This is a genomic window from Paenibacillus sp. S150 (assembly GCF_019352175.1).
Classification (GTDB): Bacteria; Bacillota; Bacilli; order Paenibacillales; family Paenibacillaceae; genus Paenibacillus_AQ.
In genome coordinates this window covers 115,344-576,716 of the sequence record NZ_JACBYI010000001.1, presented here as the reverse complement: position 1 = coordinate 576,716, position 461,373 = coordinate 115,344, and the positions used below count along the sequence as shown (strand labels likewise).

Below are 461,373 nucleotides of genomic sequence, written 5' to 3'. Positions count from 1 at the left end.
TGTAAATGGAAAGGATGTGCTCCCCCCGGGCCTGCTCGAAGAGCTTCAGGGATACATCCAGGGTGAACTGCTCTACATCCCTAAGAAAACGGAGCAACGGGTAAAGTGGGGCGAGAACAGCGGCTCCTGGCAAGAGATTGCCAGCCGCAACGAGGAGATTTTCTGCAGTCACAGCAGCGGCTGCTCGGTGAACGAGCTGCAGGAGAAATATCATTTATCTGAAGAAAGCATCCGCAAAATCATTTCAAAAATGCGGCTGGCGCTGAACCGCTAGCCTGAACTTTGAACAAAGAGCATGGCACCCGCCCGGCAAGGGGGGAGGTCATGCTCTTTTTTAAAAGATAAGATTTATATGTTTCACGCTATAAATCATCGTTCTCTTTCCCGCTGTAACGGATACCGTCCTATAAGGACGGCGCAGCCGTTTCTGCTTGTCTGCTTGCAGCCGAGGTATGGTATGATTAAGAGCAGCAAGGCTTCGATTAAACTACAAGATTACAGCAAGGAAGTGGAATTATGGATTTGTTTTCTTTCGGCGAGGAACCCGCGGGCGGACGGCTGCTGGCAGACCGGATGCGGCCGGAGAATCTCGATGAATATATCGGCCAGGAGCATATTGTCGGCCCGGGCAAGCTTCTGCGCCGGGCGATTGAAGCCGATCAGGTGTCTTCCATCCTGCTCTATGGCCCCCCCGGCTGCGGCAAAACCACCTTGGCCCATATTATTTCCCACCACACTCAGGGCGAATTTGTGCGGCTGAATGCGGTGGAGGCTTCGGTCAAGGATGTGCGCGAGGTGATTGAGCGCGCCCAGAGCAATAAATCGCTGTACGGCTCGAAGACGATATTGTTTCTGGATGAGGTGCACCGCTTCAACAGCTCCCGCCAGGACGCACTGCTGCCGGCTGTGGAGAAGGGGACGATTATTTTTATCGGCGCGACCACCGAGAACCCGTTCCATTATGTGAACGGCGCGCTTATGAGCCGCTCCACACTGTTTCAGCTGGAATCGCTGACCAGCGAGCACAGCCTGACCGCAATGCGGAGAGCGCTTGCGGACGAGAAACGCGGGCTTGGATTCATGCAGCTGCAGGCGGATGAAGAAGCGCTGCAGCATATTGCGGATATGGCCAACGGCGATATCCGCCGGGCGCTGAACGCCCTGGAGCTGGCGGCGATGACGACAGCTCCGGAGGCCGACGGCAGCGTGCATATTACGCTTGAGGTGGCGGAGGAATCCATCCGCCGCCCGATTGTCAAAGCCGATGAATCGACGCAGTACGACGTCCTGTCGGCTTTTCACAAAAGCATCCGCGGCTCCAGCGACGCGGCCCTGTTCTGGTTCCTGTATGCCGTGGAGAAGCTGGGCATGGACCCCATGACGTTCATCCGCCGCCTGATTGCAGCCAGCAGCGAGGACATCGGTTTGGCCAATCCGCAGGCGATGGTCCAGGCGGTCAGCGCACTGGAGGCCTACCGCAACAATGGCTGGCCGGAAGCCAAGCTGAATATTGCCCAGGCGATCCTGTTCGCGGTCGAGAGCCCGAAGTCGAACGCCGTGGTAATGGCGATTGCAAGCGCGATGGACAGCATCGGGGAGCTGAAATCCGCCGAGGTGCCCCTGCATCTGCGTGATACGCATTACAAGGGCTCGGCGGCGCTGGGCCACGAGGGCTATCAGTATCCGCATAATTTTCCCGGCCATTATGTGAAGCAGGAATATTTGCCGAAGGCCATCAGCAGGAGGGTCTTCTATCAGGCTACCGAGCAGGGCAACGAAGCGAAGATCCGCCATAATCAGGGACTGCGGCGCGGGCAGTAAGGCTCAAACAGACCGGTAGGCTGTTGAATGAAGGAACCGTTCTTTTGCGAAAGGGGCTGTATGGCCCCTGGCGAAAGGACGGTTTTTTTGAAGCATAAGGACTTATAGCTACACTTCTCAAAAACCGGGTAAATTTCGTGCAATAAATATGACTAAAACGGAAAACTTTTTACATATATAGCCAGTTTTTAGTTAAAGTAAATGTAAATATATAGAATTAATTACCTGTATATGGTATACATGTACATGGGATGACCTTATCCTGATATCGGTGCAGGAGGTGGAGGAATGTACTAACCGAATAAAATGTCAAATCTGGACACTGGGGAGGTATCGGTGCGTGATGAAGTCGACGGAGCAGGAACGTAAGGAGGAGAAGGGAGCTGGGCTTGGATGAATTCAAGGAAACGGAAGCAAGGCCTTATTTTATCCTTGAGTGTAATGTTAACGTGCACAATAATTTCAGGAGCGGCATTTCACCCGTCTGTCACCAAGGCTGAGGGAAGTGGATACAATTATGCAGAGGCACTGCAGAAATCAATCTATTTCTATGAAGCCCAGCGGTCCGGCGACCTGCCGGAGAACAACCGTGTGGAATGGAGAGGCGATTCGGGCCTGCAGGACGGTGCGGATGTAGGCTACGATCTGACCGGAGGCTGGTATGATGCGGGAGACCATGTGAAATTTGGTTTTCCTATGGCCTACACCGCTACCATGCTGGCATGGTCGGTCTATGAATACAAGGATGGCTATGTGCAATCGGGGCAGCTGGATGAAATTCTGGACAACATCCGCTGGGCTGCGGACTATTTTGTGAAAGCGCATACTGCTCCCAACGAGCTGTGGGGACAGGTCGGCAACGGTACTGCGGATCACAACTGGTGGGGGCCGGCGGAGGTCATGCAAATGGCGCGTCCTTCCTATAAGATTGATGCCGCCCATCCCGGCTCGGATTTGGCTGCCGAAACCGCTGCGGCGCTCGCCTCGGCATCGATCATTTTCAGGGACTCGGATGAGGCCTATGCGGACGAGCTGCTGCTGCATGCCAAGCAATTATACAATTTTGCCGATACGTACCGCGGGGCTTACTCTGATACGATCACTGACGCCAAGCAGTATTATAATTCGTGGAGCAGCTATGCCGATGAGCTAAGCTGGGGCGGAGTCTGGCTGTATTTGGCGACCGGGGAGCAGGCGTATCTGGACAAAGCCACCGCAGCCAGCAATTTATGGGGCACCGATCAATCCGGCCAATGGGGCTATCAATGGACCCAATCCTGGGATGACAAGCACTACGGTGCCCAATTGCTGCTGTCGCGCATTACAGGTGATTCCAAATTCATTCAATCCACTGAACGGAATATGCAATTCTGGACAACCGGGGTGAACGGGACAACCGACCGGGTTGCCTACACTCCCGGGGGACTTGCGCATCTGGATCAATGGGGGGCGCTGCGGTATGCGGCCAATCAGGCATTCCTCGCCTTTGTGTATGCGGACTGGGTGGCTGATCCGGTGAAGAAAAGCACCGCCCAGACCTTTGCCGAGCGGCAGATTACGTATATGCTGGGCGATAATCCGCGGAACAGCAGCTATGTGATCGGCTTCGGGAGCAATGCGCCGCAGCATCCGCACCACCGGACCTCGCACGGCTCCTGGAGCGATAGTCAGACAACTCCAACGGATCACCGGCATGTCCTGTATGGTGCTCTCGTTGGAGGACCTTCGAATACCGATGCCTATACGGACAGCATCAGCGATTATGTTTCCAATGAAGTAGCAACCGATTATAATTCAGCCTTCACCGGCGCTTTGGCCAAAATGATGCTCCTGCACGGGCAGGGCCAGCAGCCGCTGGCGAATTTTCCACCGGCCGAAACGCGCGAGGATGAAATGTTCGCCGAGACTTCTGTGAATGCCAGCGGCAGCAATTTTGTAGAAATCCGCGCGCTGCTAAATAACCGCTCGGGGTGGCCGGCGCGTTCAAGCAGCCGGATGTCTTTTAATTACTATCTGGATCTGAGTGAAGCTGCGGCTGCAGGGTACGGGCCGGAGGATATTACGGTCAACGCGGGAGGCTACAATCAGGGCGGAACCGTCTCACAGCTGCTGCCCTATGACGAAGCAAACCACATTTATTACACGAAGATCGATTTTACCGGCACACCGATTTATCCCGGGGGACAATCTGCCTACCGCAAGGAGATCCAGTTCCGGATTACAGCTCCGCTGAACACTTCCTTCTGGGATAACACGAATGACTTCTCCTTCAAGGGTGTGGCTTCAGGCGCAGCATCGCCTGTGAAGAACCCGTATATTCCGGTGTTCGACGGGGATGTCAGAGTGTATGGAGAGCTGCCGCCCGGCGGCGGTAATCCAGGTGAACCGCAGGTTCCCGGCCGCCCGGCCAATCTGCTGGCTGTCCCCGGCAATGCCAGTGTCGCGTTGAGCTGGAATGCTGTCAGCGGTGCGGCACAGTACACCATTAAGCGTGCGCTTGTAAGCGGAGGACCTTATACCGTCATTGGCACAGCCGCAGGAACTGCCTATAACGACAGCGGGCTGGTAAATGGAGTGGACTATTATTATGTTGTCACCGCCTCGAACAGTGCGGGCGAGAGCACAGCGTCCGCACAGGCCAGTGCCCGGCCGCGTGAGACAACCCCACCAGCCACAGGAGATTTGCGTGTGCAGTACCGCACCAATGATACCAGCCCCGGCGACGCGCAGATCCGCAGCCAGTTCCGGATTGTCAATACGGGTACGGAGACGGTTGCGCTCAGCGGGCTTAAGCTCCGTTATTATTACACCGTGGACGGGGACAGGCCGCAGGAGTTTCATTGTGACTACGCTGTTCTGGGCAGCGGAAATCTGAGCGGCAGCTTTGTGAAGCTGAGTGTGCCTGCGGCTCTCGCGGACTCCTATGTGGAAATTTCTTTTACCGCAGGAGCGGGAGGTCTTGCTCCGGGGGCAGATACCGGTGAAATCCAGGTACGCATCAACAAAACAGACTGGACTCCCTACAATGAGAGCAATGACTATTCCTACGGCGGAACCCAGCAGACTTTCGCCGATTGGGAGAAGGTCACGCTTCACCGGGAAGGAACATTGGTGTGGGGCCTGGAGCCATAAACCATTATAGAGAGGAAGCATGCCGAAATGATGAAGCTAAGTTCGATTAAGAAACCTGTATCCGCAGTTATGGCCGGTGTCCTTGCACTTACGCTTGCAGGCGGATTATATAATTTCAAACCTGCAACAGCCAAGGCCGCTTCGGTTGAAGAGACGCGCTTTCTGCAATTGTACGCCCAGTTGAAGGACCCGGCGAGCGGTTATTTCTCTGCTGAAGGTGTTCCGTATCATTCGGTGGAGACCCTGATCAGTGAAGCACCCAATTACGGTCATATGACAACCTCGGAGGCTTACAGCTACTGGATGTGGCTTGAAGTGCTCTATGGTTATCACACCGGGGATTGGAACAAGCTTGAGGCCGCCTGGGATAACATGGAGAAATACATCATTCCTGTTAATGAAGGCGACGGAGTGCAGGAACAGCCGACCATGAGCAATTACAACCCGGACAGTCCGGCCACCTATGCTTCCGAGTTCGCGCAGCCCGACCAGTACCCAAGCCCGCTGAACGGCAGATACAGTGCAGGCAAGGACCCCATTGATGCGGAGCTGAAAACCACCTACGGCGACAATCAGACGTATTTGATGCACTGGCTCGTGGATGTGGACAACTGGTACGGGTTCGGCAATCTGCTGAATCCTTCCCATACAGCCGCTTACGTGAATACATTCCAGCGGGGCGAACAGGAATCCGTCTGGGAAACGGTGCCGCATCCTTCACAGGACGACAAAACTTTTGGCAAAACGAATGAGGGCTTCATGAGCCTGTTCACCCAGGAAAGCAATGCACCGGCTGCGCAGTGGCGGTATACCAATGCTACGGATGCTGACGCACGTGCGGTGCAGGCTATGTATTGGGCGAAGGAGCTTGGCTACAGCAATACTGTATATTTGAACAAAGCCAAGAAGATGGGCGACTATCTGCGGTACGGCATGTACGATAAATATTTTCAAAAGCTCGGCAGCGCCGCAGACGGCACACCTGAAGCGGGAACCGGCAAGGACTCCAGCCAGTATTTGCTGGCCTGGTATACTGCCTGGGGCGGCGGTCTTGGCTCAAGCGGGAACTGGGCCTGGCGAATCGGTGCCAGCCATGCCCACCAAGGCTATCAGAACGTAGTTGCCGCCTATGCGCTCTCCGATCCGGACGGCGGCCTGATTCCGGCTTCGGCAACGGCGGGCCAGGATTGGGGCACATCCTTAACACGCCAGCTGGAGTTCTACACCTGGCTGCAATCCGCTGAAGGAGCAATAGCAGGCGGAGCCACTAACAGTTATAACGGCTCTTACAGCGCTTATCCTGCCGGCACAAGCACATTCTATGGTATGGCCTACGATGAAGCGCCGGTCTATCATGATCCGCCGTCCAACAATTGGTTCGGGATGCAGGCATGGAGTCTGGAACGGGTCGCCGAGCTGTATTACATCCTGGCTTCCGGCGGCGATACGGCCTCAACCAATTTCCAAATGGCGAAGCGGGTCATTGAGAACTGGATTGACTGGTCTACAGATTATGTCTTTGCCGGCAGCCGTCCGGTTACAGATGCAGACGGATACTATTTGGATCAGCAAGGAAACCGTATTCTGGGCGGCGACAACCCGCAGGTTGCCACAGTGTCCGCACCCGGAGAATTCTGGATTCCCGGCAATGTGGAATGGCAGGGGCAGCCGGATACCTGGAACGGCTTCAGCTCCTATGACGGCAACAGCAATTTGAAGGCCGTCACCAAGAGCCCAAGCCAGGACGCGGGTGTACTGGGAAGCTATATTAAAGCCCTTACTTTCTTTGCCGCAGGTAACAAGGCAGAGCATGGCAGCTATACCGCAAATGGACAAGGTGCCGGAGAATTGGCCAAAACCCTGCTCGACACCGCATGGGGCTACAACGATGGAGTGGGAATCACGACTGTAGAGAACCATAAAGATTATTCCCGTTACTTCAGCAAGGAAGTATATTTCCCTGCCGGCTGGACCGGCACCTTCGGTCAAGGAAATACAATACCGGGCAGCTCGACGGTACCTTCCGATCCGGCAAAGGGCGGAAACGGAGTGTACGCAAGCTACACCGACATTATGCCGGATATTAAGAATGATTCTAAATGGAGCTATTTGGAAGGTTTGTACAACAGCTCCTACAACATAACAACCAAGACATGGGAAAATGGCACTCCTGAGTTCACCTACCACCGTTTCTGGTCACAGGTGGATATGGCTACTGCCTATGCCGAATATGACCGCCTGATTAACGATGGCAGTGGTCCTGTACCTACAGCCACACCAACAGCCACACCAACGGCTGCGCCAACAGCCACACCAACGGCTGCACCAACAGCCACACCAACGGCTGCACCAACAGCCACACCAACGGCGACGCCTATAGCCACACCAACGGCGACGCCTATAGCCACACCAACGGCGACGCCTATAGCCACACCAACGGCGACGCCTGCGGTGGGGGATTTGGTGGTGCAGTACCGCACCAATGACACCAATGCCACGGACTCTCAGTTCCGTCCACAGCTGCGGATTGTCAACAACGGAACCACGGCAGTCGATCTCAGTCAGCTCAAGCTGCGTTATTATTACACCATCGACGGGGAGAAGGCACAGCAGTTCAATGTGGATTATGCCACGGTAGGCAGCGGCAATGTGCTGGGCAGCTTTGTGAAGCTCGCCCCGCCTGCAGCAGGAGCGGATTATTATGTGGAAATTTCCTTCAGCCCTGCAGCCGGAAGTCTGGCACCGGGGGCCAATACCGGAGAGATTCAGCTGCGCATCAACAAAACCGACTGGACCAATTACAATGAAGCTGACGACTATTCCTATGATTCTGCCAAAACGGCCTACACAAACTGGAGCCGGGTACCGTTGTACCTGAATGGCATATTGGTATGGGGAGTCCAGCCTTAAGCTCTGCCGTGATTCTGATGCCGGAATAAATTCTTGCATTAAAAAAAGAAGAACCTTCAGCTCCGCTGTACCAGTGGTTTTGAAGGTTCTTTTGCCCGCTTTGCGGTCTTTGCTTAATTAGGTGTATAATTTTGAGAGTGAAGCAGGACAGGCAGCAGTGTATGCGGCAGCCAGGTTTACACCAGCGGCAGCGGCACGACCTTCTCGGCAGCTTCGATGGTTCCGCCGCCCAGGCATTGATCCCCAAGATAGAAGACCACGGCCTGGCCCGGAGTGATCGCCTTTTGCGGCACATCGAAGGCTACATGAACCGTGCCGTCTTCACGCAAGGTAAGTGTAACGCCCTGATCGGGCTGGCGGTAGCGGAACTTCGCGGTGCATTTTACCGGCGAATCTCCGAAGGTGCCTTCTTCGATCCAGTTCACAGCGGAAGCAATCAGGCCGGTGGAGTACAGGCTGTGATGCTTGTCCCCTTGAACTACATACAGAATATTGCGGTCCAGATCCTTCTCGGCCACAAACCACGGTTCGCCCGTGCCGGAGCCGCCAATGCCGAGGCCTTGGCGCTGGCCCAGCGTATAGTACATGAGGCCATCATGACGGCCTTTGACTTCGCCGGTGTCGATATCGACCATATCCCCTGACTGTGCCGGCAGGTACTGGCTGAGGAATTCGCGGAAGTTGCGCTCGCCGATGAAGCAGACGCCGGTGCTGTCTTTTTTCTTGGCGGTATAAAGCCCGGCTTCTTCGGCAATCCTGCGTACTTCAGGCTTCGGCAGATGTCCGATCGGGAACATGGCCTTGGAGAGCTGGTATTGATTCAGCGCATTCAGGAAATAGGTCTGGTCTTTGTTGCCGTCAACGCCGCGCAGCAGCTTATAGACACCGTTTTCTTCAATTACCCGTGCGTAGTGGCCTGTGGCAACGTAATCCGCGCCGAGCTGCAGCGCCTTGTTCAGGAATTCCCCGAACTTGATCTCACGGTTGCACATGACATCGGGATTGGGTGTCCGACCGGCCTTATATTCATCGAGGAAATAGGAAAAGACTTTATCAAAGTATTCCTTCTCGAAATTAACGGTATAGTAGGGAATATCAATCTGCTCGCATACGCGGCGCACATCCTCGGCATCGGTCTCGGCGGTGCATACGCCGAATTCGTCGGTATCATCCCAGTTCTTCATGAAAATGCCGATGACGTCATAGCCCTGCTGCTTGAGCAGAAGCGCCGTAACGGAGGAATCGACCCCTCCCGACATGCCAACGACGACACGTGTATCTTGAATTGCCTTTGTCATACAAATCACCATTTTCTATGCAAAAAATACCGGTCGATTTACAGAACACCCGGCTCATTGTGTATTATAGCATACCTGTCTACCCAAACAGCAGTGCAAGGCTATGATTTGTAGCGGATCAGGTGGATTTTTTGACAATTTGTCCGCCACCGGCGAACATTCTTGCAAAAAATTACGGTTTGCGCTCCAAATGTGTCCAAGGATATGATAACATTAATTGAGAGCAAACATCGGAATACGTTGATATGACATTTCTCATGTACATACAACGATTGTTTTATTAAAGCCAGCAACTAAACCGAAAGAGGTGCACCTTTGAAAATATCGACTAAAGGACGTTATGGATTAACCATTATGATGGAGCTTGCCCTGAAATTTGGCGAGGGTCCAACATCGCTTAAAAGCATTGCCGAAAAAAACGGGCTGTCCGAGCATTATCTGGAGCAGCTGATCGCCCCGCTGCGCAATGCGGGACTGGTGAAGAGTATCCGCGGAGCCTACGGGGGTTATATTTTGTCGCGTGAAGCCGGTACCATTACAGCCGGTGACATCATCCGTGTGCTGGAGGGGCCTATTTCGCCTGTCGACTTCACCGAAGAAGACGACCCGGCCAAGCGCGACCTCTGGCTGCGCATCCGCGACAGCATCGCCGATGTCCTGGATTCCACTACCTTATCCGACCTGATCAACTTTAAGGAAGAGAGTCATGCGGACAACTATATGTTCTATATTTAGAAGGAACTAAAATTCCGTTGATTTCAAAGGGATTTTTGGAAAACGTTACCCGTCCTGTCGTACAGTAGATTCACTTTTGCCCACTGGCTCCGGCTGGTGGGCTTTTTATGCTTAAGGTATAAAAGTTAATGTTACAAATTATTGATAATTTTATAATGAAATCTAAACAAAAAAAGAAATTCACATATAATTACTGTAATATCTATCCTTTTTGATACACAGTAAATATATTCCAAAAAAGAAAGAGAGTGATTAAGTTGAATTTCAAGGAAAATGTTGTTGTTATATTTCTTGATGTATACACTGTTCGCGGTGGAATCCGCAGACAAAGGCAGACGCCTCCGCTCCTGCGTTCCCCAATTCCCTTCCGCCGCGTTTCCGCCAGCCTTAATGGTAAAAAGGAACACTAATCCAATGCATTCGGATACTGTACCAGCCTTAGTGGGAAAAAGTACAACTAATCCGGCTGAAATCAGCCGTATGGGGGGAGTGGCCCTCCATGAAGTGTACAAAATCCCACTAAAGCCCGTTCACGCCGGAATTCCAGCCCATTAGTGTTACTTTTTACACTTCGCTTCCGTTCCCTATGAACCTCCTTGCGTTCCATCCAGCTTTTTCAGGTTCGCCGGTTCAATTCATATAGTTTGATTGCAGGAATTTTATTGACAGCGAGTTTACCTGTATATGGTGAGGTAGCTAGTGTTCCAACTGATGCTGCATCGCCTGTGGTGAACTCCAGTGGAACTATTGATCTTCAAAACTTGCCTGATGGAGTAGTGGTCAGTGATGTTTTAACATTTGATGAACTTGTTTTCTCTTCGTCAATTAATTCCTTATAGTCATTGCGCACATTTCCTACCGCTGCCTGCACGGGATACGCCCGCATTTGCTCCGCAGCATAGGGACGAAGCAGCTTCATCAATTCCGGAATTTGATGATGATTGCGGTCAAGCCACTCGGCTTCCGCTTCACGGCTGAGAATAACCGGCATCCGGTCATGAATATCCGCCATCAGGCTGTTGGGCTCGGTGGTGATAATGGTGCATGTGCTGAGCTTGTTGCCGCTGGCATCCAGCCATATATCGTACAGACCGGCCAGTGAAAAAATTTCGCCGTTCTTCAGTGTGATCCGCATGGGCTTTCTCTCCCCGTCCTGCTGCTTCCAGTCGTAGAAGCCATCTGCAGGAATGATGCAGCGCCGCGAGCCGATCAGGCTCCGGAAGGAGGGTTTGTCCAGAAGTGATTCGCTGCGCGCATTGATCATTTTGCTGCCGCTCTTGCCGTCTTTGGCCCAGGAGGGCACCAGCCCCCAGCGAAGCTCTCCAAGCCTGTTCCGCTTGCCGTCGTGAATCACAGCAGGGATGTACTGCATCGGAGCCGCATTATATTTCGGTGCATAATGAACAAGCGCGGTGTCCTGAATCAAATACCTGAGCATCAATTCCTCCATGCTTACCATAATGGTATATCTTCCGCACATGGCCTTGCCTCCCCGCGTTTATAAATGCTATAGCAAACGTTTCTGCTTGTTAGCTATTATAAAGGAAGATAGGCATGAAAAGCGAAGGAGAGAAATTCCATGATTATCGTAAGCTCCTGCCTGGCAGGCCTGAAAGTGAGGTACAATGGCACGGCTTGTCTGGATGAGGCCATTCAGAAGCTGCTGGATGCAGAGCAGGCGGTCGCTGTCTGTCCTGAGCTGCTTGGAGGCTTCTCTACCCCGCGGGAACCGGCCGAGATTGTTGGCGGAGACGGGGACGCGGTCCTTGACGGAACAGCAAGGGTGATGGACCGTTTAGGCAACGATGTTACCCCCATGTATATCCAAGGGGCCCGGGAGACACTGGAGGCAGCACGCCGTTACGCGGCGGCGACCGTAGTCCTCAAGGAGAACAGCCCGTCCTGCGGCAGCTCCATGATCTATAACGGTAAATTCGCCGGCCGGAAGATCCCCGGCCAGGGTGTGACCTCTGCGCTGCTTAGACGAAATGGCATTGAGGTTATTTCCGAGGAGCAGCTCGCTTTCAGATTGGAGCAACTGGGAGTTCTGGAGAAATAGACGTTAATAACTTGACAGAAAAGGACTGTTACCGGGATTTCACAACCGCTGTAACAGTCCTTTTTCAAAGGATAGCATTTTTCATGGGCTTCCCCGGTACCCGGGGAGAATTTTCATTCTGATCATGCCGCTTCTATACTTTCGCAAGCACGTAATCTTAGGAAAGGTGATGCCGGTTATACTTGCTCCAACGTCTTCAGTACTTTGCTGAACAGGCTGGACAGCCCGCTGTCTGTCACCGTGGAGAGGTCCCCGGAGGACAACAAGGCCTGGATTGCGGCCAGGGGGTTATCCTTGCCGGCAGATGCGCTTCCGCTGTCTGCCGAAGAATCAAGGCTGCCCTGCAGATGTTCCAGTATGGATTTCATATCCTCCGGGGTCAGCCCTGCCTCCAGTGAAGTTAATCCGCTGATCCCGTCAGTGTCCATACTCTCCGTACTATCCAGGCTGTCTAAGTCATCCAGTCCCCGGGCAAAAGGAATTGGGAAGCCCTCCATGGCTTGCAGCATCGCAGGAATGCCTGCAGCCTTTCGGGTTGTATCCGCCGCTTCAATCCATGGATAGCCGGATGCAGCAGAGCCGGATTGCAGGGTCTGAAGCAGTGCTGACAGCGAATTGCCGCTTAAATAAGTGAGGTTACTGCTGTCCGGCAGACCTTGCCAAGTGTCCAGGAGGCTGCCGGTATTATTCCCCGCCGATGCTGCCGGATCGGTATCGGTATAGCTGATCCCCGCCTGTATTTGCGCCAGCAGAGCCTTCATATCGCCACCGTACAAAAAAGCGGGCATGGAGCCCGGCGCGGATGGTGAATATGTATCCGTGCAGCCATCTTCTGCCGTGTCATCCGTTCCGTCCAGCTTGAAGAACAGCCTGGCAATTTCACTGAAGTCTGCTGAGTCCGTACCGCTGGTACTGCCCGCTAAGCCTGCTGAGGAAGAGCTAGTCCGGGCTGCACTTGTATTGCCGCTGGTGAAATCGTAGTTCTCATAGTAATTCTTGTAATAGTTGCTAATGGATAGTGACATTTGCTGTCTCCTCTCAATATATGCTCCCCTTTGCGCTGAAAGCCCACTGTAATTCATCGGAGGGAAAGCTGAGTGCCGGCTGAAAATAACCTGAAGCCCAACTGAAGGTTATGCCTTATACCCCTGATAAAATGTTACAATATTGTGTTTATTGACAGGTGGTAAAAGAAACGGTTCAGCAGTATAATCGAGTAGTCCTGTAAGAAAATCCTGAATAACCAGAAGCGGAGAAATCGTCATGAAACCGATTTATTTGGACCATGCCGCCTCGACCCCGGTTCATCCGGAGGTGGCCAAGGTCATGTACAATATGCAGCTTGAGCAATACGGCAATGCGTCCAGTGTCCACACGTTCGGACGTTCCGCCAAAAAGATAATCAACGGCGCGCGTGACACCATTGCGGGCTATTTGGGCTGTATGCCCGATGAATGGGTGTTCACCAGCGGTGGCACAGAGAGCGACAATCTCGCCCTTTTCGGCGCGGCCTCGGCCTCGGCCAGCAAAGGGAAACATATTATTACAACAGCCGTTGAGCATCATGCGGTGCTGCATACCTGCGAAGCGCTGGAGAAGCAGGGCTATGCCGTCACTTATCTCCCGGTCGATGCTGCGGGCCGCGTATCCGCTGCCGGTGTGGAAGCCGCTCTGCGGGAAGATACAGTGCTGATCAGTGTAATGTACGCGAATAATGAGGTGGGAACTGTAGAACCTATACAAGAGATTGGCAGGTTAGCTGCGGAGCATGGGATTCTGTTCCATGTGGACGCTGTGCAGGCTCTGGGCGTGCTGCCAATTTCTCTCCGCGGGCTTCCTGTGGATTATATGAGCTTCGCCGCCCACAAAATAGGCGGCCCCCAGGGGATTGGGGGGCTGTATGTCCGGCGCGGGGCACCGCTCCAGCCAAGACAGCACGGCGGATTGCAGGAGCGCGGCCGGCGGGCGGGAACGGAAAGCCTGGCGGGCGCGGCAGGCTTTGCCAAGGCCGTGGAGCTTGCGGTCCAGGGGCTGGAACAGCGCCGGGACAAGGCGTTAATGCTGCGCGGAACGCTGCTGCAGGAGCTGGACCGCCGAATCGGGAGGGAGAGCTACGTCATCAACGGGAGCAGGCAGGACTTTCTCCCCGGAATTCTGAATCTGAGCTTTCCCGGAGTGAGAACCGATGTGCTGCTGATGAATCTTGACATGGAGGGAATTGCTGCCGCAAGCGGTTCAGCCTGCACCTCAGGTTCTCTGGAAATTTCGCATGTGCTGCAGGCGATGAAGCTTCCGGAGGAACTTTTGAATTCCGCGATTCGATTCAGTACAGGTTTGGGTAATACTAATGAAGAAATGGAGTACGTGGCCCAAAAAGTTGAAACCATCCTGAACCGGCTGCGTAAGAACGACTAGGCTGTTTGCAGCCTCGTTGCCGTTTCGGTGTTTGAGTGCTCAATTCAACCCTGAGGGAACTCGTAAGTACACTCAAAGTGAGGGGACATAAACAGCCATGAAACTTCAAGATATGATCGGCTTGGCTGTATACGAGGTTGAAGAAGGTAACGAAATCGGCAAAATTGTCGATGTTTTACTGGATTCAAACTGGAATATTACGGGTATTGAACTGGAAAGCAAAACTTTTTTCTCCAGTCATGTGAAAGTTGTGGCATGGGAAGATATTGTCGCTTATGGCGAGGATGCTGTCATGATTCGCAGTAAAGAGTCGATTGTCAAGGCTGACACTGACCATATACCCTATACATTTCTTTTGGGCAAAAGCAAATTGAAGGATCTGCAGGTGCTGACGGCATCCGGAACGATCCTCGGACGAATATCCGATGTTTATTTTGACCAAAAGTTGGGAAACACAATAGTAGCGCTGGAAATCAGTGACGGATTGGTAACTGATTTGATCGAAGGCCGCAAATGGCTGCCTTGTTCTGAAGGAATGTCCATTGGGGAGAATTCCGTACTGGTTCCCGCGATGAGCGAAGAACGGCTTCAAAAAGCCATTAATATTGTTAACGGATAGGTGGAATGTATTATATGAAGTGTCCAAACTGCAATTCCAAGGATATCGGCAAGATCGGTTCCCACCAGTTCTATTGCTGGGGCTGCTTCATCGAACTGACGGTCAACGGCGAGAAAATGTCGGTGTATCAGGTGGAAGAAGACGGCACACTCAGCTCGCTTGACGATCTGTTCTCCGGGGAAGAGATTGCCCAGGACTATCCCCAGATCCATGCGTCCTCCTGATGCAGAGTTCCCGCGGCTCTGCCTGCAGCGGGTACATATGATGAACCCATAAGCGTCAATTTCCTTTCAGCGTCCGGTTAGCTGAGGGTTATTGGCGCTTTTTTTGTGCGCCATGGGGATTCTATAGGATCGCCCTGTGAAGCATCGAAGCCGGGATCAATGACTTTTTCGTGTCCGCCGCTGGCGAAGCTGGGCTTATAGGCGCGCCGCTTGCAAACGTTTTATTTTAATCTTTAAAAAACACAATAAAGAAACTTAATATATATGAATTGAACCGGAGAACCTGAACAAGCTGATGGAACGCAAGGAAGAGATTCATAGGGGACTGAAGCGAAGTGTAAAAAGTAACACTAATGGGCTGGAATTCTGGATTTAACAGGATTTAGTGGGATTTTGTACACTTAATGGAGGCCGACTCCCCCCATTCGGCTGATTTCAGCCAAATTAGTTGTACTTTTTCCCACTAGGGATGATCCAGTATCCGAATGTGGTGGATTAGTTATCCTTTTTACCACTAAAATGGCTGACTTTTAGGTGAATGTTTCAAGTTCATCATAATGTAGGCGTATTCCCCTGAAAGGGAGAAAAACGGATCGATTAAGTCTCCTTTTTCCCGCTAACGCAAGTGAAAAAGCGGCTGGGGAAAATGAAGTGACCTTTTCCACTTGGCTTCCCGCCTGGCTTCAGCGGCCAGCCTTACACCTGAAATGCAAACAGCTGCGCTGCCCGGTCAAGGACGGCGAAGCCGCTTCCACTTGCGGCTTATTCTTGCTGAATGAGGGAGGGGAACCCCATAACAAGTTCTCAAGATGGAGGCCAAATAATAAAGTTTGGGCTGCGCAGCCGGGGATGAACGGTTATTTTGCGGCCGGCATACATATACTTATCTACGAAGCCAGTCCAGTAATTTGAGTTGAACGCGTACTAGGGGGTGCACTCGTGGAGCAATGGTCCCAAAGTAAATGGTTCCGCCGGATGATCGGCGCGCTGCTTGCCCTGATCATTTTATATTTTATATGGCTGCTCCGTCCGATGCTGCATGGGGTTTTTGTTTTTTTGAAAGCGATCCTTGCACCGTTTCTCGCGGCCATGATTATTTCATATGTGCTCAATCCGGTAGTCAGTATGCTCGCCGGACGCAAAATGCCGCGCAGTGTCGCCGTGCTGCTTATCTATGCCGTATTCCTGACCTCGCTCGCCGTCATCGTCATCAATCTGATCCCGATGTTCATCGAACAGCTGGAAGAGCTGAATGAGCATTTGCCCGAGATGACGCTGCATGCGCAGGGGCTCATGCGGAAGATGAATACCAGATTGATACCGCCCGGTGTCGAGATGGGGATGAACAACTGGTTTTTTCAGCTGGAAAACCGGCTCGCCGCAGGGATTTCCCATTTCCTTGATAACATCGGATCGACCATAGGCTTGCTGTTCAATGCTTTTATCGTGCCTTTTCTGGTATTCTACATCCTAAAGGATTTCGATGTATTCGAACGGACGGTGGTCTCCTGTCTGCCGCGCTCGCGGCGCAAGTCGATCGTCAGGCTGCTGAAGGATATTGACGAAGCGCTGGGCAACTATATCCGGGGCCAGTTTCTGGTCTGCCTTATCATCGGTGTGCTGGCCTATATCGGCTATGCGATCATTGGCATGCCCTATGCGCTGCTGTTCGCCTGCGTGGTGGCGGTGTTCAATATCATTCCGTACATGGGCCCGTTTCTTGGCGCAGCCCCTGCGATTGTAATGGCGTCAACCCTCTCGCTGCGCCTCGTTCTGCTTGTGGCCGTGGTCAACACCCTGTGCCAGATGCTGGAGAGCAATGTCATTTCGCCGCAGGTGGTGGGGCGGAAGCTGCATCTGCATCCCCTGCTGATTATTTTTGCGCTATTGGTGGGCGGAGAGGCGGCCGGAATGATCGGCCTGATTCTGGCGGTTCCGGTGTTTGCGGCAGGCAAAGTGGTGATTCAGCATTTCATCGCATATTATATCCGGCGGAAGCCGGTGTAAGCAGGGGCAGAGGCCTGTAAGGACCGGAACGAAATGCGCGCAGCGGGAGAAATGGGGCTGAATTAAGGCGGTTGCTGCCGGATGAGGGCAAATCATTGACTGTACATGCTTGTTTTGTATATAATGTGGTGAATATTACTGATTCACAATCGGTAAACATAGCTTTGCGATGAAGAGGAGCATTAATTCGTGAGACCGTTATTGCAGAGAGCCGGCGCTGGGTGCGAGCCGGTTAACGGAGAAGAATGAACTCACCTCGGAGTAACGGCGCAAGCCGCAGGGCCGCTGACCTACAGTGCGTAGCCCGCGAGTGAACCGTCGTCGCCTCACCCCCGTTACAGGGTGTCAAAGTGAGCGGCAGGTAAAGCATATCAGCCGCTAACTAGGGTGGTACCACGGGAATTCAGACCTCTCGTCCCTAGCGATAATACGCTAGGGATGGGAGGTTTTTTGCGGTTGGCCCATCGGATCAGGTAATTCTGGGCAGGTTCTTGGACTTTGCTGCTCCATCGGGTGAACCGAGGGGCTATAAAAGTTACAGAGAACGGAACGAGGAAAAATTTTGGAGCGGGAGCAACGGCAGTGGCGCCTTTATACTGGATTTTCTACCGCGATGAGCGGTTTTAATCAAGAAACCGGAGAGGCAGCAGCGGGCAAAGGCCCAAAACTTTTTCGCAGTGGAGACTATTCTCATAACTCTTTTTAAAACAATAGTTCTTACTAAGACAGCAACACTCCAAGGAGGAGCAGATGATGAGCGACAACACAGCGACCCCAGCCCCGACAGGCTACCGTGCCCAGACGATCGAGCCGAAATGGCAGAAGTTCTGGGACGAGAACAAAACGTTTAAGACAGGTGAAGACGGGGGCAAGCCGAAATTCTACGCACTGGATATGTTCCCGTATCCTTCAGGTGCAGGGCTGCACGTAGGCCACCCGGAAGGCTACACCGCGACGGACATCGTCTCCCGGTACAAAAGAATGCGCGGCTACAACGTGCTGCACCCGATGGGCTGGGATGCCTTCGGACTTCCGGCTGAACAATATGCGATGGACACCGGACAGCACCCGCGCGATATTACCTTCAAGAACATTGATAATTTCCGCCGCCAGATCAAATCGCTGGGCTTCTCCTATGACTGGGACCGCGAGATCAGCACAACCGATCCGGATTATTACAAATGGACGCAGTGGATTTTCATCCAGCTGTACAACCGCGGGCTGGCTTATGTGGCAGAGGTATCGGTCAACTGGTGTGAGGCGCTCGGAACGGTGCTTGCCAACGAAGAAGTGATCGACGGCAGAAGCGAGCGCGGCAACCATCCCGTGGTCCGCAGGCCGATGCGCCAGTGGATTCTGAAAATTACCGAGTATGCAGAACGCCTGCTTGAGGATCTGGAAGAGCTGGACTGGGAAGAGAGCATCAAGGATATGCAGCGCAACTGGATCGGCAAGTCGACCGGGGCCGAAGTGATTTTTGCGGTTGAAGGCCATGAGGCCAGCCTGGAGGTATTCACCACCCGTCCGGATACGCTGTTCGGAGCCAGCTATTGTGTACTGGCACCGGAGCATAAGCTGGTAGACAGCATCACTGCAGAGGACCAGAAAGCGGCGGTTGCGGAATACCGCGACAAAGCGGCCCGCAAAAGCGATCTGGAACGTACGGATCTCGCCAAGGAGAAAAGCGGCGTATTCACCGGCGCTTATGCGATTAATCCGGTGAACGGTGCGCAGGTGCCGATCTGGATTGCTGATTATGTGCTGGCCGGCTACGGAACCGGAGCCATTATGGCTGTGCCGGGCCATGACACCCGCGACTGGGAATTTGCCAAGCAGTTCGGTCTGGATATTATTGAAGTCGTGCAGGGCGGAAATGTGCAGGAAGAGGCGTATACGGGTGAAGGTCCGCATGTGAACTCGGATTTCCTGAACGGACTGGACAATAAAGAAGCCATTGCGAAGATGATTGCCTGGCTGGAGGAGCAGGGCAGCGGCAAGGGGAAGGTAACCTACCGCCTACGGGACTGGCTGTTCAGCCGCCAGCGTTATTGGGGGGAGCCGATTCCGATTCTTCATCTGGAAGACGGAACCATGAAGACGGTCCCTGTGGATCAGCTTCCGCTGGTTCTGCCGGATGTGGAGGCGATCAAGCCTTCCGGTACCGGCGAATCCCCGCTGGCGAATGTGACCGGGTGGGTGGAAACCGTTGATCCTGAGACCGGCATGAAAGCCCGACGCGAGACGAACACCATGCCGCAATGGGCCGGAAGCTGCTGGTATTACCTGCGTTATATCGATCCGCACAATGACAAGGAGCTGTGTTCGCCGGAGAAGCAGAAGGAATGGCTTCCGGTAGACCTGTACATCGGCGGGGCGGAGCATGCGGTGCTTCACCTGCTCTACGCCCGTTTCTGGCACAAGGTCCTTTATGATATCGGTGTAGTGGATACCAAGGAACCGTTCCACAAGCTGGTGAACCAGGGCATGATTCTGGGGAACAACAACGAGAAGATGAGCAAATCACGGGGCAATGTCATCAACCCGGATGAAATTGTAGAGGCATATGGCGCGGATACGCTGCGTGTCTATGAGATGTTCATGGGGCCGCTGGAAGCAACCAAGCCATGGAATGAAAAGGGTGTGGAAGGCATTCACCGCTTCCTCTCCCGTGTATGGCGCCTGTTCGTGAATGAGGACGGCAGCATCAGCGCCAAGATCACTCCGGACGGCGGTACCGACGATTTCAAACGGACCTGGCACAAGACGCTTAAGAAGGTCACCGAGGACTTCGAGCATCTGCGCTTCAATACGGCGATCAGCCAGCTGATGATCTTCATCAACGATGCTTATAAGCAGGACACCTTGGCAACGGAAGCGGCAGAGCAATTTGTACAGATGCTGTCGCCGCTGGCTCCTCATATCGCGGAAGAGCTGTGGCAGCTGCTGGGTCATGAAGGCAGCATCAGCTACGTCGCCTGGCCGGCTTATGATGAAGCCTGGACAGTGGATGCCGAGGTGGAAATCGTCGTTCAGGTCAACGGCAAAATCGTACAGCGCACGCTGATCCCGCAGGATATGAGTCAGGACGACATGCAGAACCATGCTTTGTCGGTTCCGAATGTGAAGGCGGCCGTCGAGGGCAAAACCGTACGCAAGATCATTGCGGTTCCCGGCAAGCTGGTCAATATTGTAGTGGGTTAAGCGAAGAACGCATTTTTGCCCGCAGCAACGGAGTAATCCGCGCTGCGGGCTTTATTTGATTTTTGGGGAGCTGCCTTGTGGCGGATGCTAGCGGTCGAGCGGAGCTTGAACAATGCCGCTTAGGCCAAATAAGGCGTCGAGCTTTTCGACATCCTCATCGTATTTATCATGCGTTGTGGTGATCAGGCGTTCGAAGACCCCCTCCAGACTGCTGCGCAGATGGTTCAGCGCTTCCGCCGTGATGCCGCCGCGCACGGCAACCCGCTCCTGCAGCTCCTGCGGGGTGAATCCGCCTTCTGTCAGCAGCTTGCCGGTGCCGAGCAGCATTTCCCCGGCCAGCCGGGTAACCAGGGTTTCGTCTATGCCTGTAGCTGCTGTGGCAGCTTTAATCCACCGTTCAATGAAATAGCTGATGAATGCAGGCCCGCAGCTGGAGAAATCCGAGGCAATCCGGGTATGCTTCTCCTGGATTTCCATTGGAACACCTACGAAAGACAGCAGCCGGAGCAGCAAGAGCCTGTCTTTTTTATTAAGCCTGCTGCCGAATATGCAAAGTGAAGACCCGCTTTTGGCACAGTGGGTGATGCTGGGAATAACTTTGGCTATTTTGGACGGCAGAGTGGATTCCAGATGGTAGAGCATTACAGGGCTGGTGACGGAAACGACAATCTGCTCGCTGCGCATGGAAGCGGAGATTTCATCTATCAATGATTTAAATTCCAGCGGCTTTACACAAATGAAGACAATATCGCTTCCGTCCGCAGTTTCCCTGTTGCTGCCGATGGAGATGCCCGGATGACGCTGCTTCAGCTGCAGAAGCCGGTTCGGGCTGCGGTTGCTGGCCAGGACATCACATGGCTCCAGCGCCCCTGAAGACAGAAAGGCGTCGATGAGCAGACTGCCCATGCTGCCTGTGCCGATAAATCCCACCTTCATCTAGGGTACCCTCCTTTCTGGTATGGCTATGATCTTGCAGGAATACTCTTCGTTAAATGTATGCACAGCAGACTTGGACAAATGACAGGTTTCAACTGATTTTATTTGAATAAAATTCCAGCTTGCTATTAGGAGGAAATGTCGATGAACAAAAGAGTGGTGGCTTCGGTTTTGGCAGCCGGACTGCTCGGCGGCGGATTGGTGTGGGCGGCAGACCGGGAAGGGAATAACGGCATCGCCGGCTGGGAAACGTTGAATGCCAGTATGGCCCAGGCGCTGGGCGGAGTGGACGGGTCGGACACGGCAGTTCCTGGGGAAAACGGAGTAAAAGGGGATTCTGTCGCAAGCGGGGAAAAAAGCGGAAAGGAGGCTGCCCGGAACAAAGAAGAGGGAACCGGCGCGGCAGCGGATGCCAACGGGGGAAACAACGGGACTGCCATAAACAGCGGCATAGGGTATGGAAGCGGAGGCGGAGCGGAGACCGGATCCGGAACCGGCGCAATGCCGGCAGCGGATGCCGGAAACGGGGGTGATCCAGTGGCCGGTGGAAGTGGAGCTGCTGCTGGGGCGGCGGCAGGAGCGGCGGGTGCTGCGGAATCTGCGGGCGAAGCCGGAAATGGCAGCTCCGCAGGAGCTGCCGGGATGGGCGGAGCAGCGTCACCTGCCGCAGGAATTGGCAATGCAGCTTTGGCTGATGCAAGCTCCACGTCGGCCTCCGGCGCCGCAGCTTCTGCAGGGCAAGCGGCGGACGGGAGGATCAACATCAACACGGCGGATACCGCTGTGCTGATGAATCTGCCGGGCATCGGCGAGAAGAAGGCGCAGGCGATTGTAGACTACCGCAGCAGCAAGGGGGCTTTTCGCAGCTTGGCGGATTTGGGCAAGGTAAAGGGCATTGGGCCGAAGATGCTGGAGAAGCTGGAGCCTTTGGTGATTTTTTGAAGTAGGCGGACCGGCTTGTGGAGTCCGGTCATTCTTTGCCGGATTGCTGCTGTGAGAGGGATAGGCACTTTGGCGTAATGGATGTCCTATTGAAAGCGGGCTGCAATATGCTACAATAATGAACAACTATTGAAGAGAAAGTGGAGATTGCTGATGACTGTAGCCTACCGCAAGAATTGGGATACTTATTTCATGGATATTGCCTGCATGGTCTCCACTCGCTCCCGTTGCCCGCGCCGCCATGTCGGTGCGGTGCTGGTACAGGGCAAGAAGCTGCTGGGTACAGCGTATAACGGCGCACCCATGGGGGTGCCGGATTGCTCGGAAGCAGGGTGTATGGTCTCCGAGCAATATGAACGTGAAGTCGTTAACGGTGTAGAGACAATGGTGATGAAGCAGCGCTGCATCCGTACCATTCACGCTGAGCAGAACCTGCTGCTGTTCACGGACCGGAGCGACCGGGAGGGCAGCACTGTCTATGTCACCGATGAACCATGCTGGACCTGTGCCAATATGCTGGCCAACAGCGGAATTGTCGAGATTGTCTATCTGCGCCCATACCGCAAGGATATGGAGAAGGTGGAAGCTATGCTGGGCTCCAAAGGCATTATCTTCCGTCAATTGGAGAACTATGAGCCGCCGAAGGAAACGATGATCACCGTATCGGAATAACCGGCAGACGATGTTAGCTGAATAACAGTAAGCTTCAGGGGAAGAACCTCTGTGCACGCGATTTTTGCGTCTGCAGGGGTTCTTTTTGCTGTGTAGGCACCTTGAAAAGTGTGCAGCCGTGGAAGCTTTGGTGAAGGTCAGCGGAATGTCAGCGGAAGGTCGACCGAAGCTGAGGATTAGGTGGAATTAGTATAACTAATTGCTTGGAAGTGCCTCCCTCGGGGCGCTTAGTGGGATTTTGTGCACCTATTCCGGCTAATGGATTTCTGCTTCGATTCAGGCGAATTAGTGCTGCTTTTTCCCACTAAGGTTGAAATCGGAGTCTGATCATTCGGATTAGTTCTACTTTTTACACTTAGCGTGGCAGTCCGGCTGTGATTAGTAACTTTGATATATAAGTTTGATATATAAGGAGGAAATTTCATGATAAAAAGGCCGCTGTTAAGCTTTACGGTGTGCTGGGTCATCGGCAGTGCGGCGGGCTGTTTGTTCTCCGGGCACAGGCTGCTGATTTACGGGGCGGGCTGTCTGCTGCTGCTCGCAGTTTGTGCTGTCAGCGGGAGAACTGGCTGGAAAACCATCGTCGTACTGGGGGCTTCGCTTGCTGCGGCGGCCCTGTACTGGGAATGGAACGAAGGCAGAAATATCAGCCTGCTGCCGGTGGCATTGGGACAATCCGTGATGGAGCTGGATGAAGCCTGTGTTACGGCTGTAGGTGTGATCGTCTCTCCCGTGGAACGGGATGGGGACCGGGTGGATTTTACTGTGAAGCTGTCGCGGATGAGGCTGGGAGGGAATGACGGTGCGGATTCGGCAGAGTCTGATATAGGCACGGCAGAGGAACAAAAGCAGGGGAATGCTCAGGATCAAGGAGGAATGCAGAAGCAGGCAGAAGCAGAGAAGCAGGAAGTTTCCAGGAAGCAGGAAGATGCCAAGAAGCAGGAAGAAGCTCAGCTTCAAGGAGAAGATACGGCAGGCGAACTTATTGCTGTGCAAATCAAACTCCAGGCCGAATCCGAAATCGCCATTGCTGCCAAATGGAGGAGAGGCGACCAGGTGGTGCTGGCGGGAGAACTGGAGCAGCCGGGGGAAGCGCGCAATTTCGGCGGGTTTGATTACCGGGCGTATCTGCTGACGCAGAGAATTCACTGGCTGCTCAAGGGAAACGGCACAGGAAGTGTACAAGCTGAACCTCCGGCATCGTGGAGTCCGTCGAATATTCTGCGCTGGAACGATGCGGCTCGGGCCGCGCTTGGAGCAGAAATGGACCGCTTATTTCAGGAGCCTCATGCAGGATATATGAAAGGTTTGGTGCTTGGCATTCAGGACGATTTGGAGGAGGGAATGTTCAAGCAGTTCTCACAGCTTGGGCTGACGCATATCCTGGCGATCTCGGGGATGCATGTGGCGGTGTATGTCGGAGCGGTTTTGTTTATCCTGAAACGCATCCGCTTCACCAGAGAAACAGCATTAACGATTACCGTGTTGATGGTGCCTGTGTACGTGCTGCTGTCCGGCGCAGGTCCCTCTATTGTGCGGGCGGGCATAATGAGCATGATCGCCCTGCTCGCCGCCAGGTTCGGCCTCCTCAAAGACGGAATGAACATTCTCGCGGCTGCGGCGCTGATTATGCTGGTCTGGAATCCGTATCTGCTGCTTAGTGTGAGCTTTCAGCTCTCCTTTCTCGTGACTGCAGGACTCATGATCTATATGCCGCTGGCTGCTCCGTTGCTGCGCTGGCTGCCCCGCTGGCTGGGCAGTGCGGTATCGGTAACACTGGTGGCACAGCTGGTTTCCTTTCCGCTGACGATCTATTATTTCAACCAGTTCTCGCTGCTGTCCTTTGCCGCCAATCTGCTGTTTGTACCCTTTATTACTTTTCTGGTGCTGCCGCTGGGAACACTGGCACTGCTGCTTGGCCGGTTCTGGAATGCTGCCGCCGGTATGACTGCGCATGCCGCTGAATTACTGAATGATGCAACATTCGGTGCGGTGGAGTGGATGAACGGATTTTCCGGCAGTGTGCTGATCTGGAGTTCTCCTTCCTTGCTGTGGATCTGCACCTATTATGGTCTGCTCTATGGCTTGCTCTACGTCCTACAGCGGCGGTCAGAGGCCCGGCTGGCCCCGCAGGTCATGGAAGATGAGACGAAGCCCCTGGCGGAGCTGGTTCAGCCGCAAGGCGGGAGAAAGGGAAGATGGGGCGTGGCAGGAAGGAGGGAGGACGGCAGATACGTACTTCCGTCAATGCCGTTTCTGATGCCCGCCTCTCTGCGCTGGAGCGGGCCGTCAGCACTCTTATGTGCCGCTGGATTAGCGCTGCTGCTGTATGAGGGCTATGATTCGGAGCATCTTGGCGGCGCCGGAGCCATCAGCTATCTGGACGTGGGCCAGGGCGACAGCATTCTGATCACGACTCCCGGCGGGGCTCATATTCTGGTCGATGGCGGCGGCACCGTCAGCTTCGGCAAAAAAGAGGCATGGCGCATCCGGCGCAGCCCGTTCGAGGTCGGAGCCAAGACGCTGCTGCCGCTTCTGAAGCGGCGGGGCATCCACCGGCTGGACGCCATCATTCTGACCCATGCCGATCAGGACCACGCCGGAGGGCTTCAGGCGGTGCTGGAAGGGATGCCGGTTTCAGCGCTGCTGTTCAATGGAACGCTGGCCAAGGGAGAATCTTACAGCAAGCTGATGGGTACGGCGCTGGCAGCGGGCGTCCGGCTGTATCCGGTGCAGCAGGGGATGATACTGGACCCGGACGAGGCAACGCAGCTGCATTTCCTGTGGCCGGAGCCGCTTGCGGACGGACAATCCCTGCTGAATGAAACGGCGGAGCAGAATCACGAATCGGTGGTCTTCCGCCTGGAAATGAACGGGCGGAATTTCCTGTTTACCGGGGATATGGATAAGGCGGCAGAGGAATTGATCCTTGCGGGTGCCAGACAGAGCGGAGCGGGTAGTGGAGCCCCCGTCGATGTGCTGAAGGTAGCCCACCACGGCAGCAAATTCGCAACTGGGCTAGCCTGGCTGAACTTCTGGAACCCCAGTGCAGCTGTAATCTCAGCGGGAGTCAATAACCTGTATGGACATCCGAGTGGCGATGTATTGGAGCGGCTGGATGCCAGCGGCACGACTGTATACCGGACTGATCTGCAGGGCGAGATCCAAATGGAGGTCAGGCCGGAGGGGATCACGGTGCGGCAGAAGCTTGAGCCTGAGACGGAGATGCCGGAATGAGACGGTGCAATTAAATAGACAGCGACTATTTTTTACTGTATAGGAAATTATACACTGCAAAAAAATGTGGTTAACCAAGAAGTTTCAGAGGATAAAGGTGTAGGCTGTACAGGAGGAATCGGGACCGTCTGCAGAGTGAAGTGGACAGAGAAGCCGCTATTTTGCGAAAAAGTTTACGTTTCCGGTGGATTCGGACTCAGGAGCCGTTATATCGTTCATCTGGGCCCAGAATGAGGGGCGAAAGGACATTTAACGGAAGCTGTGTCCGTTTGCCCTGCGGAACAGCGGGATCCGCCCAGATAACGGATCTCCTGTCCGGATTACTCGAGGATGGATCGGGAGAGGACCACGCAAATGCTCGCAGAAGGGCCTGGGGGAAAATCTGCACGATCAACCATGCGTCTCTTAACCACACGCTACATGGGCGGGAATCTTGCACGTGGTGCAATCATGCTTCACCATAAGTTCCAACCCTTATTCACCCGTCAGGGTGATTTTTTTATGGGCGAACATAGGTTAATTTCGAATCACAGAAAAGATTGATAGAAAAGGTTCCAGCGACAGTAATGATTATTCCGGTTTCCTCTTCCCAATTATGTATCGTGATTATTGTCCCGCCTTGTTTACACAAAAGAGTAAAGCTAAGGCGGTCCACATGGTCATTTGACTAGTAGTCATTATGAAGAATTTTGAGGCCGCTCCTCACATTAAGAAGAATAGACATGGTCCCGGCTTTCCTTCAGCAGCTTCGCGTAATATCCGCCACGCTCCAGCAGCTCGCGGGGATGTCCCGATTCGGCGATCCGGCCCTCCTTCATCGCAACGATAAGATCCGCGCCTGTGATGGTAGACAGCCGGTGGGCAATAATCAGCGTGGTTCTGCCGCTGGCGGCGTTGTCGATGGCCTGCTGGATCAGCTTTTCGGTGTGGGTATCGATGTTGGCGGTGGCTTCGTCGAGGACAAAGATCGCCGGATCATGCGCAATGGCGCGGGCGAAGGAGATCAGCTGGCGCTGGCCGGCGGATAAGGTGCTCCCCCGCTCGGTGACCGGCCCGTCGATTCCTTCAGAGGAGCCCTGAACGAACTCTTCTGCGCAGGATGCCCGCAGCGCATCCGTCACAGTATCGTCGTCAATATCGTCGCCGAGTGTGATGTTATCGCGGATCGTGCCGGAGAACAGGAATACATCCTGCAGCACTACGGAGATGTTCCGCCGCAGATCATCCAGCCTGATATCGTTAACATTGACGCCGTCGATGAGAATTTCGCCCTTCTGCACCTTGTAGAAGCCGTTGATCAGGCTGATAATCGTCGTTTTCCCGGCACCGGTTTCCCCGATAAAGGCGGCGGTCTGCCCTTTTTCAATTACAAAGCTTACGTCCTTCAGCACCCAATCGGCATCATTGTAGGAGAACCACACCGAACGGAACTCGATCCTCCCGTTCAGGCGCTGCATCGGCAGACCTGTATCCGGCTCCTCCAGGTGCTCCTCCTCGCGGATCAGCTCAAAGATACGTTCCGTGGACACGAGTGCCGACTGGATGGAGGTGTACTTGTCAGCCAGGTCGGAGACAGGCGCAAAAAACTGCTTAATATACGTCGTAAACGCATACAACACGCCAATCTGCAGGGTGCCGCCGGCGATCCGCCCTACGCTGTACCAGACCAGAATCGCAATTGCCAGGCTCTGGAACATGTCCGAGGCCGGCTTCAGAATGCTGTTGAGGCGGACCTGAATCAGGGTCGTGTTGAAGTATTCCCCGTTCAGCTTCAGGAACTGCTCCTCTTTTTCCTTTTCGGCGCGGAAGATCTGAATGACCCGCATCCCGGAGATGCTCTCGGCAATGAAGCCGTTGATCTGTCCAATATAATGCTTCATATGGAAAAAGTTCTTTTTGATTTTGTTTTTGATGAAAAAAACAAGGAATACAATTACGGGAATCACCGTGAACGAGACCAATGTAAGCTTGGGGCTCAGGAGCAGCATGGCATAGATTATGCCTACCAGCAGCAGGACATCCTTAACCAGTGAAATGATTACGTCGGTATACAGGTCGCTGATTTCGGAGGTGTCGTTCGTCGCACGCGTAATGAGCCTGCCTGAGGAGGTGCGGTCCAGGTAGGGCAGCGGAAGGCGTTCAATAATCGAAAAAATCCGGACCCGCAGCTCATGAATCAGGCTCTGTCCTGCTTTGCCGACAATCAGCGCCTGCAGATAGGAGAAGATTGCACTGGCGGCGGAAACCAGCAGGTACAGAAGGGCCAGGCCGAAGATGGAATTAAGGCCGCGCTCCACCGCCCCGCCGATCAGGAAATGGTCGATCACGCGCTGCAGCAGCAGCGGCTGAATCAGCAATGCGCCGTTGACAATAACCACGCACAGACAGGCGAGGATGAGCTGGAAGGCGTACGGTGCGGACAGACGCAGCAGCAGCCTGACTGCGCCTGCTTCACGCTTTTTGCGGCTGGGCCGGCTGCGCGTCTTCATGCTGTTCGGTGTAGATATCATAATACAGGCCTCCTTTCTTGAGCAGCTGCGTGTGCGTTCCTCTTTCGGCTATAAGGCCTTTATCGAGCACGATAATCTCATCGGCTTCCATAATGGCGGATACCCGGTGCGAGATCAGAATGTTGGTTTTGCCCTTGCGTGTATGCCGCAGACGTTCCAGAATCAGGCCTTCGGTGACGGCATCGACTGCCGAGAGCGCATCGTCGAGAATCAGTACAGCGGGATTCTGGATCAATGCGCGGGCGATGGCAAGCCTTTGCTTTTGGCCGCCTGACAGATTGACGCCGCGTTCTCCCAGAATCGTGTCATAGCCCTCCGGCAAGCCCTCGATACTGTCCGCAATCTGCGAGAGCCTTGCGGCCTCCTTCACTTCTTCATCACTGTAGCCCTCCTTGAAAAAGGCGATATTCTCCTTCACAGAAGCAGCGAATACAAACGTATCCTGGGGTACAATCCCCAGCCCTGCACGGAGGGCCTTGAGCGTGTAAGCGTTAATATCCCGTCCATCCAGCAAAATCTGCCCGGGCTCCACATTGAAGAAGCGGAGCAGCAGGCTGGCGAGTGTGCTTTTGCCGGAGCCGGTATGGCCGATAATGCCCAAGGTCAGTCCTTTTGGGAGCACGAGTGAAATGTCCCGCAATGCAGGTGTATCCGAACCGTCATAATGGAAGGTCAGCTGCCGCAGCTCAACCGGACCGTCCGGCTGAAGGTCCACCGCTTGCGGGAGATCGAGAATATCCGGCTCAATCCGCAGAATGTCATGCAGTCTGCCAAGAGATGCCATGCCGCGCTGAAAAATAGTCACGATGCGGCCAATCGACACGATGGGGTTCACAATCAGACTCAGATAGCCGTTAAAAGCCACAAAATCACCAATGCTGATCTGTCCCCGCAGCACCATCCGGCTGCCGGAGACCAGACTCAGCACAAAGCAGAGGGCAAACCCGAATTCAATCATGGCCGGAAGCGCTGCGGAGACCCGGATCAGATCCAGATTCGCCTGCTTCATCCGGCCGCTCAAAGCACTGAAGCGCTCCATTTCCGAACGTTCCTGCACATAAGCCTTAATGACGCGGATGCCGGATATATTCTCCTGCACACGGTCAGAGACGGCGCCGAATTGATTTTGTACAACTCTGAATCTGCTCTGGACCTTGCGGCCCGCGAACAGCATCAGCAGAATAATGAAGGGCAGCGGTGCGAGGGTAATCAGTGTAAGGCGGGCGTCGACAGCCGCGAACATGAAGTAAATGGAGGAGAGGCAGATGACAATTCCGTTAAAAGACATGGCGGTTGCCGGGCCAAAGGTCATGCGTACCGCAGAAATGTCGTTGATGGCATAGGCGATGAGGTCGCCGGTCTTGCGGGTGTTGTAGAAGGCGGGCGGCAGCTTCAGGAAGTGCCGGACCAGCTCTTCGCGGAAATAGCATTCGAGGTTGCGCGCATTGGCGATAATTATATTTCTCCACAGAAAAGTGCAGGCAAAAACGGCTGCGGCAATCAGCACCATCCACAGCACCTGGAGCATGACTCTGCGGATCTCAAATCCGCTGTCCTTCATCAGGTCCACTGCGCTGCCCAGCACCTTGGGAAACAAGGTCTGAATGAAGGAAGCGGCGAACATGAACGAAAATCCGATGATATAGCTTAATTTGCGGGCCTTGAAAAAACGCAGCAATACCGAAAAATCCATGAATTCCCCACCTTTAATAACGCATGTTGTACCGAGCGGGTCCAGCCTGTCTATAGCGGCCTTACAGACTCTCTCTCCACCAGTGTGCTTAGTATCGCAATATTTTCCGCAGGCTTAGCCGGGTCGGCAATCCGCTTCAGCAGCGTTGACACGACCGTATGACAGGAGTACTCAATGTTCAAATCCATAGTGGTCAGCGCGGGCAGCGAGTAAGCCGAAACCTCCGTATTGCCGCTGCTGAGAATGGAGACATCCCCGGGCACCTTTAGTCCGCGCTCCTGAAGCAGCCGGATCAGCTCAACGGCGGTGAAATCATGCTCGCAAATGAAGGCAGTCGGCAGCAGGCCCTCCTTAATCAAATTGGACAGCCTGGCGGCAAAGGCTTCATTGCGCTCATAAAAAAGCAATTCATCCACAGGCAGGCCATGCTCATCAAGTGCGGAGGTGATCCCCGTCTTCTTTTCCTTGTTCCGGTAAGCTTTGGTGTCACCAAGGAAGCCGATCCGGCTGTGCCCCCGGTCGATCAGATATTTGCACTGCTTGTAGCCGGCATTCAGGAAGCTGAACCATACGCTGTCGTGATCATATGCAGGCGAATAGCCCGTATAGAAAATAAGGCTGGGAATTTCCTGCTGAATGAAAGAGACATACTCCGGATTGAACCTGCCGATAAAAATAACTCCATCGAACTTGAAGCCTTTGCTTAAGCGGTAGGGCAGGATTAGCCTGCTCTGATTTTCTTTATCCAAAAACTCGATGCTGTAGTCGGTATCGGCCTTCTGCAGCGCCTTTTCTATGCCTTGCACCATATAGCTGAAATTGCTGTTATCATGCTGATAAGGCTTCTGGTGCAGCACCAGAATACGCGCAGGCGTGTACTTTCTTGGCTTGATATAGCCCATTTCTGCCGCCTTCTCGATAATTTTCGCTTTCAGCTCATCGCTGATGCCCGCCTGGTTGGCCAGCGCCCTGCTGACGGATACCGGTGAGAGACCCATCGCTTTGGCGATGTGTGTAATCGTTACTTTTTTCATTTTCAGGACAATCCCCCGCTTTGCTGTGACAGACAGATCTATTGCTTGACGGTTGTTATTATAATCCTGTATTAAACATGAATCAACGATTAAAAACGATAAAAATAACGATAATAAAATATTTTTTTACGTTAATAGTATATAATTTATGAAAAAACATTCGATGGAGCCATTTGCAGCCTGATGGGAATTGCTTCCGGCACAGAATCGTTCCGCCTGGGTTACCAGAGAGAATTATTTCTGCTATTTATTCATAATGATTACTAGATAATTTACTAAAAAAAAGCTATACTTTTTGATAAGTTCAAAATGGTGTTTGTCTATAAGAGTGGAGCGGAAAAGATGAAGAAGCTGACGATTGAGGATGTTGCCCAAAAGGCGGGCGTGTCCAAAAGCACGGTCTCGCAATTTTTAAATAAACGCTTTAAATATATGAGTGAAGCGACCAGGCAGCGCATCGCTGATGTGATTGAGGAGCTGAATTATCAGCCGAACGGCCTCGCCCGCAGCCTGAAGCAGAACCGTACGCATATGGTTGGCATAATCGTGGCCAATATCGATTATTCGCTGTCCATCCAGTGCATCCGGGCCATTGAGAATGAACTGCAGCGCCACGGGATTCAGGTGATTATCTGCAACAGCGATGAGAATGCGGACAAAGAAAACACCCACGTGGAGGCGCTGGTGGCCCGCCAGGTGGATGGGCTGATTATTTTTCCCACAGGAGACAACCCGTCTGCCTACACCCGCCTGATCGATGCGGAATATCCGCTTGTATTCATGGACCGGCTGGTGGAAGGGATCACGACCCAGAGCTTGCTGCTGGACAACGAAATGGCGGTCAAAACAGCGATCAAAGAGCTGACCGGGAAAGGCCATGAGCATATTGCCATTCTGTCGCTGCCGCTTGGCGAGCATGCGATAACCCCCCGCAAGGAGCGGATGAGCGGCTACAGGAGGGCCATGGAGGAAGCGGGACTCGCGATGAATGATGAATATGTGCGCAGCGTGCCAAGAGAGGCGATTGCTTCCGCGCTGGAAGAGCTGCTGGGCCTGCCGCAGCCGCCGACGGCGCTGCTTGCGGCCAACGATCTTGTGCTGGGGGAAATCCTCAAATATGCGAACCGCCGTTCAATTGCGATTCCCGGCCAGCTGTCCGTGATCGGGATCGACGATGCCGAGTTTGCCCGGATTTATAATCCGGCCATCACAACGATCCGCCAGCCCGCCTACGAGATGGGCATGCAGGCAGCCAAGATCATGCTCTCCCTCATAGAGGATCAGGGAGCGGCGGTGCCGATTACGTACCGTTTCCCGCCTGCGCTGCAGCAGGGACAGTCCGTACAGGCTCCGCCACAAGCCAAGTAAAACGGTTTGTTCAACCAGCCGCCGGTACTCGCAGCAAAAGCCCCTCACAGCCTCGTTATGGCTGTGAGGGGCTTTTATAGCGGGAATTTTTTTAGTAAGCAGAAAGAGAGCTTTGCATGATGGAAGGCCGGCTAGCTTACACGCCCGCTGTCATGAACTGTTCCAGCCCGCCGCGGGTCGGAAGTCCGTCCATGTCGCCAGGGGACATCACGGCGAGCGCGCCGATGGCATTCCCGCGCTTCACGGCTTCGGCGACACTCAGCTTCTCCAGCATGGCGCTGATCACGCCGACTGCGAAGCCGTCTCCTGCGCCTACGGTGTCGACCACGGTCTCAACCTTGAAGCCGCCGACATAACCTTCTTCTCCCGAAGCCGTTTTGTAGTATGCGCCTTCAGGTCCGAGCTTGATGACCACCAAGGATACGCCTCGCTCCAGATAATACCCGGCGATTTCTTCAGGTGTGTCAAGACCGGTGAGCGTTTTGCCTTCGCTGAGTCCCGGCAGGAACCAGTCGCAGCGGGTCGCCAGATCGTTGATGGTGCTGACCATGGTTTCCTTGTCCGGCCACAGGGTCGGGCGCAGATTCGGATCGAGCGAGACGGTTTTGCCGCTCTTTTTCATAAATTCCATGGCATGCAGGGAGAATTCATGGCAGGTCTTCGACAGTGCCGAAGAGATGCTGGTGACGTGCAGATGTCCGGCGGAAGCGAAATAGGATTCATCAAAGTCAGACAGGCTTAGCTTGGAGGCTGCGGAATTTTTACGGAAATATTCTACCTTGGGGTCACCGGTCAGCACCTTGGATTTGATCAGCATGCCGGTTGGGAACTCTTTGGTATACGTGATGCTGCCGGTGTCAATCCGCTCTTTGTTCAGCGCAGCGGCTATAAATTGGCCGAAGTTGTCTTCGCCAAGCTTCGTCACATAACCGGTCTTGTGCCCAATGCGCGACAATCCGGTTGCCACGTTGCTCTCTGCACCGGCGAGTGCTTTGGAAAAAGAAGTAACCTCATGCAGCGGGCCTGCCTCATTGGCATAAAACATGGCCATAGGCTCCCCAAATGTAACTGCATCCAGCTGTTTGCTCATAAATAGTTCCTCCTCAGGGTAAAATGCGGCCCCTGTATAAATGATTTGTAATTTGAAATTATCATATAAATCGGTTTTCTACAATAAGACATCCCTCATTCAGCCGAATTAATTCAACGCTTTATATCGCTTATAGTATATGTATCCTTATTATATAAGGGTTTAATTGCTCATCCGGAGATTTTAACGGTCTGTTCACATAAATAAATATTGACGGCAAGAGACATTATTATTACTATTTTCTTATAGAGTTTTGGCTGCTGGTTAGTAAAACGGATAAAATATTTTATCTAAATAAATATTCTTTATACCCAAGAATTGAACCAAGAAAGGGAGTTTAAGATGAAGAAGATAAAAGTATTGCAGAATATCACCTCCGTTGGCGTCGTAGCTGTAATCCGTGCCGACAATGCCGACGATGCATTCAAAATGTCCGCTGCCTGTATAGAGGGTGGACTGAACAATATTGAGATTACCTTTACCACGCCGGATGCGGATGTGGCGATTAAACGCCTGGCCGCTGAATACGGAAGCCGTGCGGTTATCGGCGCAGGGACAGTACTAGATCCCCTTACCGCCAGAATCGCCATTCTCGCAGGCTCGGAATTTGTGGTCAGCCCTTCATTTGAAGAAGAAACCGCCAAAATGTGCAACCTTTACGGCATTCCCTACATGCCGGGCTGTATGACTCTGAATGAGATGAAGGAAGCGCTGAAGCTGGGTGTGGATGTGCTGAAGCTGTTCCCTGGCAGTGCCTTCGGACCGGATTATGTCAAGGCTGTCAAGGGACCGATGCCGCATGTTAACATTATGCCTACCGGCGGTGTGGATTTGAACAACATGGAGAAATGGATTTCGAACGGCTGCATCGCTGTAGGCATCGGCGGCAACCTGACCGCTCCGGCGAAGGAAGGCCGCTATGACCAGATTACTGAGCTGGCCGCTAAATATGTGGCTAAGTTCAAGGAAATCAAGGGCGCTTAAATCAGGCTCTGATAGAGTGCTGCAACAATTCGGATCAGCAACAGCCGGTTTCACCTTTGCCAGGGTGCAGCCGGCTGTTTTATTTTTGCTATTTAATGTAGCGTAAATTTCTGCCGTATGGGGAAAGGCGCTTTGCCGATTTCATTTTTGTAACAATCTTCTATAAAAGAGTATTTGAATGATTCGAGCTTCCCCTGTATGCTTAGTAAGGATTATGGATGCCAGAAAATATGTATTACAGGCTTGCAACAAATTAGCAGTCTTGCGCGTCAGTAAGATTGCATAGAGAGGGGGAACCTTCGTGGTGGAGCAGGGACTCATCAGAGCCGCTCAAGCGGGCGATCGCGACGCTCTAATCACCCTATTGCGCGAAATTGAAGGACATGTATATAAGACAGCCTTCTACATTCTGCATAATGAGCAGGATGCTTTGGATGCTTCACAGGAGGCGCTTATCCGCGTGTATACCAAAATTGGTTCCTATGAGGAAAAAGCCCAGTTCAAAACATGGGTACAGCGGATCGTGACCAACATATGCATCGACAAATTCAGAAGAACGAAACCTACAGTTTCCATTGATGAACATGAAATGGTGTTTCCGGATAAACATAATGTGGAACGTGAGGTGTTGTCCGGTTATTTGGCCGAGGACATACGGGAGGCCATTGATCTGCTTCCCGAGCATCACCGGACAGTAATCGTACTGCGTTATTTGCAGGATTTTTCTTACAACGAGATTGCAGACTCGCTGGACCTGCCCTTGAACACGGTGAAATCGTACCTGTTCCGGGCAAGGCAGCAGCTGCAGAATAGACTTCAGGAGTATCAGAAAGGTGGTGTATCAGGATGAAATGCGCGGAGGTGATGGAATGGATGCACCGCTATCTGGATCATGACTTGAGCCAAGAAGAAGTTATAGAAATGTTCCGTCATATCGACAATTGTCCTTCGTGCGCCGATGTCTTTGACCGCCTGAACATGCTCTCCCAGCAATTGGAGCAGCTTCCGGACGTACAGCCTCCTTTCAGTCTGGTTGATTCGATTATGCCACAGCTCGACGAATTGGACCGCGTTGTTCAGGAACCGAGCATGATGAGCACCGAAGAAGCCAACGTCGTCCCGTTCACCCGCACAAGCAAAAGCGGCAAATTCTCCAAAGGAACTTCCATGGCGACACGGACAGGCATTGGCGCAGTTGCGGCGGCAGTTATACTGCTTATAGCCATTTTTAATATGCCTGACAGCATGCCGGCGGCGGATGTCGACCAGGCGCTCAATCAGGCTGCAGATACAAGCTCGGGTCAGGCTATGGAGAAATCTACAGAGGGTGCCGGGTCCGTACTGGATGCAGGCGAGGCTGCAACCGGGAATGATGCGGATGGTCCGGCGGACATGATGGGTCAAAACGAGATGTTTTCGGCCGGTGAAAACAATGCTTCCGGCGCAGCTGACGCGCCTCCGGTTTCGTCAGACACGCCAAGTCAGGAGGCATTGGCACCCGAGCCAAGCAAAGAGCCGGCGCTGCGGAAGTCAACGCCTGAGCCTGAGAGCAGCCCTGCCGCACCTGCAGCAGAGGACAATATCATGAGCAGTCCGAATACTGGCGGAAACAATGCGGAGCCGGACAGCGCGACGAAGAGCGGACCCGGAGCCGGTATCTATTCTGATGATTCGGCTGCCGGAGATTCCCAGCAGCTTCCTTCCCCGGAGGAAGCCGGGATAATGGGCCTGCTGCCTGCGCTGGTTGAAGCCTCGCCTTGGACATCGCCGGACGGGCGTTTTGACGCCGAGCTTGCGGGCCGGCAGCTTGTGATTTATGTAATTCCGCCGGACGCTGGCGGCGATAGAACGGCTTTGACCTCTCTTCCCCTTGATGGGGAGTGGGTGTCCGGCCTTTGGTCGGCCGACAGCCGTGAATTCACATATGTGACGCTGCAGAACGGCAGTGAAACCACCCGCAAATATACAGTACCTGATTCGGCCGCATCTGCGCTTCCTTCCGGCTCTCCAGCCGCTTCTCCTACAGCACCTGCGGCTACCCCGGACGCGGCAACGTCTACAAAATAATCGCAGAGTGGAACTTTTTATAAGGTCTTGGAATATGCTATAGTAAGAGGACAGGAGATATTGGAATCGTGAGAATCATCGGTATGACCGCCGGTTGGAAAGTTTCTAGAGCTTTTCCTCCGTCGTTTATATAGATGCGCCGCGGAAACGGAGCAACTTTGGCCATGGCTGCCGGAGTTGCTCCGTTTTTGCGCGAATAGAAGAGTTTATGTGCGGACAGCCGCCTTCTTGTAGCGGACGGCGAAGCCGTTTCCGCCTGATCTCTATGTTTACAGATGCTTTTTTGTTACAATAGTCGGAGAATGAAATGGAAAAGGAAGTGGCGGGATGGATGCCAAAACGGCGGCCAAAGACATCAGACAAGGGAAAATTTCGCCGCTGTATGTGCTGTACGGCAGCGAGAAGTTCCGGATGAATGAATTTGCGGCCTTTCTGGAGGAACACCTGATTGCCAAAGAGGACCGGGATTTTGCAGTCATTCCGTTTGATCTTTCCGAGACGCCGGTGCAGGGAGTTGTGGAGGAAGCGGAAACGGTGCCGTTCATGGTGGAGCGGAAGCTGCTGCTGGTGCGCGATGCCGCCCTGTTCACAGCGGGAAAGGACAATGCCAGGATAGAGCATCGGGTGGAGGTTCTCAGCGATTATATGCAGCATCCTGCGGAGTTCAGTGTGATCGTCTTTATGGTCAATAATGACAAGCTGGATGAACGCAAAAAAATCGTCAAGACAGCCAAAGCCGCCGGAACCGTGCTGGCGTTCAATCCGCTGGGTGCCGAGGAGCTGCTGCGCTGGGTCGAGAAGGGCCTGCGGGACCGCGGCTGCGAAGCGGCACCCGGAGCGGCTGCGGTTCTTGTGGCGAATGCCGGAACGGGGCTTCAGGGGCTGTCGGCGGAGATGGACAAGCTGAGCCTGTACGCCGGCAAGGGCGGGACTGTAGATGCCGCAGCCATTGAGAGCCTGGTGCACCGCGGCACCGAGCAGAATGTGTTCACACTGGTGGAGGATATCGCCAATCTGCGCCTCGACAAGGCGCTGAATACACTGTATGAGCTGCTGAAGCAGCGGGAGGAGCCGATCAAGATTGCCGCGCTGATTGCCCGGCAGTTCCGGATTATTCTGCAGGTTAAGGATTTGTCTGCCCAGAGCTATTCGCAAGGCCAGATTGCTTCCCAACTGGGGCTGCATCCCTATGCGGTCAAGCTGGCCGGTGAACAGGCCCGCAAGTTCGAGAGCTGGCGGCTGCGGCAGATCTTGAGCTTCCTGGCCGATCTGGACTACCAGATGAAGACGGGCGCCATCGACAAGGTGCTGGGTCTGGAGATGTTCATGCTGCGCTTGGGAGCCTAGCCGGGAACCGGACGGCCTGCACCGGGTCAAGCTGAACCCGCAAAGAGCCTGTCCCGAAGCGTCTGTTCGCTTGGGGCCAGGCTCTTTGCTAGTATAATATATACAGAAAAAACGCACAAAAAAACCTAACCGTATGCAGCATAGCGGTCAGGTTCTTAAAGTGCTCATTATTAATGTCGCCCTTGGCTTAAGCCTCTGCCTTAAGAGCGTTCAATTTCTTCGCCAAGCGGGATTTTTTGCGGGCAGCCGCATTTTTATGAACCAGGCCTTTGGTTACAGCCTTGTCCAGCTTCTTGGAAGCAGCTTGGAAAGCGGCTTGAGCAGTTTCCACTTCTGTACCAGTCAGAGCTACATCAGCAGTTTTCACAGCTGTACGAAGCGCGGATTTCTGGGAAGCGTTCAGTGCACGGCGTTTTTCGGCCGTCTTGACGCGTTTTATCGCGGATTTGATATTTGGCATTGCATTCACCTCCTGAAAGACATTCGAAATCATCAAATGATTCACAACTTAAAATAGTTTAGCATGGCAGCCCTTAAAATGCAATACTGAAGCTTTTAATTTCCCCTTGCCGGCCTGTATAAACCAAGGCCTTCTCTCGCACACTATCACCAATATGCAAAAGGAGGCTGAACTAATAATGGAACTGGATCTTCAGCTGTATTCGGTACGCACAGATTTGGCGCTGGAAGCCAAGGAAATGGCTCAGGGACCGCAAAAAACGCCGATTCCCGGTATGAACGAAGAGGTGGAGGAGGCGGATGGCATCAAGGTTACCCGTCTTGCCGTAGCGAATAGCGCGGGTTCACAGGCCATCGGGCGTGCCATGGGGAACTACGTTACACTGGAGGTTCCGGCACTGCGCGGCGGGGATACCGGTCTGCAGCAAAAGGTATCCGTAGTATTTGCCCGCGAATTTGAGCAGTTCCTGGACAGGATCGGCATTGATCATAGCTCCTCGGTGCTGATTGTCGGCCTCGGCAACTGGAACGTGACCCCGGATTCACTGGGACCGCTCGTGGTGGAGAATTCCCTGATTACACGGCAGTTCTATGAGCTGGTCCCCGACCAGCTTTCTCCCGGCTACCGGAATGTGAGCGCGATTGCCCCGGGCGTCCTTGGCCTGACCGGCATAGAATCCAGCGAGGTGGTGCAGGGGATTGTTGACCGCACGAAGCCGGATGTTATTATCGCCATAGATGCGCTGGCTTCCCGGTCGCTGGAGCGGATCAATACGACCATTCAGATTGCGGATATCGGCATCCATCCCGGATCTGGCATCGGCAACAAACGCAAAGGGTTAACCAAGGAGATTCTGGGTATCCCCTGCATTGCCATCGGCGTTCCCACTGTCTGCTACGCTTCGACCATTGTGAACAACGTACTTGAGATGATGAGCCGGCATTTTGGGCAGGCTGGAGCCGGAGCCGCCCATACCAAAGAAATTATGGGGATGCTGGACGACATCTCCGAGGAGGAACGGCTGTCACTGGTAAAAGAGGTGCTGGAACCGCTTGGGCATGATCTGATTGTTACCCCGAAGGAAATCGATGAGTTTATTGAAGAAATCGCCAATATCGTAGCCAGCGGACTGAATGCTGCGCTGCACGAGGCTGTAGATCCCGGCAATGTGGGGGCGTACACCCACTGACGCCATCCCCGGTGCAGCGAGGCCGCCCTGTCTGCCTGTTGGCAGGCCTTGGCGGTTTTTTTGAAAAGATAAGAATTTATCCTGAATTTCGAAAGTAAGTATCCACAAATCACCTAAAAGCTCTACACGAAGGGACTTCTTGCTAAAAACAGCCTGCACCAAATGGGTGAAGGAAAAAAGAGGGTTTATCCCTTGTCCGATCTGGATGGGTTCAATTCGCTTTCGAAATTCAGGTTTATATGCTTCACGTTATAAATCAGCCTTATCTTTCTCGCTGAAGGGGCTGACCCAAAAGCCATGAAATGGCTGCTTGGGTCAGCCCTTTTTTAGTCGCAGGATATACGCAGGTTTTTGGAGTGGACGCTCCGCGAACGGACCGTTGTCTGGGTCGCTGTGCTCTCCAGATTAATTTCATTCCCCTTAGCGGTGAAAATCCGGAGACCCAGGCGGCCGCTGCCGCTGTTCCGCGAAAGAAACTTAATTTATCCTGAATTGAACCGGAGAACCTGAACAAGCTGATGGAACGCAAGGAAGAGATTCATAGGGGACTGAAGCGAAGTGTAAAAAGTAACACTAATGAGCTGGAATTCTGGATTTAACAGGATTTAGTGGGATTTTGTACACTTAATGGAGCCCATCTCCCCCCAAATGGCTGATTTCAGCCGAATTAGTTGTACTTTTTCCCACTAGGGATGATCCAGGATCCGAATGCGGTGGATTAGTTATCCTTTTTACCACTAAAATGCTGACCTTTGGATGAATGGTTCAAGTTCATCTTAATGTAGGCGTATTCCTCTGTAAGGGAGAGAAACGGATCGATTAGGGTCCTTTTTCCCGCTAACACTACCCGAAAAGCGGCTGAGGGAATATGAGGTGACCTTTTCCACTTGGCTTCCCGCCTGGCTTCAGCAGCCAGCCTTACGTCTGGAAATGCAAACAGCTGCGCTGCCCGGTCAAGGACGGCGAAGCCGTTTCCACTTGAAAGATAAGAATTTATCCCGAATTTCGAGAGTAAGTATCCACAAATCGTCTAAAAAGCTCTACACGAAGGGATTTTTTGCTAAAAACAGCTTGCACCAAAGGGGTGAAGGAAAAAGAGGGTTTATCCCTTGTCCGATCTGGAATGGTTCAATTCACTTTCGAAATTCAGGTTTATATGTTTTGGGGATCCCCGCAATTTATCTGAGTAAACATCGAAGCCAAGTCCCCGCTTTGTGGGGTTTTTTTGATATATAAGCAAGTGATGTTCAAGAAGGACGGAACAACTCTCCTCTAGAAGAGATGACGGCAGGGCCAGTTCTTTCTGTCCTCTCATTTCTGGTTCTAGTATTCCTCTTATGCTCATAGATTTGGAGTATAAGAGATTACAGAGGGCTGGAGGAGGACATAACAATAATGAACAGAAAATGGTTTCAGCTATGGAATATCGGCCGGCTGCGCGGCAAGCTGCTGGATGTTCTGTCGCTGGGGAGAACGATGCTGCTGCTGGCCGGAGGTTCACTTGTCTTTTTTATGCTGCTTGGAGCCGGCGGATTGGCCGGACAGCGCTTGAACTCTTCACCCATTCCCTCAATGAAAGGCCTGGCTGCCTCATTGTCGAGCGGCTTCTTCATGGAGCTGCTGGGAATGGAGGTCCCGCATCTCCCGAAAGGTGAAGAACCTTCCGCATTTTCGGGCAAAAACGTAACTTCCTTCGTCTTCCGGATGCTGACCAGTGTGGACCCGGGCGACCCCAAAAGCCTGCTCTCCCGAGAGATGCCGGGACTTGCTGCGGATGATTCATTTCTCCTGCGGCTTGGCTCGGGCGGTACCCAGGATGCACCTGCCGATTATCATCCGGGAACTGACGGCCTGGCAGCAGGAGATGAGTCCGGAGGAGAGAATGGGGCCGGCGGAACGGAGCCTGGACACAGCGATGGGGTGGACGAGCCAGGCGGAGAAGAGAACACACCGCAGCCCGAGCCCACCGCAGCACCGGATGCGGCAGGAGATAACGGCAGCTCCGCTACACCCGGCAGCAGCCAGGATACTTCGATTAAGCGGATTCTGATCTACCATTCCCACCCCCGCGAAGCCTATAATCCGCTGCTCGGTGTGGAAAGTGACAATCCAAGTTCCGCTGTTTCTTCCAAAAATGTATTGCTGGTAGGCTCCTATATAACCCAAAGGCTGGAGGAGCGCGGAATTGGAACCGTTCATGCGCAAGAGGATTACGCAACGGAAGTGCCGGATTATAATTGGAACTTTTCCTATAAATATTCGCGCATGACGATTAAAGCGGCGCTAAGCGCCAATAAGGAAATGAATGAGATGATTGATATTCACCGCGATTCGCAGCGGCATGGCAAAACCACCGCCGTTATTGACGGGAAAAGTTACGCCCAGGTGTATTTTATCCTCGGCCATGCGAATAAAGATTGGAAGAAGAACGAAGCGTTCGCCAACGAAATTCATCAGCTGCTGGAGAAGAATTATCCGGGGATTTCCCGCGGAATCTGGGGCAAGTCCTCCGGCAACGGCAACAACGGCGAATATAACCAGACCCTTTCTCCCAACAGTGTATTAATTGAAGTGGGCGGGATTGACAATTCAGCGGATGAGCTGAAGCGGACGGCGGATATTTTGGCCGATGCCATCGCCGATGTGTACTGGAACAGCCATGATGCGGAAAAAGCGGCTGCGCCTGAATCTGGTGCAGAGCTTACGAAGCAGAATGGGGCGGGAGAAGCGGGCGAAACCGGGAAGGCTGCCGCAGACGGCGCCTCCTGAGCGGAATTCTGACGGGTGAAAGCACTATAGTGTATAGAAAGGAGTGCATGAAATGTCGCGGTTCGGAAAAAAACTGGTCATGGTCGGAATATGGGCGGGCATCGGCATATTGGTAGGCATGCAGTTCGGCGGCAGCGGCGGCTCAAAGGCTTCGCCGGTACTGCCCGGCTGGAGCGGAGCAACGGGGGCGGCTCAAACCGAACCCTCCGCCCAGAAGGAGAATACCAGAACGGTACCCGCAGCCGGTTCGGTGCAAGGCGGTCAGGCTTATGTTTATGTGACTGTCGCTGTGGACCCCGCCACAGGCGCTTATGCGATTGTCCCGGTGCAGCCGCAAAGTACTGCAGGAGCTGCTGCGCCCAATAATCTGCCGCAGCAGGAGGTGCAGGATTACAGCACGATGAGTCCCGAGCAGATTCTGATTCCTGAGGAGCAGAAGCCAACAGTAGATAAGCTGGCGGACAAAACAGCAGGCCTGCTGCAGCAGGCCTCGCAGAAGAGCATACGCTGGGTGGTTTCGCTGTTCGATTCCGCTGAAGAATAGGCTATGGGGGCCAAAGACGGTATTCCTTTATCGGCCACAGCTGATTGCAGTCAGAGATATTGCTGATCCCCTTGTTTTACAGCCCGGTTAGCGGCAGCGGTCCTCCCTGCAGGACAGCATGTCCGCTTTTTTCTGTTGAGTTGGCCCTTTCTTCGGGGCCTGCAAGCAACGGGATTGATGGGCGAACCGCGTACTGTTATAATAAGTGGATTAACATTAGGCTGTCTGTGGGGGTAAGGAATGACTGACGTTCAGAAAAGACAACAACAAATCCGCAATTTCTCGATTATTGCACATATAGACCATGGCAAATCGACACTGGCTGACCGCATTTTGGAATATACCGGCGCGCTTACTTCACGCGAAATGCAGGAGCAGGTTCTTGACCAGATGGATCTGGAGCGCGAACGCGGCATCACCATCAAGCTGCAGGCCGTGCGCTTGACCTACCGTGCCGACGACGGGCAGGACTATTTGCTGAACCTGATCGATACACCGGGGCATGTGGATTTCACTTATGAGGTTTCCCGCAGCCTTGCCGCTTGTGAAGGCGCACTGCTGGTAGTGGATGCCGCCCAGGGAATTGAAGCGCAGACACTGGCTAACGTGTATCTGGCCTTGGATAACAATCTGGAAATTCTTCCGGTCATCAACAAAATTGATCTGCCGAGTGCCGATCCCGAACGGGTGAAGCAGGAAATCGAGGATGTCATCGGGCTGGATGCCAGCGAGGCTGTGCTGGCTTCCGCCAAAGCCGGAATCGGCATTAAGGAGATTCTGGAGCAGGTGGTCAAGCAGGTTCCACCGCCGACCGGCACCTCCGATGCTCCGCTGAAGGCGCTGATTTTTGACTCCCACTATGATCCGTACAAAGGCGTTATCGTCTATGTCCGCGTTATGGACGGCAAGATTCGTGCCGGTACGAAGATTAAGATGATGGCGACAGAAAAGGTATTTGAGGTTATCGAGGTTGGCGCTTTTATGCCGCGGATGAGCATCGTGGACGAGCTCAATATCGGGGATGTCGGCTTCATTGTAGCCGGCATCAAGCATGTCGGGGATACGCGTGTGGGGGATACGGTAACGGATGCCAAGAATCCTACGCCGGAGCCGCTGCCCGGCTACCGCAAAATCAATCCGATGGTATACTGCGGCCTGTATCCGATTGAAACCTCGGATTACAATGATTTGCGCGAAGCGCTGGAGAAGCTGCAGCTGAACGATGCTTCGCTCAGCTTTGAGCCGGAAAGCTCAAGCGCGCTGGGCTTTGGGTTCCGCTGCGGCTTCCTGGGACTCTTGCACATGGAAATTATCCAGGAGCGCATTGAGCGTGAATTCAATCTGCCGCTGATTACAACGGCGCCAAGCGTTATTTACCGCATCATGCTGACGAATGGCGAGATGCTTCAGATTGATAATCCGTCCCACTATCCGGAAATCGGCACCATAGATTATGTGGAAGAGCCTTATGTCAAAGCCGGGATTATTGTCCCGAATGACTATGTAGGCACCGTCATGGAGCTGTGCCAGAATAAACGCGGTGAATTCGTCAATATGGAGTACCTGGACTCCAACCGGGTGACGATCACGTATCAGATCCCGCTGTCGGAGATCGTATATGACTTCTTTGACCAGCTGAAATCCGGCACTAAGGGATATGCGTCCTTTGACTATGAAATATCCGGCTACCGCCAGTCCAATCTGGTGAAGATGGACATTCTCCTGAATGGCGAGCAGGTCGATGCCCTGTCGTTCATTGTCCACCGCGACCGCGCGTACAACCGCGGGCGGATAATCTGCGAGAAGCTGCGCGGCATCATTCCGCGGCAAATGTTCGAGGTGCCGATTCAGGCATCTGTCGGCACCAAGGTCGTGGCCCGCGAAACTGTGAAGGCGATGCGCAAGAACGTGCTGGCCAAATGCTACGGCGGCGATATCTCGCGTAAGCGGAAGCTTCTGGAGAAGCAGAAGGAAGGCAAGAAGCGCATGAAGCAGGTCGGCAATGTAGAGGTGCCGCAGGAAGCGTTCATGGCGGTGCTAAAAATTGATGAGTAGCTGTTGAGGCAAATCCCGGCTTTTTTAAGGAAAGGCACTCGCCAGCAAGTAACTGAAGGGAAGCCTGACGGCTTCCCTTTTCTGGCTAAATATCTGTAGGATTAGAGGCTCAATCTAAAAATTAGGGGTTGACTTTAAGTCTGGAGAAACGATAGTGTTTGCCTTTAAAGACCGATTTCAACCTGTGAGTATATACCAATCAGAAAATCGGGCTTTGACAGCGGTCGGAGAACCCTCTGGACCCGCAGCGGACTTCATACACATCGTCAACTCAAATTATATAGAACTAAGGAGACAGCTATGACAAATCTGAATAATGGCCGTCCCCCTGAGGCGGTATACCTTCATATCCCTTTTTGCACCAATAAATGCTTCTACTGCGATTTCAATTCCTACGTCCTGAAGGACCAGCCGGTCATGGATTATCTGCAGGCGCTGGACCGGGAGATGGAAATGACGGTGAAGCACACGCCGCCGGGCGTGATTAAGACTATTTTTGTCGGCGGGGGAACACCTACGGTGTTGAAGCCGGATGAAATGGCCTATTTTCTGGAATCGGTCCGCACGCACTTCCCGCATTGGGATGAACATATCGAGTTCTCCATGGAGGCGAATCCCGGCACCACGGACAAGGATAAGCTTGCAGTTATGAAGGAAGGCGGCGTCAACCGGGTAAGCTTTGGCGTTCAGGCTTTCCAGAATGAGCTGCTGAGCGGCATTGGAAGGATTCATAACGTGGATGATGTCTACCGCAGTCTGGAGAATGCACGCAGTGCCGGCCTTAACAATCTGTCGGTTGATCTCATGTTCGGACTTCCCAACCAGACAGTGGATATGCTAAGAGAGAGCATCCGCAAAGCGCTGGAGCTGGATCTGCCCCACTATTCCATTTACAGCCTCAAGGTAGAGGAGAATACGCTGTTTCACACACTCTTCAACAAAAACAAGCTTCCGCTGCCCAGCGAAGAGGATGAACTGGAGATGTATCTGCTGCTGATGTCTGCGATGGAGGCTGCGGGCTACGGCCAATATGAGATCAGCAATTTTGCCAAGCCGGGAATGGAAAGCCGCCACAATATTACGTACTGGCGCAATGAGGATTATTACGGACTCGGCGCCGGGGCGCATGGATATGTGAAACGTCAGCGGCATATGAATATCAAGGGCGTCAATCCTTATATCGAGGCTTCGCGCAGCGGGCTGCCGCGTCTGGATGCCTTTGCGGTTTCTGAGCAGGAGGCGATGGAGGACTTCATGATGGTTGGGCTGCGAATGCGCGAGGGCGTGTCGGATCAGGCGTTCCGTGCGCAGTTCGGGAAATCCCTGCAGGATATTTTTAAGGGATCGCTGAACAAAATGCTGACCGCCGGGCTGCTTGAGCAGGACGTAGACACCTACCGTCTGAGCAAGCAGGGCATCCTGTTCGGGAACGATGTATTCGGTGAATTTGTCGGGGCGTTGACAGAGGTTTAATTTTAAAATACCTCTTGAATTGTAATTCACCTTGTTGTATATTTATTCATATTAACAACGAGGGGTGAGTCAAAGTGCTTGTCAAAACGGAAATGTTCCGCCAGTCGGCTCCTGCGGGAGACCACAAGGTGATATGCAGAAATGCTACGGTGGAGGATGTGGAGCCGCTGTATTTAATGATAGAAGAATACGCGCAGCGCGGTATTATGCTTCCCCGTTCCAGGCAAGCACTGACCCGCCAGATTGACCAGTTCGTGATTGCTGAAATGGACGGCAAATTCATCGGCTGCGGATCGCTGTTCAGACTGGGCGCAGATCTCGTAGAGGTGCGTTCCATCGGCTTGCGTGATGAGGGCAAGGGGAAGGGCGTCGGCTCGATGATTCTGGAGAAATTGACCGAAGAAGCGAGACGCCAGAAGATTCCCAAGATTATGGCGCTGACCTATGCGGTGGATTTCTTCCTCAGAAACGGCTTTACCGTTGTCGAGAAAGAGATTTTCCCGGAGAAGGTCTGGACCGATTGCGTGAACTGCAAGAAGCAGAATGCCTGCGATGAAATCGCCGTGCTGAAGACACTGGATTAACAGCCGCAGCGGGACAGCGCCTGCGGGTTAACTTTATACACAACCCAGAAACCACTTTTCTGCAGGACGGAAGCCGTTTGCGGAAAAAGTGGTTTCTGTATTGTTGAAGAAATTACGGCGTCAGAAAAATTGCTGATATCCTGGACTTGATCTGCCTTCGCTTCCGCCCGAAGCGGGCTGGATGGCGGAAGGAAAGCCAGTTCTCTTGGCTTGTTTTCCATGGGACCGACAGCCGCTCAACCGCTTCACGGCCGGCAGCTATCCGGCCCGCCCGTTGTCCGAGGCCTTGCAGCGAATCTGCCGCAGGGTGTCTAGAAGCCCGGCAGGACTAAAATTAGGCGTCCAAGATTCTGAACTGACTTGACAATGCCAAGGTCAGTTTGGTATTTTTGTATTAGTGGTTAGCACTCATCTGACCAGAGTGCTAACGAATCGGAGCCCGCAGCCGACAGGAGGGAATTGCATGTTAACCGAACGCCAGAGAATGATACTGAATGCCATCGTAGATGATTACATTACTTCTGCCGAGCCGGTTGGTTCGCGCAGCATTTCCAAGCGGGGAGATGTGGGCTACAGTCCTGCCACTATCCGTAACGAAATGGCCGACTTGGAGGATTTAGGCTATCTTGAGCAGCCTCATACTTCAGCAGGCAGAATTCCTTCCCATAAAGGCTACCGCTACTATGTGGATCATCTCGTACCGTGGAATTCCGCCGAATCGGCTGAGCTGGGCGCGATCCGCGCTTTTTTTGCCGAGAAGCTTAATGCAACGGAGCAGGTTATCCAGCATGCGGCAATGATTCTTTCCAATATGACGAATTATACTTCCATCCTTCTGGGGCCGGAGGTTTTTCATACTTCATTGCGCCATTTCCAGCTCCTTCCGCTGGATGACAATACCGCTGTGGCGATTATTGTTACAAGCACCGGTCAGGTTGAGAACAAGACAGTGAGCATTCCGCCGGAAATTTCTCTGTCCGAGATGGAGAAAGTGGTGAACCTGCTGAACAGCAAGCTGGTGAATGTGCCGCTATACAAGCTGAAGAGCCAGCTCTATTCCGAGCTTGGGGAGGAAATGCAGCGCCACATCTCCCACTATGAAGAATTAATGAAGGTGCTGGATACGGCACTGGAAAGCGATCATGAACAGCGTATTTATCTCAGCGGAGCGACCAATATGCTTACCCAGCCGGAGTTCAAGGACGTCGACAAGGTGAAGAATATTCTCGATCTGCTGGAAGAAACACCTACCTTGCTCAAAATGCTTGCCCCGGCATCCGGAGGACCCGGCATGCAGGTGCGTATCGGCATGGAGAATAAGCATGAGGCTTTTGCCAACTGCAGTCTGATTACCGCCACGTATTCGCTGGATGGGAAGGCGCTGGGAAGCATTGGCATCCTGGGTCCGACCCGGATGGAGTATGCGCGCGTAATGGGCATCCTGGGGATTCTGTCCCGGGATTTGACAGCGATGCTGGCACACTGGTATAAGTGAACAGAGCGTATTTGATTTCGTGACTGATGTGAAGGAGGTGAAGACAACTTGAAAGAGGAAGAGATTCAGAGTTTCAATGAAACCAATGATAATGATCAGGCAATAAATGAGAACCTCGCGGCTGACGAGGCCGAAGCAGCTGTGGAGAACGGCTCAACGGCTTCGGAAGAGGCCTTCGAGGAGGCTTCAGACAGCGGTGAGGCGGCCAGACGCCTGCAGGAGCTGGCAGATGAATATCAAGGGCGTGCGCTGCGTGTGCAGGCCGATTTTGACAACTTCCGCCGCCGTACCCAGAAGGAGAAGGAGGAACTGGCGCAATATGCTACCTCCAAGCTCGTAGGTGAACTGATTCCGGTACTCGACAATTTCGAACGTGCAATTGCCACAGCGCCAAACACTCCGGAATTCGAGGCCTTTAACAAAGGCGTGAATATGATTTTCCAGCAGCTGGAAGGGGTATTGAAGTCTGAAGGCCTTACAGCAATGGAATCGGTAGGACAGCCCTTTAACCCTGAATACCATCAGGCCATCATGCAGGTGGAGAGCGAGGAGCACGGGGAAGGCATCGTGACGGAGGAGGTCCAGAAGGGCTATCTCCTGAAGGATAAGGTTCTTCGTCCCGCCATGGTCAAAGTCAGCATGTAGTCCTGTCTATATAGGCCGGGTATTAACCAGATCTGTCAAATTGCTTGAAAAATTCAACAGGAGCCCAGGCTCCCTATCATTTTGAGGAGGCACATTACTGTGAGTAAAGTTATCGGTATTGACTTAGGAACCACGAACTCTTGCGTTGCCGTTATGGAAGGCGGCGAAGCTGTCGTTATTCCGAATCCGGAAGGTGCGCGTACAACCCCTTCTGTTGTAGGCTTCAAGAAGGACGGCGAGCGTATCGTCGGCGAAACAGCCAAACGCCAGGCGATCACAAATCCTGACCGCACTATCGCTTCAATCAAACGCCATATGGGCACGAACCACAAAGAAAGCATTGACGGCAAGGACTATTCCCCGCAGGAAATCTCGGCGATGATTCTGCAGAAGCTGAAATCCGATGCTGAAGCCTATCTGGGTCAGCCGGTTACTCAAGCCGTTATCACGGTTCCTGCTTATTTCAATGACAGCCAGCGTCAAGCCACCAAGGATGCAGGCAAAATCGCCGGTCTGGAAGTTCTGCGTATCGTGAACGAGCCAACAGCAGCGGCGCTTGCTTATGGTCTGGAGAAATCCGAAGACCAAACCATCCTGGTCTATGACCTTGGGGGCGGTACGTTCGACGTATCCATCCTTGAACTGGGCGACGGCTTCTTCGAAGTAAAAGCTACAAGCGGTGACAACCGTCTCGGCGGGGATGACTTTGACCAGGTGGTTATGGATTTCCTGGTAGCTGAGTTCAAAAAAGAACAGGGCATTGACCTGAGCAAGGATAGAGCAGCGGTACAACGTCTGAAGGATGCTGCGGAAAAAGCGAAAAAAGAACTGTCCGGCGTACTGACAACTACAGTGTCCCTTCCGTTCATCACGGTTGTTGACGGCGTGCCCCAGCACTTGGAGGTCAACCTGACCCGTGCCAAATTCGACGAGCTGACTGCAGGCCTGGTTGAACGTACACTGGGACCTACCCGTCAAGCGCTGAGCGATGCAGGCATGACTCCGGCTGACTTGAACAGAATCGTGCTTGTGGGCGGTTCCACCCGCATTCCTGCCGTACAGGATGCAATCAAGAAGCTTACCGGCAAAGAGCCTCACAAAGGCGTTAACCCGGATGAAGTGGTGGCCCTCGGCGCAGCCGTACAGGCGGGTGTATTGACCGGTGACGTCAAAGACGTGGTATTGCTCGACGTAACCCCGCTGTCCCTGGGAATTGAAACTGCAGGCGGCGTGTTCACGAAGATGATCGAACGCAACACTACGATTCCTACAAGCAAATCCCAGGTGTTCTCGACCTTTGCCGACAACCAGCCGAGCGTGGAAATTCATGTGCTGCAGGGAGAACGGCAGATGGCGAACGGCAACAAAACGCTGGGACGCTTCATGCTGAACGAGATTCCACCGGCACCGCGCGGCGTACCGCAAATCGAAGTAACCTTCGATATTGACGCCAACGGTATCGTAAATGTATCCGCAACGGATAAAGGCACCAATAAGAGCCAGAAGATCACCATCACATCCTCCAGCGGCCTGAGCGACGCGGAAGTTGAGCAAATGATGAAGGATGCCGAGCTGCACGCTGAAGAAGACCGCAAGCGCAAAGAATTGGTGGAAGCGAAGAATTCGGCCGACCAGCTCGTGTATTCTACCGATAAAGTAATTAAGGACCTTGGCGACAAAGTGGACGCTGCCGAAGTGGATAAAGCGAACGCCGCCAAAGACAAGCTGAAGGCTGCGCTGGAAACCGACAACCTGGAAGAAATCAACACAGCTACAGAAGCTCTGACAGAGATCGTACAGCAGTTGTCCGTGAAGCTGTATGAACAGGCTGCACAGGCAGAGCAAGGCGCAGAAGGCGGCCAGGGAGCCTCTGAAGGCGCTCAGAAAGACAATGTTGTCGATGCTGACTATGAGGTTGTTGACGACGAGAAGAAATAAGGTTAACTTTAAACGATAAGTGTATTCTGTACGAAGGGAAGGTCAAGACCGGGGCATCCCGTGTTTTGACTTTCCTTTTGACATGTTACAGGCATTTTGAGTATTGATGTACGGAGGTGAAAGCAGTGGCAGATAAACGCGATTATTATGAGATTCTGGGCCTCGGAAGAGATGCATCAGAGGATGATGTGAAGAAGGCTTACCGCAGGCTGGCGCGCCAGTACCATCCGGACGTCAATAAGGCGAGCGATGCGGAGGCTAAATTCAAGGAAGTGAAGGAAGCCTACGATGTGCTTAGCGACAGCCAGCAGCGCGCACGGTATGACCAGTATGGGCACATCGACCCTAACCAGGGGATGGGCGGCGGCTTTAGCGGCGGCGGCGATTTCGGAGGGCTTGGCGATATCTTCGATATGTTCTTCGGCGGCGGTGGACGCCGTGATCCGAACGCCCCGCAGCGCGGCGGCGATTTGCAGTACACCATGACCATTGAGTTCAAGGAAGCGGTATTCGGCAAAGAAACCGACATTACCATTCCGCGTACGGAGACCTGCGATACCTGCTTCGGCTCCGGTGCCAAGCCCGGCACCAAACCGGAAACCTGTTCCGTATGCCACGGCAGCGGCCAGCAGGAATTCGTGCAGAACACCCCGCTTGGACAAATGCGCAACCGCCGTCCTTGCTCCCACTGCTCGGGCACAGGCAAGATTATCAAGGAGAAATGCACCACCTGCGGCGGCCAGGGCAAAGTCAAGAAGCAGCGCAAGATCCATGTGCGCATTCCCGGCGGTGTCGATGACGGCGCACAGCTGCGCATGACAGGTGAAGGCGAAGGCGGCACACGCGGCGGCCCGGCAGGCGACCTGTACATTGTAATCCGTGTGAAGACGCATGACTTCTTCGTGCGGGAGAACGATGATATTATGTGCGAGGTTCCATTGACCTTTGCGCAGGCGGCACTTGGCGATGAGATCGAAATTCCTACCCTGACGGAAAAAGTGAAGCTCAAAATTCCGGCAGGCACCCAGACAGGAACCTTCTTCCGCCTTAAAGGCAAGGGCGTTCCTCACCTGCGCGGCTCTGGAACAGGGGATCAGCATGTACGGGTCATCGTTGTGACTCCCAGTAAGCTCAGTGACGAGCAGAAAGACCTGCTCCGCCAGTTTGCCTCTTACAATGGGGAAAACACGCATGAGCAGGAGCAGTCCTTCTTTGACCGCGTGAAACGCGCGTTCCGGGGCGACTGATTTGCATTGCAGGAACATTAATATCTTTATAATTACAAATATCCCCCCAAATTCCGCTTCTCTGGAATTTGGGGGGATATTTGCTGTGGGAGGGTAATTTGGGATATAAGAGCAGAGTATATTTCAGTTCTTAGTGGCTGGTCCGCAATAACGGCTGCGCCTCCTAATAATAGGAAAACGCAGCCGTTTCTGTTTCAGCAGTATAGCTAATCTTAACGAAAACTCCGTTACTAGGAGCGAAGATCCTCAAGCACACGGAACAGGATGGCTGCGGCCTGAGCACGAGTCAGAGTACCCTGGGGATTGAAGGTATTCGCACCTTCGCCCTTGAGGTAGCCTTTGCTTACCGCAAAGGAGATCGCGTTTCTGGCTTCCGCAGAGATTTTCCCTGCATCTTTGAAGGTCAATGCTGTGGAAGAAGTGCTGTCCGCGCCCAGAGCACTCGCGAGAATGATAGCCGCTTCTTCACGGGTCAGGACATCGCGGGATCCGATTTCCTTAATGCGTGTTGTCCATGTATCACCTTTGCCAAGCAGACGGTCGAACAGGGTGAGAAGTTCTGCCTGATTCAAGCTGTCAGAAGGCTTGAAGGTGGCAACCGTTCCTTTACCGGCTACAATGCCATGAGCGGCCAGGACTTCAATATCGTTCTTAGCCCAGTGTACGCCGATATCACCGAAGGTAACATCGCGGCTTGCGGCAGTATAAGTTCCGTCACCGGTAATCGAGAACTGAAGTGTTCCTTCTTTTGGCAGTGTGCCTGCTTGCAGATAAGCCCACTTGCCGTCACTGGTTTCTTTATAAACACCTGTCTTGCTGATATTGTTCTGCCCAGCTTCATTCAATTGAATTTGAAGGGTGATCGCTTTACCGGTGGACCAGCCATTTTTCACGGTGAGCAGGGAAGAACCGATGCCAACCGCTGTTGTGCTGCCCGAAAGGGTAGGTGTGCCAGTACTTTCTTCAAGTCCAAGAGTCACCACAAATCCGTTGCTGGTGATAAAGTCAGGAAGTGTGTCTGCCGGAATAAACAGTGTAAATGCAGCGCCGTTGATGCTAAGCGCATTGCCGGAAGTCTTCAGCTTCTCGGCTTGAGCCGAAGTAAGTGTAAGACTTACCTCACTGTATTTGGAGAAGTCCAAGTCAGTGATACTAAGCACGGCCGTGTTATTTTCAACATTCTGCAGGGCAGCATTCAGCGCTGTGTCCGATACGGTCAAGGCTGCTGTTGGCTTGCCTCCAGCAGGATCAGCTGTTTCGACCAGTTGGCCTGAGGTCAGATTCGTTGTACCGGTTGCAGGAGATGAAGGTGTTGCGGTCGAGGGTCCCGAAGACACCGGATTGGTTACCACTACACTAACAGTTGACTGACCTGCCGGAACTGTAGCTGAGAAGCTGTCGCTCCACAGCAGAACGTCCGAAAGTTCAAAGGTATAAGTTCCTGCGGCAGTTGGTGTAAAAGTAAACTGGCCAAGTGAACCAGCACCCGTACCTTGATATGCTCCATCTGTTAAATGTACGCCATATTGCAGTACGTCCTGTCCATTATCCAGATGAATGAGGTTTGTGAATACAGGAAGAGGTTCTCCCGGGAAGTTGGCTTCCTGGTATGTTGCCAGCTGTACGCTAGGTACCGAAGTTGGCTCATTCAAGGTGTTGTTATACCACAGATTAAAAGTAGCTCCATAGATACCATATACATTGTCAGTAACCGAGAAGCCAACATCGACTGTAACCGGTTGTCCGACAACGGCTTGGATCGGAGATACAGAAGGTGTTACCTTGGCACTGTCTGCATCTGTGCTATAACGCAGCAGTTGAGCGTAATCTTCGTCTGCAGTACCGTTGCCGGCTGCGTCATAGATGTAGATGTAGAACTGGTTGAGACCTTCGGACAGAGGGACCTCAATTTCAAAATAACCGGACGGATCAATATATCCGTCTTCCTGCTGAGGCTCGCCGTCAGAGTTTGCAAAAACTGCTGCGGCTCCGAATAATGAATTAATATCAATATCTTCGGCCACAAGTTCCAGCAGCAGGTCATCTGCAATAAATCCGCTGATCGTAGCGCTTCTAGGTTCTTCAATATTTTCCCGTGTATGCTCGGTTACATTCAGTCCGGTAACCACCGGCGCTTGTGTATCAACGATGAAGGGGATCGCCTGTTTTGTAAGGCTGGTTGTGCCATTAAGAACCGGTGTTATCGAATAGATGCTGTCAGGAAGCTTGACAGGATCTTTGGTGGACTGATCGGTAACCGTACCATCCCAGTCCAGTGTCTCGTATAATCCACGGTAATATTTCTCTCCAGTTGCATATACGTCACCAACAACGGTTCCTGTGAACACATCGGCGACTTCAATGTTCAGACTGTTGACGGCTTCGTTGACGGAGAAGGAGAAATCTGTCTCATCCAGATAACCGTCACCGTTCGGAGAGATGAGGTCTGTACCGACATAGAGATCTGTAACCGTATCAGGTTTGTACTCTTCTCCTACAATTACACCCAAAGGAAGAGTTAATATTTCAGGTGTACCCTGTGATTCTTCTTCCGTAAGGGTCAATATAGCCTCATAATATCCGGCAGCTGCTGTGTCAGAAACTGTAAGAGAAACAGGGAAATATTGTTCCCCGGAGACCGCTAAGCCGTCCAGGCCATCATCAAGAGCAACGCCTGCATGGGCAGTGCGCCAATCCACGCTGACACTGTAGGTTTTAAGTGTAGCTGACAGGCTGTCCACATAGACGGTCTTCGTCACTGTACCAACTGGCTGCAGGCCAAAAGACAATGAGCCTGTGTCATAATTGACCGTTGGCACGTCAGGATTTCCCGTGTCAAGCACCTCGGCGACTTTGACGGTGGAACTTGCATTAGCTACCTTGGACAAATCAATGAGTCCTGCGCCTTGCTCATAGATACTGTAATATTTACCTGCACGGTCTTTAAGCGGAGTTGCGCTGTTGGACAGCAGGACTTTAACCAGATCCGGCGTCAGATCCTCTTTCCAATCCAAGAGAAGTGCTGCAGCCCCGGCCACATGCGGGCTTGCCATACTGGTACCGTTGAACTTGGCGTATCCTGTGGAGCTTTCCCATTCCGGTACGGAGGAGTTCACCCCAACGCCAGGCGCCAGAACATCCGGCTTGATATTCAGTTCAGGGAGTGCGGGTCCGCGTGAACTGAAGCCGGCCAGCAAGTTGCTGGTATCATGTACAACCTTGAATTCTACTGTGTTGCGTTCTGCTTGAAGCTCTTGCTTAATCAAGGCACCATCTGCCTTGGTAATGCCGTAGGTAGGAACGCCGGTGGAGTCAATGGCCATATTCAGTTCGCCATCAACGTTATTGGCAATCAGCAATCCGATTGCGCCGGCTTTTTTGGCATTAGCGGATTTGGAGACAAAAGTATAAGTTCCACGGTCAACGAGGGCTATTTTTCCTGCTACATCAGCATTTGTATAATCCTCCACTGAACCTCCAAGTCCGGCATAAACAACTTCTTTGCCGGTAGCTGTATCGGGGAGCGCTGCGGACTCTGCAGCCAAAATGCCATAAACATTATCCACTACACCAACTTTAAACACATTAACATCGGTAGGGGTAGTGCTGGCGCCGACGGAGATGGTGCGGTGTGCACCTCCCGGTGTACCAACGGTTTCGGCGCCAGGGCCTGAGTTGCCCGCTGCCAGGACCACTGTAACGCCCGCTTTGGCAGCGTTGTCCACGGCAATGGCATCCGGCGAATATTGTTGATTCACATCAGAGCCCAGCGAGAGGTTGATGACATCTACGTCTTCTTCTACTGCCAATTCGATGCCCTTGATTACATCGGCTGTAGTCCCTGAGCCGTAAGGTCCAAGTACGCGGTATACATAGATATCCGCATCCGGCGCCACGCTCTTAATAATTCCGGAGACATGGGAGCCATGTGCCGTCTCATAAGGATTGCCGTCTCTCGGCAAGTAACGCGGGTCAGGCTCTGTTTCAAATGGGTCATCGTCATTGTCGACAACGTCATAGCCGCCTTTATAGACATCCTCAAGATAAGGGTGGTTATAGTCTATACCGGTGTCGATAACGGCTACCTTAACCCCTTCTCCTGTAGCGCCTTTGTCGTATAAGGCTTCTGTATGAAATATGTCCCCATTTCCTACAACTTCCTGCGCAGAACCTCCGGAACTGGAAGATGACCCAAAATTTGTTGCTGTTTCCAGGGCATGAACAGTCTGGTTAGGGAATACGGCTTTTACGCCTGGAAGAGCAAGGAGCTTGTCCACTTGATTGCCTGGGAGGGTAACCTCGTAGCCGTTAAAGACCTCTGTATATTCATTGCCGGTTACTGCGCCGATAAGGGCGGCAGCAGACTTAAAGGTGCTGTGTTCAGTGCGGAGAATGTTATGCTGCAGCGAGGGAGAGGAGCTTTTGGAACTCTGGCCCTCAGCTACTTTAATCGGATCGTTCTGCAACTGTACAATAAAGGTAACCGGTGCTGAAGAGGTGCTTGTGCCGGCATAATTTTGTGGCTTGACGGCGGATGGTTTATAATTCTGTATGGATTGCTTCAAAGCATCCTGCGAGACGTTCAGTTTAGGATTAAGGGAAGCGTGGTCTTGAAGGTTCGGAGCCGCAGGCAGAAAGGTCTCTCCGCTGGCAGCAAAAGAAGCGGAAGGAAAGAGAATAGAGACTGCTATGCTTACACTTGCTGCACCTATGCCAAATTTTCGAATGGAGCGTTTGAACATTTAATATCCTCCCCAGCATCATTTAGTATATATCGTAGAAAACCTCTAAACCCTATATATCCCTCCTTGGTTTGAGTATTTTATTGCTGACGAATTATTAGTGAAAATTACATTTATTTTACAGGCTAATGGTAGATAGTTATATACTACTTTAGTACCATATTAAGGGAATAAAGCCGTAAAAAATGAAAAATCCGAGTATTTTTATAGGGGAAATAAATTAAATATCTGAATACTGTATTTTTTGTGGATAAAAATGGAAATCATGAAGCCTTTCACCTTAAGAGTGTCATCTAACAAAAATTGTTACAGGACAAGTAAGCATAAATTACGGACCTGAAATCCAAAATAGATCTGTAACACTTTGCGTATGGCATTCCAGGCAGAAAGCGGGGAATTCCCTTGTCCGAAAAAAGCATACTCGCCTACTTTAAGGACCCGGAGGAGGCCGAAGGCGTCTCCCGGAAGCTTCAGGCGCTGCGTGTGAGCGCGCTGTCTATTGACCGGTTCAGCCGATTCGGCGGAAACAGCCTGGAGGCGGGAATTAATCCCGTGACCGGCAATCTGGCAAGCATGGATTCCATGACCTCGGCCAGCGCGCATACAGGCATCCTCTCCGCAGCGCATACCAGTGGAAGCGGCATGAGCCACGGCGGTGACGGCGGTCCGACCGGCAGAAATATTCTGCTTACCGTTCTTGTGGACCCGGGCTCCTATGAGCAGGCAGTTACCATTATAGAAGAGGCCGGTGGAATGATCTGATAGCCGTAATTCATATTGAACAACAGGAGGCCCGATAATTGACGGACAGAGAGAACTCGAACATATTCTCGAAAACCGACAAAATGAAAATGCTCTACGAAGCGAAAGCGGAGGATGTAGAATATTCAGCAGCGGAAGCGGATACGGATGATCTGGAAGCTCAGGAGCGCTCCGTTGAGGCCGACAAACGCCAGCTTCATGAAATGATGAAGAAGGAATAGACAGCAAAGGCAAAGGGCTCCGCGAAAAGAGCGGGGTGGAATCAGCCCAGTATAATGCAGAAGCGGATACCTCTGAAATGCCCCATGAATGTGGGGTATTTTTGTGCAAACTTTTGTTCATAAACCTGATGTTGTGTCCGTGGATACTGTTGCTTCTGAGTGTATAATTAAGGGAAGATGCAAAGCTGGAGGGACTGCATGGATAACTTTATTTTATGGGGCGGACTGGCGCTGCTGGTGGCGCTGCTGACTTTTTTGAACCAGAAGCGGTTTTATTCTTCCAGAGTGAAGCAGGCTTACCGCGAGCTTCGTGAGCTTGTGGACAGGACCCGCTGCGGGCAGTCGGAGGCCGCCGATTTGAACCGCTGGGAGGGAGCGCTTAAGGAGATCAAAAGGCACCCGAACGAATACAATAAGCTGGAGGCGGAGATTGGCTTGCGCCGGGCATTCGTTGCATATCTGGAGCAGCATTATCCGCAGGACCCGAGACTCCCTGAGCTGCGGGAAGCTGCAGCATACCAGAAGGATTCGGTCTGGGGCATTAAAATGGGGGACTATGGCTCAAAAAGATAGCGGGCCTGCATGTACATACAAGCTGCATATGCTATAATGGCTTGGATTACTCTATTTGAGCAGCCTGGGGTGTACCATGACGGACAAACCGATACCGAAATATATGCGTCTAAAAACAGAGCTGCTGTCCTGGATTGAATCCGGGCGGCTGAAGCCCGATGACCAGACTCCGTCGGAGAACGAAATCGCGGGACAGTTCGGCATGAGCAGACAGACCGTGCGCCAGGCGCTCGGCCAGCTGGAGAAGGAAGGCTGGCTCTACCGTCTGCAGGGCAAGGGGACCTTTGTCGCCCGCCAGGATACGCGGCCTTTGCAGAGCAGCCGTATGATCGGGATGATGACCACGCATATCTCCGATTATATCTTCCCTCATATTGTCAGCGGTGCCGAGGCCCGGCTGCGCGGCGGCGGATACAGCATGATGCTGTCCAGCACAGACAATGACAAAAACAAGGAACGCGAGAATCTGGAGTTGCTGTTAAGCCAGCCCTTCAAGGGCCTGATTATTGAGCCGACCAAAAGCGCCCAGGGCAATCCCAATCTGCCGCTCTACCTGGCGCTGGAAATTCACCGGATACCGTTCATTATGATTAATGAGCGGTATCCGGAGCTGCATTGCCCCTGCCTGAAGCTCGATGATGAAGCCGGAGGCTACATGGCTGCGGAGCATTTGATTCAGCTTGGCCACCGCGAAATTGCCGGCTTCTTCAAAACAGACGATCTCCAGGGAGCCAACCGGCTGAAGGGCTTTACCCGTGCGCTGCATAAGCACAGTCTTCTGCTGGGACCGGATACTGTGACCCATTATATGTCCGGGCAAGAGCGTACGGTGCCCTATGAAGCGGCGCTTGGCATGCTGCAGCGGCGGCAGCGGCCTACCGCCTTCGTCTGCTACAACGATGAGCTGGCGGTCCTGCTGCTGGAGGCGGCGCGCCAGACAGGCCTAAGTGTGCCGGATGACCTGTCGCTGATCGGCTTCGATGACTCGACGCTGTCTACGGCGACAGAAGTGAAGCTGACCACCATCAGGCATCCCAAGCAGGAAATGGGGGTGCAGGCGGCGGAGATGCTGATGGATATGATCGAACGGAGAAGCGCCGAGCCGCAGAACGATATCATTTATAAGCCGGAGCTGGTACTGCGAAGCTCAACGAACCGCCTGGAGCCTGAACCGGCGCAATAAGAGTACCTAAAGTCCGCACAGGGTGCGGGCTTTATTTAAAAGAATTTATCCTTAATTTCGAAAGTGAATTGAACCAATCCGGATCGGACAAGGGATAACCCCTCTTTTTCTTTCACCCATTTGATGCAAGTTGTTTTTAGCAAGAAATCTCTTCGTGCAGAGCTTTTTAGATGATTTGTGGATACTTACTTTTGAAATTCAGGTTTATATGTTTCACGCTAGAAATTAGCTTTATCTTTCTCGCTGAAGAGGCTGTCCCATAAGCCATGAAATGGCTGCTTGGGACAGCTCTTTTTTTGGAGTCAGATAGACGGTTGCGCTTGTGAGGACGCTCCGCGAACGGAGCGTTGTCCGGGTCGCTGCGCCCTCCGGATTTATTTCATTCCCCTTAAGAGCTGCGGGGAAATGAGTACCCGCTCCTGTTGACAAAATTTCCACGGTTTTGGGAGTTTTGTCAACAATGCAGCGGTACTTTATTTCGTCGCAGTTTCTTAGCGGTGAAATTCCGGAGACCCGGGCGGCCGCTGCCGCTGTTCCGCAGGTCTGTCCGTCCGCTCCGCTGTTTAAGCGGGAGGCGGTTCTGTAATCTTAAAAAAACACAATAAAGAAACTTAATGTATATCAATGGAACCGGCTTATATGAAATGAACCGGCGGACCTGAAAACGCTGATGGAACGCAAGGAGGTTCATAGGGAACGAAAGCGAAGTGTAAAAAGTAACACTAATAGGCTGGAATTTTGGCTTTAACGGGCTTTAGTAGGATTTTGTACACTTAATGGAGGCCCGTTCACCCCATACGGCTGATTTCAGCCGAATTAGTTGTACTTTTTCCCACTAGGGACGATCCAGGATCGGAATGCGGTGGATTAGTTATCCTTTTTACCACTAAAATCGCCCCTTGGATGAATGGTTCAAGTTCAACTTAATGTAGGCGTATTCCTCTGTAAGGGAGAGAGAAACGGATCGATTAGGGATCCTTTTTCCCACTAACGCAAGTGAAAAAGCGGCTGGGGGAATATGAAGTGACCTTTTCCGCTTGGCATCAGCCGCCGCCTTACACCTGAAATGCAAACAGCTGCGCTGCCCGGTCAAGGACGGTCAAGCCGTTTCCACTTGAATATCTATATTGTTCTTGAAAAAAATTGTGTGTACCTATTCGAAATTTATTGAATAAATGTGGATCGGTTGTACGTACAAGTGTATAATGGGGGGACAAAGCAGGAAAACGATTATGCCTGTGACCACAGCCAATGTGCTCTTAAAGTGAGCCTTGCTCAAAGCGAATTCGGAAAAAGCATCCGCTCACAAAACCTTTAGGAGGTTTTCTTCATGACCGATATATTGAGCAATATAAAGGCTGCTGCGGCGGAGCTGGAAGGCGGGGGAGCTTTTGCCCTTCCGCGTTATATTGTTGTAGAGGCGGGGGCTTTGAAGCAGGTGCCTGCTTTCATTGCCGCCGAAGGCTGGAAGCAGCCGCTGGTCGTAGCCGATGGGCATACCTTGAAGGCCGCGGGAGCCGGTTTGATACAGGAGTGCAGGGAAGCGGGAATTCCGGCACAGACAATCCTGGTGCTGCCGAACGCGCAGGGGGATGTCATTGCGGATGAAGCCTCAGTGGTACAGGTGCTGCTCGATATCCAGAAGCATAAAGCCGACTCCATTATTGCAGCAGGCTCTGGCACGTTGCATGACATAGCCCGTTATGCGGCGTATACTGCTGCAATTCCTTTTGCATCTGTTCCTACAGCGCCCTCTGTGGATGGTTTTACTTCAAATGGTTCGCCGCTCATTATCCGCGGCAACAAGCTCACTATTCCTGCCGCCGGTCCGGCGGCTATATTTGCCGACACCGAGCTGCTGCGCATGGCACCTGCTCCAATGATCGCGGCAGGATTTGGCGATATGCTGGGCAAATACACTTCTTTATTCGATTGGAAATTTGGCCGTCTGACGGCGGATGAACCGTATTCATCCGTTGTCGCGGCCATCACCGAGCAAGCGCTGCTGGCCTGTGTGACCCATGCCGAAGAGATCGGAAATCATACCGAGCTGGGCATCCGTGTGCTGACCGGAGCGCTGATTGAATCGGGACTGGCGATTCTGCTGTTCGGGCAATCACACTGCGCATCGGGAGCGGAGCATCACCTGTCCCATTACTGGGAGATGGAGTACATCCGCGCCGGACGCAGACAATTGCTGCATGGCGCGAAGGTTGGAGTGGCCTGTGCGGAAATCTCCACGCTCTACCATGATCTCGCAGGCTCGCAAGGCCTTGAGAACAAGGAGCAGTGGCGGCAAGTGCTGGAGGAAATCGGCAAGCTGCCGTCTCCTGGGACCCTGCGCGCGCTGCTGCGGACGGTGCATGGCCCCTCTTCGCTGGAGGAGCTGGGCGTGGATGAAGAGCTGCTGCGCCGGAGTCTGGCAGAGGCCCATCTGATCCGGATGAACCGGCACACCCTTCTGCGTGCGCGCAATGAAGGCAAGATCACGGGAGCAGCGGCGGAGTAAGGGCTGACAAGCCGGCAGGGAGCGGCTTCTTTTGCGGAATATGATTTTTAACTGCAGCAACTGCAATTAAAACCCTGCCGGCACCATAACCGGTCCATTTAGTTGCAGCAAATACAGCCAGAGCTTAAGTGCGAGTCTCGCCGCAGGCAAGCTGCAGTTCAAGCAAAGAGCTTGCTGCCGATCCGTAAGATTGCCAGTTCAAGCTATACAACTGTTTATGCAACTACAGAGGAATCCCGAAGCCAGTAATGGCCGGGGGTTCCTCTTTTACTGGAGCGATGTGCAGTATGGCTATTTATATAGAGCTGCTGTCATGAACAGGCATCGGCAAGCAAGCTGCCCAGTGCACTGCCGGGCATATTTATGCTTGCTTTACAGGAGTCTCTTTTGGGTGCACAGACAATAAAAGCGAGGGAATGAATGCGGCCGCGGCGAACCCAACCGACCGCGAACCCATACGGTCGGCCAGTCCTCCCACCCAGCTTCTGGTCAGCAGCATTCCGATTCCCCGGGGGATCATCAATATTCCGGTGAACAGCACACTTTCACCGCGTACCTGCTGATAGTATAATGGCAGAAGGAGCAAAGCCCCGTTCATGATCATGCCGGCAAGAACAACCGTAACATTCGAAGCGGAAAAAATGCGTGATTTGTCGGGCTTGTAATCTAAACTGCTGATTTTTCCGTTAATATTAAGTAAAGCCAAACGAGGATAACCGTAGTCTGCAGATCGTTAAAATTAAGTTTGACGGGAGAAATCACTATGGAGAATGTATCAATACAAGAAGTCACAGATGCCTTGGTTATTAAAGCTTTGGAGAAGAATCTCGCCTTGATCCGCTTCAACCTGGACCGCCGCGTGGCGTACGCCAATGAGGTGTTCGCCAGTTCGATGAAATACAGATCTGAGGATATGTACGGCATGCAGCATCGGGAATTATGCTTCCCTGAATTTGTGAACAGTCCGGACTATGAAATATTCTGGCAGGATCTGCTTGCCGGCAAGAGCTTTCAGGACAAAATTGAACGGATGGACTCAGAGGGCGGTCCGGTTTGGCTGGAAGCTACTTATATGCCTATTTTCGATGAGACAGACAGAGAGGTCATTGGAGTAACGAAGGTCGCTACCAATATTACCTCGAGACAAACGAATATAAGCAATGTAGTGGCCCGGATGCAGGAAATGGCTGACAGTCTGAATCAGCGCGCGGAGAAAGGCATTGAGCGGAGCCGGGAGCTGCTGCTGGGCATCGACAAAATTGCCGGGGTCTCAAGTGAGAATACCCTGACCTTAGCCAATCTGCAAAAGAAAGCCGGGGATATTGAAGGTGTGGTGCAGACCATCCGCGATATTGCTTCGCAGACCCATCTGCTGGCGCTTAATGCGGCGATTGAAGCGGCACATGCCGGAGAATTCGGCAGGGGGTTTGATGTGGTCGCCAAGGAAGTCAGAAAGCTGTCGGCGATGGTGCAGGATTCCATCAGCGAGGTGCGGGACAGCGTCAAGGCGATCACAGAGGAAATCGGCCGGATGTCCACGGGAATGGACCAGGTTCAGGGCAGTGTGGAAGAAAGCCAGAGGCAGATTGAAGTAGCGCTGCAGGAGTTCACCGGGATATCGACCTCCGCCCGGGCGCTGGACAACCAGGCACGCGATGTTTTGCATATCATCTGATCCGCCTGCATAAGCAGCTTGGCCCCCTTTAATTCCAGGGAAGGTCTTGCTGCTTTTTTTTGGCCACGGTGCGTGCAGGCTGGAGGTGTCCTGCGGGAATCATGCAGAATAGCTGAATGTGCAGAGAAAGGAGAGAGTATCTTGAAGATTACACGCTGTGCCTGGGTCAATGAGGACCCGCTGTATATTGCTTATCATGATGAGGAATGGGGCAAGCCCCTGTACGACGACAGGAAGCTGTTCGAGCTGCTGATGCTGGAGGGCATGCAGGCCGGACTCAGCTGGTATACGGTTTTGAAAAAGCGGGAGCACCTCCGTGAAGTGTTCGACGGATTCGATCCGCAGCGGATTGTGCTCTATGATGAAGCCAAAATCCAAGCACTTCTGCAGGATTCGGGAATTATCCGCAACCGGCTGAAGATTCAGGCGGTCATCCATAATGCGGCGGTGTTCCGGCAGATATGCCGGGAAGAGGGCGGCTTTGCGAAATACCTCTGGAGCTTTACCGGAGGGAAGCCGGTGATTAACCGGTGGGAGACAAGGGCGGAGGTGCCTTCGTCCACCCCGCAATCCGGCCAGATGAGCAAAGCGCTTAAGAAGAAGGGGATGAAGTTCGTCGGCTCTACCATTTGTTATGCATTCATGCAGGCATCCGGTATGGTGGATGATCATACGGCGGACTGCTTTTGCCGTACAAAGGGTCCGGCTTCCGGGAGCTGAACCCCATTTTGGCGCTGGCCGGGTGAGAAATGGTATACTGTTAATTGTTCAAATGAAGCTTCATAAAACCAGGCGTACGCTTAAGGAGCGAGTTTTGGACGAAGTGAATCCAGGAAGCCAGGCTCACAAAACTTAGCGTATGCTTCCGAAGCAAGTTTTGTACGCAGATTATTCAAGGAAGCAGCGCCCACAAAACTTTTAGGAGGACCCACACACATGTTATGGCACGAACTGACGGTACATACAACAGAAGAAGCACAGGAAATGATATCCAATCTGCTGTATGAAGCCGGAGCAGGCGGCGTTTCCATTGAAGAATCGGGAACACTGAATAAAACGCGTGACACCCGTTACGGAGAATTATACGACGAACCGCTTAACGATATCCCTGAAGGGGAAGCGGTTATTAAAGGCTATTATGCCGAATCTGTCTCCATGAATGATATTATACAGGAGCTTGCTCCGAGAGTTGCAGAGCTGCGTGAGTTCGGGATTGACCCCGGGAAGGCACAGATTTCCTGGAAAACCGTGGATGAGGATGATTGGGCTCATGCCTGGAAGCAGTATTTCAAGCCGCTGCGCGTATCGGAACGGCTGACGATTAAGCCGACCTGGGAGGAATACACACCCGCTGGCCCGGATGAAAAGATTATTGAACTCGATCCAGGCATGGCCTTCGGAACCGGAACGCATCCAACCACGGCTCTCTGCCTGCGCGCACTTGAAAAGCATATCCGCGGGGGCGAAGAGGTCATTGATGTTGGCACAGGCTCCGGCATTCTCGCCGTAGGTGCAGTTCTGCTGGGTGCAAAGTCGGTGCTGGCGCTTGATCTGGACCCGATGGCAGTGGACAGTGCGCGAGAGAATGTGGCGCTGAACCGGCTGCAGGACTCCGTTGCAGTTAGAGAAAGTGATCTGTTGTCGCTTCTGGGCGGCGAACGGGCTTTGGATACGGCTGCCGGAGCCATGTGGCCTTCGGCCAGACCGGGCCGTCCGGCTGAAGCGGAGACTGCCCTTGACGGGTCTGCAAGCGAAACGGGACATGGCGTTACTCTGCCGGTCAAGATGGTGGTCGCCAATATTTTGGCGGAGATTATTGTGCTGTTCACGGATGATGTCTACCGCGCGCTGCAGCCGGGCGGGCTGTACATTGCCTCCGGCATTTATAAAGATAAAGAAGAGCTGGTGGCGAAAGCGCTGGTGTCTTCCGGTTTTGAGATTATGGAAATATCCCGTGAAGAAGACTGGGCGGCGTTTACAGCCGGAAAGAGGTAGACATGGACTTTTTGCAAAGCATTATTCGTATTCCGCTGCAGCAGCTGCCGTTTTTTCTGATTACTATTGTTATTGCATTTTCAGTGCATGAGTTCAGCCATGCTTATTTTGCCAATAAATTCGGTGACCCCACCGCCCGGCTGCTAGGCCGGATGACGCTTAATCCGGCCGTGCACTTTGATCTGTTCGGCATCATCCTGCTGCTCATTGCCGGCTTCGGCTGGGCCCGCCCTGTTCCCGTGAACCGGGATAACTTCAGACAGCCCCGTCTTATGGGCGTAATCGTTTCGGCAGCCGGGCCAATCAGCAATTTTCTGCTCGGGATATTGGGTGCCCTGATCTATGCCGTGCTGCTGGGAACCGGGGTCATTGATTCCGTTACGAACGAACAGCTGCTTCGGGCGATTGTCTGGTTTTTTGGAATATTTATTCAATTCAATTTCTTTCTCTTTTTGTTTAACCTGATTCCGCTGCCGCCACTGGACGGTTACCGTATTTTGGAGGATGTGGCTCCCCGCCCGGTCCGCGGAAGAATGCAGCAGTACGAGCAGTGGCTGTCCTTTGCGTTTCTGCTGATTATCTTCATTCCCGGGCTGCGTGCGTATACGATTACTCCAATGAGCAATTGGTCTATACAGATCGGAAATGATTTCCTCCAGCTGTTCCTGAAGCTGTTCGGGATCTGAACCCGGGCCTGTTCACAGCCAGGCAAACGTTGTATGATGTAATGTGGTGTTTTTAGCGGGTAAACATGTGCATGAAAAGCGGCGGCAGGGAACCTGAGGAGCAGGAGCGCTGCCGCCTTTATGCTGAATAAAGGACAGGATGATGAGAACATGCAGCGTTATTTCGTAACACCGGAGCAGTTTCATCCGGAAACAGCGGCCATTGGCGGCGAGGATGCCCGCCATATTGCCAAGGTCATGCGCGGCAAGGCCGGGGACAAGCTGATCGTCAGCGATGGAGTGTCGCGTGAGGCGCTGGCGGAGATTGCTTCGATTGAAACCGGTGAGGTGACAGTCAGCATATTGGAAATGCTGGATATGACCCATGAGGCGCGGATCAAGATCACTGTGGCACAGAGCCTGCCCAAAGCGGACAAGCTGGAGACTGTGATTCAAAAATGCACCGAAATCGGCGCGGTGGGCTTTGTTCCTTTTCTCTCGGAGCGCACGATTGTGCAGTATGACGAGCGCAAGGAGAGCAAGCGGCTGGAACGCTGGCGCAGAATCTGCAAGGAGGCCGCCGAGCAGGCGCACCGGAACATCGTCCCGGAAGTGCATTCGCCGCTCGGCTGGAAGCTGCTGCTGAAGAGCTTCAGTGAATATGATGCCGTCTTTTTCTGTTATGAAAAAGAGGAAGGCCTGCAGCTCCGCAGCGCGGTTGCTCCCTGGTTGTCCGCACTGCCGCCGCAGTCACCCGGCAAGGTGATGGTCGTCGCCGGTCCCGAGGGCGGCTTCACTCCCGAGGAATGCCGTGCGGCCGAAGCGGCCGGGGCGGTCTCGGTCGGGCTTGGACGGCGCATTCTGCGCTGCGAGACGGCAGGCATGGTAGCCGCAGCCTGTATTCTATATGAATCCGGAGAAATGGGGGGAGCTTGAGCAATGCCATCCGTAGCATTTTATACTTTGGGTTGTAAAGTGAATTTCTATGACACTGAAGCCATCTGGCAGCTTTTCAAAAATGAAGGCTACGAGCAGGTTGATTTCGAAGGGCCCGCCGATGTCTATTTGATCAACACTTGTACGGTAACCAATACCGGCGACAAAAAAAGCCGCCAGATGATCCGCCGCGCCGTGCGCCGCAATCCGGAAGCGATCGTGGCCGTAACCGGCTGCTATGCGCAGACCTCGCCCGGAGAGATTCTGGATATTCCGGGTGTCGACCTCGTGATCGGCAACCAGGACCGCGAGCATATTATGACCCATGTGAAAAAAATCCAGGGTTCGCGCGAGCCGGTGAACGCTGTCCGCAATATCATGAAAACGCGGAAATTTGAGGAACTGGATGTGCCGGGCTTTGCCGACCGGACGCGGGCTTTTATGAAAATTCAGGATGGCTGCAACAACTTCTGCACCTTCTGCATTATTCCCTGGTCGCGCGGCCTGTCGCGCAGCCGTGATCCAAAATCCGTCATTGCCCAGGCGCATCAGCTGGTGGAGGCCGGATACAAGGAATTCGTCCTGACCGGGATTCATACCGGAGGCTATGGAGATGATCTGGAGAATTACCGGCTGGCCGATTTATTGTGGGAGCTGGATCAGGTGGACGGGCTCGAACGGGTGCGCATCAGCTCCATAGAGGCCAGCCAGATAGACGGGAAGCTGCTTGAGGTGCTGAACCGCAGCTCCAAAATGTGCCGCCATCTGCATATTCCGCTGCAGGCCGGACATAACGAGGTGCTGAAAGCAATGCGCCGCAAATATACGACGGAAGAGTATTATGCCAAAATGGAGCTGATCCGGCAGGCGATGCCCGATGTGGGCATAACCACCGATGTCATTGTCGGCTTCCCGGGGGAAACCGGGGAAATGTTCCGCGCCGGATACGATTTCATGAAGGCGGTCAACTACTCCGAGATGCATGTGTTCCCGTATTCCAAACGGACAGGCACACCGGCGGCGCGGATGCCAAGCCAGGTGGAGGAAGAGATCAAGACCGAACGCGTACAGCAGCTCATAGACCTCTCGGAAGAGATGCAGCTGGCATATGCCCGCAGCTTCGTCGGCAAGACGGTGTCCGTCATTGCTGAGCGTTCGGCCAAAGGCGCGCCCGGACGCAGCACCCAGCACGGCTTCAGCGACAACTACCTGCAAATATTCTTCGGCGGCGAGGATTCGCTGCAGGGAGAGCTCTGCCAGGTGAAGATCACGGAAGCCGGAGTGAACGAATGCCGTGGGGAGCTGGTCAGCGTGAGCCGGAGCGGGCTTCGCCGGAGCGTACAGTAGCCGTTTTTTGGCAAAAATTACTGAAAATGAACGGCTTCTTCCGCTCTGGGAAGAGGGATGACGGTTTCGCATCCCCTGGAGCTTAGCACAGGACAGCGGTGTCCGTCTGCTTATTGGAGCAGCCGATCCAACAGGATGAGAAAATGAAGTTGCGGGAAGCGCTCAGCCTGAAAAGCACGGATGGGTATTAACAGGATGTTGGCTGGATTGGCGCACCGTCGTCCGCGGCGTTGAAATTACCGAAGCTGCGGGAATGGCGGATCAGCCAGACACCGACAACCAGCTCCCAGCCGAGAATGGTATATACCGCGAACCGTTCCAATATCGCGCCATATTCGGAAGGGAAAAACAGCAGGACCAGCACGGAGAGGAAGCCTGCCGAGCCTATAAGCAGGCTCGCTGCCGACAAGCCGGGAGCCGTTTGCCGTTTGCGCAAAAACCGGCCGGTATAGACGGCGAGGAAATCGCCGGCCAGCACAGCGAGCAGCGCCCCCAGGATATGCGGATTCAGCGTCGCATAATCCAGACCGTGGAAGCTGCCGACCATGGCCATTCCGATTGCATGAATTACAGCGGCAGTCAGGGCAACCGTCCGTTGCCGCCGGGGAACTGAATTTTTGAGGCAAACCACTCCGATAACCATTAAAATTCCGTGCAGAATCATCGCGGAATTCATCACTTGCGGCAAGGGAGAATTGACCAGCCGGCCATCGACGATCACTTGTCCCGAAACGCCCAAATCGCTGATAAAGTTATAGCTGTACCTGTACACGGGTTCAGTCCACGCCGCCGCCGCTACCGCTTCGGAGATCAGAAACAGCAGCCCGGCGGCGATCAGAAGCGCGCCTCCCCAGCGTACTTTGCTTGCGGATATGTTCTTCATCATCCATACTCCCCCTGTAGCGGCTGCTCGCAGCCGCTAATTTCGTCTGACGGCATTCCAGCAGCAATCCTCCAGTTCAGCAAGCAATTCCGGCGTTTCCCGCAGCCAGCCGCTGCGGAAATTGACCGATAACTGCAGGAATGCTCCGTACACAATGGACACGATCACTTCCAGCGGAAGCGGCCGGAGTTCGCCTTCCTGTTGTCCCCATTGCACGGTGTCCTGCAGATATTGCATAAAATGCTCCATACACCGCTTGCTCTCATCATCCAAATGCAGATGGTTGGTACTGGAAGTGACAAACTGCAGAGCCAGAGGCTGCTCCTTGGAAAATTGCCAAAGCCCGTAAAACATCCGCCGAAACCTCTCGCGGAAGCTCTTTCCGTCAACCGGCGGTGTTTTCTGCTCCTGCTGCAAGGCTGCCAACAGTTCTCCCACGCTCTTCCGGAATACAAAATTGAGCAAAGCTTCCTTGCTGTCAAAATAGCGATAGACCGTACCTGCAGCGACACCGGCGGAACCGCTGATCATCGGCATGGTTGTCGCGGCAAACCCCCGTTCGGCGAACAACGCCAGGGAGGCGGTCATGATGGCTTCTTTTTTGCCGCTTTTGGACAAAACGATGACCTCCATTTATTGTGGGATGGGTATGACAATTTGTGAATGAATGATCATTCATTTTTATTTTATAATTCTGTCCTCCGAAAGTCAAACCTCACCGCGCACCCATAATAGCGGTGCTCCATAGTTGTGCAAGCTGGGTATCCGGAGCCTATCAAACAATGGGGAACACCTCTGCCCGGATATCCTTATTTCACTTGTCTAAAAAGGACAAATGGACGTCATGGAATTCTGTTCTTTTACCCGATGCTCCGGCTCGCCGGCTCCAGATGGTATATTATATTTTTCGCAATATAGCAATTTGAGGGCTTAAATCAAATGCTGGTGCTCCAAAAAAGCATCAGCCATCATTCCAGATTGACGGGTAAAACCTGCTTTATTGGAGATTGTACGGATACAAACACAATCTATACACTATTTGGGGATATCCCAGTGGCGGTATCGCTTGGGTCTAGTCAGAAAGTCCCGAATTTCGCTGAAACTGAAAATATACTGAATATAGGGTAAACACTCAGGCTGCAATTGTCGATATAGTGGAAGAGTGTGGAAAACAAGCACCGACAATTTCAATGCCTAAGGAGAGAACAAATGACCGTGTACAGGAAAATGACGAAAATGCTCCTCATTATGATATTGCTGACTGTTGCAGCTTTTCCGGTAAACGTCTTTGCAGCTGCCGGCGACACCAATTCCATTGAATTCGACAGCTCGGCCAAAGTAGAGCTTACCGTAGGCCAGACACCCAAGCAACTTAAGGTATATGCCAATCTGGAAGGGTCTTCCTCCAAAAGAGATATAACGGCTGCGGCCGTGTGGACTTCCTCGAATACAAATGTAGCCAAAGTAGTTAACGGATTGTTGACACCGGTAGACACCGGTACTGTGATCATTACAGCGACCTACAACAATGCGGTAGCTACACTTGAAGTATCCGTTGCCCATCCCTTCAAGGATTTAACGCTGGAACGCAGTGCGGACGGCAATTATAAATTAGGGGACAGCGAGGAAACTCTGCTCGTAAAAGCAAAAGCTGTCGGCGGAGAGTCTGCCACATCCGTGAAGGATGTGACTGCGGATGCTGTCTGGAGCAGCTCGAATACCACTGTAATTACCATTGAAGAAGGAAAAATCACCCTTGTGGGTGAAGGAACGTCAACGATTACAGCCAAATACAAAAGCTTGACAGCCACCTTCAAGGCCGTGGTGCAGCTGCCGTATTCGGCTATTGTGCTGAAGGATAAGGGGAAAGACTCAGTTGTGAAGGAGCTGGAGCTTCTCGTTGGCGACTCCCCGGTGCAATTGACCGCAATGACCAAAGCAACCGAGAGCAGCCCGGAAAAAGATATTGCCGGAGATGCCGACTGGACAAGCTCCAATGAGGGCATCGCCACAGTAGACGCCGGTGAGATTACAGTGCTGGGTACCGGCAAGGCGGTTATTACGGCAAGCTACCTGGGCGTTTCCAAATCGGTTGATGTCTATGTGCGCGCGCCCTATGAGGCGCTGATGCTGACTCCGGAAGGCGATCAATCCCTGTTCCTCGGGGAGAGCCTCAAGGTTAAATCCTACGTGCGCGATGCCGTGAATTCGACCAAAAATCAATCAGCGGATACGGTCTGGAGCTCTGATAACCAGCTGGCCGCGACAGTTGCGGCTGACACGGTGGCTTCAGAAGACGCCGTGGCCACCATAACGGCCAAAGCGGTCGGAACCACAGTCATTAAAGGCGAGTACCTGGGCGTAAGCAAGTCGTTCAAGCTGACGGTATACCCTAGCCTTACCGAATTGACTGCGGATAAAACCGAGCAGGAGCTGTACACGGCGGACTCTGTGAGTCTGCCTAAGGTAAGCGGAACGAAATATGACGGAACGAAGCTTGACATCAGCGATGAAATCGAGTGGACCTCCGCGAACGAAGAGATTGCCCTGGTTAAGGACGGCAAGCTCGTCGGCGGCACGGCAGGCACTGTAACCCTTACCGGCAAAATTAAGGAAAGCGCCGTTGCGGCACCCGCTGCAGCCGTCCGGGACAAAGCGGTTGAACTGAAAGTGACCGTTCTGAATAAAGTGCTCGTGCTGATTGGACCTGAGAATTCATTCGGTCTGGTCATGGGTGAAGAGCAGCCGCTGCCGGAGGTTCTGGCTGTGCTCGAGAACGGGGATGAGCTGGATGTCACGGCGACGATTAAATGGGAGCTTAGCGGCAGCAATGCAGTAATCAAGCAGACCGCCGCCGGCAAAACGGTTAAAGGATTGGCCAAAGGCTCTGCAACGCTGAAGGGCACCTACTCGAATAAGACGATCAGCATTCCGGTGACCATTGAGCAAAAGGTCGTGAAGCTGCTCGTGGAGCCCAGCACACTTGAAATGAATATCAAAGGCTCCAAGGCGATTAAAGTGACCGGAACCTTCACCAACGGCAAAACGGCGAATTTCTCCAGCTCCATGAATTGGGAGTCCTCCAATCCGGCAGTGGCTACGGTGAAAGGCACCACCGTGAAGGCTGTGGGCGAAGGGACAGCGACACTGACCGGGTCTTATCAGGGAATCTCCGCAACTGTCAAAATCACTGTTGTTCCCAAGCTGACCAAGGTTACGGTCAGTGAAAACAAGCTGAACCTCGCACCGGGAGCTTCCAAAGGCGTGGTTGTGACTGCGCTGTATGATACCGGCAAGACGGCGATTGTAACAGGCAGCACCGTTTGGACAAGCTCCAAGCCTTCTGTAGCCAAGGTCAATGCTTCCGGAACAATTACTGCAGTCAGCAAGGGTACAACCTCAATCAAGGGCAAGTTCAACAATAAAACAGTGACGGTATCCGTTACAGTGAAGTAACGGGCTGCTCCGGTTACCGGAGCAGCTGCAGCAAGGGCTTGAAGCCTGCAAATCCCTTTCCGGGAAGTTGCAGGCTTCATCCGGGAAGGGCGAATCGGAGAACCGCAGACAACCTTGAATTTGAAATCCCAGAACGGTTATTTTGTCCAGTGAAGGACGGGATAGCCGTTTTGTTCTGGACGTTGTCTTTTCAGATAGGAAAATTTATTCAATTCTATAGCAATCCCGAGTAAACCGATGTATAATTTCGGAAAGTACATGGCGGGTGATTGCACCCCAAAGGAGATGAAGCTGATGGCCAAGCAACAGGTATTATCCATCCGAACGGTTGTGGCAATTGGAATTGGTTCGCCGCTGTTTGTGATACTGGGGAGATTCGGTTCCATTCCTTCCGGTATTCCGAATACCAACATTGAGACTACATACGCCTTGCTTGCGCTGTTTGCGCTTCTGTACGGCCCCGTTGCCGGATTGCTGATCGGTCTGATCGGGCATACGCTGAAGGATGCAATTTTCTACGGCTCCCCGTGGTTCAGCTGGGTCATTTCCTCCGGACTGGTCGGACTGATTATCGGGCTGCTGGTTGCAAGAATTGCCATCCGGGACGGTGAGTTCGGCCGAAAAGAGATCATCACCTTCAATCTGGCCCAGATAGCGGCGAATGCCATTGCCTGGTTCGTTGTGGCCCCTGTGCTGGATATCCTCATTTATGCGGAACCGGCAAACAAAGTATTTACGCAGGGACTGATCGCCGGAGTCTCCAATATTGTCACTGTAGCGGTTATCGGAACACTGCTGGCGGCGGCATATGCCAAAACGCGGACGAAGCAGGGTAGCCTCAGCAGACTGGGATGAACTATAATTTAAACCTAAGGCCGGTGCCCGTCACCGGCTTTTCTGTTGAAATCAACCTTAAATCAGCAAAGAGGAAGGTCAGTCATGAGCAAAACGGTAATCGAATTCACGGATTTCTCTTTTAAATACCGGACCCAGCAGGAGCCGACCCTGCACGGAATCAACCTGGCGATCCGCGAAGGGGAAAAGGTGCTTGTCATCGGGCCTTCCGGTTCCGGGAAAAGCACGCTGGCCCATTGCATCAACGGTCTAATTCCTTTTGCCTATGCGGGTGAAATAACCGGAAGATTGCAGGTCATGGGGAGAGACAGTGCAGGACTGGGGATTGCCGGGCTGTCTGAAGTGGCAGGAACGGTGCTGCAGGACCCGGACGGGCAGTTTGTCGGTCTTACGGTTGGAGAGGATATTGCCTTCAGTCTGGAGAATGCAGCGGTTCCGCAGGGCGAAATGACCGCCAGGGTAGCGGCTGCGGCAAGAGCAGTTGAAATTCATGGGCTTTTGTCGGCGTCGCCACAGGAATTATCCGGCGGGCAGAAGCAGAAAACGATGCTGGCCGGAGTGCTCGTCGGCAATGCCGATATTCTGCTGTTCGATGAACCGCTTGCGAGCCTCGATCCGTACACCGGAACCAAAGCGATTGAGCTGATTGACAGGGTGCAGCGGGAGACCGGCAAAACGGTGGTCATTATTGAACATCGCCTGGAGGAAGTGCTGCATCGTGCGGTGGACCGGATTATTGTCATGAATGAAGGAATGATCGCTGCGGATCTGTCTCCCGCCGAACTGCTGAGCTCCGGCCTGCTCATGGAAACAGGCATCCGCGAGCCGCTGTACGTTACAGCTTTGAAATATGCCGGCTGTCTTATAACGCCGGAGATGCATCCAGAGCATATAGAGGGGCTTGATGTAGAAGCAAACGCGGACAAGCTCCGGGAATGGTATGACAGCAGCGATTTTCCGCGGGAAGCATTCGGGAGCGATCCATTGCTTGAGCTGAGGGAGCTTTCTTTTGGCTATGACAAAAACACCCGCGTTTTGAAGAACATCTCGCTTAGTATTTGCCGGGGGGAGATGCTCTGTATCGCCGGGAGGAACGGCGCAGGCAAATCCACCATCTCGAAGCTGATTTGCGGCTTTTACCGCCCATCCTCCGGAATGATCCTGCTGAATGGACGCGATTTAGCGCGGGATACCATTAAGGAGCGGGCGGAGCGTATCGGTTTTGTGATGCAGAATCCGAACCATATGATCTCCAAAACACTGTTGTACGACGAAGTAGCCCTGGGTCTTATGCTGCGGGGAATGCCAGAAGAAAGCATACGGGAGCGCGTTCATAATGTGCTGAAGATCTGCGGGCTGCATGCTTTTCGCGAATGGCCAATCTCTGCGCTCAGCTATGGACAGAAAAAACGCGTTACGATTGCCTCCATTCTGGTACTGGAGCCGGAGGTCATTATTCTTGATGAGCCGACTGCCGCGCAGGATTACAGGCATTACAATGAAATGATGGAATTTTTGCTGGGACTGAGCCGCCGGGGCATCACGGTCATTATGATTACGCATGACATGCACCTGATGCTTGAGTATGCGCAGCGGACAATTGTGCTTGCGGACGGTGAGAAGCTGGCTGACGGCCGGCCGGAAATGATTTTAACGGATCCGGAAATCGTGAGCAGCGCCAATCTGAAGCAGACCTCGCTGTTTGCTCTGGCACAGAAGGCCGGAGTGGGGCAGCCGGCGGAGTTTGTCCGGCGTTTTATCGCAAGAGACAGGAGGGAGCGGCACGGATGAAGGCCGGCATGCTGAAGTTCACCCATCAGGATTCACCGGTACACCGGTTGACTGGCGCAACCAAGCTGATTTTTTTTGCGCTTTGGTCGGTCGCGGGAATGATCACCTACGACACCAGATGCCTGCTGGCCATGCTGCTGTGCAGTCTTCTGGCGTTCAGAATCTCCAAAGTGCGGTTTCAGGATTACGCTTTTGTACTCTATTTTATATTGTTTTTTTTCCTGTTGAACCATATAGCAATCTTTATCTTCTCGCCTTTGGAGGGAACGCGGATTTATGGCGCCCGGCATGATCTTTTTCATCTTGCCGGCCGCTATACTGTAACGGCGGAGCAACTGTTCTACCAGTTCAACATCGCTCTTAAATATGCTGTAGTCATCCCCATAGCGCTCCTGTTCATGCTGACGACGGACCCCAGTGAATTTGCCGCCTCGCTGAACAGAATCGGGGTGAATTATAAAATCGCTTATTCCGTATCGCTGGCGCTGCGCTATATTCCCGATATTCAGCGCGATTATGAGAACATTTCCTTCTCTGCCCAGGCCCGCGGCATTGACATCTCCCGTAAAGAAAAGCTGCCCCGGCGAGTGAAAAACATCGTTTTGATTCTGATGCCGCTGATTCTGGCCAGCATTGAGCGGATTGAGAAGATCAGCACCGCAATGGAGCTCCGCGGCTTCGGGGCAAGCCGCAAACGCACCTGGTACCGGGCGCGTCCTTTCAGCAGGAATGATTATATCGCTCTGGCGCTGGTTGCTATCATTGCAGTTTCCACAACTGTGATCACCTTTTACGACGGTTCGCGGTTTTACAGTATTTTTTGAGTCAGGTACGGCAGATAGCATTAGAACTGCGGAGCGGATTGAAGTATAATGGTACAGCGATAATGCAGCCCGGGCGGCAGAAACATCCTGTTGCAGATATGGAGGTTCCCGGGTGAGGCGTATTTACGCTTGCAGCCGTTTCTCCAGCCGGGTCCATACCGGCAGATAGCACAGCGGCAGTACCCCAAGCGAGCAGACCACATTGAAAATGGTCTGGGCGTGGGCGAGCTGTGCGCCCGGACCGCCGCCGATCCAGGCGGACACAGCCTGCAGCGGCTGGATGAAGGGCAGGAAGAGCAGGGCGCCGCCGGCATTGAGCGCGACATGGGACCCTGCGACGAACTTGCCGGAAGCCGAGCCGCCGACAGCGGCGATGACGGCAGTTACGCAGGTGCCGACGTTCGCGCCGAGCACGATGGCAATGCCCAGCTCCGGCGGCAGCACTCCTGTTGTGGCGAGCCCCATCGCCATGCCGATGACCGCCGCGCTGCTGTGCAGCATCGCGGACAGGCAGGCTCCGGCGGCCAGGCCCCAGATCGCGCTGGTTGCGGCATGATCCAGGAACCAGCGGAACAGCCCGCTTGCCTCCAGCGCGGGGCCAATCGACTGCATGACCGCGATGCCCCACAGGACGAGCGCGAACCCGGCCACCGCCAGGCAGATGAACTGCAGCGGTGTGGAAATTCTGCGGCAGGCTTCCGCCGCCCGCCGGGAAAAGGGCGGCAGCTCTCCAAGCATAACTGCCGCAGCCCACAGGCACAGCGCAGCGATAAGCAGCGGCGCGGCCATCCTGCTGATCTGCAGGCCGATCAGCTCTGTGGTGAGGCAGGTGCCGATGTTGCTGCCAAGGATGATGCCGAGCGTCCGGGCATAGGTCAGCAGCCCGGCATTGACCATGCCGATGGTCAGCACCGTTACGGCGGTGCTGCTCTGCAGCAGCGCGGACAGCAGGCTGCTGGCAACCAGGCCTTTGAGCGGCGTGGAGGTTGCCGTATGCAGGCTCCTCGTAAGCAGAGGTCCGGCGAGCCTCGCCAGCGCGGCCTCCATCAGCTTCATGCCGGCGAGGAAAATGACAAGACCATATATGACAGGGAACAGCAGATCACGGATCATAGGGACAGGCTCCTTTTGAACGGGGTTGTACACCAATATATGAATGCATTGAGGTGGACATGTATACAATTCATCAACAAGAACAGGGAGTTGAAAGTATTGGCATCGGTAATTCTGGAACGCAGCCGTAAAAAAAGACTGGAGCAGGGCCATCCGTGGGTCTACGCCAGTGAAGTGGCCTCCGTGGACGGAGATCCGCAGGCTGGCGGATTGGTGGATGTGCTGAATCATCAAGGGAAACTTCTGGGGACGGGGTATTATAATCCCGCCTCGCAGATCCGGGTGAGAATGCTCTCCCAGGGCAGGCTTGCAGCAATGGATACGGCATTCTTCACGGAGCGGATTGCAAGCTGCCTGCGGCACAGGGAACGCTTTCTTCCGAGTGCGGATGCATACCGTCTGGTGTATGGCGAAGCGGATTTTCTGCCCGGTCTGATCATCGACCGTTTTGGCGATGTGCTGGTCGTGCAGCTGTTAACGCTCGCAATGGACCAGCGCCGCGGTGAGATCGTGCAGGCGCTGGTGGAAGTTGCGGCACCGCGGGGCATTTATGAGCGCAGCGATGTCAGTGTCCGTGAACTGGAAGGCCTGGAACAGAGAACAGGCCTTCTGTACGGGGAATGCCCGCGCCATATCACGGTGAGCGAGAATGGCCTGAAGGTGATCGTGGATATTGTAGAAGGACAGAAGACAGGATATTTCTTTGACCAGCGCGAGAACCGGGCTTCCATCGCTCCGCTGATTACCGGCTGGGGAGGACGCAGCGGCGTTGCGCTGCAGGAGGTTGCGGCAGAAGACGGTTCGCTGCAGCTCCTTCCGGTCAATAAAAGCGGCAAGCCGGTTACCTTCCCCTATTGGGATGGTGCGACAGTGCTGGAATGCTTCGCGCATACCGGCAGCTTCACCCTGCATGCCTGCAAATACGGAGCCAAGAAGGTCACCTGCCTTGACGTGTCCGCCCATGCCATCGAGAGCGCCAAAGCCAATGTGGAGCTGAACGGCTTCAGCGACCGGGTCGAATTTGTGGTGGACGATGCGTTTGCCTTCCTGCGCAACCAGGTAAAGGGCCTTGAGGAGCGCTCCGAGCGGGCGGAAGGCGCAAGGGATGCCAAGCCGGGCGCAAAATCTGCCGCCAAAACGGATACCGGGAGGCCGATGACAGCTGGCGGCGGGCGCACATGGGATGTGGTTATTCTTGACCCGCCTGCCTTTGCCAAGACCAAAGGTGCGGTGGCCGGCGCCTGCCGCGGGTACAAGGACATCAACCTGCACGGCATGAAGCTGGTGAACGAGGGCGGGTATCTGGTGACGGCCAGCTGTTCATACCACATGCAGCCGCAGCTGTTCCTCGACACCATTGCGGAAGCCGCGCAGGATGCGGGCAAGGTGCTGCGGCTCATTGAGTGGCGGGCCGCAGGCAAAGACCATCCGCAAATTCTCGGCGTGGACGAGGGCCGCTATTTGAAATTTGCCATTTTTGAAGTGCGCAGCAAATAAGCATCAGATCGGCTTTAATCTGGGGCTTTGAGCCAAGAGCCAAGTAAACCTGGCCCTGCGGTTGTCTGCTGCTTCGAGTACAGATATGTGTGCTAATCTGCTGCACTTTTTGCAGCAGATTGTCTTCAAATCAGCCGATATACTGAATCTGTTGTATTTTGTTCAGTTGATTCCCCGGAAAAGGTTCTTTTTGGCACTAATTCCTTTAATCAATTGTACGGAGTACAGTGGATTGCGCTTTACCGCAGCATGGCGAGCATTTCTAATTATTCGCTGCCGTGAACGCTTATCTATAGCAGCAGCTACGTGTTTTCACCGCAAGCTGTATGAAAAAAAGGCCTCTCCGGCGCCAGGAGGGGCTATTTTTGCATGGAAATATACGCTAATGTCATCTTAAGTAACATAAAGGATAATAAAAATAAGCAAAAGATGCTATTATGTAAAATAAACAATGTCGAACTATGTAGTATAGTTAGAAATTATGACGCTTTATGTCGTGTCTATTGGAGTGACAATAGAGAGGAGCCACGGAATGATCCATTTTTTAAGCCATTCCCTAAAGGGCAAGCTGTCGCTGATGATTATCCTGTCCACATTGCTGCCGCTGCTCTCCTTTGGTTTATTTTCCTATATGACCGCATCAAGCATTTCCGAAGAAAAGGCCAAGCTGACCGGAATGAACACGCTGAGACAGGTGGAAACACAGCTGGAGCTGATGACGCGTGATATTGAGAATATGTCTGTTTTTCTGATCGGGGACAATGAAATTCAGCGCTATCTGACCACTTCCCAGCAAAACTCCGGCCAGCAGACCTCGATCATCGGCTTCCTGACCAATCTGGCCTATTCCAAAGAGTATATCGCCAATATTATGATTGAACCGATGGGCGGCAAGCCCGAAATTTCGCAAACGACGATCCTGCAGAGTGAACGCCCTGATATTGCCGATACCGATCCGGCTTATTTTGTGGAACATGCCAAGTGGTGGTCCCCGCTGTATGAAGAGAAGACACCTATGGGCGTCCGGCGTGTGATCTCGCTGATCCGCCCGATCCGCAGCACGAACACGTATCAGACCATCGGCAAGCTCACAATTAGCCTGGATGAGCAGTTTATCTCAAGGCTGCTGCGGGATTCCGTGCTGGAAGGAAGCGGGGAGGCGCTGCTGCTGGACGAGACGGACGGGATTATTTCGAGCACCGATGCCGGCAAGCTGTACCGCCCGGTTTCCGAAGTGTATCCGGACATGCCCCGGCTGCCGGAGAAGGAGGAGGCTTTTACTCTCGGACAGGGCGGAGAGCGCAGCACCATCCTGTATTATTCGATGCCATCGGTGGGATGGAAGCTGATGGGGGTGATCCCGTTCAAGGAGTACAGCGCGCAGAACCGCTATGTGCTGGCCTTGACCGCTGCTGCAGTCGGGATTGCCGTGCTGCTGTCCGTGGCTCTGGTGCTGTTCTTCATTCAAAAGGTAACCCGGCCGATCTCTTCGCTGGTCTACTACCTTAATGAGTCCAGTCCGGAGGAGCCGATTCCCATGGTGCCGGTGGCCTCGATTGATGAGGTGGGGCAGCTGGTCCTGAGCTACAATAAGCTGACCTACCGGATCAAGAAGCTGACGGATCAGGTGAAGCTGAATGAGGCGCTAAAAAAAGAGGCGGATCTGCTGGCGCTTCAGGCCCAGATCAATCCCCATTTTCTCTATAACACCCTCTCCTCGATCCACTGGCTGGCACTGCTGGGCGGAGATGCGCGCATTGCGTCCATGGTCGGCTCGCTGAGCGATTTCCTCAGGTTCAGCTTGAACGGAGGCGCTGAATACTGCAATGTCCGCCAGGAGATTGAGCATGTGCAGAATTATGTAAATATTCAATTGATCCGTTATCCGGACCGCTTTGATTTTCAAATCCGGGTCGATCCGGGACTGATGGACAGGACCATGCTGAAGCTGCTGCTGCAGCCGCTGATTGAGAACGCCATGCTGCACGGCATTATGAAAAAAGAGGGCCGGGGCGCCATTACCGTCGATGCCAATGAGCATGAGCAGGGAATCCGGTTTGTCATTTCGGACAATGGCGCGGGCATGACGCAAGACAAGCTCCAGGAGCTGCGCCGCCTGCTGGCCGAGACGGATTTCAGCAGGCAGGTAGTGCTCAAGCAGGGCAGCTACGGCCTGAGGAATGTCCATGAGCGGCTGCGGCTGCATTACGGGAATTCTGCCGGTCTGATGATAGACAGCAGGGAGGGACAGGGCACGGAGGTAAGCTTTATTATTCCGGAGGACCAGGAGGCGATGGCATGAAGGTGTTGATTATTGATGATGAGGTCATTATCCGCCAGGGCATCAGCCAGGTCATTGACTGGCAGGGGAGCGGCTTTGAGCTGCTGGCACCGGCAGAGTCCGCCGAGGAAGCCTGGGAGCGGATTCCCGGCGAGCGCCCGGATATCCTGTTCACGGATATCCGGATGAACGGCAGAAGCGGACTGGAGCTGGCCAAGGAGGTTAAGGCCGTTTACCCTGAGACGGAAATTGTCATTTTGTCAGGTTATGATGAATTTCAATATGCCCAGCAGGCCATGCGTGACGGAGTCAGCGATTACCTGCTGAAAACGAGCGGCCCGGGCGACATTATCCGGACGGCGGAACGGCTGCGCGACAAGATCCTGCTTAAGCAGGGCCAGCAGGGTACAGAGCGCCTGCTCGCGAGAGTATTGCGGGCGCCGCAGTCCGTAACTGTGGAGGAGTGGCAGCAGGCCTGCCTGCGTTTTCCCAATCTGAATATCAAAGCGGACAGAGGGGAACAACTGCAGGTATGGACAATTTCCCTGAACGAAGGGGAGGACAGCCTGCTCCGGCGGCTCCGGGAAGCGGCTTGTGAAGCTTTGCCTTGTGAAAGCATCGAAGAGAACGGCAGGCTGCTGCTGATCCTGAAAATAATGCCGGGGGCGCAGGACGCGGCCCGCCTGCTCGCAGCATTGGCCCGGAGAATGAAGATGTCCTGCTTCCTGGCCTCCGGAGGCCTGGCGGGAGATATGCGTTCCCTTGCCGCTTCCTATGAGCAGGCGCTCATGGCCGCCGGATATCGTCCGCTGCTGGGAACAGCCGACTATATTGCCTACGAACGGATTAAAGACAGACAGGGCATCCGTACTGTAGGCAGTCAGGAGGAGGAGTCCGAGCTGATTGAGATCCTGAAGGCCGGGTGCCGGGACAGGCTTGAGGACTGGTGCGCCCGGACGCTGGAACGGTTGCGCAGCCATCCCGAGGCCACACCGGAATCTGTCCGCACCTATCTCCGCTCGCTCTCCATAGCGGGTTACCGCTGGCTTGAACGGGTGGGCAATGTTCTTGGGAGGACCGGTGCGCCCCCGGTCTCCGAGCCTTCCGGCTTCGCTGAAGGCGGACCCGTCAGCGCGCCTCTGCTGCTGTCCGAGCTGCTGGGAATTATGAATGCCTACAAACAGCTGTCGCTGGATAAATCCGCGTATATTGATAAAGCCACCGCCTATATCCGCGAACATCTGGACCGCAATCTCTCCTTGAACCTGGTCTCCAGGCAGGTCCATATCAATGCCAATTACTTAAGCGAAATGTTCAGGCGGGAGACCGGGATGACCTACATCGAATTCGTATCCCGGGAAAAGGTGGAGCGGGCGGCGGCGATCCTGAAGGAAACACCGCTAAAAATTTCCGAGGTGGCTAACCAGGTCGGCTATCAGGACATCAAATATTTCACCCGGCTGTTCAAGAAGCATACCGGCATGACGCCTTCAGAATACCGGCGCAACAACTGAAGTTTCACCCCCCTGTGTCTGAATTTACTCCCCTACTGCAAACTGTGGGCCTCCTCTACAATTGAACCTATCAACAGTTTAAAGGGGGATTAACGAATGAAGAAATTAATGTCACTCTCTATTATGCTTCTGGTGTTTTCCATGATTACCGCTTGTTCAGGCAATACAGACAATGCAAGCAATGCGGGCAGCGGCGGGGAGACGGACAACGGGGCGGCCGCGACTAACAGTGCGGAGCCGGTCAAGCTCTCCATCTGGCATAATTTCTCCGGCGACGACCAGCGGGCCCAAACGATGCGCGGCCTGATAGAAGCCTATGCCACAGCCCATCCCGAGGTTGAGCTGGATGTTCAGGCTATTCCTCCCGACGGCTACAAGCAGAGACTCAAGACCGTAGCAGCGGCGAACGAGCTGCCCGATGTGTTCCTGACCAATCCCGGCAGCATGATTGCCGAGTTCTACAACGGCGGGCTGATTCAGCCGATCGACGATCTGCTGGACCGCGAGCCCGAATGGGTGGACGGCTTCCTGCCCGGCGCCTTCGAAAGCCACACCTTTGACGGTGCCGTCTACGCCGCGCCGATCAATCACTCCCCTTCCTCCATCTTGTACTACAACTCCGATCTTTTTGAGAAATACAGCGTTAAGGTTCCCGCTACCTGGGATGAACTGATGACCGCCATTGATACCTTTAACAGCAACGGAATTACACCTTTTGCCCTCGGCAACAAAGCTTCGTGGGTGGCTGACTCCACATTGCTCTCCACACTTGGGAACCGTGTAACAGGCACCGACTGGTTCCTGAACGCGGTCAAGGGGGAAGGGGCATCCTTCAACGATCCTGAATTTGTCAAGGCGCTGGATTACTTCAAGCAGCTTGTTGACGCGGATGCCTTCCAGGAAGGCGCGAACAGCATTGACAACACCCAGGCCGAACAATACTTCATTCAAGGAAAAGCGGCGATGACCATGGGCGGCAACTGGACCCTGACCAGTCTTGCCACTACTGCCAGCCCTGAAACGCTGGAGCAGGTGGGCGTAACAGTCTTCCCTTCGGTCCCTGACGGAAAAGGCGAGGCCAACTCCCTGTCAGCCTCCACAGGCACCGGCTTTGCCCTGAACGCCAAGGCGGAAGGCGCACAGCGGGATGCCGCGTTTGACCTGATCTATGCAATCAGCGGTCCAGATGCCCAGAAAGCGATCGCCGAAAGCAATACGCTGGTTATTTACAAAGCGGATGTGGACGAATCCAAAGTGACTCCCCTGTTCAAGAAAGCCTATGATCTGATCTCAAGCGTAAGCTTGACTCCCGTCTATGACGCTTATCTGTCCTCGGCGACTACGGAAGCTGTGAACAACGGTCTTCAGGAGCTGATGCTCGGCGGAGATCCGGCAGAGGTTGCGGCCAAAATCGAGGCTGCAACCGGCCGCTGACCAAGCGGCCCGGCCACAAGCCTGACGGAGAGGAGACCGCAATGATATCGACTATGCATTCCAAGCGCTTTGTCACACTGGCGCTGCTTCCGGCTCTGGCGCTGTATGCCTTCTTTGTGATCATTCCGATATTCTGGTCCGCGTACTACGGGCTGTTCGAGTGGTCGGGAGTAGGGGCGTCCACGTTTATCGGTTTTGAGAATTTCTCGGAGGCGCTGCATGATCCCGTCTTCTGGAAGGCGCTGAAGAACAATCTGATTATTGTCGCGGCATCCATTCTCGGACAGGTTCCCATCGCGCTTGTGCTTGCGGTGCTGCTGCGCAGGAACACGATGCTGCACCGCTTCATCCGCAGCGCGGTATTTATGCCGATGGTGCTGTCCACGGTCGTTGTGGGTTTGATCTGGGGGTATATCTACCACCCCCAGTTCGGCCTGGTGAATTATCTCCTGCAGCTTGTGGGGCTTGATTCCTGGACAAGAGGCTGGCTGTCCGATCCCGAGGTGAACATGTACGCGGTGTCGGTGCCTATTATCTGGAACTTTATCGGCCCGTATCTGATTATGTTCATCGCAGCCATTCAGAATATTCCCTCAGAGATCGACGACTCCTGCCAGATTGACGGGACCACCCCGCGGCAGAAGCTCTGGCTTGTGACGCTCCCTATGATCAGGGACACGATCAATGTGGTCATCGTCATGTGCATTGCGGGCAGCCTCAAGGCCTTTGACCAGGTATTCATCATGACTGGAGGCGGTCCTGCGCAATCAACGGAGCTGCTGGCTACTTACATGTATAACAATACCTTCAACATCTACCGTTACGGCTACGGCTCGGCGGTATCAACATTGATCGTGATCATCAGCATGGCGATGATTCTGGTCAGCCAGCTGGTTTTCAAGAAAAAAGACAGCTAGGAAGGAGGCAAGAACATGCCTCAAAAGGCAGTATCCGGCCCGGAGCCGGCTCTGTCCGCGGCCGCGCCCCGCGAAGGGAAGCTCCTGCGGAGCCGCACCGGCAAAGGACTGGTAAATCTCCTGATGCTTCTGTACGCGCTCGGAACCCTGTATCCGTTGTACTGGCTGATGATCAGCGCCTTTAAGACGAACCAGGACTTTTTTGAACATCCGTTTTCGCTTCCCGAGACATGGGTTCTGAGCAATATTACAAGAGCCTGGGAGCTGTCGGGCATGGGCCGCGCCGCGCTGAATTCGTCCATTGTGACGTTTGCGGCGATTGCCCTGACCCTTGTCCTGGGCGCACTTACGGCTTATGTGCTGTCACGGTTCAGCTTCAGGTGGCGGGGGGCCGTCAGCGCACTGTTTGTCATCGGGATGCTGATTCCCATTCACAGCACGCTTGTCCCGCTGTTCATTATGCTGAACAAGGTGAATTTGCTTAATACGCACTGGGCGCTGATCCTGCCCTACACGGCATTTGAGCTGCCTGTCGCCATCTTTGTAACTGCCGCCTATATGACTTCTATCCCGAAAGAGATTGAAGAGGCGGCGGTCATTGACGGAAGCGGCTACTGGGGGATTTTTGCCCGGATGATTCTGCCGCTCACGACGCCCGCGCTGTCCACTGTGGCAATTCTGGCCTTTCTGCGCTATTGGAATGACTTTGCCTTTGCCCTGGTGTTCATCAACAAGCAATCGCTTAAGACGATTCCGCTCAGCCTGTCCATTTTCTCGGACGGCTTCGGCACAGATTACGGGCTTACGATGGCTGCGATGGCGATTTCCGTATTGCCGACCATTGTCATGTTCCTGATTTTCCAAGAGCAAATTATGAAGGGAATGGTAGCGGGCGCCGTCAAAGGCTGACCCGCTTTCTTTCCCGGCAAGTGGAAACGGCTGCGCCGTCCTTTTAAAGGACGGTACCGTTCCAGCGAGAAAGATAAGGAACATTTATTACGTGAAGCATATAAATTCTTTCAAAAAAATCGGAGGAGCCATATGTCTACTATTCTTTTCTATGATCCCCGTTTCCCCTATGCGGGGAAGCGGCCGGATAACGATACGCTCATGCAGCTGTCCGGCAGGATGGCGGTAACGGCTGCGGACACTCTTGCAGAAGCCCTGGATAACGGGCAGGCGGACTGTCTGGTCATGGTGCACGGCTCTTATTTTCCCCGGCAAGCCTGGGGCGCACTGCTGGCTTTCCTGCGGCAGGGGGGCGGACTGGTCCACGCCGGAGGGGCACCCTTCAAAATCCCGGTTGCGGAGCAGGAGGGGGAATGGATACCGGGACATGAGATGACCGCCTATCACCAGCAGCTGCATATTCACGAGGCGCTGGAGGTTGATCCCGCGCCAATTCAGCGGCTGGAGGCCAGCACAGAGCTTCCGCTGTTTGCGGGAAAAGAGGCGCTGCTGGAGGTGAAGCCCACCTGCGGGCTGGTGCTGCATGTCTCCAAGTCGCGGGATATCCCGCAGGAGAGCGGCTCGAACGGCCCGATGGATGCGGCGATCTACCCGCTGCTGAAGGGGATTTCCGCCGAAGGAAGAGAAGTGGCTGCGCCCGCAGTACTGCTGGAGCACCGCAGCGGCGACTATGCCGGAGGCAGATGGCTGCTGATTAACCAGCAGCTTGGGGCAGCCTTCTGGACGCTTGAAGGAATCGCGGCTCTTGAGGAATGGGCCGGCTTCTGCGGGCGGGGCGCAACCGAAATGGCGCTGAAGACGGGCTATGCCGCCTACAAGCCGGGTGAAACCGCCGAGCTGCGCGTGGAGCTCCAGGATATACGGCGCAGCGGGTATCCGCAGACCGGCGGAAGCGGGGAGTGGAGCTTCCGGATCACGCTTGCGTCCGAGGGTTACGGCGGGGCGCTGTGGAATGCGGAGCTGCAGCTCCGGGCAGGCCCGGATAAGGCTTTTGCCTCCCTGCAGATTCCCGTTGCGGTTAAGCCGGGCCTGTACCGGCTGACTGCGGAGGCGGTGTCTGCAGCCGGGGAGCGGCGGAGGCTGCACCAGGGCTACTGGGGGCAGGACGAGGAATTGCTGCGGGCCGGAACGCCGCTGACCCGTGGCCGCGATTATTTCCGCAAGGACGGGCGGCCTTTTCCTGTCGTCGGCATGACCTATATGACCTCGGATGTGTCGCGCAAATTTTTGTTCATGCCGAATCCCGCACTCTGGGATAAGGATATGAAGACAATGAAGGCTGCGGGCATTAACTGGCTGCGGACGGGCCTGTGGACCGCCTGGCGGAATATCGGCTTCGCGGACGGGCATGCCTCCGAGGAGGTGCTGCGGGCCGTGGATGCTTTTATTATGACGGCCAAGCGGCATGGGCTGGAGGTAACCTTCACCTTCTTTGCGTTTACCCCGGAAGCCTGGGAGGGGGTGAATCCCTACCTTGACCCGCGCAGCATCGAGGCGCAAAAAAGATTCATTCTGGCCGTCGCCGCAAGGCACCGCCGGACCTCGAATGTGAACTGGGATTTCATCAACGAGCCTTCGCTGTTTGATCCGGGGCGGATTTTCACCGGCCCCCGCACCCTGAACGACCGGTTCGAGCGCAAGGCCTACAGTGAATGGCTTGCCGCCCGGCACGGGAGCGTTCATGAGCTGCAGGACAGGTGGAATATGACGCCTGAGCAGCTGCCGGATTATGCCGCCGCGCTGCCGCCCGAGCGGGAGGAGATCAGCTTCGATATCGAGAACATGCGGCTGCCCGGCAAGCATAACCGCTGGCTGGACTATACGCTTTTTACGATGGAGATGTTCAACCGCTGGGTCAGAGAGCTGGCTGCTTCGCTCAAAACGGCGGTCCCGGATCATTTGATTACGGTCGGCCAGGATGAGGGGCTGGGGCGGGGACCGCGGCCTTCGCCTTTCTTTTATGCGGGAGAGGTGGACTATACCACTGTGCATACCTGGTGGCTGAACGATGCGCTGGTGTGGGACAGCGTCTTTGCCAAAGCGGTGGACAAGCCCTGCCTCGTGCAGGAGACAGGCATCATGTATGTGGAGCATCCCGACAACCGGGCCAAACGGAGCGAAGGCGAGCTGCGGAATATTCTGGAGCGCAAGTATGCCTATGCCTTCGCGGCGGGCGGAGCGGGTGCAATCCAGTGGCTCTGGAACACCAACTATTATATGAACAACGTAAATGAGTCCAATATCGGTGCGCTGCGGGCGGACGGAACGGAGAAGCCGGAGGCCGATGTGTCCTATCATTTCGGCGGCTTTATGCAAAGAATCGCTGAGCTATTTGAAGAAAGGGTGCTGGAGGAAACCGTGGTTGTCTTTCCGTACAGCAACGACTTCTCCAGCCGCCCTCTGGCGCTTGAGGCGACAACCAGAGCTGCAAGGGTACTGGGCTATGAGCTGAAAATCCCCTACCGGGGTCTTGGCGAATACCAGCTGGAGTCCCTGGAGGAATATCCCCCGCGTCTGATCATCGTGCCGAGTCCGCATAACTTCAGCGATGAAGCGCTGGATACGCTTGCCGGGCATGTGCGCTGCCATGGCGGCACGCTGCTGATCAGCGGTCCGCTCGGTCTGGATGCCTACTGGAAGCCGACAGCCAGGCTGTCGGAGCTGACCGGCGGGCGGAGGCTCGGCAATGTGCTGCGGGAGGAGGCGCTGGATATCGGCGGCACCATCCATCCGGTGTCCTACGGCGGCAAGCGGATCGGCGAAGTCAGCAAGGAGACGGGGGAAGGAACCGTGCCGGAGCCGGCTGTTCTTCAACGTTTTCCAATTGGAAAAGGCGAGCTGATGTGGTGTCCGCTTCCGCTTGAGCTGAATGAGCGCAGTGAGGCTGTGCGGGCCTTGTATGAGGAAGCAGCTGCTGTGTCCGGGCTGAGCCTGCCGATGAAATGGATCTCCGGCGGCGATCTGCCGGGAGTCTACGGAACCAGGCTGAGCTTCAGGGACGGAGCCTTGTTCATCTTTGTTTCCGAGTATGCCTGCGACGCCGGAATTGAGGTGGAGGATTCCGGGAGCGGCAGACGCTACCGCTTCCTGCTGGAGAAAGAGCGCTCCGTATTGTTTGCAGTGGACGGCGAGGGCAAGGTGCGGGAATCGTACCGGGGACTGGTGATTGAAGAGCGGGCTGCGGCTGCAAGCCCGGAAAGCAGCAAGACGGCGGAGCCTAAGGCTGAACCGCACAATATTTAAGGAGGGCATGCCGATGTATGAACAGTTATTGACGCCGCAGGCGGTTATAGATCTTGATATTGTCGACCGGAATATCAGCCGGATGGCCTCCCTGCTGAAGGAACGGGGGATACAGCACCGGCCCCACATCAAGACGACCAAATCGGTACGGCTGGCCCTCCGGCAGCTGGAAGCCGGAGCAGCGGGCATTACTGTTGCCAAATTATCCGAGGCTGAGGTGTTCATCAATGCCGGAATTACGAATATTCTGGTCGCCAGTGCGGTGATCGGCGAGGCAAATCTGCAGCGGTATGCCAAGCTGCATCTGCTTGCCGATCTGCTGACGACGGTGGACAGTGCGGCCGGGGCGGAGGGACTGGCCCGGATAGGGGTGAAGACCGGCAAGCCTGTGCGGGTGCTGGTGGAGATTGACGGCGGCCTGCACCGCGGAGGCCGCCAGCCGGGAGCGGACGCGGCCGGGTTTGCCCGCAGCGTCCATGCCCTGCCCGGTCTTGAGGTGGCGGGAGTGATGAACTACGCGGGTACGATATACAGGAACAGCACAGCCGAGGGCTTTATAGAAGCGGTCAAGCTTGAATCGGAGCTGCTGGCGGAGACCGTGGAGCAGATCAGACAATCCGGTGTTCCGGTTGAAATCGTCAGCAGCGGTTCGACGCCTTCCGCGCTCTACAGTGAGTATCTCCAGGGCGTAACGGAGGTGCGCGCAGGCAATTATATCTTTTTTGACGCCAGCGGCGTGGCCATGGGGCTGGCCCGGGAGGAGGATTGCGCGCTGCGCGTGATTGCCACAGTAATCAGCGTCCCGCTGCCCGGGCGGGCGACCATCGATGCCGGGACCAAGACCCTGACCAGCGACAAAGCGCATAACCGGGGCGGCCACGGCATTGTCACCGGACGTCCGGGCATTGAAATTTCCATGCTGAACGAGGAGCACGGGTTCCTGACCTTTGATCCGGCAGCGGAGTCGGTAGCTGTCGGAGACCGGCTTGAAATCATTCCGAACCATTCCTGTGTCATTCCCAATCTGTACGATGAGCTGCCCGGTGTCCGGCAGGGACAGGTTGCCGAACGGATTATCATAGAGGCGCGGGGATGCAATTATTGAGGCTTGGACCAAGGAGGAAATGCCAATGAATGGAGAGCTGGGGAATGAACAGGCAGGGACTGGACGGCTGGGGACTGGGCAGCCGGGGACTGGGCAACTGCGGAATGAGCAGCCGGGGAATGGATTGCCTTCGCTTGACTTCGCCCGGCTGGTGGAGGTGCTGGGCGATCTGGTGCGGATTCCCAGTGTGAATCCGGGGTTCCCCTCCGGGCATGGGGAGCAGGGAGTGGCCGGGTATGTCAAAAGCTTTTTCAGCGCAATGAACGCCGGCTGGGTGAGCCAGCATGTGGAAGGCACCCGCGAGAATGTGATCGGCACCCTGCCGGGCAGGGACGGAGGGCGTTATCTGCTGCTTGAAGCGCATATGGATACGGTGCAGGTGGACGGCATGACCATTCCGCCTTTTGAAGGAACGGTCAGGGACGGCCGGATGTACGGGCGGGGCGCCTGCGACACCAAGGCCTCGCTTGCGGCGATGCTTGTCGCCGTGGAGACGCTGCACCGGCAGGGCGCGGTTCCTCCGCTCACCGTCCGCCTTGCGGCGGTAGTCGATGAAGAGATTGGCTACCGCGGCGTGTCCGCGCTCGCGGAGAGGCTCGCGGGCGAAGCGCCAGTCTGCGAAGGGGCCATCGTCGGGGAGCCGACCGGCCTGAACCTGATTACAGCCCATAAAGGCTGTGTGCGGTTCCACATTGATGTGCACGGAAAAGCGGCACACAGCTCCGAGCCGGGGCTTGGGGTCAATGCCATCGGGCAGGCGGTTCCGCTCCTGCTGGCCCTGCAGGCCATTGAAAGCAGTGACTATCCGCTGCTGGACCATCCGCTGACCGGCCCGCCGACGCACTGCATCAGCATGATCCGGGGCGGTGTGGCCCCCAATACGGTTCCCGAGCTGTGCCGGCTGACGCTGGACCGGCGGACGGTGCCGGGGGAAGAGCCCATGGAGGTCTATCATTCCCTGGCTTCACGGCTGGCGGAGGAGCTTGGAGGACAAACCAAGATAACCGTCAATAAGCCCTTCATCATCGATTATGCGCTGGATAATCCGCAGGAATCGCCGTTTATTGCGGAGCTGCTGGCGGCGGCTGCACGTTCCGTTCCGGCGGCGAGGGCGGAAGGCGCCCCGTACGGCAGCGATGCCAGCAAGCTGGCGCGGATCGGCATCCCTTCCGTGGTGTTCGGTCCGGGAAGCATTGCCCAGGCCCATACGCATGACGAATGGGTGGAGCTTGGCGAAGTGGCGCAGGCTGCACAGATTTTGATTGACTTTATAATGAATTATAAATAGGCATTGGAGGAATCATGTATGGCGATTGCCGAAGAGAAATTGCAGCAGCTGGGAATTGTACTGGAAAAGGTGCCGGTGCCCGTTGCAGAATATGTTCCGGCCAAGACGGTTGGGAGCCTTGTCTACACCTCGGGCTGCGACTGCCGGGTGGATGGAGTGCTCAAATATACGGGCAAGCTGGGAGCCGGGCTGAGCATTGAGCAAGGCTATGATGCCGCCCGCCAGGTGATGATCAATATCATTTCGGTGCTGAAGGAGCATCTGGGTGATCTGGACCGGATCAAGCAGGTGGTGAAAATGCTGGCCTTTGTAAATTCGGCGGACGGCTTTGTGGAGCAGCCCTATGTGATCAACGGCGCTTCCGAGCTGCTGGTGCAGGTGTTCGGCGAGAAGGGCAGGCACGCCCGGGCGGCGATCTCCGCCAATGAGCTGCCTTTTAACACACCGGTGGAGATAGAACTGATCGTGGAAATTGAATAAAACGAATCCGTCACGAGCCATTGATAATAATTCTCAATATCCTCTATAATGAACCCATACCTAAGGGGGCGGGCGGGATGAGAATGGGAGATCATGCCGAGGCTGCTACGGGGCAGGGACGTGAAGTGGAATGGAGTAAAGTGGAATTCGTAAGAATTAGCATACTTATACGGACGGATATTCGGACGGAAAAGTCTTAAAGGAATCGCGGGGAAAAGCTGGCTCCATCTAAATTCAACCAGTAATCTTATTCCAATCAGGAAACCGGGCTTTAGCAGGGGCCGGAAGAACCCTCTGAACCCGCAGAGGACTTCGTTCACATCGTCAACCGCTGATTTTGGTTTTGAGCCAAAAAGGTAATTTAATGTGTATAGGAATGGAACCGGCGAACCTGAACAAGCTGATGGAACGCAAGGAGATTCATAGGGAACGGAAGCGAAGTGTAAAAAGTAACACTAATGAGCTGGAATTCTGGCCCGAACGGGCTTTAGTGGGATTTTGTACACTTAATAGAGGCCCACTCCCTCCAAATGGCTGATTTCAGCCGGATTAGTTGTACTTTTTCCCACTAGGGATGATCCAGTCTACGAATGCGGTGGATTAGTTATCCTTTTTACCACTAAAATGGCTGCCCTTTTGATGAATGGTTCAAGTACATCTTAATGTAGGCGTATTCCCCGTAAGGGGCATCCGTGCTCATCCTGGGGCGTAAGCGGCTGGACGGCCCGGATCAGCACCGCCTGCGGATCACCTTCCGCCCCCCGTCACTACATTAATACAGTGGTACATGCCATTAAATAGATTTAAGCGAAACCTCCCGGACGGAACATCAATTCGGTTGTCGCTCATCTTTGTTCCTCCTTGCCTGTTATCCGGCGATGGCCGGGATACGCCTGATCTTAGTGAAGTAAGTATATCGGTAACCGGAGGCGAAAAGGAGAGGCTGGGCAGTATGCACATCGCAGTGACTTCAGGGAAAAGCTTGTTGTTTGCGGAATGCGTTTTGCGGCCTATCCGTTTTTATGTTATACTGCAGCCAACTATAGGAACGGAGGGTTGCTCTCATATGGGTGTTATAAATATGGCCAGATTTCGTTTTGTGCTTTGCGTCACTAATTAAATAGTGAACAAAGGCTCTGCCTGCTTGCGGAGCTAACGGAATCGGTCTGCCCATATGAGGAACAACCCGTTGTTTAAATAACATGCCGGGAGGAGGGGACGATGCGTCTCCTCTTTTTTGTGCATACCCGTTAACAGCAGTAACCGAACGGAAACGGCTTTCGTCAATACCCGGTTTTGGGCGCAAATCCATTCTTGGCGGCGGTGCTGCTGTTTCGCCAACCCTTCAGCGATTCGCTGGAAGGCTTGTTCGGGATGTTTTGACTGATTGGCCACCCCATACCGTTTTTTCGCCGCAGGCAGACGCCTGCGGTTTTTTTGCGTGCTTTTCAAAAAACAACGGTACGGGAGGATTTGAATATGCGCTATCAAAATAAACGTCATCGAAAAATCAGAAAATGCACCGTCGAACCGAATTTCTCCGGACAGCATTTTTTACACAACCGCCAAACGATCCGGGAGATTATCCGTATTTCATGCTTGCAGCCCGGCGATACGGTGCTGGAGATTGGCGCCGGCAAAGGGGCGCTTACGTTTTCACTTGCCGCTCAAGCCGGAAATGTGATAGCCGTAGAGCAGGATAAACAATTTATTGAGCCATTGCGGGAAAAGGCAAAGGACTATCCGGGGGTGAATATCGTCCGCGGCGATTTCCGCATGATGAAGCTGCCGGATCGCCCATTCTGTGTGGTAGCCAATATTCCATTTTCGATAACGACCCCGATTTTGGAAAAATTGCTGGGAGCGGAAGGGAGTAAGTTTCAGCGCGGGACGTTCCTTATGGAGAAAGGGGCCGCCATCCGTTTTACGGCTTCCGCGACCGCCGATCCCCGGCTGCTTGCCTGGAGAATGAACCATCGCCTGGATTTCAGAGGAACTGTGCCCCGGACGCATTTCGCTCCGCCGCCGCGCGTGGACGGGGCAATCGTAACCATTGTGCGCAGGGAAAAACTGTTGCTGCCTCATGAAAAATATTATCGGTTTTGCGCTTTTGCCGCATTTTTGCTGCGAAATTCGAGAAGTCCTCTGCGTGAACCGTTAGGCGGCATTTTTACGGCCACCCAAATGGCCAAGGTATTGCGGGAAGCGCAGGCAAGCCGCGGCCAATCCGCCGCTGAATTGTCCGTACAGCAGTGGGCTATACTGTTTCAAGCCATGCTGCGGCATGTGCAGCCGTACCGCTGGCCCAGGTAGCACCTTCGGATTCAACTCATTTGAAATACGGACAATACGGCCTTAACCCCGGTGCTTCTCGTTTTATCTCCTGCCGCATGATGGGGGAAGGTATATAATGGGCAGTGGAAGGAGAGTGGCCGCATGGTTATTGCCATCATTGCGCTGGCGGCGCTGTTGACGGCGCAGACCGTCTATCTGCTGTATTATAGAAGACAAATCAAAGACATCGTCGAACAACTGGCGTTTATATCCGCGTTTGATTCGTTCAAATTTGTGGAGACGCAGATCAAGCCGAAGGAAATCAGTGATTTGATCGGGATCTGCAACGAAATTCTCAACAAGCAGCGGGAATTGGTTCTGCGCTTCGAACGGCGCAACGAAGAGATCAATACAACAATCGTCAGCCTGTCCCATGACATCCGCACGCCGCTCACCTCGATGGACGGATATTTGCAGCTCGCGGAGCGTTCTCCCGGGCAGGCGGACAAGGCGCGTTATGTCGCGCTGGCCCAATCGAGAGTCCGGCAGCTTGCAACGCTGGTGGACGAGCTGTTTCTGTATACGCAGCTGCAAAATCCGGAGTACCGCTTTGAACTGGAGACGATTGAGGTGACGGGGGTGCTGCAGCGAAGCCTGCTGTCCTTTCACGGCGAGTCTGCCCGGAGCGGACGCGAGCCGCGGCTTGCGCTGTCCGGGACGGCGGTTATGATCATCGGCAGCAGCCATGCGCTGGAGCGCATCTTCGGCAACATCATCCGCAACTTTTGCTGCACGGCGACGGGACGCTGGAGGTGCGTTATGAAGATTGCGGAGAGCTGGCGTTCATCTCGTTCGCCAATCCGCTGAAGCCGGGCGCCGCGCCGCAACTGGAACAGATTTTCGACCGTTTTTACAAGGAGGATTCCTCGCGTTCGCTTCGTTCGTCCGGACTGGGGTTGTCGATCGTGAGGTCTTTGATGGAGAAAATGGAGGGCCGGGCGGAGGCGGTGCTGGTGGATGGACAGTTCAGCATCCGGGTGGGCTTCAGGAAAGCCGGCGGGCGGCAGGTGGAGGAGGATAACAGCCGGTTGCCATGAGTGCCAGTCTGCAGACAAAGGAGCGGTAAAGGCGATGGAACCCCATATTTTGATTGTCGAGGACGACGGGCATATCAGCAATATCATTTACGAAGGGCTGAGTGCGGCAAATTTCCGCTGCACCCAGGCGTTTTCCGGCAGCGAAGGGAAGCTGCACGCGGAGCGTGAGGTCTTCGATCTGGTCATTCTGGACCTGATGCTGCCCGGAATCTCCGGCGAACGGCTGATCCGGGAATTGAAGGCGGTCCGCGGTCCGATGTGCCGGTGATCGTCCTGTCGGCCAAGGATCAACTGGATCATAAGCTGGATCTGTTCGCGCTGGGGGCTGATGATTATGTTACCAAGCCGTTTGCGCTTGAGGAACTGATCGCCCGCATCCAGGTTCACATCAAACGAACTGTTCCATCCCTTCCAACCGCCGCTTACCGGCATAAACAACTGCTGCTGGATCCGGAGACGTTCACCGCTTCCGTCGATGGCGCGCCGCTGCATTTGACCAGGCGGGAGTTTAAAATTCTGGAACTGCTCGTGAAGCATCCGACCCGCGCCTTCAGCAAGCAGGATTTGTACGAGTTGGCCTGGGATGAAATCTATATGGGCGAGGACAAAACGGTTGCCGTTCACATCAGCAACCTCCGCGCCAAGCTGCGCAGCCATACGGACGACGACTATATCGACACGGTGTGGGGCATTGGCTTCCGGCTCAGTCCGTGAAGCCGCCTAAAGCTCCGCTTGAACCGCCTGAAACTTGAGGCTCTTAAAATACCTGAAGCTCTGCGGTGCAGCGGTTTGTACACCTCATGAATGTCTAGGCGGACAGGCTTATACATTCTTATCGTCCCGCAGAAACGGCGTCCGTTATGAAAAGGACGGCGTTTCTGCTTCTTTGCACTTTCTTTACCCTTTCTTGACGCTTTCTTGGCCTTGCTCCTTTAATCTGTATGGGAAGGGGGGACGACAGATGACAAATGACATTATTGAAATCAAGCAGCTGAGCAAGCGCTATAGAACGAAAACGGCGCTGCGCAATATCAACCTGAACATTGCCAAAGGCGGCATTTTCGGGCTGATCGGCCACAACGGAGCGGGAAAATCGACGCTGCTCAAGCTGATCGGCGGCCTGATTCATCCGACGGAAGGGGAAATCCGCCTCTTCGGCCAATCTCCGGCCGACCATCAGGGATTGTTCGACCGCATGGGACTGCTGATTGAGCAGGCGGGCATCTATCCCGCGTATTCCGCCCGCGAGAACCTGCGGCTGCTGGCGCTGGCTTATGGTCTAAGGAACGGAGAGGAACATATTGTACGGCTGCTGCATCGGGTCGGGCTTCAGGATGAACCGGACACCAAGGTCAAACATTATTCCATGGGGATGAAACAGCGTCTGGGCATCGCCATGGCTTTGTTCGGCAGTCCGGATGTGCTCATTCCTGGATGAGCCGATCAACGGATTGGACCCGCAGGGAATCGCGGACATTCGCCGCCTGATTCTGGAGTTGAACCAAACGGGCCTGACCATCATTGTTTCCAGCCACATTCTTGAGGAATTGTCCAAGGTGGCGACCCGGTATGCGATTATCGACCGGGGCGAAATTGCCGAGGGGGTCTCCCGGGAAGAGCTGCTGCGCAAATGCGGCGAGCGGATCGAGCTTGAGGTGGACGAGGCGAGTAGGCCGTCCCGATTCTGGAACGGGAACTGCATATCGGCGGCTACAAAGTGGTCGGTCACCGCACGGTGCATATTTACGATACCCACGCGGAGAACCGGGAGATTATCGCGGCGCTTGTCGCCGGAGGCGTACCGGTGAATTCGCTGGTCAAGCACAAGCAGAGCCTGGAGCAATATTTTTTGGAACGAACGGGCAAAGGGGGCGGCGGACATGCTTAATCTGTTGGATCTGCGCCGCTTCGGGCGCAATAAGCCGATGATCGTTCTGCTGCTCGTGTACTGCCTGTTTCAAGTGTTTGGAATCTTTATGCAGAGTCAATATCCGCCTGCCGAGGTGAACGGCGTTTCGGTCCCGGCCCTGTCCGAGGGGGAGTTTATGCAGCATACGCTGTCTATCGCGCCGTCGTGGGTGCTGATCTATCTGACCGTATTCGTTGTTGCTTTTTATATGAGCGAGTACAATGCGGGATTTTACAAAAATTATATCTCCATGCGGCGCGCGCGCATCTATTCCGTGCTGTCCAAAATCGCTGTGCAGGCGTTGTTTACGCTTCTGCTGCTGATCGCCGTGGTGCTGTCCGATGTCGTCGGACGCTTCTGGTTCTTCGGGAATAGCAGCTTTGGCGGTGTCGGACTGTTCACCAAAGTGCTGGCGGTTCAGTTTTTGCTGCATTGGGCGTTTTCGGTTCTGGTTCTTTGCCTTATTGTCATCGTCCGGAATATGCTGACCGGCGTGATCGCGGGCATCGTGCTGTCGTTCAACATCGTCGGCATGGCGCTGTCGGCGTTGGAAACGGCGATAGGTTCCCCGCGCATTTCCCCGTACTTGCTGGTCAATACCATCGTCACGCCGCAGGACATGGGCAATGGCGGCGATATCCTGCATGCCGTGCCGGTAGCGGCGGTCTTTGCGCTTCTGTTTGCGGCAATTGCGGTTCGCCGCAAGTTGAGGGAGGATTTGCGGTAGCGAAGCGGGTGGCGGGGGCAGGTCATTATAATATTATTAGTAAGCTAAAGCGAGGGGAAAAGAATGGTGCATCCGCGGACAAAAGTTAGACACTCATTGCGTGCGGTGTTGGGATTCGTTCTGGCGTGTTGGGGCAGGCTGCCTGGTAACGAGGATAATATTGCGGCCCCGCGTTCATCCTTGAATGACCTTCCCCCGATCAGCCTCCGCCGGGCGGGCAAGCCGGGTTTTGCAGGTAAGGGGCTTTGAACAAAAAAGAACGAGATAAATCAACTGCCCCAGAGATGGCAAAAACAGAAATCCAACGGTGCGAACTCTAAGCTCCCATATAAACCCTGGGAAATCCGCACCTCGGAATTTGGTCGGAAACGGTGTCGAAAAATAATAGATAGTCAAAAGTCAAGGTTTATTTTATACTTTTTGCAGGTGAACAAGCGGAGAAAGCAGACAGAAATGCTGCTTTTGGAAATGATATGCTTTTATCCGCTGTCGCACTTCGCGTGGAGTGCGTGGATTGAAATATCAGGTGTTGCGCTATGCCTATGATCAATTCTCTGTCGCACTTCGCGTGGAGTGCGTGGATTGAAATGTTGACTGGTGCCGATCTTGGCCGCAAACTCTTCAGTCGCACTTCGTGTGGAGTGCGTGGATAGAAATAAGGAGATGAAAGAGACATGCAGCAGATTAAGCGAGCAAGGTGATTTTGTTAAGGGGACTCCAATTACGGATGGCAACCGGGAAAAGTGTCGTTTGCATGGTATACTGTTCCGTAGTAGTCGTTCGATTGCGCAAAAAACCCGTTCTTTTGTAAAGTGTTGGTGTGGTAACTTTCTTTTACAGGAAAAGACGGTTTTTTTGCATGGATTTTTAACGGACAACAAAACGGGGCGGTCCAGAAGTCAGTTTTTACTAACTTTCTGGACCGCCCCTTCTTGCTTGCAAGGCCGGTCAAGCCGGGGAAGAAGGCATTGGGCAGTACGCACCTGATTGCGTTATGCCCTGGAAATAGGCTAAGATATAAAAAGGATGGCAAACGTATGTTCCTGCCAGGCCGGTATGCTATAATATTAGGACGGATTCATCAGAAAATTTTGTTATTGGCCCGGAAACTATTACTACAGTAATCAGTAGTTTCTAGAATAAAGCTTTAACTGGGAATCTCGCGGGTTAGATAACGGATGCTTTGTTTCAATAGAAGCTTGTCTGCCAGCGAGACTCGGGCCTAGGCTCTAAGAGCCTGTCTCAAAATAAATAAGTAAGAACTATGGGTAAGAAAAAAGTAAGAGGTGATGAGAGTTGGCCAGCTTCGCCTCAACAACGGCAATTCTGCCGTTATTTCGGGGAGCACGGGCCAGCTTCGTCTCAACAACGGCAATTCTGCCGTTATTTCGGGGAGCACGGGCCAGCTTCGTCTCAACAACGGCAATTCTGCCGTTATTTCGAAGCACACGGGCCAGCTTCGTCTCAACAACGGCAATTCTGCCGTTATTTCGAAGTACACGGGCCAGCTTCGTCTCAACAACGGCAATTCTGCCGTTATTTCGGGGAGCACGGGCCAACCCCGCCTCAACAACGGCAATTCTGCCGTTATTTCGGGGAGCACGGGCCAGCTCCGCCCCAACAACGGCAATTCTGCCGTTATTTCGGGGAGCACGGGCCAGCTTCGCCTCAACAACGGCAATTCTGCCGTTATTCCGGGGAGCACGGGCCAGCTCCGCCTCAACAACGGCAATTCTGCCGTTATTTCGGGGCGCGCTGCAGTAATCTTGCGAATAATCTCACACAGCGAGCGGGAAAAGAGTAAGCGAAGGAGTGTGGAAGTCAGCGTTGGGAAGGGAGCTGCCGGACGCTCAGCTTGCCCACTCCGCACCTGCACAAGGGGATAAGCCCAAAAAGTCCACTGCACGGGTGCCTATAGACGGACCCTTTAAAAAAGGGATGCGGGCTGTTGTTCGCTTGAAAGAGGGAACAGAACTATGAAGCCTTACTTCATTTCGCCTGCGCTCAGATCGTTTGGAGAAGCGTACGATCCATTCATTCCCGGTAACTTGTTTTGGGATAGGCTCTAACACTGCAGGAAATGCAATTAGCCTATGAATTTATAGTTTCTACCCAAATATATACGGAATTTTGTTATTCTATTCTCTCCTCCACGGAAGGAGTTTACTGTAATGACGGTACACTTTTTGATTGGCCGCTCGGGCAGCGGAAAAACAACCAAAATATGGAAGACGGTGTCCTCCCGGCTGGAATCGGAGCCGCTGGGTGCGCCGATTATTGTGCTTGTTCCGGAGCAGGGCTCCTTTGGCGCAGAGCAAGGGCTGCTGAAGGCAGGGCGGACGAAGGGCAGCATCCGCGCCCAGACACTGAGCTTCTCGCGGCTGGCTTACCGGGTGAAGCAGGAGACCGGGGGCAGCGCGAGTCTGCCGATCAGCGAGGAAGGCAAGAAGATGCTGATCTACAAGATTATCAGCCGCCGCAGGGAAGAGCTGAAGCTGTTCGGCGCATCAAGCGACAGACCGGGCTTTGTGGAACGGCTGAGCCAGCTGCATACGGAGCTGAAGCGCTGCTGCCTGGGTGCAGCCGATCTGGAGGAACAGCTGGCCTCCATGCGTGATTCCATTGGAAGAAGCCCGATTCTTGCCGGCAAGCTCGATGATTTACATATAGTGTTCAGCGAGCTGGAACAGGAAATGTCCCGGCTGTACATGGATGAGGAGGACCGGCTGGCCGAGCTGGCTGAGCATATTCAGGAATCCTCGTATATTCGCGGCTCGGAGATCTGGGTGGACGGCTTTCACGGCTTCACCGCACAGGAATATGCAGTGCTGCGTGAGCTGATGCAGCATGCCTCCAGCGTGACGATAGCGCTGACCCTGGACCGGATTTACGCTGCTGGAATGCAGCCGCATGAGCTGGAACTGTTTCATCCTGCGGCTGTAACCTGCATCAAACTGCGCGGAATGGCTGAGGAGATGGGCCTGACGGTATGGGACGAGCTGCTGGCTCCGCCGGTGCTGCCGCGTTTTGCCGCAAGTCCGGCCCTTGCCCATTTGGAGCGGGGCTTTGGCCGCCGGACCCGCTGGAGCGGTTCGGCCCCGGAAGCGGCCGATGCCATTACGCTTATTGCGGCAGCTTCGCGCAGAGCCGAGGTGGAGGGAAGCCTGCGGGAGATGCTTCGCCTGGCCCGTGACGAAGGGGCGGAATTCGGGGAGATGGCTGTGCTCATGCGCAATATTGCCGATTATGAGCAGCTTGTGGTCCCGCTGTTCCAGGACTACGGAGTTCCATTTTTCCTTGACCAAAAAATGACCGAGCTGCATCATCCGCTGGTGGAATTTATCCGTTCTGCCTTCGATGTGGTGCGCCGCCGCTGGCGGTATGAGGATGTGTTCCGCTGTGTGAAGACAGAGCTTCTGCTTCCGCTGGACCGCAGAGTAACGCGTGCGGATATGGATGCGCTGGAGAATTATGTGCTGGCTTGCGGCATTCAGGGCTACCGTTGGACGGATGGCCGCTCCTGGAAAGGAATTCCCAGCCTTTCGCTGGAGGGAACCAGAGTCGTGGATGAAGCGCTGCTGGCGAGAATGGAAGCATGCCGGGAGGCAATTGCCGGTCCGCTGCAGGCCTTTGAGAAGCGGGTCAAAAAAAGCCGCAGCGGTCTGGAGCTGTGCCAAGCGGCATATTTTCTTCTGCAGGATACGGATGCGGCCCGCAAGCTGGAGCGGATGAGTGCCCTTGCTTTGAAGCGCGGGCAGCCTGAGGCTGCCCGCGAGCATGAGCAGCTATGGGGAGCAGTGCTGGGCCTGCTGGATCAGATTGCGGAGATGATGGGCAATGAAAGAATGGATTTTGCGATGTTCTCCGGGGTGCTGGAGACCGGTCTGGCTGAGCTGAAGCTGGGACTGGTGCCGCCCGCGCTGGATCAGGTGCTGGTGGGAAATATGGACCGTACCCGGGTCTCGGGCGTCAAATATGCCTTTTTGCTGGGATTCAATGAAGGTGTCGTTCCCGCACAGTTCAAGGAAGACGGCATCCTCTCGGAAGGGGAGCGCCTGCTGCTGGAAAATGCCGGAATGGAGCTTGCTCCGGGGTCTTCCCGCAAGCTGCTGGATGAACGTTTTCTGATATACAATACGCTTACCACGGCCAGCCGCAAGCTCTGGGTCAGCTACGCCACGGCAGATGAAGAGGGCAAAGCCCTGCTTCCGTCCGAAATTATCATCCGCCATTTGCAGGGGATGTTCCCGGGGGCACTGAAGGAGCGGTTTGTTTCCGGATTTCCATCCGCTGCGGCTCGCGAAGACGAAGCAGGAGCCGCAGAAGCGCTGCATACGGGCTTTGTCGGCCAGCCGGAGCAGACGCTGCGCATGCTGATTATGCAGCTTCGGCAATGGCGCCAGGGAGTGGAGATTCCCGCGGTCTGGTGGGATGTCTACAACTGGCTGATCACGGATAAGGAGCATGGGCCGAAGCTGGAGCGGCTGCTGGGCTCGCTGTTCTACCGCAATGCCGGAATCAGGCTGAAGCGGGAGACCAGTCTGCGCCTGTACGGCGGAACGACTCTGCGCGGCAGCGTATCTCGCATGGAGAAATTCGCCGCCTGCGCTTTCTCGCATTTCGCTTCCTATGGCCTGAAGCTCAAAGAACGGCAGCTCTACAAGCTGCAGGCACCGGATATCGGGCAGCTGTTCCATGCCGCTCTCAGCGATATGGCGCTGCGGCTGCAGAAGGAGGGACGCAGCTGGGGCAGCATGACCGCGGAGGAATGCCGCCGTGAGGCCGGTGAGACCGTGGACCGGCTCTCGCCGCTCCTGCAGGGTGAAATTCTGCTGAGCAGCAAGCGTTACGGATATATCTCCCGCAAGCTCAAGAACATCGTCGGCCGCGCTTCCGTGATCCTCGGTGAGCATGCCAGACGGGGCAGCTTTGAGCCGGTGGGGCTGGAGCTGGATTTTGGTCCGGGCAAGGACCTGCCGCCGCTGAGAATTACACTGCCGAACGGCTGTGTGATGGAGGTGGTGGGACGCATCGACCGTGTGGATATGGCCGAAGGCGAACAGGGCATCCTGCTGCGGGTTATCGACTACAAATCAAGCCAGAAGGACCTCAAGCTGCACGAGGTCTATTACGGGCTGTCGCTGCAGATGCTGACCTATCTGGACGTTCTGCTCACCTATTCGGAGCAGTGGCTCGGCAAGACCGCGCTTCCGGCCGGGACCCTTTATTTCCATGTGCATGATCCGCTGCTGACTTCGGCGAACGGCATGAACCGCGAGCAGGCGGAGCAGGAGCTGATGAAGCGCTTCAAGCTGAAGGGGCTGCTGACAGCCGACCGTGAAGTTGTCTCGCTCATGGATGCCACACTGGACAAGGGGCATTCCTCAATAGTGCCGGTGGCGCTCAAGAGCGACGGGAGCTTCTACAGCAGCGCTTCGGTTGCTACACCCGAGCAGTGGAGGCATTTGCTGTCGTCGGTGCGCAGCACGATCTCCGATATCGGAACACGTATCACCGAAGGAGATGTGGAGATTCAGCCTTACCGGATTCAGCAGGAAACCGCCTGCGCCTTCTGCTCTTTCCGGCCGGTATGCCAGTTCGATGAGGCCGTGGAAGGCAATGCCTACAACAATCTTGGCAAGCCGGGCAAGGAAGCTGTTTGGGATCTGCTGTCCCGCGAAGGAGGAGAGAAGCCATGATGCGCAGAGCCGAGACGGAGCCCAAACCGGAAGGAAGCCTGTGGAGCGATGACCAGTGGCGCGCCATTGCCGAGAGCGGGGACGATATCCTGGTTGCGGCGGCGGCAGGCTCCGGCAAAACAGCGGTGCTGGTGGAGCGGATTATCCGTAAAATCAGCAGCGGGGAAAAGGGGTTCAGTGTGGACCGGCTGCTGGTGGCCACCTTTACGAAGGCCGCGGCTGCAGAAATGCGCCAGCGTATCCGTGAGGCGCTGGAACGGAAGCTGGAGGAAGAGGAAGGCTCAGCGAACGAGGAAGGAGGCCGGGGCAACGAGCATCTGCGCCGTCAGCTTGCCTTGCTCGGCAAAGCCTCGATCACGACGCTGCATTCCTTTTGCCTGGAGGTGATCCGGCGTTACTACCAGCTCATTCCCATCGATCCGGGCTTCCGGATTCTGAATGAGCACGAGGCGGAGATGATGCGGCAGGAGCTGCTGGAGGAGCTGCTGGAAGAGAAATATGGCGAGGTTGCCGAAAACGGAGAAGACCCTGTGTTTGTAAGGCTGGCTGACTGGTTCAGCGGTGAGCGCAGCGATGATGCGGTGCATGCGCTGGTGCAGCGGCTGCATGATTTTGCCCGCAGCCATCCATGGCCGGCGGAGTGGCTGCGGAATACGGCGGCTGATTTCTCGCTGCCGGATACGGAAGCCTTAAGCCGCACGCCATGGGTGCAGAGCATTCTGGCGGAAGCGAAGCTGACGCTGGACGGGGCCGCCAGCCAGCTCCGCCAGGGCCGGGAGCTTGCCCTTCAGCCCGGCGGCCCCGCTCCCTATGCCGAGAATCTGGCGGCAGACCTGGAAATGGTGCAGTCGCTGCAGGAGGCTTTGGAATTCCGTCCTTGGGCCGAGCTGTATGATATTTTTATGGAAATATCGTTTGGGAAGCTGAAGGCCTGCCGGAAGGATTCGACCGATCCCGGACTGCAGGAGACGGTTAAGGAGCTTCGTGACAATGTGAAAAAAAGCCTGCTGGAGCTGCAAAAGTCGCTCTTCGGGCGTCCTGCCGAGGCCTTTCTGGGCGAGCTGCATGAGGCGGCTCCGCTGATGCGGGAGCTGGCCGGGACGGTGATTGAATTCGGAGAACGCTTCCGGATCGAGAAAGCCGGCCGGGGTCTGGTCGATTTCAGTGATCTGGAGCATTATTGTCTGCAAATCCTGCGGCACGAGGATTCTGTACCCGGACATCCGCTGCCCTCGGATGCGGCGATGGAATACCGCGACCAGTTCGACGAGGTGCTGCTGGATGAGTATCAGGATACGAACAGCGTACAAGAGGAAATTGTGCGGCTGATCTCCCGCGAATCGCCGGGCAACCGTTTTATGGTGGGAGATATGAAGCAGAGCATCTACCGGTTCCGTCTGGCGGAGCCGGGATTGTTCCTGGACAAATACCGGAGCTTTGGTCAGGGTGCGGACAACAGCGCAAGCAGTGCCGGTGCCGGGACAGGTGAAGATGCTGAGCCTGCGAAGCCCGCCGGAGGGTCTGTTATTGATCTGTCGCGAAATTTCCGCAGCCGTCTGGAGGTTGTCAATGCCGTCAATATGATCTTCCGGCAGATTATGGACAGCACCGTCGCGGAAATAAGCTACGACGAGCGCGCGGAGCTGGTCTACGGGGCTAATTTTCCGGGAGCGGAGGAAAAAGGTCCGGATACTGCCTTTGCCCCCGAGCTGCTGCTTATTGACCGTGGTTCTGCGGCAACGGGACGCCCGGAGGAGCTGCCGGGGGATGGAGAGCTTCCTCCGCAGGAGAGTGAAGCCGTAGAGAGCGAAACGGCTCAGCTTGAGGCACGGGCGATTGTCCGGCGCATCTTGCAAATGACCGGCATGACGGGCGCCGAGCCCCTGCTTATCTACGATAAAGCTCTGAAGATCATGCGGCCGGTGGTTTACGGCGATATTGTAATCCTGCTGCGCTCCGCGCGGATTTGGACCCCGCTGATGATTGAGGAGCTGCGGCTGGAGGGCATTCCGGCGTATGGTGACCAGAATAAAGGCTACTTTCAGGCCACCGAGGTGCAAATTGCCCTTTCGCTGCTGCAGATTGTGGATAATCCCCGCCAGGACATTCCGCTGGCCGGTGTGCTTCGTTCGCCTGTGGTGAACCTGCGGGAAGAAGAGCTGGCATGGGTACGTCTTTGCAGCAACGGTTCATTCTTTGATGCTGTTCTGGCGGCTGCCGGTGAGGGGAATGCGGCGGATCGTGAGGCAGTTCATCCTGCGGCTGCGCTTATCGCAGAAGGAGATGAGCAGATGGCTGCGGAAGCGGAGACTGCCGCTGCGGCAGACGCGGCCATGCCGGAGATTTCGGGGGAGCTCCAGAAGAAGCTGAAAGCATTTCTGAAGCTGCTTGAAGGCTGGAGAACCGCCGCCCGGCAGGGAAGCCTCAGCACGCTGATCTGGCGCATTTACAGGGAAAGCGGCTATCTGGAATGGGCCGGCGGCCTGCCGGGCGGCTTTCAGCGCCAGAATAACCTTACCGCTCTGTATGACCGGGCTGTACAATTTGAAAATGACACCTCTGCGCGCGGATTGTTCCGCTTCCTGTTATTTATCAACCGGCTGAGGGAAAATGGCGGGGATCTGGGAGTTGCCGGAGGGTCAGGCGAGGAGGGCGGAGGGGTCAGAATAATGACCATTCATAAGTCCAAGGGACTGGAATTTCCGGTGGTGTTCCTGGCCGGAATGGCCAAGCCGTTCAACCGCCAGGATCTGCATTCCCCGTTCCTGATGCATAAGGAGCTTGGATTCGGGCCGCGCTTTGTGGAGCGGGAGACGAGGGTCAGCTATCCTACTTTACCTTACCTGGCTATTAACCGCCGCTCCCGTCTGGAGCTGCTGGCGGAAGAAGTGCGGGTGCTCTATGTCGGGTTAACCCGGCCGCGCGACAAAATGATCCTCGTCGGCACAGTAAGGGACTTGCCGCGTACCCTTGCCGGCTGGAGCAGTATGCAGGGCAGGGAGGAGCTGCTGCTGGCCGGTCATTTGCTGGCCCGGGGCCGCAGCTATCTGGATTGGGTCGGACCGGCGCTGATCCGCCATCCCGCCGCCGCTGTTCTGCGCAAGCTGGCAGGCGGCGGTAACGGCCCTGTATCTGCGGTGCTGCACGGGGATGCCTCCAATTGGAGCATTTCAGCGCTGAACGCTTCGGAGCTCAGCTCCGGCCCGGCTCTGGCTGGCGGGGCGGACCGGAATGAGGAACGGCAGGACATGCTTGAAGCGCTGCGGAGCGGCCGCAGCTTACCTTCCATGAGTACTCCGCACGAAGAGGAAATTGCCGCAAGATTGAAATGGAAGTATCCGCATGCCGCCGCAGCCGGCATCCCTGCCAAAACCTCCGTGACCGAGCTAAAGGCGATGCTGTCCCTGCAGGAGCAGCCTTCGTTTGATTTGCTGGAGGAGTCCCTGCCCGCAGCCGCAGGAGGCGGATTTGCGCGCGTACCGGCCGGAGCGGACAGCCTGCATCTTCTGCGCCCCAAATTTATGGAGAAGCGGGGCTTGTCGCCTTCAGAGCGGGGAACGGCCTATCATACGGTCATGCAGCATGTTCCGCTGGAAGGAAGGGTAGACCGGTCTGTCCTGGAAGCGGCTGTGGCGCGTCTTACACGGCTTGCCATCCTTAGCCCTGAGCAGGCAGAGGCTGTCCGGCTCAGTGAGATTGAGAGGTTTTATACGGGGGAGCTGGGCCGCAGGCTGATTGGGGCCCCCTGGAAAAAAAGAGAGCAGCCTTTCAGCTATATGGTTCCGGCGAGTGACGCTTACCGTGGTCTTGCCTATCTGGATGAAGCGGCCGCAGGACTTGAAGGTCCCGGCGGAACCGGAGGCTTTGGGGAAGCTGTTCTGATCCAAGGTGTGATCGATTGCCTGTTCCGGGAGGAGGGGCGGTTAATCCTGCTGGATTATAAGACAGATGCCGTTTTGGAGCATCAGGGCGGAGTCGGGACGCTGAAGGAGAAATACCGTTTCCAGCTGGAGCTGTACAGCAAAGCGCTGTTGGATATTCTCGGGGAGCCGGTCAGCGAGGCCTGGCTGTACTTTTTTGAAGGCGGGCATGCTGTGAAGCTATGAAACTATAAACAGGTTTACCGGTAAATCTATAAATCTACCAGCAATAGTCTTGCAGACAGCGGAGGCCGGAGGTTCCGGCATATCAGTTCAAACTATATAAAATGCCGCAAGGTGCGGGGAAAGAGGGCGGAAATGCGCATATTGCATACAGGCGACTGGCATCTTGGCCGGACGCTGGAAGGAAGAAGCCGGCAAAGGGAGCAGGAGCAGTTCATGGATGAGCTGGTGGAGATTGCCGATGCTTCCCGGGCGGACCTTATACTGATGGCGGGAGATGTCTATGATTCAGTGAATCCTCCGGCAGCAGCCGAGCAGCTGTTCTATGATGCCGCTGCCAGGCTTACGGCAAACGGCCGGCCGCTTGTGGTCATCTCCGGCAATCATGACCAGCCTGAGCGTGTAGCCTCCGTATCCCCGCTTGTCCGCAGACAAGGCATCACTCTGGTGGGCCTGCCTACCCCGGAGCCTGTGACGGTTCATGCCGCACGTACCGGAGAAATCGCCAAGATTGCAGCGCTCCCTTATCCCTCCGAAGCCCGGCTCGGCGAACTTCTTGCCGGGGACGGCGGGGAAGATGAGCTACGTCTTGCGTACAGTGCCAGAGTGGGCCGGCTGATGAAGCTGCTGGGCCGGGAATTCACGCCGCAGACGGTCAATCTGGCGATGAGCCATATCTATGTGCTGGGCGGAGTGGAGAGCGATTCGGAGCGGCCGATTCAGGTCGGAGGGGCCTATACCGTAGACCCTTCGGCCCTCTCCTGCGGCGCGCAGTATACGGCGCTTGGACATTTGCACCGGGCGCAGCGGGTCAAGGGCGACGGCATGATCCGTTACAGCGGGTCGCCGCTTGCCTACAGCTTCTCGGAAGCCGGGCAGGCGAAGTCCGTGGCAATGATTGAGGCTGCGCCGGGAGGGGAGCCTTCCTTTGAGGAAATTCACCTGCGCAGCGGGCGCCCTCTCGTGAACTGGAAATCCTCGGGCGGCTTGCAGGAGGTCTACAGCTGGCTGGATGAAGGCCGGGATGCCAACGCCTTTATTGATCTGGAGCTGCGCCTCACGGAAGCGATGTCCCTGAATGATATTCAGCGGCTGCGCAAATCCCGTGAGGGCATTATACATATCCGCCCGGTCTATCCGCAGATGGAGCAGGAGCTGGAGCAGACGGCGCGCTCGCGAATGCCGGTGCAGGAGCTGTTCCGCAGATTCTATCAGCGGCAGACCGGCGGGGCGGTGCCTGAAGACAGCCTGATTGAGCTGTTCATGGAGCTGGCGGAAGAAGAGCGGCGTGAGCCTGCGGAGGGAGAGGAGAACTGAGTTGAAGCCGATTCTATTAAAAGTAGCCGGGCTGCAGAGCTACCGGGAGCAGCAGGAGATTGATTTTGCGAGTCTGACCGAGACGGGGCTGTTCGGTATTTTTGGTCCGACGGGCAGCGGGAAATCCAGTTTGCTGGATGCGATCACACTGGCCATGTACGGCAAGGTGGAACGTGCGGCGAACGGCACGCAGGGCATTATGAATCATTCCGAGGATCAGCTCGGCGTAGCCTTTACTTTTGAGCTTACTTCCTCCGCCGGTTCCCGCCGTTACCGGGTGGAACGGAAATTCAAGCGGACCGGCGACCAGTCGGTAAGCAATACGATCAGCCGTTTCATTGAGGTTGCAGCAGACGGCGATCACGTGATGGCCGACAAGCTGGCGGATGTTACCCGGTGCGTGGAAGAGCATATCGGGCTGAAAATGGATGATTTCACCCGTGCCGTTGTGCTGCCCCAGGGGAAATTTGCCGAGTTTCTGTCGCTGCGCGGCGCGGACCGCAGGCAAATGCTCCAGCGCCTGTTTCATCTGGAGCAGTATGGCGACGGACTGGCGCTGAAGCTCAGCCGCCGGGTCAAGGAGAATGAGGCGGCGCTGCGGGCGCTGGAGGCCGAGCAGCAGGGACTTGGCAGCGCGGGCAAGGCGGATGTGGAGGCCGCTGCCGGACGCCTGCAGGAAGCGGTCCGCCATGCGGCGGACTGCCGCATGAGATTGGATGAAGCGGTGCAGCGCGCGGAGCGCTATGCCCGCATCCGCGAGCTGCAGGACGAGCGTGCCCGCCGTGAAGGCCAGCGGCAGGCTTTGCTCGCGCAGGAGGCGGATATCCTCCTGCTGGAGCAAAAGCTCGGCAAGGCGGACGAAGCCGAGAAGCTGCTGCCCGCGCTGAAGGCCTGGCGCAGCGCGGAAGAGGCCTGGAAGAACCGTCTGGCCCGGGCGGAGGGCCAGGAGGTGCAGGCCGCCGCCGCCGAACGGAAGGCGGCGGAGCTGGCTGCGGCCGAAGCGGCGGCACAGGCCGCGCTGGCCGCGGAGGAGCCCGCCCTCCGGCAGGGGGCGGACACATACCGCCGCGCGCTCGAGCTGGAAGCCGAGCTCGGCGGCCTGCGGCGCGAGCGCGCAGCGGTGCTGGAGCGCCGCGACGAGGCCTCCCGCGGGCTGGGCGCCCGGCGGGAGGCCATGGCCCGGGAGCGTGAGCTTTTGGCCAAGGGCCAAAAGCGCCAGCACGAGCTGCAGCAGAGCCTGCAGCCGCTTGCGGTCCGCTCCCAGGAGCGGCAGTCGCTGCAGGAAGCGATGCAGCGTCTGCAGGGCCTGCGTTCCGCCTCCTCCCAGCGGGAGACGGCGGAACGGGAACGCGCCGAGCGCGCCGCGGTGCTCGCGGCGGCTGAGGCGCGGCTTGCCGCCGCCGAGGAACGGCGGCAGTCGCTTGCAGCGCAGCGGGGCGCGGGAATCGCCGCCGCTGCGCTGCACCTGGAGAAGCTGCGGGCCGGAGAGGCCGCAGCGGGAGCCGCCGCCGAGCAGCTGGAGCTTCATGGAAGCACGCTTGCGGCGGCGCTCAAGGGACAAGAGCTGCACAGGCTCTCCCTAACGCTCGCCGGTGAACTGCAGGACGGGCAGCCGTGTCCGGTCTGCGGCAGCCCGCACCACCCCGCGCCCGCGCTGGCAGAGGACAGCGGAGAGCGGGAAGAGCTGGAGCGTCAGCTCGAGCAGTCGCGGACCATGGGCAGACGGGCGCTTGAGGCCCGCCACCGGTTCCGGAGCCTGCTGGAGCAGGATGCAGCGTGGCTGGAGCAGCTCTACGGGGCAGGCGCCGCCGAGCTTATGAAGGCACCTGCTGCGGCGGCACTGGAACAGACTGGTACAGCGGATAACCTTGCTGCCGGCTCCCCAAGCCTGCCTGAGGCTACTGCTCCAGGTGCCGGCTCCCAAGTCCTGTCTGCGGCTTCTGCTTCAGGGACCCCGGTGCTTAATGAGCAGGCCCTGTCCCGGTTGGAGGACGATATTTCCGCGCTTAAGGCGCGTTCCGGCGAGCTGCGCCGCACAGCGGCGGAATGGCAGCATTCCTTGCAGGAGCAGCAGCAGCTCTGCCACAAGGAAGCGGCGGCGGCGGAAGCCGAAGCAGCCTGGCTGCAGGGCATTGCAGCCAGGGCTGCAGATTTGACCCGGCAGCTGGGAGAACTGCGGGAGGAATGGACGCGGCTGTTTCCGGAGCTTGCGCCGGATGATGCGGAGCAGGCATACCGCGGAATGCTGGCGAAGGATGAGCAGGCGGAGGAAATCAGGGGACGGCTGGAGATCAGTGTCAGGTTCCTGGATGAGAAGGGCATCTCCGTGCAGGCACTGCAGGAGGAAATAGCGGCTCTGGACAAAGAGCTGGCCCAGTGGAACGCACAGCTGGAAGGCAAAGAGGCGCTGGAGCGCGAGAAGGAGCAGCGGCTGCTTCAATGGACCGGCGGCCGTCCCGCTGCCGCTTTGCTGGCAGAGTGCGAGAAGCGCCTGCAGGTGCTGCAGGCGGGGCTGGAGGGCAGCAGGCAGGCTTGCCGTACGGCGGGTGAACAAGCGCAGCATGCCGTGAAGGAAGCGGCCATCAGCCGCCAGGCGGCGGAGTCGGCCCGCGAGCATTTTGCGGCGGCTGCCTCCCAGTGGGAGGACGGATTGCAGTCCTCGCCGTTTGCATCGGCGCAAGAGGCGGAAGGTGCGGCATTAACACCGGAAGAACGGACCGGTGCAGCTTCCCGCGTGCGGCTTCACCGTGAGGGGTTGGCTGAAGCGGCGCTTCAGCTGCGGAGCATTGAAGAGAAGCTGGGCGGCGCCGTCTTAAGCGCAGAGGATTGGCAGGAGAGCCAGGAGGCCCTCCGCAGCTGCCGGGAAGAGGATGAGCTCGCTTTGCAGGTCCGGGCCCGGGCAGAACGTGATTTGGAGGACCTGCAGCAACGCCACATCCGCTGGATGGAGCTTGAGGGCAAACGTGCAGGGCATGCGGCGCTCCAGGACCAGCTGTCCAAGCTGCAGACAGTGCTGCGCGGCAACGCCTTTGTGGAATATATCGCGGAGGAGCAGCTGATGCAGGTATGCCAGGCCGCTTCACAGCGGCTGCGCTTCCTGAGCAAACAACGCTATGCGCTTGAGGTGGATTCCGGAGGCGGGTTCGTCATCCGCGATGACGGGAACGGCGGAGTGAGACGTCCCGTGTCTACCTTATCCGGAGGAGAGACCTTCCTGACCTCATTGTCGCTGGCGCTTGCCCTGTCGGCACAGATTCAGCTGCGCGGGCAATATCCGCTGCAGTTCTTTTTCCTGGATGAAGGCTTTGGGACGCTGGACCCGGATCTGCTCGACACGGTCATCACTTCGCTTGAAAGGCTGCACAATGACCAGCTCTCCGTTGGCATTATCAGCCATGTTCCCGAGCTGAGGGCGCGGCTGCCCCGCAAGCTGGTTGTCGTTCCGGCAGAACAGGGGGGCGGGGGCTCGCGGATTATTCTGGAAAAAATGTGATCTCCCGTATTTAGTGTGACAACTATCACAGATACAGCTTCATCCCCTTGTTATAATACAGCTAAGCCGACATCATTTGAAACACCTCGGCGGACGTATGACCGGGAGCATTTCTCCTTTTCATACGTCCGCCGCCTAATCAGCTTTCTGAGCTGATAAGGGTGTTTCTTTTTTTTGCGCAAATGGAGCCGCACCGGTTCTCTCGGTCAAACGCCCGCGTCAACCGTGAGTTCCAAAGCGTACAGATCTCCGTGCGCCTTTCCCAATCTGCAATTATCCTGTATGATAAGAGACATAAAATAGAGACATAAAATTATGATGCCGCGAAGAAGGCCATTCTCAAGCACGGCGCAGCGCAAGCTGAATGGAAATGCTGCATTTTCACCAAAACTATAGGAGGAAGCTTCCCCATGGAAACCGTGTTTAGCAAAATTATTGAAGGTTCGATCCCGGCGAACAAGGTATTCGAAAATGAACGGATTCTGGCTTTTTACGATATTGAGCCTGCCGCTCCGGTGCATGTGCTGATCATTCCCAAGAAGTTCATCGCTTCCATGAACGACGTTGCGCCCGAGGATCTGCCGCTGATTGGCGAAATTCATGCGGTGGCGCAGCAGATTGCTGTTCAGCTCGGGATTGCGGACAGCGGATATCGTCTGATCAACAATTGCGGACCGGACAGCGGACAAGCGGTGCCCCATCTCCATTTTCACTTGATCGGCGGGAAGAAACTTGGCGCCCTTGTCGGAAATTCGGCATCCCACGCCTGACAGCAAGCAAATACGGAAATGCCCGGCCTCAAAAAGAATAACACGAAGGTTGACACCTTATTTCACTTTAACCTATAATGAAATTTGATGAACCGTGTTGTTATGCTCTTGGACGGTCTGGTCGGAGGGAGGGAAAACTGGTGTCTGAAACGAAAGTTCGCAAAAACGAGACAATTGATGCTGCACTTCGTCGCTTTAAACGTTCCATTGCTAAAGATGGTGTCTTGGCTGAGGTGAAGAAACGCAAGCATTATGAAAAGCCAAGCGTAAAGCGCAAGAAGAAGTCTGAGGCTGCTCGTAAGAGAAAGTTTTAGGAGGATTACCCAAGCATGAATCTTAGCGAACGATTAAACGAAGATATGAAGCAAGCGATGAAGAGTAAGGACAAGTTCACACTCTCCACGATTCGAATGGTTCGTTCTACAATAAAGTATCTTGAAATAGATTTGAAGAGAACATTAGACGACAACGAAGTGCTTGATATCCTTAGTCGTGAAATCAAACAGCGCAAAGATGCCCTCCAAGAATTTGAATCAGCGGGTCGCGACGAGCTTGCCGCGAGTACGAAGGCAGAAATTGAGATTATCATGAACTACCTTCCTGAACAGCTTTCCGAAGAAGAAATTAAAGTAATTGTACAGCAGACCATCCAGGAAACCGGTGCTTCTTCGAAAAGTGAAATGGGCAAGGTGATGAGCGCACTGATGCCTAAGGTAAAAGGTCGCGCCGATGGTAAACTCGTGAACCAGGCGGTTCTGCAATTTCTGCAATAATATAACGCTAGCACCCCTTTTATAAGGGGTGTTTTTCATTAATTAGGGACACAGTATAAAATAGGCTTATACTCTGCCCCTGTTTATGCTGCCCTGCCAGGCATTGTTTTGAAACGCATATGCGGTAAAGGGCGTACTAAGCCTTATGAGTTGGAATATGTGAGAAGGGAGGCAAGGCCTTGGACAGATTGCGTAAATGGGCCGTTGCCGGGATTTTCGCTGTTCTGCTGCTGCTGCCGGCGGCGGGTGTGGCAAGCGCAGATATCACTGCACCGCCCGCACCGGGGGGAGCTGCCGCAGCGCCCAAGAGCGGGCCGGTATTTATCATTCCGGTGGATCAGGAAATTGAGCGGGGGCTGCAGAGCTTTCTTGTGCGGGGATTCCAGGAGGCGGCGAATTATGGAGCCGTTCTGATAGTGCTGGAGATTGATACACCGGGCGGACTTGTGGATTCCGCCGAGCAGATCGGCATGATGGTGCGCGACAGTGAGATTCCGACCGCAGCCTTTATCAAGGGCGATGCGGCTTCTGCAGGCAGCTACATAGCGCTGAACGCGGACAGCATCATTATGAAGCCCGGCAGCATGATCGGCGCAGCTTCCCTCGTGGACGGCGAAGGAAACAGCGTGGACGATGCCAAGCTGGTATCCTACTGGAAGTCAAAAATGGTCGGTGCCGCCGAACTGAACGGGCGTGATCCCGAAATTGCCGCCGGGATGATGGATAAGAATATTGTCGTGAGCAAGCCCGAGCTTGGCGTGAACAAAGCGCTGGGCCAGATTATCGCTCTCAGCAGCGAGGAAGCGCTCAAAGCCGGGTACGCGGACAGTATCGCCAATACACCGGAAGAAGCGATCGCCTCGCTGGACTACAGCACCGACGACATTTTTCGCGTGGCGCACACCGGCGCGGAGAAAATGTCGCATTTTCTGACTCATCCGGTTGTAATGACGCTTCTGCTCTTCATCGGAATCGCCGGAATAATCATTGAGATGCTGGTGCCGGGCTTCGGTGTGCCGGGTATCATTGGCACGCTGGCCTTTGCGCTGTATTTCTTTGGAAATTATGTGGCAGGCTTCGCCGGTTCCGAGACCTGGCTGCTGTTTATTCTGGGGCTGGTCATGCTGGTCCTGGAGCTGTTTGTCCCAAGCTTCGGCATACTTGGGCTGCTGGGCTCAGTGTGCCTTGTAGCGGGCGTTGTAAGGGCTGCCTACAGCTATACGCATGCGCTGTTCAGCCTGGGCATCGCTTTTGCGGCAGCGGCAGTGGTTATTATTATTGTAGCCGTCACCTTCAAGGAGCGGGGCATATGGAACCGGTTTATTCTGCAGGACAGCCTCACCAAGGAGCAGGGCTTTGTGCCGGTGCCGGAGCGGCTGACTTTGGTCGGCGCCTCCGGGGTCAGCATTACTCCGCTCCGCCCGGCCGGAACGGCCAGTCTGAACGGTGAGCGTGTGGATGTAGTCACGGAGGGCAGCTTTATTGCTGCGGGTGCTTCCATTTCAGTGATCAAGGTTGAAGGCGGACGTGTGGTCGTCAAGGAAGCTGTAGAGTAAGAATATGGGATTTTTAAAATGTAATGGAGGTTGGGAAAGGTATGGGTGAAGCGTCTTTGATTACTTTTTTGCTGATCGCGGTTCTCGTGATCATTGTGTTGAGTGTGTTCTTCAGCTTTTTTCCGGTGATGCTGTGGATTTCAGCCTGGGCTTCGGGTGTACGGATCAGTATTATAACCCTGGTGGCAATGAGACTGCGGCGGGTTACGCCGAGCCGGATCGTCAACCCGCTGATTAAGGCGACCAAGGCGGGGCTGGGTCTCAACATCAACCAGCTCGAAAGCCATTATCTGGCGGGCGGGAACGTTGACCGGGTTGTTAATGCCCTGATCGCCGCCCAGCGTGCGAACATTCCTCTGGAATTTACACGGGCAGCTGCCATTGACCTCGCTGGACGCGACGTGCTGCTGGCCGTGCAGATGAGCGTTAATCCACGGGTTATTGAGACCCCGATTGTCGCTGCTGTAGCCAAGAACGGGATTGAAGTCAAGGTAAAGGCCAGAGTGACTGTTCGGGCCAATATTGACCGTCTCGTCGGCGGTGCGGGCGAAGAAACGATTATCGCCCGTGTCGGCGAAGGGATTGTAACTACTGTGGGCTCAAGTGATTCGCACAAGGATGTGCTTGAGAATCCCGATTCGATCTCGCGCACTGTCTTGTCCAAGGGTCTGGATTCAGGCACGGCTTTTGAAATTTTGTCCATTGATATTGCGGATATTGATGTCGGCAAGAACATCGGAGCCTATCTGCAAACCGAGCAGGCTGAGGCGGACAAACGCATTGCGCAGGCCAAAGCTGAAGAGCGCAGAGCGATGGCTGTTGCCCATGAGCAGGAAATGAAGGCGCGTGTCGTCGAGATGAAGGCGCTTGTAGTGGAGTCCGAGTCACAGGTGCCGCTGGCCATGGCGGAAGCGCTGCGCTCCGGCAAGCTTGGAGTCATGGATTATATGAACCTCAAAAATATCGAAGCCGACACGCAAATGCGCGGTTCACTCGGCAAGCTGGGCGACGGTGACGACAACAGCCGTCCAACTGACAAATAAGGGAGGGTGAGCTCCCATGGGCAGCTTGATCTATGTAGCCGCGATTATTATTATCGCGATCATTTCCAGTCTGAACAAGACCGGTAAAAATAAGGGGAATACCGCTCCGCGCGGCGGAATGCCAACATTCGGCGGCGGGGACGGCAATCCTCTGCACCCTGCCCGCCGTGCGAAGCGCCAGCCGGATCGTGAGCGTAATGCCCGGGAGGGCAGCGGATTTCCGGTTCCCGGCGGAGCTTCTCCTTCCCCGGAACGGCCGGCAGAAGCCATGCCGGAGGTCCGGAATGATGCTTCTCCCGCCTGGCCGGGGTCTTCAGCTCCGCCAGCTCCCGATTATGAAACCGGGGAAGGACTGTCCCTGGAGCAAGGCTGGGAAGAGGACGGCGTGCAGGCCCGTACAGAGCGGCTGCAGAAGGATCTGGAACGGCTGCAGTCGCAATTTGAGGGGACTTCTGCCGGTATGGCTTCGGCAGATACAGGGAATTCTCCCGATTCCGGTGTGCCCGTTCCGGCTGGCCGCCGGGAATTTGCCGCTGGCCGCAAGGAGCTGCGGGACGGCCTGCTATGGGCGGAGATCCTGGGTCCTCCGCGTTCCCGCCAGCCCCGCTCTTTCCGCAGATAAGCCTGAATAACGGGCTCCTGCATTGTTATTCAACAGAGCCTTGCACGCCTTTGAAGGTTGTGCTTGTGCTCCGCCAAGCTCCGGGTTCCACTATGGAATCCGGGGCTTTTTGTATATAAATTTATATGAATTGAACCGGAGAGCCTGAACAAGCTGGCGGAACGCAAGGAAGAGATTCATAGGGGACTGAAGCGAAGTGTAAAAAGTAACACTAATGGGCTGGAATTCTGGATTTAACGGGCTTTAGTGGGATTTTGTACACTTAATGGAGGCCCACTCCCTCCATATGGCTATTTCAGCCGGATTAGTTGTACTTTTTCCCACTAGGGATGATCCGGGATCCGAATGCGCTGCCTTAGTGTTACTTTTTACCACTAAAATGGCTGCCCTTTGGATGTGGTTCAAGTTCATCTTAATGTAGGCGTATTCCTCTGTAAGGGGGAGAAACGGATGGATTAGGCATCCTTTTTTCCACTAACGCTTGCGGAAAAGGGGCTGGGGGAATATGAAGTGACCTTTTCCACCTGGCTTCCCGCCGGGCGCCAGCCTTACACCTGAAATGCAAACAGCTGCGCTGCCCGGTTAAGGACGGCGCAGCCGTTTCTGCTTGAAATATAATGTATATGTTTCACGCTAAAAATTAGCCGTATCTTTCTCGCTGAAACGGATACCGTCCTTATAAGGACGGCGCAGCCGTTTCCACTTGTTGAATTATAAAAATTCATATGATTTGTGCCGTGAATTATCCTTCTAAATTCCCCATAGCAGTTTTTCTGCGGCTTTTTGGGATGCCCCTCCGCCATTTCTGCTTGTGATGTGAGTTCTTCTCATAAACAAAAGCGCTGCCGCATAAGGTGTAGAGAAGGCAGGAAGGGGGAGAAGTCTACTTATGACCCGTATTGGCCGCAGGCTGCGGGGATGGACAAACGGGGTACTGGAGCTTCCGCAGGATGTGCTGCAGGAGCTGCCCCGAATCACCCTGATCGGCAATAAAGAACTGTTTATCGAGAACCACCGCGGCGTGCTGCATTTTTCCTCCGAGCAGCTGAAGCTTGCGTTAGTGAACGGCTCACTGGAGATTTCCGGCGAGGGGCTTGTGATTCGCAATATCCTTGGCCCCGAGCTGGCAGTAGAGGGCATTATCGGAGAAATCAGATATAAGGGAAGCGAGGAGAACTCATGAAGCAGCCGCCTTTGGCATCACTGCGGGGGTTCGTTACACTGCATGTGACGGGACCGCAGGTGGAAAATTTTATCAATGCTGTAACTGAAGCGGGCATTATCATCTGGGATGTGAGGCCTGCCGGGAGCGGCGCTTCCCTGAACCTGCTGCTGGATGACTTTTTTGCCCTTCGGCCGCTTTTGAAAAAGACAGGCTGCCGCATGCGCGTCACCGGCAGAAACGGACTGCCGTTCAAGACGGCGCGGCTGTTGAAACGGAAGTTTTTTGCCGCGGGGCTGCTGCTGTTCGGCATTGGCCTGCTGCTGCTGTGCTCGATGATATGGACGATCAGGATTGAAGGCAACAGCCGGATTGCTTCCGAGGATATTCTGCAAGCCGCACGCCACGAGGGTGTTTACCCCTTCCAGTGGATTTGGCGCATGGACGATCCGGACAAGCTTTCCAAGGAGCTAACCTCGAAGCTTCCCGGCGTGTCCTGGGTAGGCGTGCTGCGGACGGGGACAAGCGTCAAGATCCAGATCGTGGAATCCGACCAGCCGGAGAAAAAGCCCCTGCTCAGCCAGCGTCATCTGGTCAGCAGGGCCGATGCGGTGGTGACCGAAATTTACGCCGAGCAGGGCAGACCTGTTGTCAGCCGCAATTCACGGGTCAAAAAAGGGCAGATTTTGATCTCAGGCGCGCTGGGCGATGAAGAAAATGTAGAATATGTGGTTGCCAAAGGCGAGGTGAAGGGCCTGGTCTGGCATGAATATAATATTGAGGTGCCGTTGAAAAGGACGGGAAGCTCCTACACGGGTGAACGGAAGGACCGGACTTATCTGGTGCTGGGCGAATGGGCGGTCCAGCTGTGGGGCTACGGAAAAGCCGGGTTCAAGGAATCGCGTACGCTTACGGAGCATGATCCGCTGACGTGGCGCTCTTTACAGCTTCCGCTGGGGCTGATGACCGAGAAGGAAATGGAGGTCCGGAGCACCACGGATACCTTGACGCCCGAGGCAGCTCGCCAGGAGGGGATCATGCGGGCGAAGAACGATATTTTGGCCCGTTACGGCACGGACAGCGTCATTAAAAGTCAAAAAATTTTGCATGAGAAGAAAGACAATGGTAAAGTTTATATGAAAGTGCTCTTTGAAGTGGAAGAGAGAATCACGGAAGAACTTCCGATAGTAAACAACTGAGGAGAATGAGGCTATTTGTCAGAACAGACTGCAAGCATTCGTATATCTTTGCAAACTGCGGGAGAAGCGCAAGCCTTGTTTGGCCCGCAGGATGGATTCCTAAAAATAATCGAAAGTGAAATTCCGGCCGTAATTGACTCGCGTGAAGCTGAAATTACGATTCGCGGAGCGGAGCGGGAAGTGGACATCCTGGAACAGCTGTTTGGTGTGCTGCTCTCCCTGATTCGCAGCGGCTACATACTCAGTGAACGGGATATCCAGTATGCTGTTGAACTGGCCAAGGATTTCCGGGCCGACCAGCTGCTTGATTTGTTCAAAGGTGAAATTACGACAACCTTCCGCGGCAAGCCCGTCCGGGTCAAGACCATTGGCCAGAAGCATTATGTCACTACCATCAAAAAGCGGGACATCGTCTTCGGTATCGGACCCGCCGGTACCGGCAAAACCTATCTTGCCGTTGTGCTTGCGGTTACGGCGCTGAAGGAAGGCTCCGTCAAACGGATAGTCCTTACGCGTCCGGCTGTGGAGGCAGGAGAAAGCCTGGGGTTCCTTCCAGGCGATTTGCAGGAAAAGGTGGACCCATACCTCCGTCCGCTTTACGATGCCCTATACGACGTTATGGGGCCCGATCAGGTCGCCAAGGCGCTTGAGCGGGGACTGATTGAGATCGCGCCGCTAGCCTATATGCGCGGACGCACGCTGGATGATTCTTTTATCATCCTCGACGAAGCCCAGAATACGACCCCGGAGCAAATGAAAATGTTCCTGACCCGCCTTGGATTCGGCTCCAAGATGGTGATTACGGGCGATGTCACTCAAATCGACCTGCCGCGCGGCAAGAAATCCGGCCTGATCGAAGCCAAAACGATTTTATCCGGCATTGATGAACTGGGATTTGTCTATTTCGCAGAACAGGATGTAGTCCGGCATTCCCTGGTACAAAAAATCATTGTCGCTTATGAACGTTCTGCCGAAAACCTCGAATAAAAAAGGGGACTGTCTTCATGGCCTCAAAGCAACCATCGAAACTAAGCGGATTTGTATACAGCAACAGCGGCTGGAAGTATAGCGCGGTAACGCGCTATGCTCTTTTCCTGTTATTGGGGCTTGTTTTCTACTTCAGCCTGTCCTCGGACCTGCTGCCCAAAAAGTATGATATTAAAGAGGGCACCCGCAGCGCCAAGGAGATCACAGCGCCCAAGCAAATCCTTGACACCAAAGCCAAGCTGAAAGCTCAGGAAGAGGCAGCTGAGAATGTGAGCAACCGTTATGCGATTATCCCGATGAGGGCGGACAATCTCGTAACCTCTCTACTGGACCGGATTGACCGGCTGAATCAGGATGATTTAATCTCGCAATCCGATAAAACGGCCATCTACCGGGAAGAAATTCCGCAGCGGGCCAATGATTTTATATTGAATTTTGTGACCTCCAGCCGAAATGCCGGGACCTATTCGGAGCATCTTCTGGAAGAGATGCAGTCGGTCATCAAGGATCAGACCTATGTTATTCCGGAAGAAACTTTCATTAAGATACCGCGTCTGACCTCCCAGGATATTATCGAGATGAAGCCGGTCGCCCGGGATATCGTCACCAAGCTGATGAACGACCAGATTACCGATGCCCAGACCGCGCGCGCCAAGGTTGCAGAGCAGGTGAGCGTCAGTTCGCTGAGCCAGCGTACGGCCCGTGAGGTTGTCCAGGAGCTGGTGCGCCTGGTCATTACAAGCAACAAGTTCTACGATGAGGATGCGACCAAGGAAGCCAAGGTGCAGGCCCGTGAGAACACACCGGATGTGTTCATTGAGCAGGGGGATGTGCTTGTCCCCAAGGGAGAACTCATCACTCCCGAGCTGTATGCGCTGCTGGACGAGAACGGGCTGCTGAGCAACGAGGTCAACTACTGGCCGCAATTTGGCCTGCTGCTGCTCTCTGCGCTGCTGTCCTTTGGCCTTTTGACATTCATCCGCTATACAGGCGGAACGTCCGGCTTCAAGTACAATAACTCCCAGCTGCTTATGCTGGTGCTGGTTTTTGGCATTACGATTATTACCATGAAGCTGGCCGCGTTCCTGCAGACGGATGTCCGGTCTTATGTCGGCTTCCTGGCTCCGGTAGCCATTGGGGCGATGCTGATCACCATGCTGCTGGATATGGCCCTGGCCTATTTCTGTTCCATTTTGTTCAGTATTCTTGCCAGCATTATTCTGAATGTGCAGCAGAATACCGTGTTTGATTTCACCTTCGGCTTCTTTGCGCTTATCGTTTGCTATGTCGCCATCTTCGCCACTCACCGTGCGGGGCAGCGCTCCACACTCCTGAAGGGCGGAATAATGGTATCCCTGTTCGGCTGCGTCACCGTATCCGTGCTGACCATGCTGGGGGGAGGTGCCTGGAATGAGACACAGACGCTGTATGCGATCGGCTTTTCCTTTGCCAGCGGTCTGCTGACCGCGGTGCTGGTTATCGGACTGATGCCTTTCTTCGAGGCTACGTTCGGCATCCTGTCGGCGCTGAAGCTTGTCGAGCTGTCGAATCCGAACCACCCCCTGCTGCGCAAGCTGCTTACTGAAACGCCGGGAACCTATCACCACAGTGTGATGGTAGGCAACCTGTCGGAAGCGGCGGCGGAGGCGATTGGTGCAGACGGCCTGCTCTGCCGGGTCGGGTCCTATTATCACGATATCGGCAAAACGAAGCGGCCGTTTTATTTCATAGAGAATCAGAATAATATGGAGAATCCGCATGATTCGATTGAGCCGATGCTCAGCAAATCGATCATTGTGGCACATGCCCGGGACGGCGTGGAAATGCAGAAGGAGTACAAGCTTCCGAAGCCGATCCGCGATATTGCCGAGCAGCATCACGGCACGACGTTCCTGCATTATTTTTATCATAAGGCCCTGAAGCTGGCAGAGGAAAAGGGTGTGGAGCCCGACTTCACCGAAGAGGATTTCCGGTACCCCGGACCGAAGGCTCAATCGAAGGAGTCCGCTGTAGTGGGAATTGCCGACAGCGTGGAAGCGGCCGTCCGTTCGCTCCGCAAGCCTACAGTGATGCAGGTGGAGACGATGATAGAGAAAATCGTCAAGAGCCGTCTGGACGATCACCAGTTCGATGAATGCGACCTGACGATCAAGGAGCTGGATATTATCTCGCGGACGCTGAAAGAAACGGTGATGGGTATTTTTCATTCCCGGATTGAATATCCCGAGGATGTGAAGAAACCGAAAAAAGAGGAAGGGGCCGTAACAACATGAGTCTTGCAATCGTTTGGAGCAACGAGCAGGAAGAACATCATATAAGCGATGAGCTGATCGCTCTGCTGGAGAGCATTCTGCAAATGGCGGGGGAAGCCGAAGGAATCCGCAAAGGTGAAGTGGATCTGACTTTTGTCAATAATGAGCGCATCCACGAATTGAATCTGGAGTACCGGGGAATTGACCGCGCGACGGATGTGCTGTCCTTTGCCATGAACGAAACCGGGGAAGACGAGCCTGAAATTATATATGCCCTTGAGGATAATGGAGAGCAGGAAGACGTTCCTTATGTGCTGGGCGATATCATTATCTCGGTTCCCCGGGCACAGGAGCAGGCGCTGGAGTATGGACATTCCCTGGAACGGGAGCTGGGCTTCCTGTTCGTCCACGGCTTCCTGCATCTGCTGGGCTATGACCATCAGGACGCCGCCTCGGAGGCGGAAATGATGTCCAAGCAGGAAAATGTGCTGGTACGGGCTGGGTTGACCCGCTAATGGTCAAGAATACGGCGGTAGGCCACAAAAAATTCTGGCACTCTTTTCGGTTTGCGGCGCATGGCATTGCCTCGGCGTTCAAATCCGAGCTGAATATGAAGGTGCACAGCGGCTTGGGCTTACTCGTTCTGGCTGCCGCCGCGATATTCAGAGTTTCTCCGTCAAGCTGGCTGCTGCTGCTGCTTGCGATTACACTTGTTCTGACCGCCGAACTGCTGAACACTGCGATAGAAGCGACGATTGATCTGGTTTCTCCGGAGATTCACCCCTTGGCCAAAAAAGCCAAAGATACCGCCGCAGGCGCCGTACTGCTCACGGCGGTCTTTGCCGTCATCGCGGGAATCTACGTATTTTATTATCCTGTGATGGACTGGATTACCGGACTTATGTCATAATCAATCTACAACTTCGGCTTATGGGAGAGGCGGACCCGCTTTTTGCGCTCCGCCTTTCATTGTCTTTACGTATATGCTGTGTAAGCGGGAAGAATCTCCCGACAAAATTCTTTAGGAGGACAACGATGGAACCTGCTCTACTTCTACAGGAAGCAATCAAAGCACGGGCAAATGCCTATATACCCTATTCCCGTTTCGGCGTTGGAGCAGCATTGCTGGACCAGGACGGGCATGTCCATCACGGCTGCAATGTCGAGAATGCCGCTTTTGGCCCGACGAACTGTGCCGAGCGGACTGCACTCTTCCGCGCCATCGCGGACGGCCACAAGGCTGGAACCTTCAAGGCGCTCGCGGTTATTGCCGATACGGACGGCCCCGTGTCCCCTTGCGGCGTCTGCCGCCAGGTGATGGTCGAGCTGTGTCCTCCGGATATGAAGGTCATTCTCGGCAACCTCAAAGGCAATATTCAGGAGACCACCGTGCGGGACTTGCTCCCCGGCGCGTTTGGTCCTGCCGATCTGGAGCAGGGACAGGCTCCTGAGTAAATTGGAACGCCATTGGATGCAGCGACCAATGCCTTCAAGTGAACAGTATTCCAGTAATTCTGTCCTGCAAATTCATGTCTCTGCTTATATTTGCATCCTCTAGGGTGCTGTGCAGCGGCATGAATGTCTAATGTACAAAGTGCAGCAGAATAAGACTTGGAGGGTTAAAGTGAAATTTATACAAGCTGTATCATGGTACCCGAGTTTTCAGAGGTCCTTGGCCCGTGAACGGCTGAAGCCTCTCCGTTGGAGTCGCTGCAAGAGCACATTTGAATAAATATTTTGCGGAAGACAAACATTCAGCGCATAAGCCGCTATGCAATTGGTCCAACTCTTGGAGGTGCAACCAAGTCTGCGCCAGACTTTCATTCAGCACATAAGTAAACTAAGAACCTATCCCAAAATAAGTTGCCGGGAATGAACGGATCGTACGCTTTTCCAAACGATCCATACGCAGGCGAAATAAAGCAAGGCTTCATAGTTCCGTGCCGGCTCCCTTTCCAAGCGCCTACTTCCACACTCATTCGAGCCTTGTGTTTTTGGGCGAAGACCATGGAACGCATGAAGTCCTTGGAAGTGCAGCGCGGAATTGCGGCGAAGCAGTCCCGTGTGTCCCGAAATAACGGCAGAAATGCCGTTGTTGAGGCGAAGCAGTCCCGTGTGCCCCGAAATAACGGCAGAAATGCCGTTGTTGAGGCGAAGCAGTCCCGTGTGCCCCGAAATAACGGCAGAAATGCCGTTGTTGAGGCGAAGCAGTCCCGCGTGCCCCGAAATAACGGCAGAAATGCCGTTGTTGAGGCGAAGCAGTCCCGCGTGCCCCGAAATAACGGCAGAAATGCCGTTGTTGAGGCGAAGCAGTCCCGTGTGTCCCTCAATAACGGCAGAAATGCCGTTGTTGAGGCGGAGCAGTCCCGTGTGTCCCTCAATAACGGCAGAAATGCCGTTGTTGAGGCGAAGCTGTCCAACACTCATCACCTCTTACTTTTTTTCTTACCCATAGTTCTTACTTATTTATTCTGGGATAGGCTCCAAGTAAATAGTTATTTTGCGCCACATTCCAGCGTGTTCCCGCAGGGAACGTAAGCGTTCCGCCCGCCGGCCTCCCTCCTATGCTCTAACCATCTCTCCCACGCCATTTCCGGGTGTCCAGAGGGCCGGGGCCCTTGGGGTCCCCCTTGGCTAAGGGGGATTTAGGGGGATCGAAAGTTTAGGGGGATCGAAAGTTTGGGGAAATCGAAAGTTTAACCAAGTCTAATCTCAAGAAGGAAGCAGGAAGGAAGATCATATGAAATTCAAATCAGGGTTTGTCGCCATTATCGGCAGACCGAACGTAGGCAAATCGACACTCATGAATCAGGTGATCGGACAGAAGATCGCCATCATGTCGGACAAGCCGCAGACGACCAGAAACAAAATTCACGGGGTATACACCGCGGGGAACTCCCAGATCGTATTTCTGGACACGCCGGGTATCCATAAAAGACAGTCCAAGCTGGGCGATTACATGAACCAGACGGCCATGAGCACGCTGCTTGAGGTGGAAGCGGTGCTGTTCCTGGTGGATGCATCGGAAGGCATGGGCGGCGGCGACCGCTATATAGCCGAGCAGCTGAAGGGCATCAAGACTCCGGTCATTCTGGTCATGAACAAGATTGACAAAATCGAGCCGGAAGCGCTGCTTCCGCTGATTACCGAATACAACAAGCTGCATGAGTTTGCCGAAATTGTTCCGATCTCCGCGAAGGTAGGAAGCAATGTGAACACGCTGCTGGACCAGGTGACGAAATACCTGCCGGAAGGCCCGAAGTATTATCCCGACGATCAGATCACCGATCATCCGGAGCAGTTTGTCTGCGCGGAGCTGATCCGCGAGAAAATCCTGCATCTCACCCGCGAAGAGGTGCCGCATTCCATTGCGGTTGCCATCGAGGATATGCGTGTCGAGTCCAACGGGGTAGTGCATGTTTCGGCTGTTATTTTCGTCGAGCGCGATTCCCAGAAGGGGATCATTATCGGCAAGCAGGGCGCGATGCTGAAGGAAGTCGGCAGACGGGCCCGTACCGATATCGAGAACCTGCTGGGCTCGAAGATTTTCCTGGAGCTATGGGTTAAGGTTAAAAAAGACTGGCGCAACCAGGAACGCGTTCTGCGTGATTTGGGCTTCCATAAAGATCTTTAACATCCGCGCTCACGGCTGCTTGGCAGGAATTGCAAGGATAGATCCTGGCCTATCGCACATCCTATTTCTGAAGAGACATCGTGTTTCCGAAGAAAGGATGAATACGAATGCGAGACTTTTCGTGGAAGTATTTTGCAATGACTGGAGATGTCGATGCTTATTTGCTGTACAAAGAAGCCGCTGATCCGTTAGACGGCAGCATAGCGTTGCCTGCGGAGGAGGAGAAGGTCCTTGATGAAGAAGCGCAATAAGGACTGGTTGCTTACCGAGTGGTTGGGGGAAGAGGCATGCTATACAGGGTGGAAGGGATCGTCATCCGCAGCATGGACTACGGCGAAGGGAACGCGATTATTACGCTTTGCACCGAGAACGCCGGCAAAGTAGGCGTTCTTGTGCGCGGGGCCAAAAAGGTCAAAAGCCGCCATGCTGCACTAATCCAGCTGTTCACTGCCGGAGAATTTGTGTTTTTCCGCAACAATGGGGGACTCGGTACACTGAATGCGGGTGAGATTACGAAGTCCCACCATCCGCTGCGCGAGGATCTGGTCAAGACGGCATATGCTTCATATGCCTGCGAGCTGCTTGACCGTGTGCTTCATGATGAGGAGACCGGCAGCTTCTGGTTCCGGCAGCTTTCGGCATGTTTAACTGCGCTTGAGGAAGATAAGGAACCCGGTGTCATTATTAATGTTTTTGAAATGAAAATTTTGCAGGCCGCCGGATATGGTCCGCAGCTCCATTCCTGTATCGTTTGCGGCTTGGACAAGCCTGATGAGGAGCTGCGGATAAGTCCCCGCCTCGGCGGTGTGCTCTGCCGCAGCTGCAGACATAATGATCCTCCGGCAATGGAGGTTTCTCCCCGTGCGCTCAAGCTGCTGCGTTTGTTCGCGGCGCTTGATCTAACGCGGCTTGGCAGCGTAGATGTGAAGGAAGACACCAGGGCTGAACTCAAAAAGCTTATGCGGGCCTTTATGGACCATCAGCTTGGGCTGAAGCTGAAGTCGCAGAGCTTCCTTGACCAGCTTGATAAATACAATATTTGACGAAATGCAAAATATCCGTTACTATAGGTTCAGTTTCTTTTTATAGTAGCGCCGTGATTGCTCTTAACATGGAGAAACGTGCAATGATCGGGAAAGTAATGAACACCATTGTCGCTTAAGCGAGCCGGGGAGAGTGGAAGCCTGGCGGGACAACGTTCATGAACATGGCACCCGGGAGTACGAAAGCGGCAGTGTGAAGGTGGATTTCGTCATTTACCGATGAAATCAAGTAGGGTGGAACCGCGGGAGTGTATTTTCAGGCTCTCGTCCCTATGTCTGTATATCAGGCATGGGGGCGGGAGCTTTTTTGCCTTGTGGCAGTGATGTGTAACAGCATCCGGCAATGCTGCAAGGGTAGAAGAAGGCCGCCTCCATCGCGCAGCAGTACCAATAGCAGGAGATGCAGTTAAACTTGTAAAGCGAAGGAGTCGGTAGCATGAATTTTCAGCAGATGATTTTAACGCTGCAGCAGTTCTGGTCTGAGCAGAAATGCATTCTGGTCCAGCCGTATGATACGGAGAAAGGGGCGGGAACGATGAACCCCATGACATTCCTGCGTTCGCTGGGGCCGGAGCCGTGGAAGGTTGCGTACGTGGAGCCTTCGCGCCGCCCGTCGGACGGACGCTATGGGGAGAATCCGAACCGTTTGTACCAGCATCACCAGTTTCAGGTGATTATCAAGCCTTCGCCGGACAACATTCAGGAGCTGTATTTGGACAGTCTGAAGGCGCTAGGCGTAGAGCCGCTTTTGCATGATATCCGCTTTGTCGAAGACAATTGGGAGAACCCGTCGCTGGGCTGCGCGGGCCTCGGCTGGGAGGTGTGGCTTGACGGCATGGAAATCACCCAGTTCACTTATTTTCAGCAGGTCGGCGGAATCGAGACCAGCCCGGTGGCGGTCGAAATCACTTACGGCATGGAGCGCCTCGCCTCCTATATTCAGGAAAAGGAAAATGTCTTCGATTTGGAATGGGTGGACAAAATGACCTATGGCGATGTGTTCCACCAGCCGGAGGTGGAGCATTCGACCTATACCTTCGAGGTATCCGATGTCAAAATGCTGTTTACACTCTTCAATACCTATGAAGAGGAAGCGCGCAGAGCGATGGAGAAGCACCTGGTGTTCCCGGCTTATGATTATGTGCTGAAATGTTCGCACACCTTCAACCTTCTGGATGCGCGCGGAGCCATCAGTGTAACCGAACGCACGGGCTTTATTACAAGAGTCCGCAATCTTGCCCGCACCGTAGCGGCGACCTATCTGGAGGAACGCGGGAAGCTTGGCTTCCCGCTGCTGAAGAAAGAAGGTGCTGGCCTTGCCTAAGGATATATTGTTCGAGATCGGTCTGGAAGAGGTCCCCGCGCGTTTTCTCCGTGCTGCAATGGAACAGCTGAAGGACAGAACCGCCAAATGGCTGGAGGCTTCACGCATTTCCCATGCCGGTGTCAGTGCATACGCCACACCGCGGCGCCTTACGGTATTGGTGAAGGATGCCGCCGAAAAACAAGAGGATATCAGCGAAGAGGTGAAGGGCCCTTCACGCAAAATTGCGCTGGATGCAAGCGGCGGATGGAGCAAGGCCGCTCTCGGCTTTGCCCGCAGCCAAGGCGTATCCCCGGAGCAGTTTACCTTCAAGGAGCTGGCGGGGGTAGAGTATATCTACGTCACGAAGAACAGTGACGGCGCCAATACCTCCGAATTGCTGCCCGAAGGACTCAGCGGCATTGTCAGCGCAATGACTTTTCCGAAGAATATGCGCTGGGGAGCGCATGACTTCCGATTTGTCCGTCCGATCCGCTGGCTGGTAGCCCTGTTCGGCCGTGATATTATCGATTTGGAAATTACCGGCGTCAAGGCCGGCAATGTGAGCCGCGGCCACCGGTTCCTGGGAACGGAAGCGGTAATTGCCGAGCCTGCACAGTATGTGGAAACGATGCGCAGCCAGCATGTGCTGGCGGATGTGCAGGAACGCGAAGCGCTGATTCTGGACCAGATCAACAAGCTCGCCGGAGAAAAGAACTGGACGATTGCCATCAAGGAGGATCTGCTGGAGGAAGTGCTGTTCCTGGTGGAAACTCCGACCGTGCTGTTCGGCACATTTGATGCATCCTTTCTGAACATTCCGCAGGATGTGCTGATTACTTCGATGCGCGAGCATCAGCGCTATTTCCCGGTCTTTGACGCATCGGGTGCGCTTCTGCCTTTCTTCGTTACGGTGCGCAACGGCAATGCGCAGTCGCTGGACGTGATCGCGAAGGGGAACGAGAAGGTGCTGCGTGCCCGTCTGTCGGATGCGAAGTTCTTTTATGAAGAGGATCAGAAGCTGCAGATCAGCGAGGCGCTGGCCAAGCTGGAGAATATCGTGTATCACGAAGAGCTGGGCAGCGTCGGAGACAAGGTCCGCCGGATTCGTGCGGTTGCGGACCGTTTGGCGCTTAAGCTTGGGCTGTCCGAAAGCGCAGCCGCTGAAGTCAGCCGGACCGCCGATATTTGCAAGTTCGATCTGGTTACGCAAATGGTAAATGAGTTTTCGGAGCTGCAGGGCACGATGGGAGAGGATTACGCACGCAAGGCGGGAGAACCTGAAGCTGTTGCCAAAGGGATTTTCGAGCATTATCAGCCGCGTTTCGCCGGAGATGCCGTTCCTTCCTCTGAAGTGGGGCTTGTAGTCAGCCTTGCGGATAAAATCGATACCATTGTCGGCTGCTTCTCGATCGGCATTATTCCGACAGGCTCGCAGGACCCTTATGCGCTTCGCCGCCAGGCGGCGGGGATTGTGCAGATGGTGCTTGAACATAAGCTGACGATTTCCTTGCAGGAAATTTTTGACGCAGCTGTGGAAGTGCATGAAAATTTGCGTACAGAGAAACATTTTACACCCGAACTGCGTATAAACCTGTACGAGTTCTTCGGACTGCGCGTAAAACGCCTGTTATCCGACAATGCTCGTTATGATGTTGTGGATGCGGTGATTGCTGCAGGCTTCGATGATATCGTGGCTGTGGTAGGCAGAAGCCATGCACTTATGGAAACTGTAAAAACCCGGCCTGATTTCAAAATTACCGTGGACTCCTTGACCCGGGTAAGCAATTTGGCAGCCAAAGCTGCTTCAGGCGCTGCCGTTGAGCCGTCTCTGCTGAATGAAGAAGCTGAGCGGAAGCTGTACGAAACCTGGCAGGCCATTCACACGCCGTACCGGGAAGCCCTGAGTGCCAGAAATGCTGCGGAAGCCCTGCGGATTCTGTCCGGTTTGAAGGACGCGGTTACCGGATTTTTCGATTCCGTGATGGTCATGGCGGAAGATGAGCAGATCCGTGCCAACCGTTTGGCGCTGCTGGCGGGTATTGCTGCCGATTCCAGAGCCTTTGCCGATTTTGGCAAGCTGGTATGGTAGCCTCCTGATTGCGGAACATGTAAATATTTGCCCCAATAAAGCACGATTTTGTGCAGTTTATGGTATAGACCGGCGGTTTAGGGTATAAATATACGGAACGGTGCCAATGCGTAAGTTGACATTCGTTCCGTATTTATGCTTTTCAAAGAAGGAATTCTCTCTGCCGAAGCGTATATATATTACACGGGAAATTGGTGATGGTGGTGATGGTCATGGAAGGGTCCAGGGAAAGAAAAATCGTGGTCGACGGGGATGCTTGTCCGGTGAAGCAAGAGATTATTGCCGTTGCCCGAAGCTTCGGTATCCCGGTAATCATGGTTTCATCATACGATCATGTGCTGAAGGGGGAGGAAGGCGTCTCGGTCGTTCAAGTGGACCGGGGAGCTGACAGTGCCGATCTGTATATAGCCAATCACATTTCTGCAGGAGATATTGTCATTACGCAGGATTATGGCCTGGCGGCGCTGGCACTCTGCAAACGCTGCAGGGTTTTGTCAGGCCGCGGACAGGAGTATGAGGATGCCAAAATGGATTTTATGCTGGAGGGCAGGCATGCCAGGGCCGTGGAGCGCAGGCGGGGACATTATTCCAAAGGCCCGAAAGCGATCACTGCGGAAGAAAAAAATTATTTTCAACATAAACTGACAAAACTTTTAACACTTTTGCAGGAGAATGTCCAGCTGTAGCGAATTATATTTATTTGTTAAGAGATGAAGGTGGTTGAAGTGGCTAGCGGACAAGGTAATATTCCGGAAGAAGTTATCGAGAGCGTGCTCGCGCGGCATGACATTGTCGATACCGTCGGTAAGGTTGTTCATTTGTCCAAACAGGGGAAATATTTATGGGGCCTCTGCCCGTTTCATTCAGAGAAAACTCCTTCCTTCACCGTAACCCCGGAACGCGGGGTCTTTCATTGCTTTGGCTGCGGCATGGGTGGAAATGCCATCAAGTTCAGGATGGAAATCGAAGGGTTATCCTTCCCCGAAGCGGTCAAAATAATGGCGGAAGAAAGCGATATACCTGTTCCCGAGGGAAAAGGGGGCATTCTGTCTCCTCCCGATCCGGAGCGTGACCGGCTGATTCAGGCGTACGAGCTGTCGGCAAAGTTTTATCATTTTCTGCTGAAGAATACGGAATACGGCACTGCCGCCATGGATTATTTGAGATCCCGGGGCTTCAGCGACAAAATGATCGACCAGTTTCAAATCGGCTATGCGCCGGACCGCTGGGATACACTGCTGCAATTCCTCGAGAAAAGAAGCTTCAATCTTGCCGAGATGGAAAAGGGCGGACTGCTGTCTGCCAGAGGCGAGGGGAAGGGGTACATTGACCGCTTTCGCGGACGTGTCATTTTTCCGATTGCGAACCGCACAGGTAAGGTAATTGCTTTTGCCGGAAGAATTCTCGGAGACGGCCAGCCAAAATATTTGAATTCCCCGGAGAGCAGGCTGTTTAACAAGAGCCGGATTCTGTACAATTTGCACCAATCCAAAGCATCCATCCGCAAAACGCGGCAAATCGTCCTTTTTGAAGGCTACGGTGATGTCATTTCGGCTTGGGAAGCAGGTGTGCATAACGGCGTGGCCACCATGGGAACCTCTCTGACGGACGGCCATGTGGCGCTGATGAAAAGCCTGGGTGACGAAATCGTCCTCGCTTATGACGGCGACAAGGCAGGACAAGCTGCTGCGGTGAAGGCGATTCCGATGCTGGAGAATAACGGGCTGCGGGTAAAGGTCGCCGTGCTTCCGAACGGACTCGATCCCGATGAATTCATCTCCCGTCACGGCGGAGAGCGGTTCAAGGATCAGGTCATGGATTCAGCGGTTTCATCCATTAAATTTAAGCTTATATATCTGAAAAAAAACCATATACTCCTAGAGGAAGACGGTAAAATCGCCTATGTCAAGGAGGCTCTGGAGATTATCGCATCGCTGCATTCCTCCACAGAGCGCGAGGTCTACCTCCGTGAAATCGCCTCCGAGCTGGAACTGTCATATGATAGCTTGAAGCAGGACTGCAATTTACTTCGGGCATCAATGCAAAAAAACATCCCGGAAGGGGATAATAACGACAAAAGGTGGAATAATGGTAGGCATAAAAAAGGGCAGGTGCAGACGCCCGCTTTGCTGCCCGCTTACCATGTTGCCGAACGGAGGCTGCTGTCCTTGATGATCCAGGACCCGGAAGCCGCCGCATATGTGGGCGAACGCCTCGGAGAAGAGTTCAACATCGATGATCATGCGGCTATTGCCGCTTATCTATATGCCTATTACGCGCAAGGCAAACCACCCGGCATCAGCCGGTTTTTATCATCGCTTCAGGATGACCGTCTGGAAAAAACCGCAACGGCAATTGCCATGATGGACACTCCTCCGGACTGGAATACGCAGGTCCTGGATGATTGCATCCGTGAAGTGCGGAAGTATCCCGTGCAACGCGGGATGGAGCAAAAGCGTGAAGAGATGATTCAGGCTGAGAAGTCAGGAGACTTTTTGCGTGCGGCACAAATTGCAAGTGAGATTATAACCCTAGAGAGACAATGAGCAATTGACAGGATGTACCTAGGGAGGAGGGAGTCGAATTATGGCGAACGATCAGCATACTGAACTGGAAGCGGAATTTACTCTGGATCAGGTAAAGGATCAGCTTATTGAGCAAGGCAAGAAAAGATCATCATTGAATTACAAAGATATTATGGAGAAGCTTTCGCCGTTTGATCAGGACCCCGAGCAGATGGAGGAGTTTTATGAGCAGCTGAGCGACCTCGGCATTGAGGTTGTGAACGAGAATGATGAAGAGGTGAATACGCTTCGGCCAAGCGAGGATGCTGAAGGCAGCGATGGCGATGACTTCAGCTTCGACGACGATTTGTCGCTCCCGCCGGGAATCAAGATCAACGACCCTGTCCGGATGTATCTGAAGGAAATCGGACGCGTGCCGCTGCTCTCGGCGGACGACGAGGTTGAACTGGCGATGAGAATCAAGAACGGCGACGAGGAAGCGAAGCGCCGGCTGGCCGAAGCGAACCTGCGGCTAGTAGTCAGTATCGCCAAACGTTATGTAGGACGCGGGATGCTGTTCCTGGACCTGATTCAGGAAGGCAACATGGGTCTGATCAAAGCGGTTGAGAAGTTTGACCACAACAAGGGCTTCAAATTCAGTACCTACGCGACCTGGTGGATTCGCCAGGCCATTACGCGGGCGATTGCGGACCAGGCCCGGACCATCCGGATTCCGGTGCACATGGTGGAAACCATCAACAAGCTGATCCGGGTATCCCGCCAATTGCTGCAGGAGCTTGGGCGTGAGCCATCGCCGGAGGAAATTGCCGCCGAGATGGAGCTGACGGTAGAGAAGGTCAGAGAGATCATGAAGATTGCCCAGGAGCCTGTATCGCTTGAAACGCCGATCGGCGAAGAGGATGATTCGCATCTGGGTGATTTCATTGAGGATCAGGAGGCTCTTGCGCCTGCGGATGCGGCTGCTTACGAGCTGCTGAAGGAACAGCTGGAGGATGTGCTGGACACGCTCACGGAGCGTGAGGAGAATGTGCTCCGCCTGCGCTTCGGTCTGGACGACGGACGGACGAGAACGCTGGAGGAGGTCGGCAAAGTATTCGGCGTTACCCGTGAGCGGATTCGCCAGATTGAAGCCAAAGCCCTGCGCAAGCTTCGTCATCCCAGCCGCAGCAAGCGTCTTAAGGATTTCTTAGAATAGTATTATTAACCGGACCTTCTGCTGCACGGTGGCAGGAGGTCCTTTTCCTTGAGAATAGAAGAAATTATATGTTCCGCCTATTCTAAGCCAGAGTCAGTGTCCGAAAGAGGGATGAGCCGTTGAATTTGGAAAAACGTGAAATTATATTAAGAGAAATTCAGTATTGGAGAAGAAGCAAGCTTCTGCCGGAGCAGTATTGCGATTTCCTGTCCAACCTGTACGATGATCAGGCTGAGGTTAAGGACAGCAACCCGGTATCGCTGCGAAATCTCCAGCAGGGAAGCATCAAAATATGGCTGTTTGGTTTTGGAATTATTTCCTTGATTTTCTTGATTAGTCTTTATTTTAGCGTTTTTCCCTGGCCTTTGCAACTTGGTACAGCACTCTGTGTCCTAATTGTTTGTTATGGCTATTCAGCCGTATACCGGGACCGAAACAACATGATCAGCCTCATGCTGGCAGGGATCGGCAGTATCCTTACACTGGGCTTCGGATTATGGCTTATTGCGCTGCATGACCTGGACTCCGGCTTCTGGAGGCCGCTGCTGATTGCAGCCTGCGGGCTGCTGTGGGTTGTGCTGGGTTTTTTACTCAGGATCAGCCTGCTGCATTTCTGCGGCTTTGCCTTCTGGGCACTGCTGTATGCAGGTTTCTTCGGCCAGGTGCGCCCGGACGCTTCCATTCTGGAGCTGGAGCTGCTCTGGCTGCCGCTCTGCGTGCTTATGGTCTGGCTGAGCTGGCTGCTGCATCACCGGGTAAACGGTGTTTCAGGAGTCTACCTGGGTGTAGGCGTTGCCCTCTGGATTATGCCCGAGATCGATGCCTTGCTGCTTAGACAGGATTTGCCGCAGTGGGTTTCGCTAATACTGATTTTGAAGATTGCGGCAGGACTTGCCCTGCTGTTTATTTTCCGCAAAAAATGGATAACGTGGGTGACCTCATGAATAACAATAAATTATCAAACCGGCTTCAGCTTGTGCTGGAGCAGATTCCGCAGGGCAGCATTGTCGCCGATATCGGCTCCGATCATGCGTTGCTGCCTGTAGCGGCTGTAGGGAGCGGACGGGCGCTGTCTGCTATTGCAGGAGAAGTGAACCCCGGGCCGTTTGAAGCGGCCCGCAGAGGGGTTGCAGAGGCCGGGCTCGGCAAGGTGATCGCCGTCCGGCGGGGGGACGGGCTGGAGGTGCTGGAGCCGCGGGAAGCCGACTGCATCACGATCGCCGGCATGGGCGGTGCGCTGATCGCCTCCATCCTGGACCGGGGCCGCAGCCTCGGCAAGCTTGAAGGTGTCAGGACCCTGGCGCTGCAGCCGAACGTCGGCGAGGATATTTTGCGCCGCTGGCTGCTCAGCCATGACTGGGTGCTTGCCGCTGAGCATATCCTGGAAGAAGACGGCAAGATTTATGAAATCCTGACGGCAGTGAAGGAAGATGCCGCTGCCGGAATTTCCAATGAGCTGCTGTACCGTGATTTGAAGCTGGATTGCGGCCTGGTGTGTGAGCGTGAATTGCTGCTGGAAATGGGGCCTTGGCTGCTGCAAGCGCCGAATGCGGTTTTCTTCGCCAAATGGCAGGCGGAAATTGCCAAGCTGGAAGGCATTCTAAGTTCGCTGTCACGTTCCGCGCAGCCCTCGGCAGCGGACAGACGCCACAAGATTTCGTCGCAGATCAAGCAAATCAAGGGGGTGCTGGAATGTTTGCCAAAGGACAAACTGTAATCGGCTATATGGAGCAGCTTGCTCCCAAGCATCTGGCAGAGGAGTGGGACAATGTCGGCCTCCAGCTCGGCTCTCTCCAGAAGGAGATCACCGGGGTGCTGGTGGCGCTCGATGTCAATGAAACCGTTGTGGACGAGGCAATCTCCCGGGGCTGCAACCTGATCATCGCCCATCATGCAATTATTTTCCGTCCGATCAAGGCAATCCAGACGGATACAAAGGCTGGCAGGCTCTATGAAAAGCTGATCAAAAATGATATTGCCGTCTATATCAGCCATACGAATCTGGATGTGGCCGAAGGCGGCATGAACGATTGGATGGCGGAAGCTCTCGGCATTCAGGAGGGGGCGCCGATTAAGGAGATTCATACCGAGCAGCTGTCCAAGCTGGTGGTGTTCGTTCCAAAGGACCATCACCAGAAGGTGCTGGATGCCATTCTGAACGCCGGGGCGGGCTGGATCGGCAATTACAGCCACTGCAGCTTCAATATTGAAGGATATGGCACCTTCATCCCGGGAGAGGGCTCTGAGCCTTACCTCGGTGAGCAAGGCAGACTGGAGCGTGCCGAGGAAATCCGTATCGAGACGATTGTACCGCTGCCTATCCGGAATACAGTCGTGCAGGCAATGCTGAAGGCCCATCCTTATGAAGAGGTGGCGTATGACCTCTACTCCATGGATCTCAAGGGCCGCAGCTTCGGACTGGGCCGGGTAGGGAAGCTTAAGGAGCCGACCACTCTTGGCCAATTCATCGAAACGGTCAAAAGCGGCCTTCAGGTTGAGCATGTCCGCGTCGTTGGCGACTTGAACCGCCCGATCCGTAAAGCGGCGGTAATGGGCGGCTCGGGTGCCAAATATTACAACAGTGCCATCTTCAAGGGCGCGGATGTGCTGGTGACCGGGGACATTGACTATCACACCGCACAGGATGCTGCGCTGGCCGGCATCACACTGATTGATCCCGGACACAATGCAGAGAAGATTATGAAGGCGAAAGTGGCCGAGTGGATTGCAGGCAAGCTGGTTGAGCATAAGTACGATACAGCAGTGCATGCCTCGGAAGCGAACACAGAGCCTTTTAAATTCCTGTAGATTCCGTTTATTTACACTTGTGCCGCATGGTACAAGTCTGTATAATATACAATGTTGTTCGGGAAGTTTGACAGACAATCGCCGGCGCGCGTGAAGACGCCGCGGGAGGAAAGTCCGGGCTCCACAAGGCAGGGTGCTGGATAACGTCCAGTCGGCGCGAGCCGAAGGATAGTGCCACAGAAATGGACCGCCGATGGCCGCCTTCGGGCGGCACAGGCAAGGATGGAACCGAGGTGTAAGAGACCCCGAGGAACGCTGGTGACTTCGTTCCTGGTAAACCCCATCTGGAGCAAGACCTAATGAGACGCGGCATCTTCCTTAACCGGAAGGAGCAGCCTTCGCCTGAGGCGCGTCTAGGTTGGTCGCTGGAGCTGTGCAGTAATGTACGGCCTAGATAGATGATTGTCGCTTATGGTGGGAGGGTAGTTCCCGCTTGAACCACGACGAGCACAGAACCCGGCTTACGGCAAACTTTCCTAACTGACAACCTTGCAGCAGCTTGAATTCGATAAATTATTAACCATAAGAAAGCGGCCTCCGAGCGGGGCCGCTTTTTGTATGCATATTTTCTACTTCTGAGAAGTCAGCAACGGCGCATCCGGGCTCTGCCCGTAAATCTTAAGCGCCTGGTCCAGGCGCTCTACGGCAACGGATACTAGCTCAGGCGGGGTATGGGTAAAGTTGAGCCGCATGGTGTTCTTAAGCGGCTGCTCCGAATAGAATACTTCGCCCGGTACGAAGGCCACGCCCTGCTCGACGGCATAGGGAAGCAGCTTTGCAGCGTCAACGTGTCCGGCCAGCGTCAGCCACAGGAACATGCCGCCGCGCGGCTCCTGGAAATGGGAGCTTTCCCAGCTGCGGGACGCCAGCCCGCCCGAGAGCAGCTTCATCCGTGAACGGTATTTGCCTGAGATCAGGCGGATATGACTCTCAAGGTCAAAGCTCTGCAGCAATTCAGACAGCGCGCGCTGGTCAATGGCGCTGGAGTGCAAATCTGCCGCCTGCTTGGCCTTGGTGATCACTTGGATCAGCGCAGGCGGGCCGATGATCCAGCCGGTGCGAAGCCCCGGAGCGACGATCTTGGAGAAGGTTCCCGTATATACGACACAGGATTCCCCTTCACCGCTTCTGTCAATGGCCGCGAGGGAAGGAGGATAAGCGCCGGGTGCATCATCGAAGGTAATCTCGCCATACGGATTGTCTTCAAGGATAAGCACATTATAGCGCCGGCATAACTCTACAGCCTGTTCACGGCGTTCCCTGCTCCAGGTTGCACCCGAAGGGTTATTGAAGGTGGGAACGGCATACAGCAGCTTGGGACGCAGCCGGCGCAGCTGTTCCTCCAGATGCTCCGGCAGCATGCCGTGCCCGTCGCTCTTGACGGTATGTATGTCCGCCCGGTAAGACCCGAGAACCTGCAGTGCAGCCAGATAAGTAGGCGCTTCTACCAGCACGGCGTCGCCGGGGTCCAGCAGAATTTTGCACAGCAGGTCCAGAGCCTGCTGGGAGCCGGTGGTCAGAAGCATCTCGGAGGCGGTTACGGGAATGCCCTGGGAAGAGAGCCTTGCGGCGATTTGTTCCCGCAGCGGCGTGTAGCCTTCGGTCAAGCCATACTGGAGGGCTGAAGTGTCCGCGGAGAGCGCCTTGGCATAAGCGTCCCGAACGGCCTGCATCGGGAACAGATCCTCGCCGGGCAGTCCTCCGGCCAGGGAGATAATATCTTTGCCCTGGGTTAGCTTCAGAATTTCACGGACGGCTGAAGAACCCAGATGATTTGCCGCCGCTGAAAAATTAATATTCATAAAAATACTCCTCCGCTGCATGAATTTTGTTGTATCATAACGGCATAGCGGTATAACAGTAAAGCGGTGAATGTAACAGTTGGGAGGAATGGAGAATGCATATCGATTTGCTTCGCAGCGGCAGCAAGGCTTTGCCGCAGCAGATCAGCGACACCTTGGCCCAGCGGATTACTTCCGGGCTGCTGCAGCCGGGCGCCCGCCTGCCATCCGTCAGAGGCTTGGCTTTTACTCTCAAGGTAAGCCAGGTTACCGTGAGCAAGGCCTACGCCGATTTGGAGAAGCGGGGCCATATTGTATGCAGCCAGGGCAAGGGCTGCTTTGTAGCGGAGCACCAGCGAAGCGGGGCTGTGAACGGAGCCGGCTGGCAGGAAGGATATGATGATTATCTGCCGCGCGCGCAGCTGTGGCATAATTTCGACTACTCCAGGGTGGAGTATCCTTTCCATCTGGCGGCGATCCATCGTGAACTGCTTCCGCTGGGGCCTATCGGTGCGACAATGGCGGCATTGGCGGCCGGACAGCCCGAGCTGATGGCTTCCTACGGCAATTTTCAGGGCGACCCGGAGCTGAGGGAGATCATGCGCAGGCACCTGCAGCCGCGCGGCATCCGGCTGCGCTCCGCCGATCTGATGATTACCAGCGGAACCCAGCAGGCAATCGACCTGGTGGCCCGGACCTTTGTAGGGCCGGGAGATACGGTGTATCTGGAAGCGCCGAGCTATACCGGAGCCATTGATGTTTTTGCCGGAAGAGGCGCGGAGATGATCTTCGTGCCAATGGATGATGAGGGCATGCGTGTGGATGTGCTGACCAGGCTCTGCGATGCCAGACCGCCCAAGCTGATCTATACGAACCCGACCTTTCAGAATCCGAGCGGTATTACGATGAGCATCACAAGAAGACAGCGGCTGCTGGAGCTTGCACGCAGCTACCGCTGTCTTATTGTGGAGGATGATCCGTTCAGCGACCTCTATTTCCGCTCGCCGCCTCCCCCTTCCATCAAATCGATGGATGAAGACGGGCATGTGGTATACATGAAAAGCTTCAGCAAGGTCCTTGCCCCGGGCTGCCGGATTGCCTGCGTTGCCGCCGGGGGCAATATTCTCTCCCGGCTGATCGCCGCCAAGTCGGCCAGTGATCTCGGCAGCCCGCTGCTGACGCAGGGAGCAGTCCTCCCCTTCATTGCCCATAGCTACGAGGATTATGCCCGCAAGCTGCGGACTGCCCTGCGCGGACGCATGGAGAAGGCTGCCAGGCTGCTGAAGCAGTATGCCCCGCCGGGCGTGACCTGGATTCTGCCTGAAGGGGGATTGAACCTTTGGCTCCAGCTTCCGTCTGCTTCCGGCATTGAAAGACTGCATGAGCTGGCTGAACAGGAAGGCATTTCTTTCCTCCCGGGCGATGTATGCTATGCCGGTGACTTGCCTTCAAGACATATCCGCCTTTGTTATTCGCAAATGAAGGAAGCCGACATGGAGCGGGGGCTGAAGCTTTTCCTTAGCCTGCTGGACAAGCATCTCCGTGCATTGAATTAATAGCCGCTTTCCAGGCTCTGCCGGAGACTTTTAAGCTGGCGTCCGACATGCTGCGGGAACAGCTGGAGCGGAACCCCGCCGCCTGCGGCCTGCAGCGTCTTGTAGATATCCACCTGACCCCAGCCGTAATATTTGTCCAGGCCGGGATCGCCGAGATCCACGGCATTGGAAGTCATCAGCTCCATCACTTCGTTGTTGGTCAGCGCCGGATTCAGGGAACGGACCAGCCCGGCCAGTGCGGCCACATGCGGGCTGGCCATGGAGGTACCGGACAGTGCCGCATACTGGTTGTCCGGGTAGGTGCTGGCAATGCTCTCCCCCGGAGCGGCGACATCGATATAATCCCCGTAGTTGGAGAAGGATGATCTTTCCCCGTTGGCACTCGTTGCCGCGACCGCAAGCACCTCGGGATAGGCGGCAGGGTAGCCCGGACGCTCGGTATTGTCATTGCCTGCAGCCGATACAATAACCACATCGCGGTCATAGGCATATTTAATCGCATCATGCAGGAACTGTGAATCGGCATAGTTGCCCAGGCTGAGGTTGATTACTCTGGCGCCCTGGTCGGCAGCCCAGATTACGCCTTCGGCTACGGAATAAGTTGTGCCGGCACCGGAGTTGTCGAGCGCTTTTACCGGAAGGATCTTATTGTACCAGCTGATGCCGGCCACGCCTTCTCCGTTATTGGTCAAAGCTCCGATAATGCCGGCCACATGTGTGCCGTGGCCCACATCATCATCGGGCGGTGAGCCATTCGTAATTGCGTTATATCCGGCCAGCAGCTGGCCCTTGAGATCAGGATGGTTCGCCTGCACACCGGTATCCACCACCGCCACAATCACCTCCTTGCTGCCTTTTGACAGATTCCAGCCCAATTCGGCTTCAATGGCCGGCAGATTCCACTGGTATGTGGAGAACAAAAGATCGTTTGGGGTAATTACAGCAGCTCCGGTATTTTCACCCGCGGCATCATTGGTTAAATACATATAGTGGGGTTCTGTGTACTCCGGATGCCACTTATTAACAAAATAAGTTTTCAGCTGGGTATAGTTCATCTTCTCGGACCGGAAAATGTAGGCATAGCCCAGCTTGCGCGGCTCCTTGCAGCGGATGTCAGCGGCGATGGTCTGAAGCTGCCCCGGGGTAGGATGACCGTTTTTGAAGCGGACGACAATCTCATTTTCGTAGTAATGGCTGGCGTTCTCGTTGTCATGTCCGGTCTTGACGGTGATGTCCTTCAAGGTATCGGCATGAACGGATTCTACCCGGTACTTGCCTTCCTTCGGATAAGGAATGAGCCGCAGGTTCTTGAGCTGATGCTCGGCGACACGGTCCAGAATCTTCTGATTGATCAGGGCGATGACGCCGTAATGCCCCTCCTGATCGCGCTGGGCAGTGAAGTAATATTTTTTCTCGCCGACCATAAAAGAAGGGGACTCATAGGCTTGATGGCCCTTGATGGCAGCTTTGGCGGTGTTCAGGTACTTCAGGAGCTGCCTGTTCTCCTGGTCGCTTCCTTCGGGAAGGGACGATTTGAAGGTGCTGGTCTGCTGGGTGCGGAAATCAATCCACATCAGCATGGTGATATGTCCGTGTCCCTGTTGCAAACGTTTGGCATATGCTGAAATATCCTGGGACGTTTTACCCTGTGTCTCGGAGAGCATCGTTCTGAGGTGCTTGCTGACATCCACCCTGTTCAGGCGGTCCGTAGAGCTGACATCCTGCGTAAGTGCAGCCTTCTTGATCGTTTTTTCCTGTGAGGGGCGGGGTACAGAGGCTTGTCTAAGCTTATCGTTCCCATCGGGCCGCAGCGTGAAAGTGAGCACTGCTATCGTGAAAGCAACGGTGATCAGACCGGCTAGCATTGCATTTTTGCGTGACATATTTTCCGCTCCTTCATGGCATCGTATAGCTGTAGCTTTAGAAGAGAGCAACGGTTTTATGCATTGCAGAAAAGGATACCGCCGTCCAAGGTTTTATGTTAATATCAGAAAATAAGTGCTTAGTAAGCAAAAGCATTTCGAAATGCCTTCACTGTGATTATGAATTGGATAAGGCTACAAGAGCTAGGACTAATAAGGGGGAGCAATCGCCATGTCAGCAGCCAATGTGCAGAAATTGTGTGAAACGACGAGAGAAAAGCTTAAATCCGTAATCGGAAAAATGGAACTATTCCTGAACCAGCATGCGCTGCCGCAACTGGCCACGGACGAAGATGAGGAAACGCTGCTCTTTTACCAGGGCTTTTTGTCCGATCTTCGCCATTTGCTGGTGTTCTCGGAAATGTCATATGAGAAGCTTGGGGTTGCCCTGCGCCGTGCCACTTTTGATGAAGCCTTTGCACAAAAAGCGCTCTATAACGTATACCATTTTGGTGTGAACAACTTCTTCTATCCCAAAAATGAAAGCTATTCCGAAGACGGGCGTTATGCCTATACTGGCCAGGATGCCATCCGTTTCCGCAAAAAGCCGGTTCGTCCGGCACGAGATATTATCCTGGATATTACCAAGGTGTATGAAGAATTGCGGGACGACCTCAGCTATTATGAAAATGACTATTTGACCGAGAAGCGCATGCAGAATCAGGTATAGTCCCGGGGTCAAGCTGCCCGGATTCAAAAAGGACCGCATTTGCCATACTGGTTATGGCGAATGCGGTCTTTTTTCTGTCGTATCAGCGGAAAGAAAATTTGCTGCAGCCAATTGGAAACCCTTTTGCAGCATAGGTCCGGACGCTGGCGGACATAATGAAGCCGAGGTGATAAGTATGGCAAACGCAAAACCGCTCGTAAAATGCAGTGTCAGCAACTGTCATTATTGGGGGGAGCAGAACTTGTGCCGTGCAGAGGAAATTGTGATTGAAATCGACAAGCATTCAGGCAGCTTTTTCAAGGAAGAATATGCCGAAGAAATGACCGGGCATAATCATCATGATCATGCAGGGACTTCTTCTGCCACCTGTTGTCTGACGTTCAAGCCGAACGCATAGGAGGACATTGCCATGGACAAGCACAGTGATGATGATTCCAATTCTAACCGCGGTCAGCGGAGAAAAATTATTCTGCGTCCGCGGCGGGTAGACTACCCGCGCCGGGACAAAGTGCACAATGAGGAATATGCCGCCGAAATCAGTCCGCTGCCCGCTCATGTGCAAAGAACGCATATCAGGGGAGCAGAAGCGAAGGAAGAAACCGGAGAAAGCTCCGGCAGGCCCTCCATCGGTTATATCGGGCTGGGCTTTGGAATTGTTTCGTTGTTTATCTGGTCGATTATTATGGGGCCTGTTGCAGCAGTACTTGGCTTTTATGCATATGCCAACGGGCAAAAAACCGCAGGCGCCTGGGCCATTGGACTCGGAATTATATCCACACTCAGCTATTTTGTGATGATTCCTTTTGCCCGTTAGCCTTGTAAGCAGCCGTGATTAAAGGTTAAAAACAGGCTTTAAGACCTATTTATGCAGGTCTGTAGCCTGTTTTTGTCTGTGCACTTATAGCATTTGCGGCGAAAAAATTGTAAAATTAAGGCGCATTTTAAATTTAAAATGGTGATGAATTGAACATGCAGGAGTGAAAGCGTCCGCCTTTGTCAGCGGAATTTCGACCGCTGCCGCTATATAATTTGGAATTTAAGAAATGTCTGGAAAGAGGACAGACAGCCTTGGCGGGGAAAAGTTTCACTAACTGAACTCCTTTGGCCCACGGAAAACTTTAGTGGGAAAAAGTATGACTAACAGCGCTCCTTGGCTTACGGAGAACTTTTAATGGGAAAGTATCACTAACTGAACTCCTTTGGCCCCAGTGAACACTTAGTGGGAAAAAGTATCACTAACAGCGCTCCTTTGGCCACGGAGAACTTTTAGAGGGAAAAAGTATCACTAATCCTGCTAAAAGCAGCAGTACAGGGTAAATAGGCTAAAATTAGGTGTACAAAATCCCACTAAAAGTCTGTAGCAGCCATATTTCCGGCGAATTAGTTTTACTTTTTCCACTTAGCATCTGCTCCCTATTCACTTTCTTTCCGTTCCATGAACATTCAAGGTTCACTGAAAATATATAATCGACCCGAAAGAAGGAATGCTCAGCATGGCAATCAACCCCGCAACAGGAAGCGGAACCGGGCAGCTGAAATGGATTGATCTGAGAAGCTCTTCCCTCGCCAAAGACGGGACGGAGAGCGCCAAACCGGAAGTAAGGGGTACCTCCTCTTCAGAGTTCTCGGCGCTGCTGCAGGAGCTGGCGCTGCATAATGCCAGTGGAGACTCAGGCAGCGCGCTGGCCTCGCTGGACAGCTCTTCCCTTAGCGGGCTGCTGTGGAAGCAGCTTGGGGGGACGGGAGAAGCATACGATGCCATTTCCGGGGAAATAACGGACACCGCACCTACGGATTATGAAGAGCTGATTCAAAGGGCGAGTGCCAAATACGGCGTTCCCGTTGATCTGATCAAAGCGGTTATTGATACGGAATCCTCCTTCAATCCGAATGTCGTTTCTTCAGCCGGAGCCAAAGGGCTTATGCAGCTGATGGATGGAACGGCAAATGGCCTGGGCGTATCCGACCCCTTTGATCCGGCACAGAGCATTGACGGCGGAGTACGTTACCTGTCCTATCAATTGAAGCGGTATAACGGACAGGAAAATATGGCGCTTGCCGCTTACAATGCCGGTCCGGGGCGGGTAAATAAGCTTGGAGTCAGCAATGACCAGGAGCTGATGGCCAATCTGTCGCAGCTTCCCGAAGAAACCCAGGCCTATATCGGCAAAATAGAACGCGCCCGCGCCAAATACGCGGTATAATAAAAAGGATCAAACGGGTATACCTGAACCACGGAGGTGGCAGAAGGACCGTTTGATCCTTTTTCGAAATATAAGAATTTATATGTTTCACACTATCCATTATCCTTCTATTTTTGGAGAAACGGGTGCCGCCTCCTTCAGAGGACGGCGAAGCCGTTTCTTCTCACCGTATGGCGTATAAGCCGTATGCCGTATATTATAAAGTGTGAGCTTATGAATCCAACTTGATGTCTCGGTGAAGCCCTTCGCAAGGAATTCACCAGCCGGCTTGCCATAATTCTTAAGTTCCGCTTATATACTCAAGAGTGCAGAAGGCTGTCTGCATGATATACAAGTTGAGAAGCAAAGGAGACCGCCGATATATGCTGTACTGGGATTATGCCGCTGCTGCGCCTCCTTACGACGAGGTGGTGCAGGCCGTGGAACAAATCATGAGGCTGCATTATGCCAATCCCTCTTCCCTCCACCGTGCAGGGGCGGAAGCGGAGCGGCTTATCAAACGTGCGCGTGAAGTGTGCGCAGCCGCGCTTGCCGTACAAACGCACGAAATTCTGTTCACGTCGGGAGCTACCGAGAGCAATAACCTCGCCATAAAAGGCGCAGCCCTGCAGTATCAGGGCAGGGGACGCCATATTGTTACGACGCAGCTGGAGCACCCTTCAGTGTACGAGAGCTGCCTGCAGCTGCAAGGTCTTGGCTGGGAGGTTACCTTTGTCGCGCCACAAAGCACCGGAATCGTAGACCCGGCGGATATTGCCGCCGCTGTCCGCGCGGACACTGTCCTTGTCAGCGTCATGCATGTCAATAATGAGATTGGCACCGTGCAGCCGCTGCGGGAGATCGGGCAGGGGATCAAAGCGGCAAACCGCCGGACGCTGTTTCATGTGGATGGAGTGCAGGGCTATGGCAAGCTTGAGACACGGCTGAAGGAATGGCAGGCCGATCTGTACAGCCTGTCTCCCCACAAGATACGCGGTCCGCGCGGAACGGGCATACTGTATGTCAGAGAAGGTGTGACTCTGTTCCCGCTGCTGACGGGAGGCTCCCATGAAAACGGCAACCGCGCAGGAACCGAGAATGTGGCTGGCATTGTGGCTTCGGCCAAAGCCCTGCGGATGAGCGGCGAACGGCGGAAGGGGCTGAACAGCCTGCTGGTTCCGCTCCGCAACCGGCTGCTGCATTTTATATCAGGGATGCCGGAGCTTGTTCTGAACAGCAGAGAGGACGGAGCGCCGCATATCGTCCACTTCTCCTATCCCGGCATGAAGGGTGAGGTGCTTGCCCGCAAGCTGGAGGAGCTGGGCATGACGGTCTCGACCCGCTCCGCCTGCTCCTCGCGCCTGGCTGAACCGAGCCGGATATTGCTGTCGATGGGCAGAGACATTCCGGCAGCGCTCGGCGGCATCCGCATCAGCCTGGGCGACAGCCATACGGAAGCTGATGTCATCCTGCTTGAACAAGCGCTGCTGGCCGCTGTACAGTCATTGAAGATTGTTGAAGGAGGCATGAAATAACGCATGGAAAGTGCAGAGAACGGAACAGTGAGCGAAGCTGCGGCAGGCAGGGCAGGAAGTGTTGAATATGCAGACATGCTGCTGCTGCGGTTCGGAGAGTTCACATTAAAAGGAAAAAACCGCTCGCGGTTTGAGAAAACAGTGCTCCGCCATGTGAAGGAAATGGTCAAGCCCTTTCCCAAGGTCAGCCTAAGCAAGGAATTCGGCCGCATCTACGTGCAGCTGAACGGCGAGCCTGCAGGAGAATTAATAAATGCGCTGCGGAACATTTTCGGCATTGCTTCGATAAGTCCGGTTAAGGTCTCGCTGTCGGAGTTTGATGATATTCTGGCCGTCAGCCGGACCTTTCTGCAGATTGTTGCTCCAGCGGCCGGCACGACCTTCAAGGTAAATGTGCGCCGCGTATGGAAGGACTTTCCGCATGGCTCGATAGAGATGAACAAGCTGATCTCAACACCGCTTCTTCAGGGATATCCGGGTTTGCTCGTGGATGTGAAGTCGCCGCAGCTGGAGCTGAGGATTGAAATCCGCGAGGGCCATACGTACATCTTCTGTGAAAATATTGCCGGAGTCGGCGGTTTTCCCCTGGGGACGAGCGGCAAAGCCCTGCTGCTGCTGTCCGGCGGCATCGACAGTCCGGCCGCGGGCTGGTCGTCCATGCGCCGGGGCCTCGAAGTGGAATGTGTCCACTTCTACAGCTTTCCCTATACGAGCGAGCTGGCCAGGCAAAAGGTCGTGGATCTGACCCGGGTGCTGTCGCGTTATGCGGGTGTCATTAAGCTGCACCTTGTTCCGTTCACGGAGGTGCAGACCTCTTTTACGGGCATCGGGCAGGATAACCTGATTATTACCCTGATGCGCCGGGCCATGCTGAAGATTGCCACACGGCTGGCTGAGCGGGAAGGGGCGCTGGCGCTCGTTACCGGGGAAAGTCTGGGACAGGTTGCCAGCCAGACGCTCTCCAGCATGAATGTCATCGGCCGCGCGACTCCGCTCCCGCTGCTGCGGCCCCTCGTGATGATGGACAAGAGCGAGATCGTCGACCTTTCCAAAAAGATTGGCACATACGACCTGTCCATCCTGCCTTACGAGGATTGCTGCACCCTGTTTGTTCCCAAATCGCCGGCTACAAATCCCAACCTGCGGATCGTGGACAAAATCGAAGCGGCCCTTCCGGGATACGGCGAGCTTCTGGATGCGGCGGTTGCGGGTACGGAGACGGTGACCATCACCCCTTACGGGGACGAAAAGCCAAGTGATGCGGCGGCGGCGGATGCCGGACTTCAAGAAAAGTGGTTCTAATATGCGGCAAGGGGTGCCCCGGACCATAGCGTCCGCTGGAGCACCCCTTTATTTAAAAGATAAGATTTATATGTTTCACGCTATACATTAGCCTTATCTTTCTCGCTGAAACGGCCAAGGCATCCATTGGCGGTTAGTGAACTTAGACGGCCGGACCATTGTGTGCAGCTTTTCGGTGATTCCGGGTCCTTTTCCAATATCCTGCGGCAAGGATTCCGCCGATCACCAGCAGAACAAAAAGAACGCGCAGCACCGGATGATCCCCGACAAAAGGACTGATCCGCTTTTCTTCGGTGATCATGCCGGAGGCTGTGAAGCCCAGCACGGCAGAGCCGATATAAATGATCCAGGGATACCGGCTCATCAGCTTAATGAAAAGTGTGCTTCCCCAGACAACAATCGGCACGCTGATCAGCAGACCCAGCACGACCAGCGTGATATTGTGATTGGCCGCCCCGGCAATCGCAATCACATTATCAAGGCCCATGGCCGCATCGGCGACAATAATGGTCCGAACCGCCGGCCAGAGCGTTCCCCCCGCCTGAATGTCGGGGCCTCCGTTGTCACCGGTCAGCAGCTTATAGGCAATCAGAATAAGCAGCAGCCCGCCAAACAGCAGCAGCCAGGGAACCTTGAGCAGCCACACCACGAGAATGGTGGCAAGAATACGCAGCACTACAGCCCCGCCGGTACCCAGCAGTATCGCTTTTTTCTGTGTACTGCCTTGTAAATTCCTCGCAGCAAGACCGATGACAATTGCGTTGTCTCCGGCCAGAATCAGGTCCAGAAAGACAATGTTCAGCAGCGGCAATATGAAATCCAGGGCGGATGTGTTCAAGAGCGGGTCACTCCTATGGTTTGGTGGCACTTCGTCTGAACGGTATAGTGTTGTATACGCTGAAAAAGCGCCGGACATTCATAACCTTGTAAAAAAGCCTGCTTATGAAGCATAGCTTGCCAAGCTTGGACATACATGTAATACATGCAGTTCGGGGAGGCTGAAATCAATGGATTCTTTATTGCTGCTTGGTGAGATACTCATGATCAATCTTGTACTGAGCGGAGATAATGCAATGGTCATTGCGATGGCCAGTAAAAATCTGCCCGGGCACCACCGCAAACTGGCGGTATGGTGGGGAGCCGCAGGTGCTGTCGCTCTGCGCTGCCTGCTGACTTTTGCTGCGGTGCTGCTGCTTAAAATCCCTTACATTCAAGCGGGCGGAGGAATATTGCTGCTGTGGATCTCATTCAAGCTGCTGCTGGAGGAAGAAGAGGACATCCGTGTGGAGGAGAGCTCAACCGTATGGAAGTCTGTCCGGACCATCCTGCTTGCCGACTTTATTATGAGTCTGGACAATGTGCTGGCTATCGCAGGTGTAGCCAAGGGAGATCTCGCCCTGATTGTGATCGGTATCGCCTTAAGCATTCCGATTGTGGTCTGGGGCAGCGGAATAATCGTGGGCTGGCTGCACCGCTTTCCCGTGCTGGTCTACATCGGCGCCTATATCCTCGCATACACTGCGGGCGATATGCTGCTGCAGGATGCCAAGTTTGGTGCGGTCATATCCTTTATGCTGCCTTCAATTCATTCCATGCTTCCGCTCCTGCTCGGGATTATTGTGGTTGTTTCGGGCGCAGTCAAGCGGGGGCCTTTGTCGGCCAAATAGGAACCGGAAATTTGCTTGAGGTTGAGTCAGGGCTGCAGCAGCTCCGGCGCAGCCTTTTTGGCACGGGGACAAAAACAAGAAGAATGATGGTGTTTTATTTCTTTTTCAGATAAAATATATAAGGGAATCCTGTCACAAACTAGCCAGTAAAAGTGACTCTGCGGAGAAAAGACGTGAAATTTCGAAGGGATGGGTGAATAATGTCTTCCAAAAACGACATGAAGCTGGGAATATTTATATTTGCCGCCGGCATTGTGATTCTGTTCGGAAAGCTGGGGGTGTTCGGATTTCTCGGGCGTGCCCTGTGGCCACTCGTGATTCTGGTGCCCGGCCTGTTCCTGCATGTGCTTTTCTTCAGCCGCCGTGCTTCGGCCGCCGTGCTGCTGCCCGCTGGAATTCTGACGGTTTACGGACTGCTGCTGGGCTTCTGCAATACCTGGGGCTGGGGGCTGATGAGTCATCTCTGGCCGCTGCTGCTGCTGGGCATTGCTGTCGGATTATATGAATATTCGCTGTATTCTCCTGGCCGAAACGGCGGACTTACCACTGCAGCGGTTATTATGGGACTGCTGAGCCTTGTGCTCCTGATCTTCAGCATGCTGGGAACAGGCGCGCTATATTTACTGGGTGCGGTACTGATTGCAGCAGGCGCTTGGCTGATGTTCGGACGGGGCAAGCCGGGGGGCAGCAAAAAGTGGAACGGAGGCTGGTAAGCCAGCCATGGCGGCAGAAAAGGCCTTGCCTGGCCCGGTAAAATTCTTCAAATGCAAAATTAGCAAAATTAAACGGAGCTGGAAAGCGTTTTTTCATAAAAAGACTTGCTTTTCATAGTACTTTCACTATAATATTAAGGATATGTTGAAGCGTCGGCTTTCTGCCTGGCGCTTCTTTTGTGAGATTGCCGCGACAAGCGATAAATTTAAACATTTTTAATTTGATAAATGAGAGGATTTGGATACAAATCATGCATTCAAGAAAAGATATCCGCAATATTGCGATCATTGCCCACGTTGACCATGGCAAAACAACACTCGTCGATCAGCTTCTGCAGCAATCAGGAATTTTCAGCGCTCACGAGCATCTTCAAGAACGGGCCATGGACTCGAACGACCTGGAGCGGGAACGCGGAATTACCATCCTAGCCAAAAATACAGCAATTACCTATAAAGAGTTCCTGATCAACATCGTAGATACCCCGGGACACGCCGACTTCGGCGGTGAAGTGGAACGCATCATGAAGATGGTAGACGGCGTACTGCTGGTTGTAGATGCTTATGAAGGCTGTATGCCGCAAACGAAATTCGTTCTGCGCAAAGCGCTGGAGCAGCACCTGACACCAATCGTTGTGGTGAACAAGATTGACCGTCCGGCAGCCCGTCCAAAGGAAGTTATTGATGAAGTACTGGACCTGTTCATTGAGCTTGAAGCCAGTGATGACCAATTGGAATTTCCGGTTGTCTATGCTTCCGCGCTGAACGGCACGTCCAGCATGGACCCCGAGAAGCAGGATGACACCATGCTTGCACTGTACGAAACCATTACCAAGCATATCCCGGCTCCGACTGAAAAAGTTGAAGAACCGCTGCAGTTCCTGGTTACACTGATGGACTACAATGAATATCTTGGACGCATCGCCATCGGACGCGTAAACCGCGGCATCATCAAGCAAGGCCAGTCCGTCACCGTCATCATGCGCGACGGCAAGAGCAAAACGGCCCGCATCGAGAAGCTGTTCGGCTTCCAGGGCCTCAAACGTGTAGAGACAGAAGAAGCGGGTGCAGGCGACATCGTTGCCATCGCCGGAATCAAGGATATCAACATCGGTGAAACGATTGCCGATCCGCAGAATCCTGAGGCGCTGCCTGTACTGAAGATTGATGAGCCGACCATGCAAATGACGTTCCTCGTGAACAACAGTCCTTTTGCCGGCAGAGAAGGGAAATGGGTGACTTCCCGCAAGCTGCGTGAACGTCTTTTCAAAGAGCTGGAAACCGACGTGAGCCTGCGTGTGCAGGAAACTGACAGCCCCGACGCATTTATCGTTTCCGGGCGCGGTGAGCTTCACCTGGGCATTCTGATTGAGAATATGCGCCGTGAAGGCTATGAAATGCAGGTATCCAAGCCTGAGGTTATCGTTAAGGAAATCGACGGTGTCAAAATGGAGCCGCTTGAGCGTCTGATGATTGATGTTCCTGAAGAAAGCATGGGCGCCGTAATGGAGAGCCTGGGTACACGCAAAGCGGAAATGGTCAACATGATCAATCACGGTACCGGACAGGTTCGTCTGGAATTTCTGATTCCTGCACGCGGCCTGATTGGCTACAACACATATTTCTTGACGCTTACACGCGGCTATGGTGTCATGAACCACGCATTTGACAGCTATGCGCCGCTGATCGGCGGCCAGGTTGGCGGACGCCATCAGGGCGTGCTTGTTTCCAGTGAGACCGGAAACACCACTCTTTACGGAATGATGGGCGTAGAGGACCGCGGTATTCTCTTCCTGGAGCCGGGAACTGAAATTTATGAAGGCATGATTGTTGGTGAGCATACCCGCGATAACGATATTATCGTCAACATCTGCAAAGAAAAGCAGCTGACCAACGTGCGTTCTGCAACGAAGGACGAAACGGTGAAGATGAAGACGCCTCGCCTGTTCTCGCTGGAGGGTGCGCTTGAGTACCTGAACGATGACGAATATTGCGAAATTACTCCGAAATCTGTCCGTCTGCGTAAAAAGATTCTGAACAAGGGCGAACGCGAACGTGTAGAAAAGCAGCGCAAGGCTGCGCAAGCCAGCCAGGCCTAAGCAGTTGTGAGCAAATGGCGGCTGTCCTGTCCCGGGGCAGACTGACCATTTTTTCTTTAAGCCGCCGGATTATTCCGGCGGTTTTTGAGTTTGAATGGGCCGCTGGGAAATCCCTCAAATTCTAAGCATTATTTGCGGTATAAAACTGCGGTGAATGATATAATGTAAGCGAACTTATTCCCGGAGGGAGTGACGAGCTGTGCAGACCTGGTTCGCAGAGCATCCTATTGTCGCTTATATTGTCATTTTTATTTTGCTGACCTATGTGTACAACCGTGTCTTCCGCGTCAATCAGAAGCTGCCGATCGGCAAAGAGATTGTACTCTATCTCCTGATGGCGCTGGGCTCCGGCATGCTGCTTATCTTCCAGCATGACAAGCTGCCGATCATCCAGTGCCTGCTGGCGGCTGTAGGGCTTATGCTGCTGGTGAGAGTCCGGTATATGTTTGAAGCCCGGCAGAAACGCAAGGCGGCGGCAGCGGGCAAAAGACAGTAATCGCAACTTTTTCCACTGAAATTCGTCTAATAAAGAGATCCGGCAATCCAAAACCAGTTGAAATGAAAAGGACCTTATTCCATTATGAGTACAAGCAAAGGCAGTTTGCCTCCAAGATCCGGCGGAAATCAGAGAAACGGCAGACCGCAGCCGAACCGTGCGCCCAGACCCGCGCAGAAGAAGAAAAAAGTCAAGAAACGCGGACCATTGGCAAGAATGGGAAGAATGCTTTTGATCCTTCTGCTGATTGCCATCCTTGCCGTGCTGGGATACGCGGGTTATTTGTATTGGAAGCTTGACCAGGGGAGCTTTGGTGTGGACCAGCCGGTTCAGGCAGGGCAATCCGCTTCCGAGAAGCCCATTACCATGCTGCTGCTGGGAACGGACAACCGTCCGAAGCATCCCTCCAATCTGACGGATGTGATTATGGTCGTGGCGCTCAACCCCAAAACCCAGTCCGCTACAGTCGTCTCGCTTCCCCGGGACACTTATGTGGAGCTCAGCGGGTACAAGAAGACGAAGATCAACGAGTTCTATGCGCGTTTCAAAGGCAAGGAGAAGACTTCGGGGATTCTTGCCGAAGACGAGATGAAGACCATGATGGGCAAGTATCTTGGCATTGAGGTGGATTATGCTACTGTGCTTGATTTCCAGGGCTTCCGTGACATAGTGGATGAGCTGGGCGGTGTGGATGTCAATATCAGTGAGGATATGTGCTATACGGACAGCGTGGACGGTACAGATATTAACCTGACTCAGGGTCCGGCCCGGCTGGATGGCGGCGATGCGCTTGATTACGTGCGTTACCGCAAGTCGAACTGCAGTCCAAAGACGAAGGCTTCGGATGATTTTGACCGCAACAAACGCCAGAACGAGGTTCTGAATTCACTGATCGGGCAGATGCAGTCACTTGGCGGCGTCCTGAAGATCGGCAAGGTGCTGGATGCTGTTGATGATAACATGACGACAGATATCGAGAATGCGCAGATCAAAAATATGATCTCCGCCTATTGGAAAATATCCAAGGAGAATGTTGAATTCAAGCCGGTGACCGGAACATGGCGCAGTCCATATGTATATATTAACAATGAAGAGCTTGATGCAGCCAAAAAAAGCCTGCAGGACCGGATTGCCGGCGCTGCATCTGAAGGAACATCTCAAAATTGAATGCAAGTTCAGGCATGTGCTATAATATAATAAATTGAATGCATTCAAGCCGCATAGGGGGCCTGTTCTTATGTCCGAAGCCGTTGCACAGCTTAATGAAACCCTGCTAGCGATGCTGCAGTCGGAAACTTTTGTCCTACTGAACACTGTGGATGCGGAATCCGGCGGGCCGACGTCCACCGCTATTTCCTGGATTTATGCAGTGAGCCCTTCTATCGTGCGTCTTGCGGTGGACCACCGCTCCAGACTTGTGAACAACATGAAGGTAAATCCGCTGGTAACCATCACGGTTTTTGGCGAGGGTACCGTTCATGCCATTAACGGGCGCGCTGTCGTCAGGCAGGACCCGCTGTCCGATGTTCCGTTCAAGATGTGCTGTTTTGATGTTGAAATTGAAGCGGTCCGCAATGCGCTGTTCTACGGCGCACAGCTGGAGGCCGCCCCAAAATATGCGAAGGTATATGATGCTCGTGCGGCCGAGAAGCTGGACGGACAGGTGTTTGCCGCCATGCAAAAAGCCCAGTGATCCTTTCACTAGGCTTTTTTTGAAAGATAAGACTTCATATGTTTCACGCAATACATTAGCCTTATCTTTCTCGCTGAAACGGATACCGTCCTTATAAGGACGGCGAAGCCGTTTCCACTTGAAATATAAGGATTGCGTGCCTCCCGTCCCGCCAATCGTGCTTATATTTCTCGCAGGGACGGATACACTATACACTGCACGTAGCTGCTGTTCAAATGCTTGAGGGCTAAATTGGCCGCTGCTACTGGCTGTTGCCCTGGGGCTTGGTGTCTTCCGGAAGCTGCGGCATGATGCGGCCGATAATATCGGCCATCTCGGAGGCAAATCCGGATACCGGATGCCCCTTGCTGATATGGCGGCCCATTTCCGCAAGTCTGCTGGTGATATCCATGTCGGCAGTGACGAGCGCTTTTACGCTTCTCGGGTCCTTGCGGATGGCCTCGGCTACGGAATATTTAATGTTTCCGACGCGTGATCGGGTAAGTGATCCGTCGACGTCAATACCAACTACGGCGACTTTGTTCATGACAACGCAATGTGCGCCTTTTACACCGGGAACTCTTTTGGCCAACTGTTCGAAATGGTCCTTGAGTGCAACCTCGCTATCAGCGGGCTGTGAGGAAGGCATGACAGCAGCTTCACCCGCCAATTTCCGCACTTCGCGGTTCCCCCGGGTGCTTAAAGCTTTGGCCGATTGTTTATCCTGAGGAGAGGGTGATGACTCTTTATTAGCGATACCGCAGCTTGTCAGCAGCAGCAGTACCAGCAACAGACACATTGATTTTCTCATATGTGCGTACTCCTTTCAGCGGAAGATCAGGTTTTTACTTTAGATTGCCCTTGCTGAAGAGAGTTATGTATGACCAATCAAACCAGGCGCTGTGGAGGGGATAACATGAAAAAGATATTTGTACTAGACACCAACGTGCTTCTGCACGACCCCAATTCGATTTTTGCTTTCAAGGAGCATGAGGTTGTCATTCCTGCTGTAGTCCTGGAAGAAATCGACTCCAAGAAGCGCAATGCCGATGAAATCGGCCGCAACGCCCGCACCGTGTCGCGCTTATTAGACGGACTCCGTGAGCTGGGCCACCTGCACAGCGGTGTGGTGCTGGAGCACGGAGGAACGCTGAAGGTAGAGCTTAACCACCGCAGCTTCGTAAAGGTACAGGAAATGTTCGGTGAAGTGTCCAATGACAACCGGATATTGGCTGTCGCGCTCAACTATCTCCATGAGGAGAATGAAAAAGCTGAACCGAGTCCTGTGGTACTTGTGAGTAAAGATGTGCTCGTCCGCATCAAGGCGGATGTGCTTGGCATTACGCCGGAGGACTATTTGTCCGACCGTACCGGTGACCTGAACGAGCTGTACTCCGGCTATCAGTCGCTGATGGTCCATCCCTCGCTGATTGATGAATATTACAGCCACCGTTCGTTATCCGTGAAGCAGCTCTCCTTGTCCTATCCGCTGTATCCGCATGAATTTGTCATCATGAAGGATGAGATTGGCACGGGCAAGTCGGCACTGCTCAAAGTCAACAGCGATGCCTCCCGCTTGGAGCCGCTGTATCTGGGGAATGATGCGGTGTGGGGAATCAGCGCCCGCAACGCCCAGCAGCGGATGGCGCTTGAACTGCTGCTGAATGATGATATTCCGCTGGTGACCATAACCGGTAAAGCGGGAACCGGGAAAACTCTGCTGGCCCTGGCTGCCGGATTGTTCAAGGTGGAAGACGAGCACAAATACAAGAAGCTGCTGATCGCCCGGCCGGTGGTGCCGATGGGTAAGGATCTTGGATACCTGCCGGGCGAAAAGGACGAGAAGCTTCGTCCATGGATGCAGCCGATTTACGATAATCTGGAATTTCTGTTCGATACCAAAAAATCCGGCGATATCGATAAAATACTGATGGGTCTGGGCAGCATCCAGGTGGAGGCACTCACCTATATCCGCGGACGCTCGATCCCGTCGCAATTCATCATTATCGATGAAGCGCAGAACCTGTCCCGCCATGAGGTGAAGACTATCGTCTCCAGAGCCGGGGAAGGCAGTAAAGTGATTCTGATGGGCGACCCCGAGCAGATTGACCATCCTTATCTGGATGCGGCCAGCAACGGCCTGAGCTACATTGTTGAGAAGTTCAAGCAGCAGGGCATCAGCGGCCATATCACCCTTGAAAAGGGCGAGCGTTCGCATCTGGCCCAGCTGGCCGCCGATCTGCTCTAATTGCCGGGCCATATCTGCATAGCCAACAGGTTATTCCTCATCAGCCCTGCAGCAGCAGGGCTGCAACTTACAGCAAACAGCCGGGGAGGTCATTCCCGGCTGTTTGCATTCTGCCGAGCTTCGCCGTTCACACCTATATAATAGAAAGAGAACGTTTTCACCATGGCAGACAAGCCGGGATGCTTCTGGTAAAATGGGGGAGACGAGCCAAGCGGCGGGAGGAGATGGAACGTGCTGAGAAGGAGAAACTACTGGCTGTTGTTTGCTATTTTATTGCTGTCGCTGACAAGCCTGTCCCCCAGCATGGAGCTGGATATCCATGACGATGCCTCTCCGCGGAGGCAGCCGCTGAATCAATCCGAGCGCCCCGCTTCCGGAGATCAAGACAGTGTCCAAGCTCTGAGTATCCGGGTGTCTCTGAGCAGTGAGGAATTTAAGGAATTGGAGCGGATCAGCAATAATTACAGCTTGTCCAGCGGAACCGCGGTAACCCTGAGCAATGTGGACACTGAGGATGCGGATGAAATTCTAAAGCAGGATCTGACGATTGGCGACAGTCCGGATATAGTGATGACTGACGGCCGCAGCATCACGGATCTGGCGACCCAGGGCTATTTGCTGCCGGTTGATATTTACCAGAGCATTCCCGGAAGTGCTCCGCTGACTGCACTGATTCCGCATATGCAGTGGAACGGGTATGACTGGGGCGTTCCCCTGGATATAGACCCATACGTGCTTGTATATTCGCCGCAGCGCCTCTCGGAGCTGGGAATTACAGGATTGCCCAGAAGCCTGGAGCAGTGGAATGAGCTGCTCCGGGTCATCCGCGAGCAGCCGGACATGCAGCGTTATTTGCTGGCGCTGGACACCCGTAATCCTTACGGTTATTCCGCTGTTCTGGAGAGTATGGGCGGCAGCCTGCAGCCTGTCAATCCGGCCCTGCTGGAATGGACGCAATATGCGGGCAGTCATTTCTATCTTACCAGCAGCATGAATACGGAACTGTGGGACATGCTTCAGGCTGGGAAGCTTGCCGTTGCCGCACTGCCGCTTTCGGAATGGCAGAAGCACGGAAATTCTTCACTGGCGGCGGAAGCGCCAATTACTGCCGGCAGCGGGCTCCGGTATGAAGCGATGTACAGCCGCTTCTTTGCCCTTCCGGCACAATCCGGCAATCCGGAGACAGCCGTGAAATGGCTTGCCTATGTGACTTCAAGCACCGCGCAGCTGGACTGGCTGCAAAATACGGGGCGGCTTCCCGCGCTTGATGAATTGTACCGCACCGGACTGCCGGACAGCGTGAAGCTGCCTTTTGCCGCACAGCTGCTGCTTGCAGACGAGGCGGACCTTGAGAGCGGATCTGCCGGCGGCTGGGCGGAATTGTCGTTAGCCGTGACACAGCTGCTGACAGGCAAGCTGGACCCCGCGGGCTACACTGCAGCGGTGGCACAGCTCTCAGAATGAAAGTGAGAGCTTCACATGAAGTACACCGTCTGCGCTGCTCACTTCGGTGGCACGCAGAAAGGAGACGATCTTGGCAGGATAGAAGCCCAGATCGAATTCTTCCTCCAGCGCTTTGCGGGTAGTATCCGGCAGCTCCAGCCCGTTGAATACCACATGATCGACATGGAACATCAGCCCGTTGACCGGTTCCTCCTGGATCGAATAATGGCCGGTAAGCGTCAGCGTCAATCCGCCGCTTTTGCCGGATGCCGTGATCTCATTGTCGCTGAAATGAAAGGCGAAATCCTTGAATAGTGTATTTTGCGACACCAGGAACTCGTTCAGATCCTGCTCCTTTAAGGCCAGATTATAAGTCGCCCCTTTACGGGTCAGTATCCCGTCACGGCTCTGCACGAACTGGGGCAGTTGCTTCATGGCCGCTGCCAAGGCTTTGAAATAGGTTTTGACCTCGTGAATGCCGATATTCTCCCAATATTTCGTGAATTCCTCCAGCAAAGCGCTCATGCTTGCCGGATCACTGCTTGACTGAATGCCGCTTTCAATCTCTTCATGGAGAGCCGCAACGCGGGTCCTCTGCTCCTCCAAAGCTGCCTTCAGCTCCGCAAGCTCTTGAGAGCTGCGCTCTGCCGCAGTAAGCGTCGCCTTCAGCTTCTTGTACTGTCCCTCGTATTGAGCCAGAATGTCACGGTCCCTTCCAATTATGATCTCATAATAATCATACAGAGCCAGCAGCCGTCCAATACTTTTGGCCGAAAGCACAGCCGCCAGGAGTCCGTCTCTGTCTCCCATATAATAAGACCGCACAATGGCACCGGCTCTTTCCTGCTGCTCTGTAATGGCATTTTTTTGGGCAGCAGCCTGCTTTTCCAGCAGCCCGGCCTGCTCTTCAAGGGCTTGCTGCTCGGAAGTGATCCGGGCAATTTCCTGTTCAATTTCCGCCGAGGATAAGGTCTGCTCCAGCAGCTTGCGGGTTTCTTCGTTGTCGGGCGCGGCGGGAGGAGAGGCTTTCAGAGCCGGCCCGGGATCAGCATTCAAAAAGGCGGAAGGCATCAGCGGCAGCATAGTGAAGCAGAGAAGGATCAGCAGAACAACAGGATAACGGCATCGATTATTGCGGGATAGCACCACTCCACCACCTTCAAGGGATCTGGATATGTATGTACTAATCATATGATTAGCCCTGTTAAAATATCATACCCTCTTTTCTTCCCCAGACCTACTGTTATACGCAAAAAAAAGGAAGCGCTCCTTAAAATAAGGAACAGCCTCCGTTTCATATCATTCAAAAAGCTTACAGCGGCAGACCCATTTCGAAGATCGTCCAATAGCTGAAGCCGGTAAATGTCACAATCATATATCCCCAGAAGAGCAGAATGTAGGTCTTTTCCGTAAATTTCATGTATCCAAGGATGACGAAAAAAGCGGTTTGCAAAAAGAACAGCAGCGCCATTTCCTTCAAATCCCCGGCAAAAGCCATGAGTCCAATGACCAGCGTAAAAAAACCCAAGACACGAAACATGCGGTCCAAGAGAACATCCCCCTCCTGTATGTATCCGGTGATTCCTTCTTTGAACTTTATTATAACTGCTGGCAACAATGGTGTAAACGAATTCATTGAAAAAAAGTTGTGATTTCGGGATGAATATGATTTTTGTTATTGACCAGGTGACATTATCGTGAATTCGGAGAATTTATAGCAAGGCAAGTATGAGGTTCAGCCAAAATGGAAATACAATTTAGTATCAAATAGATTCTATGAACTCTAATAGAGGCATAGAAATGGAGTAAGCAGCTTTTATCCTATTCACTATCCGGCGGAGCTGCCGGTTATGAAGATGGTTATTTCATGATGTTGTTAGGAGGGTTTGGCTTTATGACAGCCGTTAGACAGGATGCTTGGAGTGCAGAAGATGATTTGATATTGGCCGAAATAACGCTGCGTCATATCCGGGAAGGCAGCACACAGCTTGCTGCTTTTGAAGAGGTGGGTGAAAAAATCGGCAGAACCTCGGCGGCATGCGGATTTCGCTGGAACAGCTGTGTTCGCAAGAGCTACGAAGATGCAATCGGAATTGCCAAGAGCCAGCGCCAGAAGCGCAGTTATCTGAAAAAGCAGCCATCCGCAAGAGGCGCACAGGTAGCGGGTCTCATTCTCGGAGATATTGAGGAGGAATATGGCCGCAACGAGAGGGTGGGCGAAAATTCATTGTCCATTGATGCCGTTATCCGTTTCTTAAGACAGTGGAAGGGCAGCTTTCAGGAGGCAGGACGCCAGCTCAAAATGCTTGAAAGGGATTTGCGCGAGAAGGAAGAGGAATTATCTGAGCTTAGGGTGGAAAATGAAAGGTTGTCCAAAGAGGTCAATCTTGCCCAAAGTGATTACCGTGTAGTCAATGATGATTACAAGGCGTTAATTCAGATTATGGACCGTGCGCGAAGGCTCGCTTTTCTTAATGAAGAAGAAGAGGAAATGAAGACAAGGTTCAAAATGGATGCAAACGGAAATTTGGAACGGATTGAATAAACTCACATGCTTCGTCAAATCCCGCATACAGTGGCTTACAGCCTGCGTTTGCGGGTTTTTTGTTTTTTGCTTTTGCCGGAGGCCGGAGGATATAATTAGGAAAATTGTTTAAAAGGCGGCTGGTGCAGGCATGAAAATAGATATCATCGGCGCAGGGTCAATGGGTCTTCTTCTGGCCGGGAAGCTTATTCACGCCGGAACAGAGGTCAGGCTCTGGTGCCGGAGCGGGCAGCAGGCGGCAGAGTTGTCCCGGGGCGGAATAACCGTAAGCTATGAGAACGGAGACACTCCCCTTCACCTCCCGGGCAGCAGCTTTCTGGCAGGGCATATAAGCGGGTTCGCAGAAACCGTTCTCCGGCAGCCGGGCGAATGGACGGCAATTATGCTCAAACAAAATGCTTTTCACGATATGCTGCCGGAGATTCTGGGCCCCCTGCGGGAGGCAAGTCTCCATGCGGTTTGTTTTCAGAATGGCAGCGGGCATCTGGAGCTGCTTCAGGAGCTGCTTCCGCATGCTTCCGTCTGGGCGGCGGTGACTACCGAAGCGGCCAAGAGGAAAACATTAACAGCGGTTATTCATGCAGGGAGTGGGGAAACATTTATAGGGAAAACAAGACACAAAAACGCAAATTCAGCAGAATTTTCTCCGGAGGAGGACGATAAAGCGGCAATAAGTTTGACTCAGGCTCTTGCCGCAGCAGGATTCCGCACGCTGATGTCGAAAGAAGTGGATACCATGATTTACCGGAAGCTGTTAATCAATGCCGTGATTAACCCGCTTACAGCGATTTGGCGTATTCAGAACGGCGAGCTGCCTGCCACCGACGAGCGTGTACAGTTAATGAAGGAACTGTATCTGGAGGCTGCCGGCGTATATGATGCCTGCGGCATCGCTTATGACGTTCATGCGTGGGAGGGCATACTTGAGGTTTGCCGGGCAACCTCGGGCAACATCTCGTCCATGCTTGCCGATGTTCTTGCTTCAAGGGCAACGGAAGTCCGCTGGATCAATGGGAGTATCGTAGCAATGGCGGATAGCGCCGGTATCGCGGTCCCTTTACACCGCTGGATTTGCCGGTTGGTAGAAGGCATGAATGTGAAGGAGAGGTGAGGCTGTTTGGAGTTTTTGCAGAACTCGTTCGTAGCGTTAAGCGTTATTCCGGTGGTTCCCTTTTTAATCGTATATTTCATAGGGTTAGGCCTCAAAAAAGATAAGAGGAGCACTTTTTTACTCGCCATGGACGTCACTACCCTATTTTTATTTATCTCCGCATCGGCCTTATTCAATATGACTTTTAAATCGGGTTTCGGATTGTATCTTATACTGCTTATTGTATTAATATCCGCCGGACTGATTGGAGGCGCCCAAAACCGCCTGAAAGGAAACGTTGACGGCAAGCGGCTGCTTCGGGCGGTTTGGAGGCTTTCCTTCTTTTTTATGGGCACATTGTACGTACTGTTTATGATCGCAGGCCTTATCAATTACATATCACAAGCCATGTAATGTTCCATTGCTCCGGTAAAGCGTCAATGTCACAAAATTTTTAAGTTTTAAAAAAAATGTCTTTTCAGAAAATATTGCTCTAGATTTTTTTGACCACTGGTTGTATAATCATAAACCATATACCACATTCTATTTAGGGGGAACTGCTAGATGAAGAAGAGTAAAAGTCTATTGCTCATGATTGCATTAGTTCTTGTAATCGGCACAGTGCTTGCTGGCTGCGGCGGAAACAATAATGCAAGCAATGGCAACGCTGCGGCGACAAACGCGCCGAGCAATGAAGGCAGCACGAACACAGGCACCGACGATGGCGGAGAGAAATTGGCTGCTGATCAGACGCTCAAAATCAACCTGAGCTCCGAGCCTCCGACATTTGACCCGCAGCAAGCCCAAGACAGTACGTCCAATGCAATTCTGAAATTGATGTATGAAGGTCTTACCCGTCAAAATGCTGAAACAGGACAGGCTGAAGAAGGCATTGCAGAATCCTGGGAAATTTCCGCAGACGGCCTGGTCTATACCTTCCATCTGCGTGACGCCAAATGGAACAACGGCGACGCAGTTACAGCCAATGACTTCGCATATGCTTGGCAACGCGTTCTGGACCCGAATGCGGAACAAGCCGCTCCTTACGCTTACCAGCTGTACTACATTAAAGGTGCCGAAGATTTCAACACCGGCAAAATCACTGATTTCAGCCAGGTTGGCATCAAAGTAATTGATGAAAAGACGCTTGAAGTGACACTGGTCAACCCAACACCATATTTCCTGGGCCTGCTGTCTTTCTATACGTACTATCCAGTGCACAGCTCCGTTGCAAATGATCCTAAATGGGCAACCAAGGTTGATACCCAGATCACTAACGGGCCTTTCACCTTGAGTGAATGGACAACCGGCCAATCCCTGGCTGTAGTTAAGAACCCGACTTATTATGCCGCTGATGAAATCAAAGCAACGGGCATTAACTTCTCCATTGTAAACAGCGGTGCAACTGAACTGCTGAGCTACAAAAACGGCGAGCTTGACCGCGCCGGCGGCCCGATTGGTGAAATCCCAACCGAGCAATTGCCAATCGTTGAAAAAGAATTTCCTAACGAATTTGCAAGAAAAGGTATTTCCAGCGTTTACTACTACCAGTTCAATGTAACCGAAAAACCTTTTGATAACGTGAAAATCCGTAAAGCCCTGGCTATGGCGATTGAGCGCCAGCCAATCATTGATAACATCACACTGGGCGGACAGCTGCCGGCATTTGGCTTTGTTCCTCCAGGCATCCAAAGCAATGAACAGGAATTCCGTACTCAAGTAGCCGATTCCCAGTATTTCGGTGAAGATATTGCGGCAGCAAAAACATTGCTTGAGGAAGGTCTGAAAGAAGAAGGACTGGACAAACTGAGTTTCACCCTTTCCTACAACACAAGTGAAGGCCATCAGAAAATCGCTGTAGCCATCGCTGACCAGTGGAAAAAAGCTCTGGGCGTTGAAGTTAAGCTCGAAAACAAAGAGTGGGGCGTCTTCCTTGAAGACAAGCAAAACCTGAACTATCAAGTAGCACGCGCCGGTTGGTCTGCGGACTACAATGATCCAATGACTTACCTTGATATGTGGGTCACTGGCGGAGGCAACAATGATATTGGTTACTCCAATCCTGAGTATGACAAGCTGATCCAAGAAGCTAAAACTTCTTCAGACAATGCCCTTCGTCAAGAGAAATTTGCTGCGGCAGAAAAACTCATGATGGATGACATGATTCTGATTCCTATCTACTACTACACCAATAACTCCCTGACTAAAGAGTACCTGAAAGGTGTTACCCTTGACTTCAGCGGTGCAATTGACCTGTCCCGTGCATACCTGCTGGAACACTAAGAGTAAAGCTTGTAACAAAATACAGTAATATAATATCTGAAGGTTTTATATTACTTCGGGATATATATGTGGAACTCCATATATATCCCTTTTTTTTGTATGGGAGGATAAATGTGATTATATGGAATAAATAGAAATTTGATCAAATAGACAAATGGTTATTTTTTTCTTACAATAAGGCAGGTAAAAAATTGTCGAGGGAGGTGATGGCGGGCATGGTTCGTTATATTATCAACAGATTTTTCCATATGGTGGTTTCGCTGTTTGTATTGATTTCTGCGACCTTCTTCCTGATGAAGGCAATTCCGGGTGATCCGTTCACAGCTGAGAAAAAAATTCCTGAACAAATTTTGCAGCGTCTATACGCGCAGTATAATTTGGACAAGCCCGTCTTTGAGCAGTACGTACTTTATTTGAAGAATATTATTAGAGGTGACCTGGGCATCTCAATGAAGATGCTGAACCAGGAAGTGACAGATATTATTTCACAAACATTCTCTTCATCCCTGAAGCTTGGGGTTGTCGCTATTATTGTGGCAATTATCGTCGGCATAGTGCTCGGAATGCTTGCAGCCCTGTATCACCGGAAGCTGATAGATAATATCGCTATGGTAATGGCTGTTCTCGGGATTGCGGTACCGAGCTTTGTTGTGGCTTCGCTGCTGCAATATTTGCTGGCCTATCATTGGAAAATATTCCCTGTAATGGGCTTTAAGGGGCCGATGCATTATTTCCTCCCGGTTATGGCACTGACAGCGTCTCCGATTGCGGTCATAGCGCGCCTTACCCGTTCCAGCATGCTTGAAGTGCTGCATGCGGATTACATCAAGACAGCAAAGGCTAAGGGCCTTAGCTGGATGTCGATTTTATCACGCCACGTGTTGCGCAACGGTATTATGCCGGTAATCACTTATGTGGGACCGATGACTGCCAACATTATTACTGGTTCTGTTGTCATTGAACAAATCTTCGGAATCGGCGGTATCGGTAAACAGTTCGTTCAAGCGATTAATACCCGTGACTATCCGATTATTATGGGCATCACCATATTCTACGGTGTAATCCTGATGGTCGCCCGTTTCCTCACAGATGTCGCTTATGTTGCTATTGATCCGCGTATTAAACTTGCTGGAGGAAAGGAGGATTAACGTTGGCTGCAAATAATAATACTGTTGCTCCACATGTGGACCTGAAGCCCGAAGATTTCCGTAAAATCGGCATCGATGAGAAGGAAGCGGAATTAATTCAGCGCGAAAGCCTTTCCGCTTGGCAGGATGCCTGGCAGCGTCTGCGGCAGAATAAATTAGCCATATTTGCACTGATTGTCATGATCGTGATTATAATTATGGCTATTGTCGCTCCGCATTTGGTCAATTATACGTATGATTCGAATGATTTGATGAGCACGAATAAGCCGCCATCATGGGAACACTTATTTGGTACGGATGATTTTGGCCGCGATGTGTTTGTCCGCACCTGGATGGGTGCGCGGATCTCGCTGATTGTCGGCCTTGCGGCTGCGTTGATCGACTTAATCTTCGGTGTCATTTACGGCGGGATCATGGGATTCTTCGGTGGACGCATCGACACAGTAATGAACAAATTCTCCGAAATTTTGTACTCGATTCCTTACCTGCTGGTAGTAATTATGCTGCTTGTAGTATTTGAACCGAGTCTGTGGACGATTATCCTTGCCTTGACCATTACAGGCTGGATCAATATGTCCTGGATTGTGCGCGGCGAAATTATGCAGCTCAAGAACCGCGAATTCATCCTGGCATCCCGCTCCATGGGTGCGGATTGGAAACGCCTGCTGTTCAAGCACTTGCTTCCTAATGCCATGGGACCGATTATTGTTACCGTAACGCTGTCCGTACCGAGCGCGATCTTTGCTGAAGCGTTCCTTAGCTTTCTCGGACTTGGTGTACAGGCACCGGTAGCTTCACTGGGTTCCATGATCAATGACTCGCTTACAGGCTGGATGTACTATCCTTGGCGGATGATTTTCCCTGCGGTTGTCATCAGCCTGACTATGCTATCCTTTAACATTTTTGGTGACGGTCTGCGTGATGCACTGGACCCTAAGCTGAAGAAATAGGAGGTGAACAGTGATGGAACCCATTCTGCAAGTCAAGGATCTGCATGTTTCCTTTTTTGTAAAAGGCGGAGAAGTACAGGCTGTCCGTGGCATGAATTTCGAAGTAGGCAAAGGTGAAACAGTAGCCATCGTCGGTGAATCCGGCAGCGGCAAAAGTGTTACCGCACAATCGATTATGCGGCTCATTCCTACCCCTCCTTCCAAAGTGAAAAAGGGCGAGATTATTTTTCAAGGACAGAATCTGCTGGACAAAAGCATGAAGCAAATGGAAACGATTCGCGGCAAGGATATTGGCATGATCTTTCAAGACCCGATGACTTCTTTGAACCCAACGATCAAGGTGGGCAAACAGATAACCGAAGTTTTGATCAAACATCAGAAAATGTCAGCGGCCGAAGCGAAAGGGCAAGGTATCGAGATGCTTAAGCTTGTAGGCATCAAAAATGCGGAGGCTCGCTTTAACCAATATCCCCACGAATTCTCCGGCGGGATGCGCCAGCGTGTAATGATTGCCATTGCACTGGCCTGCCGCCCGGCTCTGCTGATTGCAGATGAGCCGACAACGGCGCTTGACGTTACGATTCAGGCACAAATCATGGAAGTTATGCAAGATATGCAGCAAAAACTGGGGACCTCCATCATTCTGATTACACATGATCTCGGCGTCGTTGCCGGAATGTGTGACCGGGTCATCGTCATGTATGCTGGTGAAGTGGTGGAAACGGGTACCCGATGGGAAATCTTCAAGAATCCGCAGCATCCGTACACCCAGGGACTGCTGCGGTCGATGCCGCGTCTGGACCAAAAGAAGGGCGAGCCGCTGATTCCAATCGTCGGAACTCCCCCGGATCTGATTAAACCGCCGGTCGGCTGTCCGTTCACGGCACGCTGCAGTGAAGCGATGCATGTCTGCGAACAAATCGATCCCGGTGCAACAGAATTCAGCGAAACGCATATGGCGCGCTGCTGGAATCTGCATTCGATGGCCAAGGAGGTGCAGTTCGTTTGAGTAAGAACCTGATCGAAGTTGAAGGTCTTAAGAAGTATTTTAATGTAGGCAAGGGAAGAATTCTTAAGGCTGTTGATAATATTAATTTCACGATTCGCGAAGGCGAAACCCTGGGAATGGTAGGGGAATCCGGCTGCGGCAAAACAACTGCCGGCCGGACCGTGCTTCGTCTTTACGAACCGACTGCCGGAAGCGTAAAATACAATGGTACCGACATCTATAAATTGTCTTCAGGCAAAATGAAGGCACTGCGCCGTGACATGCAGATGATTTTTCAGGATCCGTATGCATCACTCAACCCGCGTCTCACGGTTTCCGATATCATCGGCGAAGCGCTGGATATCCATGGTATGGCCGGGAGCCGTCTGGAGCGTAAAAAACGGATTGAAGAGCTGCTGGATATGGTTGGACTTAATTATGACCATGCTACCCGCTATCCGCATGAATTCTCCGGCGGACAACGCCAGCGTATCGGGATTGCCCGTTCACTTGCCGTCAATCCCAAATTCATCGTCTGCGATGAGCCTATCTCCGCACTCGACGTATCCATTCAGGCACAGGTGGTCAACCTGCTGAAGGAATTGCAGGACCGTCTGGGACTGACTTATCTCTTTATCGCGCATGACCTGTCTATGGTTAAGCATATCAGTGACCGCGTAGCCGTTATGTATCTGGGTAAAATGGTTGAGCTGGCTGAGAGTGAAGAGCTGTACGCCAATCCTATCCATCCGTATACAAAGTCCCTGTTGTCGGCGATTCCGGTTCCGGATCCCGAGATTGAAGCGAACAAAAAGCGTATCCATCTGCATGATGAGCTGAGTACTCCGATCTATGCGGCAAATGAACAGACCAATGACAGCGATTTTGAAATGATCGAAGTCTCCAAGGGTCACTTCGTTGCCAAGCAATACGCATAGGCGGATCCGCTTAATAAAGCGGCAATATAAATTAACGCAAGTATCACCTTAGGCGGGAGCGTTCAGCTCTCGCCTATTATTTCGTCAGCTGGTACATGTACAATACTAGAAGTATGTGAAAATCATGGCCTTGCGGGCTGCTGGAGCGTGCTGTTCCTTAATTGCCGTTTGGATCGGATTGTGAACAGTCTGTTTCTTTGACGCCGCCCCTAACTTTGGATACAATCATAAAGAGTTTACCGGCTAAGTGATTACATATAGCAGCACAGTAGAACAGGAGGCAGTTGCACATGGATGTAGTACCGGAACCTCTTCCGGGCGGATTGGCGCTCGCTCGCAACTTTATACATCAATATGAAACAGTAGGACATTTGTACGGCGGAGATTTCCGCAACCAAGGGAGCAGAGCGGAGCGTGCAGAATGGCTGGACAGCACTGAAGAGCTGCGGGCTGACCGTGCCAAGCTTGCTGAATGTTTACGGCAGTATAATTTGAAGTTTAATTCTGACCCCGCAGTGATGGATTCCCTGGCACTTCTGGAGCGGAAGGGGACCTTGGTTGTTACGGGTGGACAGCAGAGCGGTTTATTCTCAGGCCCGCTTTTTGTCATATATAAGGCAATCACAACCATTCAAGCGGCAAAAGAAGCGGCCGGGCAGCTCGGACGGCCTGTTGTTCCGCTGTTTTGGATTGCGGGTGAGGACCATGATTGGGATGAAGTGAATCATACCTTTGTGCTGGGCCGTACCGGGGAAATCACCAGGCTGAAGGTGGACAAAGCGGAGGATCTCCGTACTTCCGTCAGCGCAATCAAGGTGGAGGAGGAGCAGTGGAGCCAAATCATCGGCCAGCTGGAGGGCTTGCTGCAGGAGAGTGAATTCAAGGCGCAAATCATGGCGGTTATCCGCGAAGCCTCGGCTGCTGCAGGCAGCATGAGCGAAGCCTTTGCCAAACTGATGGGTGCGCTGTTCGGCAGGTTTGGACTTATTCTGCTGGATTCGGCAGATCCCGAGCTGCGCAGGCTGGAAGCTCCATTTTTTGCGTCTTTGATTGCAAAGAACGATGAGCTGGAGGCGGCATATCAAGCTGCGGCAGCAGATATTACCGGCAGCGGCTACGAGCTTCAGGCTGCAGTTGCTCCTGGCAGCGCCAATCTCTTCTATATACATGAAGGAACACGCCTGTTGCTTCATAAGGAAGCGGGCCGCTTCACGGACCGTAAAGGTACGGTTTCATTTTCCCGGGAAGAGCTGCTGGAACGGCTGGAGTCCCATCCGGAGCGCTTCAGCAATAATGTTCTTACCAGGCCGCTGATGCAGGATTATGTCCTGCCGGTGCTTGCAACCGTGCTTGGGCAGGGCGAGATCGCTTACTGGGCCATTCCGGGGAAGGCCTTCGGGGTGGTCGGGAAGCGGATGCCGCTGATTATACCGCGCATGTCATTCACTGTTGTGGAAGGCACGCTGCATAAGCATATGGATAAATACCAGCTTGCCTTTGGCGATGTTCTTCAGGGCCTGGACGGGAAAAGAAAGGAATGGCTCGCCGCCCAGGATGAGCTGGAGGTGGGACGCCGGTTCGAAGACACGAAGGCAGCGTTCTCTGCAATGTACGAGCCGCTGATTGAACAGCTGGGTTCCATTCAGGCGGGCCTCCTTAAACTCGGCGCAAACAACCGGGAAAAGATTCTGGACCAGATTGCCTTCCTTCAAGCCAAAGCCCTGGATGCGATGGAGAAGCAGAATGAAGCTGCGCTCCGCCAGTGGGAACGGATTGAGCTGTCGCTGATGCCGCTGGGTAAACTGCAGGAAAGAGTGTATAATGTAATATATTACCTGAACCGTTACGGGCTGGAATGGCTGGATGAATTGATGTCGATCCCTGCGGATTACAGCGGAATCCACCGCATTATTTATATGTAATTGGGAGCCTCTGCTCTCAAAACTTAAGCGTATGCTTACGATGCGAGTTTTGAACGAAGTATATTCCGGGAGTCTCTGCTCTCAAAACTTTTAGGAGGGTATCATAATGAGTTCATTGTCGAAGGAAAACAGCATTGTAGCGGATATGTCGCTGGCTCCGGAGGGGCATCTCAAAATCGACTGGGTTCGCCAGCATATGCCGGTGCTGAACCGTATCCGTGAGCAGTTTGAAGCCGAGCAGCCGTTCAAGGGCTTGAAGGTGTCGATTACGCTTCACCTGGAAGCAAAAACGGCTTATCTGGCTAAGGTTGTACAAGCCGGAGGTGCCGAGGTTACGATTACCGGCTCCAACCCGTTATCCACCCAGGATGATGTATGTGCAGCGCTGGTTGAGGACGGCATTACGGTATTCGCCAAATACAACCCGTCACCGGAGGAATTCAAGGCCCTTAATATCAAAGCCCTGGAGAGCAGGCCGGATCTGATCATTGATGACGGCGGAGATTTTGCCACGCTGCTGCACTCTGAGCGTCCTGACCTGATGGAGAATATCCGCGGCGGTGCGGAAGAGACCACTACCGGCATTATCCGGCTAAAGGCACTGCAGAAGCAAGGCATTCTCAAATTCCCGATGGTAGCCGTCAATGACGCCTACTGCAAGTATTTATTCGACAACCGTTATGGCACGGGCCAGTCGGCATGGGACGGCATTGTCCGCACCACCAATCTGATTGTCGCCGGCAAAACGGTGGTTGTAGTCGGTTACGGATGGTGCGGCAAAGGGGTGGCGATGCGCGCCAAAGGGCTTGGCGCCAATGTTATCGTCACTGAAGTGGATGCGATTAAAGCGGTGGAAGCGCATATGGACGGCTTCCATGTGCTGCCGATGCTGGAGGCGGCGAAATGCGGCGATTTCTTCGTTACGGTGACGGGCAACCGTTACGTCATCCGCGGAGAGCATTATGATGTGATGAAGGATGGAGCAATCCTGTGCAACGCCGGCCATTTTGACGTTGAAGTCAATAAGCCTGAGCTATCCGAAAGATCGGTATCCCAGCGCACCGTGCGCAAAAATATCGAAGAATACCAGCTGAAGGACGGGCGCAAGCTCTATCTGCTCGCTGAAGGCCGTCTTGTGAATCTGGGGGCGGCCGATGGGCACCCGGCAGAAATCATGGATACGACCTTTGCGCTTCAGGCACTTTCGCTGAAATATGTGAATGACAATTACCAGGCAATCGGCGTCAAGGTTGAGAATGTTCCTTACGATTTGGACGAGCAGGTGGCCCGCTACAAGCTGGAGAGCCTGGGGATTTCCATCGACAGCCTGACTCCGGCGCAGATTGATTATCTGGACAGCTGGAATTTGAACGATTAAGCATACAAGTGTGGATCTGCATAAGCCCGGCGCCATGCAAATGGCCCGGGCTTTTTATTTTGCAGGCAATGGATTTGCAAGCTTGACAAACAAGAAAAAATTACCTTGCTCCGGAAAAAGGTTTTTGATTTTTAATGGCGAATCTATTATGCTTAGGTGGTGCAAAGTGGGGCAAAGTGGGGAATCGGTAGTTAGGGGTGGGGAATAATCATGTTTATGGGGGAATACCAGCATAGCATTGATGACAAGGGCCGCATCATTATCCCGGCCAAGTTCCGTGAAATGCTCGGAACCTCCTTCGTGGCGACCCGCGGCCTCGACACCTGCCTTTTTGTTTATCCCATGGAAGAATGGGGAATCATGGAGCAAAAGCTTAAAAGCCTTTCACTGATGAAATCGGATGCCCGTGCCTTCAGCCGCTTTTTTTTCTCGGGAGCGACCGAATGTGTATGGGACAAGCAAGGCAGGGTCAATCTGCCGGGGAATTTGCGGCAATATGCCAAGCTGGACAAGGACTGTGTTATTCTAGGCGTTTCGAACCGGGTGGAGATCTGGAACAAGGAGCTATGGGAGCAGTACTTCGAACAATCAGAGGAAACGTTCAACGAGATTGCCGAGAAATTGGTTGATTTCAATTTTGATCTATAACACATACAACAATTCGAATACTGCCCTGGAGGGATGCAGCTTGTTTCACCACATCACGGTGCTTAAGGAAGAAGCGACAGAAGGGCTGCACATCAAGAAGGATGGCATTTACGTGGACTGTACGCTCGGCGGAGCCGGACACAGCTCTCTGATTGCCGGCAGGCTCAGCGGCGAAGGCCGGCTGATCTGTCTGGATCAGGATGACTGGGCCCTGGAGAATGCCAGGGAGCGGCTCGCTGAATACGGTGACAAGGTTGTGCTGGTCAAGACCAACTTCCGTGATTTGGAGCCGGTGCTTAAGGAGCTGCCTTTTGTACCGCAAAAGGATGGCGTTCCCCAGGTAAACGGAATCCTGTACGATCTTGGTGTTTCCTCGCCCCAGTTCGACGAAGGGGAACGGGGGTTCAGCTATAATCACGATGCTCCGCTGGATATGCGAATGGACCAGTCAGCCAGGCTGACCGCAGCCGAAATCGTCAATACCTGGCCGGAACAGGAAATTGCCCGTGTGCTTTTCCAGTATGGAGAAGAGAAATTCTCACGGCGGATTGCCCGCAGGATTGTTGAACGAAGAGCAGGACATCCCGTGGAGAGCACGGGAGAGCTGGCGGAGCTGATCAAGGAAGGCATTCCGGCCGCCGCGCGCAGAACGGGCGGACATCCCGCCAAACGCAGCTTTCAAGGATTGCGCATTGCCGTGAATGATGAGCTTGGCGCTTTTGAGGAAGGGCTCCACGCAGCGGTTCGCTGCCTGGCACCCGGAGGAAGAGTATCGGTGATCACCTTTCACTCGCTTGAGGACCGGATCTGCAAACAGATTTTCAGCGGTTATTTAAGCAGATGCACCTGTCCGCCTGATTTCCCGTTTTGCGTATGCGGTGCCGAAGGTACACTGAAGCTGATTAACCGCAAGCCGCTGGTGCCTTCAGAGGAAGAGCTGGGGCTTAACCCGCGTGCCCGTTCGGCAAAGCTGCGAATTGCAGAGAAATTGTAAATAATGATAAAGGAGAGTCAGAGATGGCCTATACCCGCGGCAACTTAGCAGTTCAACCCAAAAGAAAAGAAGAGGCAGACAGGCTTTACCGCGAGAAGACGAAGGTAGTCACGAGACGCATGGTGCTTCCGCTGCAGGAGAAGCTTCTCTACATGCTGACACTGGGCGTGTTCGTACTGGTAGCTGCCACCCTGATTTGGCGTTATGTGCACATTTACGATTTAAACCTGCAGGCGCAGAAGCTGGATGCCAAGATTGCCTCAACCAAGAAAGAAATTTCCACTTACCAGATGGAGAAGCAGAATCTTGAACAGACGGTGGCCCAGCGGGCTGCAGAGCTTGGATACCGTACGCCGTCCGAGGATTCAACCATCTACATTCCCCTGAGCAGCACAGCCACTGACGGAGACCATTAATCAAGCGATTGGCAGCAGTCGCAATAATAGAGGTTGTGAGGTTGGCTTATGTTAAAAAGAATAAAACTTCGCACGCTGTTTATAGGAGGGTGTATTACCCTCTTTTTTCTTGTTTTAGTCGCCCGGGTGTTCTATGTCCAGGTGCTGAGCGGTGAGTATTGGCAGGAAAAGGCCGCCAAGCAATGGGCTCATTCTTCAACCATCAAGGCAGTTCGCGGTGAAATTGAGGACCGCAACGGCAATGTTCTGGCCAGCGATGTCCCCGCGTATACCATAGTCGTTAATCCCGAGGTTATTGCAGAGCGGGGAATCGGCGAAGAAGTGATTGAAGGGCTGCATGAGCTGCTGGGCAAGCCGGCGGACGAGCTGAAGAAACTGGTCGAAGCCAAGGATGACAAAGGCAGCTATCTCAAAAACCGCGAGATCCGCAATGAAGGCTGGAAGATTGACAAGGAGCTTAAGGATAAGGTTGTGGCCTTTTATGAGGAACTGGGCAAAAAACATGATATCCGGGAAACGGGAGTCGGGTTCGTCACGGAGCAGAAACGCTATTATCCAAAAAATACGCTGGCCGCGCATATCCTGGGCTATACCGACAGAGACGGCGTTGCGGTCATGGGGCTGGAGAAGTATTTTGACCAGCAGCTCAAAGGCACGGACGGCAAGCTGCTCTATCAGAGCGACGGCAAAGGAATCAAGCTTCCGAATTCCGAGGATACCTATCAGCCTGTGGTCAACGGGAGCAATATCAAGCTGACGGTAGACAGCACCATCCAGCACTATATTGAAGAAGCGATGAAAAAGGCATATGAAGAGTACAAGCCCAAGAGCATCAGTGTCATAGCCGCCGATCCGAATACTATGGAGATTCTCGGCCTGGCGAATATGCCTACCTTTAATCCGAATGAATTTTGGAAAACCTCGGTGGAGGCGGGCGGTTTCTATAACCATGCGATCAAATCCAGATACGAGCCGGGTTCGACTTTCAAAATTGTTACATTGGCCGGGGCGGTCGAGGAGAATCTGTTCAATCCCGATGCCACGTTTCAATCCGGTCAAATCCGCATCAAGGGCTACAGCAAGCCGCTGCATGACATTAACAGAGTGGGCTGGGGGGAAATTACGTTCCTGGAGGGTGTTAAGCGTTCCAGCAATGTAGCCTTCGTTAAGCTCGGCTATGAGATGCTGGGCCAGGAGAGACTGCTGCAGTATATTAATGATTTTGGTTTTAATGAAAAGACAGGAATTGATCTGCCGGGTGAAACGATCGGTATCGTCAATCCCAATCCGAGCATCGCTTCGGAAAATGCCACGCTCGCCTACGGCCACGGCAAGGTGCTGGTTACACCGATTCAGCAGTTGACCGCCGTGGCGGCCATTGCCAACGGCGGCAAGCTGATGGTTCCGCATGTGGTCAAGGAAGTTACCGATCCGAATACCGGCAAGAAAACCGTTACCCAGCCTGAAGTGGTGCGCCAGGTCATTTCAGAGGAAAGCGCCCGGGAAACGGGCGGCTATCTGGAGCAGGTCGTTGCAGATCAGGTCAAAGGAACCGGGCGCCATGCCTACATTGAAGGCTACCGGGTAGCGGGCAAGACCGGTACGGCGATCAAGGTCAGCGGTTCGGATTATGACCGGAACAAGGTACTGTCCTCCTTCATCGGCTACGCGCCGGTGAATGATCCGAAAATTGCGGTCATTGTCATTATTGACGAGCCGCAGGGCGAGGACGGCGGCAATGGAGGGGGAGCGGTTGCCGCTCCGGTGTTCCAGGAGATTGTCTCGCAGGCCCTGCCTTATATGGGCGTGCCCAAGGTGACAACGGGCAATGAAGGCGGTTCTTCCAAAACCGTCAAGGCGACGGCTTCCGCGCAGCGCTCCGCACCGGATCTGACCGGCAAAACGGTGCAGGCTGCAAGACAGCTGCTGATCGACCAGGGCTTTGACTTCGAAGCAGTGGGCGAGGGCGGTACGGTGGTCAGCCAATATCCCGAGAAGGGGACGATGCTGGCATCGGGACAGCGCATTTATCTGCTGAGCCAGCAGGGCGATAAGCCCGTGATACCGGATTTGCGCGGGCAATCGCTGCGTGATGCGCTGGAAATCCTCAGCCTGCTGAAGGTGGGCATTGCAGTGGACGGGGAAGGCTATGTGTCCGGGCAAACGGAAGAGATCAAGGATGGCAAAACTCTGGTTACGCTGACGCTGAATCCGATCAATGAATACGGTGAGAACATTCCTGTACCTCCTGCGGAGGAAGAAGTTCCGGAAGAATGAAGCCCCCGGCGAAGGCTTGTTCTAACCCCTGTTTGTCCTGAATAGGCATGAAGATAAGAGTTCATGTCTAGAGCAGCGAAAGCGGGGGAACGAAAATGAAGGTTTCAAAAGTCGTAACTCGTCGGAGGATGCTGTGGACGCTGCTGGGACTGGCCGTGTTGTTCGGCTCGCTGGCGGTGCGCCTGGCGTATGTGCAGCTGTCCGAAGGGGAAAAACTGAGTGCCAAGGCGGAAAGCCAGTGGCGCCGCAATATTCCCTTTACCGCCAAGCGCGGTGAAATATTGGACCGGGAAGGGATTGCGCTGGCTTACAATATCAGCTCCCCAACCGTCTATGCGGTTCCCGTACAGGTGAAGGAGAAGCAAAAGACGGCGCAGACGCTGGCTCCGCTGCTCGGCATGAGCGAGATGAAGCTGGTGACTTTGCTGTCTAAAAGTGAGTCATCGGTGAAGCTGCAGCCCGGCGGCCGCAAAATTACGATGGAGCTGGCCGCGAGCATCCGTGATTTGCAGCTGCCGGGCATCGTTGTGGCTGAGGATAACAAACGGTTTTATCCCTACGGGGATTTGGCCGCGCATATTCTCGGCTTCACAGGTATCGATAATCAGGGCATTACCGGAGTGGAGAATATATACGACAAGCTGCTGCAAGGCCGGGCAGGCGATATTTCCTATTTGTCCGATGCCGGAGGCAGACTGATGCCGGGTTCTTCGGAAAAGTATTCGGCTCCCCAGGACGGCCTCAATCTGCAGCTGACGATAGACAAGCAGATTCAGTCGATTATGGAACGCGAGCTGGATCAGGCCATGGTGAAATATCAGGCTCAGGGCAGCTGGGCCATCGCGATGAACCCGAAGAATGGCGAAATTCTGGCCATGGCCAGCAGACCGGGGTATGAGCCTGGTGCTTACAAGGAATATGACGCCGAGGTCTACAACCGCAATCTGCCGATCTGGATGACTTACGAGCCGGGGTCCACCTTCAAGATTATTACGCTGGCCGCTGCGCTCGAGGAAGGCAAGGTGGATTTGCAGAATGACCGCTTTTTTGATCCGGGCTATATCGAAGTGGGCGGAGCCAAGCTGCGCTGCTGGAAAAAGGGCGGGCATGGCAGCCAGACCTTCCTGGAGGTGGTGGAAAACTCCTGCAATCCGGGCTTTGTGGCGCTGGGACAGCGGCTCGGCAAGGATACTCTGTTCAAATATATCCGTGATTTTGGCTTTGGAGCCAAGACCGGCATTGATCTGAATGGTGAGGCAAGCGGGATTCTCTTCAAGCCTGCCCAGGTGGGTCCGGTTGAGCTGGCGACCACGGCATTTGGCCAAGGGGTGTCGGTCACGCCGATTCAGCAGATTGCCGCTGTCTCGGCTGCCATTAACGGCGGCAAGCTTTATACGCCGCATGTAGCGAAGGCCTGGATTAATCCGGATACCGGGGAGACTGTATCGGAGGAGGAGCCGGAGATGGTGCGGCAGGTCATCTCGGAGGAAACCTCGAAGAAGGTGCGCGCTGCCCTTGAGAGCGTAGTTGCCAAAGGCACGGGCCGGCCGGCTTTTATCGACGGCTACCGTGTAGGAGGCAAGACAGGGACGGCGCAGAAGGTCATTAACGGCCGGTATTCACCTACAGAGCATATTGTATCGTTCATCGGCTTTGCACCGGCGGATGACCCGCAGATCGTGGTATATACCGCAGTTGATAATCCGAAGGGCATCCAGTTCGGGGGTGTGGTGGCGGCTCCAATCGTGCAGAACATCCTGGAGGATTCCCTGCATTACATGAAGGTTCCGGAACGCAAAGACCAGCTTCCCAAAACCTATAAATACGGCGAAACTCCGATTGTCACCGTTCCTGACCTTACAGGGGCTACGGTCCAGGATATTTACGAGGATTTGAATATGAACTTTACACTTGCCCGTTCGGGAACAGGCAATACTGTTATCAATCAGGCGCCAAAGCCGGGTGCCAGGGTCGAGCAGGGCTCGACGATCCGGATTTATATGGGGACTGAAGATGGGAAATAATGTTTGATACCATCTATGAAGAGCATCGGCAAACGTTTTTTTCTTATCCAAAATGCAGAGTGAGGGATTGCTATGAAAGTTAAAGAATTATCATCTTGTCTCGCGGCTTCGCGTCTACATGGGGATGGAGAGACGGAAATTACGGGACTTCAGGCGGACTCGCGCCGTGTCCGGCCGGGCGACTTGTTCATCTGCCTGCCGGGGTTCACTGTGGATGGGCATGATTTTGCCCCTCAGGCTGCCGCGAATGGCGCCTCTGCCCTTGTCTGTGAGCGCAGGCTTGAAATCGATCTGCCGCAGATTGTAGTGGATGACTGCCGGTTTGCAATGTCCGTTGTATCCAATGTGTTCTTTGGGTCGCCGAGCAGCCGGATGAGAATGATCGGGGTAACCGGCACGAACGGCAAAACGACGACTACCTATCTGATTGAGCGGATTATGCAGGATCAGGGTATCAAGACAGGGCTGATCGGCACCATCCAGATGCGCTATGACGGCCAGACCTATCCGGCATCCGGCACGACACAGGAATCGCTTGAGCTGCAGCGTACACTGGGCGATATGGCTCAAAAAGGTGTGCAGTGCTGCGTTATGGAGGTCTCTTCCCATGCGCTCCAGCAGGGGCGGGTGAAGGGGACGGATTACCGCACAGCCATATTTACCAATTTGACCCAGGATCATCTGGATTACCATCATACGATGGAGGAGTACCGTGCGGCCAAAGGATTGTTTTTTTCCCGCCTGGGGAATGCGATTTCGCCCTGGAAGGAGGAGCGCAAATATGCGGTGCTGAACGCGGATGACGAGGCAAGCGCATATTTTGCCGCCCAGACAGCAGCGGAGGTCATTACATATGGCATTGACAGCAGCGCGAATGTCCGGGCTTCGCAAATTTCCATTACGTCCAAAGGAACTTTTTTCCATGTGGATACGTTTAAGGGAGAGACTGACATTTCATTGCGCATGGTAGGCAAGTTCAATGTGTATAATGCGCTGGCTGCAGTTACCGCCGCTCTGCTGGAGGATGTGCCGCTTGCGGAGATCAAAGCCAGCCTGGAATCCGTAGCCGGAGTGGCCGGACGCGTGGAGTCGGTGGATGAAGGCCAGGATTTCGCGGTCATCGTAGATTATGCCCATACACCGGATGGACTGGAAAATGTGCTGCGGGCGGTTTGTGAGTTTGCAGCGGGGAAGGTGCTTACCGTCTTCGGCTGCGGCGGGGACAGAGACACGACCAAACGTCCGCTGATGGGCAAAATCGCTGCGAAATACAGCGACCACGTCTTTGTGACCTCCGACAATCCCCGCACGGAGGATCCGCTGCTTATCCTGCGGGATATTGAAGCGGGACTGCAAGAGGACGGAGTGGCGCAGGACCGCTATGAAATGATTGCGGACCGGCGGGAAGCGATTAGAAAGGCTATTGAAATGGCAAGCCCCGGCGATGTAGTATTGATTGCGGGGAAAGGTCATGAGACCTATCAACTGATCGGCGGGGTGGTTCATGATTTCGATGACCGGGTCGTCGCCAAAGAAGTTATAAGGGGCCGAAGCTATTGATTACAGAAACGCTGCGAAACATCGCTGCCATGTGCGGAGGAGAGCTGTCCTCCGCTTACGATACGGATAAGAGAATTGCGGGAGTTGTAACCGACTCCCGCAAAATTACGCCTGCCTGCCTGTTCGTGCCGCTGATTGGGGAGCATTTTGACGGGCATGATTATAGTGCCGCCTCTTTGGCGGCAGGTGCCGGAGCCACCTTGTGGCAGCGGGATAAGGGTGCTGCACCTGAGAACGGTGCAGTGATTCTGGTCGAGGATACGCTCGCTGCGCTGCAGAAGCTGTCTTCCGCTTATTTAAGCCAAATCGCTCCGCAGGTGGTTGCCGTCACCGGCAGCAACGGGAAGACGACCACGAAGGATATGATCACGGCCGTGCTGGAGGGACAGTACAAAGTCCACAAGACCCAGGGGAATTTCAACAACCACATCGGTCTGCCGCTGACGATTCTCTCCATGGGCGGGGATATTCAGATCGCCGTTCTGGAGATGGGGATGAGCTCGCGCGGGGAGATTGCGCTGCTTGCTTCCCTGGCGCCACCGGATGTGGCTGTTATAACCAATGTTGGCGAGTCTCATTTGCTCCAGCTTGGCTCCCGCAAGGAGATTGCCCGGGCCAAGCTGGAAATCGCCGGAGGCCTGAAGCCCGGAGGCCTCCTGGTTTACAACGGCGACGAACCGCTGCTCTCCGAAGCCATTGCGGAGCCGGCGTTCCTTGCTCCGGAGGGTATGAAAACCTTCCGCTTCGGCTTGTCCTCAGGCAACGACGATTATCCTACGGGAATGATGACGCATAACGGGGGAATGACCTTCACCTCCCATCTTCATGCGGAGCGTGCATTCACGCTTCCGCTTCCGGGACGGCATAATGTGGTTAACGCGTTGGCCGCGCTGGCGGTTGCACGCCACTATGGCGTATCCGAGGACAGCATCGAGGCAGGCTTAAGCAAGCTTAAACTGACCGGCATGCGGATTGAAGTGCTGCAGGCGGCTTCAGGGCTAACGATGCTGAACGATGCCTACAATGCCAGCCCCACCTCGATGAGGGCAGCCATTGATGTGCTGCAGTCCATGAAGTGCAGCGGCAAGAGAATTGCTGTGCTGGGGGACATGCTGGAACTGGGGCCGGATGAGGCGCTGTTTCATCAGGAAATTGGCGGTTATCTGGACCCCGAACAGACGGATCTGGTATTTACCTTTGGTCCCCTTTCGATGCATACCGCCAAGAAGGCGGAAGAGCGCTTCGGGCCTGGGCGCGTGTTTGCTTTTATGGATAAAAAAGAGCTGGCGGCTGACTTGATCGGCCAAACCGGCCCCAAGGATGTTGTTCTTTTCAAAGCTTCGAGGGGAATGCGCCTTGAGGAAGTGCTGCACAGCTTAAATGACCATTCCCAGGCGGCTCAAAACTAATGGAGGGGGTGTACCCATGGATTATCAATTACTGCTGCTGACAATTGCTGTGTCCTTTATCCTTGCGGTCATTGCCGCTCCGCTCTTCATTCCGCTGCTGCGGAGAATGAAATTCGGACAGCAGGTTCGTGATGACGGACCTCAAACCCATTTGAAAAAAGCCGGAACACCCACTATGGGCGGCATCATCATCATGGTGGCGTTCACTTTATCCTTTCTTAAATTTTCGGTAGTGAATTCCGATTTCTATGTCCTGCTGGTAGCTACGCTGGGCTACGGGTTGATCGGTTTCCTTGACGACTATATCAAAATTGCCTTCAAGCGCTCCCTGGGGCTGACACCCCGCCAGAAATTGCTGGGCCAGCTGCTGGTCGGAGCCGTGATGTGCGGACTGCTGATCAACGCCGGGCACAATACGGGCATCAGCATCCCCGGCACCTCTGTCAGCTTTGACTGGGGCGGCTGGTTTTACTATCCGTTCATTATCATCATGATGATGGCTGTAACGAATGCGGTTAATTTTACCGATGGTGTAGACGGGCTGCTGTCGGGTGTCAGTGCGATTGCGCTGGCTGCTTTTGCCGTGGTGGCTATGCAGGCTACCTCGATTGCGGCAGGTGTCTGTGCGGCGGCGATGATCGGGGCGGTGCTGGGCTTCCTGGTCTTTAATGCCCATCCGGCGAAGGTGTTTATGGGCGATTTCGGCTCTTTCGGCATTGGCGGCGCCATCGGCGCTATTGCGATTGTAACCAAAAGCGAGCTGCTGTTTGTTGTCATCGGCGGAGTCTTCGTCATCGAGATGCTGTCTGTCGTGCTGCAGGTCGCCTCGTTCAAAACACGCGGCAAGCGCATCTTCCGCATGAGTCCGATTCATCACCACTTTGAGCTTGGCGGCTGGTCGGAATGGCGGGTAGTGGTCTCCTTCTGGGCGGTGAGCATGGTGCTGGCTGCAGCAGGACTAATTTTGAGCAAGGGGTTGTAAAGCATGAAGCATCCGGATCAGTACCGTGGCGAAGAAGTGGTCGTCCTGGGGCTTGCCAAAAGCGGCGTTCAGGTGGCCAAGGTGCTGCATGAGCGCGGCGCCATTGTGACGGTCAATGACAAAAAGGAAAGAGATCAAAGTCCCGAAGCTTCCGAACTGGAGTCTTTGGGAATTTCTGTTATATGCGGAAGCCATCCGGAAGGGTTGATTCATCCGGGCGTCAGCCTTGTGGTCAAGAATCCCGGCATTCCTTATTCCGTGCCTCCCATCCAAAAAGCGCTGGAGCTGGACATAGAGGTTGTGACCGAGGTGGAGGTGGCCTACCATCTGTGTGCGGCGCCGGTGATTGGCATTACCGGCTCCAACGGCAAGACGACCACCACCACCTGGGTGGGCCGAATGCTGGACGCTGCAGGAATGGGCCCTATTGTGGCCGGGAACATCGGCACACCGCTCTGCCAGGCCGCACAGGAGGCCAGAGAAGACAATTGGATGGTTGCCGAGCTAAGCAGCTTTCAGCTCAAAGGAACAAAAGCATTCCGCCCCAAGGTAGGCTGTCTGCTGAACGTGGCTGAAACCCATCTGGATTATCATGGGGGGATGGAGGATTACGTAGCCTCCAAGGCTAAGCTGTTCGCCAACCAGGGGCCAAGCGACACTGCGGTGCTGAACTGGGATGACCCGGTCTGCCGGGAACTGGTGCCTTATATCAAGGCGGGTATTCTGCCTTTTTCCATGACCGAGGAGCTGGTTCAGGGGATCTTTGTCCGTCCGTCCTTTATTCCGGATACGGAAGATGACCTGAAGCGGATGATCATCTATCGCGATTATTCAGAGACTGAGACGGAAATTGCCGCCGTGGATGCCATCGGCCTGCCGGGCCGCTTCAACGTGGAGAACGCGCTGGCTGCCTGCGGGATTGCCATCGCCGCGGGTGCAGATCCTGCCGGCCTGGCCGGGGCGCTGGCTTCCTTCCGGGGAGTGGAGCACCGGCTGGAATATGTGGCGGATAAAGCGGGAGCCGCTTATTACAACAATTCCAAAGCTACGAATTCCAAGGCAACCGCCATGGCGCTGGCCTCCTTCCGGCAGCCGGTTGTCCTGATTGCCGGCGGACTGGACCGCGGCTCGGACTATATGGAGCTGCTGCCCGTCCTTGGCGGCGTCAAGGCGCTTGTGGCGCTGGGGCAGACAAGGGACAAGCTGGCAGCCGCCGCGGGGCTGGCAGGAGTAAAGAGGATCATCTCCGTCGATAATGGGGAGAGCGCCGCCGCCGTGCTGCAAGAGGCTGTGCGGGAGGCTTCCGCTCTGGCGGAAGCGGGAGACATCGTTCTCCTGTCTCCCGCCTGCGCCAGCTGGGATATGTTTACATCCTATGAGGAGCGCGGGCGTATTTTTAAAGAGGCGGTGCATAACCTTTAAGTAGGGGGGTGGATAAGCCCCTACTACGGATGCAAGAGGTGTGCTCCTGATGAACAAATCCCGTCATGCGCCCGATATCTGGATACTGATGGCTATTCTGTCCCTGCTGGCAATCGGCATGGTGATGGTGTACAGTGCAGGGTCCGTATTGGGCTTCCGCAATTATGGCGATTCGTTTTATTTTGTCAAAAGGCAGCTGCTGTTCGCGGGACTGGGGCTGGGTGCAATGTTCGTTACCGCGAACACCGATTATCCGGTGCTGAAGAAATTTGCCAGACCGGCGCTGATCGTCTGCTTCATTCTGCTCGTCATAGTGCTGATCCCCGGCATCGGCGTTGTGCGCGGCGGAGCCCGCAGCTGGCTTGGCATCAGCTCCTTCGGCATTCAGCCCTCTGAATTCATGAAGATGGGGATGATCCTTTTTCTTGCAGGCTGGCTGGGAAAGGATGATTATGATATCTCCAGCTTCGCGCGGGGCCTGCTTCCCCCGCTGGCGCTGATTAGCGCCGCCTTTGCCCTGATTATGCTGCAGCCGGACCTCGGGACTGGCACCGTTATGTTCGGCGCCGCGCTGATGATGCTTTTTACAGCGGGGGCCCGGATGAAGCATCTGCTCTCCCTGGGGGCGCTTGGCGTGGCGGGCTTTGCCGCCCTGGTTGCCGCTGCTCCCTACCGCCTGCAGCGGATCACGGCGTTCCTGGACCCCTGGTCCGATCCGCTGGGAGCCGGCTACCAGATCATCCAGTCGCTGTATGCGATTGGTCCCGGCGGGCTTGGCGGGCTGGGGCTGGGCATGAGCCGGCAAAAGTACAGCTACGTGCCGGAGCCGCAGACCGATTTTATTTTTTCCATATTGGCCGAGGAGCTTGGGTTCATCGGGGGACTTATTGTGCTGGTCCTGTTTCTGATTCTGATCTGGCGGGGCATGAAGGTGGCGATGAGTCTGCCGGACCGGTTTGGCAGCTATTTGGCGGTTGGCATTGTCTGTATGGTAGCCGTTCAGGTAATCATCAACATCGGCGTTGTCATCGGCCTGATGCCTGTTACAGGCATCACGCTTCCGCTGATCAGCTATGGTGGCTCATCGCTGACCCTGATGCTCACTGCACTCGGCATTTTACTCAACCTATCCCGTTATGCGAGGTGAAAGACATGCGTATCGTACTAAGCGGCGGCGGCACAGGCGGGCATATCTATCCCGCCGTCGCCGTCGCCAGGCAGCTGGAAGCGGAAGAAGAAGGCTCGGCCTTTTTGTATATTGGAGGGAAGCGGGGGCTGGAGAGCAAGCTGGTCCCCCAAGAGAATCTTCCCTTCCGATCCATCGATATCACGGGCTTCCGCCGCAAGCTTTCCATGGACAATGTGAAGACTGTAATGCGTTTTCTGAAGGGGGTAAGAGCCTCCAAGGCGATGCTCAGGGAATTCAAGCCGGATGTCGTGATCGGCACAGGCGGCTACGTATGCGGACCGGTCGTCTATGCGGCCTCCAGGCTGGGTATTCCCACGCTCATTCATGAGCAGAACGCGATTCCGGGGCTGACGAACCGTTTCCTCAGCCGCTATGCCGATACGGTTGCTGTGAGCTTTGAAGGCACGGAATCGGCTTTTCCAGGCGGCAAGAATGTAATCTATACCGGCAATCCCAGAGCTACCACTGTAACAACCGCCAATCCCCAGCGCGGCTTCGCATCACTCGGCATTCCCGAGGGCAGCACGGTTGTGCTTATAGTTGGAGGCAGCGGCGGAGCCAGAGCCATTAATAATGCAATGATTGAGATGGCCCCGTTTGTGGGTAAGGGTAATGGTGTTCACTATGTATACGTGACCGGCGAGTCCTATTTCGAAGAAACCCGCAAAGCTCTGCGCGAGAAGCTGGGAAGTGAGCCGAGCTGGCTGCATCTTCTCCCTTATGTTCACAATATGCCTGAGGTGCTGGCTTGTACCTCTCTTATCGTGAACCGGGCGGGCGCTTCATTTCTTGCTGAAATTACAGCACTTGGCATACCCTCCGTTCTCATTCCATCCCCTAACGTGACGAACAATCATCAGGAAGCGAATGCAAGGCAATTGGAACGCGAAGGTGCGGCAGTTGTGCTGCTTGAGAAGGATTTGAACGGCCGGGCCCTGCTGGAGGCAGTGCAGAAGATTATCGGTGCGGAGCCTCTGCGCAGGCAGATGTCGGAGGCCGCCCGGCGTCTTGGCAAAAGGGATTCCGCGGCGCTGGTCGTGAGCGAGCTGCGCAGGCTGGCGGCCAAGCGAAAGGCTTAAGGAAAAAAAGGTTTCCGCAGACTGGAAGCTATTTCCTGTTATCGGTCTTCACTGTCACACACCCGAGGCCACGAACATAGGATAATCCTATAATCGTGACAATCACCCAGAGCACTTCCGGTCCTTGAAAATGCGGGCCGGTTAAGCTTTCCCTGACCGTTCATTGATCCTTGTACGGGAAGTGCCCAGTGGTGGGTGAGCGGTAATCTCGGAGGTGATACATTGGACAAATTGGTGATTGAGGGTGGAAATCCCCTGTCAGGCACCATACGTATCCATGGAGCAAAAAATGCGGCACTGCCGATTCTGGCGGCTAGCCTGCTGGCCGAAGGAGTTCACTCACTGCATAATGTGCCAAAGCTGCTGGACATCGAGACCATGCTTAGCATTCTGGAACGGCTTGGGTGCAGATGCGCTCATGAAGACGAGACAGTAACGATTGATACCTCGCCCTTGGGCACTTCCCATGTTCCAGAGGATCTGATGCGGCAGATGAGATCCTCCATTTTTTTGATGGGGCCGCTGTTATCCAGATTTGGCGAGGTAACGATTTATCAGCCGGGAGGCTGTGCGATCGGCGAACGCAAGATTGATCTTCACCTCCGGGGACTGGGGCAGCTCGGTGCGGAGATTGAGGAGAACAACGGAAGGATTTCCTGCCGGGCCGACAAGCTGACGGGAAGTGATATTCATCTGGATTATCCGAGTGTGGGGGCAACGGAGAATATTATGATGGCCGCGGTCATGGCGGAAGGCGCTACAACGATATCAGGTGCGGCGAGAGAGCCGGAAATTCAGGATTTACAGAATTATCTGAACCAAATGGGCGCCCAGATCATCGGGGCGGGTACCGATACGATTACGATTCAAGGTGTGAAGAAGCTGTATCCCTGCAGCTATGAGGTAATTCCGGACCGGATTGTAGCCGGTACAGTGATGATCGCTGCGGCTGCAACACGGGGCAATGTGACGTTGACCCATACCAATGCCGGGCACTTAACCTCGCTTATTCATGTGCTGAGACGGGCTGGTGTTCAAATTACAGTTTGCAATGATATAATTAATATTAGTTGTATGGGGCGCCCCCGCGCGGTTGAGAGAATAGTAACGTCCCCCTACCCTTCCTTTCCTACGGATCTGCAGTCCCAGGTTATGGTGCTGCTGTCGCTGGCCGACGGATTCAGCGTCATTAAAGAGACTGTATTTGAAGGGCGCTTCAAGCATGTGGAGGAGATGGCCCGCATGGGCGCTGATATCTCCATCGACCTGAACCGCGCATTCATCCGCGGCGTGCAAAGGTTATACGGGGCAACGGTCGAAGCAACCGATCTGCGGGCCGGGGCCGCCCTGGTGATTGCCGGACTCGCAGCTCAAGGAACCACGGTGGTTGAGCAGGCGCACCATATTGACCGCGGATATGATGGAATTGAGAAGCTGTTCCAGAAGCTTGGAGCGCACATCAGCCGCAAAGTACCTGTGCCGGGTCCGTTTGATTTGGCCAATTAAAGCTCCCTGTCTCCTTCGGCTTCCTGCGAGGGAAGGAGACAGGGCCTTATTACGGAGATATGAGAATGCCTAAAACCCGTGTACCTCTGCTTAAAGAGGACAAGCCAAGTAAAAAAATGAGCCGGAAGGTCACATTTATCCTGCTGCTGCTGTTCATTGCGCTGCTGGCTGTGATTTTTTTCCGTTCGTCGCTCAGCCGCATTACAGAAATCCAGTTTCAGGGCAACAAGTACACCGCCCAGGATGAGCTGATGTCTCAGAGCGGGCTTTCCATTGGGGGACAGTTCTTTGCCGTCTCCAAGGCATCTGTGGAGGCTTCGCTGAAGGAGCTTATGACCATCCAGGAGGCGGAAGTGGTTAAAAGCTTTCCGGGTGTAGTCACCATAAGCATTAAGGAATACCCTGCAGTCGCCTATGAATTGGACGAGGGAGGCATACTCGAAGCCATTCTGTCCAGCGGCGCTGCTGTAGCGGTGAACGAGACCGGAATTGCGGTGGAGAAGCCCATTCTGACCAATTGGGATGCCGGGGACCCGTACAAGGCCAAGCTATGCCAGGCGCTTGCCAGTATTCCCAATGAGCTGACCAGTGACATTTCCGAAATTGTACCTTCGCCGACCTTGTCCTTTCCGGACCGGATTAAGCTGTACACACGTTCGCATTTTGAAGTCATTACGGCGATTTCGCTGCTCAAGGACAAGGTGGAATATCTGAATCAGGTCATCGAGACCGAGGAGCCCGGACTGATCAAAATGCTGGAAGCCGATTCATATGTTCCATTTCAGCCTGCACAAGGAGCAAATGAGGACAAAGAGGGCACACAAGAGTAAATAGTCCCTACTAATAGGGCGGAAAAAATGCTACAATCGGATTTACGGGTAATAAGCTGCATCCCTCTTTTTTCTCCGGATTTTTTGAACTGAAGCCGTAAATATGGATGGTATTTCTTTATTACACTTATTTTTACTTGAAAGTCTTCTTGATTTACAGATTTTAGGAAGCATCTATGTTTATGCGGAATGCTTGTTATATTATTCCATTCAAAAAATTTGTAGAAAAAAGAGGGAAAGGATTAGGTATGTTGAATATGTACAGAGAAGTTTCCCGGGACCGGGAGCAAGCTGTTTTGCTGGCTTCACCATCTATTTTGATCATAACAGGAGGTGCCATAGGGCTTGAGCAACAATGACATCATTGTTAGTTTGGACATCGGTACATCCAAAGTTCGGGCAATAATTGGGGAAGTTACCAATGGAACCTTTAATATTATTGGCGTTGGATCTGCTGATTCAGAAGGAATACGCAAGGGTGCGATCGTAGATATCGACCAGACCGTGCAATCTATCAAGAGCGCTGTAGAACATGCAGAGCAGATGGTTGGCATCCAAATCTCCGAGGTCTATGTCGGCATCTCCGGCAATCATATCGGCCTGCAGTCCAGTCATGGCGTTGTTGCCGTTCAGAATGAGGACCGCGAAATCGGCGAGGATGACATTGACCGGGTAATCAAGGCTGCTGAGGTCATCGCACTGCCTCCTGAACGCGAAGTGATTGACGTTGTCGCCAAACAATATATTGTAGACGGTCTTGAAGGTATCCAGGATCCTCGCGGAATGATTGGTGTTCGTCTGGAGGTTGAAGCGACGATCATTACCGGAGCCAAGACGCCAATACATAATCTGCTTCGCTGTGTGGAGAAATCAGGGCTGAAAGTTAAAGATCTTGTGCTGATGTCTCTTGGAGCCGGTGGATTGGCGCTTTCCAAAGATGAGAAATCAATGGGCGCTGTGCTGGTAGACATCGGTGCAGGTTCAACGACGATAGCCGTATATGAAGAGGGTTCCCTTTGTGCAACCTCCACGATCCCGATCGGCGGAGAATTTGTAACCAATGATATTGCCTACGGACTTCGTACGCTTACCGATCAGGCGGAGAAGGTCAAGCTGAAATATGGCTGTGCCTGGATAGACGATGCCGCTTCTGACGTAGTGTTCAAGGTTTTGCGTATCGGCAGCAATGTGGAAAAAGAGTTCAACCAGGAAGATCTGGCGGCGATTATCGAGCCGAGAGTGCAGGAGATTTTTCATCTGATTCGTCAGGAAGTGAAACGGCTTGGTTACACTGAGCTTCCCGGAGGTTATATATTAACGGGTGGGACAGTATCCATGCCCGGTGTATTGAAGGCAGCCCAGACTGAGCTGGCAGCCTCTGTGCGCATAGCGGTGCCTGATTATATCGGTGTCCGGGATCCCGGCTTCACCGGCGGTGTGGGGATCCTGCACAATGTTGTCCGCAGCTACCGCGGACGCGGCGGCGGCGGCAGCGGCAACAAGAAGACGGTCAGCCGAAACAAGCAGAACGCCGTACCAAGCCCGGATGCCGCGAAAAAGCCCGGTTTGGTGGAACGACTAAAGAATATGTTCAGCGAGTTCATATAAGTGTAAGTCCAGATATACTTGGACCGGCCATCCAAGCACTATTCTAGGGGGAGATGGAACAATATGTTGGAATTTGATTTTGAAATGGAGAGCTTGGCGCAAATAAAAGTCATCGGCGTAGGCGGCGGCGGAAGCAATGCTGTCAACCGGATGATTGAAAATGGCGTTCAGGGTGTTGAATTCATCACGGTTAATACAGATGCCCAAGCGCTGCATATGGCCAAATCGGAGCATAAACTGCAAATCGGGGACAAGCTTACCCGGGGACTCGGCGCCGGCGCCAATCCGGAGGTGGGCAAGAAAGCGGCCGAAGAATCCCGCGATCTGATTTCCAATACGCTTAAAGGCGCGGATATGGTATTTGTAACCGCAGGCATGGGCGGGGGAACCGGTACAGGCGCAGCGCCTGTAATTGCTGAAATCGCCAGAGAATGCGGAGCGCTGACCGTCGGAGTTGTGACGCGTCCGTTTACTTTTGAAGGAAGAAAACGCTCCAATCAAGCCGAGCTCGGAATTGAAGCCTTGAAAGAAAAGGTAGATACCCTTATCGTCATCCCGAATGACCGCTTGCTTGAAATTGTGGATAAGAAAACACCGATGCTGGAGGCCTTCCGCGAAGCGGATAATGTGCTCCGGCAAGCTGTGCAGGGCATCTCCGATCTGATCGCTGTTCCGGGTCTGATCAACCTTGACTTTGCCGATGTGAAGACCATTATGACTGAACGCGGCTCCGCCCTGATGGGCATCGGAATTGCCACCGGCGAGAACCGTGCCTCGGAAGCGGCCCGCAAAGCAATTATGAGCCCTCTGCTGGAAACATCCATTGAAGGTGCGCGCGGCGTAATTATGAACATCACGGGCGGCTCCAACCTCTCCCTGTATGAAGTCAACGAAGCGGCTGAGATCGTTACCTCCGCTTCCGATCCTGAAGTGAACATGATCTTCGGGGCAATCATTGAGGAGAGCATGAAGGATGAAATTAAAGTTACGGTGATCGCCACCGGCTTTGAGCATAAGCCATCCCCTATTGCTCCTAACCGCCGCCCGGCAGCAAGCAGTGAGCCTGCGGCCGACAAGGCCAACCTTCGTCCTTTTGGCAACCAGACGACCTCTTCTGACCAGTTGGACATCCCGACCTTCCTGCGCAACCGCACACGCGGCAACAACGATTAGTCTGCAGGCCGCATACACGTTTACGGAAGCACCGTATCCCCATAGCTATATGCTATGGCCGGGTACGGTGTTTTTTTGTTTTTATGCTGTTATAATACGGATAACGGGAGTGAATATTATGGAATTGCTGGACCCCCGGGTGGATTTTGTGTTTAAGCGGATTTTTGCAAGCGAGAACAACAAGGATGTGCTGCTGGCTTTTTTGAACCGTATTTTTATGGATGCCGGGGATTCGCCTCTGGATGAAGTGGTCCTGCTGAACCCTTATACGGACAAGGATGATCCGCTGGATAAGCAGTCGATTTTCGATATTTGGGCGAAGACTGTGGATGGAAAGCTGATTAATATTGAAATGCAGCTGTTTAATAAATATGATATGGAGAAGCGGACCTTATATTATTGGAGCAAGCGATACTCCGGACAGCTGCAGACCGGCGGCAGATACACAGAACTCAAAAAATGCGTAACCATCAATATTTTAAATTATAAAGTGCTGCCGAATGAACATACTCACAGCGTCTTTCATCTGCGGGAAGATATTAGCGGCGCACGCCTTACGGATGACATCGAAATTCATTTTCTGGAACTGCCTAAGCTGAATCAGCCTGCTGTTCCCGGCGAAGGCGGTTTGGTCAATTGGCTGCTTTTCTTGAAAGGGAGCGACAATTCGGATTGGGAGGTACTGCGGATGAACGAACCGGCCTTGAGAAAGGCGATGGAAACGCTGGAATTTTTAAGCCAGGATTCTGAAGCCCGGCGTAAATACGAAGACCGCCAGAAGTTTCTGCATGACGAAGCCTCGCAGCGTGACGGGGCTGAAAGGGAAGGCTTTGCTAAGGGAATCAAAGAAGGATTGAAAGAAGGGAAAAAAGAGGGGATAAAGGAGGGGGAGAGAGAAGCCAAGCTGGAGATTGCAAGGAACCTGCTGGCTATGGGACTGGACCGCTCATCCATTCAGGCAGCGACGGGGCTGACGGACGAGGAAATGAAATCTATCAATTGAGGGCATTTGCCTGTTTCAAGCCGGCCTATCCGAGGCCGGCTTTTTAGAAATATAAGAATTTATATGTTTTGGGGTCCCCGCAAAGTACCTGAGTCATCATCGAAGCCAAGGCCCCACTTTGTGGGGTTATTTAGCGTTCGGAATCTTGGATATCCAAACCAAACCGGACAGGGCAAGCTTGAAAAGTATTGCATGCCATAAACCTATAAACCGACAAAAAAACATCAGGAATGCCCCCCAAGTTTAGACAGACTTTGGAAGCGACTCTTTCTATACTAAACTTATCGTCCAAAAAGAGAGCCTGATCCTCGGACTCCGGATAGAATCCGTTTGCAGGCAGGTGAATGCACTGGTTGTTTATATTGACTTGATTTTCGCTGCCAATCTGCTGATCGACGGAATTCTTTTATGGCTGACGGGCTGGCTTGTCAAAATGAAAGTCTCCTGGTGGCGGCTCGCTCTCTCCGCGCTGGTTGGCGCACTTTATGTGGTGATGATGTTTGTGCCGGAGCTTTCCTTCCTGTACACCTTTCTTATCAAGTTCGGATTGTCGGTGTTGATGCTGTGGATCGCTTTTGGATTCAGGAGTCTGCAAAGCTATCTTCGGGCATTAGGGGCATTTTATATCATTAATTTTGCGGCAGCGGGCGGCATTGTCGGGATTCACTATTTGCTGCAGAGCTCCGGCGACATCTGGAACGGCATTCTGTTCACCTCCTCCGGAGGCCAAGCCTACCGGCTGAAAATCGGCTTTTGGTTCGTGCTTGCGATGCTTCCGGGGGTTCTGCTGCTCTTCAAGCTGATCCATGCCTCCAGAGCCAGGAGGGAGCAGCTGGAGACGTACATCGGTGAAGTATGTGTAGATATTGATGGAGTACTGGTCTCTTGTCCGGGTCTGCTGGACACAGGCAACCGTCTGAACGATCCGTTGACCCGGATTCCGGTGATGGTCATGGAGGCATCGCTGTGGGAGGAGCATTTGCCGGCCTCCTGGAAAGGAAGGCTGACCCGGATGGGCGCCGACAAGCTTTTGCTGGAAGCGGACGGGCAGTCTTTTGCCTGGCAGGACCGGCTGCGGCTTGTACCCTATAGGGGAATCAACCGCGGAGCATCGTTTATGCTCGCACTGAAGCCGGATCTGGTGACGATAAAGCTCGGGGAGGAGACCTTTGTCAGCCAAAGGGTCCTTATCGGGCTGGATGGCGGGACACTGTCGGGAGACGGCGCGTACCGGGCGGTCATACATCCTGACCTGACCCAAAGAGAATCCGCTGCGGAGGCGGCGGTGCCTTCCTGATTTTGGCTCAGCCGGCAAGCTGCTGCGTGTGTGCTCCCGGCGGCTGAAAGATAGAGGCGGAATGGCATCAGGAGAAAAATTCATCCTAGGGCTACTGTGCATTTCTTGGAGGAGGAACAATAATGTTCAAATGGAAGATTGCGTTGCAGCTGCAATATTACCGCGTGCTGTTTCTGCTGGGGCTGAAGAGCCAGGAAATCTATTATATCGGCGGGAGCGAGGCTCTGCCTCCACCCCTGACAAGAGAAGAAGAGGAGTTCCTGCTGCAGCGGCTCTCAAGCGGCGATGCGGCGGTCCGTGCCATGCTGATTGAACGCAACCTGCGGCTGGTGGTCTATATTGCCCGCAAATTTGAGAACACCGGCATCAATATCGAGGATCTGGTGTCCATCGGGGCAATTGGCCTGATCAAGGCTGTCAACACCTTTGATCCGGAGAAAAAAATCAAGCTGGCCACCTACGCCTCGCGCTGCATTGAAAATGAGATTCTGATGTATTTGCGCCGCAACAGCAAAACGCGGAGCGAGGTTTCCTTTGACGAACCGCTGAATATTGACTGGGATGGCAACGAGCTGCTGCTGTCGGATGTGCTGGGTACGGAGAATGACACCATCTACCGGAACATTGAGGAGCAGGTGGACCGCAAGCTGCTGCAGAAGGCGCTGGAGAAGCTCAGCGAGCGGGAGAGACTGATTATGGAGCTGCGTTTCGGGCTGCGCGGCGGGGAAGAAAAAACGCAAAAGGATGTGGCTGATCTGCTGGGAATCTCCCAATCCTACATTTCGCGCCTGGAAAAAAGAATTATCAAGCGGCTGCGCAAAGAGTTCAACAAGATGGTGTAAGCTTTAAAAAGCCAAGGAATAAAATGCCGGGCCGGGGAGATAATGTACAGTAATGTTTCTCCTTGGGAGGTAAATCATCATGACCCGAAATAAAGTCGAGATTTGCGGTGTGGACACCGCCAAGCTGCCCGTTCTGACGAACGTGGAAATGCGGGAGCTGTTCACTTCGCTGCAGCAGCAGGGCGAGCGATCCGCCAGAGAGAAATTGGTTAACGGTAACCTTAGACTCGTTCTTAGCGTTATTCAAAGGTTCAACAATCGGGGAGAGTTCGTTGACGATCTGTTCCAGGTTGGCTGTATCGGCCTGATGAAAGCCATCGATAATTTTGACCTATCGCAAAATGTGAAGTTCTCCACCTATGCCGTGCCGATGATCATCGGTGAAATCCGCAGGTACTTACGCGACAATAACCCGATCCGGGTATCGCGCTCCCTGCGTGACATTGCCTACAAGGCCTTGCAGGTGCGGGACAGCTTGACGAATCAGAATTCACGGGAGCCGACGATCTTCGAAATCTCCGAGGCGCTCGGCGTTCCCAAAGAAGATGTGGTGTTTGCCCTCGATGCCATTCAGGACCCGGTTTCCCTGTTTGAGCCGATCTATCATGACGGCGGAGATCCGATATACGTGATGGACCAGATCAGCGATGACAAAAATAAGGATGTGACGTGGATCGAGGAAATTGCGCTCCGTGAAGCGATGCAGCGGCTGGGGCAGCGGGAGAAGCGTATTCTGTCCATGCGGTTTTTTGAAGGAAAAACCCAAATGGAGGTTGCGGATGAGATTGGCATTTCGCAGGCCCAGGTCTCCCGGCTTGAGAAGTCGGCCATTCAGCAGATGCAGAAGCATGTAAAGTCTTAAACACAAATAGCGGGATTGCGACAAGGGTGTTCCGGAAGCTGCCGAAGGGCGGCTGCCCGGACATCCTTTTTTTAAAAGAGAATTTATCCTGAATTTCGAAAGTAAGTATCCACAAATCATCTAAAAAGCTCTACACGAAGGGATTTCTTGCTAAAAACAGCTTGCACCTGGGTGAAGGAAAAGGGGGGGTATCCCTTGTCCGATCTGGATTGGTTCAATTCACTTTCGAAATTCAGGTTTATATGTTTTGGAGTCCCCGCAAAGTACCTGAGTCATCATCGAAGCTAAGGCCCCGCTACCCTGGAAATAACTTTACGGATGAGGATAATTGCTTAAAGGCCGCAAGAAATTAAACGCAACAAAATCTACCCCCCATTTCCATCCTCTGTGGTGCCGCGGCAGCGGCAACGATGGCTTTGTGGGGTTATTTTGAAAGAGAATTTATAGGTTTCAGGCTATAAATTAGCCTTATCTTTCCCGCTGAAACGGATACCGTCCTTATAAGGACGGCGAAGCCGTTTCCACTTGCGCAGGATATACGCAGGCTTTTGGAGTGGACGGCTCCGCGAACGGAGCATTGTCCGGGTCGCTGTGCTCTCCAGATTTTTTTTCATTCCCCTTAGGAGCAGCGAGGAAATTGGTATCCGCTTTTGTTGACAAAATCTCCACGGTTTTGGGAGTTTGTCAACAATGTAGCGGTACTTTATTTTGTCGCAGTCTCTTAGCGGTGAAAATCCGGAGACCCAGGCGGCCGCTGCCGCTGTTCCGCGGGTCTGTCCGTCCGCTCCGCTGTTTAAGCGGGAGGCGGTTCTGTCATCTTTAAAAAACACAATAAAGAAACTTAATGTATATGAATGGAACCGGCTTATATGAAATGAACCGGCGAACCTGAACAAGCTGATGGAACGCATAGGAGGAGATTCATAGGGGACTGAAGCGAAGTGGAAAAAGTAACACTAATGGGCTGGAATCCTGGCTTTAACGGGTTTTAGTGGGATTTTGTACACTTCATGGAGGCCCGCTCCCCCCATATGGCTGATTTCAGCCGGATTAGTTGTACTTTTTCCCACTAGGGATGATCCAGTCTCCGAATGCGGTGGATTAGTTATCCTTTTTACCACTAAAACGGCTGCCCTTTGGATGAATGGTTCAAGTACATCTTAATGTAGGCGTATTCCTCTGTAAGGGGGAGAAACGGATGGATGAGGTATCCTTTTTTCCACTAACGCTTGCGGAAAAGGGGCCGGGGGAATATGAGGTGACCGTTTCCGCCTGGCTCCCCGCCTGGCTTCAGCAGCCAGCCTTACACCTGAAATGCAAACGGCTGCGCTGCCCGGTCAAGGACGGCGAAGCCGTTTCTGCTTGCTGCAAGGTCTATATCCTCACTTACAGCTTGGAGTGCCGCAATAAATTAATCATGGCATGTTGCCAAGCCCGGATAACATATATTGGACTATACGTCTGAATGTACAGGGGTGGCGAGGTGAACGACGATTCTATAGGCGGCAGCAAAAAAATGAAAATCTCCGATTTTCAGACGAAGGATGTGATCAATATTGTCGACGGGAAGCGCCTGGGGCAGATCAGTGATCTGGAGCTGGATCTTCGCCGCGGCGTGATTGATGCCATCATTATCCCGGGGTATACACGCTTCATGGGCCTTTTCGGAGGAGGTACGGATTTGATTATTCCCTGGCGGAATATTGTGAAGATCGGTGCCGATGTCGTACTGGTCAAGATGGAGGAAATCCGGATGCCGCAAAATCAGGAAGAACGGGAAACCATGTATCTGGAGCGGGGAGACCGCAGTGAACGGCGCACTTATTGACAGAGTGCGTCTTTTTTTTGAAAATAAGTATTATAGGGTTCAGGCGAGCAAGCAGGCTTATGTTTCTACTTAATTTGGGGATGTATCAAGTACAGGGCTGTGCTGAACGCGGAGCAGGCACCGCCTTGTGGGGGCATCTTGTGGTACACTTAGGCGGAGGTGAAGATATGGAGCCGTTTATGCAAAAAAGCGGGATGCCGATGCTGCTTCATCTGGAGCCATGGCTTGCGGAGCATGCAGAAATTACGGCAGGGTTCACGGGCAGGCGGGGGGGCTTTGGCAAGGCGCCTTATGACAGCTTTAACTGTGCCTTTCATGTTGGGGATAAGCCCGAGGATGTTCTCGCGAACCGTACATTGCTTGCCGGGAGCCTCGGGTTTACAATACAGGACTGGACCTGCGGAGAGCAAACCCATGGAAAAGATATAGCAGTCGTGAAGGCAGAAGACCGCGGCCGGGGGAGTTTGGACAGGGCGTCGGCCTTTCAGGCAACGGATGGTTTGCTTACCAGCGTGCCGGGTGTGCTTTTGACCTCATTTTATGCCGATTGCGTTCCCCTCTACTTCTATGACCCGCTGGTAAAAGCGGTGGGACTCGCGCATGCGGGCTGGAAAGGGACCGTGGCGGAGATTGCCGCCGCAATGGTTGCCCGTATGGAGAGCGCCTATGGCAGCCGCCCCCGGGATATTCTTGCCGGAATAGGGCCATCCACCGGTGACTGCTGCTATGAAGTGGACGACTATGTGATGAATCATATCCACCGGCTTGAAGGGGAACTGGAGCCGGCGCCCCCCCGCGGAGGCGTACCGGACTTATATAGAATGTCGGAAGCGGATCACCGGAAAAGCATGCTGAACTTGAAAGAAATGAATCGACGCATTATGATTAAAGCAGGAATATTGCCGACTCATATCGAATGTACATCATGGTGTACAAGCTGTAATCAGGATCTGTTCTTTTCGTACCGGAAGGAAAATGGAGTTACAGGAAGAATGACGAGCTGGATCGGAATAAAGGAGAGCTGAACGTTGACACTGCAGGAAAGAATAGCCGGGGTAAAGGAACGTGTAGCACGTGCCTGTGCGGCAAGCGGCCGGGATGCGGCGGATGTCAAGGTTATCGCAGTGACCAAATATGTGTCTCTGGAAACGGTATCCGCTGTGCTGGATGCAGGACTTGAGGATATCGCCGAGAGCCGCTGGCAGGATGCTGAACCAAAGTGGAATGCCCTGGGACATAAGGGGACCTGGCATTTCATCGGGCATTTGCAGACCAATAAGGTGAAGGATGTTATTGGCAAATTTCAATATATACACTCGCTTGACCGTTTGTCGCTGGCACGGGAGCTGCACAAAAAGGCCGATGCCGCAGGACTTGCCGTAAATGTTTTTCTTCAGGTGAACATTTCGGGAGAGGATACAAAGTTCGGTCTTGCGCCCGGGGCGGTGCCGGAATTTCTGCGTGAAATCGCCGGTCTGCACCGTATCAAGGTCATCGGACTGATGACCATGGCCCCTTACGAGGCGGAGCCGGAGCAGACCCGCCCGGTGTTCCGGGGGCTCCGGGAGCTGAGGGATGAGCTGAACCTGCTGGCCTTGACGCCTGAGCCTATCCGGGAGCTGTCGATGGGAATGTCGAATGATTTTGAAGTGGCGATAGAGGAAGGAGCCACCCAGGTTCGCCTGGGTACGGTATTAGTAGGTCATGAGGAGGGAGCTTGATGGGCGTGATGAACCGGTTTATGAGTTTTTTGGGCTTGCAGGAGGAAGAGGAAGTTGTGGAGCGGGAGCAAATTTCCCGCGATGAAGACGAATACGAGCCTGCCCCTGTGGAAACCCGCAAAAATCAGCGGGCAAACGTCGTCAGTATCCATTCGCAAAAAAATGTGAAGGTCGTGCTGTATGAGCCCCGCTCTTATGAAGAAGCCCAGGAAATCGCCGACCATCTCCGATCCCACCGCACCGTAGTCATCAATCTGCAGCGCGTCCGGAATGATCAGGCGATGCGCATCATTGATTTTCTCAGCGGAACCGTTTATGCCCTGGGCGGAGGAATCTCCAAGATTGGGGGCAATATATTCATGTGCACGCCGGATACCGTTGAAATTCAAGGCTCCATTTCGGAAATTCTGGGTGACGATCAAGACTACAACAGAATGAGGTGAATGGGCTTTGTCCCAAATACTACTAATTATTGATATTCTATACAACATTTACTTTGTGATGATCATTTTCTACGTCCTTATGTCCTGGTTGCCGAATGTGCGGGACAGCTTCATCGGAGAATTGCTTGGAAAGCTGGTGGAGCCCTACCTGACGCCATTCCGGCGCATTATTCCGGCACTGTTCGGGACGATAGATATCTCCCCGATTATCGCGCTGTTTGTCCTGGAGTTTGCAAAGAACGGATTGCAGTATCTTGTTATATATCTGTTTTAGGCTGCTGCGATGAAGAACGGAATTTACGGACATTTTCACCCCGATGAACGGCAATTTGTGGACAAGGCCTGGGAATGGGTTACCAGTGCAGGAGAGTATCATGAGACCAGGCTGACTGAATTTTTGGACCCCCGTCAGGGCTTCATTCTGCAGACGCTTGCGAACCGTCATCCCGATGTCTCTGTAAGATGGGAAGGCGGCTCGGAGGAGGCGGAGCGGAAGCGGGCTCTGGTGGCTCCGGATTACCGTGATCTTGCGGGAGAGGATATGGAGCTTAGGGTGCTCGCCATCTCCTCGGGTGAACAGAAGTTTCTGGCATTGGAGCATGGGGATTACATGGGCGCAATCCTTGGACTGGGAATAAAAAGAGGGAAAATCGGCGATATCCATGTCCTGGAGGATGGCTGTCATGTGGTTGTATCGGCGGACATTGCCGATTATTTGGCCATGAATCTGACGGGGGTACACAGAATCAGCGTCAGTACGGAGATTTTGCCGTTAGCCGCTCTGCGCAGCAGCAGTGTGAAGCTGGAGACGCTGGAGATTACGGTTGCCTCGCTGCGGCTTGACGGCATTGCTGCGGATGTGACCCGTCTTAGCCGGAGCAAGATTCTTGCCCCCATCAAAGCCGGACGCGTCCGCGTCAACTGGAAGGTGGAGGAAGATCCATCCTGCGGGCTTAAGGATGGGGATATGGTCTCCATTCAGGGTTTTGGCCGCTTTAAGGTTCTGGAGATCGGCAGTCTGACCAAAAAAGGCCGTTACCGGGTGCAGGTCGGCAAATTTGTCTGAAACTCATGCAGGAATCCGGCGCTGCCTGTCGAATTTGAATATCTCTATAGGGAACCAGACATTTTAAAAGCTGGACGCCGATACTTGTAGAAGAGGCGGACCTTGAAGCGGCAGCCGGATGCAATTCCGCAATCCGCGTATACTTGAACTATGAGTATCAGGTATATAGGTATCGTACTGTGACTGATCTTATAGTTTGCAGAAAAGGAAGCCGCCTCTTTTCAGAGGACGGAGCAGCCGTTTCTATACAATACAGTCTTTCTTCTTGGGTCTGCGGGACAGATTAGGGTTCAGGGGCACAAGAGGTCCGAAATTTCTAGGAGGTGCACAGCATGCCATTAACACCGCTCGATATACATAACAAGGAGTTCTCCCGGAGAATCCGCGGTTATGATGAAGACGAGGTCAACGAATTTCTGGATCAGGTGATCAAGGATTATGAGAGCGTCATCCGTGAGAACAAAGAGCTGCACAATCAGCTTTTGTCCTTGCAGGAGCGGCTTGATCATTTTGTCAATATTGAAGAAAGCCTGTCCAAAACGATCATCGTTGCCCAGGAAGCCGCAGATGATGTGAAGAACAACTCCAAGAAGGAATCGCAGCTGATTATCAAGGAAGCGGAAAAAAACGCCGACCGGATCATCAACGAAGCGTTGTCCAAATCCCGTAAGGTTGCGATCGAGACGGAAGAGCTGCGCAAGCAGGCCTCAATCTACCGCACCCGTTTCCGTACACTGCTGGAAGCGCAGCTGGAGCTGCTGTCCACGGATGACTGGAATGCCCTGGAGAGCCGTGAAGTGAGTGAGAACGCGCTCTGATTAATAAGAATAGATAGCCTGGCTCAGGCTATCCCATTCATAATCTGTTGCGGAGCGCCGCTGTCTCAGGATTGACATTTCAGCTCAAAACGTCTATAATTAGAACATATCTTTTAAATGTTCATATCTATTCGATGACGGGACAAGTACGATAAGGTAACGTTCTCCAGAGAGTCGGTGATTGCTGCGAGCCGATTGTTCATGCCTTGCTCGGAAAATCTTCCCCTAGAAGCTAAGCTGAAGCGTTCAGGCGCGTGTGTAGGCTTATGCCGTCGGCCGGACGTTATCCCGGACCCGCGTGTCAGCTATTTGCGCGGAACTGAGATTGTGCTGAATACACTCCCCCTAAGGATGTGCGTGAGGCGCAGAATTAGGGTGGTATCGCGAGCGTCGTCTCGCCCCTTTGGGGGCGGGGCGACGCTTTTGATTTTGCATCCCCCTAAATCCCCCTTCTAAGGGGGACCCCAAGGGCTGGCCGCCCTCTGGACACCCGCAACAAGGGATTGTTCGTGGTAAAATGGGCGTCTGCGGAAGGGAAAGGATTTGTTCGGCGGTGGAGCGGCCCTTCTTAGGCTCCCCTAACGGGTACGCCTGCGGAGCCTTAACTGCGGAAGAGCCCAAGCAAAGAGCAAGAGCAGCGGCGGGCGCGCCAACCGCCGCAAGAGGCCCCCGGCCCAGCGCTGCCCTGCGGGTTCGCGGGCCGGGTGGCCCAAGCAAGAGCAGAGCAGCGGCGGGCGCGCCAACCGCCGCAAGAGGCCCCGGCCCAGCGCTGCCCTGCGGGTTCGCGGGCCGGGTGGCCCAAGCAAGAGCAGAGCAGCGGCGGGCTGCGCCAACCGCCGCAAGAGGCCCCGGCCCAGCGCTGCCCTGCGGGTTCGCGGGCCGGGTGGCCCAAGCAAGAGCAGCGGCGGGCGCGCCAACCGCCGCAAGAGGCCCCCGGCCCAGCGCTGCCCTGCGGGTTCGCGGGCCGGGGGCTTGAGGTAGAGCGTGCCGCTTGCGGCGATAAGCGGGCATGACTGCAACAATAGATCAAAAACCGCCTCTCCTCCGTATTTAGACAACTTCCGGGTGTCCAGAGGGCGGAGCCCTTGGGGGCCTCCCTTGGCTAAGGGAGGGTTTGGGAGGGATCGGAGAGGTTTTAAGACAAAACCAGGGAAGGATTGACCCACCAAATGCAGAAAGTAGATGTCAGAGAAAAGGCGCGGGCCAGAGACGTCCGCATCTTGAAGAAATGGAGCGATGAAAATACGTTCCGCAGATCCATGGAGAACCGTGAAGGCCGCCCGAACTATGTGTTCTATGAAGGTCCGCCGACCGCAAACGGCGCGCCGCATATCGGGCATGTGCTGGGCCGGGTCATCAAGGACTTTATCGGCCGCTATCAGACAATGAAGGGCTACCGGGTAGTGCGTAAGGCAGGCTGGGATACACACGGTCTTCCGGTTGAGCTTGGCGTGCAGAAGAAGCTCGGCATCTCCGGCAAGCAGGAGATTGAAGAGTACGGCGTTGAGAAATTCATCAGGGAATGCAAGGAAAGTGTGTTCGGCTATGAGAAGCAATGGCGCGAATTTACAGAAGCCATCGGCTACTGGACTGATCTCGACAATCCGTATGTAACCCTGGACAATACGTATATTGAGAGTGAATGGAACATCCTCGCTACGGTGCATGAGAAAGGTCTGCTCTACCGCGGACACCGCGTAAGCCCGTATTGCCCGAGCTGCCAGACGACGCTGAGCTCGCATGAAGTGGCGCAGGGCTACAAGACGGTCAAAGATCTGAGCGCAACCGCCAAGTTCAGGCTGGAAGGCAGCGGTGACTATGTGCTGGCCTGGACGACCACGCCTTGGACGCTTCCGGCGCACATGGCGCTGGCGATGAACCCGGACATGGATTATGTCCGCGCCCAGCAGGAAGATGGCGTGTATGTGCTCGCTAAGAATCTTGTGGAAGAGGTGCTGAAGGGCGATTACACGATCCTGTCCGCACACAAGGGCTCGGACTTCATCGGCCAGAGCTATACTCCGCCATTCGGATATATCAAGGCCGAGAGACATAATGTGATTGTCGGCGCGTCCTTCGTTACGGATTCCAGCGGTACCGGGATCGTACACATGGCTCCGGCACACGGTGAAGATGACTATAAGAGCTGCCGCGAGAATGGCATCAGCTTTGTCAATGTGGTGGATACTTCCGGTAAATATACCGGGGTGGTTTCCGGTTTTGCCGGACGCTTTGTGAAGGATTGCGATCTGGACATCGTGAAGGTGCTCTCTGAGAAGGGACTTCTGTACAGCAAAGAGAAATACGAGCACAGCTATCCGTTCTGCTGGCGCTGCGATACTCCGCTGCTCTATTATGCAACAGACAGCTGGTTCATCAACACAACGGCGATCAAGGATCAGCTGATTGCCAATAACAACAGCGTGGACTGGTATCCCGAGCATGTGCGCGAAGGACGTTTCGGCAAGTTCCTGGATGAGCTGGTGGACTGGAATATCAGCCGCAACCGCTACTGGGGCACGCCGCTGAATGTCTGGGTCTGCCAGGACACCGGCAAGGAGTTTGCGCCGCACAGTATCGCTGAGCTGAGATCGATGGCTACCCGCGAAGTGCCTGAGGATATCGAGCTGCACAAGCCTTACGTGGACAACATCAAGCTGCGGAGCCCGTTCAGCGAAGGCGGTGTGATGGTGCGTACCTCCGAGGTGATCGACGTCTGGTTCGACAGCGGTTCGATGCCGTTTGCCCAGAGCCACTATCCGTTCGAGAATGCCGGTAAGCTGGAGGATCAATATCCGGCGGACATGATCTGTGAAGGGATCGACCAGACACGCGGCTGGTTCTACAGTCTGCTTGCCGTCTCTACTCTTTTCAAAGGCAAAGCGCCTTACAAGGCAGTCATCGCCACTGGCCACATCCTGGATGAGAACGGTCAAAAAATGTCCAAATCCAAAGGCAATGTCATCGACCCTTGGGAGATCATGAACGAATACGGCACGGATGCCTTCCGCTGGGCGATCCTCTCCGACAGCGCGCCATGGAACAACAAACGCTTCTCGCGCGGCCTGGTGGGAGAGACCAAGTCCAAGGTTGTGGATACGCTGGTCAACACCCACGCGTTCCTGACGCTGTATGCCGGCATTGACGGCTACGATCCGGCGGCGCATCCGTTCAAAGTATCCGGGCACAAGCTGGACCGCTGGATTCTGTCCCGCATGAACAGTCTGATCCTTGTGGTCGATAAGGGCCTCGCCGTCAATGATTTCGTCAATACCTCCAAAGCGGTTGAGAATTTTGTGGATGAGCTGAGCAACTGGTACATCCGCCGTTCACGCGACCGTTTCTGGGGCAGCGGGCTGGGCGAAGAGAAGCTTGACGCATACCGCACCCTGACGCATGTTCTGCTGACCACAGCTACGCTCATGGCGCCATTTACACCGATGCTGTCCGAGGATATCTTTACGAACCTGGGCGGCGGGGAAAGCGTGCACCTGGCGGATTACCCTGCGGCTGACGAGAGTCTGATCGATCTGGAGCTGGAGCAGGATATGGAGAGCGCCCGGCAGATCGTTGAACTGGCCCGGAACGTCCGCAACGAGTCGGGCATTAAGACGCGCCAGCCCCTCTCCGGGCTGATTGTTTCGATCGACCGCAGCTTCCATGTAACGGATTATGAAGAGCTCATCAAGGATGAGATCAATGTCAAGGAGATTGTGGTGGAGAACAGCGACAGCGGATTTGTTGATTTTGCCCTGAAGCTTAATCTCAAGGTAGCCGGTAAAAAATACGGTAAAAACGTCAGCTTCCTCCAAGGCTTCCTGAAAGCACTCGACAGCGAAGCTACCCGCAAAACGGTGCAGGACGGCGTCATCGCCATTGTCTCTCCGGAAGGGGAAGAGCTGCAGATCACTGCGGAGGAGCTGCTCGTGGAGAAGCAGGCCAAACCCGGTTTTGCCTCGGCATCCGGTTACGGTCTTACTGTCGCGCTGAATACCGAAATCACGCCGGAGCTGGAGCAGGAAGGCTGGGTGCGTGAGATTGTGCGCGCGGTGCAGGATTACCGCAGACGCCTGGATCTGCCGATCGAGAAAAGAATCGCACTCACTCTGAAGGTTGACGACGAGCTCAAGGCCGCAGTGACGGCGTTTGAGCATGTGCTCCGCGAGAACGTGCTTGTGACTACGGTTGATTTTGACGGTGGGCATGCCTTTGAGTCCGTGGATGCCGGCGGCAAATCGATCGGAATTCACATCGGAGCCTAGACCTGCATTACCTGTCCCCAAATGGCATATACTAGCGGCAAAGGAAAAGGTTCTTTGGATTAGCGCAAAATGACGGGCCTGGTGCTTAAAGAGAGAGCTTCTCTTTTGACCGGGCTCGTTTACTTTGTGAACCTTAAGGGACTGACGCTAGGGAAGGAGTCAATGCCATGGAGGGACGGCAAGAAGACAGGCACAGCTCCGGGAAAACCGGAAGAATCTCCATCAGAACCTCAGGAGCAGGCAGCGGCACGGACAGCAGCATAGATAACCAAACAGACAATAGGACTCAGAAACAGCTAAATAAGCCGCCTTCGCAACAACCGGAACAGGGGAAGCAGCAACAAACCGCGGCTTTGCATAATCCAGGTCAAACCCAAGAGCACCCTGCGGCGGATTTTCACAATTCAAGCCGGGATCCCCAGGATATTCCCCAGGAAGAAAAGCTGAACGCCGTTTACCGGCTTACCGCCGGGTTGGCCCGGCAGATGGAGAAGTCGCGGATCGCCGAGTACACGGAGCTGCTGAATTCCCCGTGGCGGCTCATATGGCTGAATGTCATGTCGGGGACGGCGCGCGGTTTGGGGATTGCGCTGGGCTTTACTTTTTTTGCCGCAACAATTATTTATGTGCTTCAGGTACTGGGGGCGCTCAATCTGCCGATCATCGGAGATTACATTGCGGATATTGTGCGGATCGTGCAGCATCAGCTGGAACTGAAGACCTTCTAAGGAAAAAGAGCAGCCCTCCGGCTACTCCTTTTCTTTTTTGCTTAACGGGTCGAGCAGATGGCTTCCTTCCCCGCTGTCCATATAATGGCGGTAGCTTGAGCCTTTAATAACTGTCACATGGTTGCCGCCGATATCGGTGGCGATAAAGTTTTCCCAAGGCTCCACGAAGCCTTCCGTTTCGTCTGCCTCAATCTCCATATCATTATAAGAAGAGATGTTATTGTCCCCGGCCATGGCAGGAGAATTGGAGCTGCCCCAGCTTTCAACAATCTGCCAGGCATCCTCGCCGTCGAAACCGTTCTGGTCCTCGCGTTCGTCCAGACTGGTGCGTCCAAAGGGCGGGGACAGCAGCTCCTCTTCCACTGGACGCGTGAATGGGGCGTTTTGCCTGGGATTGTGCTCTTTGCAGTACCTTGTGGAGGGAATGGCGGACAAGCGCTCATACGGAATGGGCTGGCCGCTGGCAAGGCAAATGCCGTAGGTTCCCTCATCCATAGCCTGCAAGGCAGCTGCGATATTATCCAGCTCGTGCTCATCCCGTTCCAGCAGGGAAATATCCATTGAGCGGTTGTACAGCTCCGTGGCGGCATCTCCGGGATGGTTGTCGATTTCGGACAGCTCTCCGGTGGTGTCCCGCATGGCGTCCTGCAGTCCGTAGTGTTCATTGTTCTTCAGCCTGTGGGTGATTTCCTGTTGCTGCTGCAGCAGGGCTGCACGCAGGCCGGAGACCTGCTCTGGTGTCAGATGGTTCATAGGAGGTTGCTCCTTTCAATTGCTTAAGGCAGATGTCCGCTTTGTACGGGCAGTACGCCGCCCCGTTCTGTTAGCTTGACCGGGGAAGTCTTTTTTTAGCGCTGGAAAATAGTCCCCTCCGCGCATTCCTTGTGTACCGGCGCAATAGACGGGTTCTTGAGGCCTGTGCTACAATATACAAGTCTTTATACAGTATTCGTACCGCTGTCAGCGGGAAAAATAAGAACGGAGTGACAACTTCTGTGGTGTACTATCTGATAGCGCTTATCGTCTTTTTGGTGGACCAGGGCACCAAGTATTTGATTGCTACCCGGCTGGAGCTCGCGGAGCAGATTCCGGTCATCAAGGATTTCTTCATTATCACCTCCCACCGCAACCGGGGAGCCGCTTTCGGTATTCTTCAGGGCCAGCAGTGGTTCTTTATCCTGATTACCGTTATAGTTGTTGCTGGCATCGTCTGGTATTTGAACAAGGCCAGGGCGTCCCGGAGGCTGCTGCCCACCGCCCTTGCGCTGGTGCTTGGCGGAGCCGTAGGCAATTTTCTGGACCGGCTGCTGAACGGCGAGGTTGTGGACTTCCTGATGTTCAACTTCGGCAGCTATACCTTTCCGATTTTTAATGTGGCCGATTCATGCATTGTCATTGGTGTGGCGCTGATCATTCTGGATACGCTGCGTGATGTGAAGGGCGGAGAAGAGATCACGGAGGTTAAGGAATCCAAGGAAATCAAGGAAGGGAATGAATGAGTTGAACAAGGACGTCAATGAGCAGGCGGCACACGGCGTCTTCGAAGAGGACAAGGACGTCACCGGATGGACTGTTGCCGGAGAGAATGCCCGGGAGCGGATTGATAAATATATTACGGAGTCATGGGAAGATGAGGTGTCGCGCTCCCAGGTGCAGCTGTGGATCAGCGGCGGACATGTAACCGTGAACGGCGCTCCGGTCAAGGCCAACTACAAGCTGGCCGAAGGCGATGCGGTTGCGGTTACCGTGCCGGAAGCCGAAGCTGCGGACCTGCTTGCGGAGGATATTCCGCTTGAAGTTGTGTATGAAGACAGCGACGTTATTGTTGTGAATAAGCCGCGGGGAATGGTTGTGCATCCGGCAGCAGGCCACCCGTCCGGCACGCTGGTCAATGCGCTGATGCATCACTGCAAGGACCTGCCCGGCATTAACGGCGAGATTCGTCCGGGCATTGTGCACCGCATTGACAAGGATACCTCCGGACTGATTATGGCAGCCAAAAATGACGCCAGTCATGCCTCGCTCTCCGCCCAGCTCAAGGAGCACAGCGTAACCCGCCGTTACATAGCTGTGGTGCACGGCAATCTGTCCCATGATCAGGGGACGGTGGATGCGCCCATTGGACGTGATCCGCATGACCGCAAGCTCTATACCGTAACGGAGAAGAACAGCAAACGCTCCGTGACCCATTTTACCGTGCTGGAGCGTCTCGGTGACTGTACACTGCTGGAGCTGCAGCTGGAGACGGGGCGCACCCATCAGATCCGTGTGCATATGAAGTTTATCGGGCATCCGCTGGTTGGCGATCCCATCTATGGACGCAGTAAAGGGACTACGATGAACGGACAGGCCTTGCATGCCGCCGTTCTGGGATTTGTGCATCCATCCACTGGTGCATATATGGAGTATAGTGCGCCTATTCCGGCGGATATGGAGGACCTGCTGTTTACGCTGCGCAGCAGATAAGTGCAAATCAACTGATTATAAATCCATGGTTTTGAGAGCGGCTTTGCGTCATATTTATATCATGGGAATAAAAAAATGCCAGGAGATGAGACGAAGATTATGAGTATTGAACAATATCAGGAAACTTTTATTCAGACTAATTTTGCGGACCGCATCGGCGGCGCGAACTACGGCAAGGATACAGCCATCTACAAATTTGAGAAAATCAAACGCGCCAAAGCCTCGGCGAAACAGGATTTTCCGAATATTGAGCTTATTGATATGGGCGTCGGCGAACCGGACGAAATGGCGGACGAAGGCATTGTCGCCAAACTTGCTGCCGAAGCAGCCAAGGAAGAAAACCGCGGATATTCCGACAACGGGATTCCTGAATTCAAGGTGGCAGCCGCTGCATACCTGAAGGAAGTTTTCAGCGTGGACGGCATTGACCCGGTAACCGAGGTTGTGCACTCTATTGGCTCGAAGCCGGCACTGGCGATGCTGCCATCCTGCTTCATCAATCCGGGTGACATTACGATCATGACCGTTCCGGGCTATCCGGTGCTGGGCACCCACACCAAATATCTGGGTGGACAAGTGTTCACTGTGGAGCTGAAGAAGGAGAACAACTTCCTGCCTGATCTGAACTCCATTCCGGAAGAGGTTGCCCGCAAGGCGAAGCTGATCTATCTGAACTATCCGAACAATCCGACGGGGGCAAGCGCAACTCCGGAATTTTTCAGCGAGGTTGTGGCCTGGGCGAAGAAATATGATGTGGTTGTCGTTCATGATGCCCCATACTCCGCACTGACCTATGACGGTTTGAAGCCGCTCAGCTTCCTGTCCGTGCCCGGTGCCAAGGACGTCGGCGTAGAGCTGCACTCCTTGTCGAAGTCCTACAACATGACAGGCTGGAGAATCGGGTTCGTAGCCGGCAATCCGCTGGTCGTCAAAGCGTTCAGCGATGTGAAGGACAACAATGATTCCGGCCAGTTCATCGCCATTCAAAAGGCTGCTGCCTACGGCCTGGCGCATCCGGAAATTACCGAAGCGATTGCTGCCAAGTATTCCCGCCGACACAACATGCTGGTGGATGCGCTGAACAGCCTGGGCTTCTCGGCAGAGAAGCCCAAGGGCTCTTTCTTCCTGTACGTGGCTGCTCCAAAGGGCATCAAGGGAGGACGCCGCTTCGAATCCGGTGAGGACTTCTCGCAGTTCCTGATCCGCGAGAAGCTGATCTCCACCGTGCCTTGGGATGATGCCGGCCCATTCGTGCGCTTCTCCGTCACCTTCATCGCCAAAGGCGAGGAAGAGGAGAAACGCGTAATCTCCGAAATTCAAAGACGCCTCAGCGATGTTGAATTCGAATTCTGATTTGCTTAGCGTCTGGAAGCCGCCGCAGAGAAATCTGCGGCGGTTTTTTTCAAAAGATAAGAATTTATAGGTTTCACGCTATAAATTAACCTTATCTTTCTCGCTGAAACGGATACCGTCCTTATAAGGACGGCGAAGCCGTTTCCACTTGCGCAGGGTATACGTAGGCTCTTGGAGCGGCCGCTCCGCGAACGGAGCGTTGTCCGGGTCGCTGTGCTCTACGGATTTAATTCATTCCCCTTAGCGGTGAAAATCCGGAGACCCAGGCGGCCGCTGCCGCTGTTTAAGAAACTTAATTTAGCCTGAATTGAACCGGCGAACCTGAACAAGCTGATGGACGCAAGGAGGTTCATAGGGAAGGGAAGCGAAGTGTAAAAAGTAACACTAATGGGCTGGAATTCCGGCTTTAACGGGCTTTAGCGGGATTTTGCACACTTCATGGAGGCCCGCTTCCCCCATACGGATGATTTCATCCGAATTAGTTGTACTTTTTCCCACTAGGGATGATCCAGTCTCCGAAGGCGGTGGATTAGTGATCCTTTTTACCACTAAAATGGCTGCTCTTTGGATGAATGGTTCAAGTTCATCTTAATGTAGGCGTATCCTCGGTAAGGGAGAGAAACGGATCAATTAGGTCTCCTTGTCCCCACTAACGCAAGTGAAAAAGCGGCTGGGGGAAAATGAAGTGACCGTTTCCACTTGGCTTCCCGCCGGGTACCCGTCCCCTATTTGACACCCGCCGCAACATCTGTCATAATTCTTGTAGTTGAATATGCGCCTTTAATTCAGTCCCGTGAGGCTGGCAAGGTAACGTGAATCGAGGTTCGCGACATTTGTGAGAAGAAATCCGTATGTCTACGGAGGGCTTTTCTATGCGCGCGGACACGCCATCTTTTGAATCTGCGGATTTCACTCCTTGCCTGCTTTGGGCAAGGAGTTTTTTGTTTAAATATAAGGATTTATATGCTTTGCTCCATACATTCCTCCTTATATTTCTCGCGGAAGCCATACCGTCCCTTTAGGAGGACGGAAACGCTGCTTCTGCTTGTCCGGGGAACTTGAACAGGCGATCAAGCAGGAGGCTGGCAGGGATGATGGTTACCGAGAAAAATGTGATTATGGACGAAACGGCAATCCGCCGGGCGCTGTCACGCATTGCCCATGAGATTTTGGAGAAGAACAAGGGAATCGAGAATTGCCTGCTGGTTGGCATCCGCACACGCGGGGTATATCTTGCGCAGCGGATCGCGGAACGCATCAAGGAGATTGAAGGGGTTGATATTCCTTACGGCGAGCTGGACATCACGCATTACCGGGATGACCGTGCAGGCGGCGGTGACAACCGCGAAGCTATGGACCGCACGGTGGTGAACAGCAACCTTACCCTGCCGGCCGGCTGCAGCGGCATCCATGACAAGAAAGTGGTTTTGTTCGATGATGTGCTGTACACCGGCCGCACGATCCGGGCTGCGATGGACGCGCTGATGGACTGCGGACGGCCGCGGATGATTCAGCTGGCTGTGCTGGCGGACCGCGGACACCGTGAGCTTCCCATCCGGCCGGACTATACCGGCAAAAACGTACCCACCTCCAGGCATGAGCAGATTGAAGTGGCGCTGACTGAATTCGATGGCAAGGATGAGGTTTACATTATTTCCAACCGGGAGGAACGATGACAATGATGACAGCAACCAAGGTGAAGGAACGCAGTCTGCTGGGGATTAAGGAGCTGGACCGGACAGAGATCATGCAGCTGTTGAACAGAACGGCGTACTGGGACAGTCAGGCCGAGAAGCTGACACCGGTGCTGAAATCGCATTTTGTGGCCAATATGTTTTTTGAGAACAGCACTCGTACCCGGTTTTCCTTCGAAATGGCAGAGAAACGTCTGGGTGTCCAGGTGCTGAATTTCACGGCTGCGGCTTCCAGTGTAGAAAAAGGTGAATCGATCTACGATACCGTGCGCACGCTGGAATCCATGGGAATCGATGCCGGAGTTGTGCGCCTGAAGCCTGCCGGAGTGCTGCAGCAGCTGGCGGAGAAGGTCTCCATCCCGCTGATCAATGCGGGCGACGGCAATAACGAGCACCCGACTCAGGCGCTGCTGGATCTGTATACGATGAGCAAAAATTTTGGTGAGCTGAAGGGCCTTAAAGTTTCGATTATCGGGGATATTATGCATAGCCGGGTAGCGCGCTCGAACCTCTGGGGACTGACAAAGATGGGCGCCACGGTCCGGTTCTGCGCACCGGACAGCATGAAGGCCCCCGAGCTTGCCGAGTATGCGCCTTATGTCAGCATGGAGGAAGCTCTGAAGGCGGATGTGGTGATGATGCTGCGTGTGCAGCTGGAGCGCCATGCCTCGGGCATTCTGCAGTCGGCGGAAGAATACCGCAAGCAGTACGGACTTACGGAAGAGCGTGCCGCCAAGCTGGACAAGGGTACAATCATTATGCACCCTGCACCGGTGAACCGGAACGTCGAAATTGACGATGCAGTGGTGGAGAGCGACAAGTCGCGGATTTTCCCGCAGATGGCGAATGGCGTGCCGGTACGCATGGCTGTAATGGAACGGGCCATCCTCTAAAAAGCCTGACATAATCTCGTTAATAAATATACACAAAGATGAATTTTTATTATATAATAACTACAGAGCTCGCGGCTGCGGCCTGCGGGTAGAAGGAGAATCATAACCGTGATCATCAAGAACGCCAGTGTACTGAATGAGGAAGGCGTGCTAGAGCGCAAACATATCGTAGTGCAGGATGGAATCATTACAGCAATCAAGAGCGGGAACGGGGCAGTGGACGAAGCCGGGGAAATCATTGAAGCGGAAGGCAAGCTGCTGATTCCGGGGCTGATCGATATGCACGTGCATCTGCGTGAGCCGGGTTTTGAGCATAAGGAAACGATAGAGACCGGAGCACGTTCGGCAGCCAAGGGCGGATTCACCACCATCGCCTGCATGCCGAATACCCGTCCGGTAACGGACAGTCCGGAAATCGTGCAGTTCGTGAAGGATAAAGCGGGTGAAGCCGGACTGGTGAAGGTGCTGCCTTATGCGGCGATTACGAAGAATGAGCTTGGACGCGAGCTGACTGATTTTGCCGCCTTGAAAGAGGCTGGAGCGATTGGCTTCACGGATGACGGAGTGGGCGTACAGAGCGCCCAGATGATGAAGGATGCGATGAAAATCGCGGCAGGGCTGGATATGCCGGTCATTGCCCATTGCGAGGACAACTCGCTGGTTGAAGGCTGCGCGGTAGCCGAAGGGACTTTTGCCGGCAAGTACGGCTTGAAGGGGATTCCGAATGAGTCGGAGGCCATACATGTCGGACGTGATATTCTGCTTGCTGAAGCAACGGGAGTGCACTATCATGTCTGCCATGTCAGCACAGAGCAATCCGTGCGGCTGATCCGCCAGGCCAAGGCAATCGGCATTAAGGTGACTGCTGAGGTATGTCCGCATCATCTCCTGCTCTCGGAAGAAGATATTCCGGGCATGGACGCCAATTGGAAAATGAACCCGCCGTTGCGCTCGCGCCGTGATGTGGAAGCCTGCATCGCCGGTCTGCTGGACGGCACGCTTGATATTATCGTCACCGACCATGCGCCGCACAGCGAAGAAGAGAAGGCCAAAGGCATGCAGCTTGCACCATTCGGCATCGTTGGCTTTGAGACAGCGTTCCCGCTGCTGTATACGGCTTTTGTGGCCACTGGTAAATGGGACCTGTCACTGCTGGTACAGCGCATGACGGCTGACCCGGCCCGGGTCTTCCGGTTGAACACAGGCAGCCTCTCGGTTGGTCTGCCAGCGGATTTGACACTGGTTGATCTTACGGAAGAAAAAGAAGTTGATCCCGCTTCGTTTGCCAGCAAAGGACGCAACACTCCTTTTGCCGGATGGAAGCTTAAAGGCTGGCCGGTAAAGACATGGGTAGACGGCACAGCCGTATGGACTGAAGAATAACGGACGGACTGGTAGAGCGAAGCTGCCGGCTGTATGGGGGCAGGCCTTAACATACGGCGGCATTTTCGCGCGCTTGCTCCGGAAATCCAGGCAAGACATAAGAATCAGACTACAGAAACAAGAAGGAGTGGAAGGGAATGCAGGCGAGATTGCTGCTTCAGGACGGAACGCTGTTCACAGGCACCGCGTTTGGCGCGGAAGGCGAGAAAACGGGCGAGGTTGTTTTTAATACAGGGATTACAGGTTATCAGGAGGTGCTGTCGGACCCTTCCTACTGCGGGCAGATCGTTACAATGACTTATCCGCTGATCGGAAACTACGGCATTACCCGCGATGATTTCGAATCTGTGCGTCCATTCGTGCACGGCTTTGTCGTGCGCCGCCATGAGACGGTGCCAAGCAACTGGCGCGCCGAATACAGCGTTGACGACTTGCTGAAGGAATATGGCATTCCCGGAATCAGTGAGATCGATACGCGGATGCTGACCCGCATTATCCGCCACTACGGCACGATGAAGGCGATCCTTACCACCTCCAATAAGCGTGTAGAGGAACTCATGGAAATGATGGGCGGCACCTCCATCGAAGAACTGCGCAACCAGGTTGCCCGCACCTCTACCACTAAGACCTACAGCAGCCCCGGCAACAAAGAGCGGATCGTGCTTGTAGACTACGGAGCGAAGACCGGTATTCTGCGGGAATTGAACAGCCGCGGCTGTGATGTGGTTGTCGTGCCGCATGATGTGACCGCAGATGAAATCCGCCGCCTGAATCCGGATGGCATCCAGCTCTCCAACGGCCCCGGGGACCCGAAGGATGTGCCTTATGCGGTCAAGACGATCTCCGAGCTGCTCGGGGAATACCCGATTTTCGGCATCTGCCTGGGTCATCAGCTGTTTGCACTGGCCTGCGGCGCGGATACAGAGAAGCTGAAGTTCGGCCACCGCGGCGGCAACCATCCGGTAAAAGAGCTGGAAAGCGGACGCTGCTTCATCACCTCCCAGAACCATGGCTACACGGTTAACGAGGAATCGGTGCGGAGTACCGAGCTTGCAGTTACGCACATCAACAACAACGATAAGACCGTCGAAGGACTGAAGCATACCCGCTATCCCGCATTTTCGGTGCAATATCATCCGGAAGCGGCGCCGGGACCGCATGACAGCAGCTATCTGTTCGACCGTTTCCTGCAAATGATCGCCGATCACAAGGCCAAGACACCGGCAGGCTCGCGCCAGGCTCAGCTTGCGGCCAATGCCAGAATCACGGCATCGAATACTCCAGCACCCCAGCTTGAAGCCGTGAAAGGAGCTCTATAACATGCCCAAGAACGATAAGCTTAAGAAAATCCTCGTCATCGGCTCGGGACCGATTGTTATCGGCCAAGCCGCTGAATTTGACTATGCGGGAACCCAGGCCTGCCAGGCCCTGAAAGAAGAAGGCGTGGAGGTTGTGCTGATCAACAGCAACCCGGCTACGATCATGACCGATACGAATATGGCCGACAAGGTCTACATTGAACCCATTACCCTTGAATTTGTTACCGCGATTATCCGCCAGGAGCGTCCGGACGGCCTGCTGCCGACGCTGGGCGGGCAGACCGGTCTGAATATGGCTGTGGAGCTGGCCCGTGCCGGCGTGCTCCAGTCGGAGAATGTGAAGCTGCTGGGTACCCAGCTGGAATCGATTGAGAAGGCTGAGGACCGCGATTTGTTCCGTGACCTCATGCGCGAGCTGGAGCAGCCGGTACCGGAAAGCTCGATTATTACGAGTGTGGAGGAAGCCATGGGCTTCGCAGCCGGAATCGGCTATCCGCTGATCGTCCGTCCGGCCTATACGCTGGGCGGAACCGGCGGCGGGATTTGCGACAACGAAGAAGAACTGCGCGAAACGGTGAAGGCCGGTATCCGCTACAGCCCGATCGGCCAATGTCTGGTGGAGAAAAGCATCGCCGGGATGAAGGAAGTTGAATATGAGGTGATGCGGGACGCAAACGACAACTGTATCGTGGTCTGCAACATGGAGAACTTTGATCCGGTTGGCGTACATACAGGCGACAGTATCGTTGTGGCTCCAAGCCAGACCTTGTCGGACCGTGAGTACCAAATGCTGCGCAGCGCTTCACTGAAGATCATCCGTGCGCTGAACATTGAAGGCGGCTGCAACGTGCAGTTCGCGCTTGATCCGCAGAGCTATCAATACTATGTCATTGAAGTCAATCCGCGCGTCAGCCGTTCCTCGGCGCTGGCGTCGAAGGCTACCGGTTACCCGATTGCCAAGATGGCGGCCAAAATCGCCCTCGGCTATACGCTCGATGAAATCGTCAATCCGGTTACCGGCCAGACCTATGCCTGCTTCGAGCCGACACTGGACTATATCGTCAGCAAAATTCCGCGCTGGCCGTTCGACAAGTTCATCTACGCGAACCGCAAGCTGGGCACGCAGATGAAAGCTACCGGCGAGGTGATGGCGATTGGCCGTACCTTTGAAGAGTCGATTCACAAGGCGGTCCGTTCCCTGGAAATCGGTGTCCACCGTTTCCGTCTGCCGGGTGCGGAGAAGCTGGAGGACAGCGTGCTGAGAGGCAGGCTCGCAAAAGCTGACGATGAGCGCCTGTTCCTGATTGCCGAGGCGTTCCGCCGCGGTTACGGCCTGCAGGAGATTCAGGATATAACAAGTGTGGACTGGTGGTTCCTCTCCAAGATCGAAGGCCTGGTGAATTTCGAAGACGAGATCCGCAGTGAAGAAATCCTCTCTCCGGAAATTCTGTACCAAGCCAAACGCAAGGGCTTTACAGACCGGGCGATTGCCGAAATCCGTGCGGAAGGACGTCCGGGCGGAGAGCAGACGAAGGAATCCGAGGTTCGCGTGATGCGTCTGCAGCAAGGGCTGGTTCCGGTGTTCAAAATGGTTGATACCTGCGCGGCTGAATTCGAAGCCTCTACGCCTTACTACTACTCGACCTACGAGACAGAGAATGAGGTCATTCATTCCGACAAGCAGAAGGTGATTGTGCTCGGTTCGGGTCCAATCCGTATCGGCCAAGGCATTGAGTTCGACTATTCTACGGTTCATGCGGTTTGGGCGATCCAAAAAGCCGGTTATGAGGCCGTCATTATCAACAACAATCCTGAGACCGTGTCAACGGATTTCAATACCTCTGACCGGCTGTATTTTGAGCCGCTGTTCTTCGAGGATGTTATGAACGTTATTGCACAGGAAAATCCAATCGGCGTCATTGTGCAGTTTGGCGGCCAGACGGCCATTAATCTGGCAGCACCACTGGCCGCTGCCGGTGTGAATATTCTGGGCACCAGCCTGGACAGCATCGATGAAGCTGAGGACCGCAAGAAATTCGAAGCCCTGCTGGCCCGTCTGGATATCGCCCAACCGAAGGGCAAGACGGTTATCAACATCGGTGAAGCTGTAGAAACCGCGCAATCGCTCGGTTATCCGGTCCTCGTTCGTCCTTCCTACGTGCTGGGCGGCCGTGCCATGGAGATTGTCTACAACGATACGGAGCTGCTGAGCTATATGGTTGAAGCGGTGAAGGTCAATCCGGAGCATCCGGTTCTGATCGACCGCTACATGCTCGGCAAGGAGGTGGAGGTAGATGCCATCTGCGACGGTGAGACTGTGGTTATCCCGGGGATCATGGAGCATGTTGAACGTGCAGGGGTTCACTCCGGCGACTCCATTGCCGTATATCCTCCGCAGTATCTGGATGAAGGCTTGAAGCAGAAGATTGCCGAGATCACGATCAAGATTGCCAAGGAGCTGAAGACCATCGGGCTGGTAAACATCCAATTCGTCATCTATCAGAATGAGGTATATGTCATTGAGGTCAACCCGCGCTCCTCGCGTACGGTTCCTTTCCTCAGCAAGGTAACGGGTATTCCCATGGCGAATCTGGCCACCAAAATCATCCTCGGCGGCAAGCTGAAGAATGACGGTTATACAGAAGGCCTGTGGCCGGAAAGCGACTATGTCTCGGTAAAAGTGCCGGTGTTCTCCTTTGCGAAGCTGCGCAGGGTAGAGCCTACGCTCGGACCGGAAATGAAATCGACCGGCGAGGTTATGGGCCGCGACAGGCTGTACGCCAAGGCCCTGTACAAAGGGCTGATCGGAGCAGGCATGAAGATTCCGGCAACCGGAGCCATCATTGTAACCGTAGCGGACAAGGACAAGGAAGAAGCGGTAGAGCTGATGAAGGGCTTCCACGCCATGGGCTATAAGATTATCGCCACCGGCGGCACGGCGCTTGCGCTTGAACAAGCGGGTCTGAACGTGATGAATGTCAACAAGCTGGATGAAGGGGAGCCGACCATTCTTGATCTGATCCGCGGCGGTCAAGCGAACTTCGTCTTCAATACCCTGACCAAAGGCAAGACACCGGAGCGTGACGGCTTCCGCATCCGCCGCGAAGCGGTGGAAAACGGCGTCGTATGCATGACTTCGCTCGATACGGTGACTGCGCTGCTCAGAATGCTGCAGACCATCAATTTCTCTTCTCAGTCGATGCCTGCTTTTGTCGGACAATAATCTAAGGATGAACAAGGCTGCCTTTCGGCGGCACAGGGACGGTTTGCGTTAGCGCAGACCGTTCCGCTGCGCCCGGGGCTAATTAACCCCATAACCGGATGCCTGTGCATGAACTAAGCGGATTGGCATTCGGAATAGACCGCGCGGTTAACTGTACGGGATAGGAGCGTTGACTATGACAAAGGGAGAGGATCGGCCAATGGAGCGGATGATTGCGCAGCACGGGCATGAGACAATTGGACAAGTCGGGAAGCGTGAGGAAATGGCGGGACGGCTGATGGTCCCCCTCGACTATTCGGATGTGACACAGGCGAGACTTATGATTGAGAAGCTGGATGGCATTCCATGCTATATGAAGGTGGGCATGCAGCTGTTTTATGCGGCCGGTCCGGACTTTATCAAAGAGCTGAAGGCGCGCGGCTACTCCGTATTCCTGGATGTCAAAATGCATGATATTCCGAATACGGTGCGCGGCGGTGCGGAAAGCCTGACCATGCTGGGAGTGGATATGTTCAACGTGCATGCAGCGGGGGGAACGGCCATGATGGCTGCTGCGCTGGAAGGCGCAGCGAAGGCGGCCAGCCTGCATCCTTCGCAGCATATTCCGCTCATTATCGCGGTAACCCAGCTTACGAGCACCAATCAGGAGATGATGAACAGCGAGATCGGCATTACCGGCACGGTAACGGATGCCGTTGTGCATTACGCCAAGCTTGCGGCCGCAGCCGGTCTGCATGGTGTGGTGGCTTCACCGCAGGAGGCAGCGGTCATTGCCGCTGCCTGCGGACCGGAGTTCGTTACTGTGACGCCGGGCATCCGGCCGGCCGGGGCCTCCCTGGATGACCAGTCCCGGGTCATGACACCTGGACAAGCGATTCGTCAGGGCAGCCACTTTCTGGTGGTCGGACGCCCGATTACAGCTGCGGCGGACCCTCGCCAGGCAGCACTTAACATTATTGAGGAGATGAGCCAAGCATGAGCCCATTATTGAATAAGAGTGAACAAGTTGCCCGTTACCTGCTGAAGATCGGCGCGGTGGCGCTGCGTCCGCAGGACCCTTTTACCTGGACCTCCGGCATTAAATCGCCCATCTATTGCGACAACCGCCTGACGCTGTCCTTCCCGGAAGTACGGGGCTATATTGCCGACGCCTTCGTTGAAACAATTGCCGGTACCTATCCGGATGCCGAGGTCATTGCAGGCACAGCCACTGCGGGCATTCCGCATGCAGCCTGGGTAGCAGACAAGCTGAATCTGCCGATGGCCTATATCCGTGACAAAGCCAAAGGCCACGGCAAGCAGAACCAGATCGAAGGCCTGATCTCCCCCGGCCAGAAGGTCATTGTAATCGAAGACCTCATCTCCACCGGGGGCAGCTCCATCAAGGCGGCACAGGCCGTCCAGGAAGCGGGAGGCATTCCGCTGGTTGTACTGGCCATCTTCAGCTACGAGCTGGACCGGGCCGCCGAAGCGTTTGCAGCGGCAGGCGTGCCGCTGCAAACCCTGTCCAGCTACTCTACCCTGATTGATGTCGCGCTGGCGCAGGGAACCATCGCAGCTACCGATGTGGAGCTGCTGCAATCGTGGCGCAAGGCTCCTGCATCATTTGGCGTGTAAGTCCTGGTAAATGCAAATTGACATCAATGCCTGTCCTGCGCAGTTCAAGACAGATTCACCCTTTCATGCAGAAAGCCCTCACTTAGGCGTGGGGGCTTTCTGCATGAAATGAACAAAAATCCGGAAGCCTGCTGTTTCCAGAAAAGTACAGATTGCGAATGGAAAACCGGCAGGCCAGTACAGAAATTGGCAGCCTCTCCCCCGCATCTCCGCCAAAGATTTCTTACAAAATTGGGCATGATAATTTCAGACCGGAATGACATCATTGGCGGAAAGGAGAAGAAGGCACGATGAATTGGATATACTTCGCAAAGCTGTTCAGGACGAGATTTCAGGCAGGCTGCTTGGCCAAAAGGCTGGAGCAGGATGGCTGGATTTACGGCTATCATGATCCGCAGTTTGTGGAGATTTATCGCTCCCGCAAAGGCCGTTACGGCGTACGCTTCCTGCCCTGATTCCCTTAAGCAAAATCATCCTTGACTTTAGACCCGGATATGATGTATATTATCTATTGTCGCTGTTTGAATATGTTTACTGACGCGGGGTGGAGCAGCCCGGTAGCTCGTCGGGCTCATAACCCGAAGGCCGCAGGTTCAAATCCTGCCCCCGCAATTTGTTTTCCAGACAGCCCTTGTATATACGGAATCCCAGATCCGGGCCCTTAGCTCAGTTGGTTAGAGCGGTCGGCTCATAACCGATTGGTCACAGGTTCGAGTCCTGTAGGGCCCACTTCACTGAACCCCTTGCCTAGCAAGGGGTTTTTATTACGACACTCACCTCTATTATCCACTTAAGCCGCTGTATGGGTTATTCAACCATTCCCGGCAACGGCAATTCCGCTGAAGGATCTGGCTCCCAGAGTCGCTGTTCTAATCGCCGATGCTATAATGGTATACTGAATTTGACCGGTGAGCACATCGCTGGAAGGCGGGAAATCAACGGCGGTTATTCCTACCATTTCGTATTGTGTTGCTGTATTATTGATGTTTCCCGGGTACGTTGTACTGAAGATTAATGTACCATTGCGGTAGATAGTAAAAGTAACATCATTTTGAACTATAACGCTGACATCAACACTGAGCCTGACATAAGCATTTAATGTGACCCTTACCAAGCTTGCATTTGCAGGTGCAACATTTAAGGTTTGAAGTCCAATATCCCCGAAAACCGCACCTGAACGGACCAAATTAATACCTGATGCATCCGTAGCGCTGTCCTGTGAAATACGCATGTCGAGAAACTGAATACTCATCTTGCCCACCTAACCTCTCATAGTAGATTCTATATTTTATGAGAGGCAAAGTAGAATGTCTGTGCTTTTGGGTCCAAAACGGTTTATTTCTAATTTCACTTCTATATATATGTTATTAAAAGTGTATGGTTATGGAGGGGGCTTGGTTCGAAACAACCCTTTCAGCAATTTACAGATCAGACTTCAATTCCGATGTCCAGCAGCTGCATCTTGACAGGCACCACCTGCTTGATGTGGTCCAGCTCAGCCCGAAGGTTGTGATCAAGCTTTTCCGTTTCCAGCACCAGTTCGGGCTGTATGGAGATTGTCTGCAAGAGCTCCAGCAGAATAGCAAGTCCTTTCTCACCGAAATTCCGAATCCTTCTCAGTTCTCCGATTGTGGCATTCTGTACTGAATCTATGGAAGAATAATTGTTTTCGTGGAGTGTATTGAGGATTCGGGACAGGCTTTTGTCGTAGGGGGACAATGCAGCAACGCGAAGAAAATAAATGGGGAATGGATAAAAAACAGTGGCGATAGGAATATAAAACAGCAAAGGAACATCTTGGGGCATGGTTATTTTCAAATGCATTCATCTCCTGATCTAGTTGTTGGTGGAATATATAATTACATAAAGTGCATAAATACGTAATATATTTTTCTGTTTTCACATTTATAATTCTATTTACACGGATATACACTTATGAAAACAGAATTTTTGTTAGAAAATATGACGAACTATGAACAAAAGGATGATCAGCTTGTTTTTTGCTGGGAGTTTGCGTGATATGAGGAGGAGGAATTTTGAACGACCAAGAGGAGAAGCTTAGAGAGCTGGAACGCCGCATAGCTGTTCTGGAGAACTATTCAAGACCTTCGAATCCCGGCAAAAAATTAATATGGGCTATGCTGGGGATTATATTGGCTCTGTTTCTTGTGATGTTTGCCATCGGCGTTATTCAATTTGTAAGCAACGGTTGACGGTTATGTACGGTTCCTTCGTGACAAGATTCAGCCTTTCTTCAGCCTGATTTCATATGCATTTAAGCTTAAGGGATTATATTAATAGCATATTCCCCTGATTAATATACTTGGACCCTGCCGATACCGGCGGGGTCGCTTTTTTGAAAGATAGGAATTTATATGTTTTGGGGTCCCCGCAAAGTACCTGAGTTATCATCGAAGCCAAGGCCCCACTTTGTGGGGTTATTTTGTTAACCGGGGAGGATTAAGATACGTATAGTACAAGTCATTAATCTTCTTGCGGCTCCTGCAGTAAAATGGAAAAGGTCTGGGTTTCATGATCTACTTCAATGGCTTCGATGCCGACAAAATCCGGAATTTCGGGGTGTACTGCGTCCACGCTGTAATCCGGATGGGTCAACAATAGCTGGATAACTTGAATGGCTTCCATACCGTTCCCCCTTACGGGTAAATTTCAGCTTCTGTCTAGAGGTTCTTATGTGTATGTCTATATTATCTCCGCTGCTTTTAACGAATATGTCTGCGGTTTAAATTTCTGTCCCCGTTCCTTTCCATAACAGCGATTAACTGACCTTGGAACACACGGCGCTGGATTTGATCGATCCGCTGTAAAGCAAGCTCGCCGGGGACCTGAAAAGCTGCGGCGAGCTCATGAATTGCATCCTCTCGCAGCTCGGGCAAGTCCATTCTGGAAATCATGGAGTAAGGCATTGCCGCATACAGAATAAAGCGTTCCGATTCATCCCTCTCCGCTTGGGTGTAATGCTCCGGCATCAGTGTATGGCTGCCGGCGTGACGGAGCAGGTGGCAGAGCTCATGCAGAAATTCAAGGCGCTGCAGCTCTGCAGGAAGACGGCTGTCGATGAACATGGTGTACATACCGGCTGAGGCCTCTATCCCCTTGCTTCTTACATCCAGATAATGAACCCAGATATTCAGGCGTTCGGCTACGTGCCCGATCGATATTTGTTCCGGCTTCCGTATCTCCAGCCGTTCGTACAAATCCTCTGTCCACTTCTCCAGAGCGGTCATTTGATAATAAGAATGCATGCGATTCACCTCGGATAAGATCGTATGTTCGTATTTGTCGCCAAAAGAAAAGCCCAAAGGGCCTGGTTATACACGAACCTGTGTTCTTATGTCTAAGCATAAAACAATCAAACCGTAATATCAAGTGTTTTTCCAAGTTGGTGAGCGCCCTTCACAAATTCGCAGACCTTTAGGTGAACGGTTATATCTTTACCCATTGGCCCATACAGCACTATGGACTTTCACATATCCTGTGCTGTAGTCATTATTTCTAAGGAGGAATTAACTATGGGAGCAGAATATGGTTGCGGTTATGGCGTCGGCGGAGTGAATCAGGGGCCTCCGGTAGTTGGGCCGGTTGTCAGCCCTTGGACTTCAACAGGAGCGATCCTGGTACTGTTCATTTTGCTGGTCATTATCACCAGAGCCTGTCTATTTTAGAACCTCAGTTAACGTATGCTGCCCTGTCAGGCTTCAATGCCGGATAGGGCTATTTCTTTTTCCTCCGGGTGGAAGGACCGATTTGGCGTTTGATTTTACCGGTGACCGGATCCGTTTCAATGATATACAGTTCCTTGACAGTTGCTGAAAGCGCGAACCATTCCTTTACCGCTTCGTCCTCAGACATGGGGCCATACAGCTTTTTTCCCCGATAACAGATATAGAACACCCTGGCACTCCGTTTGTGAAATAATATTCCACTCAATTCTACGCCTTCTGCGCGGATTATTGCATAAAGAACGTTTGTTTGCATATAATACATACACATGTTCCCCTGCGTGCCAGAGCTAATTTGTGAAGCTGCCCCAACGCCAATCCCTCTACGGCTGGCATAGTACTCTGTGCTCAGCTTTTTCATTATTGCGCACAACAGGTCAGCCCGCTTGCTGAACCTTGCAGGTATTGTTCCTCCAGCTGACGCTTTTTATACAGCCGGTCCGGGAAGAGCGACTAATCAACTGACTATTTGAACATAAATTCTACCCGGGTGCCGTCGGGCAGCTCCTCCAGCTGATTGCCTACCCAGCTTCCGGCCCCGCGGTTATCGCTTGGCGTTATGTATTGGATATCGGCTCCGCGGCCGCCTTCCTCGCACATGGCCATGGGCCATTCGTCGCGGTCGTAGCCTTTTTTGGTGGGAACCCCCCGCAGAGATTCTTTGCGGTTCTCGTCAGCGAGCTGCCGATTGATGGTGCAGACTGCCGACTCTCCGCTGCGGATAGCCTCCTTGATATGCCCGGCTGTCTCCGGGAAGCGGTCACTCGGGAATTCCAGCCGGACAATGCCGGTGTCTCCTGTAGACGGCCGGGTGCCGGGCAGTCCGCCGTTCTCCTCTAACCAGTAAGCGGCAACCAAGAGCAGCACGGAGATGATGAGACTTGGGAGGAATTTCTTGGACTTCATTTTGCTGCCCCCTAAAAGTTTTGTGAGCCTAGGCCTCTGTGAACTGCTTGGTACAAAACTTGCTCCGGAAGCATACGCCTAAGTTTTGTGAGCCTAGGCCTCTGTGAACTGCTTCGTACAAAACTTGCTCCGGAAGCATATGCTTAAGTTTTGTGAGCCTAGGCATCCGTAAGCATAGATTTAATCAGTATAGCTTAAAAATAGTAACGTTTAGTATACCAAATTGGTAAAAAGGTACAGGAGGGACGTTTGGAATTTTATGTATTGTATTGTCGATTCGCCGTGCTCTTGTCCATGATCTCTCCATACTATGTACAAAAGTATATAAAGGATGGTGGGACAGATGGAACAGCGTTTTCTCCGGGATTTACTGGACTCCGCATCACGGCTGGTGGGCGATGTGCAATGGCAGGCAGCCTTCCGCAATGTGCTGATGTCTCCGGCAGATGCGGCGCTTGCCTCTCCGGCGCTTAAGCTGCTGAACATATTGTACCGGCTGCAGGGGCAAGGGATTATCAGCGGGCAGCATAATTATTTGGAGAGCCCGGACGAATTCAGCGGCAAGCTGAAGGCGACCAGCGGCCAATATGCCGCGCTTCACGGCTATGAACTGGGAGCGGTCGAGAACCAGACGGTGCAGCTGATTGACAGCCAGCGCCAGGCGGTGGTGAACAGCGCGATCCGCTGGCATGAGGCGGGCGGCATCGTAACGATGAGCTATCATGCCAATTTGCCGGGGACGGCGCCGGCGTGGTCGAATGTTTCGATGAGCCTCAGCGAAGCGGATTTTGCCAAATATATAACGCCCGGAACTACACAGTACAGCGCGCTTATCGCGGATCTGGACAAGACGGCCCAGTCTTTGAAGAAGCTGAGCGATGCCGGTGTGCCAGTGCTCTGGCGCCCGTATCATGAGATGAATGGCGGCTGGTTCTGGTGGGGGCAGAAGAAAGCGTTCAGCCAGCTGTGGAACATTATGTTCCAACGGTACACCTCTTATCACCAGCTGCATAACCTGCTCTGGGTATGGAGCCCCAATGCCAAAAATCAGTGGTGCGATGAACCGGCGGATTATTATCCGGGCAGCGGCAGCGTGGATGTGCTGGCCCTGGATATCTATGAAGCGGATTTCAAAGACAGCCACCATGATGCGCTGTGGGAGCTTGGTCGCGGCAAGCTGATTGCGGTTGGCGAGAACGGGGAGCTGCCGTCACCGGAGGTGCTGGCCAAGACCCAGAATAAATGGTCCTACCAGATGAGCTGGGGCAAGCTGCTGTATGAGAAGAACAGCGATGCGGTCATCAAGGCTTTTATGAACGATTCGTTTGTGCTCACCAGGGATGAATATGCGGCGAAGGCAGTGCAGTATGCCTCTATGCCTGAAGCTGCACCGATGCCGGGCCTGTATGGACAATATTATAGCAACGCAACGCTCAGCGGCACACCGGCGCATACCCGCACCGATGCCAATATTAACTTTGTCTGGCGGCAGGCGGCTCCGGTTCCGGCACTCCCGGCCGATTTTTTCTCGGTACGCTGGAGCGGCAGATTTAGCCCGGCCTACACGGAGAGCTATACCCTGTATACTTCCTCGGACGATGGCATAAGGGTATGGGTTGACGGAGTGCTGGTGATTGACAGCTGGATAAAGCAGAGCGGGCAGGAACGGCAGGGAAGTGTGAATCTGATTGCCGGGAAGCTGCATGAGCTGAAGGTGGAGTATTATGAAAATCAGGGGGATGCGCGCGCGGTGCTGATGTGGGAAAGCCCCAGCCAGGCGAAGGGCGTAATTCCGGCCGGGGCGTTCTATCTTCCTTAAGCCCTGACTGCGAAGGCTCTAGATTTGTTCGCGGTAGCTGATATTGTTGGCGGTTTTTTCATCGCGCACGGCTTGGCGTAGAATATCCTTTACACTCTGAGCCTTGCGGATTTTGCGGAAAAGCAGCTGCGGCGACGAAGCGTCATCCGAAAATACCGTAAGGGTCCCAATTCCCAGAATACGCTGCGGAATGGACTGGGCCACGGAGAAATCATTGACCCGCAGCAGCTCGATTTCCTCGATATTTTTGCCGATCAGCCCGGTCTTGACCATAATCCGCTGGCTGGTGATGATGTACTTGGTTGTGTTAAGACCTACGATGCCCTTGAGGCGGTCGGAGATGCCGGCCGGCTTGCCCTGCCACAATTCAGCCTCAGGTCCTGAGCCTGAGCGGGGTGCTGCTCCAACTGGTGGACGTTGTGCCGGTGCAGCGCTGTCCCCGGCCGTGCTTGCGCCGCATTCTCCGCAAAATTTGGCTCCTTGCTTGTATTCCGCGCCACAGGTTGTGCAGTAAGGCATGAGCTATCTTCCTCTCTTTGGTTCATATTGAAATTATTATAGTATATCAAAAGTATATCAAAGATTTCCAGTCACTACTGGGGGTCTTTTTGTGTCCGCTTGCCTAAATACGCGTTATCCCTGTCAAATGTTTCATTCCTGTTTTTTTTACATTATTTTCAGTTGCACTTTACAAAACTCCCTATTATTCTTTTAAGTGGAGGGATTTAAATATGAGACAAGCCTTACTGGCAGCGTTACTGATGATGGCCGTTGTTATGAGCGCCTGCAGCAATAATAGCGCGGAGCCTGTTTCCCATGAAGACGTACAGGAGACTGTACAAAGCTTTTATAATGAAATGACAAAATTTGATGAATTGGGCAGATCCTCATTGGAGAACTTCAACACGACCCTGACCTCGTACTCTACAGGACAAGCGAGTGGCAAGGAGCTGGAGAAGGCTGTGAATGAGTTTCAGAACACAGCTTCCGATATCGCCGATGAGGTTAAGGCTGTGAAAATATCCAAAAGCCTGCCCGAAGACATCCAGAAGCTGCTGAGAGATTCGGTCATTGCCTTCCAAAGTGCATATTCGATCAAGGAGAAGGCCTCGAAGAGCGCGGTGTCCCCGGATGTTACAGCCGAGGAGTTCAATGACATGAACCAACAGGCCGATGTGGCAATGCTGTATGGCATCTCCAAGCTGAATGAAGCGAGAGTGGCCGCAGGACTGATCGAACCGGAAAGCGACGCGGCCAATACGCTGTCCGGTACTGAGAGCGGAGGAACTGCTGCAGGGACTGGCACTACTACAGACAGCGGAACCGGAACAGACACCCGAGCAAACACAGGCAATACAGATACGCAGGTAAACACCCAGACTGATAAGGGAGCTACGGTAACTGACGTCAAGTAGAGGGAAGCTGCTGAAAGGCGCTGCACAGCGGATACTGTGGGCGCCTTTTTTCGTTGCTGTTGGAACGTGTTGCTGGTCCTTTGGTGCAAGCCGAGGGTACGGAGCCGCTGTCATTATTTTCTGATTGATTAAAAAGCGGAAATGCGCATATAATACAAACATACGTTCGCTTTGTGCGGAGCGCAATCACTGAGATAAGTCATTCACTGGAGGGGGAACGGCAATGGGCAAGAAGCTCGATGGAAACGGACTGGGGGAGAGCAGCCGGATGCTGCTGCCGGAGCACGCGAGCCGGATTCGAAGAGAGGAATGGGAGACGCTGCGTCGCGGCAAGCCGGTTCTGGATGAACAGAAGCTGAAGGAAATCGAATGCACGCTGGCGCTGTCATTGCGGAGCCATGTCCGGGTAACGGTAGTTTTGTGTGATCCTTTGGAGAATAAGCTGTTAAGCGGCTTTGTGACCTCCATTCACACCCACACGCGGGAGTTCAAGCTGCAGTGGGCGGAGGAATGGAAGTGGGTTAATGTCGGCGATATTGTGGAGGCTTACATCGTCTGAGGTCTATCTATTATTTTTCAGGCGCTTGGGCTTCTGTTCTCTCATAGGCAATCAGGGTGACGGGTTTGTTGCCGTTTATCTGAGCAATGGCGGCTTCCGCCCGCCGGATGATCTCCACCGCGTCCTCCTGATCTTCAAACGCCGCTACCTTGTAGCTGTCACTGTGAATTTCCACTTTGTCTTCCCACCTTTCGCTTATATAGTGGCCTGTTTATCCGGAAAACATCCAGGCCGATTTGTTAATGCGGCTGCGGACATTGTAGGGATCTATCCGGCTGGATGGCAGTAAATGCACCTTATATATTCAGGTAGCTCAGGCCCCGGGGTGTCCGGGGTCTTTTCTTTTGCGAATAAGGGTGAAAGCGTACAAGCAACAGTGAAATAGAGGGCATTTACTATACCAAGGGGTGATTAGATGCTGACTTTGGATCAGGTGAAAAGTAAATCGGCAGCCCGGCTCGGCGGCCTTCATCCCGTCCTGCTGGCGGCTGCGAATGTCTTGATACAGCGAAGCTACGCGAGAGGCGTACCGATTGTCATTACCCAGGGTATGCGCACTATAGCTGAGCAGAATGCGCTGTACGCGCAGGGAAGAACCCAAAAGGGCAGTATTGTAACCAACGCGCGGGGAGGCAGCAGCTACCATAATTATGGGCTGGCGGTGGATTTTGCGCTGCTGCTGCCTGACGGCCGGAACGTCTCCTGGGATATGAAGAGGGACGGCGACGGCGATAAAGCGGCAGACTGGCAGGAAGTGGTGCAGGAAGCGAAAAAGCTGGGATTCGAATGGGGCGGTGACTGGACTTCGTTTAAGGATTATTCCCACTTGCAGATGGCTTTTGGACTGACCATTGCGCAGCTGAAGGCAGGCCGGCGTCCGGCCGCGCAGCAAGTAAAAGATGCCTTGAGCCGGATCAACGGAGGTGAGAATAAGGTGAACAAGGATGTGGAGGTCACGGTTACCCTGAACGGAGTGAAGCTCACAGCCGGGGTGCTGGATAACGGAACCACCTATGCTCCTGTGCGGGCTTTGGCTGAAGCGCTTGGCGCCAAGGTAACGTATGATCCTGACACTAAGACGGTGAATGTGGAGACTGCATAAATTTTCTTGTATAGAGAAAGCGCCGCAGGGGGAAATTATCAGCGACAACTCACATAAGGGGGCAAAACATCTTGAATAAGCTGATCACAAGCCTGGCCTGCGGCACCATTTTATCCATGAGCCTGCTCGGCGCAGGAGATGCATCCGCCGCTTCCGGCACAGCCGGAATGGGCGGCACAGCACCGGTGTATAACGGCTCTTCCACGAATGACCGGATGAGCAACTTGGGCGGTACCGGCACCCGGATGATGAACGAGCAGGGCAACACCATGCTGAACAACACCACCGGCACTATGCGTGGCAATGACACCATCATGAGAGACAAGGTCCGTACCGGAGACAACAGCACCGTTTCTCCACTGTCCAACACAACGCCTACCGGCAGATACCGGGCCACCAGCACAACTACGAATACCGATGGCAACGGCTCGAACTGGGGCTGGCTCGGATTGATTGGACTGCTTGGTCTGGCCGGCATGAGAAGCAGAAGCGGCGAACGCGAACGCTAATCGTCGAATTCCGCAAACGGCCCGCATCGGCTCCGGCTGATCGGGCTTTTTTTTATGAAGAGAAAATGGGAATTGTGATTGCGTATCCCCAGGATACATGCTATTATATTTCTTGTCGCGTTAACAACGCTCAACCATGCCGGGGTGGCGGAATAGGCAGACGCACAGGACTTAAAATCCTGCGGTACGTGAGTACCGTACGGGTTCGACCCCCGTCCTCGGCATCCTTGATTTATAAGGGTTTTTTCCGAAAAACCTTGGTTTTTGAAACAGCTTAGGAGAGAACTTTTTATCGAGTTCTCTCCTGCAGTTCTCTCCTTTTTCCGAAGGAGAGAACGAGGAGAAGATCGCATGACTCTCATGAAATATTGAGGGTGGTGCGATCTTTTTTTATTAAAAGACCAAAATACCACTCATTGTTGATGCCGAAGACACTTTGGAACTGTACTCAAGATGAGAATAAATGTTGGCCGTTGTAGAATAGTTGCTGTGCCCCAGCCATTCCTGAATTTCTTTCATACTGACTCCATTAGCGAGTAGGAGGCTTGCACAACTATGACGCAGGTCGTGATAGCGAATATGACGAAGACCATTTTTTTTAAGAGTTCTAGTGAAGTTCTGTGTGATATAGCCCGGTTTAATTCGTTGTCCCAACTTATCCAGATAGATATACTCCTCGAAATCAGTGCAGTAGGATTTACCACATATGGCTTTATTGAGAGCTTGAATCTCACGAATACGCAACAGTAATTCCTCAAAGGCTGGCACAAGAGGTAAGGTGCGGCGGCTCGGTTTGTTTTTAGCCCGATCTTTTTCAATGATGTGTTCTTGACCTTCAAAATAAACCGGAGTTACAGTATGCCTAATACTAATCGTTTTGTTTTCAAAATTTATAGCTGTCCATTTCAATCCAACCACTTCACTTCGCCGCAATCCATAAAAAGCTGCAAGAATGACTGCTAGCTCTATCAGTTCACCTTTTACCTTTTCAAACAGAATATTAGTTTCCTGCTTATTGTAGAAACTGCCGACAAAATCATTCTTCTTAGGTCGTTCAATTTTATCTGCTGGATTGGTGTAAATTAAATCATTTTTGAGTGCATGCTTTAGTGCTTTCCGAATATTAGCGTGATAGTGGAGAACCGTATTTGTCGTCACACCATTTTCGTCAAGCTCGTACTGATAATAATCTTGAATGTGACATGGTAATAGCTCTTTGAGAAAAAGCCCTTTTTCTTCAAAGTAAGGTACAATATGATTAGTAATGACGTTGTGATACGAAGCGTAAGTGATAAATTCAACTTGGTGTTTCATCATTGCAAGCCACTGAAGCATGAAGTCAGAAAATAGTGGTCCCTGATCAACCGGCTCTTCAGCTGGTTTTTCTTCGATAATTTCTTCAACTATTGATTCTTCCTTAGCAGCATTTAAAAGAAGAGTAAATTCCCTCCTTGTCTCTAATAGCAATGCTTCTGCTCTTTTTTTGTTTCCTTTTACCATAAGGCCAGTTGGAATCCACTTTGGTTTTCTCTTACCTTCTTCATTCTTGCAATTCAGGACAATATAAAAAAGACCTTTCTTTTCTTGTAGGTGGCCTGCTACCATGAATATTCCTCCTTCATAGCAGCCCGCATTGATCCTACCATTGACGCCTTAATTATAGCACGTATGGAAATGTCGATTCAATGCGGTAAAGCATCGAAGTGAGGGTGATCGAAATTGAAAGTGAACAAATTAAGATACAATAAGATATTTATTTTTGGGATTTTATACATCCGACCGATTTTGAAATGACTGATTTTATTTTCTTGGAGTAATTTATAAGCAGTTTTGCTGCTTATACCTCCGAGCATTTCACACATCTCCTCAATATTGACGACATCTGGATAATCTTGAAACAACAAATCATAAGCTTTTTGTTGATTGATTGTAGTTGGAGAAAAATGATTCATTCTTTAAACCTCCACCTTATATCCAAATGGAAGAACTTTTTGCATGAAATCACTTAACTAATTGTTATAAGAATTATTTCAAACTGTCGTTGGTTAATCGACATCATAGCTCTGCTATAAAACAGAGACTCCCCCTCATCCGAGCAGGCTGCCCCCAATACAGTTACGTTGGCCAGGCAGAAGTATCATTATTACTCTTGCGAGTCATCGCGAATCAATTCACCGTAAATTGATTTAAGCCAGAAATTAATCGCTCAGCCTTATGAACATAGTAGGTGTCATGGCGTTTCTGCTATGTCGCTTTCCGCTTTACGGATACAAGAGTAAAGTATTTGAAATATTCTTTTATAAAATTTTCAATGTACATTTGAGGTGAAGATATGTTCACCTTATATTATAAAATGAGCGAATAAACTAAAAAGGCAACTCAATTGCCAAAATTATTTATCAATATAGCGAAGAAGATCAAAGCGTCTTACAGCCATAATAAATTCTATAGTTAATTGTTGCTTGCAATCCTCACTGAACACTCCATTATGCCAAGATAATTTATTTATTAATCCTTCATACCTATTGATAAGCTCTATTTCTGCAAGTTTATCACCAGATTGGGACATTTCCAGGAGCTCCAGCACTTCTCTCATTGTTGTTCCTCCTTTTAGTGAACTTTTTTCAAAATTCAATAAAAGAGATGGGGGGCTACGAATTGAGGACATTGAAATACCTTAGGTTATGAATCCAAACTATCTTTTATTTTTTTTAATAGTTTATTCTTGGATTTTGTTATGGCTTGTCTACTGACTCCCAATAATTTTGCAACCTCTCGATCCGGTTTTTCCTCATGAAACTTTAAGAAAAGGAGTCTTTTTTCGAAGGGACTTAATGTAGGAACAACTTTAAATAATGATTCTTTCTCATCGATAATAGCGAAGTCATTATGTTCAACGTTAAGCTGTCTTAGTGCCCCCTCCTTTAATACTTCTAATGACTCTATGCGATGCATTTCTTGATCATGCAGTTTAAAAAAGTTGCGACTCATAAATGTCATACATGATTTCACATAGCTACTGAAAGCCATTTCAACTGACGAATTAAGGTCTTTATTTGATTTAATTTTCATTATTTTACCTCCTTTCTTTTTAAATGGAGAAAATTGGTGAAAAATGCTACCTTCATATGAAAATGTAAAATATATTTTTTGAATATAAAAAGAATAGTGTATTCATGTTATAGTAAGAGATTTAAATATTTGAGTCCTTAATCTCCTGCCGCTGCTCAGCCAAAGAGGAGTGGCGCTGGTCAATGCTTCGCCGCTTTCCATGGGACTGAGTAGCCGGAAGAAAGCAGACTCGCATCCGCAAGCCGTGAACTGAAGCTTGCTTGCCGGAAAGCCACAGAATACTGTGCTGTTCAAAGTGCTGATAACGCGAGTTGGCTGTCCCGTATTTAACGGAGCATGAGGCCATACCGACTAGGCTGGTCAGTACGGCCAATCCGGACATTTCAATAAAACCGATTAGATCGGTGAACCACGGATAGAGGGCCGCTTAAGACAGTACTAGAAATTCTGGAACCGGTCCATAATGTATCCTGGGTGAGCGAACGGCCGGCCGGATACAACGGGCTATTGTTCAAAGTGAGGGAGCGTTACCCTATCATGAAACTGAAATGGGGATTACAGTGTGACCATAAATCTCTTATGGGCCACAAATGCTGCAGAGTACCGTTTGTATGAGAAAAGAGTTATGGTGGATACGCTGTCGCTGATTGAAGCGACACCGACCGCATAAAAAGCTGTCACGAAGATTTCCGGGAAGGAAAAGGGCTATATGAAAACCGCACCGTACTGGTTAAAGCTGCAGGCGAGACAACCAGTGAGACGATCATAGTTACGGTGAAATAAGGACCCGGTAGAGATTACTCAAAGCAACGTTACTCCTTTATTACTCCTTGTACAGCTTGCGATAGGTTTCCGGCGTCATGCCTTCCTTCTGGCGGAACGTTGACACGAAGTGGCTTGGGTCGCGAAATCCCACCGCTTCGCCGATGCGCCGAATGGTCCAGTCCGGGCGGTAAGGCAGCCACTCCTTGGCTTTTCGTATGCGCAGTTGAATCAGATACGAGTATGCTGTCTGACCGAACAACTCGCGGAATTTTTCGTTCAACTGTCGTACGCCGATGCCAAGCTGTTCTGCCATATGCGGGAGTCCGATCTCTGGATTGGCAAATTCCTGTTCCAACCAGTTAAGCAGAACCTGAACTCGTTCAAGCCGTTTGGAGAAGGAATGTCGGTTGTCGGTACGGGCATTAGTCCGAAGCAACGTCAGAAATTGATACAAGTCCGCCGATAGCTGCCAGCCCGTAGAATCGCTTCCGGATTCTGCAAGGTTTAGCATAGTTATCAGATAATCTGAAATCCGGTTATTGTTTTCTTCCCAATGAAAACGTTCAGCGTTGTTCCAACCAAATGCCTGAACGATACTATCCGCCATACTTCCGTGAAACGTAATGTAGGCGGTATGCCAACCGCCACCGGCCGCTTCATATCGGTGGGGCATCCCGGGTGCAAGTAGAATGCCGGAATGCTTTTCCATTTTCCAGCTCCGGTCGTTCGCCCAAAGCTGTCCTTCCCCTTCCAGCGTTTGAAGCCAATGAAAATAAGGATATCCGTTCATCCGGTTCCAAGCATCCTGTTCGGTGAGTATTCCAATAGTTTCCAGTTGCAGGGGCAACAATTCTGCTGGGAAAGCAGGCACGACACGACGATTCATAAAGTCCTCCATATTTTTATATATTACAACACTTATTTTATATGGGATCAAGCAATACGACAGATTAAAATAAAGTGTGTTAATGCATTTTTATCATATAAGGAGCGCTGAGGCAATATGATTAATTCCAATAAATCGAAGATTTGGTACGGCGGGGACTATAATCCGGAACAATGGGACAAGGCGGTCTGGGACGAGGATCTGCGGTTGTTCAAGCTTGCTGGCATCGATGTCGTAACCCTTAATGTATTCGGCTGGGCGAAAAATCAGCCTGATGAAGATACTTACGATTTCGGCTGGCTTGATGAAGTGATGGATAAACTCGATGCAGATGGAGTGGGTGTCTGTCTCGGAACAAGTACGGCGGCACATCCGGCCTGGATGGCTCGTAAATATCCGGATGTGCTGCAAGTGGATTTCAATGGCCATAAACGCAAATTTGGCGGGCGCCACAACTTCTGCCCGAACAGTCCGACCTACCGCAAGTACGCTGTGCGTATGGCGGAGAAGCTTTCCGAGCGGTATAAAGATCATCCATCCTTACTTGTTTGGCATATCAACAATGAATACGGCGGAGCTGGTACCTGTTATTGCGACAATTGCGAAGCGGCTTTCCGTCAATGGCTCAAAGAGCGTTACGGCACGCTGGAAGCATTAAATCACGCATGGAATACGGCGTTTTGGAGCCATATTTTTTATGATTGGGAGGATATTGTCGCGCCAAACGCACTCAGCGAGGAATGGAATGCCGCGAACGGACGAATGGGCACCTACTTTGAGAGCATCTCTCTGGATTATATGCGCTTTTACTCTGCAAGCATTTTGGAATGCTTCAAGCTTGAAGCTGAGGCGATTAAGAGATATACGCCAAATATTCCGGTGACGACGAACTTGATGGGCGCCTTCAAAAAGCTCGACTATCATCAGTGGGCGAAGCATATGGATGTCGTGTCATGGGACAACTATCCCGGACCCGATGCTCCGCCCAGCTACCCAGCCATGATGCATGATTTGATGCGAAGCTTAAAGGACGGCCAGCCGTTCATGCTGATGGAGCAAACGCCTAGCCAAGTGAACTACCATCCCGCCAATTCGCTCAAGCCTCCGGGTGCTATGCGTTTGCGAAGCTATCAGGCAGTTGCCCGCGGTGCAGATACTGTCCTGTTCTTCCAGATGCGCCGCTCGGTCGGAGCATGCGAGAAATTCCACGGCGCTGTTATTGAGCATGCCGGGCATGAGAATACCCGGGTATTTCGCGAATGCGCTGAGCTAGGCAAGGAGCTTACAGCTCTGGGAGACACCTTGCTTGATGCAAGATTTAAAGCAAAGGTCGCCATATTATTCGATTGGAATAACTGGTGGGCGGTCGAAATGACCAGTGGACCGACATTCGCCTTGAAATATGTAGACGAGGTGCATAAATATTATGCGGCGCTTTACCGTTCGGGTATCGCGGCTGACATGATTAGTGTGGAAGCTGATCTGAGCAAATACGATGTGGTTATTGCACCGGTTATGTATATGGTGAAGCAAGGAGTGGCTGATAAGCTCGAACAGTATACCACAAACGGCGGAGCGCTGATTACAACCTATTTCAGCGGAATCGTCAACGAGAACGATCAGGTTACGCTTGGCGGATACCCGGGAGAGCTTCGCAAGCTGCTTGGAATATGGGCGGAGGAAATTGATGCCTTACCTTCCGGAAGGCATAACCGTATTATTCTGACGGAAGGGGAATCTGGCGGCTTGAAGCCGGAATATGAATGTGGTATGCTCTGCGATTTGATTCACACGGAAGGTGCGGAAGTGAAGGCAGTGTACGGGGATAATTTCTACCGCGGAATGCCTGCACTTACCGTCAATAAAGTGGGTACTGGCGAAGCCTGGTATCTCGCTACAAGTCCGGAATCAGCGTTTCTTCAGGACTGGATCTCGCAGGTATGCGCATCCCGCGGTGTTATTCCGGTGGTGCCGAAAGCGGTGGAGGGTGTGGAAGCGACGATCCGTTCCAAGGACGGACAGGATTACCTGTTTGTGCTTAATCATAATGAGACCCCGCTTACCGTTGATCTGGGTACACTGACCGGCAGCAATCTACTTACCGGCCGTCCGGTACTGGATGGAAAAATAGAGCTTGCGGAGTATGACGTTCAGATTATTAAGCTGACTTAAGGGGAAATATTATTGGCTTCGCTCATTGTCATCAATGGCGGAGCCTTTTTTTCTAACCTGTGTCCATATTTCAATAAGAAAAGTACATATTGAGGATGAGTGATATCGCTTACAATCAATGTTGGAACTTGGTTCACAGGCTGAATAAAGATATGGCCAAATGTTGATACAATAAAGTGAGAGCAAGTTCTTAATGGAATCGGCCCGGCCGGAAATCAACTTCATTCAGAGGGCGTGAACATATGGCTTATTTCAAAAAAATGCCCATTGGTATACAGCTGTCCCTGCTAGTAGCATTTATTATTACAGTTATGCTCTTCATCATCTTTACCAGTTATGCCAAATCCTCAGAGGTGGTCGAAAAGAAGAACAATGAATATTTTACTGACATGATCTCGCAGATGAACCAGACGGTTTCCTCAAATACAGATACCATCAAACGGATAATACAGAATATTGCCTATAATTCTGCGATTGTGCAGGTTTATTTGACGGAGACCGATTCAACTGCTAAATATGAAAAGTATATACAGCTCAAGGGGTATATCACCGATATGATCAATTTAAAGGACGGAATTGTGGATATCGCCCTTGTTGGTACTTCAGGAACGAGATTCAACATCAGGGGGGATATCAATGAACTGCTGCCCTTTGAGAAGGAGATTCCGGACAAGCAGCTGTATTATTTCACCGGTTTGACCACATTACCCTTCAATGGCGTGAATAAGGACGTTTTCATCGCTGGCTGTCCAATTTACTCAATTACAGAGTTTGATAATAATGAGCGAATCGGTACGCTAATGCTCGTTCTGGAGGCTAAGGCGGTTCTTGGATTGCCGGCTAAAATGACCCGGTTGACGGGCAATGAAATCTACGCCTTGGACCGGAATGGCAAGGTATTCTACACCAATGATGACCTTACCGCGAGAGGGAGTTTCTACAGTGAAGCTCAGACCTACAGAGGAGATACTAAATATCTCATTCAGAATGGTGAGATTCCTGATATCGGTGGGAAAATCATTTTCAAACTGCCCAAGGACGATTTGCTCAGCGGTATAGATGAAATTCGTAAGCTTTCAGTCATCATTGTATGCATTGCCTTTCTGTTGTTGGCAGTACCCTTTTTTCTCGTTATCAGCAATATTATCCGACCGCTTAAAAAACTGATACAGTTCATGGGTGATTTCAAGCTGGGACGTTCAGGTTATTTGAACCGAAGAATCAATCTGCAGGGTTATGCGGAAATTAATCTGATGGCGAATCATTTCAATCGGATGCTGGATGAACTGCAGCTTTTAACGAATCAGTTGGTGGCAAGCAACACGCAGCTATATAAAGCGGAGCTGGTAAAAAAACAATCGGAACTAGCCTTTCTGCAGAGCCAGATTAATCCGCATTTTCTGTACAATACGCTGGAATCCATAAAAGGGATGGCAGTGGATGAAGGCTCGGACAAAATTTTTAACATGGCCCGGGCACTTGGTTTGATCTTCCGTTACAGTGTCAAAGGAACCGATGTCGTACCGCTCCGTGAAGAGCTTACGATGATTGAAAGTTATCTCTATATTCAGCAGATCCGGTTCTCAGGCCGATTTGAAGTATCCGTTTGTTTTCCAGATGAAATCTTGGCTTATAGAGTACCCAAAATGATTCTGCAGCCCCTCGTTGAGAATGCCATTGTCCACGGACTTGAAATCAAAAATGAATTCGGCTTGCTCAAACTTAAAGGAGTCCGCTCGGAGGAGACCCTTATGCTTTCTGTGAAGGATAATGGACCTGGAATTGAACCGGAGCGACTTCAATTTATTCATGAGTTTCTGTCCGACCCGGACAACATGGCAAAGTGCTCGAAGGTAGGGATCGGGCTGCTAAACGTAAATAATCGAATACGTTTAAGCTATGGGAAGGGGTATGGCATTATCGTAAAGAGCAAAGAAGGAGAAGGTACGGAAATTATCATCACGATACCGCTTGAGGAGGGCCTATGATATGTATAAAGTATTTCTTGTCGACGATGAAGAATTGGTCATCAAAAGCCTCATGGCCAGTGTGGACTGGAATGGGAATGGCTTTGAGCTAGTGGGCTACGCTTTAAGCGGAGCGGAAGCATACGACACCATTGAACAGTTGAAGCCAGATGTGGTTTTCACGGATATCCGCATGCCAGGCATGAGCGGATTGGAACTCATTAAAGAGCTGCAGAAGTTTCCGCTCCAACCTATGGTTTGTGTAATCAGCGGGTATGCAGAATTTGCCCTTGCCCAAAAAGCCATCAATTATGGGGCTTTCGGCTACTGCCTAAAGCCTTTCGACGAGACAGAGATTGCGATGTTCCTGAAGAAAGCAAGCACAGTGCTGGAAACCCGGAATATCCCGGATGAAGGAAGAATTCTGGATTATATTGAAGATGCTGGCGAAGAAGCGGTGGAATATTTAAACCGGTCACTAAAAAATGCGGGAATTGAACCACATGCCGCGGCGGGTATAAAAGTTATAGTTTCAGTCGGTAAAAGCAGGCTTCACCCGAAAGGATGCAGCGGAACGATTACGTTGCGCATTGGTTTTGGAATGTATGCCTACCTGGTTCAGATTAAGGCTGAAGAACAACTGAGTTTCGATATGCCGCCGATCATAATGGAAGGGGTTAGAGGAATTGGTGTCAGCAAGATCATTCACCAAGCTGAAGCTATCAAGTCTGCACTGGAGGAAGCTGAAATCAAAGCCTACCGTTTTTTTACATTAGGTAGCAAATATTCATTTGCACAGCGGGAAATGGAACTGACAGAAAAGCAATATGGCATGAAGGCAATGGAAGAAGCGATCACTAACAATGATAATTATGCGCTTTATGCCACATTGCAGGCAATGGAAGATCAGTTTTTGGAAGGAGAATTGCATATCAGACATGCGGTTATTGTGTATAACCAGGTGATGATGTATTTAGGCCGAAACGAAGGCGAAATATATGAGGACTACATTTTCACTTTTAGCCAGTTAGAGAGGATATTTAAGGATGTCACAGATATGCTGAAATTTCTGAAGAAAATTCTATCCGAAAAGATGAGGACAAACACTTTCGTCCAACGCCCGCACGGACATAATCGGACGTTTAACGCCATTTTTGACTATGTCAACGAGCACTTTCGTGAAGATATTTCCATCCCGTTTCTTTCAAGGCAATTTAATTTAAATGGCAACTATATAAGCCAGCTCTTCAAGAAGGAGAATGGAACCACACTAACCCAATATTTATCAAATTTGCGAATTGAATACGCTTGTGGACTGCTGGTGAATACTGATTATTCGATAAATGAAATTTCTGAAAAGGCGGGCTATACGGATTATTTCTACTTCAGCCGGCTATTCAAGCGGATGAAAGGTTTGGCGCCTAGTGCTTACCGCTCTAGGCACATCTGAAAACTGTCCTCCAAAGGACAGTTTTTTGTTTGCCAATAAGTACAAGCGATATTTTATATGTAAACATGGACTTTTGTTAGATTTTGCTTTTGGTTAATCGCTTTCATTAATAAGTAGAGTGCAAGTATCACTAAGTTGCGTGAATACACCCTTGTAGAGACGCAGTCTATAATTATGGATAGAGTCAAGAAAAAGAAAGGAAGTGAATACGGAAGAATGAGTTATTCTATCATTCTGTTGAAAAGTAGAAGTCCCTGGAGGGGGATGGAATCGCTTCCATCCATGCATACAACTCTATGCATGACATTATCCGATTTGATTGATTATCCCAATAAACAGAGGTGAAGAGAATGGCAAGCTCCGCTAAGCTTCAATATTCCGACAGTACAACTGCGCGGCGACCAAGCGGGATACTTTGGAAAGAAATAGTTAAGCATAAGTATCTATATTTGTTACTGACACCCTTGGTCATCTTTTATATTATTTTTTCCTATATTCCAATGTATGGCGTTCTTCTGGCTTTTAAAGAATTCGACTATTCCAAAGGGATTATTGGCAGTCCGTGGAATCATTTCGCCAACTTCAGTGCGGTTTTCGGAAATCCTGATTTTTGGACCGCATTCCGCAACACGATTCTGATCAGTATGGGGCGCTTAATTATCGAATTTCCGATCCCGATTGTATTGGCATTACTGCTGAACGAAATCTCGAAGGGGAGGTTGACGCGGGTATTTCAGACGGTGTTCACCTTCCCCCATTTCATAAGCTGGGTCGTTTTAAGTGGGATCATCATCGGTATCTTCAGTGATCAGGGGTTGTACAATCAGGTGCTAACGTTGTTCGGCGCTGAGAAAGCATCAGTGTTAACCAGCGGACCCGGATTTACAGTCGTTTTGTTCATTAGTAATATTTGGAAGGAAGCGGGCTGGTCTTGCATCTTGTATTTGGCGGCAATTGCAGGAATTAACCCGGAACTATATGAAGCAGTTTCTGTCGATGGGGCAAACCGATTCCAGCAGATGCGGGCAATCACTTGGCCGGTGCTCAAATCGACTGCTGCGATATTGTTAATCTTGGCCGTAGGCAACGTGATGAACGGTGGGTTTGATCAGATATTTAATCTATACAACTCGGCGGTGTATGCATATTCGGACATTATTGATACCTTTGTGTACCGAAGTGCATTTACAGATGCGACGGGGTTCGGATTCTCTACGACAGTTGGGCTATTGAAGTCTGCAATCAACTTTGCCCTGCTGTTCGGAGCTAATTATATCGTGGTCCGGTTTGGCAAAGAGGAGGGACTATAGGTGGCGAAAAAAAACAAACTCAACTGGCCAAATACGCTGATCACTCTGTTCCTTGGAATCATGGCTGTCATTGCACTCTTTCCGTTCTACCAGACGTTTATGCTATCCTTTTCAACGATATCAGACTCGGGAACAGGCAAAGTGTTCTTATTCCCGAAAACGTTTGACTTCTCGGCTTATCGATTTCTGTTTCTGGAAGGTAAAGTAATGCGCGGTCTGGGCATCTCGGTAATGGTGACGATAGGGGGGACTCTTCTCAGCATAATAATCAGCACGGCGGGGGCATATTCGCTGTCTAAGAAGTCATTGCCGGGACGCAACATTATTTTTAATGCAATCATTTTTACGATGTTTTTTTCCGGAGGACTCATTCCTTACTTTCTGACACTGCAGAAGCTGCATCTGCAGAATAATCTGCTGGTGATGATCATACCGCCGGCGGTGAATACCTTCTATTTAATCATGATGAAAAACTTCTTTAATACGGTATCGCCTTCCTTGGAGGAATCTGCAAAAATCGACGGGGCCAATGACCTTACCATTTTGTGGAGAATTGTAGTTCCGGTCTCCATGCCTATTATCGCGACAATGACGTTGTTTTACGCAGTAGACCGATGGAACGAGTGGTGGCTGCCAACTCTTTTCATTAACGATACGAAATTGTATCCGCTGCAACTGGTGTTGCGTAACGCGATCACGAATATTAGCCAGATCATTAACAGTACAGTGGGAGCGCAACTTGCGCAAGGGACACAGAATATTTACGGAGATTCAATTAAATCTGCAATGATCATCATTTCTTCCGTCCCCATTATTATGATCTACCCATTCGTGCAAAAGTATTTTGCTAAAGGGATAATGATCGGTTCTGTCAAAGGTTGAATTGGAATCCGCAATACAGTTATCCTGATCTGATATAGAGTGTGAAAACGTATGCAGTAGACTGCAGATTAGATTTCATGGAGAGAATAATATCTAAAAAAAGTTAATTTTGGCATATGCCATTATTATAAAATATTATAAAAAGGGGATAGCAGGCATGAGAAAGAATCAAAAGATTGTATCCTTGGCGTTGCTGATGCTGGCGTTAACGGCTGTATTTTCAGGCTGTAGTAGCGATGGAAAGTCAGCTAATACAACATCCACATCAGCGGAAGATACCTCCAACGGTACGAATCAGGGTACTTCGAAGCATTTGGACTTGGATGTTTCGTTCATGAATATTCAGGACGGGTTCGACGCTCCGGGAGCTGAAAACGATACAATTTTCAACGATTTGGAGAAGAAATTCAATGTGACATTGAATCCGGTTCAATTAACCTGGAACGATTATATGGAGAAGACAAAGGTATGGGCAGCCTCAGGGCAGTTACCAGATATTTTTCCGAACGTGATCGCGGTAGACAACCAAGCGTTGTATGCTTCTTGGGCGAAACAAGGCATTATAAAGCCGCTGCCGGATGATTTAAGCAAATATCCCAATATTGAACGGATTATGAATTTACCTTCTGTCACACCGCTGAAGGTAGATGGTAAGTTCTACATGATTCCAAGGATGACCTATAATGATTCAAGCGATTGGATTATGGACCGTTCGATTCTTTACCGGAAGGACTGGGCGGCGGAAGCCGGTTATACTTCCACCCCAAGCAACTTTGATGAATATGTAGCTATGATCAAGGCTGTGAAGAAGCTGCATCCCGATGCGGTGGGCGTGACTTTGGAGAATAAAGGCTATATTGATACGCAGTTTTTGGGCAGCTTTCCTGAAATGTCCAATACGAATTCCTGGACTAAAGAAGGAGATCTATGGATACCTGCTTATGCTTCGCCGCGAATCAATGAGGGACTTACGCAATTGAGAACCCTGTACAATGAAGGGTTGCTGGATAAGGACTTTGCTATCCAAAAAGCGAGCGACGGCACAACCAAGTTTTTAAACGGCAAATCGTTTGTTAATTACGGAGGTGCAATCAATACAGTTGCCAATATTGATGCATTTCATAAAGCGAATCCAGGCGTGGAAATATCCGATGCCGTTGGATTCATGAGTATCTGGCCTGCAGATGATGGTAAGCGTTATACGTTTGCGACAACTCCTTATTGGTCCGAAATATATTTCAATAACAAGATGAGCGATGAGGAATTTGACCGTGCCTTACAGTTAGTCGACTTTATGGCCTCCGAAGAGTATTCCTTGCTTGTTAAAAATGGCATTCTCGATGTGGATTACAAAATAGAGAATGACAAGGCGACCTCACTTCTCAAAAGTGATGAATCTTTGGCTACCAAATATCCGATAACTAATTCGATTAATGCGTTGGCACAGTGGCATGGAGCCTTATACAAGGCGGGCAAGACAGTGGTTAACTCCAATCCGGATATCGCCGCATGGGAAGCATTGGATCAGGAGACTTTCAATAAATTCAAAGCCGAATATACGCCTACTCCGATTAATTTCGATATTATGCTGATGTCCACTCCAGCCAAAAATAAGCTGTCCACCTCAACTCTAGTCGACGATATGGTCAACACGATTATCGGGGAGGATGATCCGGCGACGATGTGGCAAAAAGTGTTGAAAGGCTATGAATCGAAAGGTTTGAATGATGCGATTAAAGAAGTGAACGCGAAGGCTAAGGAACAGGGCCTATAGTAATTTAAAAGTATTTGGCCAGGCCCTAAAGCTAGAGGATATTTCCCCGCCGCTTTAGGGCCAAGCTATGCCGCTGAAAATTCGCAAAAAAGATCAATATCTGAACATTTTTGGGAAAATAACGAAAACAACTAGTGATACTTGGTCACTAGAATAGAAGGTGAGTATCAACATTTATGAATGCATCTAGCTGCATTTATTATGCGAATTGGAGGTAAGAGTCGGACAGGATTATTATATGACCCATTCTTCCTTCCATTACACACCGGGACTTCTTGTTTAGCACTCCCGAAATCTGACCGATTGGGAACCGATCGTGCATGCGATTTCCGAGCATGTAGCCGGTCGATCATGGCACCAGATTTGATCTTCTACGAAGAACTGTTCTAAATTTATTTTCCAACAGGTGAAACCCAATTATGTCGTAACGACAGTGCATCCCGCAGGACCATAGAGAAAACTGGTCGATCTGAAGATTGGTTACATTGATCCGGAACATGCCATAGACCTAGAGGGCAACCGCTACCTGTTTTTTGTCTAAAGGATACCGAATTACATTGGCTAAGGAGGGCTTATATACGGCGGGGAGACTGGATCAGGTGCACGAGGGCTGGAGATCTCCCAGGGAGTGACTCATGGAAGGCTTCTATCTCGAGTCCCCCAATCTTACGTTTAAAGAAGGATATTACTACTTGACCTGTGCACTAGGCGGGACCGCCGGACCAGCGACTAGCCAGATGAACGTTTTCGCGCGCGCTGAATCGCAGGAAGTATCCTGGGAAAATTCACCGTACAATCCGATTGTGCATACGTAGGACCACAGCGAGAAGTGGTGGCCCAAAGGGCATGCCCACGCTAGTGGATACATCTGAAGGCAAGTGGTTCATCGTATACTATGCTTAAAAAAAGATTATTACACGCTCGGCCGGCAGACACTGATCGAGCAAAAAGGAAAAGTGTTCTTAGCGCATTCTGTTATCAGGCTGGACTGTAATCTAATGGGTTTGACATTTTATCTGAGAAGGGATGAATCAAAATGAAAGCACCTTTATTCCGTGATCCTATCTATGACGGCGCTGCAGATCCCGTGGTTGTTTGGAACCGGGAAGCCCAGGAATGGTGGATGATTTATACAAATCGCAGAGCAACAGCGGAGGGAGAGCGGTTCGCCTGGGTACACGGTACTGACCTTGGCGTCGCTTCCTCGCGGGACGGCGGGAAAAGCTGGCTCTACCGTGGTACACTGCAGGGACTTGATATCGAGTGGGGCCGTAATACCTTTTGGGCGCCGGAAATCTATTGGCATGAAGGGATCTACCATATGTATGTCAGCTACATCCAAGGTGTTCCAATCAGTTGGGCCGGCCACAAGCGTGATTTGATGCATTATACCAGCCTGAACCTGCTGGATTGGACGTTCTGCTCCAAGCTGGAATTGAGCTCCGACCGGATCATTGACGCCTGCATCCACGAGCTGCCGGGCGGCGGCTTCCGCATGTGGTACAAGGATGAGGCCGATCAGTCACATACCTACGCAGCCGATAGTAAAGACTTGTACCAATGGGAAGTTGTTGGACCGGTACTTACGGAGCGACCTCACGAGGGTCCGAACGTCTTTCTGTTTAAGGGGTATTACTGGATGATTGTCGATGAATGGAGAGGTCAAGGTGTGTTCCGCTCCTATGATTTGGATACGTGGGTACGGACGGGATTGATCCTTGATCAGCCGGGTACGCGCGAGGATGATGGGACAATCGGCCTGCATGCAGATGTCGTCGTACAAGGAGAGCAGGCTATTATCTTCTATTTCACACATCCTGGGAGAGATGAGACAGTGAATCAGGAAGATCTGGAAGGAAGATACGAAAGCCGTCGTTCCTCGATTCAGGCGGCCCGGCTTGATGTCGTCGAAGGTATGCTTGTGTGCGACCGTGATGAGCTGTTTGAAATGGAACTGCTTCCGGAAGAGTAGTATGCAGGGGCTTTCCTTATTTATTCCATACATTTATATAGAAAGAAGGGTCTGCTATGGAAGCGTATTTATTCGTTCATTTCAAGGAAAAAAAGACGCCCGACGGTGAGCAGGTCTACTTTGCGCTAAGTACCGACGGATTTCACTGGGAAGCAGTGAATAATGGTAAGCCCGTTCTGGAGAGCAATATAGGAGACAAAGGTGTCCGCGATCATTCGATTGTAAGGACCCGTGAAGGAAGATTTATCATACTCGCTACCGACCTCAGCCTGGCTAATCATTTTGAAGGCAAATATGAGGGGGATTGGGGCAATATTACGACAATAGGCAGCAAGGCACTCTCTTTATGGGAATCGGAGGATCTGGTGAACTGGTCGGAGCAGCGGCTGGTTCACCTCGGAGATGAGAATTTCGGCTGCCTCTGGGCGCCTGATGTAATCTACGATTCACAAGCGGAGGATTACGTGCTGCACTGGTCTTCATCCCATGTATCCAATGCTTACGGCGACAAGGCGATTTATTATTCACGCACCAAAGACTTTAAGACGTACAGCAAGCCTGAGCTATTGTGCCAGAAAGCGGACAGTGGGATTATCGATTCAGCTATTTATGAGGAGAATGGTATGTTCTATCGTTTTCTGAAAAGCGAAGCCAATCCCTCCACACTTATTCTTGAGACTGGCGATCGGATTGTCGGTGGAGAATATAAAAGAAATGCAGTTTTTGATAGAGAAATGGCCAAACTGCGCCAAGGTTTTTATGAAGCTCCGACCGCGTTTCAGCTACCAGACGGAAAATGGTGCCTCATGCTTGATTATTATGGTGTGGAAGGCAAAGGCCAAGGTTATGTGCCGTTTATCTCCGATACTCTGGAAAGCGGGGAATTTCTACTTTCCGAGGCGAGCTTCAGCTTCCCTTATGGCTTCAAGCACGGAACGGTGCTGCCAGTTACGAATGAAGAATATATGCGAATTAAAGAAGCGTTCAGTGGTGACGGACAAATATAGATTTGACTTTCAATACTTTGGACATTAAAAAAGCACCATTGTCTGATCGTTAAGTTGAAAATAATAAGCACCGACCATATCAGGTATTGGAACAGCTTGTTTCGACATATTAGCGGTAAGCGAGTCCCTGTTCTTGTTGGTTGGCAACAGCCCGGATGCCATAAGCCGCAAGCTGAAATCGGCCGCTCCAAAATTGATATTCCCGATTTCAGGCAAGACTCAAACAGCGCGTGCCATTGAATATAGGCACGCGCTGTTTGCATAGTTTTTCATCTGTCTACTGATAGGGATGAGCAAAGAGCATGTAGTACAACTTCCTAGCCCGTTTGAAGGCAGGGGCTATTTTAAATTCATAGCAGACATCACGTCGACTTCGTTCGCTTTCTTAAACCAGTCGTTTACTTCTTCTGTAATTTGTGTTCCGCCTTTTTCGTACCATTGCTTCACAAATTCATCATAGGCTTCAAGTGGCTCTTTACTGTAAATTATTTTGGTAAAAGTTTCTTTCTCCATGGTGGTAAGCTGCTCCCAGGATGACTGCATCGTCTTGGTCGGTGAACCGTTGAAAGCAGTAGGCAGTAGCACATCCCGGTCCTCATAGGAGATGACATAGCCATCTTGAGTCGTTTGGGAGATCCCGGCAGACTTGATCAAGACACCAGTGTCCAGAGCAGCACCATTTGCCAGGTCGTAGAAGGATTTTCCTGGTCCGTCGACGGTTGGTGTATTCTTTGTGAACGTCATCTTGCCGAGAGCTTGCAGCGCCTCCAATGGTTTGTTAAACTTGGCGAAATCATAAGTAACTTCACCATCCACAATATCATAGTCATAGCCCTGGGCATAACCGTATTTGAAGTCACCGGTTCCGAATGCAGCATCATAAAGCTTATCATAATACAAGAAGAACGCTTCTATATTGTTGAAATCTTTGTTGAACATAAAGACGCCGTCATTGAGTTGGCCTGACTGATAAGTTTTCTCTTCCTTCACACCTTTGATCGTCGAATAGACAGCGATTTTGGCACCCGAAATATTTTTCTCGACATCCTTCACGCTGTCATACAGCCAGGGACGGCCAATGATAATTCCGGCTTTCCCTTCCGTGAAATCTGCAATTGCATCCCAGGCCCCTTGGGTAGCCAATTCCATGTTAAGATAGCCTTTGGAGTACCAATCACGGAGCTTGGCGAGTGCTTCCTTGTTGCCATCAGCCACTGATCCGTAGGTGAGCTTACCATTGTCGTTGTACCACTGCCCGGGAAGATTCTTACCTGTATAGGCGCTGAAGATCATCACGGAATCACTGACCCAACCGGTATTGTATGAATCTTTGCCGGAGAAATCGAATCCGTAAGTATCCTTCTTGCCGTTGCCATCGGGGTCATCGTCTGTAAAGGCGGCGATGACTGTTTCAAATTCATCAATTGTTGTAGGCGCTTTCAGATTCAGCTTGTCAAGCCAATCCTGGCGAATGAGTATTACTTCACCTTCGGACAGATTGGGTGACATAGCTAAGCCGTACACTTTACCGTCCTGAACGACCGGATTGAATGTTGTTGGATACTGCTTGTAAATTTCTTTTAATCGATCCGGCATATAATTTTTTATATCCTCAGTGATCTCCTTCACCTGTCCAGACTGGATGAGGTCACTAGCGAGCGAAGTATCATATACGGGAACAATATCAGGGAGCTTTTCAGAACCGGTAAGTGCAAGCCGAAGCTTGGTATTGTAATTTGAGGCGTCGCCGCCGAGCAGAGTGGTCTCAATTTTGATGCCCAGGTTGTCCACACCCCAGCGGGTCATCACATTGTCGTTTAGACTTTCGCCATTGATATACTTACCAGCATTCTCATCTTGCTGTTTAGCAGTTGTAATGGTTATTGTCGGGTCATATTTCCCGTCTTTGAGCGTCGATTCTGTTGTGGCGCTAGATCCTTTGTCCTTCGATACACAGCCAGCAAGCAAGCCGGCTATCAGTAATGTGGAGGCAGCGATAGCAAAGGTTTTTTTTGTTTTCATTAATTTAGCTCCTTTATATTTGTTCTTTGTGTTACCGCAATTTTATTCCTTTACCGCACCTAAGACGATTCCCTTTACAAAAAAGCGCTGAAGGAAAGGATAGACGAGAATAATCGGCAAGGTGCTGATAAAGATTTGCGCTGCCTTGATGCTTTGTTCCGACATGGAGGCCGCTTCCGATACGCTGAGCGCCATACTCTGCGCCGAGCTTTGGACGACAACCGTCTGTAGGAACGAGGCGAGAGGGTAGTTGGTAGTATTGGACATGTACAAAATCCCGTCAAACCAGGAATTCCAGTGTCCTACCATGATGAACAGTCCGACTGTAGCCAATCCCGGGAGAGACAGAGGTAGGTAAATTTTGACGAAAATGCCGAAGAATGAAGCTCCGTCGATAAAAGCTGCTTCTTCCAGTGCTTTCGGGATTGTCTTGAAGAAGTTCATAATCAGGATTAGGTTGTATGCTCCAAAAGCGCCTGGCAGCACCAGCGCCCAAATCGTGTCTTTCAAACCAAGACTAGTCACCAGAATGTAAGAGGGAATCAGTCCGCCGGAGAACAGCATAGTGAATACGAAGATCCACATTAGGGTATTGCGCCCACGGAATTCTTTGGACATCGCATATCCGGCAGTTGTAATTATGAACATGCTGATCAGCGTTCCGAGGGTAGTACGCACTACGGAAATCAACATGGAGCCGGTGAAATTCGTGTTCTTGAATGTTTTTTCATAGGCATCAGTTGTAAACTGCACCGGCCAGAAGGAGACTAGGTTACCATTGACAGCCGCCTTGCTGCTGAAGGATTGGGCTAGTAAATGCAACAAAGGAAGCAAGCAGGACAGCGCAACCAGTATAAGCAGAATGTGATTGAAAATGGAGAAGATTTTATATCCCTTCGACTTGTGATACATGCTTAGTCTCCTTTCTAAAAGATTTTATAATTCGCTAGCTTGTAAGCGATTCTATAGGAAACAACTATCAGAATAAAGCTAATACCGGATTTGAATAATCCAACAGCGGTACCGAATCCGTACTGACCGTTAAGCAGAGAGGATCGGTATACATAAGTGTCAATAATGTCACCGGTACTGTACACGAGTGGATTATAGAGATTGAAAATCTGGTCAAAGCCAGCATCAAGAATGCTCCCTAAACTCAGTGTCGAGATCACGATAATCATCGGCAACATGCTTGGCAGTGTTACATGGCGGATCTGTTGTCTGCGTGTTGCTCCATCGATCTCTGCCGCTTCATAATAAGAGGGGTCTATGCCTGTAATCGTTGCCAAATAAACGATCATGCCAAAGCCGAAGTTCTTCCAAAGATCGCTAATAATTACAGTTGGTCGAAAATAAGCGGGATCACCCAAGAAAAAAATCGGCTCTGTTCCAAATAAGCTGGTAATAAAATGGTTAACGCCGCCGTCAAGACCCAGAATATCAATCATTATTCCAGCTACCGTGACCCACGACAGGAAGTGCGGCAGGTAGACCAGCGTCTGAATGCTCTTCTTTATTCCCACGCTGCGAATTTCGCTCAGAAGAATTGCCATAATAATTGGAACAATGATTCCTACGACAATCTTGAAGATAGCGATAATAAGCGTGTTGATAATGGCCTGTGTCGATTCTTCATATTGAAAAATCATTGCGAAATTGTCCAGACCAATCCACTCTGACCCTGTGATTCCAAGCCACGGCTTATAGTTTTGAAACGCCATGACTAATCCGACCATAGGACCATAGGAGAAAATCAAGACGAAGATCAAGGCCGACATACACAGTACATATAAAGGCCAATTTTTTTTGATTTCTTTTTTCCACGGATTCTTTCCGGCTTTTTGAAGTCTTTCCGGTTTGTCTCGATTAAGCTTTGTTTTAAATACCTCAGAGATGGTCATTACCCCCTTTTCATATTCTTCTCCTCTGTGCTGCATATTAAGACTAACAAAAGCGCTTACATCGCGAAATGCCAGAAAATAAATATCATAGCCACGATCTTAACTATGTTAACAAAAGGACTTTATTAAACAAGAGCTTCTCTTTTTCTTTAATGAAGGTTGCGTTATCATTGTAAGATGGTCAACCATAGCGGTAAAAAGGAGGACTTTGCTCTGAAAAAAATAAATATGAAGCGCTTTATTTATTTTTTTGTGTTTTTTCTAACGCTTACATTGATTTTGTTTTATGTAATGGAAACTCTAAGTGCTAATACTCTGAAGCAGAGCCTCATCCAGTCTTCCAAGAATCAGGTGATTTATACGAACAGTATGTTGGAAGGCGTACTTTCCGAAGCCCGGACGTATGCGATTCAGTACACGACAGACAGCTCCGTTCGCTATTATGAGAGTCAAAAGCAGGTTTTAGGCACCTATGATTCCCAAATGAAGAAGAATGATATAGGGGCAATGATCCATAATACGCTGGTATCCAGCCAATCTGTGGAAATGGTAGGAATTTACTGGAAGTCGGATGAAACATTCATTTCCACGATGAGCGGTCAAACCTCCGAACCTTTCAAAAAGGTGACTCGCAGGGGATGGGAAACGATAAACGGAAGTTTGTACTTTTTTTCTGTCTATCCCTATATCAAGCAGCCCAATATTCCTCTGGATATACAATTTGTTGTAGGCGTAAAGCTAAAAACAGATTATTTATTAGGGTTACTCGATAAGGCTCTGAACAGTAACAATGCGGATGCCTTTTTTTTGTTCAACAAGACACTACTGGTTGGAAATCGAACTGTGGATCCTGACATTGTACGGGCAGCCCAAGGGATGATTGCATCTATTCCGGATCAGGTACTGGAATATCGTTATAAGGCAGCTGACGGAAATTACGTAATATTGTCTCAATATATCGAATCGATTGATTCCTATTTGATTACCTACACGCGCATGAACGATGTTCTGAATCCCCTTAACCGGAACCATCAAGTATTCTTTATCAGCATTTTGGTTATTCTTATCATCGGTCTGTTCGTAATCACAATGTTCTACCGTAACTTTTACCGTAATGTATACTTGCTGCACAAACGTTTTTATCAGGTGGAGCATGGTGAATACGGTACACGGATCAAGGAGAATCCAGGCAACGAATTTGATAGCCTCTTCAAAAGCTTCAATCACATGGTTGAACAAATTCAGGCCCTGTTTGATTCGCTGGCAACAGAGACGGAGCTTCGCCAGAATGCTGAACTGAAGCAGCTTCAAGCGCAAATCAACCCGCATTTCTTGTATAACAGCCTATTCTTTATTATGTCCATGGCCAAGACTTCACCGGATGCAGTCATGCAGATGAGCAAGCATTTGGCTGAATATTACCGTTATATGACCAAGCTTGACTCTCGTCATGTAACTATCGCTTCCGAACTAGAGCTGTCGGATCATTATTTGAGCATAATGGCTCTATGCAAACAAATTGATTACCGAATCGAACTGCCGCCAAATATCGGGCTAAGGCGGATTATGCCTTTGATGATTCAACCCATCGTCGAGAATGCGATTCAGCACGGCATTGAAGAACACCAGGGGGCACACCGTGTATTTATCGCAGTTGAAGAACTAGGCGGAGGTGTTAAAATCACGGTTTCCAATGACGGAAAGGTACCCTCGGCAGAAGAATTGTCGCAGCTCTTGAACCATGTTGAAAAAGAGCAGGTGCCGTTAGGAAAGCAAGGCATAGGGCTATGGAACATTAACAGGCGTCTCAAGAATTCGTATGGAAAAAATAGCGGCTTGAATTTTTTCCCCAATGAATGGGGAGGACTCTCAGTTAGCCTGCACATCGACTTTCAATTGGAAGAAGGGGATTAGTGTGAAAGTATTGATTGTGGATGATGGATATTACATCGTGGAATATCTAAAGCACTTGCTGGATTGGAAGGAATTCGGAGTGAATCAGGTGGAGACCACGACCAATTCCATTGAAGCCAAGCGGATGCTGAAAGAGTCCTCCGCTGATATTCTAATTACTGATATTCGTATGCCTGAGGTATCGGGGATTGATCTGCTTGAGTATGTAGGTGAACTGAAGCTTAAGACCAAGGTGATTTTTTTGTCGGGCTATTCTGAATTTGAGTATGCGCAAAAGGCAATCCGTCTAGGAGCATTCGATTACTTGTTAAAGCCAGTGGATAAAGACGATATGGAAAAGGTTATACGAGATGTTACCAAAGTGATCGAGGAGAGTCAGCCTGAAGGCGATACTGCCTGGGAACCGTATGACAGTCTTGGATATCTGTTGGCAGCCCTAAGCGAAAATGAGTCTCTGATACAGGAGTTTAAACCCATATATAATGGCTTTGAACAAAATCCTATGTGCTTCTTCCGGCTATCTCCGGCGGACAGGATTGAGGAAGGGAAGCTCAGAGAAACTCTAGAAGGGTTTAATGCGTACATTTGGGCTGCCCCACCTTCTTTGGCAGGGATAGTTCCTGAATCAGAAACTCAGAAATTGAAGGCGGTTATCCCCTCGATAACCTTATCAGAGGCGTTTCAGTTCAATCTCAAAGATTCAGTCCGTTATTCGTTCTATCAGTTTTTCTATCAGGAAGAGGTCGGGCCCAATGATTTCAGCCTACTACGGAACAAGGAGGAATTCTCAAAGCTGGAATCGCGGAAATGGGAGTGCTCAGGTCAAAGAATCCAGAAAGAGTTCCCTAAACTAATGAACAGGAAGCAGAGGGTCATTTATCTTCTGGAGGTAATCCATTATCTATATCTTACCAATGACAACCTGCGAGCCGAGGAAGTTCTCGAGTGGATCATTCATCGGCTGGAAGATCCGTGCGAGGCTTATGAATATGTCATCTTAACCATTTCGCGGCTTGGGAAGGAAGCTGATTTATCCAATGAGGATATTATCGACAACGTTCGGAAGTATATCGTGAGCCATATTGACGAAGCTCTCAGCCTTGAGGATTTGGGGAGAATCGTCCATCTACACCCTGTATACCTCTCCAAGTTCTATAAGCAGGAGACAGGAGAGAACCTTTCAAGCTATATATTGTTCAAACGGCTGGAGCGAGCCTCCAAGCTATTAATCGAGTCCAATCTCCATGTGGTAGATATTTCTCACATGGTTGGCTATAAAAAGTCCCAATATTTCATCAAGCTTTTTAAGGAGCGATATGGCGTTACACCGCAGCAATACCGTAAGCAGCAAATAAAACTGAAATAAGTCCTGCAAGGATTTTGTAAAGGGAATCGGCATATAGCGGTGTAAAAGTAGGAAATACCATAAAGGATACGGTAAATCATCTGCCGTTCGGCCTCTGGCCTTCTTTTTAGGAGTGAAATTGTTTCGCCCCGGAGTCCGATCGCCTCGCCAATGTGGAGAAAGGTCCAGTCAGGCTGTGAATTAAGCCTACTTCGCTTTGCGCATCCGTAGCAGAACCCAATAAACGTATGATGTCTTCCCGGACAGCATACGCTTATTTTGGCTTTGTTAGCGTATGCTGATGCCAAGCTGTGACGCCATATCTGCAGCCTGAATTAAGTGTTGACCTTGAGTAAGGTGATGAATTGATATAATCCCGTAGGACTGCCAGCCTAAAATCGCTTCCGTATTCTGTGAGGGTAAGCAACTCTTTTAACTGATCAGCAATCCGATCGTTGCTTCTTTCTTCCCCATGAAAATATTGCTTTGCTCCAGTCTGAACGACCACACGATGCCTGATACCATGTAACCGTAAATCGTAATATAACCCTTCTGTCAGTGGCCTTTCCTGCTTCATACAATGAGGCATGCCGGGTGCATGAAGGACGCCTGACCGCTCTGACATTCTTCTGGTTTGATCGTTCACCGAAAATTCGCCTCTCCCTTCCAGTGTCTGGAGCCATTTAAAATAGTGATAGCCGTTTTGACTGTCGCATGTACCCTGAACCGATAGTATACCAGTGGTTTCCAGCTGCAGAGGCAGCAATTTCGTGGGAAAGGAGGGGGCGATACTACGGTTCATAGAAAACCTCCATATTTTTATACGTTAAATCTCTAATTTCATATAGGAACATGAAAATACGAGTCTTACAATAGAATTGGATACGTCAGTTTTATCGTATGTGGAGAGGTATACCAAGTATGATTCATGCTAGTGAACCAAAAATATGGTACGGAGGGGACTTCCCAGAGCAATGGGAGAAGGCTGTCTAGGACGAGGATTTGCGTATTCAAGCTTACGGGCATCGACGTGGCAATGCTTAGTAAATCCGGATGGGCAAAATCAGTCCGATAAGGAAAGCTGTGATTTCGGCTGGCTTGATGAAATGATGGATAAGCATCATGTGGAAGGAATCGGTTTCTGCCTGGGGAAAAGTATGCGGAATAAGTCGATTGTAATAGGGATGAAGAGTTTGAACGCTTATAGCCGGGATAAGAGTGGAGAATGCTCTGCGGTCTGATTTATACGGAAGGCGCAGAAATGGAAGATGTCTACGGAGATCGTTTCTATCACGAGATGCCGGCGCTTCCGTCAACAAATTTGGTGCCGGTGAGCAACGCTCCGGACCAAAGATAGCCGGGATTACCTGTTGTGCTCAAACACAATGAGCAGCGTGACTAAAGCGACATTCCTTTATCAACATGATGATACTCCGTGCCAGATGGTATGACAGATCTTGCCGAATATGATATGCAAATTATCAGGTTAATCACAAGTGCTTCAGGGGGGAAATGCCCGCGGGAACAATGGATATCAGGAGTGATCAAAATGGTTGGAAAAACGTGTGGGAATATAATGCAAGCGGATCAACCCCGCGGTTATATTATGGGCTATTTTACCGAGTCACCGGATGGACTTGCCAATGCGTTCTCGCTGCATTTGGCATCCAGCCGTGACGGGAGAAACTGGATCGCGTTGAACGACGGTCAGCCCGTATTGGTTCCTGAGATCGGAGAATGCGGTATGAGAGATCCGTTTATCTTCAGGAAACAGGATGGCCAATATATCGTGGCTGCGACGAATATGTGGAACAGCGAATTCATTTTGTGCTATGATTCGCCGGATTTGATCCGCTTTGATCGAGGCAGGCTGCTTCGGTTGAACAGCTCAGGCATGCATGCCTGGGCGCCCGAGATTATTTACGATTCCGAGCGCAGGGAGTATGCGATTTTTTGGTCCGGAAATACTGACCGCAACCGGATCTATGTTAACTATACGGATGATTTCCTGAGTGTGTCGGAACCGCAGGTATTTTTCGATCCGGGATATGATGTCATTGACGCTTCGATTACGCAACATGACCGGATGTTTTATCTATCTTTCAAGGATGAGCGGGAACCAGAAGAAGCCCCACGGGAAGGTAAGAGGATCAAAGGGGCTGCTTCAGCTTCGATGCGGCCAGGAAGCTTCAACGAAACCGTTTATCCCAAAGCGATTGGGGAACCCATGATTGAAGGGCCGGTGATTATTCGTGCCTTGGATGAGGATAAATGGTATTTGTACGGGGATTGCTATAAGCCCATTAATGCTAAATGTTTTGCATGGGAGACTACAGATATTTATGGCTGGGCATGGAGTCCGATGAATCGGCGCAGCTACCAGCTGCCTCCAAATGCCAAACATATTTCGATTGTAAGTGTAGGGCCGGACGATTGGGACAGGCTGATGGAAGCTTATAGTCCGCCGGATTGGCGTAGACTCAGGTCGTATGCGCTTCCCGATTATTATTTAAGGTCAGATGGTTCGTATGCCAAGCTATCGCCGATCCCGTTCGATCCGTTTACCTCTTTACTATGGAAGATCGTTCCCGGGCTAGCAGATCCTGAGGGCTTATCCTTCGAATCGGTTCATCAACCAGGTTGTTATTTAAGATGTTTGCAGTTCGTGCTGCGGTTAAGCGATTGGGACGATAGCGTCGTTTTTCGGGAGGAGTGTACATTCCTCCATTCCGAAGGCTTAAGCGATCCCTCATGGTCCTCTTTCCACCCATATCTGTACCCGGATTTGTTTGTAGCAACCGATGGCGCCTATTTTCGAATTTTGGCAATCGAGCATGAAGAAGAGCGGCCTTTTGCGACCTTTCAGTTGAGCTGACCAGGAACATTGTACACTATTTTGCGAGCGTCTGTAGGACATGCATTTAGAGCGAGAAATGATTATTTTTGGATAGAAGCAGTCAACTACTCGCAACAACCCGATACTAAAATTGATATTGTGCGATCATAAATCAAAGGATTGTAACTAGAAATCATCTTTATAAAACTTGGAGGCTAATCATGTCACAGATTCTAGGAATTAATGCTATTCTGGCTGGCGACTATCCCGATCCATCCATTGTCAGAGTCGGACAGCATTATTATATGACCCATTCTTCATTCGACTATACGCCGGGGTTGCTCGTATGGCATTCACTTAACCTGACGGACTGGGAGCCGATTGGTCACGCAATTCATGAGCATGTGGGCGGCTCGATTATGGCGCCGGATTTGATCTGCCATCAGGGACTTTTTTATATCTATTTTCCAGCTGGCCAAACCAATTGGGTGGTGACGGCAGAGAACCCGGCAGGGCCATGGAGCAAACCGATCGACTTAAAGATTGAAGGGTATATCGACCCTGGACATGCAGTGGATCAGAAAGGGAATCGCTTCTTGTTTGTGAACGATGGGTATATGGTCCGATTGTCAGACGATGGACTGTCTACCGTAGGAGAGTTATTGAAGGTATACGACGGTTGGAGATATCCAAGGGAGTGGCTGACGGAAGGCTTTTATCTTGAATCTCCCAAGCTTACATTTAAAGATGGATATTACTATATGACCAGCGCTCAAGGGGGGACGGCAGGCCCTGCAACCAGCCACATGATCATCTCCGCCCGTGCCAGGTCGCTGGAAGGTCCTTGGGAGAATTCGCCGTACAATCCCATTGTACGCACGAACCACCGCAGCGAGAACTGGTGGTCCAAAGGACACGGTTCGCTTGTGGATTCACCTGAAGGGCAGTGGTATGTCGTGTATCATGCCTATGAAAAAGATTATTATACTCTTGGCAGACAGACGCTGATCGAACCGGTACAATGGACAGCTGACGGTTGGTTCACTGTAGCTGATGACGAAGATTCTTCAACTTCTGAGGCTACAGTAACTGCAGACCCTTCGGAGAGAGCATTGGTGCTTACGGATTCAGGGGAATTGGGACCTCACTGGCATTTCTTCGGAGGAGAACGTCTTAAGGATTATAGAATAAAAGATCATCATCTGGTTTTGAAGGCAGGCTCCAAGGAACAGTCGAATCCGCTGTTGTGTATTCCGGTACACCATACCTATACAGCCGAGGTTTCCATGAGTTTGCAAGGCAAGGCAGAGGGAACGCTTGGCCTGTTCTATAAGCCTGGTTTTTATTATGGAATAGGGTTTGACGGCAAGGAGGCATTTGCTTTCCGTAATCATAATACGAGTGAACGCATGGCGGTATCCGGCGAATCGGTAACGCTCCGAATCGTCAATGATCAGCATGAGGTAAGCTTGTATTTTCTGGACTTGACAGGACAATGGAGCAAACTGGATCATGGCTTTGAAATGTCTGGCTTTCATCACAATGTACTAGGTGATTTTCTGAGTCTGCGTATTGCGTTGAATGCAACCGGCGAAGGAAATGTACATTTCAGCGGATTCAGTTATCGGGTAGGAGTATAAAGGGCTATAAGATTCTAATTTTATACTAACCGCAGAGTGACGGCGGAGGGAGAGAAGTACGCTAGGGTTCACAGCATCGACCTAGAGGCGCTTCCTCGCGGGGCAAAGTATAAGCTGGCTGTATCGCGACACACCAAAGGGACTGGATATTGTCCAATGGGGCCGCAATACATTTCTGGGCGCCGGAAATGTATTGGCTTGACGGGCTGAACCGTATCTATATTTAAGGCATACGGTTCAGCTGGTCCCGCTAGCTCATCATTACATGCTGCATTATACAAATCCGAACCTGCTGGATTGGACATTCTGCTTCAAGCTTGAGCTGAGCTCGGATCAAATTATCGATTTCTGCATTTATGGGTTGACTGGCCGCATCTTCAGTATGTGGTACACCAAACGGTAAGTTTAGACTAATGTGAAGAGTTGTAAATAAGCAGATTCGGCAGACATTGTTAACAGCTTCTGCTCTTTAAGGATTTAGGTGGACGGGTGTTATACCGTCCATTTTAATTTTTTATCTTCACTCTCGGCATGGTGCTTTGTCACCCTCGATATCCAGGTTCGGAAGCAGATGCTTAGCCATTTTGGAAGATGCCAGGCTTTTTCACGAAGACCGCGATTATGGCGGGAACGAGTATCATGCGAATGAAGCATTAATTTCGTACACAATTCTTTGATGGAACATTTGATGACCATTCAAACCATTAAGCGGTATGATGTGGTACATGTACCATGAGATTGTTAATGCGAAATATAAACTATTGCCGAGAATTCCAAGAAATTGGATCAGTGCCTCGCGGACTTCTACAGAATGCATTATGATTTCGAATATATGTGGCTATTATTAATGTCGCATTCGAAATATAGAGCTTGCACTTCTGGAGAGACGTAGAGTAGAAGGAGATAGTTGTAGAACGTTCCCAGGAGGAATAGTTATGAAGCATATGTTTGAGGCTGTCGTTTTCAGTGGTTCCAAGCTGTTCTGGGACTATCGTTTACACAATACGGACAACTACAAAGGCCATTATCATTGGCATCAATGTTGCGAAGTACTGTATGTTCATGAAGGCGAAGGGCGTGTTGTCGTCAATGGAGATACGTTCCAGATTCGTAAGGGGATGCTCTTTTTTCTTCAGCCGTATCAGCTGCATTATGTTTATGCGAATGTAAGTCAAGAGCAACCTTACACGCGAACGATTTGCCACTTTGATCTGATGCTTATCGATGAGCTGCTTCGGCCGTTTGCAAAGAGATATGAACTGTATACGGTATTATGGCGCGGGCAGAATTCGGTGCAGGCTTTTGATCTTATGGCCTACAGCGGGAGAATTGAATGCGATTTTAGCGACTACGACTTGGCAAGAACAGAAGGAAAGGGCGAGGACACGGAGGAGATCGCCATGCTGATTCTGCGCATCCTGGACACTATTATACGTAGTACACCTGCGGAGCAAAAGCGAACCTCTAACACTAAGGAGCGAAGATGTGCAGGTTATGCGCAAGAGGCGATGCAGTGGATCGATGAGTATTATCAAAAAAGTTTCCGATTGGAAGACCTAGCTAATGACTTGCATCTATCAAAGTTCTACTTATCGAAGCTTTTTCATGAGGAGACAGGCAGCACGCTGAAGGAATATATCACGGCCAAACGTTTAAGGCAGGCTTGCCGACTGCTGGAGACTACATCGAAATCAATCGAATGGATTGCTGGCGGGGTGGGTATCCCCAATGCTTCCTACTTTGCCAAAGTGTTTAAGCAGGAAGTTGGTATAACACCGCTGAAATATCGAACAGAATTTATCCATTCAAATAAAAAATAAAGGTTCAGAGGAAAGCCCCGTTGAGTAGGAGATTCTCTCGGTACTGTCCTTATTAAAGATGGGGAAGCCGTTTCAAGTTGGTAAGATCATGCCAATAAATGAACATTTCCTCATATCGTTTTGTCATTATGTTATTAGAATTGCAGGTATAGTTACTCTGTACAAATTAGCGGATGGATAAAGGGCCAAAGGGAGGTGAAACATTGGACCATTTAAGGAGAGTGAATTATTACAAAAAATGAAAACGGTAATAAGAGAAGATATCTTCTTCTATTTCTTGACGACGATTATCATGGAGCCAAGACGCTGGAAGAACTTGAATGCGCTTGCAAATTCCACAATAGCGCCAATTATATCAAGCACGCCGAGTTGCAAACAATTAATTCCTAATTTCGCTGTTAAGCCCTCCTTAATATTACCGGCAGGAGGGCTTGGTCTGTCATATGGATCTCCAAATCAGGATAGCGTAGAATAACTATTTTCACACACCCTTGAAAACGGTGTATTCGAGGCAAGAACCTTTCAATGGATAATTGGATAATACTTCTCACTAATAGCAAGTTATGATGAGATGTGATGGTGTTCAGATTAAAATCATCACTATAGCGGTCCAATTAATTGACAGTTTAGAAGGGCATTAAACTCAATGAATTTCTCGCAGTGTGATACTCAAATAGTTAGGAGGTTCAATATGAAAGACGAAAAAGGATTTTCGAAACGTTTTTCTGGTATAAGGAAAACAATATGTTTACTCTTGGTTTTCGCGCTCGGTGCTGCTCCTTTAAATGTTTGGCCAAAAGCGTCTGCAGATGACACAGTACCAGCGGCATCTGACATTGTGACCATTACTGAAGTTATATCTGATGAAGGATTTACCCACCCAGGTGTGGGATTGACCAAGTCAATTCTGGATAATATGCGGGGACAGGTTATTGCCAATAAAGATCCTTGGTACAGTTATTATGTGGCAATGGCTAAGTCCTCTTACGCTTCCAAAACGTTCGCTTCAAACATTTTCGACAGTTCTAATGCTGATGGCACGGATAATCCGAAAACGCGTGCAGTCAACAGTAAGGCGGCTTTTGTGGTGGACGGTTTGAGAGCGTATACACAAGCTATTATGTATTATATAACCGGTGATGAAGCCTATCATTCGAATGCCATGAGAATCATCAGACTGTGGGAGCAGATGGATCCGAGCCAATATACGTATTTTACAGATTCACATATTCATATGGGCATTCCACTGAACCGTATGGTGACTGCTGCGGAAATTTTGCGATATTCAAGCTCGGCAAAAGCGGATACGAAGTGGGCATGGACGAACGAGGACACAAGCAAATTCACGAAAAATCTTATTAATCCAATGACCGAAACATTTCTTCATTTCAATGACAAGTTCATGAACCAACATACGTATCCGCTGCTTGGGGCCGTATCGGGCTACATTTTTTCAAATGATCGTGCAAGATATAATGAAGGAGTCGAATGGTTTACTGTGAATAAAACCGCAGTTGATCAGGGGCAAAACGGTTCTATCAAACGTTTGTTCCGGTTGGTGACTCAAAATGACTTAACAGGCGAGATGATAGATCCCCAGGTGGTTCAGCATGTGGAAATGGGTCGGGACCAGGCACATGGTGCTGGCGATATAACCAATGCGGAAATTTTATCGCGTTTATTACTTGCTCAAGGTACCAAAGTGGATCCAGTGGAGGGCACGGTATCGAATGCCTCGAATGCTGTTGGCCCATATGAATTTCTGGATAACCGCATCCTAAAAGCCGCTAATTTTTTTGCCCAGTACATGTTAGGTTATGATACTCCGTGGGTTCCTGTTGCATCCCATACTGATGCGAATGGAAATCCTACCGCAATCTATGAAAAAATATCAGATGCTTATAAAGGAAGAATTGGTGGGAATGTTTATGATCTTTACTATTATTATAAATATACTGCTGGAGTAAATATGGAGGAAGAAGCCCCATATTTCACGGAGATGTTTACCAAGAGAACAACCTTTTATTGGGAATCTCCTGATGGAGGAGCGGATTACTGGCTGTATATTCCGAAAGAAGCAGAGTCCGAGGGTATCCAAACGCTTCCGAAACCTATGCTAGATTCCAATTTTATAGAAATTGAAGACCGCTATACCCAGTTAGACGGTAATTCAGCGACACTACAAGAGGGGGATACCTCTTTCATCAGGATAGCTGCAACGGAATTGGGAAGCAAAATTGCAATTGTTTCTTCGAGCACAGGCCAAAAAACCATCGGATTCAGGATTCGAACTAACGGCACAGCCAAGATGGTTATCAGCTTTAGTATTAACGATACGCTGAGATTGCCTGACACGAAAGGGCAGTGGAGATATGTAACTTATACTATGAATGATATACAAAGTTTTGGTGATTTTGCATATTTTACGGTTTATGGAACCGACACTAGCGTTGATATTGACCATATTAATTTACAAGCGGATACGCTGCTGACCCCTCCGGTATTTACTGCGGGGAATAAAGATTTGCAATTATTAACCTATACGGAATCAACTTCTACGATCAGTTGTGATTTTTCAGCAACAGATATAAATACAGCCGAAGAAATCACTTATCAGATCGAAAATAAGCCGGAGGGTGCTGTATTCAATGAGAGTACTGGAGCATTTTCGTGGAAGCCGACAAAAGCCGGAGCTTATTCCTTTATAGTATGGGCGTCGGACGGAACCACCATGACATCGAAGAGTATTCAAGTTACCGTTGACCTAGACAGGCAATCAGCAGTAAACACAATAATTGCAGAAATGGAACCTGATGATGCCTATGTTTCTTCAAGCCTTGAGAAATATAAGCAAATGTATGCTGATGTTATGAATCTGATCTCTAGTGCATCAGATGATGTCTTTATCCTGAAATTAATGGATTTGAAAACTCTGATTGCAAGTCTCCAGAAGTTGACGCCTCTGTTGAGCGACGGCAGCATGGATTTTGGTAACATACTGGTTAGTTCTACTTTTGGAACTCAATTACAGCCTCTTCTTGATAATAATCCAGACAGTTTTGCAGGATATTACCTGGCTCAGGACCTGAGTTATTACATGGATTTTGGGCCAAGTTTCAAAGTGTCAGCAAATGCCTTCGGACTTCAGGTAAGAACTGCTTTCTCCGAACGTATCGGCGGCACTACCGTGTTCGGATCCAATGATAGAGAAAATTGGATCCAGCTAACACCCGGACTGACAACGGTTATGGGCGACATGCAGACACTTAAGGTAAAGGATGATCTCCAAGAGGAACAATACCGATTTCTGAAGATACAAATGATTGAGCCGGCGTATGATTTGTTTCCAGCAGGCAACCCGATGCTAGAATTGTCCGAATTCAGAATTTTTGGAGAGCGACATGAAAGCATAAACAAGCTTTCGTCAGTATCTATAGGTTCGGATCAAAGCATAGCGAATCGAGTGGTTACAGGCAACGTTGTTAAATTGTCATTCCAGTCAACAGAACCAATTCAGGATGTGCAGGTCACCATCCAAGGACAGCAGGCAACGATTTTTTCAGCAGACCAGATAAATTGGACAGCATTGGCGACCATGACTCCTTTTACACCAACAGGTAATATCAAGTTTGATCTTCAATATAAGACGACAGAAGGGGTGTCTGCGGATCCGGTCATCTTCTCTACAGATAACTCTAAGTTATATTATGTAAATAATGAGAAAAAATTAGATGTTTCTAAATTAGCTTCAGTAATCGCTTCCGCAGCTCAGTACGGCAGCAATGGCTTGCCTAAGGAAAAGGTCGGTTATTTGTTGTTTGACGGCAACACAACTACTTACGGCGATCTTGTCACCGGTCCCGGCTCTTATTATACGATAGACCTGGGAGTAGGGGCATCTGTTAAACTGAGCGACGTTATGCTAATGCCTAGAAGTGGGCAGGCAGGGAGAATGAACGGAGTTATCGTGCAGGGCTCCAATGACAATTTGAACTGGACAGATCTGACACCGGCAGTGTCGGGGGCTGCGGATAATACTTGGACATACATTAATGGCGAGCAATTCAAAGATAAAAATGCGTACCGCTACTTAAGAATCTTTAACAGCGCTTCTTGGTACGGGAACGTAGCGGAAGTGGAGCTGTACGGTGAATATGATATTTTGGCTGATGCGATCATTTCGAAGATGCTGCAGCCGGAAGGATATACCAGGCTCAGTTACCATCTATACAAAATGGAGGCTGACCGCATTCTGGAAGCAATTAAACAGCCAGGAGCAGACAAGCTTGCTTTGATTAACGAATTGTTTGAGGAGGAAAAGCTGCTTGTGTCCACTGCAGCGCTTCCTTCAAAACTAACGATTTCCGAAAGTATGGTGGAGGCTTCTACGACTCTCTTTGGAAACAGCAATGTGTCCAAAGCAGCCAATGGCTGGCGGGCCTTCGATGGTAATACAGGGACCTATACAGATGCGAGTCAAGCCAATGCTTGGATCGTTGTGGATTTGGGCATGGGCAACGAAAAGTTGTTAGAAGGCTTAAGATTCTATCCGAGAAATGATGGGAATTACGGTCGAGTCAACGGGGCGGTCCTGCAAGGATCTAATGACGGCCAGGTCTACACAGATCTCTACACCATCACCGACGTCACCGCTAGACAATGGTACACAGTAGCCATAACCAATAATACGCCTTTCCGCTATCTGCGGTATAATTCTCCGAACGGGTATGCCAATGTGGCAGAGCTAGAGTTCAACGAGAAAATAATTGACAAGACGCTGCTGACTTATTTGGTTGATCAGGCCGAAGGGATGAACCTGGAACTATATACGAAGGAAAGCACTCAGGCATTTGGTCTAGCCCTTAAGAGTGCCATTGCGCTGAATGACAGCAACGGAACCACCCAGGAGCAGGTCGACAATGTGACTTCTCAACTGCTGTCGGCGCAAAGAAATCTCGAATATTCGCCGGGTGCTCCGGTGCTAACCCCTATTGGTGATAAGTCCGTGGACGCAGAATTCACCCTGAGTTTTACGCTTCGAACATTAAAAAGTGTGACGGACGTCACTTATTCGGCTGACAATCTTCCTGCCGGAGCTTTCTTGGATTCATCAACCGGCGAGTTTTCTTGGACGCCATCCAAAGAGCAGGGCGGCGTTTACAGTGTGACCTTCAACGCCTTGGCCAATGGCTTGTCAACTTCGCAGAATATCAAAATTACGGTTAAAGGATTACCGCAGATTGCACCGGACACAGCTATGGAACTGACCGCAAGAAAGCCGTTTTCTTATCAAGTAAAGGTTTCCGATCCGACTGGCTTGCCGTTGGTTTATCAAGCTACTCATTTGCCTGCGGGAGCAATGTTTAATGCAGCTACCGGCACATTTACATGGACGCCGACGCAAACGGATTACGGAAGCAATGCGGTAATCTTTACGGTCAGTAATGGCAAGTTTTCCGTCAGCCAGACACTGATTCTAAATGTAGGGTTTTATTTATCCCCTTCCGCAGACTATACCCAGGGCAGCTATGACTTGTACCACAAAGAATTTGAACGAATCGCAGCAGAAATCGGCAAGCCTGGAGCGAATAAGCAGCAGCTTATTGCCGAACTGCAACAGGCCGAAGGCTTGCTTGTTCACAAGCCTCTATCACTTTATTCGTTCGAAGGAAATCCAGATAATACCTTCGGCACAACTGCCGGAACGGCCTTTGGCTCTCCGGATTACACGGCAGGAAATGCTGACTACAGCCAGGCCATTCAATTTAACGGCTCCAATCAATATGTCCAGCTGCCTGCGGGGCATGTGTTGGCTGATTATAATGAAATGACAGTGACTACATGGGTGTATTGGGGCGCAAACAGCCAGTGGCAGCGCATATTCGACTTTGGAAACAGCAGCTCTCAATATATGTTCCTCACACCAAGGTCGAACAATAACACATTGCGGTTTGCCATTAAAAACGGTGGTTCGGAACAAGTAATTGATACCGATCAGTTGCCTCTCAATCAATGGGTACATGTTGCGGTAACGCTTGGTGGAGGAACCTCGAAACTGTATGTAAATGGCATTGAGAAAGCGTCGGCTGCTATCACAATCAAACCGAGTGATTTCAAACCCAGCGTCAACTACATCGGAAAGAGTCAATTTGCCGCAGATCCATTGTTTAACGGAAAGATTGACGAATTTGTTATATACAACCGGGCATTGAGTGCTCAAGAAATTGGCGAGCTGTACAATGGAAATGTGAAATGGCGGGACGATTCCTTGCTGGAGATGCTTCTGGCGAACGCAGTAAAGCTTGATCTGGAGCGTTATACGGAAGATAGCCGTGTGCCTCTTCAAGTTGCCATTGCCACAGCGCAACAACTCTTGGGTTCCGTAGATAGTACACAACAGCAAATCAATGATGCCTCTATGAGAATAAAACAAGCCGTGGATAAGCTGGGCTATATACCGCTTATTGTAGCACTGGATACAGTAGAAGTCGCGACAGAAGTGGGTGTTCCTCCTGTATTGCCTACAGTAGTTAACGCCGTTTATGACACGGAGGCGGTGGTACCGGTTTCTGTTGTCTGGAATACGATCGACCCGGTACTGTATAGTGCTCCAGGCAGTTTCAGTGTGACAGGGACCGTGTACGATACACCGCTTCCGGCTATCGCTTTTGTTACAGTGCTAGACCCGGATGCACCGCTGCCGCCGACAAATCTTCATGCATCAGACATCACAGACCATTCCTTGGTACTTGGATGGAGCGCATCAACAGATAATGTGGCAGTGACGGGGTATGATGTTCTATTGAACGGAAAATTGGCGGGAACAGTGACTGGCGATACGTATGAGTACAGCTTCACAGATCTGGTGCCGGATACTTTATACACCTTTAAGGTTGTGGCTTTTGACAAAGCGTGGAACAGAATGCCAAGCACAGAGTATACGGCAAAGACGCTGCCGGCCCTGGATCAAGATCCGCCGACTGCTCCGACCGGTTTGACAGCGTCTTCAATTACCACAAGTTCCTTGATACTTGGATGGTCGGCATCTGCGGACAATGTGGGGATCATCCGCTACGATGTAATACAAGGGGGGATCAAGGTAGGCACGGTAATGGGGGATACGTACAGCTACAGCCTTGATGGGCTTGCCGCCAACACCTCTTATACGTTCCAGGTAATTGCCTTTGACGCGGCGGGAAATGATGCGGCAAGCGAAAAATACACTATCAAGACCCAAGCTGTGCAAATAGATGGTGGTTATACGAGTGGCGTCCCCGTGTCTCTCACAAGCACGGAGGAAGCCGTTGTAATAGAGAACCGGATTCAGGTGAGTATGGCTGTGAAAGATGGTACGGCACAGGCGGCTTTGAGCGCAGAGAGCTTGAACAAAGCGATTGTCAATGCTCTACAGAGCAAGAACCAGACCCTACTTATTGATTTAAAGTCAAAGGAACAGATTTCTTCTATCTTGCTTGAGCTTCCGGTAGAGACATGGATTAAGGCTAGAGAAGAGGGCATCAAGTCAATTGTTATCTACTCCAATCTAGCATCATTCACCATTTCTATTGATGCCTTCACCGGACTTCCTGAACAAGGAATCCTGTCATTAACAATTGGGGTCGTGAACACGTCCGAGGCCTTATCGGACATACTTAAAGGTGAAAATGTGTACGAATTCAGCCTTTCTGTGGATGGTAATACCGTCGGAGCCTTTAATGGAGACAAATCGGTGGAGGTCCACATTCCTTATGTACCTAAAGCCGGTGAACAAATCAATAGTCTCGTGGTGGTTTACATCAATGATCAGGGCGATTTGGAAATCATGCGCAACTCCAAGTATGACAGCAAAATGGAGGCACTCGTGTTCTATGCTAAACATTTCAGCAGGTATGCGGTTGTATCCAATCCGGTGGAGTTCACAGATATGAACTCCTACTCCTGGGCGCAAAACAGCGTAAACGCACTAGCAGTTCGTCAAATCGTGAAGGGGGTGGGCAATGGTCGGTATGCTCCTGAGCGTATCATTACCCGCGCCGAATTCCTAAAGATTATGATGGAAGCATACGATTTGGTGAGAACTGGCTATATTGCAACCTTTACTGATGTGAAGAAGGGCCAGTGGTACTCCGATACGGTGGCAACGGCACAAGCCATGAAGATTGTTACGGGGTATGAAAACGGTGACTTTGGCTTGGATCAAGGAATTACCCGGGAAGAGATGGCTGTTATGACCGTCCGAATCCTGAAAGCGGCGGGAATTGAACTGCTAAAGGAAGATAGCGCCATCCCTTTCCAGGATTCTTCTGAAATAGCTGATTATGCTGCGGCAGCAGTGAAGGCTTTAAATGAAGCCGGCTTTATCGAAGGCTTAGGCACCGGTAGCTTCGGACTAAAGTCGCCACTAACGACCCGGGCGGAAGCCGCAGTGCTGATTGCCCGTATGCTGGATTTGAATTAAGAGGGGGCCCCGTGCAAAAGGGGCCACTGAAAATTAGCCTCTCGTGTTAAAACAAGCACATGTATCAAAAAGACACAGTTTATTCTGAAAATATAAGAATTTATATGCTTCACGATATAAATTAACCTTCTATTTTTGGAGAAACGGAAACCACCTCTTTCAGAGGACGGTAAAACCGTTTCTTCTTGGTATAAAGAATGAACTGTAGTCTTCATAGTTGATTCGTCATGAAAGGTAGGATAAATGAAAATTAAAAGCTGACCTTTCCAGTAAAGACTATTAATCTACTTTGAATTCATGTGGTGTCAATGGGCATCGGAGGCTCCACACTGATTCGCACGAAAATTAGACAACCATAATGAAGCTGAATTTAACAATTAAAGTTTCATGGATTGCGTAATTCATTTAAAGGAGATGAGCTAAGATGAGAAAAACGTTGACAATTTCATTTGCTATTAGTCTGTGTCTGAGTATATTTGGGCTTTTTTTTGAAGGGAAGGTGAAAGCGGCAGAAGCCTTTGTTCATCCTGGCATGCTGCACACACAAGCGGATTTCGAACGTATGAAGGAGATGGTAAACACGGGGACGCAGCCGTATTTGGATGGCTGGAATCAGTTAGTCAATAGTCCGCTTTCACAAGCCGGTTGGACCCCTCGTGCGACTGCTACAATTAGTCGCGGCGGCACAGGGGATAACGTGGCTTTATTATTCAATGACATTGCACGTGCTTACCAGAATGCCCTGCGATGGAAAATTAGCGGCAACACGGCAAACGGAGATACTGCACGCGATATTCTAAATGCATGGTCTTCCACACTTACTACCCTTACCGGTAGTGCTGATCGTTATCTGGCTTCAGGATTATACGGATATGAGATGGCTAATGCGGCCGAGATTATGCGGGGTTATCCGGGTTTTGATGTAGCTCAGATGCAAAATATGTTGTTGAATGTATTTTACAAGCCCCTAAACGAGCGCTTTCTGATCGGAAATGAATACGGCGGGGATCATAACGGCGCTTATATTCAAAACTACTGGGCAAACTGGGATCTGAGCAATATGGCAGCGACGGTTGCGATTGGTATTTTCTGCGATCGCCGGGATATTTACGATATTGGAATTGAGTATTTTAAGAATGGCGCCGGAAATGGTTCTATCTACAATGCCATTCCATTTTTGCATACAGGTGGACTTGCCCAATGGCAAGAATCCGGGCGTGACCAGGCACATACGCAACTAGGAATCGGAATAATGGCAACGATTAATGAAATGGCGTGGAATCAAGGCTTAGATTTATACGGATGGGCGAACAACCGCTTTCTGAAGGCTGCCGAATACGTAGCCAAATATAACAATGGAAATGAAGTACCATTTGCGACTTACGAATGGGGGAACGGGACTAATGGGGCCGTTCAAACGCAAACCGCAATTTCAGAAGGCAGCCGTAATGAACTTCGTCCGATTTGGGAAATGATTTACAATCACTATGCACAGCGGAAGGGCATGTCGGTGCCCAATATTGCTGCTCGTGCCAACCTGTTGAGACCTGAGGGGGGGCCAAATACACAATATCCTTCATCATTTGACCAACTCGGTTTTGGAACGCTTCTCTATACCCGACCAGCTAGCAGCGGTGGAACAGCAATTCTTCCTGCTGGTAATATCGCTGATGGCATATACCGTTTCATTTTACGTTTAGACAGCAAGGCGATGGAAGCGACTGGCTCATCAAGTGGTGCACCGGTAAAGAAATCGACATATACAGGTGGAACTAATCAGATGTGGACAGTATCTCATCTTGGAGGCGGTCAATACAGTATCAAAAATGTGCAAAGCGGACTCTCATTGGAGGTAGCAAGCGGTTCTTTGGAACATGGGGCTCAATTTCAATTGTCAAACAGTACCGGGGAGGACAATCAGAAATTCGCCTTTATTCCTACAGGAGAGGGTTATTATAGAATTACCCCAGTGCATTCGAATAAACCGGCTGATGTGGCGGGAGCCTCTACCGCAGAAGGAGCGCAAATTCTGCAATGGCGGTATGTGCTTGGCAGTAACCAACAGTGGAGGATCGACCCCTTATCCGTGAATGCCCGACTTCAATCCTTCAATTATCCGGACCGTTATCTCCGCCATAAAAATTATCGTGTTCAGATCAATACCAATATCAACCCTGCTCAAGACTCAGAGTTCAAGATAGTTACCGGATTGATGGATACAAACGGAGCATCATTCGAGTCCATCAACATCCCTGGGTATTTCTTGCGTGTCCGTTCCAACGGAGAGGTATGGCTGGATCAGAACGATGGTACAACAACTTTTTTTAATGATGCGACCTTCCGCCGTGTGCCCGGCCTAGCTGATCCTAAACTGTCCTCCTATCAAATGTGGGCGGACTCAACTAAATATTTGCGTCACTCTAATTATCTAATGTATGCTCAGGCCGCATCGGGATTGTCTTTTAACGCCGACGCGACGTTTACTGAAGTCACTCCGTAAGGCGTAAATGTCTTGGATAACTTAAGGCGTGACAGTAGGTATACCTGAATGTCAGTCTTTGAATTTTTTCAGAAGCTATTTGTTCGAACATTATGACGTTGATGTGATTCAAAATATTCCGGGAACGAAATACATATAGCAGCGATGTGCTGAGGAGCGATTGCAGTCGCATGGAGATTTAAATTGAAGGGTAATGATCAGTACCCTCGATAGGCTTGGAATTTCAAGGAAAAACCAGATAAGCAACCTCAATAGACTGTATCTTCCTAGTAGTTAATATAATGGAGGATGCAGTCTGTCATATTATTCTGATAGCCAACCTTTGGGGGAGAGTTAATTCCCATTTGGCTTTCACTGTGTCAAAGTAACTCGGGCCAAATCAGGGACTTCAGAATCCGAATATTTGGATAAGTTTCGCGAAATGCTGCATCGAGTTCTTGTAGTCCATCAAACAGATCCAGCAAAACTTCCTCGGCACCATCATAGAGGTCTTCAGGACCTTACGCCAATGATGTGCACCTATCTGGTCACCACATACAAGCTAAGAATCCGGCGATGATCACCTTCATCGATATCATGTTGAAATAAACAGCTTCTTCGCTAATGGCGCTTGCTCGCCTTGTTGCGTTACTATTGATTTCCGTTATTGCTGAAGTAATAGAATGAAGAGGAGGCGTTGTGTTTGGGACACTTTCGCAGAACCAGCCTTACGAAGCAATTCCTATACCTGATTCTAATGATGCTTGTCATTCTTCTCATTTCATTTATTATCTCAAACACCATTGCCAAAGGCATTGTAGAGAATAAGGTTTCTGAGTCTGCTGGGAAAATTTTGTACCAAGTTGAAGAAAAGATGGAGAGCTTTTATGACGATATGGAAAAAATTTCTGTTTCAACACTTTACAGTCCAACTGTACAAGCTTATTTGGATTCTGAGGATATTTTGTCCCAAATATTAAGGAATGATGAAGTCCTGTCAGTCTTCTCTAATACGTTTTCATTGAAGGAGAATATTAAAGGTATCCAATTGTATGACAAATCGGGGAAGTTGGTAGTCAATGTTGGGGTAGGACCACGCGAATCGATTAAGTTTCCACCGTCAAATATTGAATATTCTGGTTTGCTAACGGACCCGGATACAAAACAAACTATTCAATATTACTCCATTGTTGTTCCAATCTTTAATTTAGAGAACACGCCAGCAAAAGATTATAAAGGAACATGCATATTTATTATGGATGTCCGTAACTTAGTAGCGATATTAAAGAACGCAAAAATAACAGAAAATTCACAGCTCTTGCTGCTGGATCGGCATAAAACATTCATGGCAAATAAAGGAAAGACTCTTCATTATAGTCAATTTCAACTGGAGAAATGGAAAGAAGACAAACGGTATATTGTGCATTCGAGCATATTGGCCGATACCGGTTGGGAATTGATCAGTATCATACCGAAAAAAGAACTCTTGCATGAATTAGATATAATTCAAAAGCTGAATATTGCGACTTACATGGTTTTGTTAGGAGTACTCTCTCTTTTTCTTATCACATTTTTTACCCGTATCTTAAAACCGGTAAAGACACTGATAGATTTTATGAAATCTTATCCGAGAATCGGCCGCGAAAGTCGAATTATTGTAACTTATCATAATGAAATTGGCGTCCTTGCCTTCAGCTTAAATAAAATGCTCGATGAAATAGACAGCCTTAGCCATGAGGTTCAGGTATCACAAAAACGAATGTATGACATTGAAATCGCTAAGAAACAAATGGAAATTTTAGCATACCGTAATCAGATTAATCCACATTTTTTGTACAATACCCTGGAATGTGTGCGTGCGATGGCATTTTATTATCAGGTCCAAGATATTGCCGAGATTTCTTCTTCTTTATCCAATATGTTTAGATACTCGGTTAAGGGAAGTGATTTCGTTACGATTCAGGAAGAAATTTCTCATGTTGAAGAATATGCGAAAATTATACAGTTCAGGTTTATGGGGAAAATAAAAATCATCATTGATGTTGATAAAGATTTACTGAAATTAAAAACAGCCAAAATGCTGCTACAGCCGATTGTGGAAAATGCTGTGTTCCACGGATTAGAGCGAAAGCTTGAAAATGGGTTTGTCCGAATTCATATCGTGATGTTATCGGAGAATCAAATTAAATTTGTGATTCATGATAACGGAATCGGTATGGAAAAAAAGGAGCTTGATAAGTTGGCTGAACGTTTGGAATTATTTGAGAGTTCTATATATGTTGGAAGCGGTACTAGGCACGGAATTGGCTTGTCCAATATTTATTGGAGACTTAAGCTTTTATACGAGGAGAAGGCAACTATGGTGATAGAGAGCAAACTCGGATCGGGCACAACCATCATAATTCTTTTCCCGCTGCAAGAAATGAACATGTAATGGAGGCTATGACAATGCACAGTGTATTTATTGTAGATGACGAACCATGGGTTGTTTACGGACTCAAAGCTTTGCTGAATTGGGAAAGTCTTGGGTTTACTGTTATCGGGGAATCACACAACGGATTAGCAGCGTTGGAGTTGATCAAGGAGAGAAAGCCAGATGTCATTTTATCCGATATTCGCATGCCAGGCCTAGACGGTATAGAGCTTATGGACCAAATTAGGCAAAATAATTTATTATGCAAAGTTATCCTTATAAGCGGTTATTCGGAATTTGAATATGCGCAACAGGCTATTCGCTTTGGTGCATTTGATTATTTACTGAAACAGGTAGATAAAAACAAACTTACCGAAACCTTGTTGCGTTTAAAAGAGGAACTGGAGAAAACAGATAGAGAAAAAAAGAGTCTAGATTTATTTTTGGATGACCTTTTCGATCTATTCGAATCAGACCATACAATGAAAATCCATAATTTTTTAATAAGCAGAGGAATTATTAGCGAGCATCCTCATTATCGCTTTGTCAGTTGTATTTATGAGGGACCTTCGGTTTCTGATTTTGATGAAGGTGAAGCGATAGCCACCTCCATCCGATATTTACGATTTCGTACAGGTCAAAATAAAGTTTCCTATCTGATTAATTACAACGAGTTAAAACATCCGATCGCTTTACTGGATTTCATCTCTGCGAATTTGAACGACGCTCAAACAATTGGAATCAGCAGCATAGGCATTTATTCAACTTCCTTAGCCAAGCTTTACCAGGAATCAGATATCGCTCTTTGCAGCCCCCTTACGCTTCCCGGACGCCGGATGATCCAATATAAAGGAGTTGATTATGACTCCATACTTGCGGGAGCGGTCCTGCATATCGAGTTAGCCATGAAGGAGCATAAGCAACAATTGTTTATGGAAAGATTGGATGAGCTATGCGAGGAGTGCAAAGCGCGGCAAATGCTAATCGATCAAATCTCTATAATCTACAATCAGATTGTTTCGCTTTTTTACAAGTATTACGGACATAACGAAGCCGTTCATGAGATCGAGTATGTAAACTATTATCAAATTTACCGTCAGTACACTGTAATCGAACAACTGTTTGACCGGTTCAAGGAATTCTTCATTAAGCAATCTGGCGAGGAAATACACATCTCCAACGATACAGTGAAGAAGATTATCAATTATGTGGATCACGTCTTTACGGAAGATATAATGTTAGGCACATTATCCAAAGAGTTCAATATCAGCATTGGATATTTAAGTTCACTGATTAAGAAAGAGACAGGAAAAACCTACTCGGAGTACATTCAGAATAAGAGATTGAGTCTGGCAAAAGAATTGCTGCAAGATTTCTCGCTGTCCATTCATGAAATTGTGGAGCGAGTGGGCTATAAGGATTACTTTCATTTCAACAAACTTTTCAAGAAACATTATGGGATTACCCCTAGCAAGTATAGAAAAATGTAACCTTTATATGAACCCAACACCAAAAGAACAAAACTCAAACATATGGGGTTTATGAATGGAAGGCTACAATAAAAGAGAAATAGCCAAACAATATAAGGGGGAATAGAAAAGTATGAAGCTTAAAATGCTTGCCATTCTTACACTGACATCTTTGATTGCGCTTTCAGGATGCGGTGGCAACAATACCAGCAATAATGTTGACAACAACGAGAACAACGGTAACGAAACGAACCAGCAAAACAATAATGTATCTTCTGCGGAACCGGTAGATTATACCTGGTTTGCAACAACAGGATTTTGGAACCCACCTCAGTGGTCCACAGAACCGGGCAGTGTTACGGGCGAAATCACCAAAAATACAGGAGTCACCTTCAACTACAACATCCCGGCGCAAGACGGTGATACGAAACTGAATTTGTTGATGGTATCTTCGGGAGATTTCCCAGACGTCATTACGACCGTAGGTCCGGATATGGGGAAAAAGCTTGTACAGGCAGGGAAAGTGTGGGATATAGAAGAGTTTCTGACAAAATATGATCCTGATTCACATCTGCTTAAAGATTACCCGGCAGATCTTAAAGAACAAATGGTCAAATATTATGGGGGGTGGTATGCGCTGGGGAGTCATGTTACCAGTGATGACGCGAAAGAACAATACCCTCCGTCAAGCGAGTATTACACAGATATGGCCAAATATTCTTGGAACAAGGGGATAGTGGTCAACACCAATCTTTTGAAAGAGGCAGGCCTTGAACTCTCTGATTTGAAAACAGAGGAGGATGTGCTTGCAGCACTCAAAAAGGTTAAAGATATGAACCTTAAGGTAGACGGCCAGGCTGTTATTCCGCTTCAGATTCATGGCAAGAATTATCATGGCGAAACACTTCAGTATCTTCAGGCATCCTTTGGGGGAATGCCCATAGACAAGGATGGGAAATACCGGAACATTCTTCTGTCTGATGCAAACAAGGAAGCTGTTCAGTTCCTTTTTAAGGCAGCACAAGGCGGGTATTTCGATGCTGGTCAAATGACAACCGATGGAGCGGGTATTGATGCCAATATCTTGTCCAAACGCGTGTTTATGTTTATTGGGAACACAACAAATGCAAAATTTGATCAGCTTGATTTCTGGGTTTCACCTGGAGTGATTTCTTCTACTACAGACGCCAAGCCGGTTTTTGCTTATTGGTCGGAACCAGGACGCGGCTGGATGCAAACACTGATCTCCAAAACAGTAAAAGAACCGGAAAAACTTGCTAAATGGCTCAGCTACATGACAAGTTCTGAAGGATTGACTCTGACCAACTTCGGCATTGAAGGCGAGCACTATACAAAAGACGACAAAGGTTTGATTACGCGAACCGACAAGGGTATAGAGGATCAGAAAAATGGATCTAGCACCGGAGTGGATATTTTCTGGCAATTCATTAATTCAGCTTTCCTTGAGCATGTGCAGCCTGCACCAACTAAGCAGGAAGGTGCTGGCGGTCTGATTCAAATGGAAGCACAGACTGCATATGCGAGACAGCCGGAAATTGAAAGATACGACGCATCTGTATTAACTTTGCCAAGTGATTTCTATGCAGCCGGCAGTGAAAATCAGTTAATCCGGGATCAAATCCAGCAATATATGGAGGCCCAGGTAGCCAAGATTATTTTGGCAAAAGATGAGGCCACTTTTAATAAGTATTACGATGATTTCATAGCGAAGCTAAAGGATTTAAAAATCGAACAGCTTGATGCGGCACTGGATACAGAGCTTCAGAAGAAGTCTCAGGAACTAGGAATTATCGTAAAAGGAGTTAATTAAACAGAATTTGATTCTAGAGATGAATAGTGCCAAAGTGCATGATGCATTTTTGGCACTATCAATTTTTTTTGGGGGAGGTCGGATCGTGGAGAATCCTAATGCAAAGCAAGGTATCCCACCAGAGAGTGTTAACAGTAGAAAGAGAGTCAAAAGAAAAAAGCCATTTAAACTTGGACATGATATTCGTACTCAGACGGAGCTTGCGGTTATGCTCTGGCCTGCAGTTATCCTTATTTTTATTTTCAGCTTTGTTCCGATGTACGGGTTGCTGATGGCATTTAAAGCTTATGATCCAATAACGGGAGTCAAAGGCATATTTACAAGCCAGTGGAACCACTTTGATAATTTCAAGTTTGTTTTCCGACACTTTGAATTTTGGCCTATGGTAAAAAATACGCTTGGAATCAATCTTTTGGGTTCGCTGGTTGGGATTCCAATTACTCTTATATTTGCGTTGTTGCTTAATGAAGTCAAAAATACAAGGTTTAAGTCTTTGATTCAGACGGTTACCTACTTACCGCATTTCTTATCCTGGGTTATTTTTGGAGGATTGTTCATTACTCTGCTTAATCCAGATGGTGGTATCGTGAATTACATCCTCTTAAAGCTGGGACTGATCAATGAAGCAATACTGTTTTTGGGAGATCCTAGATATTTTTGGGGCATCGCCATTGGAACTAATTTATTGAAAGAATTGGGCTGGGGAGCGATCTTGTATCTGGCTGCAATGGCTGGCATAGACCAATCCTTATATGAGGCTGCCGCCATAGATGGAGCAGGCCGTTTCAAACGGATATGGCATATTACCATGCCCAGCATTATGCCAACCTTAATGATTATGATCATCTTTGCCGTTAGCGGCATGTTGAATAATAACTTTACGCAGATTTATGTTTTGCAGAACTCATTGAACATGCCATCAAGCCAGGTTATAGATACCTTCGTTTATTCTACAGGGCTTAAACAATTTCAGTTTGCTTCTGCTACGGCTATCGGGTTGATGAAGTCTGTGTTTGCAGTTGCACTGCTGGTTGGAGCAAACTATTTATCAAAGAAATTGACTAAGTCAGGTTTGTTTTAAGGAGGAAATGTTATGGTTGGAGGTAAGAGCTGGAGAGAGAAAATGTTTACTGTATCGAATGTTATTTTCATGTTATTTGTAATGGTCATTACTATATATCCGTTTTGGTTTTCTGTCGCTAACTCTCTAAATACAGGAGACGATCTGGTAAGCGGTCCAATATTTTTATGGCCCAGAGAATTCACATGGGCAAGCTGGAGAACAATTCTGGCAGATCCGGGAATCCTTCAGTCTATCTGGATTAGCGGTTCGCGAACTGTTATTGTAACGATAGTTTCTATATTATATACGGCAATGTTTACTTATGCTTTCTCGCGTCCTTATTTAAAGGGGAAAAAGATGTATGTGATTATCGGTTTCACAAGCATGTACTTTAGTGGAGGGCTGATTCCTTCTTACATGCTGATGAACTGGCTTGGTTTGTATGATAGCTACTGGGTATATATTATCCCAAGTCTGTTCGGGGGATTTTGGAATGTTATTATACTTAATGCTAATTTCAAGGCGATTCCTGAGGCATTGTATGAATCGGTGAAAATTGATGGAGCAAATGAATTTACTATTTTCTTCAGAATTGTTATTCCATTATCTAAGCCGGTCTTGGCTGCTCTTTCCGTCTTTACGGCTGTCGCCACTTGGAACGATTATGGCACGACACTTTATTTCACCCAATCTTCTGAACTCCAAACACTTCAATATATGATTCTGAAGCTGATCCAGTCTACGGATGCGATTAATCAGATGGCCAACGTAGTAAGTGCTAACAATCCGGCTGTGGCAGAGCTATACTCCAGGGCACAAGGCCATGGCATTGTTACTGCCAAAACCCTTCAGTTGTCAGCAATGGTATTATCTTCACTTCCGATGGTTATCATTTATCCATTTGCTCAGAAATTTTTCATCAAAGGCGTGTTGCTTGGATCAGTAAAAGGTTGAGCAGGCTGAGTACAATAAAGGTAATTTAGGAGGGGTGATCTATGTGCAGGAAGCTATGAAGGACTTAGTCGTCTACTCTGCACCTGATGGTTTGAAAGGAAATCCGGATTTTTCAGTAAGAGTAAGAGCTATTGGTGGAGAATGGCAAACAATATTCAATTATAACGTGAAGGTAGATATGCATCATGTCAGAAATGCATCTATGGTTACCTTTGACTGTGCGGGTCCCGTGGAATTAGAGATTATAAAACTTGAGGGATTGGTCCAAGAGGTTGCTATCCGTCCCATTGCTTGCGGATTGAAGTGTGAGTATGAAGGCAACAAAATTAAGCTTCAACTGGATGGACCGCGGCAATTATCTTTGGAAATTAATGGGGACCGATTTCACAATCTGCATATTCTTGCCAATGCCGTGGAGCAGGAAATCCCCGATCCTTCGCGGTCTGATGTCTTGTGGTTGAAAGCAGGGATGCATAACACTGCAGAGCTAATTGATTTGCTATATGCTGTGTCCAAGAATGGAGATTCCAAGTATATTTATTTTGATTCCGGCATCCATCGTTTTGATACAGACAGATTGGAAATTCCTTCTTTTACTAATGTATATACAGCGGGGGGAGCGCTAATCATTGGAGGATTTATCTGTAATCAGGTGGAGGAAGTGTGTATTCGGGGTAGGGGAATCTTGTTCATGGAGGATTTTGTGAAAACCACCTATTATAGAGGGGTTGAAATTAATTATTCCCGTAATATTTCTGTTGAAGGAATTACAGTGATTGATCCTCCCCATTATACGATTCTTCTTGGGCAATCTACAGATATACAAATTAGAAATATAAAGTCATTTAGTACCCGTGGATGGTGCGATGGAATTGACATGATGGCCTGCTCCAATGTGAGTATTGACGGTGTATTCCTACGTACTTCCGATGATAGTATTGCCATTTATGCTTCACGCGGAGAGTTTAGGGGGAATACACGCAACATCTCTGTCCAGAACTCTATATTATGGGCGGATGTCGCTCATCCGGTGAATATCGGTACCCACGGTGGTTATGAAGGGGAGGGGGATGTCATTGAAAATGTCATCATTAATGAAATTGATATTCTAGAGCATCATGAGCCTCAACCAGATTATTGGGGGTGTCTGGCAATCAATGCAGGCGATAATAACTCAGTGCAGAATGTTACTTTCGAAAATATCCGCATTGAACCATTTGAATTGGGTGAGCTATTCAATGTGAGAGTGCTGCAAAACCCGAAATACAATCCCGCTCCTGGTAAGCAGATTCGAAAAATTCTATTCAAGAATATAAGTTATACAGGCAGTTGTGCCAATCGATCACATATAGAAGGCTATGATGAAACTCGGAAAGTCGAGGGAGTTATATTTGATAACGTTCTTATCAATGGGAGACATTTTGACTTTATGCAAGATGTTCTGATAGGACCTCATGTCACTGAAGTGAAAATGCAAAAATCAAAAGTATAAGTTGTATATCCTCCAATGCCAAAACTCATAGCAGCGGTGCTCCTCTGATCAAGCCAGACCGAAACTAAGCTAGTGTGCACAGGGACGGAAGGGAAACTTTTTGGATTTCTGATAATGCGAAAACAGATTGAAGGCATGCCGTTTCTCGACTAATGCTGCTGGTGAAAGAATCGGCCAAAGTGCTGCCTGATTAATTCTTTGTGTCTGGGGATGTATTGGACCGGCTCCGGGAACTCCGCACGGTCGATCCTTTCTTTATCGCATACGTGCGACTGGAGTTGAACACTTTTAATAAGGATATATCATATTACTAATAAGAAAAATATAGTATCAAGAAACAGCGCATAAGATTAATTATGCGCTGTTTTTAAGATACGCTGATGCTAGCGCGAATAACGAATCAATTAATTACGATAATCTCACTTTTAATTTTTGAATAGGAAATATAAAGGCCGACAGTTAAAACTGCCGGCTTTTTGTCAATTCAAATGATATTTTCGAATAAGTTCAGCATGTCTATTCATTCCGCGTCTCTCCAACTCCTGCACAAATACCTGCCATGGAGGAATATTACTCATATAGGGAGTAGGGCCATTATAAAGACCGCCTCCCGGCCCATTATAAAGTCCTCCACCTGGTCCATTATAAAGACCGCCTCCGGGCCCATTATAGAGACCACCCCCGGGCCCATTATAGAGACCGCCCCCTGGTCCATTATAAAGACCACCCCCGGGCCCATTATAGAGACCGCCCCCTGGTCCATTATAAAGGCCACCGCCTGGTCCATTATAAGCGCCGCCCCCTGGCCCGTTATAAAGTCCTCCTCCAGGTCCATTGTAAAGCCCACCACCGGGCCCCTTATATTTGTTTCTATTCCACATTTCGAACCTCCTATTTATTTAAATAGTTTCCAATTATAGATTAGCACATCTTGCTGAGGTGATCATTTACTTTAATTTTAATATCGTGTAGTGAATAATATCGTCAATAAATCTACTAGTCCGCGAATATTTTAAACAATATTTAAATATACTTTAGTATAAAACCATCAAATAGGCTAAGCTGCTAAAACAAAGATTGTATACTCGTTGATTAATGAGTTGCAGTCTTTGTTTTTATTTTGATCAAATTTTGAATTTGAAGTAATATAGTCAAGTTCAATCATTCGACAAAAGTGTAAACGAAATGCGGGTTTATCTTATATTTGGAAGGAAGAAGGAAAAGGTTTGTCGAAATATTATAAATACATATTCACTTTTTCAAGAAATATTTTTCTAGGTTTTAAAACCAATAGATAGTTTTAAAAGAGTGATGTTAATTTTTTATAGCTTGTCATTAAAGTTATGGGGAGGAGAATTTTTGAAGGAAGATCTATTTACTTTCTATAATGATCAAGTTTCAAATAAAGCGTTAATATATTCACATATGTATTATTTTCATAAATTCTACCTTTTTTTAATTTACTTATCGATGTTTATGGCATTAACCAGCGGCATTTCAATAATATTTTTCCGTTCTTATTTATGGTTTTGTATCTCTTCATTTATATGTACTTTTTTATTAATTTTATCTTTATATGGACTAAATAAATTATTTGATTTGAAAGCGATGAAAATACTTAAAATTCAGTACTCTATCATTTCTAGTCCAAAAAAATGGAGAAAATCAAAAGCTGATATTCAGCTTCATCTTATCACGGAATACCTTATAGAGAATAACCTATATAATAAATGGAAAATAGAAAAATTAATTGATAATTTCGCGAAAGATAATGAAAAAAGGAAGCTTTCTCCATTAGTAGCCCCCAGTATTGTACTAGCTATATCAATTCCTAATCTCACTCAACTATTAACACATATGTATACCTTTTTTAATGCAAAAGAAAATGTACCATTAAATATTCGAAATTCCACCTCCCCTGAAATAACAATAAATACCACACTCTTTTTCGTGATTTTTATTGTTTCTTTATTTGTAGCGACAAGCATTTCGGTGTTGAATAGAGCTAAAGAAGATATTAAAGAAATGATTTTGGATAAAGAAGGCCCTAATAGGAATAGCTTAATAACAATACTTGAGAATGTTTTATATCAAATGAATGAGTAGAAAACGAAATATTGCTTCATCTATGCGTGAATTTCTTAGAGCACTATACATAAATTGTTATAAGTATGATGAATATGCAGTAATTAATGCACCTTTTTAAAACCCTAGAATGAGGAGAATACTTGTGGATGAAAATTTACCGCAAAGACTTGACACTTTCGATCAAGAAAATAGAAGCATACTAAAATTGCAGCTGATTGTTCCTCAAGAAAAATACTTGGTTAGAACAGAGTCAGGTGGAGATTACGGTGTGGATTTAGTTTTAGAACTTAAGAATAATTGTAAATATATGACTAACTTTCGAACACATCTACAACTAAAGAGTAATTCAACAAAAACTGTAGATAAAGATGGTACATTTGAATTCAGTGTTCCAATTAAAACGATAAACTACTTACTCAATCAACCACAATCGATTTTTATTATCTATGTTGAAAGAGATGATATTTTTCTATGGGAATGGGTAAATTACATAGATGAAACCACACAGCAAAATGGGATTGACATTATAACAACTACTGATAAAACATTTACATATAAGTTTCATAAGACACTTACCCATAAATCATTTGATGAGATATATGATTATGTAAAAGCCTACGGTCAATATACAAGGGAATTATCCAAACATACCATAAATGGTTATGCTGATTTTGGGTTTAATAGTAGTGTCCTTGGATTAATTCAATCCTTTCAAGAGGAGTATAGCAAGGCTGCTTCATATGAACAAGCTGGAAAATACAAGAAGGCTTTAAGGATTTACGACAGAATAGCTTCTTATGTGAAGACTGAGGAAATATATTTTAAATGTGCTGTAGTAGCTGAAATTGCTAATGAGTTCAATAAAGCTATAAGATTTTGCGATAAGATATTGAAAATAAATAATAATCATTATGAAGCACAAATTATTATAGGCACCTGCTATGGTAGAAAGGGGCAGTATCCTAAAGCAATTGAATTACTAAGAAAAGCAATGGATAGGAACAAATCGGACACAGCGATATTACTGAATAATCTTGCCTTTTCATATTGGAAGAACTGTGATCTTGAAAATGCAATTGTGAACTATGAAAGATTATTATTATTACCTTACGAGAAAAAAGCTGTTATACATGTGAATCTAGCGCTTTGTTATAGAGAACAGTTCCAAATTAGGAAAGCATACGGTCACATTAATTCAGCGATAACGCTAGATCCAAATAATTCGAATGCGCTTGCTGTAAAAGGAGGATTTGAAAGGTTTTTTGGAAAATCAAACTCTGCTGAAGAGTTGTTCCGATCAAGCTTAAGGCTTGATTCGAATAATTACCAAGCTTTACTCGGAATAACATTATCCTTAATTGAAAACAATAAAATTGATTACGCATCACTGTATTTTGGACAATGGATAAAAAAATATAAAGACTCACTTTTTAGTGAGATTGTGACAGATCAGAACATCATGATAATTGAAATAAACTGGAAATCAACACTGCCTGTCCTGATGCAACGTAAATCTATTGATACTTACTCTTTTACATTAGCAAGTGGTATAGAAAGACATATCATTTTGCCTAAAAACGATTTTGTAGGGGTTGGATTCTATGGTCAGTCAACAAGTTTTGGAGTAATACCTAAAACGGCGTATTTGTTTAAAGAATATGAGGCAGAATCGGATGCTACTAATACGATCAATGAAATAAAAAAGCATATAAATTTAATTAAGATGTCAGGGAAAGAGTGTTACTCAGATGTAGACTCTTCAATTGAAGTAGATATTGAAGTATATAATGATCATATTTTTTTCGTTATCGATTTTAATGGCTATGGAATAAATGGAATGACGAATCCAAGTAATGAAATGATAGGTTATAAAGGTTTTATTAAAAGTTTTAATAGAACAGGTAGTATTCAAATCAGCTTATCAGATAAAAATAAGAATAGTGTTATTAATATAATGGATGTCAGTAAGGTTACTATTAAAAGGTTTGTTTAGTTGTAATAAAATGTAAATATTGTCTATTTGTTTAATTACATATATCGCAATCTTTTAATTTATTATAAAAATCGATCCTCCTGAGGGTCTCTTTAATGGAAAGTTATTATGTTCATGTAAATTGGTTTTGCAGGTTATATTAATTTGGTTATGGTAAATAACGGGGGGAAAAGATGTATCTCGAATTAAAAGGTTCATTAGGCTATCAACACTTTGAAAAAATTGTGCAGTTAGTAACTTGTAAAGATAATGAGTTGATATTAGATCTTTCAGGGATAACTTTTATAGAACCTTATGGAATCGTCGGCTTAATCTCAGCAGCACGATATTGCAGGGGGAAAGATATTTCACTAAAAATAAATCTACCTCAAAGTTTGAGTTTACAAAGATATTTAACTGTTATGAATTTTTTTGAAGAAATGAGAAAGTATCAGCATGTTTCTCAAGGTTTTTTTGGATTTTTTAATAATTTCAAAAAAACAGATAAGCCTTTATTAGAGTTGCGTAAATTAGAGTTTCAATTAGGAAACTTTGAGAATATTATCAATTTTACTGAATTATTAGATAAACGAATGGAAATGATGTTTGAAGGAGTCGATGCGGGAACAACTTCAAAGCAAATCACGACTAATCTGATTGAGGTATGCCAAAACTTAGAACACAGTTTGGATTTTGGCTATGTTGCAGCTCAGAAATATAAAAATCCATTAACAATACAAATTGCAGTTATGGATCTGGGAATAGGTTTCAGAGGAGCCCTAGAAGAACAGTATAATAAAAAGGGGGAAAAGTTGACTGACCGTAGAGCAATTGAATTAGCTTTAAAACCAGAAATAAGTTCGAGGCCCACAGGTGGAGGCCATGGTTTATATAGGTTATCAATGTATGTTAAACAAAATGCTGGATCAGAGTTGATTATACGTACAGGCACGGCTAGATGTCACTTAAAACACAGTGGAATGAGGTTTGAAGAAGGACTTGCGTTTTACCCTGGAACACAAGTTGGAGTGAGTTTAAGGCCTTTCATTGAAAAAACAGACAACCTCCTTGACAGAAAGTAATGAAGGTGTTAGTATCAATGTGTTCAATAAAGTTCGTTGAACTCCAAAGTGGAGGAATTTATGATGAAAGAAATATTGATTGCTGAAGAGTTGAGAAAATTATCAAGTAATTTTTTCTTAGTTACACGACCCCTTGGGATGCAAATGAGGGACGAGCTCATACAAATTATTTTGAAATCTGATAGCAATATTATCGGATTGGATTTTGAGGGAGTCAAGATAATAGACTATTCTGGTGCAGATGAAGTTATTGTAAGGTTAGTTTCTCGTTTAATAAATAAAGAGTTGGGAGATAGATTTATTTTCCTGAAAAATTTAGAGCCAATTCATCGAGATAATATTAGAGCGGCTTTCCAATTATATAAAAAGCATGGAATGCTTGAGCTTCGTGACGATGGCACATTAAATTATATTGGGAACATTAAGCCGATGCTTATAGATGTGTTGCATAAAGTATATAATGATAATGTTCAAACAGCTAGACAACTTGCTGATATGACAGAGTCTGAAATTAATTTGACTGGAACAAAATTACTTCAATTGTATCAAGAACGATTAATTATGCGCAAAGAAGAAATACTTTCTGAAGGTGGTAGACAGTATAGCTATAAGCCAATACTAAAAAATATGATATCGATGGAGATGAGTTAATATCTCCATTTAATTTTAAAATGATTTCAACGTTTTCAATTGAAGACAAAATAAACGAGGAGGAATTTTTATGTTAATAGATGAAAAAGCATTACCCAGTTCAAACTACGAAATACAATTAGAGGATCTTTTACAACGTATTTGTGAAGAATTACAATTAAGTCGGAGTCACTATGAGCAGGCTACAAATTCGTATAATTACGTTGCACAATGGTTACAAGGTGATGAAGTATTTAATAATTGTCATCTGGAAATATACCCTCAAGGTTCAGTAAGAATAGGAACGACAGTAAAGCCCAATAAAAAAGAAGAATTTGATGTTGATCTTGTGCTCGAAATACATACAAATTCCAAACTATTTCAAGATCCGATACTTTTGTTAGATCAAATTGAAAGACGTATGCTGGAAAATCAAAATTATATAGGAAAGGTTCAACGTAAGAATCGTTGCATTCAAATTCAGTATGCAAATCAATATCATATGGATATTCTACCTGCTATTCCTACAAATCACCCAATACAAGATTGTATCAAAGTTCCGGATTGTGAAACACAAAACTGGAAACCAAGTAACCCAAAAGGCTTTGCAAATTGGTTTGAAGGAATAGCAGAAAAATATGTACCTATAAAAGTATGGCAACAATTGTTGGAAAAAAGTGCGAGTGCCAAAATTGAGGATCTCCCTGATTTAGAAACAGTAGCTATTAAGCCACCACTTAAACGAGCAGTTCAACTTATAAAACATTATCGTAATCGTTATTTCGAAGAACAAGACGTGAAACCTCCAATTAGTATTGTTTTAACCACTTTGGCTGCTCAAAACTATCACGGAGAAGGATCTGTCTATCTAGCAATTTTAGCAATTCTTAAAGGTATTTTAAACATGGTTAATAACTCCACTTCAATTCTTAAGGTCTACAACCCTCAAAATCCAGGAGAATTATTAAGCGAGCGATGGGAAAAAGATCCTGAACAATATGAAGCATTTAAAAAGTTTATTGCAGACTTTAAAGATCACTGGGAGCTTATTCCTAGTTTAGAAGGGATGGGGATGATTCAATTAAATAAATCCCTAGGTGAAATAATCGAACCCACTTTAATCGAAGAAAGCTTTAAAAAACAAGCAACTTATCAACAAAAATTAAGAGAAAATGGAAAATTAGGTTTGACGAAAGCTGGACAAGTAGCCGTCTTAGGTGTTGGGTCTACTAGCATACCTAAAAATACATTTTATGGAACATAAAGATTATCGTAATATTAAATCAAATGCTGCTGCTAAGAAATTTTTCCGGGGTAAACCTATTTCAATAGTTAATCAATCACAAATGTTAATACAGACCATTCCAAATTCCCATGCTAAAATAATCAGTTCAACTATGTTTTGGACAGGTACTGTTCAGCCCAATGCAATAAGTTGTAAATATAAAATTCTTCTTGAGTATGAGATTGCGTCATTTCCAAAAGTAACTGTTATTGATCCACCTTTGCAAAGGCGGAACGACAATGAGCCAATTCCACATATGTATGAGCAAGAAAGGTTATGTTTATACTTTCCGCTGGCAAATGAGTGGAATAATACTAAATCTCTTCATAAGACTATACTACCGTGGGCAGTTTTATGGCTAATGTATTATGAATACTGGCATGTTACTGGAATTTGGCAAGGAGGGGGTATTCATATTCATGAAGAGGAAATAGAGCCAAATCATAACTTTTAATAAGATACAATCTACTTAAAATTTCTATTGCAAATTCTTGATACAATACCAAATAAAAAGAGAGTGATGAAATAAATGTCTATTTCTATTATTCCTTATCAAACAAGGTATATTCTATGGGGGAAAGCAGCTGGACGTTGTCAATACGCAGGCTGCAATAAAATGATCTACTTAGATAATGTCACACAAGCGGAATATAACCAAGCTTACATTGCTCATATTATTGGTGATAAGCCAGATGGTCCACGTGGAGATAAAGTGTTATCTCCACTTATGGCTACAAGCATTGATAATTTAATGCTTATGTGCGATTCTCATCATCGAAAGATTGATAATAACAATGGAAAAGATTATTCAGTTGAAGTACTTCGTGAGATGAAAAAAGTGCATGAAGAACGTATAAAATTAGTGACCGACATAACCGATACAGTAAGAAGTCATATCTTACTATATGGTGCGAATGTGGGGCAACTTCAAAACGCTCTCAACTGGCGAGAAGCGGCATCAGCAATAATTTCTCATTCACTCCCAGCAGAGCCTTCCGCTATTGAGTTTGGTCTCGTTAATAGTTTTATAAAAGATGATAATCCGTTGTTTTGGACAATAGAATCTGAAAACTTAAAGCAACAATATGAAACAAGACTTCATCCAAGAATAGCTAAGGGTGAAATATCTCATATGTCGATATTTGGAATTGCGCCTCAACCACTTTTAATTTTATTAGGTACTTTGCTCTCAGATCTTAGGGCTTCAGAAGTTTATCAGCGGCAGAGAGAACCAGAACCTTCATGGAAATGGCAAAGTTCTCAGGATGATTTTAATTTTAATGTGATAAGACCAGATAAAATTCACCCAACAGTTGCTCTAAATTTATCCATAAGTGGTACTATACTTCCTTCTCGAATCACTTCTGTTCTTGGAGAAGCTATCTCAATTTGGACAGTAACGATTCCAACGCCTAATAATGATTGTATAAAAAGTCGTGAACAACTCGTTATGTTCAGACAAACTATGAGATTAATTATGGACCAAATCAAGACAACACACCCAGATAGTGATTGTATCCATATTTTCCCTGCAGTTCCTGTCTCTGTTGCTATTGAATTAGGTCGAATAAGGATGCCTAAGGCTGATTTACCATTTATATTATATGATCAAAATTTTAGAACCAATAGTTTTATTCGTGCTATAGATATTGGCGCAAAATCGTAACGAAAAAAAAACTACCTGCTCAAGTATTACATTTAAAGATTACGTTTGTGATAGAAAATTTATAGAGAATGACTAAAAAATTCAGGAGACGATAATTTTGTGACGCATTCTCAAAAATAGTTTAAGGATTTTCATAATAACTTAAAATTAAGTGATGTAACGCAATATTACAAGAAAAGCGAGATATAATCATTCCCAGTTTGAGTACAAGGATGCATGAGGAATCCTTGTCATATACACCTTTTGATCAAGAGAGTTTTATGCAATGAATACAGGCATCAAGCGACTTATTGAGAGTCATTACGATATTGATTGGGACTGAATTTTAATATGGCTAAAGATGATTTCAGGTCTTAATCAGAGGAGTAAAGGCGGGTTTTATTATGCACTGGTTAGGATATACTAAAAATTAATATATGAAAATTCATGCAGTTACGAAGCACTTTAATATATGGATAAGGAGGTTTCGTAATGGAGAATGAAGAAAAGCCAAGAAAACGCAGACAACTTAGCAGAGCTGAGACATTTCATCTGTGGATGGTTTGTGGGGGGATTTGTAGCTTTGATGGTTGTAATGAGCGTCTTGTAGTAAATACTAAGGGGAAACTTACAAATATCGGAATAGTTGCGCATATTATTGGACACAGTGATGGTGGTCCGCGACATGAGTTTGCCAAGCAATATGGTTATTCTGATGAAACCTTAGAGGATATAAGTAATCTTATGCTAATGTGCTACACACATTCAAAACTAATTGATGATAAGCATACATTGGAACATTTTTCACCAAATGTTCTTTTTGAGATGAAACTAAATCATGAATTGTGGGTAAGATCCTGGACAGAACAAAAACGAACTAGTCTTGCTATAGTACATAAACGTCTTGGGCCGCCTATGGTTTCTATTCCACAGGTTGAACAATCTTCCAACATTTTATTGGAAGCAATAGAAAACCAAACAGAATTTAACCAATTTGATTCCGAAGGTTGGGAGAAAGGCAAAGAAGATAATGAAAAACTCTATCAGCAATTCAAAGATCGTATACAAAAGAGAAAATATGATGTTGCCGAAGTATTCGCCTTGTCTCCAATCCCTCTTTTGATTCATCTTGGTTTACTTTTATCGGATACAGTGCCACTTACCATTTATCAATATGATCGTGTATCGGAGTATTGGGTAAACCGCTTGCCTGATAATCAAGAGTTAGATCCACTAAATACATCCCATAATATTAATATTAACAACTGTGATGAATTAGTTGTGACGGTTTCAATCAGTGATAATATTTCAAAAGATGATGTTCAGAAGATACTTAAAGATTTTGATCTATTAGATATTTCCATTGATAACCCACATGTTAAGAGAGTTCTTTTTAAGGATCAAGTTCAAGAAATTCAGCGTGTATTCAAAGACAAGATAGAAGAATTACTAAGAAAAAAGAGGTACAGTAAACTACACCTTTTTTATGCTGGTCCTGCAGGTTTGGCAATAGAATTAGGGAGAAGTATAAATCCACGGATGTGGCCTAAGGTTGTGTTATATCAATTCAATTATAGAGGAGAATTTAGGTACAGCGAAGCAATCACAATCTAATTAATCTCCTCTACTTATATAAAAAAACTTATTATTACCTTGTTATCAACTCTGTATTTCTCTGGACAGTAGCTTCTTAAATACCTCACCATTTGTTTTTGAATCAAACAAATCATGAGTGCTCCTGCAGTAAATGATATTATGACTAATACTCTGGGTAATATAAGGTCTTAGAATGTCCGGGACAAATAACCCTAACGCTTGTACTTCTAAGTCTTTACAGAACTCCAATGCTCGGTAAAAAGTCACCAGTTCATGTGGCATTGCCGAGCTACAAAGTAAACGTATATCACCATTTACGAACGAACTTCTAATGTTTTTATCTCTTAATACACCACAGTCAATTACAATGAAGTTATAATCTCGGTTTAATTCTTTCGTAAAGTAAAAGTCTGAACCTTCGAATGTATATGCATTTCCGGATTGTTCTGGCTTGAACAACTGAATGATATGAGCCAAATGGTTGCTTGTATTAGCTTCCAAATAACAGGCAGTCCCACCATGAGCATTAATCCATGAGACCAAGTTAAATGCTGTGGTGGTTACACCTACACGTCGGTCGCATCCAGCAATAGCAATTGTGAGATTGGTACATTTAAAGCGAAACTGTGTTACTTCCTCCTCTGGTGATGATTGAAATATAACCTCTAATGGTGTGGATTCTCCCATGGGGTTACGTCGTAGCATTCCCGTTTTTGAAAAACACTCTCGAAGCTCATCTTGAATTATGTCTATTTTTTCGGCTATAACCACGTTTTGGATATCTGCCTGTATCAGTTCTTGTAAAAAAGGACTGCTCTCTGGCAGCCCTTCCGAGATCACAATAATTCGCATTTCATACATCATCTGAAAAGATAAAAGTGCTTGTAACATTTCTCCATCAGTCTCTTTTATCGCTCCACGCTCAATAGCTAAATAGCGAACATGGCTATAAAATCGCATATCTTTGACCACAAAGGAATTGAGCGAAAACGATCCAATCAATTTTTTTATCGGCATTTCTAATTCGATCTCGATAAAATCAAGTAGGTTAACCTTGCTACTACTAGTCAGATATAGAATCATGAGTTTACCCTTCCTTCCTTCATGAATAACAATATAATCCCAATGACCACTAGACCCATGTAGAAGAAAAGCTCTAGGAGCTGTTTCTTTTTGTCCACGTTCATCGTCCTCCTGCAGTTCCCATATAAGCAAACTTATATTCCGGGATATCAAAGTGGATATGCAGCCTCTTGGAGCCGATCATCAACAAAGCGTGTTCGCGCTTCTTGCTGGCCAGAAGTTCTTCCTCTGCGTCTGTTAAGTTATAAAGTTCGCGTATTTCCTGGAGGTTTTTCCCGTCTGTTCCCATTAGTATTTTGATACAAGGTATATCCAGTAGCGCTTGTCCGTACATCTTGACTTCAGGGGCTAGAAAATCCACGACACTATGAGAGATGATTGCAAGGCCGGCTTCATATTTTCGAGCGCGTTTCTCTACATTTCGTAAGAATACTAGGCTCTGCGGGACGTTAGGGTCGATCATCAAATAACACTCATCACAGATCAGCAGCACGCGCTCTGTCCGGTCCTGAGACATTTGCTCCCAGCACCAGGATAAGAGGTTAAAGTATTGGGTTCGCTTGATATTCTCAGAAGTATTCTGAAGAGTATGGGTGTCCAAACAAATGCAGCGGCTATGGGTTTGGATGGAACTGTAGCCATTCCATAAAAAAGAATCTCCACCGTGTGCAATATCATGCAGCAGTAGCGACAATTCTTTATAAACTTCATCGCCAAGCTTCTTTTCCTTGCCATGAATCAGAGCGTAGAGGTCAGAAAAAGTAGGGAAGTCAGTGCTGGCTAGTTTCGTAATATCTGTGGTCCACGTAATTAGAAACTGATTATACAACTCAATCAAACATTGCTTAAGGACAGCCTTTTGCATCATGGTCAGGTCAGAGATATAGAGGTTAAAGAAGATTTCTAGATTCTTCAGATGGAGCGCCATATCAGACATACCATGACCTTCATCTTTATAAAGCGGAAATTCCTCATCCTCTTCATCGCGTGGAGCTGGACGAATTTGAAGCGGATTGATTCTCCCATTAGATCCACCGCCGGCATTAATCCAGTCGCCATTTAGCTTCTGGCAAAGCTCCTTATATTCCGATTCTGGGTCAATAAAAATGATCTTGGTACCCTTCATGTATTCGCTAAGAGCCACATGCTTTACAGCTGTAGATTTACCTACGCCAGCCACGCCCATAATGACGATGTTTGAATTAGTTCGGTCGCCGCCACGTTTCCATGTATCGACGATAACCAATGCACCTCTAGCGTCCTTGGCGAAGTAATAACCCGTGCCGTCGTTGAAGCCAGAACTTGCAAAGGGGAAGCCTCCCACGAAGGTGCTCATCGGCATGATTTTATTTAGGATATCCCCAATTTGATCTTGTGCAGGGTACATGGGGGATAGGTGACGAAAGCCTTCTTTTTGAAGATGGGCCAGGTTGCGAATTTTGCAGCGCATCATACTGAAGGTATTTTCAACACGTCTACATGCGCGGGTGAACTGCTTGTCATCTTCTGCAAATGGCATGATCATTACATTCATAAGGCCAACCGTTTCACCGTTTTGGTCAATCTGCATCATAATATTCTCTCCATCCGTAGCCGCCTTGTCTGCTCGTTGACGTGTGAGAGGATCTTTAGCACTGTCAGCCATGCTGCGATTTTGTGTAATGGATTTGGATATTGCGGAGATTAAGGCGCTATTATCTATAGGTTGAAAACCAATGGATACCATGGTAGATGGCATATTGGTTAGAGTGGAGAGCCAACCCACATCGGCTTTGGGAGGATACTGAATGACGCCATACATTTTAGCTGTTTGTTCACCAATCACAAGGCCGTTACGAGAAAACTCCAGGCCCATAGGAGTGATTGCGTTTAGAAGCGAAGGATTCACAGATAAAGATGGAGTTGTGGGTTTCAAAATATCAGTTCTCCTTTCCGCTTATGATCCAGAAGGGGCCACCTGCTGTTGCATTCTTTCGGGCTTCGTTCAAAATAATGGAGAAATCCCATTCCTGTTCACTTCGCTTTCGACTGGCTGGATCGGCGATAAGAATCTTGCCTTCAGAGGTGACACCTCGAAGGACCATGAAATGTCCTGAAGAAGTGAAGTGTCCTTTACCCATAACGGCAACAACCAGTTTTCCACTAGATAAGGCATTAATGATGGTTTGCTGGTCTTTTTGAGCAGCACCCTGAACATTCAAACCAAAATGCTGAGCACCATCAGGAATTAAACTATGATAACTACCAGTTCCTTCTGCCAAATAACCATTGTTATATGCCCAATTAGCCATATTGACTGGATCAATCTTTTTACTCGTGAGGCTCGAAACGACAATTGATAAGGAAGTTGGACCGCAACCGGACACTCCAATGGTGTCCCTGGGACCATAGGGTTTATCTGCCCAACGGGAGTCCATTTGGTTGTAGTAGACAACTTCACGACTTCCATCCTTAAACGTTACTCCCTCAAAATGCTGTCCCCGACTTTCCACGTATCCTTCGTCGGTATTTTGTAGAATCTGGGTGAAACCATAATCGGTACGCATTTCATTTACAATGGGAGTTTCATCAGCCGAGAGCCATATTTTGAGTGACTCTAAGGGGGAGGTAAGCAGTTGTAGAACCATAGCGATGAGAACTAACAAGGTGGCTGCCGGAGCTGAAATCAGTATCAGCATTCGTTTACGAGCTTGTTCGTCGGAAGCGATTTTCAGGGCTATTTTGGAAAGTAACTTCGCGGTGAAGGGATCCAAATTCTACACCTCCAACTTCGCAAGAAAAGGAATCACATTTTCAGGCTCTGTCGTTTCGAGGTGGGTGTATGAGGGATTGTTAACTAGGTTGCATAACTGAACGATGTCTTGTTGTTTTAAAAGTTGGGTCTGCACTTGGCCATCTTCAAAATGCTGGGCAAGCCGTTTAGCTTTGTCCAAGAGGTCCCGTTCAGTCCCGTCATTTTGTCGCTGCCAGAGGATTAAATAAAATTGTCGCTCAACTACTTCACCTGAGAGAGTGAGCGTGTTCATCTCCAGCATTTCTTGCCGGAGCAGTTCTTTCTGCCTAGGGTCTGAGGTAGAGAGTAAGGCACTGAGTTCTGAAATTAGAGGGGATATATCTACAGGGCGGCTTACCGCAAGAAACTTAAATGGAAAGTTGAAAGAAGATAATTCGGCTGTCAACTTGCTAATAAGTATCCGCTTTTCAGAGATACTCAATAAATCCAGGCTAATCGGGAAGATCCGTAAATAGCTCATCAGCCAACCGTCTTGTGTAAGAAGGAAGTTCCCATGAATGTCTTGTACTTGGACGAATTCTTGTGCTGTTTGCATGGCAAGATCAGTGGTGATATTGGATTTTGATTTACATTTCATGAGGCGAAATAAAACAGCTCCTCCGCCAAGAAGGCAGAGGAGCAGCACAATGATGGGCAGCAGCATAAAAGAAGCACCAACTTTCTATTTTGTTTTTTTCGGTGCAATATGCCAATCAGAGAATAGGTTCCCGGAGATCGTAATCGTTTCTTGCAGTTGAAGAGTCAACATGCCTTCAGGTGTCCAGGCATCCAGAATTCGTGTGAGTGGAATATAGGAGCCATCAGGGAACCAAACCGGCGTAAAGTGAACTCGACTTTGGTAGGAGGAGTATTCATTGCTCTTTAGCCAAAAACTGGCGTTCACTCCCCCTGATTTGAGGTCATGAAGTCGCCAGTAGGTTTGATAAGAAAACTCCGGGAAATAGGTGACAACGTGCTGTGCACCGGTGATGTGACTACTAGGAGCATTAGCAGAGGTAACACTGTTGGTGGTTATTTCGATGCCATATCCTGACTTCATCCTACTGGAGGAAATAGCTGGTGATTTAGTATCGGGTACGACTGATTGGGTGGCAGATAGGGAAGCGAAATAGCTGGTCCAGATATAATCCCACCACCCTTTATCTTTCCAATATCCATAATCTATCCAGTAGCCGGTATCCTTTCCGGTACTGTGCCATTGCCAGTTAGAAATCCAGACCCAGTATTCATGCCAACTAGCCGACCATATTCCCCAGGAGGCAGTAGTTATTGATGGATAGTTAGGAACTGCAGGGAGTTGAAATGAGTCGTTACGATCTGTGGCAGTAGGATTGGGCGGCGGATTCTGGTCAAAAGCTATGATTGAAGCTGTTATAGAAGAGACATTGAGTGAGCCGTTTGTTGAACTCACCTGAATGGAGATTGATTGCGGTGTGCTAGGTGTATGCCATTTTACCCAAACCAACTGACTATCACCTTCCGGAATGACGATGTTCGTCACCGTATAAGTGCTGCCCATAATCGCAAACGTAACTCTTGCAGGATTATCAGGTGTGATCTCAGCAGAGGTGGAAAGATGAACGGAGGTAATCACATCGGTATCTGTCCGGTATTGGTAACTCGTCTGACTCGGGGAAGGGTTAGTAGGCGCGTTATTAAAGCGGACGATGCCCAAACCAAGGGAAGTAATAATTTGATCGTTACTGACACGACTGTTCGTAGAGCCAATCCAAGCGGGGAAGCCAAGGTCGGAGGTCTCTAAGAACATTGAGAGCGGCAAATTCTGATGGGTAAGGCTAACCATTTTGGAACGTAAGCCACCGTTTAGAATTTGATCGTATAATGCAGTTTCATGAGCTGTCATTCCCATAAAGCCACCTTCAAAAGTAAAGTAGGCTATCGGCTCTAAGAGCAGCTTATAGTTGCCACTCGTTAAGAGGGCATATTCTATTGCAGTATCATTTGAAATCATTTTTATTGCTCCTTCAGAGCAAAAATACTTTTCTATAACCTCGATATTCGTTATGCCTCCACCTGAACTGATGATCTGAGGAATTGGCAGTGCGGGGGTTTGGTAACCATATCCTCCAACTCGAACACTAAGATTTGTTCCATTGTGATATTGAATTTTGCTGACTTTTCCAAAATGAATTAAGTTCGATGAAGGTTTCTTATTTGTATAATCCACAGGAGTAGATACTGGTGCTTCATCCGATACACGAATAACTGTCACTCTAACCCCATCGTAGCCAGGTACCCACTTATTTTGGGACGTTCCAGATCCCATGTCGCCCCCGCCATTATCAATATTTCCATCACCATTGCCATCAGCAAAAGAAGTAAGCTGAAAAAGGGAAAGCGCAAGTATTGAAGAAAGAAGAAATAATAGAAACCGGTTCAAAAGATTCACCTCCAAAAATAAAAAAAGTACAGGATCATCCTGTACTCTTCTTTAATAAGGACTGAATTGGACTAGTCCATTGACCCTACTTGTTTGTTCCAATCGCCATCTGATTCACTGGTGCTTCCCTTATTGTCCCCTTGATCCTCAATCCATCCAAAACCAGGAACATACACCTTTCCATCATTATTTTTTGCTCCAGCCTTTGGTTCATCTTTTTGTTTATTAGGTTGAGTTGTCTTTGCCTCATAAGCTGGAGTAGAAGCAGGAGACTGTGGTTTTGTAGAAGCCTTAACTTTGGGCTTAGGTGGCTGGGTAGGTTTTGGTGTTTTTGCAGGTTGAGCAATAGGTACTTCAACATTCTTCTTTTCCTTTTCAGGCTGAAGTATAGGAGTTTCAGATATGGTAGGCTGAGGGGTGATTTCGGCAACAGAGATGGGGGATGGACTTGGGTTTGGATTCTGGGAGGAGTTAGTAAGGCTTGGCTCTATTTCAGAAATATTGATTTTAGAAGGATCTATCGATGATACAGTATTTGTTGAATCTGGTATCTGATTACTGTCCTGAGATGGCCATGCCGCCCAAGTGACTATAAGGCCAACAATCACAATTCCTCCAGTAAAAGCCCATATCTTTCGTTTCATCGTTCTCGACTCCTTATAGCATATTTGTGTACTTATAAGAGGATCCCATCCTTCTATTTTACTGTATAATTCTGTAAAATCCAATGGAATCAATGAACTCAATAATATTTAATGACTCTATGAGCTAAAGCGAGGCATATATACTGCTTGAACATGTAACTCTGCCTTCATTGGAGGTAGATGCCCCCATCCAAAGGAAAGTGGCACCTCCAGCTGAATTACTGCCTCAGCCGTGAATTGCTCTGTGGTGTTTGGAGAGGAAGGAGCAAACGGTGCATTGATAAGAGTTACGGTTAATCCAGATACACTATATTCTGCTTGATCTCCAATAAGCTTGGCATATCGTGTCCCTTGTTGGGTCAGTCCCAAATTCTCTTGTAGCCGAGGATAGATATGTCCTATGGAGACCTGTTCCTGCCATTCGTTTCCGGAACGTAAATAACCGCCGGAGTAACTTTGCCGCAGGCTGCTGTATACATTGCTGTAGTTTTCAGCAACCACGGCAATAATGGAGCTTTGCACGGCATCTCGTACACCACTGGCAATAATCGTTAGTCGCATGTATTCAAAAATAACACAGGAAAACATCAGTATTGCCAACACAATGGCAACAACTAACGGAAAGCCATTTCCAAATTTGTTAGTCAGCCACTTCATTTCCAATACACCTCAGACTTTCCTTGTGCTCTAGCGGAGAGGTCAATGGGAAAAGAGCCGAAATCCCCAAATAATCCAATATTAACAGTGGTTTTCAAAGTTACTGTTACTTCTTCGTTGATTTGAATTTGACCGGTTCTGCTCCACGTAATTGTAGGGTATTGACCAGTTTGTGTTTGTAATTCATTCGCCCGCTCAGTAGTCTCACTGCCAACTCTACCGGATATCTCAGCTTCTCTTACCAGTTCCGCGGCGAAAGTGTCCAGTTGATTCTTTACGACAAAGACTGGAAACACCTTGATTGCCAGAGCTACGCATAACATGGCAGCCAATACTAGCACCACCACATCGACGTAACCTTCTCCGCGCTTACTTCGGAGGATGGACACCAAGCATTCCTCCTTCCTTCTGCATGGTATGCATCAGAATAACTTGCCCATTGCCCGCATGATCTCCATGCCCAAAATGACAATGTACATCAGCATAAAGCAACCAAGCATATAGAATGAATACTTGCGTACTTTGCCTGGACGTTTCATTGCAATAAGCTTGAGTCGTTGAATTTCTATCAATTTGAAGTCATGTGCGAGCATTTCAAAATAGACGACTCCCTGATCCCCGCGCAATACGGCTAGCAACCCCCGTACAATATCTGATAACATCGTGCTGCCGATACGTGTCTCGAGCCTCAGCAGTGCCGTTTCCTGATTGCCGCTCTTTATGTCCGCTATAGTAATAAATAATTCGCTCTGCAAGCTGATCCCGGCATTCTTGGCGTAGATCTCAAGCATCCGCAGCACGTCTCTGGTTGCTTTAAGTTCTTGCGCGATAGTGGCCACAAACCGGGGGAGTTCAGCTTCAATTTCTTCTCTTTTTTTGCGAACAGATTCACTTGCTGCACTTATGTTTTTGAAGAACACAGCGATCGCTAAAAAGATAAAGAGTGGTGAAATCAGCGGTAAAATTGGTAGGCTGACTAATCCTCCAACAAAAATCAAACCTGATTTTACAATGGACTGAGCTACATATGCTTGTGGGGTTAGTGAGATGTCTGCAGACTGAAGAATCGCAGCCGTTTTACGTTCATAGTAATCGCTCAGTGGAAGTTTAGGAGCTAGCCAGGAAGACATGCGAAAGATGAGAGCATCGAAGGTAGAAGTGCTTTTCTTTCCAGTTCGTGCGACCCGAATGATTGCCTTCGAGGCAGCAAGTGTAGGAAGTTTAATTAGGTCTGCTAATACGAGATAAGTTCCAGCAGCGAAAAACAAACCAATGAACAATAGCAATCCGAACATCATAGACAGTCACCTCCTTTAGCGCTCCCATTCTTCCTCACGGACTACGCCATCCCATAAAGGCTCCGGGTAAGGAGCGGGAATATACCGTTCGACTTCCTCCAGACTTTTGAGAGTGATGGCCTCGTAACTAATCGCCTCTTCAGCTGCTTTCGGTAATTGCCCTATCTGTGTCAATGAAGTAAAGCCAGCATTACCGATAATGATGTGATCCAAAATACCAATATGAAGCGGTTCGAAGATGGCAACCATCCGTTTGGTCATCTCTATATCTTCCCAGGAGGGCTTCAGGCTTCCACCCGGATGGTTATGCGCCATTATGATGGATGTGCAGTCACAATTCAGCGCAGCCTTTAAAATATTGCGGGGATACACAGGAGCTTCGGTAAGACCACCTTCAGAAATAATCCGCGTTTCAATCACATGGTTACCATTATCTAAGAAGGCGACCATAAAGCGTTCGCGATCCCGTAGCCCTTGTAAAAATGCGGAGAAGTAGCTTCCTGCCAGCTCTGGAGAGGTGATTTTTCGCTGTGTATTCTCCACTTCCCACTGCAGAACACGGTGAGAGATGAGGAATTCATTAAGCTGCTCCACTTTCTGTAATTGCATTGAAGTGAGTTCCAGGGAATGGGGATGCTCCAGAGCATTCATTAGGTTATTGGTATTTCCATAGTTCTCTAATTTATCGAGTGGAATTCCCGTTAACTGATGAAGGGATTGGATATATTCCTTGACCATTCTCTTATCAAGAGAGTCTTGGCCCATCGAATTCGCTCCTTTCAGGAGATGGGACTGGCTCCAATGCATGTAAGATCTTCTTTACTGCCTGCAGTTTGCTTTTCAAATCGCCAGACAGCTCCTCTTCCTCGAATCGGTCCCAAAAGTTATTAAACCCGTATTCCTCAATCAGGGATTGTAAGATGATCTGCTCTTGCGGGGATGCCTCAATCAAATTGCCTAGTAACCGAATAGAATCGTGCATTTGAATTCTCCTTTCTTACCGTTTGTATTCCAGAGGACGTGTAAGCCGGATCACTGCTGCCAGTGAGACAAACAATGCCAATGCACAGATTGAAAGCACGATATGCCCAGGAGTGCTGGTAGTCAATGTATGGAACCAGTCGCGATTCAGAAAATAAAGTAAGGGAATATTGCCGACAAGTAGGATAGCCATGGTTAGAAATTCTTTTAATGGCTCATAGAGTAAATAGTCAAGTTCCGCCGAGACAACGCGCATATCGGACAATTTGGCGACAATGGGCATGAGTGTGGATTTCAACGTTCGATCATCCTGACAGGCAATCAAGGCATCACACCACTCTTGAAAGACGGTATTATTAATCCGTCCTTTAAGCTGTAGAATCGCCAGTCTGAGGTTGGCATGAATCAGTTTCGTTTCAGATAGGAATGCTTGAAACACATCTGCTACGGGAGGATTCAAGTAAGGGAGATTTTCTTCAATCGCTGCCAGAATATTCTCGTTACGCAGGTAGGAGGTGGTAATGACGGAGAGCGCCGTTTCTAGTTCACTACCCAGTCGCTTCTTGTAGAAGGTAGAGCTGAACAAGATACCCCAAAAAGGGAGGAGGGCAAAACCCCCAGCCATTACGGGTAACAACCACAAGTTGTTCAGGAGGATTGCCAGCATAGCTCCGATAATTGCTAAGGATAGGGAAACGGCGATAAGCAAACCAAACCGTTGACTATGACCCGTCTGTTCTAGAATGGCTTGGGCTTCATGTACTGTAGCTCGCCAGCCTTTAAGTTTCTTTGGGTGCTGAACAGCACGGATCCGTTTTGCTAATGATGGATTTCGAATAGACAAATGGGAGAGTAGTTCGGAGAGTTCTTGTGCTAATGTGTAAGGAGTGAGTTGAAGGATCAACATGCAGCCTGCAGTTAAACCGATAGAGGCTAACAGCAGCATAAACGTCATGAGGCTTCACCTCCAGATAACAAACGTTGCAATGAGGACAAGGGCAAACCGTTTTCGAGCAACCGTTTCTGTAGGCCGATGGAAATGTCACTAACCTTCTCATAAGCGCCGTCGATGCAAATACGACCGGCTTCTTCGTAAGTAGCATGGACGGCAAACCGGAATAGCGTATGAATGACACGCTGACCATCTGGGAGTATGCAGCATTCTGTGATTTCCATCATCCTGCGAGTATTGTCCTCAAGTTTCTTCACAAACAAAATGAGTGGAAAAGCTTCTGTTACCAGGTTGTACAGGGTCTGGTCATTCATATCATATTTCTGGGTACAGAGCGTCACCATCCGGTAGTAGGTAGCAAAACAAGAATTCGCATGGGTAGTGGTGATCACAGTATGACCAGTTCGAGCTGCTTCTTGAGAAGCAAAAGCTTCAGCAGATTTCATTTCTCCGACGCAAATAATATCGGGGTTTGCAGTCAGGGCGAATTCCAGAAGTTTTTCCTGATCGATATGCTGGCGGGGGTCTTCGCTGGAGCGTGTCACAGTATGCACTACATTGTTCAGAATGCGGCCGTTTTCGTCGGTAATGACCAGATCAAACTCACGGCAATCATTTTCAATCGTGAAGATACGTTTGTCATAGGGGATCGTTGAGAGCAGCCAGCTCATCAAGGTTGTTTTCCCGCTGCCGGTGGCTCCAGTGACGCACATGGATAATCCGTACCTTAGACAGATGCTAAGGAAGTCCAGCATTTCTGCAGTCGCCGTTTCATTCTGAATAAAATCCTCTCGGGCTAACTTCTGCGGGTTAATGATCCGTATAGAGGCAGCAATCCCTTTATCTTTATCTGTAATGGGAGCACCGAACACGGTAATGCGAATATTGTTGGCCAGATGACCCCGGACAATGGGCTGAGAATAATCCAGGATCATACCAGACTGATGCAGTAGCCGCCTTATGACATCCACCGCATGCTCTGGTGAAGAAAACTGTTCTTCAGCTGGGAGTATGCGTCCATCTGTATAGCTGATTTTCACGTCATTGTAGCTATTGATATTGATTTCTTCGACATCTCTTGAAAAAAGGTAACGGGTTAAAAATGAATATTCCACCATCTCGGCATACAGTCGATTGATTAGTTCTTCGAATGTCAGTCCTGGCACATGTAGCCGTTGGTCGGTTAGATATTGACTCATGTAGGAAATGATCTGCTGTTTTTGTTCCTCAGGATGGCGGCTCATCAGTGTGGCATATTTCCCGGAAAGATAGGTCTGGACTTCCTTAAGCACATCTGCAAAGGGCTTGGAGTGGGTGGCAGAGAAAAATAGAGAAGAAGCTTGATTCATTGACCATCACCTCGGCGTTTTGGTAGGAATGATTTCAGCCAATTGAGGAGATTTAAAGTTGTCGGATTACGGATTGAAGTTGTAGAGGATTTATCTTTTGACTTCGCTACATGCGGGTGTTCTTCCGGTAAAGCCAGTTGAATCAAATGTTCCACACCACTGAGATAGGTCTTTGCTTCTTTGCCAGATAGGTCATCGAGCAGCCGGGCATCTGCCGTTTGTTGCTCTAGCTCAGTCACATAGGGAAGGGTTACCTCAATACCCCCGAAAACTTGACTGTATTCCCGTTCGTCTTGCCCTGCTTTAACATTGGATAGTACAGAGACATTCAATGAACGGCGAAACCGTAAATCCGTCAACAATGGTAAGTAGGAAGCATAGAACATCAGGCTTTTCAGCTCACAACTGTGTAACCGATAGACGGTATCAGCCAGTTCGAGTGCTACTGTGGAAAGGGGATCGACGGAGAGATAGCTGGAGCAGTCAACCAATATCACATCTGCCAGATGTCTTGCTAACGTTAGTAGATCGACAGCACGTTCCCTGTCGTAAGAAGCATACGTAAAAGCGGTGTCTCCTTTTTTGTAACCAATCAGAGCAATATGAGGAGAACCATCCAATGGTAGAGCAAACTGCAGTAATTCTTCTTGGGTTAGAGCAGGCAGGCTGAGTAGTTCGCCCAGGGAGCGTTGTTGCTTGGCGGCTTGCGGCAGGATTGTGGAAGCGGAGGGGCAAAGGGCATCGCAGCAGAGAATGAGAACATTTTTCTTTTTAGCGGCAAAGGCTTTAGCCAGCTTGATCGTCGTTACTGTCTTGCCGCTACCGGGATTGCCCCAAACAGCGATCAACGGTTTATTACTCATTTGCCTCCCCTTTCTTTTGCTGGGCTGTAAAGTATGCATCTTGTTTGTCGGTAAAAGCTTTGGCGGTAGCAGGGTCGCCGCGGTACACGAGGGACGTATGCAGCTTAGCTTTATTCTCAAGATCGGCTAAAAGTTGAGCCTGCTGTGGTTGAACCAGTAGCGTTAAGGTTGAAGGGAGTTCATTGTCCTCATCGTCGTCTTTAGTGGAGCCGTTATTTCCTGTTTGCGCGTCCAACCCGCTGCTTGCAGTGACAGCTAATACTTCGACATACTGCAGCTCTGGAGGCATGGTAGTCGTACGCATTTCTCCGTAATCTGAAGCGATGAGGGTCACGATATCACCAGGTTGAAGTTTACCGGATAATCCTGCTGCAAGGCTCTTAATTGTGACGGACATGGCTTGTTTGTGCCCATCCAGTCGATTGAGGTAAGCATCTAGTGGAACAGCAGATAACTTGGAAGGGAGCAGATAGTCGCCAGTTTTAAGGTCCACCGTCGCAAATTGTCCAACAACGGCCTCCGTCGTTTTAAGAACAGCTCCAGGCAAATGGAGCTTTCCTACCTCAACGCTTTCTACCTGTTCTGACTGAATTACCGATCCTTTAGCGACATCCTTGGTAATACGGATGATTTGAGTGGTATCACCAGCTGCACGGTTTAAGAGTGGTGCAATGCCAAAACAAATAATGAGGGAGAGTAGAATACAGGCAGCTCCTAATACAGAACGATTTTTAAATCTGTGCATAAAGACAAGACCTCCTGAGGAAGTGTTTAGAGTTGGATCATGATAAACGCAAAAAGGCCGCCGGCAGATAAAAAGGGAGCCAGCGGCAGAGATGTATGTTTTGCAGATTGATAACCGGATTTGATACCGATTCCTGCAGCAGCTAAAAGAACAAATGTTAATCCAATAATGCTTTGAATTGTGCCACCTACAGGACCTAACACAAAGCCGCAGGCTGCCATGAGTTTGATATCACCGCCGCCGAGCTTACCTTTGGAGATTACAGCGGCGACAAGGTACGGTACGCCAGTCAGGAGCATCCCAGATAAGGAGAAAAGAAGAGAGAAGTGTATGAATCCTACAGCGGTAATAGCTACAGAAAGAAAATCAGGAATCTGGCGCGTTTTAACATCCGTAATGCTGGCACAAGTCAGGAACAAGACGAGGAGTAAACCTTTCAGAAGGAAGAGATTTAGGGGGAGATTCAAGGTTGCTCCTCCTGCCACGGCCATTCAGGTAGACTTCTGTAGGGATATACCTTTTGGCTTTTGGCGAAGCGAACCATGAAGCGTACTTGATCGAGAACGGACAGATTATTTCGGTCTTTCGTGGTCATCATCACTGAGGCGGAAACACCGGTTAAGAAAGTAACTAAGGCCATCGGCACACTGCCATTGATCAGCCAAAGAAGTAACGCTAGAAGTACAGTGAGCAATGAACCTAGAAAAGCCTGACCTAATTGCTGTTTGCCAAAACCCGGAAACCACTCGGCTTCTGGCTTCACACCCATTGGAATATACAACGTTTGCGATTCTTGAGTCATCTCAGACCTCCTATTGGTAATAGAACAGAATGATATCTTTTACCTGCCAGATGCTTTCAGCAAGAATGTAGAACAGTACAACGTTCCGGCTACGCTTCTTGTATTTCGTCGCTTCTTCATCAGCTCCAGCCAGACGTACCATGCAATATACCAAGCGACAGGCGCAGCCAAGACGGATTAAAGCGGTAAGGGCTTCTGCTAGCTCCTCCAGTGTATCCATTCAGTCACCCGGCTTTCGTCATTTTGCGGGCCATCCCTACGAGTTTGACGGAGTGATAGACATTGTTTACAACCCCGCCACCGCCACCTGTTGTAATTAAGAAATCAGAGAGGAAACGTGGTGTCTTAATCGCGAGCATCATACAGGCTAGTCCCCAGAAGACATGGGATTGCAGCATCAACCCCACACCTAATTTGGCTAAGGCGATTTGAATGACTACTGTCAACATGGATTGCATGAATTTCTGGGTATAGGCACGGAACACACCGCGGTCATTATCCAGTAATCCAGCGCAGGCCAGAGGAATGCCAACACGCAGGATGAACATTTCGAGTCCGCGCATGAGAAACTGGAAATACAGGATGAAGAAACAAACCACGAAGACCAATCCGAATAATGCTGTCACTAGTCCGAGAGAGCTGATGCTGTTAACCCATGCCTGCCAGTTGTAGTCGGTCGATTGTCCGATGACGACCAGTAACTGATTGGTTAGCTCTTCGACCATTTGACCGATCCAGGTATAGATGGTTGGGAAACAAATGGCAACAGCCATTGCCCTGAAAAAATTGGTCAGTAGAAATAGCGGTTCTTCATCCGGGTCCCCATCGGTCCACAGTACATAAATCTCAAAGCCCTTTTTCAGAAATTTGAGAATCATCACTGCAACTCCAAAGCCAAACAAAATATCGTACAAGCTTTCTAGTAGATTCGTGCCGGTTGTGAGGGTCATGTATTTCTCTGCATATAAGGAGATGGGAAGGATATCTTTTAACAAGGTGTCCATATAGATTAGCGCCCCGTTAAGCAGAGCGACGACGAGCAGCAGTAAGATCTTCTCCATCTGTTCCTCCTTTCTAAGAGAAGCAGCGTGACCGCCGCTTCCTCTGAAGGCTGTTTAACCTTTGTAGTCGAACATTTCCTTGATCCGCTGAGTAAGTGTGGGCAGAATAGTTCCTTCAAACAGCAGATACAGACCGCCTAGCACCAGTGCACCAATCACAACCGCCATCAGGATCTTTACAGCCGTATCCACGAAACCTTCTCCGCTTCGGTTGCTAAGTACTCTCTTTGCAATGCTTCCCATGTGAGCCAATTTCTTCGGTACAGCCTTCATCCATTTTTTCATTATTCATAACCTCCAGAATTCAATGTGAGCATAGAAAAGAGCCTGCTGTGGTGAGCAAGCTCTTTTTACTTGTAGTAGCCAATAATGATATTAAGGGTAGCTGCGCCGAGTACCGCACCAATGCAGGATACAACGGCAACAATGATACGGTTGTTCCATTTTTTGGTGTCCATCTCATCAGCGGCAGAGCGCCGGATACTAAAATATACAATGAGCAAACCGGAAACAACCGGAGCCAGAATCATCAGCCAAGTTGTAACATCACCGATTAATTTCTCAGTCCCGGTCACTAGCTTGCTACCCTTAATGTCGCCGGAAGCATAAACGGATGTGGGTTCAACCCAATTGTAGTAAAGCGTAAATAGTACGGCTGCTGCAGTTCGTATAACCGAAGAGAAGCGGCCTGACCTTAATCGTCGTCTGAACCTGGAGGGAAGAATCCGCTTTGAGCGGTTGCTTGTTGCCGTTGTTCGGCCATCTGCCTGGTAATGTCTTTCTGATAGTAGATCCAAATGTTCCAAAGTTTCACCTCCTCATTCGTATTCGTTCGTACGATTCGCCGTATTTCTCGTTCTTCCCTTACTTGGCGATTGTGCTCCTTGTCTCCAAGGCCCATCATTGCGTTAAATGCCCAGGAAGATAAATCGGGAGAATACATCATTGCGGGATAAGAACGAGAAAGTACAATCTGATAAGGGCGTGAGACACGGTGCACCTCGTCTACGGTTAATAGCTTTCGCTCAAGCAAATTTAAGCTGTGTGAAGTGCTGGGCGTCGAATATTTGCCATGTGATGCAGATAGCTGGTAACTGGACGTTGTATATGTCCCAAGCTTCTCACTGACTTCCCGCAGTGTCTCTAAATCATCAGCCTGCAGATATATCCAAGTCTGACAATTGGATTTGATCGTATTGGCTACATGGTCGTCGTATTTTTCTTTCAATTGTTCGAAACTCTGTAGAAACAGGTTAAAGCGCATTCCACGCCCTCCACCGACCGTCAACTTATTTGTGAAATCGGCAATGGGCGTAAAGTTACCAAACTCATCAAGGATAAAATTGACCCGTTGTTTTAAGCGTCCTCCACGTTTGTCTGCTTCGGTAGTTAATAGTTCGTACAACTGGGATACCATAAGCGAAGCCACAGGATAAAAGGTTGTCTTCTCATCGGGGAGGATAATAAAAAGCGCCTGTTTCTTATTGCCGATGTCGGCTAAAGAAAAGTCGCTTTTGTGTGTGATGGCATAAATGGATTTGGAGGTGAAGAGGCGCAATGTGGTCAACGCTGAGGTATAGAAACTACCTTTGGTGCGGGAGGGAGCAATGTCGGAGATGCTGAGCAGAGCCCGAGCAGGATGATTCTGAGGCAACCGCTTAATGTACTCCTGCATCGGTGTTTTGTTGCCGATTTGTTTGTTCATCTCTGCTAGAAACCAGTAGACATTGGTCATATTTTGGAACTCCGGGCGCTTGACGTTATCCCACACGACACTGAGGATCGAGGCGGCGATGACCGACATTTCTCCGTTGGTCCAGATTTTTTCACCCTGAGCTTTGCCTACCAGCACGTTCGTCATGTCCCAAGCGAGCATTTCTGCTTGCTCTTGGTCTCCAGCTAGCGTCGCGTCAATGATAGGCTGAAGCAGATTGTAATGGTGGCTCTTTTCCGGATGGCGGAAATCGAGAGCAAATACTTCATAACCCAGCTTCTCCAGCAGGACGCTACTATAATGAAATAGCTCTGCTTTCGGATCAGAGATAACCAATGACTCTCCGGCTAATGCCAAGAGTCCGATGGATTGAAGGACCACTGTTCGAGATTTCCCGCTGCGTGTCGCGCCGATACAGAGAGAATGAACATCGTCCCCTATAAAGAAAAGACGCTCCTGGTTTCGTGCTTGTTGTAATCCTAGAACAATACCACCCGATTGGATCAGAGGTGGTGCTGCAGTTGGGCGAGGATGGTTAACCGCGGTGTTCACTTTCGGAATAGACTTCGGATGAAGCATCCTCACGGTGAAAGTCCTCCTTCAGATCAGTTCGTCGGAAATGCAGGTCGTCGTAACCGGATTGAATCAATTGGCGAATAAGGGGATGATGCAAATTGATCAATTCGCAGTCGAAGGCATCAGCCCATTCCTCTTCTTGGAGCCATCGTGCGGAGCCATGCTGATTTTGTCCCACCACTACAGGTGTTTCAATCCCGGGTGCAATTTGCTTCAGTTTACTTTGATATGGCCGGTTATTGGAGGCGAAAAAGATAGCGGACAGGAGTAGAGTGAATCCTTGAAGACAAAGAAAAAGCAGAAAGTGAACTCTGCTAGAAATAAGACTACCCAGGCTTGTATTTAGGGAGGGGACAGTGAGAGTTGAAGTTGAACCGGATAAGGTACCATGCAGGGCCGTAGAGAAGAAGAGATTAAAGATGGAACCGATGGTTATAAAAAGCGTGCAAAGCAGCAGCTTTTGTTTCGTTTTCACCACTCAGGCTCCTCTGTGGGTTCAAAAAAAGTATCAGGTCGTTCTCGCAGGGAGTTAGAGTCTTGATGGGATTGTGGGAAGTTATCATACTGTTCTGGAGCAGGGAAGCGGGCTTCCTGATCCAACTGTATTTGTAGAAAGAGTGATCTTGGTGCCGGCTGATCATAAATACGGCCCCATTCTTCAACATGAAGATTATGCATCGTTACATAGACGGGATGGTCCTCGCATAGGGTATGCACCAGGCTATCTTCGTTGATAATTTGTTCCAGCATAGCAGGGTGAGAAGCGGACAATTCATAAACCGGAATGGAGCAAGCATCGAGTGGATAAAAGAGATAGTTTTCTTGACCAGCTGCTACCTCCTGTGCCATCTCCGACAGACAGTGCTTTGCGATCGTTTGATGTACCGCGAGTGCCCACTCCCCATCATGATTCACCATGGAGATCCCATTGTAGATCTTCTGACTCTCCGTAATCTCTCCCCAAGGTGTAGTTACTGGTGGGGTCATTCCACCAAAATACTCTGGAGCAAAAAACTCTCCATCCTGGGCCAGTTTTTCTGGCGATCCGCACCATTCTTTGAATTCCGGATCTGTAATGGCATCCTTCTTGAGCAGTTCATAAGCAGGAATGATACTTTTGGTGTCGTCGAAATAGATATGATCACCGTGTGACTCTCCAGCTTGCAGCGCTTCTTCACTGAGTACTTCTTTGGCATAATCAGCATCCACAACAATGCCGCTATTGCGTTCGGCCATCATGCCGTACACATGCAGGCCAATTTCCACGCAGGTTAAAATATTACCCCATATCGAGCTTTCGGGCTGAGGCATGGACTCACTTCCTTCTATAATAAAGATGAGTTGTTACCGACCTTCTTCGGTAATTTCGAGCGTCTCCGAGTTAACGTCAAAATCATGACTAAATTCTTGCTCGTAATTCAGCTGGATTTCCCGATCTTTAAGCTCAGGCAGTAGTTCCTCCAACCGGTCGATCAGGATCTGGACCTGTTCGAATTGGTCCATAGTCTTGTCATTGGGACTGATAAGGAATTTGACCATCTCATCATGAATGAGAATAAGCTCATTTTCGCTGAAAAGTTTCTTACCATCTACCAGGCCGCTGCGGACAGCAAAGTTCTCCATCGCTTCATTTCTGTCATAAAAATATTGGCGTTGTACCGGTATTCCATTCTCTGGAGCAAGACGGTAGGTCGAAAATACATATTCGAATAGAGGATGATGTTTGCAAGCAAGAATGACATCCCCGTATTCACTAAGCTTGTAGACACCGTTTGTGATCTTCTCATCCTTATCGGTGTATGGCTTTTCGGTACAAACGCCCAGCTGCAAGGCTGTTTTCCGTGCCAGGTCTGAAATGCTGCTCATAAGCCGATCCGGGACGGTGACAAAAGGATTGCGTTCAATGATGTCCATCCGTGTATAAAAGGCAATGATCTGATCCTTCAGATACAAATCTGCTAAATAGTCCGCGGATGTGGAACGCCGAACCTCAATCCCTTGCTGGGATAAGGAAGCAAAGAAGCTTTTATAAAATTCACTTTTACTTTTCGTTCGAATCATACCTTTCAAGAAGGCTACTGTTCGAGATCCAGTTCAGCTTGAAGTGGCGAATGAAGGAGATTTGGAGAATGGGGAGTCAGTGACTCGATTTTTTGTAGAAGGAGGTCGATGGATTGCTTTTCGTTATATCCTAGTGTGGGATCATTGATGCTGCGATAGAGTAGGGCGGTGTAAAGCGAACTGAGCTGATCGCTATCGAACAATCTACCTTTGTCGAGTAATCCACTCCGCATTAGAAAATCGTCTTTTGCCTTCTCATATTCATTGCGATAAAAATAATGGCCTATGGCAAATCCAGTCCGCTCGCTATTCATCTCCCACGTAACAAAGCGAAACTCACCTTCCCCATCGTAGCGGCCAGCTAATACATGATGGTTATATTCCAGCATACTGCGGTAACTGCTCAAACTGGAGATTCCAAGCTGGGCAGCATTACGATAGCTGCGCTCTATCTCCAAGACCTTTCCGACAATGTTTGGAATCTGGTGAATGAGTGCAGCTTCGACATTAGCTGGATAATGAATTTCACCATTATCATGGATAAATGCGATAGGGTCATTCTTCTGAAGAACGGAGAGAACGGAGAACGATTCACGCTGGATATTCAAACCCAAACGGGAGAGTTCTGCTTCCAGCACCTCTTTCATTCGATTATTGATCTCCATTGGCCGATGGTTCCTTGAGCTGAGATGGACTCTCCTGAGAAGGAATTACTTGAAGTTGTTGATTCGGTTTGTCTTCTGAAGATGGTCGATGTTTCCGTGGAGTTTGACGCATCAGTTTCTCAAACGATTGCAGCTTTCCATTGGTAAAAAACATTTGATCATTCCTTTCAAAGTGGTTGGAGACTCACTTTACCTATCGAATCCTTTATCCTTATTTCGAAGAAGCCATTCTTTCTTAGCCTGCTTCGATAAATCACCGCCCATTAGCTTGCTTTTGTCGTCGTAATCCATTTGGGCATTCATCGCCAATCCTTCCATCAGGTTAAGCAGCTCAAGCACTAATTGCTCTGTCATGGCATACTGCCAATTAGCTTGTTTGGTATTAAAGCTGGCATCCTTCTCTAGCTGGATGATGGTGCGAACGGTGGAGAGGATGCGGTTGGCGATACGTTTCTCTGCTTCAGCCTGATACTTCGCACGCTGTCTGTTCAAATGATCTGGATTAGAATCATAAAGCATGGCCAGGTCCATTTTGGCCTCAACGTTATCCGCCACCATCTGAGCCAGATAGCGATTCTCTTGCAACAAGTTCTGTACAAACTTATCCAGCAGTGTTTTCGATTCAGGAGGCAACAGCTTGTACGCAAGTCGTCCGGATTTCGGCATTTGTTGACGTAATTGAAAAAGCTGTTCAGCCAACTTCTTGACAGAAGAGGGTTCCACCAAATGATGTTTGGGAAAGCGGAGAAGAGAGTCTTCATCGTCAATTTCGAACCGCTGCTGGAATGCTCGAAATGCTTTTGGGTTCAACTGCTTCAGATAGTTCTCAAATTCTAATACCAATTGATCGGTAATCTCGGATACTCCGGATTTGGCCTGATCCCGCATGGCAATAAACTGTTTGATTTTATAAGCGAACGTGTCTTTAATCAACTGTTTGCGAATACGATTGGGGATTTCGGGGGAAGTGAAGTTCTTCATGATTTGTTGTTTCTTATCCCAGAACACTACATGAAGATGAGGGTGATCTATTTCGTTGTGGAAGGCTGCAGCCCAGCAGAGGTTCTCTGTTTTAATCTGGTTTTGGGCTGCAAGTGTGGCAATGTGCTGTTCGATATACTGCTGCCATGCCGTGAAGTTTGATAGTCCTAATTCCATTGCAGTTTCTTTGCGGAAAGAAATAATGCCACGATACATGTTTTTGCCTTGCTGCGAAATATCTCGGGCAGTTCGCGCCACTTCTTGCCAGGAATCAAATATCTGCATCTCGCCGGGCTTTAGTTTTCCGAATAGACCATGGTTTTTCGCATCATGCCGAACTGCACCGGGGCGGGTGGCGATATAACCAATATGACAGTAATTGCTGACTGCAGTTTTGGGCTTATTGGGATGGAAGAAGCGTTGCTTATAGATCAGAGCCGACATCGATATCGCCTCCGCGCAGTCGCTCAGCATCCTGCTCAAAACCATCACCGGAGAGGAATAGTTTCTCCACATCAGTGAGCTTCATCTTCATGTATTCCACTGCAAGCTGCCGAGCCTTCTTCTCAATCTCCCGAAAAGTTGTAAAACGATTCACATCTATTAAATCCGCAATGATAGCAATGGTGGAGTAATAAGAGGCGGCGGACATGATGAGGTCTTTGCTAGCCAGTCCGGCTAACCGGTTGCTCAAACCATTGATGGCAATGGTGATCTCCTGGCGGATAATAGTAGTGATGAAATCAATCTCTTCGGTATAGGCATCTACAGACATCCCCTTTTGAATAAAGGCACGTACGATATCTGACATACTGAGATGCTTGGTGGCCGCGTACTTTTTCAACGCTTCATATTGTTTCTTTGGGAGCTTGACGGTGATCTGTACGGTTTTCTCAGCTTGTGCCATGGCATCTCCTTCCCATTAGGATACTCTTATGCGACATTCGTTTACCGGGCGAAAATCACTAGAAATGTCGGTGGAAGCTCTGCTTCCACGCTGTTTTCTCGCAAAATGACATTTTGCTATTCCTGCCTTTACACCACCACCATCGGGCGGTGCCCTCTGGTGGTGGGACGGCAGTTCTTTTATCCAATGAGAAAAAAGTCTACAGTTCATAATCAAAATCCTCCTCATGAATAGGTGATTTCGCTTCGGTTATCTGACGTAAAGAAACCAGATCTACATTGAAATCCTTATTATGTGGCGTCTGGATACTGGTCTGATATCCTAACTCATCATACTTATGGGTAAATTTAAAGGCAGCCTCTTGTCCCCAATTGGGAGCCGGGCTGCCATCTCGATAAGTGGCGTTATAATCATTGTCTAAGCAGAAGATGATTTCATTAATAGTGTGTTGGGATAGGAAGCGCTCTAAGGCATGATCTGATAAGCAACCAAGGGAGATTCGATGATCTGCTCGCCAGTCCAGCCCGTTCAGCTTGGTGAGTGTGGCATGGCTCATGGCGTCGATGGGGCTTTCACATACGTAAATTCGCTGGCTAATATGACGAGGTGAGATATGAAAAGGATAACTTTTATTTGAGTATTCCCGGTCCTGCTTAAAAGGTCGATTCGGATTACAGCCTCTCATTGAACAGTACTTAGGAACTCCATCTTGATCGTATCCGACGAAAACACAGTTTCCAGTTTTGGATTGCTGGAAAAGCTTTTTTTCGTGCATGAGGTGGGACATGATTTCAGGGTCAATCCCTCGAACGTGTACGAGATACCAAGCGACTCGTCTATAGTTGGATGCCTTGTCCGGAAGGATGAGCTGGCCGGCTGTTTGAGGAGAATAGGGCAGAGGAGTGAAGCGTGGGATTTCACTTCCCAGCAGAAAAGCTACGGCTTCTTTGAAACTCCTATTCCAGAATTGCATTACAAAGTCAATTGGGCCGCCGTGGGTATCGGTGGAAAAGTGGTAGTATTTATTGCTGTCTTTGAAAAAGTAAAGACCACCGCTTTGCTTCGCGTGAAGCGCGCGGCGGCCACCGTTTTGGAGGATGTAGCCATGGGATCTAGCAAAATCAATTAAATTGGTATTATTAGCTTGTGCTATATAACTTTTTTTCAAATTTGGATATGGTTTCATGATAAATCTCCTAACTGAGCTGTTGAAAAAATTGGTAAAATCAATACTGGAAGTATAAAAAATGGCTCATAGCATTTAAATAATTCTATAAAATGAACTTCATTAAAATAATATTGGCGTAATGCGAACTCGGCGATAGACTACTAGAATTATGATTAAAAAGTGAAAGTTATTTGCGAAAAGAAATATAGGAATACTATATAAGAATAACGTCTGGAGTGTAGATATGCAGCCAATTACAGAAAATGAGATGACGGTTGAACTAAGTTTATGTGGAAAGCCAAAAGCATATAATTCTGAAGATGGATATCCTTTTGAAAAACTTGATGATAGGCAATTTGAAATTATTGTTTACTATATTTTCAAAGAGGAAATTCAAAATTCTCCGCTATATAAAACCAGGCATAATAGAATTACACTAATGCCTGGGGTTGGGGAAAAAGGAAGAGATTGTACTTTACAATTGAATAATAAATATACAGGTATTATTCAATGTAAAAGATTTGGTGATAGAGTTGACAAACCTCAAGTTGCGAAAGAAATTATTAAATTTTCACTGCATTATCATTTAGATAATACACTCATCACTGATATTGATCAGTTTACTTATTATTTTGCAACCTCAATTGATTTCACTGGTCCAGCGATTCAATTACTGGATAACTTTGCTTCTGAAATCGAACATGAAGCGAAATTAGATCGTTGGATTACTGATGTGATATCTGATTATGAATCATTCAAAGAATTAGAACTGGAAACTATTAAACCTAGATTAATAGAGATATTAAAAAGCTTGAAAATTGAAAAGGTAACTTCAACTGACTTAAACGTATTTATAGATAAATACAATTATATTGTCGAGAAGTTTTTTTCAATTAATAAGGTAGTTTCTATTTCTGAAGTTGAAGCATTAATTAAATCCAAGGATTTATCATTTGCACAATTTTTAATGGTTCTTTTTGAAGAGATCAAGAGTATAGATGGAATTAGGTCTATAAATATAAAGGAGCAACTTATTCACAGAGTTGAGTTAATTCTTACTCAAATAAAAAACTTGGGAGAAGAAAATTTCAAAAAAGTGATTTGTAATATTAAAGTTCCTTTCCTTACTTTGTTTCAGGATCCTCAAGAAATTAAATTTATTGATAATAAAGAACTTATAAAAAATATAGTCATTAACTTAAGTCTTATCTCATTCATTTATCCAGAAATTAAATTGATAGATAATAAGGGACAGTCCATAAATCTAGATGGTAATACTAATTTGGCTTATCTACATACAGCAGAAAGAAGCGAGTATAACGTAGTAATATTAAGGTTATTGCGTTATTTTAATGAACCTGATGTAGACATAAGTAGAGTGGAAAAAGTAATAATAGGAAATGTTGCTGCGGATAATTGTTTCCGTGAGAATCGTTCTGCGCTGATTGACTTTGATCATATTATTACACAAATCACTGAAGTGGATCTTGAAACAGCAGAAGGAAAAGAAGAATTTAATAATTTGAAAACCAAGTATGACTTCATTTACCATTGCGAGCATGCCTTTAATTTTCAAACCAAAAATACAATTGAAGAACTCATAGATCAATTGAATAAAGTGTTGGGTGGGGATCGTGTTGGATCAATTTAGTATTTATTCATTTGTTGATGATTTTTTTCTTAAATTCGATATGGAAAAGATTATTGATCCCAGATGTAAATATATTGATTGTTTATATATAGATCCAAACAGAGAAAAATATATATTTGCTTGCAAAATTTTTGATAATAAATATGAGATGTTTAAAAATTGGGAGCTGGTTCAAGATCATGACATAGCTCTTTATTTACAAAATGAACTTTTTTCTAGAAACGATATTCGGTGGGATATCTATTATTTGCTGATTTATATTGGTGAGGATGATTTAACTATTGATGAATATCATTTTATTGAAAAGGATCGCTTTTGTTGTAAAAAATATGTGATAAAGGCAAAAGATCAAAAAGAACTGATAGAAAATTTTAATTTTAAATTGCCATTAACATCAAATTTTTATCAGTTGGAAAAATTAAATGCCTTAATAACAGATGACCAGTTTTTTCAACAATTAAGAGAGAAGGTTACTTTTAACAAAAATATTATATCGGATAGAATATTATCTGATTTAGTACTCCATAAAAATGAGCTGGTTGATCAGCTTAAAGGGGATTGATTATGAAGGAAGTTAGATTAACTAAAGTAGTAGTTGACCATTTTAGAGGATATAGAGAACCGAAAATATTTGATATGACTAAAGGTTCGGATTTCACGATCTTATCAGGTTCAAATGGTTTTGGGAAAACTTCTTTTTTTGATGCAGTTGAGTGGGGATTTACGGGAAAACTTTTCCGCTTTGAAGAGCCTAATGAGGAGAAAAGTAAAAATCACTTTATAAATTATCAGCCGTATGAAATGCCTGCTAAAGTCACACTGGAACTTTTAGATGCTGATAAAAGGTACGTGTTAGTTAGAGAAGCAATGAATTTTGAATACAAAAATACTGATTATGGATTAAATAAATCTAAAATCATACTTTATGGAACGGACTCTGGTGTTCTTTATGATCAAGCTGCAACAAATAAATTAAATGATCTCCTAATACATGATGATTGGAAAGGGAAATTAGAGTTTCAAAATATATTCTCACAATTTCATATACTTACGCAAGATAAGTTGAAATACTTTGTACAGGGATTAAAAGGTCCAGATAGGTACAGTCAAATTTCCTCTCTTTTAGGGACAAGTAGATTTCAAAAATATAATGAACAAATTACTAATATAAAAAAAGAAATAAATGATAAGATCAAGTTTATCAATGAAAGAATAGTAAAAATAACTCCTTCCTTAGCAGTATTAAATGACAGAGTAAACGTTCAACAGAATTTTAACGTTGAAGGGTTTAGTAATATAAATGATTTCATTGACGATCTATTGTCAAAATCGCGTAACATAACTGGAAATGAGCAAATAGGAAACTTTAAAGGAGATAGTTTATTTAATGAAGAAACCATAAATTTTATAAATAGTGTTGTTAAACAAAATTCTTTTTATCTAGCAAGTATTAATTTGCAATTAAATGATCTAACAAATAGAATCAAAGGTCTTGAAGATATTAACTCAAGAAAAGAAATATATTTAAGCACAAAAAGTGATGCGGAAAAATTGCGTAATGCTATTCCAGTTATCATTGAAATACAAAATTTAAATTATTTAATTAATAATTTTGAAATGTACAGAAATTATTCTGATAGCCAAAGAGAGTTAGAAAATAAAAAACTCCAAAAATCCAATAGCCTAAATAAAGTATCAGAATGTATCCAGGAGATTGAATCATTCTCTAATCGTTTGAGTACTCAATTTGGAAGTATTGATTCAATAATACATCAAAAAATAGAAGTTATAGATAAACTATCACTTTTAAAGAACACGTTAAGTGAGAGTTTAGAGATTCTAAACATAGTATCCGCAGATGATTTTTTGAAAAAAAGTGTATATGAAACCAATGAAATCATTTTTGCACTACATAACCAAATTAATGTAAAAATTTCTCGGGTTGAGAATAGACAATCTGAAAAAAATAATTTAGAAAAGGAGCTTGAACGTTTAGATCAAAAAAATGAATCAATAATGAAAATTGATAAAAAATATAGAGATATACTAAAAACATCAAGAGATCACATTGTGACTGCTAATGAACATAATCATACAAACGAAGTAGACTGCCCAGTTTGTGGTACAGGGTTTGATTTTGATGTGTTGATTCGAAACATCGATAGCACTCTAGCTGAAGAAAGCGATGAGATTAAGAGTAATATTTACATATCTGAAGGTTTGAAAAAAAGAATTTTAGATATTGATAGAGAAGTACAGAGTAATCTCGAAGAATTTATTTCATCATATAATGAATCAAAGATAAGATTAGTTGAAATTCTTACTAAACTTAATGCAAATTTATCAGAGCATAAGATTTCTCGAAGTAACATTCTTAGTGAATACAGAATGTTAGAACAGCAATTAGAAATAAATCGACAACAGAACTCTAATTATATTGATATGATTGGAAAGGTAGGGTTCTCTACAGAAGGTAATGAGTTATTACAAGAAATTAATATAAAACTCAAGATTAATAATGAAGTTTTTGCAAATGCTAATATTCAAGAGACTAATTCAGAAGATATTAGAAAGAGAATAATTAATTTAGATGAATACGTAAAAGGGTTTGAGGATAAGCTTGGGTCATTGAATATAGCAGATATAGATTCAGAATTGGTTTTAGAGATAAATTCTCTTTCTTCACTTATAAAAGAAAATGAACATAAGAAAATAGAACTTCATATGATTGTTGAGAAACTTCAGCAAATAGTTCAATTGGTAAACAATAACAAAGATTATGAAGAGTTAAAAAGACTCAAAGTACTGAAGGGCAATCTGGAAAAAGAAGTTGATGAACATGCGAAAGTATTAAAACGACTCGAAGATATTAATGATGCAGCAGATAAAGTTATTGAGGAAATGAATGGTACAACATTAAAAGAAAACGAACATCTTATAAATAATATATACAAACGCATTTATCCTCATCCTTATTTTACTAATATTAAATTGGAATTAGGCACAAATAACAGTGGCAATAATGTGTTACAGATAAAATGTTTTAAGGAAGATCAAAGTAGTTGTGAAATAAACCCAGCTTTTACATTTAGTACAGCCCAAATGAACGTAGTAGCTATTAGCATTTTTTTCGCTCTTGCATTAAGACAACAATGTACACGATTAAGCACTATACTTTTAGACGATCCTGTTCAAAGTATGGATGATATCAATATTTTAGCCTTTATTGATATTTTAAGAAGTATTTCGTCAGAAGAAACAACATCAACATTAAACAAGCAGATAGTAATGAGTACTCACGATGAGAAAATTTATAGATTACTATCAAAGAAATTAAGATTCTTAAATACTCAATCTTATCGGTTTTTAGACTACAATGAGACGGGACCAGTTTTTGAATAGTTTGAACTATTGGTTAATTTAAAGGTCTGTTCTAATGAACGGCCTTTTTTTTATGGAGATAGCAAATCATTTTCAATGTTAATTGATTCGTTATAAGGATCTGGGTTGTGACTCTGTTTACAAGGTGAACTAAGAATAGTTTCTTGAGTTAATAATTCTCGAAACTCTAATTGAGAAACAAGTTCTACTTGACGAGTTATAGTTTTTTGTAAGGTTTGTTCAAATTCAAATGATTTTTCAATCTCGTTCTTGACTTCAGCTAACTGTGTTTGAATATCCATTAACCTATGCTTAGTAGAGTGAAGGTTCTCAAGAATTTTTACAAATATATTCTCCAGACGTGTTATATTCCCATGCCCCGACTCCCCTAAATCAATAGAATATGTCTCGGCGCCTTTAACCTGTATAGAGACTTTGTTAAAAGCAGAGCGACCTAAATGAAGCTCAAAACCGCGGTAGCGGCCCACACGAACTACCTCCCCAGAATTGGCTTCATTTAACTTCAAAAGAAGAAGGAGCAACTCTCCAGCCTCTGATTTTTCATTATAGATTTTCCCCTCAAGCTCAATAGAAAATTCGTTACTTCGTGTTTTTTCAGCCAGTTCTACATCAGCTTGCAGACGGATAATCCGTTGTTCGCAAGCTTGTATTTCTCGAGGATAATGCTGGGAGATTTGCCGTTCCATAATTACATGTTCATTGTTCCAATTGGCCTTGAGCAGCTTTAAACGTATTACCTCATTATCCACATGCATCTTTTCTGCAAGAAGGGGGTTAGCCGTAGCAATAGCCTTTACCTCAGCAGCTGATAAGACCGTTTCATCTGCATCTTCACAGGAACGGGAAATGCTTTTGCCAGTCATTACTTGTGAAATGTATCGGAGCTTCTGCTCTTGAATCTGCCATAGGTAACTGTCAAATGTCCCCTTAGTCACATAGCGAAAAATCTGGATTGTTTCGTTTTTATTGCCTTGCCGCAGGATACGTCCATCACGCTGTGTAATATCTGCCGGACGCCAAGGACAATCAAGGTGATGAGCGGCAATAAGCCGATCCTGAACATTCGTACCCGTTCCCATCTTCTGAGTTGAGCCAATTAAAATACGAACCTCTCCGCGGCGCACCTGTTCGAATAACTCTTCACGCTGTATATCCGTTTTAGCATCATGAATAAATGCAATCTCCTGTTCGGGAATACCTCTGTAGATTAATTGCGTTTTGGTTTCATCGTAGACATTGAAGTATCCTGGCTTGGGTGTGCCACTATCAGAGAAAATGACTTGAGTAAGTCGATCAGATCTGGATTGTTCCCAAATATCAAAAACGTTGCTGATACATCGACTTAACTTGGAATCAGATTCAACCGGAGCCTCAGGGTTTACCAGACGGGGATCAATGGACATGAGCTTGGCTTCATTCGTTAATTTCAGCATATTGTCTTCGGTAGCCAGCACATCATTGTTCCGGATTTTCTCAGCACGTTCGACAAAGCTGTCCATCATCATTTTTTGGAAGGGAGAGCATTCAGTGACGACAATCTCCGGCTTCCCATCTTTCAATTCGGGAACCGGAAGCTTGAGCATTTCGGCAGTTTGAATATCAGCAACGGTGCGAAATATGTTCATGAGTTCCGGGAGATTATGAAATTTGGCAAACCGGGACTTCATGCGATACCCACTGCCTTCAGGTGTCATCTCGAGCGAGGAGACAACTTCTCCAAAGGTGGCTGCCCAATTATCGAAAAAGTCCAAACCGAGTCGCTTTAAAACCATTGGCTGCAAATAACGCTGCATCACATACATCTCAGACATGCTATTGCTTATCGGTGTCCCTGTAGCGAATACCACACCTCTGCCTTGATTTATTTCCTGGATGTATTGACATTTTAAGAGCATATCCATGGCACGCTGACTACTTGTTTTACCTATACCGGCCACATTGCGCATTTTGGTAAAAGTAAAACAGTTCTTGTAGGCATGCGCTTCATCAACAAATAACATATCAACGCCAAGCTGTTCAAAGTAGAGCAAGTTATCTTTTTTATCCTCATTGACCAAACGCTCCAATCGATGCTTAAGTTGATTTTGGAAAATGACCATCTGTTTAATCGTCCAGTTGTCACCCTTTTCCCTTTTGACCTGATCAATCATCTGGGTAACTCCATTGATTTCATTTTGCAGTAATTGTTCCTGACGCTCATGAGATATAGGGATCTTTTCGAATTGGCTGTGGCCGATGATAATTGCGTCGTAATCACCCATGGCGATTTTAGAGACAAAGCGATTTCGGTTCTGCATACTGAAATCCTTTTTTGTGGTTACCAGGATGTTGGCAGCAGGGAAGAAGCGCATAAACTCATTGGCCCATTGTTCAGTTAAGTGATTGGGAACACAATAAAGTGGCTTTTGAATGGCTCCCAGCTGTTTTAAATACATGCTTGAAGCAATCATAGCAGCGGTCTTACCGGCTCCCACCTCATGAGCCATAAGGGCGGTCCCTGAGTATATAATTCTTGCTGCAACGTCTTGCTGGTGTTGCCGGAGCTCCACTTCTTCACTCATACCCTGAAACACAAGATGGCTGCCATCATAAGTACGTGGACGGAGAGTATTAAACTTCTCATTATAGATACCCAGTAATATATCTGCCCGGTTTTTGTCCTTGAACAGCCAAGATGAAAAGGCCTCTTTGATTTGCTGCTGCTTGGCGCGGGCAATCATCGTTTCCTTGGCGTTCACCACATATTTGATTTGTTCATTTCCATTCTGGTCGAAGTAGGTTACCGGATCACGAACAGTAATACTCTGCAGGTTCAAACTGCATTCATAAATGTCGTATGCATTTACCCGCGATGTACCAAAAGTGCGGTTTACTTTTATTGATTCCCGTTCCAATGATTTGCCGGAGACGCGCCAGGAGTTCGCATATTCCATGTACTCAACATTGATATTTCCAGCAGATTGATGATGTCCTGCCGTTCCAAATGTCTCATACATGAAATCACGGTAATACTTGATTGGAATCCACGGACTTCCAATCCGAAAATCAATATCACCCGGTAATAGTGGAGCAGGTTGCACAGCACTCAGGGCGGTTACATTACGCTCAAACATCTCGGGATATTCCGATGTTTTTAGCTTGGCATAGGCTAATTTGTCTTTTACATTTCCGGATAAGTATTCTTCATCCAGTTCCCAGCCTTCGTCTTGATTGCCAACATATTTCTGGGGATTAAGGAACAGCCGGTCTCCAAGTTCATCTAAGATCTCTTCTGTTGATTTGCCATATAGTCTCGACATATAGGATAGATCTACTTTGAGTTTCTGATTCAGGCAGATTTGAAGAGCTTGTAAAGCTGAATCAGCATGTACCGGCATGCGGTTCGGACGAATCGTGGGTTTAGTGAACACCTGAGCTTTTACCCAATTTTTCTCGGGTGTCATATCCTCAATGGAGCGTAGTAGTGGGAGCTGATCATCATCTGAAAAAGCGGCAGTATTGGCTCGATCATTAATGGGCCCGTGTCTTTTGACAAATTGATCGTAGACCTCATTTAGTCGCTGCTGTCCCTGTTGGAGTTCTGAGATGTCATAACCATATTCTCGGGACTGAATGTCAATCACTGTTTTGAGGGCATCTCGAATGTCGCATAATCCTTTAATGCGTTCTGCTTTTTTGCCCTTGATGTCTTGGAAAAGTAAATATTTATTCTCGCAGAAATAGATCTGATTATCCTTAATCACGTAAGTGAAATTCTTGGTTCCTGCATCGGCTGGTTGCGCTTGTTCCTGTCCATCCTCTAAGTCCTCAATTTGAATGTCATCGGGTAAGGCTGAAAAATGAGCTTTTAGAGAATGAAGAGCAACACTTAAGTCTGCATATAGATCCTGCTGAGGTTTAGGGAAGCAAGCAGTAGTTCGTTCTGAACCATACATGCTACGATCCCAGTTCATATCTCCGAGCACCATTTCGGGATGATGATCAAAATAAGTATTGATTGGAATGCCATCGGATGTGCGGGAGACCGAAATCCAATCTAGGAATTGTTCAGTGTCCAGCTGCCGGGGCTGATCCAGCTTCTGCAGGAATACCATGTCGGTAGTTACTTCAGTACCGGCAACTGCTTTGAAAGCAGTGTTCGGTAAGCGAATAGCACCAATGAGATCAGCTTGTTCTGCTAACTCTTTTCGGATCGAAGAGTCTTGTTTATCGAATGTACCTTTACTGGTGATAAAGGCTATGATCCCGCCCGGCTTCACCAATTCCATTGATTTTATGAAAAAGTAATCATGGATCAAGTAGCTTTCTTTAAAGCGATGATCGAAGACTTGGATGTTATTGAAAGGGATATTGCCGATAACAGCATCAAAACTGCTTGGAGTAAAGTTGGTTGTCTCAAAACCTTGAACATGGATTTGTGCTGAGGGGTATAATTGCTTGGCCATCCTACCGGTGATTCCATCCAGTTCAACGCCAAAAAGCTTTGCTTGCTGTAAGGTGTCAGGAAGTACAGAGAAGAAGTTTCCGGTACCCATAGCAGGATCAAGGATTTTACGGTGTTCTCCGTCATTTAGGCCAAAGCGCTCGAGTGCTTGATAGATGTAACGAATTAACTCCGGCTCTGTGTAATAGGCTGTAATCGTGGAGTTCAGTGCTTCAGCATATTCTCTCTCATCCAGCAAATGTTTTAACTCCGCAGCTTCATACTCCCAATCTTTTGCATTCTCATTAAAGGCATTTGCAAGTCCACCCCAGCCCACATAGCCAGCTAATATCCTTTGCTCGTCAGGCGAGGGAACACGACGTTCAGTTTCAAGCAGTTTCAGAAGACGGAATGCTTCTATATTTCGTTTGTATTTGCTTTTAGCTCCGGAAGGATAAAGGGATACTTCCGTATTATAGTGGAAGTTCTGAGGTGTGAAAGCAGGGTGTTCAAGAGGTTCTTGAGTAACAGAAAGAGTACTTTCAGTCTCTTCTTGGAATTCCTGATTCTCGGCGGATTCAATTTCTATAGGCTCACGTTGTATAGGAGCTCCAAGAGTACCGGCCTGACTCTTATTGTCTTCCGCCTGCTGAACGTAATCAAATAATGTCCATTCCTCTTCTTGCGGAGGGAAGACAGATAGGCTATCGTCATAGCTTCCATTTTGAATGAGCTGCAGGAGAGTAGTGGCTATCGTTCTCCAGTTGATAAGGACCTCATGGGCCCCTGCACTGTCAGACCATAGTAGTTCAATTCCTTTTCCAGAGTGAGTATATCCGGTCAAGCCATTGCCAAAATCGCCTCTGGCTCCACCAGTCCCGTATCGATTTTTAAGCATCGGAATGAGGTCATGAGCCTTTGTAACTGAGTGTTCGGCTACGTAAGAATAGATGACTTGTTTTCCTTGCATTGAACCCATACCGCTGCGGAGCAAGTATTCTAACATTTCTTGTTCCGATAAAATGATATCTTCAGATTTTTCAGGCAATAAAAAAGAACCGCTAATTTGCGGTTCTAAGGACAATGTATTTGAAGTTGCAGTTATCTGGGTCTCAAGACGATCTCGTTCAGTACCAGTTCCTCCGCGATTGATTTGATCTGGTTCAAGTGCCGTGTCCGTTCTAGAGTATCTTCGGTCTGAGGTAGCGGTTGTAGTCGGAGTAACTGGTCCGTCAGCTGTTGTATTCTCTCGTTCGCTTCTTGGTCGATTTGGTGCATTTTCTCCATCAGATTGCCCTGCATCTTCAAGCTCATTAATCGATGGGGATGATGATTCCTGAGATAGTTTAAGCTCATTCTTCCGTATTTGCCTAGAGGCTGCTGGTCGGTCTCCACTTGACTCGATATTTGCATCAGAGGATAGAGCAGTCCGTTTGTCTGCTGACTGTAGTTGAGATTCAAGCTCTCTTTGTTCATAACTAACCTTCCTTTCTAGTTCCATTAATTTGATATGTCTGCCGATGTCGAGCAAAATCTCTTTGGAAATTTTAGTTAATATCCCGCCCAATCGAGACATTAGCGGTACAGTGTTCCAATCGCATATAGTATCGAACACCTGTGATGAATCTGGCTCTGGAAGACCGCACCGAGAATGAATGAAGTAGATGCTGCTGGCGACAATCAGTTCCTGCATTTGTTCTTGCACGCCAGAAAAAGGGAATGTGGCAAAAGGATGATTCACCATGTCCAGCTCTATATCCTGAAATAAATCAAAAGATAATAAATACTGTTTAACCATCTTCGTGATACATAACCCGAGATCATTGGTTTCATTGGAGGATAGCCTGTTAGCGAGTTCAGTAAAATCTAACCCCAGTAAACTCCAGGGTTGAGGAGGGACCCTTCCGTGAGTCTGGGAGACATCGAATAAATAGTCTATATGAGGCTTATTCTCCTGAAAGTTACTGACGCCAATGGCTTTTTCTCCTCGATTAATGTACCGGCCTAGTTTGTTCCAAAGAGGAAGGGAGGCTAACATGGATGTCTTTGGATTCTGCATATATATGAGAAGAGCATTATCAAAAGAGTATTTATAAATTCCAGAAGCAAATTTTAAATAATCCATCCAGTCTTGTGGTGACTGCGAAATTTGTGAGACAGCCGATTGATAGATGGCTCTTAGTGTTGTAACACGGGCCACGATGGTTATCCTCCCTTCCTGTGGATCGTGTGACTTTATTGTTCCAACTCATCATAGATATCTTTGGCTGGCACAAAGGGAAGCCAATCTCGTTTGATATCCACGGCATAGGCTGGATAGCGAAGCTTGATCCCTTCAAAGAAATATGGCATGAGTCCATTATCGAACAGATAATAGGGGCTGAAAGAGTGGGTCTCTTCTTCATGTTCTCCCGTATTGCCCGAATAGAGGTTAAATGCGAGACGGGTAAGACGGACTGTTGTGCCTGTCTGCCAGCCGTTGTTTAAGCCCTCTAGCCTAATGCTGTCTTCTCTGAAATCATAAAGATCATTAATGTGACGGCGTGTATCTTCTGTAAGGCCTAACAGATAAAATAGAGCGGATCGGTAAGGATCGTGTTGACGCTCAGCGCGAATGACATTACCTTCATAAAATTGTTCATGGGCTAGATCTTTGAATACCATTAAATTTCCTCCTCTTCAATTAAGGGATGTTGTTCAGGCTCTGACTGGAGCGAAAAATATAGGGTTAAAGCTTTATTGATGATTTCCTCAACTTCTGCGGCTTTACTCTCAGGAGAGAAATATTTGGCATATACTTTATACTTTAGCTTGAATGGAGCAGGAACCTTATTTTTTGGCTTCCGGCTAGACTCACCGGAAAGGATCGCTAATGCGGCTTGCTCAGTGAAATTGCGATTTTCTGATTTTGCTCGAAGCAGCTCGGATTTTTTCATATCTACTTTAAAGCCTTGTTCATGAATTAAAGATTCCACGGTTTGTTGTTCTTGCGGTTTCAGGTAAGAGAGATCGACGGCCGGGCGAAGCTTGATTTCACCTTGATCGACTCTTTCCATGAGTTCTGGTAGAAGATGATTCAAGCGCAAATATCGTTTGATATTGGTTGGGCTCATATCGTTTTTCTCGGAAACTTCATCCACGCTCCAAGTTCGCTGTCCCACTGGGACAGTGGACTTGGAATCCTCGGTGTTATAAGGGATCTCGCCGTTTTCAAGCTGAGTTATTTTGCTCTGTTTTTGCTTAGCTTCTTTGCAAGCTTCAAGCTGCATCTCCAGGGCACGAGCAAGTTCACTGGGCAACATATCCTGAATGGAACGTTGATGAAAATTGGTGTCCACCACGATAATTACAGCTTCTGCTTCCGTCAATTGTTCTTTAACAATGGAAGGGATAGAAAGTAACCCCGCAGCTTTAGCGGCATTGACGCGATTATGCCCAGAAAGAATTTCATAGGAATCTTGTTCCATTGGACGGACTATAACGGGAATTAGCACACCGTTCTCTAGGACGCTTTCGATTAAGTCATCCAGTTTTTTGCCCTCATACAGCTTAAATGGATGTTTATGAAAGGGAATAAGGCTGGAGAGTAGAAGAGAAGTGACTCCTGGATTTTCAGGAGATGATGTTAAATGGTCTGGTCCCTCAGACAAAAGTAAAAGCTCATCAATGCTTGAAAGCTTAGGCGTAGGTCGCTTATTGCTGCTCATCTTGCATCAGCTCCTTCGCTAAACTGCAATAAGCAGTGGCTACCTTCGACTTAGGATTGAATTCAATAATGCTTTGACTGTAGAAATTCGCCTCACCGACTTTGACTGAAAGAGGGATTTGAACATCAAAGATACGGACGGTTTCCTGGTAATAGGCTTTTACTAACCGAAAGGCTTCTTTATATAAATTGGTTCGGGTATCACACATGGTCATTAAAATCCCGGCTATGCTAATCCGTGGATTAATACGTTTCTTTACTTTGATGATTATTTTCAATAGCTGAGTTAAGCCTGTCGCAGACCACAATTGAGGGTTTACTGGAATCAACACACTATCGCTGGCCGCCAGGGCATTTATCGTTAGTAGACCAAGAGAGGGATTTGTGTCTATAATGATATAGTCATATCTTTGTTTCATGGATTCCAGTAATGTGGTGAGAGTCTTTTCACCACCCATTTCATCTCTTAAATTAATCTCAGCGACAGATAGTTCTATGTTGCTTGGGATGAGGTCTATATTGCCATGATTATGAATGTATTCATCAGGAGCCGGTAGGGGTTCGTCACTCATGAGGGCATTCATAATATTGAACATTGAAAACTTAAGCTGGTCTGGATTCTCGATTCCAAAGCACATACTTAGATTGCCTTGTGGGTCGAAATCAACCAGCAGCACTTTTTTATCTTCATGGGATAAGGCGCACGCTAGATTGTAGGCGGTGGTTGTCTTGCCAGTGCCACCTTTCTGATTAGCAATAGTGATAACGGTTGTTTGTGTCATTGTAAAAACCTCCCCGGAGGTTTGCTCCGAACATATTGTCAATGGTAGGGAGCGGGCTGGTTCTCTCATTTTTCTCTCCGAGTTCTCTCGCAGTTCTCTCCAAAGGCTAAAATTGCTCTTTCTGTTGCTTGTTGCCGGAAACCCTTGTGGCTCTAAGGAAAACACGAAAAACCGTAAAAATCCTTGATTCTACAAGGTTTTTTGCGGATAGTAGGTTCCCTTATATTCCACTGCAGGGGGTTAAAGTCCAAATGACTTCTGGGACTTAAAATCCTGCGGTACGTGAGTACCGTACGGGTTCGACCCCCGTCCTCGGCATCCTTGATTCATAAGGGTTTTTTCCGGAAAACCCTGGTTTTTGAAGTAGGGCAGGAGAGAAGTTTTTATCGAGTTCTCTCCTGCAGTTCTCTCCTTTTTCCAAAGGAGAGAACGAGGAGAAGATCGCATGACTCTCATGAAATATTGAGAGCAATGCGGTCTTTTTTTATTAAAAGACCAGGACATCACTCATTGTTGATGCTGAAGATACTTTGGAGCTGTATTCCAAGTGAGAATAATGTCGGCTGTTGTAGAATAGCCATTCCTGGATTTCTTTCATGCCGACCCCGTTGGCGAGTAAGAGGCTTGCGCAACTATCCGCAGATACTGACCGTCATTGAGGAATGGGAGGATCAGAATGCGCTCGACCAGCATACGGCAGCCAAGCATTTTTAAAGTAATTGTTCCCCTGTTCAAGGACCTTGTGGTGAAACCGAACGAAATAAATCTCTATTGAAAGAAATATCAAATACCCTATTATTCAGGCACCAATGGCATGGGTTACATCTGCTGAATTAGTTGCCGCTGTATCAAATGAAGGAGGCATGGGAACATTGGGACCCAATGCTGGAGAAACAACAGTTACCACCGATCCGGTTGAGACTGGCGATCTGCGCGGTCGGCCTGTTTGGTTTCTGTTTTATAAGCGCGAATACCTCTCGCGCGTATGTGATTACAGTGTTAATCGTGACCGGTACGGGTTTTGGCGTCTTCTCATCTCCAATTTCCAACGCGATTATGTCATGTATAGGACCTAAGGACTACAGTGCTGCGAACTCGTTTCAGACAACAATGAGAAATCTGGGACAGGCGGTAAGCCTCTGCATCATGACGTCGATCATGACTGCTCATATTGGGGACACAGCCTTTGCGGATGCCCCCGTGTCCGGCGTGTCCGGGCTGGTTTTGTCGATGCGCACGGGCTTCATCATCCCAAAACAAATCATACTTGCTTATAAATACTTCGATAAACTTGTGGAGAGAAGCCGGTCCATTCCCTAAAGACTTTAATGAAATAACTGGTATTCGAAAATCCGATATTCTCGGCAATTTCAAAGATTGGCAACTCGGTTGAAATAAGCAGGTTTTTAGCAGCTGATAATCGACTTACCTTTACGTATTCATTTGGTTTCAATCCTATTATTTTTTGAAAAAGTCGAATGAAATGGTACAGGCTGTATCCAGACAATTCTGCCATATGTTCTGTAGTCCAATGAAAATCCGGCTTATCGTGTATTTTATCAGCTATTCCGTGAATAATCTCCTTGTGATCAAGAGTGTTGGTGTTTTTTAGTGACTCGGAATTTTTAAGTAAGAATAATATTAGCTCGTACACCAATGAGGACAAATGAGGTTCAATCCCCGTTTTAAATGCATCCATTAGTTCAAACATATCCGAGAAAATCCGTTGTACATATTGGATACCTGCAAATCTAAAAAAAGAAGGGGTATCCAGCTTCCACATAGAGAGTAACGGGGCGACGGCAGTGAAATGTACAAAACATATCTCCCAGGGATCGTCCTCATCGGAACCATATTGTTGTTGTTCTTTTGGCGGGTAAAAAAATCCGCATCCCCCAGTCAAGTCCAAACGTTCTCCCTCATGGATGACATACCCCCTTCCTCTAAGTACTAAATGAAGATTGTACTCCGGCAAGAAACCACTTTCACGATTCTCACGATGTGTAGGGAAATTGTAATAGTGTCCAATGCCTACAGGATATAAAAGATGATGTTTAAAGGTGGGCGGTGGTATAAAAATGTTTCTCCTCATATGATCACTCCATAGCAATTATTTTATATATTGTATAGCAAACATGTGTTATTTACAATAATAAAAAGGATGAATAGAATAGTGGTATAGAATCAAAACAGCAAATATTTTTTATTCAATAAATTAGGAGGTAGCGTATGACGCCTTTGGGCACCAATAAAATCCCCCGACTTGAGAAACATGGCGACGCTTTCAGGTTGATTGTAAATGAAAAGCCGTTTATCTCTTTGGCTGGAGAAGTTCACAATTCAAGTTCATCCAATCTCGAGTATATGAACAGGTATGTATGGGGTCGGCTTGTCTATTTCAACTGTAATACTGCCGTTGTACCAGTTAGCTGGGAACTAATAGAGCCGGTGGAAGGTAAGTTTGACTTTACGCTTGTTGAAGGATTAATTGAAGGAGCACGAAAGAATAACTTGAAACTTGTTTTAATCTGGTTTGGAATGTGGAAAAATTCCCATTCGACCTATGTCCCTGCTTGGGTTAAACGCGATTCTCTTCGTTTTCCGCGAGTTCAGTCTGCGGGTGGAAAAAGGTTGCCGATAGTTTCTTGTCACTCTGACGAGGCCCTGCAGGCTGATAGCAAAGCTTTTGCTGCATTAATGAAGTACATTCAGCAAGCTGATAGTATTGAACAGACGGTAATTATGGTACAAGTGGAAAATGAAGTTGGGTTCCTCGGCACGGCACGAGACTACTCACCTCAGGCAAGTGCCTTATTTGATGAAGATGTACCGGATGAACTAATCCAATATTTAAAACAACATACTTTGCAATTGACTCCTTTTCTAAAAAAACACTTGAATAATAAGCACACAGGTTTGGTTAGCTGGACAGAACTCTTTGGTTCTGCCGCTGAAGAAATCTTTACCGCCTGGCATATGTCTCGGTTTATTGATCAGGTTACTGCAGCAGGGAAGGCAGAGTATAATCTGCCAATGTTCGTAAATGTATGGCTGAAACAATATGAAGAACAGGATCCGGGACAATACCCAAGCGGAGCACCAAACCAGAATGTGATAGATATTTGGAAAGCTGGAGGCCCTCATATTGACATTATCGCACCAGACATCTATCTTAATGAATTTGCCCAAGTTTGTGAGGTCTATACTCGACCTGATAATCCGTTATTTATTCCTGAAACCCGTCGCGATAAAGTCACCGTTGCCAATGTTTTTTATGCTATTGGGGAACATCATGCGCTAGGTTATACTCCGTTTGGAATCGAGACAATGGACAACGGAATTGATCCATGGAGTGCAGGATTCTTGCCTCCTAATCATTTCATGGTGATGGAAAGTGCCGGGGTTGGTCCTATATTGTCGAAGAGTTATGATTTGCTCCACCACATGGCACCGGTTATTACCCAGTACTACGGCACTCGACAAATGCGCGGTATCCTGCAGGATAAGGCATATCCTTCGGCAATCCGTCTTGGGGGATATCGATTGCAAATACGCTTTAGAAATCGTTTAGATAGTGACGCTGTACCAGCAGGAGGTTTGATTATTGCTGTTTCTGATCATGAATACATTATTGCCGGTCATGGATTTGGAGTGGAGTTCACCTCGTTAAAACCTGGAGTAAGTGTAGATTTTATTTCCATAGATGAGGGTTGGTATAAAGTTGGGGATTGGGTTCCTGGAAGAAGACTTAATGGCGATGAATATCGGGCTTCTTTAGGCAGCGATCCTCAAGTGCTAAAAGTGTCGTTATACAGTTATTAATTAGAATGCGGCGCGCCCAAATTGGGTGCGCCTTACAAGATTGAATAAGGAGAGATTGCTAATGGACAATGGAGCGTTGGCCAATAAGATTATTGAAGAAGTTGGTGGGGAGAGTAATGTGTTAAGTCTTACCCACTGTGCCACTCGTCTTCGATTCCAGTTAAAGGATAAAAAGAAAGTAAACAAAGAAGAAATAAAAAAAATGCAAGGAATTATGAGTGTCGTCGAAAGCGGGGGAGAGTTTCAGGTTGTGGTCGGCAACCATGTTGATGAGGTTTACAAAGAAATCACGGCTAGGACTGCAATAGGTCAAAATGGTGAAGAGTCTGCCGAAACTCTAAAAGTTAAATCCTTGGATGGAGTGTTTAATCTGATTTCAGGAACCTTTACTCCATTGTTACCCGCTATCGTGGGATCCGGAATGTTAAAAGCGCTATTAATTATCCTTACTTCGCTCGGCTGGTTATCTGTCAACGGTGGAACTTATGCTATCTGGAGCGCTGCTGCAAATGCTGCGTTCTACTTCTTGCCCGTCCTTGTAGCTGTGACGCTTGCAATTAAACTAAAAGCTAACCCTTATGTTGCAGCGGTTATCGCTGCAGCTCTATTAGAACCGAATTTCACAGCATTAAGTCAGGCTGGAGATCGAAGCGACTTCTTTGGAATTCCTGTAATTTTGGTTGCTTACTCTTCACAAATTTTTCCGGTTTTTATTTCTATTATTGTTTTCTCAATTCTTGAGCGGTGGTTAAAGAAAGTGATCCACAACAATTTAAGCCTGTTTTTAGTCCCAATGCTTTCGATTGGTATCATGGTACCTATCACTGCTCTTGCATTTGGGCCATTTGGTGTATATGTCGGAGATAGTATCGCTGCCGGCATCGACTTTTTAATGAAGACAAGCGGAATATTAAGCGGAGCTGTAATTGGTGCGGGCTTTACTTTTATGGTCGTGTTAGGGTTGCATTGGGGGCTATTGCCGATAAGTATGGCAAACTTTGCTGCAAACGGTTACGACAATATATTAGCTATGACAGCTGCTGCTAATATGGCTCAAGTCGGCCTTGCGGTTGGCGTATATTTGAAAACAAAGAATCGCGATCTTAAGCAAACGGCAGGATCGGCTACGCTTTCGGGAATTTTGGCAGGAGTTACCGAACCCATTGTGTATGGAGTTCTGCTTCGGTACAAACGTACAATTCCGTATATTATCATAGCTGGAGCTGTAGGTGGTGCTATCAATGGATATTTTGGCGCCCGTATGCATGGTTTCGTGCTCACAAATATTTTCTCCTTGTCAGCTTTCTCTCCAATAATTCCAGTAGTCAGTTCCTTTATTATCACTATCATTTTAGCAGCGGTCTTGGTACTGATTTTTGGATACGAAAACAACAAATCAGTTGACAAATCGAATGGAACGGTTACCGGCATTGAAGGCAACACGTTTATTTCGAATAATGAAAAGGATCATGCCGTAGTGAAAGCGGAAGAACAAATCATCAGCCCTCTCACTGGAGACATCGTATCATTAAAGGATGTACCTGATGAAGCTTTTTCATCAGAGGCTATGGGCAAGGGGATTGCTATACAACCATCAGAAGGAAAACTATACTCCCCGGTTGCCGGAGTCGTTAGCCGCCTGTTCCCTACGCTTCATGCCGTATTAATTACAACCGAAACTGGGGCTGAGTTATTAATTCACGTTGGATTGAATACGGTCAAATTGAAAGGGCAAAATTTTAAAGCCATTGTACAAGAGCAGGCGAGAGTAAGACCAGGCGACTTACTGCTGGAGTTTGATATTAATGCCATTGAAGCGGCGGGATATTCAGTTCTCACTCCTATCGTGGTAACAAATTCTAGCGACTTTAATACTGTTGAAATTTTGAAGACCGGCGGTAATATAAGCAAGGGGAATCCATTGCTTTTTGTCCGAAATTAATTTGAAATTAGCGGTATGAAATGGCCTGTGATTTCAGTGCTGCTTAACTTGGAACGAGCATCACGGATCGCTATTTTTAAGCAATTACGGTCACTACTATCTGGTCAACAGTTCGTTTCAATTACAGCTATGCGAGACGCCATTATCGAAGACGGTGTGGATTTGATGGGTTATACAAGCTGGGGCTGTATTGATTTGGTCAGTGCTTCAACAGGAGAGATGTCCAAACGTTATGGTTATCTCTACACGTGGATAAACATGATGATGGCAGCGGGACGCTGGAACGCAAAAAGAAAAATCTTTTTTTGTTATAAAGAAGAGGGGAATGCCTAATGCAATTTGTGAATCCAATCCTGCCGGGATTTTATCCGGATCCAAGTATCTGCAGAGTGGATGAAGATTACTATCTGGTAACAAGTACATTTCATTATTCTCCGGGTGTTCCAATATTTCATAGTCGGGATTTGGTCAACTGGAAGCAGATCGGCCACTGTCTGAACCGCGCTAGTCAACTGGACTTAACACATGCTCAGAATTTCATGGGGATATTTGCGCCTACCCTCCGATACATTAACGGATATTTCTACATGATTACAACCAACGTAATTACATTAGGTGGCCCTGTTGGAGGTAACTTTTACGTACGTGCTTCCAACCCGCAAGGGCCCTGGTCTGATCCTGTATGGCTGGAGTGGCCCGGAATCGATCCTTCTTTGTTCTGTGATGAAGATGGACGTGTGTATATTACAGGTACCAATGGCTTCTCAGATGAAGAACCGGGTATCTACCAAGCGGAGATCGAGATTGACTCCGGGAAGCTGATGTCACCCCGGCGTTTGGTTTGGAAGGGGACAGGAGGGAAATCACCCGAAGGTCCTCATCTCTACCGTATTCAAGATGAATATTACTTGATAATTGCAGAAGGAGGAACGGAGTATGGCCATATGGTTACCCTCGCCCGAAGCCATCATCCATTTGGACCCTTTAAATCCAATCCCGAGAACCCTATTCTGAGCCATCGTAGTTTGAGAAGCTCCATACAGGCAACAGGACATGCTGATATTGTACAGGCTCATGACGGAAGCTGGTGGGCTGTATGCTTAGGTATACGCCCGGTGTCAAGACGCCATCATTTGGGACGGGAGACATATCTCGCTCCGATTAGCTGGTCTGGGGAGGGCTGGCCTGTAATTGGCGTTAAAGGATGCATTGACTTACAGATGGAAGGACCTTCCTTTCTATTGGAAGAACCTCTGACAGAGGCTGCACGTGATCATTTCTTAGAGCCGAAGCTTAAAGACACCTGGAACTTTTTACGTAATCCTAATGCAGCCGACTGGTCGCTTACCGAACGTCCCGGCTGGTTGACCCTCAGGGGTACTAATGTCACTTTAGATGATTTGGATTCCCCCGCGTTTGTCGGCCGAAGACAGCAGCATATGAAATGTCGTGTGTCGACTCTATTGGAATTTCAAGCTGATCATGATGGTGATGAGGCTGGTCTTACGGCAATTATGAATGAACGGTTTCACTATGAGATCGCATTGGCAAGGATGGGCGGGATGAAGCACATCATTTTGCGCAAAAGAGTAGGGTCATTATGGAAAGTGGAGAAGGCATCAGAGTATTCTGGTGAACGTGTGACTCTTGAAATCGAGGCGGATCCGCAAGTGTACACTTTTTCTTTTTACGATCATACAGGTAAAAAGAATACACTTGGGCAAGGAGAATGCGGATTGCTCTCCAGTGAAGTCGCCGGAGGATTTACTGGGATTTATTTTGGGCTATACGCAACCGGAAACGGAGGTCCAGCCTGTTTTGACTGGTTCGACTACGTTGTCAACAAGTAATTGTAAAGAATGATATCAGACAAATGGTAATTATAATTTCTAAATTAATACTAAACAAAATGAACTTAATTTATCTAAACATTGCATTGTGTTTAGATTCGGTGTAAACTTTCATGTATCACATTGTTATGTTGTTGTCTTAATAAGAAATGGAGAATCAAGGCATGAAGATGGAAGATACCGCTAAACTGGCCAACGTAAGATAAATCATTTTGCATTGCATAAGTACAGGGGGGACCTTGAATGAATTCACGCATGGTTTCGATTTTACAGCATCTGCTGGCTGCGGATACCCCTGTCAAGAGCGAGCATCTGGCAAAATTGATCCAGGTTACTTCGCGCACCGTACGCAGTGACATCAGAGAGCTGGATCAGTTCTTGGCCAGGCATGGAGCATCGGTTCAACCTGTTCGCTCAAGAGGTTATGAACTTAAGATTACAGACGACAGCAGTTTTCGTATGCTGCTGCAGCAATTGTTTATGCACAATGAACCGGAAGATTCGGGATCACCTGAATACCGGCAGCTTCATTTAATCAGGCGCCTCCTGCTTGCCGGAGCGTATTTGAAGCTTGAAGAGCTGGCAGATGAGCTCTACGTCAGCAAGTCCACTGTGCAGAACGATTTCAAGGAGGTCAAACGGACGTTATTGGCCTACGGGATTGGCATCGACAAGCGCCCGAACTATGGCGTTAAGCTAAGGGGCGATGAAGTCCGGCTGCGTTTTTGCATATCTGAATTTATTGTGAACCGCTCGGATGAAGATCGCACCGGAGGAATAAAGGATACGCCGCGCATTGTCTCTCCCCGCGAAATGACGCTGATACGCAGCATTATTCTCGAACAGATTCAGAAGCTTGGGGTGAGCCTGTCGGATGTCGCCCTCAGCAATCTGTCTATTCACATTGCGATCGCCTGTAAGCGGATTCGTGACGGGAACCGGGTCGCGATGCTTTCGGATGAGAAGGAAGAATTCCGGGCAGCCGAGGAATTCCGGGCGGCTGAGCAGATTGTCGAGCTGATTGAACGAGAGCTGGACTTGTCTTTTCCCGAAGATGAGGTTGCCTATATAGCCATGCATCTGGCCGGCAATAAATGGTTTGCGGGGGTGACCGGGGAAGTGACGGAAGATGCGGATCTCGAGAAGCTGCTGGATCGTGAAATTTATGAGCTGGGGAAGGAAATTCTTGCTGAAATTGACAGGGACCTCAACCTGAGAATCAGCCGGGATCAAGAGCTGTTGATGGGAATTTGCCTCCATTTGAAGCCGGCGCTGAACCGTGTCAGATATGGGATGAGTATCCGCAACCCGATGCTGGAGCATGTGAAGAGCAACTATCATCTGGCTTTTCAGGCAGGGGTTATCGGTGCAAAGCTGATTGAGAGTAAGCTCAATATTGTGATTCCCGAGACGGAAATGGCGTACTTGGCTATACATATCGGTGCAGCCATGGAAAGACAGCAGATGGATACCAGACCCAAACGTTGCCTGGTCGTATGCACTTCGGGTGTAGGCAGCTCGCGTCTGCTTTATTACAAGCTAAGGAGCAGATTTGGCGAGAGGTTGGAGGTTGTGGGGACGACCGAGTTTTATAAGCTGCAGCAGGTCCCTTTGCATAATATTGATTTTGTGGTAAGCACCGTTCCCATCCCACAGCCGTTGTCTGTTCCGGTGGTTGTCGTGCAGACACTTCTTGGCGGCGGGGATATGGATAGCATTGAAGCTTTGCTTAACGGAGAGAAGCCGTATTCCTTCCGCTATATTATGGAAGAACTGGTGTTTCTGAGACAGAGCTTCACTGCAAAGGAAGAGGTCATCACTTTTCTCGGGGAAAAAATGTCTGAATTCGGATTGATCCGCTCTTCCGAGGGTTTCATCGGTCTGGTTCTGGAACGGGAAAATGCTGCACCGACAGCCTATGGGAATTTGGTGGCCATTCCCCATCCCATCATTCCGCAAAGCAACCGCACCGTATGGGCGATATGTACACTTAAGTCTCCGATAGACTGGTCCGGCCGGCCGGTGCAATTTGTCTGCCTGCTCAGTATTGACAAGAGCGGCGAAGAGCCCCAGGCGAAAATGTATCAACATCTGATGGGGCTGGTCGACGATTCCAAAATTATCCAGCAAATGCTGAAATGCAAAACATATAAGGAGTTTGCCCGAATTATTGTCAAACAAAAACTATATTGATTGACCAAGGCTCTGTATGGCGCTTGACCGGATTTTCGGCCAGGTGCGGTGCGGAGCCTTAATATTATTCCGCGAAATATTGTATTCTGCTTTTGATGTTGAATGCGTGAAGATGTAAGCATTTCCGTTTGTAGCGGAAAAGGAATGCGTTTAGAAGTGAGCTGTAATCGTATACACTGATCTTGTAAGACAAAGAAATGTGTAAGAGGTGAACGTAATGGATGAGTATCAGGAAATTATTATGGCAATTATAACCAATGCGGGATTCGCCAAGAGCAAGGCTATGGAAGCTATTGCCCTTGCCCAGAAAGGCCATTCAGAGCAGGCAGCAGAGCATCTGGAGGAATGCAAGAAGGAACTGGTGCAAGCGCATAAATCGCAAACACGGCTGATCCAGCAGGAAGCAGGGGGAACGGCACATGAAGTGACACTGTTGATGGTGCATGCACAGGATCATCTGATGTCGGCCATTACAACAAAGGATTTGGCGGGACATATTGTGGAGCTGTACAGCAGATTGAACCGTTATGAAGCAGTCATTGTCCATAATAATACAAGGGAGGACTAAAAATGAAACAAATTACTTTGGTATGCGCAGCGGGAATGTCTACCAGCATGCTGGTACAAAAAATGCAGAAGGCCGCCCAGGCCCAAAATGTTGAGGTAGAGATCAGGGCCACCTCGGAAAGCTCCTTCAAGGAGTACGCGGACAAGACGGATGTGCTGCTGATTGGGCCGCAGGTTGGCTATCTTGAAGATGATTTTAAAAGCAAATATGAACCTAAAGGCATTAAAGTGAGCGTAATCGACCGGATGGACTATGGCATGATGAACGGCGAGAAAGTGCTTGCCGATGCTTTAAGCCTGTAAGTACAGGGGCTGCAGACGCACCCTATTTCTGAAAAAGGGAAGCGGTAACGATTATTTGAGCATTTTATTGGCATAAAAACGAGTGATTTCATCAAATGTAAGCGTTATCTAGATGGAGATTTATCAGATGAAATTCTAAAGCAGGAGTTGAACGGATATGGGTAATTCCGAAAACTTTATTAAAAAACTGCAGAAATTCTCCGGAAAGCTGCAGCAAAACCGTTACTTGTCATCTATTTCAAACGGTCTAATGTCCACTTTGCCATTCTTAATCATTGGAGCGTTCTCTACATTATTTTCGAGCTTGCAATGGGAGGCATACCAAAATTTGATCGCTCCGGTCAAAGATATAATTGCTGCACCTGCTACACTAACAACAAATATGATTTCGTTGTATGCTGTATTTTTTGTGGCCTACCGTCTGGCCCAGTCCTTTAACCAGGACCCGTTGCTTCCGGCTGCAACTGCGCTTCTTTCTTTTTTTATCCTTACGCCGGTTGCGACTTTTGATGGAGTGACCGCACTTCCTTTTCAATGGCTGGGAGCCCAGGGTTTATTCGTTGCTTTAATTGTCGGACTTGTAAGCGCGAGGTTGTACATCTGGGTAGTTGATCAGAACTGGACCATCAAAATGCCTGACGGAGTACCGCCTACTGTTGTAAAAACCTTTTTGGGTCTAATCCCGGCTATACTTGTTTCTCTTCTTTTTCTAGTTTTAGCAAATTTGTTTAAATTAACTGCTTTTGAAACAGTACACAGTTTGGTTTACTCGTATTTGCAAATACCCTTGGAGAGTCTGGGCGGATCATTGGGTGCTCTGATACTTGCTTTATTAGTTATGCAAATATTGTGGATGTTTGGAATTCACGGTGCGATCGTAGTCATGGCCATTCTTCAGCCAATTTGGATGAGTCTGGATCTGGCGAACTTGCAAGCGTATCAAAACGGGGATGCTTTACCGAATATTATTGGGTTGGCCTTCTGGTTCGTCTATGCCAACTATGCGCCAATGATGGGCTTTGCCATCCTGCTGTTGATTTTTGCAAAAAGCAAACAACTGCGTACAATCGGAAAACTTGGATTTCCTGGAACTTTTTTCGGAATCCACGAACCGCTTGTGTTCGGTGTTCCGTTCGTGCTTAATCCGATCTTAGCCGTACCTTATGTGCTCTCGCCGATCGTGTGCAGTGTCATCGGTTACGTCATGACATCATGGGGGATTATACCTGCGCCCATCGGAATTACTCCCGCATTTGGAACTCCCGTTGTAGCGGCGGGTTTAATGGAAGGAAGCTGGCGGATTGCCTTGATGCAAATTCTTCTGGTGCCAGTCTGCATGCTGATTTTCCTTCCTTTTGTAAAAGTGTTGGATAAACAGGCTTACAGCAAAGAACTGAGAGCGGAAAAAGATTTGCACATAACTGAAGCAGCCCCGTCTGTATAAACTAATTACAATTTAACTGGTGCAGAATCTTTGTTTCTTCACAGAAGTTCTGCATCAGCTGATTATGTAGGAGGCGTGATTATTGAGCAAACTATCAATATCAGACAACAAACGTTATTTTGAACAGGATGGCAAGCCGTTCTTTTACCTTGCAGATACGGTGTGGAGCGCATTTACGAATATCTCTTTTGAAGAGTGGGATATTTATCTGAATCACCGAAAAACTCAGGGTTTCAATGTACTGCAGATTAATCTTCTGCAACAATGGGATGCGAGTGAAACAGAACTGGACTTTAAGCCTTTTAACCGGAAGCCCGATGGCAGTTTCAATTTTTACAGTTTCAATGAGACTTATTTTGACCGGGCTGATAAAATGCTGGACAGAGCTGTTCAAAAAGGTTTTGTCCCGGCACTTGTCCTTTTATGGTGTAATTATATCCCTGATACCTGGGCGTCGTCGTTTCAAAAAGATGGAAAACTCCCTTATGATATGATTGAGGTTTATGTGAAATACGTTGCACAACGTTTTTCTAAATATAACCCGATTTATGTGATCAGCGGAGATACCGATTTTCCTTCGGAAGAGGCGAATTCTTATTACAGGACTGCTTTGCATGTGATTAAACAGGAAAGTCCCGAATGCCTTACAACAATGCATATTCAAGGACGACTTGCAGAATTGCCGGACGAGTTCATAAACGATCCCGACCTGGATTTCTACATGTACCAGTCCGGCCACAATTCGCAGTTTCAGCCTATGGCCTACACCTTAGCTATGGATTTCAGCAGCAAGCCGGTAACACGGCCGGTATTGAACTCGGAGCCTTGCTACGAAATGATGGGGTACAGCCGCCAGGTTTACGGCCGGTTCAGCCGTGCCGATGTGCGCAAGGCTGCCTGGCAAAGCCTTTTATCCGGAGCGGCCGCCGGTGTAACCTACGGTGCGCACGGAATCTGGAGCTGGCACAAGAAAGGCAGGCGGTTCGGAGTTACCGGAGAAGGGTTTGACAGCCCCTATGACTGGCAGACCGCCCTCAAATTTGAGGGGGCGTGGGATTACGGATTTGCCAAATGGCTGTTTCAGATGTACGGGCTGACCGATTTGCAGCCGTGGGACATTGTGCTTAACAACACGGAAGAAATCCGGGCAGCGGCAACCGGCAGCTTGTCCAAGGTCGCCATTTATGTCCCTGTCAATACAGCTCTGAGGTTAAATGCGGACCTTGGCGAATACGAGTTTACCATCATCGACCTTGAACACCGCAGATTTGCGGCAGCTGGAATAACTGTTAAAGAGAGAACGACAGTTATAGATATGCATGATTTCGAGAGCGATGTTCTTTTGATTGGTGTAAAAAAATCGCATGAGGTGATATTGAATGGGGTTAGGTCCTAACTTTCTGCGGGGGCGGCGCAACTGCGGCAAATTAAAGTGAAGGCGGATATAATTTGGGGAACCGAGGTTTGGCAAATGCTGATTTATTGCCGGCGGGTAAAGATAGGGCAGGAGACTTTCGTTTGCCGGGTGAAAATCACTAAAAATGTCGGTGGAAGCAGAGCTTCCACCGACATTTTGCTATTCCTGCCTTTACACCACCGCCCGATGGCGGTGGGACGGCAGTCTTTTATCCAATGAGAAAAATGGTAGGAAGTTATGATGGCTTGGCTCCTTTCTTTGTATTCGGAGTAAGATTTCAAAGGGGGTTATCCCGTGGCCGGGCAGGGGAATTGGTATTTATCCAGAATAAAGAAAAAATATTTGTATTTTCCAAATAATCTCTTGACTTATTCATTCGACAAACATAGAATGAAATTGAATTCATTCACTACTTGTCGAAAGAAGGTTTTTGTTCTATGGAGAAAAAAGCTGTACGATTGCCGGATGCAGAGCTTGAGGTTATGAAAATAATCTGGGATTCCCCAAAACCTGTTTCCTCTGCCGATATTATGGAAGAACTGCAGGGTAAAAAAACCTGGGGAGTGACAACGGTATTAAACCTTTTGACGCGGCTGCTTGAGAGAGGATTTGTAGCCTCTGAGCGCAAAGGGAGATTTAACTGGTATGTACCGGTTGTCGATGAGAAAACATATCTTGAAAGTGAGAGCAAATCCATACTGGAGAAATTGTATGGAAATTCCATCAAAAGCTTTGTGGCTTCATTGTATGAAGGGCAATCGTTAACTAAAAATGATTTGGAAGAGCTTCGGGACTTTATTGACAAACAAACGAAGGAGGAGTGAACTTGCTTGATTATTGGGTAACAACGATGGTCGAGATTACAATTAGCACCTCATTCATCATTGTTTTGTTATTGCTGTTGCGCCCGTTTACTGGAAAAAAATATGAGGTGAAGTGGCGATATTGGCTATGGCTGGCAGTAGCACTTCGATTGCTTGTTCCCATAAACATCACATTGCCTCAAGCACCCATACAGATTGATTCACCTGTAATAAACACAAACAGCGCCCCGGTCATTAGCAAGGAAATTGTACTGTCTCCTCACGAGACCACGGGACTTGATCAAATAGCGGCAACTGCAGCAGAGCAGTCAATGTCTGTTCAACATATTGCCGCATTTGTATGGTTTACAGGCATGACTCTTGTCTTAACTTATCACTCCATTGGACATTTTCTCTTCCTTAGTAGGACCAGACGTTGGGGAAAGCCTGTTACGGAGCCAAGGATTTTGGAGCAATATAGACAAATGATGAAACAATTAAGCATCAAAAGGAATGTGAAGTTAAAAATAAGCAAGTCTATAAAAAGTCCCATGCTTACCGGGCTGGCGAAACCAACCGTCTGGCTACCCGCAGCTTCGTACAGTCAGGAAGAATTGCAGGTCATTTTCAAACACGAACTGATTCATTTTAAACAGCGTCATCTATGGTATAAACTTGTCATGCTCTGTACTCAGGCCGTCCACTGGTTTAATCCTTTTGTTTATTTTATGGTAAAAGAAGCAAATAAGCATGTTGAGATTGTCTGTGACAGCGAAGTGGTGAGAGGCACGAATGTTGCGTTTAAAAAACAGTACAGTGAGGTCATTCTAACCATGATGAACCATCGAACATCCAGAACAACCACATTATCGACTCACTTTAATGGAGGGAAAAAGATGATGAAGCAGCGGCTTGCCGGTATTTTTGACACGAGAAAAAAGGGGAGAGGGATTGGGGCAATCTTGCTGGTGGGACTACTGCTTTCTCTTGCTGGAGGACTGGCGGCTTGCAGCAAAGAAGCCTCCGATCCAGAAACAACACCCGTAGAATCAAACAGTAACAGCCCTTCAAATAATAACACTGTTGTGCCTGCGCTGGGTACAGACGGTCAACAGGAACCAGTACCTAATAACAGCGGTGTCTCTGCTGAGAAGGATGACTTCCTAGCTAGTGAGGAAGGGAAAGCATTTGAAGCGGCCGCTCAGCAGTTCACGCAAGCCTTTCTCAGCAATGATCGAGCAACCATGAGAGAACTGATTATTGAACCGGATAGTCAACAGAATTATTATGTACAAGAAACACTATGGGATAATGTTGAATCCATGACACTCAAGCTGAGTTCCGAAAACATCAAGGGAAATGCCATCTCCGCCCAGTACGAAATCCACTATAAGGATAAGGACAGCTTTCAATATGTCGATCTGCAAATGAAAAAGGTAAATGAAGAATGGAAAGTTGAATCCTATGGTTTGGAACAATAAAAAACTCGGAGCTTCATCTACGATCTTGTAACTACTGAACAGGATAAAAATATGGCGGCTAGGGTAGGGAAACTGTCTACCTCTAACCGCTTTAGTTTTTGAATAAGGTTATTTCAGTTTATCGAAATTAGTAATTGTTGATTCCATTTCGGATGGCTTGGGCAATATTATTCCAATTGCTTAGCATCCAGTTGACATCCGCTTAGTAATTGGCAGTCTATCGTTTTCCCATAGCAATATATGTTTAGCTTTCTTTTTTTGCCCCCCCATTTGAGATACGATGATCTGCTCGCCAGTTCAGTTCGTTCAGCTTGGAGAGGGTGGCATGGCTCATGGCGCCGATGGTGAATTCACATACATAAACCAGCTTACTGTTGTCGCTACCAGGGATGTGAAAGGGGCAGCTTTTATCTGAGTGTATTCGATCCTGTTTAAAGGGACGATTTGGGTTGCAACCTCTCATCGAACAGTACTTAGGAACTCCATTTTGATCGTATCCGACGAAAACACAGTTTCCAGTTTGGTTTGCCGGTATAGCTTTTTTTCATGCATGAGACGGGACATGATTTCGGGGTTAATCCCTCGAACGTGAATGAGGTGCCATGCAGGTTAATGTAAATAAAGGATCGAATTAAGCTTGTGAAGAAATCTGTAGTTCATTGAAGAGATACAGTGCATCTTTAAATCCCTGTAGCTAGATGGAGCGCTCATAACTCTATGAATTCAATAGTTGTCTGCAATTATCATACATAATAGTTGGAGGGGAACCTTTTGTTGAAAAGCAATTTACGAATTCTAATGGCTGAACATCGGATAGACGACATTACCAAATTAATAGAGAAATCAGGTCTTAGTCGAAATTCAATTAATAAGCTGTACAGAACTTCAATAATGCCTTCGAGCGTCGCTGCAATTTTATTCGAAGCGTTGTGATGCCGCCTGAGTTTGGTTCCACAATGTGGGCAGTGAGTGACCGGGAGAATTGCCGTCAGGCCGTTTCATGCTATACTGGTGAAGAATGAAAGCGCATGCAATTAGAATTGGAGGGCTGCCTATGAAGAAGTTCAAAGCACGCGCATCTCTGCTCTCGTTATTGATGATTCTAAGCGGCAGCCTGCTCACTGCCTGTTATAGCTCTGACAGGAATGCCGGCAGCAATCAGCAGCCGAAAGAGGCAGAGCCAGTAACCTTAAATATTATGCTCTGGGGAGACAAGCCCAAGCAGTTCGACGAGGTGGTGGCCGAATTCGAGCGGCAGACAATGGATACGCTCCATCTGAAGCTGAACATCACATTCACGCCGCAGGCGGATTATGTGAACAAGCTGAAGCTGAAGCTTGCTGCAGGCGAACAGGTTGATATAGCCTTTGATGCGCCGTGGATGAACATGAACACCTTCATCGCGGAGGGCAGCTATGCCAATCTCGACCCGTATTTGGGGAGCGACGACTATCCGGGGCTGAAGCGGGCCTTCAGCAGCATGTATCTGGACAACAATACAATCACCGGACCGGACGGACAGCTTCACTCCTACGGTCTGCCGCTAAGCCAGTATCTGGGTGAGCTGAGCACATTATATTACCGCAAGGATTTGGCTGAAAAATATGGTCTGCCGTCTATTGAGACCTATTCGGATTTGCTTGCTTTTTTCGACGGCGTGCTTGCGAATGACAAGAGCCTCATTCCTTTTGTGATGAAGAATGACGGAAGCTACGGGGCGAACGAGTTGATCAGGGGCAATCAGGACAGCCCCAGCAGACTGGAAGCCGGCATATGGGACTTGCAGCTGGGGCCTTCTGTGTCCGCGTCCGTATTCCTGGAGGATCATCAAATCAGGGGTGTGTCGTTGACAGGGGAAAAGGAGGAGTCGCTGGCAGATTTTCCGCAGCCGTTCGACCACTATGACGATTCCTGGCTTGCCGCTGTACGGGAATGGCATGACAAGGGCTACATCGAGCAGGAGCCGATTGTCCGCAAATATGCCCGCGACTGGTTCACCTCCGGCAAAGCTGCGGCGATGATTGAAGGGGTGTCCAATTTCGAAACGATTAATGCCCAGTTGAAGGCCGGTGTGTCTGATGCGGAGCTGGGCATTTTTATTGTCCAGAGCAAGGTGCGGGACAGGATGCAGCCGAATGATCTTCTGCCCGTCAATTCACGCGCGTGGAATTACCTGTGCCTGCCGGAGGCTTCGGCGCATAAGGAGAGTGCCATCTCGTTCCTGGACTGGCTGTTTGCCAGCCAGGATCATCATGACCTGTTCGAGCTGGGTATTCCCGGGAAGCACTGGAATCCTGTCGGCAATGACAAATATGCGCTGCCTGAAGATATCGACATCAGCCAGAACTATACGTTCCCCGGGTATCTGATGACCTGGAATCCGAATTATATCCGCCTGTCGGCGAATGTGCCCGAGGAGCTGATCGAATATTACCTGTATCAGGCCGATGAGAAGTCCTATTACCAGTCTCCGTTTGCCGATTTCGTGTTCAACCAGGCTCCTGTTCAACAGGAGCTGGCCAACCCGGCATTCGCCCGCATCCGGACCGAGGATCTTGCCTATGAGCTGGCAATGGTGGATCATCCGGCCGCAAGCTACGCGGAGCTGCGGCAGAGCCGTGAAGCGGATGAAGACTTGCAGCAGGACATCCGGGCGATCAAAGCGGAGCTGAGGAAGCAGCTTCAAGACTATTCAGACCACAAGTAAGGCATGGACTCGGGCAATCCCCAGGCCGGCTGACCGGACGGAGTGAATTCTTCGTCTGGTTGGCTGGTTTTTTTGTGTGCGGACAGCTGCAGGCGAAAATAACCCCCGTATCCCGATAACCCGTCAGGTAACAGGAAAGCGCTTTCGAAAAATATAATAAAGGTACATCCCCGGATCTTCACCGGGAAGAAACAACTATGGAAGGAGTGACAGAATATGAAACCGGCCATCCGGTTCCAGGGCCCCCGGGATCTGCTGCGCAATAAATATCTGTATATGCTGATGATACCTGCCGTACTGTTCAGTATTGTATTCGCTTACCTGCCGCTCATCGGCATTTCTATCGCCTTTCAGGACTTCAACCCCCTTAAGGGAATCTTTCATAGCGAATGGGTCGGACTCAGCAATTTTGAATTCTTCTTCAGGGGACAGAACTGGATTGTCATCACCGGGCATACGGTGGTCTTCAACATCCTGTTCATCATAACAGGCACGGTAATGTCGCTCACCCTGGCGGTTATGCTGACCGAGCTTGGCAAGAACGCTGCGGTAAGAACGATGCAATCGGTGATGATCCTGCCCAATTTCATCTCCTGGCCGATTATCGGGCTGTTCGCTGTCACCTTCTTCAGCGCGGATACAGGAGTGATCAACAAGCTGATGGACTTTCTGGGCATGCAGCCGATCAGCTTCTACACCGATGCGGGAGTCTGGCCTCCGATCTTCGTCATTATGAATTTGTGGAAAACGGCCGGATTCGGCGCGATCGTCTATATGGCGGCCATTGTCGGGATCGACAAGGAGCTGTATGAGGCGGCCAGAATCGACGGTGCCTCCAGGTTCCAGAGCATCTTCCGCATCACGCTGCCGCTGCTGAAGAGCACCATCTCCATGCTTTTCCTGCTGAGTCTCGGCAATATTTTCGGCGGCAATCTCGAAATGATCTTTTCCCTGATCGGCGATAATTCCCTGCTGTTCCCGACAACCGATACCATTGACACTTACGTATTCCGCTCGCTGCGCACGGTAGGCTCTCTGGGAATGACCCAGGCGATTGCCCTGTATCAGTCGGTTGTCGGATTCATCATTGTGATGGTTGCCAACAAGCTTGCAGGGAAGCTCGATAAAGATTCGGCTTTATTTTAAGGAGAGGGCTTATATATGAAAAATTCAATCCATGACAAATGGATGAGTGTGTTCTTCTACGTATTCATCGCCGTGTTCGCGGCAGCGTGCCTCTATCCCTTCCTGCTTGTTCTGGCAAGCTCGCTGACGGATGAATCGACGCTGCTCCGGGACGGATACAAGCTGTTCCCGAGCGTATGGTCCGTTTCGGCCTATAAGGCCATCTTCACGACGAGTACGATTCCCCGCGCTTATTCGGTCACTATCTTCGTTACTGTTACCGGGACGTTCCTCAGTCTGGTCATTACCAGCATGGCTGCCTATGCGCTATCCGGCCGGAGGCTGTACTACGCGCCCCATATTGCGATGTTCTTCTACTTCACCATGCTGTTCAGCGGGGGGATGGTCTCCAGCTACATTCTGACAACCAAATATTTGCATCTGCAGAACTCCATCTGGGTGTACATTCTGCCGGCGCTGCTGTCGCCCTGGAACCTGTTCCTGATGCGCAATTTCTTCAATGACATCCCGAAGGAGCTGTTCGAGTCAGCCAAGCTGGAGGGGGCGGGGGAAAGCCGTATTCTAAGGTCCATTGTACTTCCGCTGTCGCTGCCTGCACTGGCTACCATCGGCCTGTTTTATGCCCTGGGCTACTGGTCGTCCTGGACGCCCGCAATGCTGTATATCGATAACCCCGATCTGTTCTCGCTGCAATACATCATCATGCAGATTATCCGCAATGTGGACATGGCGCAGAACATTGCCGTAGCCGGCGCGCAATCGACCAGTCAAGTCGCACCGGCGTATACCGTCCGCCTGGCGACGGCGATTGTAACCGTGGGGCCGATTATCTTCCTGTATCCGTTCCTCCAGCGCTACTTCGTGGGCGGCCTGAAGGTGGGAGCCGTTAAAGGGTAGCAACCAACTGCAAGGGTCAGTCTCGGCCGGTGTGCTTATTGACATAGTGCCGATTGACATAGAGTAGAGCCATAAATTCACGGGAGGGTTGAAAATGAACAAGAAAAAGAAAATAGTTACGGCGCTTGCCATCGTCATGCTGATGTCGGTGATGAGCGGCTGCGGCGGCAGCAATAACGGAGGCAATACGGCGGAACCGACGGCAGCGGATACGAAGCCGGAAGAAATGACGCTGAATGTGATGCTGTGGGGTGACAAGCCCAAGCAGTTCGATAATATTGTTGCCGAATTTGAGCAGCAGACCAAGGATACGCTCAATTTGAAGCTGAATGTAACGTTCACGCCGCAAGCCGACTATGTCAACAAGCTGAAGCTGAAGCTGGCTGCGGGAGAGCAGGTCGATATCGCCTTCGATGCGCCGTGGATGAATATGAATGCGTTCATTGCCCAGGACAACTATATCAATCTGGACTCCTATTTCAATAATGACAGCTATCCGGGGCTGAAGAAGGCCTTCGGCGACAAGATTCTGAACAACAACAAATTCACCGGCACTGACGGTCAGCTGCATACCTACGGCGTGCCGCTTGGCCAATATCTCGGAGATATCGGCGCGATTTATTACCGGAAGGATTTTGCCGCCAAATACGGCATGTCTGACATCAAGAATCATGAGGAGCTGCTGGCTTATTTCGACAACGTACTCAAGAACGACAAGAATGTGATTCCGTTTGTCATTAAGAACGACGGCACCTACGGGGCAAGCGGAATCATCGACGGCCAGAAGGATCTTCCCAATAAGCCGGAGCTGGGGGCATGGGATCTGCTGCTCGGGCCGAATGTAACGTCTACCCTGATCATTAAGGACAACAAGGTGACGGATATCAGCATGACGGGCGACAAGGCGGAGAGCATCGCCAATTTTCCGGCACCGCTGAATGTGAAGGATTATTCAACCTTCGAGACCATCCGTGAATGGCATGACAAAGGCTATATCGAGAAGGAACCGATTGTCCGCAAGGATGCGAGAGGAACCTTCACCGCAGGCAAGGCTGCAGCCATGTCGGAAGGCTTGTCGAACTTCTCGACCCTGAACTCCGAGCTGCTGGCCGGAAATCCCGATGCGCAGCTCGGTGTCTACCTGTACCAGAAATCCGTCCGTGATAAAGTACAGCCTAATCCGGCCTGGATCAGTGATTTCCGTTACTGGAATTTCCTCTGCATTCCGCAGTCGTCCGCCAACGCGGACCGGGCGATGTCCTTCATCAACTGGCTGTTCGAAAGCCAGGCCAATCATGATCTGTTCGAGCTTGGTATCGAAGGAACCAACTGGGAGGCCGTGGGCGAGGATAAATTCACGTACCCGGAAGGCATTGACCTCGGACAGAACTATAACTTCTCCGGCTATCTTCTGACGAACAACCCGACTTATATCCGCCTGCCGGCAGATGTACCGGATGAGCTGGTCGACTACTACCGTTATGTGGCGGACGGGAAGAGCTTCGTGAAATCGGCGCTTACGGGCTTCGCCTTCAACCAGGACCCGGTCAAGGGCCAGCTGGCCAACCCGGATTTCGCCAACATCTCAACCGAGCAGCTGAGCTATACCCTGGGGATGGTGGAGAATCCTACAGCAGGGCTGCAGAAGCTGCAGCAGAAATGGGAGAGCAACAAGAAGCTTCAGGCAGATATTGAGACCATTAAAGCCGAAGTGAAACAACAGGTTCAGACCTATCTGGATGCCAACCCCATTCAATAGTTTACAGGCTATTTGCCAAAGGAGGATAGGCTTGCCGCGATGATCACCAAAGTTCAGAATATGCCGGATATGCCCGGCCCCTATCTCATGCGGGACTGGAAGCGAGTGAGCATACAATATGATGGGCTGGTATTCGACGAGCGCCGCCAGGGGGACTTCTTCCCCCTGATCTGGCGGGATTTAACCGGGCGCAACGGTGTGCCCGGAACCTTCGGTCTGCCCTCTTATCTCGGAATGAAACGGGAAGGGGACCGGCACGAGGCGGTCAATACGGCCGCGGCGGTACTCGGGGCAACGCTGGCCGGACTGGACAAAAGAGCGGGCGGGGCCGACCGCGTGACTATGCTTGAGGCATACTTCAATACGGATAACGGGGAGCGATTATTCCTTAACCGCACGGATTTGAGATCCGGCAGGACGTTCTGGTACGAGATCTATCCGCATATCCTGCTCTATTCACTGGCCTATTATTATCCCGGTGCGGGCAGACTTGATGATATTATGCTGGAGACCGCAGATCAATGGCTGTCGGCCTGCCGGGCGCTGAAGGACGCTTCCGGCCTGCCGGACTTCAATCATCTCGCCTTCAGCTTCGGGACGATGCAGCCGGTAGACAACGGAAGATGGAAGGAACCGGAGGGGGCGGCCGGTGTCGCCTGGCTTGAGCTGATGGCCTATATCCGCTGGAGCGGGCAGGAGAGGCTTCAGGCGGCAGAAGAATGCCTGCTGTCGCTGGAGCGGCGGGAAGAGAATCCGTTCTATGAAATCCTGCTGCCTTACGGCGCCTATGCCGCCGCCAGAATGAACGCGCAATACGGCGCAAGCTTCGATCTGCTGAAGCTGGTCAACTGGTGCTTCGACGGGGACAGCGCCTGCCGCCCCGGCTGGGGCGTGGTGGCCGAGCGGTGGGGCGGTTATGATTGCCACGGCCTGTGCGGCAGCCTTACGGACTGGGGGCAGCGCTGGGATGCTGTGCGGGAGAATGCCGGAGCCGACTATGATCCGGAGCGCAGCGGCTATGCGTTCGCTGCCAATACGTTCTCCCTGGCCGCTGCGCTGGTGCCGCTCGTACGCTACGACAGCCGGTTCGCCCGCGATATCGGGAAATGGATGCTGAATGCCGCGAACGCGGCGAGGCTGTTCTACCCGACCTTCCTGCCCGGCAAGCAGCAGTCCTGCGCGTTCTACGTTCCGGACGAAGACGATGTGATTGCCTACGAAGGGCTGCGCAAGTGGTGGGATTACCAGAGCCCGTACGCCACGGGCGATCCGATCCGTTACAGCTGGGGCGGAACTGATCTTGGCTTATACGGTTCCTCACATGTCGGCTTCTTCGGCGGAATCATCGCAAAGACGGAAGTGGAGGGCATTCTGCAGCTGGATTGCCTGCGCACGGATTATTACCGGGAGGAAGCCTTCCCGACCTATCTGTATTTCAATCCGTTTAGCGAGCCTGTCACTGTGACCTTGCTGCAAGGCGCGGCGGACTGCCGGATCTACGACGCGGCGGCGCACAGGCTGCTTCCCGGCGATGCATGCCAGCTGGAGCTGCCCCCGTCTTCGGCGGTGCTGGCGGTTATCATTCCGGAGGATGGAACCCTGACGGACGAAGACGGGACCAGGCGCTGCAACGGAATTGTCATTGATTATCAGACCGGAGCTTAGGGCTGCTGCGGAGCCTCCGGGGGCATTCCAGTGAATAACTGGAATGCCCTCTTGTCTATGGATGATAACGCTATCATGTTATACTGGCCGTACACGGGGAATGGGAATTCAGAGGCAGCGCGGACAAAAAAACACGCGTATGGCAACAAATGAGCAGGTAACGCCTCTCCGCCCGGCGATTGTATAATATAGGTTCCGGGGGGATTGGCGATGGGGATGAGGATGGTGGAGAAGCGGCTGTGGCGTAAGCTCTTTTGGCCGGATACGCTGAAAGGGCGGTTATGGATTCTGCTCGTAATCGTTACGGTCACGCCCATTGTTCTGATTGGGTTCACTTCCTATTACTGGATGTACAAGGCGCAGGAGGAGAAAATCAGCTCCAATTATCAGTCGATGGTGAATACGCGCAAGGATTCCCTGGAGAAGGTGTTCGCCAACCTGAGCAGTGTCTCGCAGTTGCTGGTGGTCGATGGGGGAATGGGGGATGATGTCATCGAGTACCTGCAGAACAATGATCCGGTACAGAAGACGGAGCAGTATCTCGCCATCGATAAGTCGCTGACCAATATTATTTTTTCCAGTCCTACGGTCAACGGTCTGTTCTTCTATTTTCCGGACAGCGAAGCTCCGTTCCAATTCGAATCCGCCCCGATGCAGGGCGAGTTCTCGAAGGAGAATTTCATGGGAGACTTATTTCCTACACTGTATGTGGCCAATCAGCTCTCCTACCAGGGGCCGCATCCTTCCGTATTTGTGGGCCATTCCGAAGAGGTCTTCTCGCTCACCCGCAAAATCGAACACAGTCTCGGAAATGAGTTCTATATTTATCTGGAGACCCGGTTTGCCCCGGACATCAAGCTGTCCTCGGAGGATACCGGCGCTTCCATTAAGCAGCTGCTGGTCGATCCGGCGGATAAGGTGCTGTTCTCGCAAGCGGAGGAGATCCCGGCGGGAACCTTGCTTAAGGCGGGAGACAGCCGGCTCCAGTCCTATAAGTTCTTCTCGGCGGAAGGGGTGAACGGCTGGAAGGAGCTGTTTCTGATTCCGCAGAGCGTGTATACGAAAGAATTGAACCAGTGGCAGATCCAGTTTCTATTTACGGCTCTTCTGTCGCTGGCGCTCACGGTCATGACCGTGTTGTTTATCTGGCGGATGGTATACCGCCCCTTAAATCATATGAACAAGGAGATCAAGCTGTTCAGCTATAATCAGAAGGAACTGCCCCAGCTGCGCACCCGCCTGCTGGAATTCAATTCCCTGTTCAACAGCTTTCAGGCGATGCGGGAGAAGGTCAGCGGACTGCTCGCCGAGGTGGAGACCAAGGAGCGCCGCAAAGCGGAGCTTGAAGTGGAGAAGCTGATGTCCCAGATCAATCCGCATTTTCTGCACAACACGCTTAATACGATTCAGTTCCTTGCACTGGAGAAGGGCCAGAAGGATATCTTCGAGCTGGTCAAGGTCTTCACGCGGGTGCTGCACTATAATCTGAAAAAGAACAATATGATCGTAACCATCCGGGAAGAGATTGATGCGCTTCAGGATTATATCGAGCTGCAGAATATCCGCTATGACCACCGGTTCAATATTCCTGTGGAGCTGGACCCGGAGATTGAAGCGGTTCCCATTCCGCGATTTGTGCTTCAGCCGCTCGTGGAGAATGCGCTGTACCACGGACTGCAGAGCGATCAAGGCTCCATCAGCGTAACCGTGCGCCGGACAGCGGCGGGAATACTGCTCACGGTGGCCGACGAGGGGAACGGGATTTCGGAGGAACGAATGAACGAGCTCCTGAATGCAGACAAGGGCGAGAAGGCGGGAATGGGCATTGGACTTGGATACGTGCGGAAAATGCTGGAGGTATACTATGGCGGCGGGGCCGGAATGACCATTGACAGCAAAATTGGCGAAGGCACGGTGATTACCATCCGCATACCGGCAACCTTAGAAAGAGAGGGATTCTCATGATCAAGGTGTATCTGGTGGAAGACGAGCCGCTTGTCCGCAGAGGCATCATCAGTATACTCCCGTTCGCGCGGTACGGGATGCAGCTGGTAGGCGATGCCTCCTCCGCAGAAGAAGCGCTCCCTGCGATAGGCAGCCAGGATGTTGATCTCGTATTCACGGACATCTCCATGCCGGGCATGAACGGACTTGATTTCATCCGCGTGCTGAGGGATAAGCATCCGAAGGTCCGCACCGTCGTCTTGACCTGCCACCAGGATTTTGATTATCTGCAGCAGGCGCTCAGGCTTGGAGCCATGGATTATATGGTAAAAACACAGTTTGACGATCAATCCGTCGATGCGCTGCTCGGCAGGGTATCGACGCAGATTCACCAGACCGCTGCAGCCGAGGAACGTGAGAAGCTGCAGGAAACCCAGGCTTCCACGCAGAAGGAAGAGCTGTTCCAGCGATGGAAGGGACTGTCCTGGCTGGTGAAGGACACGGAATTTGAGGAATTGATGCTCCGCTCCGAGGAGCGCCTGAGCCTCTCCGAGTGGAGGGATCACGCAGCTTCCGCGCACCGGAACTGGAGCCTGATCTGTCCGGTGCTTGAGAAGCTGCAGTCCGGGGAACCGGAGCTTGCGGATATGGACTCGTTCGCCGATCTCAAGGGCTGGCTGTCTTCCTACCGCCGGGAGGCGATGAGGCTGCTGCGCGACACGATGCACTCGGAGGATGTGATCGATTCAATCATCCGCTCCCTGGATATCATCAGCCGGCATGAAGGCAATAAATTAAGCCAGAGTGATATCTGCAAGGCCATCAATATGAGCATCAGCTATTTCAGCAAATGCTTCAAGGAGATTGTGGGCATATCGTTCGTGAACTATATGCAGGACCGCAATATCAGGCTGGCCCAGCATCTGCTGCATACCACGAATTATCCGGTCTACCAGATTGCGGAGCAGTCGGGCTTCCAGGATGAGAAGTACTTCGGCAAGATCTTCCGCATGAAGAACGGGATCGCGCCGTCCGAGTACCGCTTGCAGAGCCGGAAAGGTTAAATATCCGCGATTGGCCCCTCCGGCAGGAGAGAATTTTGCCGGAGGGGGCTTTTTTTTGTGCTGGCCGCCTCCGGCGGATAAAAAAATCCTGCAATTCCGGCAAATGCCTCTATCCCGTCCCGGAATCTGCCCGGCGTATGATTAAATCACCGGAAAGTCATTTTCAAATCAGAGAAGGTTTGCTTGCAAACCGGGTGGAGGCACTTTATGCAATTCGGACAAAACAATATCCAGACTACCTCATCGTTACTGGGGCAATATGGAAAGGGGAACGCCCGTAAAGGGATTAAGCTTCGCTTTGAAGGAACGGGCGGAAAGGACGTATACAACATTACCGCACCCTTCACCGACCGGGGAGGGCTGATTATTGCCGGACGTGTGGAGAGCCGGGAGACGGAATATTCCGAGGTCGTTTTTTTCCGGGAGGAGCAGGAGGCCTGGGTGCCGCATCCCGATTATCCCTCCTATGAGCTGCAGGACCCGTTCTTCACCCGGATCAACGGGGAGCTTATCTTCGGGGGCGTGCGGGTTATTCCCGATCCGCTGTATCCGGAGCACATCGTATCCTGGATTACCCAATTCTACCGCGGCAAGGATATCGCCAGCCTTGAATTGTTTCTCAGGGGGCCTTATCAGATGAAGGATCTGCGCCTCATCGAGCTGGCAGGCGGAGAGATTGGCGTGCTGACGAGACCGCAGGGGTTCAAGGGCGGCAGGGGCAGCATCGGCTTCTATAAAGCGCGCTCGCTTGCGGACATTACGCCGGAAGACATCGCGGCAGCCCCGCTGTTTGAGAACCAGTTCACCCGGGAGGAATGGGGAGGGGCCAATGAGCCGCATCTGCTGGAAGGCGGCCGGGTCGGCGTGCTGGGCCATATCGCTTCCTTCGACGGCAGGGGCAGCCGGCATTATTATGCAATCACCTTCGCCTTCGACCCGGATACGCTGGAGCGGACACCGGTGAAGATCATCGCCCGGCGTGCAGATTTCCCGGAGGGGGAGTACAAGCGGGCCGGTCTGGCGGATGTCATCTTCAGCGGCGGCCTGGTGCGGAAGGCCGGAGGAATGGCCGAGCTGTATGTCGGGGCCAGCGATGCCGAAGCCTGCAGAATTCTGATACCTGATCCTTTTCTGGAATATGAGCAGCATTAGGGAGGGAGGTGGTCCGCAGATGCAAATTGGGGCCATGATTGAGAACGGGCCTGCCGATTGGAGTATTATCCAGCAGACGGACGGCTATGCCGACATTCCTGTGTCCGGCACCTGGGACCATAACGAGCCGCTCAGCCGCCCTGAAGTGTGTGCCAGGATTGTCCGGGAGGATTCAAGCACCGTCATTGTGCCGTGGACAAGATGCCATCAGGAAGATGACGGCCGGAGGTGGAGCATTGTCTTGTCAGGCGTTCCCGCCGGCGGCCTGTACCGGATCGAAACCTGCCTGAGCCATGACGGCAACCCGTTCGAGTGGGCGCTGCGCGGCGATATGATCCATCATGTGGGCGTAGGCGACGTGTTCGTCATTGCGGGCCAGAGCAATTCCTCCGGCTTCGGAAGAGATCCCATATACGATCCTCCGGAGCTTGGCATACACCTGCTCCGGAACAGAGGAACCTGGGATATCGCTTCGCATCCGCTGAATGAATCGACCGGCACAGTGCATGAGGCGAACCGCGAAGGAAGCAACGGCGGGCATTCGCCTTACCTCAGCTTTGCCCGCCATCTCAAGCGGGAGCTGGGGTATCCGGTCGGCCTGATTCAGACGGCGGCGGGCGGCTCGCGGCTCGGCGAATGGAATCCGGATGAGGAAGGCGCTCTCTACCGGAATCTGCTGGAGATTGTCAAGTCGCAGGGCGGGCATTGCCGCGTGAGCGGCATCCTCTGGCATCAGGGCTGCTCGGATGCGGCGCTGGGGCTGGGAGATGATTACTTGGAGCGGTTTGTCCGGTTTATCGCGAATTTGCGGAACGATCTGGGGGATTCGCTGCTGCCGGTGTTAACGGTCCAGCTCAACCGGCTAACGGAACGTGCCGACGAGACAGCGGACCGTCATTGGGGACAAGTCCGGGAAGCTCAGCGGCAGGCACCGCTGCTCCTCAATAACGTCTACATCGTGCCTTCAATTGACTGCACCTTGTCGGATGCAATTCATAACGATTCGCCATCCAATCTGATGCTCGGGGAGCGGCTGGCCAACGTCGCGCTGTGGGAGCTGTACGGACGGCGGGCGGTTTACTGCCACGCTCCTAATATCAGGCAAGCGGTGCAGACCGAAGACCGGAGGGTAAAGCTGACATTCGATCATGTGAATACCAGGCTGGAGATGTATGACACGGTGAAGCATCTCTTTCCGTTTCATCTGGAGGATGAAGCGGGAGCGGTAGCCGTGGATGGCTTCGAGCACGGCAATGACGGCAATCTGGAGCTCCGGCTGGGCAGGGAGATCGCCGGTGCGGCCCGAATCCACGGCTGCTTCGAGCAGAATCCTTCCGTGTTTGCCCCCTTCGACCTGGATTCCCATCTGCCCATGCTTTGTTTCTACAATGTAGCCGTAACGAAAGAATAGGAGTGTTCAGACTATGGAACTGTACAGATCGGAGCTTAACCCGATTATAAGGCCGGAGGATGTCCGTCCCTCCAATCCAGCGATGGAAGTAATCGGTGTATTCAATGCCGGGGCCGCGCGTCTTGGCAATGAAGTCATCCTCATGCTCCGCGTGGCGGAACGGCCGGTCAGCCGGGACCCTGCGGTGTATTTGACCCCGCTGTACGATGCCGGCCGGAATGAAATCACCATGCAGGAGATTCCCAGAAAACCCGAATACGACTTCTCCGATCCCCGGGTCGTCAAGACGACAGAGCGGAATTATTTGACCTCGATCTCCCATTTCAGAGTGGCGCGAAGCGGCGGCGGCGTTCATTTCCGCATAGATGACAAGCCGACAATAATGCCGGAGACGAAATATGAGAGCTATGGAATCGAAGATCCGCGGATTACGCAAATCGGCGGTACGTACTATATCACCTATTCCGCCATATCCGAGTATGGTATTTGCGCCTCGATGATTTCTACCACAGACTTTGCGGGCTTTAAGCGGCACGGCAATCTGTTTCATCCGGACAACAAAGACGTTGTCTTGTTTCCACGGCTCATCGCGGGCAAATATTATGCCCTTCACCGGCCTTCCTGCTCCCATTACGGCCAGCCGGAAATCTGGATCGCCGAATCCTCCGATCTGCTGCAATGGGGCAATCACCGGCAGCTGATCGGCGTGCGCGAAGGGCAATGGGACGGCGGCCGGATCGGCGCCAGCCTGGTGCCGCTGGAGACCGGCGAGGGCTGGCTGGAAATTTACCACGGCGCGGACCGGGACAATAAGTACTCTATCGGGGCTTTATTGCTGGACAAGAACGAGCCCTGGAGAGTCATCGCGCGCAGCGAGCTGCCGCTGATGTCCCCGGAGGCCGAATACGAGATGGAAGGGTTCTTCGGCAACGTCATCTTCCCGTGCGGGGCCCTGCAGGAGGACGGCCTGATCAAAATGTACTACGGGGCAAGCGACACCAGCATCGGCTATGCGGAGCTGTCCGTTTCTTCCATTACAGCAAAGCTTATCCAAACACAGACCAAGGAGTGAATGAACGATGGCCCTTATCGGCAAAAACGGCATTGTATTGTTCCAGGGAGACAGCATCACGGAGAACTGGCGCCGCCAGGAGGACGGCTCAGACCTCGGGATCGGGTACGCCCAGGTAATCGCCGCCCAGTACGGCTTCAAGCATCCGGACAACAACGTCACCTTTCTCAACCGGGGCGTGGGAGGAGACCGCGTCCCTGATCTGACGCGCAGATGGCAGAAGGATTGCCTCGATCTGAAGCCTACCCTTGTGTCCATCTTCGTGGGCATCAATGACACCTGGAGACGCTACGACGAGAATAATCCGCTGAGCACCGAAGAGTTCTATACGCTATACCGGAACCTCCTGACCGTCACCAAGGACCGATTAGACGCAAATATGGTTCTCGTTGAGCCGTTCCTGCTTCCCGTCCGGGAAGAGCAGAGGGCATGGCGTGAGGATTTGGACCCGAAGATCCAGGCGGTACGCCAGCTTGCGGGAGAATTCGGCCTGCCCTATGTTCCGCTCGACGGGTTATTCACGGCAGCGGCCAGCGGGACCGGGCCGGAATATTGGTCGCTGGACGGCGTCCATCCTACTGCGGCGGGCAACGGCCTGATCGCCGAAGCCTGGCTGAAGGCAGTGGGAGCTTAACTGCAGTGTAAGCCAATCTCCATCCCACCCGGCAGCTGAGGGCTGGATGGAGATTGAATATCCGCTTTAATTTGAAAGCGTTATCATTAAATGCGATACAAGGGGGATTTGAGAAAATGAAGCGTCAACGAATACTGACAGGCCTGCTCGCCGCAGGTGTAGGCGTCTCTGCCGTGTTTGCGGCATATCCTGGCGCTGCCGGTGCTGCTCCGGTCACTCAGACGGGGATTACCTATGTGAATACGCTCCCCAATCAGCCCGTCAATTACAGCATGATTGACTGGAACCAGCGGGCCCGCAATTTCGATGCCGCCGTGTTCGACTTTGCCTCCACCGGGACCTACAAGCCAATCGCCCTGTGGGATGACACCCATCTGAACATGTCCACGACCACGTTCAAGCTTCCGGCCTATGTCGGACCCAAGAGCCCCATCCCGAACGGCGGCCAGGAAGCGGTTGCCGGCATGGCGTCCGTGCTGGGGGGAGCGCTGGCCGGCATCGACAAAAGCAACCAGACCGGCAACGGCTACGCGGGTGTCAACTTCGCGGATATGACCAGAACCTACTATACCGCCGAAGGCATCATCAACAATAATCCGGGTGCCGTCACGGCAGGAGAAGAGTTCTGGTACGTGCTGCTTCCCACGCTGACGTTCGCCGGACTGGATTATCTGTACCCTTCGGCCGCCATGGATTCCGTTCTGCAGAACACGGCGAACAGCTGGTATGACGCCATTGTCGACATGGGCGGAAGCAGCGTGAATTTCAACTATCTGGGTTATGACTTTGGGGCGGATGCTCCCATTAACGGAAACCGTACGGAGCCGGATGCCGCAATCGGGGCGGGCCTGCTGCAATATTGGGCATATAAAAAATTCGGCGGGACTAATTATCTGAACGCTGCGAAATGGAGCATGAATTTCCTGCAGAATCTCTCCGGCAATCCGTCTTACGAAGCGCTGGAATACTGGGGGCCGCTGCTCGCCTCCCGGTTAAACGCCGAGCAAGGCGGCAATTACGATGTCACCAAAATGATGAACTGGGCGTTCGATGCGAATTCGGCACACCGGCCGACCTGGGGCGGGGTGAGCGGGAGCTTCGGCAGCTATGCCATGGATGGACTTATGGGCTCCGTAAGCGATCATGGCGGTAATTACGCCTTCACCATGAATACATTCGCTGCAGCGATGGGCATCGTTCCTGTTGCGAGATATGACCAGCGGTATGCCAGGGCGATCGGCAAGTGGATGCTGAATGCCGCGAGCAACGCCAGACTCTTTTATGCGGATCAGGTGGGAGCGGACTTGCAGGACAGTGCCTTCTGGACGGGAGATCCGAATTACGCCATTCCCTATGAGGGGCTCCGTTACCAGAAAATCGGCGACAGCACCAAGAAGCCTTTTGCGACTGGAGATCCGTTAACATACAACTGGCCGTACAATACGAATCTCGGCATCTACTCCGGAGCGTTGTCCGGTGTATTCGGCGGGATTGTGAAGACGACCAATATAAGTCAGATACTGCAGCTTGATTTGATAAAAACAGACTTTTTCCATGATCCGGCCTATCCGTCGTATTTGTACTACAATCCCTACACCAGCGGTCAAACGGTAAATATCAATGTAGGCGCCGCCCCTGTGGACATCTACGATGCCGTAAACGACACAGTGCTGAAAACAAACGTGAGCGGAACGCAAGCCTTCTCCATTGCCGCCGATTCAGCTTCGGTCATCGTACTCACACCGGCTAACGGAACTAAAGCTTATAGCGGAAACAAGATTCTGGTCAACAATGTGTTTGTCGGATACCGCCCTTCGAATAATCTGGCTTCCGGCAAGAACGCAACGGCAAGCTCCACCACGAACGGCAATGTGGCAAACGGCGTTACGGACGGAACGACAGCAGCAAGATGGGAATCGGGTCCCGGAGACCCGCAGTGGATTTACGTCGACCTTGGAGCGGCCAAAACGGTCGGCAGCGTCACCTTGAACTGGGAAGCGGCCTATGCCAAAGCGTTCAAGCTCCAGGTCTCGACGGACGCGGTGAATTGGACGGATGTCTATACGACGGCGTCTGGCACCGGCGGTGTGCAGAACATTACATTCAGTCCGGTGAATGCCAGATACGTTAGGATGTACGGAACGGCAAGAGGGACGCAGTATGCCTACTCTATCTATGAATTTGAAGTTTACGCCCCGGCGGATTTGGCTGCAGGCAAGCAGGCGGCGGCAAGCTCGACCACGAACGGCAATGTGGCAGGCGGCGTTACGGATGGAACGGCAGCCACGAGATGGGAGTCGGGTCCGGGCGACCCGCAATGGATCTATGTGGACTTGGGGGCCGCACAGTCCGTGGGCAGGGCGGTGATCCGCTGGGAAGCGGCTTATGCCAGCGGCTTCAAGCTTCAGACCTCGAATGATGCGGCGAGCTGGACGGAGGTGTATGCGACGGCGTCGGGAACCGGCGGTGTGCAGAATATAACGTTTTCTCCGGTCAATGCGCGGTATGTCAGAATGTACGGAGCGGCGAGAGGAACGCAATATGCCTACTCGATCTATGATTTTGAAGTGTACGGCAACTAGCCCTGAAAGAGAGTGATAACATGCCCAAATGGCTTGTTTGGTTAGGCGCCCTCCTCCTTGCCGTGATCTCTATCGGCGCGCTGACGGTGCTCCGCCCGCTGCCCGTGCGCGCCGCGGCGAATAACGGACTGCCCGGCGACACGAACATTAAGTACTTCGGGAGATGGGATACCGGGAACAATGCGGTCTATAAAAATTATTGGGGCGGCGCGTATTTCAAGGTCGGCTTCTCGGGAACCCGCGTGCAGATCAAAGTGGGCGGTGCTGTTGATCTGTACGCCTGGATCGACGGAACGGAGAGCTATTATCCGGGAGCCAGCGGTACGGTGAATCTGACTCCGGTGCCTCTGGCGCCGGGGGTGCACACACTGAAGGTGGCTTCCGCCTATTTCGCGGGCTATGACGGCGTAACGGAGACGGGAGTATTTCAGTTTCAGGGGCTGGTTCTGGATGCCGGGGCAATGACCTCGCTCCCGCCCGCTTCAGATAAGCTAATCGAATTCGCCGGTGATTCCATTACGGCGGGCATGGCGCTCGGCAAGCAGGCTATATCAGACTACGCATGGCTGAGTGCCGAACAGCTCGGCTACGAGCATACGCAGATTGCCCATACGGGAATTAATCTGGTCGATAACTGGACACCGAACAACCTCACAACGAAGATCGGGCTGGCCGGGCAGTTCTTCAAGCTGCAAAACGGTAACTACACCGGCTCTCCGGATTGGAACTTCTCCGCGTACCCGGCCAATATGGTGGTTGTGAATATCGGCACCAACGACTACGGCACAGGTGTGCCGTCTGCGACATTTAAGAGCAATTATACTGCCTTTCTGCAGAACATCTTACAGCGGTATCCGTCCGTCGTCATTCTGGCGATGAGGCCGTTCAATGGAGCGTTTGCGAACGAGATTTACGAAGCTGTGCATACGGCTGATCCGGACGGAAGGCAAATCTTTTATATCGATACGTCAGGCTGGATCAGCAAGCCCGGCGATTATCTTCCGAACGACCAGATTCATCCGAATGACAGCGGACATGTGAAGATCAAGAACAGACTGGCCGAACAGATCAGGTTTTATGAGAAGTACACTAATCTCGCGCTCAAGAAACCGGCTGTTGCCTCGTCGTCCGAGAACGCGTCTTTGGGACCGGCTTCCGCTGCGCTGGACGGGGATCTGCTCACACGCTGGGCTTCTGCGGCAAGCGATCCCCAGTGGATCTACACCGACCTCGGCACGGCCCTGGCCATCGGCGGCGTCAAGCTGAGATGGGAGACAGCCTACGGCAAAAGCTACAAAATCCAAGTATCCGGCGATGCGCTGAGCTGGACCGATGTGTATGCGACAACAACGGGAGACGGCGGCGCGGATGACATATCCTTCCCTGCGGTAAACGGACGGTATGTCCGTATGCTCGGCCTGCAAAGAGGCACAGGCTACGGCTATTCCCTATACGAATTCGAAGTGCATGCGCCCAAGAGAACAGGGATGGCCCCCGCCGGAAGCACGATCTGGCTGAAATCAGTAGCGGACGGCAAATACGTAACCGTGACGGATTCGAATCAATTAAGAGCGGTTAAGGATTTCGCCAGCACATGGGAGCAGTTCCTGGTGGAGGATGCGGGCGGAGGGTATATTGCGCTTAAATCCCTGAAGAACAATCTCTATGTCAGCGCCCTGGGCGATGCGGCGTTCACCCATCAACTGTCCGCAGCTGCGGCGGGAAAATCCGCATGGGAGCAGTTCGAATGGCAGGATTGCGGGGGAGGTCTCATTGCCCTCAGATCGCCCTACTGGGGCACCTATGTCAGTGTCAATCCGGGAGAAGCCGACCATCCGCTGAAGGCCGCCAGTCCGAACGGAGGACCCGCCGGGTGGGAATTCTTCTCCTGGGGAGAGTGAGACAAGTGTAGTTGACAAAAAGGAGATGGATGACTTGAAAGTTTTGCTGCTTGATCTGGCATCCCCATGATTATCCGTTACCCGGGGCTGATGCAGAACCATGTGGATCATGGACTGCATTATCACTTGGATCTCGGCCCTAATTTGGCAGAGCTTATGGGCCGCGAGCCGATGCCAGGCCGGGACGGTCAAGGCTATGCACCGGCGCTGCAGTCAGGTCAAGCCTGCGGAAGGGAGTCTCTAATCATCTCGCAATGCGCCCATGTATGCCAGCGCAGCGTTCGCTTTGGGCAGTGGCTGTATATACGCTCTTACCATGACGGGTATCATCTGTTTGATACCGAGATGCTCTACAATCCGGAGGAGGACGGGCATGAGCAGCACAATGTCGCCGCCTCGCATCCCGCGGTTTGCCGCGAAGCGGTCTCCCTTCTGAATGAATGGCATGACCAGATGATGCGCACCATGCCTTACGACACAGATCCATTGTGGACCGTTATGAAGGAAGGCGGCCCCTACCATGCCAAAGGTCAGCTCAAGGAGTATGTCCAGCGGCTGGAGGAGACCGGACGCAGCTTCAAGGAACAGGATACGTTCCCGCGTCCCGCATTAAGAAGGTGTCCGCTCTCCGGAGGAATTGCATAACTCAGCAATTTCATTGATTTAGGCGTATTCCCCTGAAGTGGTTCGGAATACAATTATAGTTAGGAAGCCTCAAAACACAAAAAACTCCCTTACCAAGGCTATTACATGGTAGAAGGAGTTTTTTATATGGAAATAATAATCGTTTAGAATAACTACTGAGAGTTTTGATAAAAGGCTGGCATTTCATTAAATATTGACCACGCCGTTTCTTTCCGGGAATGAATCAGGTTATTTAGCCAGTTTAGACTTGATCTTCTTCTGATTTAATTTCAGCGTATTCCCCGGAAAGGGGGAAGAAACGGATGATTCAGGTATCCTTTTTCCCACTAACGCTGGCGAAAAAGGGGATGCGGGAAGAATGCAGTTTACTTTTTCCATTTGGTGGACTTCCACCCGGAATTCAGCAGGCCACCTTACAACTGAAATCCCAAACAGCTGCGCTGACCAGTGAAGGGGGCTCAAAGAGATCAAGCCCCTAAACGAAATCGAATCCAGAAGAGAAGTTCAGCTTGCCAATGATATAACAGGAGAATGGATTAGCGAAAAAGGAAGTGAGGAGTATTTATATTTTGAAATAGTGGAGACTTACTTCAGCATGAAATCAGCTAAAACATTTTTCCCTGAAGCATATGAAGCAGCCACAGCTTATTGCATTTTAATTGCGTTTATTTAGTGACTCTACAATAAGGAAAGGAGGGATTGTCATAAAAATAAAATCATTATTTTTTATTTTTAGTATTATTCTGGTGCTCCTAACATCAGCTTGTGCTAGCGGTGTAACTAACTCAGGTTCGCAAAATGAGCTTTCTGAACCTGATCGTGTAGTGTTGGACGAATTAATTTCAACTGATGCAGCCCTTAATGCAAATATGGAGTACATTTCTCTGGTTTTGAGTGAAGGGGTTCCTTTAAGGGATTCTGATAAGCAAGTTATTGAAGAATACCTGCAAAAAAAAATATAATCCTGAATTTCGAAAGTAAGTATCCACAAATCACCTAAAAGCTCTACACGAAGGGATTTCTTGCTAAAAACAGCCTGCACCAAATGGGTGAAGGCAAAAAGAGGGTTTATCCCTTGTCCGATCTGGATGGGTTCAATTCACTTTCGAAATTCAGGTTTATATGCTTCACGTTATAAATCAGCCTTATCTTTCTCGCTGAAGGGGCTGACCCAAAAGCCATGAAATGGCTGCTTGGGTCAGCCCTTTTTTAGTCGCAGGATATACGCAGGTTTTTGGAGTGGACGCTCCGCGAACGGACCGTTGTCTGGGCCGCTGTGCTCTCCAGATTAATTTCATTCCCCTTAGCGGTGAAAATCCGGAGACCCAGGCGGCCGCTGCCGCTGTTCCGCGAAAGAAACTTAATTTATCCTGAATTGAACCGGAGAACCTGAACAAGCGGATGGAACGCAAGGAAGAGATTCATAGGGGACGGACGCGAAGTGGAAAAAGTAACACTAATGGGCTGGAATTCTGGATTTAACAGGATTTAGTGGGATTTTGTACACTTAATGGAGGCCATCTCCCCCCATATGGCTGATTTCAGCCGGATTAGTTATACTTTTTCCCACTAGGGATGATCCAGGAGCCGAATGCGCTACCTTAGTTGTACTTTTTACCACTAAAATGGCTGCCCTTTGGATAAATAGTTCAAGTTCCATCTTAATGTAGGCGAATTTCTCTGCAAGGGAGAGAAACGGGTCGATTAGGGTCCTTTTTCCCGCTAATACTACCCGAAAAAGCGGCTGGGGGAATATGAAGTGACCTTTTCCACATGGCTTCCCGCCTGGCTTCAGCAGCCAGCCTTACGTCTGAAAATGCAAACAGCTGCGCTTCCCGGTCAGGGACGGCGAAGCCGTTTCCACTTGAAAGATAAGAATTTATCCTGAATTTCGAAAGTAACTTCTCATAAAAAAACAAAAAAAGGGCTCAAACCTTTGGTAGAATGGTGTTTGCGAAAACAAAATCACCCAAAGAGAGGAGCACCTTTTAGGTGAAGTCTACCACACCCTTCCATCAAATCAAGACCGAATTTTCATTGCCGCACGCCACGACGGTTGGAGGCAGCAAGATCTTCCTGGACTATCTCGGAAAAATTAAGCTCGGCTCTGCGCTACAGCAGATTTCCGGCACGAAAGCGAAGAATGCGTTGTTTCCTGTGTACCGCATTTTGCTGTACCTCATCGTGGGCTGGATTCTGGGAGCTGAACGGCTCTTTCACTTTCGGAAGTGGCAGCAGGATTCGCTCATCCAACGCTTTCTTGGCGGGCGTTGTCCGCATCACTCGCTGCTCTACAAAGAACTCAATAGGCTCGGCAAGACCAACCCCAACAACCTGAAAAGGAACCTTCAAAAACTTCAAATTGAACGTATCCGCCCCTGCCTGCCCCCGAGTCTGATTCTCGATTTGGACTCTACCGTGGAGACGGTGTACGGCCATCAGGAGAAGGCGGCCAAAGGCGTCAACTCGCATAAACCCGGACACCAAAGCCTCCATCCTTTGTTGGCTTTTGAAGGACAGTCCCGGATGTGTCTCTATGCGCAGCTGCGCGCCGGGAATGTTCATTCCTCCACCAATGCCGGCCCTTTTTTGGAGCAAGCCTTCGAACTGCTGGGAGAGCAGAAGGTGAAGTATGCCCGGATTGACAAAGGCTTTGGCGGCGAAGAGTTCTATGCGCTCTTGGAAAAGCAGAAGATCGGCTATGCCGGCAAAAATGAAATGGACAAAACGTCTGGCGGCGGAAGCGGCTAAGTGTCGCGTTTGGAAGCGATACGTCGACGAGGAGTGGATCATTGTAGGCATCGCCCTTTGGTATCAGGCTACGTCTTGGACAACGCCCCGGCGGGTCGCTGTCATCCGCAAAGCAAAAATTGTTCAGGAAGACCAGGCCTGCCTGCTCCTGGATACCGATTGGCAGTACGAAGCGATGGTCACCCTTCTCGATTGGGAAGCCACCGATTTGTGGCGCTTTTACAACCAGCGGTGTCGTATGGAGAACTACATCAAGGAAGCCAAGCGCGGGTTTGCCATGGACACAATCGCAACGGGCTCCTTCGAAGCCAATGAAACCGATCTGCTCGTCAAATTGCTGGCATATAACCTGTATGAGCGCTTCAAACGAGATTGCTGCGAACCGGTTCATTCCGGTTATACCATTGCCAGGTTTCGTCTGGAGTTCTTTCACTGTGCAGCGACACTGGTGAGTGACTGTCGAACCACCGTACTCAAACTGACGAAAGAATTTGCCAACCGCTACACCTGGAAACGGATGGAATGCCGAATCGCCCAGCTGGAATGAGGGGTTCAGAATTTAACATGGACATTCAGATGCCCGGTCTTCCGGGGAGGGGGAAACTCTAGGAAGGCAATTCACTTTGGTATATTTTCCTTGTTAATCATCCCTGATTCTTACAGTTTTTCCGCAAGCTTAGTCTCTGGTTTCCTTGTAAATACGCGCTTTCGAAATTCAGGATAATGTAAAAATTTATAACTACACCTTTGACCAATTAATGGAAGGGGAATTATACGAGCAGGACGAAACTATGCTTAGAGGCATTCTTCTAACCATTGAAAAGCAGAAGCAGCCGGACAACGGGAATGAGCTGACTATTGAGATCAGTAAGTATTGTTCAAACGAAGGGGCAATCGCTTTGGAAATGATATTAGCCTATCAGGAGGGACAATGGAAAGTCGTTGATTATGGTTCAATGAGACAAAGCTATATAGATTGAACTCATAAAATTGAGAACCGCCAAATCGGGTAAAAGATAGTAATGAACCGAAAAGGACGGGGATCGAAGTGGCAAAAGAAGAAGAGATTGAAAGGCTGACTACGGCCATGAAAGAAACGGAAAGTACCCGCATGTATGAAAGATACTTAGCTGTCCGTTTGCATTTGGAAGGCCGGACTTTAACGGAAATTGCAGACATTTTGGGCAGGTCTTTTCCTGCCATTAGCGGATATTGGAAAGCTTATCGCAAACAGGGACTTCAAGGCCTTGGATTTGGGGAGTACCCCGGCGGCATCCGAAAACTTTCGGACGAACAAGAAGAACAACTGAAAGAAACCATTGCCCAGCAAAGACCGGTGGATGTTGGATTTGAAGCGAAATGCACTTGGACGTTAAGACTCATCCGTGCATGGATTCTTCGGGAGTTCGGAGAAAAATACACCCTAAAAGGAATTTCTAAAATGCTGAACCGGCTTGGTTTTAGCTACACGAAAGCTACCTATACGTTGGTACGGGCCAGCAAAGAGGAACAGAAACAATTCCGTGAGGTCACTTTACCTGAGCTTAAAGAGCAGCTAAACCAGGGTGAAATCGACCATCTTTTATTTGAAGATGAATCGATGATAAGGGCCTGTTTGGCTTTGCAGTACAACGGATTTCCGAAAGGACAACAACGCAAAATTCCGACTCATGTTGAGCATAAAGGAGCGAAACTGTTTGCTGCCATCGACTACGAAACGGGTTATGTTGACCCATCTAGAAGAAGAAAAATTTGATGCAGCGGCCTTCGGACGATTTTTAATAGATATCTTACAGGCCTACCCCCAAGGCAAACTTGTCATGGTATTAGACAATGCCCACACTCATCATGCGGATGAAATTCAGCCTTATTGATCGGCTGCTGGTACGAGCGTAAAGATTTTAAGTTCAATCTGTATAGGGACTGACTAATTCTCAACTAAAAGTGAATTTCGAGATGCTACGAATGATTGCCAAATGGAAATATATTTGCCTGAGGTCGAGCGGATATATTTTGCCTGGACAATGAACTTTTGTTCGACAGCCGTGAATTCAAGACTGTTGAGGACTTGGAAAATTGCAGGAGGATCTCGGCATCCTTTTCTTTGGATATCTTGGACAGTTTTGCTAACGAATTTTTTTGCAATTACTAATTCTTGTAAACGCTTTAAAAAACATTGACAACGATAATCTACTGTGTTAAATTCTATGTGTAATTCAATCAAATACAGGATTGTTACTGGTGAAGCAGGCAAGACCTAAATTATATGAGGTATGGGAAACCATGATCTCTGATAATTTAGGTCTTTTTTATTTGTCTCCTTGCCCTGCTGAATCCTGTAAATACTTTAAGTAGGGGGATAAACATGGGGAAATTTACTCAACTCTCAAATGATATTGTCAGGAACATTGGAGGGGAACAAAATGTTAATGAGCTGTATCACTGCATGACACGCCTGCGGTTCAGGCTGAAGGACTCTTCCAAAGCAAATAAAGCAGAGCTGGAGAAGCTGGAAGGCGTTATTACGGTAGTTGAAGGCAACGGACAGTATCAGGTTGTTATCGGCAATGATGTTAATGCCGTATACAAAGAGATCCTTGCCGGACACGCCATTAAGTCCTCCGGCGAAGCGGACGGCGGGGATAAGGATGAGAAGACCGGCAATATTATCACCCGGTTCTTCAATACGATGTCGGCTATTATGACGCCGATTGTGCCTGCGCTTGCCGGTGCGGGGATGCTGAAGGCTGTGCTGGTGCTGCTGACCACGACGTTTGGCCTTATGTCGGCGGAGTCCAGCACTTACCTTATTTTGGCGGCGGCAGGCAACAGTGTTTTTTACTTTCTGCCATTGCTGATAGCGGTTTCCACAGCGCGGACATTCGGCGCCAATATGTTCGTCGCGCTGACAATTATGGGCGCATTGCTGGAGCCCAATTTCACAGGATTGATGGAGAATATCGGTGACATCACGTATTTTGCGGGAATGCCCGTGGTTCTGATGAGATACACCTCAACACTGATTCCTGCCATGCTGGCGATCTGGGTGTTCTCTCATCTGGAGAGATTCCTGAAGAAGGTCATTCCGCAGAACATCCAAATCTTTGCGGTGCCTCTCTTGTCCCTGTTGATCATGGTACCGCTTGCAGCGATGGCTATCGGGCCGGTCGGGGTCTACCTTGGCAATGGAATTGCGTCCGGCATCAACTATCTTAGCACCAGCAGCGGTATCGTTATGGGGGCGATTATTGGCGGAGGCTGGACCTTCCTCGTCATGTTCGGCCTGCAATGGGGAATGGTGCCCGCAATGATTAACAACATCAGCCTGCACGGGTTTGATACGATCAAGCCGCCCTCTGCGGCTGCGACCTTCGCCTCTTCCGGCGCAGCGCTCGGAGTATTCCTGAAAGCGAAGGATAAGAAGCTGAAAGCCTATGCGCTGTCGGCGTTGGCACCGTCCATCCTTGCCGGAGTAACTGAACCTATTGTCTACGGGATTTCGGTCAAGCTGAAACGTCCACTGATTGCCCAGGTCATCGGCGGCGTCATCGGGGGTGCCTTTATTGGAGCGATGCACTCGACTGTGATTGCCTACGTGTTCCCGGCGGTGACAACGCTTCCGGCCTTTGCCACCGATACGTTCGTCTACTTCCTGATTGGGATCACCGCTTCTTTCGTAATTACAGCAATCTTGACTTATATTCTCGGTTTTGAAGAAGAGGGGCTGGAGTTGCCGAAGACGGAATCCCCTCAAGAAAAAGCCGCTGCTCCGGCGCCGACACCAGGCATTGCGGATCCCGGCGCCGTTCTCCTCCCGAAGCTGGGAATTGCAGCGCCGCTCAGTGGCCGGGTCATTCCGCTCAGCGAGGTCTCCGATTCCGTCTTTGCCAGCGGTGCGATGGGCAACGGGGCTGCAATCTTGCCTGACGACAACAAGGTGTATGCGCCCGCAGAAGGAACTGTGACCTCAGTTGCAAAAAGCAAGCATGCGATCGGCATCACAACACCTGAAGGCATTGAAATTCTGATTCATGTCGGTCTCAACACAGTGAAGCTGAAAGGTGTCCCGTTCAATATAAAAGTGGAAGAAGGGCAGCATGTGGCGGACGGGACGCTGCTGATGGAATTTGACCGGGAAGCGATTGAGCAAGCCGGCTACGAGCTGACAACTCCGGTCATTGTAACTGTAATGGGGGGTTACAGAGAAGTCAGCCCGACCGGCAAGACCCGGGTACTGAATCGTGAGCCTCTGTTAGTACTGACCGAGTAAGGGATCATCGGCGTTTCAAATGTTAGGCGGTCAATCCCATCGTCAGGTCAATAGACGACCCGGCAAAACAATTCATCATGGAGGTAAGAAACATGGAGCATATCACGAAACAGCCGTTTCCGGCGGACTTCCTATGGGGAGCGGCGTCGGCTGCCTACCAGATCGAAGGCGCCTCGGGCGAGGACGGCAAAGGACCGTCTGTCTGGGACGTCTTCACCAAGCGGGAGGGAACAACCTTCGGAGGCTCCAACGGTGATGTGGCGGTGGACCATTACCACCGCTACAAGGAGGATGTGGCCCTGATGGCGGAGCAGGGGCTGAAGGCCTACAGGTTCTCCATTGCCTGGAGCCGGATTTATCCGCAAGGCAGCGGAGCAGTGAATGAGAAGGGGCTGCAATTCTATGATCGTCTGATCAATGAGCTGCTTGCAAATGATATTCAGCCGGTCATTACACTATATCACTGGGACATTCCCCAGGCGCTGATGGACCGTTACGGCGGCTGGGAATCCCGTCAGGTTATCGAGGATTTCGACGCTTATGCGGTCACACTGTTCAAACGGTATGGAGACCGGGTGAGATATTGGGTTTCTCTGAACGAGCAGAACTATTTTGCCGCCTACGGCTATGAGACGGCGCTGCATCCTCCCGGCGTCCAGGACCGCAAACGGATGTATGAGGTCAATCATATTGCGAACCTGGCCAATGCCAGGGTAATCCAAACATTCCGCACCCATGTGCCGGACGGCCTGATCGGTCCGAGCTTCGCGTACAAGCCGTATTATCCGCTCAACGCCAATCCCGCCAATATGCTGGCCTTCGAGAACAGCGAGGATCTGAATAATTATTTCTGGATGGATATTTATGCCTGGGGCCGTTATCCGAAGGCGGCCTGGAAATACCTTGAGGAGCATGGCCTCACGCCCACAGTGCAGGAGGGCGATTGGGAGCTGCTCGCATCGGCCAAGCCCGACTTTATGGGGGTCAACTATTACCGGACGACGACGGTGGAAGCCCATTCGCTAAGCGGCAAGTTCGAAGCCGGTGAGAAAAACACGACCGGCCGCAAAGGCTCCACGAAGCATTCCGGCATTCCGGGCATGTTCAAGACGGTGTCCAATCCCTTTTTGGAAACAACGAACTGGGATTGGGAGATCGACCCGCAGGGCTTGCGGATCGGCCTGCGCCGGATCATGAACCGCTATGGGCTGCCGGTGTTCATTACCGAGAACGGGCTTGGCGAATTCGACAAGCTGGAGGAAGGCGATGTGATCCGGGACGAATACCGCATCGATTATTTGCGCAGCCACATTGCCGCGATTCAGGATGCGATTTCGGACGGCGTGGAGGTCATCGGTTACTGCTCCTGGTCCTTCACTGATCTGCTCAGCTGGCTGAACGGGTACCAGAAGCGGTATGGCTTTGTGTACGTAGACCGGGACGAAACGGACGCCAGGGAGCTGAGACGGATCAGGAAGCAGAGCTACTACTGGTATAAGCAGGTTATCCAGAGCAATGGCGGGCAGCTGTAACGGCGGCCGCCGGACCATTACCTATAGCAAGCATCTGAAAGGAGCGGACGATTTGATGAAAACGAGAAATGCTTTTCCACCAGACTTTTTGTGGGGAGGTGCCATTGCGGCAAATCAGGCAGAAGGAGCGTGGAAAGAGGGAGGGAAAGGTCCCTCCATCAATGACGCATTGCGGCATGGTATTGTGCACGGCAAGCTGGATCAGGCTATTGAAGAGGGCGTTCATTACCCGAGCCATGAAGCTATTGATTTCTACCACCGGTACAAGGAGGATATTGCCCTTTTTAAAGAGCTGGGATTAAAATGCTTCCGTACCTCTATCGCCTGGTCGAGAATCTTTCCGAACGGGGATGAGCTGCTGCCGAATGAACAGGGGCTTCAATTCTACGACGAGCTGTTTGATGAGCTGCTGAAGAACGGCATTGAGCCGGTGATCACGATCTCCCACTTCGAGACGCCGCTGCACTTGGTCCGGGCGTACGGCGGATGGAAGAGCCGCAAGCTGATTGACTACTATACGCGGTATTGCGAAGCGATCTTCACGCGGTACAAGCATAAGGTGAAATACTGGATGGGCTTTAATGAAATCAATCATATGCATACGATTCCCCTGGCTGCGGGAGCGGTTGAAATTACGGACGGGGCGGGCCAGCTGCAGGATATCTACCAGGCGAGCCACCACCTGTTCGTTGCCAGCGCTGTTGCGGCAAAGCTGTGCCATACCATCATTCCCGGTTCGCAGATGGGCTGCATGCTGTCGTTAAGCATCATTTATCCGAATACATGCAATCCCGAAGACGTCTTTGAAACCTACGAATTAAGACGCCGCTCGCTTTTTTATTCGGATGTCCTGGTACGGGGCGAATATCCGTCCTATTCACGGCGGATCTTTGAGGAGCACGGCATTGAAATATCCATGGAGGCCGGAGACCTGGAGCTGATCCGCCGGCATCCGGCTGACTATGTGGGGTTCAGCTACTACCGGAGCAGCACGCACCAGGCGGGGCAGCCGATTCTCGGCAATACGGGGGGCATTATCGGAATGGACAATCCGTATCTCAGCAAAACCGCCTGGGGCTGGCCGATCGATCCCAAAGGGCTGCGTTATGTATGCAATGAAATCTACGACCGGTACCAAAAGCCTCTGTTCATCGTGGAGAACGGGCTGGGTGCGCGCGACGAAATCCGTGAGGACGGCTCCATTGAGGATGACGAGCGCATCGAATATTTGAACCGGCATTTGCGGGAGCTGAACGAGGCCCTTTTGGATGGCTGCGAGATTATCGGCTATACTTGGTGGGGACCGGTCGACATTGTCAGCGCCGGAACGGGCGAGATGGAGAAGCGGTACGGGTTCATTTACGTCGATAAGGACAACAGCGGCCAGGGAACGCTGGAGCGGATCAAGAAAAAAAGCTTTGGCTGGTACCGGCAGGTTATCGCAACGAACGGCGGGGCGCTTTTCACGGATACGGCTGCCGGAACCTGAAGCTCCGGCCTTACCCGCAGCCCGGCAGGCCTGTGGAATAGCTTGTACGGTTTTTACATCTGGATAAGGTAAGGGATGATTCTTGTGCGAATTGAGAAGGTGCTGAACAACAATGTCATCATTGTCAGGAATGAACACCGCAAGGAATCTGTCATTATGGGAAAAGGAATCGCCTTCAGAAAGAAGGAAGGGGATATCGTCGACGAAGATAAAATCGAAAAAATGTTTACCCTGGACAATAAAGGCCTATCCGAGAAGCTGCAGACCCTGCTGGCGGAAATCCCGCTTGAGCACATGGAAATTTCGGAAAAGATCATCAGCTACGCTAAGCTGCATTTGGGCAAGAGACTGCACGACAGTATTTATGTCACCCTTACGGACCATATCAGCTTTGCGATTGAGCGCTCCTTTAAGGGAATAGAGATTAAGAATTCTTTGCTCTGGGACACTAAGCGCTTTTATTCCGAAGAGTTCGCGGTTGGTCTGGAGGCGCTGAAGATACTGCGGCAGGATCTCGGAGTCGTGCTGACGGAGGACGAGGCGGCCCAAATTGCGCTGCATCTCGTCAACGCCGAAATGAATGAGAATATGAGCAATACCGTCGATATTACGAAGATCATGCATGATATTCTCAGCATCGTGAAAAAACACTTTAAATTTGAGTACGACGAGCAGTCAATGCTCTATTTTCGCTTCATTACCCATCTGAAATTTTTTGCCCAGCGCCTGATCAACGGGACGGATGTCGCGAGTACAGACAATACTCTGTTCCACATGGTCAAGGAGCAGTACAAAGAGGCGTTCGCCTGTGTGGAACGGATCAAAATCTATATCGAAAACACGTACCGGCGTGAATTGACCAATGAAGAGATGCTGTACCTTACGATTCATATTGAGCGGGTGATCAACCAGAAGCCCAAAACGGGCTGACAGGAGCGACCGCCGCTGGAACAGAATGCACAAAAATCCTTGGGAACAAGGATTTTTGTGCATAAGGCGTGCCCGGATAAGAACTCCCTGTCTATATAGATTGAACTTGAGATATTGCCAATTCTGGTTTTGATCTGCAGGAATGCTTGGACCTCCCGTCGCTGTTAGGTTTGGATTTTCTGAGGTAACCACGGTTTACGGCTGAAGTCTAAACCTAAAGGAGGGCGCCTCGCTGCTATCCTGTATAGCGGGAAATAAGGAATGGATGCTAAGTCCTCCACGAGCTTAATGAGTTCAATTAGTGTTACTTTTTCCCACTAAGCTGGAAGTTTTCTTGAACATCTCATTCAAGACTCGAAAGGCCCTTTCCTGCTCACTGAGAGGCTGCTCCTCTAAAAGGTGAATAACTTGCCAGATCCATTCCTGATTTCTCAAATGGTCAAATTGTGGATGATTGAACAATGCATACACGCTTATTTGTAAGGCATCAGCAATTTTCTCCAGCGTCTCAAGCTGCACGTTTTGTTCTCCCCGTTCTAATCGACCGATGTACGTGCCGTATGTACCCACTACTTCTGCCAGCTGTTCCTGGGTAAGCCCTTTTAGATTTCGATAGTGTCTTACTTTCTCTCCTATTTGTTTTGCAACATTCATCAAAGGCCCACCCCTTTCTATATATAAAAGTGTAGACCATGCTCATATGAGAATAGCAGAGTATTTAAAGTTTTATTATTTACTTAATAATTGAACTCTTAAGTTCTTTGATGTATAATTTACCCATATTCTAAAACATTTGGTGGGATTCTCCGATAGAAAGTATATAACTTGTGAACAACTTGATTTGTAGAAATGCTTTTTGTTGAGCAGGCCCATAAAAGAGATGGGGGAGCATACTATTGAGTGATAGTTACCATGTTCCAAACCCGGACTTTCTTGTTATGCCAGTAGCATCCATACTAACTATGATTGAGAGAGAAATGGAACAGCAGAATGTGACGATGCAGCTAATGGCTCAGCAAAGCGGAATAAACCGTGGTCTATTAAGCGCCCTATTTACTCGCACCCCTCCAAAATCCATGTCGATTCATCACCTGGACTTAATCGGAGAAGCTTTGGGCCAACCTGATGGCTGGCTATATGACGTCTACGTGGCTGAGTGCTTTGCCAATGGTAAAGTTCACTGGAAACAGGTTAAAAATTTTCTGGTGCGCTGTGTCCAGCTTGGGAAAAGGGATTTAATTGAAGCCGTTTTAAACAGAATAATGGAAGCGCCTATTCATATTCAGGATGTGTTCTTTTTGGCTGAGTCTCTTTTTGCCGAAGGGAATTGGAAAGCTTCCATTCCGTTTTACCGCTGTGTATGCGAAAACGAGATCAAGCAGCATTCTGAACGGCTAGCTATCAGCCACTACAAATGGTTTAGGGCAAGATTGGGCAGTGACTTAAAGGAGAATCACGAGGCTGCCCTGAAATTTGCACCCTATCGGCAGCGCCTTGCCGAGAATTTTCAACTAGATGGCCTGATTCAACTAGCTAATGTACATTTTACCCTGCAGCAATGGAAGGAAGTCATTCAGTACGCCGATGAAATGAAAGCCTTACTGCTAATTATCCTATTCCAAAAAAAAGAACGCATACGCAGGGGGATTTCGGAGACCGAAACGTTTTCCACGGACCGCCATTTGGTCTTTTATTACGGGCAGAGCTCCTTGCTGAAAGGAAATGCGCTGGAATGGATGGGAAACTATGAAGAAGCTTTGGGGTATATAGCAGGTTATGAAGACTTAAGCTGGTTTGACGATCTGGATGACAGTGGCTGGAAGGAAGTCCGCAAATTTAAACGGTTTGCTGAGGCCAATCGTTATAATCTGAATATACTCATGGGACAATTTGAATGTTTGCCCAACTATCTCGCTTTTTTGGACGAGCATCCGGAGGAATGGCTGCCTAGCTTGCTTACCATTATGAATGCAGTTAACCGTTATGAATATGAGGCTGACACAGTGCTTGCCCACTTTAAAGATCAAATCGATGAGCTGCTTACAGCGGATTCCTGGCCCGGTCATATCTATTATCAAGACATATTCCAACGTGATCGCTGCGCGCGGCTATGCTATCAACTGGCTCTGTACTGTTTTGCCCATCATCAGTATCAAAAAGGGATTGACCGGCTGCTTAAAGCGTTATCCCATTCTATCGCGTCCAACAACAAGAGCCATATCATAAACTGTGCAGCCTACTTTGAGCAATATCGAAATCAGGCTGTAGCAGAACAAAAAGTAAAGTATGAGTATTTAATGAAAGGGGTGATCAAAGATGCGCAAATGGCTTTCGTCCCTGCTTCTGATAGTCATGCTCTTTAGTACATTGTTCTTAGGAGTAATTCCGCCTATACTACCAGACGGTTCCCCTCTCCTCGCATCAACGCTCTCGAATGGAGAAGGTTCTTAAAAAGTCTCATAAAACAACCTCCGTACTTTAAAAGCGGAGGTTGTTTTGTATCCTACGGGTCGGGACGGAACATTTCCTTCAGCATATGCAGTACTCTTCGCTGATCTCTGACTTCCTGGGCTTGCAGCAAAATCTGTATGGCCGTTAATGGCTCATTGGATTCATCGTCGAGGATGGCCGGCTGGAGCAGCATAAAGAAATTAGTTTCAAGCGCCTTGGCAATTTTATCCAACGTTTGTATCGTTACATTGCGCTCCCCTCGTTCTAAGGCTCCCACATAGGAAAAGGAAGTTCCTACTCTCTCAGCTAACTGTTCCTGCGTCAAACCTGCGTGCTTGCGGTGCAGGCGGATGAGCTGCCCAATCCGCTTATTTATTTCTGGAGCATTCATCGTCTACTTTTCTCCCATCATTCGACATGTTCCTATATAAAAGTGTAGAGTATCTGAAAGAAAGGGAGGAGAATATTATAGCATTCATTCTTGTTATATATTGCTTTTATAAGATTCTTTTTTTATATTAATAATCGGATAAGATTCAATTTTATTTTAAGTAGATCATAAAGGATTTTTTTTGTAGTTGGGTAACTCTTGATAGAATAGGTTAGACGACAAAATATGGGAGATTTTTTATGAAGATACTACGGTCAGAGATCGAAAAAAAACGAAAGGAAATGAATCAGCTGGCTAAAAAATTCGGTTTATCGGATGAGCGGGTGTTAATGAAGTCGTGGGAATTGGATTGTCTTTTAAACCGGTACCAGTGTGAAAACAACAAACAAAATAAGAACATCTCTCTTCTCTTGTTCCCGACTTATGAAGAGTAGCTTTCTTTAAGAACATAAGCACGCGACGGTTGCCGCGCGCTTGCGTTATGCTATACGGAGAAATAGACGCAAATAACTCGAAATCAGCCCAATCCGTCCGCTGCTGACAAGAGCTGAATGACTTCGCCGGACAGCGAATCAAGGTTAATATGGTAGGTTCCAATGCCGGAATAATCACTGGCACGGGCGGGATAGAATGTAACGCTCCATACCGGCTTTTGCGGAGCGGCTACATTAAGGGCAGGCCTTGATACCTTCCTCAGGCGTATAGTTAGCCCGTCCTAAAAATTCCCCATAGCCCATAATGGCAGTAACGGGCGTTCTCATTTCATGCGCCAGATTATGAATAAAACGCTGCCGTTCCTCCATCAGCTTCGTCAGCTTATGCAAATGGGCTTCAACCGACTCAGCCATCTGGTTAAAGCTGCCGGCTAATTCTCCAAGCTCATCTGTACCCGTCATCGCAGCCCGTTCCCGGTAATGTCCCTTGGCAATCTCCTTGGTTGTCTGATTCAGCGCCCGCAGCGGAGCCGTCAATTGGAGCAGCATGCCAGTCAGAATAAGAGAAAGAAATGCAGGGACGACAATTCCGAGCACTGTCGCGTGCCGGATCATTTCGGTTTTGTAATCGGCCAGGCTCTGGATGTTCTTCATATAGGAAAACTTGAGGCCGGAGTAAGGTTCTTCCAGCCGTCCGGTCACTATATAATAAAGAACATCATCAGCCTCCCGTGTTAAGCTGCTTTGCTCACCGGGCTGAACCTGCAATTCAGGCTGGTTATACAGGGGTTGCGGGAAATTGGAATATATAAGCCCGTCATTCTCGTAAAAGGCCATATAAATCGCTTGGTTCTGATAATAATCCGCGTAAGGCTTGAGGTACATCTTCAGATTATTCGCGTTGAGCTCTTCATACAGCGGAGCGACGGAGGATAAGCGGCTTTGCAGTGATTTCTGAATAATATAACGTTCATTCTCCGCAGCCGTATAGGTTTGTTCCTTACTTAAGGAATAGCTTTTGGCCGTGAAGAGAAGGACCGCAAGATCAAAGCCGATCAGGAAAATTACAAGACTGCATAACGAGGCCTTTTGCCAAAATTTCATCGCGGCAGCTCCAGCCGGTATCCAAATTTAAAGACGGTTTTAATCGTCTCTTCCAGGGCAAGCTTCTTTCTAAGCCTTTGAATGTGTACATCTACCGTCCGCGTATCACCGCAATACTCATAGCCCCACACCAATTCCAGCAGCTTTGCCTGAAGGCAGTTGTATCCAACTTGTAAAATGAAAAGATGAGCCATATCCATTATCAACGGCAGCCGTCACCGTGCCGTCCGATTTAAGACCGACGGTATGACGGCGGCCGCTATTATGGAAGATTTATAATTAAAGCAGGACGCACACCATAACCGTCTATGCTGTTATTCCCATAGCTGCGGATACTGCAGCCTGTACCTACAAAAAACGCCCGTGAAGGCTTGTTTCCTTGTGTCCGCAGCCACCACCAGGAACAGCCGGCTTCTTCGCCGTCTCTGATGGTATAGTTATCTTTGTCCGGTTTATCATATACATATAAGCTGCATCCATCGGGCTTTTTCGCCTTGGCAAAACCGGTTCCGGCAGCTCGCCTCAAAGCCTTGCCGTGGATCGCGGATAAATCCTTTAGCTCGGCAACGCTAAGCAGAAAGACCCTGTTCTCCGTATCCGGGCAGCCCTCTCCGTTGTCCGTGCAATGAGTTGTCTTTATGAATTGTTTCTCGGCGGCATTGAATGCGGCGTTATAGAATTCATCATTCAGCCACTTGCGCAAATCACAGTCATGCCATGTAATGTCCATGCAATCACGCCACTTCAGATCCGGACTCAGCCCGCTTCCTGAATTTTGAAGAACACGCCATTTAATCGCCAGGTCTTCACCGCCTGCAGACTGCGGATACGTGCCGAACGCGATGAATTCGCCGGGCCTTAGGCTCCGGTACGTTAAAGTAAAATGATCCTTTTCCATTAGTATTCCTCCCCAATTTTTCATTCCAGCTTCGATCATATAACATTCATGCAAGATTTTATTTGATATATCAAGAAGCCTTGTGTGGACGGCCACTTTTGGTGCCCGACGTACCTCGGACAGCCAGCAATAGAAGATATTATACTCCGCTGCATGTTCAGGCTTTCCTTGCTTTACGGTCCTTGATCCAAGGATTCGAGCTGCCTGTCGCCTACGATGTCATGGGCTTATTAAAAAAAGGTCACGTTGAACAAGCGCTATGGATGATCAATCTGCAACAGTACAGCATTCAGGCGGAGAAGCAACGGGTCGAGGAGGTCATGAGCCTCATTCATCAAACCGGTTTCTCCATGTATAGAAATATTCAGGTCACGGATGAAATGAAAATCGGGGAGGCCGCCGTTATCGCTGGGGTGAACCCGTCCGCGATCCGACATTGGGAAAAGGAGGGGCTAATTCGCGCGAAGCGGAATCCGGAAAACGGATATAGAGTCTTTACATCAAGGGAATTAAAAAAGATTATTGTGCTAAGCAGTTTAAGGATAACCGTTTTTTTCATTGAGGGCATGAAACAGTTGCTTGAAGCTTTAGAGGCACATGATCTGACTACGATTGAACGCTCCTTCAAAATGGCTCTTCAGAAGCTGAATGAGCAATTGGAAAAGCAAATGAACGGCATATCAGAAATGTGAAGCGAAGTGTAAAAAGTAACACTAATGGGCTGGAATCCTGGATTTAACAGGATTTAGTGGGATTTTGTACACTTAATGGGGGCCCGCTCCCCCCATACGGCTGATTTCAGCCGAATTAGTTGTACTTTTTCCCACTAAGGATGATCTATTCTCCGAATGCGGTGGATTAGTTATCCTTTTTACCACTAAAATGCTTGGCTGCCCGCCTGGCTTCAGCAGCCAGCCTTACGCCTGAAATGCAAACAGCTGCGCTGCCCGGTCAAGGACGGCGCAGCTGTTTTCCACTTACGCAGGATATACTCAGGCTTTTTGAGCGGACGCTCCGCGATGCTCACCAAAGTCATTATTTACGTCTGCACCCAGCGCCTCTATTCCTCCCGGCAAATCGCCAAAGCGGTACGGGAGAACCTTTCTTTAATGTGGCTGGCCGGACGGCAACGACCGGATTTCCGCACCTCTAACTGTTTTTTGCACCCCTGAATATCATAAAATGAACCCCCAAAAGCCATAAATTACACCAGATCGATATCCCTAACGCAATTTTTTACCCTTTAAAGTCCTGGGCTGAACAATCTACGGGTAATTGGAATATCCGCTATAAGGAGATGGACACCTACCAATATGTCGATCTGCAAATGATCAAAGTAAACGGAGAATGGAAAGTTGAATTCTACGGTTTGGAGCAATAGTTATCTGTAATTAACCGGGGTAAGTTCTTTACTTTTACTATAGGAGCGGACAGCGGGATAGGATAAAATAGTACCGTTAGATGTAAACGATTGCAATGATTACAAATCAGCCGAATAAGGAGTGCACTTCGATGAACCATCCCAAACCCAACCAACCGCTGGTAACCCACATTTACACCGCCGATCCGTCTGCCCATGTTTTTGAAGGCCGGCTCTATATCTATCCTTCACACGATCTGGATCATGATGGGCCGGACAACGACAATGGCGATCAATATGCCATGGAGGATTACCATGTATTGTCCCTGGAAAACTTCGATTCTCCTGTCGCAGATCATGGCGAAGTTCTTCACTTGCGTGATATTCCATGGGCTTCAAGCCAGCTCTGGGCACCGGACGCTGCCTATAAGAACAATCTGTACTATTTGTTCTTTCCGGCACGGGATCAGGACGGCATCTTCAGGATTGGAGCGGCAACTGCCTCCTCGCCTGCAGGACCCTTTAAGCCGGAGAGCAATTACATCAAGGGCAGCTACAGCATAGACCCCGCCGTGTTCGTTGACGAAGATGAACAAGCCTATATGTATTTCGGAGGCCTCTGGGGAGGACAGTTGGAAAAGTGGCAGACCGGCAGCTTCGATCCGCTGCAAACCGGCGGACCGCCGGCGGACCGGCCGGCATTGGGGCCGCGCGTGGCCTTGCTGAGCGGGGACATGCTGTCGTTTAAGAATAAACCGCAAGAGATTTCGATTGTTGACGAAGAGGGGAAGCCGATTCTTGCCGGCGACGAGGAACGGAGATATTTTGAAGGGCCATGGGTACATAAATACAATAATTATTACTACTTGTCCTATTCGACCGGAACCACACACAAGCTGGTGTATGGCATCAGCCGGAACCCGCTGGGTCCGTTTACCTTCCAGGGCACCATCCTTACTCCTGTCACCGGCTGGACTACCCATCATTCCATTGTCCGGTTTGAAGATAAATGGTACCTCTTTTATCATGACAGCTCGCTGTCGGGCGGCGTCAATCACAAACGCTGCGTCAAATTTACGGAGCTTAAGTATAATGCCGACGGAACCATTCAAACGATAGACCCTTACGGCCAAGCTTGACATTGGCTTTAATATCAGGTAATCATATGATATTACTATAAAAATAACTTTTTGATTGTCTGCCGGACAACCGGAGACTCTGTTACTGTGCCTGGGCTTGCCCAGGCAATGTTCAGGGTCTTTTTTTATTGCAGAACCGTTTGGGGCTTGCCTGCCATTCATGAAAGACAACGGGGTGAAGAGATGAAGATTTGTGTTGCAGATGACGAAAGGGAAGTTCGCAAGAGTATTATTCAAAAGATAGGATCGGTTGCTCCGGAAGCTGTGATTTATGATGTGGGCTATGGAGAGGCCGCATTGCGCGAGATTCAATTTTTGATGCCTGATCTGGCCTTTCTTGATATTCGCATGCCCGGTGTGGATGGCCTTAGTGTTCTGCAGGAGCTTAAACGGGGTCATTCCACTCTGAAGGTCGTAATGCTGAGCGGATACCATGAATTCGAATATGCACGGCGTGCCCTGCAGCTTGGTGCAGATGATTATCTGCTGAAGCCGGCGAACCGCAAGCAGCTCCGGCAGGCGATTGCAAACGCAAAGAGGGAGCTTGAATCAGGTTTCCTGGAACAGCTGAAGCCGTACCTGATTCCGCTTGCACAGAATTCCATAAAGCTTGAGAACTTTGAATGCATAAGCATCCATTTGTGGTCCCAATCGGGGTTTCCAAAAAAAATCAGTCTTTACAGCCCTTTGGAAGAGGCGTCCTATAAGGATGATGATGTCATTTTTAAATGTCTTGTCAACAAGCATATTGTGTGCAGCGTAAGCAGGAGCGAGAACGGTGATTTTATTGACCCTGAATCGTTTGCTGAATCTTTTCTGAAGGTGTGGAATGAGAGGCTGGCCTCCAACTTTTACGGAAGTCGCCAAACGGAGCGGAATACCAGTATCAGCAGGACAAGCGCCAGCATCTGCCACCGCCTGCTGATAGCTGCGAAGCAGCTCGATTTGGACGCTGTGAACAAATGGTACGCTGAATGGGTAGCCGCTGTCGGTCAACCGGTGCTTCCTGTACTGTACAAGGAATGCTCGCAGCTGCTTACCTTGCTTGATGATGGATTAACCAAAAAAGATAATTTGGCGGCCGGTGCTGAAGCTGATGGTGCATACTGGGAGCAGTGGGCAGGCAGTTTTCATTCATGGGAAGCGCTGGAAAGGCAGCTTCGCAGACTCGTTGTGGCCAGCATCCGGGCAATGAAAGAGGCTGCGGAACAAGCCTTGCTCGACAAGCATTGGGCTGACAAAGCCTTGCTGTGCATTGAACAGACGGATGCCGCCTTGCTAAGCCTTGAAGTGGTTGCGGATCAGGTGAATGTGCATCCGGTAACGCTGAGCCGGATATTCAAGCAGCACACAGGCCTCAGCTTCGTCAGTTATATTACCAGGCACCGGCTGCTATTTGCCAAGGACCTGCTGCTTGCAACAAATAAAACCGCCGGCGAAATTGCGGCTATGGCGGGATACTCCGACTATCCCTACTTTCGGTCGCTGTTCAAAAAGGAATTCGGCATGACCCCAAGGGAGCTTCGCGGCAAGTAGAAGCTCCTTTTACTGTTGAATGGTCCAGGTAACTGTTGTTCCACGCGGAAGGTTTGGTTTTAAGGCAACCTGCACCTTGTCTCCATAGGCAAGATAAAAACGGCGGCATACATTAGATATGCCCGTATGGGCCGCGAAATAGGAATCGCTGCTTTCGCCACGCGCGGAGGCAAGCAGATTCAGCTTTTCCATAATTTCCGGTGACATTCCGGTTCCGGTATCGCTGACTGTAAACACGAGCTCCGGTGGCCGGAGGGTTACGGCGACCTCCAGCTGAAAATCCTCCTGCGGAATATCCGGAGACCAGCCGTATTTCAGAGCATTTTCTATAAAGGGCTGAATACTGAGCTTCATCATTCTGATCTTCATAGCAGCCGGATCAATGTTCCACAGCATGCCCACTTCGGTTCCGAAACGATACCGGTGGATGTTCAGGAACTCGCGTATATAATCAAGCTCTTCCTGCAAAGGAGCCGATCCGCCGTTTCTGACGCTATATCGCATCATGCAGGACAGGCTCTGAATCATCTCGCTGACGGCTTCACCGTCGTTGCGGTCCGAATAGGAATCAATGGCCTCCAGAGTGTTGAACAGAAAGTGGGGGTTTATTTGTGCTTGAAGCTGAAGAAGCTCCCGTTCCTTCTCTTTCAGATGACTTTCCAGAGCCTCTTGTTCCAGTTTCTTCAGGTCGATCAGCATCCGGTTGAAAGTCAGAATTACCCGGCCGATCTCATCCTCTGAAGCCAACGTTCGTACAGGCTGATAGATGCCTTCGCTTAATTGGTGCATGCTGGCCTTTAACCGGTCCATAGGACGCCAGACGAATCCCATGATCGGATAGGCAATGATTGCGGCAGCGAAAAAGCTGACAGCGGCAATGATTATAATCATACGCAGAGTATGCTGCACACCGCTGGACAGCTCATTCAGCGAGGACAGCCATACCAGCTCCCATTGGCCATATCCGAGCGGATGCCGGACAGCCTCATAACTCCTGTCGCCGGACATAAAATTCAGGGCTTCTGAATCCCCGGCTGACAAGCCGGATTGTAAAGAGGCTTCCAGTGCCGGAGAAAGGCTGCGGTTCGTTACGATTGTTCCTGTAGAACGGTCAAAGAGCGACAGCTCAACCTCTTCAGCAAGTCCGGTGCCAATCCTCCGGCGGATATAATCGGCCTGATATTCCATATGGAGCAGGGAGTCATATACTCCTGAGCGTAAATTTCTTACTGGAATAACAAGTGAAATGACCTCTGTTGGTGAGTTCAGCATATAAGAGGCTTCATGAGGTGGAGATAAATAGGGGGCAGCCGGTTTGTTTATATGATCATTTGCAAGTTCACTCCAGGGATAACTGAACTTTAAATAGTCTTTGTTGGAGGAATAGAGCACCTTTCCCTTTGCATCGGTGTAGAGGATTCCTGCCAACTCGGGTTTTTCAAGCAGAATGGAATTAATGCTATCTTTGAACTGGGAAAATTGTCTGGCCTGAAGGGCATAATCATCTGCAGCTGTATCTAAATATTGCTGAAAATCATAATTCACGATAAGGGAATTAACCGATTGCAGCAGATCATTAAATTCTTTGCTGAGCTGGGCGGATACGGATTCCAGCAGAATGGAGGCGGTATCCTCCGATTGTTTTTTGGCCGAGCCTGTTAAATAGTATTGTGACGATAAAAAAACAAGAAGGTTTGGGAGAAGCGAGAACACAAGCAGAAGCGAAAAGAGCTTGTTCTTTAACGAGAGACGTCTGAATAATGGCTTCATGGCTGTACACCTTCTTTTGTGAAATAAAAATCAAATTTATTATGTCATATAATTGACTAATCTTATAGGAATAATTAATTCCGGTTAAAACATTCCCCCGTAGCGCTAAATTATTCTACTTCTTAGGTTGTGGAGGTTGGGATATACTCAAACCAATATTTAATATTCCGAGAGGTATGGTGGGGATATGGGCCAAGAGCCAATGAATTACTTGTTCTTTTTCCCGGACGAAATGCGCGCCGAAAGTCTTGGGTGTTATGGGCACCCGGTTGTAGAAACGCCAAATTTGGACAAGCTCGCAAATGAGGGGGTGCGGTTCGATCAGTGCCATGTACAAAATCCGGTCTGCAGTCCCTCGCGCTGCAGTCTTATGACCGGGCTGTACCCGCATGTTGCGGGTCACCGGACGCTGTGGAATTTGCTCCAGCCGCATGAGCCGAGTCTGTTCCGTTATTTGAAGGGTTCCGGCTATCAAATTAAATGGTATGGAAAGAACCATCTGTATTCGGAGGATTATTTGCAGGAAATCGTGGATGAAGATATAAATCCTGAACCGGAGAAGAATGTTCTTGGCATGATGGAGGCGTTCAAGAAAAGCAATCCGTTCTCTGCGGATGATCCGCGCTATCACAGCTTTCTGCTCAAGCCGAACACGGAATACAATGCAGAATCGACGGAAACGGCCGCAGCCTTCAGGCAAGCTTCGGCTTTCCTGAAATCCGAAGCAGCGAAGCGGCAGCCGTTTATGCTGTATCTGCCAACTCTTTTGCCGCATGCGCCTTACCTCGCGCCTGAGCCTTACCACAGCCGCTACTTCGGCAAGGAGCTTCCGCCTCTGCGTCCGGCCGAATTGGAGGGGAAGCCGTCCTACCATCAATACATCCGCCGGTACCGTCGGCTGCATGAAATAAAGGACGATACCTTCGAGAAGATTCAAGCTGTTTATTTGGGAATGATCCACTACGTGGACTATGCGTTCGGACAACTCATGAAGGCGCTGGAGGAGAGCGGATTGGCCGACCGGACAACGGTGATTGTGGCTTCTGACCATGGGGATTATGCGGGGGATTACGGGCTTGTGGAGAAGTGGCCGAACGGAATGGAGGATGTGCTCACCCGTGTTCCACTGATTATACGGACCCCCGGCAATAAGTCCGGGCATGTAGTGCAAGAGCAGGTTGAATTGTTCGATATCATGGCAACCATACTTGAGCTAAGCGGCATCGAAGCTGAACATGATCACTTTGCCCGGTCTCTCGTGCCGCAGCTGCTGGGAGCTTCCGGTGATCCGGACCGGGCTGTCTTTGCCGACGGCGGTTATGACCGCAGAGAACCCCACTGCTTCGAAGGTGATCCTGTACGGGATTTTTGGTTTGCGAACAACAAGGATAATATGTATTATCCGAAGGCGCAGCAGCAGCAGGAGCAGCCGGAAAGCGTAAGCCGCAGCACGATGATCCGGACGGCTCGTTATAAGCTTGTTGTGCGAACCGGTGAGACAAACGAACTTTACGACCTGAAGAACGACCCCGGAGAGTTGTCCAATGTGTACAATGATCCTGAGTTCTCGTCTGTGCGCGAGGAACTGTCCGCACGTCTGCTGACCTGGTATTTGCATACCTCGGACACGGTTCCCCGGGATCATGCCAGGCGGAGAAAAAATGAAAGTTCAATTCAACGACAAGGAAACGGGGAAGCAAAGTGAAAAGAAAACAACCGATTTACTTCATACTGGTGTTATTGGCGGCAATGAGTCTTGCGGGCTGCTCGCAGAAGGGGAGCCCGCAAGAGGCTGCCGCTTCAGATGAAGCGGCGGCAAATAATCCTGCCCCGGTAGAACTGAGTGTATGGGGACGCTGGGAGGAAGCAACAGATCAAATCAATGAAACTATTGGGGAATTCCAGCGGCAATATCCGAATATTACGGTCAACTATACGAATGTGCCGCAATATGTGACGCAGATCCAGGCTGCCATTTCGGGCGAAGCATTGCCGGATATTTTTGGATACCACCCTAACTTGCCGACATCCTTTCTAAGCAATCTTGGCCTGATCCATGAGATTAACGATGTGCTGACGGTTGAAGAGAAGGCGGAATACTATGAAGGTACCTGGTCCGAGGGCTATACCTTAATAGACGGGGATACCTACGGGTTTCCGCTGTTCAATCCGATGCGGCCATCCATGATGATGTACTATAACAAAACCGCGCTGCAGGCAGCGGGTTTAACAGAAAGCGATATTCCCAAAACATGGGATGAGCTGTACGCCTTCAGCCAAAAAGTAAGGGACAATACAAACGGCAAGATTTATGGACTGGTTGTCGGTGTTAAAGAAATGAGCTTCCTTAGCTCGATTATCACTCAAATGGCGACGGCTGTTACACCTGAGGTATCTCCGAATGATTCGTTTAACTACAGGACCGGCCAATACGAGTATCATTCTCCGGGAATTGTACAGGGTCTCGAATTTTTCAAGTCCCTGCAGGATGCAAAGCTGCTGCATCCGAACAGCCTGGTGATGTCCTACCGTGAAGGCACTACCCTAATGGAGGAAGGGCAGGCGGTGCTTACCATGGATGGTTCATTCCTCGCCTCACAACTGAATCCGGCAAACCTGGAGAACTATGGAGTGGCTCCATTGCCAACAAAAGACGGAGCCCCCCAGTACGCAGCATTTCAAGGGGAATCACGAGTGTCCCTGTTCGTATCCAAATCAACGAAGCACTATGAGGAAGCCAAGCTGTTTCTGAGTTTCCTGAAGGACCATCTGTACAGCAAGCTGGTCAGGGACGGGATTGAATATTCGCCGGTTCCCTCCATAAATGAAGCAACGAAGGTAAATCATCCGGTTGCGGAACAAGCGTTGAAAATCCAAGAGGATACCTTCCTCCTTATCCCGCGTCCGTTTGAAAAGAATCCGGATTCGCTGAAGGTGGTCGTGGAAACAAGCGGGAAAATGCCCAAGACGACTCTGTCCGATATTGCGGAAGGGTATTTAACAGGACAAATCAAGGATCTAAATCAGCAATTAACTGAGCTTTCGGAAGAATCGAATAAAGTATTCGCAGAAGCGATAGACAAAGTAAATGCGGACAAAGGAAATATCAGCCAATCTGACTACGCATTTCCGGAGTGGACCCCATTTACGCCGTATAAGTGAGCGGCTGAATAATTTCTCGTATACACCACCGGCTGCAGCTGCAGCTGCAGCCTTTCCGGCAAAGGGGTCCGCGATTATGAACCAAAGAAAGAATAAACTATACGCATGGGCATATCTGTTTCTTCTGCCCCAGCTCATTGCTTTCGGAGTATTTACGCTTTATCCGATCATTATGAGCTACGTCTATGCCTTGTATGACTGGAGCGGGTTTGGCCCGCTTCAAAAGTTCGTCGGATTGGCCAACTTTCATTCCATTCTGCAGGACAAAGCCTTCTGGAACGCTTTCGGGAATAATCTGTTTTACATTTTCTGGATCACTGTCCTTGCGCTCCCGCTTACACTGGCGGCTGCCATGCTTGTCAATTTGACCTTTCTCAAAGGCCGGGTGGTCTACAGAACCTTGTTGTTCCTGCCGGTGGTTACAACAACTGCGATTGTGGGTCTGGTCCTCAAATTTATTTTTGGAAATGAGCACGCATTGTTTAATGAAATATTGATGGCCATTGGACTTATTCGCGAGCCGGTGGGCTGGTTGGCCGGACCCGGTACGGCTATGGGCGTTTTGATTGGCAGCGGGGTATGGAAAATATTCGGTACGATCATGATTTATTGGCTGGCCGGACTTCAATCGCTGCCGGAGGAAATTTATGAAGCTGCAAAAATAGACGGTGCAGGCTTCTGGGGCTCCGTGCGTTATTTGACGCTGCCTTTGCTGGTCCCTATAGGCACGGTGATTCTGCTGTTGACCGTAATGAACGGAATCCATGTCTTTGATCTTGCATCCACCTTAACCGGCGGTGGTCCTTTTTTTGCCACCGATATGATGGATCTGTACATTTACAGATACGCCTTTGAAAGCGGAGGATTTCCCCAGCTCGGTCATGCCTCTGCGGCGGGCATCATTTTCGGTCTGACGATCTTTGGCATTTCGTTGATCCTTGGCGGTGCGAAGCAACTGGCCGGCAGAAGAACCAAACGGACAAACTGAGGAAAGGAATGAGCCTTATCAAGACTTTCTATAGATGGCATGCTGTTATTCACCTTCTGTTGACAGTGGTCTGCCTGATTTGGATTTATCCCTTCCTATGGATGATATTCTCCGCATTCAAGACGAATACAGAGTACATTGCTTCCGGCTTGCGGCTGCTGCCGGAAACCTTCCACTGGGACAATTTCGTACGTGCGTGGCAGGTAGCGCAGTTTTCCGTTTACCTCAAAAATTCGATAATTGTTACAGTGGCAACGGTGCTCATTGTTATTTGCCTAAGCGCCTTGGCCGGCTATGCTCTCGGAAGAGTAAGCTTTCCGGGTAAAAAGGCATTGCTGATTATTTTTGCCGCAGCTCTGTTTATCCCCAAAGGATATACAATTATCCCGGTATTTCAGATTGTTAAGCACCTTGGACTTTTAAATACGCTGAGCGGCGTGATTCTGGTCGAATCTACCGGGGCCCATATTATTTTTATTCTGTTGTTTATGACCTTCTTCCAGACCATTCCGAAGGAACTCGGTGAGGCTTCGGAAATTGACGGCTCCGGGTTTATACGTACCTTTGGGCAAATTATGCTGCCGCTGTCCAAACCGGTTCTGGCCACGACCGGAATCATGCAGTTTATCTTCACATGGAATTCGTTTTTTGTTCCGCTGGTATTTACATTGAACAGACCGGAGCTGCGCACGCTGGCCGTCGGCATGTATTCGTTCGCAGGCGAGCACTCCGTGGATTACACCGGTATGGCCGCCGGAGCGGTCATTTCCCTTGTTCCCATCATGCTGGTTTTCCTGTGCTTTCAGAAATATTTTGTAGAGGGACTCGCCGGGTCGGTCAAAGCCTGAGCAGCAAAGTTTAGCAAGGAGGATGCATTATATGGAGAATTTCCGGCACTGCTCATGCTGCTCCGTTCAGCGGAATTCCTTAAAGGTGCCGCTTAAGCAGCCGGACAATCCTGTTATTCATATCTCGTGGAATGATGCGGCAGCTTATTGCAATTGGGCCGGGAAGCGTATGCCGAACGAAGCGGAGTGGGAGTATGCCGCGCGAGGCGGCCTTGTGCAGAACCGCTATCCTTGGGGGGATGAGCTGATGCCGGAAGGACAGCATGCCTGCAATATTTGGCAGGGGCAATTTCCGGTCAAGAATGAATGCGAGGATGGCTATGAAGGAACTGCGCCTGTAGATGCTTATGCCCCGAATGGCTATGGACTGTACAATATGGCGGGCAATGTGTGGGAATGGTGTGCGGATACATTTCAGGCAGCCTCTGCCGGACACCCGGAAACGGAGAGCAAAGTAATCCGCGGCGGGTCTTACCTGTGCCATGAATCCTACTGCAACCGGTACAGAGTTGCTGCCCGTTCAAGCAATACGCCCGACAGCTCAACGGGACATCTGGGATTCAGGTGTGCCGCGGATCTGGAAGCTGTTTCACAACAATGTGGCTATGCAGACTAAATGCCTGCATAGCCATAATCAAAATACAGAAAATAAATAGATGTTCAATTTCCGGTGTAAATGTCTTCCTGTTCGTACACTCGGCGACCGCCGATAATCGTCTGCAGAACAGGGATATTATGCAGCTCCAGCGGATCGGAGGTTAGCGGATTGTCGGCTAGAATAACCAGGTCGGCAAGCTTGCCGGCCTCAATGGAGCCTTTATCTTTCTCCTCAAAAGCCTGCCAGGCGGCATCTATGGTGATAGCCCGCAAGGCCTGATATGGCGTGATCCGGTATTCGGGGCCAAGCTCCCGGCCGCTGGCAGTCAGCCGGTTAACCGCAACCGATACCAGATGCAGGGGAGAGGGCGGAGTGATCGGCGTATCGTTGTGCAGTGAGAAGCGGATGCCTCTTTCCAGCGCCGAGCGGAGCGGGCTGATCCGGCGGGCGCGGTCCTCACCCAGATAAATGTCACGGTGGGCATCGCCGAAATAATAGACATGATCATTGAAGAAGGAAGGAGTGATTCCTAACTCTTTAATGCGGTCCAGTTGATCTTCACGCACGGACTGGGCATGCTCAATTCTGTGGCGTGCGTCTGGACGCGGCCGCCGCCGCTGGGCTTCTCCGATGGCGTACAGCACATCATCGATAGCCGCGTCGCCGTTGGCATGGATGACTACCTGTTTTCCAGCGGAGTGGATGGCGAACACAGCTTGGGCCAGCTCCTCTCTTTCCAGCATCGGAAATCCTCTGTAGAGCGGATCATCCTCGGAGAATGGCACGTGATACGGATTGGAGAGCCAGCCGGTGTATCCCTGGATGGAGCCGTCCTGAAACAGCTTCGCCCCCTGCGATTTGACCGAACCATAGTCATACGGAGCCTGCAGCGAAGCATGTTCCGGTTGAAATAGCGGAACATTAATCAGCCGGAGATCAAGCAGGCCGCGGCTGTGCGCATCCACGAGCGGCTCCGGCTCTATGCCAACCGCGATTAAGGCGGAAGTGATTCCCTGGGACACATAGGTTTGATTGGCTACCCGGATTCCTTCAGTGAATTGCTCCGAGGATAAGGGAGGAATAAAGGCCTGAATCAAATTTTCATTCTCCTGGATCAATCCGGTAGGTTCTCCCTCCCCATCCCGCACGATGATGCCAATGGCAGGATCGGGGGAATCTTTCGTAATGCCGGCCAGCTCCAGCGCTTTGCTGTTGGCCACACCCATATGCCCCGAGTTGTGGGTGATCCAGACCGGATGCTCCGGAAAAACCTGATCCAGCTCATACCGGCTGGGATGCCGGTTCTCTTCCAGCTTGGAAGGGTCGTATCCAAAACCGGTAACCCAGCTATCCGACGGAAGCTTCGCCGCCTTGTCCTGCAAGACCGTCAACAATTCGGGGATGCTGCGAATTGATCCGCGTGGCGGACTCCAAAGTTGAGCGGAGTATGCCTCCAGTATTCCGCTTAACGGAAAGTGACCGTGGGCCTCATAAAAGCCGGGCAGAACTGTCTTTCCCTGCAGGTCGATTATTTCGGTTGCCGGTCCCGCGAGACCAAGCAGTTCCTCCGTGCTTCCCACTGCAGCTATTCGATCTTCCTTGATTGCCACCGCGCTTGCTGTTGCTTCTTCACTATTGAAGGTAAGCACTGTGCCATTAATATAGATCTGATTGGGATAAGCCATAGGATATCCGCCTTTCTCTTCTAATTTTAGAATTATCCTTTATAAGCCTCTTGCCAGCGCAGCAGCCGCGATTCGAGCAGCCGAACCAGGGAGTCGGACAATTTGCCTACAGCTGCAAAAACACCGATGCCCACAAATACGACGGCGGTCTGCGAATACATCCGGGCCTCCGTGATCATATAGCCGATGCCCGAACCGGCTCCCATCAGTTCGGCTACTACCAGACAGAGCCAAGCAATTCCGATAGACAAGCGGATTCCCAGCAGTATATTGGGGAGCGCCCCCGGAATAATCAGCCGGAACACCTGCTGCAATCTGGAATATTGCAGCACCTGTACCACCTCGTAGAACTTGTGGTCTACCCCCCGAACACCGGTAAAGGTATTGACATATAAGGGGAAGAACGCTCCCAGCGCAATCAGAAGCACCTGGGACAATTGCCCCACACCAAACCAGAGGATAAACAATGGAATAACGGATAACAACGGAACCGTACGCATCATCTGCAGCGAAGGGTCGAGCAGTTCTTCCGTCAGCTTGGATAATCCGGCAGCCAGCCCGAGCAGCAGCCCGAGCAGTCCTCCGACGGCAAAACCGATTGCTGCCCGGACAATGCTTGCTTCCAGATGGAGCAGCAGCTTGCCATTCACGACGAGCTTTGCAAATTGCTGTCCAATTTCCCACGGAGTTGGCAGAAGCGATGGCGACAGCAATCCGAAAGAGCCTGTCCCCTGCCACAGCAACAGAACAACAACAGGGAGGACCCAGGCTTGCAGGGAATCCGGAAATCTGCTCTTAGTGGAACCTATTTCTTGGGTGTCTACAGTCTTTTTCATAAATTCTCCCCCAGAAAGCTGTCACGCCAGCGAAGAAGCCGCTTCTCCAGCAGCTTAACCAGCGAATCGGTCAATTTGCCGACAATCGCAAACACCAGAATGCCTACGAATACCAGTGAGGTGATAGAGAAATAGCGCGCATCCATAATTAGGAAGCCCATTCCTGCGCTGGAGCCCATCATCTCGGCCACTACGAGTCCAAGCCAGGCTGCACCCATGGATAAACGAATGCCCAGAAGAATATTGGGAAGGGCAGACGGCACGATCAGCTTCGTAATCAGACTCTTGCGGTCAAATTCGAGTATTCGCGCTACCTCGAACAGCTTGGCATCCACGGAGCGGATTCCCAGAAAGGTATTCACATATACTGGGAAAAAGGCTCCGAGTGCAATCAGCAGAATCTTGGACCATTCTCCAAAGCCAAACCAGAGAATAAACAGCGGAGTAATGGCCAGACTCGGGATGGTCCGCAGCATCTGGATGGAAGGATCAATCTGCTTCTCCGCATACTTTGAAAAGCCCGACCACAGGCCCAACACGAATCCAACGGAGCCTCCCAGAAGAAAGCCAAGCAAAGCCCGCCATAATGAAATCCGCAGATGGAGATATAACTCTCCTGAGCGGGCAAGATTATAGAATTCCTCGGCAATTACGTGGGGAGTTGGCAGAACGGTAGGGTTGATCTGTCCTACCGTTCCGGCGATTTCCCATACGATAAGTGCAAGTACAGGCAGCAGAAGCCCCTTGACAACCGGTTTCCACCGCCTCCGGCGGAGAATGCTCCCTTGTTCCTTGCGCGGAGCATTGGGGATTTTCTCCATTTTATTCAACTGGCCTAGCTGCTGCATATGTTCACCTCAAGATTTCGGCTCGCTGGCCGCTTCTTTAATGGCCTGCTCAATGAATTGATTATCCACTACTTCAGAGACATCGATTTGCTTGCGGATCGTCTTTTGCTCAAACTGGAAATTGGCCGTTTCTTGCTGCTGGGCAATGATCTCATCGCTGACCGGCAGATGCACGGGTGTTACCCGTTCCCGTAATGCTCTGATAATCGACTCATCCAGTTGAAACTGCTCAGCATACAGCTTGACTGCTTCATCCTGGTGCTGTTCCTCCCACACATGGGCCTGCTGATACACTTTAAGGAACTTGGTGATCAATTCCGGATACTCCTCGGCAAGCTTGGTGCGGGCGATCAGGAAGGAAGGGGAAAGCACGTCAAGCGCTTCTCCGTCGGTCAGGATTCTTGCTTTACCGGTAAGTATATTTGTGGTGATGGAAGGGTCCCAGGTGGCCCAGGCATCTACACCGCCGGTTTCAAAGGCGGGCTGTGCTTCATTGGGCTGCAGCTGGATGATTTCCAGATCGGAAGGCTTGAGTCCGGCCTTGTCCAGACCGCGGTACAGGAAATTGAAAGCGTTGCTGCCTTTAGCAACGGCTACCTTCTTGCCTTTAAGCTCTTCTATTGTATTGATCGGGCTATCCTTAGGCACGATAATGGCGACATTCTTTTTCCCGTCGATAATCGTTGCGATTTCGGTAAAGCCGATATCCGCAGCTTGTGCAGTTACAACCGGCAGATTGCCCAGACCTGCGAAATCCAGGCGGCCGGCGGCAATGGCCTCCGTCATCGGCGGGCCGCTCTGAAATTCAGCCCATTCCACCTTAACGCCGACCTTCCCGAATTCTTCCTCGAACCATCCCTTGCTCCGGGCCAGCGAATATGAACCCGGTCCGGGCTGAATGCCAAGCGTCACAGTTAATCCGCCATAGTCTTTGGATTCCGGGGGTGCCGCGCTTTCAGCGGCGGCAGGCGCTTCTGCAGGTGCTGCGGTTGGACTCGCGGAGTCGGCGACATTTGCTCCATTGTTGCCGCAGCCTGCCACCAGAAGGGTCAAGGCGGTCAATATTATCCAGGTGCTGCTTTTTTTGAAAAATTTCATAGTATAAATCCTCCTTAGATTATCTTCACTTCGTCTTGCGCGGTAAGCCTGGCAGTTCTTGTGTCTTCGACTTTTTCGAACTCGTTTAATACAGTACGCCGGTACTGCTCAAAGGCGGCACTGGCCTTCTTGCGGGGATGGGGAAGCCGGATGTGCTGGAGACTCTGGATCTGTCCCGGACGGGCGTTCATCACAACTACCCGTTCCCCAAGAAACACTGCCTCGTCCAGATCATGAGTGACCAGCAGCATAGTGGTTCTGTCCTTTTGCCAAATATCGAGCAGAACCTCCTGCATGTGGGAGCGGGTGAACGCATCCAGTGCACCGAACGGTTCGTCCAGCAGCAGCACCTTCGGACCCCGCAGAAGCGCACGGGCAATGGCGACCCGCTGGGCCATACCGCCCGAAAGCTCCCGGGGATAAGATTGCTCAAAACCCTTCAAACGGACCAGTTCAATCAATTCCTCCACCCGGAGACGAATCTTGGGGTTCTTCAAAGAAAGATTGCCGGCAATATTCTTCTGCACTGTAAGCCATGGAAACAGGCGGGGCTCCTGAAAAATAAATCCCTTCTCTATGCTGGGCCCATGGATGGGCTGCCCGTTCAGTAAAATCCCGCCTTCGTAGGCATTGTCCAGTCCCGCGATGATCTTGAGCAAGGTGCTCTTGCCGCAGCCGCTGGGGCCGATGATCGTGACGAATTCGCCTTCGCTGATGTTCAGATTGATGTTGTGCAGAGCCCTTACCTGTCCCTGGGGAGTGGCAAAGGTTTTGTTCAGGCCGCTGATTTGCAAGATGTGCGAATCCATGAGCGTACCTCCCTTTATTGGTCTTGAGGCGGCTTGGAGTGCCCCACGGATTTCGAAATCACAGAGTTCCCGAGTGCAACGGCCTCTCCTCTGGAACTCTGGACCGGATAGCCGGCGGAGCCTTCGAGCGGCAGCAGCGGGAAGAGCAGCTCCGCCACCCGGTAGGCTTCCTCCAGGTGGGGATATCCGGAGAGCACAAAGGTTTCTAAGCCAAGCTCCTGATATTCAAGCATCCGCAGCGCCACAGTCTCGGGATCACCGACCAGAGCCGTGCCGGCACCCCCGCGGACCAGACCAACACCGGCCCATAAATCCGGGCTGATCTCCAGCCTGGAGCGGTCCCCGCCATGCAGCTCTGCCATTCTGCGCTGCCCGACGGAGTCCATATTGGCAAATACATGCTGTGCCCCGGCAATGGTGTCATCATCCAGATGGGAAATCAGCCGTTCCGCCGCTTTCCATGCTTCCTCCCGTGTCTCGCGGACGATCACATGCAGCCGGATGCCGAAGCGGACGGTCCGGCCTTCCAGCTCCGCGAGCCGACGGACGGCTGCAATTTTGGCTTTTACCTGCTCAGGCGGTTCGCCCCAGGTAAGATATACGTCGATATGCTTGGCTGCCGTATGCAGCGCCGCATCCGATGATCCTCCGAAATACAGCGGAGGGTAAGGAGTTTGAACTGTGGGCAGCAGCACTTTGGCATTGGTGACTTGGATATGCTTGCCCGAGAAGGTGATTTCCTGCTGGGAGATGGCCTGCCGCCAGACGGTAAGGAACTCATCCGCTCGTTCATAGCGTTCATCATGATTAAGAAATACACCGTCCGCCTGAAGCTCTGCGGGATCGCCCCCGGTGACCACATTCAGGAGCAGACGGCCTCCGGAGCTGCGGTCAAAGGTAGAGGCCATCCGCGCTGCAAGTGTGGGAGACATGAGGTCCGGACGGACCGCGACCAGAAACTTGAGCCGCTTCGTCAAGGGAATCAATGAAGAGGCAATGACCCAGGCATCTTCACAGCCCCTTCCGGTGGGAATCAGCACGCCTTCATAACCAAGCTCGTCGGCGGCAGTGGCGACTTGCCGGTAATATCCGGGTGATGTCGCTCTGCTGCCGGTTTCTGTTCCCAGATATCGGCCATCACCATAGGTAGGAATAAACCAGAATATATTCACACAGAGACCTCCTTTAATTACATTTTGTATATTGGAATACTTGGTTTATGAATATGCTAAGTACTTCACCTTTGCAGATTAAGTCTGGTTGCCGGCAGAAGAAAGCTTTTGCTTGTTAATCAATTGGAGAATTTCTTCCCGAAGCTGCAGAAAGTCCTGGGAATAGCGGGTTCGGCTGGAGCTTTCAGCGGTAATGCCATAGGTGAACGAGGTGGAAAACTCCTGGATAATGCGGCCGGGAGTTCTTGACATTACTAGCACCCGGGTTCCCAGTGACAGGGCTTCATCGACATCATGGGTGATGAATAGAATCGTGCATCCCGTATCCCGCCATATATTCCGCAGCAGTGCCTGCATCTCTTCGCGGGTCAGCGCATCCAGTGCGCCAAAGGGTTCATCCATTAACAGCACGCGCGGACTGTTGACGAGTGCCCGGGCAATCGCCACGCGCTGCTTCATCCCTCCGGACAGTTCATAAGGCTTATGCTGTGCATAGTCCTGCAAACCGACCTTGCGCAAATACTCATCGGCAAGCTTCAAGCTTTCCGGCTTCGGAATTTTACGCATCTTCAGTCCAAATCTGACATTCTCCCTGGTGCTCAGCCAGAAATAAAGCGGGGGCTGCTGAAACACAACTCCACGATGCCGTTCCGGTCCCTTGATATTTTTACCGTCCATCCTAGCAGTGCCTTTTGTCGGGGCGATCAAGCCGGCAATAATTTTGAGCAGCGTGCTTTTTCCGCAGCCGGATGGTCCCAGAAGACAAACGAATTCGCCTTCATACAGCTGTAACTCAATATCCTCCAGCACATTTGCTCCGTTGCCTTGCCCGTAGGCGAGGGACACCTTCTCCACGGATATAATAATCTCCGGACTTTTCTCCAATGCGTTCATTTCCGTTATGGGCATGCAGCCAGACCTCCCGTCCTTATTTCAGTGAAAGCTCTATATATCCGGAGTCGATAGCCTGTTTAAAGACCTCCAGCTCCGGTGCCTTCTCCAAGGCCTTCTGCTCCACCAGAAAGTCTGCAGTAGCCTTCAGAATACTGGCCAAATCCCCCTTGCTGTCACTGGTTCCAAAGTAATTGGCGGATATTTGTTCACTGGCGGACAGCCAGATGAGATCATTCGTCTGCTTCAGCGCCTCGGCTTTGTCGATGTTAAGGCCTTTAGCCAGTGCTTCGGCAGCCTCATCGGGGTTGCTGGTATACAGGTCGTAGGCTTTTTGCTGAACCTTGATGTACTTGGCCACAATGTCCGGATATTTTCCGGCAAACGCTTTACTGACTGCTCCGACATCTGCGGTCACAATGCCTTGTTCGGCTAATTTTCCGCTGTCGGTAAGGGCTGTGCCGTCCTTCAGCAGTTCGCCCAGCACTGGATTCCATACATAAGCGGCGTCAATATCGCCTCTTTGCCAGGCGGCAAAAATATCGTTCGGCTGCATATCCAGAATCTGCACATCCGCCAAACTGACACCCGCAAGCTCCAGCGCATTCAGCAAGCTGTAGTGTGCAGTGGAACTGAAGGGAACGGCAACCTTTTTGCCTGCCAGCTCCTTGATGGAGCTGATGCCGGCACTGTTCTTGACCGCAAGTGATTCGGCGGCGCCGATCACATCGTGAATCCAGAACACTTCATATTCCAGCCCGGTAGTGATGCCCACGGAAGCAGGTGTGCTGCCGAGCAGGCCGATATCGATGCTCTTCGAAGCAAAGGCGGTGTTCACATCCCGCCCTGAATCGAATTTTTTGAAGTTGACCGGCACGCCGAGCGCATCTTCGTACCAGTCCTTGGCTTTGGCGACAATTTCATCATTGGGGATGTCCTGATAACCGATCGTAACCGATTCCGGTTTTGCAGAGCCCCCGGCTTCCTTGCTGTCGCCGCATCCGTTAAGCTGCGCCGAGAGTACAAGCACTAATCCGCCGGTGAGCAACAGTCTAAGCTTTTTTTTCAATATAATTCCTCCCAGGTTTTATTCTTTGCCTTTCCACGGCACCACTGCTTGTTCAATGGCCCGCAGCATGGCGTCAATCAGCATTCCAGTAAGGCCCATAATGATTATGCCGACAAAAATAATGTCGCTCCGCAAAAATTTGCTGGCATCCAGCACCATCCAGCCAATGCCCGTTACGGCCGCCACCATTTCGGCTGCCACCAGTGTTGTATAGGAGACGCCGAACGCCGTTCTCAGACCGATGAAAATATCCGGCAGGCAAGAGGGGAAAACAACATGATAGAAAATCTGCCTGCTGTCTGCCCCAAGGGTATAAGCCCCGTCGATATAATCCTGTTTCAATTTGCGGACTCCTGATTCACAGGCAATAAACACAGGAGCAAAGCCCGCCAGATACAGCAGCGCTATCTTGGAGGAATCTTCAATTCCCATCCACAGCACTAGCAGTGTATAGTAGGCAAGCGGAGGGAGCGGACGATAGAATTCTACGAGCGGATACATGATGGCGCGTATTTTAGAGTTATAGCCGCTGAGCAGTCCGAGCGGGACAGCGGTCAGGATGACCAGTACAAATGAGCTCAGCAACCGCATCAGACTATCTGTAAGATGTGTCAGCAAACTATGGTCTTTGTAGCCTTCCTGCAGAATTTGGACAAAGCTGGAAAATACTTTTCGGGGGGAAGGCACAAGAATCCCGGACACCAGCTTGAGCTCTGTGACGGCGAACCAGATTAGAAACAGAACAAGAATGGTGCCTATGGTTAACAGCCGCTCAATCGATATTTTCTTCGAAATCCAACACTTCAGTTTTGCAAGCTTGGGCACCTGATGACTCCTTTCCCGGGCAGTATGACAGGATGATCCCTATCCTTATTCAGGCCTATAGCTGTTTGCGGAGAGCATTCCGCAGCACATCGACGATCCGGTCGATCCCCGGCTTGTCGATGACAAGGGGGGGCGCCATATAGATCACATTGTTGCAGCCCGGCACACTGCGCATCATTCTGCCGATGATTACGCCTTCCTCCCGGGCATAAGCCACGATCTGGGCCAGCCGTTTCTCAGGGAGCGGCTGTTTGGACCTTTTATCCACTACCAGCTCTATACCAGCCAGCAGACCTTGCCCCCGGACGTTGCCCACAATGGGAAGCTGCTCAAGCTCCTTCAGACGCTCCATCAGGTAGGCGCCCATGATGGCGCTGTTTTCCGTCAACCTTTCCTCTTCAATAATCCGGATGTTCTCCAGTGCTGCGACCGAGCTGCCTGCACAACCGCCGAAGGTGCTGATATCCCGGAAAAAACCGTTCGGCTCGTCCGGCCCGGCCATAAACCTGTTAAATATTTCTTTGCGCGCGACTGTAGCCGAAATTGGCATATAGCCGCTTGCCAGACCCTTGGCCAAGGTAATGATATCCGGCTGTACATCGTAATGCTGGTGCCCGAATAGGGCTCCCGTTCTGCCGAAGCCTGTAACAACCTCGTCCATAATCAGCAGCACCTCATATCGGCGGCAGATTTCCTGCAGGATGGGATAATACTCCGGAACCGGAGGAATGATGCCGCCTCCTGCGGTAATCGGCTCGACGATCAACGCTGCAACCGTGTCTTCCCCCTCTTGCCCGATCACTTGTTCGAGCGCGCGGGCACAGTCAATGTTGCAGCCGGGGTAGCTTTTGCCGAACGCACAGCGGTAACACAGGGCGTGGGGGATTTCGGCGAATCCCTCCGGCAGCGGGCCAAAGCCCGTTTTTCGCTCCTCTTGCCCGCTGCTGGCCAGGGCAGCTAGAGTAGTGCCGTGATAATCCCTGTTCCGGTAAAGGATTTTGTATTTCTGCTTGCCGGTGGATTCCGCGGAAAAGTATTGTCTGACCATCTTGAACGCTTTCTCATTAGCCTCCGAGCCGCTGTTCGAGATGTAAACCTTTGGCAGGGAAGGCAGCAGGGAAGCGAGCTTCGCAGCCAGCATGATATATGGCGGGGTAGCCATGGAGCCGGCGTAATAAGGCAGAAGCTTCATCTGCTCGCTTACGGCGCCGGCAATGCTTTCTCTGCCGTGTCCCACATTGACAACCCAGACTCCGCCGGACAGCCCGTCTATAAACTCCCTTCCCTTTACATCCTTCAGCATATATCCTTTTCCCTCGGCCATAATCGGCGGTTCCTGTGTTTCATACAGCTTGTGGTTGGTAAGATGCAGCCATAAGTGCTCCCGGTGAAGCTCTGCCAGTTCAGCCGCACTTGGCTCACTCGTCAATGCCTGTTTCATTGCTGGGCCCCCAAATAAAAGAATAGAGGCTAAGATGCGTCTCCAGATAAGGACGCAGCTTAGCCTTCAGTGATCTGATCAGCTGTATAAGATTGATTGCTACATAAATTACCACATAAAAATTGAACCTGTCAACAGGTTGTCCGGACAACCTAATGATGATATAATATATAATCGCATCAACTTACTAGGAATAATTGTAGAACAGAAAGGATGTTATGCATAGTGCTTGACAGAGGCAATTCGATCCCACTGCATTTACAAGTTAGAAATTTATTGCGCAACGATATATTTAAAGGCACATACACCGAAAAGATCCCGCCGGAGCATGAGCTTATGGAGAAATATTCTGTGAGCCGTGCGACGATCCGCCGTGCTATCCGCACGCTGATTGATGATGGAATGCTTGAATCACGGCAGGGGCTGGGCACTTTTGTTGCTGTACGGCCCATAGAGGAATGGCTGGGGAATTTAAGCACTTTTTTTGATATTATCGGTGAGCGCGGACTTACTCCCGATATCCGGGTGCTAAAGCAAGGGATGGTGGAAGCTCCGCAGGACGCGGCCAAAATTTTCGGGGTGCCTCAGCTCTACGAGACCATCCGGCTGCGCCTGGCGAACGATACGCCTGTTGTGCTGGAAACGCAGTATTATCCGCCGGAAATCGGCGAGAAGCTGGCTAAGCTGGATTTAAGCAATGTCTCGACCTATGATGTGCTGGAAACGGAACTGGGACTAAACCTGTGGGAGGCGAGGCAAACGATCGGTGCCATTATCCCGGCGGTGGAAGAGAAGAAATTACTGGGCATGACAGCCGAGCCGAGCTGCGCCCTGCTGTCCAAACGTCTGGTGCTGGATCATGACGGCAATCCCCTGGAATATGAAAAAAGCATTTACCGTGCAGATAATTATGCATTTCGGATCAATCTGACCCGCAGAAGGAAGCTGTGATTTGTGAACCTTCCCATACGTTTTATCAAAATCCATTGACAAAATTAACTTAGCCGCTTTACGATGGAGCACATAAATTTAACAAATCCTACTTGTTTAGTTAGGGTTTAGTTGGGAGAGATCTTATGACGGTTCAATCGGTATTGTCGGTCCAGGAACAAAGACTCCTCCATCCGCCTGGAGATCGGACGATTTCCGGGCATGAAAGAGCAGGCCGCATCCTTCATTCGTTTCAGAATCAGCGGCCCAAAATTGATGTAGAACGTGCGCGGCTATTTACCGAATCATTCAAGGAATCGGAAGGTGAAGCCCTAATTCTGCGATGGTCCAAGGCACTTCTCCATATTGCCCGGCACATTACCGTCTACATAGACGGGGATCAGCTGATTGTGGGGAGAGGCGGATATAACGGACGGTACGGGATTCTGTATCCGGAGCTGGATGGCGACTATCTTGATACAGTGATCAGAGATTTGCCCAGTCGCGGCCAGTCGCCTTTCGATCTCACCGAAGAGGATTCGGCAATTATTGTGAATGAGATTTCACCGTACTGGAAAGGCAAAACCTTTCATGAGGCGCTTGCGGTCGCACTGCCCGCGGATACGCTGAAAGTGACCTATGATCCGGAAGACCCGCTGAAATCCAGATTCATCGTCAATGAGACCGCCTCTTTCCGTTCATCCATACAGTGGGTGCACGATTATGAGAAGGTGCTGCGCATCGGCTATAAGGGCATCAAAGAAGAAGCGCTGCACGAGATCGGGCGGCTTGATCCGTACAGCCCGGCCGATAACATGGAGAAGCTGCCCTTCCTGCAGGCCATAGTAAACGTGTCCGACGCTATTGTGCTATGGGCCAACCGCCATTCCAGACTGGCGGCCAGGCTGGCCGAGAACGAGGCAGATCCCGTGCGCCAGGCCGAACTGTTGAGAATCGCCGAGATCAGCGGGCATGTGCCGGAACACCCGCCCCGCAGCTTCCATGAAGCAGTGCAGTCGCAATGGTTCGTCCAGATGTTCTCTAGACTGGAGCAGAAAACGGGCACCGTTATTTCGAACGGGAGAATGGACCAGTACCTCTATCCGTTTTACCAAAAAGATATCAAGCTTGGAGTCATTACCGATCAGGAAGTGATCGAACTGCTGGAATGTGTGTGGAATGCGATGGCACAGTTTCTGGATTTGTACATTTCGCCGACAGGCGGCGCGTTTAATGAAGGGTATGCCCACTGGGAAGCGGTAACGATCGGCGGACAAACTCCGGGCGGACTGGACGCGACCAATGAGCTGACTTACCTGATGCTCCAGTCCAAACGGGAATTTCCTTTGAACTATCCCGATCTGGCGGCCCGGATTCACACGAGAGCGCCGGGACGTTACCTGTATGAGGTGGCGGAAACCATCAAGGAAGGCTCGGGTTTTCCGAAGCTGATCAATGATGAAGAAGTTGTACCCCTGCTGCTGGCCAAGGGAGCAACCTTTGAAGAGGCCTATGATTACGCTGTATCGGGCTGTGCGGAATGCCGGATGCCGAACCGCGATACGTATACCAGCCCCTGCGCCTACATCAATTTTGCCGCTGCCGTTGAAATGACGCTGCGGAACGGGCAAATGCTGCGCTATCCCGGAGAGACCCTTGGACTGGAGACTGGTGATCCGCTAAGCTTCGAGTCGTGGGAACAGTTCTTTGAGGCCTATAAGGCTCAACAGAAGTATTTTCTTAAGCATGCCTTCATCCAGCAGCATGCGATTATCCGGCTGCGGAGCCAGCATTTTGCTGCCCCGTTAAGCTCATCCATGCACAAGCTGTGCCTGCAGAATTATAAGGATATCCATGAGCCTCATATCGAGGGCGGAATCGATCTTGGTTATTTCGAATTTATCGGTTACGGCACGGTGGTTGACTCTCTGGCCGCGATTAAAAAGGCGGTTTACGAGGACAAGCGGATTTCGATGGCCCAGCTGATTGAAGCGCTAGACCTTGATTTTGAGGGTCATGAAGCCATCCGCCAGCTGCTGGCGCATGCGCCAAGCTACGGCAACAACGATGATTACGCCGATTCCATTGCTAGGGAATTGGATGAGGAAGCCTTGAAATTTACACGGCATTACTCCAAGCAGCTCGGGGTTAACCTTGATTTGCGTTACGTTCCGTTCACTTCACATGTTCCTTTCGGCAAGGTTGTCGCAGCGACGCCCAATGGCAGAAAGGCCTATACCCCTCTCGCAGACGGTTCCTCCGCTTCGCATGGTGCGGACATTAACGGACCGACGGCAGTTTTGCTCTCCAATTACTACTCCAAGAACTACAACTACCGGGAAAGAGCCGCGAGATTGCTTAACATTAAACTTACGCCTTCCGTCATTGACGGGGAAGAAGGGACAGAGAAGCTTGTTTCCTTTATCCGGACCTGGAGCGATTTGCGCCTATGGCATCTGCAGTTCAACATTATCAACAGGCAGACGCTTCTGGATGCGCAGCGGGACCCTGACAAGTACCGCAACCTGCTTGTGCGGATCGCCGGCTACAGCGCCTATTTCACGGATCTGTCCGCCGATTTGCAAAATGATTTGATCAGAAGAACCGAGCACACGGCAATATAATGCTGTAATCAGGACAGACGGCAGAGGGAATGGAGAATGGGAATGGAACATGGGCCGGTTACAGGCAACGTCTTCAATATTCAAAGATATTCCCTGCATGACGGGCCGGGCATCCGCACCGTTGTGTTCATGAAGGGATGTCCTCTGCGCTGCAAGTGGTGCAGCAATCCCGAATCGTGGCTCGCCGCCAGGGAAATGTACTATGATGCAAGCAAATGCATCGGCACGGAAGCTTGCGGGTTGTGCCTTTCGGCATGCGGACGGAGTGCCGTCTCCAAAGATAGCGGCAGCGGGAAGGTTAAGATTGACCGCAGGGACTGTATACAGGGTTGTCTGGATTGTACTTTGGTCTGCCCGTCCAAATCCCTCGATGTATACGGCCGCTTGATGACAGTGGAAGAGGTGCTGAAGATTGCCGACCAGGACAGTATGTTCTATACAAGATCCGGAGGCGGCCTGACTCTGAGCGGGGGAGAAGCCACTGCGCAGATCGAGTTTGCCGAAGCTCTGCTTGCCGGGGCGAAGCGGCGGAGAATCCACACAGCGATTGAAACCTGCGGATACTCCCCCTGGGACCATTTCAGCAGATTGCTGCCGAATCTGGATATAATTCATTACGATCTGAAATTGCTGAACGAGAAGGCACATACTCAGTTTACAGGAGTATCACCGCACCGGATTAGGGATAACCTGGAACGCCTGAGCCGTTCGTTCGAGAGAAGCAGAATTGTCGTCCGCACCCCGGTAATTCCCGGCTTCAATGACTCAGCGGAGGCGATTGCTGAGATTGCCGAATTCGTCGGCAGCCTCGGAGGCATCTGCCATGAGCTGCTGAAATACCACAGATACGGCTCGGCAAAATATGATTTTCTGGGCAGAACCTATGAACTTGGTCAAAGGGAGCTGTCCGAAGAGCAGTTTGCCGCGCTCTCCGGGCTTGCCGCTCAATATTTACAATAAGACGCGTAATTCGTATTGCCTTTTACATCGAACAGGCTGCTGCTTACACTAAAGGCGTTAATCTGGCCCGATGCATTTTGCGGTGATTTTGCGGCGTATGTCCGAACAGAGCTTTAAACAATTTATAGAAATGTCCCAGGTTGCCAAAACCGGCTTCCAGCGCGATATCAAGCACGCCCCGGTCGGAATGCAGCAGCAGATTCTCGGCATACTGCAGTTTAACGCTGTTTAAATTGCAGCGGCGTTTGCTGCTCCCATTGCTTGAACATACGGCATAGATACGCGTGAGATTTACCGGATAAAGTCAGCATGGCCGGGGCACGGACGCATCCTTTCCAGGTGACGGTGACGTTATCAGGGCTGTAACAAAAAAGAGCAGAGCCGGCAGATATTGTCCGCAGGCTCTGCTCTTCAAGGATTGGCGGACGGGCTTATCTTTCTCGCTGAAACGGATACCGTCCTTATAAGGACGGCGAAGCCGTTTCCACCTGTTTCTTGTCTCCGCTCCCGGCCTCAGCCTGGAGCTTGGCGATCAACTTGTCGCCCTCGACATCGAGGTTCGGAAGCAGACGGTCCAGCCATTTGGGAAGCCACCAGGCCTTGTCGCCGAAGACCGCCATTACGGCCGGAACGAGCGTCATCCGGATGATGAAGGCATCAATCAGGATGCCGAAGGCCAGTGCGAAGCCGATCTGCTTGATCATCGCGTCAGGCGCGAAGATGAAGCCGGCGAAGACGGAAACCATGATTACACCTGCGGCCAGCACGACGCGGCCCGCGAGACCGTAGCCGTGAACGACACTTTCGCTGCCACGGCGTCCGTGGACATAGGCCTCGCGCATGGAGCTGACCAGGAAAACCTGATAATCCATCGCCAGCCCGTACAGAATGCCGGTGACCATAATCGGCATGAAGCTGAGCAGCGGTCCTCCGGTGTCAAATCCAAACAGGGAGTGCAGCCAGCCCCACTGGTAAACGGCGGTGGTCAGGCCGAAGGTGGCGAGGACGCTGAGAATAAAGCCGACCGTCGCCTTGATTGGAACGATGACCGACCGGAAAACGAGCAGCAGGATGATCAGCGACAGAATAACGATGATGCCGATATACACAGGGAAAGCGTCGGAAAGCTTGGAAGACATATCAATGTTAATGGCGGTGAAGCCGGTCACGCCAAGCGTGACATCACTCCCGGATGCGAGACTGGAAGCGGGGTCGCGCAGATCCTGCACCAGCTCTCTTGTCTCCGTATCCGTCGGGCCGGTTTTCGGGATCAGACTGATGATGGCGATATCGCCGGTCGCGTTGACGCCCATTGGGGACACCAGCGTGACGTTATCATGCATTTGCAGATCCTGCACCAGCCTGCCCAGCGTCTCCATGGAAATTTTATCGGACGGGTTGTTTGGCTGAGCCACCAGCAGCAGCGGTCCGTTGAAGCCTTCGCCGAAGCCTTTGGAGATGATGTCATAGCTTTGCCGTGCCGGGGTATCCAGGTTGGCCGAAGCGCCGGACGGAATGCCCAGCTCCATTTTGGTTACCGGAATCGCCGCCGTTCCAAGAACCAGAATCACCAGAATAATGATGACCCAGCGGTATTTCACCGTGGCGTTCGCCCAGCGGTGTGAGAATCCGTTGCGGGCCTTGCTTGCGGAGGCGGCTTTTTTTGTGCGGGCCTTGGCGGTGCAGATCCGTTCGCCGACCAGACCCAGCAGCGCAGGCAGCAGGGTCAGCGCCAGCAGGACGGTAATCAGCACGCTGACTGCGGCAACCAGAGCCATGGTCGACAAAAATCCGATGCCGATGACCAGCATGCCGCACAGGGCGATAATGACGGTCAACCCGGCGAAGAATACGGCGCTGCCGGCGGTGCCGACCGCCCGGCTTGCCGCTTCGCGGGCGCTTAAATTCTCGTCAAGAATCAACCGGCGCTGCCGGTTCACGATAAACAGCGAGTAGTCGATGCCGACAGCCAGGCCGATCATAACGGCGAGTATCGGCGTAATGTCATTCATCTGGATGATATTCGAGAAGGCAAAAGCGCCTCCGACGCTGATCGCGACGCCGAGGAGCGCGGTAATCAGCGGCAGCCCGGCGGCAACGACCGAGCCGAGTGTAATGAACAGCACCACGGCGGCGACGACAACGCCGACCGCCTCCGTCGATCCGATGGATGGCGTGCTCTTCAGCGAATCGCTCGGAATGGCTGTGATGCCGGAGCCTGCCTGCTCGACCTCGGTCACGGCCTGGATGACGTTATCCGGTACGGAAGCGGGCAGGGAGGTCTGTTGAACGGTGAATTGGAACTGGAACAGGGCGATGCTGCCGTCGGCGGACAGCATGACGCCGGGAACCGGAACGCCGTCAGCCATCAGCGGTCCGTAAGGAGCTGCCGCGGCCGCTTGAGCCGCTTGGCCGGCATCCGTCTGGCCAGCGGCGGCTGACGGGTCTGCCGCACCAGACTGGCCTGCGGCAGAAGCTTGCCCGGCGGCGGCTGAAGGATCTGCTGCCGCCTGTCCGCCAGCGGCGGCTGACGGGTCCTCACCGGCAGCTTGCCCCGCAGCCGCAGCCGCTTGAGCTGCCAGTTCGGCAGGGTTGATGATATAGTCCATGCTGTAGACATCATTGATGGCCTTCTGGATCAGGGCTAGCCGTTCCGGCGTGTCCAGACGTTCTCCGTCCGGCGCGGTAAAAGCGACGCTCGCCTGTCCGCCGGCAGCGGCGGGAAGCTCTTCGGCCAGCATATCCAGCACTTTTTGCGATTCCGTGCCTTCAATTTTCATTTCGGAGCTGGACTGGATGCCATTGACGCCGAGCAGGGCGCCTACTACACCGAGAATAACAATCCAGGCTATGAGGAAGTACCATGGCTTGGAATAAGCCGATTTTCCCAATCGGTACAGAAATGTAGACATGTGATGGTTTCTCCTTTTTATCTCTGGTTTAGAAGCCGTTGCGCAAATAAGCAAACATGGAATTCAAATACTGATCGAACGATATGGCACCGGAGCGTTCATCCTGCACTTCGCCGGGCAGCAGGACATTGAGCCGTCCGTCCAGAATGGGCACGAACGCTCCGTAGACGGCGCCGGCAAGAAGATGGGTATATCCGTCGGCATACCGCCCATGGGAGAACTGTTCGAGCATCTCCTGAGCGGCGATCTGCAGCCGGCGGAATACGCTGAGGATATAAGGCTCCAGCGACGGATACTGATTGGCGAGCGATACGAACTGCCGCAATTTATGCAGAAACTCGGAGGTGAACTGCATTTTGAGCAGGCTGTAGAGCGCATCCAGCGGGGGGGCATCCGGCGGCAAATCCGCAAACAGCACTTTCTTATCCTGACTTGAAACGCTGACCAAAAAATACGCCGCCACCGCATCCTCTTTGCACGAGAAGTAATTGGCAAAGGTCCGCCGGGAAAAACCGGCCTTCCGGACAACATCATCGACGATGAAGCCGTCCATCCCCCGTTCAAGCGCAAGCTCAAAGGCGGCCGCCGCCAAGCCATAGGCAGTGGCTTCCTTTTTTTTGTCCCGCAATGTCACTTTGGGGTTCAAGTTCCAAACGCCCTCCTTTCTTAAGTACATAACAAAAGCTCTGAACTCTATTTATTAAAGCATATTTTTACCCAATGAGCAAAATTGCACAATGAGCAATTAAATGCGGAGCTGTATCCGTCCCGTTCACTGATTGGAAACTGAAAGGGGGCGGTATCCGGGCTGCAGTGTTAAGCTGCAATGTTTACAATTGTGCATTGACATTCTGCATCTCGATGTATACATTTGTATACAAAGGAGTGATGGGTTATGAGGGGAAATTTGGATATAGGGGATAAGGAGTGTGAAGGCAGGCACAAAGGGCCGAACCCTCATCACGGTGCGAAAACCTTCCGCCGCGGGCGGGCGCTTGAATTTCTGAGTGTGCTTGAGGTCAAACGGAGGACTTTGAAGCAGCAGGTTGATGCGCCGGAATATCAGGAGATCAAACCGGTTTTACTAGGAGAACTCAAAGCGATTGAACTTGTCATTGACGAGTATACCCGGCACTTTGAGCTACGGCGGATGGAGAATGAGGGGCCGCAGACCGGGAATGCAGAAGGGGCTTGAATATGCGGGGATTAAAAAGCTATCTGAAGCCATATTTGAAATTTATGATTCTCGGCCCGCTCTTTATGATGCTGGAGGTTTTTTTTGATCTGCTTCAGCCGGCCCTGGCTGCGCATATCGTCGATTTCGGCATCGTGGACCGCAATCTCAGCGTGATTGAACGAACAGGTTTTACGATGCTTGCGGTGGCCTTTCTCTCCCTGGCAACCGGTGTCCTGTGCAATCTCTTTGCCAGCCGGGCCTCGCAGAACTTCGGCGCCGACGTTCGTGAGGCCCTTTTTACGAAGGTGCAGACCTTTTCGTTCGAAAATGTGGATATGCTCCAGTCGGGATCGCTTATGACTCGCATGACAAGCGATGTCGTTCAAGTGCAGAACCTGCTGCAGATGGGGCTTCAAGGTCTCGTCCGGGCGCCAAGCCTGCTGATCGGCAGCGTAGTTATGGCCCTGTTGATCAATCTTAGGCTGGGTCTGATCCTGTTAGGCACGCTTATTCTCCTGATCGCAGTCCTCGTTGTGCTGATCCGCTTCTCCACGCCGATTTTTTCGGCGGTTCAGGCGAAGCTGGATGCCGTGAATACGAGAATTCAAGAGAACCTGGCAGGCATCCGGGTGGTAAAAGCATTCGTCAGAACCGGTTACGAGACCAAGCGGTTCCGTGAGGTCAACATGGATTACACACGGGTCTCCATTCGGGCGGCCCGGTTTATCGCGCTAAACTCACCGGTAGTAACGCTCATTATGAATGCCTGTCTGGTTGCAATCCTGTTGTACGGCGGGAATCAGGTGTCAATAGGCTCCGTTCAGGCCGGGGATCTGGTGGCTTTTGTAAACTACGTTGTACAGGTGTTGTCTTCGCTGCTTATGGTAAGCGGGCTGCTGATGAACGTTTCACAGGCCAGAGTATCGGCGAAGCGCATCCGGGAAGTGTTAACGGCACGGCCCCATATTGAAGACGCAGCTCCGGGGACGGACATTTATCTGCCGGGCCGGCAGGTGAAGCTGGAACGGGTATCTTTTTCCTATAACGGCTCGTCCGATCCCAAGGATCTGGTACTGCGGAATATTAGCATCGAAGCGAGCCGCGGAGAGACCGTTGCCATTATCGGGGCCACGGGGTCCGGCAAAACAACGCTCGTCCAGTTGATTCCCCGGCTGTATGACGTCACGTCCGGTTCGATTCAAATGGACCGGCAGGACATTCGCGAGCTTCCGCTGCTTGAGCTGAGGCGCCGGATCGGGATGATTCTTCAGGAGTCGTTTCTGTTCAGCGGAACGATCCGGGACAATATTTCCTTTGGCAAGCCCGGTGCGGCGCAAGAGGAGGTTGAGGCGGCGGCAAAGACCGCTCAAGCGCATGAATTTATCTCCAGACTTCCCGGAGGCTATGATACCCAGCTGGGGCAGAAGGGCGTCAATTTGTCCGGGGGACAGAAGCAGCGGATCTCTATCGCTCGGGCGCTGCTCGTCAAGCCGCCGGTTTTAATTATGGACGACAGCATGAGCGCTTTGGATTCAAGGACGGAAAGACAGCTCCGCACGGCCTTGAGAGAGGTCATGAAGGACACCATCACGTTCTTGATTGCGCAGCGAATCTCGTCCGTGGCCGATGCGCAGAAGATCCTCGTCATAGACGGGGGCATGATAGCAGGCAGTGGTACCCATGAAGAATTATTGAAGAGCTGCGAGGTCTACCAGGAGATCTACCAGTCTCAATTCGGCATGCAGGAGGTGCCTTATGCCGGACAGTAATCATTCCAATCCATCCACCCCGGGCAAAATGCCCCAGAGATTCGATCAGATGGGCTTCCGCCAAGGGCCGGGTCATCTGCAGGGAGGCGCGCCAAAGGTAAGATCAAAGGATGCGCGGGGAACGCTGCGGAGAATCGGGGGCTATTTGCGGCTTGAGCGGCGGGCGCTCGTCTGGGTTATTCTTTGTACGGTGCTAACGACCGGACTTTCGCTCATCGGCCCCTATATCATCGGCAAGCTGTTCGATGACTTTATTGTTCCGGGTCATTTTGACGGGATGGTCCGTATGGGCCTGATCCTGTTCGGAGTGTATGCGCTGGGCGCGTTCTTCACCTGGGTTCAGCAATACATGGCTTCAAGCCTGTCCCAGAATACCGTGCAGCATATGCGGCAGGAACTATTCGAGCAATATCAGCGGCTGCCGGTATCGTTCTTTGATCAAAGGACGCACGGCGAGCTGATGAGCAGAGCCGTCAACGATATCGCCAATGTCTCCAACACGCTGAATCAAACCGTTGTTCAGCTTATTGCAAGCGTCCTGATGCTTGCGGGCAGCATTGGAATGATGCTCAGCTTAAGCGTCTGGATGACGCTCATTACAATTCTGACCGTTCCGCTCATTACGTTCAGCATTAAGAAAGTAACGGTTCATACCCGCCGGTTCTTCTCGGAGCAGCAGCAGCTTCTTGGAGAGGTGAACGGCTTCGTTCAGGAGAGCATCTCGGGCCTGAAAGTCATTAAGGTATTCGGAAGGGAAGCCCAATCGGTTGAACAATTTCGCGAGATCAACGAACGGCTGCGGTCAGTCAGCGTGAAAGCGCAAAGCCTTTCCGGTTCCGTGGGACCGATGATGAACACGATGCGCAATTTGACCTTTCTGGTCATCGCGGTTTTCGGCGGCATATTTGCTTACCATGAGCTGATTACCATTGGCGTCATTGTCAGCTTTCTGAATTATTCCAACCAGTTCAGCCAGCCGATCAATCAGCTGGCCAACCAGTACAATCTGTTTCAATCCGCGATTGCCGGAGCGGAGCGTGTATTTGAGGTGCTGGACCAGCAGCCCGAGATGGCGGAGGAGCCGGAGGCCGGAATGAATTGCCGCATCAGGGGCGAGGTTGTATTTGAGCAGGTCTGCTTCCGCTATAAACCGGATGTTGCTGTACTGAAAAACCTCTCTCTGCACGCAAAGCCCGGCCAGGTCTTGGCTCTCGTCGGCCCGACAGGGGCGGGGAAAACAACGATTATCAATCTTCTGACACGATTCTATGACATTCAGTCGGGCCGGATTCTCATTGACGGAGAAGACATCGGTGAATTGGACAAAAGGGTGCTGAGAGAGCAGATCGGTCTGGTTTTACAGGATGCCTACGTATTTTCCGGGTCGATCCGCGATAACATCCGTTACGGCCGCCTGGAAGCTGCAGATCAGGAGATTGAGGAGGCGGCGCGGCTGGCCAATGCCGACGCGTTCATCCGCAAGCTGCCGGACGGCTATGATACGTACCTGAATGCGGAGGGCGGGAACTTAAGCCAGGGACAACGGCAGCTGCTGACGATTGCCCGCGCTGTGCTGGCCAATCCTTCCATTCTGATTCTGGACGAGGCAACGAGCAACGTGGATACCAGAACAGAATTGCATATCCAGGAAGCGATGAGAACGCTGATGAAGGGCCGGACCAGCTTCGTAATTGCCCACCGGCTAAGCACCATCCGGGAGGCGGATGCGATACTCGTTGTGCAGGACGGGGAAATTATGGAGCAAGGCACGCATGAAGAGCTGCTGGGCAAAAAAGGATTCTATTTCGAGATGTACCAGCATCAGTTTGTACAGAATAATGTAAGCTGACGTTATCAGGCACGCCGGCGTGTTGCTATAGGGGCCGTGCTCAACCTGCGGGTGCTGCTTTGCAGGAGGACGCGCGGAACAGGGAGGCTAACCGATAGCGGTACCGGAGGCAGGGGAGCGGAGGGGAAGTACAGACTTAAATCGACGGAAAAGCTTAGGGTAAAAGGATTAGTGGGAAAAAGTAAACCTAAATGGACTGAAAAGTTTGCGGTAGAGGGAATAGTGGGAAAAAGGTAACTTATTTTTAGTGTATCCGCCTGAAAGGGGCAGAAACGGATGGATTAGGTACACTTTTCCCCGCTAACGCTGGCGAAAAAGGAGATGGTGGGAGAATTAAGTTCCCTTTTTCCACTTGGGCTTCCCGCCGGGGCTTAGCGAAAAAGTTCAGGAGAGCCATAGCCAACCCTTAACCTGAAATCCAAAACGGCTGCGCCGTCCTGTGAAGGATGGCGCAGCCGTTTGTTCTTTTTAAGAAGAACTGATCCTGTGTAAGTGCTGATTTTTTCATATCGCATAAAAGTACGTTTGAACCCGGCGGGAGCGGGCGGTACGCTCGAATAAGCATCAATAGCATTTGGAATGAGAAGAGTCTGTTTCTGCCTGGAAAAAATCCGGTCGGCAGACTTTTGAAACAGTCCCTGCAGGAATCAGTTAATGATTAGAATATCATCCAGATAAGTTGTATAAGCTCCGATTCCCGCTCCCTGGTCATAATCCACCAAGATGAGGTCGATGACCTTGCCATTTGCCCACTTGCCGATATTGCACTGGACCTGTCTCCAATTATTCACAATCCCTCTGGCGATGTTGGGATGCATGGATATTCCTTCAAAATCGGCTGCGCCGCTGTCCCTGAGGGTTGTTCCGTCCGTAAAGATAAAATCAACAGTTACATGTCTGCCATTCTCATTGAGCGGCTGGGCCCAATAGCTGAGTTTAGTCGTAGCGGTGACGGGAATATTGACATCAAAGACTTTATTATCGCTGTAAGAGACGTTTGAATTGTTGTCAACGCCCGACACTCTAATGGCAGATGAGCCTGAGCGGCTGGATTCTCCTGTTCTTACAGAACTCACCGAGTTGGATACGTTAAATATAGCCTCGGGGGTGTCTGACCAGGTTGGCTGATTTTGTCCGGACTCCAGACCGGTGTGGAAGAGAACCTGTCCTGTGCTGCCCCCCAGTTTCAATAAAGAGATGTCATCAAAATAGGCAGCGGCGTTCAACCCACCATCGGTCGCAGTGCGAATATACAAGGTAGATGTGGACCCGCTATTCCAGTCTTGGCTTACATAAGTCCATACCCCGGCGCCACTGCCGTTGTTGACGCCAAGCTGGGCTTCCCCGGCAATGTCATTCATATCAAGGTAGGCATTGCCATTGTCCGTAGTCTTATAAATCCAGCCTGACAGCCTGTAGTCGGTATAGGGCTGCACATGCAGCGGTGCAGCGGTAAATGCGTTCGCCGCAACCGGTGAAGTCGTTTTAAGCGAATAAGAGCCCAGATGCGCCTGGTCATTGGATATGCTCATTGTTCCCAGAGTCCAGCCCGCGCTTGAAATTTCATAAGTTTCAAATGATGGATTGAGTACGATATTATCCTTGCCGGTTTTGACCAAAGAAATATCATCGAAATAGGCTGCCGCGTTTAAGCCGCTGTCGGTTACGCAGCGAATATTAACGGAAGAATTAGGACCGCTGTTCCAGATTTGGCTGACGTATGTCCATACTCCCGCGCCGCTGCCGTTATTTACACCGGCACTGGCTTCACCAGAGATGTCATTCATATCCAGATAGGCATTGCCATCGCTGTTGGTCTTATATATCCAGCCCGACAGCCTGTAATCGGCATATGGCTGTACCTTGACTTGTGCGGTGGTCATGGCGTTTGCTGCCCCTGCTGAAGTGGATTTGAGGGAGTAGGAGCCGGAATGTGCCCGGTCGGCTGATCTGCTCAAGGAGCCTGCGGACCAAGACAGATCGCTTTCAAAAGAGGGATTCAGCAGAGTATTTCCGATTCCGGCGTCCGCTGTCGGCGCGCCGGATACCAGCTTGTAAATACGAAATCCGGCTTCAGTCTCCGGCGCGTATTTTGAAATAGAGACGTAGGTTGTCCCGCTTGAATCTTTAAAAAAGGTGGGATATTGCCATTCAATGACCTGTCCCGCCGCAGGGAACAAAGGATTGGGATTCCAGTTCTCCCAGGTTGTGCTTGTAAGCGAGGTACTGCGCAGAAGTCCCATGGGCCAGTTTTGGCCTGCAAAACCGTTCAGGTTCACATCCGCAGCTTCGATGATTTGATAATAATAATCCCCTTCCTTGAGGATATTCGCGGCGCCTGCACCTACAGGACCGCCCGGATTCCAGGCAACATTCCAGGCTTCGGCATCGTATTCATCGACAATGGCATCCGGGGCGGCAGGTGTCCAATTCTGAAAGTCCGCCGTTTTGGCGATGCCCCGATAACCATGGGTTGTGCCGTTCGTCGACGATGCGCCATGAAAGGTTACATAGTAGTCATTGCCTGATTTTTCAACAATTTGCGGTGTGCCTTCATCAAAAATCAGGTTGGTACCGCCCGGGATATCTACGCTGTCTTTGCCGGCTGCCGTTGTGATCTGACTCCAGATTTCCTTGGCGCCGACGGCCGGGTTAGTGAATCCGGATGGAGCAGTAAAGGCTCCCATAGGATCTGAACCCGCTCTTTCAAAGTAGGACAGTGTCCACGGGTTGACGCCATCATTGGTTTGTATTAATGCCATCCATTTGTTGGATTGGCTGTCATATCTGAAATTTCCGTCGGTAACCATTCGGGCCCAGGGGGTTCCTGCGGCGGGCTGCAGAATCGGTAACGGACTTGTCCAGGTCAGGCCTTTATCCGTAGATTTCTCGACAACCGTCCCCAGCTTCCAACTAGGAAGATCTGCAACGTTGCGGTGAAACCAATACCAGGTATCTCCTATGACCACCACATTAGACCCGCTGGCCGATTGACCGTCCATCGGTCTGTTCATGTACAGCTCGAAATGTGCAGTTCCATTCCACAGATCGGTCAGGGTCGGAGGGGCTGCCGCAGAAGCTCTGCCCGCAGGCAGTATCAGGGGGGAGAGGAACAGGGTAAACGACATCACCAATAATAGGGAAAGACTATTATGTTTACGGTTGGGAAAGGGACGGCTGCGCTTTTTAAGATCTTTCATAAATAACCTGCCTCTCATTGTTTGAGTTAATTATTGTGCTTCAGAAACCTCACGGAAAATCAACACCCCTTTCAATTAAGATATATCTTAATTGTATAGGATCATAATAATTTATGTAGAAAGCGCTGTCAATAATATAATAATATAATTTTAAGATTTATTTACTTGATGACAAACGATGAAATGTCTGGTTTTTTAAACTTTAGAAGAATAACCAAGGATAAATAAGATATATATAAAAGAATTGATATTTATTTTGATATATCATATAATTGCGTATAGTTACTGATTTCTAAATTACAGGCAATGAAGGAGTGTTTTTCTGTTTATGTCTGATAAAACGGTCCATTTAATCTCACATTCCCATTGGGACAGAGAATGGTATTTGCCCTTTGAGCAGCATCGGCTTCGCCTCGTACAATTGTTTGATGACTTGATTGCCTTATTCGCTGTTGATCCTGATTTTAAAAGCTTTCATTTGGATGGCCAGACGATTCTGCTTGAGGATTATCTGCAAATCAGGCCGGAGCAGCGTGAGCAGGTCACCCGTTTAATCCGGGAAAACAAGCTTATTATTGGACCATGGTATATTCTTCAGGATGAATTTCTGGTCAGCGCGGAAGCCAATGTTCGCAATTTGCTGATTGGCCACGCCGATGTTGCCGCTTTTGGCGGTGAAGTATGCAAGGTGGGATATTTCCCCGATTCCTTCGGCAACATGGGGCAAGCACCGCAGCTTCTCCGGCAGGCCGGAATTGAATTTGCCGTTTTTGGGCGGGGTGTAAAACCGACGGGAATCAACAATATGGTAAGTGATATGACGGCATTTGAATCCCCTTATTCCGAAATGAAATGGCAGGCTGCTGACGGCTCGGAGGTAACCGGCATCCTGTTTGCCAATTGGTATCATAATGGGATGGAGGTCCCGGCAGAGTCCGGAGAAGCGCGCAGGTACTGGGACAAGCGGCTCGCTGCAGCTGAGAAATATGCCTCAACGCCGCATCTGCTCTTTATGAACGGTTGTGATCACCAGCCGGTACAGTCAAACCTGTCGGAGGCGCTAAGGCTTGCACGCCGGTTGTATCCGCAGTACGCCTTCGAGCATACGGATTTCGGAGCCTATCTGAAGGCGGTTAAGGAAGCGCTGCCCGCTGATTTGTCTGTAGTTAAAGGGGAACTGCGAAGCCAGCGGACTGACGGCTGGGGGACTCTTGTCAATACGGCCTCTGCGCGGGTGTATATGAAGCAGGCCAACCAGCGAAGCCAAACGTTGCTTGAGAATGTAGCGGAGCCGCTTGCCGTGTTTGCCGCCAGGCTCGGGCGCAGCTATCCGGGCCATTTACTGGGGTATGCCTGGAAGTCGCTGCTGCAAAATCATCCCCATGACAGCATTTGCGGCTGCAGCATTGATGAAGTGCATCAGGAGATGATGATGCGCTATCAAAAAACAGATCAGGTGGCGGAAGAGATCCGGAAATCCAGCGCCAGGGAAATTGTGCAGCATATCCACACCTCGGTCTTTTCGGCATTTGCTTCAGACCCCTTTCCTTTTGCAATATTCAATACCTCGGCTTCCGCAAGAACAGGCATGGCCAGCGCTGAGCTGGAAATCGCCAGGGAGCCGCTGCTGTCTGCCGGACGGAAGGAGCTATTCGAGCGGCTGGAGAGCCTTACTGTTGACAATGGGCGGCTTAGAGATGCCGCCGGAGCTTGTATTGATTTTCAATGGGAGGATTTGGGCGTTTCCTTTGGCTATGAGCTTCCGGAGGACAGATTCCGGGCCCCTTATATGTCAAGAAGAATTCGCCTGTCGTTTCTGGCAAGGAATATCCCCGGGTCCGGTTATAGCACCTATGCCTGGTATCCCGGCGCAGGGGAGGGAGATTCCTTCGAGCCTGCTGCCCTGGAAGCGGCTGAAGAGCATGTTCTGGAGAACGGCTGCCTGCATGTGAAGATCGAACAGAACGGCACGCTCACACTGACAGATAAAAGAAACGGCCGGAAATACAGCGGCCTTTGCGCCTATGAGGACACCGGTGATATCGGTTCGGAATATACCTTCCGTCAGGCCGGCGGCGATGTTCCGATCACTACCCTGTCTTCCTCCGCCGACATCCGTCTTCTGAAACGTACCCATGAGGAGACGGTTTATGAAATTGTTCATGAACTGATGCTTCCCGAAGCGGCGGACAACGCACTCCTTGAGGAACAGAACCGGCTTGTTCCCATACCGGAACGCCGCTCGGCCCGGAGTATGGACCTTCTGCCGGTTACGATTCGAACGGAGATTATTCTGGAGCAGGAAGCCGCCGGTCTTCAGGTCAGAACCTATTTCAACAATAGCTGCAGGGACCACCGGCTGCGGATACTTTTTCCCACGGACACTGAGACCCCGGTCCATCATGCTGACTCGATCTACGAAGTAACGGTCCGGGATAACCGGCCGGCACCGGAGTGGAGCAATCCGAACAATTGCCAGCATCTGCAGGCCTTCGTAAATGTGAGTGATGAAGAGGGAGGACTGACCGTCGCCGGCAAGGGGCTGAATGAATATGAGGTGCTGCAGGATGGACGAAATACAATTGCGCTGACGCTGCTGCGGGCCGTAGGAGAGCTTGGGGACTGGGGAGTATTTCCGACTCCTGAAGCCCAGTGCCTGGGTGAGCATGTATTTGAATGCATGGTTATCCCCCATACGGATGAGGAAAGCCTCTTGTCCTCCTATCAGCAGGCCCGCGATTTCCGTATTCCATGGACGCTTGAGCAGACTGATATCCATACCGGAGAGCTTCCCGTGACTCATTCCTTCCTGGAATGGGAGAGCAAGGGGCTGGCAATGACCGCCCACAAGCTGTCGGAGGATGGTGAAACGGAAATCTTGAGATGGTTCAATCAGACCGCGAAGCCGCGTGTGTTAACCCTTCGCCAGGATAATGGTGCGCTCTTCAGCCGGAGTACAATTCTTGAGGAGAAGGGCGGAGCAATCCCGGATTCTGAGGGAGAGAGAAGGATTGAAGCAGGGCCTTATGAAATCATAACAATAAGCCGCAAGCAGATCACCTGAAGAGCATAAAAGGCTTCACGGAGGACTTGGAATGGCGAAAATCAAATTATACCAAACGATTATCAGTGAGATGGCCCGGCAGATCCGCAGGGGCGCACTTAGTCCGGGGGATCGTATCCCTTCGGAAAGAGAGCTGTGTGAACAGTTTGGAGTAAGCCGGATCACAGTCAGCACCGCATTGCGCCAGCTTGAGCGGACGGGAATGCTAGTGAGAATCAAACAAAAGGGAGTAGTGGTGTCCGGCGCGGAACAGCGGGAGCTTTCAGCACATAAAGGCGGCATTGCAGCAATTGCTGTAGTGCTGCCTTTTGATGAAGAGTATGGCCTCGACATTCTGCGGGGGGTTGAGGAGGTATGCAGCGCCCGCGGCTACTATATGACTTATCACAATACACGTTACGATGCAGCGCTGGAAAAAGAAATCATCAGAAATTTAAAACAGGATTCATTCAACAGCGGGGCCATCATTTATCCGGTTTCCGGTACCAAAAACATTGACAGCTACGGGGAACTGCTGATTGACCGCTTTCCCTTCCTGTTGTTGGACCGCTCTGTAGAAGGACTTAGTCTGCCTTTTGTGGGATGCGACAACTACGGGGCGGCTTATATGCTGACATCACATTTGCTGGAGCTTGGGCACCGCACAATAGGCTTTGTCTGCACTTCCCTGAATGAAGTAGCCTCGATTGAGGAACGTTACCGCGGCTACTGCAAAGCTTTGATGGACGCCAAGGTCATTCCGCAGCCCGAATGGCTGCTTGAGGACCATGCCTACAGAATCAAGGATGCCGATGAACAAGAGAGATATGAGATTAATAAAGCGCGGCTTGAGCGGATTTGCGGTCTTCCTGCTCCGCCCACTGCGATAGTTGCGGTTAACGATGAGACGGCGATTTTCCTGATCAGGGCGGCTGCGGAGGCCGGAATACAGGTGCCGGAGCAATTATCCATTGTCGGATTTGACAACCTCAAGGCAGGTGAGCTGCTGGATGTTCCGTTGACTACGGTAAGGCAGGACTTTGAGGGCATGGGGGCCAGCGCGGCAGAAGCTCTGATAGCGGATATCGAAAAGGGAAATTCGCCGGGCGGTTCTGGAGCACTTATCATGGAGACAAAGGTCTTGGTCAGAAAAAGCTCAACTGTTCCTTGCTCACCTATTATGATATAACTATATCCAGGAGGTGGGAATTTATTGTGGCTCCAAAGGTAACGCTGTATGAAAAAATCATTCAAGATATGCTTAAAGATATTCACGAGGGCAGATTAAAGCCGGGGGACCGCATTCCGACGGAAGCGGAGCTTGGCGAGAAGTACAAGGTCAGCAGAATTACTGTGATAAGGGCTCTTAAGGAGCTGGAAATGCGCGGGCTGCTGAAACGTGTGAAAAAGAAAGGGACCTTCATTAAAGAGGCGGAAGCCCCGGAAACCGATCGCGTTCACATCCCTGCAATCTCCGTCGTACTGCCCTTTAGCGAGGAATTTGGATATGACATCCTCCGGGGTGTTGAGAACGTCTGTGCGGAACGGGGGTATTACGTTACGTTCCATAATTCCAAATATGAGCCCCAGCGGGAAAGGGATATTCTGGAGAAGATTGTTGCGGATAATCTGGCAGGGGCGATCATTTATCCCAGTGCCGGCAACCATAATATTGACATTTACAGCAGGATGATTATGAGCCGGTTTCCTTTTGTCCTGATTGACCGAACAGTCAAGGGAGTAGCTGCACCGCTGGTTGTGTCCAACAATATTCAGGCCGGCTATGAATTAACGCGGCATTTGACCGCACTGGGACATAAGAAGATTGCGTTTGTGTGCACAAGCGTAAATGAGGCTCTGTCAGTCTCCGACCGCTACAGAGGATATTGCAATGCACTGATCAGCGAAGGCATTGTTCCGCTTCCGGAATGGCTCATTGAAGATAATGCCAGATTGGAGGATATCAACTCCGAGGATGTAAGTCTCAGACTCAAGATCAATCAGCAGAGACTGGAGCGGGTGCTGGCTCTGCCTGATCCGCCGACCGCCATTGTTGCCGTCAACGACGAAACAGCGATGAAGCTGATCAAGGCGGCGCAGCTCAGGGGAATTGCCATACCGGATCAGCTCTCCATTACCGGCTTTGATAATTTATCCGCCGGGGAGCTGTTCGATGTGCCGTTAACAACCATTAAACAGGATTTTACGGGAATTGGAGCCCAGGCAGCCAGGCTTGTTATAGAACTTCAGGAGGGTACGGATAATCATAAAGCGGTTCCTGAACGAATCACGCTGGAAACGGAGCTTGTTGTCCGGAAATCCACTGTGAAGGTATGAATTATAGGAGTTCCTGGAGGAGGGGGAGAGAAAACCCTCCTTTTTTCATATAAAGATATATCAAAAAGTAATTGATATTTTAAAAGATATATCATATAATTCGAGATGTAGGCAAAATATATTAGGGGGTAACAGAATGTCAGGTAAAGTTAAACTGAAATCGCTTTTATCGTTTGCTGCAGTTACCGTATTGACTGCAGGCTTAGCGGGGTGCGGTGGGACATCTTCGTCAAACGATAATGGAGCGGGCACAAGTGCTGAACCAAATGCAAGCGATTCCAATCAGAAGGTTAAGCTCTCCGTTGTCGGGAACAGCTGGGATGCTACCGGTATGGAGACAGTGAAAACTGAAGCAGCCACCAATGGAGTAGAAATCTCTGACTTGAATTATCTGACACGCCTCGCTGTTGAGGAACAATACACGAATTACGATATAACCTGGAACAACTGGGGCTGGGCGGAGCAGCTGGATCAGAAGCAGCGTGCGGCTTTCGTGGGCGGGAATGTGCCGGACGTCGTTCATGGCGAGACCTTTATGCCCTCATATGCTTCCGAGGATCTGCTGGAGCCCTTGCCGCAGGACATTATTGACATGGTCAATCCCAACTTCCTGATTAAAAACGAAGCGGGAGAGCCGGTTGCCGTATCTCCGAAAGGGAATGTATTTCTCTTGTTCTATAATAAGGATCTCTTAAGCGGAGCCGGACTGGACCCTGACAGCATCAAGCTGGATACCTGGGCACAGTGGCAAGCGGCGGCAGATCAGATTACGGCGAGTGGCGGCGGCAAAATATTTGGCGGCGGCATTCCTTCCCATCCTCATAACGGGGGCGCCTTCCGGGTTTATCCGTTCCTGGACAGCCTCGGCGGTTCATGGGGCGGCGGTGACACTGTTACGCTGGATACCCCTGAAATGCTGAAGACGATGGAGTTTGTCCGGGAGATGGACAAGAACTTCCCCCAGGGCGTCGGCAACGGAACAGACGAAGCAGCCCTTTATAGAATGTTTGAAACAGACAAGACTCTCGCTTTTGTCGTGAACGGCAGCTGGCAGGCAAGCGGTGCGGCAACAAATAAAATCAATTACGGGGTGGCCCAGCTGCCGGCTGCGGAAGAGGGCGGCAAACAGGGGAATGTGCTGGTAGGCTTCGATTATTATGCAGTGCCCAAAGTGTCGAAAAACAAGGAAGCGGCCTTCAATATTATCCGTACCCTTCTGTCCAAGGATATTGCCGTGAAATTCGCTACGCTTGGGGTCAACCCTGTAGCCAATAAAGAAGCATTGGCCGATCCTGAGGTCCTGGATTCCAATCCCATTCTTAAAACAGCCATCGAAGCAATGACGGCGGGAGAAATCAAAAGCCTTCCGGTCTTCAAGACAAATGATGCCCAGATTTGGGATATTATCAATACAAAAATTATTGCTCAAACCACTATGACCAAGGATTCAATCGCGGATCTGCTCAAGCAAGGCCAGTCGGATGCCGAGAAGTATCTCAACCAGTAAGCAACAGCGCAGAAAGGGAGACTGGACTCGTTCTTTCCTTTCTGCGCAATACTAATTCAGCAAGGATGATTGTGGAATGAGCACACTTAAGAAATCCTTCTTTACAAAACACAGAGACTCCATTATCGCCTATTCGGTGATTGGACCATTCCTGTTATGGTTTGGCCTTACCGTGGGATTGCCGCTTATTGCAGGCATTCTGCTTGCTTTCTTTAAATGGAACGGCATGCCGGTCATGCCGGAATGGGTGGGGCTAGACAATTTTCTGTTCTTCTTCAAAAGTCCGGATTACCTGGCTTCGATCTGGAAGCAGCTATATATCGGCGGGTTGTGTCTGGTGTTCAACATCTCGCTTTCATTTGTCCTGGCAATGCTGTTCAATGTTTCGATCCGGGGAAAAGGCATTTTCCGTTCCATCTATTATCTGCCGAATATTGCCGCTGTATCGGCAACCGCAGCGGTTATCGTCGCCCTGCTGATTCCCCATGGCGGGGGTTTGAACGGTTTTCTGGAATGGCTGGGGCTGGAGCCTGTGATCTGGTCCTATTCCGGCGGCTGGATGGTGTTCTGGATCGTAGCCTTTTATGTGTGGAGGAATGTGGGGCCATTGGCCATCATCTGGCTTGCGGGACTGCAATCCATTGATCCGACGCTTTATGAAGCTTCGAAGGTGGATGGGGCCAACCGGCTTCAAATGCTGCGCTACATAACCTTTCCCGGCCTGAGGTCGATTGCAGCCTTTAATTTTATCCGTGAAATTATCGGCGTGATGCAAATGTATGACATTGTCCTGCTGCTGACCAGGGGCGGCCCGAATGGCGCGACGGATCTTTTGATGTACCGGATTTACCGCGATGGCTTGCAAAGCTATAACTTCGGAATGGCTGGGGCTTCGTCCGTGGTTTTGGGACTGCTGACCGTTATGATAACCATTGTTTATTTGCGCATGTTCACAAAGGAGGCAGATTAACATGAAGCGCATCGGACGGATATTAATCTTCCTTCTGCTGAGTGTCGGCGCGGTTGTAATGATTTATCCTTTTCTGTTCTCGGTGCTTGCCGGACTTTTCGACAAAAAGGAATTTCAGAATCTGGGCCGGCTGCTGCCGATTCCAACGAATCCGGTCATGGATTCATACAGGGCTTTTTTTCAAAGCGGGCTGCTGCGGCCCTTTGCGAATACGGTGACGAGATCGCTCTGGTACGGGGTGCTAATCACCGGATTTGCCGTGATGATTGGCTATATTATGTCCCGTCTGAATTTCAAAGGTAAAAATGCTTTGTTTTATTTTATTATCTGCGCCAATATGATCCCCGGTGTTTTGACTTTGATCCCTACGTATGTTGAGATGGCCCGGCTTCCCTTCCTGGGCGGCAACAACTGGACCGGCTTTGGAGGCAGCGGCCTGATTGACCATCCCGCTGTCCTGTATGTGCTCCTTAGTCCGGGCTATGTGGTATGGATTTATTTATTCCGGCAGTCGATGAACTCGTTGCCCAAGGATTATGAAGAGGCGGCATACATTGATGGCAGCGGCTTCTTCAGAACGATATTCCGGGTGATTATTCCCATTCAGGTTCCGATTATTGTCACTGTGTTTATCAATGTCGTACTTGCGACGTGGAATGACTTTATGACTCCGTTTATCTATGTCAACACGCCAAGCTATACGACTTTGCCCGGGTATGTGGGAACCCTGGTAGCTTCCCTGCAGCAGGTGGGAGACCGCAATTATCCCCTGATTTTTGCACTTTCCACAATGTCGGTGCTGCCTCCTGTTCTTATCTTCCTGTTCTTGCAGCGCTACATCGTGCAAGGCTTTGCGAATGCGGGAATTAAAGGTTAAATAACATATGCCAACGAAAGGGTGCTTTTATGTTTTACACAACGGAAAAGCTTCAACTAAGGATAAATGAGCTTTCAGCTTACCGGTACCGCGATTCTATCCATCTGGATGAATGGTTCTTTCAAGTGGATAAGGAGAACGCGAATGGAATCCGCCGTGTTCCCCGCCTGGAAGGCAGCAGCACGGTTAACACAAGCGAGCGCTGGAAGGGCAGAGATCTGTATGTGTGGCTCTCGCGTACAGTATCCGTTCCTGCAGAGTGGAAGGAGCGGCGGATTGTCGGCATCTTCGACTTCGGGAAGACGGGCGGCGGCAACAATTCAGGATTTGAATCCTTGCTGTATCTGGAGGGAAAACCGTTTCAGGGGGTTGACCACAACCATCAGGAGGTGTTCCTGCCGCAGGAATATGCGGGAAAAGAGGCGGCCGTTGATTTCCGGTTATGGTCCGGGCTGGAGGGAGGCGGGGAACCGGCGGAACAGGAGCATCAGCTGAAGCGTGCCGACCTGGCCTGGCTTGACGGGGCGGCAGATGATTTGTACTACAACGGGCGCGCTATTCTTGGCACGGTCAAGGTGCTGCCGGAGGACCGTCCGGAGAAGCATCAGCTCCTGAAGGTGCTGGATTCCGCCTTTTTACGAATCGATTGGTCCCGGGCGGGCTCGGAGAGCTTCTACGCCTCTGTCGGAGAAGCGGCGCGCGAGCTTGCGGATCGCCTGGCGGGTATGCGGCAGGAATCCGAAGTTACGGTGACAGCCATCGGGCATACCCACATTGATGTTGCCTGGCTGTGGCGCTTGACGCATACGAGAGAGAAGGCCGCCCGTTCCTTCTCAACGGTCCTGCAGCTGATGGAGCAGTTTCCGGAGTATGTCTTTCTGCAGACTCAGCCGCAGCTGTATGCCTATATCCAAGCGGATTATCCTGAAATCTATGAGAAGATCAAGGCGCGGGTGAGGGAAGGCCGCTGGGAGGCCGGCGGCGCCATGTGGCTGGAGGCTGATTGCAATCTGACCAGCGGTGAGTCGCTTGTCCGGCAGATTCTCTATGGGACAAGGTTTTTTTACGAGGAATTCGGTGTGGAGTGCCGGTACTTATGGCTGCCCGATGTATTCGGATACAGCTGGGCTTTGCCGCAGATTCTCAAAAAATCGGGCATTGATACCTTTATGACGACAAAGATCAGCTGGAATCAATACAACCGGATGCCGCATGATACCTTTAAATGGCGCGGAATCGACGGTTCTGAGGTGCTGACGCATTTTATCACCGCACCGGAGACTGAGAAGCCCAAGGGATGGTTCTATACATACAACGGTGTGATAGAGCCTTTTTCTGTAAAAGGCATCTGGGATCAGTACCGCAACAAATCTCTCAATCAGCAATTGCTGTTGTCCTACGGCTATGGCGATGGAGGCGGCGGGGTGAACCGGGAAATGCTGGAGATGCGGCGGCGGCTGGAGAATATGCCCGGTCTGCCGAAGGTAGTAACCGGCAGAGCGGATGAGTATTTTGCACGCTTGCAGCAGACGGCAGAAACAACAGACGAGTATGTCCATACCTGGGATGGCGAGCTGTATCTGGAATATCACCGGGGAACCTACACGAGCCAGGCCTATAATAAACGGATGAACCGCAAGCTGGAGCTGCTCTACCGGGAAGTGGAATGGCTCCAGACACTGAATGCCGTTGAACGCGGGAGCTGGGAGGCGTATCCGCAGGCGAAGCTGCTGGAGGGGTGGCAGACGATACTGCGCAATCAATTCCATGATATTATTCCGGGCTCTTCCATAGGCGAGGTCTATGCGGACTCACGCGTGGAGTATGCAGCAGCGGAGCTTATCGGGAAGGAAGCGAGAGCTTCGGCGGCTGAGAGCCAGACGTTCAGCGCTCCTTCTTCTCCGGGAAAGACCGCTGTAGAAATATATAACAGCGCCTCTTTCGTGCGTACAGATACAGTCACTATTCCGCTTCAACCGGGTATGGAAGATGGACTATGGCATGATGCGGCCGGGAAATTACTGCAGGCCCAGCGCGAGGGCGAAGCATGGCGAGTGCGCGCGGAGAAGCTGCCTGCACTTGGCAAGCAGACTCTTTGGTTTATGCCGCAAAGCGTGGAGCGGCAAGGGGCAGGGGCAGGCCCGTTTGACCTGCGGGATTCCCGTCTGGTTACTCCTTATTATGTCCTGGAATGGAATGAAGCCGGACAATTCACGTCCATTTATGACCGTGAGGCAAAGCGGGAAGTCCTGGCTGCAGGCACATGCGGAAATATTCTCCAGGTGTTTGAGGATAAGCCGATGGCGCATAATGCGTGGGATATCGATATCTATTATCAGGAGAAGGCCCGTGAGATCAGAGAACTGCAATCCGCAGAGTTGGTGGTTAACGGTCCGCTTCTCTCCACGGTCCGCTTTAAATGGAACTACATGAATTCTTCGATTGTGCAGGACATGACGGTCTATGCCCATAACCGCCGCATCGATTTCGCGACGGTTATGGACTGGCGGGAGCGCCAGCAATTGCTGAAGACGGCCTTTCCGGTCGCTGTGCGCGCAACGGAAGCAACCTATGATATCCAGTTCGGCAATGTAAAACGGCCGACGCACTGGAATACAAGCTGGGATATGGCCAGATTTGAAACGGTAGGACATCAGTGGGTCGATTTGTCGGAACGCACCTACGGGGTCAGCCTGCTGAATGACTGCAAATACGGCCATGACATTAAGGATAACGTAATCCGGCTGTCTCTGCTCAAATCGGCAATACATCCGGATCCGAACGCAGATCAAGGCGAGCATCATTTTACGTACTCGCTGCTGCCCCATAGCGGAGACTGGGTGGAGGCCCGGACTGCGGAAGAGGCCTGGATGCTGAACAATCCGCTATTTGCCTGTTTCGGCAGCTCTGCAAATACGGGCAAATCACTTTTCCATACCGCGGCAAAGGGTGTTTCTGTCGACACGGTCAAGAAGGCGGAGGACGGAAACGGTGTAATCGTCCGCTTGCACGAATATACCGGCTCCCGAAGCCAGGTCGAGTTAACCAGCGATTACCCGATCAAGGGCTGGGAAGAATGCGACCTGCTGGAGCGGGGACAGGGAGACAAGCAGAACTCGTCCATCATTGCCTTTCAGTTAAATCCATATGAGATTAAAACGTTTATTGTTGACTTTGCCATCCTGTAGCCGGAAAACTAAAAAGCCTGCTCCGTGCGAGTTGGCTTTTTAGCTTTTGAAAATAGCCAGAGCTGTTCTTTTTCCAGCCAAGAACTTCTCTTTTTTACAAGCCCTGTTCAATATTTTACATTCCCTTTGTATTGTAAACGCTTTATCATTGAGCCATAAGATTCGTACGATCTTAGCTGCCAGATAAAAAATACATTACTCAGTTGGGGGAAATTCAATGAAAAAGTCATTAGTAACGGTATTGCTCTGCTGTGTGGTTCTTGCGGTGGTCAGCGCATGCGGCAATTCCACAGATTCACAAACCAATTCTTCGCCAGATTCAGGGGATGCACCGGCTGAGAAGGCCGAACTGACCTTCTACAACTTCATCCAGGGCTATGATGCCCAAATGGCCAAACTGGTCGAGCTGTATCATGATGAGCATCCGAATGTAACCATAATTAATCAGAGCAATGGCGCAGACTATGATAAAGTACTTCAGACCAAGATTGCTACTGGTGATATTCCTGACGTGTTCATGTCCGGCCCTTATGAAAAAAATCAGCTGTATGCCGCAGCAAGCGAGGATCTGACCCAGGAATCCTTCTGGAGTGAAATCAGTGAGGATGCCTACCCGGCAGTTACCACCACCGATGGCAAAAGAATCGGCGCACCGCTGACAACGGAAGCCTGGGGATTCCTGTACAACAAGGATGTATTTGAGAAAGCGGGGATTACTGAGCTTCCCAAGACGCTTGGCGAGCTGGAGGCAGTCATTGCCAAGCTGAAGGCGATAGATGTCATCCCTTTTGGAGCCGGTTTTAAAAACGCTTCCCTGATTGGGCATCTGCACACTTTCCCTTATTCCATAGACGGGGATAAATACCCTGATGAACTCAAGGCCCTGCTGGCGCACGAGAAGAAATTAACGGACTTTACCTTTATCGATAAAATATACAACATGATGACTCTTGTAAAAGAAAACACCCAGGATAAGCCGTTTGATGCGGATAAGGATCCGACTGCGGTACTTCTGGCCCAAGGAAAAGTGGGGATGATCGTTGAAGCTCCCTACACTTCCATTATAAAAGCAGATCCCAATGTCAGAATCGGTCTTATGCCGGTGCCTCTGAGCGAGGACCCCAAGGATGCCAAGATTTATACCAGTGTCGGCGTTGCTGCCCATGTGGGTATGGGAGGTAAGCATGTGAAGGAAGCAAAGGAGTTTGTGGATTGGCTGGTTACCTCCGATACCGCCAAAGCCTGGTGGGGAAATGATATGCAGAGCCTCTCTCCAATCAAGGGAGTCACGCCGGTCGGCAATCAGCTTAGCTCCAATGCTGCAGATCTGATCAGCCAAGGCGATATCACCAGTATGTGGGGATATAACATCATGCCCGCAGGATTTGCCGACAAACTGAAACCGATTGCCCAGAAATTCCTGCTCGACAAACTGACCAAGGAGCAGGCGATCGCGGAAGAACAAAAGGTGTTTGACTCATATATTCCAAAGGAGAAGTAGCATGAGCACTTATTTCCGTGAAAGAATTTCCAGTCATAAAAATGTAGGACTGATGCTTTTTGTTCTGCCGGCGCTTACATTTCTGATCCTATTCATTGGCTATCCGTTTGCGCGGGGCGTGGTGTATGCTTTTACTGATTGGTCCATGTTGAATTTAGGCTACAACTATATAGGCATTGATAATTTTATAAATATGTTTAAGGACAGCGCTTTCGTCAGCTCCATAGATTTTACGTTAAAGTATGCAGTGCTCTCCATCGTTTTGCAGAATATAGGGGCGATTCTGCTGGCCATCGTTCTTGATAAGGTGATAAGGCTCAAGGGCTTTTTAAGAGGGGTATTCTTCCTGCCGAATGTCCTGGCGCAGGTGGTAGTCGCTTTTACATGGACCTTTGTATTCACCAAGGGCTTTGAAGGCTTGTTCCGGATTTTCAAGCTTCCCTTTCTGAATTGGAGCTGGTTCGGCAGTGAGAATCTTGCCTTTCTGGCGATCGTGATTACGACCCTGTGGACCGGGGTTGGCTATCTCATGATTATTTACACGGCAGGTTTGCAGCAAATGGACTATACCTATATTGAAGCTTCGCTGATTGACGGGGCGAACTGGTTCCAGCAATTGATCAGAATCAAGCTGCCGCTGCTTATGCCGTCTATCGTTGTGGGAGTTTTCACGGTGACCATGGGCAGCATCAAGCAATTCGACATTTCCTTTATCCTTACGCAAGGGGGACCGTACCGGTCGACAGAGTCGCTGGCCCTGAATGTATACAATCAGGCATACAGCTCCTATAACAACGGTTTGGCTTGCGCGCAGGCGATTTTCATGCTGGTTGTCATTCTGGCCATTACCTTCTTCGAGGTTCATTTCCTGAAAAGAAAGGAGATTGAAGCATGACGAGAAGCGAAAGAATAACCGGAAATTTTGTCCTGCTCGGCACTTTGATTTTCGCGGCAATCTTCTTCTTTCCCGTATATATCGTACTCATTAATTCGGTGAAAAGCTCCTATATTGAAATTTTTGATGCTCCCCTGGCGCTGCCGGTCCATTTCAGCATCCAAAATTATATCGACACCTGGAAAACCGTAAGCTATTCGTCGCATTTTGTTAACTCCTTGATTGTAGTGGTGATAACGGTAGGCATCGTGCTGCTGACGGCCTCCATGGCGGCTTATAAAATGGCCCGGACAAAGACCAGACTCAGCGGCGGCATATTGTTGCTATTTATCTCTTCGATGCTGATTCCCTCCCAGGTCATCATCATTCCGCTGGCTCAGGCCGCCAAAGATTTGCATCTGGTCAACAGCTTGATCGGGCTGTCCCTGGTGCAGGCGGCATTATCCTTATCGATGGCGATTTTCCTGTATCACGGCTTTGTAAAGGGCATTCCCATGGCCCTGGATGAGTCAGCCCGGATTGACGGAGCGGGTGAATTCAGAATTTATTCTTCGATTATACTTCCCTTGCTGCAGCCGGTTACCTTAACCGTAGCGATTCTGAATGTAATTGGAACGTGGAATGCATTTTTATTGCCGATGATTCTTCTTGGCGACAAGAAATTATGGACATTGCCAATATTGGCTTACTCCTTTATTTCCGAGAACAGCACGCAATGGGAAAAGCAGCTGCCGGCGGTAGTGTTGGTAGCCTCTCCGATTGTTATATTCTACTTGTTAATGCAGAAGTATATTATCAGGGGGATCGCGGATGGTGCAGTGAAAGGGTAATCTACCGGAAACTGGAAGAGGGTCGTACATGAAAGCACCAGCCTTGATCAAAAAACATATTGGGTTTCTGCTGCATGCGTTAATAGGCGGTTCCATGTGGAAAAGACTGCTGCTCTTTATCTTGGCGGGCACCGTTGTGCCCTTCAGCACCTTAACCTATTACACGTATTCCAATATATCCGGCAAGCTGGTGGAAGAGTATGCAGCAACAAATTCGAACAGCATGGTGTTCATGGCCAAGTATCTGGACGGTTACTACAACGATATAAAAGCGTTGGTCCTGAATATTTATGATGATAATACGGTTTTCGAATATTTGAAGGCCGAACAGTTTGATTTGGACCACCGGAAAAATGTGGAGGACCGGTTAAAGACCATGCTTTACAGTAAAGCCGAGATAGAGTGCATAAGGTTTTATACATTTTATGATCAAAATATGTTTGCCGTCACCCGGAATATGCATGAAGCCTTTGAGCATGTTGATCAAGACAGCCTGGCGGTGAAGATTCCCTATCTCGATCGGATTGATCCCGTGCGCAAGAGTTATTTGTCCCCTGTGTATACAAGCGCAAATGAAGTGTATTCCGGGACGGAGATATTTACGTTTAACCAGGCGATCTTTGATATTGCAACCAACAAGACACTGGCGGTTTTATCCTATGACATCAACACCGGCAGTCTCGACAAACAGTATTCAATGGCAGGGTTCAAGAATGGGGAAAGCCTCCTGCTGCTTAATGAGAGCAATCAGGTCATGTACAGATACGGTGGTTTCGAGCTGAAGGCTGAAGATGTAAACGAATTCAAAAATATAAATTATCCGAATAAAAACGGCTATATGTATATGAAGCTTAATGGTCATAACAACCTGGTAGTTTATTATAAGGATCCCGACAGCCTGTATGTAAGCCTGAAGGTGATCCCGGTTTCCATTTTGAAGCAAGCCGTTCGTTCCATCGTCCGGGAGAACGTTGAGCTCAGCATCATTTTTATTCTCGCAGCTGTTATCCTTGTCATTTTCATCTCCAACCGGATGTCGCTGCCGGTTAAAAAGCTGGCGGAAAATATGAAAAAAATGGAGACGGGCAAATTTAATGTGCGAATCGATTATAGAACCTTAAGCAGTGAGTTTGCGTTCCTATTCCAGAAGTTTAACTTGATGGCCGAAGAAATCAACAAGCTTTTTAATGAAAGGTACAAATTGCAGCTGGCCCAACGGTCTGCAGAGCTGCTGGCGCTGCAGGCCCAAATCAATCCCCACTTTCTATACAATACGCTGCAAACAGTTCAATGCATGGCCTTAAAACGGGACGCTTATGAGATTAATGCGCTTGTAGTGGCTCTAAGAGATATTTTGAAGTATTGCTTGAAGAATTCAGGCGATATTGTCGAGCTCGGAGAAGAGATGGACTACGTAAATAAATATCTGGCGATACAGAAATTCAGGTATCTGGAGGATCTCGAAGTGATTGTTCATATCGAGGAGGCAGCGAAGAATATAGCTGTGCCCAAAATGATCCTGCAGCCGCTGATCGAAAACTGTTTTATTCACGGATTTGAGAACCGCGCGGGCCGGTACAGAATTGAGCTCGATTGCTACTGCGTAGAAGATATCTGCACCCTGGAAATAACGGATAACGGAAAAGGGATGACGCCGGAGCTTGTTGCTCAGCTGGAACAGGAAATGTCGAAGCTTGAAGACGCGGAGCCTTACAAAAGGGACGGCATCGGGATCAACAATGTGAATGTAAGGCTGAAGCTGCTCTATAAGGGAAACGCCGGACTGAAAATTACAAGTGTCCCGGATGTAAAAACCACCATTGCGTTAATCCTTCCTATTCGCGAGCGGGAGCTTCATCATTTGAAGGGGAGCGGAAAACAATGAGACTGCTGATAATAGACGATGAGCGAAGCGCCAGGGAAACCGCTAAAATGCTGGTTGATTTTGAGGCGTTGGGCTTTCAGGAGATTCTTGAGGCCGGGAACGGGGAAGAGGCGCTGGCAATCATCCATCAGCGTAAGCCCGAATTAATCATCACCGACATGAAAATGCCACGCCTGGACGGGATCGGCTTATTGGATGTTCTGAATCAAATGAACGAACGGTTCAAGGTCATCGTGATCAGCGGTTATTCCGATTTCGAATATACGAAAATCGCCATAAGGTCGAAGGTGGTTGATTATTTACTTAAGCCCATCAAGCAGGAGGAGCTTCTCGCAGCTCTGAAAAAGGGAATAGAGGAAATGCACAGTGACCCGCCCGGCCCTCATTCGGAGCCTCCGGGGATGCTTCCGGGGATTTCGGTCCATTCAAGCCTGCTGTACGGCAACAGCGATGAGTCGAGCGTTATATTTGAAAATCTGGTAAAGGATATGGACAGATATGCACTGGTTCTTATCAAACCCGTGAATTTTCACGAAGTAGAGCTTACCCGGTACAATGGCATCCCTGATTTGCTTTTTTACAATATGGATAACATAATTCGCGAAGAAATAGGGATTCACCCTGATAAAGTGAAGATAAAGCCCTTAAATGAAACCCGTGAACTAATTGTAAGCATCAATGTATCAGCCGCCGGGCAGGGCAGGAATATCGATAATCTTACGGCAAGTCTTGAAGGGATTGAAGGGGCCATCCGCAGCAAAACGGGACTGATCTGCCTGATGATTGCCAGTCTTGAGCACCAATCGCATGCGGCCACCCTGGAATTTAAAAGAATGCGGCATGTGCTGAAAAACAGTAATCTTCTTGCTGAAACGAAAATTTATTTGGCCAGTACGGGCGGCAGGAGCAGGGAAATGGGCAGGTATTCATTCCAAAAAAAGGAAGAAGGTGTGTTGAATTCCTTAAAGTATGGTGATGAGGGGCCCATCAAGCAGGCGATCGAATCCCTGTTCAAGGAGATCCTGCAGCACGGAAGGGTAAGCATCGGCGAGCTTGAGCTGCTCTGCATTGAATTCATAACGATGATGAATAAGGGCCTCAGCGCGTTGGGCCTTGCGCTCGAAGGCAATGAACAGGTTCTCGAATTTATTAAGTACACAGGAGATACGGAGCAGATCAAACAATGGATGCTCCAGTTAGCGGATAGCGTAACCGCTAAGGTTTTTACTTTGAAAAAGGAAATCGGCGGAGCGGCTTTTAGCAATATTTTGAAATATATAGATACGTATTACTACGAGAAAATAGATTTGGAGCTGTTATCAAAGAAGTTTTTTTTCAGCAGGGAATATATCTCCAAGCAGTTCAAAAAAAATACCGGAGAAAATTTTGTTGAATACATCACAAGGCTGCGGCTGGAAAAAGCAAAAGAGCTTCTCCAGGACGATAGCCTGAAGCTTCAAAACATCTCCGGTATGACCGGGTTCAATGATTTGAGTTATTTCAGCAAGGTGTTTAAAAAGTAGTATGGCTGTTCACCGACAGAGTACAGGGCGCACAATTAAGCTGAAATCCAAAAAGGGAGTGAAATGATGAAAAAAAGTAAAATGAAGTGGATCAGATTGGCCCTCGCAGCAGTTTTTATGACAAGCCTAAGTGTGGGAATGCTCTCTGCTAACAAAGTGCATGCAACAGGCTCAGACGAGTACAATGTAAAGCTGATGTCCTTCAACATCAGAAATTTGCATGGAGATGACGGGACTGTGAATTCGTGGGATAACAGAAAGGGAAGAGCCGTAAATGTCATCAATGGTTTTGGTCCCGATATCATAGGAATGCAGGAAGCGTTCCAAACGCAGATAGACTATTTTATAAGCAATTTGAACAACAGCTATGCTTCCATTGGCGTATCACGGTTTGGCAACACAACCGATGAGTATTCCAACATCATGTACAGAACGGATAAATTCACAGTTTTGGAAAGCGGACAATTCTGGCTGAGCGATACCCCGGACGTACCCGGAAGCTACAGCTCCTATGATTCCACTTGGCCAAGGGTCGCCACATGGGCGAAATTTCAGGCTAAAGGGAACAGCAGAGCCGTTTTTTACTACTTCAACACGCATTTTTCGCTCGTGGAGGCGGCCAAGCAGCAAAGCGCAAACCTGATTATTGACCGGATAAAGAAATATGTAACCGCTGACAATGTTCCCGTATTTATCGGCGGTGATCTGAATTCCTCGGAAACCACCGCTGCCTACAGCATTATCCAGAACTCGGATTTTGAGGATACCTGGGTTCAGGCCGGGAAAACATGGACGGATGATTCAACCGGCCATGGATGGACGGATGAGACGGACATTCCTAATGAGCATATCGACTGGATTTTTCACCGCAATGGAATTCGCATAAACTCCATAGCGATCGACCGGTATTCCGAGAACGGCTTATACCCGTCCGACCATTATCCGGTGGAATTGAACATGGATATTCCTTTGACTGGTGAACCTTCGCCTGACCGCGGCAGCGGCGGAACGGTATCCGCCCTGTATACGGACAGTCCGGCCGGTGAAGAAGCGGCCAAGGCTTTTGACAATTCCAACAAGACCAAATATTATACACCTCATGGCACAAATGTATGGCTCCAGTATCGTTTTGCCAACGGGAGTGAATTTGCCATTAACCGATATAAGCTGACATCAGCCAATGACTATCCGGAGAGGGACCCCCAAAGCTGGACGTTGCATGGCTCCAATGACGGCGCCAACTGGACAACGGTCGATACCCGGAGCAACCAGACCTTTGACGCCAGGTACCAGGTCAAGGAGTATAAATTCAGCAACACGGCAGCTTATGAATATTACAGGCTGAACATGACAAGCCGCAACGGAACAAGCCTTCAGATTGCGGAGATTGAGCTGTACGACAATTTGAATGTTGTGTCCACCGGCGCACTGACAGCAGATGCGCATAACACCGGCGAAGAGACGGTTCTGGCCTCAGACGGATCTATGAGCACCAAATGGTGCGCATCGGGAGCCGAGCCGCATTGGCTGAAGGTGGATCTGGGGCAGGTGAATAATGTATACCAGTTCGTCGTCAAGCATGCCGCCAGCGGCGGGGAGGCTGCAGGCTACAATACAGTTGCCTACCAGATACAGTACAGCCTGGATGGCACGACATGGACGGATGCGGTGAATGTTACTGACAACAAAGCCAATGTTACAACGCACAATGTCAATATCTTCGGAAGGTACCTAAGGCTGTATATAACGGATGCCGCAGCGAGCAGCGGAAACACTGCCGCCAGAATTTATGAATTTGAAGCCTACGGTTTGTCGGCAGGAGCAACGTTCTATAAGGATGGGGGTTATGCGGGGACTGCAGTTACACTGCCCAAAGGCAATTACACATTAGCCCAGCTTCAGGAAGCAGGAATAGCGAACGACAGCATCACTTCCTTGAAGGTGTTTGGCGGCTGTACCGTAGAGCTGTATGAGGATAATAATTTTGGGGGAGCCAAGGTTACAAAAACGGCCGATGATGCTTCCTTGTCAGATGATGGCTTCAATGATCTGACCAGCTCGATTAAGATATATTGAGCCTTTAAAATTTAGCAAGCAGCCGGCAGGTATACAGCCGGCTGCTTTGGCGTTCGCTGAACTTCGACGGTGTTTAAGGCCTGGAAAGAAAATGCCCCTGTATCCTGACATGTTCATAGGGACGGTGCGGATTGGCAATTCTCCAGAGCATCAGGTCCGCTGCGCGGGAGCCGGTTTCCTGCACCGGCATATAGAAATAATCGACGCCCGCGTATTCCTGGGTCTGCTTGACATCGAGGGTCACAAGCGAACAGGGGTCCGGAATCTGCAAGCCGGCCTGAGTACACAAATAATGGACCCAGGGCAGGTTGCCTTCAATCGTATTAAGGATGGCATAGGGGACGCCCGGCTGGAGCAGCTGCTGGAAGCGCTGCTGCCAGGGGTATTCGGGACTAAAGGGAAAGGTGAGATGCTGCGCCGGGTCTACGCGGATTCCCAGTCCGTCCATCGCATCCAGAAAGGCGGACCAGCGAAGGCGAAAGCCTCTGGTGCTGCTGGTATCGCCTACATAAAGAATACGGCTGGGACTTTTGGCCGCCAATCTGCCTACACCCTGCCGGACGGAATCATACACATCCCAAATTACGCTGTCTGCCGCAGCCCCGGAAGGCGGGAAATTAATCAGGACACGGGGAAGCGGGAGCTGCAGCAGCAGCTGCTCAATATCAGGCAGGATCATCGGCGGAATAAAAATTCCGTCCGCATACAGAAGTCCGCTGTCTTCAGCCCAACCGGCAAAAGGAGCAGCGCCCGCCGGCAGTGCGGGAGGAAGGAACAGCGGCGTTACCAGACAGCCTGTTCCCCGGTAGCCCTCATTCAGGCCTTTAATCAGCTCCATATGAATGCTGTTTGGCCCTGAGGACTGATCTTCCAGCACAATGAAAAAGCGGCGCTGGCGGATGGCTGCCAGCGATGTCCGTTCAAGCAGTCCGCTGTCCACCTGCTCCCGGGTGCGGTAGCCTATCTTCTGCGCCAGCTCCAGCACCTCTCTGCGCGTCTCCAGCGACATTCCCGGCAAGCCGCGCAGCGCCTTGGAGACGGTCATCCGGCTTAGTCCCAGCTCGGCTGCCAGCTGCTGTAAAGTGACTTTTTTCCGGCTCATTGGTATGGTTAAGCCTCCTTTTTGTTAAAAGATAAGAATTTATCCTGAATTTCGAAAGTGAATTGAACAAATCCAGAAAGGACAAGGGATAAACCCTCTTTTTCCTTCGCCCATTTGGTGCAAGCTATTTTTAGCAAGAAATCCCTTCGTGTAGAGCTTTTAGATGATTTGTGGATACTTACTTTCGAAATTCAGGTTTATATGTTTCACGTAAAAATTAGCCTTATCTTTCTCGCTGAAACGGATACCGTCCTTATAAGGACGGCGAAGCCGTTTCCACTTGTACATGTTTAAAATGTAAACCAAAATATAACTAAACGCCAGCTTGTTTTTGATTATGAAAAACGGGTTTTTACAGCACTGATACTATTCCGGCACAGAGCTGTCAGCCGCCGGCAACAGCTTCGTGAGAAGCTTTAGCGGAGGCTGAATTCGTTCTTGGCCGGCTCAAGATAAATCCTTTTCCGATTTCTTTCTGTGGTGATAATATAAACCTTGAACAGCATAAAATCTCCTGAACGATACACATAACCGCTTCCATGGAGCAGCTGTACCCTTGCATTTTAAATGACGGGAAAGCGTGGGATACCCAGCATGGAACATTCAGAGACTTGTCCGGAGCCGCTGTCTGCCGCCCCCTCCGGGGAGCAGGAACCCTGCGTCGTCGATCATCTTACCGACAGGGCGCTTGCGGATTTCCCTGTACAATGCGTGCAGCGGTGCAGTGAAATCCTGCAGCCGGCGCCGCATTCACATTCGGGCTATGAATGCTATCTCTGCCTGAACGGCAGCGGCAGGTTTATTGCCGGTAATAACATATACGAAATCAATGGGGGCAGTCTGGTTATTGTCAATCCGTCCGTGCTGCATATGCCCAGGTCGACCGGAGGCCGGCCGCTGCACCGGCTGATTCTTTCCGTTGACAAGAGCTATCTGGACAGACTCTGCCAGGTGGATCATTCCGCAGGACAACTGGTCCGCGAATGGCTGCCCGGCGAGAGAGACGGATCGCTCTTATGGCAGTTGAACATTGGCCGGCTGGAGAGCGTCCAAGAGATTATGCGGCAATTGGAAGGCGAACTGGCAGACAGGCAAGAAGGCTATACCCTGGCGGTGCAAAGTCTTGTGCTCCGGCTGTTCGCGGTCTTGATCCGCCCGGTGTCCGGGCAGTTGCCCTCCCGTCCGGCCGATGCAAGGATGAAGCAGTTATCGGAGCAAATGATTGCATACATTGCCGGCAACTACAGAGACAGCTTCCGGCTGGAAGAGATGTCCCGTTATTTCCATCTGTCCCGCTCCTATCTGCACCGGATATTCAAACAGGAGATTGGCCTCGCAATCAAGGAATATTTAATGGCTTACCGGATTAACCGGGCCAAAGAGCTGCTGGAAGCCGGAACCTTGCCGCTGACCGAGGTTGCCGCGGCCTCCGGATTTCAGGATTTATCGCATTTTTGCCGTAGCTTCAAGCGGCTGGCCGGAGTTCCGCCCGGTCATTACCGGACCATGCACCGGAAGAGCGGGCTTTGAGCGGAGCCTGCATTAATCATTGCCGGACGGTGTTTCCGCCCTGCCCGTTCCAGAGGGCTGTTTCCTTTCATCCGGCACAGAAATGTAAACCAAATGATAACTAAACAAAGATTCCTTTTTAGGATAAGGTAAACCTGAACAAAGATGATTTTGGGTTGGGCTTGAGCCTTACTGTGCCGATGAGGAGAGGATGAAAAAGATGGAGACTGTGTTCAGATTTCCGCAGCGGGAATTGCCGGTGTCGGCGGAAACGGACTTGCTGGTGGCCGGCGGGGGGCCCGCCGGAATTGCTGCTGCCATTGCTGCTGCCCGGAATGGAATGAAGGTCCTGATTCTTGAACAAAGGGGGTTTCTCGGAGGCATGGGCACCGTTTCCCTGGTGCCGGCCTTTTGTCCCTACACCGATCATGAGAAACCGGTCGTTCGCGGAATCGGACTGGAGCTGCTGGAGCAAATGAAGCGTAACTGTCCGGCGGATTACCGTCAGAATTATGGGAGTGTGCTGGATTGGGTGCCTATTGACGCGGAGGTGCTGAAGCGGGTTTACGATGATGCCGTCCTGCAGAGCGGCGCGCAAATTCTGTTTCATACGATGGTAATCGACGTAATCAGGAGCAAGGACAAATCCTGTATAGAAGGCGTGGTCATTGCCAATAAATCGGGCTGTTCCGTTGTGAAATGCCAATATGTAATCGATGCTACAGGAGATGGGGATATTGCGGCAAAGGCTGGGGCGCCCTTTCTAAAGGGCGGGGAGAAGGGCGAGCTTCAACCCGGAACAATGTGTTATCTGCTGGCCCGTACGGACAAGAAGCGGTTTCTGCAGTACTTGAAGGACAGCGGAGATAATTTTCAAATCCATGCTGCGGTTACAAAGGCCCAGCAAAACGGGGATCTGCCGGAAGGCCGCAAGGAGGTATCCGGGTTCGCCTGGCTGGCGGATGATCTGGTTGGGGTGAACTTTGGGCATATTTTTGGTGTGGACGGCACCAAAGCGGAAGATTTAACCCGGGGAGCCATCGAAGGAAGAAAGCTTGTCGGTATCCAGGTGGAATTTCTGCGTAAATACGTGCCGGGCTTCGAGAATGCCCATGTTATAGCCACCGGGGAGCAGCTCGGAATTCGTGAAACGAGAAGAATCCAGGGGGATTACGTGCTGCAGGCGGAAGACTTTCTGGAGATGCGCAGCTTTCCCGATGACATTGCCCGAAATGCCTATTTCATTGATGTCCATATGGCTACGAGCAAGGAGAATATCCGTATCCACCATTTACCGGACGGGCAGTCTCATGGCGTTCCTTACCGCTGCCTCCTGCCCAAGGGGGTGGATAATCTCTGGGTTCCGGGAAGAGCCGCTTCCTCGGACCGGGTGGTTCAAGGCTCTCTGCGGGTGATGCCGAACTGCTTCGCTATGGGGCAGGCAGCCGGGACGGCTGCGGCACTGGCTGCCGGAGCCGGGGGGTGCACATCCCGTGAGGTGGACGTCCCCCGGCTGCAGCAAACCCTTGTGGAGCAGGGAGCCTGGCTGGGAGAAGCACATGAGAATGGGAAGGTCCGGGTATAAAGCTCAAGTGTACAACTAATGTACAACTGCATATGAAGGCTATTTACAACCTCTTCGTTTTATCGAAGGGGTTTTTAAAAAAATATAATCCTTCTATTTCTCGCTGAAACACCCCGTCCTTTACAAGGACGGCGAAGCCGTTTCCACTTGAAAGATAAGAATTTATATGTTTTGGGGTCCCCGCAAAGTACCTGAGTCATCATCGAAGCCAAGGCCCCGCTTTGTGGGGTTATTTTGCGCAGGATATACGCAGGCTTTTGGAGTGGACGGCTCCGCGAACGGAGCGTTGTCCTGGGTCGCTGTGCTCTCCAGATTTATTTCATTCCCCTTAGGAGCTGCGAGGAAATTAGTAGCCGCTTTTGTTGACAAAATCTCCACGGTTTTGGGAGTTTTGTCAACAATGTAGCGGTATTTTATTTCGTCGCAGTCTCTTAGCGGTGAAAATCCGGAGACCCAGGCGACCGCTCCGCTGTTCCGCGGGTCCGTCCATCCGCTCCGCTGTTTAAGCGGGAGGGGGGGCTATAATCTTTAAAAAACACAATAAAGAAACTTAATGTATATGAATGGAACCGGCTTATATGCAATGAACCGGCGAACCTGAACAAGCTGATGGAAGGCAAGGAAGAGATTCATAGAGAACGGAAGCGAAGTGGAAAAAGTAACACTAATGGGCTGGAATTCTGGATTTAACAGGATTTAGTGGGATTTTGTACACTTAATGGAGGCCCGCTACCTCCATACAGCTGATTTCAGCCGAATTAGTTGTACTTTTTCCCATTAGGGATGATCCAGTCTCCGAATGAGGTGGATTAGTTATCCTTTTTACCACTAAAATGGCTGCCTTTTGGATGAATGGTTCAAGTTCATCTTAATGCAGGCGTATTCCTCTGAAAGGGAGAGAACGGATGGATTAGGTATCCTTTTTCCCGCTAACGCTTGCGAAAAAGGATTGTAGAGAAGATGAAGTTAACTTTTTCCGCTTGGGTGGCTTCCCACCGGCTTTCAGCTGGCAAACTTACACCTGGAATCCCAAACAGCTGCGCTGTCCAGCCAAGGACGGCATAGCTGTTTTGTCCTGCAGAGCATCAATAGACGGGCCGCCAGACACTCGGCAGAGCCGGAAGTGTATTTAGCCATCTCACAATCGTAATAATACGTCATAAATAAAATAATTTATAATATAATACGTAATATATATTGATTATTTTCTTCATATCGTGTAAAAGTATAATTACATCTTTGATTAACACGCACTATTTAACGAATTTATACTAAATGATGTGGAGGAATTCAATTGGTGACAAAAAAGGTCTACCCGTTTGAGGATGGCAATGCGGAAATGAAAATGCTGCTTGGAGGCAAGGGAGCAAACCTTGCAGAGATGACTAGGCTGGGCCTGCCGATTCCCTGCGGATTTACAATAACGACAGAGGCCTGCCGGGCGTATTATGCATCCGGCTGCATCATGCCGGAGGAGCTGCTGCAGGAGATCGGGCAGGCTTTGACAAGGATCGAGGAAGCGCAGGCCGCCGGATTCGGAGATGAACAGCAGCCTCTGCTGGTTTCGGTGCGCTCGGGTTCAGTAGCCTCCATGCCCGGCATGATGGATACCATTTTAAATCTTGGACTTAATGATGCAACGGTTCTGGGCCTTGCGGCGCGAACGGGCAACGAAGCCTTTGCGTATGACTGCTACCGCCGGTTTATCCAGATGTTTGGAGATGTGGTGCTGGGGATTGACTCCATTCATTTCGAACGGCTGCTGGAGCAGAATAAACGTAAATATGCCAGAGCCAGTGATCAGGAAATCACCGCAGAGGAGTTCAAGGAGCTGATCTCCAATTATAAGCGGCTTGTGGAGGACCGTACCGGACAGAGCTTTCCGCAGAATGTGCATAGCCAGCTCAAACTGGCAGTGGAGGCGGTATTCCGCAGTTGGAACAATGTGCGGGCCAAGGTCTACCGCAAGGCTTACGGCATTCCGGACGAACAGGGCACTGCGGTGAATATCCAGGCCATGGTTTTTGGCAACCTCGGGAATGACAGCGGTACGGGAGTGCTGTTTACCCGCAATCCATCAACAGGCGTCAAGGAATTGTACGGTGAATATTTGCTGAATGCCCAGGGGGAAGACGTAGTTGCCGGAGTACGTACGCCGAAGGATATCGCAGAGCTTCACAAGGAGCAGCCGCAAGTGCATGAGCATCTGGAAGAACTGGCCCTTTTGCTGGAGGGACATTACCGGGATATGCAGGATATCGAATTCACTGTGGAAAAAGGCGTGTTATACCTGCTGCAGACCCGCAGCGGCAAAAGAACGGCACAAGCCTCCGTCAAAATAGCCGCTGACCTTGTGGAAGAAGGCATTATTGACCAGAAGGAGGCCATCCGCCGGATTGAGCCGGCCCATCTTGACCAGCTGCTGCACCGCTCCATAGACTACTCCATGTCGCCTGTTCCGATTGCCCGGGGGCTGCCGGCATCGCCCGGCGCAGCCAGCGGCAGGATCGCCCTGGACTCTGATACGGCAGAGCATTGGGCCAAGAATGGCGGAAAGGTTATTCTGGTTACGGCAGAAACCTCCCTGGATGACATTCATGGAATTATCGCAGCGGAGGGCGTGCTGACCAGCCGGGGCGGGATGACCAGCCATGCGGCGGTAGTGACGAGAGGAATGGGCACTCCTTGTGTATGCGGCTGCGAGACTCTGAGCATCAATGAAGAGCTGCGGTCGGCGACAATCGGCGGCTTGACCTTTCAGGAAGGGGAAGAGATTTCACTCGATGCCTCGCTGGGCCAGGTATTCCGGGGCAGCCTGTCTCTGAACGAGCCGGAGATAACCCCGGAGCTGCTGAAGCTGCTGGAGTATGCCGATACTATCCGGTCATTGCAAATATACAGCAATGCAGACACGCCTGCGGATGCCGGCAAGGCGCGTGAGTTCGGGGCGGAAGGCATTGGCTTATGCCGCACCGAGCATATGTTCTTTGCCGGCAGCCGCCTGCCGATTGTGCAGGCTATGATACTGGCCGATTCCCTGGAAGAACGCCAGCTGCATTTGGACCGGCTGCTCCCGATGCAGCAATCGGACTTTGAGGCGATGTTTCAGTCCATGGATGGCCTGCCGGTTACGATCCGTTTGCTGGACCCTCCATTGCATGAATTTTTGCCTAATCTGGAGCAGCTGAAGGAGCGGGAGCAGCAGCTGGCGCTCTCTCCCGGAACGGGAGAAGAGCTGGAGCAGGTAAGCAACACGATCAAGAAGGTATACAGCTTGCGGGAGGTTAATCCGATGCTGGGGCTGCGCGGAGTCCGGCTGGGAATTTTATACCCGGAGATATACGATATGCAGGTCGAGGCCATATTCAAGGCGGCAGAGCGTTCCTTGCACAAGGGGGTGAAAGTCCGTCCGGAGATCATGATCCCGCTCGTAGGCCATCCGAATGAGCTGAAGCAGATGCGTGAGCTGGTGGATAATATCGCCGGTCAGGTGATGTGCGGAGAATTCAAAGGGTTCAGCTATAAGGTAGGCACTATGATTGAGGTCCCGCGCGCGGCCCTGCTCGCGGACAGTATCGCAAAGTATGCCGATTTCTTCTCCTTCGGCACAAATGACTTGACCCAAATGACCTTTGGCTACAGCCGGGATGACGCAGAGAGCGGATTCATGAATACTTACATGGAGCAAAAGGTTTTGAACGATAACCCGTTTCAAGTGCTCGATCAAGATGGAGTAGGGAAGCTTATTGAATGGGCGGTGACCCAGGGGAGAGCGGTGAAGCCTTTCCTGAAAACGGGCATTTGCGGGGAGCACGGCGGAGAAAGGGCCTCCATTTTATTTTGCCATGAGATAGGCCTTGATTACGTAAGCTGCTCGCCTTACCGCGTGCCGTTTGCGCGGATTGCCGCAGCCCAGGCCGCCCTTAATGCGGATATGAACCGGCAGCGCCTGGATGCTGAAGTAGTGTGAGGTGAAGCAGGGATTGCCGCAGCCTGAATGGGGATGTGATTGAAATCTTGCAGGAGAAATGGATACTGATATGCTCGGATGCGGTTGGCGAAACCGCCGAATCTGTTGTAAATGCAGCATTGCGGCAGTTCAACACCGGACTTGTCCGGATTAAGCGCTTCAGCCATATCACCGGCGAGCGGGAAATCCGGGAAGCGGTACGCATCGCGGCCGAGAGAAATGCGCCCATTATCTACACGATCAGCCAGCCCGGGCTGAATCATCTGATGGTGCAGGAAGCCGGTCTGCAGGGGGTGCAGGCGGTGGATGTTATGAGTCCGGTTACCGGTGCCATCTCCAGCACCTTTGCCGAAGCGGCACTTAACCGGCAGACACTGGAGCATCGGCTGAACGAGAGCTACTACCGGCGGGTGGAAGCGATGGAGTTCGCGGTTAAATACGATGATGGCAAAGACCCGCGCGGACTTATGCTGGCTGAGATCGTACTGATCGGTGTCTCGCGCACATCCAAAACACCGCTAAGCATCTATATGGCGCACAAGGGCTATAAAGTGGCGAATTATCCCCTGACACCGGAGTCCAAAGCACCGGCGGAGCTGTTCCGAATATCGAACCGCCTCATCTTCGGGCTGACCATGGACCTGGATTCCATTCTCAAAATCCGTATGGAACGCTTGCGGTCGCTTGGTCTGAATTCTGATGCGGATTACGCCGCAGGGCACCGCATCGTAGAGGAATTCGAGTATGCGGAGACACTTATGAAGAAGCTCGGCTGCAGGGTGATCAACGTGACCGACAAATCCATCGAAGAAACCTCGGGGCTGATTATTGACTGCCTGCAAGGCGTGTGATGCAGCAGAGGGCTGGAATCCACCAGCGCTGCAATAAACAGACCTAACCTCAGAATATCAAAAGCATGGTGATGCCGCCGGCCGGCGGCATTTGCAGGTCTGCGCGGTGTCCTCAGGACTCAAGGCCTGCCTCGATCTGCTGGATGTAGTCCCGGGGAGAAACTCCGGTCACTTTCTTGAACACCTTGCTGAAATAAAAGGCGCTTTCATAACCGAGCTTCTGCGAAATCTCGTAGATGCGGCCTTCGCCGCGGACCATCATCTCTTTGGCCGCGGCGATTTTGGTCTCCGTGATATATTCCACATAGTTGACCTTGGCGACCTTGGAGAAGAGATGGCTCAGGTAATTGGGACTGAAATTGAAGACATCCGCCACCTGGTTGAGCGAAAGCTTGCTGCCGAGATTTCTTTTGATATATTCCTGGACATTCCTGACGATCTGCTCCTTGTAGCTCTGTCTCCGGGTGGAGAGGATGTCTGAGCAGCCGTCCCGGAAACGGATCAGCCAGCCGGCGATCTCTTGGGTGGTATGCATCTGGTAGATGGCCCGGTAGCCCTCCGGTTCATTCTCGAAAATCTGCTCGACTATATTCTCGCCGTCCGCGAGCAGTGAGGTGGCCATGTACAGGATGTTGCAGGCGGCATCCGTGGCGGGCACCAGCAGGTCGGGCCGGCCCTCAAAGATTTCGATCATTTTGGAGATGATGGTGTATAAGGCGCGGGTATCCATTTCTTCAAAAGCACGGCGGATCTCCGAACGCGATTCGGAAAAATCGAACAGCGTATGGTCCTGCTCCAGAGACTCGCCTTCCGTGAAGAACACGAAGGAGCGTTCTTTAACCGCAGCCGGCAGCGCCTTGCGGGCTGCGAGATAGCTCTCCCGCAGCAAATAAGGGTCCTCGACCGCAAAACCGATTGCGCCGATGATCGTTACATTGAAATAGTTGTGCAGAACCAAGGCCATGTCTGCGAGCTGCTGTTCTATCTCGGGCATCCAGTCCCGCGGGTCCGTCCCCGCTACGGGCAGCGCCACGGCGAAATTGCGCAGGTCCAGGCTGGTTACATAGCAAGGCCGCACAGAAGTGAGTGTATCCTTAGCCATTTGCACGGTGCTTGAGCATAAGGCGATCAGCTTATCCCCGCGCGGCGGCACGCTGTCCGGACCCAGAATGCGGCAGGTGCAGACCAGGTAGGCGGGCTCAGACAGATCAACGTCCAAATCTTCTTTCTGCAGAAGATACTGGTTTTTATTTTCGAACAGGTTATTGAACAGCCGGATGAAGAACTTATCGCGCTGGGCCTGGAGATTGCCGCGGTGAACGAGGTTTGGGTAGCTTTCCATGGTCCGGTAAGCCTCCAGAATGGAAATGGCCCTCCGGATGGATCCGGCCAGCGCCTCCGGAGTCAGCTCCAGCTTCACCAGGTAATCTGTGGCCTGCACTTCTATGGCTCCGCGCGCGTATTCAAATTCTTCATAGCTGGTCAACATAATGAACAGCGGCAGCCGGCCATATTTTTTGCGTACCGACCCGGCAACCTCCAAGCCGCTCTTAATGGGCATTTTGATATCGCTGATCACGATGTCCGGGCGAAGGGTGTCAATCATTTGTTCTTCCTGGGCGCCGTTGTGTGCGATACCGGCGATCTCAATGTTGAATTGCTCCCATTTCAGCATGGACTGCAAACCGATACAGACGAGAGCTTCGTCATCTGCGATCAACAATTTAATCAAGCTCATCACATCCTCGCCAAATTTGCGGGCTAATCCTTCTGGAGGAACGGCATCAGAATCTTCATAATCGTATAGCGGTCCATTTCACTCTCAATCGACAGGCCGTAATTCTCTCCAAATGCCAGGTGCAGGCGCTCATTTACGCTGCGGAGCCCGAGATTCCCGAACATTCCCTTGGCCCCGTTCTCCGGTTCCGACAGAATGGTGGAAATTTGCTCTTCCTTCATGCCGACACCGTTGTCTTCTATTGTAACGAGAATATCGGCATACCCGCTTTTTGCCACCGTAATGAGAATATGGCCTCTGCCTTTGGGCTCAATGCCATGGAAGATGGCGTTCTCAATCAGGGGCTGGAGCGTGAAGCGGGGAATCAGGCCTGTGAGAAGCTCCTCGTTGCCGATCCTCTGTTCCATAGTGATTGTGCTGCCATACCGGTATTTTTGAATCAGAAAATAGTCATCAAGCAGGCTCAGCTCATCTTTCAGCGGCAGCAGCCTCCGGTTGTCTTTGGCGATGCTGCGCAGCAGTCTGGACAGAGAGGTCGTCATTTCCGCGATGCCGGTGGCATTCTGAATCGTAGCCATCCATTTGATGGAGTTCAGCGTGTTGTACAGGAAGTGGGGATTGATCTGACTCTGCAGCATCCGGTATTCCAGCTCCTGCTTCTGCTTCTCGTCAGCAAGCTGGCTGTCCATTAGCGCAACGATGTCCTGGGACAGACGGTTGATCCCCCTTCCGACATCGCCGAGCTCGCTGTTCCATTCAATATTGCGGTCGAGCAGGAAGTTGCCCTGGGCAATCTTGTCGATCCGCTTTTTTAATTTCTCCACCGGAAGACTGATGGTACGGGTCAGATACAGGGTAATGATGCCGCTTGAGACGATAACCAGCAGACAAACGCCGAGCATCACAAGAATCCATATATTTGTTTTGGGAGCGAACTGGTCACCCGATAACGTCTGCGACAGAATCACGCCGCTGCGTACCGGATAAGATACGGTAATCCGGCTCTCGCCGTCCTCCAGCTTGATCATGGACAGCTCGGTTTGCGGGCCGACGGGTTTGTCATCGGTATAGGCGACCGGTTCATAAGGCCCGGTAATGGCAAGCACCTGGTCACCGATGAGCTGGTAATGATGCCCGCCAAGCGCCAGCAGCAGCCGGGAGCCCGCCGGCAGGGAATACCCTTTCAGCTTGTCGGTAATTACAGAGGTATTGGCAAGCAGATAAACAGTGCCAATTCGGGAAGCCCTATCTCCGTATATGGGCAATACAAAAGGGATTCCGTTCGTGGTGGAGAGCGGGTCCCTGATCACCTGATCCCATTCCTCTACACCTTCTGCATTAAGGGCGGAAATCTGGCCGATGTTGTGTATGGTGAGCGGAATTGAGGCACTTACGGAATTATCCACCTGCAGAAATTTTCCGTTGTTGCCTTTAACAATCAGCCGGCGGACGTACCCGTTGGAGCGGTTCATCCGAAAATCCTCCTGCATGGAGTTGAATACATTCACAGCGTCCTTGGCGCTCGCCTGCGGCGACACAAAATAATCCTTGAGCAGGGCATTCGTAGACGAATTGGTGCTGCAGGTCATCGCCAGCGCGGACAGATTTAGCAAATCCTGCTCAATGATATGGGAAACCAGCTGGAGATTGAACTCGGTTGCCTGTATGGTTGTTTTGCGCTGGTAATAGGTAATCAGTTCGTAGCTGAAAAAGGATAACAATACGGCGATCAGCAGCGCAAATAGGGTCATGATCAGAATAATGCGGCTTTTAATGGTGGATTTTCGTACCGTTGCCAACCCTCCTCTGCATTCTATAAAGCGTTTTCATCATTAACATAGCATATTCCCGCCGGTCAAAACAGAGCATGGCGCATAAGCTGAGGATTTTACAGGTTTTAAATAGGATATTACAGGTTTGAAGCGGGCGGTATGCAAGAGCACAGAAAAGTGAAGGATCTTTGTTTGAAAATACATGCCATTCCTGCCGGGAAAGCATTAAACTTTGAAATAGGCCGGATGAGCCGGTCATGTAAACCATCAGAAGGAAAAGGGGACGTTGAAATTGAAAAGATTCTATGGCATGACCTTCGCCACAGTACTCTCCCTGAGTGTTCTGGCCGGATGTTCCGGCAATGACAACAACGGGGGCAGCGCTGCTACAGCCGCTCCAGCAACGGGAAACTCTGCAAACGCTTCCGCTGAACCGGACCAGGAGCCTGTGACCTTAAAATGGGCGCTATGGGATTGGGAGGCAACCGCTTACTACAAGCCGCTGATCGACGCTTACAAAGAGAAGCATCCGAATGTAACGATTGAATATGTCGACCTTGGCTCCACCGATTATATGACAATGCTGAGCACACAGCTGTCCGGCGGCGCGGATCTGGATGTTCTTACTATTAAAGATATCCCCGGTTACTCCAACCTTGTGAAGCAGAATCACCTGGAGCCGCTTAAGGGCTTCATGGAAGACAACGCGATTGATGCTTCCGCATACGGGGGTACTGTAGAACAGATTGAAGTAAACGGTGATGTGTATGCGCTTCCTTTCCGCAGTGATTTCTGGATTGTGTATTACAATAAGGACCTGTTCGACAAAGCGGGAGTGGAATACCCGGGCAATGATATGACCTTCGGGCAATATGATGAGCTTGCCAGAAAGATGACCTCCGGCAGCGGTTCCGAAAAAGTGTACGGAGCCCATTATCATACCTGGCGCAGCGCGGTTCAGCTGTTCGGGATTCTGGACGGCAAGAACACTGTTGTTGACGGCAATTACGATTTCCTGAAGCCGACCTATGAGCGGATTCTGAAAGAACAGGAAGACGGCATCGTCATGGATTACGCAACATTGAAGACTTCAAGCACGCATTATTCCGGCGTATTCTACAATAACTCCGTTGCGATGATGAACATGGGCAGCTGGTTTATCGCCACTCAGATTGAAAAAGTGAAGAGCGGCGAGTCCCAGGCGGCCAACTGGGGCATTGTGAAATATCCGCACCCGGACGGTGTGGAAGCAGGTACGACACTGGGCACAATTACGTCCCTGGCTGTCAACCAGAAATCCAAGCACAAGGAAGCTGCGCTTGATTTCATGAAGTTTGTGACGGATGAAGAAGGGGCCAAAGTCATTGCTTCCACCGGCACCATTCCGGCGATTAAGAACGATGAGGTTATCAATTCGATTGCTTCCATTGACGGTTTCCCTGCTGACGGCAACAGCAAGGCGGCGCTGACTACCGTACAGACCTATCTGGAAATGCCGATGCATGAAAAAAGTGCAGACATTGAGGTCATTCTGAACGAAGCACACGATAATATCATGACCAAAAACAGCTCAATCGACGAAGGGCTGATGGATATGAACACACGCGTCGGGCAGCTCTTGAACAATTAACCGGCAGAAGGACGGTGAAGTCCGGGGGGGCGGGCTGCGGCCCGCCTTTATATAGAAGGTTTGGAGGAGAAAAAATGCAGAACGAAACCATATTGCGCACCCAAAAGACTCCTAAAGGTCATTTGTCCAAAGGCCTCCGCGATAATCTGGTAGCTTACAGCTTCATTGCGCCTAACTTTATCGGGTTTGCCCTGTTTACACTGGTGCCGATGTTCTTTGCTTTTATTCTTGCTTTTGTGAAATGGGACGGTGCCAATCCGATGGAGTTCACCGGACTTGACAATTTCACCCGTCTGATTAAAGATACGACGTTTCACAAAGCGCTGTGGAATACCATTGTTTACACCATCGGGGTGGTACCCTTCACCATGATTGTTGCGCTGGCGCTGGCGATTCTGCTCAATCAGAAGATACTCGCCCGCAATTTTATGAGAACCGTATTCTTTTTTCCTTATGTAGCTTCACTGGTAGCTGTTGCGGCCGTTTGGAACTTTATCTTCAGTCCGACGATGGGACCGGTCAACAATATTCTGCATACCCTTACCGGCATCCCGCTGGAGGAGCTTCCCCGCTGGGCGGCGGATAAGCAGTGGGCAATGTTCACGGTCATACTCTTCACCGTGTGGAAGAACATGGGGTATTACATGGTCATTTACCTGGCAGGCCTGCAGGGGATTAACCCTGAATTATATGAGGCTGCCGAGCTGGATGGCGCGGGCGCCTGGAGAAGATTCCGCAATGTGACGGTCCCGCAGCTGGCACCGACGTCCTTTTTTGTCCTGATGATTCTGGTCATCAATTCGTTCAAGGTCTACGATATCTTTATCAACCTGTTTGCCGGCGCCGATAACCAGTTGAATGACTCTACAAGAGTCATGGTCTATCAAATCTACAATACGGCGTTCCGCTCGCTTGATTACGGATATGCCAGCGCCATGGCGATTGTATTATTCCTGCTGGTGCTGGGCATCACCATCGTCCAGTTCCGCGGCGAGAAGAAATACGGACAATAGGAGGATATGAAGGATATGGCGGGTACAAACAAAGCATTTAGAATCGGCACGATGGTGCTTGTGTATATTCTGTTATTTGTGACAGTGCTGTGTATGCTTGTTCCGTATATATGGATGCTGTCCTCTTCGCTCAAGCTGAACAAGGATGTGTTCTCCTTCCCGATGGTGTGGATTCCGGCGAATCCGCGCTGGGAGAATTTCGCGGATATCTGGACCCGCATTCCGCTCGGCCGTTTCATTTACAATACGGCGAAATTATCGATTATCGTAACCATTCTGCAGCTGCTCACTTCAAGCTTTGCGGCGTATGCCTTCTCGAAGCTTCATTTCAGAGGAAAGAATATTCTATTCCTCGGGTATATCGCCACCATTGCGATTCCCTGGCAGGCTTACATGGTGCCGCAATTTATCCTGATGCGGTATATGGGACTTAACAATACCCATCTGGCGATCATTCTGCTGCAGGCCTTCTCCGCTTTCGGGGTATTCCTGATGCGCCAGTTCTATCAGGGGGTTCCGGATGAATTATGCGAGGCGGCGCGTATCGACGGGCTGAGCGAATACGGGATTTGGGCGAGAGTCATGCTGCCGCTGTCCAAGCCGGCCCTGTCCACCCTGACGATTTTTACCTTTGTCTCCACCTGGAATGACTTCCTGGGGCCAATGATTTATCTGACCGATACGAAACTCAAGACCATTCAAATCGGACTCAGAATGTTCATTTCGCAATATTCCGCCGAGTACGGCCTGATTATGGCTGCAAGTGTGGTTTCCATTATTCCGGTTGTGGTTGTGTTCCTGGCCCTGCAGAAATATTTTGTACAGGGTGTAGCGGCGTCAGGCATTAAAGGCTAGGACAGGTTCTTGTAACCAAAGGAGGAGAAGTGAATGAACAGAAAGCGGCACTTGTTCGGAAAAAGGCTGTTCTCGATGCTGCTGTCCGCTGCGCTCGTACTCGGAACGCTTCCGGTGCTTGGTGGGCCGACCGTTTCCGCGGCTGCCCCGGATACCCTCTACGCAGCCGCCTATATGGGGGCGCACAACGCCGGAGGAACCACCTTGCCTGCCAGCATCGAGATTGGAGGCCAGAGCACATCTGTGAGCTGGAATATTGGTGAAGATACCTTTGCCGTGCCCTATGACACAGTGACAGTCACCGGTATGGCCAATGGCGGGCCGGTCGTTGCCAGTGTTGAGGTGATTCCGCCTTCAAGCAATCCCCTGGTTTACTTTGTGGACAGCGGCAGAGGCGGCGACTCCGTAGGCAATGGCCCTGCCTCCTCCCCGCTGTATGAAGCGGTCAAAACACTGGCTGGCAGCGGGTTGCTTAACCGGTTGCCGGATCAGAAGCATGTCAGCGGAACGACGGCCTGGGGGTTCGACGATTCCGTGCAGAAGGTTAAGAACTCCAAAGACGGGGGACATACAGACCCGGCAACCGATCCGTCCCTATGGGTAGTGGGCTTTCGTGCCGCGAACGATCATATTGTCTATCAATTACAGGCCCTTGAGGCGGGAACCTACACGCTGAGCAGCGGTTTCTATGATTGGTACGGCAGCCGCTCCCGTGTCATCCAGCCCAGAATCGAGTACCGGGACAACAGCGGCGGGACACACACTTTATCGCTTGAACAATTCAACACCAATGCGACCCGGACATATTCCGGCGAATTCACCATTCCCGAAGATATTGATGTGAGCAGCCCTATGACCCTGACCTACGCCTATGTGTCCGGTGAGAAGCCTATCCTGAGCTGGTTTGCCGTTGCCGAGGGCGGGATTAAAGACCTGATCGAAGACGCCGGGCGGAATGCCGCTTCCATGGTGCAGGTTCTGCTGGACGGCAACGATATTAAGGCAGACAATGTCAACGGCCTGACGTTCAAGGGCTTTGGCGTACTGAGTGCGAACAGCACCAGCGCATTGCTGATGGATTACAAGTCTGAGCAGCCCGAAGCCTATGCGGAAATGCTGCGGATTCTGTTCGGCGGCGAGCATCCGGTCATGACGCATGTGAAAATCGAGATGGGCAACGACCGCAACAACTCGACCGGCCCGGACCCGGCCACGATGCGGACGGCGGATGAAGCGGCCAATGTCACCCGGCATCCCGGGTTTCAGCTTGCGGCAGACGCCAAGGCCGTGAACCCCGGGCTTAAGGTGAGTATCCTGCGCTGGAGCGCTCCGGCCTGGGCCGACAGCAACGACAAAATTTATACCTGGTATAAAAATACCATTCTGGCCGCTTACCGCGAGTACGGTTATATGGCCGATTACGTAAATCCCTACATCAACGAGCATGCGCCGGATTTGACGTGGACCAAACAGTACGCCGAGAGAGTCAGGACGGATAACGAAGGTTTTGCAAGCCAGGCGGAGAATGCGCTGTATAACCGTATCAAGGCCGTGATCTCCGATGAAGTCGGGATCGGTTCCTTCGGCGGCAGTATGGTGAGCGACGAGGCGCTGCGCAGTGCAGTGCCGGTGGCCGGATACCATTACAATACCGACGATGACAGCTCCGGCAATTTCAAAAAGCTTGCCGAGCAATATGATATTGAGGTCTGGAACAGTGAGGCACAGTCAACGTTCAGCAATTCCGCTTTCCGCCCCAACAATAATATGAAGGACCCTACAGCGGAGGGAACCGGCATCGGCGGTACCGGAAGTGCGCTGGAGATGAGCAATACCATTATTAAGGGGTTTGTCAATTCCCGCCGGACGCACTTTATCTACCAGCCGGCCATCGGCTCCTTCTACGAAGGCGGACAATATTCCTTCAAGGAATTGCTCAGCGCGCGCGACCCGTGGTCGGGCTGGATTCACTATGACGCAGGCCTTGCCGTTCTGCAGCATTACAGCTGGTTCGCCAATGCAGGCTGGGAGAACGAAGATAATACGGCGGGGATCTGGAGAGCGGTTCCGAAGGCCAGCTCCACCGGTGCGGCCGGCACCAACCCTGTCAGCGGGCGCAACGGCACCCCCAGCTATATGACACTTGCCGCACCTGACAAAGGCGATTTCTCAACGGTGATTGTGAACGACAGCGAGTACGGGAAAATCTATAAGATTCAGACGGTCAATATGGGCTATGCGGGCAATCCGTCCCTGGAAGTATGGGAGACCCGGGCCGCAGCTGCCGGTGAAGCCTTCAACAGCAATTACATGAAATATCTCGGGGACGTCTCTGCCGATGGCGGCGGCGTGTACACTGTTCATGTCAAGCCGTATTCGACAGTGACCGTTACTACCTTGGAATGCAAGGACCAAGAGGCGTATAATACACCGCTGCCTGTAGAGGGTGAGCGTACCGTGCTCGACACGGATGCAACCGGAGCGGTTCAGAATAGCGGGGATAAATTTCTGTATGCCGATGATTTTGACTACTCCAATCAGTCCGTTGTGAAGATCGGCGAAGGCGGACAAATTACAGGTACAGAGAGCTATATAGACTCCCGCGGCGGCCCGGGAAGCGTGATGCCGCGCTATACCCATGACCGCAACGGCGCCTTCGAGGCATATCTGCCGGAAGGGTCTGACAACTATGTCCTGCGCCAGCAGCTGGATTCGGGCATTATGGGGCTTGGAGGCACATGGAACAGCGGCGATCCGGTCACAGCCATCGGCGACAACCGGTGGACCAACTACAAGGCCAGTGTGGATGTTTCGTTCGAAAATAGCGGCGCCCAGGGCGGAGCCAATTATGCGGCGATTGGCGCCCGTTACCAGGGGGGCGGCAGCTCGCACACCATTAACGGCACACCCTATGTGCTGAAATTCTGGTTAGACGGAGGCTGGCAGCTGCTGGCGGGTGGCAGTGCAGTGGCGAACGGCAATGTGGTGAGCGGTTCCGGCGGCGTGAAGCTTGATGAATTTGACGCCGCATATGACGCCTGGCATAACATCGCCGTCCAGGTCGCGGGCGACAAGGTGACCGCCTATCTAGATGGTGTGAAGCTGGCCGCCTATACCGATCCGAATCCTAAATTATCCGGACGGGTAGATCTGGCCAGCGGCTATTATCATGTCCGCTTCGATAATCTGAAGGTGGAGACGGTTGACGGCTACGCGCCGTACTATTCCGAGCTTCTGGATAATCTTGAAATGAATGATCTGGCGGCAAATCCGGGCCCGAAATTGATATACAGCGGGGCATGGAGCCACCAAAACGGCGCCGGCATGTACATTTATCAACGCTCCCTTTCCACCAGCCAAGGTGCGGGTGCTGCGCTGGAATATACGTTTGAAGGCACAGGACTCGATATCCTGGGGCCGAATGACGGATCTGCGAAGCTTGAGGTGACAGTGGACGGCGGGGCTGCCTCGCTGCCGGCGGAGACGATGGCCTCCAAGGAGCTCTGCCAGACGTTCGTGCTCCGCGGGCTGGAATATGGCCGGCATACCGTGCAGATCAAGGTGCTCAGCGGCACTTTGGCGGTGGATGCCGTGGCGGTTGTTTCCGGCGAAGTGCAGGGTGCGCCCGATACCTCGGCTCTTCAAGAGGCGGTGGCTGCGGCGGAGGAAGTAATCAGGCTGGATGAATATGCCGAAGGAGACTGGCTGCTCTTTGCAGCTGCACGAAGCAATGCCCGGGAAGCGCTGGATCATGCCGTCAGCTACAAACTGGACCAGGAAGGAGCTGCGCAGCTCGCTGCGCGCCTGACCTCGGCCCAAAACCAATTGGCCACCGGGGATATCCGGGAGCTTTCCGCTCCTCAGGATACGGCCACTTATGCCGGCAAACTGCCCAATCTTCCCGAAAAGCTGGAAGCCACCCGTGGAGACGGCACCACAGTGCCGGTGTCCGTGAAGTGGAATGTAGAGGATGTCAGCTTCAATACCCCTTATGACAGGGTAGCTGTAACCGGTACTTACGGAAACCTGAAAACCGTCTGTTATGTGGAGGTGGTGCCGGAAGGCCTTTTATATTTCGTGGATGCCGGCGTCACTGTGGACGGTGTTACACCGCCGTATACGGTGATCAGGAATTTTGTAGGCGGCAGTCTGCTCAATGACAAGGCGGATCAGCCGTCAACGGACAGCGCGGTATGGGGTCACACCAATACAGGGGCGAATTACAGCTTAAAGGGGCTTGGAGGTGATGTAGCTGCCGCAGATAAATCGCAGACCGGCGCCTATGGCCCGAATGCAAAGAATAGCCCGCTCGTATATCTGTTCCCGCTGGATGCCGGCAAATATACGATAGCTTCATTCCACCGGGATTGGTGGAGCAACACCAACCGCACGATGGATATTACGCTCGATTATACGGACGCCGAAGGAAATCCGGCGACGGAAACGGTCCGCACCGGCCTGGTCGCAGGCCCTGACGGCACTATGGTCAGCCATGATTTCACGCTGCCGGCGGGCGGTGTGGTGAAATATTCGATCAACAACACATATTCAGGCAACCAGGCTGCGCTGGTCAGCTATGTGGCTGTAGCGAGAGACAGCGCCGGCGTCGCCAATGAGCAGGCGGTCAGCGAGGCCAAGCGTATCATAGAAGGGGCG

Annotated in this window: 362 protein-coding genes, 4 tRNA genes, 1 other RNA gene, 6 pseudogenes and 1 other annotated feature (2 of these 374 running past the window's edge); of the genes and pseudogenes, 278 read left to right on the top strand and 95 right to left on the bottom strand. The window is 50.5% G+C overall.

Annotated features, from left to right (window positions below; all coding sequences use genetic code 11):
- The 4 genes from HYD27_RS02320 to HYD27_RS02305 all read left to right on the top strand — a co-directional run.
- Window positions 1-274, top strand: the 3' portion of a protein-coding gene (locus tag HYD27_RS02320; RefSeq protein ID WP_219210911.1) for a CD3324 family protein. 8 nt of this gene lie to the left of the window's left edge; 274 of the gene's 282 nt are visible here — the last part of the coding sequence; the start codon falls outside the window, past its left edge; it ends in the stop codon at window positions 272-274.
- Window positions 275-516: 242 nt separating this feature from the next.
- On the top strand, window positions 517-1,821 hold the full coding sequence (locus tag HYD27_RS02315) for a replication-associated recombination protein A (RefSeq protein ID WP_219210909.1): 1,305 nt from the start codon (window positions 517-519) through the stop codon (window positions 1,819-1,821).
- A 393-nt stretch (window positions 1,822-2,214) separates the two neighbouring features.
- Window positions 2,215-4,953, top strand: a complete 2,739-nt coding sequence (locus HYD27_RS02310; protein WP_219210907.1) for a glycoside hydrolase family 9 protein — start codon at window positions 2,215-2,217, stop codon at window positions 4,951-4,953.
- Window positions 4,954-4,983: 30 nt separating this feature from the next.
- Complete coding sequence (locus HYD27_RS02305) at window positions 4,984-7,863, top strand: glycoside hydrolase family 48 protein (protein WP_219211123.1); 2,880 nt, start codon at window positions 4,984-4,986, stop codon at window positions 7,861-7,863.
- Between the two features lie 176 nt (window positions 7,864-8,039).
- Here HYD27_RS02305 and mnmA read toward each other — a convergent pair whose 3' ends face one another.
- Window positions 8,040-9,161, bottom strand: coding sequence for a tRNA 2-thiouridine(34) synthase MnmA (gene mnmA, locus HYD27_RS02300; RefSeq protein WP_219210905.1), 1,122 nt, complete (start codon window positions 9,159-9,161; stop codon window positions 8,040-8,042).
- Window positions 9,162-9,476: 315 nt separating this feature from the next.
- Between mnmA and cymR the strand changes: the two genes are divergently transcribed.
- Window positions 9,477-9,896 (top strand): cysteine metabolism transcriptional regulator CymR, encoded by a 420-nt coding sequence (gene cymR / locus HYD27_RS02295; protein WP_020427770.1) that lies wholly within the window; start codon window positions 9,477-9,479, stop codon window positions 9,894-9,896.
- 754 nt (window positions 9,897-10,650) lie between these two features.
- Here cymR and HYD27_RS02290 read toward each other — a convergent pair.
- The gene (locus HYD27_RS02290; protein ID WP_219210903.1) at window positions 10,651-11,376 is read right to left on the bottom strand and encodes an SOS response-associated peptidase; all 726 of its coding nucleotides are present in this window, start codon (window positions 11,374-11,376) and stop codon (window positions 10,651-10,653) included.
- A 99-nt stretch (window positions 11,377-11,475) separates the two neighbouring features.
- On the opposite strand from HYD27_RS02290, the gene HYD27_RS02285 reads away from it, so the two are divergent.
- Window positions 11,476-11,955: a 2-thiouracil desulfurase family protein gene (locus HYD27_RS02285; RefSeq protein ID WP_219210901.1), complete on the top strand. Its 480-nt coding sequence runs from the start codon at window positions 11,476-11,478 to the stop codon at window positions 11,953-11,955.
- A gap of 176 nt (window positions 11,956-12,131) precedes the next feature.
- Here the strand turns inward: HYD27_RS02285 and HYD27_RS02280 are convergent, their stop codons facing one another.
- Window positions 12,132-12,980: a hypothetical protein gene (locus tag HYD27_RS02280; RefSeq protein WP_219210899.1), complete on the bottom strand. Its 849-nt coding sequence runs from the start codon at window positions 12,978-12,980 to the stop codon at window positions 12,132-12,134.
- Window positions 12,981-13,218: 238 nt separating this feature from the next.
- Between HYD27_RS02280 and HYD27_RS02275 the strand changes: the two genes are divergently transcribed.
- From HYD27_RS02275 to leuS, 5 genes are all read left to right on the top strand, one after another.
- The gene (locus tag HYD27_RS02275) at window positions 13,219-14,370 is read left to right on the top strand and encodes a cysteine desulfurase family protein (RefSeq protein ID WP_219210897.1); all 1,152 of its coding nucleotides are present in this window, start codon (window positions 13,219-13,221) and stop codon (window positions 14,368-14,370) included.
- Between the two features lie 97 nt (window positions 14,371-14,467).
- Window positions 14,468-14,989, top strand: a complete 522-nt coding sequence (locus HYD27_RS02270; RefSeq protein WP_219210894.1) for a PRC-barrel domain-containing protein — start codon at window positions 14,468-14,470, stop codon at window positions 14,987-14,989.
- Window positions 14,990-15,003: 14 nt separating this feature from the next.
- Window positions 15,004-15,213, top strand: a complete 210-nt coding sequence (locus HYD27_RS02265) for a hypothetical protein (protein WP_020428077.1) — start codon at window positions 15,004-15,006, stop codon at window positions 15,211-15,213.
- Between the two features lie 939 nt (window positions 15,214-16,152).
- Window positions 16,153-17,220: an AI-2E family transporter gene (locus HYD27_RS02260; RefSeq protein WP_219210892.1), complete on the top strand. Its 1,068-nt coding sequence runs from the start codon at window positions 16,153-16,155 to the stop codon at window positions 17,218-17,220.
- Window positions 17,221-17,380: 160 nt separating this feature from the next.
- Window positions 17,381-17,643: a binding site (T-box leader), on the top strand.
- 330 nt (window positions 17,644-17,973) lie between these two features.
- Complete coding sequence (leuS, locus tag HYD27_RS02255; RefSeq protein ID WP_219210890.1) at window positions 17,974-20,421, top strand: leucine--tRNA ligase; 2,448 nt, start codon at window positions 17,974-17,976, stop codon at window positions 20,419-20,421.
- An 87-nt stretch (window positions 20,422-20,508) separates the two neighbouring features.
- Here leuS and comER read toward each other — a convergent pair whose 3' ends face one another.
- Window positions 20,509-21,357 (bottom strand): late competence protein ComER, encoded by an 849-nt coding sequence (gene comER, locus HYD27_RS02250; protein ID WP_219210887.1) that lies wholly within the window; start codon window positions 21,355-21,357, stop codon window positions 20,509-20,511.
- Window positions 21,358-21,501: 144 nt separating this feature from the next.
- Here comER and HYD27_RS31845 point away from each other — a divergent pair, with 144 nt between their 5' ends.
- The 3 genes from HYD27_RS31845 to HYD27_RS02235 all read left to right on the top strand — a co-directional run bounded on the left by HYD27_RS31845 (window position 21,502) and on the right by HYD27_RS02235 (window position 26,208).
- Window positions 21,502-22,299, top strand: a complete 798-nt coding sequence (locus HYD27_RS31845; RefSeq protein WP_228744881.1) for a ComEA family DNA-binding protein — start codon at window positions 21,502-21,504, stop codon at window positions 22,297-22,299.
- Between the two features lie 153 nt (window positions 22,300-22,452).
- Window positions 22,453-22,971 (top strand): deoxycytidylate deaminase, encoded by a 519-nt coding sequence (locus tag HYD27_RS02240; RefSeq protein WP_219210886.1) that lies wholly within the window; start codon window positions 22,453-22,455, stop codon window positions 22,969-22,971.
- 423 nt (window positions 22,972-23,394) lie between these two features.
- Window positions 23,395-26,208, top strand: coding sequence for a ComEC/Rec2 family competence protein (locus HYD27_RS02235; protein ID WP_219210885.1), 2,814 nt, complete (start codon window positions 23,395-23,397; stop codon window positions 26,206-26,208).
- 707 nt (window positions 26,209-26,915) lie between these two features.
- Here the strand turns inward: HYD27_RS02235 and HYD27_RS02230 are convergent.
- Genes HYD27_RS02230 through HYD27_RS02220 form a run of 3 tightly spaced genes read right to left on the bottom strand, consistent with a single transcriptional unit; the run spans window position 26,916 to window position 31,445 of the window.
- A complete protein-coding gene (locus HYD27_RS02230; protein ID WP_219210884.1) occupies window positions 26,916-28,718 on the bottom strand; it encodes an ABC transporter ATP-binding protein in 1,803 nt (600 codons plus the stop codon).
- Window positions 28,660-30,411, bottom strand: coding sequence for an ABC transporter ATP-binding protein (locus HYD27_RS02225; protein WP_219210883.1), 1,752 nt, complete (start codon window positions 30,409-30,411; stop codon window positions 28,660-28,662). The genes HYD27_RS02230 and HYD27_RS02225 overlap by 59 nt, the downstream gene beginning before the upstream one ends.
- 50 nt (window positions 30,412-30,461) lie before the next feature.
- The gene (locus tag HYD27_RS02220; protein WP_219210882.1) at window positions 30,462-31,445 is read right to left on the bottom strand and encodes a LacI family DNA-binding transcriptional regulator; all 984 of its coding nucleotides are present in this window, start codon (window positions 31,443-31,445) and stop codon (window positions 30,462-30,464) included.
- A gap of 342 nt (window positions 31,446-31,787) precedes the next feature.
- On the opposite strand from HYD27_RS02220, the gene HYD27_RS02215 reads away from it, so the two are divergent.
- Window positions 31,788-32,813: a LacI family DNA-binding transcriptional regulator gene (locus HYD27_RS02215; RefSeq protein WP_219210881.1), complete on the top strand. Its 1,026-nt coding sequence runs from the start codon at window positions 31,788-31,790 to the stop codon at window positions 32,811-32,813.
- Window positions 32,814-32,949: 136 nt separating this feature from the next.
- Here the strand turns inward: HYD27_RS02215 and HYD27_RS02210 are convergent, their stop codons facing one another.
- Complete coding sequence (locus HYD27_RS02210) at window positions 32,950-33,903, bottom strand: sugar kinase (RefSeq protein WP_219210879.1); 954 nt, start codon at window positions 33,901-33,903, stop codon at window positions 32,950-32,952.
- A 342-nt stretch (window positions 33,904-34,245) separates the two neighbouring features.
- On the opposite strand from HYD27_RS02210, the gene HYD27_RS02205 reads away from it, so the two are divergent.
- From HYD27_RS02205 to holA, 4 genes are all read left to right on the top strand, one after another.
- Window positions 34,246-34,887 (top strand): bifunctional 2-keto-4-hydroxyglutarate aldolase/2-keto-3-deoxy-6-phosphogluconate aldolase, encoded by a 642-nt coding sequence (locus HYD27_RS02205; protein WP_219210877.1) that lies wholly within the window; start codon window positions 34,246-34,248, stop codon window positions 34,885-34,887.
- A gap of 301 nt (window positions 34,888-35,188) precedes the next feature.
- Entirely contained in the window at window positions 35,189-35,737 is a 549-nt protein-coding gene (locus HYD27_RS02200; protein ID WP_219210876.1) for an RNA polymerase sigma factor, read from the top strand.
- Window positions 35,734-36,954 carry an anti-sigma factor gene (locus tag HYD27_RS02195; protein WP_219210874.1) on the top strand — a complete coding sequence of 407 codons (1,221 nt, stop codon included), beginning with the start codon at window positions 35,734-35,736 and terminating at the stop codon, window positions 36,952-36,954. Before HYD27_RS02200 ends, HYD27_RS02195 begins: the two co-directional genes overlap by 4 nt.
- Before the next feature lie 327 nt (window positions 36,955-37,281).
- Complete coding sequence (gene holA / locus HYD27_RS02190; protein WP_219210872.1) at window positions 37,282-38,301, top strand: DNA polymerase III subunit delta; 1,020 nt, start codon at window positions 37,282-37,284, stop codon at window positions 38,299-38,301.
- Window positions 38,302-38,488: 187 nt separating this feature from the next.
- Here the strand turns inward: holA and rpsT are convergent, their stop codons facing one another.
- Window positions 38,489-38,761, bottom strand: coding sequence for a 30S ribosomal protein S20 (gene rpsT, locus HYD27_RS02185; protein WP_219210870.1), 273 nt, complete (start codon window positions 38,759-38,761; stop codon window positions 38,489-38,491).
- A 178-nt stretch (window positions 38,762-38,939) separates the two neighbouring features.
- Here rpsT and gpr point away from each other — a divergent pair, with 178 nt between their 5' ends.
- The 10 genes from gpr (at window position 38,940) to dnaJ (ending at window position 52,700) form a co-directional block, all read left to right on the top strand.
- Entirely contained in the window at window positions 38,940-39,950 is a 1,011-nt protein-coding gene (gpr, locus tag HYD27_RS02180; protein ID WP_219210868.1) for a GPR endopeptidase, read from the top strand.
- Window positions 39,951-41,345: 1,395 nt separating this feature from the next.
- Window positions 41,346-42,719, top strand: coding sequence for a stage II sporulation protein P (locus HYD27_RS02175; protein ID WP_219210866.1), 1,374 nt, complete (start codon window positions 41,346-41,348; stop codon window positions 42,717-42,719).
- A 52-nt stretch (window positions 42,720-42,771) separates the two neighbouring features.
- Window positions 42,772-43,263: a hypothetical protein gene (locus tag HYD27_RS02170; RefSeq protein ID WP_219210864.1), complete on the top strand. Its 492-nt coding sequence runs from the start codon at window positions 42,772-42,774 to the stop codon at window positions 43,261-43,263.
- A gap of 240 nt (window positions 43,264-43,503) precedes the next feature.
- Window positions 43,504-45,318 (top strand): translation elongation factor 4, encoded by a 1,815-nt coding sequence (gene lepA / locus HYD27_RS02165; protein WP_219210862.1) that lies wholly within the window; start codon window positions 43,504-43,506, stop codon window positions 45,316-45,318.
- Between the two features lie 300 nt (window positions 45,319-45,618).
- On the top strand, window positions 45,619-46,791 hold the full coding sequence (gene hemW, locus HYD27_RS02160; RefSeq protein WP_219210860.1) for a radical SAM family heme chaperone HemW: 1,173 nt from the start codon (window positions 45,619-45,621) through the stop codon (window positions 46,789-46,791).
- 92 nt (window positions 46,792-46,883) lie between these two features.
- A complete protein-coding gene (locus HYD27_RS02155) occupies window positions 46,884-47,375 on the top strand; it encodes an N-acetyltransferase (protein ID WP_219211118.1) in 492 nt (163 codons plus the stop codon).
- Between the two features lie 463 nt (window positions 47,376-47,838).
- Entirely contained in the window at window positions 47,839-48,870 is a 1,032-nt protein-coding gene (gene hrcA / locus HYD27_RS02150; RefSeq protein WP_219210858.1) for a heat-inducible transcriptional repressor HrcA, read from the top strand.
- Between the two features lie 48 nt (window positions 48,871-48,918).
- A complete protein-coding gene (grpE, locus tag HYD27_RS02145; RefSeq protein WP_220101459.1) occupies window positions 48,919-49,515 on the top strand; it encodes a nucleotide exchange factor GrpE in 597 nt (198 codons plus the stop codon).
- A 99-nt stretch (window positions 49,516-49,614) separates the two neighbouring features.
- Window positions 49,615-51,453 (top strand): molecular chaperone DnaK, encoded by a 1,839-nt coding sequence (gene dnaK, locus HYD27_RS02140; RefSeq protein ID WP_219210857.1) that lies wholly within the window; start codon window positions 49,615-49,617, stop codon window positions 51,451-51,453.
- Window positions 51,454-51,578: 125 nt separating this feature from the next.
- Window positions 51,579-52,700: a molecular chaperone DnaJ gene (gene dnaJ, locus HYD27_RS02135; protein WP_219210856.1), complete on the top strand. Its 1,122-nt coding sequence runs from the start codon at window positions 51,579-51,581 to the stop codon at window positions 52,698-52,700.
- A gap of 230 nt (window positions 52,701-52,930) precedes the next feature.
- Here dnaJ and HYD27_RS32535 read toward each other — a convergent pair whose 3' ends face one another.
- Window positions 52,931-57,442: a S8 family serine peptidase gene (locus tag HYD27_RS32535; protein ID WP_219210853.1), complete on the bottom strand. Its 4,512-nt coding sequence runs from the start codon at window positions 57,440-57,442 to the stop codon at window positions 52,931-52,933.
- A gap of 402 nt (window positions 57,443-57,844) precedes the next feature.
- Here HYD27_RS32535 and HYD27_RS02125 point away from each other — a divergent pair, with 402 nt between their 5' ends.
- The 12 genes from HYD27_RS02125 (at window position 57,845) to mtaB (ending at window position 69,308) form a co-directional block, all read left to right on the top strand.
- Window positions 57,845-58,204, top strand: coding sequence for a hypothetical protein (locus HYD27_RS02125; protein WP_219210851.1), 360 nt, complete (start codon window positions 57,845-57,847; stop codon window positions 58,202-58,204).
- A 38-nt stretch (window positions 58,205-58,242) separates the two neighbouring features.
- Entirely contained in the window at window positions 58,243-58,425 is a 183-nt protein-coding gene (locus HYD27_RS02120; RefSeq protein WP_228744879.1) for a YfhD family protein, read from the top strand.
- Window positions 58,426-58,623: 198 nt separating this feature from the next.
- On the top strand, window positions 58,624-58,998 hold the full coding sequence (locus HYD27_RS02115) for a hypothetical protein (RefSeq protein ID WP_219210849.1): 375 nt from the start codon (window positions 58,624-58,626) through the stop codon (window positions 58,996-58,998).
- Window positions 58,999-59,074: 76 nt separating this feature from the next.
- Entirely contained in the window at window positions 59,075-60,181 is a 1,107-nt protein-coding gene (locus tag HYD27_RS02110) for a GntR family transcriptional regulator (protein WP_219210847.1), read from the top strand.
- A 460-nt stretch (window positions 60,182-60,641) separates the two neighbouring features.
- A complete protein-coding gene (locus HYD27_RS32325; protein ID WP_255596043.1) occupies window positions 60,642-60,767 on the top strand; it encodes a hypothetical protein in 126 nt (41 codons plus the stop codon).
- 744 nt (window positions 60,768-61,511) lie between these two features.
- The gene (locus HYD27_RS02105; protein ID WP_219210845.1) at window positions 61,512-62,690 is read left to right on the top strand and encodes a sn-glycerol-1-phosphate dehydrogenase; all 1,179 of its coding nucleotides are present in this window, start codon (window positions 61,512-61,514) and stop codon (window positions 62,688-62,690) included.
- 763 nt (window positions 62,691-63,453) lie between these two features.
- Complete coding sequence (locus HYD27_RS02095; protein ID WP_219210844.1) at window positions 63,454-64,365, top strand: methyl-accepting chemotaxis protein; 912 nt, start codon at window positions 63,454-63,456, stop codon at window positions 64,363-64,365.
- Window positions 64,366-64,506: 141 nt separating this feature from the next.
- Window positions 64,507-65,085: a DNA-3-methyladenine glycosylase I gene (locus tag HYD27_RS02090; protein ID WP_219210843.1), complete on the top strand. Its 579-nt coding sequence runs from the start codon at window positions 64,507-64,509 to the stop codon at window positions 65,083-65,085.
- A gap of 216 nt (window positions 65,086-65,301) precedes the next feature.
- Window positions 65,302-66,360: a 50S ribosomal protein L11 methyltransferase gene (gene prmA / locus HYD27_RS02085; RefSeq protein ID WP_219210842.1), complete on the top strand. Its 1,059-nt coding sequence runs from the start codon at window positions 65,302-65,304 to the stop codon at window positions 66,358-66,360.
- A gap of 2 nt (window positions 66,361-66,362) precedes the next feature.
- Complete coding sequence (locus tag HYD27_RS02080; RefSeq protein WP_219210836.1) at window positions 66,363-67,046, top strand: site-2 protease family protein; 684 nt, start codon at window positions 66,363-66,365, stop codon at window positions 67,044-67,046.
- A 150-nt stretch (window positions 67,047-67,196) separates the two neighbouring features.
- A complete protein-coding gene (locus HYD27_RS02075) occupies window positions 67,197-67,961 on the top strand; it encodes an RsmE family RNA methyltransferase (RefSeq protein WP_219211112.1) in 765 nt (254 codons plus the stop codon).
- A gap of 3 nt (window positions 67,962-67,964) precedes the next feature.
- Window positions 67,965-69,308: a tRNA (N(6)-L-threonylcarbamoyladenosine(37)-C(2))-methylthiotransferase MtaB gene (mtaB, locus tag HYD27_RS02070; protein ID WP_219210833.1), complete on the top strand. Its 1,344-nt coding sequence runs from the start codon at window positions 67,965-67,967 to the stop codon at window positions 69,306-69,308.
- 187 nt (window positions 69,309-69,495) lie between these two features.
- Here the strand turns inward: mtaB and HYD27_RS02065 are convergent, their stop codons facing one another.
- Together HYD27_RS02065 and HYD27_RS02060 are read right to left on the bottom strand one after the other, a co-directional pair.
- Window positions 69,496-70,194 carry a DUF998 domain-containing protein gene (locus tag HYD27_RS02065; RefSeq protein ID WP_219210831.1) on the bottom strand — a complete coding sequence of 233 codons (699 nt, stop codon included), beginning with the start codon at window positions 70,192-70,194 and terminating at the stop codon, window positions 69,496-69,498.
- 33 nt (window positions 70,195-70,227) lie between these two features.
- Entirely contained in the window at window positions 70,228-70,809 is a 582-nt protein-coding gene (locus HYD27_RS02060) for a TetR/AcrR family transcriptional regulator (RefSeq protein WP_219210829.1), read from the bottom strand.
- A gap of 591 nt (window positions 70,810-71,400) precedes the next feature.
- Here HYD27_RS02060 and HYD27_RS02055 point away from each other — a divergent pair.
- From HYD27_RS02055 to HYD27_RS02040, 4 genes are all read left to right on the top strand, one after another.
- On the top strand, window positions 71,401-73,647 hold the full coding sequence (locus tag HYD27_RS02055) for an Ig-like domain-containing protein (RefSeq protein WP_219210827.1): 2,247 nt from the start codon (window positions 71,401-71,403) through the stop codon (window positions 73,645-73,647).
- Between the two features lie 294 nt (window positions 73,648-73,941).
- Window positions 73,942-74,502, top strand: coding sequence for an ECF-type riboflavin transporter substrate-binding protein (locus tag HYD27_RS02050; RefSeq protein ID WP_219210825.1), 561 nt, complete (start codon window positions 73,942-73,944; stop codon window positions 74,500-74,502).
- Between the two features lie 84 nt (window positions 74,503-74,586).
- Entirely contained in the window at window positions 74,587-76,293 is a 1,707-nt protein-coding gene (locus tag HYD27_RS02045) for an ABC transporter ATP-binding protein (protein WP_219210822.1), read from the top strand.
- Window positions 76,290-77,117 (top strand): energy-coupling factor transporter transmembrane component T family protein, encoded by an 828-nt coding sequence (locus HYD27_RS02040; protein WP_219210820.1) that lies wholly within the window; start codon window positions 76,290-76,292, stop codon window positions 77,115-77,117. Before HYD27_RS02045 ends, HYD27_RS02040 begins: the two co-directional genes overlap by 4 nt.
- A 123-nt stretch (window positions 77,118-77,240) precedes the next feature.
- Here HYD27_RS02040 and HYD27_RS02035 read toward each other — a convergent pair whose 3' ends face one another.
- Complete coding sequence (locus tag HYD27_RS02035) at window positions 77,241-78,230, bottom strand: Na/Pi cotransporter family protein (protein WP_219210818.1); 990 nt, start codon at window positions 78,228-78,230, stop codon at window positions 77,241-77,243.
- 99 nt (window positions 78,231-78,329) lie between these two features.
- Here HYD27_RS02035 and HYD27_RS02030 point away from each other — a divergent pair, with 99 nt between their 5' ends.
- The 18 genes and pseudogenes from HYD27_RS02030 (at window position 78,330) to HYD27_RS01945 (ending at window position 98,965) form a co-directional block, all read left to right on the top strand.
- Window positions 78,330-79,727, top strand: coding sequence for a class I SAM-dependent rRNA methyltransferase (locus HYD27_RS02030; protein ID WP_219210817.1), 1,398 nt, complete (start codon window positions 78,330-78,332; stop codon window positions 79,725-79,727).
- A 532-nt stretch (window positions 79,728-80,259) separates the two neighbouring features.
- The gene (locus HYD27_RS02025; protein ID WP_219210815.1) at window positions 80,260-82,029 is read left to right on the top strand and encodes a cache domain-containing sensor histidine kinase; all 1,770 of its coding nucleotides are present in this window, start codon (window positions 80,260-80,262) and stop codon (window positions 82,027-82,029) included.
- The gene (locus HYD27_RS02020; RefSeq protein ID WP_219210813.1) at window positions 82,026-83,522 is read left to right on the top strand and encodes a response regulator; all 1,497 of its coding nucleotides are present in this window, start codon (window positions 82,026-82,028) and stop codon (window positions 83,520-83,522) included. Before HYD27_RS02025 ends, HYD27_RS02020 begins: the two co-directional genes overlap by 4 nt.
- A 96-nt stretch (window positions 83,523-83,618) precedes the next feature.
- Window positions 83,619-84,956: an extracellular solute-binding protein gene (locus HYD27_RS02015; RefSeq protein ID WP_219210810.1), complete on the top strand. Its 1,338-nt coding sequence runs from the start codon at window positions 83,619-83,621 to the stop codon at window positions 84,954-84,956.
- A gap of 41 nt (window positions 84,957-84,997) precedes the next feature.
- The gene (locus tag HYD27_RS02010) at window positions 84,998-85,873 is read left to right on the top strand and encodes a carbohydrate ABC transporter permease (RefSeq protein ID WP_219210808.1); all 876 of its coding nucleotides are present in this window, start codon (window positions 84,998-85,000) and stop codon (window positions 85,871-85,873) included.
- A gap of 15 nt (window positions 85,874-85,888) precedes the next feature.
- On the top strand, window positions 85,889-86,782 hold the full coding sequence (locus HYD27_RS02005; RefSeq protein WP_219210806.1) for a carbohydrate ABC transporter permease: 894 nt from the start codon (window positions 85,889-85,891) through the stop codon (window positions 86,780-86,782).
- Between the two features lie 132 nt (window positions 86,783-86,914).
- Window positions 86,915-90,085: a beta-galactosidase gene (locus HYD27_RS02000; RefSeq protein ID WP_219210805.1), complete on the top strand. Its 3,171-nt coding sequence runs from the start codon at window positions 86,915-86,917 to the stop codon at window positions 90,083-90,085.
- A gap of 13 nt (window positions 90,086-90,098) precedes the next feature.
- Window positions 90,099-91,190: an alanine racemase gene (locus HYD27_RS01995; RefSeq protein ID WP_228744875.1), complete on the top strand. Its 1,092-nt coding sequence runs from the start codon at window positions 90,099-90,101 to the stop codon at window positions 91,188-91,190.
- Between the two features lie 25 nt (window positions 91,191-91,215).
- A complete protein-coding gene (locus HYD27_RS01990) occupies window positions 91,216-92,478 on the top strand; it encodes a M20 family metallopeptidase (RefSeq protein ID WP_219210801.1) in 1,263 nt (420 codons plus the stop codon).
- An 18-nt stretch (window positions 92,479-92,496) separates the two neighbouring features.
- The gene (locus HYD27_RS01985; RefSeq protein WP_219210799.1) at window positions 92,497-92,958 is read left to right on the top strand and encodes a RidA family protein; all 462 of its coding nucleotides are present in this window, start codon (window positions 92,497-92,499) and stop codon (window positions 92,956-92,958) included.
- A gap of 1,479 nt (window positions 92,959-94,437) precedes the next feature.
- Window positions 94,438-95,271, top strand: a complete 834-nt coding sequence (erm, locus tag HYD27_RS01980) for a 23S ribosomal RNA methyltransferase Erm (protein ID WP_219210797.1) — start codon at window positions 94,438-94,440, stop codon at window positions 95,269-95,271.
- Window positions 95,272-95,394: 123 nt separating this feature from the next.
- Window positions 95,395-96,099: a sensor histidine kinase gene (locus HYD27_RS01975; protein WP_219210795.1), complete on the top strand. Its 705-nt coding sequence runs from the start codon at window positions 95,395-95,397 to the stop codon at window positions 96,097-96,099.
- Window positions 96,045-96,329 carry an ATP-binding protein gene (locus tag HYD27_RS32530; RefSeq protein ID WP_219210793.1) on the top strand — a complete coding sequence of 95 codons (285 nt, stop codon included), beginning with the start codon at window positions 96,045-96,047 and terminating at the stop codon, window positions 96,327-96,329. Before HYD27_RS01975 ends, HYD27_RS32530 begins: the two co-directional genes overlap by 55 nt.
- Window positions 96,250-96,650: pseudogene (locus HYD27_RS32860) on the top strand (response regulator); the annotation flags it as partial. The gene HYD27_RS32530 and the pseudogene HYD27_RS32860, both read left to right, overlap by 80 nt.
- A gap of 207 nt (window positions 96,651-96,857) precedes the next feature.
- Window positions 96,858-97,043, top strand: a complete 186-nt coding sequence (locus HYD27_RS32855) for a winged helix-turn-helix domain-containing protein (RefSeq protein ID WP_375373886.1) — start codon at window positions 96,858-96,860, stop codon at window positions 97,041-97,043.
- A 247-nt stretch (window positions 97,044-97,290) separates the two neighbouring features.
- The gene (locus HYD27_RS01955; protein WP_219210785.1) at window positions 97,291-97,767 is read left to right on the top strand and encodes an ABC transporter ATP-binding protein; all 477 of its coding nucleotides are present in this window, start codon (window positions 97,291-97,293) and stop codon (window positions 97,765-97,767) included.
- Window positions 97,748-98,137, top strand: a complete 390-nt coding sequence (locus HYD27_RS01950) for an ATP-binding cassette domain-containing protein (protein WP_219210784.1) — start codon at window positions 97,748-97,750, stop codon at window positions 98,135-98,137. Before HYD27_RS01955 ends, HYD27_RS01950 begins: the two co-directional genes overlap by 20 nt.
- A 72-nt stretch (window positions 98,138-98,209) precedes the next feature.
- The gene (locus HYD27_RS01945) at window positions 98,210-98,965 is read left to right on the top strand and encodes a hypothetical protein (protein WP_219210783.1); all 756 of its coding nucleotides are present in this window, start codon (window positions 98,210-98,212) and stop codon (window positions 98,963-98,965) included.
- 1,262 nt (window positions 98,966-100,227) lie between these two features.
- Here the strand turns inward: HYD27_RS01945 and HYD27_RS01940 are convergent.
- Window positions 100,228-100,524, bottom strand: coding sequence for a hypothetical protein (locus tag HYD27_RS01940; RefSeq protein WP_228744874.1), 297 nt, complete (start codon window positions 100,522-100,524; stop codon window positions 100,228-100,230).
- 612 nt (window positions 100,525-101,136) lie between these two features.
- Between HYD27_RS01940 and addB the strand changes: the two genes are divergently transcribed.
- The 30 genes from addB to rnpB all read left to right on the top strand — a co-directional run bounded on the left by addB (window position 101,137) and on the right by rnpB (window position 139,020).
- Complete coding sequence (addB, locus tag HYD27_RS01935) at window positions 101,137-104,664, top strand: helicase-exonuclease AddAB subunit AddB (protein ID WP_219210781.1); 3,528 nt, start codon at window positions 101,137-101,139, stop codon at window positions 104,662-104,664.
- Window positions 104,661-108,770, top strand: a complete 4,110-nt coding sequence (gene addA / locus HYD27_RS01930) for a helicase-exonuclease AddAB subunit AddA (protein ID WP_219210779.1) — start codon at window positions 104,661-104,663, stop codon at window positions 108,768-108,770. Before addB ends, addA begins: the two co-directional genes overlap by 4 nt.
- Before the next feature lie 132 nt (window positions 108,771-108,902).
- Window positions 108,903-110,084, top strand: a complete 1,182-nt coding sequence (locus HYD27_RS01925; RefSeq protein WP_219210777.1) for an exonuclease SbcCD subunit D — start codon at window positions 108,903-108,905, stop codon at window positions 110,082-110,084.
- Between the two features lies 1 nt (window position 110,085).
- Entirely contained in the window at window positions 110,086-113,577 is a 3,492-nt protein-coding gene (locus HYD27_RS01920) for an AAA family ATPase (RefSeq protein ID WP_219210775.1), read from the top strand.
- A 410-nt stretch (window positions 113,578-113,987) separates the two neighbouring features.
- A complete protein-coding gene (locus HYD27_RS01915; RefSeq protein ID WP_219210773.1) occupies window positions 113,988-114,347 on the top strand; it encodes a histidine triad nucleotide-binding protein in 360 nt (119 codons plus the stop codon).
- A gap of 140 nt (window positions 114,348-114,487) precedes the next feature.
- Window positions 114,488-114,661 carry a 30S ribosomal protein S21 gene (gene rpsU, locus HYD27_RS01910; RefSeq protein WP_005547957.1) on the top strand — a complete coding sequence of 58 codons (174 nt, stop codon included), beginning with the start codon at window positions 114,488-114,490 and terminating at the stop codon, window positions 114,659-114,661.
- Between the two features lie 15 nt (window positions 114,662-114,676).
- A complete protein-coding gene (locus HYD27_RS01905) occupies window positions 114,677-115,120 on the top strand; it encodes a GatB/YqeY domain-containing protein (protein ID WP_219210770.1) in 444 nt (147 codons plus the stop codon).
- Window positions 115,121-115,350: 230 nt separating this feature from the next.
- Window positions 115,351-116,676, top strand: a complete 1,326-nt coding sequence (locus HYD27_RS01900) for an NfeD family protein (protein WP_228744927.1) — start codon at window positions 115,351-115,353, stop codon at window positions 116,674-116,676.
- Window positions 116,677-116,717: 41 nt separating this feature from the next.
- On the top strand, window positions 116,718-117,719 hold the full coding sequence (gene floA, locus HYD27_RS01895; protein ID WP_219210766.1) for a flotillin-like protein FloA: 1,002 nt from the start codon (window positions 116,718-116,720) through the stop codon (window positions 117,717-117,719).
- A gap of 16 nt (window positions 117,720-117,735) precedes the next feature.
- A complete protein-coding gene (locus HYD27_RS01890; protein ID WP_219210764.1) occupies window positions 117,736-118,341 on the top strand; it encodes a hypothetical protein in 606 nt (201 codons plus the stop codon).
- A gap of 889 nt (window positions 118,342-119,230) precedes the next feature.
- On the top strand, window positions 119,231-119,524 hold the full coding sequence (gene yqfC / locus HYD27_RS01885) for a sporulation protein YqfC (RefSeq protein ID WP_219210762.1): 294 nt from the start codon (window positions 119,231-119,233) through the stop codon (window positions 119,522-119,524).
- Entirely contained in the window at window positions 119,521-120,702 is a 1,182-nt protein-coding gene (gene yqfD / locus HYD27_RS01880) for a sporulation protein YqfD (protein WP_219210761.1), read from the top strand. Before yqfC ends, yqfD begins: the two co-directional genes overlap by 4 nt.
- 15 nt (window positions 120,703-120,717) lie before the next feature.
- Complete coding sequence (locus tag HYD27_RS01875; RefSeq protein ID WP_219210760.1) at window positions 120,718-121,689, top strand: PhoH family protein; 972 nt, start codon at window positions 120,718-120,720, stop codon at window positions 121,687-121,689.
- A gap of 17 nt (window positions 121,690-121,706) precedes the next feature.
- Entirely contained in the window at window positions 121,707-123,962 is a 2,256-nt protein-coding gene (locus HYD27_RS01870) for an HD family phosphohydrolase (protein WP_219210759.1), read from the top strand.
- Complete coding sequence (ybeY, locus tag HYD27_RS01865; protein WP_219210758.1) at window positions 123,959-124,456, top strand: rRNA maturation RNase YbeY; 498 nt, start codon at window positions 123,959-123,961, stop codon at window positions 124,454-124,456. Before HYD27_RS01870 ends, ybeY begins: the two co-directional genes overlap by 4 nt.
- Window positions 124,456-124,851: a diacylglycerol kinase family protein gene (locus HYD27_RS01860; RefSeq protein ID WP_219210752.1), complete on the top strand. Its 396-nt coding sequence runs from the start codon at window positions 124,456-124,458 to the stop codon at window positions 124,849-124,851. The genes ybeY and HYD27_RS01860 overlap by 1 nt, the downstream gene beginning before the upstream one ends.
- Before the next feature lie 125 nt (window positions 124,852-124,976).
- Window positions 124,977-125,396: a cytidine deaminase gene (cdd, locus tag HYD27_RS01855; protein WP_219210750.1), complete on the top strand. Its 420-nt coding sequence runs from the start codon at window positions 124,977-124,979 to the stop codon at window positions 125,394-125,396.
- 552 nt (window positions 125,397-125,948) lie between these two features.
- Window positions 125,949-126,479 carry a hypothetical protein gene (locus HYD27_RS01850; RefSeq protein WP_219210748.1) on the top strand — a complete coding sequence of 177 codons (531 nt, stop codon included), beginning with the start codon at window positions 125,949-125,951 and terminating at the stop codon, window positions 126,477-126,479.
- Window positions 126,480-126,681: 202 nt separating this feature from the next.
- Entirely contained in the window at window positions 126,682-127,575 is an 894-nt protein-coding gene (gene era, locus HYD27_RS01845) for a GTPase Era (protein WP_219210746.1), read from the top strand.
- Window positions 127,576-127,682: 107 nt separating this feature from the next.
- A complete protein-coding gene (locus tag HYD27_RS01840; RefSeq protein ID WP_219210744.1) occupies window positions 127,683-127,826 on the top strand; it encodes a YqzL family protein in 144 nt (47 codons plus the stop codon).
- A 36-nt stretch (window positions 127,827-127,862) separates the two neighbouring features.
- Entirely contained in the window at window positions 127,863-128,618 is a 756-nt protein-coding gene (recO, locus tag HYD27_RS01835; protein ID WP_219210742.1) for a DNA repair protein RecO, read from the top strand.
- A gap of 436 nt (window positions 128,619-129,054) precedes the next feature.
- A complete protein-coding gene (gene glyQ / locus HYD27_RS01830) occupies window positions 129,055-129,942 on the top strand; it encodes a glycine--tRNA ligase subunit alpha (protein WP_219210738.1) in 888 nt (295 codons plus the stop codon).
- Window positions 129,935-132,013, top strand: coding sequence for a glycine--tRNA ligase subunit beta (glyS, locus tag HYD27_RS01825; RefSeq protein ID WP_219210736.1), 2,079 nt, complete (start codon window positions 129,935-129,937; stop codon window positions 132,011-132,013). Before glyQ ends, glyS begins: the two co-directional genes overlap by 8 nt.
- 212 nt (window positions 132,014-132,225) lie before the next feature.
- Window positions 132,226-132,699: a YaiI/YqxD family protein gene (locus HYD27_RS01820; RefSeq protein WP_228744873.1), complete on the top strand. Its 474-nt coding sequence runs from the start codon at window positions 132,226-132,228 to the stop codon at window positions 132,697-132,699.
- A gap of 39 nt (window positions 132,700-132,738) precedes the next feature.
- Window positions 132,739-134,559 carry a DNA primase gene (dnaG, locus tag HYD27_RS01815; protein ID WP_219210734.1) on the top strand — a complete coding sequence of 607 codons (1,821 nt, stop codon included), beginning with the start codon at window positions 132,739-132,741 and terminating at the stop codon, window positions 134,557-134,559.
- 40 nt (window positions 134,560-134,599) lie between these two features.
- A complete protein-coding gene (rpoD, locus tag HYD27_RS01810) occupies window positions 134,600-135,733 on the top strand; it encodes an RNA polymerase sigma factor RpoD (RefSeq protein WP_219210732.1) in 1,134 nt (377 codons plus the stop codon).
- A gap of 119 nt (window positions 135,734-135,852) precedes the next feature.
- Window positions 135,853-136,677, top strand: coding sequence for a hypothetical protein (locus tag HYD27_RS01805; protein WP_219210730.1), 825 nt, complete (start codon window positions 135,853-135,855; stop codon window positions 136,675-136,677).
- Complete coding sequence (locus HYD27_RS01800; RefSeq protein WP_219210728.1) at window positions 136,674-137,450, top strand: tRNA (adenine(22)-N(1))-methyltransferase; 777 nt, start codon at window positions 136,674-136,676, stop codon at window positions 137,448-137,450. The genes HYD27_RS01805 and HYD27_RS01800 overlap by 4 nt, the downstream gene beginning before the upstream one ends.
- A complete protein-coding gene (locus HYD27_RS01795; RefSeq protein WP_219210726.1) occupies window positions 137,426-138,541 on the top strand; it encodes a Nif3-like dinuclear metal center hexameric protein in 1,116 nt (371 codons plus the stop codon). The genes HYD27_RS01800 and HYD27_RS01795 overlap by 25 nt, the downstream gene beginning before the upstream one ends.
- Before the next feature lie 62 nt (window positions 138,542-138,603).
- An RNA gene (gene rnpB, locus HYD27_RS01790) (RNase P RNA component class A) lies at window positions 138,604-139,020 on the top strand.
- Between the two features lie 90 nt (window positions 139,021-139,110).
- Here the strand turns inward: rnpB and HYD27_RS01785 are convergent.
- A complete protein-coding gene (locus HYD27_RS01785) occupies window positions 139,111-140,343 on the bottom strand; it encodes an aminotransferase-like domain-containing protein (protein ID WP_219210724.1) in 1,233 nt (410 codons plus the stop codon).
- 95 nt (window positions 140,344-140,438) lie between these two features.
- Here HYD27_RS01785 and pdxR point away from each other — a divergent pair, with 95 nt between their 5' ends.
- Window positions 140,439-141,878 (top strand): MocR-like pyridoxine biosynthesis transcription factor PdxR, encoded by a 1,440-nt coding sequence (pdxR, locus tag HYD27_RS01780; RefSeq protein ID WP_219210722.1) that lies wholly within the window; start codon window positions 140,439-140,441, stop codon window positions 141,876-141,878.
- Here pdxR and HYD27_RS01775 read toward each other — a convergent pair.
- The gene (locus HYD27_RS01775; protein WP_219210721.1) at window positions 141,875-143,761 is read right to left on the bottom strand and encodes a S8 family peptidase; all 1,887 of its coding nucleotides are present in this window, start codon (window positions 143,759-143,761) and stop codon (window positions 141,875-141,877) included. The genes pdxR and HYD27_RS01775 overlap by 4 nt on opposite strands.
- A gap of 211 nt (window positions 143,762-143,972) precedes the next feature.
- Here HYD27_RS01775 and HYD27_RS01770 point away from each other — a divergent pair, with 211 nt between their 5' ends.
- From HYD27_RS01770 to thiI, 6 genes are all read left to right on the top strand, one after another.
- Complete coding sequence (locus HYD27_RS01770) at window positions 143,973-144,470, top strand: YpuI family protein (RefSeq protein WP_219210719.1); 498 nt, start codon at window positions 143,973-143,975, stop codon at window positions 144,468-144,470.
- A 175-nt stretch (window positions 144,471-144,645) separates the two neighbouring features.
- On the top strand, window positions 144,646-144,867 hold the full coding sequence (locus tag HYD27_RS01765) for a DUF1540 domain-containing protein (RefSeq protein ID WP_219210710.1): 222 nt from the start codon (window positions 144,646-144,648) through the stop codon (window positions 144,865-144,867).
- A gap of 12 nt (window positions 144,868-144,879) precedes the next feature.
- Entirely contained in the window at window positions 144,880-145,284 is a 405-nt protein-coding gene (locus HYD27_RS01760; RefSeq protein WP_219210708.1) for a DUF5353 domain-containing protein, read from the top strand.
- Window positions 145,285-145,963: 679 nt separating this feature from the next.
- Window positions 145,964-146,674: a lytic transglycosylase domain-containing protein gene (locus HYD27_RS01755; RefSeq protein ID WP_219210705.1), complete on the top strand. Its 711-nt coding sequence runs from the start codon at window positions 145,964-145,966 to the stop codon at window positions 146,672-146,674.
- A gap of 362 nt (window positions 146,675-147,036) precedes the next feature.
- Entirely contained in the window at window positions 147,037-148,188 is a 1,152-nt protein-coding gene (locus tag HYD27_RS01750; RefSeq protein WP_219211108.1) for a cysteine desulfurase family protein, read from the top strand.
- A gap of 75 nt (window positions 148,189-148,263) precedes the next feature.
- Window positions 148,264-149,490: a tRNA uracil 4-sulfurtransferase ThiI gene (thiI, locus tag HYD27_RS01745; RefSeq protein ID WP_228744926.1), complete on the top strand. Its 1,227-nt coding sequence runs from the start codon at window positions 148,264-148,266 to the stop codon at window positions 149,488-149,490.
- 142 nt (window positions 149,491-149,632) lie between these two features.
- On the opposite strand, the gene HYD27_RS01740 is transcribed toward thiI, so the two are convergent.
- Window positions 149,633-150,328, bottom strand: a complete 696-nt coding sequence (locus HYD27_RS01740; RefSeq protein WP_228744871.1) for a TerC family protein — start codon at window positions 150,326-150,328, stop codon at window positions 149,633-149,635.
- A gap of 169 nt (window positions 150,329-150,497) precedes the next feature.
- Here HYD27_RS01740 and HYD27_RS01735 point away from each other — a divergent pair, with 169 nt between their 5' ends.
- From HYD27_RS01735 to HYD27_RS01710, 6 genes are all read left to right on the top strand, one after another.
- Complete coding sequence (locus tag HYD27_RS01735) at window positions 150,498-151,157, top strand: TerC family protein (RefSeq protein WP_219210699.1); 660 nt, start codon at window positions 150,498-150,500, stop codon at window positions 151,155-151,157.
- 200 nt (window positions 151,158-151,357) lie between these two features.
- A complete protein-coding gene (locus tag HYD27_RS01730) occupies window positions 151,358-151,870 on the top strand; it encodes a V-type ATP synthase subunit I domain-containing protein (RefSeq protein WP_219210697.1) in 513 nt (170 codons plus the stop codon).
- Window positions 151,871-152,121: 251 nt separating this feature from the next.
- Entirely contained in the window at window positions 152,122-153,966 is a 1,845-nt protein-coding gene (typA, locus tag HYD27_RS01725; protein WP_219210696.1) for a translational GTPase TypA, read from the top strand.
- 199 nt (window positions 153,967-154,165) lie between these two features.
- A complete protein-coding gene (locus HYD27_RS01720; protein ID WP_219210693.1) occupies window positions 154,166-154,462 on the top strand; it encodes a YlaH-like family protein in 297 nt (98 codons plus the stop codon).
- 84 nt (window positions 154,463-154,546) lie between these two features.
- Window positions 154,547-155,629: an LCP family protein gene (locus HYD27_RS01715; protein ID WP_219210691.1), complete on the top strand. Its 1,083-nt coding sequence runs from the start codon at window positions 154,547-154,549 to the stop codon at window positions 155,627-155,629.
- A 70-nt stretch (window positions 155,630-155,699) separates the two neighbouring features.
- Window positions 155,700-156,155, top strand: coding sequence for a PNPOx family protein (locus HYD27_RS01710; protein ID WP_219210689.1), 456 nt, complete (start codon window positions 155,700-155,702; stop codon window positions 156,153-156,155).
- A 241-nt stretch (window positions 156,156-156,396) separates the two neighbouring features.
- On the opposite strand, the gene HYD27_RS01705 is transcribed toward HYD27_RS01710, so the two are convergent.
- Window positions 156,397-156,945 (bottom strand): YhcN/YlaJ family sporulation lipoprotein, encoded by a 549-nt coding sequence (locus HYD27_RS01705; RefSeq protein WP_219210685.1) that lies wholly within the window; start codon window positions 156,943-156,945, stop codon window positions 156,397-156,399.
- 105 nt (window positions 156,946-157,050) lie between these two features.
- On the opposite strand from HYD27_RS01705, the gene HYD27_RS01700 reads away from it, so the two are divergent.
- Both HYD27_RS01700 and HYD27_RS01695 read left to right on the top strand, forming a co-directional pair.
- Window positions 157,051-158,382: a PhoH family protein gene (locus HYD27_RS01700; protein ID WP_219210684.1), complete on the top strand. Its 1,332-nt coding sequence runs from the start codon at window positions 157,051-157,053 to the stop codon at window positions 158,380-158,382.
- A gap of 231 nt (window positions 158,383-158,613) precedes the next feature.
- Window positions 158,614-159,846: an extracellular solute-binding protein gene (locus HYD27_RS01695; RefSeq protein ID WP_219210683.1), complete on the top strand. Its 1,233-nt coding sequence runs from the start codon at window positions 158,614-158,616 to the stop codon at window positions 159,844-159,846.
- Here the strand turns inward: HYD27_RS01695 and HYD27_RS01690 are convergent.
- Together HYD27_RS01690 and HYD27_RS01685 are read right to left on the bottom strand one after the other, a co-directional pair.
- On the bottom strand, window positions 159,838-160,971 hold the full coding sequence (locus HYD27_RS01690) for a coiled-coil domain-containing protein (protein WP_309241998.1): 1,134 nt from the start codon (window positions 160,969-160,971) through the stop codon (window positions 159,838-159,840). The two genes, HYD27_RS01695 and HYD27_RS01690, sit on opposite strands and share 9 nt — an antisense overlap.
- 166 nt (window positions 160,972-161,137) lie before the next feature.
- Entirely contained in the window at window positions 161,138-161,374 is a 237-nt protein-coding gene (locus tag HYD27_RS01685; protein ID WP_219210682.1) for a DUF2626 domain-containing protein, read from the bottom strand.
- A 345-nt stretch (window positions 161,375-161,719) separates the two neighbouring features.
- On the opposite strand from HYD27_RS01685, the gene HYD27_RS01680 reads away from it, so the two are divergent.
- The 40 genes from HYD27_RS01680 to HYD27_RS01485 all read left to right on the top strand — a co-directional run bounded on the left by HYD27_RS01680 (window position 161,720) and on the right by HYD27_RS01485 (window position 207,054).
- Window positions 161,720-162,370, top strand: coding sequence for an RsfA family transcriptional regulator (locus HYD27_RS01680; RefSeq protein WP_219210680.1), 651 nt, complete (start codon window positions 161,720-161,722; stop codon window positions 162,368-162,370).
- 130 nt (window positions 162,371-162,500) lie between these two features.
- On the top strand, window positions 162,501-163,481 hold the full coding sequence (locus HYD27_RS01675; protein ID WP_219210679.1) for a ketopantoate reductase family protein: 981 nt from the start codon (window positions 162,501-162,503) through the stop codon (window positions 163,479-163,481).
- Window positions 163,482-163,487: 6 nt separating this feature from the next.
- Window positions 163,488-163,874, top strand: a complete 387-nt coding sequence (locus HYD27_RS01670; protein WP_219210678.1) for a DUF3397 domain-containing protein — start codon at window positions 163,488-163,490, stop codon at window positions 163,872-163,874.
- Window positions 163,875-164,024: 150 nt separating this feature from the next.
- A complete protein-coding gene (locus HYD27_RS01665) occupies window positions 164,025-165,743 on the top strand; it encodes a peptide ABC transporter substrate-binding protein (protein WP_219210677.1) in 1,719 nt (572 codons plus the stop codon).
- 215 nt (window positions 165,744-165,958) lie between these two features.
- Window positions 165,959-166,891: an ABC transporter permease gene (locus HYD27_RS01660; RefSeq protein WP_219211105.1), complete on the top strand. Its 933-nt coding sequence runs from the start codon at window positions 165,959-165,961 to the stop codon at window positions 166,889-166,891.
- Window positions 166,892-166,893: 2 nt separating this feature from the next.
- On the top strand, window positions 166,894-167,841 hold the full coding sequence (locus tag HYD27_RS01655; protein WP_219210676.1) for an ABC transporter permease: 948 nt from the start codon (window positions 166,894-166,896) through the stop codon (window positions 167,839-167,841).
- A gap of 13 nt (window positions 167,842-167,854) precedes the next feature.
- Window positions 167,855-168,850 carry an ABC transporter ATP-binding protein gene (locus HYD27_RS01650; protein ID WP_219210675.1) on the top strand — a complete coding sequence of 332 codons (996 nt, stop codon included), beginning with the start codon at window positions 167,855-167,857 and terminating at the stop codon, window positions 168,848-168,850.
- Entirely contained in the window at window positions 168,847-169,767 is a 921-nt protein-coding gene (locus HYD27_RS01645; RefSeq protein ID WP_219210674.1) for an ABC transporter ATP-binding protein, read from the top strand. The genes HYD27_RS01650 and HYD27_RS01645 overlap by 4 nt, the downstream gene beginning before the upstream one ends.
- A 290-nt stretch (window positions 169,768-170,057) precedes the next feature.
- Window positions 170,058-171,689 (top strand): bacillithiol biosynthesis cysteine-adding enzyme BshC, encoded by a 1,632-nt coding sequence (gene bshC / locus HYD27_RS01640; RefSeq protein ID WP_219210673.1) that lies wholly within the window; start codon window positions 170,058-170,060, stop codon window positions 171,687-171,689.
- 106 nt (window positions 171,690-171,795) lie between these two features.
- A complete protein-coding gene (locus HYD27_RS01635) occupies window positions 171,796-173,067 on the top strand; it encodes an adenosylhomocysteinase (RefSeq protein ID WP_219210671.1) in 1,272 nt (423 codons plus the stop codon).
- A gap of 210 nt (window positions 173,068-173,277) precedes the next feature.
- Window positions 173,278-173,715 carry a division/cell wall cluster transcriptional repressor MraZ gene (gene mraZ / locus HYD27_RS01630; protein WP_219210669.1) on the top strand — a complete coding sequence of 146 codons (438 nt, stop codon included), beginning with the start codon at window positions 173,278-173,280 and terminating at the stop codon, window positions 173,713-173,715.
- Window positions 173,716-173,755: 40 nt separating this feature from the next.
- The gene (rsmH, locus tag HYD27_RS01625) at window positions 173,756-174,709 is read left to right on the top strand and encodes a 16S rRNA (cytosine(1402)-N(4))-methyltransferase RsmH (protein ID WP_219210667.1); all 954 of its coding nucleotides are present in this window, start codon (window positions 173,756-173,758) and stop codon (window positions 174,707-174,709) included.
- A 23-nt stretch (window positions 174,710-174,732) separates the two neighbouring features.
- Complete coding sequence (locus HYD27_RS01620) at window positions 174,733-175,125, top strand: cell division protein FtsL (protein WP_219210664.1); 393 nt, start codon at window positions 174,733-174,735, stop codon at window positions 175,123-175,125.
- Window positions 175,126-175,173: 48 nt separating this feature from the next.
- Window positions 175,174-177,402, top strand: a complete 2,229-nt coding sequence (locus HYD27_RS01615; RefSeq protein WP_219210662.1) for a penicillin-binding transpeptidase domain-containing protein — start codon at window positions 175,174-175,176, stop codon at window positions 177,400-177,402.
- A 95-nt stretch (window positions 177,403-177,497) separates the two neighbouring features.
- Window positions 177,498-179,426 (top strand): stage V sporulation protein D, encoded by a 1,929-nt coding sequence (locus tag HYD27_RS01610; RefSeq protein WP_219210660.1) that lies wholly within the window; start codon window positions 177,498-177,500, stop codon window positions 179,424-179,426.
- A 72-nt stretch (window positions 179,427-179,498) separates the two neighbouring features.
- A complete protein-coding gene (locus HYD27_RS01605) occupies window positions 179,499-180,986 on the top strand; it encodes a UDP-N-acetylmuramoyl-L-alanyl-D-glutamate--2,6-diaminopimelate ligase (RefSeq protein WP_219210657.1) in 1,488 nt (495 codons plus the stop codon).
- Window positions 180,983-182,395 carry a UDP-N-acetylmuramoyl-tripeptide--D-alanyl-D-alanine ligase gene (locus HYD27_RS01600; RefSeq protein ID WP_219210655.1) on the top strand — a complete coding sequence of 471 codons (1,413 nt, stop codon included), beginning with the start codon at window positions 180,983-180,985 and terminating at the stop codon, window positions 182,393-182,395. Before HYD27_RS01605 ends, HYD27_RS01600 begins: the two co-directional genes overlap by 4 nt.
- A 16-nt stretch (window positions 182,396-182,411) precedes the next feature.
- Window positions 182,412-183,377: a phospho-N-acetylmuramoyl-pentapeptide-transferase gene (gene mraY / locus HYD27_RS01595; RefSeq protein ID WP_219210653.1), complete on the top strand. Its 966-nt coding sequence runs from the start codon at window positions 182,412-182,414 to the stop codon at window positions 183,375-183,377.
- Between the two features lie 3 nt (window positions 183,378-183,380).
- The gene (gene murD / locus HYD27_RS01590; protein WP_219210651.1) at window positions 183,381-184,799 is read left to right on the top strand and encodes a UDP-N-acetylmuramoyl-L-alanine--D-glutamate ligase; all 1,419 of its coding nucleotides are present in this window, start codon (window positions 183,381-183,383) and stop codon (window positions 184,797-184,799) included.
- Window positions 184,800-184,848: 49 nt separating this feature from the next.
- Complete coding sequence (gene spoVE, locus HYD27_RS01585) at window positions 184,849-185,946, top strand: stage V sporulation protein E (RefSeq protein ID WP_219210643.1); 1,098 nt, start codon at window positions 184,849-184,851, stop codon at window positions 185,944-185,946.
- 5 nt (window positions 185,947-185,951) lie between these two features.
- Window positions 185,952-187,067, top strand: coding sequence for an undecaprenyldiphospho-muramoylpentapeptide beta-N-acetylglucosaminyltransferase (murG, locus tag HYD27_RS01580; RefSeq protein ID WP_219210641.1), 1,116 nt, complete (start codon window positions 185,952-185,954; stop codon window positions 187,065-187,067).
- A 222-nt stretch (window positions 187,068-187,289) separates the two neighbouring features.
- On the top strand, window positions 187,290-188,573 hold the full coding sequence (gene murA, locus HYD27_RS01575) for a UDP-N-acetylglucosamine 1-carboxyvinyltransferase (RefSeq protein WP_219210632.1): 1,284 nt from the start codon (window positions 187,290-187,292) through the stop codon (window positions 188,571-188,573).
- Between the two features lie 65 nt (window positions 188,574-188,638).
- Complete coding sequence (locus tag HYD27_RS01570; RefSeq protein WP_219210629.1) at window positions 188,639-189,403, top strand: cell division protein FtsQ/DivIB; 765 nt, start codon at window positions 188,639-188,641, stop codon at window positions 189,401-189,403.
- Window positions 189,404-189,579: 176 nt separating this feature from the next.
- Entirely contained in the window at window positions 189,580-189,762 is a 183-nt protein-coding gene (locus HYD27_RS01565; RefSeq protein ID WP_219210628.1) for a hypothetical protein, read from the top strand.
- Window positions 189,749-191,011 carry a cell division protein FtsA gene (gene ftsA / locus HYD27_RS01560; RefSeq protein ID WP_219210626.1) on the top strand — a complete coding sequence of 421 codons (1,263 nt, stop codon included), beginning with the start codon at window positions 189,749-189,751 and terminating at the stop codon, window positions 191,009-191,011. The genes HYD27_RS01565 and ftsA overlap by 14 nt, the downstream gene beginning before the upstream one ends.
- A 63-nt stretch (window positions 191,012-191,074) precedes the next feature.
- Window positions 191,075-192,184, top strand: a complete 1,110-nt coding sequence (gene ftsZ / locus HYD27_RS01555) for a cell division protein FtsZ (protein ID WP_219210620.1) — start codon at window positions 191,075-191,077, stop codon at window positions 192,182-192,184.
- Between the two features lie 118 nt (window positions 192,185-192,302).
- Window positions 192,303-193,187 carry an Rpn family recombination-promoting nuclease/putative transposase gene (locus HYD27_RS01550; protein WP_219210619.1) on the top strand — a complete coding sequence of 295 codons (885 nt, stop codon included), beginning with the start codon at window positions 192,303-192,305 and terminating at the stop codon, window positions 193,185-193,187.
- A 349-nt stretch (window positions 193,188-193,536) separates the two neighbouring features.
- Window positions 193,537-194,484 (top strand): sigma-E processing peptidase SpoIIGA, encoded by a 948-nt coding sequence (spoIIGA, locus tag HYD27_RS01545; protein WP_220101471.1) that lies wholly within the window; start codon window positions 193,537-193,539, stop codon window positions 194,482-194,484.
- A 122-nt stretch (window positions 194,485-194,606) separates the two neighbouring features.
- Entirely contained in the window at window positions 194,607-195,326 is a 720-nt protein-coding gene (gene sigE / locus HYD27_RS01540; protein WP_220101456.1) for an RNA polymerase sporulation sigma factor SigE, read from the top strand.
- Window positions 195,327-195,405: 79 nt separating this feature from the next.
- Window positions 195,406-196,188 (top strand): RNA polymerase sporulation sigma factor SigG, encoded by a 783-nt coding sequence (gene sigG, locus HYD27_RS01535; RefSeq protein WP_219210617.1) that lies wholly within the window; start codon window positions 195,406-195,408, stop codon window positions 196,186-196,188.
- A gap of 1,516 nt (window positions 196,189-197,704) precedes the next feature.
- Entirely contained in the window at window positions 197,705-198,016 is a 312-nt protein-coding gene (locus tag HYD27_RS01530; protein WP_219211101.1) for a YlmC/YmxH family sporulation protein, read from the top strand.
- 167 nt (window positions 198,017-198,183) lie between these two features.
- On the top strand, window positions 198,184-199,041 hold the full coding sequence (gene pgeF / locus HYD27_RS01525) for a peptidoglycan editing factor PgeF (RefSeq protein ID WP_219210616.1): 858 nt from the start codon (window positions 198,184-198,186) through the stop codon (window positions 199,039-199,041).
- Window positions 199,042-199,044: 3 nt separating this feature from the next.
- Window positions 199,045-199,737 (top strand): YggS family pyridoxal phosphate-dependent enzyme, encoded by a 693-nt coding sequence (locus HYD27_RS01520; protein WP_219210614.1) that lies wholly within the window; start codon window positions 199,045-199,047, stop codon window positions 199,735-199,737.
- Window positions 199,737-200,180 carry a cell division protein SepF gene (locus HYD27_RS01515; protein WP_219210612.1) on the top strand — a complete coding sequence of 148 codons (444 nt, stop codon included), beginning with the start codon at window positions 199,737-199,739 and terminating at the stop codon, window positions 200,178-200,180. The genes HYD27_RS01520 and HYD27_RS01515 overlap by 1 nt, the downstream gene beginning before the upstream one ends.
- Window positions 200,181-200,187: 7 nt before the next feature.
- Window positions 200,188-200,454, top strand: a complete 267-nt coding sequence (locus HYD27_RS01510; protein ID WP_219210608.1) for a YggT family protein — start codon at window positions 200,188-200,190, stop codon at window positions 200,452-200,454.
- 9 nt (window positions 200,455-200,463) lie between these two features.
- Window positions 200,464-201,246, top strand: coding sequence for a YlmH family RNA-binding protein (locus HYD27_RS01505; protein ID WP_219210607.1), 783 nt, complete (start codon window positions 200,464-200,466; stop codon window positions 201,244-201,246).
- A 332-nt stretch (window positions 201,247-201,578) separates the two neighbouring features.
- Window positions 201,579-202,064, top strand: coding sequence for a DivIVA domain-containing protein (locus HYD27_RS01500; protein WP_219210606.1), 486 nt, complete (start codon window positions 201,579-201,581; stop codon window positions 202,062-202,064).
- A 553-nt stretch (window positions 202,065-202,617) separates the two neighbouring features.
- The gene (locus tag HYD27_RS01495) at window positions 202,618-203,040 is read left to right on the top strand and encodes a hypothetical protein (RefSeq protein ID WP_219210605.1); all 423 of its coding nucleotides are present in this window, start codon (window positions 202,618-202,620) and stop codon (window positions 203,038-203,040) included.
- Between the two features lie 193 nt (window positions 203,041-203,233).
- Window positions 203,234-206,326 carry an isoleucine--tRNA ligase gene (ileS, locus tag HYD27_RS01490; protein ID WP_219210604.1) on the top strand — a complete coding sequence of 1,031 codons (3,093 nt, stop codon included), beginning with the start codon at window positions 203,234-203,236 and terminating at the stop codon, window positions 206,324-206,326.
- A gap of 425 nt (window positions 206,327-206,751) precedes the next feature.
- Window positions 206,752-207,054 carry a DUF5665 domain-containing protein gene (locus tag HYD27_RS01485; protein ID WP_309242001.1) on the top strand — a complete coding sequence of 101 codons (303 nt, stop codon included), beginning with the start codon at window positions 206,752-206,754 and terminating at the stop codon, window positions 207,052-207,054.
- Between the two features lie 21 nt (window positions 207,055-207,075).
- Here HYD27_RS01485 and HYD27_RS01480 read toward each other — a convergent pair whose 3' ends face one another.
- Window positions 207,076-207,807 carry a TraR/DksA C4-type zinc finger protein gene (locus HYD27_RS01480; protein WP_219210603.1) on the bottom strand — a complete coding sequence of 244 codons (732 nt, stop codon included), beginning with the start codon at window positions 207,805-207,807 and terminating at the stop codon, window positions 207,076-207,078.
- Window positions 207,808-208,049: 242 nt separating this feature from the next.
- On the opposite strand from HYD27_RS01480, the gene lspA reads away from it, so the two are divergent.
- The 13 genes from lspA to HYD27_RS01415 all read left to right on the top strand — a co-directional run bounded on the left by lspA (window position 208,050) and on the right by HYD27_RS01415 (window position 221,731).
- Window positions 208,050-208,553 carry a signal peptidase II gene (lspA, locus tag HYD27_RS01475; protein ID WP_219211097.1) on the top strand — a complete coding sequence of 168 codons (504 nt, stop codon included), beginning with the start codon at window positions 208,050-208,052 and terminating at the stop codon, window positions 208,551-208,553.
- Window positions 208,546-209,520 (top strand): RluA family pseudouridine synthase, encoded by a 975-nt coding sequence (locus HYD27_RS01470; RefSeq protein ID WP_219210602.1) that lies wholly within the window; start codon window positions 208,546-208,548, stop codon window positions 209,518-209,520. The genes lspA and HYD27_RS01470 overlap by 8 nt, the downstream gene beginning before the upstream one ends.
- A gap of 99 nt (window positions 209,521-209,619) precedes the next feature.
- Window positions 209,620-210,873 (top strand): LL-diaminopimelate aminotransferase, encoded by a 1,254-nt coding sequence (locus tag HYD27_RS01465; RefSeq protein WP_219210601.1) that lies wholly within the window; start codon window positions 209,620-209,622, stop codon window positions 210,871-210,873.
- Window positions 210,874-211,967: 1,094 nt separating this feature from the next.
- Window positions 211,968-212,549 (top strand): bifunctional pyr operon transcriptional regulator/uracil phosphoribosyltransferase PyrR, encoded by a 582-nt coding sequence (pyrR, locus tag HYD27_RS01460; RefSeq protein WP_219211095.1) that lies wholly within the window; start codon window positions 211,968-211,970, stop codon window positions 212,547-212,549.
- A gap of 2 nt (window positions 212,550-212,551) precedes the next feature.
- The gene (locus HYD27_RS01455; RefSeq protein ID WP_219210592.1) at window positions 212,552-213,460 is read left to right on the top strand and encodes an aspartate carbamoyltransferase catalytic subunit; all 909 of its coding nucleotides are present in this window, start codon (window positions 212,552-212,554) and stop codon (window positions 213,458-213,460) included.
- 102 nt (window positions 213,461-213,562) lie between these two features.
- Entirely contained in the window at window positions 213,563-214,843 is a 1,281-nt protein-coding gene (locus HYD27_RS01450; RefSeq protein WP_219211093.1) for a dihydroorotase, read from the top strand.
- A 137-nt stretch (window positions 214,844-214,980) separates the two neighbouring features.
- Window positions 214,981-216,162 (top strand): glutamine-hydrolyzing carbamoyl-phosphate synthase small subunit, encoded by a 1,182-nt coding sequence (carA, locus tag HYD27_RS01445; protein WP_219210590.1) that lies wholly within the window; start codon window positions 214,981-214,983, stop codon window positions 216,160-216,162.
- A 1-nt stretch (window position 216,163) separates the two neighbouring features.
- Entirely contained in the window at window positions 216,164-219,385 is a 3,222-nt protein-coding gene (gene carB / locus HYD27_RS01440) for a carbamoyl-phosphate synthase large subunit (RefSeq protein WP_219210587.1), read from the top strand.
- A 199-nt stretch (window positions 219,386-219,584) separates the two neighbouring features.
- Complete coding sequence (gene pyrF, locus HYD27_RS01435) at window positions 219,585-220,364, top strand: orotidine-5'-phosphate decarboxylase (protein WP_375373885.1); 780 nt, start codon at window positions 219,585-219,587, stop codon at window positions 220,362-220,364.
- Window positions 220,361-221,002 (top strand): orotate phosphoribosyltransferase, encoded by a 642-nt coding sequence (gene pyrE, locus HYD27_RS01430; protein ID WP_219210584.1) that lies wholly within the window; start codon window positions 220,361-220,363, stop codon window positions 221,000-221,002. The genes pyrF and pyrE overlap by 4 nt, the downstream gene beginning before the upstream one ends.
- Before the next feature lie 290 nt (window positions 221,003-221,292).
- Window positions 221,293-221,457, top strand: a complete 165-nt coding sequence (locus tag HYD27_RS01425; protein ID WP_167336667.1) for a hypothetical protein — start codon at window positions 221,293-221,295, stop codon at window positions 221,455-221,457.
- A gap of 83 nt (window positions 221,458-221,540) precedes the next feature.
- Window positions 221,541-221,614: transfer RNA gene (locus tag HYD27_RS01420), tRNA-Met, on the top strand.
- 43 nt (window positions 221,615-221,657) lie between these two features.
- Window positions 221,658-221,731 (top strand) — tRNA-Ile (locus HYD27_RS01415).
- Window positions 221,732-221,813: 82 nt separating this feature from the next.
- Here the strand turns inward: HYD27_RS01415 and HYD27_RS01410 are convergent.
- Both HYD27_RS01410 and HYD27_RS01405 read right to left on the bottom strand, forming a co-directional pair.
- On the bottom strand, window positions 221,814-222,254 hold the full coding sequence (locus HYD27_RS01410) for a hypothetical protein (RefSeq protein WP_219210582.1): 441 nt from the start codon (window positions 222,252-222,254) through the stop codon (window positions 221,814-221,816).
- A 176-nt stretch (window positions 222,255-222,430) separates the two neighbouring features.
- A complete protein-coding gene (locus HYD27_RS01405) occupies window positions 222,431-222,820 on the bottom strand; it encodes a hypothetical protein (protein WP_219210580.1) in 390 nt (129 codons plus the stop codon).
- 218 nt (window positions 222,821-223,038) lie between these two features.
- On the opposite strand from HYD27_RS01405, the gene HYD27_RS01400 reads away from it, so the two are divergent.
- Window positions 223,039-223,215: a hypothetical protein gene (locus tag HYD27_RS01400; RefSeq protein WP_219210578.1), complete on the top strand. Its 177-nt coding sequence runs from the start codon at window positions 223,039-223,041 to the stop codon at window positions 223,213-223,215.
- A 271-nt stretch (window positions 223,216-223,486) separates the two neighbouring features.
- Here HYD27_RS01400 and HYD27_RS01395 read toward each other — a convergent pair whose 3' ends face one another.
- Both HYD27_RS01395 and HYD27_RS01390 read right to left on the bottom strand, forming a co-directional pair.
- Window positions 223,487-223,648, bottom strand: coding sequence for a hypothetical protein (locus tag HYD27_RS01395; protein WP_157764363.1), 162 nt, complete (start codon window positions 223,646-223,648; stop codon window positions 223,487-223,489).
- Window positions 223,649-223,725: 77 nt separating this feature from the next.
- The gene (locus tag HYD27_RS01390) at window positions 223,726-224,268 is read right to left on the bottom strand and encodes an ImmA/IrrE family metallo-endopeptidase (RefSeq protein WP_219210576.1); all 543 of its coding nucleotides are present in this window, start codon (window positions 224,266-224,268) and stop codon (window positions 223,726-223,728) included.
- Between the two features lie 267 nt (window positions 224,269-224,535).
- On the opposite strand from HYD27_RS01390, the gene HYD27_RS01385 reads away from it, so the two are divergent.
- Entirely contained in the window at window positions 224,536-224,688 is a 153-nt protein-coding gene (locus HYD27_RS01385; protein WP_220101455.1) for a hypothetical protein, read from the top strand.
- Window positions 224,689-224,737: 49 nt separating this feature from the next.
- On the opposite strand, the gene HYD27_RS01380 is transcribed toward HYD27_RS01385, so the two are convergent.
- Together HYD27_RS01380 and HYD27_RS01375 are read right to left on the bottom strand one after the other, a co-directional pair.
- Window positions 224,738-225,010, bottom strand: a complete 273-nt coding sequence (locus tag HYD27_RS01380) for a hypothetical protein (protein WP_219210573.1) — start codon at window positions 225,008-225,010, stop codon at window positions 224,738-224,740.
- 200 nt (window positions 225,011-225,210) lie between these two features.
- Window positions 225,211-225,651: a NucA/NucB deoxyribonuclease domain-containing protein gene (locus tag HYD27_RS01375; RefSeq protein ID WP_219210570.1), complete on the bottom strand. Its 441-nt coding sequence runs from the start codon at window positions 225,649-225,651 to the stop codon at window positions 225,211-225,213.
- 343 nt (window positions 225,652-225,994) lie between these two features.
- Here HYD27_RS01375 and HYD27_RS01370 point away from each other — a divergent pair, with 343 nt between their 5' ends.
- On the top strand, window positions 225,995-227,470 hold the full coding sequence (locus HYD27_RS01370) for a glycosyl hydrolase (protein ID WP_219210568.1): 1,476 nt from the start codon (window positions 225,995-225,997) through the stop codon (window positions 227,468-227,470).
- Between the two features lie 18 nt (window positions 227,471-227,488).
- On the opposite strand, the gene HYD27_RS01365 is transcribed toward HYD27_RS01370, so the two are convergent.
- Entirely contained in the window at window positions 227,489-227,989 is a 501-nt protein-coding gene (locus tag HYD27_RS01365) for a PH domain-containing protein (RefSeq protein WP_219210565.1), read from the bottom strand.
- Between the two features lie 212 nt (window positions 227,990-228,201).
- Between HYD27_RS01365 and HYD27_RS01360 the strand changes: the two genes are divergently transcribed.
- Both HYD27_RS01360 and HYD27_RS01355 read left to right on the top strand, forming a co-directional pair.
- Entirely contained in the window at window positions 228,202-228,885 is a 684-nt protein-coding gene (locus HYD27_RS01360) for a hypothetical protein (RefSeq protein ID WP_219210564.1), read from the top strand.
- 223 nt (window positions 228,886-229,108) lie between these two features.
- Window positions 229,109-229,444 (top strand): YolD-like family protein, encoded by a 336-nt coding sequence (locus tag HYD27_RS01355; RefSeq protein ID WP_219210562.1) that lies wholly within the window; start codon window positions 229,109-229,111, stop codon window positions 229,442-229,444.
- Between the two features lie 10 nt (window positions 229,445-229,454).
- Here HYD27_RS01355 and HYD27_RS01350 read toward each other — a convergent pair whose 3' ends face one another.
- Window positions 229,455-229,619: a hypothetical protein gene (locus HYD27_RS01350; protein WP_219210559.1), complete on the bottom strand. Its 165-nt coding sequence runs from the start codon at window positions 229,617-229,619 to the stop codon at window positions 229,455-229,457.
- Between the two features lie 240 nt (window positions 229,620-229,859).
- Here HYD27_RS01350 and HYD27_RS01345 point away from each other — a divergent pair, with 240 nt between their 5' ends.
- The 3 genes from HYD27_RS01345 to HYD27_RS01335 all read left to right on the top strand — a co-directional run bounded on the left by HYD27_RS01345 (window position 229,860) and on the right by HYD27_RS01335 (window position 231,279).
- On the top strand, window positions 229,860-230,546 hold the full coding sequence (locus HYD27_RS01345; protein ID WP_219210557.1) for a M15 family metallopeptidase: 687 nt from the start codon (window positions 229,860-229,862) through the stop codon (window positions 230,544-230,546).
- 71 nt (window positions 230,547-230,617) lie between these two features.
- Window positions 230,618-231,055, top strand: a complete 438-nt coding sequence (locus HYD27_RS31810) for a WGxxGxxG family protein (RefSeq protein ID WP_228744870.1) — start codon at window positions 230,618-230,620, stop codon at window positions 231,053-231,055.
- A gap of 138 nt (window positions 231,056-231,193) precedes the next feature.
- A tRNA-Leu gene (locus tag HYD27_RS01335) sits at window positions 231,194-231,279 on the top strand.
- Window positions 231,280-231,448: 169 nt separating this feature from the next.
- Here the strand turns inward: HYD27_RS01335 and HYD27_RS01330 are convergent.
- From HYD27_RS01330 to HYD27_RS01310, 5 genes are all read right to left on the bottom strand, one after another.
- Window positions 231,449-232,660, bottom strand: coding sequence for a tyrosine-type recombinase/integrase (locus HYD27_RS01330; RefSeq protein WP_219210555.1), 1,212 nt, complete (start codon window positions 232,658-232,660; stop codon window positions 231,449-231,451).
- 77 nt (window positions 232,661-232,737) lie between these two features.
- A complete protein-coding gene (locus tag HYD27_RS01325) occupies window positions 232,738-233,007 on the bottom strand; it encodes a helix-turn-helix domain-containing protein (protein ID WP_228744868.1) in 270 nt (89 codons plus the stop codon).
- 440 nt (window positions 233,008-233,447) lie between these two features.
- Complete coding sequence (locus HYD27_RS01320; protein ID WP_219210553.1) at window positions 233,448-233,651, bottom strand: helix-turn-helix domain-containing protein; 204 nt, start codon at window positions 233,649-233,651, stop codon at window positions 233,448-233,450.
- An 86-nt stretch (window positions 233,652-233,737) separates the two neighbouring features.
- Window positions 233,738-234,127: a sigma-70 RNA polymerase sigma factor region 4 domain-containing protein gene (locus HYD27_RS01315; RefSeq protein ID WP_219210551.1), complete on the bottom strand. Its 390-nt coding sequence runs from the start codon at window positions 234,125-234,127 to the stop codon at window positions 233,738-233,740.
- Between the two features lie 823 nt (window positions 234,128-234,950).
- On the bottom strand, window positions 234,951-235,778 hold the full coding sequence (locus tag HYD27_RS01310; protein WP_219210550.1) for a helix-turn-helix domain-containing protein: 828 nt from the start codon (window positions 235,776-235,778) through the stop codon (window positions 234,951-234,953).
- Between the two features lie 117 nt (window positions 235,779-235,895).
- Between HYD27_RS01310 and HYD27_RS01305 the strand changes: the two genes are divergently transcribed.
- The 9 genes from HYD27_RS01305 (at window position 235,896) to HYD27_RS01265 (ending at window position 248,312) form a co-directional block, all read left to right on the top strand.
- Window positions 235,896-237,950 (top strand): beta-galactosidase, encoded by a 2,055-nt coding sequence (locus HYD27_RS01305; protein WP_219210548.1) that lies wholly within the window; start codon window positions 235,896-235,898, stop codon window positions 237,948-237,950.
- Window positions 237,951-238,528: 578 nt separating this feature from the next.
- Entirely contained in the window at window positions 238,529-239,938 is a 1,410-nt protein-coding gene (locus HYD27_RS32590) for a sensor histidine kinase (RefSeq protein ID WP_219210546.1), read from the top strand.
- A 1-nt stretch (window position 239,939) separates the two neighbouring features.
- Window positions 239,940-241,367 carry a response regulator transcription factor gene (locus HYD27_RS01295; RefSeq protein ID WP_219210544.1) on the top strand — a complete coding sequence of 476 codons (1,428 nt, stop codon included), beginning with the start codon at window positions 239,940-239,942 and terminating at the stop codon, window positions 241,365-241,367.
- A 350-nt stretch (window positions 241,368-241,717) separates the two neighbouring features.
- On the top strand, window positions 241,718-242,677 hold the full coding sequence (locus tag HYD27_RS01290) for an ABC transporter permease (RefSeq protein ID WP_219210542.1): 960 nt from the start codon (window positions 241,718-241,720) through the stop codon (window positions 242,675-242,677).
- Entirely contained in the window at window positions 242,678-243,559 is an 882-nt protein-coding gene (locus HYD27_RS01285) for a carbohydrate ABC transporter permease (RefSeq protein WP_219210540.1), read from the top strand.
- A gap of 157 nt (window positions 243,560-243,716) precedes the next feature.
- On the top strand, window positions 243,717-245,333 hold the full coding sequence (locus HYD27_RS01280) for an extracellular solute-binding protein (protein WP_219210538.1): 1,617 nt from the start codon (window positions 243,717-243,719) through the stop codon (window positions 245,331-245,333).
- Window positions 245,334-245,968: 635 nt separating this feature from the next.
- Window positions 245,969-246,148: a family 43 glycosylhydrolase gene (locus HYD27_RS32850; RefSeq protein ID WP_219210536.1), complete on the top strand. Its 180-nt coding sequence runs from the start codon at window positions 245,969-245,971 to the stop codon at window positions 246,146-246,148.
- Between the two features lie 221 nt (window positions 246,149-246,369).
- Window positions 246,370-247,305 (top strand): glycoside hydrolase family protein, encoded by a 936-nt coding sequence (locus tag HYD27_RS01270; RefSeq protein WP_219210529.1) that lies wholly within the window; start codon window positions 246,370-246,372, stop codon window positions 247,303-247,305.
- 56 nt (window positions 247,306-247,361) lie between these two features.
- The gene (locus HYD27_RS01265; protein WP_219210527.1) at window positions 247,362-248,312 is read left to right on the top strand and encodes a glycoside hydrolase family 43 protein; all 951 of its coding nucleotides are present in this window, start codon (window positions 247,362-247,364) and stop codon (window positions 248,310-248,312) included.
- Window positions 248,313-248,651: 339 nt separating this feature from the next.
- On the opposite strand, the gene HYD27_RS01260 is transcribed toward HYD27_RS01265, so the two are convergent.
- Genes HYD27_RS01260 through HYD27_RS01250 form a run of 3 tightly spaced genes read right to left on the bottom strand, consistent with a single transcriptional unit; the run spans window position 248,652 to window position 252,112 of the window.
- Window positions 248,652-250,334 carry a type 2 periplasmic-binding domain-containing protein gene (locus HYD27_RS01260; RefSeq protein WP_219210525.1) on the bottom strand — a complete coding sequence of 561 codons (1,683 nt, stop codon included), beginning with the start codon at window positions 250,332-250,334 and terminating at the stop codon, window positions 248,652-248,654.
- Between the two features lie 42 nt (window positions 250,335-250,376).
- On the bottom strand, window positions 250,377-251,246 hold the full coding sequence (locus tag HYD27_RS01255) for a carbohydrate ABC transporter permease (protein WP_219210523.1): 870 nt from the start codon (window positions 251,244-251,246) through the stop codon (window positions 250,377-250,379).
- Between the two features lie 14 nt (window positions 251,247-251,260).
- Window positions 251,261-252,112, bottom strand: coding sequence for an ABC transporter permease (locus HYD27_RS01250; RefSeq protein WP_228744913.1), 852 nt, complete (start codon window positions 252,110-252,112; stop codon window positions 251,261-251,263).
- A gap of 351 nt (window positions 252,113-252,463) precedes the next feature.
- Between HYD27_RS01250 and HYD27_RS01245 the strand changes: the two genes are divergently transcribed.
- The 13 genes from HYD27_RS01245 (at window position 252,464) to HYD27_RS32585 (ending at window position 281,949) form a co-directional block, all read left to right on the top strand.
- Window positions 252,464-254,149: a sensor histidine kinase gene (locus HYD27_RS01245; RefSeq protein ID WP_228744866.1), complete on the top strand. Its 1,686-nt coding sequence runs from the start codon at window positions 252,464-252,466 to the stop codon at window positions 254,147-254,149.
- Window position 254,150: 1 nt separating this feature from the next.
- Window positions 254,151-255,515 (top strand): response regulator transcription factor, encoded by a 1,365-nt coding sequence (locus HYD27_RS01240; RefSeq protein ID WP_219210518.1) that lies wholly within the window; start codon window positions 254,151-254,153, stop codon window positions 255,513-255,515.
- Window positions 255,516-257,043: 1,528 nt separating this feature from the next.
- Window positions 257,044-258,369 (top strand): AbfB domain-containing protein, encoded by a 1,326-nt coding sequence (locus tag HYD27_RS01235; protein WP_219210516.1) that lies wholly within the window; start codon window positions 257,044-257,046, stop codon window positions 258,367-258,369.
- A 182-nt stretch (window positions 258,370-258,551) separates the two neighbouring features.
- Complete coding sequence (locus HYD27_RS01230; RefSeq protein ID WP_219210515.1) at window positions 258,552-259,970, top strand: family 43 glycosylhydrolase; 1,419 nt, start codon at window positions 258,552-258,554, stop codon at window positions 259,968-259,970.
- A gap of 935 nt (window positions 259,971-260,905) precedes the next feature.
- Entirely contained in the window at window positions 260,906-261,790 is an 885-nt protein-coding gene (locus tag HYD27_RS01225) for an AraC family transcriptional regulator (protein ID WP_219210513.1), read from the top strand.
- A 691-nt stretch (window positions 261,791-262,481) separates the two neighbouring features.
- Window positions 262,482-270,248 carry a LamG-like jellyroll fold domain-containing protein gene (locus HYD27_RS01220; protein ID WP_219210511.1) on the top strand — a complete coding sequence of 2,589 codons (7,767 nt, stop codon included), beginning with the start codon at window positions 262,482-262,484 and terminating at the stop codon, window positions 270,246-270,248.
- Window positions 270,249-270,672: 424 nt separating this feature from the next.
- A complete protein-coding gene (locus HYD27_RS01215) occupies window positions 270,673-272,748 on the top strand; it encodes an RICIN domain-containing protein (protein ID WP_219210509.1) in 2,076 nt (691 codons plus the stop codon).
- Between the two features lie 682 nt (window positions 272,749-273,430).
- On the top strand, window positions 273,431-275,161 hold the full coding sequence (locus HYD27_RS01210; protein WP_219210508.1) for a cache domain-containing sensor histidine kinase: 1,731 nt from the start codon (window positions 273,431-273,433) through the stop codon (window positions 275,159-275,161).
- 14 nt (window positions 275,162-275,175) lie between these two features.
- Complete coding sequence (locus tag HYD27_RS01205) at window positions 275,176-276,630, top strand: response regulator transcription factor (RefSeq protein WP_219210507.1); 1,455 nt, start codon at window positions 275,176-275,178, stop codon at window positions 276,628-276,630.
- Between the two features lie 112 nt (window positions 276,631-276,742).
- Complete coding sequence (locus HYD27_RS01200; RefSeq protein WP_219210506.1) at window positions 276,743-278,440, top strand: type 2 periplasmic-binding domain-containing protein; 1,698 nt, start codon at window positions 276,743-276,745, stop codon at window positions 278,438-278,440.
- An 85-nt stretch (window positions 278,441-278,525) separates the two neighbouring features.
- A complete protein-coding gene (locus tag HYD27_RS01195) occupies window positions 278,526-279,521 on the top strand; it encodes an ABC transporter permease (protein ID WP_309241997.1) in 996 nt (331 codons plus the stop codon).
- A gap of 12 nt (window positions 279,522-279,533) precedes the next feature.
- Window positions 279,534-280,457, top strand: a complete 924-nt coding sequence (locus tag HYD27_RS01190) for a carbohydrate ABC transporter permease (protein WP_219210505.1) — start codon at window positions 279,534-279,536, stop codon at window positions 280,455-280,457.
- Window positions 280,458-280,500: 43 nt separating this feature from the next.
- The gene (locus HYD27_RS32585; protein ID WP_219210503.1) at window positions 280,501-281,949 is read left to right on the top strand and encodes a glycosyl hydrolase family 28 protein; all 1,449 of its coding nucleotides are present in this window, start codon (window positions 280,501-280,503) and stop codon (window positions 281,947-281,949) included.
- A gap of 574 nt (window positions 281,950-282,523) precedes the next feature.
- Here HYD27_RS32585 and HYD27_RS01180 read toward each other — a convergent pair.
- Window positions 282,524-282,784 (bottom strand): hypothetical protein, encoded by a 261-nt coding sequence (locus tag HYD27_RS01180; protein WP_219210501.1) that lies wholly within the window; start codon window positions 282,782-282,784, stop codon window positions 282,524-282,526.
- A 524-nt stretch (window positions 282,785-283,308) separates the two neighbouring features.
- Here HYD27_RS01180 and HYD27_RS01175 point away from each other — a divergent pair.
- The 8 genes from HYD27_RS01175 to HYD27_RS01140 all read left to right on the top strand — a co-directional run bounded on the left by HYD27_RS01175 (window position 283,309) and on the right by HYD27_RS01140 (window position 292,265).
- Entirely contained in the window at window positions 283,309-284,055 is a 747-nt protein-coding gene (locus tag HYD27_RS01175) for a hypothetical protein (protein ID WP_219210499.1), read from the top strand.
- 124 nt (window positions 284,056-284,179) lie between these two features.
- Entirely contained in the window at window positions 284,180-286,030 is a 1,851-nt protein-coding gene (locus HYD27_RS01170) for a DUF4365 domain-containing protein (protein WP_219210497.1), read from the top strand.
- Between the two features lie 173 nt (window positions 286,031-286,203).
- On the top strand, window positions 286,204-287,091 hold the full coding sequence (locus HYD27_RS01165; protein WP_219210495.1) for an STAS domain-containing protein: 888 nt from the start codon (window positions 286,204-286,206) through the stop codon (window positions 287,089-287,091).
- A gap of 63 nt (window positions 287,092-287,154) precedes the next feature.
- Window positions 287,155-287,742, top strand: coding sequence for a hypothetical protein (locus HYD27_RS01160; RefSeq protein WP_219210493.1), 588 nt, complete (start codon window positions 287,155-287,157; stop codon window positions 287,740-287,742).
- A gap of 70 nt (window positions 287,743-287,812) precedes the next feature.
- A complete protein-coding gene (locus HYD27_RS01155; protein ID WP_219210491.1) occupies window positions 287,813-288,985 on the top strand; it encodes a nucleotidyltransferase domain-containing protein in 1,173 nt (390 codons plus the stop codon).
- Window positions 288,975-289,460: a type II CBASS E2 protein gene (locus HYD27_RS01150; protein ID WP_219210489.1), complete on the top strand. Its 486-nt coding sequence runs from the start codon at window positions 288,975-288,977 to the stop codon at window positions 289,458-289,460. The genes HYD27_RS01155 and HYD27_RS01150 overlap by 11 nt, the downstream gene beginning before the upstream one ends.
- A 75-nt stretch (window positions 289,461-289,535) precedes the next feature.
- On the top strand, window positions 289,536-290,672 hold the full coding sequence (locus HYD27_RS01145; RefSeq protein WP_219210487.1) for an HNH endonuclease: 1,137 nt from the start codon (window positions 289,536-289,538) through the stop codon (window positions 290,670-290,672).
- 471 nt (window positions 290,673-291,143) lie between these two features.
- Window positions 291,144-292,265: an SAVED domain-containing protein gene (locus HYD27_RS01140; protein ID WP_219210485.1), complete on the top strand. Its 1,122-nt coding sequence runs from the start codon at window positions 291,144-291,146 to the stop codon at window positions 292,263-292,265.
- 45 nt (window positions 292,266-292,310) lie between these two features.
- Here the strand turns inward: HYD27_RS01140 and HYD27_RS31795 are convergent, their stop codons facing one another.
- The 28 genes from HYD27_RS31795 to HYD27_RS01000 form a co-directional block, all read right to left on the bottom strand.
- Entirely contained in the window at window positions 292,311-293,330 is a 1,020-nt protein-coding gene (locus HYD27_RS31795) for a hypothetical protein (RefSeq protein WP_228744862.1), read from the bottom strand.
- 100 nt (window positions 293,331-293,430) lie between these two features.
- A complete protein-coding gene (locus HYD27_RS01130) occupies window positions 293,431-295,245 on the bottom strand; it encodes a VirB4 family type IV secretion system protein (protein WP_228744861.1) in 1,815 nt (604 codons plus the stop codon).
- Window positions 295,246-295,249: 4 nt separating this feature from the next.
- On the bottom strand, window positions 295,250-296,083 hold the full coding sequence (locus HYD27_RS01125; protein ID WP_228744859.1) for a C39 family peptidase: 834 nt from the start codon (window positions 296,081-296,083) through the stop codon (window positions 295,250-295,252).
- 3 nt (window positions 296,084-296,086) lie between these two features.
- Window positions 296,087-296,767: a hypothetical protein gene (locus tag HYD27_RS01120; RefSeq protein WP_219210484.1), complete on the bottom strand. Its 681-nt coding sequence runs from the start codon at window positions 296,765-296,767 to the stop codon at window positions 296,087-296,089.
- Between the two features lie 18 nt (window positions 296,768-296,785).
- Entirely contained in the window at window positions 296,786-298,525 is a 1,740-nt protein-coding gene (locus HYD27_RS01115; protein ID WP_219210483.1) for a DUF8193 domain-containing protein, read from the bottom strand.
- 71 nt (window positions 298,526-298,596) lie between these two features.
- Entirely contained in the window at window positions 298,597-299,169 is a 573-nt protein-coding gene (locus HYD27_RS01110; RefSeq protein WP_219210482.1) for a DUF6550 family protein, read from the bottom strand.
- A 117-nt stretch (window positions 299,170-299,286) separates the two neighbouring features.
- Complete coding sequence (locus tag HYD27_RS01105) at window positions 299,287-299,826, bottom strand: hypothetical protein (RefSeq protein WP_219210481.1); 540 nt, start codon at window positions 299,824-299,826, stop codon at window positions 299,287-299,289.
- Window positions 299,823-300,215: a DUF4320 family protein gene (locus HYD27_RS01100; protein WP_309241996.1), complete on the bottom strand. Its 393-nt coding sequence runs from the start codon at window positions 300,213-300,215 to the stop codon at window positions 299,823-299,825. Before HYD27_RS01100 ends, HYD27_RS01105 begins: the two co-directional genes overlap by 4 nt.
- A 33-nt stretch (window positions 300,216-300,248) precedes the next feature.
- Window positions 300,249-301,124 carry a secretion protein F gene (locus tag HYD27_RS01095; protein ID WP_228744857.1) on the bottom strand — a complete coding sequence of 292 codons (876 nt, stop codon included), beginning with the start codon at window positions 301,122-301,124 and terminating at the stop codon, window positions 300,249-300,251.
- 15 nt (window positions 301,125-301,139) lie between these two features.
- A complete protein-coding gene (locus tag HYD27_RS01090; RefSeq protein WP_219210479.1) occupies window positions 301,140-301,889 on the bottom strand; it encodes a JAB domain-containing protein in 750 nt (249 codons plus the stop codon).
- 232 nt (window positions 301,890-302,121) lie between these two features.
- Window positions 302,122-303,060, bottom strand: coding sequence for a type II secretion system F family protein (locus HYD27_RS01085; RefSeq protein ID WP_219210472.1), 939 nt, complete (start codon window positions 303,058-303,060; stop codon window positions 302,122-302,124).
- The gene (locus HYD27_RS01080) at window positions 303,057-304,406 is read right to left on the bottom strand and encodes a CpaF/VirB11 family protein (RefSeq protein WP_219210470.1); all 1,350 of its coding nucleotides are present in this window, start codon (window positions 304,404-304,406) and stop codon (window positions 303,057-303,059) included. The genes HYD27_RS01085 and HYD27_RS01080 overlap by 4 nt, the downstream gene beginning before the upstream one ends.
- Window positions 304,403-305,269 carry a hypothetical protein gene (locus tag HYD27_RS01075; RefSeq protein WP_219210468.1) on the bottom strand — a complete coding sequence of 289 codons (867 nt, stop codon included), beginning with the start codon at window positions 305,267-305,269 and terminating at the stop codon, window positions 304,403-304,405. The genes HYD27_RS01080 and HYD27_RS01075 overlap by 4 nt, the downstream gene beginning before the upstream one ends.
- Window positions 305,262-306,014: a Flp pilus assembly protein CpaB gene (cpaB, locus tag HYD27_RS01070; protein WP_219210467.1), complete on the bottom strand. Its 753-nt coding sequence runs from the start codon at window positions 306,012-306,014 to the stop codon at window positions 305,262-305,264. Before cpaB ends, HYD27_RS01075 begins: the two co-directional genes overlap by 8 nt.
- Window positions 306,015-306,040: 26 nt before the next feature.
- Window positions 306,041-306,481 (bottom strand): prepilin peptidase, encoded by a 441-nt coding sequence (locus HYD27_RS01065; protein ID WP_219210466.1) that lies wholly within the window; start codon window positions 306,479-306,481, stop codon window positions 306,041-306,043.
- Complete coding sequence (locus tag HYD27_RS01060) at window positions 306,478-306,816, bottom strand: hypothetical protein (RefSeq protein WP_039293288.1); 339 nt, start codon at window positions 306,814-306,816, stop codon at window positions 306,478-306,480. The genes HYD27_RS01065 and HYD27_RS01060 overlap by 4 nt, the downstream gene beginning before the upstream one ends.
- A 10-nt stretch (window positions 306,817-306,826) precedes the next feature.
- On the bottom strand, window positions 306,827-307,036 hold the full coding sequence (locus tag HYD27_RS01055; RefSeq protein ID WP_219210465.1) for a mercury transporter: 210 nt from the start codon (window positions 307,034-307,036) through the stop codon (window positions 306,827-306,829).
- A 4-nt stretch (window positions 307,037-307,040) separates the two neighbouring features.
- Window positions 307,041-307,877, bottom strand: a complete 837-nt coding sequence (locus HYD27_RS01050) for a conjugal transfer protein TrbL family protein (RefSeq protein ID WP_219210464.1) — start codon at window positions 307,875-307,877, stop codon at window positions 307,041-307,043.
- A gap of 54 nt (window positions 307,878-307,931) precedes the next feature.
- On the bottom strand, window positions 307,932-308,162 hold the full coding sequence (locus HYD27_RS01045; protein ID WP_219210463.1) for a DUF6133 family protein: 231 nt from the start codon (window positions 308,160-308,162) through the stop codon (window positions 307,932-307,934).
- Window positions 308,163-308,227: 65 nt separating this feature from the next.
- Window positions 308,228-308,452 (bottom strand): Mbov_0395 family pilin-like conjugal transfer protein, encoded by a 225-nt coding sequence (locus HYD27_RS31740; protein WP_197074276.1) that lies wholly within the window; start codon window positions 308,450-308,452, stop codon window positions 308,228-308,230.
- A gap of 119 nt (window positions 308,453-308,571) precedes the next feature.
- Window positions 308,572-310,170 carry a VirD4-like conjugal transfer protein, CD1115 family gene (locus tag HYD27_RS01035; RefSeq protein ID WP_228744906.1) on the bottom strand — a complete coding sequence of 533 codons (1,599 nt, stop codon included), beginning with the start codon at window positions 310,168-310,170 and terminating at the stop codon, window positions 308,572-308,574.
- The gene (locus HYD27_RS01030) at window positions 310,127-310,642 is read right to left on the bottom strand and encodes a hypothetical protein (protein WP_219210461.1); all 516 of its coding nucleotides are present in this window, start codon (window positions 310,640-310,642) and stop codon (window positions 310,127-310,129) included. The genes HYD27_RS01035 and HYD27_RS01030 overlap by 44 nt, the downstream gene beginning before the upstream one ends.
- Window positions 310,639-311,478, bottom strand: a complete 840-nt coding sequence (locus HYD27_RS01025; RefSeq protein ID WP_219210460.1) for a hypothetical protein — start codon at window positions 311,476-311,478, stop codon at window positions 310,639-310,641. The genes HYD27_RS01030 and HYD27_RS01025 overlap by 4 nt, the downstream gene beginning before the upstream one ends.
- A 33-nt stretch (window positions 311,479-311,511) precedes the next feature.
- A complete protein-coding gene (locus HYD27_RS01020) occupies window positions 311,512-312,228 on the bottom strand; it encodes a hypothetical protein (RefSeq protein ID WP_219211078.1) in 717 nt (238 codons plus the stop codon).
- 14 nt (window positions 312,229-312,242) lie between these two features.
- Entirely contained in the window at window positions 312,243-312,875 is a 633-nt protein-coding gene (locus HYD27_RS01015) for a hypothetical protein (protein ID WP_219210459.1), read from the bottom strand.
- A 207-nt stretch (window positions 312,876-313,082) separates the two neighbouring features.
- A complete protein-coding gene (gene mobP3 / locus HYD27_RS01010) occupies window positions 313,083-314,318 on the bottom strand; it encodes a MobP3 family relaxase (RefSeq protein ID WP_219210457.1) in 1,236 nt (411 codons plus the stop codon).
- Entirely contained in the window at window positions 314,299-314,781 is a 483-nt protein-coding gene (locus tag HYD27_RS01005; protein WP_219210456.1) for a ribbon-helix-helix protein, CopG family, read from the bottom strand. The genes mobP3 and HYD27_RS01005 overlap by 20 nt, the downstream gene beginning before the upstream one ends.
- A gap of 199 nt (window positions 314,782-314,980) precedes the next feature.
- Entirely contained in the window at window positions 314,981-315,967 is a 987-nt protein-coding gene (locus HYD27_RS01000; RefSeq protein WP_219210455.1) for a DUF3991 domain-containing protein, read from the bottom strand.
- Window positions 315,968-316,193: 226 nt separating this feature from the next.
- On the opposite strand from HYD27_RS01000, the gene HYD27_RS00995 reads away from it, so the two are divergent.
- Genes HYD27_RS00995 through HYD27_RS00985 form a run of 3 tightly spaced genes read left to right on the top strand, consistent with a single transcriptional unit; the run spans window position 316,194 to window position 321,002 of the window.
- Window positions 316,194-317,600, top strand: coding sequence for a PDDEXK family nuclease (locus tag HYD27_RS00995; RefSeq protein WP_219210454.1), 1,407 nt, complete (start codon window positions 316,194-316,196; stop codon window positions 317,598-317,600).
- Window positions 317,587-318,162 carry an ABC-three component system middle component 1 gene (locus HYD27_RS00990; protein WP_219210453.1) on the top strand — a complete coding sequence of 192 codons (576 nt, stop codon included), beginning with the start codon at window positions 317,587-317,589 and terminating at the stop codon, window positions 318,160-318,162. Before HYD27_RS00995 ends, HYD27_RS00990 begins: the two co-directional genes overlap by 14 nt.
- 2 nt (window positions 318,163-318,164) lie before the next feature.
- Window positions 318,165-321,002: an AAA family ATPase gene (locus tag HYD27_RS00985; protein WP_219210452.1), complete on the top strand. Its 2,838-nt coding sequence runs from the start codon at window positions 318,165-318,167 to the stop codon at window positions 321,000-321,002.
- Window positions 321,003-321,052: 50 nt separating this feature from the next.
- On the opposite strand, the gene HYD27_RS00980 is transcribed toward HYD27_RS00985, so the two are convergent.
- Genes HYD27_RS00980 through HYD27_RS00960 form a run of 4 tightly spaced genes read right to left on the bottom strand, consistent with a single transcriptional unit; the run spans window position 321,053 to window position 329,913 of the window.
- On the bottom strand, window positions 321,053-327,625 hold the full coding sequence (locus HYD27_RS00980) for an N-6 DNA methylase (RefSeq protein WP_483874569.1): 6,573 nt from the start codon (window positions 327,623-327,625) through the stop codon (window positions 321,053-321,055).
- A 35-nt stretch (window positions 327,626-327,660) separates the two neighbouring features.
- The gene (locus tag HYD27_RS00970; RefSeq protein ID WP_219210448.1) at window positions 327,661-328,089 is read right to left on the bottom strand and encodes a DUF6075 family protein; all 429 of its coding nucleotides are present in this window, start codon (window positions 328,087-328,089) and stop codon (window positions 327,661-327,663) included.
- On the bottom strand, window positions 328,089-329,132 hold the full coding sequence (locus tag HYD27_RS00965; RefSeq protein WP_219210446.1) for a ParB N-terminal domain-containing protein: 1,044 nt from the start codon (window positions 329,130-329,132) through the stop codon (window positions 328,089-328,091). The genes HYD27_RS00970 and HYD27_RS00965 overlap by 1 nt, the downstream gene beginning before the upstream one ends.
- Window positions 329,119-329,913 carry a ParA family protein gene (locus tag HYD27_RS00960; protein ID WP_219210445.1) on the bottom strand — a complete coding sequence of 265 codons (795 nt, stop codon included), beginning with the start codon at window positions 329,911-329,913 and terminating at the stop codon, window positions 329,119-329,121. The genes HYD27_RS00965 and HYD27_RS00960 overlap by 14 nt, the downstream gene beginning before the upstream one ends.
- Before the next feature lie 232 nt (window positions 329,914-330,145).
- Here HYD27_RS00960 and HYD27_RS00955 point away from each other — a divergent pair.
- From HYD27_RS00955 to HYD27_RS32845, 3 genes are all read left to right on the top strand, one after another.
- A tRNA-Leu gene (locus HYD27_RS00955) sits at window positions 330,146-330,231 on the top strand.
- Between the two features lie 306 nt (window positions 330,232-330,537).
- The gene (locus tag HYD27_RS00950) at window positions 330,538-330,627 is read left to right on the top strand and encodes an antibiotic biosynthesis monooxygenase (RefSeq protein WP_219210443.1); all 90 of its coding nucleotides are present in this window, start codon (window positions 330,538-330,540) and stop codon (window positions 330,625-330,627) included.
- 95 nt (window positions 330,628-330,722) lie between these two features.
- Window positions 330,723-330,989 (top strand): hypothetical protein, encoded by a 267-nt coding sequence (locus tag HYD27_RS32845; RefSeq protein WP_219210441.1) that lies wholly within the window; start codon window positions 330,723-330,725, stop codon window positions 330,987-330,989.
- Window positions 330,990-331,174: 185 nt separating this feature from the next.
- On the opposite strand, the gene HYD27_RS00940 is transcribed toward HYD27_RS32845, so the two are convergent.
- Window positions 331,175-332,005 carry a helix-turn-helix transcriptional regulator gene (locus HYD27_RS00940; protein ID WP_219210439.1) on the bottom strand — a complete coding sequence of 277 codons (831 nt, stop codon included), beginning with the start codon at window positions 332,003-332,005 and terminating at the stop codon, window positions 331,175-331,177.
- A gap of 137 nt (window positions 332,006-332,142) precedes the next feature.
- Between HYD27_RS00940 and HYD27_RS00935 the strand changes: the two genes are divergently transcribed.
- The 11 genes and pseudogenes from HYD27_RS00935 to HYD27_RS00885 all read left to right on the top strand — a co-directional run bounded on the left by HYD27_RS00935 (window position 332,143) and on the right by HYD27_RS00885 (window position 345,735).
- Entirely contained in the window at window positions 332,143-333,735 is a 1,593-nt protein-coding gene (locus HYD27_RS00935; protein WP_219210437.1) for a GH35 family beta-galactosidase, read from the top strand.
- Between the two features lie 61 nt (window positions 333,736-333,796).
- Window positions 333,797-335,677: a beta-glucoside-specific PTS transporter subunit IIABC gene (locus HYD27_RS00930; protein ID WP_219210435.1), complete on the top strand. Its 1,881-nt coding sequence runs from the start codon at window positions 333,797-333,799 to the stop codon at window positions 335,675-335,677.
- A 120-nt stretch (window positions 335,678-335,797) separates the two neighbouring features.
- Window positions 335,798-335,991: pseudogene (locus HYD27_RS00925) on the top strand (family 1 glycosylhydrolase); the annotation flags it as partial.
- 18 nt (window positions 335,992-336,009) lie between these two features.
- Window positions 336,010-337,527: a glycoside hydrolase family 43 protein gene (locus HYD27_RS00920; RefSeq protein WP_219210433.1), complete on the top strand. Its 1,518-nt coding sequence runs from the start codon at window positions 336,010-336,012 to the stop codon at window positions 337,525-337,527.
- Window positions 337,528-337,770: 243 nt separating this feature from the next.
- Window positions 337,771-339,720 carry a BglG family transcription antiterminator gene (locus HYD27_RS00915; RefSeq protein ID WP_219210431.1) on the top strand — a complete coding sequence of 650 codons (1,950 nt, stop codon included), beginning with the start codon at window positions 337,771-337,773 and terminating at the stop codon, window positions 339,718-339,720.
- Between the two features lie 217 nt (window positions 339,721-339,937).
- A complete protein-coding gene (locus tag HYD27_RS00910) occupies window positions 339,938-340,288 on the top strand; it encodes a PTS sugar transporter subunit IIA (protein ID WP_219210429.1) in 351 nt (116 codons plus the stop codon).
- A gap of 2 nt (window positions 340,289-340,290) precedes the next feature.
- Window positions 340,291-340,590: a PTS sugar transporter subunit IIB gene (locus tag HYD27_RS00905; protein WP_189029511.1), complete on the top strand. Its 300-nt coding sequence runs from the start codon at window positions 340,291-340,293 to the stop codon at window positions 340,588-340,590.
- A 157-nt stretch (window positions 340,591-340,747) separates the two neighbouring features.
- The gene (locus tag HYD27_RS00900; RefSeq protein WP_219210427.1) at window positions 340,748-342,034 is read left to right on the top strand and encodes a PTS sugar transporter subunit IIC; all 1,287 of its coding nucleotides are present in this window, start codon (window positions 340,748-340,750) and stop codon (window positions 342,032-342,034) included.
- A gap of 82 nt (window positions 342,035-342,116) precedes the next feature.
- A complete protein-coding gene (locus HYD27_RS00895; RefSeq protein ID WP_219210425.1) occupies window positions 342,117-343,430 on the top strand; it encodes a glycoside hydrolase family 140 protein in 1,314 nt (437 codons plus the stop codon).
- Window positions 343,431-343,888: 458 nt separating this feature from the next.
- Window positions 343,889-344,275, top strand: coding sequence for a BlaI/MecI/CopY family transcriptional regulator (locus HYD27_RS00890; protein ID WP_219210424.1), 387 nt, complete (start codon window positions 343,889-343,891; stop codon window positions 344,273-344,275).
- A 2-nt stretch (window positions 344,276-344,277) separates the two neighbouring features.
- Window positions 344,278-345,735 carry a M56 family metallopeptidase gene (locus HYD27_RS00885; RefSeq protein ID WP_219210422.1) on the top strand — a complete coding sequence of 486 codons (1,458 nt, stop codon included), beginning with the start codon at window positions 344,278-344,280 and terminating at the stop codon, window positions 345,733-345,735.
- A gap of 244 nt (window positions 345,736-345,979) precedes the next feature.
- Here the strand turns inward: HYD27_RS00885 and HYD27_RS32840 are convergent, their stop codons facing one another.
- Window positions 345,980-346,270, bottom strand: coding sequence for a hypothetical protein (locus HYD27_RS32840; RefSeq protein ID WP_375373884.1), 291 nt, complete (start codon window positions 346,268-346,270; stop codon window positions 345,980-345,982).
- A 263-nt stretch (window positions 346,271-346,533) separates the two neighbouring features.
- On the opposite strand from HYD27_RS32840, the gene HYD27_RS00880 reads away from it, so the two are divergent.
- The 24 genes and pseudogenes from HYD27_RS00880 (at window position 346,534) to licT (ending at window position 377,286) form a co-directional block, all read left to right on the top strand.
- Window positions 346,534-346,668: a hypothetical protein gene (locus HYD27_RS00880; protein ID WP_219211076.1), complete on the top strand. Its 135-nt coding sequence runs from the start codon at window positions 346,534-346,536 to the stop codon at window positions 346,666-346,668.
- 121 nt (window positions 346,669-346,789) lie between these two features.
- The gene (locus tag HYD27_RS00875; protein ID WP_219210419.1) at window positions 346,790-348,442 is read left to right on the top strand and encodes an extracellular solute-binding protein; all 1,653 of its coding nucleotides are present in this window, start codon (window positions 346,790-346,792) and stop codon (window positions 348,440-348,442) included.
- 216 nt (window positions 348,443-348,658) lie between these two features.
- Window positions 348,659-349,588, top strand: coding sequence for an ABC transporter permease (locus HYD27_RS00870; RefSeq protein WP_219210417.1), 930 nt, complete (start codon window positions 348,659-348,661; stop codon window positions 349,586-349,588).
- A gap of 15 nt (window positions 349,589-349,603) precedes the next feature.
- Entirely contained in the window at window positions 349,604-350,485 is an 882-nt protein-coding gene (locus HYD27_RS00865; RefSeq protein ID WP_219210415.1) for a carbohydrate ABC transporter permease, read from the top strand.
- A gap of 94 nt (window positions 350,486-350,579) precedes the next feature.
- Window positions 350,580-352,244, top strand: coding sequence for an extracellular solute-binding protein (locus HYD27_RS00860; protein ID WP_219210413.1), 1,665 nt, complete (start codon window positions 350,580-350,582; stop codon window positions 352,242-352,244).
- Window positions 352,245-352,283: 39 nt separating this feature from the next.
- Complete coding sequence (locus tag HYD27_RS00855; RefSeq protein ID WP_219210411.1) at window positions 352,284-353,909, top strand: hypothetical protein; 1,626 nt, start codon at window positions 352,284-352,286, stop codon at window positions 353,907-353,909.
- 210 nt (window positions 353,910-354,119) lie between these two features.
- Entirely contained in the window at window positions 354,120-355,874 is a 1,755-nt protein-coding gene (locus tag HYD27_RS00850) for a sensor histidine kinase (protein WP_219210409.1), read from the top strand.
- A complete protein-coding gene (locus HYD27_RS00845; RefSeq protein ID WP_219210407.1) occupies window positions 355,871-356,917 on the top strand; it encodes a response regulator transcription factor in 1,047 nt (348 codons plus the stop codon). The genes HYD27_RS00850 and HYD27_RS00845 overlap by 4 nt, the downstream gene beginning before the upstream one ends.
- A gap of 207 nt (window positions 356,918-357,124) precedes the next feature.
- The gene (locus HYD27_RS00840) at window positions 357,125-358,069 is read left to right on the top strand and encodes a DUF1861 family protein (RefSeq protein WP_219210406.1); all 945 of its coding nucleotides are present in this window, start codon (window positions 357,125-357,127) and stop codon (window positions 358,067-358,069) included.
- A gap of 19 nt (window positions 358,070-358,088) precedes the next feature.
- Window positions 358,089-359,480 (top strand): sialate O-acetylesterase, encoded by a 1,392-nt coding sequence (locus HYD27_RS00835; RefSeq protein ID WP_219210404.1) that lies wholly within the window; start codon window positions 358,089-358,091, stop codon window positions 359,478-359,480.
- 13 nt (window positions 359,481-359,493) lie between these two features.
- Window positions 359,494-360,552 (top strand): glycoside hydrolase family 130 protein, encoded by a 1,059-nt coding sequence (locus HYD27_RS00830; RefSeq protein WP_219210401.1) that lies wholly within the window; start codon window positions 359,494-359,496, stop codon window positions 360,550-360,552.
- 7 nt (window positions 360,553-360,559) lie between these two features.
- Window positions 360,560-361,186, top strand: a complete 627-nt coding sequence (locus HYD27_RS00825) for an SGNH/GDSL hydrolase family protein (RefSeq protein WP_219210400.1) — start codon at window positions 360,560-360,562, stop codon at window positions 361,184-361,186.
- A 116-nt stretch (window positions 361,187-361,302) separates the two neighbouring features.
- Window positions 361,303-363,768, top strand: coding sequence for a discoidin domain-containing protein (locus HYD27_RS00820; RefSeq protein ID WP_228744855.1), 2,466 nt, complete (start codon window positions 361,303-361,305; stop codon window positions 363,766-363,768).
- Between the two features lie 20 nt (window positions 363,769-363,788).
- Complete coding sequence (locus HYD27_RS00815; RefSeq protein WP_219210398.1) at window positions 363,789-365,669, top strand: discoidin domain-containing protein; 1,881 nt, start codon at window positions 363,789-363,791, stop codon at window positions 365,667-365,669.
- 66 nt (window positions 365,670-365,735) lie between these two features.
- Window positions 365,736-366,314 (top strand): alkaline phosphatase family protein, encoded by a 579-nt coding sequence (locus HYD27_RS00810; RefSeq protein WP_219210396.1) that lies wholly within the window; start codon window positions 365,736-365,738, stop codon window positions 366,312-366,314.
- Window positions 366,315-366,616: 302 nt separating this feature from the next.
- Window positions 366,617-366,793 carry a hypothetical protein gene (locus HYD27_RS00805; RefSeq protein WP_219210394.1) on the top strand — a complete coding sequence of 59 codons (177 nt, stop codon included), beginning with the start codon at window positions 366,617-366,619 and terminating at the stop codon, window positions 366,791-366,793.
- 1,513 nt (window positions 366,794-368,306) lie between these two features.
- Window positions 368,307-369,612, top strand: a pseudogene (locus HYD27_RS00800) (IS1380 family transposase).
- A 244-nt stretch (window positions 369,613-369,856) separates the two neighbouring features.
- Window positions 369,857-370,045: a hypothetical protein gene (locus HYD27_RS00795; protein ID WP_219210389.1), complete on the top strand. Its 189-nt coding sequence runs from the start codon at window positions 369,857-369,859 to the stop codon at window positions 370,043-370,045.
- Window positions 370,046-370,113: 68 nt separating this feature from the next.
- On the top strand, window positions 370,114-370,821 hold the full coding sequence (locus HYD27_RS00790; RefSeq protein WP_309241995.1) for an IS630 family transposase: 708 nt from the start codon (window positions 370,114-370,116) through the stop codon (window positions 370,819-370,821).
- Window positions 370,736-370,939 carry a transposase gene (locus tag HYD27_RS31785; RefSeq protein WP_309241994.1) on the top strand — a complete coding sequence of 68 codons (204 nt, stop codon included), beginning with the start codon at window positions 370,736-370,738 and terminating at the stop codon, window positions 370,937-370,939. Before HYD27_RS00790 ends, HYD27_RS31785 begins: the two co-directional genes overlap by 86 nt.
- A 491-nt stretch (window positions 370,940-371,430) precedes the next feature.
- Window positions 371,431-373,335, top strand: a complete 1,905-nt coding sequence (locus tag HYD27_RS00785) for a beta-glucoside-specific PTS transporter subunit IIABC (RefSeq protein ID WP_219210388.1) — start codon at window positions 371,431-371,433, stop codon at window positions 373,333-373,335.
- 92 nt (window positions 373,336-373,427) lie between these two features.
- Entirely contained in the window at window positions 373,428-374,867 is a 1,440-nt protein-coding gene (locus HYD27_RS00780; protein ID WP_219210386.1) for a glycoside hydrolase family 1 protein, read from the top strand.
- 52 nt (window positions 374,868-374,919) lie between these two features.
- Window positions 374,920-376,356, top strand: a complete 1,437-nt coding sequence (locus tag HYD27_RS00775) for a glycoside hydrolase family 1 protein (RefSeq protein WP_375373880.1) — start codon at window positions 374,920-374,922, stop codon at window positions 376,354-376,356.
- Window positions 376,357-376,440: 84 nt separating this feature from the next.
- Window positions 376,441-377,286, top strand: coding sequence for a BglG family transcription antiterminator LicT (gene licT, locus HYD27_RS00770; RefSeq protein ID WP_219211074.1), 846 nt, complete (start codon window positions 376,441-376,443; stop codon window positions 377,284-377,286).
- Between the two features lie 294 nt (window positions 377,287-377,580).
- Here the strand turns inward: licT and HYD27_RS00765 are convergent, their stop codons facing one another.
- A complete protein-coding gene (locus tag HYD27_RS00765) occupies window positions 377,581-377,940 on the bottom strand; it encodes a helix-turn-helix domain-containing protein (protein ID WP_219210382.1) in 360 nt (119 codons plus the stop codon).
- A gap of 242 nt (window positions 377,941-378,182) precedes the next feature.
- Between HYD27_RS00765 and HYD27_RS00760 the strand changes: the two genes are divergently transcribed.
- Window positions 378,183-379,649 carry a helix-turn-helix transcriptional regulator gene (locus HYD27_RS00760; RefSeq protein WP_219210379.1) on the top strand — a complete coding sequence of 489 codons (1,467 nt, stop codon included), beginning with the start codon at window positions 378,183-378,185 and terminating at the stop codon, window positions 379,647-379,649.
- A 140-nt stretch (window positions 379,650-379,789) separates the two neighbouring features.
- Here HYD27_RS00760 and HYD27_RS00755 read toward each other — a convergent pair whose 3' ends face one another.
- Complete coding sequence (locus HYD27_RS00755; protein WP_219210370.1) at window positions 379,790-380,128, bottom strand: helix-turn-helix domain-containing protein; 339 nt, start codon at window positions 380,126-380,128, stop codon at window positions 379,790-379,792.
- A 239-nt stretch (window positions 380,129-380,367) separates the two neighbouring features.
- Between HYD27_RS00755 and HYD27_RS00750 the strand changes: the two genes are divergently transcribed.
- Window positions 380,368-380,562, top strand: a complete 195-nt coding sequence (locus HYD27_RS00750; RefSeq protein WP_219210368.1) for an aspartyl-phosphate phosphatase Spo0E family protein — start codon at window positions 380,368-380,370, stop codon at window positions 380,560-380,562.
- A gap of 234 nt (window positions 380,563-380,796) precedes the next feature.
- On the opposite strand, the gene HYD27_RS00745 is transcribed toward HYD27_RS00750, so the two are convergent.
- The 3 genes and pseudogenes from HYD27_RS00745 to HYD27_RS00735 all read right to left on the bottom strand — a co-directional run bounded on the left by HYD27_RS00745 (window position 380,797) and on the right by HYD27_RS00735 (window position 382,564).
- Window positions 380,797-381,666 carry a HAMP domain-containing protein gene (locus HYD27_RS00745; RefSeq protein ID WP_219210365.1) on the bottom strand — a complete coding sequence of 290 codons (870 nt, stop codon included), beginning with the start codon at window positions 381,664-381,666 and terminating at the stop codon, window positions 380,797-380,799.
- Window positions 381,663-381,812, bottom strand: a pseudogene (locus HYD27_RS00740) (winged helix-turn-helix domain-containing protein); the annotation flags it as partial. The gene HYD27_RS00745 and the pseudogene HYD27_RS00740, both read right to left, overlap by 4 nt.
- Window positions 381,813-381,928: 116 nt before the next feature.
- Complete coding sequence (locus HYD27_RS00735) at window positions 381,929-382,564, bottom strand: DUF6273 domain-containing protein (RefSeq protein WP_219210361.1); 636 nt, start codon at window positions 382,562-382,564, stop codon at window positions 381,929-381,931.
- 101 nt (window positions 382,565-382,665) lie between these two features.
- Between HYD27_RS00735 and HYD27_RS00730 the strand changes: the two genes are divergently transcribed.
- The 4 genes and pseudogenes from HYD27_RS00730 to HYD27_RS00715 all read left to right on the top strand — a co-directional run bounded on the left by HYD27_RS00730 (window position 382,666) and on the right by HYD27_RS00715 (window position 386,599).
- The gene (locus tag HYD27_RS00730) at window positions 382,666-383,256 is read left to right on the top strand and encodes a MerR family transcriptional regulator (RefSeq protein ID WP_309242000.1); all 591 of its coding nucleotides are present in this window, start codon (window positions 382,666-382,668) and stop codon (window positions 383,254-383,256) included.
- A gap of 327 nt (window positions 383,257-383,583) precedes the next feature.
- A pseudogene (locus HYD27_RS00725) lies at window positions 383,584-383,724 on the top strand (transposase); the annotation flags it as partial.
- Window positions 383,725-384,076: 352 nt separating this feature from the next.
- On the top strand, window positions 384,077-385,063 hold the full coding sequence (locus tag HYD27_RS00720) for a glycoside hydrolase family 43 protein (RefSeq protein WP_219210359.1): 987 nt from the start codon (window positions 384,077-384,079) through the stop codon (window positions 385,061-385,063).
- Window positions 385,064-385,246: 183 nt separating this feature from the next.
- A complete protein-coding gene (locus HYD27_RS00715) occupies window positions 385,247-386,599 on the top strand; it encodes a response regulator transcription factor (protein ID WP_219210357.1) in 1,353 nt (450 codons plus the stop codon).
- Window positions 386,600-386,608: 9 nt separating this feature from the next.
- Here the strand turns inward: HYD27_RS00715 and HYD27_RS00710 are convergent, their stop codons facing one another.
- Entirely contained in the window at window positions 386,609-388,369 is a 1,761-nt protein-coding gene (locus HYD27_RS00710) for a sensor histidine kinase (protein ID WP_219210355.1), read from the bottom strand.
- Between the two features lie 187 nt (window positions 388,370-388,556).
- Here HYD27_RS00710 and HYD27_RS00705 point away from each other — a divergent pair, with 187 nt between their 5' ends.
- The 5 genes and pseudogenes from HYD27_RS00705 to HYD27_RS00685 all read left to right on the top strand — a co-directional run.
- Window positions 388,557-390,074, top strand: coding sequence for a sulfatase family protein (locus tag HYD27_RS00705; RefSeq protein ID WP_219210353.1), 1,518 nt, complete (start codon window positions 388,557-388,559; stop codon window positions 390,072-390,074).
- Window positions 390,071-391,531, top strand: coding sequence for an extracellular solute-binding protein (locus HYD27_RS00700; RefSeq protein WP_219210351.1), 1,461 nt, complete (start codon window positions 390,071-390,073; stop codon window positions 391,529-391,531). The genes HYD27_RS00705 and HYD27_RS00700 overlap by 4 nt, the downstream gene beginning before the upstream one ends.
- Window positions 391,532-391,607: 76 nt before the next feature.
- Entirely contained in the window at window positions 391,608-392,519 is a 912-nt protein-coding gene (locus tag HYD27_RS00695) for a carbohydrate ABC transporter permease (protein ID WP_219210348.1), read from the top strand.
- Between the two features lie 8 nt (window positions 392,520-392,527).
- Window positions 392,528-393,367 carry a carbohydrate ABC transporter permease gene (locus HYD27_RS00690; RefSeq protein WP_219210345.1) on the top strand — a complete coding sequence of 280 codons (840 nt, stop codon included), beginning with the start codon at window positions 392,528-392,530 and terminating at the stop codon, window positions 393,365-393,367.
- A gap of 103 nt (window positions 393,368-393,470) precedes the next feature.
- Window positions 393,471-393,983: pseudogene (locus tag HYD27_RS00685) on the top strand (formylglycine-generating enzyme family protein); the annotation flags it as partial.
- Window positions 393,984-394,027: 44 nt separating this feature from the next.
- Here HYD27_RS00685 and HYD27_RS00680 read toward each other — a convergent pair.
- From HYD27_RS00680 to HYD27_RS00635, 10 genes are all read right to left on the bottom strand, one after another.
- The gene (locus HYD27_RS00680) at window positions 394,028-395,650 is read right to left on the bottom strand and encodes an amidohydrolase (protein ID WP_219210341.1); all 1,623 of its coding nucleotides are present in this window, start codon (window positions 395,648-395,650) and stop codon (window positions 394,028-394,030) included.
- Between the two features lie 32 nt (window positions 395,651-395,682).
- A complete protein-coding gene (locus tag HYD27_RS00675; protein WP_219210338.1) occupies window positions 395,683-396,486 on the bottom strand; it encodes an ABC transporter permease in 804 nt (267 codons plus the stop codon).
- Window positions 396,483-397,334 (bottom strand): ABC transporter permease, encoded by an 852-nt coding sequence (locus HYD27_RS00670; protein ID WP_228744850.1) that lies wholly within the window; start codon window positions 397,332-397,334, stop codon window positions 396,483-396,485. Before HYD27_RS00670 ends, HYD27_RS00675 begins: the two co-directional genes overlap by 4 nt.
- 9 nt (window positions 397,335-397,343) lie before the next feature.
- A complete protein-coding gene (locus HYD27_RS00665; RefSeq protein WP_219210336.1) occupies window positions 397,344-398,432 on the bottom strand; it encodes an aliphatic sulfonate ABC transporter substrate-binding protein in 1,089 nt (362 codons plus the stop codon).
- Window positions 398,433-398,446: 14 nt separating this feature from the next.
- Window positions 398,447-399,241 (bottom strand): ABC transporter ATP-binding protein, encoded by a 795-nt coding sequence (locus HYD27_RS00660; protein WP_219210334.1) that lies wholly within the window; start codon window positions 399,239-399,241, stop codon window positions 398,447-398,449.
- 14 nt (window positions 399,242-399,255) lie between these two features.
- Window positions 399,256-400,413, bottom strand: coding sequence for an FMNH2-dependent alkanesulfonate monooxygenase (ssuD, locus tag HYD27_RS00655; protein ID WP_219210333.1), 1,158 nt, complete (start codon window positions 400,411-400,413; stop codon window positions 399,256-399,258).
- 78 nt (window positions 400,414-400,491) lie between these two features.
- Window positions 400,492-401,322: an ABC transporter ATP-binding protein gene (locus HYD27_RS00650; protein ID WP_219210331.1), complete on the bottom strand. Its 831-nt coding sequence runs from the start codon at window positions 401,320-401,322 to the stop codon at window positions 400,492-400,494.
- Window positions 401,323-401,341: 19 nt separating this feature from the next.
- Complete coding sequence (locus HYD27_RS00645) at window positions 401,342-402,373, bottom strand: taurine ABC transporter substrate-binding protein (RefSeq protein WP_219210329.1); 1,032 nt, start codon at window positions 402,371-402,373, stop codon at window positions 401,342-401,344.
- An 18-nt stretch (window positions 402,374-402,391) separates the two neighbouring features.
- A complete protein-coding gene (locus HYD27_RS00640; protein ID WP_309241993.1) occupies window positions 402,392-403,198 on the bottom strand; it encodes an ABC transporter permease in 807 nt (268 codons plus the stop codon).
- Window positions 403,199-403,253: 55 nt separating this feature from the next.
- Window positions 403,254-404,639 carry an aminotransferase family protein gene (locus tag HYD27_RS00635; protein WP_219210327.1) on the bottom strand — a complete coding sequence of 462 codons (1,386 nt, stop codon included), beginning with the start codon at window positions 404,637-404,639 and terminating at the stop codon, window positions 403,254-403,256.
- 213 nt (window positions 404,640-404,852) lie between these two features.
- Here HYD27_RS00635 and HYD27_RS00630 point away from each other — a divergent pair, with 213 nt between their 5' ends.
- From HYD27_RS00630 to HYD27_RS00620, 3 genes are all read left to right on the top strand, one after another.
- Window positions 404,853-405,590 (top strand): GntR family transcriptional regulator, encoded by a 738-nt coding sequence (locus HYD27_RS00630; protein ID WP_228744848.1) that lies wholly within the window; start codon window positions 404,853-404,855, stop codon window positions 405,588-405,590.
- 125 nt (window positions 405,591-405,715) lie between these two features.
- Window positions 405,716-408,193: a (2S)-3-sulfopropanediol dehydratase gene (gene hpsG / locus HYD27_RS00625; RefSeq protein ID WP_219210320.1), complete on the top strand. Its 2,478-nt coding sequence runs from the start codon at window positions 405,716-405,718 to the stop codon at window positions 408,191-408,193.
- Window positions 408,194-408,229: 36 nt separating this feature from the next.
- On the top strand, window positions 408,230-409,153 hold the full coding sequence (locus HYD27_RS00620; protein ID WP_228744847.1) for a glycyl-radical enzyme activating protein: 924 nt from the start codon (window positions 408,230-408,232) through the stop codon (window positions 409,151-409,153).
- Between the two features lie 43 nt (window positions 409,154-409,196).
- Here the strand turns inward: HYD27_RS00620 and HYD27_RS32835 are convergent, their stop codons facing one another.
- From HYD27_RS32835 to HYD27_RS00605, 3 genes are all read right to left on the bottom strand, one after another.
- Entirely contained in the window at window positions 409,197-409,328 is a 132-nt protein-coding gene (locus tag HYD27_RS32835; RefSeq protein WP_375373879.1) for a helix-turn-helix domain-containing protein, read from the bottom strand.
- 286 nt (window positions 409,329-409,614) lie between these two features.
- Window positions 409,615-412,065 (bottom strand): MMPL family transporter, encoded by a 2,451-nt coding sequence (locus HYD27_RS00610; protein ID WP_219210318.1) that lies wholly within the window; start codon window positions 412,063-412,065, stop codon window positions 409,615-409,617.
- A 28-nt stretch (window positions 412,066-412,093) separates the two neighbouring features.
- Window positions 412,094-412,711, bottom strand: coding sequence for a TetR/AcrR family transcriptional regulator (locus HYD27_RS00605; RefSeq protein ID WP_219210316.1), 618 nt, complete (start codon window positions 412,709-412,711; stop codon window positions 412,094-412,096).
- 249 nt (window positions 412,712-412,960) lie between these two features.
- On the opposite strand from HYD27_RS00605, the gene HYD27_RS00600 reads away from it, so the two are divergent.
- From HYD27_RS00600 to HYD27_RS00590, 3 genes are read left to right on the top strand one after another with little or no spacing between them, the layout of a single operon-like run.
- Entirely contained in the window at window positions 412,961-413,260 is a 300-nt protein-coding gene (locus HYD27_RS00600) for a hypothetical protein (protein ID WP_228744846.1), read from the top strand.
- A gap of 2 nt (window positions 413,261-413,262) precedes the next feature.
- A complete protein-coding gene (locus HYD27_RS00595) occupies window positions 413,263-415,011 on the top strand; it encodes an ABC transporter ATP-binding protein (protein WP_219210315.1) in 1,749 nt (582 codons plus the stop codon).
- A complete protein-coding gene (locus HYD27_RS00590) occupies window positions 414,998-416,860 on the top strand; it encodes an ABC transporter ATP-binding protein (RefSeq protein WP_228744845.1) in 1,863 nt (620 codons plus the stop codon). The genes HYD27_RS00595 and HYD27_RS00590 overlap by 14 nt, the downstream gene beginning before the upstream one ends.
- A gap of 647 nt (window positions 416,861-417,507) precedes the next feature.
- Here HYD27_RS00590 and HYD27_RS00585 read toward each other — a convergent pair.
- Window positions 417,508-420,060, bottom strand: coding sequence for a hypothetical protein (locus tag HYD27_RS00585; RefSeq protein WP_219210313.1), 2,553 nt, complete (start codon window positions 420,058-420,060; stop codon window positions 417,508-417,510).
- 328 nt (window positions 420,061-420,388) lie between these two features.
- On the opposite strand from HYD27_RS00585, the gene HYD27_RS00580 reads away from it, so the two are divergent.
- From HYD27_RS00580 to HYD27_RS00520, 13 genes are all read left to right on the top strand, one after another.
- Entirely contained in the window at window positions 420,389-423,124 is a 2,736-nt protein-coding gene (locus HYD27_RS00580) for an alpha-mannosidase (RefSeq protein WP_219210311.1), read from the top strand.
- A 31-nt stretch (window positions 423,125-423,155) separates the two neighbouring features.
- Entirely contained in the window at window positions 423,156-424,292 is a 1,137-nt protein-coding gene (locus tag HYD27_RS00575; RefSeq protein ID WP_219210309.1) for a GntR family transcriptional regulator, read from the top strand.
- A gap of 26 nt (window positions 424,293-424,318) precedes the next feature.
- Window positions 424,319-425,440: a GntR family transcriptional regulator gene (locus HYD27_RS00570; RefSeq protein WP_219210308.1), complete on the top strand. Its 1,122-nt coding sequence runs from the start codon at window positions 424,319-424,321 to the stop codon at window positions 425,438-425,440.
- Between the two features lie 136 nt (window positions 425,441-425,576).
- Entirely contained in the window at window positions 425,577-426,947 is a 1,371-nt protein-coding gene (locus HYD27_RS00565) for an extracellular solute-binding protein (RefSeq protein WP_219210306.1), read from the top strand.
- A gap of 76 nt (window positions 426,948-427,023) precedes the next feature.
- Entirely contained in the window at window positions 427,024-427,917 is an 894-nt protein-coding gene (locus HYD27_RS00560; protein WP_219210304.1) for a carbohydrate ABC transporter permease, read from the top strand.
- Between the two features lies 1 nt (window position 427,918).
- Window positions 427,919-428,794 carry a carbohydrate ABC transporter permease gene (locus HYD27_RS00555; protein WP_219210302.1) on the top strand — a complete coding sequence of 292 codons (876 nt, stop codon included), beginning with the start codon at window positions 427,919-427,921 and terminating at the stop codon, window positions 428,792-428,794.
- Window positions 428,795-428,823: 29 nt separating this feature from the next.
- On the top strand, window positions 428,824-431,982 hold the full coding sequence (locus HYD27_RS00550; protein WP_219210299.1) for an alpha-mannosidase: 3,159 nt from the start codon (window positions 428,824-428,826) through the stop codon (window positions 431,980-431,982).
- A gap of 217 nt (window positions 431,983-432,199) precedes the next feature.
- Window positions 432,200-433,483 (top strand): ABC transporter substrate-binding protein, encoded by a 1,284-nt coding sequence (locus HYD27_RS00545; protein WP_219210297.1) that lies wholly within the window; start codon window positions 432,200-432,202, stop codon window positions 433,481-433,483.
- 1 nt (window position 433,484) lies between these two features.
- Window positions 433,485-434,378 carry a carbohydrate ABC transporter permease gene (locus HYD27_RS00540; RefSeq protein ID WP_219210296.1) on the top strand — a complete coding sequence of 298 codons (894 nt, stop codon included), beginning with the start codon at window positions 433,485-433,487 and terminating at the stop codon, window positions 434,376-434,378.
- On the top strand, window positions 434,375-435,208 hold the full coding sequence (locus tag HYD27_RS00535; RefSeq protein WP_219210295.1) for a carbohydrate ABC transporter permease: 834 nt from the start codon (window positions 434,375-434,377) through the stop codon (window positions 435,206-435,208). The genes HYD27_RS00540 and HYD27_RS00535 overlap by 4 nt, the downstream gene beginning before the upstream one ends.
- A 28-nt stretch (window positions 435,209-435,236) precedes the next feature.
- Window positions 435,237-437,093, top strand: coding sequence for a sensor histidine kinase (locus HYD27_RS00530; RefSeq protein WP_219210294.1), 1,857 nt, complete (start codon window positions 435,237-435,239; stop codon window positions 437,091-437,093).
- Window positions 437,090-438,616, top strand: a complete 1,527-nt coding sequence (locus tag HYD27_RS00525; protein WP_219210293.1) for a response regulator transcription factor — start codon at window positions 437,090-437,092, stop codon at window positions 438,614-438,616. The genes HYD27_RS00530 and HYD27_RS00525 overlap by 4 nt, the downstream gene beginning before the upstream one ends.
- Window positions 438,617-438,682: 66 nt before the next feature.
- Complete coding sequence (locus tag HYD27_RS00520; RefSeq protein WP_219210292.1) at window positions 438,683-440,692, top strand: discoidin domain-containing protein; 2,010 nt, start codon at window positions 438,683-438,685, stop codon at window positions 440,690-440,692.
- Between the two features lie 73 nt (window positions 440,693-440,765).
- Here HYD27_RS00520 and HYD27_RS00515 read toward each other — a convergent pair whose 3' ends face one another.
- Window positions 440,766-441,794 carry a substrate-binding domain-containing protein gene (locus HYD27_RS00515; protein ID WP_219210289.1) on the bottom strand — a complete coding sequence of 343 codons (1,029 nt, stop codon included), beginning with the start codon at window positions 441,792-441,794 and terminating at the stop codon, window positions 440,766-440,768.
- Between the two features lie 594 nt (window positions 441,795-442,388).
- Here HYD27_RS00515 and HYD27_RS00510 point away from each other — a divergent pair.
- The 4 genes from HYD27_RS00510 (at window position 442,389) to HYD27_RS00495 (ending at window position 449,709) form a co-directional block, all read left to right on the top strand.
- Entirely contained in the window at window positions 442,389-443,324 is a 936-nt protein-coding gene (locus tag HYD27_RS00510) for an AraC family transcriptional regulator (protein ID WP_219210288.1), read from the top strand.
- Between the two features lie 199 nt (window positions 443,325-443,523).
- Entirely contained in the window at window positions 443,524-444,888 is a 1,365-nt protein-coding gene (locus tag HYD27_RS00505; protein ID WP_219210287.1) for an FAD-dependent oxidoreductase, read from the top strand.
- 1,294 nt (window positions 444,889-446,182) lie between these two features.
- Window positions 446,183-448,858 carry a pyruvate, phosphate dikinase gene (gene ppdK / locus HYD27_RS00500; protein WP_220101452.1) on the top strand — a complete coding sequence of 892 codons (2,676 nt, stop codon included), beginning with the start codon at window positions 446,183-446,185 and terminating at the stop codon, window positions 448,856-448,858.
- Window positions 448,859-448,905: 47 nt separating this feature from the next.
- Complete coding sequence (locus HYD27_RS00495) at window positions 448,906-449,709, top strand: pyruvate, water dikinase regulatory protein (protein WP_220101451.1); 804 nt, start codon at window positions 448,906-448,908, stop codon at window positions 449,707-449,709.
- A 112-nt stretch (window positions 449,710-449,821) separates the two neighbouring features.
- On the opposite strand, the gene HYD27_RS00490 is transcribed toward HYD27_RS00495, so the two are convergent.
- On the bottom strand, window positions 449,822-451,441 hold the full coding sequence (locus HYD27_RS00490) for an AraC family transcriptional regulator (protein ID WP_219210286.1): 1,620 nt from the start codon (window positions 451,439-451,441) through the stop codon (window positions 449,822-449,824).
- Window positions 451,442-451,470: 29 nt separating this feature from the next.
- The gene (locus tag HYD27_RS00485; protein ID WP_228744843.1) at window positions 451,471-453,246 is read right to left on the bottom strand and encodes a sensor histidine kinase; all 1,776 of its coding nucleotides are present in this window, start codon (window positions 453,244-453,246) and stop codon (window positions 451,471-451,473) included.
- A gap of 265 nt (window positions 453,247-453,511) precedes the next feature.
- Between HYD27_RS00485 and HYD27_RS00480 the strand changes: the two genes are divergently transcribed.
- The 4 genes from HYD27_RS00480 to HYD27_RS00465 form a co-directional block, all read left to right on the top strand.
- Window positions 453,512-454,849, top strand: coding sequence for an ABC transporter substrate-binding protein (locus HYD27_RS00480; RefSeq protein WP_228744842.1), 1,338 nt, complete (start codon window positions 453,512-453,514; stop codon window positions 454,847-454,849).
- Window positions 454,850-454,923: 74 nt separating this feature from the next.
- Window positions 454,924-455,862: a carbohydrate ABC transporter permease gene (locus HYD27_RS00475; RefSeq protein WP_219210284.1), complete on the top strand. Its 939-nt coding sequence runs from the start codon at window positions 454,924-454,926 to the stop codon at window positions 455,860-455,862.
- Between the two features lie 15 nt (window positions 455,863-455,877).
- Window positions 455,878-456,717 (top strand): carbohydrate ABC transporter permease, encoded by an 840-nt coding sequence (locus HYD27_RS00470; protein ID WP_219210283.1) that lies wholly within the window; start codon window positions 455,878-455,880, stop codon window positions 456,715-456,717.
- Between the two features lie 33 nt (window positions 456,718-456,750).
- Window positions 456,751-461,373: the 5' portion of an S-layer homology domain-containing protein gene (locus tag HYD27_RS00465; protein WP_219210281.1), read on the top strand. Its footprint extends 1,821 nt past the window's final position; only the first 4,623 of its 6,444 coding nucleotides appear in the window; it begins with the start codon at window positions 456,751-456,753; the stop codon falls past the right edge of the window.

Excerpts from the sequence above, each read along its gene's own strand:
- HYD27_RS02315 (WP_219210909.1), top strand. The coding sequence starts at position 517 with ATGGATTTGTTTTCTTTCGGCGAGGAACCCGCGGGCGGACGGCTGCTG.
- HYD27_RS02310 (WP_219210907.1), top strand. The coding sequence starts at position 2,215 with ATGAATTCAAGGAAACGGAAGCAAGGCCTTATTTTATCCTTGAGTGTA.
- HYD27_RS02305 (WP_219211123.1), top strand. The coding sequence starts at position 4,984 with ATGAAGCTAAGTTCGATTAAGAAACCTGTATCCGCAGTTATGGCCGGT.
- mnmA (WP_219210905.1), bottom strand. The coding sequence starts at position 9,161 with ATGACAAAGGCAATTCAAGATACACGTGTCGTCGTTGGCATGTCGGGA.
- HYD27_RS02290 (WP_219210903.1), bottom strand. The coding sequence starts at position 11,376 with ATGTGCGGAAGATATACCATTATGGTAAGCATGGAGGAATTGATGCTC.
- HYD27_RS02285 (WP_219210901.1), top strand. The coding sequence starts at position 11,476 with ATGATTATCGTAAGCTCCTGCCTGGCAGGCCTGAAAGTGAGGTACAAT.
- HYD27_RS02280 (WP_219210899.1), bottom strand. The coding sequence starts at position 12,980 with ATGTCACTATCCATTAGCAACTATTACAAGAATTACTATGAGAACTAC.
- HYD27_RS02275 (WP_219210897.1), top strand. The coding sequence starts at position 13,219 with ATGAAACCGATTTATTTGGACCATGCCGCCTCGACCCCGGTTCATCCG.
- HYD27_RS02270 (WP_219210894.1), top strand. The coding sequence starts at position 14,468 with ATGAAACTTCAAGATATGATCGGCTTGGCTGTATACGAGGTTGAAGAA.
- HYD27_RS02265 (WP_020428077.1), top strand. The coding sequence starts at position 15,004 with ATGAAGTGTCCAAACTGCAATTCCAAGGATATCGGCAAGATCGGTTCC.
- leuS (WP_219210890.1), top strand. The coding sequence starts at position 17,974 with ATGAGCGACAACACAGCGACCCCAGCCCCGACAGGCTACCGTGCCCAG.
- comER (WP_219210887.1), bottom strand. The coding sequence starts at position 21,357 with ATGAAGGTGGGATTTATCGGCACAGGCAGCATGGGCAGTCTGCTCATC.
- HYD27_RS31845 (WP_228744881.1), top strand. The coding sequence starts at position 21,502 with ATGAACAAAAGAGTGGTGGCTTCGGTTTTGGCAGCCGGACTGCTCGGC.
- HYD27_RS02240 (WP_219210886.1), top strand. The coding sequence starts at position 22,453 with ATGACTGTAGCCTACCGCAAGAATTGGGATACTTATTTCATGGATATT.
- HYD27_RS02235 (WP_219210885.1), top strand. The coding sequence starts at position 23,395 with ATGATAAAAAGGCCGCTGTTAAGCTTTACGGTGTGCTGGGTCATCGGC.
- HYD27_RS02230 (WP_219210884.1), bottom strand. The coding sequence starts at position 28,718 with ATGATATCTACACCGAACAGCATGAAGACGCGCAGCCGGCCCAGCCGC.
- HYD27_RS02225 (WP_219210883.1), bottom strand. The coding sequence starts at position 30,411 with ATGGATTTTTCGGTATTGCTGCGTTTTTTCAAGGCCCGCAAATTAAGC.
- HYD27_RS02220 (WP_219210882.1), bottom strand. The coding sequence starts at position 31,445 with ATGAAAAAAGTAACGATTACACACATCGCCAAAGCGATGGGTCTCTCA.
- HYD27_RS02215 (WP_219210881.1), top strand. The coding sequence starts at position 31,788 with ATGAAGAAGCTGACGATTGAGGATGTTGCCCAAAAGGCGGGCGTGTCC.
- HYD27_RS02210 (WP_219210879.1), bottom strand. The coding sequence starts at position 33,903 with ATGAGCAAACAGCTGGATGCAGTTACATTTGGGGAGCCTATGGCCATG.
- HYD27_RS02205 (WP_219210877.1), top strand. The coding sequence starts at position 34,246 with ATGAAGAAGATAAAAGTATTGCAGAATATCACCTCCGTTGGCGTCGTA.
- HYD27_RS02195 (WP_219210874.1), top strand. The coding sequence starts at position 35,734 with ATGAAATGCGCGGAGGTGATGGAATGGATGCACCGCTATCTGGATCAT.
- holA (WP_219210872.1), top strand. The coding sequence starts at position 37,282 with ATGGATGCCAAAACGGCGGCCAAAGACATCAGACAAGGGAAAATTTCG.
- rpsT (WP_219210870.1), bottom strand. The coding sequence starts at position 38,761 with ATGCCAAATATCAAATCCGCGATAAAACGCGTCAAGACGGCCGAAAAA.
- gpr (WP_219210868.1), top strand. The coding sequence starts at position 38,940 with ATGGAACTGGATCTTCAGCTGTATTCGGTACGCACAGATTTGGCGCTG.
- HYD27_RS02175 (WP_219210866.1), top strand. The coding sequence starts at position 41,346 with ATGAACAGAAAATGGTTTCAGCTATGGAATATCGGCCGGCTGCGCGGC.
- HYD27_RS02170 (WP_219210864.1), top strand. The coding sequence starts at position 42,772 with ATGTCGCGGTTCGGAAAAAAACTGGTCATGGTCGGAATATGGGCGGGC.
- lepA (WP_219210862.1), top strand. The coding sequence starts at position 43,504 with ATGACTGACGTTCAGAAAAGACAACAACAAATCCGCAATTTCTCGATT.
- hemW (WP_219210860.1), top strand. The coding sequence starts at position 45,619 with ATGACAAATCTGAATAATGGCCGTCCCCCTGAGGCGGTATACCTTCAT.
- HYD27_RS02155 (WP_219211118.1), top strand. The coding sequence starts at position 46,884 with ATGTTCCGCCAGTCGGCTCCTGCGGGAGACCACAAGGTGATATGCAGA.
- hrcA (WP_219210858.1), top strand. The coding sequence starts at position 47,839 with ATGTTAACCGAACGCCAGAGAATGATACTGAATGCCATCGTAGATGAT.
- HYD27_RS32535 (WP_219210853.1), bottom strand. The coding sequence starts at position 57,442 with ATGTTCAAACGCTCCATTCGAAAATTTGGCATAGGTGCAGCAAGTGTA.
- HYD27_RS02115 (WP_219210849.1), top strand. The coding sequence starts at position 58,624 with ATGGATAACTTTATTTTATGGGGCGGACTGGCGCTGCTGGTGGCGCTG.
- HYD27_RS02110 (WP_219210847.1), top strand. The coding sequence starts at position 59,075 with ATGACGGACAAACCGATACCGAAATATATGCGTCTAAAAACAGAGCTG.
- HYD27_RS32325 (WP_255596043.1), top strand. The coding sequence starts at position 60,642 with ATGCAGCGGTACTTTATTTCGTCGCAGTTTCTTAGCGGTGAAATTCCG.
- HYD27_RS02105 (WP_219210845.1), top strand. The coding sequence starts at position 61,512 with ATGACCGATATATTGAGCAATATAAAGGCTGCTGCGGCGGAGCTGGAA.
- HYD27_RS02095 (WP_219210844.1), top strand. The coding sequence starts at position 63,454 with ATGGAGAATGTATCAATACAAGAAGTCACAGATGCCTTGGTTATTAAA.
- prmA (WP_219210842.1), top strand. The coding sequence starts at position 65,302 with ATGTTATGGCACGAACTGACGGTACATACAACAGAAGAAGCACAGGAA.
- HYD27_RS02080 (WP_219210836.1), top strand. The coding sequence starts at position 66,363 with ATGGACTTTTTGCAAAGCATTATTCGTATTCCGCTGCAGCAGCTGCCG.
- HYD27_RS02075 (WP_219211112.1), top strand. The coding sequence starts at position 67,197 with ATGCAGCGTTATTTCGTAACACCGGAGCAGTTTCATCCGGAAACAGCG.
- mtaB (WP_219210833.1), top strand. The coding sequence starts at position 67,965 with ATGCCATCCGTAGCATTTTATACTTTGGGTTGTAAAGTGAATTTCTAT.
- HYD27_RS02065 (WP_219210831.1), bottom strand. The coding sequence starts at position 70,194 with ATGATGAAGAACATATCCGCAAGCAAAGTACGCTGGGGAGGCGCGCTT.
- HYD27_RS02055 (WP_219210827.1), top strand. The coding sequence starts at position 71,401 with ATGACCGTGTACAGGAAAATGACGAAAATGCTCCTCATTATGATATTG.
- HYD27_RS02050 (WP_219210825.1), top strand. The coding sequence starts at position 73,942 with ATGGCCAAGCAACAGGTATTATCCATCCGAACGGTTGTGGCAATTGGA.
- HYD27_RS02045 (WP_219210822.1), top strand. The coding sequence starts at position 74,587 with ATGAGCAAAACGGTAATCGAATTCACGGATTTCTCTTTTAAATACCGG.
- HYD27_RS02040 (WP_219210820.1), top strand. The coding sequence starts at position 76,290 with ATGAAGGCCGGCATGCTGAAGTTCACCCATCAGGATTCACCGGTACAC.
- HYD27_RS02035 (WP_219210818.1), bottom strand. The coding sequence starts at position 78,230 with ATGATCCGTGATCTGCTGTTCCCTGTCATATATGGTCTTGTCATTTTC.
- HYD27_RS02025 (WP_219210815.1), top strand. The coding sequence starts at position 80,260 with ATGATCCATTTTTTAAGCCATTCCCTAAAGGGCAAGCTGTCGCTGATG.
- HYD27_RS02020 (WP_219210813.1), top strand. The coding sequence starts at position 82,026 with ATGAAGGTGTTGATTATTGATGATGAGGTCATTATCCGCCAGGGCATC.
- HYD27_RS02015 (WP_219210810.1), top strand. The coding sequence starts at position 83,619 with ATGAAGAAATTAATGTCACTCTCTATTATGCTTCTGGTGTTTTCCATG.
- HYD27_RS02010 (WP_219210808.1), top strand. The coding sequence starts at position 84,998 with ATGATATCGACTATGCATTCCAAGCGCTTTGTCACACTGGCGCTGCTT.
- HYD27_RS02005 (WP_219210806.1), top strand. The coding sequence starts at position 85,889 with ATGCCTCAAAAGGCAGTATCCGGCCCGGAGCCGGCTCTGTCCGCGGCC.
- HYD27_RS02000 (WP_219210805.1), top strand. The coding sequence starts at position 86,915 with ATGTCTACTATTCTTTTCTATGATCCCCGTTTCCCCTATGCGGGGAAG.
- HYD27_RS01995 (WP_228744875.1), top strand. The coding sequence starts at position 90,099 with ATGTATGAACAGTTATTGACGCCGCAGGCGGTTATAGATCTTGATATT.
- HYD27_RS01990 (WP_219210801.1), top strand. The coding sequence starts at position 91,216 with ATGAATGGAGAGCTGGGGAATGAACAGGCAGGGACTGGACGGCTGGGG.
- HYD27_RS01985 (WP_219210799.1), top strand. The coding sequence starts at position 92,497 with ATGGCGATTGCCGAAGAGAAATTGCAGCAGCTGGGAATTGTACTGGAA.
- erm (WP_219210797.1), top strand. The coding sequence starts at position 94,438 with ATGCGCTATCAAAATAAACGTCATCGAAAAATCAGAAAATGCACCGTC.
- HYD27_RS01975 (WP_219210795.1), top strand. The coding sequence starts at position 95,395 with ATGGTTATTGCCATCATTGCGCTGGCGGCGCTGTTGACGGCGCAGACC.
- HYD27_RS01955 (WP_219210785.1), top strand. The coding sequence starts at position 97,291 with ATGACAAATGACATTATTGAAATCAAGCAGCTGAGCAAGCGCTATAGA.
- HYD27_RS01950 (WP_219210784.1), top strand. The coding sequence starts at position 97,748 with ATGTGCTCATTCCTGGATGAGCCGATCAACGGATTGGACCCGCAGGGA.
- HYD27_RS01945 (WP_219210783.1), top strand. The coding sequence starts at position 98,210 with ATGCTTAATCTGTTGGATCTGCGCCGCTTCGGGCGCAATAAGCCGATG.
- addB (WP_219210781.1), top strand. The coding sequence starts at position 101,137 with ATGACGGTACACTTTTTGATTGGCCGCTCGGGCAGCGGAAAAACAACC.
- addA (WP_219210779.1), top strand. The coding sequence starts at position 104,661 with ATGATGCGCAGAGCCGAGACGGAGCCCAAACCGGAAGGAAGCCTGTGG.
- HYD27_RS01925 (WP_219210777.1), top strand. The coding sequence starts at position 108,903 with ATGCGCATATTGCATACAGGCGACTGGCATCTTGGCCGGACGCTGGAA.
- HYD27_RS01915 (WP_219210773.1), top strand. The coding sequence starts at position 113,988 with ATGGAAACCGTGTTTAGCAAAATTATTGAAGGTTCGATCCCGGCGAAC.
- HYD27_RS01905 (WP_219210770.1), top strand. The coding sequence starts at position 114,677 with ATGAATCTTAGCGAACGATTAAACGAAGATATGAAGCAAGCGATGAAG.
- floA (WP_219210766.1), top strand. The coding sequence starts at position 116,718 with ATGGGTGAAGCGTCTTTGATTACTTTTTTGCTGATCGCGGTTCTCGTG.
- HYD27_RS01890 (WP_219210764.1), top strand. The coding sequence starts at position 117,736 with ATGGGCAGCTTGATCTATGTAGCCGCGATTATTATTATCGCGATCATT.
- yqfC (WP_219210762.1), top strand. The coding sequence starts at position 119,231 with ATGACCCGTATTGGCCGCAGGCTGCGGGGATGGACAAACGGGGTACTG.
- yqfD (WP_219210761.1), top strand. The coding sequence starts at position 119,521 with ATGAAGCAGCCGCCTTTGGCATCACTGCGGGGGTTCGTTACACTGCAT.
- HYD27_RS01870 (WP_219210759.1), top strand. The coding sequence starts at position 121,707 with ATGGCCTCAAAGCAACCATCGAAACTAAGCGGATTTGTATACAGCAAC.
- ybeY (WP_219210758.1), top strand. The coding sequence starts at position 123,959 with ATGAGTCTTGCAATCGTTTGGAGCAACGAGCAGGAAGAACATCATATA.
- HYD27_RS01860 (WP_219210752.1), top strand. The coding sequence starts at position 124,456 with ATGGTCAAGAATACGGCGGTAGGCCACAAAAAATTCTGGCACTCTTTT.
- cdd (WP_219210750.1), top strand. The coding sequence starts at position 124,977 with ATGGAACCTGCTCTACTTCTACAGGAAGCAATCAAAGCACGGGCAAAT.
- HYD27_RS01850 (WP_219210748.1), top strand. The coding sequence starts at position 125,949 with ATGGAACGCATGAAGTCCTTGGAAGTGCAGCGCGGAATTGCGGCGAAG.
- era (WP_219210746.1), top strand. The coding sequence starts at position 126,682 with ATGAAATTCAAATCAGGGTTTGTCGCCATTATCGGCAGACCGAACGTA.
- HYD27_RS01840 (WP_219210744.1), top strand. The coding sequence starts at position 127,683 with ATGCGAGACTTTTCGTGGAAGTATTTTGCAATGACTGGAGATGTCGAT.
- recO (WP_219210742.1), top strand. The coding sequence starts at position 127,863 with ATGCTATACAGGGTGGAAGGGATCGTCATCCGCAGCATGGACTACGGC.
- glyQ (WP_219210738.1), top strand. The coding sequence starts at position 129,055 with ATGAATTTTCAGCAGATGATTTTAACGCTGCAGCAGTTCTGGTCTGAG.
- HYD27_RS01820 (WP_228744873.1), top strand. The coding sequence starts at position 132,226 with ATGGAAGGGTCCAGGGAAAGAAAAATCGTGGTCGACGGGGATGCTTGT.
- rpoD (WP_219210732.1), top strand. The coding sequence starts at position 134,600 with ATGGCGAACGATCAGCATACTGAACTGGAAGCGGAATTTACTCTGGAT.
- HYD27_RS01800 (WP_219210728.1), top strand. The coding sequence starts at position 136,674 with ATGAATAACAATAAATTATCAAACCGGCTTCAGCTTGTGCTGGAGCAG.
- HYD27_RS01795 (WP_219210726.1), top strand. The coding sequence starts at position 137,426 with ATGTTTGCCAAAGGACAAACTGTAATCGGCTATATGGAGCAGCTTGCT.
- HYD27_RS01785 (WP_219210724.1), bottom strand. The coding sequence starts at position 140,343 with ATGAATATTAATTTTTCAGCGGCGGCAAATCATCTGGGTTCTTCAGCC.
- pdxR (WP_219210722.1), top strand. The coding sequence starts at position 140,439 with ATGCATATCGATTTGCTTCGCAGCGGCAGCAAGGCTTTGCCGCAGCAG.
- HYD27_RS01775 (WP_219210721.1), bottom strand. The coding sequence starts at position 143,761 with ATGTCACGCAAAAATGCAATGCTAGCCGGTCTGATCACCGTTGCTTTC.
- HYD27_RS01770 (WP_219210719.1), top strand. The coding sequence starts at position 143,973 with ATGTCAGCAGCCAATGTGCAGAAATTGTGTGAAACGACGAGAGAAAAG.
- HYD27_RS01765 (WP_219210710.1), top strand. The coding sequence starts at position 144,646 with ATGGCAAACGCAAAACCGCTCGTAAAATGCAGTGTCAGCAACTGTCAT.
- HYD27_RS01760 (WP_219210708.1), top strand. The coding sequence starts at position 144,880 with ATGGACAAGCACAGTGATGATGATTCCAATTCTAACCGCGGTCAGCGG.
- HYD27_RS01755 (WP_219210705.1), top strand. The coding sequence starts at position 145,964 with ATGGCAATCAACCCCGCAACAGGAAGCGGAACCGGGCAGCTGAAATGG.
- HYD27_RS01750 (WP_219211108.1), top strand. The coding sequence starts at position 147,037 with ATGCTGTACTGGGATTATGCCGCTGCTGCGCCTCCTTACGACGAGGTG.
- thiI (WP_228744926.1), top strand. The coding sequence starts at position 148,264 with ATGCTGCTGCTGCGGTTCGGAGAGTTCACATTAAAAGGAAAAAACCGC.
- HYD27_RS01735 (WP_219210699.1), top strand. The coding sequence starts at position 150,498 with ATGGATTCTTTATTGCTGCTTGGTGAGATACTCATGATCAATCTTGTA.
- HYD27_RS01730 (WP_219210697.1), top strand. The coding sequence starts at position 151,358 with ATGTCTTCCAAAAACGACATGAAGCTGGGAATATTTATATTTGCCGCC.
- typA (WP_219210696.1), top strand. The coding sequence starts at position 152,122 with ATGCATTCAAGAAAAGATATCCGCAATATTGCGATCATTGCCCACGTT.
- HYD27_RS01715 (WP_219210691.1), top strand. The coding sequence starts at position 154,547 with ATGAGTACAAGCAAAGGCAGTTTGCCTCCAAGATCCGGCGGAAATCAG.
- HYD27_RS01710 (WP_219210689.1), top strand. The coding sequence starts at position 155,700 with ATGTCCGAAGCCGTTGCACAGCTTAATGAAACCCTGCTAGCGATGCTG.
- HYD27_RS01705 (WP_219210685.1), bottom strand. The coding sequence starts at position 156,945 with ATGAGAAAATCAATGTGTCTGTTGCTGGTACTGCTGCTGCTGACAAGC.
- HYD27_RS01700 (WP_219210684.1), top strand. The coding sequence starts at position 157,051 with ATGAAAAAGATATTTGTACTAGACACCAACGTGCTTCTGCACGACCCC.
- HYD27_RS01680 (WP_219210680.1), top strand. The coding sequence starts at position 161,720 with ATGACAGCCGTTAGACAGGATGCTTGGAGTGCAGAAGATGATTTGATA.
- HYD27_RS01675 (WP_219210679.1), top strand. The coding sequence starts at position 162,501 with ATGAAAATAGATATCATCGGCGCAGGGTCAATGGGTCTTCTTCTGGCC.
- HYD27_RS01665 (WP_219210677.1), top strand. The coding sequence starts at position 164,025 with ATGAAGAAGAGTAAAAGTCTATTGCTCATGATTGCATTAGTTCTTGTA.
- HYD27_RS01660 (WP_219211105.1), top strand. The coding sequence starts at position 165,959 with ATGGTTCGTTATATTATCAACAGATTTTTCCATATGGTGGTTTCGCTG.
- HYD27_RS01650 (WP_219210675.1), top strand. The coding sequence starts at position 167,855 with ATGGAACCCATTCTGCAAGTCAAGGATCTGCATGTTTCCTTTTTTGTA.
- bshC (WP_219210673.1), top strand. The coding sequence starts at position 170,058 with ATGGATGTAGTACCGGAACCTCTTCCGGGCGGATTGGCGCTCGCTCGC.
- HYD27_RS01635 (WP_219210671.1), top strand. The coding sequence starts at position 171,796 with ATGAGTTCATTGTCGAAGGAAAACAGCATTGTAGCGGATATGTCGCTG.
- mraZ (WP_219210669.1), top strand. The coding sequence starts at position 173,278 with ATGTTTATGGGGGAATACCAGCATAGCATTGATGACAAGGGCCGCATC.
- HYD27_RS01620 (WP_219210664.1), top strand. The coding sequence starts at position 174,733 with ATGGCCTATACCCGCGGCAACTTAGCAGTTCAACCCAAAAGAAAAGAA.
- HYD27_RS01615 (WP_219210662.1), top strand. The coding sequence starts at position 175,174 with ATGTTAAAAAGAATAAAACTTCGCACGCTGTTTATAGGAGGGTGTATT.
- HYD27_RS01610 (WP_219210660.1), top strand. The coding sequence starts at position 177,498 with ATGAAGGTTTCAAAAGTCGTAACTCGTCGGAGGATGCTGTGGACGCTG.
- HYD27_RS01605 (WP_219210657.1), top strand. The coding sequence starts at position 179,499 with ATGAAAGTTAAAGAATTATCATCTTGTCTCGCGGCTTCGCGTCTACAT.
- mraY (WP_219210653.1), top strand. The coding sequence starts at position 182,412 with ATGGATTATCAATTACTGCTGCTGACAATTGCTGTGTCCTTTATCCTT.
- murD (WP_219210651.1), top strand. The coding sequence starts at position 183,381 with ATGAAGCATCCGGATCAGTACCGTGGCGAAGAAGTGGTCGTCCTGGGG.
- spoVE (WP_219210643.1), top strand. The coding sequence starts at position 184,849 with ATGAACAAATCCCGTCATGCGCCCGATATCTGGATACTGATGGCTATT.
- murG (WP_219210641.1), top strand. The coding sequence starts at position 185,952 with ATGCGTATCGTACTAAGCGGCGGCGGCACAGGCGGGCATATCTATCCC.
- HYD27_RS01570 (WP_219210629.1), top strand. The coding sequence starts at position 188,639 with ATGCCTAAAACCCGTGTACCTCTGCTTAAAGAGGACAAGCCAAGTAAA.
- HYD27_RS01565 (WP_219210628.1), top strand. The coding sequence starts at position 189,580 with ATGTTTATGCGGAATGCTTGTTATATTATTCCATTCAAAAAATTTGTA.
- ftsZ (WP_219210620.1), top strand. The coding sequence starts at position 191,075 with ATGTTGGAATTTGATTTTGAAATGGAGAGCTTGGCGCAAATAAAAGTC.
- HYD27_RS01550 (WP_219210619.1), top strand. The coding sequence starts at position 192,303 with ATGGAATTGCTGGACCCCCGGGTGGATTTTGTGTTTAAGCGGATTTTT.
- sigE (WP_220101456.1), top strand. The coding sequence starts at position 194,607 with ATGTTCAAATGGAAGATTGCGTTGCAGCTGCAATATTACCGCGTGCTG.
- sigG (WP_219210617.1), top strand. The coding sequence starts at position 195,406 with ATGACCCGAAATAAAGTCGAGATTTGCGGTGTGGACACCGCCAAGCTG.
- HYD27_RS01530 (WP_219211101.1), top strand. The coding sequence starts at position 197,705 with ATGAAAATCTCCGATTTTCAGACGAAGGATGTGATCAATATTGTCGAC.
- pgeF (WP_219210616.1), top strand. The coding sequence starts at position 198,184 with ATGGAGCCGTTTATGCAAAAAAGCGGGATGCCGATGCTGCTTCATCTG.
- HYD27_RS01515 (WP_219210612.1), top strand. The coding sequence starts at position 199,737 with ATGGGCGTGATGAACCGGTTTATGAGTTTTTTGGGCTTGCAGGAGGAA.
- HYD27_RS01505 (WP_219210607.1), top strand. The coding sequence starts at position 200,464 with ATGAAGAACGGAATTTACGGACATTTTCACCCCGATGAACGGCAATTT.
- HYD27_RS01500 (WP_219210606.1), top strand. The coding sequence starts at position 201,579 with ATGCCATTAACACCGCTCGATATACATAACAAGGAGTTCTCCCGGAGA.
- ileS (WP_219210604.1), top strand. The coding sequence starts at position 203,234 with ATGCAGAAAGTAGATGTCAGAGAAAAGGCGCGGGCCAGAGACGTCCGC.
- HYD27_RS01480 (WP_219210603.1), bottom strand. The coding sequence starts at position 207,807 with ATGAACCATCTGACACCAGAGCAGGTCTCCGGCCTGCGTGCAGCCCTG.
- HYD27_RS01470 (WP_219210602.1), top strand. The coding sequence starts at position 208,546 with ATGAATGAGTTGAACAAGGACGTCAATGAGCAGGCGGCACACGGCGTC.
- HYD27_RS01465 (WP_219210601.1), top strand. The coding sequence starts at position 209,620 with ATGAGTATTGAACAATATCAGGAAACTTTTATTCAGACTAATTTTGCG.
- pyrR (WP_219211095.1), top strand. The coding sequence starts at position 211,968 with ATGGTTACCGAGAAAAATGTGATTATGGACGAAACGGCAATCCGCCGG.
- HYD27_RS01455 (WP_219210592.1), top strand. The coding sequence starts at position 212,552 with ATGATGACAGCAACCAAGGTGAAGGAACGCAGTCTGCTGGGGATTAAG.
- carA (WP_219210590.1), top strand. The coding sequence starts at position 214,981 with ATGCAGGCGAGATTGCTGCTTCAGGACGGAACGCTGTTCACAGGCACC.
- carB (WP_219210587.1), top strand. The coding sequence starts at position 216,164 with ATGCCCAAGAACGATAAGCTTAAGAAAATCCTCGTCATCGGCTCGGGA.
- pyrF (WP_375373885.1), top strand. The coding sequence starts at position 219,585 with ATGGAGCGGATGATTGCGCAGCACGGGCATGAGACAATTGGACAAGTC.
- pyrE (WP_219210584.1), top strand. The coding sequence starts at position 220,361 with ATGAGCCCATTATTGAATAAGAGTGAACAAGTTGCCCGTTACCTGCTG.
- HYD27_RS01425 (WP_167336667.1), top strand. The coding sequence starts at position 221,293 with ATGAATTGGATATACTTCGCAAAGCTGTTCAGGACGAGATTTCAGGCA.
- HYD27_RS01410 (WP_219210582.1), bottom strand. The coding sequence starts at position 222,254 with ATGAGTATTCAGTTTCTCGACATGCGTATTTCACAGGACAGCGCTACG.
- HYD27_RS01395 (WP_157764363.1), bottom strand. The coding sequence starts at position 223,648 with ATGGAAGCCATTCAAGTTATCCAGCTATTGTTGACCCATCCGGATTAC.
- HYD27_RS01390 (WP_219210576.1), bottom strand. The coding sequence starts at position 224,268 with ATGCATTCTTATTATCAAATGACCGCTCTGGAGAAGTGGACAGAGGAT.
- HYD27_RS01385 (WP_220101455.1), top strand. The coding sequence starts at position 224,536 with ATGGGAGCAGAATATGGTTGCGGTTATGGCGTCGGCGGAGTGAATCAG.
- HYD27_RS01380 (WP_219210573.1), bottom strand. The coding sequence starts at position 225,010 with ATGTATTATATGCAAACAAACGTTCTTTATGCAATAATCCGCGCAGAA.
- HYD27_RS01375 (WP_219210570.1), bottom strand. The coding sequence starts at position 225,651 with ATGAAGTCCAAGAAATTCCTCCCAAGTCTCATCATCTCCGTGCTGCTC.
- HYD27_RS01370 (WP_219210568.1), top strand. The coding sequence starts at position 225,995 with ATGGAACAGCGTTTTCTCCGGGATTTACTGGACTCCGCATCACGGCTG.
- HYD27_RS01365 (WP_219210565.1), bottom strand. The coding sequence starts at position 227,989 with ATGCCTTACTGCACAACCTGTGGCGCGGAATACAAGCAAGGAGCCAAA.
- HYD27_RS01360 (WP_219210564.1), top strand. The coding sequence starts at position 228,202 with ATGAGACAAGCCTTACTGGCAGCGTTACTGATGATGGCCGTTGTTATG.
- HYD27_RS01355 (WP_219210562.1), top strand. The coding sequence starts at position 229,109 with ATGGGCAAGAAGCTCGATGGAAACGGACTGGGGGAGAGCAGCCGGATG.
- HYD27_RS01345 (WP_219210557.1), top strand. The coding sequence starts at position 229,860 with ATGCTGACTTTGGATCAGGTGAAAAGTAAATCGGCAGCCCGGCTCGGC.
- HYD27_RS01330 (WP_219210555.1), bottom strand. The coding sequence starts at position 232,660 with ATGGTAGCAGGCCACCTACAAGAAAAGAAAGGTCTTTTTTATATTGTC.
- HYD27_RS01325 (WP_228744868.1), bottom strand. The coding sequence starts at position 233,007 with ATGAATCATTTTTCTCCAACTACAATCAATCAACAAAAAGCTTATGAT.
- HYD27_RS01320 (WP_219210553.1), bottom strand. The coding sequence starts at position 233,651 with ATGAGAGAAGTGCTGGAGCTCCTGGAAATGTCCCAATCTGGTGATAAA.
- HYD27_RS01315 (WP_219210551.1), bottom strand. The coding sequence starts at position 234,127 with ATGAAAATTAAATCAAATAAAGACCTTAATTCGTCAGTTGAAATGGCT.
- HYD27_RS01310 (WP_219210550.1), bottom strand. The coding sequence starts at position 235,778 with ATGAATCGTCGTGTCGTGCCTGCTTTCCCAGCAGAATTGTTGCCCCTG.
- HYD27_RS01305 (WP_219210548.1), top strand. The coding sequence starts at position 235,896 with ATGATTAATTCCAATAAATCGAAGATTTGGTACGGCGGGGACTATAAT.
- HYD27_RS01295 (WP_219210544.1), top strand. The coding sequence starts at position 239,940 with ATGTATAAAGTATTTCTTGTCGACGATGAAGAATTGGTCATCAAAAGC.
- HYD27_RS01290 (WP_219210542.1), top strand. The coding sequence starts at position 241,718 with ATGGCAAGCTCCGCTAAGCTTCAATATTCCGACAGTACAACTGCGCGG.
- HYD27_RS01280 (WP_219210538.1), top strand. The coding sequence starts at position 243,717 with ATGAGAAAGAATCAAAAGATTGTATCCTTGGCGTTGCTGATGCTGGCG.
- HYD27_RS32850 (WP_219210536.1), top strand. The coding sequence starts at position 245,969 with ATGGAAGGCTTCTATCTCGAGTCCCCCAATCTTACGTTTAAAGAAGGA.
- HYD27_RS01270 (WP_219210529.1), top strand. The coding sequence starts at position 246,370 with ATGAAAGCACCTTTATTCCGTGATCCTATCTATGACGGCGCTGCAGAT.
- HYD27_RS01265 (WP_219210527.1), top strand. The coding sequence starts at position 247,362 with ATGGAAGCGTATTTATTCGTTCATTTCAAGGAAAAAAAGACGCCCGAC.
- HYD27_RS01260 (WP_219210525.1), bottom strand. The coding sequence starts at position 250,334 with ATGAAAACAAAAAAAACCTTTGCTATCGCTGCCTCCACATTACTGATA.
- HYD27_RS01255 (WP_219210523.1), bottom strand. The coding sequence starts at position 251,246 with ATGTATCACAAGTCGAAGGGATATAAAATCTTCTCCATTTTCAATCAC.
- HYD27_RS01250 (WP_228744913.1), bottom strand. The coding sequence starts at position 252,112 with ATGTCGGCCTTGATCTTCGTCTTGATTTTCTCCTATGGTCCTATGGTC.
- HYD27_RS01245 (WP_228744866.1), top strand. The coding sequence starts at position 252,464 with ATGAAGCGCTTTATTTATTTTTTTGTGTTTTTTCTAACGCTTACATTG.
- HYD27_RS01235 (WP_219210516.1), top strand. The coding sequence starts at position 257,044 with ATGGTTGGAAAAACGTGTGGGAATATAATGCAAGCGGATCAACCCCGC.
- HYD27_RS01230 (WP_219210515.1), top strand. The coding sequence starts at position 258,552 with ATGTCACAGATTCTAGGAATTAATGCTATTCTGGCTGGCGACTATCCC.
- HYD27_RS01225 (WP_219210513.1), top strand. The coding sequence starts at position 260,906 with ATGAAGCATATGTTTGAGGCTGTCGTTTTCAGTGGTTCCAAGCTGTTC.
- HYD27_RS01220 (WP_219210511.1), top strand. The coding sequence starts at position 262,482 with ATGAAAGACGAAAAAGGATTTTCGAAACGTTTTTCTGGTATAAGGAAA.
- HYD27_RS01215 (WP_219210509.1), top strand. The coding sequence starts at position 270,673 with ATGAGAAAAACGTTGACAATTTCATTTGCTATTAGTCTGTGTCTGAGT.
- HYD27_RS01205 (WP_219210507.1), top strand. The coding sequence starts at position 275,176 with ATGCACAGTGTATTTATTGTAGATGACGAACCATGGGTTGTTTACGGA.
- HYD27_RS01200 (WP_219210506.1), top strand. The coding sequence starts at position 276,743 with ATGAAGCTTAAAATGCTTGCCATTCTTACACTGACATCTTTGATTGCG.
- HYD27_RS01190 (WP_219210505.1), top strand. The coding sequence starts at position 279,534 with ATGGTTGGAGGTAAGAGCTGGAGAGAGAAAATGTTTACTGTATCGAAT.
- HYD27_RS01180 (WP_219210501.1), bottom strand. The coding sequence starts at position 282,784 with ATGGACCTGGAGGAGGACTTTATAACGGGCCAGGGGGCGGCGCTTATA.
- HYD27_RS01165 (WP_219210495.1), top strand. The coding sequence starts at position 286,204 with ATGTATCTCGAATTAAAAGGTTCATTAGGCTATCAACACTTTGAAAAA.
- HYD27_RS01160 (WP_219210493.1), top strand. The coding sequence starts at position 287,155 with ATGAAAGAAATATTGATTGCTGAAGAGTTGAGAAAATTATCAAGTAAT.
- HYD27_RS01155 (WP_219210491.1), top strand. The coding sequence starts at position 287,813 with ATGTTAATAGATGAAAAAGCATTACCCAGTTCAAACTACGAAATACAA.
- HYD27_RS01150 (WP_219210489.1), top strand. The coding sequence starts at position 288,975 with ATGGAACATAAAGATTATCGTAATATTAAATCAAATGCTGCTGCTAAG.
- HYD27_RS01145 (WP_219210487.1), top strand. The coding sequence starts at position 289,536 with ATGTCTATTTCTATTATTCCTTATCAAACAAGGTATATTCTATGGGGG.
- HYD27_RS01140 (WP_219210485.1), top strand. The coding sequence starts at position 291,144 with ATGGAGAATGAAGAAAAGCCAAGAAAACGCAGACAACTTAGCAGAGCT.
- HYD27_RS31795 (WP_228744862.1), bottom strand. The coding sequence starts at position 293,330 with ATGATTCTATATCTGACTAGTAGTAGCAAGGTTAACCTACTTGATTTT.
- HYD27_RS01120 (WP_219210484.1), bottom strand. The coding sequence starts at position 296,767 with ATGCTGCTGCCCATCATTGTGCTGCTCCTCTGCCTTCTTGGCGGAGGA.
- HYD27_RS01110 (WP_219210482.1), bottom strand. The coding sequence starts at position 299,169 with ATGAAACGAAAGATATGGGCTTTTACTGGAGGAATTGTGATTGTTGGC.
- HYD27_RS01105 (WP_219210481.1), bottom strand. The coding sequence starts at position 299,826 with ATGAAGTGGCTGACTAACAAATTTGGAAATGGCTTTCCGTTAGTTGTT.
- HYD27_RS01095 (WP_228744857.1), bottom strand. The coding sequence starts at position 301,124 with ATGATGTTCGGATTGCTATTGTTCATTGGTTTGTTTTTCGCTGCTGGA.
- HYD27_RS01090 (WP_219210479.1), bottom strand. The coding sequence starts at position 301,889 with ATGGGCCAAGACTCTCTTGATAAGAGAATGGTCAAGGAATATATCCAA.
- HYD27_RS01085 (WP_219210472.1), bottom strand. The coding sequence starts at position 303,060 with ATGACGTTTATGCTGCTGTTAGCCTCTATCGGTTTAACTGCAGGCTGC.
- HYD27_RS01080 (WP_219210470.1), bottom strand. The coding sequence starts at position 304,406 with ATGAATCAAGCTTCTTCTCTATTTTTCTCTGCCACCCACTCCAAGCCC.
- HYD27_RS01075 (WP_219210468.1), bottom strand. The coding sequence starts at position 305,269 with ATGAGTAATAAACCGTTGATCGCTGTTTGGGGCAATCCCGGTAGCGGC.
- cpaB (WP_219210467.1), bottom strand. The coding sequence starts at position 306,014 with ATGCACAGATTTAAAAATCGTTCTGTATTAGGAGCTGCCTGTATTCTA.
- HYD27_RS01060 (WP_039293288.1), bottom strand. The coding sequence starts at position 306,816 with ATGACTCAAGAATCGCAAACGTTGTATATTCCAATGGGTGTGAAGCCA.
- HYD27_RS01055 (WP_219210465.1), bottom strand. The coding sequence starts at position 307,036 with ATGGATACACTGGAGGAGCTAGCAGAAGCCCTTACCGCTTTAATCCGT.
- HYD27_RS01050 (WP_219210464.1), bottom strand. The coding sequence starts at position 307,877 with ATGGAGAAGATCTTACTGCTGCTCGTCGTCGCTCTGCTTAACGGGGCG.
- HYD27_RS01045 (WP_219210463.1), bottom strand. The coding sequence starts at position 308,162 with ATGAAAAAATGGATGAAGGCTGTACCGAAGAAATTGGCTCACATGGGA.
- HYD27_RS01035 (WP_228744906.1), bottom strand. The coding sequence starts at position 310,170 with ATGCTTCATCCGAAGTCTATTCCGAAAGTGAACACCGCGGTTAACCAT.
- HYD27_RS01025 (WP_219210460.1), bottom strand. The coding sequence starts at position 311,478 with ATGCCTCAGCCCGAAAGCTCGATATGGGGTAATATTTTAACCTGCGTG.
- HYD27_RS01020 (WP_219211078.1), bottom strand. The coding sequence starts at position 312,228 with ATGATTCGAACGAAAAGTAAAAGTGAATTTTATAAAAGCTTCTTTGCT.
- HYD27_RS01015 (WP_219210459.1), bottom strand. The coding sequence starts at position 312,875 with ATGAAAGAGGTGCTGGAAGCAGAACTCTCCCGTTTGGGTTTGAATATC.
- mobP3 (WP_219210457.1), bottom strand. The coding sequence starts at position 314,318 with ATGTCGGCTCTGATCTATAAGCAACGCTTCTTCCATCCCAATAAGCCC.
- HYD27_RS01005 (WP_219210456.1), bottom strand. The coding sequence starts at position 314,781 with ATGGCACAAGCTGAGAAAACCGTACAGATCACCGTCAAGCTCCCAAAG.
- HYD27_RS01000 (WP_219210455.1), bottom strand. The coding sequence starts at position 315,967 with ATGAAACCATATCCAAATTTGAAAAAAAGTTATATAGCACAAGCTAAT.
- HYD27_RS00995 (WP_219210454.1), top strand. The coding sequence starts at position 316,194 with ATGCAGCCAATTACAGAAAATGAGATGACGGTTGAACTAAGTTTATGT.
- HYD27_RS00985 (WP_219210452.1), top strand. The coding sequence starts at position 318,165 with ATGAAGGAAGTTAGATTAACTAAAGTAGTAGTTGACCATTTTAGAGGA.
- HYD27_RS00970 (WP_219210448.1), bottom strand. The coding sequence starts at position 328,089 with ATGGTATTCAAAGATCTAGCCCATGAACAATTTTATGAAGGTAATGTC.
- HYD27_RS00965 (WP_219210446.1), bottom strand. The coding sequence starts at position 329,132 with ATGAGCAGCAATAAGCGACCTACGCCTAAGCTTTCAAGCATTGATGAG.
- HYD27_RS00960 (WP_219210445.1), bottom strand. The coding sequence starts at position 329,913 with ATGACACAAACAACCGTTATCACTATTGCTAATCAGAAAGGTGGCACT.
- HYD27_RS32845 (WP_219210441.1), top strand. The coding sequence starts at position 330,723 with ATGGCATGGGTTACATCTGCTGAATTAGTTGCCGCTGTATCAAATGAA.
- HYD27_RS00940 (WP_219210439.1), bottom strand. The coding sequence starts at position 332,005 with ATGAGGAGAAACATTTTTATACCACCGCCCACCTTTAAACATCATCTT.
- HYD27_RS00935 (WP_219210437.1), top strand. The coding sequence starts at position 332,143 with ATGACGCCTTTGGGCACCAATAAAATCCCCCGACTTGAGAAACATGGC.
- HYD27_RS00930 (WP_219210435.1), top strand. The coding sequence starts at position 333,797 with ATGGACAATGGAGCGTTGGCCAATAAGATTATTGAAGAAGTTGGTGGG.
- HYD27_RS00920 (WP_219210433.1), top strand. The coding sequence starts at position 336,010 with ATGCAATTTGTGAATCCAATCCTGCCGGGATTTTATCCGGATCCAAGT.
- HYD27_RS00915 (WP_219210431.1), top strand. The coding sequence starts at position 337,771 with ATGAATTCACGCATGGTTTCGATTTTACAGCATCTGCTGGCTGCGGAT.
- HYD27_RS00910 (WP_219210429.1), top strand. The coding sequence starts at position 339,938 with ATGGATGAGTATCAGGAAATTATTATGGCAATTATAACCAATGCGGGA.
- HYD27_RS00905 (WP_189029511.1), top strand. The coding sequence starts at position 340,291 with ATGAAACAAATTACTTTGGTATGCGCAGCGGGAATGTCTACCAGCATG.
- HYD27_RS00900 (WP_219210427.1), top strand. The coding sequence starts at position 340,748 with ATGGGTAATTCCGAAAACTTTATTAAAAAACTGCAGAAATTCTCCGGA.
- HYD27_RS00890 (WP_219210424.1), top strand. The coding sequence starts at position 343,889 with ATGGAGAAAAAAGCTGTACGATTGCCGGATGCAGAGCTTGAGGTTATG.
- HYD27_RS00880 (WP_219211076.1), top strand. The coding sequence starts at position 346,534 with ATGGCTGAACATCGGATAGACGACATTACCAAATTAATAGAGAAATCA.
- HYD27_RS00875 (WP_219210419.1), top strand. The coding sequence starts at position 346,790 with ATGAAGAAGTTCAAAGCACGCGCATCTCTGCTCTCGTTATTGATGATT.
- HYD27_RS00870 (WP_219210417.1), top strand. The coding sequence starts at position 348,659 with ATGAAACCGGCCATCCGGTTCCAGGGCCCCCGGGATCTGCTGCGCAAT.
- HYD27_RS00865 (WP_219210415.1), top strand. The coding sequence starts at position 349,604 with ATGAAAAATTCAATCCATGACAAATGGATGAGTGTGTTCTTCTACGTA.
- HYD27_RS00860 (WP_219210413.1), top strand. The coding sequence starts at position 350,580 with ATGAACAAGAAAAAGAAAATAGTTACGGCGCTTGCCATCGTCATGCTG.
- HYD27_RS00855 (WP_219210411.1), top strand. The coding sequence starts at position 352,284 with ATGATCACCAAAGTTCAGAATATGCCGGATATGCCCGGCCCCTATCTC.
- HYD27_RS00850 (WP_219210409.1), top strand. The coding sequence starts at position 354,120 with ATGGGGATGAGGATGGTGGAGAAGCGGCTGTGGCGTAAGCTCTTTTGG.
- HYD27_RS00845 (WP_219210407.1), top strand. The coding sequence starts at position 355,871 with ATGATCAAGGTGTATCTGGTGGAAGACGAGCCGCTTGTCCGCAGAGGC.
- HYD27_RS00840 (WP_219210406.1), top strand. The coding sequence starts at position 357,125 with ATGCAATTCGGACAAAACAATATCCAGACTACCTCATCGTTACTGGGG.
- HYD27_RS00835 (WP_219210404.1), top strand. The coding sequence starts at position 358,089 with ATGCAAATTGGGGCCATGATTGAGAACGGGCCTGCCGATTGGAGTATT.
- HYD27_RS00830 (WP_219210401.1), top strand. The coding sequence starts at position 359,494 with ATGGAACTGTACAGATCGGAGCTTAACCCGATTATAAGGCCGGAGGAT.
- HYD27_RS00825 (WP_219210400.1), top strand. The coding sequence starts at position 360,560 with ATGGCCCTTATCGGCAAAAACGGCATTGTATTGTTCCAGGGAGACAGC.
- HYD27_RS00820 (WP_228744855.1), top strand. The coding sequence starts at position 361,303 with ATGAAGCGTCAACGAATACTGACAGGCCTGCTCGCCGCAGGTGTAGGC.
- HYD27_RS00815 (WP_219210398.1), top strand. The coding sequence starts at position 363,789 with ATGCCCAAATGGCTTGTTTGGTTAGGCGCCCTCCTCCTTGCCGTGATC.
- HYD27_RS00810 (WP_219210396.1), top strand. The coding sequence starts at position 365,736 with ATGATTATCCGTTACCCGGGGCTGATGCAGAACCATGTGGATCATGGA.
- HYD27_RS00805 (WP_219210394.1), top strand. The coding sequence starts at position 366,617 with ATGATTCAGGTATCCTTTTTCCCACTAACGCTGGCGAAAAAGGGGATG.
- HYD27_RS00795 (WP_219210389.1), top strand. The coding sequence starts at position 369,857 with ATGCTTAGAGGCATTCTTCTAACCATTGAAAAGCAGAAGCAGCCGGAC.
- HYD27_RS31785 (WP_309241994.1), top strand. The coding sequence starts at position 370,736 with ATGTTGAGCATAAAGGAGCGAAACTGTTTGCTGCCATCGACTACGAAA.
- HYD27_RS00785 (WP_219210388.1), top strand. The coding sequence starts at position 371,431 with ATGGGGAAATTTACTCAACTCTCAAATGATATTGTCAGGAACATTGGA.
- HYD27_RS00780 (WP_219210386.1), top strand. The coding sequence starts at position 373,428 with ATGGAGCATATCACGAAACAGCCGTTTCCGGCGGACTTCCTATGGGGA.
- HYD27_RS00765 (WP_219210382.1), bottom strand. The coding sequence starts at position 377,940 with ATGAATGTTGCAAAACAAATAGGAGAGAAAGTAAGACACTATCGAAAT.
- HYD27_RS00755 (WP_219210370.1), bottom strand. The coding sequence starts at position 380,128 with ATGAATGCTCCAGAAATAAATAAGCGGATTGGGCAGCTCATCCGCCTG.
- HYD27_RS00750 (WP_219210368.1), top strand. The coding sequence starts at position 380,368 with ATGAAGATACTACGGTCAGAGATCGAAAAAAAACGAAAGGAAATGAAT.
- HYD27_RS00745 (WP_219210365.1), bottom strand. The coding sequence starts at position 381,666 with ATGAAATTTTGGCAAAAGGCCTCGTTATGCAGTCTTGTAATTTTCCTG.
- HYD27_RS00735 (WP_219210361.1), bottom strand. The coding sequence starts at position 382,564 with ATGGAAAAGGATCATTTTACTTTAACGTACCGGAGCCTAAGGCCCGGC.
- HYD27_RS00720 (WP_219210359.1), top strand. The coding sequence starts at position 384,077 with ATGAACCATCCCAAACCCAACCAACCGCTGGTAACCCACATTTACACC.
- HYD27_RS00715 (WP_219210357.1), top strand. The coding sequence starts at position 385,247 with ATGAAGATTTGTGTTGCAGATGACGAAAGGGAAGTTCGCAAGAGTATT.
- HYD27_RS00710 (WP_219210355.1), bottom strand. The coding sequence starts at position 388,369 with ATGAAGCCATTATTCAGACGTCTCTCGTTAAAGAACAAGCTCTTTTCG.
- HYD27_RS00705 (WP_219210353.1), top strand. The coding sequence starts at position 388,557 with ATGGGCCAAGAGCCAATGAATTACTTGTTCTTTTTCCCGGACGAAATG.
- HYD27_RS00695 (WP_219210348.1), top strand. The coding sequence starts at position 391,608 with ATGAACCAAAGAAAGAATAAACTATACGCATGGGCATATCTGTTTCTT.
- HYD27_RS00690 (WP_219210345.1), top strand. The coding sequence starts at position 392,528 with ATGAGCCTTATCAAGACTTTCTATAGATGGCATGCTGTTATTCACCTT.
- HYD27_RS00680 (WP_219210341.1), bottom strand. The coding sequence starts at position 395,650 with ATGGCTTATCCCAATCAGATCTATATTAATGGCACAGTGCTTACCTTC.
- HYD27_RS00675 (WP_219210338.1), bottom strand. The coding sequence starts at position 396,486 with ATGAAAAAGACTGTAGACACCCAAGAAATAGGTTCCACTAAGAGCAGA.
- HYD27_RS00670 (WP_228744850.1), bottom strand. The coding sequence starts at position 397,334 with ATGCAGCAGCTAGGCCAGTTGAATAAAATGGAGAAAATCCCCAATGCT.
- HYD27_RS00665 (WP_219210336.1), bottom strand. The coding sequence starts at position 398,432 with ATGAAATTTTTCAAAAAAAGCAGCACCTGGATAATATTGACCGCCTTG.
- HYD27_RS00660 (WP_219210334.1), bottom strand. The coding sequence starts at position 399,241 with ATGGATTCGCACATCTTGCAAATCAGCGGCCTGAACAAAACCTTTGCC.
- HYD27_RS00650 (WP_219210331.1), bottom strand. The coding sequence starts at position 401,322 with ATGCCCATAACGGAAATGAACGCATTGGAGAAAAGTCCGGAGATTATT.
- HYD27_RS00635 (WP_219210327.1), bottom strand. The coding sequence starts at position 404,639 with ATGAAACAGGCATTGACGAGTGAGCCAAGTGCGGCTGAACTGGCAGAG.
- HYD27_RS00630 (WP_228744848.1), top strand. The coding sequence starts at position 404,853 with ATGTTATGCATAGTGCTTGACAGAGGCAATTCGATCCCACTGCATTTA.
- hpsG (WP_219210320.1), top strand. The coding sequence starts at position 405,716 with ATGACGGTTCAATCGGTATTGTCGGTCCAGGAACAAAGACTCCTCCAT.
- HYD27_RS00620 (WP_228744847.1), top strand. The coding sequence starts at position 408,230 with ATGGGAATGGAACATGGGCCGGTTACAGGCAACGTCTTCAATATTCAA.
- HYD27_RS00610 (WP_219210318.1), bottom strand. The coding sequence starts at position 412,065 with ATGTCTACATTTCTGTACCGATTGGGAAAATCGGCTTATTCCAAGCCA.
- HYD27_RS00600 (WP_228744846.1), top strand. The coding sequence starts at position 412,961 with ATGAGGGGAAATTTGGATATAGGGGATAAGGAGTGTGAAGGCAGGCAC.
- HYD27_RS00595 (WP_219210315.1), top strand. The coding sequence starts at position 413,263 with ATGCGGGGATTAAAAAGCTATCTGAAGCCATATTTGAAATTTATGATT.
- HYD27_RS00590 (WP_228744845.1), top strand. The coding sequence starts at position 414,998 with ATGCCGGACAGTAATCATTCCAATCCATCCACCCCGGGCAAAATGCCC.
- HYD27_RS00585 (WP_219210313.1), bottom strand. The coding sequence starts at position 420,060 with ATGAAAGATCTTAAAAAGCGCAGCCGTCCCTTTCCCAACCGTAAACAT.
- HYD27_RS00580 (WP_219210311.1), top strand. The coding sequence starts at position 420,389 with ATGTCTGATAAAACGGTCCATTTAATCTCACATTCCCATTGGGACAGA.
- HYD27_RS00575 (WP_219210309.1), top strand. The coding sequence starts at position 423,156 with ATGGCGAAAATCAAATTATACCAAACGATTATCAGTGAGATGGCCCGG.
- HYD27_RS00565 (WP_219210306.1), top strand. The coding sequence starts at position 425,577 with ATGTCAGGTAAAGTTAAACTGAAATCGCTTTTATCGTTTGCTGCAGTT.
- HYD27_RS00560 (WP_219210304.1), top strand. The coding sequence starts at position 427,024 with ATGAGCACACTTAAGAAATCCTTCTTTACAAAACACAGAGACTCCATT.
- HYD27_RS00555 (WP_219210302.1), top strand. The coding sequence starts at position 427,919 with ATGAAGCGCATCGGACGGATATTAATCTTCCTTCTGCTGAGTGTCGGC.
- HYD27_RS00550 (WP_219210299.1), top strand. The coding sequence starts at position 428,824 with ATGTTTTACACAACGGAAAAGCTTCAACTAAGGATAAATGAGCTTTCA.
- HYD27_RS00545 (WP_219210297.1), top strand. The coding sequence starts at position 432,200 with ATGAAAAAGTCATTAGTAACGGTATTGCTCTGCTGTGTGGTTCTTGCG.
- HYD27_RS00540 (WP_219210296.1), top strand. The coding sequence starts at position 433,485 with ATGAGCACTTATTTCCGTGAAAGAATTTCCAGTCATAAAAATGTAGGA.
- HYD27_RS00535 (WP_219210295.1), top strand. The coding sequence starts at position 434,375 with ATGACGAGAAGCGAAAGAATAACCGGAAATTTTGTCCTGCTCGGCACT.
- HYD27_RS00530 (WP_219210294.1), top strand. The coding sequence starts at position 435,237 with ATGAAAGCACCAGCCTTGATCAAAAAACATATTGGGTTTCTGCTGCAT.
- HYD27_RS00525 (WP_219210293.1), top strand. The coding sequence starts at position 437,090 with ATGAGACTGCTGATAATAGACGATGAGCGAAGCGCCAGGGAAACCGCT.
- HYD27_RS00520 (WP_219210292.1), top strand. The coding sequence starts at position 438,683 with ATGAAAAAAAGTAAAATGAAGTGGATCAGATTGGCCCTCGCAGCAGTT.
- HYD27_RS00515 (WP_219210289.1), bottom strand. The coding sequence starts at position 441,794 with ATGAGCCGGAAAAAAGTCACTTTACAGCAGCTGGCAGCCGAGCTGGGA.
- HYD27_RS00510 (WP_219210288.1), top strand. The coding sequence starts at position 442,389 with ATGGAACATTCAGAGACTTGTCCGGAGCCGCTGTCTGCCGCCCCCTCC.
- HYD27_RS00505 (WP_219210287.1), top strand. The coding sequence starts at position 443,524 with ATGGAGACTGTGTTCAGATTTCCGCAGCGGGAATTGCCGGTGTCGGCG.
- HYD27_RS00475 (WP_219210284.1), top strand. The coding sequence starts at position 454,924 with ATGCAGAACGAAACCATATTGCGCACCCAAAAGACTCCTAAAGGTCAT.
- HYD27_RS00470 (WP_219210283.1), top strand. The coding sequence starts at position 455,878 with ATGGCGGGTACAAACAAAGCATTTAGAATCGGCACGATGGTGCTTGTG.